The following is a 455,986-nucleotide window of genomic DNA, read 5'->3' as shown; positions in this document are numbered from 1 at the left end:
AAGCGGGCGCTCAAAGCTCGGAAATGGGGTATCGCCTGTCTGACACAGGTAAAGCGCGGGCCTTGGATGCCTTGTCGCAGTCAGAATACTTCGGCGCCATGCCCGTCCCGATGGAGATCTACGCCGAACAGGTAAAGCGGCAATCGATCCGAAATATCACAATGACGCGGCAGCAATTAACCGGCGCTATGGGCCACCTAATTCTGCCAAACGACCTCCTGGATCAGCTTGGGCCAGCCGTTGGCTCGGGTCGTTCGATCCTGATGTATGGCCCCCCGGGGAACGGTAAGTCTTCGATTTCGAACGGCATCCGGGATGCGCTTGGTGACAAAATCTATGTCCCCAAAGCGATCGAGTATTCGGGCCAGATCATCACAGTCTATGACCCGATTGTGCACTCTTCGGCGGAAGAGGAATATGACGACCCTGATTCATTGCGCCGTAAGGCCAAGAAGTATGATCGTCGTTATGTTCTGTGCGACCGCCCGACCGTGATCACTGGTGGTGAACTTACGCTGGATATGCTGGATCTGGTCTATAATCCCACGGCGCGCACCTATACGGCGTCATTGCAGTTGAAAGCCACCGGCGGCGTCTTCATCGTGGATGACCTTGGGCGTCAGGCCGAACCTCCGCAGGCGTTGATCAACCGTTGGATTGTGCCGCTGGAAGAAAACAAAGATATTCTGGCGCTGCAATCAGGTGAAAAGTTTGAGGTGCCTTTTGACACGCTGGTCATCTTCTCGACCAACTTCCACCCGAACAAGATCTTCGATAAGGCGGCCTTGCGCCGTATCTTCTACAAGATCAAAATTGATGGACCGGACCAGGAAGACTATCTGAAAATCTTTGCTATGGTCGCGAAGAAACGGAAAATGCCGTTGTCGCAAGATGCGTTGATCCACTTGCTGAAAAGCAAGTACCCGACAATCGACAATATCTATGCGAACTATCAGCCGATCTTCTTGATCGATCAGATGATCTCGATCTGCGAGTTTGAGGGCATTCCGTATCAAATGACGCCAGAACTGATCGACCGGGCATGGGAAAACATGTTCGTGAAAGAAGAAGATATCGTTCACTAAGCGAACGTCTTCAAACCGGGCGGGCTCGTTATGAGACCCGCCCGGTTTTTTCTTGCCGGTCAGGGACGTAACCGGCAAATCCAGGTATCAGTGATCAGTGGCATCGGATGCGAACAGCGCCGACATGGCTGCAGACTGAAGGCCGAAGTCACCGTCTGTTGCATCAGCCAAGCTTTGCCCCGGCTGCAGATCAACGCCGGCCGCAGACAGAAGCGTACGCCCTTCTTGCAGATTATGCCCAGACAGGGCCATCAACGTCGCCTCATCAGCCTGCGTCACGGCCATCACCATGCTGCGAACTGGCGGCTCACCTGCGCCTCCGATCGGAAGTATCGTGGCAAGGGTCAAAGCCGCGCCAACACCCATGATCCACTGCGCCATAGGGCGTTTGAAATAGGTGGTCAACGCCCGCCAGTTCAACACGACATGTGCACCAACCCCGACCAGCATCAACCATCCAGCCCATTCATGGATCACCTTCCCCAGCATGGTGTTCAGATGAAAAAACATCAGCGTGCCGGTCACGCCCATCACAAGAAATGATCCTACGGTGAGTGGCGTGGCCCATTTGCGCAGTGTCGACATTGTATTACTCCTTTGGTCGTCTTGAATGATACGAACGCCCAACGAAATTCCGTCGCACTGAAATGAGTAATTTCGCCCCGCCCCGGAATTTTCTATTCTCCTCTCATGACAACCCTTCCCGCTTTGTTCGAAAACTGGTTCTCCGCCCGCAATTGGGCACCTCATCCCCATCAGGTTGAGATGTTAGACCGATCGGCAAACCCCGCGCTTATGCTGATTGCGCCCACGGGAGGCGGGAAAACTTTGGCCGGGTTCCTGCCCAGTCTCGTCGAGCTGGGACCAAACCCAGACAGCGGCCTTCACACATTGTACATCTCGCCACTTAAGGCGCTAGCGGCTGATATGCGGCGCAATCTCATGTCTCCGATCAATGAGGTCGGGTTGAATATCCGGGTCGAAGATCGATCAGGCGACACGACACAGACGCGCAAAAAGGCCCAGCGCGCCGATCCCCCGCACATCCTACTGACCACGCCGGAAAGCCTTGCTCTTCTGCTAAGCTATGAAGACGCGCCACGGATGTTTTCGGGGTTGAAACGGGTTGTCGTCGACGAGCTACACGCGCTGGCAGAAAGCAAACGAGGCGATCAGCTGATGCTTTGCCTATCGCGACTTCAAGCCCTGTGCCCAGAGCTTCGTCGGGTCGGTTTGTCGGCAACCGTGGAAGACCCGCCTGCGCTGGCGGCTTTCGTCGCCCCGCACCCCACGCCCTGCCATATCATTCAGGCTGATCCCGGGCCAGATCCGGATATCGGAATGCTGACGACAGACACCCCGCCCCCATGGTCCGGCGGTGGGGGACGTTATGCCATTCCCGAAGTTTTGGAACAGGTGGCGAAGCACAAAACAACTCTGATCTTCCACAACACCCGCGCTCAGGCCGAGATCTTCTTTCACGAGCTTTGGCTGGCAAACGAGGATGGTTTGCCCATAGGCATCCATCATGGGTCCTTAGCACTTGAGCAGCGCAAGAAGGTCGAAGCTGCCATGGTTGCAGGGCAACTTCGTGCGGTGGTCTGCACGGGCAGCTTAGATCTGGGGCTAGATTGGGGCGACGTGGATCTTGTCATTCAAGTGGGGGCGCCGAAGAATGTGAAGCGCCTTGTGCAACGGATTGGTCGCGCCAATCACCGCTACAATGCCCCCTCAAAGGCCTTGATACTGCCCGCCAACAGGTGGGAGGTCATTGAATGCCACGCCGCGATTGAGGCCGTACTGGCCCATGATCTTGATGGCGACCCGCGTGGACCTGGACCCTTGGACGTCTTGTGTCAGCACATATTAATTACAGCATGCGCCGCTCCGTTTGATGAGAACGCGCTCTTCGATGAAGTAAGAAAAGCAGGGCCCTTCCACAGTTTGTCACGCGCAGCCTTTGACAACTGTTTGGATTTCGTCGCGACCGGGGGATATGCCCTGCAAGCCTATGACCGCTGGCAGCGACTGATGCAGCGCCCGGATGGGCTATGGCAGTTGCGCGATCCACGATTGGCCCAGCAGGTGCGCATGAATGTCGGCACCATTATTGACACGGACACTTTGAAAGTTCGGATGAAAGGTCGATCCGGAGCCTCTGCCGGGAAACCATTGGGCGAGGTCGAAGAAAGTTTTGCGGCGTCCCTTGTGCCCGGCGACACCTTCCTGATGGGCGGTAAAATCGTCCGCTTTGAAAGCCTGCGCGAGATGGAGGTGCAAGTCAGCCGTGATCGCGGGAGAAAGCCGAAACTGGCGGTCTTTTCGGGCACAAAATTTGCCACATCCACGCAGCTGTCCGTGCGCATATTAGAGCTTTTGCACCGCCCCACCCTGCCCGATCTTCCCGGTCACACGCAGGACTGGATCAATTTGCAGGCAGAGCTTAGCCAATTGCCCCGTCCCGGCCGTATCCTTGTCGAAAGCTTCCCACACGACGACCGCGCGCATAGCTGCATCTACGGCTTTGCTGGAAAGAATGCGCAGCAGACCTTGGGCTTGATGGTGACGCGCCAAATGGAGGAGCTGGGCCTTGGCCCGCTTGGTTTTGTTGCCACGGATTACGCCACGCTGATCTGGTCTATCGCACCAATCACCGATCCACCTCAGGTTCTGAACGCTGACCAGCTTCACGATGGGCTTGAGGGCTGGCTCGCCGAGAACGCGCTGATGAAAAGAAGCTTTAAAGGGGCTGCGACCATTGCCGGATTGATAACCCGCAACCTGCCCGGCAAACGCTCATCGGGCCGTCAGGCCACGTTTTCGTCTGACATCCTCTATGACACCCTTCGCAAATACGATCCCGATCATCTTTTGCTGCAAATTACCCGTACGGAAGCCATGCGCGGCCTGATCGGCTTTGCCCGCATTGACGAGATGATGGCACGCACCCAAGGCCTGATCGACCATGTTATCACCGATCAGGTCACGCCATTTTCTGCCCCACTTTTCCTCGAGGTCGGCAAAGTGCCCGTCGACGGTGCCGGGCGTGAAGCTCTGCTTCAGGCCGAAGCTGACCGATTGATGGAGCAATCTGGCCTTTCATCCCTTCTTCCCAAGTGACAGCGGCACATCTGCGTGCCAAACTCGCCTTTGGGAAGGGTGTATTTGATGCAGAATTTTCAGTTCGATTTCGCGGGCGCCAAGCTGTCCTTGCTTCCGTCAGGGGCGTTGTGGTGGCCCGATAAGACTTTGCTATGCGTCTCGGATCTTCATCTGGGAAAATCCGAACGGGCGGCGCGACGGTTGGGACGATTGCTGCCCCCCTACGAGACACGGGATACCCTTCAGCAGCTTGAAGAAGATCTGCGCCAGACCGGGGCTTCGATCGTTGTGTGTCTGGGCGACAGCTTTGATGATCTGGAATCTTCCTACAACTTGCCCGAGGCTGAAACGCTCTGGATCACGCGGCTGATGGCTGGGCGTCGATGGGTCTGGATCGAAGGAAACCATGATCCGGGTCCGGTTGAGTTTGGGGGAACCCATCTGGCTGAGCTGTTCGAACCCCCGCTCTATTTCCGGCATATCGCGCGGGATGGCGCCAGCGCCGAGGTCTCGGGGCATTATCACCCCAAAGCACGGATTCACTTGCCCACCGGGCCAGTCAGCCGCGCCTGCATGCTGTTCGACACTGACCGCATCATCCTGCCCGCTTACGGCACCTATACGGGCGGTCTTCGCTCTGACGATGCCGCGTTGTCCAACCTCATGCGCGAGGAGGCTATTGCCGTATTGACTGGAAGCCCTCCTCGCCCCATTCCGATGCCCAGATAGACACATGACGTGGCGTTTCAATTTCGCGTTTAACCCTTGGGGCTATGTTGATCGCGAAAGGAGCCACCATGACCGAATTGTCCACCGACACTGAAGCACGCTTGCGTGACAGCTTCGCTGCCCAATCCTTGATGACATTTGCGGGAGCAGAGGTGGAGCACTGTGCCCATGGTCTGTTTCGCATCGAAAGCCCCATACCGGATGACATGAAGCAGCAACACGATTTCGGCCACGCGGCCCTAACTTTTGCGTTGGGGGACACGGCCGCTGGCTATGCCGCGATGTCGGTCATGCGCCCGGATCAAGAGGTGCTGACCGCCGAGATGAAGATCCAGCTTCTCGCGCCTGCCAAGGGACAACGCCTGGTCGCCGAGGGCCGCATCATCAAAGCCGGACGTCGCCTGATCCCGGTCGAGGCCGACGTCTGGGCGGTGGACGGCGACAAGACCACCCACATAGCGCGGCTGATTGGCACCATGGTCCCCGTCGACATCCCGGTTGCCGCCACGTGACACTTGCCCCTCTCTGACCTGACAGCGCAGGTTTCGACCAACACAAAGGAATAAGACATGTCAGATCGCGTTCGCATTACCGAAGAAAACCAAGTCGCCACCGTCACGTTGACCCGCGCGGACAAACGCAACGCGCTGGATCTGGACATGATCCGAGCCATCGTGGACGCGGGTGAAACACTGGCCGCGCGCAAGGACATCCGCGCGGTGGTACTGACCGGTGACGGGCCCGCGTTCTCTGCCGGGCTGGACTTGAACGCCATGCCGCAGATCGCGCAGTTCGCGATGCAGGGCGGCGTGTTTCTGGAACGCACCCACAACAACTCGAACCTCTTCCAAGCCGCCAGCATGGTCTGGGCCGAAATGCCCCAACCGGTGATCGCCGCGGTGCATGGCTATGCCTTCGGCGGCGCGTTCCAGATCATGTTGGGCGCGGATATGCGCATCGCGGCCCCGGACACGCGGTTTTCGATCATGGAGGGACGCTGGGGCATCATCCCCGACATGGGCGGCATGGTCCTCATGCGCCGCTTGGCGCGGGGCGACGTGATCCGCAAGCTGACCTATTCCGCCGAGCAATTCGAAGCCCCCGCCGCGCTCGACTGGGGTTTTGTGACCGAAATCTCGGACACACCACTGGAGCGCGCCCACGCGATCGCCGCCGAGATTGCCTCAAAATCCCCCGACGCCATCCGCGCCGCCAAAGCCCTGATCCGCGACACCGAGTTGCTGGACACCCGCGAAACGCTGATTGCCGAAAGCAAAGCGCAAGAAAAGCTGATGGGCACGCCCAATCAGATGGAGGCCGTGATGGCCGGAATGCAGAAACGGAAAGCGGAGTTTAAGGATTGAGGGGTAAAATCAACTCGAGCATTAACGACGGGGGCAATAGCCTACTGTCTCATAACTGGCCATTTTCGCTTTCGTACAGTTAGCCAACTTTGAGAATAGTGAATGAGCGTTTGGCTGGAATTTGTCCAGAAGCCGTCGAACTCGTCCCATTCCGGGTGGCTCCAAAGTAAGAGACGCTCATTTCCATCCAAGGGTCCGGATTCCTCATCAAAATCCCAATCCTCCTCCTCCGAACACATTAGGCACAAGTTACCAAGAAGCACAAAAACCAATGCATCTTCCACAGTAGCGTCAAGCTGCCTCCACGACTCTCTGTCGATGTTACCGTCGTCGATGTTCCAATCACCTGAAACAAATAGCTTGTCGCCCTTCGAGGGGTTGAAACCAAACTGCCAAACTCCTTGGTTTTCCACAATGAAAGGAATAACACCCTCGGAGTTGGCACTGTATTTGTTTGGGCTAACGATAATATCTTGGAATTCAAACAAACTCAGAGGGCAGTCTGGATGGTTCAATACTGCTTTCACTGGGTGATTGTTATCTTGCCATAACTGCCCAAATCGATTTGCAAGATACTCAATGCTGGTCGGAAGTCCGAGCGTTGGTATCGAAGGTTTGGGGGGATAGCTTTGTTCCACCCCTAACCAATCACAGACAAAGTCGCAGGCTTCAGTCAGATTGTTAATAATCATTAATTGAACCAATCGATTGATATGTCAATTTGCAGGTAGCCATAGTCCAACACGTTCATCAATCAATAATTGGTTGAAAAGAAAATACGTTAGCACCACCTTCTCGTTATTCAAAAAAACGGCGCCAGGTTCCCCTGACGCCGTCTCAATTCTCTTAATCCCTCAGCTTACGCCGTCAGCCCGTCCGGCTCGGCCAGGCCGTTGGCGCGGCAGCAGGCGGTCAGGGTGTTGGCCAGAAGGCAGGCGATGGTCATCGGGCCGACGCCGCCGGGCACGGGGGTGATGGCCCCTGCCACTTTCGACGCACTTTCAAAATCCACGTCGCCGACCAGCTTGTTCTTGCCGTCACGCTCGATCCGGTTGATGCCCACGTCGATCACGGTGGCACCTTCGCGGATCCAGTCTCCGGGCACCATTTCCGGGCGGCCCACGGCGGCAACCACGATGTCCGCGCCGCGCACAACCTCGGGCAGGTCTTTGGTGCGGCTATGCGCGATGGTGACGGTGCAGCTGTCGCCCAGCAAGAGTTGTGCCATCGGCTTGCCCACGATGTTCGAGCGGCCGATCACGACGGCGTTCAGCCCCGACAGCGAGCCATGATGGTCGCGCAACATCATCAGGCAGCCCAGCGGGGTGCAGGGCACCATCGACTTCTGACCGGTGCCCAGAAGGCCCACATTCGAGATGTGGAAGCCGTCCACATCCTTGGCCGGGTCGATCGAATTGATCACAAGGTCTTCGTTCAGGTGACCGGGCAGCGGCAACTGGACCAGAATGCCATGCACGGCAGGGTCATTGTTCAGCTTGTCGATCAGCGCCAGCAGATCCTCTTCCGAGGTATCAGCCTCCAGCTTGTGCTCATAGCTGTTCATGCCCACTTCAACGGTCTGCTTGCCCTTCGAGCGGACATAGACCTGCGACGCGGGATCTTCGCCCACCAGCACCACAGCCAGACCCGGCGTGATGCCGCTTTCTTCTTTCACGCGGGCCACATGGGCGGCAACCTTCGCGCGTACATCCGCGGCAAACGCCTTGCCATCAATGATCTGAGCCGTCATCTTTTGTCTCCTTGCTTTCGATCGGCTTAAGAGTCGCCGTGTCGTATTTGTAGAATTTCAACGCCATCTTCCAGACTTTACCCGACAGGATCAGCCCGACTACGGGACCGAAGAGCAACAATTGTCCAGACTTCCCGCCACCCCCAGGCCATCCGAGGTTTTCCAGCAATCAAGCCGCCCCGACAAAACCCAAAAGTGCCAGAGCAACGCTCTGCCCGACAAGTCCAAGCAGAACGAGAAACTCCAGCCAACGGCCCCCCGGACGATTGTGATGGGTTGGGATCATTGAATTCCTTGTGTTCAGATTGCAGTCACAAAGCTCTCCCGATAGTGATTCATCTGCATTTCAGTTGCCAATACCGCGTTGGACATCAGGGTCGCAACCGTCACGGGGCCAACGCCGCCGGGAACGGGGGTGATCCAGCCTGCAACTTGGCTACAGCTTTCAAAATCCGCGTCGCCCACGGTCTTGCCGTCAACGCGGTTGATACCGATGTCGATCACCGCGCAACCGGGTTTCAGCATCTCGCCTGTCACCAGACCGGGCTTGCCCACGGCGACGAACACTGCATCCGCAGCGCGGCTGTGCATCGCAACCGAGCGGGTCATGTGGTGACACACAGTGACCGTCGCGCCCAGCCCCATCAGAAGGAAGGCGATGGGTTTGCCGACGATCTCGGAATGGCCGATCACGGTGACGTTCAGCCCTTCCATATCCAGCGGCAGCGTTTTCAGGATTTCCACCGCCGCCACGGCAGTACACGGCCCTAACGCCAGATCGTTGTAAACGATGTTCCCGATCGAGGCCGGGTGCATCCCTTCCACATCCTTCAGAGGATGCACGAGCTTTTGAAGTGTCTTAACCGGGATATGGTCTGGCAACGGGCGCTGGATGATAATGCCGTTCACGCGCGGATCGGCGTTCAGGCCTTGGATGATGCCCGTCAGCTGCTCAAGCGAGGTCTCAGCCGGATAATTGCGCGCCTCGAACTCGACCCCGGCGCTTTCGGCCGATTTCTGTTGGTTGCGCACGTAAAGCTCTGCCGCGGCGACATCGCCAACGGACAGAGACACCAGTTTCGGTGACCAACCTTTTTCGGTCAATTCGGCTGCACGTACAGCCACGTCTTTGCGCATGTCGGCGGCAATTGCCTTGCCGTCAATTAGGGTTGCGCTGGTGCCATTCATGGCCCCTCTCCTTCTTTGCGAGAATTTGGGTGAGGTTAGAAATGCGAAGGGCGGGTGAACCCCGCCCTTCTTTTCTGATTAGAACAGACCTTCGATCTCGCCTTCCGGGTTCAGACCGATGGACAGCGCCGCAGGTTTGCGCGGCAGGCCCGGCATGGTCATGATCGAGCCGCAGACCACAACGATGAAGCCAGCCCCTGCGGACAAGCGCACTTCGCGCACCGGAACCGAGTGGCCGGTGGGCGCACCGCGCAAGTTCGGGTCGGTCGAGAAGCTGTACTGCGTCTTCGCCATGCAGACCGGCAAGTTGCCGTATCCAGCGTCTTCCCAGTCTTTCAGCTGATTGCGGATCTTGGCATCGGCCAGAACCTCATCAGCACGGTAGATGCGCTTGGCGATGGTTTCGATCTTTTCAAACAGCGGCATGTCATCCGGGTAGATCGGAGCGAAAGCCGACACGTCCGCGTCTGCGATTTCCGCCACGCGTTTGGCCAGATCTTCCGATCCTTCCGAACCCAGTTCCCAGTGGCGCGACAGGATGGCTTCCGACCCGTGGCCTTCGACGTAGTCTTTAACCGCGTTCACCTCTGCATCGGTGTCGGTCACGAAGTGGTTGATCGCAACCACAACCGGCACACCGAAGCTTTTCAGGTTTTCGATATGGCGCCCAAGGTTGGCACAGCCGTTGTTCACGGCGTCCACGTTTTCGGCGCCAAGGTCGGCTTTCGCCACGCCGCCGTTCATCTTCATGGCGCGCACGGTGGCAACCAGCACCACAACAGACGGGGCAAGGCCCGCTTTGCGGCATTTGATGTTCATGAACTTCTCGGCACCAAGGTCAGCACCGAAGCCAGCTTCAGTCACGACATAGTCGGCCAGTTTCAGGGCGGTGGTGGTCGCGATGACCGAGTTACAGCCATGTGCGATGTTGGCAAATGGGCCGCCATGTACGAAGGCCGGGTTGTTTTCCAGCGTCTGCACCAGATTCGGCTGCATCGCGTCCTTCAGCAGAACGGTCATTGCGCCGTCGGCCCCGATGTCGCGGCAGTAGATCGCCTTACGCTCGCGTGTGTAGGCCACGATGATGTCGCCTAGACGCTTCTGCAGATCCTGCAGATCGTTGGCCAGACATAGGATCGCCATAACTTCGGACGCCACGGTGATGTCGTAACCAGTTTGACGCGGGAAGCCGTTGGCAACGCCGCCCAGCGAGCAGACGATGTCACGCAGAGCTCGGTCGTTCATGTCGACCACGCGGCGCCAGGCCACGCGACGCTCGTCAATCTCCAGCTCATTGCCCCAATAGATGTGGTTGTCGATCATCGCCGACAGCAGCGAATGCGCCGAGGTGATCGCGTGGAAGTCACCTGTGAAGTGGAGGTTCATTTCCTCCATCGGAACAACCTGAGCGTAACCACCGCCGGCTGCGCCACCCTTCATGCCGAAGTTCGGACCAAGCGATGCTTCGCGGATACAAACCATGGCCTTTTTGCCAATGCGGTTCAGACCATCACCGAGACCCACAGTGGTTGTGGTCTTGCCCTCGCCCGCAGGCGTCGGGTTGATCGCGGTCACAAGGATCAGCTTGCCGTCCTCTTTGGACTGGACCGAATTGATGAATTCCTGGCTTACCTTCGCCTTATCGTGGCCGTAGGGCAGCAGGTGATCGGTCGGAATGCCCAGTTTGTCGCCGATTTCTTGAATCGGGCGTTTCTTGGCTTCGCGGGCAATTTCGATGTCAGATTTATAGCTCATGGCAGATCCTTCAGAAACGAGAGCATGTTCAGTTCGGACGCGCCCCTGTTAGCGCTGCGACCGATTGTCCAGTTCTCAATAGCGGGTTGGAAACCGTCAGACAGGGTGAAATCCGACATGTTTGCCGCCGATTTCGTCGAATTGGGTTCCACAAGTTTCCCATAGGATAGGAACGGTGAGAAAAGACGCCGAAATTGCCTAGAGGCGCCGATCTAGCCCCGCGCAACACCCCAATCTGGCTGCGCCGGAACGAACAGACGCAACTGATCGCCAATTTCAAGGTGCCCGATGTGCTCGACCCACGCGGTCACACCGCGTTTGCCCTGTGCGGCTTGTTTGTAACGAATCCCGTGACCGGGTCGTGCGCGCTCAACCTCGCGCCCTGTTATGTTGCAGGGACGATTTTCCATATCAACAACCAGACAAGTGCCATTTTCTGCCAGCAATCGCGACGAGGGTGGAACATGTGTGAAATTGGGGATGCCTTCGACAATCATAGACGCGCCGAGCCATGCGGGATCAATCTGATCAAGCTCAAGCGCCTTGGCAACGTCGGCCAGTTCCTCGGCAGAAAGAACCGAAAGCTGTCGCACATTTCTGATTTCGGTGCCTTGCGGATATTGGTTCGAAACGCGCGGGCACGATAGACGTGTCAAACCTGAACGCGCCTCATCGCGGATACCTTCATAGGCCAGGTCCACCGCATCCCTGGCTTCACTGCACATTGTCTCACCCCGATCAGGGGTCACACCAAGCCACGTGATCGTTGCCGAGTACTCCGTTGGGATCAGTGCGGGCATGTTTCAATTCCTCCGGTCAAATCGGTGCAATCTAAAATCAGTACATGGACGGCCTAATTCAATGCATCCAACAAATCATGCAGCTTATGCAAATCTAACGGATCGTCCAGATTTTTGCGCGATGGGAAAACGAAATTCGCATAGCCCAGCTTAGAATTTCCCGTGTCCTGGCGGCTGACCAACACATATGGCCCGTTGCGGTCAATGAACATATATTGTCCGCCCCAGCCATCCGCCGCAATGATGTCACGTGCGCTGTTAAGCCACCATAGATAGCCATCATATGCAAGCGTGTCGCGATCCGAGACATGTTGCGTGCTGCGCTCGATCCAAGCTGCGCTGACCACTTGCTGCCCGCCCCACTGACCATGCGCCTGCACCATTGCGCCAATTCGGGCCAGATCACGCGCGCTCATATGAATGCGATAGGTGGCGTGCTGTGTTCCGGTTCCGTCCAGATCAAAGATGATATGATCCGGGTGGAAATCCTGCAAACCCAAGGGCATCCCAAGCCATTGATCCACGGCTTGCCCAATGGTTAGGTCGGTCTCTTGCTCGAAAATCGTGCCGAGAACGTTAAAATCCCAGTTGTTGTAGTAGTGATGTTCCCCGGGCAGAAAACTGCCGCGCGCAGGCCGCCCGTTTTTCATGTTTTCGGTTTCAGCGCCCGAAGGCAGATACACTCCAGACCGCGCTTGCAGAAGATGCGCAATCGTCGCGGTTTTCTCGGTTTCCGTTAGGGGTGTACGTGCCTCGTCAATTCCCAGCTCTTTCAATGTCGCCGAGACCTGCAAAAGCCCATTATCCTGCGCGATACCAAACAGCAGGCTAAGAATGCTTTTGCGCCCGGAATGCAGGTTGCTGGGAACATCTGTTGGACCAAATTCATAGGCCAATGTGCCGTCTTTAAACACAACCAAACTGTCCGAGCCAATCGCTTCTTGCGTGGCAATCTCTGTCAGACGGATTCGCGTGTCATCTGACAACGCAGGCGAAAGCACGGGCATCTCTGTGGCATGAGCTCCTTTCAGAGTTCGGTCAACAAAAGGACGAGACAGCCAAATACCGGCCCCCAGAATGCCAATGAAAATCAGGGCACCTATTGTTTTGACCCAAGCTCTTAGTCGTCTGGAAACAACCATAAGAAATCCATAATCTAAACATCGGAAAACAATTGAATGGGCTTATCATTCCCCAGCTTTTTTGATCAGTCCAATTCAACTTTAGAATGAACCATCGCACAAAAAAACGCCCCAACCGATGGTCGGGACGCTTGAAATTCTATCGCTTTGATCAGCTTGTGGGTTCCGGTTCCATTTCCCCACCATCATCCGATGGTTTTTTGCGGGGTTTGGTCTTGGGGATCGCGGCGACCGAGGGCGCATTGCCATCGTTTCCGTCATCCTCATCTTCCGGCGCATGGGGCGATTCACCCTTCATCACGCGCTCAAGCTCGGCCCCTGTCAGGGTTTCGTATTCCAACAGGCCTTGCGCGATGCGCTCGAACTCGTCCGCGTTTTCCTTGATGGTGTTGAAGGCAAGATCATAGCCCTCATCAAGAATGCGCTTCACTTCGCTTTCGATGATTTCCTTGGTCTTCGCCGAGACAGAGAACCCACCAGTGTTGCCACTGTAGCCTTGGGCGGCCTCGGAATAGTCGATGTTCCCGACTTTTTTCGACATGCCCCAGTTCATCACCATGGCACGGGCGATCTGGCTGACTTGCTGGATGTCGCTTTGCGCACCGCTGGACACGTTGTCCTCGCCCCACTTAAAGATCTCTGCGGCTTTACCGGCCAGACCCATGGCGATCTTCTGTTCCATCTCATCTTTGTGCCAGCTCAACTTGTCCATTTCGGGCAAGGGCTGAACCATACCAAGGGCTTGACCACGCGGGATGATCGTTGCCTTGTGGATCGGATCGTGTTTGGGCAGCAATATCCCAAGCAGAGCGTGGCCTGCCTCGTGATAAGCTGTCATTTCCTTTTCATTGTCCGACATGACCATCGAGCGTCGCTCTGGCCCCATCATGACCTTGTCGCGCGCGCTGTCGAAATCCTCAGCCGTTACAAAACGGCGGCCAACGCGTGCCGCCATCAGGGCAGCTTCGTTCACAAGGTTGGCCAGATCAGCACCTGAAAAGCCCGGCGTACCACGCGCAACGGTGCGCAGGTCAACATCAGGCCCCAAAGGCACTTTGCGAGCATGAACGCCCAGAATTTTTTCACGGCCTTTAATATCCGGGTTGGACACGGTGACCTGACGGTCAAAACGGCCCGGACGCAAAAGCGCAGGGTCCAGCACATCACGACGGTTGGTCGCAGCCAAAATGATCACGCCTTCGTTGGCTTCGAAGCCATCCATCTCGACCAGCAATTGGTTGAGGGTCTGTTCGCGTTCATCATTACCGCCGCCATACCCGGCACCACGATGGCGACCCACGGCGTCGATCTCATCGATGAAGACAATACAGGGTGCGTTTTTCTTGGCTTGCTCAAACATGTCGCGGACACGGCTTGCGCCGACGCCGACAAACATCTCGACAAAGTCGGAGCCCGAAATGGTGAAAAAGGGCACACCTGCTTCACCTGCAATCGCACGCGCCAGAAGCGTTTTACCTGTACCCGGAGGGCCAACAAGCAGCGCGCCTTTGGGAATTTGACCACCCAAACGGCTGAATTTCTGCGGATTGCGCAGGAATTCCACGATCTCTTCCAGCTCTTCCTTGGCCTCGTCAATGCCGGCCACATCGTCAAACGTCACACGGCCTTCGCGTTCGGTCAGCATCTTGGCTTTCGACTTACCAAAGCCCATAGCCCCGCCGCCCCCGCGACCTTGCATCCGGTTCATCATGAAGAACCAAAAGCCGATCAGCAGAGCAACCGGCAGAAGCAGAGTTACAATGCTCATGAGCCCGGATTGCTGTTGCGGTTCTGCGGTCACTGCGATCCCTTCAGCGACCAATCGATCCGTCACCTTCGCGTCACGTGGCACGACAGTCTGATAAATCTTGCCGTCGCCAGCTTGATAAATCAGCTTCTCACCATCAATGGTGACAGACTTCACGTTGTCACCTTCTACGGCGGCAATGAATTCTGAATAGGTTGCCTGAGACGATGCAAGCCCGGCCTGACCGTTCGAAAACAAGTTAAACAAGGCCAGAATTAGTACGAACAGTACAATCCAGAAGGCGAAATTTCTCGCGTTGCCCAAGGGGATCTCCTTTGAATGCCATGGCGACTGGGCGCCAAACATGGTGATTAACGCCGTTTCCTTAAAATAGGGATGATTGGCAAAGGTTCAATGCGATAAAATGGCTTTCAGGAAATCAGCCTTGTCCGGGCCAGATAATGTGGTGCCAGTGCGCACAAAACCCGCTATTGGTGCGGCCAATAGCGTTTCTTTGTCAAAAAGCGCAGGCGTGGTCATCAGGCGATCACGTGAATGGCCAGTTGCGCGCCAATCGTCGCAGTTTGAAATGGCCTCTCCCAACGCGCGAACCTGTGTTCCATCCGGGCCGGACAGCACCCAACGTCCGTCCCAAACCTCTCCGGGGAGCGCGCTTTTGGAACGCACCGCTTGAAACTCACGCCCCACCACAAGCTGACCAGCCTTTAGGGAAAGCACACACCCTGACAGAGTGCGCCGCTGTCTCGAAAGCGCTTGCTGTTCGACCTCTTTCAGCGCGTCATAGCGCGGCCTGTAAGTTGCACCCGATACGAACCCAATCGCGGCAGCCAGAAGCCGATGGCGGGTTTCGGTGGGCAACAGCGCGTAGGCCTCTACCGGGAACTCAACGTCGCCCAGCTGCACCTTTACCAACGCTTCCGCCGCTTGATGGGCAGAATAGGCCAACGCCTCGCGCGCGTCCGACATTCTTTGCGCCGTGCTTACCAACCTGTTTTGGTCCAACCCAAGCGTTGCAAGGTCATCCATGGCTTGGCGAACACGCACGCGATCAAAGCGCGTGTCGTCATTCGATGGATCGTCGACCCATGTCATGCCGCGGCTTGTTAACTCTGCACGCAGATCTTCACGTTTACAGCCCAGAACCGGTCGCAGCCAGCGGACACCTTGGGCGTGCCAATCGTAGCGCATGGCGGCCAACCCGTCCACACCAGACCCGCGCGCCAGTCGCATAATAAAGGTTTCAGCCTGATCATCGGTGGTATGCGCCAGCGCAACGGCATCAAGCGTGTTTCGCTGCGCCCATTCCGAAAGGAGCTCGTATCGCGCCGCCCGTGCCGCACCTTGCACATTTCCGCGAGGCGCATCCTCCCAGCGCAATGTCTCGTGCGGAAGGCCCAGTGCGTCGCACTGCGTCGCAACCCAATCAGCTTCTTGCCTGGCCTCTGCCCTAAGCCCATGATCCACAGTTGCAACCAGAAGATCGACAGAACGCGACTTCGCCCAGTCATGGGCAATACCAAGCATCGCTATGCTGTCACTGCCCCCAGACACGGCCAACCCAAGACGCGAAACGGGCCCGCGCTGGCGGGCCCGGTCAAGAGCATCAGTAAATGTCCGCTCGGGCGTCACGGACAGCCCAAAGCCTGGCGGGACGCTGTTGCATCCGCAACCGCCGGCGCACCGGGGAAGCGTTTGGCAACCTCAGCCAATGTGGCGCAAGCTTCAGACACCTGGCCAAGACCACCCAGCGAATGACCAAGACGATAAAGCGCATCTGGGGCACGATCCCCGTTTGGGGCGCCCGAGAACGCTTTAAGATAAGCGCGTGCGGCGTTCTTGATATCTCCGCTGCCCGTCAAAGCCTCGCCACGCTGGAAATGCGCTTCCGAGGTCAGTGGGCTTCCGGGATAGTTTTCAACAAACTGCGTATACAGGGTAGTGGCTTGTTCGAAATCGCCAGCCTCAAGCGCTGCGCCCGCGGCGTCATAATCCTGTTTTTCACCGACAGCCAGTTCCGTCGTTACCGGAGCTGTCGGTTCAGGAGCCGTTACAGGTCCTTCTGGAACCGCACCACCACCAAGTGTCGAGGTTTCACCCAGCTTCGAGATATCGCCGCCTTCCAGTTCAACCAGTCGGAACTCAAGATCGCCAATCCGGTTGGTCCCATCTTTGACGATCGAGTTGATCCGATGCTCCAACTGTTCGGTTTTCGAGGTCAGCCGCGACATCTCGCCTTCAATGGCAGACATGCGCTGCGACAGGCTTCCAACGCCCGAATTCACATTGGCATTGCCCGTAGTGGACAGCTCGGTCTTCAACTTCTGAATTTCGACATACAGAACGGTCAGCTCCTGCCGGATATCCGCCAGAGACTGCGCACGGTCTTGTGCCATCCCCAATACAGGGGCGCTGACCAGAACCACGCCAAGCAACAAGGCTTTCAAGGATTTTGCAACCATATCTCAGGCTCCTTCACTGCGCGCGGATCAGCTGGTGATCGCACCGGCTGCAAGTACGGTCACAGCACGGCGGTTTTTCGAATAGCACAGCTCGTCCGAGCAAATCTCAAGCGGGCGTTCCTTACCATAGCTGACCGTTTGCAAACGGTTCGGGGCAACACCGCGATCAATCAGGAAGTTCTGCACAGCAGAAGCACGGCGCGCACCCAGTGCAAGGTTGTATTCGCGTGTGCCTTGTTCATCCGCGTGGCCTTCGATCACAGCGGTGTAGCTGGTGTTTTCGATCAACCAGGTCGCCTGTTGGGTCAAAACCTGAACCGCGTCGGGGCTCAAGTTGGACTGATCCACGGCAAACAGGATACGATCACCAACGGTTTGGTTGAAATAAGCCGGCGAACGTGGGTCCGAGGCGCTTCCCGCCACATAGTCACCACCAGCGCCGCCAGCACCGTTTCCATATCCGTCACTGCCAAAGCGATCTTTCGAACAGGCTGACAGGGCCAATGCGCCCACGAACAGCGCAGTCATTGCAAAATGTTTCATGGTCTTTCCTGTATCTTTCTGCCCTTTTTGGGCGTGCTCTTTCATATTCTTGCCGGAAGATTAGCATTTCACCGGCCATTTGAAAACGGAGGGCTACCAGACCATGCGACAAAGCCGCTTCTGCTCAGGCCACCTCCTCCGCCTATCAGTTCAACAACGGCGACCAGGCGGGATCCGACGCCGCCCCTTCTGTCACCACACGACGTAAGTTGCGACCCGAGATATCCACCGAATACAGCGCGGCCTCACCCGAGGCACCTTGGCTTTCGCGCGTAAACATAATCACGCGTCCGTTGGGGGACCATGTCGGGCCTTCATCCAAGAAGGAAGCCGTCAACAAGCGTTCTTCCGACCCATCTGTGCGCATGACGCCAATGTGGAAACGGCCCGCGTTTTGTTTGGTAAAGGCAATCAGGTCACCACGGGGCGACCACACCGGGGTGCCGTAACGCCCCTGACCAAAGCTGATCCGGGTAGCTTCCCCACCGCTTGCGGGCATTACGTAAAGCTGCTGATTGCCCGATCGATCGCTTTCAAACACGATCTTTGACCCGTCCGGCGAAAAGCTCGGCGCGGTTTCGATTGATGGGGCTTGCGTCAAGCGGCGGGCTTGGCCGCTTGCGATGTCCATCGTGTAGAGATCAGTGTTGCCCCCAGCCGAGAGCGAATACACAACCGTGCGCCCATCAGGCGAAAAGCGCGGGGCGAAGGTCATCGTGCCCTCTTGGCTGGACAATACACGCCGTCCGACCGTGGCAACGTCCAAAACATAGACCTGAGGGAAGCCGGTCTCGTAGCTGGTGTAAAGCACGCGGTCCCCTTGCGGCGAGAAGCGTGGCGCCAGAACCAGCGCTGAACTGTCCGTTAGATACTGAACATTCGCGCCATCATAATCCATGATCGCCAAACGTTTGCGACGTGCGTTCTTGGGACCACTTTCCGACACGAACACAACGCGACTGTCGAAATATCCGCTTTCACCCGTGATCCGGCTGTAGACGATGTCGGCCACTTTATGAGCCATCCGGCGCCAACCTGCTGCCGACCCCGCAAACTGCAACCCTTCCCCTAAAGGCTGGCCCGAGAACACGTCAAACACACGGAACTTCACATTCACATTGCCACCCGCGCTAGACACCGCACCGGTGATCAAAGCCTGCGCATTGATGGCTTTCCAATCCGCATACGCCACGGGGTTCGCAAAGTTCGAGATACCTGAAATAAAGGCGTCCTGCGGGATTTCGCGAAACAGGCCGGTGCTGGCCAAATCAGCGGCAATCACCCGCGAGATCGAGCGCGCAATATCATTTGACCCGCCATCTTCAGCCACAAAATCCGGAATTGCAAAAGGCAAGGGCTCAATCACACCATCTGTGATTTCAATCCGTAATGGACCTTGCGATTGCGCGACTGCCGTGGACATCGCCCCCCCGGCAAACATTGCACATGCGGCGATCAGGCAAGAGATTTTTCTAAGCTTGAAACCCATCCGATTTGATGTCCTGTTCATTGGTCTTTTGCCCCTTTTGTCACTGGCACCATAGGCATAATTGGTGCGTCCCCGCCATCGACAGGGGAAAAATCTGCGAAAACTGGCCGATTTGGCTGCTGTTTCAGGTTGCGATCCCGGTTGAGGATGAGCTGCATCACTTGATCCTCATCTTTTCGGGATTGAAAGTCATTTCGATTTCGCGCCACTGACCATACTTGTCTGCGGGCAGATCAAAGCCTTTGGCCCCACAGCGGATGACCGCGCGCCGGGCTGCTTGGAACGCGGTGTCGGCTGCCGCTTTGCTTGGGCCGTCCCAACTGTCCAACTTGATGCCTTCGGGTTTGCCATCACGGCTCATGGTTACCAGTACGACAACCGTTGTCGACAACGCATCAGTCGACGAAGAACCAAGGTTCCAACACCGGCTGACAGCGACACGCAATCCATCTTTTTCACCTCGCGTCAGCGGCGGTCCGACGGGGATGTCTTGTGCAGGTGTATCCTGCGTTCCCCCCGCCACCTCGTTGGCAACAGCCGCAGCCACTGCATTTGCATCTGCTGGCTTAGGTGCTTCGGGTTCGGCGACTTGCGGTGTGGGACGTTCCGGGCGCGATTTCGGGCGTTGTGACGTCGCGGGGGCTGCCGAGGGCTGCTCAACCGGCTCTTCCGCTTCTGTCACGATTTCAGTGGTCGCCTCCGGAGGGGCCGCTGGTGCGACCTCTTCCGGTTCAGGCGCGGGTTCGGGCGACGGCTCGGGCGAGATAGCCTCCACCGGTTCGGGCGCATCTTCAACAGGCGTTTCGGGCTCTGGTGCTGCTTCCGGCGCAACGCGCGGCGCGGGCGCAGGCGGAGCGGTTTCGGGTTCAGGTACAGGTTCTGGGTCCGGAACGGGCTCGGGTTCCGGCTCTGGTTCTGGTTCGGGCGCAGGTTCGGGCTCTGGCTCCGGGGCCGGCGTTGGCTCGGGTTCAGGTTCAGGTTCAGGTTCTGGCTCAGGGGCTGGCGCCGGAGGGTTTTCAGGCGCATTCGCTTCACCCTGCGGCGCGCTCAGCGCTGCAAACTCATCTTCAGAAATGAACGATACATCAGACACGCTTACAAACTCTTCGTCGCGGTCCCATTTGAAGACCCCGCCGAAAAGCACCCACAGGATTAAAACCCCATGAGCGGCTGTCGAGATATACAGCCCCTTACGCATCCTGACCTCAGTTCCCCTGCCCGGTCAGCGTCGGTCCACCACCTTCAGTGACAAACCCGATTTTTGAGAAACCAGCCGCATTCAAAGCGCCCATGATCTGGGCCGTGGTGTTCCAAGCCACCTGCCCGTCGATACGCAGGAATATCTTGTCATCCGTACGTTCTGCCGCAATGGCGCGCAGTCGCGGGATCAGATCATCACGCGCGATTTCAGTGGTTTGCAGGAAGACGTTTCCATCTTCGGTGATGGTGATCGCAAGCGGTTCTTCTTCTGGCGCGTCAAGCGACTTGGCCGCAGTCTGCGACAGCTCGACAGGGACGCCCACTACCGACAAGGGCGCTGCCACCATGAAGATGATCAGAAGCACCAACATGACGTCCACAAAGGGCGTCACGTTGATCTCGGCCATCACGCGGCGATGCTTGCCACGACGGCGCCCACGACGGGCGCGCCGATCGGCACCCCCGCTGCTTTGCACATTCGCGCCCATATCAACTGTCCAACTGACGGCTAAGGATGGTGGCGAACTCGTCCGCGAAGGCCTCATAGCCTGCAAGGATGTTGTCGCTGTCCACGCTCAGCTTGTTGTAAAACACCGCCGCCGGGATCGCCGCCAGAAGGCCAAGACCGGTTGCCAGAAGGGCCTCGGCGATGCCGGGGGCCACAACGGCTAGGTTGGTATTTTGCTGCTGGGCGATTTCGATGAAGGCGTTCATGATGCCCCAGACGGTGCCGAACAAGCCAACGAAGGGGGCGGTCGACGCGACCGTGGCCAGAAAACTAAGCCCCTTGTTCAGGTCTTCACCTTCTTTCGCGATGGCAACATCCATCGACCGGTCGATGCGCGACTGCGCATTGGCGATCAGCCCGCCATCAGCCCGATGAGAGCGACGCCATTCCAGCATCCCTGCTGAAAATACCTTTTCAGCTGACCCCGTTGGGCTGGGTCCAATCTGATCGAACAATTCGTCCAAGGGGTCACCCGACCAGAACTTGCGGTCGAAATCCTCGGCATCAGCGCGGGTGCGCCGGAAAGCCATAAATTTTGTAATGATGATGGCCCATGACCAAATCGACGCAACGATCAGCAAAAGCATCACCAGCTTCACTGTAAAAGTCGCACGAAGAAATAGGGCTAAGAAGGAGAAATCAATCTCCGCCGCTGCCGAAAGCGCTTCCGTTTCCATGTCTCTGCCTCTGTACCGCCGCCTCTTTGGGCCGCTTTTCTGCACGAAGATTAGCTCATGCACAGGCAGATGGCTATCAAAACCGCGTCATCGGCAGCTTTCACCGTGTTTTCAATGAACCAACCGGCGAATATTTGCCGGAAGTCGCGCAGGTGCTCCGGTTTCTGAGACGCAAACGATGGTCACAACAGCTTGAAACAAAGGCTGTTGGCCACGCTTCACAACCTGTTCCATCACCAAACGCGCACCGCTGACCTGTTGAACAGATGTTTCAACCTGTAACTCATCGTCAAATTTGGCGGGGGTTAGATAATCCGCTTCGACCCGGCGTACAGCGAAGACCAGCCCCTCATCGCGCATGGCATTCTGATCAATCCCTATCTCGCGCACCCAATCCGATCGCGCCCGTTCGATATAGCGCAGATAATTGGCGTAATAGACGATCCCGGCCATGTCGGTGTCTTCATAGTAAACGCGGATGGGAAAGTGGTGCATTTTTTGCCTCGATCTCTGCTCAGCCTGACCCTAGCCGGACAGAGGATAATCTGCCAAGCGCTCATACCAAGCACCTTCCGGGCGCAGGTGAGACTGGTAGAGCGACATTTCGCGCAGATGCGCCTCTGGAAACTGCGCATTGCCGTGGGTTTCAAGCACATGACCTAGGGCTGCCATATCCTCGGCTCCGGGCTTACGGGGAAGTCGCGCCAGCGTGACATGCGCGCGAAACTTTCGATGTGGCAGCGTAATCCCAATCCCGCGCACAACCGAGGCCACCCGCGCCTGCAACGTATCAACCCCCGTGACGCGCAAAGCAAGGACGGATGGGATTTTACCCCCCAAAGGGTCAACCCCCGCGAACCCAACGGATACAGCGGGCAGCGCCGTGGCTTCGAGCGCCTCATGCAGATCTTCCAAAACCGACACCGGCTGCTCATCCAGAAACGCCAAAGTAATGTGCATGTTTTCAGGGGGCTGAGGCCGACCAAGCTTTAGTCGCTGAGCAAAGAAAGACAGCTCATCTGCCAGCAGGTCGGGCAAAGGGAGAGCAAGGAAACTTCGCATTTAGGCAGGAGCGTCGGCCTCGGGAGGCGCGACCTGCATCCGCGCATAAAGCCGCAATGCGTGCGAGGCATCATCGGCGGCAACGGGCAGCATTGGATCATAAGCGGCCTTAACCAAAGCCGCGATTTCTGGGCGCAGGATGGTTTGCCCATCTGGCAACAGCGCCAGCGGGCTTTTGGTGGCGAAAACCTCGTCGCTCCACAAAAGCATGGCCTGAACGGCTTGGGTCAGCGCAATGGCTTCGGCGGGTTGTGCGGCCATGGCGTCGGTCATACAGACAAAGGTAAAACAGGCCTGAATGGCGTTATGGTCGTCAAAGCGGAAGGCACGGTACTGGCTGGCCCCTGCCCCTTTAAGACGCGCGACCGTTGCGGCCAGATCCGGGATCAGCTCGTCCAGTTTTGGAACCTCTAGCAACTCCTCCCAATCGCGGAAAAAGAAAGCCATCAGGTTCGCGCCAAGTTCTGGATCGGTTTCAGCCATCTTGTGACCTGCCAAAACAACAACCGCCTCAACTGCACCTTTCACCACTTCCAGCGTCTGCTCTTCCACGCCAAAGACCACAGGCACGATGGGACGGCCCCAGCGAGCAAACGTGAAATTGCCATTCGAGCGGGTGAAATGTGCGGTCACATCAGCGGGGGTCATAAGCGGCGCGTCGGTCATCAGTCTCTCCTTGATCGCGCCGGGTGTCCCTTATACGGGCGCGCGTTTCAAGCACTATCCGTCAAAGAGCTGCCCCTGCCCCGGCTTTTCAGGCGTGGGCGCGGAAAGGCCAAGATGGCTCCATGCCCTTTGACCCAACATGCGCCCGCGTGGGGTACGTTGGATCAAACCTTGTTGTAGCAGATAGGGTTCAATCACCTCTTCCAGCGCATCACGGCTTTCTGAAAGCGCCGCCGAGAGCGTCTCGATTCCCACTGGGCCACCGCCGTAATGCTCGGCCATCAGGCCCATATAACGCCGGTCCGCGCCATCAAGACCAAGGTTGTCCACCCCAAGCCGTGTCAGCGCATTATCAGCGATCTCGCGACTGATGCGCCCGTCACCTTCGACCACCGCGAAATCCACCACACGGCGCAACAGACGGCCCGCGATACGCGGCGTACCACGAGCACGTTTGGCAATCTCGCGCGCGCCATCCGCATCGGCAGGCGCACCCAGTTTGCGGGCATTGCGCGAGACGATTTCGTGCAGCTCGTCGACCGTATAAAACTGAAGTCGGGTTGGGATGCCAAAACGGTCGCGCAGCGGCGTGGTCAGAAGGCCCAGACGTGTGGTCGCGCCCACCAGAGTAAACGGCTGAAGCTCGATCCGCACGGTTCGCGCTGCCGGACCTTCACCGATCACCAGATCCAGTTCGAAATCCTCCATCGCGGGATACAGCACTTCTTCCACGACCGGGTTCAAGCGGTGGATCTCGTCAATGAACAATACGTCATTGGCTTCCAAATTGGTCAGGATCGCCGCCAAATCCCCCGCCTTGGCCAATACAGGCCCCGAGGTCATGCGGAAATTCACCCCAAGCTCGCGCGCCATAATCTGCGCCAGCGTGGTTTTCCCCAAGCCGGGCGGGCCGTGGAACAACACGTGATCCATCGCCTCGTTACGTTTGCGGGCACTTTCGATAAAGACACGCAGGTTTGCTCGGGCCTCGGCCTGACCGATGAAATCGCCCAAGACCTGCGGACGCAGAGCGCGGTCGACCTCGACCCGTTCTTCCGGCGTTGGCGCGGGACGCAATGTGGGATCGGGCTGCGGATCAGAAATGGACATGGACTATACCTCGCCCCCTTAGCCCTTCGGCGCAAGCAGTTTCAGCGCGGCGCGGATCAGCGCGGCGGTATTCAAAGCAGGATCCTCCCCCATCGCCTGCGCAACGGCCGAGGCCGCTTCACCGGGGCCGTAGCCAAGATTGGTCAGGGCAGACAGGGCCTCGGCCTGCGCGGCGGGGTCAGCGCTTTGAGCGGATGGTGTAGTGGTTGCAGCAGGTGTCAAAGCAGTCGGCGCTTCAATCAATGGCTCATCAAGGTCAGGCGCAGGTGTTGATGCTCCCGCCCCAGACCCTGCCAGCGCCATGACGCTGGCTGCCTTGTCTTTCAGTTCATTCACCACGCGCTGTGCAGTTTTGGGACCAATTCCTTTAGCAGCTTTCACCGCGTTCCAGTCACCCAAGGCAATTGCGCGGCTGACGCCATCTGCTCCCAAAGTGCCCAGAATGGCCATCGATGCCTTCGCGCCCACACCCTGTACGCTCATAAGCAGGCGATGCCACTCTTTCTCAACCAACGAGGTAAATCCGAAAAGCTGCAGATTATCTTCTCGCACCAGAAGGTCGGTGTACAAAGCGACCGCCTCGCCGGTGGCGGGCAGCGCCGACATGGTTCGGTCCGAAACGTAGACCAAATAACCCACGCCTTTCACGTCAATCAGCACGTGATCATCGGCTCGATAGTCTATACGTCCTGCAATCCGTCCAATCATGCTGTCGCCTTTTTCACTGCGGCCTCTAAACGTCCTGCACTTTGTGCGTGGAAAGAATGGCAAATGGCAATTGCCAAGGCATCCGCTGCGTCGGGCCCTGTGATCTGAACCCCTGGCAGTTGCATACGCACCATATGGTCAACTTGCTGTTTGTCCGCGTGCCCAACGCCAACCACAGCTTTCTTAACTGCGTTGGGGGCATATTCACCGATGCTCAGCCCTGCCTGAGCAGGCACCAGAAGCGCGATCCCGCGCGCTTGACCCAGCTTCAGGGTACCCACCGCGTCTTTGTTCACAAATGTCTGCTCAACCGCTGCTGTATCCGGCTGAAAGTGCGCCAAAACTTCGGTGAGTTGTTCGTGCAAAGACAAAAGCCGCGACGCCAGATCACCGGTGCGGGACATACAAACGCCGTTGGCCACATGCGATAGCCGCGTGCCGGAGGTGTCAACAACCCCCCACCCCATGTTCCGAAGTCCCGGATCGATGCCAATGATGCGCATATCCTGCCCTGCTCTGGTGCAATACGGCTTTAGTTGCCTGTTTTACTTGCTGCGCCAGAATTAGCACGAAACGAGAACATTGACCAGCGCCATTTACATCAGCAAGCCGTCTTCGCCCCACTGCAATGCGAGTTGTCGGGAAAATTCCTGATGAACCAAATTAATTTGACGCCCATTGGGTAAGAAAATAGGGGAATTCAGGTCGTTTTCGACCCCAAAGGTGCTGAAAACGACCGGTTGCAAAAAACGCATAAGGGGCATGCAAAAACCATGCTTGTGGGACAGAGATTTCAAGCCTAGATGCCGCTTAGAGCAATTCAGCTCACCCAACCAACTTTTTTGTGAAGGACACGAAAATGGCTGCTTTCGATACAATGACAACCGCAACCGGCGGCGTCTTCGGGGGCCGTCTGTCCGACGCCATGCGCGGTATGTTTTCCGCTGTGGTCGCCTGGAATGACGCTCGCGAGACACGCAACGCACTGTTGAAACTGACGGATCGCGAGCTTGAAGATATCGGACTGTGTCGCGCCGATATCGTCAATCTCTAAGACCTCACCGCTCACGAAAAAACCCGCGCATTCAGCGCGGGTTTTTTATGCCCCGCCAGAACACATCTGGCGGGGTTTTTTCGTTCTGAGACTATTCGTCCAGTGACAAAGCTACAAAGCGCGGATTGCCGTCACGACGCACCAACAGAAGCACCGATTTGCGGCCCCCGTCACGGGCAACTTGCAAACTGGCTTCCAGATCCTCGATCGAGATGACCGGTTGCTGACCCGCTTCGGAAATCACATCCCCAGCACGTACACCTTTTTCAAAGGCCTCGCTGTCTTCGTCGATGTCCAGAACGGCCAGACCTTCATCACCTGGGTTCAAGCTCAAGGCCTCGCGCGCTGCGTCATCCAAAGGTGCGAGGGACATGCCAAGAAGCTTGCTGGGTTCAACAGGTTCGGACGGCGTGTCTTGGCTGTTGTTCGACGCGGCAACGGCATCTTCACGGCGACCTAGAGTAACCTTCAGCGTCTCGGTCTTGCCGTCGCGCAGAACCATCACGCGGACAGCTTTACCCACTGGCGCATTGCCAACGGTGCGCACCAGCTCGCCGGAATCCGTGACGTTCACACCGTCAAAGGACAAGATAACGTCGTTGACCTGAATGCCGGCCTCTTTGGCGGGACCGTCGGGCACATCCGTCACAAGCGCACCATCCGTGCTTTCCAGCCCAAGAGCTTCCGCGATGTCATCGGTGATGTTCTGAATGCGTACACCCAGCCAACCACGGCGGGTTTCGCCAAACTCTTTCAGTTGATCGATCACACGATTGACCACAGCCGAAGACATTGCAAAACCAATCCCGATCGATCCGCCATTCGGGCTTAGGATGGCTGTGTTTACGCCGATAACTTCGCCTTCCATGTTGAACAGAGGGCCACCAGAGTTGCCCCGGTTGATCGCGGCATCCGTCTGGATGTAGTCGTCATAATTGCCCGAAAGCTCACGGTTGCGTTGTGACACGATCCCTGCAGAGACCGAAAAGCCCTGCCCCAGCGGGTTACCGACGGCCATCACCCAATCACCAACACGCATGATGTCGCTGTCACCAAAGCTGACGTAATCCAAAGGCTCATCGCTTTCGACCTTCAAAAGCGCAATGTCCGTGTTTGGATCTGTGCCGATCACCTTGGCTTCCAACTGCTCATCGCGCGAGAAGAACTCGATCAAGATTTCGTCGGCGCCTTCAATGACGTGATTGTTTGTGACGATGAACCCATCCTCGGAAATCACGAAACCTGACCCAAGGGCCTGACTGCGACGCTGGCGTGGCTCAGATTGATTTCCGTTAGGTTCATTCTGGTTACGCTCAAGAAAATCACGGAAAAACTCTTCGAAGGGGCTGCCTTCCGGGATCATGGGCTGTGGGCCACCTTCGCGGCTTGCCACGATTGTTGAGGTTGTGATGTTCACAACAGCCGGGCTGACCTTTTCCGCAAGATCAGCAAAGCTGTCCGGTGCCCCGCGCGCATCTGCACGCACTGATGTCGCCACCAAAGTGACCACCGCCAGCAAAAGGGCCAAAAATCCTCGATAATAATCCGTCTGCACCTGCCTTAGGGCGTATGCCTGCGCTCTCACACTACTCTCCTTTTCGATACTTGCCGGATGATATGTCCGTTTGAATGATAGTCTCTAGATAGGCGCGCAAAAGCGCAACGCAAAGTTTGGAAGGCGACCTCACCGCTATGTGAAAACCTGTAAGAGCTTGTGAGCAGGCCGGTTAGGCCAGATAAACCGGTTAAACAGGCATCAATTTGTGGGCCAAAGTCGGCACCAATTCGCTAAAAACTGCGTTGCTAGAGCCGAACGCCCGAAACCCAAACGGCCAGAACGCCCAACGCCAAAGCGGCAATCCCGATCAAGCGGCGCTGATCGCGGCTCATCGCGGCCATCATGGCGACGAGATCATCCAAACGCGAAGGGGCCAGTGCGAACACCAGCCCCTCAATCACGAGCACAAGCCCGATGCCAAACAAGATTGTCGACATCACCGAACCGTATCCGATTTCAGATAGTCGAAGAACTCGCTGTCTGGTGTGATCACCAGCGAAGAGTTCCCACCGGTCAGCGATTTCTCATACGCTTCCAACGAACGCAGGAAGGCAAAGAACTCTGCATCACGGCCCAGCGCATCGGCCAAGATCGCGTTACGGCGGGCGTCGGCCTCACCACGAATGATCTGAGCTTCTTTGCGGGCTTCCGAAACGGTTTCGACCACAGTTCTGTCTGCCGTTGCGCGCAGACGCTGTGCCGCCTCGTTACCGCGGGCGATCTCGTCCGCAGCTAGACGCTGACGTTCCGCACGCATACGTTCAAACGTGGCTTCAAGGTTCTGCTGAGGCAGGTCGGCGCTTTTGATCCGCACGTCGACGATGTCAACACCAAGCGACAACGCTTGGCTGCGGGCCTGATCACGGATCTGGTTCATCAAAACAACACGATCCGCTGAAAGCACAACGCCCGAGTTCACTTTACCCAGCACCTCGCGCAGCTCTGCGTTCAGGATCCGCTCAAGACGCGGTGCAGCACCAGCGATCGAGCTTGCGCCCACCGCACGGCGGAACTGCTTGGCATCTGCAATCCGCCAACGGGCGAACGCATCCACTTCAAGACGGCGACCATCTGCCGGCGTAACCTCAAGTTTGCGTGTGTCCAACGGCAAGATCCGGTCATCATATTTGATGATCTCGTGCAGGAAGGGAATTTTGAAATAAAGCCCGGGATCCGAGATCTCGGCCTGCACCTCACCAAACCAAAGACGCAAGGCCTTTTGACGTTCGTCAACGATGTAAACAGCCTGCAACACACCAAGCACGACGGCGACCAGGACGAAAAGAAGAATCTGAGTACGTTTCATTACTTCGTCTCCTCGCTGCGTTTGTTCAACTCATTGAGCGGCAGATAGGGCACGACGCCGCCATCGCCACCAACGGTTTCATCCAGAATGATCTTGTCGACATTGGACAGAACCTTCTCGAGCGTTTCCAGATACAGACGCTTGCGGGTTACATCCTGCGCCTTGGCGTATTCCTCGTAGACCGAGATAAAGCGCGCGGCCTCACCTTCGGCGTTGTTTACGACTTGCGCACGATACCCTTCAGCTTGTTCAAGCTGCTGGGCTGCTTCACCACGCGCAGCTGCGACAACGCGGTTCGCATAGGCGTCCGCTTGTTTTTGCAACGTGTCGCGGGTCTGTTCAGCGGCCTGAACTTCGCGGAAGCTGTCGATCACTTCGGCTGGAGGGTCAGCACGGTCAAAGTTCACACGAACAATGTTCACACCAGATTCGTATCCGTCCAATGTCGATTGGATCAACTCTTCTAGATCCTGCGCAATCACACCACGATCCGACGTCAGGACAGGGGCCAAACGCGAACGGGCGATAATCTCACGCATCGCCGATTCAGACACCGCTTGGATGGTGTTTTCGGGCGCGGCAAGGTTGAAGACGAAAGCTTCGATGTCTGAGATGTTCCATACAACTTGAAAATCAATATCAACGATGTTCTCATCACCAGTCAGCATCAGCCCTTCAGACGTGCCATCGCCGATGTTGATCACGTTCTCACGTGTTACCGGATAGATCTCTTTGGTCACAACGGGCCACGGGGCGAAGTTCAGACCTTCTTGGCCGACGCCATAGCGCTCACCAAAAAGCAGTTCGACCGATTGTTCCGACGTGTCGACGCGGTAGAAACTGGCAAAAACCCAGACCGCCACAGCAACAAGCGCCACCAATAGGATCGATCCGCGCCCAATCCCAGGGCCGCCGGCGCCTTGGCCGCCTTGGCCACCACCTTTGCGGCTGTCGCCTCGGCCACCCATGAGCACACGCAGTTGCTCTTGGCCTTTCTTCACAAGCTCGTCAATTTCGGGCATCTGCGGCGGCTCGTTGCCGCCACGGTTACCACCACCATTCGAGGGGGGACGCCCGCCAGAGCCGCCACGGTTTCCACCGCCGCCCCAGGGACCGCCATTATCGCTGGCCATCTGGTCCAATTCCTTCCGTCTTAAAACAGGGTTTCGCGCTCATAACTGGCCCTTCGGGCAGCAAATTTCAAGGCAAAGGGGACGTAATGCGCCCCCTTTTCATATGTTTATCGTGATCTAGGGCCGCAATCAGTCGCTTCGGGTGGGCGACTTCATCAACACAATCTCTTCCGACATGGTCGGATGCACAGCCACAGTACGGTCGAAATCGGCTTTCGTTGCGCCCATTTTCACAGCCACGGCGGCCAGCTGGATCATCTCGCCTGCGCCATCACCGACGATGTGCACGCCCAGAACTTTTTGCGTGGACTGCGATACGATCAGTTTGAACAACACGCGTTCGTTCGATCCGATGAAGCTTTTCTGCATCGGCCGGAAGGCGGCGCAGTAAACGTCGATCTTCTCTTGCGCGCGCGCATCTTCTTCGGAAAGGCCAACCGTTCCATATTCCGGTTGCGTGAACACTGCCGATGCAACACTTTCGTGGTCAGGCTTGGTCGGGTTTCCGTTAAAGACGGTCTCCACAAAGGCCATGCCCTCGCGGATCGCGACAGGGGTCAGCGTGATACGATTGGTCACGTCACCCACGGCGTAGATCGATGGAACCGAGGTCTGGCTGTAATCATCCACGACCACCTCGCCACCGCGCCCAAGTTTCACACCAGTTTCTTCTAGCCCCAACCCATCGGTGTTGGGCACACGTCCTGTGGCAAAGAGCACCTGATCAAAGACCTCTTCACGCCCATCTGTGCCTTTTACCCAGATGGCACCGTCGCGACGCTCCATCCGCTCGACTTCAAGGCCAACATGCAGGTCGACACCGCGCTCACGAATATGCTCGGCAAGGAAACCGCGCACTTCGTCATCAAAGCCGCGCAGGATCTGGGCGCCGCGATACCATTGCGCAACGTGACTTCCCAGCCCATTGAAAATGCAGGCAAACTCGGTCGCGATATAGCCACCGCCAACAATCAAAATACGCTTGGGAAAGTCTTCAAGATTGAAAACCTCATTCGAGGTGATGCCCAGCTCCGCTGCACCCGGCGTGTCGGGGATAAAGGGGCGTCCGCCTGTGGCGACAAGGATGTGTTTGGCCGTGAACGTCTCGCCGGTAGAAAGCTCAACCGTGTGGGCGTCTTTCACCACGGCGCGGGCGCTGTAAATATCTGCGCCGGAATTGCCAAGGTTGCGCGTGTAGATCCCTTCAAGCCGCTCAAGCTCGGCATGCAGTGCGGGGCGGAAGGTACCCTTCCAGTCGAACTCACCACGCGCATTGCCTTTCCAGCCGTAAGCGGCAGCATCCGTCGCGGCCGGCCCGTGTTGCGAGGCAAAGACCATCAGCTTCTTAGGAACGCAGCCGCGAATGACGCAGGTGCCGCCCATGCGGAACTCCTCGGCCAGGGCCACCTTAGCCCCCCCTTCAGCGGCCACACGACCCGCGCGCACGCCGCCCGATCCACCACCAATTACGAAGAGATCATAGTCAAATCCGCTCATATCCATTTGCCTTTCAAGCCCCACCCGGTTGGGTGTGCATCACTACGAGTTTGCTTTGGCTGAAAGCTAGGCGTTTGGATCAGGGCTTTCCACCCCCTGCGGTGACACAATCATCACGTTTCCGCGCAGGGTCACGATCAGATGTCTGCAAAGATGTTCGTGTCCAGATCGGGTTCTACAAAAACCTGCTCGATGGACCCAGCGGTCAAATCCGTGACTTCGATACGGCCATCCCCTTGTCCGGCAATAACCATGTCGCAAATATCAATGAACAATCCATTCTCAACCACGCCGGGTATCTGGTTCAAGGCCAGCGACAGATGACGCGGATCGCCAATGCGTTTCAGATGCAAGTCAATGATGCGATTGCCTTCATCTGTAACGAAAGGTTCGTCATCCTGCATGCGAAGCGTGGCGTCCCATCCCAAAACATCCATTCCGTCCAAAACGGCCTCGACCGTGGCGCGGGTGGTCTGCAAACCGAAGGGTACAACTTCGATCGGCAATGGAAACGCACCAAGATGCGCCACAAGCTTGGAATCGTCTGCGATCACGATCATTCGATCCGAGGCCGACGCCACGATCTTTTCCTGCAACAGAGCCCCACCGCCGCCTTTTATCAAGGTCAGTTCAGCATCGTATTCGTCCGCGCCATCAATGGTCATGTCCAGCCATTTGGCTTCGTCCAAAGTGGTCAGGCGCAAACCAGCCTTTTGGGCCAATTCCGCCGTACGGGTGCTTGTCGGAACGCCAACGATGTTCAACCCGCCCTGCTTCACACGCTCGCCCAGATATTTCACCATCCAAGCAGCGGTCGAGCCAGAGCCCAGCCCAACGCGCATGCCATCTTCGACAAACTGAACGGCGTATTTGGCGGCATTACTTTTGGCCATATCAATCGGCGAAAGTTCTGCGGGCATGGCTTCGAATCCCTTTTTTTGGCAAAGCTACTGTGGCGCAATATATAATATGCGCACCCTTCATTGGCGAGAGCGCGCATCAACCCGTCGGTTTTTAATGGTTTTTCCGCCGATAGTCTGTTTGGCTAACCCAATGTTGAAGATTCATTATGCCCCAGACAATGCCTCCCTGATCATTCGCCTTGTCCTTGAGGAGTTGGGCGAGCCCTATGAAACCGTATTGGTAGACCGTGCCAGCAACGCCCAGCGCAGTGCTGCCTATTTGCAGGTCAATCCGATGGGGACCATTCCCGCGCTGGAGACAGCTGATGGCGTTATATTTGAAACCGCGGCGATCATTCTGTGGCTGACTGATCGGGCGGAAAGGCTTGCGCCAGCGAAAGACGGCCCTGAACGCGGCCTGTTTTTGTCTTGGTTGATGGTGGCGTCAAATGGCTTGCAGAACGATCTGCGGCAGCACTTTTATGCCGAACGATTTGCGGCCGGGCCCGCGAATGAGTTTCGAGCTTTGGTTTCAATGCGCCTGCGCGAACACCTTGATCGTTTTGAAGCATTGCTTGACCAAGGGCATAGCTGGTTCGGAGCGGATGAGCCAACCGCACTCGATTTCTATGTGACTGTGCCGTTGCGTTGGTTTGCGCTCTATCTCAAGGATGAAGACTGGTTTTCACTGACAGATTGGCCGCGCCTGCGTGACCTTGCCGAAAAGATCGAACAGCGCGCCTCGATGCAAGCGGCCATCCAAGCAGAGGGTTTGGGGGCGACGCCGCTTACGGTCCCCTCACCCGCGCAACCACCGGAAGGTGCGGCTTTGTAATCGCTATATGCTTCTGGACATTTCAGCGGCGACACCAGATGGTTGCCGCGAACACTGACACGCCGCGCGTGTTGTGATGGCACTGGGCGTAGGTCATGGGAAAGCTCTTCTATATACTTCTAGGCTGGAGCGCTGTGGCGTTGGGGCTGCTAGGTGTTATCCTGCCAGTGTTGCCCACAACTCCCTTCTTGCTTGTTGCAGCCTTTGCCTTTGGAAAAGGCAGCCCGCGCGCACGGGCCTGGTTGATCGAACATGCCCATTTCGGACCCGCCATTCAGGACTGGGAGGAACGCGGGGCGATCTCGCGTCGGGCCAAGACGCTTGCGGTCAGCATGATGACGCTTGTGTTTGTCGCCTCGTTGATCCTTGGCGCAACGTGGTGGGTGCTTCTGGCCCAGGCCACCTTGATGGGTGCGGGCGCGGTCTTCGTGCTGACCCGTCCCGACTGACGCCGAACGCGATTGGCGTAAAAAACGTCGCTTTTCCGCGCGCGCTCAGCCCGAAAAAACGCACAATGGTCTGACGGTATTCAAGTGAGGTCAAAATGTTCCTGTCCGTGTTCGACATGTTTAAAGTCGGGGTTGGCCCCAGCTCGTCCCACACGATGGGTCCAATGGTTGCTGGCGCACGTTTTCTGGACCTGCTGCGTGAACAGCCATTTGAGGTACATGGATTAAAAGCCTCACTTCACGGCTCGCTTGCCTTCACCGGGGTCGGGCACGCCACGGACCGCGCCACCGTTTTGGGGCTCGCAGGGTTCCTGCCTGACACCTATGAACACGCCAAAGCCGAAGACGTCCTTGCAGAGATTGAACTTACCGGAACGGTTGAACCAGAAGGACTTGGGACACTCAAGTTCGCCCCAAAGACGGATCTGGTATTCGATTATGAGCACCCCCTGCCCGGCCACGCCAATGGCATGCAGCTGATGGCAACGGATGCCCAAGGGGACATCGTTGTGCGCGAGACCTATTACTCCATCGGCGGCGGATTCGTTGTGACCGAAGCGGAGCAGGCGCAAGAAGCCGTCATGGATGCGCAGGACGCCAAAATCCACCCCTATCCGTTCGAAAACGCCGTTCAGATGCTTGAAATGGCGAAAGCATCTGGCAAAAGCATCGCGGATATGAAGCGGGCCAATGAGTTGGTTCATATGGGACCGGCAACGCTGGCCGAGAACCTAGATCGTATCTGGGAGGTTATGCAAAACTGCATTGAGCGCGGATTGAGCAACGAGGGTATTCTGCCCGGCGGCCTCTTGGTCAAACGTCGGGCCAAAGCGATCCACGAAAGCTTGATCGCAGAGCAAGGCCTGAACCTGACCGCGCCTCATACGATCAATGACTGGATGAGCGTTTACGCCATGGCGGTGAACGAAGAAAACGCTGCTGGGGGTCAAGTCGTCACCAGCCCAACCAATGGAGCGGCAGGTGTGTTGCCAGCCGTGGTCTTTTACTGGCTGAACCATGTTCCAGGGGCGGTCCCTTCGCGCATTCATGATTTCCTGCTCACCGCGTCGGCGATTGGTGCCATCGTGAAGCACAACGCGTCGATTTCTGGCGCAGAAGCTGGCTGTCAGGCCGAGGTTGGGTCTGCCAGCGCGATGGCGGCTGCTGGGCTCTGTGCCGTGATGGGCGGCACACCTGAGCAAATTGAAAACGCCGCGGAAATCGCACTTGAACACCATTTGGGCCTGACCTGCGACCCCGTCCGTGGACTGGTGCAGGTACCATGCATCGAAAGAAACGGGCTGGGCGCGATCAAGGCTGTATCAGCTGCCTCGCTTGCTCTGCGTGGTGATGGCACCCATTTGGTTCCGCTGGATGCCTGCATCAAAACCATGTTCGAAACCGGACAGGATATGATGGAGAAGTACAAGGAAACGTCACTTGGCGGCTTAGCCGTCAACGTTCCGAACTGCTGACGCCTAAGGGCAGTGCGCAGGGTCGCCCTGCCACAGCACACGTACGACATCATGCAAACAGTCTCGGGGCAGGATCACCAACAATCCGTCACTTTCAGCAGAGAGCCTGACAGGGCCGTTCGTTACTTCGTTTGAAGTGCCGATCTGCCCCCAAGGTGCAAACTCCAGCGCCTCGACCGGCCAACGCAATCCGGTCGCAGTCGCTACAACCTGTGCCATTGGGAAAAGCGACAATCGGGTGCCTTTAGCCAAATCCAGCGTGACGTCATGCGACAGGTGAAAACATATGTCTTCATCCCCGATTAGAATTGCGGGCCGTTTTGCTTGCCGTACCAAAACGGAATAGCACGCCAACTGATGATCCATGCGTTTGCCGGTAAACCCCACACACAAGATCACTGGGGCGTCCGCCAGATCGAGCGCTTTGTCGAAATCCGTGCGGTTCTGGTCAGGCGTCTCGATCATAATGTCGGGATCAAGTGCTGCGCGTGTTGCCTTGGATATGGAATCGAAATCACCAGACACCAGCTTCATGGACAGCCCCAACTCAAGTGCCCGGTCCGCCCCCCCGTCTACACCAATCAGATTCGGAGCCAGAGTTAGTGATTCTTCAATATCTTGTCCGCAAGACTTTCCACCGCCAAGCAACGTAACCCCTGCTGAAAAACGCGAATCTCGACCACTCATGGTAGATATTGACCTTATTCCATACTGCTGCCACATTTCAGCCGCAAAAATGTACCGCCCGCATCGCGGTTTTGCGCAATTTTAGTAGCATACTTATTGAAATGTTCCTTGTCGTCGTTCTGGTTCAGAAAGTGAGTTTTAAATGGTAAACAACAAGATCCTCACGGTCTCGTATGGCACTTTTTCCTGTACTCTGGAAGGGTTTGATGACCCGTTCGGTGCAATGAAATCTATTGCCGAATACTTCCGTGGTTTGGCCGAGTCGGACCGATCCTTCGGTGCTGAACCAGTGCAACCAGATGCCGCCGTTCTTCACAAGATCGCTGAACGTGAATCGCACAAACAGGTTGATGCGCAGATTGAGGATCAGAAGGTCATCCTGCGTCAGAGCAGCGAAGATCTGGAAAGCCAAGACAAGGTAGAGCAGCCCGAGATTGAAAAGCCCGTTCCTGCGGTTGAGGTTATGCACGAAGTTGCATTGTCCCCTGAACCGATGAACAAAGTGACTCAGCTTAAGACCAGAATTGACAAGGATGCTGCCGAAGACGACGCTTTGGCGAAACTCAGCCTGTTGCGTGCAGCTGCTGCTGAAACCTCCTCGTCTTCAGATGAGTTCTTGGAAGACGAGCACGCCGCCAACACAGAAGAACAGTTCCTGAATGATCAGGACGATCTGGACAGCTTTGATGACCTGATCAGCAACCACGGCCGCGAAACCTCGGCTGACCAGGACGAAGTGACAGAAGAACACATTGCACGTCAGGCCAAGCGCCAGCGCGTCAAAGATCAGCTTGTGCAAAATGATGTAGAGCCGGAGCAATCGGTCGAAGCAGACACTCCTACAGCAGAAGTTGCTCGGGAAGACGATGTTGCTGAAGCTGAACAATCGACTTCGGCAAGTGATGTCGCAAAATCGGTAGCCCCTGTCTTGGCTGCAACGATGAATGCCATTGCAGAGAACGACAATGTTGATGAAAGCGCTGAAGAAACAGCGCCGGTCACGCGTGTCCTGCGTGTAAGACGTCAGCGCCGCGAAGATGGACCGGATGCAGTTGTTATCGAGCAAACCCAAACGCCTGGTTCTGACCTTAGTGCTGATATTGCGGACAATATCGACGCAGCTGATACACAGGCTGAAGTCGCATCGCAAAACGCAGAATCCGGTTTGAGCGACGAAGAAGAAGCAGCATTGATCGCCGAACTGGCTCAGGTCGAGGCAGAAACCCGCGCGGAAATCGAAGAGCAAGTTGAGTTGTCGACTAACACGGCCCCGCTTCCTCCGCTTGCGCTGGATAATGCATTCCGCGTTGCTGATAAGATGCAAGATGAAGAGGTTTTTGAAGAAGAACCTGCTCAGGAAAATGAACTGCACGACGAAATCGAATCTCTGTTGTCGTCGATGGAGGCAGAAAGCCGGATGGACGCGCGCCGCGAACGTCGTGCTCAGGTATTTGATGAACAGGAAGCCGCTCAGGATGATACCGCGCTTGATCGTATTCTTGCTGAAACCAACACACATATGGACAGCCAGGAAGCATCGCGCCGCCGCAGCTCGATCGGACATTTGAAGGCTGCTGTACAGGCCACACGTGCTGACAAAACCGATGGTGATGAGCACGGTGAAAGCCCCGAAGAAGTTCAGGAAACGGCTTACCGTAGTGATCTTGCACAGGCGGTTAAAGCTCCTGACCCCGAGCCGGCACCCGAAGAGAAGCACGAAGCGCGTCGCGCCTCTCCTCTGGTATTGGTGTCTGAACAACGGGTTGCTGAAGCAGAAGTTCAGCCTGAACCAGCGTCTAAAGCCAAATCGTTGCGTGATCGTATCATTCGCCCTCGCCGGGTGAATACGGGTGCTGCACGCAAACGCACTGGTGCCACGGAAGCTGACCCCGATGTTGAGCCTGCAGCTGCGCAAAACCCAGAGCTGAGCGAGTATAAAGCTCTGGTTGCAGATATCGACCCAGCTGACACTGCGGGCCACATGCGCGCCGCTGCTAACTTCGTCACTGAAAAGTCAGGCTTGCCGCATTTCAACCGCCCGCAGGTGGTGAAACTGGTTACTCAGCTTGATGTGGATGGTGGCATTTCGCGCGAAGATGCTTTGCGTGCCTTTGGTCGCCTTCTACGCGACGGTGACATCGTGAAAGTCGCTCAAGGCTGCTATTCGCTGACAAGCATTGAACGCAACGATCTTCAAACTGCTTGAAGCAGCTGATGCGCTAAGAATAAGAAAGGCCCCGAATTTCGGGGCCTTCTTTTTTTATTCCTGATCTTTGCTTTTCAGGGCGTATTTCCCTGCAGGATCATGGGGATAGTTTGCTTCATCCTCATCCGGGTCAGCTTTGCCAACACCAAGGAACACTTTTTTCAGGGGCAGCATCCAAAGAAATCCCAGCACCGCATAAACAAGGAATTCGGCCCAGATCGGTGGGCGATTAAACAGGCTGACCACCCAAACTGCCGCAATGATGTAAAGCGGCAGCCCAACAACCAGCACCAGAATGGCCAGACGTTTGCGTGCTTTGTAACCCAACGCCATTTGATCAGTCCGCAAACGGGTCAGTCACCAAGATGGTGTCATCCCGCTCCGGGCTGGTGGACAGAAGTGCCACGGGGCAGTCGATCAGCTCTTCCACCCGCTTTACGTATTTGATCGCGTTTGCAGGCAAATCATTCCAGCTGCGCGCACCTTCGGTCGATTCCGACCAGCCGGGCATCTCTTCATAAATGGGCTTGCAGCGCGCCTGTTCGTCTGCAGCAATCGGCAAATAGTCCAGTCGCTTGCCATCCAGATCATAGCCAACACAGATTTTCAGGGTCTCAAACCCGTCCAGAACGTCCAGTTTGGTCAATGAAATGCCTGTAACACCCGAGGTCGCGCAAGTCTGGCGTACCAAAGCGGCATCAAACCAGCCACAACGACGTTGGCGACCCGTTGTGGTGCCAAATTCGTGCCCACGCGTGCCCAGTCGATCCCCGTCCACATCAGGCGTGCCGTCTGCGTTCAGAAGCTCGGTCGGGAACGGACCCTCGCCCACGCGAGTCGTATAGGCTTTCACAATGCCCAGAACATAATCGATCGAGCCCGGCCCGATCCCAACGCCCGTCGCGGCCTGACCGGCAATCACGTTTGACGATGTCACAAAGGGGTATGTGCCGAAATCGATATCCAAAAGCGCGCCCTGAGCACCTTCAAACAGGATACGTTTGCCCGCTTTGCGCTTTTCGTTCAGCACTTTCCAAACGGGGGCGGCGTATTTCAGGATGGACGGAGCAACCTCTTTCAGCTGCGCGATCAGCGCGTCGCGGTCAATGGGTTCAATTCCCAGACCTTTGCGCAGCGGGTCGTGGTGTTGCAGAGCGCGATCCACACGCGCCTCAAGCGTTGCATCATCTGCCAGATCTGCAACGCGGATGGCCCGGCGGCCAACCTTGTCTTCATAGCAAGGCCCGATGCCGCGACCGGTGGTTCCGATCTTGGTCCCCTTCGAGGCCGCTTCTTCCCGTGCGCGATCAAGTTCGCCATGGAACGGAAGGATCAGCGGAGTATTTTCTGCGATCATCAGCGTTTCTGGTGAAATATCAACACCCTGCTTCGAGATCGTCTCAATCTCTTTCAGCAGGTTCCACGGGTCCAGAACGACGCCGTTGCCGATCACCGACAGCTTGCCGCCACGCACAACACCCGAAGGCAGCGCATGCAGCTTATAAACCTCGCCGTCCACCACAAGAGTGTGGCCCGCATTGTGCCCCCCTTGGAAGCGCGCGATCACATCGGCACGTTCGCTGAGCCAGTCAACGATCTTGCCTTTTCCTTCATCGCCCCACTGGGCGCCTACAACGACGACATTTGCCATGGTCTTTTTCCTATCTCAAAGAAAACCCGGCCCGGTATAGCGGCACATCTTCCGCAGCGAAAGGTGAAATCGCTGCGAATGTAGAAAGGTCGCAATCAGGGTCCGCACGGCTTGCGCCTCGCGTTCTTTTCGCCTACATACCCCGGCAGATCGAACGAACCCAAATCACGGGAAACGCCCCATATGGAAAACGTCATCCTCGTCATTCACCTGATCCTTGCCCTTGGGCTGATCGGGATCGTGCTTTTGCAGCGCTCTGAGGGCGGTGGCCTTGGTATTGGTGGCGGCGGAGGCGGCGGTGTTATGTCGTCACGTGGTGCAGCCACGGCGTTGGGCAAACTGACCTGGGGTTTCGCGATTGCCTTTTTGGTAACCTCGATCACGCTTACGATCATTTCCGCCAAGAACTCGGCCGACAGCTCGGTCGTGGATGCGCTTGGGCTTGAAACCCCTGCTGCTGAGGGCGAGGCAACACCGGCCGTTCCGGATGTCAGCGACCTGCTGCCCCCCGTGAACACGGATGAAAGCCTGACACCGCCACGTGCGGATTGATCAATCGGGCAGGCCTGACTGCCCGCTTTACACTATCGAACCGGTTTTTTCCTTAAAAACCGGACGATAGAGAACCCACACAAGACTTAGATGCCGGGTGCAAAAGCACCCCATCATCTAGACGATCCGGTTGCGCGGGGGGCCGGAATCGATTATATCTTTAATCCCGTGGAGTATGGATTCGCAGTGGCAGATTCTGTCTTTAAACCTGCGCATCTTTTAACCAGATTTTTCGGCGCAACGACGCCTTATTCACGGGGGCAGCCAACCATATGGCACGTTACATCTTCATCACCGGCGGTGTTGTTTCTTCCTTAGGAAAAGGTCTGACCTCAGCGGCACTTGGTGCGCTTTTGCAAGCGCGAGGATATACAGTGCGCCTGCGCAAGTTGGATCCGTACCTGAACGTCGACCCCGGCACGATGAGCCCCTTTGAGCATGGCGAAGTGTTCGTTACCGACGATGGCGCGGAAACCGATCTGGATCTGGGCCACTATGAACGCTTCACCGGCGTGGCCGCCCGTAATACGGATTCGGTCAGCTCTGGTCGCATCTACACCACCGTTCTGGAAAAAGAGCGCCGTGGCGATTACCTGGGCAAAACGATCCAGGTGATCCCGCATGTGACCAACGAAATCAAAGACTTCATCGAAATTGGTGATGACGAGGTCGATTTCATGCTCTGTGAAATCGGCGGCACCGTAGGCGATATTGAAGCCTTGCCCTTCTTTGAAGCGATCCGTCAGTTTAGCCAAGAGCGCCCGCGCGGGCAGTGTATCTTTATGCACCTGACCCTGCTGCCCTATCTGGCAGCTTCAGGTGAGCTGAAAACAAAGCCCACACAGCACAGCGTGAAAGAACTCCGCTCGATCGGTATCGCACCGGACGTACTGGTCTGCCGCTCGGAACACCCGATCCCCGATAAGGAACGCGCCAAGATTGGCCTGTTCTGTAACGTGCGCCAGGAATCGGTCATCCCGGCCTATGACCTGAAGTCGATCTATGAGGCCCCGATGGCCTATCATAATGTGGGTCTCGATCAGGCCGTTCTGGACGCCTTCCAGATCGCCCCCGCGCCCAAACCCGACCTGAGCCGTTGGGAAGACGTAGAAGACCGCATTCACAACGCCGAAGGCGAGGTCCGCGTGGCCGTGGTGGGCAAATACACCCAGCTTGAGGATGCGTATAAGTCGATCAAAGAAGCGCTGACCCATGGCGGTATGGCCAACCGGACCCGCGTAAAGCTGGAATGGGTGGACGCAGAACCCTTCGACAAGGAAGACCCCGCACCTTATCTGGAAGGTTTCCACGCCATCCTCGTGCCTGGCGGTTTTGGCGAACGCGGCACTGAAGGCAAGATCAAGGCTGCCCAGTTCGCTCGCGAACGCAAGATCCCTTATCTGGGCATCTGTCTGGGCATGCAAATGGCGGTGGTCGAAGCTGCACGCAACGTAGCGGGCATTACCGACGCGGGATCGGAAGAGTTTGACCATGAAGCGGGCGAGACGCGTTTTACCCCTGTCGTTTATCACCTGAAGGAATGGGTGCAGGGCAACTACAAGGTTAAGCGCAAGGTCTCGGACGACAAGGGTGGCACGATGCGTTTGGGCGCTTATACCGCCGCGCTGACCGCGGGGTCGAAAGTGGCGGAAGTCTACGGGTCTGAAACCATCGAGGAGCGCCACCGTCACCGGTATGAGGTCGACACCAAGTATCGCGAACAGCTGGAGAAATGCGGGCTGATCTTCTCGGGCATGTCGCCCGATGGCCGCCTGCCTGAAATTGTCGAATGGAAAGATCACCCGTGGTTCATCGGCGTCCAGTTCCACCCGGAACTAAAGTCGAAACCCTTTGATCCGGCGCCTCTTTTCGCCGATTTCGTGCGTGCCGCGAAAGAGATCGAACGTCTGGTCTAACGCAGATCACAAATGGACAAACGGGCGGGGTTCTCCCCGCCCTTTTCTTTGCGGATGTGCTTCAATAGGGTCAGGATCAATAGGGAGAACCCGATGACTGAACCCAACTGGACCGAAGATGCACAGCGCACCATGGGTGTTCTACTCGTGCGGCTCGCGCGTGCGGATGCGGACTATGCGCTGGCCGAGATCGCCCGGATCGACCGTCTTTTCACCCGCCACTATGGTTTGAAGCCAATTGACGCGGCCAAACTGCGCGCGGAATGCGAACAGCATGAGATAGATGCAGGCTCAACCGAAGGACTGGCGAAATTGGTTCAAGGCACCATGCCGCTTGAGCAGCGCGTGAAGGTCATCACCGCCCTTTGGCAGGTGTCATTGGCTGATGGTGTATTGCGAGATGAAGAAGCGGATTTGGTGACACGTGTGGCAGATGCAACGGGTGTGCCACGCAGTGAAATCACGGTGAAATGAGGCTTGGGGCGCTCCTGACATTGTGCCTTTCCGCGAACATGGCCGTGGCGCAAACCGTGGTTTCAGCGCCTTATGATGTTGTCGCGGCACAAACCGCAGGCCTGTTGGATTTCGAAGCCTTCCCCACCATTCCTGAACCCGGCCAAGCCATCCACGGGCTGTTACATGCGCCCGGAATGACGCTTGGAGAAGGCCTTGCGGGGCAGGTGAACTACGGAAGGGATGGGTTTGATGTGCTCAGTGGCTCTCCAACAACTCCGATCTCCGTCTATGTGGGGGACGAAGCATCCTTGGCTGTGGCTTATCACGCCGGTTTTGGATCAAACGCCGCCTTTCCGTTGGGTCCTGACGGGTTCGCCAAACGCTCTGGCCGAGGCGAGGGTGCCTTGGCCTTCGATTTCGAATTGCCCGTTTCCGCCTTCGCACTGCGCCTTCATGCTGATTACAGCGACCCGTTGGGCAGCCGCCCTGCCCCCGGTCCCATCTGGCTGCACTTCTTCGATGCCAATGGCGAATTGATGCACGAAGAAGAAGTCTTCCCGGACACGGGCATTCAGAACTTTGGCTTCCTATCCTCACACCCAATCCACGCCATTACTCTGACCCATCGTGATCCGGGCGGAATTGCGATTGACGACATCCGCTATTCACTGGAAGCTCTGACAAACTGAAAAAGGTGGCAGAGATGGCTAAAGGATACTGGATCGGGCGCGTTGATGTACAAGACCTCGACCGATATATGGACTACGTGAAAGCCAACGCCGCCCCTTTCGCCGAATATGGCGCGCGCTTCATCGTACGCGGCGGGGATTTCGAAACGGTTGAAGGCACATCGCGTTCACGCAACGTTGTGATCGAGTTCCCAAGCTATCAAGCCGCCCGCGATTGCTATGGCAGCGACGGATATCAGGCCGCAAAGAAATTCCGTGATGATGTGGCGATCTGCGATCTGATCATCGTCGAAGGCTATGACGATTAAGTGAAGTGGGGTGGGCTTGGCATCTTGCGTGCCGCACCCAAGTAAGACGAATGCTCCGATCAATCCTTGAGAAACTGACCCAACCGATAGTCGAGCCGCTTCCAGACGGCGATGCGCGTCTTGCCGTGGCGGCCATACTTGTGCGCCTTGCGCGGGCAGATCACGACTATGATCCCTCAGAACAGCAAGCCATCGACCGCATCCTTGCGCAGCGGCACGGACTTTCAGGCGACGCGGCAATGGCTCTTCGCAAACAAGCAGAAGAGCTTGAGGCTGAAGCCCCTGACACGATCCGTTTCACCAACGCTGTGAAAGAGGCCGTTCCTCTGGAAGACCGCATCGCAATTCTTGAAGCCGCTTGGACCATCGTTTTGGCCGATGGCGAACGCGCATCCGAGGAAGATGCGTTGATGAGGATGATTCCCAAGTTCCTTGGAATTAGCGACATGCAAAGCAATCTGGCGCGACAGCGGGCCGCGAAATCCGCGTAGGGTACAATTCCAAATTTGGCTTGATTCCCTCTGCGGTCAAAGCAGAGCGTGATGATCCCGCGCATCTCAACCCCGTGTTGAGCACATCGGACTCAATCCGACATTCTGCTACTCAATCCGACATTCCACCCGTATTTACGCGACTTCCCCGTCATTTCGCCGTTGCAATCCAGAAGGATTTACTCCCTACTCGGTGCTCACAAAACCTGACTTATGCCGGAACCACTCGTGCCTCGCGACAATACTGACCAAGATACCGCCGACACTTCATACGTGATCGAAATCCGCGACCTGCATAAAAGCTATGGTTCGCTGGAAGTTTTGAAAGGCGTCGATTTGGTTGCGCCGCGGGGACATGTTGTGTCGCTGATCGGATCATCCGGATCCGGAAAATCCACTCTTTTGCGCTGTGCGAACCTGCTTGAGGAAAGCCAGCAAGGCGACATTCGTTTCGAAGGCGAACCGATCAAGTGGAAGGGCCATGGCCTGAACCGGCACCCGTCAGACCGCGCGCAGGTCACACGGATCCGCACAAACCTTTCCATGGTGTTCCAGCAGTTTAATCTGTGGTCGCACATGACCATTCTGCAAAACGTGATGGAAGCCCCGGTGACTGTCCTTGGCCGCGACAAGGCCGAGGTCGAGGTGAAAGCCCGCGAATATCTTGAAAAGGTCGGCATCGGGGACAAGTGCGATGTCTATCCGGCGCAACTGTCTGGCGGCCAACAACAACGCGCGGCGATTGCGCGTGGCCTGTGCATGGAACCCAAAGCGCTTCTGTTCGATGAACCGACGTCGGCGCTTGATCCGGAACTTGAACAGGAAGTGGTCAAGGTGATCAAGGATCTGGCCAGCGAAGGCCGGACAATGATCATCGTAACCCACGACATGCGCATGGCCCATGACGTGTCAGACCACGTGGTGTTTCTGCACCAGGGTCTGGTCGAAGAAGAAGGCGCCCCGGCAAAGCTGTTCACCAATCCGAAAAGCGAGCGCTTGAAGCAATTCCTGTCTCACTCGCAACCCGTTTGAGACAAGTTTAAACAACCAATGAAACCAGGGAGTAAATCATGAAAAAACTGATCGTCTCGACTGCGGCACTGGCCCTTACGGCTGGCTTCGCAATGGCTGACGGCCACGGCAAAACCGTGCGTCTTGGCACCGAGGGTGCATATGCACCATGGAACTTCGTAAACGATGCCGGCGAAATCGACGGCTTCGAGCGCGAATTGGGCGACGAGCTGTGCAAGCGCGCCGAGCTGAAATGCGAATGGGTTAAGAACGAATGGGACACCATCATTCCAAACCTCGTATCCGGCAACTACGACGCCATCATCGCGGGCATGTCGATCACAGACGAGCGTGACGAAGTCATCGACTTCACCCAAGCTTACACCCCGCCAGATCCCTCGGCCTACGCAGCTATGTCGGCTGACGTAGACCCGTCTTCAGCTGTTGTCGCGGCTCAGGCCACCACCATTCAGGCTGCTTTTGTGGCCGAGCAAGGCTGGACGCTGGTTGAATTCGCAACCCCGGAAGAAACCGTCGCAGCTGTGAAAAACGGCGAAGCTGATGCTGTTCTTGCGGACAAATCTTTCCTCGACACCATGGTTGGTGCTGATGGTCTGATGCTGCTTGAGCGTATGGAGCAAATCGGCGGTGGCGTCGGTATGGGCATCCGCGAAAGCGATGGCGAACTGCGCGCAATGTTCGACAAAGCCATTCAGTCGATGAAAGACGATGGCACGCTGAACACCATGATCGCCAAGTGGGAAGTTTCTTCTCAGTGGTAATGTAATTTCAGGGCCCGTGTGCAAACGCATGCGGGCCCTGTATATCTAGCGGACACTCTGCACGCGCGATGTTTTCCTACTGCACCGATCCTTCTACGCTTGAAGGCCTTCAATGGCTGAGCTGCTACCTGACCACAGGCAAGCACATGGCGTTCTATTCGTCCTTTGCGACAGTATTGGTGTTGTTGGCAATCACCGCGCCCGTGGCGCTTTTGTTTGGCTTTGCCGGGGCCACCGCTGCCCGGTCCCGCTTTCTACCCTTAAGCCTTCTTGGCAAGGGCTACACGGCCATTGTGCGCGGCGTCCCGGACATCGTCTTCTTCATGTTCTTCGTGATCGCTTTGGATCAGGCGTTTGAATATCTACGCCACAAGGCAAAATGCCCTGACTGGTCCGAGCCGATCCGACAAGGCAACGATTTCGTCGTCTGCGCTCAGGCCAAATTGCCGCTCTCGACCAGCCCCCAATGGGTGCACGAGACCTATGGCTTTTCCCTTGCCGTCCTGACATTTGCAATCGTGTTCGGAGCCTTTGCAGCCAACGTTCTGTTTGGCGCGATGAAAGCCGTTCCGCGTGCGCAGCTGGAAACGGCCGAAGCTTATGGCATGTCGCATCGCCAAACCTTCTGGCGCATTCTCGTTCCGCAAATGTGGGTTTACGCCCTGCCCGGCCTGTCAAACCTTTGGATGATCCTGATCAAGGCAACCCCACTTCTGTTCCTGCTTGGGGTCGAAGATATTGTCTATTGGGCACGGGAACTGGGTGCCACCAAAAGCCCTAAGTTCTCGGACTACCCACATGGCAATTGGCACGCCTACTATTTCTTCGGACTGCTGGTATTCTACTTGATGCTCACGTCAGTAAGCGAGCGTGTGTTCAAGCGTATCACGGTGCGGCTGTCCCATGGTCAGGCAACCGCTGCGGGTGAAGCCCAAAGGAAGGCTGCCCAATGAGCTGCGCACAAACCATCCAGGATTACGCATTACGCTCGATCGGCTATGGCGAACGCTTGCTGCCGCGCGAAGACTATACGCTGTGTGAACAATTCACGCTGATCGGATCAGGCATGATCTGGAACGTCTATTACGGGCTTGTCGCGCTGTTGTTTGGCTTCTTTGCCGCCACGGGACTGGCCATGGCGAAGAACAGCACCAACAGCTGGCTGCGCAAACCGGCAGAGTTTTTCATCTACGTGTTCCGTGGGTCGCCGCTGTTTATTCAGTTTTTCTTCGCTTACGCGGTGTTCCTCTCGCTCAAGCAAAGCTTCCCAATCCTCCAGCCGCTGACGTCAGCTTGGCTGGGCGCAACGTTGGTCTTGTTTTTCAACACGGCCGCCTATTCCGCCGAGATCTTCTATGGCGCACTCCGGTCCATCCCTAAGGGCGACTTGGAGGCTGCGGATGCCTATGGGATCACCGGTTGGAACCGCTTCAAACGCATCACGTGGCCCACGATGCTGCGTCTGGCATGGCCATCATACACGAACGAAGCGATCTTTCTGTTTCACGGAACCGCGCTTGTGAGCTTCTCAAGCTTCCCTGTGCGTGGTCAAAAGGGCGACGCGCTATATTACGCCAGCTACTTTGCGGATAAGACATTCAACCCGTTTATCCCCTACCCGATCTTGGCGTTTTACTTCATCCTGCTGACGCTGATGGTCATCACCGTGTATGGCATGATTGGGAAACGGCTGAATCGCCATCTTCCACAGGCCACCATCCGACGCCCAAGCTTCATGCGCACCTTATTCCGCTGATCTTTGCGAAAGATTGCACTTGCTCAAATTCCGAAGCTCGGATAGGTCAGAAAAGACTTTTCGGTAATTTGATCAAATCCGGTGCAATATGAAAATCGGCATTCTGCAAGCTGGCCATTCCCCTGACGAACTGCGCGACAGCGTTGGTGACTACGGCGAGATGTTTACCCGCCTGTTGGATGGGCACGGTTTTGAATTTCAGATCTTCTCGGTCGTGGATGGTGAATTCCCGTCCGGCACGGACGCCGCCGATGGTTGGCTAATCACCGGATCAAAACACGGTGCCTATGAGGATCATGACTGGATCCCCCCGCTAGAGGCCCTGATCCGCGATATTCGTGACGCAGGGCAACCCTTGGTCGGCGTATGCTTTGGGCATCAAATCATCGCGCAAGCTCTGGGTGGCAAGGTTGAGAAATTTGATGGCGGCTGGTCTGTGGGACGTACCGAGTATGACTTCGGTGACACGTCTCTGGCCTTGAACGCCTGGCATCAGGATCAGGTCGTTGAAACCCCTGCCGGGGCCGAGATCATCGCCTCAACCGATTTTTGCGAGAACGCAGCGATGATGATCGGCGACAAGATTTTGACCATTCAGCCTCACCCGGAATTCACAGCGCCACTTGTTGCCGGGCTGATCGAGCATCGTGGGCGCGGGAATGTGCCGGATGATCTGCTGGAAAAAGCCGTGGACGCGTTGGAAACAACGACGGACAACGCGCTTTTCGCCGAAAAGATGGCAGCCGTTCTGAAGTCCTGACCACCGTCCGACTGAGAAATCACCTAACTCCTTTGCAATAGTCGGTCTCACAAGCTTGCTGGTGTGAGGGTGTGTTTTCTATTCCCTCGCACGTTCAACGCGACACCCTGAATTTATGTGACAACAGCACAACAAAAACAGAGATTTCGCCCTCAAGAAGCTAACGAATTCTCTGGCCAGACTCACATGTCTCTTTTATGTTTTATGAAATTGCTTTTCGAAAAAGCCGAAAAGGCAGGCGTCGAAAGAGGAGACAGCATGACACTGGACCCGCACTCCGCGATGGACACACCACCGAACGTTCATGATGCGGAACCCATTCCAGAATCTGCCCGCGCTGAGATTGACCGGCTGCTGCAATCAGGTGATCTCTTCCGCTACACCGCCCCTGAAGATGCCCCCGTTGCCCTTCTTGAAACCGAGTTTGCCAAGATGATGGGTGCAAAATATGCGCTGGCTGTGGCCAGTTGCTCGGCTGCACTGTTTCTGTCCCTGAAGGCGCTCGACTTGCCACGCAATACCAAAGTGTTGATACCGGCCTTTACCTTTGCAGCGGTCCCCAGTTCCGTTGTACACGCGGATTGCACCCCGGTTCTGGTCGAAGTGCAGGACAATTATCGCATCGACATGACGGATTTTGAGGCCAAGCTGACGCCAGACGTCGGTGCCGTGATTATCAGCCACATGCGCGGTCATACCTCGGACATGGATGCGATTATGCGGCTGTGCGATGCGGCAGAAATACCCGTGATCGAAGACGCAGCCCATTCGCTGGGCACGCGCTGGCATGGGCGCAAGATCGGTACGATTGGTAAAATCGGCTGCTTTTCGTTCCAGTCCTATAAGATGCTGAACGCGGGCGAAGGTGGCATCCTGATCACCGATGACGCCGAGCTTGCCGCCCGCGCCGTGATCATGTCTGGCGCCTATGAACACAACTGGAAAAAGCACAAAACACCGCGTGGCGAGAACTCGACCGATCTGGAAGATGCCTTTGCGCGTTGGCAAAACAAACTGCCGCTTTACAACACGCGCCTGTCCAACCTCTCGGCCGCAGTTATTCGTCCGCAACTGGGTGAACTCGACCGCCGCGTCACCGACGGGCTGCGCAATCATGACTATGTGGCAGCCAAGCTTGAAAAATGCCCTTGGATTTCGGTCCCCGCGCCTTTGGTCCCGGAAACGCGTGCACCAGATTCCATCCAGTTTAACCTTATAGATGTGACGGATGATGAAACGCGCGCCTTTCAAGAGGCTGCGAAATCACGCGGTGTAAGCGTCCAGGTCTTTGGCATGAGCGAAGACAACGCCCGCGCCTTCTGGAACTGGCAGTTCATTGGAGATCAAGGTCCACTGCCAAAAACACGCGCGATGCTGTCGCGGGCTTGCGACACCCGATTACCTGTGCGTCTGAAGAAGCCTGAGCTCGATTTCATTGCCGACGCCATAACGGCAGCAATTGACGACGTGAAATCCCGAAAGAAATGTTCTGCGGCCTAAAGGGGTCACAGGACCCGCAAGTTTCCGTCCAGCCACGGATAGGCACCGACCACGGGATTGACGATAAGCTGGTCAAGAAGTGTCTTACACTTCGCTGCCAGATCACTGGGCAATTCCCCCAGAACATCCTTGCGCGCGACAAGGTTGATGCGCCTTGTAAGGGGCGCGAAGGGCAGTTCAATCAAATCCGCCGCGTCCCGAAAACGTTGTGCACGCAAGAACCCGAGGGGTGTGATGATTGTCCAGCCAGCGCCGCTTGCCACCATCGCCATGATGGCGTGATAGCTGTCCAGTTCAAAGCGGTTGTCCAGCCTCAGATTTTGACGCGCCAGATGGTTAGAAATGACCCGCCCCATATGGTGTCTTGCAGTGTACTGTACCAATGGCAGATCCTTTAACACGTCAGCCGGATTTCGCGTCCCGATCACGCCCTTTGGCACGGCGGCTATGAAGGGTTCTTCAAGCAGCGGGTGAACCTCCATCCATGGGGCAGAAACCCCGGTGTCGGCGGCAACAACCACATCCAAAGCGCGCGCATCCAACTGGTCATGCAGACGATGCGACGCCCCCGTTTCCAGCAAAAACCGCGTGGATTTCAGGTGGCCAGCTACCTCAGCCAACAGGCGTGGCGTCACGTCGGCATCGAAATCCTCGATCATTCCAAGTCGAAGGCGTGACAGTTGCGACATGGCGCCAAGGGTCAGTTCCGCTTTGGCCTGCTCTGCCTCGTTCAGGATGGTCTGCGCGCGTTTCAGAAACAGCGATCCCGCCACGGTCAACGTGATAGGACGGGCAGAGCGATCCAGCAGGCTGGTTCCCAGCGCGCCCTCAAGATTGGTCAGTTGCTGGCTGACCGAAGACGGGCTTACTCCCAATCGACGCGCCGCCACCGAGATCGATTGCTCATCAGCAATTGCGACAAACACTTCAACCCCCCAAAGTGTGATCCGCCCGGCGGTTTCGACCATGGAACTCTCCTTTCGCCGAAAGCTAGGGGTAAAGCTCCGACCGGGCAATATGCAATCAGCGTGCCCGCGTCCAAAGACGGGAAACGTCATCTGGGCGCGAGGGGATTACCCGCCATCCCTCAGATGTAGTCCTGATCGCAACCGCGCCGCTTTTGGCCAGAAACTCTCGGTCAAGCACATCGCAACCGTCTGGGATATCCCCTTTGCGCCATGCTGAAAGCACCACCAGATCACCGTTGGAGCACGCCTGGGTAAGTCGGGTTTCGGCACCACGTCCGGTGAGGTGGACCAATGAGAGCCAGGAAAGATCGATCTGCATCTTTCCTTTCTGGCCCAGAAAACCCGCTCGCTCAGCAGCGGCTTTTTGGGAAGCCGGGTCACCGTCATTTTCCAACCATGACCGCGCAGCAAATCCTTCGCCACGCGGTTTCGACAGGGTACGACCCTGATCCGTCAGAACGCCAACAAGCCCGCCGGTTTCACTGATCAGGATTTCCGGTCGATCAACCTTGGCCCAGCTGAAAGCCATGAACACGAACAGAAAAACGGTGACCCATTTCTCGCGCCCACGCAGTAAAATCAGCAAGATTCCAGACACTGCCAACAAAGGAAGCACCAAGGATGGAGGCGACGGCACCTTTCCAACTGCCCCATCCAGCGACGACACTGTTTCTGCAACCCACAGGATCCAGCGAATTGGATAGTCCATCAACCAAAGGGCCAGCGCCTCGAGCCGGAAGATCGAAAGCAGCGCTGCCAACACGGCCAAGGGCATAATCACAGCGCCCATAATCGGCACGCTCAACAAATTGGCGACCAGCCCGTAATGGCTGACTTGATTGAAGTGCGCCGCCCCAATCGGTGCGGTTGCAAGCCCCGCTACGGCAGAGGAAATCACAACAGCGGCAATCGGTCTTGCCCAACCGGGAAGCCTGCGCGCGGTTTCAGAGCGTGAGCGATCACGAAGCCATGCGAATACAGAAACTAGAGCGGCGGTCGCCGCGAAAGACATCTGAAAGCCCGGTTCGGTCAAAGCTTCTGGGGTCAAGACCAGAACGATCAATGCCGCCATCGCGACCGCTCGCAGCGTAAGCGCGTGCCGGTCAAACAGGATCGCGACGAACATGGTTGTGACCATGATGAAGGCCCGCATGGTCGCGACGCTTCCCCCGGATAACGCAAGATAGAACACACCTGCCCCAATGGCCGTCACGGCTGCCAGCTTCTTCACAGGGGCATTCAGTGCAAGTCGTGGCCAAAGCCCCATCAGAACGCGCATTGCCTGAAAGACAAACCCGGTCAGCAGGCCCATATGAAGGCCCGAAATGGCCAAGAGATGCGCAAGGTTTGAGCCCCGCAAGGCCTCGATCGTTGCGCGATCCATTGACGACCGATCGCCCGTTGTAATCGTCGCAGCAAAGCCTCCGCTTTCGCCCGGAAGCACAGCGCGCACACGGTTTGCAATCTTCTGTCGCAGTCGCGCGACGGCTAATGAAATCTCGCTTGTTGGTGGCAGTAGCAGCAGTGCTGGTGTCCGCGTATAGCCAACCGCGCCAATGCCGCGAAACCACGCCATGCGCTGAAAATCGAAGCCCCCCGGCTCTACCGGGCCGTTTGGTCCTGAAAGGTGCGCCGTCAGGGCAATACGCTGCCCGATCGCCGGGTCAAGATAGCCCTGATCCCCGTGCAATGAGACACGAACCCGATCCGGTACTTTCCAAGGGGCCACATCATTCAACCGCACCTGATCCATGGTCAGACGCACCGCATCCGACTGGGATCGATCCATTGCAACGATGCGCCCTTCAACCGGGCCATAATACCGAAAATCCAGCACCGGCCCGGCGACCCAATGGGCACGTGCACCTGCAACACAAAAGCCGAGAACCACGCAGATCAGAGCGCGCGCCAGTGGCCCGATTCCCCACGGCCAAAGCCATACGCCGACCAAGCCAGCAAGGCCAAGCAAAACCAATACGGTGTAGGTGATGATGTTGGGTTCTTGAGATTGTGCGAAGTAAAGGCCGATGCCCGCACCAAAAAACAACGGTGCCCAAATCAGGAACCGTCCACGTTCTTCCTCTATCCGGATTAGGAGTTTCACGGCCAGCACCCTTGTTCACGGCCTCCCTTTTGCTTAACACCTGCTTAACTCGCGCTTGGTTTCCAAAAGGTTAATGTCCGATGTCCCAGACACCTCAGATCGTCACCCGTTTCGCCCCGTCCCCCACGGGTTACCTGCATATTGGCGGCGCCCGCACGGCGCTGTTCAACTGGCTTTATGCCCGTGGCCGTGGCGGCAAGTTTCTTTTGCGGATCGAGGATACGGACCGCGCTCGTTCGACCCCGGAAGCCACCGAGGCGATCCTGAAAGGCATGGCATGGCTGGGGCTGGACCATGACGGAGAGGTTGTCAGCCAGTTTGACCGCGCCGACCGTCATGCTGAAGTGGCGCACGAGATGCTGGCCAATGGTCACGCCTATAAGTGTTTCGCTACGCAGGATGAAATTCAGGCTTTCCGCGATGAAGCGAGGGCCGAGGGCCGATCGACCCTGTATCAAAGTCCGTGGCGCGATGCCGATCCCGCTTCCTACCCGGACGCGCCCTACGTTATCCGCCTGAAAGCCCCGCGTGACGGCAAAACCGTCATCCAGGACGAGGTGCAGGGCGATGTCACGATCCGCAATGATCAGCTCGACGACATGATTTGTTTACGTTCTGATGGCACACCCACCTACATGCTGGCCGTTGTTGTCGATGACCACGATATGGGCGTGACCCATGTGATCCGGGGGGATGACCACCTGAACAATGCCGCACGCCAGATCATTGTCTATCAGGCGATGGGTTGGGACCTGCCCGTTTGGGCGCATATCCCGCTGATTCACGGCCCGGATGGCAAGAAACTGTCCAAACGCCACGGTGCGCTTGGCGTCGAAGAATACGAGGCGATGGGCTATCCCGCCGCCGCGATGCGCAACTATCTGGCCCGTCTGGGTTGGAGCCATGGAGATGACGAGTTCTTCTCGGACGCGCAGGCTCTGGAATGGTTTGATCTTGGCGGCATCGGCAAAAGCCCAGCCCGTTTCGATTTCAAAAAGCTCGACAACTTGTCGGGGCAGCATCTGGCTGCAATGGCGGATGGCGATGTGATGACCGCGCTAGAGGGCTATATCGCTGCAGCAGGTGAAAAACCTTTGCAGTCGCAGCAAAGTGAAATGATTGCAGCCGCAATGCCATTCCTGAAGACAAGCGCCAAGACCTTACCGCAACTCCTTGTAAAAGCAAGGTTTGTGACGGTTTCGCGCCCCCTTGATCGGGATGAAAAGGCAGAAAAAGCACTGGATGAAGTATCCCGTGGTATACTGAAAGAATTGACGCCGCAGCTGCAAAATGGTAGCTGGGATCGCAACACGCTTGAGGACATCCTCAATGGCCTTGCTGAGGCCCATGACCTCAAGTTCGGCAAACTCGCGGCGCCCCTACGGGCTGCCCTTGCCGGACGGGCCGTAACGCCCAGCGTATTTGATATGATGCTTGTGCTTGGGCGCGATGAAACCATCGCACGGCTTGAGGACGCAAGCGTGTAACGCAAGAGGCGCTCGCCCAACGGGGCGGGCTGCTGCCAACACGAACATGAAGGAATGATACATGGCTGACCCAACCGGAACCGCAAAGCTCACTTTTGGCGATAAGGAGCTGGAACTGCCCATGTATTCCCCCACAGCGGGGCCGGATGTAATCGACATCCGTAAACTGTACGCTCAGGGCGATGTGTTCACATATGATCCCGGCTTCACTTCGACAGCAAGCTGCGATTCGACCATTACCTTCATTGATGGCGACAAAGGCGAGCTTTTGTATCGTGGCTATCCAATCGACCAATTGGCCGAGAAATCGCATTATCTGGAAGTTTGCTACCTGCTTCTTTACGGTGAGCTGCCCAGCGCAACCGAAATGGAAGACTTCGAAAGCCGTGTAACCAACCACACCATGGTGCACGAGCAGATGATCAAGTTCTTCTCGGGCTTCCGTCGCGACGCGCACCCGATGGCGATCATCACCGGTGTTATGGGCGCTATGTCGGCATTCTATCATGACTCGACCGACGTGAATGACCCCTGGCAACGCGAAGTGGCTGCGATCCGTATGATTGCCAAGCTGCCGACGATTGCTGCGATGGCGTTCAAATATTCCGTCGGCCAGCCTTTCGTATACCCAAAGAATGATCTGGATTACGCATCGAACTTCCTGCGCATGTGTTTCGCCGTTCCGGCCGAAGAATATGAAGTGAACCCGATCCTGTCGAAAGCCATGGACCGTATCTTCACGCTGCATGCCGATCACGAACAGAACGCATCGACTTCGACCGTGCGTCTGGCAGGGTCGTCGGGTGCGAACCCGTTTGCCTGTATCGCTGCGGGCATCGCATGTCTGTGGGGTCCCGCACACGGTGGCGCCAACCAAGCTTGCCTTGAGATGCTGCGTGAAATCGGCTCCGTAGACCGCATTCCGGAGTTTGTGGCACGCGCCAAAGACAAGGAAGACCCCTTCCGCCTGATGGGCTTTGGTCACCGCGTTTACAAGAATTTCGACCCGCGTGCGAAGGTCATGAAGGAAAGCGCTGATGAGGTGCTTGAACTTCTGGGCATCGAAGACAATGAAACGCTGAAAGTCGCCAAGGAACTGGAGCGTATCGCGCTGGAAGATCCTTACTTCGTCGAGAAGAAGCTCTACCCGAATGTCGACTTCTATTCGGGCATCATTCTTGAGGCGATGGGCTTCCCGACCTCGATGTTCACTCCCATCTTCGCCTTGTCGCGCACCGTTGGCTGGATCTCGCAATGGAAAGAGATGTTGGGCGATCCGGGTCAGAAAATCGGCCGTCCGCGCCAGCTGTATCTGGGCGACACCGAACGCGACTATGTGGACGTCGCCAAACGCTAAGCCTTACAACTCGTCAAAAAGCCGCCGATTTCGGCGGCTTTTTTTGTTTTGATGGCATGTTTTCCCAAGCGAGATAGGCTTTCTGGTCAGGAGGTGCCTATGTCCCAATACTTGTCTGGAAGATGTCTGTGCGGAGCCTGCCAGTTCGACTATTCCGGCGAAATACGTTTTACCATCCAGTGTTACTGTCGTGATTGCCAACATGTCACCGGCGCAGGTCATGCCCCACAAATGATGGTGAACCGACATGCGCTGATGACCAAGGGGCCGACAAAAACCCATCGCCGGAAAGCCGATTCCGGTGCGATGCTAGAGTTCATCTTCTGCCGGGACTGCGGCTCACCGCTTTTGAAAGCCACGTCACGTATGCCGGATGCCATTGCGATATACGCAGGCGCATTGGACGATCCTACGCTGTTTGAGCGTGGGAAAGACGTTTATCTGGATCGCCGACAGGCTTGGGATCAAGGCTGAGGCTCAGCGCCCTTCATAGTTGGGGCTGCGCTTTTCAAGGAAGGCCAGAACGCCTTCTTTGAAATCACGTGACTTACCGCATTCACCTTGCAGACTGGCTTCAAGCGCAAGCTGTTCGTCCAGCGTGTTGTTCATCGAGGCGCGCAAGGCTTTCTTGATGTTGCGATAGGACAGGGTTGGTCCCTTTGCCAGCTGCTCGCCCCGTTTGCGCCACGTGGCCTCAAAGTCATCATCCGAAACGCATTCCCAGATCAGACCCAGATCCGCAGCTTCCTGCGCGGGCATCTTTTCGGCAAACAGCGCGGCACCCATCGCCTTGGCAAAGCCCATTTGGCGCGGCATCCAATAGGTGCCGCCGGCATCCGGGATCAGGCCAATGCGCGAGAATGCTTGCATGAAGAAGGCGCTTTCTGACGCGATCACCACATCAGCGGCCAGAGCAATGTTGGCCCCTGCGCCGGCTGCAGCGCCATTCACGGCTGAAATCGTCGGGATCGGGCTGTCATAGATGGCACGCAGCAGCGGTTCGTATTCGTCACGCAAGGTGCGTTCCAGATCAACCTCGGCAGCGTTCGCACGATCCCCCAGATCCTGACCTGAACAAAACGCACGTCCCGACCCGGTGATAACCAAGGCGCGGGCGTTCTTGCCTGCCTCTTGCACCGCATGAGCAATCTCGGCCCGCATTTGCGTGTTGAGAGCGTTCATCACATCTGCGCGGTCGAAGGTCAGGACGGCAAGGCCATCCGTGATGTCCAAAGTGATCGTTTCGTATTTCATGTCATCCTCCCGGGGGTTTCGCGTAGTTTAACCGACCACACGGTCAGGTAAAGATGAACGCACCGTCATTTCTTAGATTTCAGCTGCCTAAAGCTCGTCTTTCAAAAGCTCTTTCAAACGCGCTTCTTCATCCTGTGTCAATGAAGCAGAACCATCGCGCGACGCAGCACGGCGGCGCAGATACAGGCCACCAGATACAAGTGCGATGACAAAAAGCACTGGCCCGGCGGCCCACAAAATCAGATTTGCGCCTGAACGATTTGGCTTCATCAGAACATATTCGCCATACCGCTCAACGATGAAACCGATCACTTCCTCGTTGCTGTCACCTTCGGTCAGACGTTCGCGCACCAGAAGGCGCAAATCACGCGCGATCGCAGCGTTGCTTTCGTCGATATTCTCGCCCCGGCAAACCACACATTTCAATCCGGCCGAGATATCGCGAGCGCGTTCCTCTAACACCGGATCCGAAAGCACCTCGTCCGGGTTCACCGCATAGGATGGCAAGGCAAGGCAGCCCAAAATGACAAACGTCGCAATGAGGCGTTTCATTCTGCGGGCACTCCTTCCACGCGGGCCTTAGCCGCACCCGGGGCTACGCGGAAGCGACGGTCAAACAAGCTGAAGATACCCCCCAGCGCCATGATGATTGTCCCAGCCCAAATCCAGTTCGTAAAAGGTTTGATGAAAGTACGCACAGCCCAGCCGCCGCCTTCCTGAGGATCACCAATCACCAGATAGATATCGGTCCAGAACCCATTGGAAATGGCCGCTTCTGTCGTGGGCATCGCTTGAACCGGATAGACACGTTTTTCAGGGTAAAGCGTGGTCAGATGCGCCCCGTCCTGCGCAACCGAAATCTCAGCCATTGTTGAGATATAGTTCGGTCCATTTTCACGCCCAACATTTACAAGCGTGATGTCGTAATCCGCGACCTGAAATGTCTCTCCGATTTGGGCGACACGAATGTCTTCCACTTCCCAAGCCATCAGGCCCGAGATGCCCATCATGGTAATACCAAGTCCTGCATGAGCAGCGAACTTGCCCCAATCGGCCCCCGGAAGTCGTGTTAAACGTGACAAGCGGCCCGCAATTGCACCACGCCCGGTACGCCCAAATATGTCTGTCATTGATCCGGCAACCAGCCATGTCCCTAGGAACATGCCAATTGGCCCCAGAGCTGACTTGCCTGACTGCATTGACCAGACCAATGCCAAAATGGCGACAGCCAGCACAAACGCGGGCACAAGCTGTTTCACTGCACGACCAATACTAGCGCGTTTCCACGGCAGCATCGCCCCAATGGGCATCACAAGAGCCAAGACCACCATAAAGGGCGTGAATGCTGCTTCGAAGAATGGCGGCCCGACCGAGATTTTGCGATCAAACGCCTCGCCCACCAAAGGCCAAATCGTCCCGACAAACACAACAAAGGACGACACTGCCAACAGGATGTTGTTCACAACTAACGCACTTTCACGGCTGACGAAGCCAAAGACGCCTTTAGCCTCCATCGCGCCCGCACGGGCAGCGAACAAGGTCAGCGCGCCGCCGGTGAAGAACAGTAGGATAAACAGGATGAAGACTCCGCGTTCAGGGTCTGAGGCGAAAGCATGCACAGACGTGATAACGCCTGAGCGCACGATAAACGTCCCGATCAAAGAGAACCCAAAGGCAAGGATAGCCAGCAGAATGGTCCAGCTTTTCAAACTTTCGCGTTTTTCCACAACAATGGCAGAGTGCAATAGAGCAGCGGCGAACAGCCACGGCATGAACGAGGCGTTCTCAACCGGATCCCAGAACCAGAAACCGCCCCAGCCCAGCTCGTAATAAGCCCACCAGCTGCCCAGCGCGATGCCGATGGTCAGAAAGACCCAAGCCGCGAGCGTCCAAGGGCGCACCCAGCGGCCCCACGCAGCGTCAATTCGGCCTTCAATCAGCGCGGCGACAGCGAATGAAAACGCCATAGAAAGCCCCACATAGCCCAGATACAGAAACGGCGGGTGGAAAGCTAAGCCGGGGTCTTGCAAAAGCGGATTAAGGTCCTGCCCGTCAAAGGGCGGTTGCGCCAAACGAAGAAACGGGTTCGATGTGAAGATGATGAACGCTAGAAACGCAACCGCGATCGAGCTTTGAACCGCCAACACGCGCGCTTTCAGCGTTCTGGGCAGGTTCTGTCCAAACCACGCTGCGGTCGCCCCAAAGCCAGCAATAATCAGCACCCAAAGGAGCATTGACCCTTCATGGTTCCCCCACACACCGGAGATTTTGTAAAGCATCGGCTTCGCTGTGTGGGAGTTCAACGTCACCAGCCGGACCGAAAAATCCGACGTCACAAACGCATAGGTCAGCGCCAGAAATGAGGCCGCGATCAGCAGAAACTGAATGGTCGCCGCGGGAACGGCCATCTCCATCCAGCTGTTCCAGCGTTTATGTGCCCCGATCAGCGGCACGATGGTTTGCACCACGGCCACGCCCAGCGCCAAGATCAGCGCAAAATGTCCAAGCTCGATAATCATGGCGCGACCTTACAGAGAGTCGCGCGCAGTCACTAGCCCTTCCGGTGCCAGATGCGGCACCCGGTCACGGGGGTTTGATCTTAGATCAACAGATAAATCGCAGTCGAGCACATTACTGCGCCCAGAACCGGGGCTAGAAATGCGGCACCATGCCACCCGAAGGATCGGTGTATGACGCTGAAATGCAGGATTGCGCCGGACAGATACAAGGCCAGCGGTGCGAAATGCAGGGCGTTGGCCGCCATTGCCTCTGGCTCTCCCAACAGGGCGTAAAGCCACCACCACCCCAGAACCAAACTGGCCCCGCACCAGCTATAGGCCATGCCGAGCGCCAAGGGGGTGGCCCGTTGAATGTAGAGCCACAGGAAGGTGAGTGCGATCATCAGCCCCATCAGAGTAATGGCGCCAAATCCAATCTGGAAAACCGCGTCATATCCTACGCCCCAGTAGCCCAGTTGCAGCGCCAAAGCCAAGAACGCGACCAAAAGAGATGCTTGTTTCATTTTTGCAAGATACTCCTGACAACTACGTCCAACTCGGCTGCTGCGTGTTCGTTTCGTGTAAGGGCGTGCTGAAGTCGTCGCCCAAGAACCAAAGCCCGGAAGCGCTGTTTCAGCATCAAATACCAACGCCACATCATCGCCGTGCACCGGCAGCGGGAAGGCGTTCGCGTATAATCGTGGTGATCTCGATCAGGATAGACGAGTTTTTGTCCAGCACTGCACGCGTGGCCTGATCTTTCTGGAGGTCCCGATAAAGAAGGTAAAACACCAGCAAAACCCATGGCCCGTGATCGGACACCAGTTTTAGGATCAGGTCACTTCCCATTGCGGCGTTCCATCCAGTCTTTCAGCGCAGCATTGTCTGACACATCCACAGGTGCTGTATCGGCCTGTGGCACGTTAGGTTCGTCATCACGCACAGGCGCTTCGGGCTCTGGATCCGCCAAAAGTGGCGCAGGATCAGACTCTTGCCCCGTCGAAACGATCGGTGGAGTGGCGGTTGGTTTTGAAGGTGAAGGCACAAATCCATTGGCGCGCACCAGCACTTCGGCAATTGACCGTTGAAATTCCTGCCCTTTAACCTGTTGGCGGGCCCCAAAATAGAAACTGACAATGGCCCCCATCAGCCACCAAAGCGGCTCGGGCACCAAGGCCACACCTTGCATACGGTCAGCAAACCAAGCCGGGCTGATCATGGCAGCTGCAAACAGCCCCAATGTCGACAGCGCCAATGCGGGCCGGGGCACCCGGTTCAACCCGTCCATAAACCGGTCAAACCACCCCTTTCGCACATGGGCGAACTCAGCCGCAAAGGCTTCGATAGCCGCCATCTGCAATCCAGCATCACGGGCTGACGCTGCTTCTGCGTTCTCTCGAAACACTTCCGAGGTTTCGCGCACCACATTGCCACGCCCACCAAACAGCACATTGAATACACCGCCCATCAGCCCCATTTCTGCGTCCTCTTCCGGTGATCCGTGTTTGAAAAATGATAGTGGGCCGCGATGAACTCCTCGGCCCGATTGATCCAGCCGCCTTTGCCCCCATCCCGCCTGCGCGCGTATTTGCGCGAGGCTGGGCGACGATCGGCCAAACGGTAATAGTAATTGCGCCGTTCAATCCCATAGGCGTCAACCAGGTGATCCGGAGCCACCGCCAAGGCGGCACGCGCGATGCCCAAGGTCTGCGGCCCCAATGCGCCGTCCTTCGCAAGCTGGTAGCCCATCTTGGCAAACAGACCCTGCAAAATGCGCACCGCATTTCCGCCCGCATTCACATACATATCAAAGACCGAAGCCTGTAGCGGCTCTGGCAGCTCGCCAATCCGGGGCTTGTGATAGTAGTGCTTTAGAAAAATATCACGGGCTTGTGCGCGGGTCAGGCGCTTTACATCCGCAGGTGTCACCTTGCCATCGCCCGTCAGGTCCAGCCCCAAGCGGCGCATGGTGTGGATGGTCACACCAAAGTTGGTCGCCCCACCGGGATCATCGGGATCATTCACATAGCCGCCTTCACGGGCGACAATTTGGTCGGCAATTTCTGTGACAGTTTGCATCCGGGCCCTTCCCCGCGTTTAAAACACGGGGGTAAGGCTGGAGTGCTTGAGTTAACAATGTCGAAATCAGGAGCCCGGTTCGACGTAAACTCCGCTTTCTTTCAAAGAGTCCACGACCTCTTTCGGCATGTATTCTTCGTCGTGCTTGGCAAGGATTTCAGTGGCTTCAAAAGTGCCATCCACATAGGTGCCCGTACCGATCATGCCCTGATTTTCAGAAAACAAGTCAGGCAGCACACCTGTGTAGCGAACCGGCACCGTCTCCGCCCCATCAGTCACAGAGAAGCTCACAGTTTCGCCCTGCCCGCGCACGATAGAGCCTTCGGATACAAGCCCCCCCATGCGGAACACCTCGTCCTCGCGGGGTGGTTCCGCGATCACCTCGGTCGGCGATCGATAATAGTTGATCCCGTCTTTCAGCGCGTAGCCGATCAACCCTGTCGACAGCGCAAGCGCAACAAAGGCCAGCACGATGATCTGGATACGGCGGGTTTTCTTCAAGCTTTTCAGACCGGCCATTTCGGCATCCTTTTCAATCTCTTACGGAAACACAGGGGGCATCATCAGCCCCGTGGTCTCATCCTCGCCCAACATAAGGTTTGCGTTCTGCATCGCTTGACCGGACGACCCTTTACACAGGTTATCCAGCGCAGACACGACCAGCGCGCGGCCGGGGACACGGTCGCCCGACACGCCTAGATGGCATTGGTTTGACCCCGTCACCTGCCCCATACCGGGCAATTTGCCCTTGGGTAGCACCGTCACAAAGGGCTCGTCTTGATATTGCTCAACTAACGCGGCATGGATTGCATCGGCGTCGCCATCCACATAGCAATCGGCCAGAATGCCCCGGTTCACCGGCACAAGATGCGGCATAAACTGGATGCGTACGTCACGGCCAGCCAGCAGGGAAAACTCCTGATCAAACTCGCCCAGATGCCGGTGCGTCCCGCCCTGCGCATAGCCCAGCACATCCGTTGAGCGCTCGGCAAACAGCATGTTTTCTTTCAACGACCGCCCGGCACCGGATACGCCGTTCTTCAGATCGCAAATGATCCGATCCAGATCAATCAACCCGGCTGAGATCAGAGGACGCAGCGCATATTGCACCGTCGCAGCGTTACACCCCGTGCCCGCCACCAGACGCGCGCTTTTGATGTCATCGCGGTAAAACTCGGTCAGGCCATAGACAGCTGATTTCTGCAGCTCGGTCGCCACATGCGGCGCGCCGTACCATTTCTCGTATTCCGCCGGATCACGCAGACGGAAATCGGCACCAAGATCCACGACCTTCACGCTCTCAGGCAAATCGCGCACCAGAGCTTGGCTTAGTCCGTGCGGCAGCGCCGCGAAGGCCAAGTCCACGTTTGTAAAGTCGATCTGATCCATCTTCACCAGTTTCGGCAGATCAAGATGGCGCAGATGTGGATAGACATCTGCCATCTCTTGCCCAGCCTTACGGTCAGCGGACAAGGCAACGATCTCCATCGCCGGATGGGTGGCGATCAGCCGGACAAGCTCTGCACCCGTGTAACCGGACGCACCTAGAATGGCGATTTTGTGGGTCATCGTGACCTCCTGCAAATTCGTCGAAAACATGTAGTGGTTTTGTGCGCCCGCTGCAATCAGGCGGCTTCGAAAGCGATCTTTCGTCGCAGGAACTGTGTCGCGCGATTGGAAACCTGAGCCGGATCACCAGTGGTCAGGAACTTGCTTCCAGTCCCAGTGCCACGCATGTTCGGATGACGCTCCAGATAATCAGCAAGGCTTTCCGCCACCAAATTGGCCTGACTATAAACCTTTACATCCGCCCCCAGCGCGTCTTGGAATTCGGCTTCCATCAGCGGGTAATGGGTGCAGCCCAGAATAGCCGCCTCGGGCTTGGGCATCTTACGTTTCAACGCATCGACATGGCTGCGCACAAGCGCTTCGGCCAAGATCATATCGCCATCTTCGATCGCATCCACCACGCCGCCACAAGCTTGCGCCTCGACGTCCACGCCAATGGCGCGGAAAGCCAGTTCGCGCTGAAACGCGCGGCTCGATACGGTAGCCGGCGTGGCAAAAAGCGCGACATGCTTCACCGCAACCTCGCGCGGAGGCGTGTTGTCACCCCATCCACGTTCGGTCATCGCCTCGATCAACGGCACAAAAACACCCAGTACGCGCTTGTCCGCAGGAATCCAGCTTTCCTGCATCCGCCGCAGCGCCGCTGCCGAGGCCGTGTTGCAGGCAAGGATCACCAGATCACACCCCTGATCCCACAGGGCAGAAACTGCATTTTTGGTAAGCTCGTAGATGTCATCGGCATCGCGCACCCCGTAAGGTGCATGGGCGCTGTCGGCGTAATAGACGAAATCCACATCCGGCAGGCGCTTTGCGACCGCGTCCAGAACTGTCAACCCGCCCAGACCGCTATCAAATACGCCAACTGCCATTGTATTATGCCTTCTACTTGATCATCCCATGCCCCGCGCACGGCAGGGCATGGTCTAGGCATAGGTCTGTTTGCGACGGAAATCCATCGCCTATTTGTCGCGCATAGCTACTCGGCGGCTTGCACCACTGGGGCGGTTCCGTCGAACTGCGCCCAGAGGGCTGCGCGGCGGGTCGCGGCGGCATCAACGCTGGCCTCTTTCACCGGGCCGAAGCCACGGATCGACAGGGGCAGTTCCGCAATCTCAAGCGCCGCCGACAGGTTGGCTTCGGTTAGCCCAGCCAAAAGCCGCTCCAGATCCGCCTCGTATTCTGCAATCAGCGCGCGTTCAGTTACACGTTCTGCTGTGCGGCCAAACGGATCAAATGCGGTACCGCGAAGTCCCTTCATTCGGGCCAGCATTGGGGCGGCGCGTTCAAACCACGCACCAAAGCCACGTTTTTTCGGGCGGCCGTTGGGTTCCTCACCGCTCAGCACCGGAGGCGCTAGATGATAGGTCAGTTTCAGATCGCCATCAAACTCTGCTTCGGCCTTGGCACGGGTTTCGCACAGAAGGCGCGCAACCTCGTATTCATCCTTATAAGCCAAGAGCTTATGATAGCCCTTTGCAACGGCTTCCTGCAAAGATTCAGGCATCCGCGCCACCCGAGCACGATAGGTATCTGCCAGCGATTTCCCTTGGTATTTCACCAGGTGCTCCGCGCGGAAGTCCACAATCTCGGCCAGTGTTTTGGGAAGCTCAACCACGTCCGCCTCAAGGCATTTCGCAGCCTCAGCGGGGTGTTCAATCGCCCAGCGGCCCAGTTCAAACGCACGTTTATTGCGATCCACTGCCTGACCGTTCAGCTCGATCGCATACATCAGCGCTTCATAGCTCAGCGGCACATAGCCCGCCTGCCAGCTACCGCCCAAGATCATCATGTTCGAAAAGATGCTGTCGCCCATCAAAACCCGCGCCAATTCGGTCGCGTCAAACATCGCCAGACGATCTTGCAACCGCGCCTCAAGCGACAACTGCAACCTGTCGCCGGGAATGGTGAAATCCGTGTTCTGAGTGAATTCTCCAGTCACCGTTTCATGGTTATCTACGACAGCACCGGTGCGTCCGGTCTGCGTCAGGCCAAGCGTGTTAGACTGGGCCGAGACCACAAGTTCGCACCCGATAAGTGCGTCACATTCCCCGGTCGCCACGCGGATGGCCGAGATATCCTCGGGCTTTTCCGCAAGGCGCAAGTGAACCGTGACCGCGCCCCCTTTTTGGGCCAGCCCCGCCATTTCCATCATGCCTGCACCCTTGCCGTCGATATGCGCAGCCTGTGCCATGACGGCACCGATGGTCACAACGCCTGTGCCGCCAACCCCTGTGATCACCGTGTTGTAGGTGCCATTGATGGCGGGCAGCTTGGGCATGGGCAGGTCAGGCAGATCAACTTCAGCGGTGGCGGCTTTCTTCAGCTTGGCCCCTTCGACAGTGACAAAGCTGGGGCAGAAGCCGTTTACGCAACTGAAATCCTTGTTACAGCTGGATTGGTCAATCGCACGCTTACGCCCAAGTTCGGTTTCAACAGGGACAATCGAGACGCAGTTCGATTGCACTCCGCAATCACCGCAGCCTTCACAAATATCAGTATTGATGAAAACGCGCTTATCCGGGTCCGGGAACAGGCCCCGTTTGCGGCGACGACGCTTTTCAGCCGCACAAGTTTGGATATAGAGGATGACAGACACCCCCTTGATATCGCGGCATTTCTTCTCAATGGACAGAAGCGCATCGCGGGTGTGGAAACTCAGCCCCTTGGGGAACAACGCCGCGTCCACATCCTCTTTGTCATCATAGACAACAAAGATGTGTTTCACCCCCATCGCCTGTACTTCACGAGCAATGCGCGGAGCATCCAGATCGCCTTCGTTTTCCTGTCCGCCAGTCATCGCAACTGCGTCATTATAGAGGATTTTGTAGGTGATATTGGCTTCCGAAGCCAAAGCCGCGCGGATCGCCAGATTACCCGAGTGGTTATAGGTGCCGTCACCAAGGTTCTGGAAAACATGCTTGGTGCTGGAAAACGGTGCTTCACCGACCCAATTCACGCCCTCGCCGCCCATCTGAGTAAAGCCAACCGTGTCGCGGTCCATCCATTGCACCATGTAGTGACAGCCGATCCCAGCATAGGCGCGGCTGCCTTTGGGCAGCTTGGTCGAGGTGTTGTGCGGACAGCCTGAGCAGAAGAACGGCAAACGCGCCGCCAGATCAGGGGCGTTATCTGCGGCTCTTACCTCGTTCAGTTTGGCCAGACCGGCCTTCACAGCATCGGTGCCCCGACCCTCTTCAATCAGGATGCCACCCAGCTTCTCGGCAATCATGATCGGATCCAGCGCATAGCGCGTCGGGAACAGCTCGGTCCGGCGGCCGTTTTCCCACTGATCACCCTTGTGCCAGCCATAGACGCGACGGCCCCGGCGATCATCAAAGATGGCTTCCTTGATCTGCACTTCAATCAGTTTGCGCTTTTCTTCGACCACAACGATCAGGTCCAGCCCCTCGGCCCATTCATGGAACGAGGTCATATCCAAAGGGAAGGTCTGGCCGATTTTGTAGGTGGTGATACCAAGCCGTTCGGCTTCGGCCTCGTCGATGCCGAGAAGATTCAACGCATGCACAAGGTCCAACCAGTTCTTACCCGCAGCCACAAAGCCGATCTTGGCACCTGGCTTGCCCCACATGCGGTTGTCGATGCGGTTTGCACGAGCATAAGCCTCTGCTGCGAAACGTTTATAATCGATCATTCGCGCTTCTTGCGGGATGCGATCATCAATCAAGCGGATGTTCAGCCCGCCCTCGGGCATGTCGAAATCGGGCGTGACAAGCTGCATGCGATCCACGCGTCCGTCGATAACAGATGTCGCCTCGACCGTGTCTTTCATCACTTTCAGGCCTGCCCAGACACCCGAAAACCGGCTCAGCCCATAGCCATAGATGCCGTAGTCCAAGATTTCCTGCACGCCTGCCGGGCTCAGTACCGGAATATACGCATCCACCATGGCCCAGTCGGACTGGTGCAATACGGTCGAGCTTTCGCCAGTGTGGTCATCGCCCATCGCCATCAACACGCCGCCATGCGGGCTGCTGCCGGCCATGTTGGCGTGGCGCATGACGTCACCGGTGCGGTCCACGCCCGGCCCCTTGCCGTACCACAGACCAAAGACACCATCATGAGTGCCTTCGCCACGAAGCTCTGCCTGCTGACTGCCCCACAGCGCGGTGGCGGCGAGGTCTTCGTTCAGACCAGGGTGAAACTTAATATCATTGGGCTCCAGCACTTTCCGCGCGCGATCCATCCAAAGATCCACGCCACCCAATGGCGAACCACGGTAGCCAGTCACATAGCCAGCTGTATTCAACCCCGCCCGACGGTCACGTTCTTTCTGGGTCAGCATCAAGCGCACCAGCGCCTGCGTACCGTTTAACAAAACCTGTTCTTTCGACAGATCAAAGCGATCATTCAGAGTGATTTGCGGCTTGCCCATGACACACCTCCCTATACGTGACACATGCTTGCGTGATCTGCTTAGTTTAGGTCATAATTCCTGACCTTTCAATTCTTTTCACATCATAATCCGTGCTGGAATTGATCACGATTCTAATGGTAACACTGTGCAAGCTTTTCACGCGAACAGGGATCGGTTCTTTCTTCATGGATTGGGACAAGCTCAGAATATTTCACGCCGTGGCGGATGCGGGGTCACTGACCCATGCTGGTGATGCACTGCATTTGTCACAATCTGCCGTGTCCCGCCAAATTCGCGCGCTGGAAGACGGGCTGAATGCCACCTTGTTTCACCGCCACGCGCGCGGACTGATTCTTACCGAACAGGGCGAGCTGCTGTTTGACGCCACCAAGGCGATGAACCAACGGCTCGAGGCTGCGGTGGCGCGCATCCGTGACAGCAAAGAAGAAGTGTTCGGTGAACTGCGCGTCACGACAACCACGGCTTTCGGTTCCATGTGGTTGGCACCGCGCCTGCCTAAACTTTACGAAGCCTACCCTGATCTCAGAATTGATCTGATGTTGGAAGAACGCGTGCTGGATCTTCCGATGCGTGAAGCTGATGTCGCCATTCGCATGAAAGAACCGAGCCAAGCGGATCTGATCCGCAAGCGCCTGATGGATGTGCATATGCGGCTTTACGCGACGCCCAGCTATTTGGAAGCCAACGGCACGCCCGAAAAGCTTGAGGATCTCTCGAAGTTCCGGCTGATATGTCAAAATACATCGGCCGCCCAAGTCAGTGCTGGCGCTGCTTTGGTGCGCGAGCTGCTGACCTATGATGTTGGCTCACTTCTAACAGTGAACAACTATTTCGGAGTTCTGCAGTCCGTGCTGAATGATCTGGGAATTGGTGTACTTCCTGACTACATCACGCACGATTTCCCACAGTTGACCCGCGTTTTGCCCTCTGTGGAAAGCAAAGACATACCGGTCTACCTTGCCTATCCCGAGGAATTGCGCGCATCCAAACGGATCGAAGCATTCCGCGATTTTGTCACGTCCGAGCTGATTGCGCAGCGCCGCAGCACAGCAAGCTGAGATATACATTCAGAATTAGTGATGCGATTGCGCAACAGTGAATCAACTGGGTTTCGAGGCTGAAACCCCATCAATTTATGATACTTTAGGTGTTAAAGTTCTCAAATCATTAGACTATCCCAAGTAGAATACAATCCCGATTAGCCTCGAACAGCCTCGCGCGCCATGAGGCATGCGCAAAATGCATAGCCGCAATGCAGCATTTTCCCTTGAACCGAGTCGTTCTGGCACCTAATTCTTATCCAAAGCCGATGGTCGAGCTTCGCTCTAGTCGGTTTTTACCTCCCTGTTGGACTTGGCCGGGCTCTGCCCGGCCTTTTTTTTGCCTGATGCACAAAGATCGTGCAAAACAAGGCATCCTAGCCCTTCCCCAATGCCCGCCCATCGCCTACAAGGCGCAGCAACTGACATTGACGCTTATCGCGCGCGAGTCGATGTTGCTGCAACGCCGAAGGGGACCGAGCATGAGCGAGCCGAAAATCACCACTGACCTGATTGAAGCCCATGGACTGAAGCCCGACGAATACGACCTGATCCTCGAAATCATCGGACGCGAACCCAGCTTCACCGAACTTGGCATCTTCTCAGCCATGTGGAACGAGCACTGCTCTTACAAATCCTCAAAAAAATGGCTGCGCACTCTGCCGACCGAAGGCCCTCAGGTCATCTGCGGCCCCGGCGAAAACGCGGGCATCGTGGATATCGGCGATGGTCAGGCCGTGGTCTTCAAAATGGAAAGCCACAACCACCCCTCGTATATCGAGCCTTATCAGGGCGCGGCCACCGGCGTGGGGGGCATTTTGCGCGACGTGTTTACCATGGGCGCGCGCCCGATTGCCGCCATGAACGCGCTGAGCTTTGGCGAAGTTGATCACCCCAAGACCAAGCAACTCGTCAATGGCGTGGTCGAAGGCATCGGTGGGTACGGCAACTGCTTCGGTGTTCCCAACGTAGGCGGAGAGGTTCGCTTCCACCCTGCCTATAACGGCAACTGCCTTGTGAACGCCTTTGCCGCCGGTCTCGCGGATGCAGATAAGATCTTCTATTCGGCCGCATCGGGCATCGGCATGCCTGTTGTATATCTAGGCGCCAAGACAGGCCGCGACGGTGTCGGCGGGGCCACCATGGCGTCAGCCGAGTTTGACGACACGATCGAAGAGAAGCGTCCCACCGTTCAGGTTGGTGACCCCTTTACCGAAAAACGTCTGATGGAAGCCACGCTAGAGCTGATGCAAACCGGTGCTGTCATTTCGATCCAAGATATGGGTGCCGCTGGCCTGACCTGCTCGGCCGTTGAAATGGGCGACAAGGGTGGTCTGGGCGTCAAGCTGAACCTTGAAGACGTCCCCCAGCGCGAAGACAACATGACAGCTTATGAGATGATGCTGTCCGAAAGCCAGGAGCGGATGCTCATGGTGCTGAAGCCGGAAAAAGAAGCCGAGGCCCGTGCTGTCTTCGAAAAGTGGGACCTCGATTTCGCCATCGTCGGTGAAACGCTGGCCGAAGACCGCTTTTTGATCATGCACAACGGCGAAGTGAAAGCCGATCTACCGCTGTCGCCCTTGTCGGGCCGCGCCCCAGAATACGATCGCCCGTGGGTCGAAACCCCGGCAGCCGATGAACTGGCCGACGTGCCGGAAATCGACGCGATTGACGGGCTGAAGGCGCTGATCGGGTCTGCAAACCACGCTGCAAAACAGTGGGTTTACGAGCAATATGACCACATGGTTATGGCTGACACTGTTCGCGCCCCGGGTTTGGGTGCGGGCATTGTGCGCGTGCACGGCACCGACAAAGCCATCGCCTTCACCTCGGACGTGACGCCGCGCTATGTGAAAGCGAACCCACTGGAAGGTGGTCGTCAGGCCGTGGCAGAAGCCTATCGCAATCTGACCGCCGTTGGTGCCAAGCCGCTAGCCACCACTGACAACCTGAACTTCGGCAACCCCGAAAAGCCCGAGATCATGGGACAATTCGTCGGCGCCATCAAAGGCATCGGCGAGGCTGTGGCAGCGCTGGACGTGCCGATCGTTTCGGGCAACGTCTCGCTTTATAACGAAACCGATGGCCAAGCGATCCTGCCCACCCCGACCATTGGTGCCGTGGGCCTTTTGGATCGCCTTGATGATATGATCGGTGGCGTGGCCCGCGACGGTCACGTGGCAATGGTCGTCGGCGAAACCCAAGGGCACTTAGGTCAATCCGCCCTGCTGGCCGAAGTCTTCAACCGCGAAGATGGCGACGCGCCGCATGTGGATTTGGATGCCGAGAAGCGAAACGGTGACTTCATCCGCGCCAACCGCGAGCTGATCAAAGCTTGTTCGGACCTGTCGGATGGAGGTCTGGCCCTGGCTGCTTTTGAGATGGCCGAGGCCGGTGAAGTGGGCGTTCAGCTGGACGCTGGCGACACGCCAACGCTGTTCGGTGAAGATCAGGCGCGCTATCTGGTGGCCTGTAACTTCGATCAGGCCGAAGCCTTGATGATTGAAGCAGGCAAAGCGGGTGTAACTATTGAGACCGTTGGTCGCTTTACCGGAGACAGCGTGAAGATGGGCGGCTCGGAAGCCCCCTTGGCTGAGCTTGCTCAGATTTTCCGCACCGGCTTTGATCAGGCGCATTCGTAAATGACAGGCCCGGTGCCGCTGGCACAGGATCCCGCAACGCTGACCGCCGATTGCGCGGCGTGTACGGGGCTTTGCTGTGTGTCACCCGGCTTTGATGCAGGCGATGACTTTGCCTTTGACAAACGTGCGCTTGCGCCGTGTCGCCACCTTGGAACGGACAACCTGTGCCGCATCCACGAAACTCTGACAGATCAGGGTTTTCCTGGCTGTGCCAAGTTCGATTGCAAAGGTGCAGGGCAATATGTGACCCAGCAGATCTTCCCACGCAAACGCTGGCGCAAAGACCGTGAAACGCTGGAAGCCGTGTCCGAGGCTTATCGCCGGATGCGGGCCATCTGCGACATGGCAGAGCTCCTCCAGCTGGCTGCGCGCCTACCTCTGTCAGCTGCGCAAGAGGCTGCCCGCCAAGCCATGCTGGACCGCCTTTTACCCGAGCCCGCTTGGACAGAAAACACACTGGCCGAAGCCGAAGAGGCTGGCATCCTATCGGACGCCCGCGCTATCTTGACCAGTTTTCGTGATGCCGCAATGAACCGCTAGGCCTTGCGGCCCCCCTGCCCCACACATAAGTTAGATGAAACAAACACGAGGTTTCGCCAATGGCCATGGAAGCATCCGCAATCGAAGACCTGATCCGCGCAGGTTTTCCCGACGCTCAGATCACCATCACCGATCTGGCCGGTGACGGGAATCACTGGGCTGCCGAGGTCGTGGATGAAAGCTTCCGCGACATGAACCGCGTGCAACAACAGCGCGCGGTAAACGCCACTGTCCGCGCCCAGATCGACAGCGGAGAGCTCCACGCGCTGGCATTGACGACCAAGGTACCTGAGTGAAAGGCACGTTAGGAGCCTACGCCATTGTGGCAATTGGATTTCTGTTGTTGCTGGCTATCGGGCTGCCGGGATTGCTAATACATTACTTCAACAAAGCTCGCCTTGGGCGAGACGCCAAAACAAACGGAACACAAGATGACCGACGCTAAAACACGCATCGACGAAACCGTCAAAGCCAATGACGTTGTGCTTTACATGAAGGGCACGAAAGAAATGCCGCAATGCGGGTTTTCGTCCCGCGTGGCTGGCGTTCTGAACTACATGGGCGTGGACTACGCCGATGTGAACGTGCTGGCCGACGAGGAAATCCGTTCGGGCATCAAGGAATATTCCGACTGGCCGACCATCCCGCAGCTTTACGTCAAAGGCGAATTCGTGGGCGGTTGTGACATCATCACCGAGATGACCCTGTCGGGCGAGCTGGACACGTTGTTTGACGACAATGGTGTGGCGTTTGACAAAGAGGCTGCCGACAAGATCCGCGAAGCCAACGGCTGATTTTCAGATCACTTGAGATAGAAAACGCGCGCTGCACCCCAGCGCGCGTTTTTGTATATACTGATTTTGGAAGCCTTTAGTCCGCTTTCAACCGATCTTCGACGGATGCAGCCATAGATTCAGCCCGTGCCGCGATTTCGGCCAGCGTGTCCGTAACAGCGGCAGGGACCACAGGCACTTCCACTTTCTGCGGCTCTGCGTTTTTCAGTGCATCAAGCTCCCGTTCCAGTTCGGCCACGCGTTGCTCGGTCAGCTTCACTTTATCCTCCATGCCCGCGGTCTTGTCGGCCAGCATCAAGCCCGACATCAAAAGCATGCGGCTTTCGGTCAGGTTCGAGATTTGGCTGACCAGAACGGACGCTTCAGTGTCCAGCATGGCGGCAGCGGATTTCAGGAAATGTTCTTCGCCCTCTTGGCAGGCCACTTCAAAACTGCGGCCACCGATGGTGATCGTGACGTCAGGCATGTGTGTCCTCCTCAGCCTTGGGGGCGGCCATTGTGGAAAGCTCGGTCAGCACCGCGTCCAGTTCAGCACGGTCCGCTTGCTGCGTTGCCTTCAGCGCCGACAACTCAGCAGTCATGGCATTGTTGATCAGAGTTGCATCGACGACACCCGTTTTCGAGGCCTCGCGCAAGGCATCGTTGGTGTTGCGAAGCTCTTGATTGGCTTGCCGCAGGCTTTCGGCAGCGGCCTCGGCCTGAGCAAGCTGCGCTTTCAGCTGCTCGGTCTCACCGGCAGTATCATCGCTTTTGGATTTAAGGGCGCTTAGACGTTCGGTCAGCTGTGCATTAGCGGTGCGTTCATCCTCAAGCTGCGCTTTCAACTCGTCCTGCGCACCGGTGTCGACCGCAGGCTTCTCCGCCATTTGATCCAACCCGATATTGATCCGTTCCAATGCGGCGGTAATACGGGTTTCTAGTTCGGAAATGTCACTCATAATCTGCCCTGTATAGTCCTGTCCGTTCGATCTTGTCACAAGGCGGCGCAACACTCAACGCCCTGTGCGCTTTGACGGCTGGAAATGCGATTCGCCGCCCGGTTTGCTCTCACAAGCATTTTGCTCCCCCTAAACGCCGTGTGGCAGTGTTCGTTTACAACCACTTGGGGCACAATGACTTGCTTTGCTTGACCCAAGCCGCAGGGCTGCTATCAGAGGCCTGACTTTACTTAGCCAAAGGATCCGGACCTTGGATATTGCCGCTCTTGCCAAAGCCCACCCTGACCACTGGAAAAAAGCTGCTGCGATCCGCTCTTTGACGCTGGATGCTGTTGCTGCTGCAAACTCCGGTCACTCTGGCATGCCTATGGGCATGGCCGACGTTGCGACTGTTCTGTTTGAAAAGCACCTGAAATTTGATCCCTCTGCTCCGCGCTGGGAAGACCGCGACCGGTTCATCCTATCCGCAGGTCACGGATCTATGCTGATCTACTCGCTGCTCTATCTTACCGGTTACAAAGACGTAACGCTGGACCAGATCAAAAATTTCCGTCAGTGGGGTGCGATCACCGCCGGTCACCCCGAATACGGTCACGTCTCGGGCGTTGAGACCACAACCGGCCCACTGGGTCAGGGCATCGCCAACGCCGTTGGCTTTGCGATGGCTGAAGAAATACAGCGTGCCCGTTTCGGCAAGAAAATCGTAGATCACTACACCTATGTCATCGCCGGTGATGGCTGCCTGATGGAGGGCATCAGCCAAGAGGCAATTGGCCTTGCTGGACGTCACGAGCTGTCCAAGCTGATCGTTCTTTGGGACAACAACGACATCACCATCGACGGTAAGGTGTCGCTGTCGGACCGCACCGACCAGATCATGCGCTTCAAAGCGTCAGGCTGGCACGTGCAAGAAATTGACGGGCATGATCCGGAACAGATCGACGCCGCAATTGCAAAAGCAAAAAGCACTGGCAAGCCATCGATGATTGCCTGCAAAACCCACATCGCGTTGGGTCACGCGGCACAAGACACATCGAAAGGGCACGGCGCACTGACCGATGCGGACCAATTGGCTGCAGCCAAAAAGGTCTATGGCGCACCCCAAGGGGCGTTCGATGTCCCTGCCGATGTTAAGGCGCAGTGGGAAGCCATGGGCGCACGCGGTGCTGATGCACATGCTGAGTGGGAAACCCGGTTTACCTCGATCTCGGATCGCAAACAGGGCGAGTTCAAACGGGCTTATGAAATGGAAGCGCCGAAGAAACTGGCAGCGGTTATTCGCAAGCTCAAGAAAGAGGTTGCCGAAAGCAAGCCAGCAGTTGCAACACGCAAGTCTTCGGAAATGGCACTTGCCGTGATCAACCCGGTGCTGCCGGAAACTGTAGGCGGCTCGGCTGATCTGACCGGATCGAACAACACCAAGACCGGTGATTTGGGCGTCTTCGACACCGACAACCGCAGTGGTCGCTATATCTATTGGGGCATCCGCGAACACGGTATGGCTGCGGCCATGAACGGCATGACCCTGCATGGCGGCATGCGCCCCTATGGAGGCACGTTCTTCTGCTTCACCGATTACGCGCGGCCAGCAATGCGTCTGGCGTCGCTGATGCGCATCCCAACCGTGTTTGTGATGACCCACGATTCCATCGGTGTAGGCGAAGATGGCCCGACCCACCAGCCGGTTGAGCATCTGGCCATTTGCCGCGCGACCCCCAACAGCTACACGTTCCGCCCAGCGGACACTGTTGAAACGGCCGAAGCTTGGGAAATCGCTTTGACAACGAAGGACACACCTTCGACGCTGGTTCTGACCCGTCAAAACTTGCCGACCGTCCGCACCGACTACAAGCAGAAAAACCTTTCCGCTCAAGGCGGTTATGTGCTGGCTGAAGCTGAAGTTGGCAAACGTCAGGTGATCCTGATCGCAACTGGCTCGGAAGTGTCGCTGGCCATGGAAGCCCGCGCCAAACTGGAAGCAGACGGCATCGGCACCCGTGTTGTGTCCATGCCCTGCATGGAGCTGTTTGCAGAGCAGGAAGAATCCTATCGCCGCAAGGTTCTGCCCGCTGGCGCCGTGCGCGTTGGCATCGAAGCTGCCGTACGTGACGGCGGCTGGGACCGCGTGCTTCTGGGCGAACGTGGCCGTGAAGCCAAGCAAGCCTTTGTTGGCATGACTGGCTTTGGCGCATCTGCCCCTGCAGGTGTCTTGTTCGAGAAGTTCGGCATCACCACCGACAACGTCGTGGCAAAAGCAAAAGACCTTCTGGCTTAAGCCAGGAAGCCTCAAACACGACCCAAAGCCTCCGCAGGTTTCAGGTCCGGTTCTTCAAAACGCCCTGCCAATCGGTGGGGCGTTTTCTTTATGGCTTTTAAACCTGTCCCAGATCGGACAGTCTGCGCCTGTTTTGTCAAAGGATACCAACGTGCTGTCAGGCTTAGCTGAAAATCATCGAGGTGCGCTGTTCATGGTTTTCGCCATGGCTGCCTTCGCGCTTGAAGACATGGCATTGAAAGCTGCGGCACGTGATATTCCCATCGGACAGGCGGTTGCGCTGTTTGGATTGGGTGGATTGATAATCTTCGCCCTGATCGCGCGCGTTCAGGGCGCTCGGGTCTTCCACCCGGATCTACGCTCGCCCGTAATGATCTGGCGGTCCCTGTCCGAGATCACGGGACGCTTGTTTTATGCGTTGGCGATTGCACTGACGCCGCTGTCCAGCGCCTCGGCCATTTTACAGGCAACGCCACTGGTCGTCGCTTTGGGCGCGGTGATCTTGTTTAAGGAACGGGTCGGTCCGCGCCGTTGGCTGGCGATATTCGTGGGATTCATCGGCGTGATCATGATCCTGCGTCCGGGGCTTGACGCGTTCGACCCACTCTCGATCTTTGCAGTGCTTGGGATGCTGGGGTTCGCCGGGCGCGATTTGGCCACCCGCGCAAGCCCAGCGACCCTGTCGGGCGCACAACTCGGCGTGGCTGGGTTCGCGGTTCTGACTGTGTCTGGGCTGGTCTTGTTGGCTGTGTCTGGCGAGATAAGCCTGATGACAACGGCGGCCAGCGGATACATCATGCTGACCATTGTTTGCGGCGTTCTGGCCTATGGTGCACTGACGCTAGCGATGCGGACCGGAGAGGTCTCGGTCGTGACCCCCTTCCGATATTCGCGCCTGTTGTTCGCGCTCATTCTGGGCGTCGTGGTGTTCCACGAACGCCCAGACATGATGACACTGGCGGGAAGCGCGGTCATCGTGCTGAGTGGGCTGTTCCTGCTCAGCCGAGCAAAACAAAGGGCTTAGGCTTTACCTTTGAAAATCGATCCCCAGATCGGGCCGATGACCCATGTGGCCAAGGGAATGATCAGCACGCCCAGCACGAGACCCAGAACCCCGTCCAAAGCAGCTGTCACGACCCATTTCACGAAGCCTGCATAGTCCGGCACAGCGTAAGCCGCAGCTTCGGCCCAGTGTTTGATGGTCTCATAGGGCAGATGCCAACCTAGCTCGTGCAGCCCATGTACAATGATCGAGCCGCCAACCCAAATCATCGCGGCGGTGCCGATGATGGTCAAAAGCTTCATGACGTAAGGCATCGCCTTTACAATCCCGCGGCCCAACGCCTGTGTCACGCCCAACCGTGCATTGTTGGCGAGGTACAGGCCAAAATCATCCGCCTTAACGATCAATGCGACCGAGCCATAAACTGCGACGGTGATGCCCACAGCGGCAACCGCCAAAGTGGCGGCCTCCATCCAAAAATTGCTATTTGGAATGCCCGATAGGATGATCGTCATAATCTCGGCCGACAGGATGAAGTCGGTCTTGATCGCGCCTGCGACCTTGCTTTCTTCCAGATGCGCCGGGTCGCCTTCGACATGTTCTGCGTGGTCCCATGTATGATCATGCGGGAACAGCGTGTGCCAGACCTTCTCGGCCCCCTCAAAACACAGGTAAGCCCCACCCAGCATCAGAAGTGGCGCTATTGCCCATGAGGCAAAGGCTGACAGCAAAAGCGCGATAGGCAAAAGAATGAGGAGCTTGTTCTTGATCGACCCCCACGCGATGCGCCCGATAATCGGAAGCTCGCGCTTGGCTTCAAACCCCTGCACGTATTTCGGCGTCACAGCCGCATCATCGATCACGGCACCCGCTGCTTTCGCACTCGCTTTGGCCGCCTGCCCCGCCACATCATCAATCGAGGCCGCCGCGACCTTCGCAATCCCTGCCACGTCATCCAGCAGTGCAATCAAACCACTCATCTACTCGCCCCAATCAATCCTATGCGCGTTTGGGGACGAATCTAACGCACCCACCTCAAAGGGCAAGTCCAACACCTTCAATTCGCCTTGTTAAATTCACCCCCTTGAAGGTTTGCGCTAACGAGCAGCTTAACGCGATATGTTTTCGCTATCATGTTGGCAGGGAAGGTGTTTTCTGGGTTGGGTGCTCCAGTTGTGGACGGTATACCACGTGCAAATCTCAGATTATTTCTCGCGGTTTTCGACAGCCGCCACGTGAAAGAGGAACAACTCATGTCCGTCAAAGTCGGCATCAATGGATTTGGCCGCATCGGCCGCTGCACTCTGGCCCAAATCGCGGCCTCGGGTCGTGACGATATCCAGGTGGTAAAAGTGAATGCCACAGGCCCTCTCGAAACTGCAGCTCATTTGCTAAAATACGACAGCGTGCATGGCCGCTTCCCGAACGAAGTTGTTCTGGGTGATGGCACCATGGATGTGGGCCAAGGCCCCATGAAGATGATGTCGACCTATGACATGAACGAACTGGATTGGGACGGCTGCGACGTTGTTCTGGAATGCACCGGCAACTTCAACGACGGGATCAAAGCCAAGCCGCACCTAGAGCGTGGCGCGAAGAAGGTTCTATTGTCTGCCCCCGGCACCAATGTCGATAAGACCATCGTTTACGGCGTAAACGACGAAACGCTGGAGGCCGGCGACACCATGATCTCGAATGGGTCATGTACCACAAACTGTTTGGCTCCGATGGCTAAAGTTCTGCTGAACGCTTTCGGCATCGACAGCGGCATCATGACCACGATCCACGCCTATACCGGCGACCAGCCGACCCTCGACCGTCGCCATAAGGACTTGTACCGCGCCCGCGCCGCAGCGATGTCGATGATTCCAACCTCGACCGGTGCCGCAAAAGCCCTGGGCGAAGTTCTGCCTGCGCTCAAAGGCAAGCTGGACGGATCCGCCGTGCGCGTCCCGACTCCAAATGTCTCGGCCGTGGACCTGACTGTTGTGGTGGAAAAAGATGTGACCGTTGCCGACGTCAACGCCGTGATGAAAGAGCAAGCTGCAGGCGCCATGAAAGGCGTATTGGGATATAACGAAGAGCAATTGGTTTCGACCGACTTCAATCACACCGAAGAAAGCTCAATCTTTGCAGCGGATCAAACAAAAGTGCTCGGCGGACGTCTGGTCCGCGTGCTGGCTTGGTATGATAACGAATGGGGCTTCTCGACCCGCATGGGCGATGTGGCCGTGAAAATGGGCAGCATCTGATCCCACAACAACTTCGTAGATCTGAACCCTCGCAGCCCAGCTTGCGAGGGTTTTCTTTTGTCTTGCCCAAGGCAACAACAGTTGCAACATTACCCCAAACAGGCAAGGGCAGCCTCAGGAGCAATCGTCGTGACAAATCAACTTGCCATAGCGCTTGGCGCTGTGATCCTGATCCTTCTGGGATTGGATGTGTTCCTGTGGGACGGCACCAACATACTGTTCCTCTCGAAGAAGTTTTTAGAACTGACAGAATGGGCCGCGTTCTGGCGATAAGCTTGCGAACATGGGTTGCCCCTTGACCTTTTCGAAAATGTTGCGATGTTAGCGCTCACATTTCCACGTGTGCGTGAAGGAGACAATTATGACGATCAAAGTGGCAATCAACGGTTTTGGTCGCATCGGACGACTTGTCCTGCGCGCAATTCACGAAAGCGGTCGCAAAGACCTTGAGGTCATCGCCATCAACGACCTTGGTTCGGTGGAAATGAATGCGCATCTGCTGGAATTTGACAGTGTACATGGCCGCTTCCCAAACAAGGTGACCTATGGCGAGGATTGGATTGACGCTGGACGTGGCAAAATTGCCGTCACAGCCATTCGCAACCCTGATGACCTGCCTTGGGCCAATGTAGACATCGTGATGGAGTGCACGGGGATTTTCAAAGGCGACAAAGCCCTTGTTCATCTTGGAAATGGCTCCAGCCGCGTTCTAGTTTCTGCCCCGTCGTCTGGCGCAGATAACACGGTGGTATATGGCGTGAACCATGACAGCCTTAGCGCAGATCACGTTCATGTCTCGAACGCTTCATGCACAACAAACTGCTTGGCCCCGGTCGCCAAAGTGTTGCACGACACTGTGGGCATTACCAAAGGCTTCATGACCACAATCCATTCCTACACCGGCGATCAACCAACGTTGGACACGCTACACAGCGACCCATATCGCGCACGTGCCGCCGCGATGAGCATGATCCCCACCACCACAGGCGCCGCCCGCGCCGTCGGTCTGGTTTTGCCCGAGCTGAACGGAAAACTGGATGGCGTTGCAATCCGCGTGCCAACCCCGAATGTCTCCTGCGTAGACCTGACAATCGAAGCATCGCGAGACACATCCGTGGAAGAGATTAACGCCGCAATGATCGCGGCCTCAGAAGGACCCTTAAAAGGCGTTCTGGGGGTTACAGATCGTCCGCTGGTGTCCATTGATTTCAATCATGACCCGATGTCATCAACGCTGGCCTTGGATCAGACCAAAGTACTGGATGGCAACATGGTGCGCGTGCTCAGCTGGTATGACAATGAATGGGGCTTCTCGTGCCGCATGTTGGATACGGCGGTGGAAATGGGCAAGTACCTTTAAGGCCCGCCCGCGCCTACAAAACCTGAGACAAAAACTGACGCGTCCGCACTTCGCGAGGCGCGTCAAATATTTGATCCGGCGTGCCTTCTTCCAAGATGCGACCGCTTTCAAGAAAGCAAACCTTGTCCGCCAGTTCGCGCGCGAAGCCCATCTCGTGGGTGGCAAGGATCATGGTCATCCCCTCACCCCTTAGCTGTCGTAGTACATCCAGAACCTCGGCAACCAGTTCTGGGTCCAAGGCGGATGTGATTTCATCAAACAGCAAAATATCCGGCTGCATCGCAAGGGCACGGATGATCGCCACACGCTGCTGTTGTCCACCAGAAAGCTGATCAGGGTAATGATCTATGCGATGGCCCAACCCGAAGCGGTCAAAAAGCTCGGCCACGCGATCGCGCTGCGCGGCTTTGCTAAGCCCTTTCACCCGGCGCGGGGCCAACATCACATTGTCTGCCGCCGACATGTGCGGAAACAGATTGTAGGATTGGAAGACCAACCCGATCCGCTGTCGTATGGGCTGCGGATCAAGTCCCGGTTCGGCGATATCCACGCCATCAAACCAGATCTCACCATCATCAACAGGGTCCAGCAGATTAATCGCGCGCAGCAACGTTGATTTACCAGAACCGGACGCACCGATCAGGCACACCATTTCCCCGCGCGCGACCTCAAGATCGATCCCGCGCAAAACCTGATGATCCCCAAAGCTTTTTTGAATGTTCCGCAAAGACAGCATTGGCTATTGCTCCTGCTTGCGTCGTTTGTTCATCAGGTGATCGGCAAAGCGCGTCATCGGAATGGTGATCGCCAGAAAGATAACCGCTGCCCCCACATAGGGCGTGAAATTGGCGTAGAGCGACTTGTAAACACCCGCCTGCCGGAAGATCTCGACCGGGCCAACAAAGGACAAAAGCGCGACGTCTTTTTGCAAAGCGACAACAAGGTTCATGTTTGCAGGCAACACATTGCGTAACGCCTGAGGCAGGATCACGTAGCGCATCGTATCCGCGCCCGACAGGCCCAAAGAAAGCGCGGCAGAGCTTTGGCTTTTGTGGATCGACCCAATGCCGGACCGAATGACCTCGGCCACATAAGCCGCATAGACGAGGATCAGCGCAAGCGAGCCCCAGATATAGGGCGAATTCCACGGGCGCGGAAGCCCAAGGCCCGGAACTCCGAACCCCACAAGATAGATAACAAGAATGACGGGAAGCCCGCGAAACACATCCGTGTAAACCGTCGCGAAAAGTCGAAGCGGGTAAAGCGCAGGCCTTTGAATGTCACGACAGATCGCAACAAACAGCCCCAAAAGCGCAATCAGCGGGGCACACCACGCAAAGATCGCGATATCCAGCAAAAACGCGTTCAGCAGCCCTGGAAAGGTCTTCGTGAACACGCCGCCGTTGAAAAAGCTTTTCTTTACGGCTTCCCATCCAGGCGCAAGTGGCACCAGAACCAGAATTGCAACAAGTACCAGTGTCGTCGAGACACCCGCTACCCACATGGATCGGCGGCGCTGTGCAGCTTCAAACTGCGCGCGCCGCCCCGGCATCGCCGGTGGTTCACCAGACATCGTCATTCTGCGCGTTTTCCGCCTTATTCGATTACCGGAACACCTGTTGCTGCCTGAAGCCACTCGGCTTCAATCTCAGCCAGTTTTCCCGAATCCGTCAGCGCCTGAATGGCTTCATCAACACAAGGCTTCAAAGCGCTGCCATCCGCCATGAGAGCGCCAAACTGATCTGGATTGTCCGAACGCTCTGCCGGGAATTGGCCAAGCAGTGCTCCGTTCTCGACCACCACAGCCGACAGGTAAAGCGCGGTTGGCAGGTCAAACAGAGCCGCATCAATCTGATTGGCCTGAAGGGCCGCAGTCACATCCGTGTTGTCATTGTATAAAAGCACATCATTTTCAGGAGATATAACTTCACCCACCATAGACGCACCGGTGTGCGAAGCCCCTGCCCCCCACACAAGACCTTTCAGCGCATCCAATGTCGGCGCACCCACTTTATCGGCCACGGATTGGGTTGTAAGAACTGCCATCGCTGAGCTGTAGTAGGGCAGCGAGAAATCAACCATCTCTTCCCGCTCTGGCGTGATCGAGTATTGCTGCATGTTAAAGTCAAAGTTTTTTTCGCCGGGCTGAATGGCTTCGTCGAACGATGTACGCACCCAGGTTACCGCGTCATCCGCAAATCCCATTTCGTTCGCAATGGCATAGGCCACAGCGGCCTCAAACCCATTTTTGCTTTCTGGTGCATCATCCATAACCCAGGGGTAGTAAGCCGGATTGCCGGTCGCGATGGTCAGAACCCCTTCGTTCAAGGTTTTACCTGCTGCGCAATTGTCAGCCGCATAGGCCGCACTGCCCACAAGCGAAGCGCACATGATCGTCAGCACTTTTTTCATTTCGGTCATCTCCCCAGATTGGATGTTTTGCTTGAGCCTAGCGTGAACCACCTAACTGGGCGAGCGAAAAAGCACCTTTTGAAACAGGGCCATTGACCTTCCCCAATTTTTTGATCAAATATTTCACACCGTATTTATTTCAAACCAACGACGGCATGACACCGACGTTGTAGGAGGTTTTGATGTCACCAAAGCGCCCCTTGGATTGGGCCTCGAACTTGTCCGCTGATTTTGTCGCCTATGCAAATGGTCGTCGCATTGAAGAAGTGGAGTGCATCATCCCCGACATTGTCGGAACCTCGCGCGGGAAAGCGATGCCCGCCACGAAATTTGATCCTGAAGCCGAACTCGCCTTGCCCATATCTCTCTTCTACCAGACAATTTCTGGCGAATACGTGGATATGGAGATCGAGAACCAGTGGCTTGAACGTGATGTTGTGCTTCGCCCGGACATGAGCACCGCCTGTGCCGTGCCTTGGGCCGATGATGTTTCGGTACAGGTGATCTGCGATATGTTCAACCGCGACGGGTCGCCTCTGGCTGTATCCCCGCGCGCATTGTTGAAGCGTATCGTCGGTCTTTATGCAGACAAGGGCTGGAAGCCGATTATCGCGCCCGAGCTTGAGTTTTACCTCACCAAGCCCAACCACGATCCCAACGAACCGATTGAACCCCCGATTGGGCGAACCGGTCGAAAGGGTGCAAGCCGTCAAGTGTATTCGATGTCCGCCGTGGACGATCACGGACCGGTCATCGACACGATCTATGATTACGCTGAAGCGCAAGGGCTTGAGATCGACACCGTAATTCAAGAAGGTGGCGCCGGTCAGATCGAGATCAACCTGAACCACGGCGATCCTGTGAACCTTGCCGATCAAGTGTTCTATTTCAAGCGCACGATCCGCGAGGCCGCGCTAAAGAACGGCGTGTTTGCGACGTTCATGGCCAAACCCATTCGGGACGAGCCAGGCAGCGCGATGCATGTGCATCAAAGCATTGTGGATGCGAATACCGGCAAAAACATCTTCTCAAACGAAGATGGCAGCGCGTCTGATCTGTTCCGCTGGTTCATCGGCGGGTCTCAGAAATACACGATGGATATCGTACCGCTTCTGGCCCCTTACGTGAACTCGTTCCGTCGCATCACTGTGGAAGGTCAATCCGCCCCTGCCAACTTGGAATGGGCGTCGGACAATCGCACGACGGGCTTACGGGTACCACATTCCGGCCCGGCAGCACGGCGTCTGGAAAACCGCGTCATCGGCATGGATGCAAACCCATATATAGCCATCGCAGCCTCGCTGGCGTGCGGGTATCTTGGCATGATGAACAAGGTCGAGCCGCGCAAGGAAGCCACAAAAGAGGTTTGGGAAGTAGAGCAACCCCTGCCGGCCGCCCTGCGCGCCGCATTGGATTTGTTTGATGAGGCAAAAGAAATTCGCGCCGTTCTGGGCGAGGAATTCTGCAAGCTTTATTCCGATATCAAATGGGCTGAGAATGAAGAATACCAACGCGAAATCTCGCCTTGGGAACGGCAGCATTTGCTTTTGAACGTGTAAGGCACGCCGGACACTCCAAAACTTAGGCGCGGTCACTTAGTACGGTGGCCGCGTTTTTCTTTGCCCGACAAAACTAAGGGCGGGATAGTGATCCTATCCCGCCCTACGTAAAACTCTTGTCCGAAACCAGTTCTTAGAAATGCGCCGATTTCGTTGTCGACGGAACTGCCAGAGGTGGGGCGAATTTGGTCAGGTCGATGCCTTCAACAGCAGCCTTGTATTCCTCCATCGTGGGCGTGCGGCCAAGGATGGCCGCCAGAACCACAACAGGGGTCGAAGCAAGCAGGCTTTCACCTTTCTTGTCCGGCGCATCGCCTACAACGCGGCCTTGGAACAGGCGGGTCGAGGTTGCCAGAACCGTGTCACCCTTTGCGGCTTTCTCTTGGTTGCCCATGCAGAGGTTACAACCGGGACGTTCGAGATACATGATGTTCTCATACTCGGTCCGTGCCTCAGCTTTCGGGAACAGGTCGTCGAATTCGAAGCCCGAGTATTTCTCGAGGATTTCCCAGTCGCCCTCTTCCTTCAGTTCGTCGATAATGTTGTAGGTCGGAGCAGCCACCACCAGCGGCGCGTTGAACTCGACCTTGCCCATCGATTTCTCAAGGTTCTTCAACATCTGGGCCACAATCTTCATGTCGCCCTTATGCACCATGCACGAGCCGACAAACCCAAGGTCCACCTTCTTATCGCCGCCGTAATAAGACACAGGGCGGATGGTGTCGTGGGTATAGCGCTTGGACACGTCTTCGTTGTTCACGTCCGGGTCCGCGATCATAGGCTCATCGATCGCATCCAGATCCACGACCACTTCGGCGAAGTAGTTCGCGTTTTCGTCCGGGGTCAAGGCAGGGTTCGCACCCGACTTGATGTCCGCGATGCGCGCATCGGCTTTGTTGATCAGGCCTTGAAGCAGCTGGGCTTCATTGTCCATGCCCTTGTCGATCATGATCTGAATGCGCGATTTGGCCAGTTCCAGCGAGCCAATCAGCGTCTCGTCATTCGAGATACAGATTGAAGCTTTCGCCTTCATCTCAGCCGTCCAGTCGGTGAAGGTAAAGGCTTGGTCAGCCAGAAGCGTCCCAATATGCACTTCGATCACGCGGCCCTGGAAGACGTTGTCACCGTGCTGATCCAGCATTTGCGCTTGCGTGGCATGGACCACGTCACGGAAATCTAGGTGATCAGCCATCTTGCCTTTGAAGGTCACTTTGACCGATTCCGGGATCGGCATAGATGCCTCGCCAGTTGCCAGCGCCAGAGCCACGGTGCCCGAGTCTGCACCGAAGGCCACGCCTTTGGACATACGGGTGTGGCTGTCGCCGCCGATGATGACGTCCCAGTCATCCACCGTGATGTCATTCAACACTTTGTGGATCACGTCGGTCATGGCGTGATACTTCCCCTTCGGGTCACGCGCGGTGATCAGCCCGAAATCGTTCATGAATTGCATCAGTTTCGGGATGTTGGCCTGCGCCTTCTTGTCCCAAACAGATGCGGTGTGACAGCCCGACTGATAGCCCACGTCCACGGACGGCGAGATCACGGTGGCGGCCATCGCCTCCAGTTCCTGCGCGGTCATCGGACCGGTGGTGTCCTGCGAGCCCACCACGTTCACCTTCACACGCACGTCGGACCCGGCAAGCAGGGTCGCGCCCGGCGTGGTGCCCAATGCATTGCGGTTGAAGATTTTTTCAACGGCGGTCAGGCCCTGACCTTCTGCGGTGATCTCTTTCGACGGTGCATAAGCCGATTTCAGCTCTTGTCCCAGAGCTTCGGCAGCAAATGTCTGCAGCTTCTTGCCGAAGACCACGGCATAAGAACCGCCGGCCTTCATGAACTCCATCTTCTGCGGGGTGAAGGCGGCGGCAACGCTTTTCAGCTCTTTTCCGTCGGCATCATGCAGGGTTTTGGTCTTGGAGTTGATGGTCAAGACGGTGCCGGTGGCGACCGAATAGGCCTCTTCCAGCACGGCTTCGCCGTCTTCGTCTTCAATCACGTTGCCGTCTGCGTCCAGCTTCTTGACCCAGTTGTCCAGATCAATGCCGATGCCGCCGGTCACGCCCACGGTGGTCAGGAAGATCGGAGAGATGCCGTTGGTGCCGGCCACAACTGGGGCGATGTTGATGAAGGGCACATAGGGGCTGGCCTTCTTGCCAGTCCATAGCGCCACGTTGTTGACGCCCGACATACGCGACGACCCAACGCCCATGGTGCCTTTTTCCGCAATCAGCATCACGCGGGCATCGGGGTGTTGTTTTTGCAGCTCTTGGATTTCCACCTGCGCTTCGGGCGAGATCATGCATTTGCCGTGCAATTCGCGGTCAGCGCGCGAATGTGCTTCGGCACCCGGCGACAGTAGGTCGGTCGAAATATCACCAACACCGGCGATATAGGTAACGACTTTGATCTCTTCCTCGACGTCGGGCAGTTTGGTGAAAAACTCTGCCTTGGCATAGCTTTCCAGCAATTCTTTGGCGACGGCGTTGCCAGCTTTATAGGCTGCGTTCAGACGGTCCGTGTCAGCCTCGTACAGGAAGACCTGCGTTTTCAGAACGTCTGCAGCCTGCGCTGAAATCGCAGCGTCATCACCCAGCGCCAGATCCAACAGCACCTCAACCGAGGGACCACCTTTCATGTGCGCCAGCAGCTCAAAGGCAAACTCCGGGGTAATTTCGGCAACAGAAGCCTCACCCAGAATGATCTCCTTCAGGAACTTCGCCTTGACGCCAGCGGCACTCGTCGTGCCCGGAAGTGTGTTGTAAACAAAGAAATTCAGCGATGCTTCGCGTTTAGCATTCCCGGTATCTTTGATCTGCTCGATCAATTCCCCCACCAGCGCGCCATCGTCGATCGGCTTGGGGTGCAGCCCCTCGCCCTTACGCGTTTCAATCTCATTTAGGTAGTCGGTGTACAAGCTCATGACGTTCCCTACGAATTCGAGTTGGATGCAGCCCGTTTCCCAGCGCGGAAGAATCTCTTACACACTGGAAATGTCTGCTGTATGCCGCTGTATACCAAACACTTGCTGGCGGGGCAATATCTTCAAAGGCAGCACAATGCCCCTTTTTCGATCTCATAACCGCATTCACCCTGTGATCCAATCCCACTGCGTCACTGAGCCGCCCCCAGATGCTTAACAAATTCATAGACGTGAATATTTAACGGGCGTAGAGACACCCTTAGAATTCTTTATTGCCCGATTGGAGGGAGCTCATGACACATTCGTTCAATGCAACGCGCAGGGGATTTCTTAGCCTTGCTGCAGGTGCAGGCGCTCTGATGGCGACGGGGGCCAATGCCGCTGCCCTAAAAACCGTCGAAACCAAAGCAAAGATTGTCATTTTGGGTGCGGGTGCAGCAGGCACCGCATTGGCCAATCGCCTTGTCCGCCGTTTGAATGGGGCCGAGATCACAATAATCGATCCCCGTAAGGAACACTGGTACCAACCCGGTTTCTCGTTGATCGCGGCAGGCCTCAAGCCCTCAAAATACTCGGTTTCGCAAACTGGTGACTGGCTGCCCAAAGACATCAACTGGGTTGCAGAGCGCGCAGCGGAAATTGATCCCGACGCGCAAAAAGTAATGACCGAGAGCGGCAAGACCATCCCCTATGACTTCCTTATTCTGGCACCCGGCCTAGTGCTGAACTACGGTGCCATCGAAGGGTTCGAAATGGACATGATTGGCAAGGACGGCATTGGGTCGCTTTACGCCGGTCCTGATTATGCCGCCAAAACATGGGAAGCCGCTGGCCGCTACACCGAAGATGGCGGCGTTGGTATTTTCACCCGCCCCGCGACCGAGATGAAATGTGCTGGCGCACCGATCAAGCACACGTTCCTGATCGACGACATCGCGCGAAAAGCTGGCACAACGAATTTGGACATCAACTATATGGCCCACAATCAGGGCCTGTTTGGTGTGCCGATTATCTCGGAAAAACTGCGGATGTTGTTTGGTCAGCGCGAGATCACGCCGCATTACAGCCATGTGCTGAAAGCGGTGGATGCCGGAAAAAAGATCGCCACTTTTGAAACCGAGAACGGCGATGCGGAAATGCCATATGACTACCTGCATATCGTGCCGCCTCAACAGGCGCCGGATGTGGTGCGCAACTCGGCCCTGACCGATCCCGGCAGCTGGGATGGCCGTGGTTGGGCGACCGTCGACAAGCACACTCTGCGTCACAACTTCTTCGACAACGTCTTTGCTGTGGGCGACATCGCGGGCGTGCCCAAGGGCAAGACAGCGGCCAGCGCCAAATGGCAGGTGCCGGTGGTTGAAGAACACCTTGTCGCACAGATCGCAGGCACCAAAAGCGACGCGAGCTATAACGGCTATACGTCCTGCCCTCTGATCACCCGCGTGGGCCGTGCGATGCTGATCGAGTTCGACTACAACAACAACCTGACCCCCAGCTTCCCGGGCGTGATCGCGCCCTTGGAAGAGCTGTGGATCAGCTGGCTGATGAAAGAGGTTGCCCTGAAAGCGACCTACAATGCCATGATCCGTGGCGACGCATAAGGAGGATATGACCGATGAAAGAGCTTACCTTCGGAACGTTAATTGCCGTCTTTGAAGAGATCTTTGGCCCGACATTGTTCTGGGTGATGGTGGTGGCGGCCATCATAATCACACTGGCCTATCTCTATGTCCTGATCCGCGACCGGGCGGTCAGCTGGCACAAATTCCTGCGCGCGCAGCTGTCGATGCCAATTGGTGCAATCGTCGCGGTTCTGTTTGTGCAGAAGATGACCCACTCCAGCTTCTCTGACATAGGCGGTCCAATTGATGTGATCATCCTTTTGGGCATTGCTGCAATGGGCGCTGTGGGTGCTGCTATATTGGTCTACACGTTCGATGCGCTGCTTTTGCAGAGACCCAACAGACAGGAAGACTGACCGTCAGCGATAGAAACGAAAAAGGGCCGCGTTATGCGGCCCTTTGTGTTTTCTAGGAAATTGCGATCACACCGCAATGGCGGGCAGGTCTTGCTCCATCAACCAATCTGCCAGCACCCCGGCCTCTGGCGGTAGCTGGATTTCCATACCGCCCGCGAACTCTGCAAACGCATCCTGATTTAACTGGTTTAAGCCAACCAGCACAGGAATACCCATATCCAGCGCCTTTACGATCACATCGCGAAATCCGCGCCCTTCGGCCTCTTGTTTGCCGAACTTGTTGATGATCAGGCAATCGGCCCCGCAGTCCATTGCCCTGCTGACCAACATAACCGCACGTTCAAGCATATCTGCTTTTAACCGACATCCCCGCGCGCCCGGTCCCAGGTTTTGGGAAATGCGCAACAAAGGACCCTCGGGCAGAACCTGAATATCCATATCGCATGGGCCGTGGTTTACACGCCCAGTGTTGACCTGAGTTGTCCCAACCACACGAAGGCCTTTTTGTTGCAAGGCCGAAGCGACGGAAAACAAAAGCTCGTCCGTATCGCCACGCCCTGCTGCTTTTGTGCAGGCAATTCTCATCTCGGGGCTCCTATCCTAAAGCGATGCCTTCAGTCACTGCACCGGCTTCAAATCCGCGCCTTTGATCTCGGCTTTGGCGGCAAGCTCGGCCACGAAGGCACGTGCGCCCTTGGCCCAAGCGGCCTTTTCCATCGCCTCGGCAATACGGGGTTTGACGCTGTCATACGGCAGCTCTGCCCCATCTTCAGCGGCATCCATGCGGATGACATGCCAGCCATGGCGGGTCAGAACCGGAGCATCTGTGACCGCACCGCTCTTCAGCCCACGCAGAACTTTTTCAAACTCGGGAACGGTGTCGCCCGGTCCAAGCTGGCCCAGCGCCCCGCCAGACGACTTCGAGCCGCAATCGCTGTTCTCTTCTGCGATATGTGCAAACTTGCGTGGGTTTGAGGTGACTGCTGCCATTACCTGATCAGCACGGGCTTTGGCAGCTTCTGTTTCATCTTTGTCGCGCGGGTCGCAAGCGATCAGGATGTGCGAGACCTCCCACAACGGCGGCGCGCGGAAACGCGACGGGTCGCGGGACCATTCGGTGTGAACCGCGTCTTCGCTGGGCGTCGCGACTTCGACCTCAGTTTCGAGAAGGCCCCGGATCAGGGCCTCCTCGTCTGTTTCAAAGCGGCCTGGTGCAACCTCGGCCGGGTCGGCCGTGATCTGGCGCTTGCGGGCTTCTTGCAAAAGAAGGGTCCGCACCGCGACGGCATTGGCCGCCTTGCGCCAAGCAATGCCAGGCTTGCCGGTGGGGGCGTCATGGTTCTGTGCTTCAGCGGCAACCACCGCATGAGGCACAGTTTCACCATTGACGACGAGATCGGGGAATAGGGCCGCATTCATGGTCATTACTCCGCAGGGTTCACAGGTTTCTGACGACGCGAGCGCACAACCTGATAGCCGGGGCGCCACAGATAGCGCACGGGGGCCGACAACATGTGAACAAGGCGCGTGAACGGGAAGACAAGGATGATTGTCAGCCCAAGGAACAGGTGCAGCTTGAAGACCAAGGACACGTCAGCGATATAGCTGGCGGCAGCACCGTCAAAGGTAAAGATCCCTTGCGCCCATGACATGAACTTAACCATCTCATGTCCGTCCAAATGACCCAGCGACACGAAGATCGTGCCGAGACCCAGCACAAGCTGCGCCAAGAGCATACCCAGAATGGTTATATCCCAGAAGCTCGAGGTTTTGCGGATGCGCGGATCGGTCCAGCGGCGATGGAATAGCATGCCGCCACCCACCAGCGCCATGACGCCCGCGATGCCACCGGCCACAACGGCCAGAAGCTGTTTCGCACCGTGGCTGATGCCCATGGTGTCAAAGATCCAGATCGGGGTCAGAAGACCGATCAGGTGACCGAAGAAAATGATCAACACACCCACATGGAACAGGATGGACCCGATCATCAGTTGCTTGCGTCGCAGCATCTGGGAAGACGAGGTTTTCCAGGTGAAAGGATCGCGGTCATAGCGCGCGATGCTTCCCATGATCCCCACGCCCAAGGCGATATAGGGGAAAATTCCGAACAGAAAATTGTGCATTTCGTCCTCCATCATTCCGCAGCCACGCCGGGGGCGCGGGCTGCTGTGTCTGATTTGGGTTCATCCATGCGCGAAAGCATGTCGCGCACTTGTGGGCATCCGGCATTGGGATCGGGACCGAAGCGCACTTCGCTTTCCTCCCAGATCTCGTCCAGAGCCTCTAAGTCATTGGGATCGACCTCGGGCTGTTCCAGCAGCTCGGCCACTGCCTCTTTGTCGGCTTCTACACCAGACAGCTGTAGCAAAGAGGCGAACACGGCAGCATATGGGCTGTCACGTCGAACCAGTCGTTCGCTCAACGCTTCCATAATATGCGCCGCGTCCGCCAAGGTATCCTGTACCTCGGCATAGGGACGCGTGGACAGGAATTCCAAGAGAACAGGCAGGTGGTCGGGCAGCTCGCTTGATACCGGATCGAACCCGGCTTCGCGATACATCTCGACCAGCGAAACCATCGCCCCACCCCGGTCGCGACTTTCGCCGTGAACATGCTCAAACAGGTTCAGTGACAAAGTGCGCGATCGATCGAAGAGCAGCACATACTGCTCTTCCAGATCGTAGATGTCCTGCGATCCCAAGGCGTCGATCAAGGGGCGCAGATCACGACGGGCAGCAGCCGTAAGACGGCTGTCCGATGCCAGCACCGCGCCGATTTCCGGCATGGCCTGCTGCAGTTCGCGAGTGGGGTAGCTTAGAACCAGCGAGATAGCTTTTAGAGAACGGTCCATTACATCACCTCCGACGGCATTTTCAGGGCTTTCTTGGCACCGCCAAACAGCGATGCTTTCGACGTTCCACCGGAACAGCCATTGGTATCAGTGAAGCCACAGCCGCCGCGCAGATCGTAAGCGTCTTCAACTTGCTCGCGGTGCGTGGTCGGGATGACGAAACGGTCTTCGTAGTCGGCAAGGGCCATAATTTTATACATGTCCTCGATGGTACGACCGGTCAGACCGACACGTTCAGCCAGACCCTCGTCCGTTACGCCTTCGATGGTTTTCGAGCGCATATAAGCGCGCATACCAAGCATCCGTTCCAACGCGGTGACAACGGGGGCTTCATCCCCTGCGGTCAGCATGTTGGCCAGATATTTCACCGGGATACGCAGGTTCTTCACGTCGGGCATTGCGCCGTCGGTTCCGATTGCACCTGCTTCGGCGGCGTTCTGGATCGGGCTAAGCGGTGGGATGTACCAGACCATCGGAAGGGTGCGATACTCTGGGTGCAGCGGGAACGCTACTTTCCATTCCATCGCCATCTTCCAGATCGGGCTTTCCTTTGCGGCCTTGATCCAATCCTGCGGGACACCGTCACGCTCGGCAGCGGCGATCACCTCGGGATCGTTCGGATCAAGGAAGACACCCAGCTGCGCGTCGTAAAGATCGGTTGTGGCTTCCGCATTCGCGGCTTCCTCGATCTTGTCGGCATCGTAAAGCATCACACCCAGATAGCGGATCCGGCCCACACAGGTTTCCGAACAGACGGTCGGGTTGCCGCTTTCGATGCGCGGATAGCACAGGGTGCATTTCTCGGACTTACCGGTCGACCAGTTGTAGTAGACTTTTTTGTAAGGACAGCCCGAGACACACATCCGCCAACCGCGACACTTCTCTTGGTCGATCAGGACAATGCCGTCTTCTTCGCGCTTATAGATCGCACCCGACGGACACGAAGCCGCACAAGCCGGGTTCAGGCAGTGTTCGCACAGACGGGGGAGATACATCATGAAGGTGTTCTCGTATTCCCCGTAGATCTGCTTTTGCACACCTTCGAAGTTGTAGTCTTCACCACGTTTCGAGAATTCGCCACCCAGGATTTCTTCCCAGTTCGGCCCCTTCTCGATCTTCTCCATCCGTTCGCCAGTGATCTTGGAACGCGGGCGGGCGGTGGGGAAGGCCTCCATTTCAGGGGCTGACTTCAGGTGGTCATAGTCGAAATCGAACGGCTCATAGTAATCGTCGATCTCGGGCAGATCGGGGTTGGCGAAGATGTTCGCCAAAATCCGCCATTTCGACCCCTGTTTGGGCTGCAACTTGCCAGCTTTGGTGCGTTCCCAGCCACCGTTCCAACGCGCCTGGTTTTCCCAGTCGGTCGGATAGCCGGTGCCCGGTTTGCTTTCCACGTTGTTGAACCATGCGTATTCAACACCGTCTCGCGACGTCCAGACGTTCTTACACGTCACAGAGCAGGTGTGGCACCCGATACATTTATCAAGGTTCAACACCATGCCGATTTGAGCACGTACCTTCATTCTGCTGCCTCCTTATTCGGGGTCGCTTCACGGTCGAGCCAGTCAACCTTCTTCATCTTGCGCACCACGACGAATTCATCGCGGTTCGCACCAACGGTGCCGTAGTAGTTGAAACCGTAAGATTGCTGGGCATAGCCGCCGATCATGTGGGTGGGCTTCAGCGTCGCACGCGTGACCGAGTTGTGAATGCCGCCGCGTTTACCGGTCTTCTCGGACCCGGGCGTATTCACGATTTTCTCTTGCGCGTGGTACATGAAGGTCGTTCCGTCCTTCATCCGCTGACTTACAACCGCACGGGCCGTCAGGGCACCGTTCGAGTTGTAAAGCTCGACCCAATCGTTATCGACAATCCCTGCCGATTTCGCATCGTTTTCCGAGATCCAGATCACCGGGCCACCGCGATTCAGCGTCAGCATGTGAAGGTTATCGGAATAGGTCGAGTGGATGCCCCATTTCTGGTGCGGCGTGATGAAGTTCAACACCACATGCGGCCAGTCTTTCTCGCTATGCACCTCGTCGGTGATCGTTTTCAGATCGACCGGAGGACGGTAGGACAGGAAGCCCTCACCAAAGGCCAGCATCCACTGGTGATCCTGATAGGTCTGTTGACGACCTGTCAAGGTCCGCCACGGGATCAGCTCGTGCACGTTGGTGTAGCCCGCGTTATAGCAGACCTCTTCGCTTTCAATACCAGACCATGTCGGGGACGAGATGATCTTACGTGGCTGCGCGGCGATGTCGCGGAACCGGATCTTCTCATCCTCTTTAGGTTTGGCCAGATGGGTGTGATCACGGCCGGTCGCTTTGGACAAGCTGTCCCACGCCTTGACTGCAACTTCACCGTTGGTTTCCGGCGCTAGCATCAAGACGACCTCGGTCGCGTCGATGTCGGTCACGATCTTGGGCTGACCCTTGGCGGGCCCCTCCTCGTGCACACCGTTCAACTCACGCAGGTGCTGCACCTCGTGCTTGGCATCAACCATGATGCCTTTGCCGCCGTTGCCCAGCTTGTCCAGAAGCGGACCAAGAGCCACGAAGTGGTCATAGACCGCGGTATAGTCGCGTTCCACCGGCACATAGTTTGGCGCGGTCTTGCCCGGAATAAGGTCGCATTCGCCCTTCTTCCAGTCACGCACTTGATCCTGCGCCAGTTCACCCGGCGTATCATGCAGAAGCGGCACCTGAACGATGTCCGTTTCCTTGCCCAGAATTTCCGGGGCAACTTCCTGGAACTTGTGGGCAATGGCCTTGAAGATCTCCCAGTCCGACTTGCTTTCGTAAGCCGGGTCCACAGCCGCCTGAAGCGGGTGAATGAACGGGTGCATGTCCGAGGTGTTCAGGTCGTTCTTTTCGTACCAAGAAGCCGTGGGCAGAACGATGTCCGAATAGACACAAGTGGTCGACATGCGGAAGTCCAGCGTGACCAGCAGGTCCAGCTTGCCTTCCGGCGCATCCTCGTGCCACTTCGCTTCTTTCGGAAGCTGCGCACCTTCTTCCCCAAGATCCTTGCCCATGACCCCGTGATCGGTGCCAAGCAGGTGCTTCAGGAAATACTCGTGCCCCTTGCCCGACGACCCCAGCAGGTTCGAGCGCCAGACAAACAGGTTACGCGGCCAGTTTTCAGGTGCATCCGGGTCCTCACAGGACATTTCCAGATCGCCAGATTTCAGCTGCTGCGCCACATAGGCAGGGATTTCCATCCCAGCATCATTGGCCTGTTTGGCCACCTCAAGAGGGTTGGTTTTCAGCTGCGGCGCCGATGGCAACCAGCCCATCCGTTCAGCACGGATGTTGAAGTCAATCATCGACGCATCCCAGTCACCTTCCGGTGCGGTGGGCGACACGATCTCGCTTGCGGTCAGGGTCTCGTAGCGCCACTGATCCGAATGCGCATACCACATCGAGGTCGAGTTCATTTGACGTGGTGGCCGGTTCCAGTCGAGACCAAAGGCCAAAGGCAACCAACCAGTCTGCGGGCGCAGTTTTTCCTGGCCCACATAGTGAGCCCAACCACCGCCGGACTGACCTACACAACCGCACATGATCAGCATGTTGATCACGCCGCGATAGTTCATGTCCATGTGGTACCAGTGGTTCATTGCCGCGCCGATGATGATCATCGACTTGCCGTTGGTCTTCTCGGCATTTTGCGCGAACTCACGGGCAACGTGAACGATCTTATCAGCAGATACGCCGGTGATCTTCTCGGCCCACGCAGGGGTGCCCGGCACGTCTTCGTTATAGTCCTTGGCAACCCAGTCACCACCCAGACCACGATCAAGGCCATAGTTGGCACAGAACAGGTCAAATACAGTGGCCACACGAACCAGACCGTCTTTGGTCTGGATCTCGCGGATTGGGATGTTTCGGGTCAGAACGTCGGGGCGGTCATCGCCGGTCGAGAACTGTTCGGTCGCTTCGCCACCGAAATACGGGAAGTCCACACCAGCAACACGGTCATGGTCTCCATCACCAATCAGCGTCATTTTCAGATCGGTGTCGGCCTCTTGGGCGCGTTCTTCGAGGTTCCATTCCCCGTCTTCGCCCCAGCGATATCCGATCGAGCCATTAGGCGCGACCAGACCGCCGGATTTTTCATCCAGCCCAACGGTCTTCCATTCGGGGTTATTCTCTTCACCCAGCTTGCCGTCCAGATCATCGGCACGCAGGAAACGCCCGGGAACCAGTTTGCCGTTCTTGTCTTCCAGCTTCACCAGCATCGGGAAGTCAGAATACTTGCGGCAGTAATCCTCGAAATACTCGACTTGGTTGTCCAAGTGGAATTCACGCAGGATCACGTGGCCAAAGGCCATCGCCAATGCGGCGTCGGTACCCTGTTTGACGTTCAGCCAGACATCGCCAAATTTGGCGGCTTCCGAATAGTCGGGGCAGATGACTGCGGACTTGGTGCCGCGGTAACGTGCTTCGGTATAGAAGTGCGCGTCCGGTGTCCGTGTCTGCGGTACGTTCGAGCCCCAAAGCAGCAAGTAACCAGCGTTGTACCAGTCAGCGGATTCCGGCACGTCGGTCTGTTCGCCCCACGTCATGGGCGAGGCTGGCGGAAGGTCACAATACCAGTCATAGAAGGATCCGCAGACCCCGCCAATCAGGCTAAGGTAACGGGCGCCCGCTGCATAAGAAATCATCGACATCGCCGGGATGGGCGAGAAGCCGATCACCCGGTCGGGACCGTATTTCTTGGCGGTATAGGCGTTGGCGGCGGCCGTAATTTCGGTCGCTTCATCCCAGCTTGCGCGGACAAAGCCACCCTTACCTCGGGTCTTCACATATGAATCGCGCAGGATCGGGTCGCTCTGGATCGCGGTCCAAGCCTCGATCGGCGACATAGTCTGACGCATTTTGCGCCAAACTTTCATCAGACGGCCACGCACCAGCGGGTTTTTCACGCGGTTCGCGGAATAGAGATACCAGCTGTAAGACGCACCACGGGCACAGCCGCGCGGTTCGTGGTTGGGCAGATCAGGGCGTGTCCGCGGGTAATCGGTCTGTTGGGTTTCCCAAGTGACGATCCCCGATTTCACGTAGATTTTCCACGAACACGATCCGGTACAGTTCACACCATGGGTCGAGCGCACAATTTTGTCGTGGCGCCAGCGATTCCGATAGGTGTCCTCCCAGTCGCGGTTTTCATTGGTCACTTGACCGTGGCCATTCGAAAACTGTTCCAGTTCTTTGGACTGGAAGAAGTTCAGTCTGTCGAGCAGGTGGCTCATCTGATTTCTCCTAGGTTGGCTGGCCTACCCCGGCATCTGCCGGGATAGGCGGGCAGACGTATCAGGGGTTCTTCACGTAAGCGCCGGGGCGCAGATAGAACCACCAGTTGATGGCGATGCAGACCGCATAGAAGATCGCGAAGCCGTACAAGGCGTATTCAGGCGTTCCGGCTTTCAGCTGTTCGCCAAACACTTTGGGAATGATGAATGCGCCGTAAGCAGCAACCGCAGCGGTCCAACCCAAAGCAGGACCAGCCTGTTCTTTGTTGAACACCATCGCGATGGTGCGGAAGGTCGACCCGTTGCCGATACCAGTTGCGGCGAACAGGATCAGGAACAGACCCAGGAACGGATAGAAGTATTGTTCCGGGGTGGCCGACGAGTAAGCCTGCTGGATGAAGTATGCGACACCCAAGGCCGAGGCGACCATGACGACCGAGATGATCTGGGTCACCTTTGCGCCGCCGGCTTTGTCAGCCCACATACCGCCAATCGGACGGATCAACGCACCGATGAACGGTCCCATCCAGGCAAACATCAAGGCCGACGGGCCATTTGGGTTCACCATGTCGTGGGTCATCACACCGTCGACTTCAACGTGGCTAAAGCCGAACACAACCTTGATGGTCAGCGCCAGCGCGGCCGAGTAGCCGATGAACGAGCCAAAGGTCATGGTGTAGATCACGGTCATGGCCCAGGTGTGCTTGTTGCCGAAAATTTTGTACTGGCGGCTCAGGTTCTGTCCGACAGCACCCGGGATCATTCTCAGACCCAGAACGGTCAGTGCGATCACGATGGGCAGCACGATCCATTTGGACACGCCCAGACCCGAGGTTGGCAGACCGGCCTCAGTACCCGGAAGCAGCAGCCACAGGCCGAAAGCAGCGGTGATGAAACCGATCATCAGCATGCCCGAAATCGTGGCGAATGCGCCAAGCGGTCCAGGGATATTGGGCGAGACATGCTCGTCGCGGATGTTGTTCATCCCCATCCAGCCAATGATCGCCAGAGGGATCAGGAAGACCAGCCAGATCAGGCCAGCGTTTTGGATGTAAGTCTCGGTCCCGGCAGGGATTTTGCCGATCAGCGTGCCCGAGGTGTTGACCAAGGTGCGGCTTTCGCCACCGAAGATACCCATGGTCATGGCCAGTGGGATCAGGATCTGCATGGTGGTCACACCAAAGTTGCCCAGACCCGCATTCATACCCAGCGCATAACCTTGAATTTTCTTCGGGTAGAAGAAGCTGATGTTCGACATCGAGGACGAGAAGTTACCGCCGCCGATGCCCGACAGGAAGGCCAAAATCTGGAAGTACCACAACGGGGTATCCGGGTTTTGCAGCGCCAGACCGGCACCGATGGCCGGGATCATCAAAAGCGCGGTGGTGAACACAATGGTGTTTCGTCCCCCTGCGATACGAATGAAGAAGGTCGAGGGAATACGCAGGGTTGCACCGGTCAAGCCAGCGATTGCGCCCAGCGTAAACAGATCGGACTTTGCGAATTCGAAGCCCAGATTAAGCATCTGTACCGTGATGATGCCCCAGTAAAGCCAGACGGCGAAACCGCATAGCAGGCTGGGAATTGAAATCCATAGATTTCGGTTGGCAATGGACTTGCCGGTGGATGCCCAGAAGGCCTCGTCATCCGGTGTCCAGTTTCTTAGATCTTGTCCCACGATTATCCCTCCTCAGGAATTGGTTTGGCGGGCCACCGGGACAGGCGGGCCACCTTTTATGTCGTGCTTAGATTTTTTCAGCGTGTGTACGGTTGTACTCGTCCACAACTGCGCGCGAGTTGTTTACGGCATTCACAGCGCGGGCAGCTCGAAGCTCCAGCCCATCAAGCTGGGCCTTCTCGAACAATGCCTTCTCCTCGGCCTCTTTCTCGGGCGAGAAACGGACGAACAGCGCAAGGACCGAGGCACAGCAGACCATGATACCGATTACAAGGAATGCGTTGTTCCAAGGCATCTCGCCTTTGAACAAGAAGCCTGCGGCCACAGCACCGGCGTTACCACCTGCCCCAACAATACCTGCAACTGCTCCCAGCGCCTTTTTGTTGACGAAAGGAACCACCGAATAGGTCGCGCCTTCGGACATCTGCGTGAACAGCGAAAAGATGATCAGCATCGGGATTGCTAGGAACAGCACGTCCATGCGGCTGAACAGCATCAGCGCAAGACCTTCGCCCAAAAGCACAATGAACAGCCAGTACGACCGGCCACGCAGCCCCCAAAGCGATGCAAAGTTATCGCCGAAGATCCCACCCAAAGTACGGGCAAAGATATTCATCAGACCAAACGACGCTGCAATCAGACCAGCAGTTACAAGTGTGATGCCATCGAAATAGTCATAGAAGTACAAAGCTGCGACATTGTTGACCGTCAGTTCGATCCCGAAACAGGCTGCGTAAATGAAGAACAACACCCAGACGCGATAATCCACCATGGCTTTAAAGTACGTGCCAGTGACTTTCTCTTTCTTCTCAAGCAGTCCTTTTTGACGAAGCTCTTTGTAGTTTCCATCCGGCGCATCTTGCGTCAGGAAGAAATAGGCGATGCCGACCACGAAGATCACACACCCAACCACGACCATCGAGAACCGCCAGCTTGCGGCGTCCGTAAAGCCAAGGGTGATAAAGATTGAAAAGATCAGTGGCATTGCGAACTGCGTTACACCGCCGCCCAAATTACCCCAGCCAGCGCTGGTTGCGTTGGCGGTTCCCACCACGTTCGGCGCAAACATCACTGACGTATGGTATTGGGTGATAACGAACGAAGCCCCGATGAAACCAATCATCAACCGGAAGAACAGAAAGCTTTCAAAGCTGTCTGCCAGACCAATCCCGGCTACCGGGAAGGCACCAAGGATCAAAAGCCATGTATAGGCCAGCCTTGGACCGATCCGGTCACACAGCCACCCAATAAAGAAGCGCCCGACAATCGTCATTGCCACCGAAGCAATGATCGTCCAACCCACTTGCGATTTTGTAAAGCCAAGCTCTTCGCGCACAATGATCATCAAAGGCGCGATACCGAACCATGCAAAGAAGCAAGAGAAGAACGCAAACCACGTCATGTGGAAGGTTCTGATTTGCACCATTCGGACGTTGAAGAAGTTTCCCCAAAGGCTTGTCGCCTTGTTCTGAATTTCCATTTCTCATGTCCCCTATTCGACTTATTGCGGCTGCCTTTTCCAAAAGGTGACGCAGTCGGTTAACATGTGGACACGGTTGAGCGAGACAGGACGAAGTTGGATTGATTCAGGTCAATTCTCATAATTAACCCAGCTAAATAAATACGTTCATGAAGTATATCATGGCCCGTATCGCTGGTTCGCAAGCATCACCAGACGGCTCATCAAACTAAGGTTTGACATTAATCAATTGCAGAGGTTAAGAATTTTACACCTTAAGAAGTGCTGCTGTCATCATGCTCGAATCGCATCATCCGGATATTCGCAAGCTAGATTTGTTCTCGGAAATGGAAGAGGACAATTTCATTTCGCTAATGCACGCCTCTTATCTTCAGACTTTTCCGCCACAGATCGAACTGATACTCGAGGGCGAGCCGAGCGACTTCCTACATGTTGTGATTGACGGCTCTGTCGAACTTTTCGCCCGCTGGAATGGCCGTGAAACAAGCATCACGATCATACGGCCTATTTCGACCTTCATACTTGCGGCAACTCTTCGCAATGCTCCGAACCTGATGTCTGCCCGCACGCTTGAGAAAAGCCGCGTGGTTCTTATTCCCAGCGCAAACGTGCGCAGGGTATTTGATGCTGATAACAAATTTGCCCGCGCAATTGTCACTGAACTTGCAACTGGGTACCGCGCATCAATCAAAAAGACCAAGGACCTGAAACTGCGCACATCTCTTGAGCGGCTGGCCAATTATCTTCTACGCCAGCAGACGCGCGAAGGCGGCCACCCAGTATTCGAACTACAAACCGAGAAACGAAGGCTTGCCTCTTACCTAAGCATGACGCCGGAAAACCTCAGCAGAGCGTTCAAGGCATTGCAGCCTTATGGGGTGACGGTTGATGGATGTAGGATCACGATTTCAAACCAGTCCGACTTGGAGAAATTTGCGCGGCCAAGCCCGTTGATCGATGACAAGACAACTTGATCTCTGACACATCGGGTTGGATGACAGCGCGCTCATCTCCGCTTAAAAACCTGCTTAAACTACAATACGAAGCTCAGACATGGCACCAGCACACCGAGGAAGCGGGTGTAGCGTTTTTATGAGTGTGGAATTTGGCTGTGCAAGCAGTCCTGAGCTAACCAGTCTCAGCCAGTAATTCCCTGTTAACAGGGAAATTACAGGGAAAAACTGCCGATTTCGCTGATATTCGAGCCCATTGCCTTGATTGCCGCAAAGAAAACAGTGGCTTAGGCACGATTTCCCTAAGTTTGTTAACAGGGAATTTCAATTTGGTATCAGTGAATAAGTTGGAACGAACAGAGAAGCATTACCTTGCCTAATGTACGCGGTATGGTGGATGAGTTGCCCAAATTCCCAAAAGCCGACATTCGAGTAAGATGCAGCGAACATCTGGTTCGAGCCCACAGCGGAAGTTCAAGTGTATCTACACAAATGGCCGCTTAATACCGTGATGTTTCTTCGTTTACGCGCTTCACCGCATCAATAAATGCCAGCACTTCTTTGGCATTCCCCGCAGTTCGATAGGAAATATAGAGGTCTATTTCCTGAACGCTCTCACGATAGGGAACAAACTTCAAACCTTTGGGCGACAACGATTGTACCCAGGCAGGTATAAGGGCGATGCCAATTCCATGCGCAACCAGTTGAAGCATCGTTGATTTATCGATGACTTCGCAGACAACATTAGGCTGCCAACCGCGATGTCTAAAGCTACCCCACAACATCTCGTGAAGTATCGGTCTAGAACGCTTTGGAAATCCTATTACCGGAACATCTTTGATATCCTCGACGGAAATCTCTTTCCTCTCCGACAGTGGATTGTCATCTGCTACGACGACAACCGCAGCCTGGCTGTGCAAGAATTCGGATGACAGGAATTCATCATCAGGGGATTTGCGCACAAATGCGACATCGGTCCTATGATTGACCAGTTCCTGAGTGTGATAGTCCGACGAAGAGATCTCGTTCAATTCGATATGCACGTCCGGATGGAGCTTTCGAAACTCGATCAAAGCAGGTGGAAACAGCAACGATAGCGCCTCATCAACACCACTTATCCGCAATGATTTCAGACCGCTGTCTGCTACATGGCGCACATTTGAGACCGACTTTTCGATATCCGCGAGGATACGTTGCGCATCCTTGAGAAATTCTGAGCCAGCTTGTGTCAAACTCACTTGGCGGGTGGTTCGAAACAACAGGGGAAATCCAAGTTCATGTTCAAGTGAAGAAATTCTTTCGGAAAGCGCCGGTTGGCTCAGGCCAAGGCGCTCTCCGGCTTTTCGAAAGTGGAGTTCTTCGGCAACCGCCACAAAACACTGAAGTTGTCTTAGCTCCACTCTGGCTCCTATTGGATAACATTGACCCGCATTTTCTGTGTCAGGTTACTTTCATATGCGCGAATGGATTGCGCAAGCTTCAGGGTGTCCAACGTGTCATCCCGCCCTTCCAGCAAAGCGGCGCGGGTTGCCTCATCCATTTCAAACGGATGACGTTGTGACCCAACTGAGATCCGACGATTGGTGATGTCGATGATGCATTGCCCTGCATCTGGATCGCGCGCGACCTGCATGAGTTCATCCCGCACTTCCGGGCTTACAATAGGCAGCGCCAAACCGTTTTTGCGGGCGTTGTCATAGAAGATCCCCGCAAAACCCGATCCAATGACGCCTTTAATGCCGAGCTGCATTAGGCCCCAAACTGCATGCTCGCGGCTGGAGCCACATCCAAAGTTGTCACCAACAACCAAGATAGACGCTTCTGTCCAAGGCGATCTGTTCAGAACGAATTCTGGGCGTTTGTTGTTGTCTTCATCAAACCGCAAATCGGCCAAGGTCCCATCTGCCAATCCCTCGCGAGTGATGGTGATCAGGAACCGTTTTGGCATGATGACATCAGTATCGACGTTAGGCTGCGGGAATGCTGCCATCAATCCTGTGACTTGATCCGGCATTACTCGGCTCCTTCAAACTGAAATTCGCGAATATCGGCGAGATGGCCTTTTACCGCTGCTGCTGCCACCATAGCTGGGCTCATCAAATGGGTGCGCGCGCCCCGACCCTGACGACCTTCGAAATTGCGGTTGGTGGAAGATGCGATGCGTTCACCGTCCATTGCGATGTCGTCATTCATCGCAAGGCACATGGAGCATCCACTTTCCGGCCGCCAGTCAAAGCCAGCGTCGATGAAGATCTTGTCGATCCCTTCGTTTTCAGCCTGCAAGCGCGTGTAAGTTGAGCCTGGCACGACGATTGCAGTGACGCCTGACACCACTTTGTTGCCTTTCAAGACTGCTGCCGCAGCACGCAGATCCTCGATGCGGCTATTGGTACAGGACCCGATAAATGCGCTGTCGATGGCGATATCCTGAACCGATTGGCCTGCGGAGAGCCCCATGTATGCCAGTGCCCGCTCTAACGCGGCTTTGGCTTTCGGGGTCGCTGTGTCACCTGCCGTTGGAACACGCCCGTCAATCGGAACTGACTGATCTGGGCTGGTGCCCCAACTTACGAGAGGTGCGATATCTTCCGCCGCGATATCAAAGGTCTGATCATGTACCGCGCTTTCGTCAGACCGCCATTCGGTCCCTCCAAAGTCGAAGCTTTCGCTATGCGCTCGGCCTTTGATCGCTGCCAGTGTTTTCTCATCTGCGGCGATCAGAGCGGCACGCGCACCCAGCTCAACGGCCATGTTGCAGATGGTCATCCGGCCTGACATATCTTGATCGCGAATGGCTGAGCCGGCGAATTCTACGGCATAACCATTTGCGCCACCCGCCCCGATAACCTGCACCACTTTCATGATGATGTCTTTTGCCGTCACACCCGGTGCCAAAGCGCCTTCGACATTCACCAGCATTGTTTTCAAGCGTTTATAGCGCAGGGTCTGCGTTGCCAGCACATGTTCAACTTCAGATGTTCCGATGCCAAAACCAAGCGCCCCAAAGGCACCATATGTGGTCGTGTGGCTATCGCCGCATGCAATCAACATACCCGGAGCAACCAGCCCCTGTTCAGGAACAACAACATGTTCAATTCCTTGGCGGGGGTCGCCCAAACCGTAGAAAGCGATGTTGTGTTTTCTGCAATTGTTCTCGAGATTATCGATCAGAAGTTTCGAGGCATCATCATGCGGGTCACGCTGACGGGTAGCATTAACGTGATCCACAACGGACAGGTGGGCTTCTGGTCGCCAGACATCCAGCCCCTTCTGATCCAATCCGGAAAAAGCCTGCGGGCTCGTGTATTCATTCATGATGTGGAAATCGACATACACGAGCATATCACCGTCCGGCAGATCACATACCTTATGCGCGTCCACCAGCTTGTCGTAGAGGGTTTTTGTCATTCAGCTGCATCCTTGGATTTGATCTGGCTTAGGAAAAAGGCGCGCATGCGCTCCGCGATTACCTGCGGAATTTCCTCAGCCATGTAATGAGTGGCATCGACAGCTTCTCCGCGCACATCGGAGGCTCGGTTTTGCCAAAGAGATAGGGCGTCAAAACAGCTTTCAATCACGCCGTGCTTGGCCCAAAGAACCTGCAACGGCTGCTGCAATTTCAAGCCGTTATCTGCGTTGTCATGTTCGATGTCGATTGTCGCCGCAGCGCGGTAATCCTCGCATGAGGCATGGATCGCTTCAGAGGATTGAAAGCTTAGCAAGTATTCCTCTAACGCTTCATCCGTGAACGGGTTTTCGCCTTTGGCTTGGTTAAAGCATTTCAGCTTCCAGAAGCCCGAGGGATCATTGCCGATGATTTGCTCGGGCAAGGGTGACTTTTGGATCAGGAAATACCAATGCCAATAGGTGGTTGCGAATTTCGAACCGGCCTTTGCATACATTTCACGTGTGGGCGCAATATCAAGCAAAGTTAGCCCAAGCACACGATCAGGGTAATCCAAACCCATACGATGGGCCACGCGCGCACCACGGTCATGAGCGCCAACATAAAAGGATTTGTGACCAAGCTGCTCCATCACAGCAACCATGTCCTTGGCCATTTCACGCTTTGAATAGGTTAGGTGTTGTGGATCAGAGGCGGGTTTCGAGGACCGACCATAGCCGCGTAGATCCGGGCAAATGACATGAAACGTGTCTGTCAATTGCGGTGCCACCGCATGCCACATCGCCGATGTTTGAGGATAGCCATGCAGCAACAGAAGCGCAGGCTTAGATGCGCCGTCACGGCTGTGTCGTAGGAAAATTGATTGCGCGCCAAAGTCCAACTTCAATTGGTCAAAATTCTCAAACATGGTGCGCTATTCCCTACAAAGCGGAGTCTCTTCGATAACTCTATTGGAATTATTCTAGATCATTATTCGGAATTAGTAATCAATACTGCCGAACAGTGATCGCCCAATTCTTATGTATCGTTTCCGTTAAGGCCGAGCCTGACGAACTGAAATCGGCTGCGACCTAATGGGAGGAAACAAGAATGAAGTTCACGAAACTTACAGCTTTGACAGTGGCGATGTCCGTCGGTGCGAGCGCTGCATTTGCAGCCTGCGATGCCGGCGAAACTGTTATCAAGTTCAGCCACGTCACCAACACCGATAAACACCCCAAAGGCATTGCCGCATCTTTGCTGGAACAACGTGTCAACGACGAGATGAACGGCAAAGCCTGCATGGAGGTGTTCCCGAACTCGACCCTATATAATGATGACAAAGTTCTGGAAGCACTGCTGCAAGGTGACATTCACTTAGCCGCGCCATCCCTGTCCAAGTTCGAGAAATTCACCAAGAAATTCCGTATCTTCGATCTGCCGTTCCTGTTTAAGAACATCGACGCAGTTGACGCATTCCAGACGTCTGACGCAGGGCAAGAGTTACTAGATTCCATGCAACGCCGCGGCCTTCAGGGCCTGACCTTCTGGCACAACGGCATGAAACAAATGTCTGCTAACGTGCCACTGATCACCCCTGCGGATGCAGATGGCCTGAAATTTCGCGTGATGTCTTCTGACGTTCTAGTGGCTCAGATGGAAGCGATTGGCGGTAGTCCCCAAAAGATGGCCTTCTCAGAAGTCTACGGCGCGTTGCAGCAAGGTGTTGTGGATGGGCAGGAGAACGTTTGGTCCAACATCTACGGCAAGAAGTTCTTCGAGGTCCAGGATGGGATCACCGAAACCAACCACGGCATCATCGACTATCTGGTGGTCACGTCCATCGACTGGCTTGAAAGCCTGGACGCTGATGTTCGCGATCAATTCCTGACAATCCTGAATGAAGTGACAGAGACACGTAACTCGGAATCATTCGCGGTGAACCAGAAGAACCGTCAGGCGATCATCGATGCCGGTGGAGAGATCCGCACGTTGACGGACGAAGAGCGCCAATCCTGGGTCGTTGCGATGCAGCCCGTCTGGGAACAGTTCTCAGGCGACATCGGACAGGACGCGATCGAAGCAGCAGTCCAGATCAACGCTGGTTTCTAATCCAAACGCATGGTTGGGCATGACATGTGCCCAACCAACACATGGTCTCGTTCAAGGAGGATCGGATCAATGACAGAACACGTGTCCGTTGTGGACCAAATAGAAGAAAAGCTGATCGCAGTGATCCTCGGACTAATGACAGTCTTGACCTTCGCGAACGTCGTCGCCCGCTACGCCTTTGACTCGAACATCCTTTGGGCATTGGAAATGACGGTCTTCTTGTTCGCTTGGCTGGTGCTGCTTGGTGCTGCTTATGCGGTCAAAAAGGGCACCCATCTGGGTGTGGACCTCGTCGTAAACATGCTCGACCGGGGTGCGCGCAAAGTGATGGCGCTTGTTGCGGTTTCTGTTTGCCTCGCCTTTGCATTCCTGATGATGAAGGGGGCTTGGGACTACTGGGCAAACTTCGCAAACCTTCCGGCCACCGAGGGCCGCTGGTTCCCGCTTGGCTTTGAAGAAGACTACCGGGCCAAGGGTTGGTATGAAACCAATGACATCCCAATGCCTGGCATTCTTGCGTGGATGGAAGACGTATTTAACGAGGGTGAGGACTATGAAAAGATCCCTCGCTTTCTGCCCTATTTCGTTCTGCCGCTTTCTGGGGCGCTGATCCTTGTGCGCTTTGTTCAATCAACAATCGCCATTCTCAACGGCACGATGGATCGCCTTGTGGCCAGCCATGAAGTCGAAGACGAGCTCGCCGAGCTTGAAGCTCAGAATGCGGAGGCAAAATAATGGAAGTCGTCCTTCTCTTTGGAATGGTCATCGGTTTTCTGATGATCGGTGTTCCGATCGCCGTATCGCTCGGCATGTCGTCGGTCCTATTTCTTTTGTGGTTCTCTGACAGCTCCCTGGCTTCTGTTTCGCAAACGCTTTTTGCTGCCTTTGAGGGCCACTTTACCCTGCTCGCAATCCCCTTCTTCATTCTGGCGTCGTCCTTCATGACCACCGGCGGCGTGGCGCGGCGGATAATCCGGTTTTCGATTGCTTGTGTTGGCCACTTGCCCGGCGGTCTGGCGATTGCAGGCGTGTTTGCCTGTATGCTCTTTGCTGCGCTGTCAGGATCAAGCCCGGCGACCGTGGTTGCTATTGGTACCATTGTCATCGCGGGCATGCGTCAAGTTGGCTATTCGAAAGAGTTCGCTGCGGGCGTCATCTGTAACGCAGGCACCTTGGGTATTCTGATCCCGCCCTCAATCGTGATGGTTGTTTACGCGGCTTCAGTAGAAGTATCCGTTGGTCGGATGTTCCTTGCAGGCGTTATTCCGGGGCTGTTGGCTGGTGTGATGCTGATGGTGACGATCTATGTCATTGCCAAGGTAAAGAACCTGCCAAAAGGCGAATGGAAGGGCTGGGGTGAAGTGCTTGCAGCTGGCCGAGATGCTGGTTGGGGTCTGTTCCTGATCGTGATCATCTTGGGGGGCATCTACGGCGGTATCTTTACACCGACAGAAGCCGCCGCAGTGGCCGCAGTCTACGCCTTCTTCATTGCGACCTTCATTTACAAAGACATGGGCCCATTGGCTGCACCGCGCGCCAAAAGCCTGTCTTCTGCGGCTATGGTCGAAGATGCGCCACTTGGGGATCCTACACCATTGCGGCAAAAGCCCTGGGCTTTGCTCACAGCTATCATTCACCCCGACACGCAGAGAACGCTGTTTGATGCAGGCAAACTGACCGTGACACTGTTGTTCGTCATCGCCAACGCTTTGATCCTGAAACACGTGCTGACAGACGAGCAAATCCCGCAACATATCGCCAATGCAATGCTGTCTGCCGGGTTTGGCCCAGTGATGTTCCTGATCGTGGTCAACATCATCCTGCTGATCGGTGGTCAGTTCATGGAGCCATCAGGCTTGTTGGTCATCGTCGCTCCGCTGGTGTTCCCAATTGCCATCGAACTGGGCATTGACCCAATTCATCTGGGCATCATCATGGTGGTCAATATGGAGATCGGGATGATCACACCTCCGGTTGGTCTAAACCTTTTCGTGACCTCGGGTGTCGCTGGTATGCCGATGATGAGCGTCGTTCGTGCAGCCCTTCCCTTCCTCGCTGTATTGTTCGTGTTCCTGATTATCGTTACGTATGTTCCGTTCTTATCAACGTTCCTCCCGAACACGTTCATGGGCCCGGAGATTATTACCCAATAAAAACATGAAACGCCGCCGAATTGGGCGGCGTTTTTCAATGCCAAGTGGTCTAGAGTGCATTCAAAGAGAGCATCCGCACCGTCCGCAACGAAAGTCCGCTTCCCACCCTAGCTGCTTTCGAGAAGCGAGAAATGCGGCCGTTCGTACTGCGAGGATCAACGGCGGCTTTGTCCCGCTAAGCAGACACTGGGCAAGACGGTTGCAAATGGCGGCAACGCGGACGAAGCTGCCGTTCATCTATCGGATTTAACTTATGCAGCATCCTTGATGTTGCGGTGCGACGCAAGACGCCCATCCGGTCATTCGTGCGTGTCGATTTCGGCCGGACCGAGACCGCACTTTCGATGCAGAATGATCAGACAAACCAAACGCGGGACTTTCTCGCCTTTTGCTCCGGCGGTTGTTGCTGACACAGCATCGCTTCGCGGGCGCGGAACGTCCTTCTCACGTGAACGAGCAGCAGCTATCGGCATGTTGTTGTCCGTTGATTTGGAAGCAGACAGCACAATCTGACCCGGGCAAGTCTTTAGGAAGCTTGGCGCACCTTAAACGGACGTTTCTGCACGATGAGACCACTAGGATTACGCTAACGACAGATACGAACTCCCTTTCTTGGGCGAATGGCCGCTGTGGCAGGGGATCATTCAATCCATTACCGAATTACTTGAATTTTCGTGCTAAAATACACCTCTATACCAACCTCTTGCACGCATAGTTGGAGATTTTAGATTGATTGTAGGGCGCAACGCTGAGCTGGAGCTTCTAAACGGGCTTCTGTCATCCGTGCCCCGGACCGGGGGGCAGCTTGTTTTGGTTTGTGGTGAAGCAGGGATCGGCAAGTCTTTCTTTATCGAATGCTTTCTGCAGCAAACTGAGTTCCCCCACAGATCTGCGATTGCATGGTGTGACCCGCTCAACACACCAAGACCGCTTGGCCCGGTGCGGGATCTATCTGCCATCCTATTGGGAGATGATGTTAGAAGTGATGGGAGCATTGACTATTTCGAGAAACTTGTCAGCTTCACGCAGAAATCGGAACAGACACTGATCCTTGTCATTGAAGATTTGCACTGGGCAGATCAGAAATCGTTGGACTGGCTCGTTTTTTTCGGACGACGCTTGTCGCAACTGCCCGTACTGTTGATCTGCAGTTACCGCGACGACGAGATCGGGCCGTCTCATGAACTGCGCAAGGCGCTCTCGACGATCCCCGCAGCGCGCAAGACTTATGTCGAATTGCCCCCCCTTTCGGTGGATCATGTGCGCCAGATGGGATCGCATTGTCGTTACAGTGCCGCGATGCTTCATGAAATTACTGGCGGGCAACCGTATTTCGTTGCTGAATTGCTCAATTCAGACGCAGATTTAACGATGCTGCCGCAATCGATTTCTGACGTAATCAATGCGCGGCTTGCAGTGTTGTCGCCCCAATTGCAACGATTTCTCGAGACCATTGCATGCTCTCCCGGTGAGTTGCCCGATACGATTGTAAAACGCTTGCCCTTTGAAGATGTTACAACGCTTTGCGATAGGGCAATAGCGCAGCGGATACTGCTGGCAGTCGGGAAGGCCGTGAAGTTTCGACATGAAGTCGCCCGTCTTATCGTGGCAGCTCGTATGACCCCTGGCGAACTGCAGCAGGCGCATAAGATGTTTTTAACGGCCCATCTGGCGCAACCCGACGCCGTCCAGGAGTTGGATACAATCGTATTTCACGCGGAGGGGGCGCAGGACACCGACGTTCTACTGGAGTACGCGCAAAGAGCCGCGAGTAACGCCGCAACACTTGGCGCGCACCGTGAGGCCGCGTTGTTTCTGGGGACCGCACTAGAATATGTAGGCGATACCGATATTCAAACAGCCGCTGAGATGAATGAACGCTGGGCCTATGAAGCCGGTCTGTCGCTTAGGATTGACGATGACGTTATTGCGGCGCGAGAACGGGCCGTATCGCTTTGGACGCAAATTGGCCGATCTGATCGCGTTGGCGAGAATCTGCGATGGTTGTCACGACTTCACTGGTATCGAGGTGAGGCAAACAGAGCAGAACGCTATATTTTGCAAGCTATCAAAATCCTCGAAACGGATACGTTGTCATCTGAGACCGGCAAAGCCTATGCGTTAAGGGCGCAGTTCTTCATGTTGCAGGAAGAAATGGTGGAAGCTGTTAAGTGGGCCAAGCGCGCGCTGGAAGTGGCAGATATAACGAATGACTTCGAGACCCAAGCGCATGCCCTGAACACGATGGGTTCGGCGAAACTGTTTCGTGGCGACCTTGAGGGGGAGGTGGAATTACGACGCAGTTTAGAGGTTTCTCACCGCCATGCGCTCCATGAACAGGCAGCACGCGCTTACACAAATCTGTCTGAATGTTTGATCGAATTGCGTGTGTTCGACCGCGCCGAGACGCTTCTTGAGGAAGGGATTGCGTTTGATACCGCCAATGATCTGGACGCTTGGACCTTTTACCTGATCGGGCGCAAGGCACAGCTACGTTTTGAGCAGAACCGCTATGATGAAGCGATCGAGATAGCCCAAGGGGTGCTTACACAGCCAAACCAGACGGTGCTAATGCAAATGCCCGCAAGGATCATTCTGGCCCGTGGCGGCATCCGACGGGGTGATGAGGGCGCGGATGAAAGTTTGTTCGAAGCTTTAAGCCATGCCGACCAAATCGGCGAACCGCAGTATCAGCTGACAACTTTGATCGCACATGTTGAACTGGGTGTCCTTCAAGGTGACCCATGTATAGCCGCAGAGGCTCTCAATCGGCTCGCAGCGTTTGATGCGGCAGCGTTCAGTCCGGTCAAACGGGCCGAGTACTTGTTTTGGCGGCATTTAGCAGAAGCACCCATTGATACCACCGATACGCTTGAGCCCTACTGCCTCGTGCTGGCTGGTGCGTATCTGGAAGCCGCAGACGCGTTTGAAGCCAGAGGTGACAGCTATCTAGCTGGTTGGACATTGTCACAGCACGCTTCAGATGCCTCTCACGCAAGGGCCGATGCACTGTTTCAGTCTTGTGGTGCACTGGCTGCCCGCCGCGCCTTGCGTCAGCGCTCGAACCTTCCGTCCATCTCGAACAATCCACGCGGACCCTATCGTGCTGCTCGCGAACACCCCTATGACTTGACCGCAAAAGAGCAGACCGTGCTAGCGATGATGGCCGATGGAAAAAGCAACGCAATCATCGCGGATCAACTATCTCGGTCACGCCGTACCATCGAAAATCATGTCTCGTCGATCCTGTCAAAACTTAGCTGCAAGAACCGCTTAGAGGCCGCTTTGCGCGCGCAAAGCGAGCCTTGGATCTTGCCAAAACCAGCTTAACCAAGCGCACTTTCACCAAAAAGTAGGTATCCAGCCATCGAAAATTGAGTGCGTACACTCATGACGTGTATCCGTACGTGCACTATTTCTGGGCAAAGAAAAGCTTAGTCACCATTGTTAAACCCATTTTCAAGCGCGGGGGATTTTTTGATGTTGGGACCTGCATATTGCTTCACGGTGCTAGATAGAGCCATTGGCGAGCTGCATGATGGAGACGCTGCGGATCAGTCCAAGGCGAACATCTTGTTGGCCCACAAATCATTCGCCTATCTCGGTGCGCTCGGACCGCTTTTGCGGGAATACACGCCTCTCATTCCTGCCGAATTCAATTCATGGCGAGACACTCGGGAATTTCAGACCAAACTCGAAAACGAGGGTCTCGTGAGCCTATCGGAAGAAGAGCTGAACCAGCTCCTTCGGCTTCACCGTCGGGCCATGATGGTCGGGTATGGAGAGCTGTTCAAACAGGTTCGGACGCAATGGCCGTTGTTGCAGACTACATATGCGCTCTTGGATGATCTGGATGCGATCGCAGAAAACGAAGATCTGTCGGCGCTCAAGGCGCGGAAGGATGATATTGATGCGCTCGGCGAGGTCCTGAAGGGTGAAACCGGTGATGATGCGGAGGAAGAAGAAGACGGGGAGGGGGAAGAAGAAAAGGAACCGTTTGGCTTTGAGGAAGAACGGAAACTCATCGATGATTTGAATGGTTTGTTCCGTCCATTTTTGCAAACAGAACCCGCCAAAATCTCTGACGAGATTGATGATCCGGAAGAAATCGAGGCCGCAGAAAGTGCTGCAACAACATCAGCCTATTTCTCGACAAGCACAGCAACCTGGCGAGAGACGGAGTTGATGAGATGGCGCCGGACTGGAGACTTTGCACGCGGCCTTCTGGATGCAGCTGGCGACGACGACAGACTGAAAGCCTATGCTTACGGATATATGGCCCATGTGGCGGCGGCGGTCACTGGTCAACCCTTCATCAATTCAATCGTCGGGGGGCCATATCGTAGTCACTGGTGGCGACACAGGTTTGTAACAAACCACATCGACAGCTGGATTTACGGGTTCTACGGCGCATCCGCTGACATGATCGGCGACACGCCCGAACCCCCATATGAGGACTGGCCAGAGCTCTGCTCTGCGAAGCTTCATGAAAAAATCGACCTTGGTCTCGGATTGAATGGACTTGAGTATATCCACGCTGTGCTAGGTCAGAACGAAGCAGGAGAGAGTGTCGCAGAACCCAGTAGCGACGATCTGGATGTGCTTGCCGAGTTCCTGTCTTCAGTGACGACAGATGTTTACGCCGAGGATGGTGAGCTGCCACTTTCATCGCTGCAGATTGGGCAGGATTTTACGCCCGAGAGCTTCCGTTTAGCTTATCTCGGATTATCGTCTGTCCTCTGGCTTCAGACCAGTGGAGAGGGCCCGGTCTGCGCGCGCAAATTGAAGGCATCTCCACCCGACGAATGTTTTGAAAACCCACCTGACTGGGTCGACGAAGTAGGTTCACCTCCCAGCCCGAGCAAATACAAAGGGGCATTGGCGGGGTCAATCATCCTGGCGATACTCGCCTTGATTTCGCTACTAACGGGTGGTCTTGCCGCGGGTGTTGCCGCACTGGCCGGCGCTGCAGGCACCGCAGTAGTAACATCCAACGTCTTCTGGAAGGAACTGCGCTGCACGCTTTATTGGACACGATACATGGTGCGCGCGATTGAACTCAAAACCGCGGACTTTCTTGTTGATACAACATTGGCTTGTCCAAGCGCTGTTCTGCTTGGGGGCATAGGCGAACTTAGCGGAACCGTTGGACCGACGCTTGATGCCGAGGGCCGTCCACTAACTCGTACCAGCATTCCGGACCAACTATACCCCCGCCAAATGAATCGCGGGATCGACGAGGTTCCACATCCACCCGATATTGGATATTCTGGATACCCAATCGTCGCTGATGCCGAGACACCGGAAGTCGTGATCTGGCCCAGTCTAGGCGCTAACCGCTACGCGAATTTTGCGCTTGATGGCGACGGCGTATTTCCGATGCAAGGCACTGGCATCATGGAGCCAGTCACGTTTCCAACTTCAGCCGGCACAGCCGGGGGCACCCAGTTTTTTGGGAATTCGGTCGAAAACGCAATTCAGGTCATTCGCGACGACGCGGTGGGGCTTGAAAACTTTAATCTCGATGCAGACAGGGGATACGGCTGGCTTGCCTGGGCTACTAATCTTCCCGACCTGCCATCCGTTCCACCCTTTGAACCCGTTGATGCCAGCTGATTGGAGATTGCAATGAGCCATCGTTATGACAAGAAATCACCAAAGGGCTGTGACCCATATGACAAGCTGGACGAGCCTCGCCTGCCGTACAACCCATTCCCGTGGCCCAGAGTCGAAGATCTGCCCAGATTTCCCGAGCTCCCAATCAGCGTTTTTCTTGTGCTCAGGGGTACGATCCCGGATGACGGATCTCGTCCCATCGCAACTCTGGGTGGCGGCTCGCCTGACATACAGATCGATGGGCCGACAACGACGTTGTTCACGCTTACAAACATCGCCCATCTGGTGCCGGCACCCGGCAGCGAACAGAGAATTGCCGCTCGGGTCTGGAACTTTGGCGACAATACTGCGGTAGCTGCAAGGGTGCGATTCTGGGAAGTCCGCACTTTGCAAGGCTCAAGCCCAGAGCCCGAGCTGATTGGCGCAGCGTTTATCGACGTGCCTTACCGATCATCGATATCAGTACAATGTCCCGAAGTTTGGCGACCATCCAATGCCAGCCGCGTGAGCGTCATGGTCGATGTCAGCGACGCGGTCAATGACCCAGTTACGGCCCCATTCGACCCGTTTTCTGATCGTCACGTCGCCCAGAAGATTATCGTTTCTGCCTAATCTATCTGCGGCGCAGCTGGCAGACACCACGCACACACCACGCAGACAATAAGGTGACGGCTCGACCGACGCCAACAACCGAGAATTTGCCAAACGACCCTGTTGAGAAAACCAAACTCGTAATCAGTTTCACTTAAACTTTTTTAGTTCATCCTACAAACAAGGAGCATTCGTCATGACAGACACACTTTTTCCATCGCGCAGTTTAAGCAGCGGGCCCTCTCATTCTGAAGGGTGTGATACCCATCCCGAAAACCAGTCATGTGGTTGTGAACCAAGCAATGCGGGCGCAGATTGTCCTGATACCGCGTCGCACGAGCCGCCGCCTCGGGATTTTGTTGCCGAGAATTGCGGGCCGGATGGCCAGCCGCTCGACGATACTGCGAGTGCGCCCTATCCACTAGCGACTATCGCGCTGTCCAACGGCGCGAAGATCGAGTTTGAAGCCGTTGAAGAACAACGCGGACAATTTGGCGTGGCGATGCGTGAACTTGGACATACCGAGCGAATGATGCCGTCGGTCCTTGGAATGATGGCTCAGCGTAGTGCCCCCGATATCTATGCGGCCCTGTGTCCAGGAAAACCAGTACCCAAAGTCGTCGCCGCACTTAGCAAACAGGCTACAAAACAAGAACTGGTTGATGCAGTGCAGGAGCCTATCGAGGCGGATCTTGATGAACTTGGCATTCAACCGGATGTCGCTTTGGGATCGTCGAGTGGTGGCGGTTATGGCGGCCAGTTCTGTGTGTCCGGCGCAGGCTGGCATGCGTTTCGTAATTTCGCCTGCTTCGGCTCATATCCTTCCAACGCCTGGAGGTGGTGCGACCCAAGCGCTTCATACTACTGGCGCGATCGCTGGACCATAAACCACAAGCGTCGCAATTCCTTTGGCATTACGGCAACCTGTGGCGGCCCGGCTGAAACCCGGCATTACCGCCAGCGGCTCAACGGCAGTTGGAAAAGGATGAAGACGTGGTATTTGCCAACCAGCCATTGGCAATGGACGCGCTTTGAAGGTAATTTTAAGTATGATCGTTGGGTCGCCCACGTGTCGTCGACTCAAGGAGGTGCATCATTCGTGCGCAGCGCGACCGTAATCTATAACTGAAGCGCCTAGGTCAGTCCGTGCTTCTGACCAGCGGTCAGAACAGGCGAACGGACACGCCAGAAATCAGGTCCCAGCGCACTGTAAAAGGATGCACTGGGGCCGTTTGGCTCGATCAACCTCTTACGCTGTTAACCAGCCAATCAAGGCATGGAGTTGCAGCAGCTGCAACTGAATTTGATTTACGAAATGCTAGCCTGGCATGCATTGAATATTAGGGACCATAGCACTGACAGCGTTAACACGCCGCGTCTTGTTGTGTGCCCCATCGGGTGGTCCGGTTTGTTTGTTAGTGCATCGTGGGCCTCTGGTCCATCGGAACGATGCTTTCTGGTGCAGGCGGACGATAGCCCAAGGTCAACATCCAATTTACTGAAACTAGCAGCCAGCAACGCATCTCACCACAAGACGCTTCCTGCAAATGACCCCACTCATACGGACCAAACCCTTTGCACATTTCAAAAGGTAAATTACCTTGAAGAAATAGGCAAAACTGGCCAGACGCCGAAATTTCCAATCGTTAAAAATCAAAGACTTACAAAAGACCAAAAGGTAACTTTACCTGAAGCTCAACACCTGGTGTCGAACACCAACGTAAGTTGCCTTTTGGACCACTATTTTACCTTTTAATTGAGAAATTTCCGGTCGGACCGGGTTTTGAGAAGATCCCCTGCCCTACCTTCTCAAGTATCTTGCACAATCTAAGATCTCTGATCAGGATACGCTATCGCATTCTGAAGCAGTTCTGGCTGCTTCAGAACCTTCACCCTACTTGAAAACGCTGCGGCCGCAGCTCGCATAGCCGCCGTTCGTCGCGGCCGCAAACTCTGGGCTTGCTCGATTTCAAACTGTGCGGGACAAAGCCGACGGCGGCGAAGAAGATGGTGAGGTCTGCTTTTCCAGGTGACAGGGCAAATCCAGTTAGAAAATCACCGTGGAACATTCTCCGGTGTCAGCACCTGAACCGTCGAGATTGGCGCCTCAAATAGATCGTTAGACAGTCGATGGTAGGCCAAAAAGGCGTTGAAGGCGTTTCGTATGTCCAGTTGCAGATCGTGATGCAGGACGAAGTCCAAGCGCCTGTCCTGGATCAGCTCTCTGTTTTCCCTATCAAGGTCATGGGCCACGTACACCTTGGGGCGAAGACCATTGTCCTCCAGCGTGCGTAGGATCGATCGGTTGCCGCCCCCCATCGAATAGACCGCGAGTAGATCACGAATGTCGTTCATGGACTTCGTGAGGAGCTTCGATGTTTCAAAGTCCACTCCGCTGCCACCTTGGACAGCAAGGACCTGTAGACTCGAGCGCTCGCGTGCCAAGGCTTCGACAAACGCGAACTCTCGTTCCTCTTCGCCCAGAAAGCGTTCATGGCTGCGCGTAGCCAAGACCATTCCCGGCATATCTCCAAGCGTTCGGGAGATAAGATAAGCAGCTGTGCGTCCCGCACTAGCGTTGTCCAACCCGACATAGGCAAGACGATCAGCTCCTCCAATGTCGGTCACAAGCGTGACTACGGGGATCCTGGCGTTGGCCAGCATTCTGACGGCGTCTCTTATCTTTGCTGTGTCGCGGGCCTTGATGCAGACGCCCTGGCTGCCGCGTTTCATGATCCGCCCGAGCGCTGCAATGACCTCCTCTTCTTCCATGACGTCCTGCAGCAGAAATCGCGGGCGGCATACTGCAGTTCCTATCTGGGGAACTATGGCTTCGGCAGCCGCCTTCACCTCGCGGCTGAAGCGTGATGGCGCCTCCACAACGAAGTCGAAGAACAAACGTCTTCCACGGGCAGCAAGCTGGGCTTCCTGGGATTTCAACTCTTCCATTGCAGCCGTAACACGCAACTTTGTCTGCGGGCTCACATGGGCCCGGTCATTCAGAGCCCGATCGACAGTGGCGGTGCCAAGACCTGCCTGCCTTGCGATCTCTTTGATGGGAAAGCGGTGCGTCATTTGATGTGTTTTTGATGTGTTTTAGGACTCAATGCAATCCCCATTGCCCTATCCTTGTCGCGACAAGGGAGGAGCCGTCATGAAGGACACCATCGACAAAACCATCGCCTACTACGAGCCGGATACCTGTGATCTGGGCGAGTTCACAGCACTCATCGATCAGAAAACACGCCCTGAGCAGGTGCCGCATGCGGCTCTGATCGAAAAGAACATCCCCGTCTACGACATGGCGGACCTGCGTACCGCTCTCGAGGATGACCAGACGCGTCGCACGCTTATGTCGGAATGGGCGCAAGTCCTGCGCTCGGGTGCAGGGGTTGTGGCGCTGAAGGGGACCTATGCCGATACGGCGGTTCTGGATGAGGCAACCCGCATCTACGAAAGCATTATCGCAGAAGAGAAGCAGGGAACTGGGGGCGCCGGCGATCATTTCGCAGCGTCGGGAGCAAACGATCGAATCTGGAACGCGCTTCAAAAGCTCTGCGAAGCCTCGCCCGAGGCGTTTCTGAACTACTTCGCAAACACTTCTATCGCGGCAGTTTGCGAAGCTTGGTTGGGGCCGAATTATCAGATGACAGCGCAAGTAAACCTCGTTCACCCGGGCGGCGCAGCTCAGCAGGCTCATCGCGACTATCATCTGGGGTTTCAAACCGCCGACGTCAGCGCGTCTTATCCTGCGCACGTCCACGATGTCTCACCAATTCTGACGCTTCAGGGCGCTGTTGCACATTGCGACATGCCTTTGGAAAGCGGCCCGACCAAGCTGCTACCCTTCTCTCAAACATATCGTCCGGGGTATGCAGCGTGGCGCCGAGATGACTTTCGGGTGCTTTTCGAGGAGCGCCATGTGCAGTTGCCGTTGGCCAAAGGGGATGCAGTGTTCTTCTCCCCCGCTCTGTTTCACGCTGCCGGTGCCAATACGAGCCATGACATTCACCGCTTCGCCAACCTTTTGCAGGTGTCATCGGCCTTCGGTCGCGCTATGGAGACGGTCGATCGGGAGAGAATGTGCAAGCTGCTCTACCCGCATGCGCTTCGCGCCTGGCAGGAAAACAGGCTCAGCCCCGCCGAATTGTCCGCGGCAATCGCTGCGACCGCCGAGGGGTACTCGTTCCCGACAAACCTAGATCGCGATCCCCCGATAAACGGTCTTGCACCGGAAACCCAAGCCGCCTTCCTTCGGCGCGCGTTGGCTGAGGGTGTTGAAGAGCCTGACTTTGCCGATCGGCTGAATCAGATGAGTAAAGCACGCGGGGCTTAGACCCGGGCGGCCTTGGCAGTCGATCTCCAAAGCGGTCGCCGGTTGTTCATTTAACTTTCGCTCGCTTTGGGCTCTCTGCCGACCTTCTCCGCACGCGCACGTGAGCATGCTAAGCTGAATTGCCAACGTCTGGTTGGCGCTGTGGTGGATCGTGGCGGATGGGAGGAACCATTATGACCATTGCAAACTTACCTGCCATTCGCGCGTGTCGCCCAGCCTGGAACAAGGGCCGGGTTGTCGGACAGAAACGTCCGCTGATGTCAAAACACGTCTGGGCCATTGGGGTGCAGCATGAAATCGCCGAGAACCATCGCGATCTGGCGCTGTTCAACCTTGCCATCGATAGCAAGCTTCGCGGATGCGATTTGGTGAAGCTGAAGGTCGCGGACATCTATGCCTCGGGCCAGGTCAAGGAACGGGCTTCGATTATCCAAAGCAAAACCCAAAGACCGGTGCGCTTCGAGATCACCGAAGGCACGCGTAGATCGATCCTGCGATGGATGGAGGAGCCGCTGATGGTTGGCTCGGAATTCCTATGGCCGGGGCGTTTTCATGAACGGCTGCACATTTCGACCCGGCAATATGCACGGCTTGTGCTTGAATGGGTCAAGTCCATCGGGCTCGATCCAACATCATTCGGAACTCATTCTATGAGACGAACCAAGGTTGCGCACATCTATCGCAAGACCGGCAACCTGCGTGCGGTTCAACTGTTACTCGGTCACACAAAGATGGACAGCACCGTTCGATACCTTGGCGTCGAACTTGAAGACGCTCTGGCGATCTCCAAAGCTGTTGAAATCTAAAGACATGGGCCATTTTCACAGACGGCCCATTCCTGCCATTTGCCGACCGGTCGAGATGCTGCGGTTGCAGGTCGTATTCCGGACATTCGCTGCAAGCATGTACTCAGGGCTTCGTCGAACTCACACAGTGCGGACCGAGACGCCAATTGGCCAAGAAGTTGAAGATCAGATTTGTCCGGTCAGGTCGGCTTCTGCCCAGTTTGCAAAAGCAAACTCGGCGCGCGTGAGAAAAGGCGCGTTTTCTGAAAGTTTTCTCAATTCTTCAAGTGATGAATACAACGGCGTTGATGGATCAATTCTTGCTTGAGCACGGCTTCTGAAGAATTTCCCGTACTCTTCCACATACACACGGTCCTTTGGCGGCATGTCAGCGAGATGGTTGGTCAGGAAGTTGTCATAGTGGTGATCCGCTTCCGCAAACCTGTCCTGCCGATGCCGCGCCATTGCACGAAAAAGTTCCGCCTTGGCCAAGAAATATGGTTGCGCTTGGAACCCGTCCAGACGGTCAAGAACACCCTGGTAGTCGCCTGCTTGCATCGACTTCGCTGCCCTATGAAAAACACCGGCGGCCCTGATGTTGCGAATGAGCTTCATAGGTCCGCCCCACTAACTGCACCCATTGTCCTGCGAAATCGCATTATTCACCAAGATCCCTGATTTCCCGCTGGATCGACCATTCGATCAGTTCGGCCCAAAGCCTGTGTGCGAGGTCCGGATCCAGGCCCTGTTCAGAAGCGGTTGAGCCGACCTTGTCCAGCACCGCGGCCACCCGGTCCGTTGTGCGTGCAGGCAATCCTTCAATCTTCTTCAGGTCCACTGCCCGGTCGATATAGTGGCTCCGCTTGACCAGCAGGCCTATCAGGTCCGTATCGATCGCGTCGATTTGGGAGCGGAGATCGGCCATGGTCTGGCAGGCATTGGGTGCGAGGAGCGTCGTCATAATTCAAAATCCTTTGGACTTATTGCTTAGCCAAGAAGTTGGCGGAGGAGCCTTACCGCCCGCGCGGACCGCTCTTGGCAAAAGGTCTCCGATGGCTGAGGAAGGCGACCTATGACGCGCCTGATCTGCTGATCGCCAATCAGCAGGTCGAGATAGAGCGCCACAGCCTCCCCAGAATGTTCGAAGTTGAGCACGCCCTCGTCCTGGGCGCGCAGCAACACCCGTTCGAGCAGTGGGAACACTGCCTCTCGCCCCGCCTTTGAAAGCGTCGCGCCGAGTTCGCCACTGCTATCGGCCGCTGCGGCTCGATTGAGGGCGACAGCGCGATCACCGGTCAGCAAAAGCAGAAGCTTCGGGCCCAGCGTTCCCAGAATTGAAAGCGCGTCATGGTCGGTTTGCAGTTCGGATTCCAGATGCGCTTTAACTTCTTCAGCGTTCTTTGTGACAAGTGCACGGAACAACCCCTGTTTGTCCCCGTACCAGTTGTACAACGTCTCATTCGAGGCGCGCGCATGTTTGGCAATGCCCTGCATGGACGTGCCTCCGTACCCTTTGGCCTCCAACACTTCGTATGCAGCCGCCTCGATCTGTTGCTGACGCAGGGATCGTTTCTCTTCACGCAAAATCATTCTCCAGCCTGTTGACAGCAACCGTAACCCTAATTACGGATACACGCAACCGTAATCACAGTTACGCTTTGGAGAGGCAAATGAAACAATCTAATCGTCATGTCATCGCCGCTTTGGCGACACTCATCCTTCTGCAGGCAGTTATGCTGTCCGCCTTGTATGCCGGGATCAAGCCCCACCCGCCCATAGCCACGCCTTTGTTCGGCATTGCTCCGTTTCTTGGAGCCGCGATGTCTGTCGCTTTGGGGGCTATCATCGTACAGCCGCTGGAAAGTTGGGCAGGACGCATCATGAGCATTCTCGCCGCGCTCATGGCCCTGGTTTCCTTCGGGCCTCAAAAATACGTCGATGCTCAATTTGGCCTGATCTACCCAGCAGTACTGCTCGGCCAATTCGCTGCGCTGGTCATCTTTGCCTCGGTCGTGTCAGCGGCGCGCCAACACCGGGAACTTGGGGCGGAACGGGTCTGATGGCTCGGTTACTTTCGCCCATGTCGATGCTGTCACTCCTAAGCATCGGAGCCATTTTCGGGTTTTTCTACGCCTGGGTATGTTCGACGATGTGGGGCTTGGACGCGACGGACCCGCGAACAGCCATCGCCGCAATGCAAGCAATGAACGCCTCGGTCCGGAACGGAGTGTTCTTCCCCGCTTTCTTTTTGACCCCGATCATTCTGGGAGTAACGGCCTACATCGCCGCTTGGCAGCTCAGGAAGAGGTCAGCCAAGTTATTTGGTCTGGCCGCCCTTCTTTACATCGTCGGTGCCTTCCTCATCACAGCAACGGTGAATGTACCCATGAACGAAGCGCTGGCGGAGGTTGCCGTACCAATTGACATCGGATCAGCCCGTGAAATTTGGCAAGATTACTCAGCCTCCTGGCAGGTCTGGAACGTGCTTAGGACGATTGTGAGTGGTGTTTGCCTGATCCTGACCGGCCTTGCCATCAACTTTCTGAATTCGGAATCCGCATGATGGAAATTTCTCTTTTGACATTCGCCTTTCTGGCGCTGGTTGTTGTTTTGACGCCAGGCCCAACCGTTCTCCTCGCCCTGTCCAATGGATCACGGTTCGGCATCGCTACCGCAGGGTACGGCATCGCAGGAGCCGCAATCTCTGATGCGGTTCTGATCACAGCTGCCGGTCTGGGGCTCGGTGCACTTCTGGCCGCATCAGTTTTTTGGTTCAATGTCGTCAAATGGATCGGTGTCGGCTACCTCGTCTGGTTGGGCGTACAGATGATGCGATCTACGGGCCAGTTGCAACCGCTCGCGAACCCATCCGAAGACAACAGATCGGGAACGCTTCACAACAGAGTTGCAGTCTTTAGAAAGAGCTTTCTTGTCGCTGTCACAAACCCCAAAGGCTACCTGTTCTTCACAGCTTTCCTTCCGCAGTTCCTCACACCGAATGAGGCGATGTTTCAACAGTATGCAACACTGGCTGTTGTCTTTATCGCAGTCGATGTCGCGGTTATGGCCGCCTACGCAGGGTTGGGCGCAAAGGCAATGCACCTTCTAAGCGACCGAGGCGCACTCTGGATCGACCGGACATGTGGTGGATTGCTCATCGCGCTTGGCAGTGCCTTGGCAATTGTCCGACGCAGCGATGCGTAATTCAGCTTTCGTTCAACGCATTGCTGACATTCGGGCCAAGTGATGCATCCAGTTTCTTGGGCTCGTTGCTATAGTTAGATTGTTTGCAGCATGTTCGAGGAACAGAACGCTACCACTTGGCAGGGACGGCCCGGAGCGGACATTCGTGAATTTCGCGGCGAATGGCCGGAAAGAGCCCATTGCGGAAGTCTTCATTTCTCGCTGCGTGCGCTCGCAGCACGGAAATTGCGGCGACTGCTCCGATCTTGCCGCTGCACGGCGGCAAGAAAACCAGCCATTCGTTCACTTCGCAGCGAAGATCCGGGCGACAAGGATCAAGTCGCGGGACTCCGCTGCCGTTCGCGATGCCAATGTGATCGTCGGTTGATCACGCACGAGGACTATTGATCGCCCAATGTGACCCTTTCCACTAGCGCATCTCGGCGATAGCATCATACACATGAACAGATCTGTCGTACTTCGTGGCTATAAATTCAGTGTTTACAACCGCATCGCTCAGGTGTCGCTGCACGAGAAAGGGGTCGCATACGAAATTGAGGAAATCGACCCTTTTGCGGAGGTTGTTCCCGAGCGCTACAAGCAACGGCATCCATTTTGCCGCGTTCCGGTCCTGAGCCATGGCACGTTCGATGTGTACGAAACAGCGGCCATCTGTCGATACATTGACGCGGCATTTGACGGTCCTCGCCTCATTCCCCTGAACTTCGAAAGCCTGACGCGGTTGGCGCAAACCGTGTCTATCATCGACAGTTACGGCTACAGACCGATGGTTCGCCAAGTCTTCGCTCATCGCGTATTCAGACCTGCGGTCAGAGAAGGCAGCAGCGAAGACGAAGTCGAAAATGGTTTGGCAGCCTCGCGAACCGTTCTGCAGGCGCTAGAGACGCTGGCAGCAGAAGCGCATGTCCTTGACAGACAGACTTTCACACTCGCTGATTGCCACCTCGCCCCGATGATCGCGTATTTTGTTCAGGCCCCTGAGGGGAAAGCTGCTCTCAGCAACTATTCCGCCCTATCCGACTGGTGGGAGTGGGCCTCGCCGCGCGCAAGTGTCAGAGAGACTGATCCCGGCCTGCCGAAGAATCACAACGCCTAGATCGGTCATTCATGCAAACCGCAGCAACCGCCTCGGTGAACTCGTTCCAGATCTTCTACGCACCGCAGCATGTGCCAAAACACAACCGTTTCTATCACCGACGGAATTGACCGATATTGCTAACTTTCCCATGAAGTTAGCTTTGACCCACAGTAGGTTCCCATGCTCCATCCAAATGTGAGGCTTCGTGATCACCCGGCCAGGGCGGCATTGAGATACATATGAATTTCAAAGGTTCGGTTCCGACATTACGGTATTGAAATGCCGTGCCAACTGGAATGTCGATAGACACCCCTGGCACGAGGTTGGTGACCTTCTCTTCGGTATCATCACGCCGCCAGATTTCCCCATCGCCTTCCAATACAAACCAAAACTCGCTGACAGTTTCATGCACCGTGGCCCTGTTGATCTGGCCGGGCGAGACGGTGCTATGGATCATGTTTCCAGTCGTGCCGTCCATAATAAAGCGGATGTCCGCCCCAGCGGGGGATTTCGCGTCAGCCACGGGGGGTAAAATCGTTTCTTTCATATTCTGCTCTCCTCAAAGAAGCAGAGTTTTGTTCATGAGAACGTCACCTGTCAACGTAAACGGCACTCACAAGTTGAACGCCAGCTTCAGCCAGTCTCAAGACTTTAGCGTGCGGGTGGCGGCGCAACCGATTGCCATTATGAGCACCGCGCCAACTACGGTCCATACAACAGGCAGTGTTCCGAATACGACGAAGCTCAATGCGGTTGCTGATACAATTTCCAAGTAGTTCAGCGGCGCGAGCACAGACGCAGGTGCACGTGCAAAAGCAACGATGATCGCCATGTGCGCAATCGTTGAGATGATCCCAAGTGAAGCAATCGCAATCCAAACAGGGACACTCCTTGGCCAGACTATCTGCGCGCTGTCAGATACCGACATACTAGCATAGAGCCAGAGTGTAAGAATGGCAGCTCCAGAAGCAGACGCGATGACGTGCATGGAAAGAGGTGAACCTTCACCGGATGCCATTCGCGTAAGCAAAAAATAGACTGCAAACAGGAAAGCTGCTGCGAGCGGATAAAACGCGTCCCATCCAAGACCGTCGAAGCCAGGACGAACGATCAAAAGAACACATGGAAAACCGGCTACGCACAGCGCGACTCTGCGGAGAGTCAATTGTTCTTTCAGAATGACACCACCGAGCAACGTCAGGATTAGCGGAGCAAGAAATAGGATCGCCGCTGAGGCTGGCAGGGGGAGAGTTGTAAGACCGGTGAAAAAGCAAGCAGTCGCACCGGCTAATGCAACGCCTCGTGCAAGATTGGTCCAGGTCCACGCCGCGCGAAGGTCAGCCAAAGTCCGTCCGACTATCGATTTTTTCTTTGTGCAGGTCCCGTCTTGAAAAATCCTGGGGAGGAACAGGATAGATAAGGGCAGAAGTGCCAATGTAAACAATCCTTGCCCGACAAACCGAGCCAGCGCCACTTGCGTACCTGGCATCCCGTTCATGGCGAGCACCTTAGCAATCACATCCATAGCCGGGATCGTCAGCATCCCGAAAGCCATCAGGACGAAGGCGGAGCGGAATCTTACTGGTGCAAGGTTGATTTCGGTCCTAGGTTTTAAGGGGGTGCCATCAGTCATACCGATACATCTCACGCTTCGCCTGATCGGCAAAACGGGTTGTTTTGTTCAGACTGTTCGGCAATGCTAAACAGCATGAACGTTTCCAATTCCAAACATGAAACTGAAAAATCCAGCGTCAAAGCACTGGATTCAGACACTCTTCGCACATTCGTCGCAGTCTGTGAAACGGGGTCATTTCGATCTGCCCAAGCAATAGTGCATCGTTCTCCGGCGGCGATCAGCGGCAGGATCGCAAAGCTCGAAAGGCAGATCGGATGCCCACTATTCGACAGGCAAGGGCGTCGCGTACATCTCAACGGGGATGGCAAAGCGTTATTGAGCTATGCGCGTCGCTTGCTTTCTCTGAACGGCGAGATTGCAGCGCGGTTTGGAACCCGGCAGACGGCAGGCAGAGTGCGTTTTGGTGCGCCCGATGATTATGGGACTCGCTGGTTGCCTGCCATACTAAAGACTTTTGCTCGAACATATCCGGCAATCGAAGTCAGCGTTGTTCTGGGGCCGAGCAGCGAGATATTCACACAGATCGAAAGCGAGAAGCTGGATGTCGGACTGGTCACTTTTGCCGAAAATGACCCGCGCGCTATTGGGATTACAGTTCACAAGGAACGCCTTTTGTGGGTAGGCGCGTCATCCGGATCGGCCGTTTATCAAACCCCTGTTCCGCTCGCATTGTCAGATGAAACGTGCGCGTGGCGGCAAGCAGCTATTGAAGCATGCGCACGTGCGGAGCGCCCCTTTCGTGTTGCGCTTACAAGTGAACATTCTGCTGGTCAGGTCGCAGCAGTGACGGCGGATTTTGCCGTGGCACCATTGCCAGAAAGTATGTTGGGATCAGGTTTGGAAGAGATCAGCGCCGACATTCTTCCAACCTTGCCAGATTATACGGTTCGCCTTGTCGTCCGACCGAATGCCGAAGCCGCTGTTAATGCGCTGGCAGAAAGCGTGCATTTGGCGCTCTCGACCCGCGCCTAATTCAATCTTTTCAGAGCAGTCTATCTGTAAACCGGACCTTCAGGCATCCTGCAACATCGGTCAACTTGGGCTCAGAGCCGCCGAGTGCGCACGCAGCGCCGATGCAGTCGGTTGGCCACTGACAGCTGCCATTGCCATGGACGATACAATCTCATTGCCCGCATGGTGCTGGTGACTGGGTTTGGAGGGAGGATCGGAGGGCAAATCATGCCAAAGGTCCAACTTCCCGCAGTCACCCCAAAACGCAAGGCTTGGAACAAGGGGCGGATTATCGGGCAGAAACGTCCGTTGCTGCCAAAACAAGTGTGGGCGATCCGTGCACGGCTCGAACTTTCGGGCAGTTTGCGCGACCTGACTTTGTTCAACGTCGCCATCGACAGCAAACTTCGAGGCTGCGATCTGGTTAGGTTAACCGTGACTGATCTTGTCAAAGACGACCGCGTCCGGGAACGTGTTTCCGTGATCCAGAGCAAAACCAAACGGCCTGTTCAATTCGAACTGTTGGAAAACACCCGAGAAACCGTTCTGACCTGGGTCAGAAATCCGGAGATGCTTGCTTGCCGGTTCATGTTCCCAAGCCGGTTTCACGACCGACCACACATCTCAACGCGTCAGTACGGTCGACTTGTCCGCGACTGGGTGAAGGCGATTGGTTTGGAGCCGAGTGGATATGGTACACACTCGCTTCGCCGAACAAAGGCTGCCGAGATCTATCGCAAGACTGGCAACCTTCGCGCGGTGCAACTGCTCCTTGGTCACACCAAAGTTGACAGCACGGTGCGTTATCTTGGTGTCGAACTGGAAGATGCTCTGAGCATAGCCGAGCGCATCGATATCTAACGAACCCTGGCGAACGGTCCTGCCGTTCGCCATTTCGAAGCGGTTGTCCGTCCGTCATGCGGCGTTTGAGCATTCTGAGCCCATTCTACCGAGTTCTGCGATTTGTATGAATGTCCGGTTCGACGCGACCGGTGTCGGCGAAAGTGTTAGCCATGCGTAGCAAATGCGGTACTCTGACGTGAGCACAGTAGCTGCATTTGAAAAAAGGTCAATTTGGCGCCGGGGGTCCAATTAAACTCGGCCGCGAGAATGCCAGGGAGGGAAGCGTTAGTCGCGGCAAGAGGAGACGGCCATGAAAGAACGACTGGATCAAATTCTGGACACTGCGCTTAACGAAAGGCGTATCGTTGGCGCTGTATTGCTGGTCGAAGAGAGGGGCGCACCCGTCTATGGCCGTGCCATCGGTCTGTCCGACCGTGAAGCCGGGCGCGGGATGAAGTTGGATACGCGGTTTCGCCTTGCATCGGTGACGAAGCCGATTTTATCGACTCTGTTCATGACCCTGGCTGAAGACGGCGTTTTTTCCCTGTCCGACCCGGTAACGGACTACCTGCCGGAATTCCGCCCTGCGCTGCCCAATGGACATGTTCCCGAAATAACGTTGCACCATTTACTGACCCACAGTTCGGGGCTGGGATACCGGTTCCTTGAGAGCGAAACAGGCCCCTATGCCTGTTTCGGGGTGTCCGACGGACTGGATCAACCCGGCTTGGGAATGGCCGAAAACCTGCGCCGGATTTCACGTGCGCCCCTGTACTTTGAACCCGGAACGGGCTGGCGTTATTCGGTTGGAATGGATGTTTTAGGTGCTGTTGCAGAAGTCGCGACTGGCGAGCCGCTTCAGACGTTGCTTGATCGAAGGATTGCCGCTCCGCTCGGTTTGCAGAGCCTGCGCTTTCATGAGAAGCCGGCCGTCGATTTTGCGCAGCCGTACTTGGACGGACCTTCCGGGCCGGTGCGGATGGAAGAGGGCGTGCGCCATCCCCTTTGGGGAGAGGGCGGCGTGCGATTTGCCCCGTCGCGTGTACATGATCCCGCATCTTTCCCGTCTTCCGGGGCCGGGCTTGTAGGTACTGCGCCCGAGGTGATGACTGTTCTGCGGTGTCTGTTGACCGGGGGCGCCCCGGTTTTACGCCTCGAAACCGTAGCGCAGATGATGAAGCCGCAGTTGCCACAGGAACTCTGGACGATGCATGGGCCGGGATGGAGCTTTGGTTACGGTTGGGGGGTCCTTGCAGACCCAAAGGCCGCCGGTGTCGGGCTACCCAGCGGGACAATGAGATGGGGCGGGGTCTATGGCCATTCCTGGTTCATGGACCCGGTTTCGCAGCGCGTGTCGCTGTTGCTAACCAATACGGCCTATGAGGGAATGATCGGAAAGCTGGCGGCTGACATTCCGGGTGTGTTCTATTCCTAATCGGTCTCACGCATATTGTGCGTTCGGTCGCCACACCTCATTTCGCATGCTGCCAACGGCGGGAAAGGCGGGCAGCACAGCAGTATCGGACCTCTTGATCCCAATGACCAGTTCGAGCCCACAGCGAAAGTCTTCATTTTTGCTGCATGCGCTCGCAACGCGGAAATTTCTGCAAGTGCTCAATCTCGCGAGCTGCAGGGCGACTCCAAACTCGGTCATTTGAACATCGCGCAGCGAGGTTTGTCGGGGCAACTCACACATCGCGGACAATCCGAACTTGCACAACTACGCCGATTGCTGACGCAAAATATGTTTGTACTTGCGGCACATCTTTGGCTGAACCGCAGCCAATGCCACCGACAATAACGGGGCCAAATGACTCTGATGCTACCGCAAACGCCAAAGGAGCAATCAATTGAACAGCCTGACTTTTTCATCGAGTAACCCATGCAATTTTGCGATGCAGCAATTCGATCAGGTTGAGCGATATACTGGTTTCTCACATTGCAGAAGATAGTGACGAGCAATTGAGAGTGTCACCCATGGTCCAAATGTATGCAACAGATGCATGCTAGTAGGGTTATGCCAGTCATACTCGTCTTTTGAACATGACAAGTTGCTGACAACCCGGTTCAGCAAATTGAAGGCGCGAAGTTGCTAAAAAAGGTGAGAGGCGTGGAACCAATGCGCCAGAACCGAGAATGAAGGATAGTTCAAATGACCGAACAAAACGACAAAGTGCTTTCCCGCCGCAAAGCAATCACCGCAATCAGCGGTCTGGCAGTTGCAGCATATGTTGCACCCACATTGACCACGCTTTCCGCTGCACATGCCTCGAGCTCGGGTTCCAGCCCAGCTTCAAAATCCAGCCCTGCCTCGAAATCCAGCCCGGCTTCGCCCGCCAGCCCGGCATCGCCTGCCAGCCCAGCTTCGAGCCCCAGCGGTTCGTCGGGTTCGTCAAGCTCGTCTTCGCCAAGCTCAGCGTCGTCGCCGTCTTCGTCCAGCGGACCTAGCAGCCCCCGAAAGTCAATGACGTCAAAGGAATGCAGAGACTCCGGCGGCAGAGTTGTGAAACGCAGTGATGGTGTGTCGGTTTGTAGCAGAAGCTAAGCCGGAAATACCTCGTTCCAAATCATCGGTCTGCCTGCATCTGAATTGCTGGCAGGCCGGACTGTTTTCAGGCACGATGAAAACGAGGTAACATGAGCCGCACTCGCTCAGGATTAAAACGTGGCAAATACGCGATACTTGAAATTTGAAGGGTTGAATAAAACCGCCGCACTTGAAGACGCGGCGCCCTTGGAGTCGATGGTATCCGACGTTTTGTCCGCTTGGCCGCATCAAGTTTCCTCGACGCCACCCGATGATCCATCTTTTTTGACAATCCGCCAAGCCGAAGCTGGGCGCTGGTCCTTGGTGACCGAAGATGCGCCGGACGCCCCGCGGATTTGGGATTCGGTTAACACCGTCTGTGATCTGGTGGCGGAAATGGCTTGGGAGCGTTTGCGCTCGGACCCTGAATTGCTTTGCCTCCACGCGGCGGCGGTGAACTTTGACGGACGTCTGGTGGTCTTTCCAAATGCGCGGCGTGCGGGCAAAAGCACGCTTTCCATTGCTCTGGCGCGCCTGGGTCGACAACTTTACACGGACGACTTCCTGCCGGTCAGCATCGACGCGGTCAATCAGACCTCCCTTGGCATCGCAAATGGTGCCTCGCCGCGTATTCGTTTGCCTCTGCCGCAAGATTTCAGCGACGCTTTTCACACTTGGGCTGATCAGGACCGTGGCCCGTCAAACCGGCAGTACAAGTACCTACTGGACACTCCGATTGCGCCACACGGTGAAACGCTGCCGCTGGGCGCGATGGTGGTGCTTGATCGACAGGATGATCTGGTCGAACCGACACTCGCACCCATGGCGCGCGCGGATGCGTTGGAAAGTATCATCACGCAAAACTTTGCCCGCACCCGACATTCCGGTGCGATCCTAAAGTCGATCGACGTGATTACCCGACACCTTCCGATCTTCCGACTGACTTATCACAACGGAGAGGCCGCAGCGGAGTACCTGCTGACTCATCCCGACTTGAAAGCGCTTCCGGCGACCCGGCTTTCGGAGCTCGCGCAGGATGATCGCAAAGCGCCGTTGGAGTTGCTGGATCTATCTGCTCCTGAATTCGCATCGGCCCAGCAATATGTACAGGCGCAGGGTGTGACCGAGACGCAAGCAGGCGATGACAGTTTCCTGGCAGATGGCACGGGCATGGCCATCTTCCGGCTAAACCCCATATCCGCTGCGATATGGCGGCTGTTGGAAGAGCCCACCGATCTGAAAGAAGTTGTTTCCATACTGGCGTCAGCCTTTCCCGATGTGGGCCCTGACCAGATCGCCGGGGATTGCGAGCAACTGATGCGCGGTCTGGCCGAAGCGCGTCTGATCGTACCGTCGGCATTCAAGGTTGCCGCGCAATGACACGTAGCAAACGCATAACGCGCCGCGAGGCACTGACACGTTTGGGTCTAGGCGCCGCCGGGGTCTATATGGCCCCAAGTTTGACGGGACTGAGCATGGCCAGAGCCGCGTCGAGTTCCTCACCAGCGTCCCCGGCAAGCCGAGCAACACCCCCAAGCCCGGCATCACCGGCGTCCCGCCCGAGCCCCGCATCAGGCCCTAGCCCGGTCAGCAAGTCCAGCACCCCGTCTGCGCCAAGTGGGCCAACAAATCGCGGAGGATCGGAGCCAAGCGGTCCCAGCGGACCCGGAAAATGCAATCGCTCTGCGATTTCAGGAGATGCCCAGATATCACGGCGAGATTACAAGCGCGCGCAACGCGCAATCTCGCGTGGCGAAGCGCGTCCGTTGAACGAAGTTCTGAGCAACGTTCGCGCCAAACACCCTGGCAAACTTTTGCACGTCGGGTATTCAGAAGGCGGATCGGGCCCGTCCTTTGATGTCTTGATTGTTGGAGCGTCTGGGGCTGTGATTTCGGTTACCGTTGATGCCAAGTCTGGTCGGGTCACTAGCATGCGGAAGTGCTAAATGCGTATTCTGATCGTCGAAGATGAACAAAAGATCGCGGATTTGATCGCCGAAGTTTTGAAAGGCGAGGGCCTGGTACCTGAGATTGCCCGAGACGGTGAAGAAGGCTGGTTTCTTGGCAGCACCGAAAGCTATGCGGCGGCAATCCTTGATATCGGCCTGCCCAAAAGAGATGGACTTTCGGTTCTACGCGACTGGCGTGATGAAGGGCTGGATATACCCGTTATCCTGCTGACGGCACGGGCAAACTGGAACGAGCGGGTCGAGGGCATCGACGCAGGTGCAGACGACTATCTGGGCAAACCCTTCCAGATGGAAGAACTCGTCGCGCGGCTTCGCGCATTACTTAGGCGTTCAAGCGGTCAAAAATCGACGACCCTTGAAGCCGGACCACTACGCATTGATCTCAGGCAGATGCGCGTGTCTCTTGATGGGCGCCCGTTGAAGGTTACACCCTTGGAATATCGGCTTCTCAACTACCTAATGCACAATCGTGGTAAGGTGATTGCTCAAGAGGAGCTCGCCGAGAACATCTATTTTCGGGATCAAGAACCGGACAGCAATGCCGTCGAAGTTCTTGTGGGTCGTTTGCGCCGAAAAATCGGGGGGGATGTGATCGAAACACGACGCGGGTTTGGGTACTTGATTGCCGAAGAAACATCATGAGAATGTCTTTAAGCCTGCGCCTGTTACTGGCAGCCGCCATTACCACTACCCTAGCTCTGGTGGCTACAGTGATCGTATTCAACTTCTTGTTTCGTCTTTATTTTGAAGACCGAACGCGCAATGAATTAGAGACATACCTGTTGCTGCTGACCGGCAACATAGATGTGAGTGCAGTCGGAGAAGTTGAAGTCACCCCAATTTCTGACCCTCGGTTCAATCAGGCGTTGTCTGGCTACTATTGGCAAATTCAAGTCGATGACAAAGACCCTGTTCTGTCGCCCTCGTTCTGGGCAGCGCCTTTGGCATTAGAGCGCCCCCATATGGCGGGTGTGATTTCATTCGAAGACGTCATCACAGGGACTGGAGGCACGGTTGCGGTCGCGAGCTGGGTGATAACGATCGGAGAAGGAGACATGCAGCGCGAGATCTTTTTGGCGATTGCCATAGATCGCGAGGATCTGGATGTTTCTGTGTCCGGATTTTTAGCAAACTCTGTTATCTGGCTGGCCATATTGGGTTTGTTTCTGTTCGCCGCAAGTTGGATTCAAGTTAAGCTTGGACTGAACCCGCTGCAAAAAATCCGATCCGAAATTGGGCGTGTCAGCAAGTCGCCTAGAACGCGACTGTCGTCTAATTATCCGACTGAAGTGTTGCCGCTTGTAGAAGAGGTAAACCAGCTTCTGGATGCAAATGCCGATGCACTTGACCGCGCCCGCTCGCGTGCCGGAAATCTGGCACATGGTTTAAAAACACCACTGACAATTATGCTCGGAGTTGAGCGTAAAGTGCGACGAAGCGGAAACGACGCTCTTGCCGACGATTTGTTGGCGGAAATCACAAGCATTCAACACACCGTCGAGCGCGAACTTGCGTTGAGCCGTGATAGCCAACAAGTGCTGCGGCAGTGCTCTATCCACCCAATTGCCACCCGCCTGCATCGTGCGTTGAGCCGCCAGCCCGGGACCGAACACATTCGATGGGATGTCGATGTGCCTGAGGGCTTGTACATTCCGTTTGACGAGTTCGATTTGACCGAGCTTCTTGGTAACCTGCTTGACAATGCGATGAAGTGGTCAGAGAGCCACATATGGGTTCGTGCTGGTCAGGATGGCCCGCAGGCGTTTCTATCAGTGGATGACGACGGGCCCGGTATTCCAGACACCGCCATATCTGCAGCATTGGAGCGTGGCGGCAGATTAGATTCACAGCAACCGGGGTCAGGTTTAGGATTGACGATCGTTAACGACATGGCACTTGCCCACGGCTGTGTTTTGTCGCTCCAGCGTTCACCAATCGGAGGATTGAGCGCGCGCATAACGTGGTCGGCGAGCGACGCGTGAACAAAGGCTAACAGTTTCTATTCCGCACCAGGGCGAACTGCGGCTTAGTCCCGCGCCTCGATGGTCGATCCTGCTCGCGGCGAAATGGCGGTTTGGGTCTTGCTGATTTTTCCAGCGGTGAATGACCGGAAACGGGAAATTTTCTGCGACGCGACATATAGCGCGCCGCGCCCGCAAGGGGATTCTGCGCCAGCGAAAGCTGCGCGGGCATAAGTCCGGAGTGTCCGCGCCTTGCCTATCTAACCGGGCTGCGGCGAAAGTACGGTTTCGGTTTTCTTCAGATCGACGCCCGTGAATGACTGGATTGGTGACTTGCGCTGCATCGCAACAGAACTTGTGCCGCAACTGCGAACGGATGCTGCGTCAGCGAAGTCAGAAAATCGAAGGTCGGCATAGTCCCGCGTTGCCGCCATTTGAGATGCGCGCCGCGAAGGTCCGCATTGCGCGTTTGGTACTATGACACGCGTAAGCGCCATTATGTTAAGTTCGGTCCAAACAGGCGATCCGCAAGTTTTTCTAAGCTAGGGATATGTACAAATCTGCCCTTATTGATCACACGAATAGCCGCCCGCTGTGCTTTGTACCCGTGTTGATCGCCTTTCTCGTGTTTGCCGATCTTGTTTCCCAGATCCGGTAGCGGTTCACCGGGTGGTGCACCGAACCACAGGAATTCTGTCAGCTTCAGGGATCCCGGATCGAAGCGTACCCAGATCACGCAGCCTGATGGTTTGTCTGCCAGCCGGACGTTAATCTTCTGTCTTGCGGTTTTGGCACCGATAAAGCTGGATTTCATCTGAACATGTCGTTCGACGCCGTTTGCCTCGAGCAGGATGTCGTAGCCGCTGCGGTCGGTATGGCTGCGCAGGATGTCCATTTCGATCCCACGCATCCACATTTCCCGGCAGAGTTCACCGAGAAAGCCGTATTCAAGATATTGTTCCCGAAGGCTGGAAGCATCGTTGTGCATGGTGTCTTTCATGATTGCTCCGCATTGACTTGGGCATCAGTCACGCTTCCGGGGAGCAAACAGTCAAGCAAAAGAGACTTATAGTCTGTAGATTTAACGTCTGCATCCATGGCCCAAGATGGGGATGGATATTCGCAGGCTGGTCGGGCTGAATTGACAATCGAAGCTCCATTCCAGATGCGCCGGCGCGGTGTGGAACTGAAGCTGCATCTCGGAGAACCACCGGCAGAGATCGACAGAACGCTGGTGCAGAACATTATGAAGGGGCGTAGCTGGCTAGCAATGGTCATCGCGGGCAAAACCTTCTCCGAGATCGCCGATTCCGAAGGGGTGTCGAAGCGCCGTGTGCAGGATGTGACCAACCTAGCCCTTCTTGCCCCAGATGCTCTTGAGAGCATTGCTGTGGGTGAACAACCCGATGGCCTCACCACGGACTACCTGATCAAAACCCGCTTCTCTGCAGTCTGGTCAGAGCAGCACGCGCAGTTCGCATCGCTCTGAAACAAAACACCCTGAAATCTGCAAACTCGTACCGCCGGAATCGCAAACAGAGACTACGGCGTGAAATCGGCCCGGATCTTGCTCTGGATTGCGTCTCTGCCGAAACCCCAGTCTGCCAAGCACCCGAAAACACGCGACATTCGCGCGGTAAACTCTCAGCGTCTGAAAACAGGAAAGTGGTTGGCTGGGATGGTAGGATTCGAACCTACGGTACACTGTACCAAAAACAGTTGCCTTACCACTTGGCTACATCCCAACTGTGGACGTTTATCTAGTCAAAGGCCGAACTGGACGCAACCCCAAAATTATCGGATTTCATCGGAAAATCCACCCCCCAAATTGCGCGAAGCACGCAAGGCGTGTTCGATTCGCAGCCGCATCAACATACCCCAATAGGGCAGTTGAAAGCTCCTGTTTCCGTAGTACTTTCTTGAAAGGGCGAAACTTTGTTTTGTTGAAAGATTTAAACTCAGATGGGCAGAGTCACGACCTAGGTTCAGACATCGGTCTCGACTTAGCCAAGGCGTCAAATGCAGCGAGCTCATCCAACAGAGCGGGCATCTGATCAATGGGAATCATGTTTGGGCCGTCTGACGGAGCACTATCGGGATCTTGATGCGTTTCGATGAACACCCCCGCCACGCCAACTGCTACGGCCGCACGTGCAAGAACAGGCGCGAACTCACGCTGCCCTCCGGACGAAGCCCCCTGCCCCCCCGGCATCTGAACAGCATGAGTTGCATCCATGATCACCGGGAAATCCAAACCCGCCATTTGTAGCAGCCCGCGCATGTCGGTGACCAAACTGTTATAGCCAAAACTTGTTCCACGTTCCGTCAGCATGATTTGAGAGTTGCCTGCTTCGACCAGCTTCTCGGTGACATGCGCCATATCCCACGGCGCCATGAACTGTCCCTTTTTGACATTCACAGGCTTTCCGGTTCTTGCAGCCGCGATCAATAAATCAGTTTGCCGACACAGAAACGCCGGAATCTGAAGCACATCCGCAACTTCGGCCACGGTCCCACACTGATCTGGCAAGTGAACGTCAGTCAGAATGGGCACGCCGGTTTCGGCTTTGACAGCAGCAAGTATGTCCAGCCCGGCATCTATGCCCGGCCCACGCTGGCCGCGATGTGATGTGCGATTGGCTTTGTCAAACGATGCCTTGAACACCAAACCCAGCCCAGCCGCATCACAAGCCGCCTTCAGCTTTTCAGCCAGGAACAGCGCGTGATCGCGGGTCTCCAACTGGCACGGCCCGGAAATCACGGCCAATGGCAAATGGTTGCCAAACCGGACCTTCCCTATTGTGATCTCTCTCATATCAGGACGAGATTTGTTCGCGTAGGATCGATGCGGTCAACGATAGCATCAGGTAGATCCCCGAGAAAATCAGGAAAGCCAAGATCGTGTTTTCAAATGCCCGCGGATAGGTTGGTTGATCAGGGGCAACGGGGCTGACGTTTGTAGACAAATAGCGGGTTTGCTTGTTGGCTTCGATCCGGGCCACCTCAAGTTGCTGCAGGGCCTGCTGCATCAGCAACGTGCGGGTTTCCAAATTGGTCTGAGCAATCCGTAACTGCCCACTGATCGAGGCCAAAGATCCGTTTTCGCCGCCCGTATCCGTCAGCTTCCCACGCAACTCAGCAATCAACGTTTCCAATCGCGCAATATCGCCTTTCACCCCATCCACACGGGCTTTATTCGGGCTCGTATTGTCCAGCAGTTGTTCCAACCGCAAACGCTTGTCCTGCAATTGGAGCTCGTAGTTATTGATCTGCGACATGAGTGATGATGCATCTGAAGTCGCATCAAAAACCCCCATCGTTTCTTGCAATGCCAGCACCTGATCCTGCGCATCGAGCATTTCGCGTTCGGCTTTCTCATAGCTTTCCTGCGCGCCCTTCATCTGATCTTCGCGCTTACGCTGTGTCAGGTTGTCGACACGCTCCTCCGCGTAGGCAATCAGTGATTTTGAGTATTGCTCGCTCACTTCTGGTGTGGCCGCAATCACTTCCATCTTGATGATGCCTTCGGTCGGGTCAAAACCGATCTTAACCCGTTTTTTGTAGGTCTTATATGCGGTCTCGTTGCTGGCTTCAGAATCGAGCCGTTGCACAACATCGATATCTCCATCGCTGAAGTGAGCTTTGAACCCAACGTCGCGGTCGAGCCTTAGCATCGCTTCGCGTGAGGTCAGATAGCCCTGCACCCCGATACTGTCCTGACTTGAGGCAAGCCCGGTGCCTGCAAACAATCCCGCGGCCCCGCTGCTTCCATTTCCATCAGCTTGCTGGATCACAAACTCGGACTTCGTGGCGTACATTGGAGTCGCGATATTGTAGTAGTAGTATCCGGCCACAATTGATGGCAGCACCACAAAGAACAACAGGCGCAACACAAGCATACGCATGTTGCGACGGCGGCGGCGTGTGATATCGCGCTGGATATCCATGACCGAGCGAGCCCGCTCAGCCGCGTCAATCACACCCGGACCAGGTAGTCCTGGCTGCACTGCTGGTTGTGGAAGGTTAGGAGTTTTCCCATCCCCTTCGCCTTCAACCAGTTCCAGCATGTTGGCCCGTTTGAAAGGATCAATGCCAGCCAACCGAAGTCGATACACAGCCTCCTGATCGCTTTCGGCCTGAATGCCGTGTTTCTGCGCCACACGGCGTGCCATGCGAAGCTGTCTTCCTGTCAGCCCTTCTTTGTGGACCTTATCAATCTCGGAAGCCTCATCAGAACCTGCCGATGTATTGGGAGTTTTCTGCGATGACTTGTCAGCACCCAAATTCGGCAGGCCATCCTCTTGCGGGTGCTGCGACATCTCCTCTAACGGATTGAGCGCTTCCTTGGGCTGGTCTTCAGAGTTTTTTGCATTGTCCTGAGCCATTTGCGCCACCACGTCCTCGGATTGATCCACTTCGGCTTCGTCAGCATCCGTGTTCTCAGACGCTCTAGAAGCAACGCGCGCTTCATCACCCTCAGCCCCATCAGCTGCGGTCGATCCACGCCGGATGCGATAACGGTTAGCCTTGGGTCTGGTAATCATAGAGCTGTTTCGCTTCTTCTAAAGTATCAAACTGGTAGAACTGGCCGTTTGTTAGAACTGCAGCTGACGTGCAAAGCTTTTCCAGTGTTTGTGCCTGATGTGATACCACAACAACCGTGGCATCCTTCAAGCGATCTTGTAGAACCGTTCCCGCACGGCGGTTAAATTCTGCGTCAGTCGTTTGGGGCATACCTTCATCAATCAGATAGATATCAAAATCCATCGCCAACAGAAGCGAGAATGTAAACCGTGCCCGCATTCCGGCGCTGTAGGTTGCCATTGGGAAATCATAGTATTCTTCCAGATTGCACAGCCATCTGGTGAAGGCCTCGAGGTAATCCGGGTCAAGCCCGTACAATCGGGCAATGTGGCGGGCGTTTTCACGTGCTGAGAGTTTTCCAATCACCCCGCCCATAAAACCCAATGGGAAGGAAATTCGGCATCCGCGCACGATCTCGCCCTCATCCGGCTTTTCCAGCCCGGCCATCATGTTGATCAGCGTCGTCTTACCGGTGCCGTTTGGCGCCAGAATGCCAAGGGAATTGCCGAGCTCAACCCGAAAGGAGGCCTGGTCAAGAATGACCTTCCTCTGCTTTCCGGTCCAAAAGGACTTACTGACATTCCTGAACTCGAGCATTTTCGCCTTGATACCTAAACTTGCCTCAATCCCTCTTAGATGAATTATCTTAACTAAGAGCTATAGGTCGCCAATTCGGCTAAATTATGTCTGTTTCATCCTAGGATTTAGCGCAAATCTTGCTGAAAAAAAGGGGAAAGCGCCAGAATGACTGACGCTTTCCTTGATAGCCCGACGTAGGCGGCCCTTGGCCAGATCCCGTATCGGATCAGCCGTGCTGCTTTTCGACACGAAGGACCTTGCCTGCAATGAAGGACAAGAACACAGCGCCAAAGCTAAAGAGCGCGCCCATTTTCGCTGCATCCTGTACCGGGCCAGGATCAAAGGCGACAGCTGCCACAAACAGCGAAACGGTAAACCCGATCGCCGCCACAAATCCAATCACGATCAGGTCGACCAAACGCATTCCGGCCGGAAGTCCGAGTCGCATTGGCCCGACGGCAATCCATCCCATGATGAACACGCCAACGGGTTTGCCGATGATCAGACCGGCAAGCACCAGCCAAGTTGCTTCGCCAATGGCCCCAAATTCGACCCCGGCATTCAGAAGGCCGAAGAAGAACAGGACGATGTCGACCGGTATGGCCAGTGAGTGCTCCATCTGGTTCAAGGTATCAGTCAGATATTTCTCAGCCTCAGAGAAGAAGCCAAACGCGCGGTCGGCGTGTGGGATGGCCGGGATAACCGGAAGCAGACCCAGCGCCGGGTGAATGCCCGCCTGAGCGAAACCGTACCAGCTTAGGCAACCCGCGACGGCATAAGGGATCCACCCCAGTTTTTTGCGCACAAAGGTCGAATAGCGGCGCAGTTGGTCTCCGCGGTCTTTGCGACGCGGCAACCAATTGAACAGGACAAACACAAGAACGGATGCCGCGACAGACAGAAGCAACCATTCCGGGGCCAGCTCTCCTGACGGGTAGAAGATGGCCAAAATGATCAGGCCCGCTGCGTCATCTGCAATGGCAAGCAGAAGCAAGAACCGCACCGCTGGGTGCCCCGCGCCAAAGACCAGACGGCCAACCAGATAGCTGAAGGCAATATCCGTCGCAGTCGGAATGGCCCAGCCACGCGCAACCGCATCAAACGTGCTGGAGCCAAGGAAATAAGCGATGCCAAGATAAACTGCGATCGGACCCAGCATGCCGCCAGCGGTGGCGACCAGAGGTGTCGCCGCCTTTTTCCCGCGTAAGCTGCCGTTCTTCAAAATGACGGCTTCCCAGACCTCTTTCCCTGCGATTGCAAAGAACAATGCCATCAGCATGTCATTGATAAGATAGTGAAACGTCAGAACTTTCTCGACATCACCATATTCGAAATGATGCGAGGCTTCACCGTAAGCTTTTTCCCAATATCCGATGTCGATACCGATCCATCCATTGAACCATATCGGGTATTCCACAAAGTGATGGTAGGAATGGGGATCTATGTTTGCCCAAACAAGAGCAATCATAGCGCCGCTGATAAGAAGAATCGAATAGGTGGTGATGAAATTCCACACACGGTACATGGCAATCCCCGTCTTTACTGTTCTTGCAAACAGGCCGCACTCCGGCTGTGAAGCTGGAACGCGACCGTATGTTGTTACATTTGGAAATAATCTAATTGGCGTCAAACAACAATGGTAAGGCGGCAAAACTCTGCCACCTTATCCAGTTGTTCTACTGTATCTTACGCCAAGGCGCTCCAACCAAGGCCTGCAAGCACTGCTCCCACGACGGCGATCCCAAGATAAGCTGCAAAGACGCGCGGTTTCACCAAAGCCCAAACCGCAACGGCCGCCGGGATGCAGCTGACCCCGCCCGCGATCACAAAGGACATTGCCGCGCCGTTTGACATGCCTTGCTCAAGCAAAGCAGCCACCATGGGCACTGCGGCATAGCCGTTCAGATACGCCGGCGCGCCTACGATAGCCCCCAGCACAATGGGGCCGATCCCTGTACCGCCAAGAACCTGAGCCACAAGCTCGGCCGGGATGTAACGCAGCATCAGCGCTTCGATCATGTAGGCCAGAAGCAGCCATTTCCCAAGGAACAGCGCGTTTTCCAGTGCTGCCGACTTGAAGGTTTCGCGTCGATGGGCCTCGGTCCAGAACTTCCAGTTCACGTCACCTGAATACACATCTACACCGGAATCAGAGCCGCAAGATGAGCTGCAACAGGATTTGACAGGCGCGTTTTTCAATGGATCTGCAAACACGGCCGAGGTGGCGAATACTTTCACGACAAAGCCGCCCATCAATCCGATGGCAATAGCCGCTACCAATTTGGCCGTTGCAAAGCCCGTGCCGAGAGTGCCCGCGGTGATTGCGAACATGGCAGGGTCCATCAAAGGGGACGACAGCCAAAACGCCATAACCGCCGACAAAGGTGCCCCAACCGCCAATAGTGCGGCAATGAACGGAATGACCTCGCACGAACAGAACGGTGACAGCCCGCCAGCAAGGGCTGCGACCACGATCATGCGGGTCTCGCGCCCCTCAAAAGCGCGGGCCAAAAGATTCTCAGCCCCGGTAGCCTTAAGGAACGCAACGGCCAAGATCGCAAACAAGATAAACGGCGCCGTGTGGCCCAGCGCAGTCAGCGCAAACCGGATCATCGGCATCAGCTCTGCCGGGTCCAACACGGCGAGGATAACAGGCAGCAGCAAAACAAATACCCATGCCCAGTCGGGCTTGAACCGCCGCGGTGGCTGCGTTTGCGTTGTATCAGCCATGATCGTGGCCCTTTCCGTCTGCGCAATCCGCGCAACATTCGGACAGCAAATAGTCCGACAATGCGCGCATCACGTCATATTCAGCAGCCACGCAAATGATTGAGCGTCCCTGCTTTTTCTGCGTCACCAACCCGGCAGCCGACAGAATTTTCATGTGATGTGTCAGGGTCGATCCAGTGACCCCACACCGATCGCCCAGGGCTCCGATAGAAAGCCCATCAGGTCCAGCACGCACCAAGGTGCGCAGAACGCTCAGCCGATGTTCCGATCCAAGTGCCGCAAACTGTGACGCGGCAATATCAACATTTAGGGGTTCGAGAGATTCGTGTTTCATATTTCTAGAAATATCGAAATAAACTCCGTGCGCAAGTTTTATTTCGACAAAACTAGAAACATTGAAGTTAAGCCATCGGCCCCCTACCCTGCGCCTATGACCACACTTCATGACGCCATCAGCACCTGCACCCTATGCGCCTCTCGGTTCGAACAGACCGTAACCGCGCATAGCCCGCGCCCGGTGGTGTGGTTTCAGTCCAGAGCGCGGTTGCGTATCATTGGACAAGCGCCGGGCATGCGCGTTCATAAGTCCGGCATCCCGTTTGACGACCCATCCGGTGATCGTTTGCGTCAATGGATGGGCATTGATCACGACGTCTTCTACGACCGGACACGCATTGCAATCACACCGATGGCCTTTTGCTTTCCGGGCTACAACGCCAAAGGATCGGACTTGCCGCCTCCAAAGATCTGCTCAGATACATGGGCAGACAAGGTGGACCTGCAATTTCAGGATATTCCACTGACACTACTTGTCGGCGGCTATGCTCAAACCCGTCACCTTGGCCGGGGCACATCTGTCACCGACACTGTAAAGTCATGGCGCGATCATGCGCCGCGGGTCTTCCCCTTGCCACATCCGTCGTGGCGCAATACGGGATGGCTGAAGAAAAACCCGTGGTTCGAGGCAGAGCTTCTACCTGAACTGCAATTGCGCGTGTCCCGCGCGCTGGATGAATAACCGGAGAATGTCATGAGCGAGCAGACGCCCTTGGACAAAGCCCATGCCGCCATGCAGGCCGACCTGAACGACGATTCAGCCCGCCTTCGGTTTTACGAGCGTCTGTCAGATCGCGAGCTTTTCCTTCTCTTGGCAAAAGAGCCTCAAGGCGACGATATCGACCCAGAACTGTTCGAACTTGAGACCGAGAAATACGTATTGGTGTTTGATCGCGAAGACCGGTTGTCCGAGTTTGTTGGCAACCCTGCCCCCTATGCCGCCCTACCGGGCCGAGTTATTGCGGGGATGTTGTCGGGTCACGGAATTGGACTTGGCGTCAATCTCGGCGTGGCCCCGTCATCGATCCTGATCCCGGCCGAGGCGATGGACTGGCTTGCCCAAACGCTCAGCAGCGCTCCGGATGAAGTAGAAGCGCAAATCGCCGAGATCTTGCCCCCTTCAGCGCCGGACGTCCTGTTGACCGCACTTTCAGAAAAGCTTGGGTCAGCACTGGGTCTTGCCGAATGCGCGTGTCTGGCGGGTGTGCGGCATACGGACGGAAAGCGCGGGCATCTATTGGCCTTCATTAATCCCGCTGAAGGTGCCGAACGTGCTCTGGCGGGTGCCGCAAACGAAGCGCTGACCTTTTCGGGGCTGGATGCAGGAGAGCTTGATGTAGGTTTTTTTTCAGATTCGGAAGAGATTTCGCAAAAGATGCTATCGGTCGGGCTGCGCTTTGACCTGCCTGCGCCAGAGGCTCCTGCCCAATCATCGCCAACCATCCCCGGATCTGACCCAAACAGGCCCCCGATCCTGAAATAACAACCGCAGACCGCACAAAAATGGGGCGCCGTCACCTACGCCCCAGTCCATATTTAGATGCACCCCCGGCTTAGCCGCGCTTCCAAATCCACAGCGCGTTGTTTTCGTGCTTGCCGGTGTCTTCGCCAATCAAAACCGACCCATCGCGGCGAACCACCAAGTTGTCGGGGTTTGAAATGGAATCGACCGGGCAGGCATTCGGCGCATTGTCTTTGTTGTAGCCATGACCAGCCACAACCGGCACCATGGTCTTCACGTCGAAATCTGCTTCCAGCTTCATCTCGTAGACAACGCCGCATTTGTTGGCTTCCAGACGCACGTCGCCTTCACCATCTGCCATGCCTTTGCCGATCGACGACATGGCCATGTACATATACGGAACCGACCCGTCCTTGGCGCCTTCGTAGTTGATGTTAACGCCTTCCATCTTACGGAACTCGGCAGTGGCGCCTTTCGCAGCAGCTGCTTTACGACTTTCAAGGAAGGCCACGCGGTTGTCCGCAGCTTTGCCTTGTGCCCATATGGCGATGTCTCCTTCGGTCAAATAGCTGTTCTGGCCTTCCACGAAGTTCTCTGGCGTGATGCCGTCGTATTCGCGCACCCAAGCTGCAACCTCGGCGCTGGTGCCGTGTGCGAGCTTGATCCAGCTAACATCAAAACCGGTTTTGGACGCATCAGCCGCATTGCTTTCATCCTGCTGAACCATTTTGGCAGCATAGAGCGTGCCAGCCGACAGATCGTTTTCTTTGTCCGCGACAAACTTGAAGAACACAACATCTGTGCCGTCATCCGACAAGTAAACCGTCTTGTGATCGGGCATGACAACCGCATTTTCGTGGCTGAAACGCCCCATCGCGAAATGCTTAACCGGTGTCGCGGACGCAGCCGGGTCCGAGACCTCGACGATGTAGCCATAGTCGTACGGGTTCGGGAATTCTCCGCCCAGATACTTGGCCAGATTCAGTTGGTCTTCGTGATACTTGTAGCCCGGATTGTTCCAGTCAGCCGAGTTGTCAAAATACAGCTCCTCTGATGACAGCGGGGTCGCCCAAGGGGTCATCGTGCCAAAGCAGTTCACCCAAGTGCCACGCACGGATGAGAAGTCAAGCATCATGGTTTCCCCCACAGACCAAGTGCCATCTTCAGCACGGGTCAAAGCGGCGCGGCTCATCCCGCCGGGGCGGTTTTCCCAGTTGGTGAACAGAAAGCCAGTGTTGTCGCCAGTTTTGACATATCCGTTGAAATCCGGGTCGTTCGACGTCAGCAACTCATCGCCACCGATGGTCTTGATCACACCCATTACGCCGTTATCACCTTCCTGCATCAGGATTTGGTAGTCGCCCAGCGTAGACATAACGCGGGCTTTGTCGGCATCTGCTGTCGGCACGGCCAGCTCGCCCGCGTCCCAGTTGGCGTTTGAGATCACGCCGACGCTTGCCTTGGCAAATTGATTGCCCAGCTCTGTTTCCGGATGCTGTGTGTTGAAGAACAGGTCGTTGCCTTCTTCATAGATCCCGGTGATTTCGGCACCAAGCTGAACTGTGGCAACGCGTTTCAGAATGTGGCCGTCAGCAAATGCGACAACAGGGGTCACCGACGTGGCAGCCAACAGGCAAGCTAGCGTCTTTTTCATTGGAAGTGTCTCCTAGGTAAAAGCAGCACGCGCGTAATTGCACGCTTGCTGTTTTCCTAGGTGTCGAGTGTAACCCTTTGAATACACTCATGTAACAGTTCCAAGACGCCCTCAGACCTCCAAGGGTAATCGAGTTTAGATTACTTCTTGGCTTCCAACGCGTCGATGCGCGCTTTCAGGGCTTCGTTTTCTTCGCGGGCCTTCTGGGCCATCGCGCGTACAGCGTCGAATTCTTCGCGGGTGACAAAGTCACGATCCGCCAACCAGCGATCCATCCAGCTTTTCATCGCGGTCTCGGCTTCGTCCTTCGCGCCCTGCGCCACGCCCATGGCGTTGGTCATCAGTTGGGAAATGTCGTCAAAAACCTTGTTGCGCGTCTGCATGTGCTTCTCCTCGCTTGAACTGAGCCCTATATGGGGGCTTGAACGCGCAGAGACAAGGTTGACTTGCCCCGAAGAAGAGGTTCAACACAGCGATATGTTTATGGCCATCCCCTTCCCCGCCATCGCGCCCGAGATCTTTTCGATCGAGATTGGCAGCTTCACTTTTGCCCTGCGCTGGTATGCTTTGGGTTACCTTGTTGGCATTGCCATTGGATGGTGGGTGATGGCACGCGCCATCAGCCGGGTGTCGCTTTGGATTGGTGACCCCCCGATCACACGCGCGCAGCTTGAAGACTATGCAACATGGGCCATTGTGGGCATCATCATCGGGGGGCGCCTTGGCTATGTCATGTTCTACGAGCGTGCCTATTTCATGGCCAACCCCGGTGACATCCCAAAGATCTGGACCGGGGGCATGTCCTTTCACGGCGGCTTCGCCGGGGTCATTTTGGTAACGTGGCTTTATGCCATGCGTCACAAGGTCGAGCTGGCCAAGTTTGCCGATCTCGTCGCTATTGCCGCGCCAATTGGCATCGGCCTTGTCCGCCTCGCCAACTTCATCAATGCCGAGCTTTGGGGCAGACCAACCACTGTGCCTTGGGGCGTGATATTTCCCGGCGCGGCAGCTCAGGACTGTCCCGGTTGGGACGCAACCCTTGGAGCCTGCGCACGGCATCCAAGCCAGCTTTATGAAGCAGCGCTTGAGGGTTTCATCCTAGCGATCATCATGATCACATTGGCGTTCAAACGTGGCTGGCTAAAGCACCCCGGCAAACTGACAGGTTTGTTCTTTCTGGGATACGGCTTAGCCCGTTTCATGGTCGAGTTCTTCCGGCAGGCAGACGCCCAGTTCATCACGCCAGACAATCCTTGGGGCCATGTAATCCGGGTCGGCGACCTTGGCATCACCATGGGCCAAACCCTGACCTTGCCAATGATCGCCATCGGCATTGCTACACTGATCTGGGCCAACCGGCGCGCCGTTCATGACAACGCTTGAAGACATTCTGACGCGCCGTATCGCCAAGACCGGTCCGATCTCAATCGCGGAATATATGGCAGAGTGCCTTCTCCATCCGGAGCATGGATATTACGCCACAAAGGACCCGTTGGGCGCTGAGGGAGATTTCACCACCGCACCGGAAATCAGCCAAATGTTTGGTGAGATGATCGGGCTTGCCTTGGCACAAGCTTGGATGGATCAAGGATCGCCCTCCCCGTTCACACTGGCAGAGCTTGGGCCCGGTCGCGGGACGCTGATGGCCGACATATTGCGCGCCACGAAGGGCGTACCGGGATTTCACGCCGCCGCTCAGGTGCATCTGATCGAAGCCTCGCCCGTTTTGCGCGACCGACAGTCCAAACAGCTTGCAACCTATCACGTCACACATCACGACAGTGTTGGCACCCTTCCCGATGCCCCTCTTTTCCTTGTCGCAAATGAGTTCTTTGATGCGTTGCCAATTCGGCAATTCCAAAGGGATGGCGACGGCTGGCGCGAGCGTCAGATCGGGATTGAAGACGGAAAGCTGACAATGGGGCTGACCGCACAGATGCCCGTTGAGGATTTGGCGCACCGACTGTCTGACACCAAAGATGGGGATCTGGTCGAACATTGCTCTGCAGCAATGGGCATCACGAAAACGATAGCCCAGTGCATCGCGGCACATGGCGGGGCTGTGTTGATCATCGACTACGGTGATTGGGTATCAGTCGGGGATACATTGCAGGCCGTGAAGGATCACACCCCTGTTCCCCCGCTTTCAACGCCCGGAAACGCTGACCTGACGGCGCATGTCGACTTCGCGGCACTCACCAGCGCGGCCGATCAGCTCGACCCACATCTCTTGACCCCGCAAGGCGTGTTCTTGGAACGGCTTGGCATTATAGCGCGGGCACAAAACCTTGCAGGAAAGCTCAGCGGTGAGGCGCTGAACGCGCATATCGCTGCACACCGGCGCTTGACGCATCCCGATGAAATGGGGACGCTCTTCAAAGTACTGGGACTGACTCGCGCCGATGCGCCCGATCTACCCGGCCTTCAACGCAATAGGTCACAGGCGCATTCCGATGGCACTTGAGATTTTGACTTCTGACGCACTTGGTGCAACCCGGCACGGGTTCTTCACCCGAAAGGGGGGCGCGTCCTCGGGCGTGTATGCGGGATTAAACTGCGGCAGTGGCAGCAAAGATCAGGCCGAGCTGGTGCAGATCAACAAAGACCGCGTGGCGCAGGCGCTGGATGTGGCGCCCAGCCATCTGTGCGGCGTGTATCAAATCCACTCGCCAGACGTAGTCACAGCAGAAGGTCCCATCAATGGGGACAAGCCCAAGGCGGATGCTGTGGTCACCGCAACACCGGGGCTGGCGCTGTCGATACTGACGGCTGATTGCCAACCTGTTTTGTTTTCCGATCCCGACGCCAATGTTATCGGCGCGGCCCATGCCGGTTGGAAAGGCGCGATTGGTGGCGTATTGGAAGCCACGTTGGAGGCGATGGAAGCGCTTGGCGCGAAACGTGCAAGTATCACCGCTGTCATCGGCCCGACCATTAGCCCCAGTGCCTACGAAGTCGGCCCCGAGTTTCGCGAAGAGTTCACAGGCCATGACAAGAGCTATGACCGCTTCTTCACCGATGGCAACGGCGACCGCGCCATGTTTGACCTGCCCGCTTTTGGCCTGCATAGGCTTCTAGCCGCAGGTATCGGGCATGCTGAATGGACAGGCCACTGTACCTATTCCGATCCGGATCGTTTCTATTCCTATCGTCGCACCTGCCATAAGAACGAGCCGGATTACGGGCGATTGATCTCAGCCATCCGTCTTTAGGCCAAGCAAACAAAAATGCCGCCAACGATGTGGTCGGCATTCAGAGTGTCGATGGAACCGAACCCCTTATGGGGTGTCTTCCATCCGCGCTTCCAGCACGTCAAACGGCACGCCTGGTTCATCCTTTGCCCCGCGAATAACCAGCGAGGTTTTCACCGACGCCACATTCTCGGCCGCAGTCAATTCTTCCGTCAGGAAACTTTGGAAGGTCGACAGATCCGGCGCAACACATTTCAGAATGAAATCCACCTCGCCGTTCAGCATGTGGCATTCGCGAACCAGCGGCCAATCGCGGCACTGTGCCTCAAACGCAGACAGGTCAATCTCGGCCTGACTGACAAGACCCACCATCGCGAAAACTTGCACTTCAAAGCCCAGCGCGCGCGCGTCTACATCCGCGTGGTAACCCCGGATCAACCCATGCTCTTCCAGCGTGCGTACGCGACGCAGACAGGGCGGCGCGGATATCCCAACGCGTTTTGCGAGTTCCACGTTGGTCATACGACCGTCGGCCTGAAGTTCGGCCAGAATCATACGGTCGATTGGATCAAGTTTACTTGCGGACATTGAGCTGCCTTCTGATGAGTATCCGGTGGCGCGCCACATGGCGGCTTCCGATCGGAAATTGCGCAGAGATTACATCCACATGAAGGATTGCGCAACAATCTTTCACACTGGCGCAACATCATTTCTTGGAGGGTGCGGTCCGTGCGGTTGCAAGATTGGCTTGCATCCGACCCGCAATGGCCTTTCATTACAGGCTCGGCACGCTTATATGCGACACGAAACTAGAATGCTCAAGGAAAACTCCATGTCCGAGACTCGTCACACCAATGTCCTGATCATCGGCTCAGGCCCCGCCGGTTATACCGCTGGCGTCTACGCCGCGCGCGCCATGCTGGAACCGATCCTTGTGCAGGGGATGGAGCCTGGTGGACAACTGACCACCACGACCGAAGTTGAGAACTATCCTTCCTTCATCGACATCCAAGGCCCCGAGCTGATGATGAAGATGGAAGAGCACGCACGCGCGATGGGCACCGAGGTGATTGGCGACCTGATCGTGGATCTGGACATTTCGAAACGCCCCTTCACCGCCAAAGGTGACAGTGGCACGGTCTATACTGCCGATGCCGTTATTCTGGCCACCGGCGCACGTGCCAAGTGGCTGGGGCTGGAAAGCGAAGAGAAGTTCAAAGGTTTCGGCGTTTCCGCCTGCGCAACCTGTGACGGGTTCTTCTATCGTGGCGAGGAAATCGTTGTTGTCGGCGGCGGCAACACCGCTGTGGAAGAGGCACTGTTCCTGACCAAGTTCGCGTCGAAAGTGACCTTGATCCACCGCCGCGACACGCTGCGCGCCGAAAAGATCCTGATCGACCGCTTGATGAAGAACGAAAAGATCGTTCCCCTTTGGGATCACACGCTGGAAGAGGTCGTTGGCGACGAAAATCCGCTGGGCGTCACCGGCGTGCGTGCAAAACATGTTGAAACCGGCGAGATCACCGAGATCCCGGCCAAAGGTGTTTTCATCGCCATCGGCCACGCCCCAGCCAATGAGTTGGTGAAGGATACGCTGGAAACTCATATGGGCGGCTATGTTGTGACCAAACCGGACTCGACTGCCACCTCGGTCCCCGGCGTATTTGCCGCTGGTGACCTGACGGACCATAAATACCGCCAAGCCGTGACTTCAGCCGGGATGGGCTGCATGGCCGCACTGGAAGCCGAGCACTTCTTGTCGGAACAAGAATGATCTCTTTCACAGGCATTGCGCATCGTTTGGTCTTCACCGACCAGGATGCGCTTTTGCCTGTGCGATGGCCTGAAGGGCGGTTTCATCATTCAGGTCAATTTGCGATCTATACTTCGTTGACGCCGGAAGGCTGCGGCGTAGCGATCAAGCGGTATTTGGGGGATCGTGATGCCCCGCGCCATATCGTGCCGTTGACAGTGGCGCTAGAACGCGTGACCGATCTGCGTGGGCAAACCACGGCATCCGTTGTTTGGCAAGATGAACGGGCATGTGGGCAGATCCCGTCCACATGGGAGCTTTCAGATGCAGCGCGCACTTCAGGCGCGCAGGGGATGCTTTATTCCTCTCGCTCACGTCCAGATCTCACTCACCTTGTTGTTTTCACTGACACCTTGGCTACGCTGGAACAAGCAGGCACACCCCAGCCCTTTCCCGCACAAACACCCTAGTCTCCGGCGTTGCCAGCAGGCCACGTCCTAGATTTTCGCGTTTTCCCCGCAAAAAACACTTTGCGTGCGCAGAAAACCATGCAATGCGTTCACGCGTGAACACACATTGAGTCGCCAGTTATGTCGTCACCCGTGACAAAACCCAATCCGGACGAGGAAGATCAGCTCTTCCGTCTTCTGCGCCAGCTGGATACGGCGCCGGAAGCATCGCAACGCGCGATCGCCACGGCGATTGGAACGTCACTGGGTCGGCTAAATGCGCTTCTGCGTACCGCAGTCGATGCTGGGCTGATCACGATCAGCGAACGCAGCGGCCCGGACAAACGTCAGCGGTTTGCATATTCGCTGACCGCACGCGGTGCTTCGGAAAAGGTGCGGCTCACAGACATTTTTTTGAACCGCAAGCTTGCAGAATATGACGCATTGCACGCGGAACTAACCGGTACAACCAGCGGCCTGGTTCCGCTTAAACACAGGACCAATCTTATGGAAAACAATCTTGCTCCTATTCCCGAGCTTTATGTCAGCCACGAAAGCGCGCTGAAGCTGAAAGTCGAAGCGGCTGATCTGACCAGCCATGATCTGACCCCGCGCCAGATCTGCGACCTTGAGCTTCTGATGAATGGCGGCTTTAACCCGCTGAAAGGCTTCCTGAGCGAAGAAGACTACAACGGCGTCGTGGAAAACATGCGTTTGGCTGACGGCCAACTGTGGCCGATGCCGATCACGCTGGATGTGTCCGAAGACTTTGCCCAGTCGATCGAACTAGGACAGGACATTGCCCTGCGCGATCAGGAAGGTGTCATTCTGGCGACCATGACAGTCACCGACCGCTGGGAACCGAATAAGGCCCGCGAGGCCGAGAAGGTATTCGGTGCGGATGATGATGCGCACCCTGCTGTCAACTATCTGCACAACCAAGCCGGCAAGATCTATCTGGGTGGTCCGGTTGTCGGCATCCAGCAGCCTGTCCACTATGATTTCCGCGGTCGTCGCGACACCCCGAACGAGCTGCGCGCCTATTTCCGCAAGTTGGGCTGGCGCAAGATTGTGGCCTTCCAAACCCGCAACCCGCTGCACCGTGCGCACCAGGAACTGACCTTCCGCGCCGCGAAAGAAGCTCAGGCCAACCTGCTGATCCACCCGGTTGTCGGCATGACCAAGCCGGGCGATGTAGACCACTTCACCCGCGTGCGCTGCTACGAGGCCGTTCTGGACAAATACCCGGCATCGACCACCACCATGTCGCTATTGAACCTTGCCATGCGTATGGCTGGTCCGCGTGAAGCTGTGTGGCACGGCCTGATCCGCGCCAACCACGGCTGCACCCACTTCATCGTGGGCCGCGACCACGCAGGCCCCGGCAAGAACTCGGCTGGTGAAGATTTCTATGGCCCCTATGACGCGCAAGAACTGTACCGGGCGAACCAATCGGAAATCGGCTGTGAAATGGTCGACTTCAAGCACATGGTTTGGGTTCAGGAACGCGCTCAGTATGAGGCGATCGACGAAATTAAGGACAAAGATGACATCACCATACTGAACATTTCGGGCACCGAGCTGCGTCGTCGTCTGGCCGAGGGCCTTGAGATCCCCGAGTGGTTCTCGTTCCCCGAAGTGGTCAAGGAACTGCGCCGCACCAAACCGCCGCGCGCCAAGCAAGGCTTCACCGTGTTCTTCACCGGCTTCTCGGGTTCAGGCAAGTCGACCATCGCCAACGCGCTGATGGTGAAGCTGATGGAACAGGGCGGTCGCCCCGTGACGCTGTTGGATGGTGACATCGTACGTAAAAATCTGTCGAGCGAGCTTGGCTTCTCGAAAGAGCACCGCGACCTGAACATCCGTCGTATCGGCTATGTGGCCTCCGAGATCACCAAGAACGGTGGTATCGCGATCTGTGCTCCCATCGCGCCTTATGCAACCACGCGTCGTGCGGTGCGAGAAGACATCGAAGCCTTCGGTGCATTCGTTGAAGTCCACGTCGCCACCTCGATCGAGGAATGCGAACGCCGCGACCGCAAGGGCCTGTATAAACTGGCCCGCGAAGGCAAGATCAAAGAGTTCACCGGCATCTCGGACCCCTATGACGTCCCTGCGAACCCGGAACTGTCGGTCGAGACCGAGAACGTGGACGTCGACAACTGCGCCCACCAAGTTCTGCTGAAACTGGAAAGCATGGGTCTGGTAAAAGCCTGATCTGACCTGATCTAACGAAAAGCCCGGCCACTGCGCCGGGCTTTTTTGTTAGCCACGCGTCAGCTGCTTAGCCCATCCGGCATCGGGTTCCAGTCGAAATAGGCTTTGACGATCCCGTGGTCTGACGCACCCAGCTCCTCTTCGAAGCTTTCGCGGTTCAGGTGATCGTTGATCACTTCCATCTCGCGGAAGGACCACAGGCGTTTGCGGGAGTGGTCGTAAAACTCTTCACTGACCAGAATATGATCAAGGCTCTCGCGCTTATGCTTATAGACATGGGTGTAATAGACATGCCGCATGGATCGGTATTGTTGCAGGCGTTCCACCGAGTACAGCCCCTTGTCTGACGTCAGCCCCGCCCGGCTTTTCTGCACCACGCGATAGGTCGGCTGGTCGGAAATCAGCTCGTTTGTCACGGACATCGTGTCGTCGTTCAGATCGCCCATCACGATGGTCGGCGAAATGTCGTTTTCGTCCTCGGATTTCATCCAGCCGTCCAGAAGCACGCGAAGCGCGCCGGCCTCCATCACGCGGCGCATATGGGCCAACGTCGATTTCGCGTGTTTGGCGTGGTGTTGCAGAATGACCGGCTGCGGCTGAGCAAAGGACACGCGCGCCGGACCCTTTGATTTCAGGTGGGCCACAACGACGGTCACTTCTGGTGGCGTCGGACTGTCCCCTTCTGGCTGGATCTTGGCGATCAGCAAAGGCCGCGAGAATTTGTTGATGGTAATGGTGATCTCTTCCTCGGCGCCGGCAGTTTCGCGCACCTTGTCGAACCTGAACTGCGGAGGAAAGTCAGCATGCCAGCCACCTTGCGCTAGCTGAGAGCCCCCGTGTCGATCTTTACGCACCGCCAAAGCGACTTGAGGCCGCCCTCGGCCCGGCGCATCCCGCGCCACGAGATCATAGTCATTGGTTAATCCGGCCTCGGCAAAGCATTCGCGCAGGGCCAGAACGGACCAGAGCTCCTGAAAGGCGATGATTTCGGCATCGACCTCTTTCAGGCGCGCGGCAGTCCACTTGATTTTGCGCTGATAGTAAGCGCGGCCCTCGGCATCATCTTCGATATGCGGACGATTGGAATAGGTGATCCCACCGGGGACTTGCAGATTGAAAAGATTGATCGTCGCAAAACTCAGATCACGCATATTCGCACGGGCCATGACAAATTCCTCCTGAAAACAACTTCAGCAAGAATAGCACGATTCTTCCCAAATCCGGTGAAATCCCCGGAATGCCCTACGGGTGCGGGGATTATTGCTTGTTGATTGTGATGGTCTGAACCACCGTTTCAGGTTCCGCGCGTTCCAGGTCAATGTGCAAAAGACCGTTTTCGGTTTTCGCACCAGACACCTCAACCCCGTCGGCCAGCACAAAGCTTTTCATAAACTGACGCGCTGCGATGCCACGGTGAAGGAACACACGCCCTTCAGCATTGTCGTTCTGCGCGCCACGGATCACCAGTTTGGCGTTCTCTACCGTGATCGACAGGTCCTCATCCGCGAACCCGGCCACGGCCAATGTGATCCGATAGGCCCGGTCAGAGACCTGTTCGATATTAAAGGGAGGATAGCCATCTTTGCCAGATTTCGCGGCCTGTTCGACCATGCGTTCCAGCTGTTCAAACCCCAGCAAAAAGGGATGCGTTCCCAAGCTCATCTTTGTCATCGACACGTCCTTGAATAAGCGACACGTTTAATCGGCCCCTAAAAAGGCGACCTCCCCAAGAATATGGGAGCCGAACCAGTCAGTTGCAAGGCGGCTTTTGCTTGGCGATAATGACCGTCTGACGTTATGGTTGGGCAACCACTCAACGAGAACGACTCGAAAATGAGCAATGCCAAAGAAATGAAGACCGACGATGTGCTCCGTGTGGAGCTCGAGGTCTTCCGCGCCGAACATCGCGATCTGGACCAAGCTATTCACGCCCTTGAAGAAAGTGGCCGTGCGGATCAGTTGCGTCTGCGGCGACTGAAAAAGCAAAAACTTGCGCTCAAAGACAAGATTTCCCGGATCGAAGACCAATTAACCCCCGATATTATTGCCTGATTGCAGCGCAGCATTGCATCAGGGGGCGTATAGCCTGTATGGAAGCGCCAACTGACGCTAGGGATGCGAGGGACACATGACGGATGTGAAAGTCGGGATCATTATGGGCAGCCAATCGGATTGGCCCACGATGAAGGAAGCCGCCACCATTTTGGACGAATTGGGCATCGCCTATGAGACCAATATCGTATCCGCGCACCGCACCCCAGACCGTTTGTGGGAATACGGCAAGACCGCCGCTGATCGCGGATTACATGTGATTATCGCAGGCGCTGGCGGAGCGGCACACCTGCCCGGCATGATGGCGTCGAAAACCCGCATTCCCGTCGTTGGCGTTCCGGTACAGACACGTGCCCTGTCTGGTGTTGATAGCCTCTATTCCATTGTGCAGATGCCGAAAGGCTTTCCGGTTGCCACGATGGCGATTGGCGCAGCAGGTGCTGCCAATGCGGGCCTGATGGCCGCGGGCATACTGGCAGTGACGGATGCTGACCTTGCAACCCGTTTGGACGCGTGGCGCGACGCGCTGTCGGCCTCGATCCCGGATGAACCAAGCGATGACTGATATGCTGTCTACTGGCGCCACCATCGGTATTCTTGGCGGTGGCCAGCTGGGCCGCATGCTGTCGGTCGCAGCCTCCCGTCTGGGCTTTAAAACGCATATTTTTGAACCGGGCGCGAACCCTCCTGCCGGTCAGGTCGCAGATCGTGTGACCACGGCAGGCTATGATGACGTAGCTGCGCTCGAGGCATTCGCCGCTTCGGTCGACGTGATCACCTACGAATTTGAAAACATCCCAACCGAAGCGCTGGACGTTCTTGAAGCCCATAAGCCGATACGTCCGGGCCGCGAGGCATTGCGGGTTAGTCAGGATCGGTTGACGGAAAAGAACTTCCTATCGGGACTGGGCCTGAAGGTCGCCCCTTATGCGAATGTGGAAAACGCCGAGGATATGGCCGCTGCTGTTGCTGAAATCGGCACGCCTTCAATCCTGAAAACCCGCCGCTTTGGCTATGACGGTAAGGGCCAGGCGCGGCTGAAAACTGACGCAGATGCAGACGCGGCTTTTGTCGACATGCAAGGCGCGCCTTCCGTGCTGGAAGGGTTTGTGGACTTCTCTCATGAGGTCAGCGTGATTGCTGCGCGTGGTATTGGCGGCGATGTTGCCTGCTTTGATCCCGGCGAAAACGTCCACAAAGATGGCATTCTGGACACCACAAAAGTGCCAGCAAACCTGACAGCCTCGCAGCGCATGGATGCGGTGCTTCTGGCGGCCAACATCCTGAACGCGCTGGATTATGTCGGTGTCATGGGGGTCGAGCTTTTCGTCACGCCTCAGGGTCTGATCGTGAACGAGATTGCCCCGCGAGTGCACAATTCCGGCCACTGGACCCAACAAGGCTGTACCATTGATCAGTTTGAACAGCATATCCGCGCCGTGGCCGGATGGCCGCTTGGGGATGGATCGCGTTTTGCAGACGTGGTCATGGAAAACTTGATTGGCAACGATATGGATCGCGTGCCCGAGATCGCCCGCGAAGGCAATGCTTCGCTGCACCTATACGGAAAGGCCGAGGTGAAACCCGGTCGTAAGATGGGTCATGTGAACCGGATCACGCCTCGCCAATCCTGAAGAATTCGAACATCTTAACAGCACCGCCAGCATTAGTTTCGCGAGCGATTTCACAATTGCAATCCAATTGAATTTCACGCGGGGAACTGTCGTTTAGATATAAGGTCTGTAGCCTGGCCTTGCTCAGGGCCGGGCAGTTCTTCGGAACGGCCGCAGAAATGCACCGAGTAACAGTGATACAATCAACCACCCGCCAAGATAACCGATCCCGGCGCAAAGAAGCCCATCAGCCGTGACCGGCATCGCGGGGCGGTATTCGTCCCACGTGCGCTGGACCAAATCCGTGTCGCGGAAATGCCAGAGCTTTGTTAGACGCATCAACGGCTCAGTCCCTTTAAGAGCCACGTAGGACGCGTCCAGCCGGTCGTACCGGTCAAAACTGCCCTGCATTTGGTCACGCAGATCGTTTTGAAACTCCGACCCCCCCATTTTCGCCAAGGCTTCTTCACGTGTGAACCCGGCAGCCTTCGCTGTCAGATCAAAACCGGCCGTGACCACTTTGAGCTCGGTCCGTGCGCCAGACAGGCGCTGCATATATTGCTGGGAAAACTCAGGAAACTGGCTCAGCGCCACCGCGCCTGCAATCCCCCCAATCATTGCGAGTGTTTTGATCATCTGCCTCACCGCCTTTGAATTCTTTTGTCACAAGATTCCCAAAGCACCGAGCTTAGGTCAAGGGGAGCGGACAGATTGTGTCACCACAAATGATAAACGGCGCACATCAAAGTGCGCCGTTCTAACGAAACTAAAGTGGATTAAATTCCGCGAACGTGGTGCGGTTCGTAAATCTTGACGACTTTGGCGATTGCGGCCTCTGGCGACAGCTCTTCGCTTTCACCGGTGCGGCGGCAGGTCAGCTCAACCACTCCGTTTTTAAGACCGCGCGGGCCAACGGTGATCCGCCACGGCAGGCCGATCAGATCCATGGTGGCAAACTTCCCGCCGGCACGTTCTTTACGGTCATCATAAAGCGGCTCTAGCCCTGCTTTGGTCAGCTCTTTGTAAAGCGCGTCGCAGGCCGCGTCAGCCTCATCGTCACCCTGTTTCAGGTTCACGATACCCACATGGAACGGGGTCACGCCCTCGGGCCAGATGATGCCCTTATCGTCATGGCTGGCTTCGATGATTGCGCCCAGAAGGCGGCTTACGCCAATGCCGTGCGATCCCATATGTACTGGCACGTGGTTCTGATCCTTATCGACCACTTTCGCGCCCATGCTTTCGGAATACTTGGTACCAAAATAGAAGATCTGGCCAACCTCAATCCCGCGGGCGACGCGACGGCGTTCCTCGGGGATTTCGTTGAAGATTGCTTCGTCGTGGGTTTCGTCCGTACGCGCGTATTTCGAGGTGAACTCCTCCATCACGCCCTGACACTGCCCCACGTCATCATAGTCGATATCGCGGTCGCCAAAAGTCAGATCAGTGACGGCGCTGTCATAGAACACTTCGCTCTCGCCTGTTTCGGCCAGCACAAGGAACTCATGGGTGTCATCGCCACCAATCGGACCACTATCGGCTCGCATCGGGATCGCTTGCAGGCCCATACGCTCGTAAGTGCGTAGGTAGCTGACCAGATGGCGGTTATAGGCGTGCAGCGCGTCTTCTTTGGTCAGGTCGAAGTTGTAGCCATCCTTCATATAAAACTCACGGCCCCGCATCACACCAAAACGCGGGCGGATTTCGTCGCGGAATTTCCACTGGATTTGATACAGTGTCAGTGGCAAATCTTTGTAGCTGTTCACATGGGCCCGGAAGACGTCGGTGATGACTTCTTCGTTGGTGGGACCGTAGAGCATATCGCGCCCATGGCGGTCCTCAATGCGCAGCATTTCCTCGCCATAGTCGTCGTAGCGGCCGCTTTCACGCCACAGGTCCGCAGGCTGGATCGTCGCCATCTGCATGGGAACATGGCCTGCGCGAATTTGTTCTTCGTGAACGATGTTTTCGATCTTGCGCAGGACTTTGAAGCCCAGTGGCAACCAAGTATAAATCCCGGCAGCTTGCTGTTTGATCATGCCAGCGCGTAGCATGTAGCGATGGCTGACGATTTGGGCGTCAGCCGGGGTTTCTTTCAGCACGGGCAGGAAATAGCGGGACAGGCGCATATCGACCTCTGTTCATTCATTCATCTCAAGCGGTCTACGCCATCGTGCGGGCCGGGGCAATCGCCCAATGCCACATGTTCGAATACGACCGCACAAAGTCGCAAACTTGCTTGGCAATCCCTGCGACGCCCTGCACTCTTCGTCGTCAAAGGAGTGCCAAATGACCGACACCATAATGGAGCCCGCCCGTTTGACCCCCGTGATCCACCGCACCGATGTGCTGGTGGTCGGATCGGGGCCAGGTGGTTTGGCCGCCGCGCTTGCTGCCGCCCGCGCAGGCGTCGCGGTCACATTGCTGGATCGGTTCGGTTGTTTCGGCGGCAACATTACGACCGTTGGGGTCGAAGGTTTCGCATGGTATCGCCATGAAGACACCGTAGAGGCTGGCGGGATCGGGCGTGAGTTCGAAGACCGTGCCAAGGCAATGGGCGCAGCTGTCCCCGAAAGCCAATCATTGAGTTATGAGCTGGACAGCGAAGGATTCAAACTGGTCGCCGACCGGCTGGTGGAAGAGGCAGGCATTCACCCGATGCTTCACCGGACATTCGTGGCTCCAATCACCGAAGGAAACGCCATTACAGGCGTGATTGTCGAAAGCAAAGCAGGGCGCGAGGCGATCCTAGCCAAGCGCGTGATCGACGCGACTGGCGACGCTGATATCGCCCATATGATGGGCGCACCTTGTGTCAAAACCCCAGTGGAAGAGATGCAGGCGGCATCCGTTATGTTCCACATCGCGGGCGTGGACAAACAGCGCTTCATGGCGGGCGTGCGCGCGGATCCCCAGACCTATGCGGACTGGTCTTCTGGTGAATGGCAGGTGGAAACAGACGGCAAAGAAGACGCCATGTTCTCTCCTTTTCTTGGCAAACCATTCGAGGCCGCGATCCGTGACGGGCTGATCCCTCCGCACCTGAACACCATCGGCGGCACATGGGGCGCTGTGCATGACAGCGGCGAGATGACCTATATGAACCTTGTCCACTTGGCCGGAATCGACGGGACTGACCCTGACAGCATGACGAAAGGCGAGATTGAGGGGCGCAAGCAAGCCATGCTCGCTATTGATGCTCTGCGGGCCTATACGCCGGGCTGCGAAGGGGCGCGGCTTCGTAATTTCGGCATGACCATCGGCATTCGTGACACGCGCAAGATTGATGCCCTATACAACATGACAGAAGCCGATGTACGTGCGCAGGGACGGTTCGAGGACACAATCGGCATTTATCCAGAATTCATCGATGGCTATGGCGTTCTGATCCTGCCTACGACAGGTCGTTACATGCAGGTGCCTTATCGCGCAATGTTGCCAAAAGGGGTCGAAGGACTGTTGGTCACTGGCCGCGCAATTGGCGGAGATAAGATTGCTCACGCCGCCACACGCAACATGGCGTGCTGCGCTGTCGCCGGACAAGGCGCGGGCATCGCCGCTGCGTTGTCAGTCAAACAAGGTGTGGTACTGAAAAATGTCAGCTTGGTTGCCGTTCAGACGGAGCTAAAACGACAAGGTGTTCGCATTGACTAGGCCCAAACACCTAGATCGAACCACCTAAACTGACCGTCACTTTGGTTTCAGTATGCGGTGCAATGGTGCCATCTTCGTATCTCACCCCGAACCCAGATTCGCCCGACACACTTACACCAGACTTTCTCGGTTCGTATTGATGCCCTTCACAGGCAGAAAGAACCAGCGACATCGCAATTGCGGCAAAAGCAGTCTTTTTCATCAGTCGTCCTTTCAGGAACATCAACCTAGGTTGACCGCAATTTGGGGCATAAGTGCAAGCAAGAAAACGAAGTTAGAGCAACAACCTGCCGAAGGTCGTTCACACCAGCAATCGCCCCGCCCTTGAAATACACTTTAGCTTAGGCGACATAGAAGTAAGTTCATTTTTCGGAGCCACCATGCCGCTTCCCGTTCAGACGCAGGCCAAGTATTGGTCGATAGTCATTGCCATTCTGGCTCTTGCCCTTTGGTTTTTGGGTGATGTGATCATGCCCTTCATTTTGGGCGGCGCCATTGCCTATTTCCTTGACCCTGTCGCCGACCGGCTTGAAAAGGCAGGGTTTTCACGGGTAGCGGCCACGGTTGTCATCTCGTTGCTGGCTGTTCTTGTGGTGATCTTGGGCTTCCTTTTGGTTGTTCCAACCTTGGTGTCCCAAGCCATTGCATTGGCAAATGCGGCACCGGATTTGCTGCGCGAATTGCAGATGTTCCTGACGGAACGGTTTCCGTCGCTGATGGACGAAAGCTCCACCCTTCGGCAGTCTTTGGAAAGCCTTGGACAAAAAATCCAAGAGCGTGGCGGCGAGCTGGTCGGCACGCTTCTAAGTTCAGCCATGAGTGTCATCAACATGGTCATCCTTCTGGTGGTCACGCCGGTTGTGGCCTTCTATATGCTTTTGGATTGGGACCGCATGGTTGAGAAGGTCGACGGCTTATTGCCCTTGGATCATCGCCCCGCCATCCGGCATATCGCCAGCGATATCGATCGTACATTGGCCAGTTTCATTCGCGGACAGGGATCTGTTTGCATCGTTTTGGGAACCTACTACGCCGTTGCCTTGATGCTGGTCGGTTTGCAGTTCGGCCTGGTCGTTGGGTTCATTGCAGGGCTGATCACCTTCATCCCATATGTCGGAGCCCTTGTAGGGGGTGCACTTGCCATCGGACTGGGACTGTTTCAGTTCTGGGGCGAATGGTGGAGCCTTGGCGCAGTGGCCGCAATTTTCATGCTGGGGCAGTTCCTTGAAGGCAACATCCTTACCCCGAAACTGGTGGGAAGTTCGGTCGGCCTACACCCTGTCTGGTTAATGTTTGCATTGTCCGTCTTCGGGTCTTTGTTCGGCTTTGTGGGGATGCTTGTTGCCGTTCCGGTTGCCGCCGCCATCGGTGTGGTCACGCGCTTCTTTATCACTCGATACCAAGCAGGTCGCCTGTACCAAGGGATAACAGGTCAGCAAGCCGTGTTGGACGAGGACATCGCGGACTAATGGCCCAACAACTGACCTTTGACTTGCCCGCGCACCCCGCGCAGGGGCTGGACGACTTTCTGGTGACCTCTTCAAATGCCAATGCCATGGCCACGATTGAAGGCTGGGAAGACTGGCCCAATCGCAAGCTGGTTTTGGCCGGAGACACAGGCACCGGAAAAACCCATCTAGCCCATGTCTGGGCGGGCATGTCCGGCGCACGGATTCTTCCTGCAAGCGCCCTGCCCCAAACCAAGATCGAGGATCTCGCGGGTCGGTCCGTTGCCGTGGAAGATGCCGATCAGATTGCAGGCAGTGCCGAGGCAGAGAGTGCTTTGTTTCATCTGCACAATCTGGTTCTTGCTGAAGGGGGATCGCTGCTGATCACCGCCGGCTCAGCGCCGTCGCGTTGGGGGTTGTCCCTACCGGATTTGAAAAGCCGCATGGAAGGCACAACGCTTGTAAAGCTTGACCCACCCGACGACATGCTGTTGTCAGCGGTTTTGGTGAAGTTGTTTCACGACCGTCAGATGACCGTTCCCGCCAACCTGATCGACTATCTTCTACCCCGAATGGAGCGTTCTTTGGCGGAAGCTGCGCAACTGGTTTCAGTCCTTGATCAAGCTGCCCTGTCCGAAGGCCGCGCATTGACCCGCACGTTGGCTGCGCGTGTTCTGGACAAACCCCCTGAAAACGGGGCATAACGTCACCTTCCCGTCACACTTTCCGACGATAGAGTGCCGTCATGAATACGTCCAATACACCAGAAATACCTCTTGTTGATTTCCTCAGTGCTGATTTCCCGGCCGCGACAACGCTGCCCGAGGAAGACTACGCAGGTTCAAAGCGCTTCTTTAACAGGGAACTCAGCTGGCTGGGGTTCAACTGGCGGGTGCTGGAAGAAGCTGAAAACAAACGTGTGCCACTGCTGGAGCGTCTGCGTTTTCTGTCAATTTCAGCCACCAATCTGGACGAATTCTATACCGTGCGTGTCGCGGGCCTGCGCGAGCTTGTGCGCGAAGGTGTGTCCACCCCTGCAGCAGATGGCCTTAGCCCAACTGCACAGTTAAAGCTGATTGACGCGGACGCCCGCGCGCTGATGGCGCGCCAACAAACCGTGTTTGATACCTTGTCGCGCGAAATGCGCGAGACCGGGATTATCATTGCCCGCCGTGAAGACCTGAACGATGCGGACCGCGCCCATCTGGATCAGGTATTTCTGTCGCAGGTGTTCCCGGTCCTGTCCCCGCTTGCCATCGACCCTGCCCACCCCTTCCCGTTCATTCCAAACACAGGCTTTTCGCTGGCGCTTCAGTTGGAACGCGCGAAAGATAAGCAAAAGCTGAAAGCTTTGCTGCCGATCCCGCAACAGATTGACCGCTTTGTTGTCTTGCCCGCCGAAGATGGGCAGGTCCGGTTCTTGCCACTGGAAGACTTGCTGTTGGAGCATCTTGGCTCGCTCTTCCCCGGCTACGTGGAAAAAGGGCATTGTGCTTTCCGTATTCTGCGTGACAGCGATCTTGAAGTTGAAGATGAAGCCGAAGATCTGGTGCGCGAGTTTGAAACCGCGCTGAAACGCCGCCGCCGCGGTGAAGTTGTACGCCTTAAAATCACATCGGACGCGCCATCGATATTGTTATCAATGATCAAGCGCGAGCTGCGCATCTCGGACCACGAGATCGTTGAGGTGGATGGCATGATCGGCATGGCGGATTTGGGCGAAATGGTGCTGAAAGACCGTCCTGATCTTCTTTGGCCCAGCTTCACCCCACGCGTACCGGAACGTGTGCAAGACCATGAAGGCGACATGTTTGCGGCGATCCGTCAAAAGGACATGTTGCTGCATCACCCGTACGAAACCTTCGACATGGTGGTGCGTTTCCTGCATCAGGCTGCCCGAGATCCAAATGTAGTGGCGATCAAGCAAACACTTTATCGCACCTCACATGACAGCCCAATCGTGAAGGCCCTGTGTGAAGCCGCTGAAGACGGCAAATCCGTCACGGCTCTGGTTGAACTGAAAGCCCGCTTTGATGAGGCCGCGAACATTCGCCAATCCCGTCGGTTGGAACGCGCGGGCGCACATGTCACCTATGGTTTCATCAACTACAAAACACACGCTAAGATATCGACCGTCGTGCGCCGCGAAGGGGACGAGCTGGTCACCTATACGCATTATGGCACCGGCAACTATCACCCGATTACCGCGAGGATCTATACGGACCTCAGCCTGTTCACCTGCGATACCGCACTTGGGCGTGATGCCACGCGGGTTTTCAACTACCTGTCGGGCTATGCGGAGCCGCAAAGCCTTGAAAATCTTGCGATCTCTCCGCTGGACCTGAAGTCGACCCTGATCAAACGCATCAAAGCTGAAGCTGACCATGCAAAGGCCGGAAAGCCTGCACAGATCTGGGCTAAAATGAACTCGCTGGTCGAACCTGACGTCATAGACGCGCTTTACGAAGCCTCGCAGGCAGGCGTGAAGATCAGCCTTGTGGTGCGGGGCATTTGCGGCCTGCGCCCCGGCATCAAGGGCCTGTCCGAGAACATCCGCGTGAAATCCATCGTGGGTCGGTTCCTTGAACACTCGCGCATCGTTTGTTTTGGAAATGGGCATGGCCTTCCGTCGAAAAAAGCGCGGGTCTACATATCGTCTGCGGACTGGATGGGGCGCAACTTGAACCGCCGTGTTGAAACGCTTGTGGAAATCAAGAATGCCACGGTGAAAGCACAGATCGTCAGTCAGATCATGGCCGCCAATCTTGCCGATGTTGCCCAAAGCTGGGTGATGGGCGCGGATGGCAAGTTTGCCCGCGCAGACCTTGATCGCATTGAACGCCCGTTCAACTGCCACAGGTTTTTCATGGAAAACCCGTCTCTGTCTGGACGTGGCTCTGCCGGGGCATCTGACGTACCTGAACTAACACATTCACAAGATTGAGTAATGTCTGACGCGCCGCTAAACTGATTTTAGTGATTCAGGGGGATTCTATGGACGGACGTGGTGACACCGGGGACGACTGGGGCCCGTTTGGCCGACCGCTCTTTGATGATCCTTCCGCACGTGCTTTAAGCCGCGTTGGCGTTGTCGATGTCGGCTCGAACTCTGTCAGGCTTGTGGTGTTTGATGGTGCTGCGCGCTCACCCGCATATTTCTTCAACGAAAAAATCCTGTGTGGCTTGGGACGTGGCCTGTCCGAGACCGGTCGACTTCATCCAGAAGGACGCGCACGCGCCCTTTCCGCCATCAAACGCTTCCAACGACTTGCCGAAGGAATGGACCTTGCCCCCCTCTCAGCCGTAGCAACTGCTGCCGTACGCGACGCGGATGATGGTCCAGAGTTTCGACAAGAAGTCCTGAAAGAAACCGGGCTAGAGCTTTACGTCATTGATGGCGAAGAGGAAGCCCGCCTGTCAGCGCAAGGTGTGCTGCTTGGCTGGCCCGAGGCCCAAGGACTGATGTGTGACATTGGCGGGTCATCCCTTGAGCTTGCCCACATCAGCGATGGCGAGGTTGGCAAGCGCGTTACCTCGACGCTGGGCCCGTTGAAACTGGCCGCTGTTCCCGGCGGCAAAAAAGAGCTGAAAGCCGAGATTGCCCGCGTCGTTGACCAGCTAGCGGACCAGATGGGGACGGATCACAAACGCCTGTTCCTTGTGGGCGGATCTTGGCGTGCCATCGCACGGCTTGATATGGAGCGACGCGGCTATCCTCTGACCGTTCTTCATGAATACCGCATGTCCCCGAAATCGCTTTCCAAAACTCTGAAATGGATTGAAGAGGTTGATTTGGATGACATTCGCCAGCGCACAGGCACCTCTGCCGCGCGTATGGCGCTGGTGCCAATTGCCGCGCAGGTTCTGAAACGCCTGATGCGCGTCTTCCGCCCGAAGGAGATCGCCGTAAGTTCCTACGGTATCCGCGAGGGGCTGTTGTATGAACAAATGCCGGACAGGTTACGCAAACGCGATCCATTGATCGAAGCCTGCTATCACGCGGAAAAGAAGGACGCGCGCAATCCCGGCTTTGGCAAGGCGCTGTTTCGCTTTCTGACACCGCTTTACAAGTCCATGAAGCACGAGGATCAGCGCATCATCCGTGCCGCCTGCCTGCTGCATGACGTCAGCTGGCGCGCGCACCCGGACTACCGTCACGAAGTCTGCTTTGACAACGCCACCCGTGCCAATCTGGGCGGGCTGACCCATGAGCAACGTGTGTTCCTTGGGCTGGCCCTGCTGCACCGGTACAAAAACAGCCGCGATGGATCGCGGTTCGAGCCACTTTTCGACATCGTACCGGACAAAATGCAAGCTCGTGCCGAGGTTTTGGGCAAGGCTATGCGGTTCGGGGCCATGTTCTCGGTCGTGGATCCGACCAAGATGGGAGAACTGCGCTGGTTTCCGAAGAAACGTGAACTGGTTCTCGTCCTTAAGAAAGAAGCTGAAGGGCTATTCGGAGAGGTCGCCGAAGCCCGGTTCCAGACATTGGCCGAGGCACTTGACGCCACACCGATTGTGAAGAAGACGCGCAAAGCCAGCTAAGCTTTGTACGAAGCCAAGACGCATTCACAAACACAAAGCGCGGTGTTCAGATATCCGTTTCACCCGGTTCAGGCGGATCAAGCGGCTCGCGGCGGCGAATAATGATATCCCCGTTGGGCAGGACTTCAGGTGGATGATAAACCTGCATGTCGCCAAATTTCTCGACCAGTTTGGCCCATCCTTCGGACCATTCGTCCGCCATTGGTTCAATCTCGTTCGCCAAGCCTTCGAGCAAAAGCTGGAACCCGCGGTTCAACAGCTCGGCCCCTTCAGTCAGCTCGGGGTTTTCCGGCGGCGTCGCGTCTTGCGCTGCAACGCCATGTGTCATGCCGACAGCAACTAGCGCTGCCAAAACGGATGTTTTTGCAATCTGTTTCATACCCTAAATGTAGGTGGTCTTGACCAAATGTGAAGGTCAGATTTTCAGGTCAATTGAAACCGGGAAGTGGTCAGACGCGGTTAATAGCGCCTCACGCATTGGAACATCCTGATAGCATTCCGGGTCGTCAAATGGGTGCCAGATGCGCCATGTCGGCTTGGCCTCTAAAAGGTCAGGCGACACCATGACATAGTCCAGAAGCGCTTGCAGATATCGCCTTTCCTTGGCGATATAGAACCTCGAAGTTGTAGGGCGGGCGCTGGTGCGATGCGTCAAAGCCATCCGCGCATGTGGGTCGTACATGCAGGGGACATCCCCTTCGCCCATCACAATCTCGACGCCAGAACGGCCAAACAGCTTTTCGTACTCATCCAATCCTGGACCATCGTTGAAATCACCCAAAACGATCAGCGGATCACCGACGCTCAGATGTTCATCCACGCGACGACGAAGCCAGATACACTGCGCCATCTGCTTGCGCCGGTTTTCGATGGCCACACGCATCACCTCGGCCGCGCCGCGTGCACCATGCGGCGCTTTTGATTTCGCGTGTACGCCGATCAAACGCAGATACTTGCCACTTTGGCGGTGGGTCATTTCGATTTCTAACGGAGGTTTTGAAAACACAACCGCTTCAGGTGTCGCATCCGTATCCAGATCAAGCTGGAAACTCGTATCGAAACGCGGCGCTGCAAGAGCGTCTTCCACCCCTTCTGCCCCCAAAGGATCATGCCGCGCACTTACGATATCGGGATCATACAACAGCGCGATTTCCTGTTGAGTGTCATTGGCGAAACCAATCATGGCTTTGCGCGCACGCAACCTGAAATAGTCGGCGAAACGCTCCAAGGCCGGAACAGTCGAGCGCCTGCGGTTCTCATCCGGAGCTTCAATGATCATCACCACATCCGCATCGAGTTCCGTGAAAACCTTACCCACCGCTTTGAACTGGGCAGCCCGTGTCACGTCCTGACGCCCAGACCAACCGTTATCGATAATGGGGTCGCCAGCATCGTCAAAAAGGTTATTGAACCATTCGACGTTATAGGTCGCAATACGCATCAACTGTGACCTTCGCTGATCTCTTCCCAAGCGCGATTGACGGCAATCAGGCGCTTTTCGGCCAGTTTCAGTGCCTCTTCAGGCACACCGCGCGCGATCATACGGTCCGGGTGGCTTTCGCGCACCTCGCGACGCCAAACTTTGCGGATATCCTCAAGCGATGTATCTCGCGAAACGCCCAACACCTGATAGGGGTCGGGATGGTCATCCGGGACCATACGCGAACGCAGCGCAGAAAAGCGTATGGCGTCCATGCCGAATATGCGCGACACCTCTTCCAGGTATGCGTTTTCGGCCGGGTGGAACGTTCCATCTGCAAGCGCAATGTGGAAGAGCCCCTCCATCAGGTCGCACAGCGCCGGGTCATCTGGACCAAACATTGCCGCAACCCGTTGGGCATAAAGCTCAAATCCAGCCACATCGGTGCGGGCCAGATTAAACAGACGTGCTGCGTTCTTTTCCTCGGACTTCGGAATGGTGAAGACCTCGCGAAAAGCAGACACCTCGTCCCGAGTAACAAGCCCGTCCGCCTTCGCCATTTTCGCGCCCAGCGCAATCACAGCAATTGCGAAACCAGCCGAACGTTCAGGCGGCGTGCGAAGATGCGAAAACACATCTGAAAGGGTTTCACCTTTGGCAAGCGCAGATAGCGCATCTGAGATACGGGACCAGATCGACATAGGTGCAGTGTTAGCGGCTTTCGCCAGCGGGTCACAGGGTTTTCTGCATCAGGATAAGGTCATGCCATTGGTCAAACTTTCGACCAGCTTCAGGGATCACGCCGACAGTTTTGAATCCAACGGCTTTGTGAAACGGCTCCCCCATTGGGTTCGAGGCCGAAACCCCTGCAATCATTGAATGAAACTCCAACACGCGCGCCTCGGTTTCCAGCGCCTGCATTAAGGCACGTCCGAAACCTTTCCCGCGTGCTTTGGGGGCCAACATGATCGCGTGCTCAGCGGTATGGGTATAGCCAGCGCCGGTGCGAAACTGATCAAGGCTGGCATAACCCAGGACATCTCCATTTTCCTCGGCAACAAGCACGGCTTTTACCGTGGCGATCATTTGGGTGACATCTTCAAGAGTTTTTGCGACCGAATTAAAAGTGATCAGCGTTTCAAGGATGGCAAGGTTCCAAAGCTCCAAAATTGCTGCTGCATCTGCAACAGTTGCCGCGCGAATTCTCACAACTTCACCAATCCGCCTGGTGTGTCGATCCATGCGGATAAGCCAGCAGTTCCAGAGTGAAGTGAGATGCGTTTGTCTTCGACCAGCGGATGCAATGCGACCGCAAGCGCCTCGGCCTCGGGATGGGTGATCTCAAGCGCGGCCAGTCGCAGTCCGTGATCGGGCAAACGCGGCGCGGGCATGTCACCATACCAACTAAGCAGCCCAGGTGCACAGCCTGAAAACGGCAACCGCCCGTCTGTGGGCACGGCCATGTCCCAACGTAAATCCCCGCGCGACAAGTGCAATTCATCCCCAGACCCGTCGGGCGATCGTTGCAGCGCTTGATGCAGATCTGGCACCCGTAGCGCCCAGTTGGTCAGCCGTGCGGGACCGGTGAAGTAGTCCAGATCGAACCACCGCGCATGATCGGGCGCATCAGCGTCGGGATTGACCGCAATCACTTCAAGATAGGTGGCTGGTCCAAGGGACAGAAGGGCATTGTGGGTGCCCATGAGCGGATGGTCTCCTCCCACCGACATGGACACCCCAAGCAGGTCCTCGATGTACGCGACACCTTCTGAAAGGGTCGCGGAGGACACCACAAGATGATCGATCTCTCCCAAGGCCATTTCATTCCCCCAATGGTCTGAGAGAAAGCTGGCGGGAAACGCCGCCAGCCGCAAGTGTTTTTGGTACTACCCGCGGGCTTCGCGTACCAGTTTCAGGATATCCTGTGCTGCCTCGGGGATGTTTGTGCCCGGACCAAAGATGGCTTTCACGCCATTTTCATACAGGAAGTCATAGTCCTGCTGCGGGATTACGCCGCCACAGATCACGATGATATCCTCGGCGCCCTGCTCTTTCAAAGCCTGCACCAGTTGCGGGGCCAGCGTCTTGTGACCAGCAGCCTGCGAGGAGATGCCCACGATATGCACGTCATTGTCGATGGCGTCCTGAGCGGCTTCATCCGGGGTCTGGAACAGCGGGCCTACGTCCACGTCAAAACCGATGTCGGCAAAGGCAGTCGCGATGACCTTGGCACCACGGTCGTGACCGTCCTGCCCCATCTTTACCACGAGCATACGCGGACGGCGGCCTTCGGCGTCTGCGAAGTCTTCGACGGATTTCTGAATGGCGGCAAAACCTTCGTCGCCTTCATAGGCCGCGCCATAGACACCAGCCAGCGTCTTAACTTCGGCACGGTGGCGGCCGAACTCATCTTCCATAGCCATTGAAATCTCTCCTACGGATGCGCGGGCGCGGGCAGCTTCGACAGCGGCTTCCAGAAGGTTGCCACCTTCCTTGGCGCGGCGCGTCAGTTCAGCCAAGGCGGCTTCACAAGCGGCTGCATCGCGGGTTGCGCGGATGTTTTCAAGGCGGGCAATCTGGCTGTCGCGCACGGCCATGTTGTCCACGTCAAGAATGTCGATTTGGTCTTCTTCGGCCAGCTTATACTTGTTCACGCCAACGATGACCTCGTCACCTTTGTCGATCATAGCTTGACGCTTGGCGGCGGATTCCTCGATCCGCAGCTTGGGCATACCTGAGGCCACAGCCTTGGTCATCCCGCCCATGCTTTCGACCTCTTCCATCAACTCCCAAGCTTTGTTGATCAGCTCGTCAGTCAAGCTTTCCACATAGTAAGAACCCGCCAGCGGATCGACCACGTTAGTCACGCCGGTTTCTTCCTGCAAGATGATCTGGGTGTTGCGCGCGATACGGGCCGAGAAATCGGTAGGCAGCGCAATCGCTTCGTCAAGCGCGTTGGTGTGCAGCGACTGCGTCCCGCCCAGCGCCGCAGACATGGCTTCATAAGCCGTGCGGATCACGTTGTTATAAGGGTCTTGTTCCTGCAGCGACACGCCCGAGGTCTGGCAGTGAGTGCGCAGCATTTTTGAACGCTCAGACTTCGCGCCAAAATCCGTCATCACGCGGTGCCACAGAGTACGGGCAGCGCGCAGTTTCGCCGCCTCCATGAAGAAGTTCATGCCGATGGCGAAGAAGAAGCTCAGGCGGCCTGCGAATTTGTCCACATCCATGCCCGCCTCGATCGCCGCGCGTACATATTCACGACCATCCGCCAGCGTATAGGCAAGCTCTTGCACCAGGTTCGCGCCCGCTTCCTGCATGTGATAACCGGAAATCGAGATCGAGTTAAACTTCGGCATCTCGTTCGATGTGTACTCGATGATGTCCGAGATGATCTTCATCGACGGTTCGGGCGGATAGATATAGGTGTTGCGCACCATGAACTCTTTCAGAATGTCGTTCTGAATCGTGCCTGCCAGCAGCGATTTATCGTGGCCCTGCTCTTCGCCTGCCACGATGAAGTTGGCGAGGATCGGAATAACCGCGCCGTTCATGGTCATCGAGACCGAAACCTTGTCCAGCGGAATGCCGTCGAACAGGATCTTCATGTCCTCGACGCTGTCGATGGCCACACCTGCCTTACCAACGTCGCCGACAACGCGAGGGTGATCCGAGTCATACCCACGGTGCGTAGCCAAATCGAACGCAACCGACACACCCTGCTGACCGGCGGCCAGATTGCGGCGATAGAATGCGTTCGATTCTTCCGCGGTCGAGAAGCCAGCATATTGACGAATGGTCCACGGGCGGCCCGCATACATGGTCGCCTTCACGCCACGGGTGAAGGGGCCAAAGCCGGGCAACGTGCCCATATGGTCCAAGTCCGCCGTGTCGTCAGCCGTGTAAAGCGGTTTCACGTCAATGCCTTCCAGCGTGTTCCACGTCAGATCATCCAAGGCACGGCCACGAAGTTCCTTCTCGGCCAGTTCCTTCCAGTTCTTTGTGTCGCTCATCTTGTCGTCCTTTTCGTCTTGGCGCGCCCATGGGCGCTGGCTGGTTCCGGACCGCGGGTCACAGAGGATCTCCGGCGGCAAAAAAGAGTTTTCGTTCAACGGGATCGAGGATCATAACCCCCCCGACATCCATGTCATATGCCAACACCGCCCCGGGGCGGGTGAGGGCACGATGAAAGTCCTGACTGTCTGTTTCCGACAGGCATTTCCCGACCAGTGCAGCGGCGGCCAATGCCTGACGGCCAAAGGCGCCATCCTCGGTCGTCAGCATCTCGTCGGTCAGCTCATGCGGCGTCTTATCGGCCGCGCGAACGGCAGCTTTGCCCGCGTCGCGAAACAGATTCTGTGCCTGTACACTGCTTCCGGCCAACGGCATATCGCCCATCACATCATTCTGGGCCGCACGAAACACCGCGGCGGTACATGTCAGCCGGCTTTGAAAGGACAAAGTGTCGCCTAGCGTAAAGTATTGCTCAAGCGCCGCACGAAGGGCGGTTTCCCTATGCAGATTGCATCCCGACAGGAGCGACACGCTGGTCGCTGCGATGAGGGGAATGCGGCGCACAAAGCTCATCCTTCACCCTCATCTATAACGGTGAGAACGGCTTTACCCTGCACGTCTGGAATAAAGCTGGTAAGCTGGCGGCGAAGGTCGGCTGCCGCTTCTGGTTTGGTAGCGTAGAAGCTCACGTCATATCCACCTAGGAAAGCGCGACCTCCTGTAAAGGTCAGCGTGCCCACCTTTACCCAAGCGTCGCCGATCCCTTCGTCGATCCAGCGATCATATACGATAGCAAGCTCAACACCGGCTTCGCCCACAAGGTCGGCGGCCCAACCTGGATAGGGATCATCCAATCGGATTCTAAGCGCGTCGTAAGAGGCCAAGCCCCACAGATCGAGCACTTGATTGGGGTTTGCCCAAGCCACAAAGCCCAAATCGTTCACGGCGACCGGCTTTTGGTACACCTCTTTCACAAAGCGCCCCATGTTGCCGTGTTGCGAGTGGATCGCGTTTGGACCGTTTGTTCCGAAAATTAGCAAGCTTTGCCCGTAGCTAGCCCCCAAAAACCCGAAGCCCGCCAACAATAGAAGGCGCAGCGTGAACAGGGTTTCATCTTTCAAAACGACCAACATTATTGAGCCTAGAACAAATGTCATCGCATAGAGTTCGTAGCGCTCAAGCCACCCGAATTGTCCCAATAGAAGGTGGCCGAAGCCGGTAAAAAGCGCGCTTGTAAGAAGCGCTTTGCGCCAGGGTCCATCTGTACTGGGCCGCACCAACAACACGAGCGCGCAGAGCAAGGCAATCAACAACACGACTGCTTTGTGTGAGAAAAGTTGGACCAAAACCTTGATTGGCAAATCAACGAGTGAAAAGCGTTCACTTCCACTGCCAGACAGTTTCGCCATGACCGAGTTTGGTAACGGTTCAAGCCCAAGCGATGTTAGGAACCACATGAAGCCTGCCACCAGAACGGTTGCCGCTGCAAAAAGCCCGGTTCCGATTGCCCAGCGCCCCATCATCAACAGCGCTAGCGCTCCCCCCCCGGTGACCGCGAGCCCTTCAAACCGAACCACCGGTCCCAGCACCATCCCAGCGATCAAAAGCCAACTGATACGGCTTTCATCCATTTGAATTTGTAACCCGCGCAAAACGGCAAGGCTGGCCAAAATATGCAGCCCGTGCTCCATCCCCACCATCGCAGCACCGGCGAAATTAAACGCGAGTGGACCAAGAGCAGCAAAAGTCAGCATCCAGGCGCGTGACGCACCAGTTTGCACCACGATACGCGCCCAAAGCACACATGCCAGCACCAGTGCCAAACTGTTCCAGAAAAGCGGCAACCAGGCTTGTGCAGCCGTCCCAGCAAAGGGGGTCAGTAACAGGGGATAGATGGGCGATGACGCGGCCGAGGTGTATTCACCTGGATTCACCCCGTATCCACCTGCAGCAATTTGTTCTGCCACGGCAAGGTGAATGTAAACATCATCGAGCGGGTATTCGAAAACACCCGCTCGGATCAGGGACACGCCTTGATAAAGTACGAAAGCCACCACGCCAACAATCACCGAAACAAGTGTCAGCTGCCCAGAATTCCGGGGCAAAGTGGTGGCATCAGTCATTTTATTCGAACTCCATAATCACTTCATCAACGGCAAGGCTATCGCCTGCACCTGCATTGATTTTGGAGACAACACCCTTTTTCTCGGCGCGCAAGATGTTTTCCATCTTCATCGCCTCGATGGTGCAAAGTGCTTGGCCTTCTTGTACTTCCTGACCGACGTCAACATCGACTTTCACCACAAGACCCGGCATCGGGCACAGCAGCATTTTCGAGGTGTCCGGTGGTAGTTTTTCCGGCATCAGTCGGGCAAGCTCGGCCTGACGCGGCGTGCGCACATGCACCTTCAGATCCGCACCGCGCGAACGCATGCGGAAGCCCGAGGTGATCTTTTCAACCTTCAGAACCAAGGGCTCACCATCCAGCTTCAGCGTGGCAAGGCTGTCACCCGGTGTCCAGTCGGAGGTCACACGCATTTTCGACCCATCTTCGAACTTTATAGTCGAGCCTTTCTTGTCGGCCTTGATCTTCACAGCAAACTCTTCGCCCTGAAGTGCAACACTCCAATGTTTGCCGACTTTGCGTTCGTGGTTGTCCATGCGGCCCGAGATGCGCGTGCGACGAATTTCGGCCACGCGGTACATGGCAGCCGCCGCGGCAGCGATGCGTTTCAGCGCGTCTTTGCCCAGCTCAACCCCTTCAAACCCTTCGGGATATTGTTCTTCAATGAAGGCGGTTGTCATCTCGCCTTTCATGAAGACCGGGTGATCCATGACGGCGCTGACGAAAGGCAGGTTGTGACCGATGCCTTCCAGCTCGAACCCGTCCAGCGCGTTGCGCATGGCTTCGACTGCGTCGTCACGGGTCGGTGCCCATGTGCAGAGCTTGGCAATCATCGGGTCGTAATACATCGAGATTTCGCCGCCCTCGAAAACGCCAGTGTCGTTGCGTACAGCTGTGCCGCCTTTCGATGCTTTGTCCGCCCATTTCCCATTCTCCAACATCGGACCAGCGGCCACTTCTGCAGGGGGACGATAGCGGGTCAAACGGCCAATCGAAGGCAGGAAGTTGCGATAGGGATCTTCCGCATAAACACGGTTCTCAATCGCCCAGCCGGTCAGCTTCACGTCGTCTTGCGACATTTCAAGCTTTTCACCAGCTGCCACACGGATCATCTGTTCAACAAGGTCAACGCCGGTGATCAGCTCGGTCACAGGGTGTTCCACTTGCAAACGGGTGTTCATTTCGAGGAAATAGAAGTTGCGATCGCCGTCGACAATGAATTCCACAGTACCAGCCGAAGCGTAGTCCACAGCTTGTGCCAAAGCGACGGATTGTTCACCCATAGCTTTGCGGGTGGCTTCGTCAAGGAAGGGCGATGGGGCTTCTTCCACAACTTTCTGGTTCCGCCGCTGGATCGAGCACTCGCGTTCACCCAGGTAAATGCCGTTGCCATGGCTGTCACACAGAACTTGAATTTCGATGTGACGAGGTTGGGTCACGAACTTCTCGATGAAGATACGGTCGTCCCCAAAGCTGTTTGCCGCTTCGTTCTTGGAAGACTGGAAACCTTCACGGGCTTCTTCGTCATTCCACGCGATCCGCATGCCTTTACCGCCACCACCTGCCGACGCTTTAATCATGACCGGGTAGCCGATCTCGTTCGAGATTTTTACGGCCTCATCCGCATCCTCGATCAGGCCCATATAGCCCGGCACGGTCGACACGTTGGCGTCCTGTGCAATCTTTTTCGAGGTGATCTTGTCCCCCATCGCTTCAATCGCGCCTTTGGGCGGTCCAATGAAGGCAACGCCGGCAGCTTCAAGTGCCTCAGCAAATTTCGAGTTTTCCGACAGGAAGCCATAACCGGGGTGAACGGCTTCGGCGCCCGTTTCCTTGATCGCCTTCATCACGTTTTCGATGACGATGTAAGATTGGTTCGCAGGGGGCGGCCCAATATGCACAGCTTCGTCCGCCATTTTCACATGAAGCGCGTTGCGGTCAGCATCCGAATAGATGGCAACCGTTTTGATGCCCATTTTACGAGCGGTCTTGATCACGCGGCAGGCGATCTCGCCTCGGTTTGCAATCAGGATCTTTTTGAACATGTCCTGTCCTTTCGGTTCATGTGAGGGCGCGGTAGGCAGAACCACCACGCGCATTGGCATAGAAAAGCCCGCCGGACACAAAGGTCACGGCAGGCCGATTGTGTTCAGTGGCTTCGTCTGAGACGAAACCGGATGTTTTCAAATCAGTTGCAGATGCCGACACCGACGTCATCGCAAAGCGCACCCGCGCCTGCGCCGATGACCGCCCCGGCAAGAAGGTTGCCGCTTGCCGCTTTTGCGACGACAGCACCCGTGGCTGCGCCGACCCCAGCGCGCTGAAGGTCGTTCCACTGGCACCCGGCCAGCAAAATAAGGGCGACGGACCCTGCAAGAATTCTTGTGAACTGCATTTTTGACTGCCTCTTTCAGAGTTTATTCTTGCAGTCATTGTGCCCTGATAACGGGAAACCCCAAAGATTTTTTTTCGCGATCCGCGGCTTGGCGCGCGGCTCAAGCACCTACTTATGCGCGAAAAAAGGCCCGGTTCAGACGCTAAAGCACTGAACCGGGTAGAAGAAGGGGAAGGGTAATGGTTTCGACAAACCATTGCAGAGAACGGGGATGTGTTCCCTGCATGATTGGCATGTTGACACGAAACAACGCGTTCGCAAGCCCCGGTCGGGCGTGCGATGCGTCGTTGGGCTGTTTTTTGCCAGTTCGTGTCCAATGCGGGCGAAATCATGCCTATTGTTCCTCAAATGCATCCGGGAACGCAGCACGCGCACGCGCTTCGTCAATCACCAACAAAGCTTCATAGTCTTCGGCGTCGAAGGGATCCTGTGCAGCAATAACCTCGCGTTCGAACAGCCATGACAGGCGACCGGCATCCAGATTGCCGCGTTCGAAAGGTTGATCGCCGAAATACTCCCACAATGCTCTCATAAAGCCCGTATCCGCGCGCCGATCAGCCGGCTTGCGATCCGCATAGCGTTCACGAGCACTAAGCTTGGTCGCGCCGGTCTTGCTGGGACGGCGGATTGTGAATTGGTAATCCGTGCCCGGAAGGCGTCCCGGAAAACCTTTGTGTTTCAACATATATGGCAGTGCCATTAGAAACCCTCCCAAACGCACTCACCGTCAACAGGACGATAGGCTTCGAAAAACTGCGTGGCCTCTGGGGCCATGACACCGTGCTCCACGGGTCGGTCCGACAGAACAACGATTATCTGGTCCGGCAGCTCATCAGAAACCTCGTCAATCCGCGGCAATATGTAGTCTTGGCAAATCACCGACATGTCCTCTTCGGCTTGAGAAAACTCGACCATCTGATGTGGCCGACCAATGGCTGGCGCCAGAAAGCGATAGCGGATCGCTGTTCCGACCGCGCTGTCCTCGCCCCGGATAATCTCAAGGAACGTGATCTCCTGACCAGACGGAACCTCGATTTCATACTCAGGATCCCAGCCCACATCCTTTGAAATGCCGGAACTTGGAACTATGGGGATCAGGATGGCAGCGCAAACCGCCACCCCAATCAGGCCATGAAGGCCCTGATATCCCACCGTGCGACCCATTATCACAGCGGAATATTATCGTGCTTTTTCCATGGGTTCTGGATCTTCTTGCCGCGCAGCGAAGCAAAGGCACGGCTGATGCGAAGACGCGATGAACGCGGCTGGATGACTTCGTCAATGAAGCCCCGTTCTGCCGCCACAAACGGGTTGGCAAAGCGGTCTTCATAATCCTGCGTGCGCTGTGCGATTTTTTCGGGATCGTCCAACTCAGAGCGGTACAGAATCTCGGTTGCACCCTTGGCGCCCATCACAGCGATTTCCGCAGTCGGCCAAGCATAGTTGAAGTCACCGCGCAGGTGCTTGGACGCCATAACGTCATAGGCACCGCCATAGGCTTTACGCGTGATCAGCGTCACCTTCGGCACAGTGGCTTCACCATACGCAAACAGCAGTTTCGCGCCGTGCTTGATGACACCGCCATATTCTTGGCTGGTGCCCGGCAAGAAGCCCGGCACGTCAACCAGCGTCAGGATCGGAATTTCAAACGCATCGCAGAAGCGAACAAAGCGGGCTGCCTTGCGCGAACTGTCGATGTCCAAGCACCCTGCCAGCACCATCGGCTGGTTCGCAACAACACCCACGGTCTGCCCTTCGAGGCGGATGTAACCGGTGATGATGTTCTTGGCGTAGTCTTCCTGAATCTCGAAAAAGTCACCTTCGTCGCCGAGCTTGGTGATCAGCTCTTTCATGTCATAGGGCGAGTTTGGGTTGTCCGGGATCAGCGTGTCCAGGCTGTCATCCACACGCGCCGGATCGTCGAAGAACGGTCGCACCGGAGCTTTGTCGCGGTTGTTGAGCGGCAGGAAGTCGACCAGACGGCGCACTTCCGACAAGGCTTCCACGTCGTTTTCGAAGGCACCATCAGCGACCGAAGACTTCTTGGTGTGAGTCGAGGCGCCGCCAAGCTCCTCGGCAGTGACCACTTCGTTGGTCACGGTTTTCACAACGTCGGGACCGGTGACGAACATGTACGAGCTGTCTTTCACCATGAAGATGAAGTCGGTCATGGCAGGCGAATACACTGCACCACCAGCACACGGGCCCATGATCACCGAGATCTGCGGCACCACGCCCGAGGCCATGATGTTGCGCTGGAACACTTCGGCGTAACCAGCAAGCGAGGCAACACCTTCCTGAATACGCGCACCACCCGAATCGTTGATGCCGATCACGGGCGCGCCGTTCTGCATCGCCATATCCATGATCTTGCAGATCTTTTCAGCGTGGGTTTCCGACAGCGAGCCACCGAAGACGGTAAAGTCCTGCGAGAACACATAGACCATACGGCCGTTGATCGTCCCCCAACCAGTGATGACACCGTCACCTGCGGGCTTGTCGGCTTCCATGCCGAACTCGGTGCAGCGGTGAGTTTTGAACATGTCGAACTCTTCAAACGAGTCCTCGTCAAGCAGAAGCTCAACGCGTTCGCGGGCCGTTAGTTTGCCCTTCTTATGCTGACTGTCGATCCGACGCTGACCGCCCCCAAAGCGGGCTTTCTCGCGGCGGCTTTCAAGTTCTTGGAGAATATCTTTCATTTGGCGGCACTCCTTGATTTCGCAGCAAACTAACCGGACTGAAGGACGGCGGGAAGCAAAAAGGGGCGAATTTGCAAATTAAATGCAAGTATGCTAATGCAAATTGCAAATATGCGAACTCAGGAAACTGCTATGGCCACCCAGAAACTCTATGCGGGTGTGAAACTTCGGGAAATCCGCACACGCCTAAATCTGACCCAGAAAGCCTTTGCCGAAAAACTGGGCGTCAGTCTTCCCTACCTCAACCAAATGGAAAACAACAACCGACCGGTTTCAACTGGTGTGGTGTTGGCACTGGCCCAGGAGTTTGGCTTTGACGTGGCTGAATTGTCTACGGGTGACGCTGAACGGTTGGTGACTGACATGCGTGAAGCATTTGCAGACCCAGTGTTTTCCGACGTTCCACCTTTGGCGGATCTGCGGCTTGCGGCATCTAACGCACCCGCACTGGCCCACGCATTGCTAGAACTGCATCGCGCATACAGGCTTGGACATGAACGACTTGCCTCGATGGACCAAAACATCGGCAATGATGAAAACCCAAGCCAAGCCAGCCCTTGGGAAGAGGTTCGCGACTTCTTTCACTATTGCGACAACTACATCGATGCCGTGGATCGCGCGGCAGAACATTTTGCACAAACCGGGAAGTCGCGTGGTTTAGGTCAGGCGGCGATGGCTGAGGCCGTGCTGAATGAACGAGGCATCACCCTTAAACGCGCCGATGCCGAGAAAGTTCGGAGCTACGATGTTGATAGTCGCGTTCTGACTCTCTCGACCCGCCCACCTCGTGCAACGCAAGAGTTTCAACTTCTCATGCAGGTCGCATTGCTGACGCAGGACGCTCTGCTAGAAGCGACATTGGATTTTGCAAGGTTTCAAACCGACGAGGCCAGAGCGATCGCAAAACTGGGACTTGCAAACTATTTCGCGGGCGCTGCCATCTTGCCCTATGAGCAGTTTCTTGCCGCCGCGCATGAGACCCGTCATGACCTAGAACGATTGGCTGATCGCTTCGGTGCATCGATCGAACAAATCGCCCACAGGCTGTCCACTCTTCAACGTCCCGGTGCAAAAGGCATCCCGTTCTTTTTTGTCCGCGTGGATCAGGCAGGAACTATCACCAAACGACACTCCGCAACACGTCTTCAGTTTGCCAGATTTGGCGGCGCTTGCCCCTTGTGGAATGTTCACCAAGCCTTTGAAACTCCTGGACGTTTCTTGCGTCAGTTGGCGCAGACGCCCGACGGGGTGCGGTACTTCTGTTTGGCGCGAAATGTAACCAAGTCAGGGGGCAGTTTTGATGCTCCGGTTCGCCGCTATGCGATCGGGCTGGGCTGCGAAGTTAAACATGCTGGAGAGCTGGTATACGCAGACGATTTTGATGTGTCGAATGATGCAGCCTTTGAACCCATCGGGATCTCGTGCAGAATCTGTGAACGCCAGTTATGCCATCAACGGTCGGTTCCCCCCCTTGAACGTAAGCTGCAAGTGGACCCATATTCGCGCGGAACACTTCCTTACGAGATCTCAAGATGAACAAGTTTTTCCTACCCATCCTGCTTGCATTGGCTTTCGTAACAGCATCGGGGCCCACCCCCGTACGTGCCGAGAGCTTTGCAACTCAGATGGAGCGACGCACTTTTTACCAATTCAGCGAGAAGCGTCGTAATCCCCATAAGTCAGATGAACGCCTGCAAGAGGTTATTTACAAGGGCCTCGTCCTTTGGGTTGGTAAGCCAAAGAAAGGCAAACCAACCGTTATGTATTTGCCAGGCTCAGGTGGTAATCTTTACACGCGCGGACACAAGTTCCGCTGGTTCCTCAACCGTGGCTATGGCGTGGTAGCGATGGCTTACCCCGGCATGGCAGGCAGCAAAGGCCAGCCCAGTCGCAATTCAATCCAAGGGTTGGCAAACCAGCTTTACACAGACATTCCGAAGATGACTGGCAGCAAGCAGATTATTCTGATGGGGGAGAGCCTTGGAACCGGGGTGGCGCTTGCAATTGCTGCAGGCAAGCCAGGACGCGCACGCCCACCATCTGCAATCATTCTTCAAGCGCCCTATACATCTCTGGTCGATCTGACCGCTGCAAAGAACCCTCTCCTGCTACCGATGTTTGCAAGCCGGACAGATCTGTGGCCATCAAAACGAGCGATCCAAAGCGTGAAAGCGCCGACCTTTATCATGCATGGAGAGAAAGACAGCACGGTTCCGTTTCGAATGGGCCAAAAGCTGTATGAGATGTCGCCAGCCAAGAACAAGATTCTAGCGGCGCGTAAACATGCTGGTCACACATCGATTTGGCAGCAAAATGTACTCACTCCTCTTCGAGAATGGCTTCAAGCCATTCATGGTAAGTAAAATGAAAGGCCGGGCAATGCCCGGCCTTTTAGTTTTCAGCTTGTCAGCACTCAGGATGCTGACAACATCTGATAAATCTCATCCTTCAAGGCCGCGCGTTTCTTGCGCATATCTTCCTCGTTGAACTGATCTGTTGGCTCCAGATTAGTCTCAGCCCGGTGAATCGCACGATTCACTTCGTGGTATTCGTCCGCCAGCTTCGAGAAATGTGCGTCAGATTGCTTCAGATCGCTCATTTTCTCAGCGAACTCGGGGAATTCTTCGTGCAGCTCATGTGGGGTATGTGACATTCGCGTGTTCTCCTTTTCTTAACAGTTGTTGGGAGTTTGCGCGTCGTGCTGCCTTCCCGCTTTGACAGGGATCAATAAACACCCATTAGCGTTGCGAATTCTGCCAATCCGGATGTATCCAGGGTGCGTCGTTTGCTGCGGGCAAGCGACGTCCCAGAATATGATCCGAGGCTTTCTCGCCCACCATGATAGACGGACCATTGAGATTGCCGTTGGTGATGCGCGGAAACACAGAACTGTCCGCCAATCGCAGCCCATCCACGCCAATCACGCGAAGATCAGGATCAACCACCGCCATCGGATCATCAGCGCGCCCCATCCGGCATGTGCCACACGGGTGATAGGCGCTTTCAGCGTGTTCACGGATGAAGCTGTCGATCTCGTCATCCGTTTGTAGCGCGTTGCCCGGTTGGATCTCGAACTTCACGAAAGGCTCGAACGCGGGCTGCGAGAAGATCTCGCGCGTCAGGCGGATACAGGTACGGAAGTCTTCCCAATCCTGCTCGGTCGACATGTAGTTGAAGAAGATGCGCGGTGCCACTTTAGGGTCCGCCGATTTCAGCGTGATTTCCCCGCGCGACGGCGACCGCATCGGCCCGGTATGGGCCTGAAAACCGTGACCTTCTGCCGCTGCTTGCCCGTCATAACGCACGGCAATCGGCAGGAAGTGATACTGGATGTCCGGGTATTCGACGCCCGTTTTCGAGCGGATGAAGGCTGCACTTTCAAACTGGTTCGACGCGCCAAGACCTGTTTTGGTGAATAGCCACTGCGCACCCAAAATGCCCTTCCAGATTAGGTTCCAGTACCTATAGAGCGTGATCGGCTGTTTCGAGGCGTATTGCATATAAACCTCAAGGTGGTCCTGCAGGTTCTGCCCGACGCCAGGGCGGTCGGCGACGACCTCGATCCCGTGTTCGTTCAGGTGCGCCGCTGGACCGATCCCCGACAGCATCAGAAGCTTCGGCGAGTTGATCGAGCTAGCCGCGATGATCACCTCGGCCTCGGCGCGGATCACTTCGATCTTGCCGCCGCGTTCCACTTCGACGCCCACGGCACGACCGTCTTCGATGACGATTTTGCGGGCGAAGGCGCGGATGAGTTCGCAATTCTCACGTTCCAGTGCAGGACGAATATAGGCGTTGGCCGCTGACCAGCGCCGCCCTTTCCAGACCGTCTGTTCCATCGGGCCGAAGCCTTCTTGCTTCTGACCGTTATAGTCGTCCGTCACCTCATATCCGGCCTGCTTCCCGGCCTCGACAAAGGCGTGGAACAAAGGGTTCTTACGCGGACCACGGGTTACGTGCAGCGGGCCGTCCTTGCCCCGCCAATCCGCATCTCCACCATGCCCGCTGTCGTGCCAGCTTTCCTGTCGTTTGAAATACGGCAGCACATCCGCATAAGACCAGCCATCGGCACCTTGTTCTGCCCAGTGATCAAAGTCCTTGGCATGCCCACGCACATAGACCATCCCGTTGATCGAACTGGAGCCACCAACCACCTTGCCGCGCGGCGTAACCAGCGTGCGGTTGTCCAGATGCGGCTCGGGCTCGGTCTGGAAGCCCCAGTCATACATCCCCATATTCATAGGGTAGCTCAGAGCCGCGGGCATCTGGATAAATGGGCCGGCATCGGTGCCGCCATGTTCGATCACCAGAACCCGTTTGCCCGCTTCAGCCAGCCGATAGGCCATCGCACAACCCGCGCTGCCTGCCCCAATAATTACGTATTCCGCTTGCATTTTACCGTCCGCGAGAGCGCTTATTCCCCACGTGGGAAACGCTGCCCTTCTTCAAGATTGTCGAGGTTCATGTGATTGCGCATGTAGCGCTCGGACGCCTTCTGCAAAGGCTGATAGTCCCATGGGAAGTAGGCACCATTTCGAAGCGCCTCGTATACCACCCAGCGACGCGCCTGACTTTCGCGCACCTCTGCATCGTAGGCGTCCAGATCCCAACGGGCTTCCGACTTCGCGCGCAGCGAATTCAGCGTGCCTTCATGGGCTGGATCAGTGGCAAGGTTCACCAACTCATGCGGGTCAGCCTGCAAATCAAACAGCTGATCTGGATCCAACGCACATCGATTGTATTTCCACTTACCATAGCGCAGCGACACCAGCGGCGCGTAAGACGCCTCGGCAGCATATTCAATCGCCACAGGGTTGGTGCGTTCTTCACCTATCGCCAACCCAACAAGGCTTTCACCGTCCACCCACGGCTTCACTTCGTCCAACGAAATACCCGCCAAATCGGCCAGAGTCGGTGTCACGTCGAGCGTCGAGACTGGCGCCTCAACTAAGCCAGGCTCGAGCCCCGGTGCGGACACCATCAAGGGCACCCGCGCAGAGCCTTCATAGAAGTTCATTTTGAACCACAACCCGCGCTCGCCCAGCATGTCGCCATGGTCTGAAACAAAGAAGATTATGGCCTCCTGCCGCGTGCGTTCCATGACGTCCAGCAACTCGCCCACCTTATCGTCGAGGTAGGAGATATTGGCAAAATAGGCGCGGCGTGATTTGCGGATGTCTTCTTCTGTAATGTCGAAATTGCGCCAGTCATTTGCGTCAAAAATCCGCTGTGCGTGCGGGTCGTGGTCGTCATAGTCCATCGCGGGCACGTCCGGCAGAAGATGCTCGCAGTCCTCGTAAAGGTCCCAGTACTTGCGACGCGCCACGTAAGGATCATGCGGGTGGGTGAAGCTGACCGTTAGACACCAAGGGCGATCGTCATGGCCACGGGCGAGGTCATAAAGCTTGGCACAGGCGTTATATGCAACCTCGTCATCATACTCCATCTGGTTCGAGATCTCGGCGACCCCTGCCCCGGTCACGGACCCCATATTGTGATACCACCAGTCGATCCGCTCGCCGGGCTTGCGGTAGTCTGGCGTCCAGCCGAAATCGGCGGGATAGATGTCGGTGGTCAGGCGTTCCTCGAACCCGTGCATTTGGTCGGGACCAACGAAATGCATCTTACCTGACAATGCCGTTTGGTAGCCTGCGCGGCGCAAGTGATGGGCATAAGTTGGAATGTCCGAGGCGAATTCAGCCGCGTTGTCATAAACCTTGGTGCGGCGCGGCAACAGACCCGACATAAAGCTTGCCCGCCCCGGCGCGCAAAGCGGGCTGGCGGTATAGGCGTTTTGGAACCGGACCGAACGTTCGGCCAGTTTCTTCAAATTCGGCGCGTGCAGCCAATCCGCGGGACCATCCGGAAAAAGCGTACCATTCAGCTGATCCACCATGATGATCAGGATATTTGGGGAGTTCATGCGTAGGTCTCCAAAATGATATCAAGACAGCTCAGCACACGCTCACACGCGCGGGTGCCGCTGGGAGTTTCTTCGCGGAGCGCATGCCGGATATAGAGACCGTCGATCATGGACGCGATCGTATCCGCTACGTCATGCGCGGCCTCTCCGACAAGTGGGCGCAACCCGTATACAAGGTTGGAATGCAGCCGGTGCTGATACACGCGCAGAAGGCGACGCGCGCCGTCATTGCTTTGAGATAGAACATAAAAATTCAGCCAGGCGCTGATGACTTCCGGGCGAAAGTTACCGGCTTCGAAATTGGCGCGAATGATCGCCTCGACTCGATCCCGAGGGTCTTTTGCCCCCATGACAGCAGCGCGTACCTGCGCACCGTAGACCGAAAGGATGTGGCGCATGGCCGCCAGAAAAATCTGATCTTTGCCGCCGAAGTAGTGATGTGCCAAGGCGCTGGAAACCCCTGCCCGCTTGGCGATTTGGGTGACCGTCACATCCAAACTGCCCGCACGCCCAATCTCGTGGATCGTGGCTTCTACAAGCGCACCCTTACGGATGGGTTCCATTCCAAGTTTGGGCATTTCATCCCCTCTTCATCACATGATTTGCACAGCGTTGCGTTTTTTTAATTGACTCGTCAATCAATAAAAAGCACCGTCCGTTCCCAATGAATGCCGGTTCCCCCTTCTCTCAGGCTGGGTTAGGGTTGAACAGATTGGTCCGTTTGTCGCGGATCACCAGATTTTGGAACCGCACCAAATAACAGGGAGCTACGATATGAACCTCAAAACCACTTTGTCTGCACTGGCCCTTTCGGCCGCTGCTTCGACTGCTTTCGCTGATGGTCACTGCCACAAAGTCACATTCTCGGATGTTGGCTGGACCGACATCACCGCGACCACCGCTGCCACAACCGTTGTCCTTGAGGCCCTTGGCTATGAGACCGACATTAAGGTGCTCTCGGTGCCCGTAACCTACACTTCGCTGGCCGAAGGTGACGTGGACGTATTCCTTGGAAACTGGATGCCCACGATGGAGGCCGACATTGCCCCCTACCGCGAAGCTGGCACCGTTGACACCGTGCGCACCAACCTTGAAGGCGCTAAGTACACGCTGGCCGTGAACAAAGCTGCAAGCGATCTGGGCATCAAAGACTTCGCCGACATTGCAGCCCACGCGGATGCGCTGGAAGGCAAAATCTACGGCATCGAACCGGGCAATGACGGCAACCGTCTGATCCAGTCGATGATCGATGGCAACTCGTTTGGCCTTGAAGGCTTCGAAGTGGCCGAAAGCTCGGAGCAAGGCATGCTGGCCCAAGTCGCCCGTGCAGACAAAAAAGACGAGCCGATTGTTTTCCTTGGCTGGGAACCTCACCCGATGAACGCCAATTTCGAGATGTCCTACCTGACCGGTGGCGACGATTTCTTCGGTCCAAATCTGGGCGGTGCCGTGGTCGATACCAACACCCGCGCGGGCTATGTCGCTGACTGCGCCAACACTGGTAAACTGCTGCAAAACCTGACCTTCTCGCTTGCTATGGAAAACGAGATCATGGGCGCAATCTTGAACGATGGCGAAGACCCCGAGGATGCAGCAAAGGCGTGGCTGAAAGCCAACCCGGATGCATTCATGGCTTGGCTTGATGGCGTAACCACCATGGATGGTGGCGACGCAGTGGCCGCCGTGAAAGGTGCGCTGGGTCTCTGATCCCACACGCAAAACGAACGCGTCGGGCCCACCCCGGCGCGTTTTTTCTTGATCCCCCTCCAAGCGGAAAGGGCGCAGCATGGAATGGCTGACAGAAACGAAAATCCCGGTCGGCAAGACGGCGAAGAAGCTGTTCGACTGGCTTCAGGAAACCGGCGAGCCGTTCTTTGATTGGCTTGCTTGGCTGATGGAGGGGTTGATTGACGCGATCCTGTGGGTTTTGCAGACGCCTCACCCACTGTTCACCACCGCTGTTTTCGTTGGCATCACATGGCTTTTGCAGCGCAATTGGAAAACCTGTCTGCTTGTGGCATTGGGATTTCTATTCATTCTGAACCAAGACTACTGGGAAGAAACCACTGAAAGCCTGACACTTGTCCTGTCAGCCTGTGTGGTGTGTATGCTTGTGGGCACGCCCATTGGCATCGCGGCAGCCCACCGGCCACGCTTGTTTAAGGCCATGCGTCCGATCCTTGACCTGATGCAAACGCTTCCCACGTTCGTCTACCTGATCCCGGCCATCGTCTTCTTTGGCATCGGCATGGTGCCCGGTCTCATCGCGACTGTGATCTTCGTTCTGCCCGCACCAATTCGCCTGACCCATCTGGGTGTCAGTTCGACCCCGCCCGCCCTTTTAGAGGCGGCCCAAGCTTTCGGTGCCACGCCACGCCAGATCCTGTGGAAAGTCGAGCTTCCCTATGCCCTACCCCAGATCATGGCAGGCCTGAACCAAACGATTATGTTGTCGCTGTCGATGGTGGTCATCGCCGCTCTGGTCGGGGCTGATGGTCTGGGCGTACCTGTTGTGCGCGCCCTGAACCAAGTGAACACTGCGCTTGGCTTTGAAAGCGGATTTATCATCGTGGTCGTTGCCATCATGCTTGACCGCATTCTTCGCGTGGAGCGCTGATATGACCATCACAACCAATCCCGCCGAAACCGCAGGCGTCGCAGTCAAATTCGACAACGTGTCCATCGTATTCGGAGAGCACCCTCAGAAAGCGCTACCCTTGATGGACGAAGGCAAGTCCCGATCTGAGGTGCAGGAAGCCACGGGTCAGGTGCTGGGCGTTCACGACTGCTCTCTGACCGTGCAAGAGGGTGAGATTCTTGTCCTTATGGGGCTGTCGGGTTCCGGCAAATCCACGCTTCTGCGAGCCGTAAATGGGCTGAACCCTGTTGTCCGTGGTGCTGCGCATGTCTGCGATGGGAATGTCCTTGTCGATGTCACCAATGCCGACAAAGCTACCCTTCGCCGCATTCGCGCCCGCCGTGTGGCCATGGTATTTCAGCAATTTGGCCTGCTGCCTTGGCGCACTGTCAGTCAGAATGTCGGGTTGGGGCTGGAGCTGGACGGCATCTCAACCGCTGACAGAAAGTCGCGCGTTGATGCGCAGCTTGAGCTTGTTGGTTTGGCGGACTGGGCCGACCGTAAAGTGGGGGAGCTATCTGGTGGCATGCAGCAACGCGTGGGCCTTGCCCGTGCCTTCGTGACCGAAGCCCCGATCCTTTTGATGGACGAGCCCTTTTCGGCCCTCGACCCGCTTATTCGCGCCCGCCTTCAGGATGAATTGCTTGAGCTACAGACCGCGCTGAAACGCACCATCATCTTCGTGAGCCACGATTTGGACGAGGCGTTCAAACTGGGCGACCGCATCGCGATTATGGAGGGCGGGCGCATCGTGCAATGCGGCACCCCGCGCGACATCTTCACCAATCCGGTGAACGACTACGTTGCAGACTTCGTGGCCCATATGAACCCACTGGGTGTTCTGACCGCGCGCGATGTCATGACGACTGGAAGCTCTGCCTCGACAACAACTGTCGACGTCACAGACCGAGTGGATGTGGTGATGAAAGCGTTGGCTGGTCAGGACGAAATCAACGTCATAGAGGCCGGGCAGTCGGTTGGTCGCATCACGGCTGATGATGTTATGTCTCGATTGCTGGATCCGCGCAGCGGGAATTAATTCGTTCAGGGACGCATAGATTAATTGGCCAGACAGTAGCGTTTTCCGCCTTTAACACCTTCAATCCCAACGGCCTTGCGCGGGCAATCCGCGCGGGCCAGGGCTGGTTTCAAACGCGCATCTTCGTTTCGGACAATGAAGAATTCATGCGCGTAACTGAAAGGACGCACCTGCAAGTCCCATCCGCTAAGCGCCCCATTCTGCAAATGCGGATCGTTGGGCGGAACAAGCAACCAGTACTCACGGCTACGCAAGTTGGAATGGACCTGCTTGGATTTGAACCAAATGGCGGCTGAATTGCTGAGCGAGCACATCTCGGGCCGGGTGACCGCGCGTTTTGTATCCTCGTCCCCTTCGATCGCTTGCCAGCCGATCAGATGATCACAGAAACTGGCCCCGCCACCTGCGCTGGCTTTGCCCTGACTGGATTGGCACGCCGTTAGGGCAACGACCGCAAGGCAGGCAGAAAGGGCAGAAAACAAACGCATGGAAAACCTCTTCAAAATCACTTGAAGCCTACAGGACCTTCGCCTAGCGTCAAGCGCCGCCACCGCCGCACTATGTGATGCAGGCCCGCAAGGAACCGAAAGCGATCTCATGCCCAGATTTGCCGCCAACTTAACTCTTCTCTTTACGGAGCTGCCCTTTCTGGACCGTTTCGAGGCTGCCTCTGAGGCTGGATTTTCTGCAGTCGAGGTTCTCTTTCCTTACGACGATGCAGCGCGCGAAGTTCAGCGGCGGCTTACCGCTTATGGGTTGGAAATGGTGCTGATCAACTGCCCGCCCCCCAATTGGGCGGGTGGGGATCGCGGGTTCTCGGCCATTCCCGGCGGGCAATCACGATTTCAGCACGATTTCAAGCGCACTCTGCGGTTCGCTCAAGCTTTCCGCGCTACCCACATCCACATCATGGCAGGTGTTGCCCAAGGCGCAGATGCCCTTGCAACCTTTGTCGAAAACCTGAAATGGGCCGCGGCCCATGCCCCGTCGCAAAGCCTGACGATCGAACCGATCAACCGCGGTGACATGCCGGGCTATTTCCTGTCCGACTATGATCTTGCGTTGGATATCATCGCCCAGGTGGATGCCCCGAATGTGGGACTGCAATTCGACGCCTATCATGCCCACAAGATCACCGGGGACATGCCGGGCACTTGGGAGCAGGTCAAACACGTAGTGCGTCACATTCAGGTGGGGGGCCTGCCCGACCGGCACGAACCAATCGCGGGCGTCTTTGACTACCCCACCTGGTTTAAACAGCTGGATCAAGACGGATATGAGGGCTGGGTAAGTGGCGAATATCATCCCGCCGGGCGAACCGAAGACGGTCTGGATTGGATAAGGGGGTTCGACTGACAGTCTCCTGACACTATGCTGTCAGGAGGGGTATGTCAGTAAAGGGTCATCAACATTGATAAAGGAGTTCAAAATGACGACCCAACCCAAAGTTTGCTGGACTGAAATTGCCGTAAAAGACATGGATAAAGCCATCGCATTTTACAATGAAGTGTTCCAATGGGACATGAAGATCGACAACACTGGCCCCAATCCAATAGCATGGCTCGGGGGTGATATGGATACGGCTGGCGGCCACATCTATCCCGGCACGCCGGGTGCAAATGGAGGCGGATCGACCGTTCACATCATCGTGCCCGACAAGCTGGAAAATGCGGTGGAGCGCTGCAAATCCGCCGGGGGCACAATTTTGGGGGATCCGATTGAAATCCCGCCGGGCCGTTTTTCCTATGCGATTGACCCAGACGGGAATTCGCTGGGCCTGTTTGAGCCGAAAGTCTGATCCATGCGCCGTGCCGACCGCCTGTTCCAGATCGTGCAACACCTTCGGGGTGGGCGGTTGGTTACGGCGCGCAATCTTGCCGAAACACTCGAGGTCAGCGAACGCACCATCTATCGCGATGTCGCTGACCTGATCGGATCGGGCGTGCCAATCGAAGGCGAGGCTGGCGTGGGCTATGTCATGCGCGCGGGATACGATATGCCACCCCTGATGTTCACCCGAGAAGAGGTTATGGCGGTGATCGCAGGCACGCATCTTTTGGAGCGCATGGGCGGCGCGGCCATGGCGGCCTCGGCCCGCGAAGCGTTGGTGAAGATCCGCGCGGTCTTGCCAGAGGCCCTACAAGCGCAGGCCGAACGGGTCGAAATCCACGCAGGCCCCAGCCTGATGCCGTCAGAACGAGATCGTCATTTCATTGATCAGATCGAAGAAGCAATAGATGCCCGTGTTCGACTGGCCCTGACTTATGCCGATGAGCACGCCGCGAAATCTACACGCACCATTCGCCCCTTAGCGCTTTGGCTGTGGCGTAACGGCTGGTGCGTGGTCAGTTGGTGCGAACTGCGCGAAGATTTTCGCATGTTCCGTGTTGACCGGATCGAAGGCTTTACCACTGGGGATAGGTTTCGCGAAGAACGCGACAAATCCCTTCCTGCGCTTTACGCCCAGATGGCTGAATGCGGGATTGACCCGAAGAGCTGAGGGGCGCTGCTGCTCGCCCGTTTCGGGCTCACCCCGTGATACTAAAGACAAGAAAAAGGGTTAGTGCGCCTCGGCCCAATTCATGCCGACGCCCGCATCAACCACAAGCGGCACGTCGAGTTTGATCGCGGGTTCGGCTGCGCCTTCCATCACCCTGCGCACAACTTCGATCACCTCGTCAATGGCACCATCTTCCACCTCGAAGATCAATTCGTCATGTACCTGCAACAGCATCTTCGCGGGCAGTTTGGCAATGGCGTCCGGCATACGGATCATGGCGCGGCGAATGATGTCGGCGGCAGTGCCCTGAATGGGTGCGTTGATGGCGGCGCGTTTGGCAAAGCCTGCTTGCGGTCCTTTCGCGCCGATCTCAGGCGTGTGGATGCGGCGGCCAAACAGGGTCTCAACCCGTTTGTGTTCTTTGGCAAATTCGATCGTGTCATCCATGTATTTCCGGATGCCGGGGAAGCGTTCGAAGTATCGGTCGATAAAGCCTTGCGCCTCGGATCGTGGAATGCGCAAGTTGCGGGCGAGGCCAAAGCCCGAGATGCCATAGATCACGCCGAAATTGATCGCCTTTGCCTGTCGGCGAATGTCGGGTGTCATGTCTTCCATGGGCACGTCGAACATTTCAGACGCGGTCATGGCGTGGATGTCTTGGCCGTCCCGGAATGCCTGTTTCAGCGCGTCGATCCCCGCCACATGGGCCAGAATGCGCAGCTCGATCTGACTGTAGTCGAGGCTGATGAGCTTTGTGCCTTCAGGGGCGACAAATGCCTCGCGGATGCGGCGGCCTTCTTCGGACCTAACCGGGATGTTTTGCAGATTGGGGTCTTTTGACGCCATCCGGCCCGTGTTGGCGCCGGATTGCAGGTAAGACGTATGTACGCGCCCGGTTTCCGGATGAATGTGATCTTGCAACGCGTCCGTGTAAGTCGATTTCAGCTTTTGCAGCTGACGATAGTCCAGCACCCGCGCGGCAAAATCATGCTCCGCGGCGAGGTCTTCAAGAACGTCGGCGGGTGTGGACCATTGACCGGTTTTGGTTTTCTTGCCGCCGGGCAGCTCCATTTCACCAAAGAGGATTTCGCCCACCTGCGCGGGGGATTGTACGTTGAAATCGCGGCCTGCGATCTCGTGCAGCTCGGCTTCATATCCTGCCATTTTCTGCGCGAAGGCATTGGACATGCGCGACAGCACTTCGCGATCGACCTTGATGCCCGTCATCTCCATCTGTGCCAAAACTGGCACGAGCGGTCGCTCCAACCGCTCATAGACGCGGGTTACTTGTTCGCTGTGCAGGCGCGGTTTAAGGATTTGCCACAATCGAAGAGTGATATCCGCATCTTCGGCCGCATATTTCACAGCTTCCTCAAGCGGAACCCGGTCAAAAGTGATCGCGGATTTACCGGTACCCAACAGCGATTTAATCGATATTGGTGTGTGCGACAGGTATATTTCCGACAGTTTGTCCATGCCGTGATTATGCAGGCCTGCATTCTGCGCATAGGACATCAGCATCGTGTCATCAATCGGCGCAACATCAACCCCGTAGCGCGCCAAAATCTTGGCGTCGTATTTCATGTTCTGACCGATTTTCAGGATCGCAGGGTCCTCGAGCATCGGCTTCAGCGCAGCAATCACCTGATCCAGCGGCAATTGACCTTCGGCCAAATCTGACCCGCCAAAGAGGTCATCGGCCTGACTGGTCTTGTGGGTCAGTGGGATATAGCAGGCTTCTCCGGCATCGACAGCCAGCGAGATCCCGACCAAATCGACCAGCATTTCGTTGAGCCCGGTGGTTTCAGTATCGAAGGCCACATAACCGCGGGCATAGGCCCGGTCGATCCATGTGCCCAGCGCGTCCGTGTCTTTGACCCACTCGTAATTCTCTGGGTCGATGGCAGGCATCTCGGCGGTCGCGGGCTTGTCTGCGCCTTCCGGCTGTGCGATCTCGGGCGCTTCCATACCCAACTTTCCTGCCACGCGGTTGGTGAGCGTACGGAACTCCATTTCGGCAAGGAATTTCAACAAGGTATCAGGCTCGGGATCCTTCAACTCAAGATCCTCGAACACAACGTCCAAATCCATCTGGTCGTCCAGTTTCACCAACTCGCGGCTAATGCGGATCAGGTCGGCTTGTTCGATCAGAGTCTGACGGCGCTTGGGCTGTTTGATTTCCTCGGCGCGTTCCAAAAGCGTGTCGAGATCACCGAATTCGTTTATCAAAAGCGCAGCGGTCTTGATCCCAATGCCGGGCGCGCCGGGGACGTTGTCGACGCTGTCACCCGCCAGCGCCTGCACATCGACCACGCGGTTGGGGCCAACGCCGAATTTTTCTTCCACCCCCTCGACCCCAATGCGTTTGTTCTTCATCGGATCGAGCATCTCGACGCCGCCGCCAACAAGTTGCATCAGGTCTTTGTCTGACGACAGGATGGTGACACGCCCGCCCGCCTCGTTCGCCTGTCGCGCGAGGGTGGCAATGATGTCGTCGGCCTCGAACCCTTCGACTTCGATACAGGCGATGTTGAAGGCGCGTGTGGCGTCTCGCGTTAGCGGGAATTGCGGGCGCAGGTCTTCGGGCGCAGGCGGGCGGTTGGCTTTATATTCAGGGTAGATGTCACTGCGGAAGGTCTTGCCGGAATGGTCAAATATCACGGCCACGTGGGTGGGGGCATCGGCGCCTGCGTTGTCTTCGATGAATTTGAACAGCATGTTGCAAAACCCTGCCACGGCCCCGATGGGTAACCCGTCGGATTTGCGCGTCAACGGCGGCAGCGCATGATAGGCACGAAAGATGAAAGCCGACCCGTCGACCAGATGCAGATGACAACCTTTACCAAAGCTCATTGGAACTCTCCCTGACGCGCCTGAAACCAGTTAAGACTCAAAAGGCCGCGAGGCACCAGCCCGCGGCCTGAATTTGGTGAAGTTCAAACAGCCGTTAGGCTGCTTTATCCTCATCCACATGATCCTTGTGAACAAACTTGCAGTCACAATAGGGGCATTCCACCCAACCATGTTCGTTTGGGATCTGAAGGTAGACACGTGGATGACCAAGTGCGCCTTCACCGCCGTCACAGGCGACCTTGTAGGTATCAACAATCTTGGTTTCAGGCGGGGTCTGGGTCATTGGGGACACCTCTGTCTAATTTGTCACTTCATTTTACGTCTCGCAGGGCTTCCCCTGCAAGAGCGAAACATCATGCTTCGCGGGCAATCATGCGCCCGATGGGACGGCCCGCCAGAATATGAACGTGTAGATGGGGCACCTCTTGCACGCCGTGCTCTCCTGCGTTCGAGATCATGCGATACCCTGCCCCGTCACTGCCGGGATCTACACCCAGCATGTCACAGACTTTCCCAATAGCGCGCGTAAACCCAACGATTTCATCGTCCGAGCCTTCGGTCGCCAAATGATCAAAGGTCACGTAAGGCCCTTTGGGGATGACAAGCACATGATCAGGTGTCTGGGGTTGAATGTCACGAAACGCCAAGGCGTGGTCATCTTCGTAAACCGTGTCATTCGGAATCTCACCACGCAGGATTTTGGCAAAGATATTCTGGTCGTCGTAACTGTAGGGCATGGTGTCCTCCGTTCGGCTTCAATCTTCAAACAGGTGATCTGTCTCGGCGATCTCTTGGGCTTGTTCATGCGAGATAGACAAGAACTGCGAAAGCGCACTGGCGTTTTCCTGCGGCTCGCGCCCTTCGCTGATGCGATAGTAGTGGTCAAACCCGGCATCTCGGATCTGGTCGCTTTCATGCGCAACATCCGCGCGGATGGTGGGCAGAAGGCGCTCCATCGACTGCTCAGGTGTGTTTTCACCCGCAAGGCCAACCCGAATGGCATGCCCAGCAAGGTATTCATCCGTGAAGATGCTTTCGATCTCAAGCAACCGTGTGGTTGCCCGGTCTGCAAAAAAATCCTGAAACATCTCCATATTCTTCGGATCCATGCAGATCACCAATCGATCTGTCTCGTAATACTCGAAAAGCATGCGCATAAGCGCACGTCGATGCCGGGCGCGTTTGCCCATTTGGGTCTGAATACCGCCCAAATCGGGCATGGGACAGCTGTCTTCGTCAAACAGGTATTCGATGGTCTCGATCCCTGTGACCTCTTTGATTTTGCGAATCAACCGTTTCGCGACGTGCCACTTTTTGGCCACGACGATCAACAATTCCCGTTCGCGTCCAAGACTTGATTCTGCCTCCCAGAAGCGTGGAGCAAACCGCAAGCCGTTGCGCCCCCGACTGGTTAGAAAGCGAAACAGGCTGCGACCCTCATCCGAGATCTGAAAATCGATCCCTTCGGCCGCGTAAAGATCACCCAAACGGCGTTTCAGTTCGGTCGCTTCGGGGCTGATTTTTCGGGCAAACAGGAAATCCTGACTTAACAAAAGATCGTAGTGATCATTGTAGAATGTCACCGGCATTCCGTAATCTGTGAACATCAAAAACGTCAGCGTACTGGTTCTGATTTCATTGTCCGGCACCAGATGGCGCACAATGGTCTGGAAGAAGGTCTCGTCAGGAATCCACGTGGTGCGAAAGAACCGCATGACGTCTTTGCGTTTGCGGCAGAATCTCATAACCGATTCTACAGTTCGACGACGCAAGCACCACCATTGGCTGCCAATCATGACTTGTATGTCGCTTGGCACTTCGCGGGTGATCCCGAATTTTTTTTGCAGCTTAATCAATGCGTAAAACAGCTTTTTGTGTTTCCGCTCGTTTACGAAGTAGCGATAAATCAGGCGCTCTTCTTTAAACCCTGTTTTAATCCAATCACTTTCGAAGAAATCAAAGCTTTCGATATAGTCCACGTCTTCGCGATCCAGCAAGTCGTGGGCGTATTCAGCCGATTTGATCGCCATGCAATCGCCAGACAGCATGTAGAAATGCGTGGCGCGTGGGAATGCCTCAAGCGCGGCTTCAACGGCATTCAACGAAGCCTGAACAAGTGACCATTCCCCCCACCCGCACTTGATGCGACGCTTTGCAAAGGTCACATTCGGATTGTCTTTCAGGGCATCTTGAATGCGCTGGAAATCTGCTGGCTTGGCTCGGGCGTCAAAGTGAATCGACATGTAATCGCCCGCAGCCGTAAGCTGCTTTGCCTGCGAGATAATCGCCTCGGGGTCTTTGTGGCATAACAGGATGAAGGCGATTTTTGCCATGTAACGATCTGAGACCTTTAGAGCTGTCGAATTCCTGTCATAAATAGCTTGAACTTATGTTCAATAAACAGAGATTCTTTACTTTTTTCATCAATCTGTACACAAACGGGGCCTAATGCCCTGACGTAATGATTAGAAGACGAGGTATATTATGGGGTTTCCTGGCACCTGGATGACCGAAAGCGAAAGCGTAGTGTATCGCGTCGTTCCGAAATGCGCGTGTTCGACCATCGGTCAGATCATGTTCTATTCGGATCATGGTGAGTTCTTTGATGGTGATATTCACGACAGCAAAGACCGTATGCACAAATGGTCTCAGGACCAATCGCAGCCAAAAATCGAAGAGAATGTGCGCAATCACAAAAGCTATGCCTTTACCTGCGTGCGCAACCCCTACACCCGTATCCTATCCAGCTTCTTTGATAAAATCTGCGGCATCCAACGCAACGGCCGGCGCTATCGCGGCAACTTGGTGCCGCTGCTCATACAGAAATACGGGATTGAGGTTGGCGACCCTGAAACGGGATTCGAGTTTGATCAGGTCGAAAGTTTCCGCCGCTTTCTTCTGTTTGCTCGCGATACCATCCGCTGGCGCAAACCGATGGATCCGGACATTCACTGGTCGGCCATGTCTGGTCACGTTTCGACCTTCATCGTGAATGGCGGTCGTTATGACAACATCTTCTGGACCGAAAAATTTAACGATGGAATGCAGTCAGTGCTCGACGCGATTGAAACACCGCATTCAGTAGATCTGGCCGAAATCCCGCGCTTTAACGAAAGCGAAGGTCACGGCCCGAAACGTGCGCACCCGGTCGAGGACTATTTCGACGATCTTTCGATGCATCTTGTTTATGAGATCTTCAAGAAGGACTTCGAGCTGTTTAAATACGACTTCGAGAATCCTGGAAACAAGATGCCCATCGGCGAGATCGATCTGGACGAGATCCACGCCAAGCTGGGTGACTGATCCCTTAAGACTGCGAAGGACACCACATGAAAGCGCGCGTAAAATGGGCGGAAGCCCGTACTTTTGTCGGCACCTCGGGAACCGGGCACAGCATTGTTCTGGGCACTGGCCATGACGGCGCGGGCACTCCCGGCCCCAGCCCCATGGAGCTTTTGCTGATTGGAACGGCGGGCTGTTCGGCCTATGACGTTGTGTCGATCCTTGAGAAAGGGCGCCAACGGATTGAGGATGTCGAGGTCGAAGTGGACGCAGAGCGCGCAGAAACAGACCCAAAAGTGTTCACCAAAATCCACCTGCACTTCATTGTGAAAGGACGCGGTATCAGCGACGCCAAGGTCGAACGCGCGATTTCACTGTCGGTGGACAAATACTGCTCCGCCTCAGCGATGATGGCGGCGTCCGCCACTGTTACGCATGATTTTAAGGTTGTCGATACTGAGTAAGTAGAAAGCCCGGTGCGTTGCGCCGGGCTTTCTTAGTACTGAACGGTAAATTCTTTTTAGATCAAACCCTTCTCACGAAACAGCGCAGGTAGATTGCGATCCGCCCGCGGCCCCATGTGGCGGATGACTTCTCCGGCCACGGTGCAGCCCATTTCGCCGCACAGCCTCAGATCGGCCCCGGTGGCCAACCCGTAAAGGAAGCCGGCGGCAAAACCGTCGCCTGCCCCTGTCGCGTCGACAGGCGTGATCCGTTCCACGGGCACGTCGATGCGTTCCCCACCTGATAAAATCGAAACGCCATCGCCCGAGCGGGTGCAGGCAACCAGCGGGCAGATTGCTGCGGTTTTCGTCATGGCCTCGTCCAGATCGTCTGTTCGGAACAGGGCTTTCAGCTCTTCTTCATTGCCGATCACATAGTCCAGCTCGTGCTCGATCAACATCAGGAAATCGGTGCGGTGACGTTCCACGCAGAACGGGTCGGAAATAGCGATTCCTGCCTTACCGCCAGCCGCGCGACAAGCGCGGGCCATGGCGATGAACGCCTCTTTGCCTTTGTCCTTGTCGAACAGATAGCCTTCAAGGAACACAATCTCGGCGTCGGCAGCGACATCCCTGTCAACATCTTCTGGGCCCAGCTCAGCTGAGATACCCAAATACGTGTTCATCGACCGCTCACCATCAGGAGATACAAAAATCATCGAGCGCGAGGTTGGCAGCTCCCCCCCTGGCACCGGCGGGTTCACGAAACGGGTGCCGTCCATTTCCATCGCATCTGCATAGAAATGCCCCAACGCATCATCATGCACACGACCGACAAACCCTGTGGTCAGGCCCAGATTGCCGATCCCTGCCAGCGTATTGGCGACAGAGCCACCTGCAGCTTGTTTGCGATCATGCATCGCGGCGTAAAGCACCTCGGCCCGGTCCCGTTCGACCAGTTGCATGATGCCTTTTTCGATGCCCATCAGCTCTAGAAAGCTATCATCCGCCGTGGTGATGACATCCACAACGGCGTTGCCGATCCCGACAACTTTGTACTTTTTCGTCATAAGTTCTTTTCCTCATAGGGACACAGGTCCCGAATGATGCAGTTTCCGCACATTGGTTTGCGCGCTTTGCAAGTGTAACGCCCGTGCAGGATCAGCCAGTGGTGGGCATGTTGTTGAAAGTCTGCGGGAATGTTGTCTTCAATCGCACGTTCGACTGCATCAACGTTTTTGCCAACTGCGATACCCGTTCGGTTTCCGACGCGATAGATGTGGGTATCAACCGCCTGTGCGGGAACGCCCCACCACATGTTCAGAACCACGTTTGCCGTTTTGCGCCCGACACCCGGTAGCGATTGAAGCGCCGCGCGGGAATTTGGGACCTCGCCACCATATTCATCCACCAGGATCTGACTCAGCTTCATCACGTTTTTCGCCTTCTGACGAAAGAGCCCAATGGTTTTGATGTGCTCGGTTAAACCCTCAAGCCCCAGATCCAGCATCTTCTGCGGTGTGTCCACCACCTGGAACAACGCCCGTGTCGCCTTGTTCACGCCGACATCTGTTGCCTGCGCGGACAGCGCCACGGCGACCACCAGCGTGTATACATTCACATGTTCCAGCTCGCCTTTGGGTTCTGCTTCTTGTTCCTTGAAGCGCTCAAAGATCTCGCGGATTTGGTGATATCCGAGTTGTTTTGCCATCGCATCCATCCGTTTCCGCAGATCGTCATACGCGAGCCGCGTGCAATGCGCAATTTCCGGGTCGCATAGATTGGAAAATCGCGGCACTCTGATCACGCAACACACGAGGCCAACATGACCCGCTCTGAAGACAGCTACCATTACAACGTAATCCGCCGTGCGATTGATGAGATTGATGCAAGTGGAGGCGAGCCCTTGGCGCTCGACGCATTGGCCGCAAAAATGGATATGTCGCCTGCGCATTTTCAGCGGGTGTTCTCGCGCTGGGTGGGGGTTTCTCCGAAACGTTATCAACAGTTTCTGACGTTGGGTCACGCGAAGATACTGCTGGCCGAGCGATTTTCCACATTGGAGACAGCGCAATCGGTGGGCCTGTCAGGGCAGGGCCGTCTGCATGATTTATTCCTACGTTGGGAAGCGATGAGCCCCGGTGAATACGCCAAGAAAGGCGAAGGTCTGATAATCTATTGGGGCTGGTTTGACAGCCCGTTTGGCAAATCGCTGGTCATGGGTACAGACCGGGGCATCTGCGGCATTGGGTTTGCTGAAGAAACCGGACCAGATGTTGCATTCCAGGACCTGATTTCGCGCTGGCCCAATGCCACCTATGTCGAAAGCCTAGACAGGCTTCGCGACTGGGTTCTTGCGGCCTATGATCCGAAGTCGACGCAGGCTGATAAAACGCCTCTCCACCTGATTGGGTCGCCATTACAGATCAAGGTGTGGGAAGCGCTGCTGTCCATCCCCTCGGGGCACGTCACCACCTATGGGCAGATTGCCGAGAAGATCGGACAGCCGCGTGCAGTACGCGCCGTGGGGACCGCGGTCGGACGCAATCCGATCAGCTGGCTAATCCCGTGCCATCGCGCCCTTCGGAAGTCCGGCGCACTTGGTGGATACCACTGGGGCTTGCCGGTGAAACGCGCCTTACTGGCATGGGAAAGCGCGGAGCTGGAACAGGCGGAGATCAGCTAAGCGTCAGTTTTCGCGCATGTTTCCCCATAGCAGGGCCTTGTTATTCGATAACAGGGCCCTTTTCTGTATGGAAAGCAAGAAACCAAATTGAGGACAGCAAAATGCACCCAAGACATGTGATTCTCTCATTCGGCCTGATTGCCGGACTGGCCACCAGTGCCTGCACATCGCCAACGCAAGCGAACATGGGACCGCGCACGCAAAACGGCGCTGCGATCGGCGCGATTGCCGGTGGCCTTTTAGGCGCGACGCGTAAGGGCGACGGCAAGCTTGGAAAGGCAGCAGTCGGCGCTGTAATTGGCGGAGTTCTGGGCGGCGCCATCGGACAGCAGTTGGACAAGCAGGCAGGCGACCTTCGCCAAGCGATCGACAATGACGACGTGAAGATCGTGAACACGGGCAGCGAGCTGATTGTCACGATGCCACAAGACATTCTGTTTGCGACTGACAGCAGCCAGATCAGTCCGGCCTTGCGCGGCGACCTTGCCGCGCTTGCACGTAATTTGATGCAATATCCGAACTCGGTCGTGGAGGTTCAGGGGCACACAGACAATACTGGCAGTGCGGATTACAACCTGTCTTTGTCGCGCAACCGCGCGGCCTCGGTCGCGTCTGTTCTGTTCGCCAACGGCGTTTCAAGCTCTCGCGTTGTAACCGTTGGGCACGGGGAACACCGCCCTGTCGCATCGAACTTGAACGCCGCAGGGCGTCAACAAAACCGCAGGGTCGAAATTGTTATCCGACCGACAACCGCATAATCCCATTTGGGAAGGCAAATATGGACTACGCCAGAGGCTGGGCAGATTGCCCGGCCTCTTTTTTGTTTGAGGGTCACGCTCGGATGTGGTCATGTAATCTGACCAATTCAAAGAGTCTTTCATGCCCTTCCAAAAAATCACCGCAAACAAGCTTTCAAATTCAGTGGTCGAACAAATTGAGCTTTTGATCCTGCGAGGCATTCTGCGCCCCGGAGAGCGCTTGCCTGCAGAACGTGATCTTGCAGATCGCCTGGGCGTATCACGCCCCTCTTTGCGCGACGCATTGGCTGAGCTGGAAGAGGCTAAGCTTTTGTCGCGCCGTGCGGGTGCTGGTATTTTCATTTCGGAAGATCTGGACAGCTCATTTTCACCTGCTCTTGTCAAACTCATCGGCCGCCATGACGAAGCAGTCTATGACTACATCACCTTCAGACGTGACATGGAGGGGCTGGCCGCCGAACGGGCCGCACAATTCGGGTCAGACACGGATCTTGAAGTGATCAACGAGATCTTTTTGAAGATGGAACAAGCCCCGGAGGGTCACGGCGCAGATCTCGACAGCGATTTCCACATGGCGATCATCGAAGCCAGCCATAATGTGCTGATGGTTCATATGATGCGCGCCATGTACGACCTCCTAAAGCAAGGGGTGCTCTACAGTCGCAAGGTGGTCATTCAGATCACCAACACCCGTATGGACCTGTTAGAACAGCACCGGGCCATCAACGACGCCTTGCAGGCCCGCGATCCCAAGGCTGCCCGCGCCGCCATCGAAGCGCACATGGACTATGTGGTGCAGGCTTACGCTGATTTGCGTCGAACAGAGCGGAACGAGGAAGTCGCGCGCCAAAGGCTGGATTACGAGAAACGCCGGTAGTTCGGCTTTAGTTCAAGCCTGCCCATTTCTCAAAAACAAAAAACCCGGCCAATGAGCCGGGTTTCTTAATTTCTTCTGAGGAAGGCCAGCTTAGTGCAGCTTGGCTTCCACGTCCTTGATGGCTTCCTCGATCAGCTTGTTGCCGTCGGTTGCGGTCATCTGTTTGGCGATCATATCGCGGGCAGCGCCCACTGCGACTTGAACTGCGCTGTCGCGAACCTCCTTCACAGCGGCAGCTTCTGCCGATGCGATTTGGTCTTCGGCAGCAGCCAGACGGCGTGCAATCGAAGCTTTCAGATCTTCTTTTGCCTGAGCAGCAGCGTTGGCGGCTTCTTCTTTGGCATGCGCAACGATGCGCTCTGCCTGATCAGCCACTTCTTTCTGCTTACGCTCATAGGACGCCAGAATGGTCTGGGCCTCTTCACGCAGGGCACGGGCTTCGTCGAGTTCCGACTTGATGCCCTCGGCCCGTTTGTCGAGCTGACCGCCCAACATTTTGTGCACGCCCATGTACCCCAAGAAGGTCACGAACAGAAGGAATGCCAGCGTAACGACCATGTTGGTGTTCGCCAGATCAGTCCAACCCGCATCACCAGCAGCAAATGCTGGTGTGGCAGCCAGAACTACGGGGAGAAGTGCAATTTTCTTCATTGTCTTCACCCTTTCATCCGCGAGGTTACCGCCGCTGTCACCGATTTGGCGTCAGCTTTGTAGCCCATTGAGCCGAGGATCTCTTTCGCGACATCCTTGGACACTGCCTTAACACTGTCTACAGCGCCGGCGCGGATCTCAGAGATCGCGGCTTCGCTTTCGGCAGCCTTTGCGGCAATCTCGGCATCTGCTTTAGCAGCAGCTGCATCAAGATCGGCCTGAATGTCCGCACGTGCTTCAGCGACAATTTTGTTCGCTTCAACTCGGGCGTCCGCCAGGGCCTTATTATAAGCCTCTTCAGCCTCGACGGCCTTCTGCTTCAGCTCTTCGGCAGCAGCCAGATCGTTTGTGATCGTGCCCTGACGTTCGGACAGCACAGCCTCAATACGGGGCAGTGCGATCTTGGTCAGGACAAAGTAGATCACGACCAGCGTCACCACGAGCCAGAAGATCTGGTTCCCGAAGGTCGAGAAATCCAGTTGCGGCATGCCAGCGGCTTCTGCGCCACCGTGTGCTGCTTCTGTGCTATGTGTGTTACTTGCCATGTCTTAAGTCCTCTGGAACCGGATTAGATAGGGCGGATCACGGGTGATCCACCCCGTCGTAAGGATGGTTCAGGTCTTAGACAGCAAACATCAGCAGCAGAGCGACCAGGAACGAGAAGATGCCCAGGGCTTCTGCAAATGCGATACCGATGAACAGGGTCGCGGTCTGAGCGGCAGCTGCCGACGGGTTGCGCAGAGCACCGGCCAGGAAGTTACCAGCAACGTGGCCCACACCGATAGCGGCGGCACCCGAACCGATAGCTGCCAGACCTGCACCGATGAATTGACCCATTTGAGCGATATTGCCTTCCATTGTGATTTCTCCTTACGTTGGAATGCTTGAATTAGGATTGGTTAGCGGGCTGCAACCGTCTTAGTGCGACGGATGCAGAGCGTCTTTCAGATATACGCAGGTCAGGATGGTGAACACGTAAGCCTGAATGAAGGCTACGAGCACTTCCAGTGCGTAGACGGCCGAGATGGCCAGGATTGGCAGGAAGCTGAACACGCCCAGGGCGGCAGCAAAGCCAGCGAATACTTTGATCACCGCGTGTCCAGCCATCACGTTACCGGCCAAACGAATGGAGTGGCTAACCGGGCGCACGAAGTACGAGATCAGTTCGATTACAGCAAGGATCGGACGCAGCGCGAGCGGTGCGGACGAAACCCAGAAAAGGCCCAAGAAACCCACGCCGTTCTTCACAAAACCCAGCACAGTGACAAAGACGAACACGATCATCGCCAACACGGCAGTCACAGCGATGTGGCTGGTGGCGGTGAAGGATGTCGGGATCAGGCCCAAGAAGTTGGCGAACAGGATGAACATGAACAGGGTCATGATGCCGGGGAAGTATTTCACGGCGTCTTTGCCAGCAACATCTTCAACCATCTTGTAGACAAAGCCGTAAGCCATTTCGGCAACCGACTGCCCGCGTGTCGGCACGATTGCACGGCCGCGCGAGCCAACAACCAGCATCAGGACGATGCCTACAATCGCCAGAACCATCCAAAGTGTTTGGTTGGTCGGAGTGAAGGTGCCCAAGTGATCCGCGCCGAAAAGCGGCTTGATCTCGAACTGGTCCATCGGGTGGATGGCCAGACCTGGATGCGCGGGGGCAAACAAGACGCCCGACAGCAGAACCAGTGCCAACACGGCGAAGAATGCAATTTTGATGATCGGACCAGCGCCCTGCTTTGCGTTCTGTTCAGCCACGTGTCTCTTCCTCTTCTTGCGCGACGGACTGCGCGTCTTGCGCTTCTGTCGCTCTCTTCTGCATCTGAGCCGCGGTTCCAAGCATGACTTTCATACCGGCCGCGAAACCCAACAATATAAACAGCACCATAAAGATCGGCTTGGTCCCAAAAAGACTGTCCAGCCCGTATCCGATGCCGAAGCCGATGATTAAACCGACTGTAAGCTCTATGACCATCTGCCAAGCAAAGGATGCCTGGTTGTAGGCCTCATCTCCGGTCTTCTGCTCGTCCTCTTCCCCCTTCGCCGCTTTGATGCGGCTATCGAGCTCTTTTAAGCGCTCGGGATCGGGAGTGTTGGACACGCAAAATCCTCCGGTGACGGTTATCGCAGTTGCTAAGGGGTGACGGGCTGTGAGTCAACGCAGTTTAGCGCCAACAGTGCGAGGTGTAACTCATTGTTATTTAATTATTTTTAAGAGAGCGGGAATTCCGCCACTACCAACAAGTGCCGCCTAGCGGTGGATTCCACAGGTTTTGCGTTATTCAACCGATTGGTTGACGATTGGCGCGTGCCCGCCTAGGCCCTTGAACATGGAAAACCGTCTTGATCTTGTTTTTGCTGCACTGTCCGACCCCACACGGCGCGCTATTCTGACCATGCTTTTGGAAGATGACATGGCGGTCACCGATGTGGCTGAACCGTTCGAGATGTCGTTGGCCGCGATCTCCAAACACCTGACGATCCTGACCCGCGCCGGGTTGATCACGCAGGAAAAGCGTGGGCGGGTGAAGTGGTGCAAACTTGACCCAAGCGCTTTGCGTGAAGCCTCGGTCTGGATGCAGGGTTTTGGGCAGTTCGAGCCCGTCAATCTGGACGCGTTCGAGCGATTTCTGGAAGAAGAGCTGCGCGAAGACCCCAATTAATCCGGCAATGAAATCGCGGGATCCGAAGCCGCCCAGACTTTAGCCGCATCTTTCAGACAACGCAGCACCGCCTGAACCTTGGCTGATCTGTGAAGATCAACATGGGTGACCAACCAGAACTCTGATCGCCATTCTGGCAATGGCGGCATGACTTCCAACATTTCTGGATGCTGACCACGCACAGCAAACCCGACACCCGCACCTGCCAGCAATGCTTGCTGTAACGAAACATCATCCGTCACACGGAATGTGATGTTTTCTTCATCCACATTGTCATTCATCCAACGAATGAAAGGTGCGCGCGACGTCGCATCGTCGCCGCCGATAAAGTGATGTTGATCCAGGGTTTGCTCGCTCGGCATCCCGTATCTCTCTACATAAAGCGGCGACACGTATAGCCCAAGCTCCATGTTCAAGAACCGCTGCGCGACATTATCGGGTTCTTGCGGCGCGCTGCCTGCACGTACCGCGACATGCGCCTCGCCATACTCAAGGCGCAGAAGGCGCAATCCTGTGCGCAACCGGATCACCGTGTTGGGATTTGCATGCTGGAACGCGGCCAATACCGGCGTCAACCGCGGCGAAAACGAAGCAAGTGCAGTGACAACCACTTCGCCCGAGACATCTTCCCCCTGCCCCTTCAAACGCGTACCCAGCTGGATGAATTGCTCTTCCGTCGTTGCCGCAATCCGGGCCAGATCCGTCCCTGCTTCGGTTGGGGTATACCCGCGGGCATGGCGTTGAAACAGTTTCACCCCCATCCGCGCCTCCAATGTATCTATGTGCCGGATCACGGTTGCATGGTGGATGCCCAAACTGTCGGCAGCACCGCTTACAGTGCCAGCGCGCGCAACATGGAATGCCGTCCGAATCTCATCCCAATGATCCAATTGAGTCCCTCATCCACTATCTGTGCATATTTCAACACTATCTGTTGATTAACCCAGATTGCGTTTAAAAATGCAAGGTATCACATTCCCCTCAACATCAAACGATCCGAAAACAGGAGATCACATCATGCATATCCTTCGCGTTGACAGCTCAACCCGCTCTGAAGATTCGATTTCGCGTAAACTGGCAGACGATGTTGTGGCCCAGCACGTTGGTGCCACCATCACCACGCGCGACCTTAGCAACGGCATTCCGCACATTGACGCGGGCTTCAGCCGCGCAACCTTCACCCCACCAGAAGCCCGCAGCGACGCCGACAAAGCAGCGCTTGCCGTGTCGGACGACATTGTGGCCGAGGTTCAGGCCGCGGACCTGGTCGTCATCTCAATGCCCGTCTACAACTTCTCGATCCCTTCCACGCTGAAAGCATGGATCGATCAGCTTGCACGGGTGGGTGTGACGTTCCACTACACTGAAAACGGACCGGTTGGGCTGTTGGAAGGCAAGCGCGTGATTGTGGTCAGCGCATCCGGCGGAACACCTGTTGGTGCAGATTACGAGTTCGCATCCCCCTATCTGACACATGTCCTTGGCTTCATGGGCCTTACAGACGTGTCCTTCATCGGGGCCGCGGGTGAAGAAGGATTGGTCGAAGCCGAACGCTCGATCCAGGCATTGGCTGCGTAAATAGCAGGTCGGGGGCGCAACCCGCCCCCGGCACCACACCATCGCTCCGGCATGGACAGCCTTAAGGATTGAAGGCAATGTTGCCCTATGTGTGGACGATTGATCGCAGGCGACATGACGCAAGCCCAAATGGCGGCCATTATCGAAGGGTTTGTCTATCCATCCCGCTCTGTCGTGATTGCAAGTGACGCCCCACCGGCAGCAACGGGTTATAATGTCAAACCAACGCAACAGGTGAACATCCTATTTCCGCAGGGTGAGAACCTTGTGGCGTCAACTGCGCGCTGGTGGCTTGTGCCCCATTGGTTCAAGGGGCCTGCAGAGGATTGGAAAGCCACCACGTTCAACGCCAAGATTGAAACAGCGCATGAAAAACCCACCTTCCGCGAGGCCTGGCGCAATTCCCGCTGTCTGGTCCCGGCAATTGGGTATTATGAATGGAGCGGCCCGAAATCAGATCGGCAACCGAATTTCATTCATGTGAAACAGAACCATCCGCTGATGTTATTTGCGGGGCTTAGAACTGAGCTTTCCGATGGGCGACAGACCTGCACCATCCTAACCCGCCCAGCCCTGCCCGAGATCCACGATCTTCATCTGCGCATGCCGGTTCTTCTGTCAGCAGAAGAAGCCACCCACTGGCTTGATCACAGCGCGCCAGACGACGAAGTTCGTGCACAGTTTGGCACACACTGGACTGGGCGTTTCCAAGTCGATCGGGTTGCAAAATTTGGGATGAAAGATGATGGGCCCGAGTTGATTGAACCAATCGGCACTGGCAGTTTCGACTTTGGGGATTGAACCAGTCCCCCAAAAAAACGCCGCGCAGATCTCTCTGCGCGGCGCATTCATACTGGTTTGATCGTAAGATCACATGCCCAAAGCACCTTTGATCTGATCAAGCGCAGCCTGAAGGATCGCCGGATTGTTGGCGGCTGCATCTGCAGCGGTCTTCAGAGCCATTTTGGTTGCGTCATCCAGGTTTGAACCGTCGATCAATTCGCCAACTTTCGCAGCATCGAACCCTTCCGGGGTCAGCAGGTCTTTGGCCATGTCCATTGCGCCTGCTTCTTCAGTCGCAGCGGCTTCGGCAGCTTCTTCAGTTGCAGCAGCAGTCTCGGCAGCTTCGCCGGTCACAGCTTCTGTGGCCGAGGCAGCAGCGTCTTCAACAGCGCCAGTTACGGCCTCGGTCGCAGCTTCTGTGGCCGCACCCAATGCTTCGGTGACAGCTTCACTTTCACCAACAACACCGGTCACGGCGTCACCTACAGCTTCCATCGCGCCTTCTACGGCAGAGCTGGCGGCTTCTGTTGCGGCCGCAGCAGCTGCTTCAGCAGCGGCGGCGGCTTCGGCAGCGGCGGTTTCAGCGGCAGCAACCGCCGCTTCTTCGGCAGCAGCAGCTTCAGCGGCAGCGGCTTCTTCTGCGGCTTTCGCTTCAGCTTCGGCATTTGCAGCAGCTTCAGCGGCGGCTTCTTCAGCAGCTTTCACTTCAGCAGCAGCCGTAGCAGCAGCTTCTTCAGCCGCCATCTTGGCTTGATTGCCTTCATACCACTTGTACCCGCCGAAAGCAGCTGCAGCTACAACCAGAAGCGCGATAATGGATTTGTTCATGTCGACATCCTTAACTTGTCATTTGCGCAAGATCACTGAATCGATCTTGCGATATATCCGGGATGTGCGGTCTCAGCCGGTGAGGTGCAAGGGGAGTTTAGGGGGTTCGGCATCAAAACGCTTAGAAAACCCAAACTATCGGGTTGAAACGGGGGCAGCGCACCTTTACGTTTCGCCTCCATAGTTTAGCGAAACCACAGAAGGAATGGCACCATAGCCCGCAGACCTCATAACGCGCCCCCGACGCGCGACACCGGCCCACGCATCAATGATCGCATCCGGAGCCCGGAAATCCGCCTGATTGGCGCCGACGGCGAAAACGTTGGGGTCGTAACCCCTGCGCGCGCGCTTGTAATGGCACAAGATGCAGGTCTGGATCTGGTCGAGATCTCGCCCAATGCTAATCCGCCTGTCTGTAAGATCATGGATTTCGGCAAGTTCAAATACGAACAGCAAAAGCGCGAATCTGAGGCCCGTAAGAAGCAAAAGACGATTGAGGTCAAAGAGGTCAAGTTCCGTCCGAACACCGATACCCATGACTACAATGTCAAAATGCGCAACGTGTTCAAGTTTCTTGAAAACGGCGACAAGGTGAAAGTGACCCTGCGTTTCCGTGGCCGTGAAATGGCACACCAAAACCTAGGACGCGAGCTGTTGCACCGTGTAGCCGACGACATCAAAGATCTGGGCAAAGTGGAAAACATGCCCAAGATGGAAGGCCGTCAGATGGTTATGATGATTGGGCCACTGCCCAAGTAACCATGTCTTGGATTAAGAATTTGAAACGCCCTGCACCTGCGGGGCGTTTTTCGTTTGGCAAGGCGGCCCCATCGAAGCGACAGGGCCGTTTGCTGCTTACTTCTGGATGCTCTCCAAGTAGTAGACAAGCGACAAGATGCGACCGCGCACCTCGTAAACGGAGCTTAAGTCGCCGAGCATTCCGTCGCCCGCAACTGCCTTTGCAGTAAACTGATCCCCCCAAACCGGCATGTCAGAGCCATGAGCAATAACACCCGATCGACCGTCGACCATGTGCACAACTTTCAGAAACGGGAAATTTCCGTCATTCCGCTGCGCAATCGTAGTGAGATCAGGAACAGACATACTCAGAACGTCACCTAGGGGACCGTTACCATCAGCTGCGATCCCGTGACATGATGCACAGTAACTCAGATACTGATCCTCTCCCGGCATATCGGCCAAAACAGTCTGAGCCATCAATCCGCTTGCGAAAGCGATCGTTGCGGAGATTTTTGACAAGTACTTCAACATGATCCGTCCTCCTCATCGTTCGCGCGACGCTGGATTCAGCGGTTCATGGGCTTTGTTGCCCACCTACACTTTAGCACTATTGAATATGTTCTCTTTGATTCAGAGCAATTTGGTCCATAACCGCTTTTTCGACACTTGAGGTAAAACCGCGCCTTCATGGTGAAATTGTTTAGCCGGTCGTTGAGTTCAGCTTTCCCCCATGTGCCGCCACCGCTACGTTAGTGGTATGGAAGATCTTTCATTCATCATCTTGCCGCTCACTTTGCTTGCGACTGCTGTCATGGCGGCGTCCGCCTCGATCCAGGCGCATCGCGCTGAGATGGATGCCTTTGGCGCGACGGTTTTGGCGATTGCGACCGGGATGGGCGGTGGCACGCTGCGCGATCTGTTCCTTGGGAACACACCCGTCTTCTGGATCAACGACCTACGCTATATGTCCGTCGCAATCCCCGTCGCGCTTTTGGGGTTCCTATTGGCCAGCCGAATGCCGTCGGGCAATGGTCAACGACTGAATGTCCTCTTACATCTCGATGCAATCGGGTTGGCGCTGTTTACTTTGACTGGCATACAGGTCGCTCTCAGTGCAGGTGTGCACCCGATGATGGCGATCGTTTTGGGCTGCATCACCGGGACGGCAGGCGGAATGATCCGAGATCTGCTGTGCAACATGACACCCAGCTTGTTGAAAGAGGATCTCTATGCCACGATCTCGCTGATCGGTGGCGGGCTCTTCGTCGCGCTGTCCCCTCTAATGGCCGAGACACCGGCCCTTGCGATCAGCTTTACCTCGATGCTTTTGGCGCGGATTGTCGTGCTTGCCCGTGCGCGTATAGCCGACGCGACTTAACACGGACCTCAATGTCGCGAACAAAACCTTCGGAATCTAATTCAGAATCTCAAACCCGTAGTGCGGGTTTGCTGCGCCAGATGTGGGTGCGTTTTCAATCACAGCCAAGGAAAGGGCCACAATGGGCGGCCCTTTCCTTGGACTATCTTAGATGACAGCTTACTCGGCAGGGGTTGGGACCGCATCTCCGCGCGGCGCATCCGGCACTGCAAATGCTACGGCGACAAAAATCACACCCAGAACGATACCCAGAACGTCGCCGGGTAGAGCCATCAAGCCGTCATATTTCGCACCCGGAACCGTACCCAACGTCACTTTGCCGCCAGCAATTGCGTCAAGCATGCCAGTGGCTTTCACCGATGGATAGGTGATCATATAAGCCGCGGCCCCCAGCAGACCTCCCAGAATGAAAAACAGTGCATCTTTACGACCAGTTGCGGCGGCAGCGACGCCGGTGCCAGGGCAGAAACCCGACAGCGCCCAGCCAGCACCCAACAAAAGACCACCGACAAAAACGCCGACATAGGCAGTTTTCACCGACATGTGCCCCACGTCGACCAGACCTGCTATCTGCCCAACAAACATCAGGATTGAACCGACGCCTATCGCCAGCAGAATGGCTTTCATCAAACCAAGAGAGCGCAGGCTCAGCATCCGGATTAGAACGGTAGGGTTGGTGGCGCCAATGCGATCAAGGACAAACCCAAATGCCGCACCAATTATAAGAGCAAGTACAATTTGCATGGTTTATCCTTTCTTGTAGATCATCATGGCGACAGGCACCGCCGCAGCAAATGCGCCAGCTGCGAAGATGTAGCCCGACAATGACGTCTGCATCATGCCCGACATCATGTGGCCTGAGGTGCAGCCGCCGGCCAATCGTGCGCCGTAAAGCACAATGAACCCACCGATGAAGGCAATTGCGTAACGCTTCAGCGGGGTGTCCCCAAAGTTGTCATAGTGAATTGCGGGCAGTTTGTTCTCATCCGCACCATTCCCGCCGCGCAACATGGCAGACAGGAACGCGCCCGCCATCATCGCAAGGACGAAAACAAAGCTGTAATTCAGAGGGTTCATGACGGATTTCGCGTATTTGCCATTCGACTTGTCGAGATAGGCATTGGTCGAGCTGTAGCCCTCTTCGGTTTTGGACACCAGGTCAGGGTTCAAAACATCTGCAATGATCCCATCAAGGATCACGAACTGCGTGGACACTCCGATTGGTTTGACCAGAAGGACAGCAAGAAAGAACACCAAGCCCAGCGCCACCCCTCCTAATTTCCAGTTAACTGTCATGGGTCGCTCCCCTTTACATTCGTATTTGCGAATATGTTTTCGTTGCAAATGGGACGAAAGTCAAGGCCGAGAGAACTTGCTTTGATTAAACCCGCTTTAACCAAGGTGCCCGCAAGCTGATGTCATGAAACAGATTCGCACCCCCCTCACCGGCACCCCCCTTGTCCTTCCACAAGCCTCACATCCCTGTGGTGAAGCGCAGGACACACCCCTTCACCCCGCAGACGAACTGGCCCAGATCCGGGCGGAGCTTTCACGCCTGCATCAACGCGAAGACGAGCTGCGCCGCTTCTTTCGTGAAGAGGCATTGGAAAAGGATCTTGCTGGCACGACACACACAGTTTCAGTTCTTCAGCACAAGAAGCGTTCAGTTGACGTTTCAAAACTGCCTCAGGCTGTTCTGGCCAACCCCAGATTTTATCGTGATGAACGCCGAACACTGGTTTCAACATCCTCAAATGCAGAAACGATGCCTGAACGGTCCACACATGAGCATTCTGAAACAGCTCAATTCACGAAGGCCCAGGCAGCTGATACCCGCCTGAACTGAGAATATGACCCCTACCGCGCTCATGTGGCACGGTTTCCACTGGATCGCCGCGCGGGGCTGCGCTATGCCCTGTGCCGATGACCCAGACACTTACGATCCGCCGCCCCGACGACTGGCACCTGCATCTGCGCGATGGCGAGATGCTAAAAACCGTCTTGCCCGAAACCGCACGTCATTTTGCCCGTGCCATTGTTATGCCGAACCTCGTGCCGCCTGTGGTGACCGGCGCCGATGCCGCCGCCTATCGCGATCGCATCATGGCTGCCTTGCCCCAAAGCATGTTGTTCGAGCCTTTGATGACGCTCTACCTGACCGAGGATACGGACCCGGAAGATCTGGCCGCAGCCCATGCCTCGGGTCTGATCACATCGGTGAAGCTCTATCCAGCCGGGGCAACGACGAACTCGTCCAGCGGCGTGCAGAACTTCGACAAAGTCCGTCCCGTGCTGGAAAAAATGGCCGAGATCGGCTGTCCGCTTTGTGTGCATGGCGAAGTCACAGACAAAGACATCGACATCTTTGACCGCGAAGCCGTGTTCATCGACCGCGTGCTTGACCCTATTCGCCGCGCCACGCCCGAGTTGCGCGTGGTGATGGAGCATATCACCACCAAAGACGGCGCAGACTACGTCAAAGCGAACGACACCAAATTGGGCGCTACCATCACGGTGCAGCACCTGATCCTCGACCGCAACGATATGCTGGTCGGTGGAATGCGCCCGCATTATTATTGTCTTCCAATCCTGAAACGCAGCGAACACCGTGAGGCGTTGATGGCTGCCGCCACATCTGGCGACCCGCGTTACTTCCTTGGCACTGACAGCGCCCCGCACCCGACACATTCGAAAGAAAGCGAATGCTGCTCCGCGGGCTGCTTCACAGCGCCGAATGCACTGTCGATCCTAGCTGAGGCATTCGAGGCCGAGGGCGCTTTGGACAAACTTGAGGGCTTCACTTCACTGCACGGTCCTGCGTTCTATGGACTACCGGTGAACGAAGATACGATCACCCTGACCAAAGGTGATCCGGTCACCTATCCCGCGACACTGAAGGCCGGCGATCATACCGTCACCACTTTCGACCCCGGCTTCCCACTTCACTGGCGCGTCGACGCCTAATCCTGCCGCTTGATCACACTTAACGAGGACCGCTGCCCATGATCCCCTCCACTTTCCCTGCGAAAGAAGAAATCGCCCGCCTGACCGCCAGGATGCTCTTGGAAATCGGAGCCGTAAACTTCAACACGGACGAGCCGTTCACGCTGGCCTCAGGCCTGCCCAGCCCGTCCTATATCGACTGCCGCAAACTGATCAGCTTCCCACGCATCCGCTCGACGCTTATGGATTTCATGGCCGTGACGATCATGCGCGAAGCAGGCTTCGAAGCCTTCGACAACATCGCTGGTGGCGAAACCGCAGGCATCCCCTTTAGCGCATGGGTGGCGGAACGTCTGGCCCTGCCGATGACCTACGTGCGCAAAAAGCCCAAAGGCTATGGTAAGAACGCTAGGATCGAAGGTTCGATGAGCGAAGGACAGCGCGTGCTTCTGGTCGAGGATCTGACCACCGATGGCGGATCAAAGCTGTCTTTCGTGGACGCGATTCGCGACACGGGCGCAACCTGTGGCGCGACGGCCGTGATCTTCTACTATGACATTTTCCCCGAGACGGAAAAAACACTGTCTGAACATGGTGTTCAGCTAATCCACCTTTGCACATGGTGGGATGTTCTGGCTGAAGCGAAGGCCCAAGGCGCGTTTTCCACTGAAACTCTCGACGAGGTTGAACGCTTCTTAAACGACCCGCGCGGCTGGCAAGCTGAACGGATGAAATCCTAGCTCGCATACCGTATTTAGGCCAAACCTCGCGCGATCCCACGATATATGGTAGGATCACGTGAGTTTCCTGAGCATCTGTGTTATCCACAGGTTTCCCACAGGAACATACATTTTGCGTTAACGATTGCCCCGCCTTAAAACAGGGGCCTAGGGGAAATTGCAGGCAGCAGGCATGAACGAAATCAGCACAATTCCGCAAGGCAGTCAGCCCGACGCAACAGCAGATGTGCAGGATGCCCTGCCCCATCACATCGAAGCCGAACAGCAGCTTTTGGGTGCAATTCTGACCAACAATGATGTGTTTGACCGGGTCGCCGCGATCATCAATGCCGGCCATTTCTACGAGCCCGTACATGCGCGCATCTGGGAAATTGCCTCCAGCCGCATTTCCAAAAACGCGCTGGCCAGCCCGGTCACCTTGAAGGCGTTCATGGAGGATGACGAGGGTCTGAAAGAACTTGGCGGCCCCGCTTATCTGGCCCGTCTTGCTGGCGCTGCAATTTCCAGCTTCGCGGCGCGTGACTATGCCCAGATGATTTATGATCTCGCGATCCGGCGCGAGTTGATCCAGCTGGGTCAAGACATCGCGGCCAAGGCGCAGAAAGTCGACATCTCATCCGAGCCGAAAGAGCAGATCGTCGAAGCCGAACAAGCGCTTTATAAACTGGGCGAAGCAGGACAGACCGAAAGCGGCTTCCAAAGCTTCCTGAAAGCCGTGACCGAGGCCGTGCAGGTCGCCAACGCTGCCTATCAGCGCGAAGGCGGAATGGCCGGGATCTCGACGGGTCTTATGGATATGGACGGCAAACTGGGTGGCCTTCACCCGTCGGACCTTCTGATCCTTGCGGGTCGTCCCTCGATGGGGAAAACCTCGCTTGCGACAAACATCGCCTTCAACGTAGCGAAAGCTTATAAAAAAGGCACTAAGCCTGACGGAACCGAGGGCGCGATTTCAGGCGGTGTGGTTGGCTTCTTCTCGCTCGAGATGTCGGCTGAACAGCTGGCTGGCCGTATTCTGGCAGAAGCGTCCGAGATTTCGTCCCACAAAATCCGTCAAGGTGACATGGACGAAAACGAATTCCGACGCTTCGTCCAAGCCGCCAAGGATTTGGAAAGCTGCCCGCTGTTCATTGACGACACCCCTGCCCTGCCGATCAGCCAGTTGGCCGCCCGCGCCCGCCGTTTGAAACGGACCCACGGGCTGGACCTGTTGATCATCGACTATTTGCAGCTTTGCCGCGGCATGTCAGACAACCGTGTGAATGAGATCGCCGAGATTTCGATGGGTATGAAAGCCATCGCGAAAGAGCTGAACATCCCGGTGATCGCGCTGTCCCAGCTATCACGTCAGGTCGAAAGCCGAGACGACAAACGCCCGCAACTGTCTGATCTGCGTGAATCGGGCTCGATCGAGCAGGACGCCGACGTCGTCATGTTCGTGTTCCGCGAGGAATACTATAAAGAACGCGAAAAACCCGGCGATCACGAGCTGGATCGCATGGCTGCGTGGCAGGAAGAAATGTCCAGCTTGCACGGCAAAGCCGAAGTCATCATCGGCAAACAGCGTCACGGCCCCATTGGCACGGTTGAGTTGTCTTTCGAAGCACAGTTCACTCGCTTTGGAAACCTTGTCAAAGCTTGGCAGCAAGGCCAAAGCGACGAGTTTTAACCGTGATCACAGGGGTGAACCATATCACCCTTGCGGTGAATGACCTTGAGCGATCTATTTGGTTTTACACAGAAGTTCTGGGTGCGAAACTGCGCGCAGACTGGCCGCGCGGGGCTTACTTGGAGCTGGGAGAGCTGTGGCTTTGCTTCACTCAGGCAGACACCCCTATCCAGCCTCGATCCGACTACACCCACATCGCTTTTTCCTGCAAAGACGCCGACTTCCCAGCGTTTAGCAACCGGATCAAGGATCACGCTGAGCTTTGGCAGGACAACAGCTCTGAGGGGGCGTCGCTCTATTTTCTCGACCCTGATAGGCACAAGCTAGAACTTCACCAGGGTGATCTTGCCTCGCGCCTTACGTACTACCGCGCGCAATCGGATCGTAAGGTGAACGTTTACGATTAGGCTGGCGCGTGTAGCGCGTGACCATCCGATAACCCTTCCGCGGCCCCAATACTGTCCATGTCGAAGACCACATCGGCCATTCTGCTAGATTGTAGGAAACGTGATAGGTATCCGGGTCACACCAGTGCACATCCTCTGTTTTCGCGCCTGTTAGATCGAAATTGTGAAAATCTCGCCCGTCTTCAAACAACACCTGCACGCGGCCCTTCCCAGCGTCCCGCCAATGGTACACTCGGCTGGCCGCGAATTGTGCACCTGTGGCAGTCACAAGCTGACCTTGTTCACGGTATTTCAAACCATCTGCCACCTGCGAGAACTCCGCGACGCCCGTAAGGCGGTGTGTCTCGCCAGCTTGCTCGACAATCTCGCGCGCAACCTGCCAGTTTCCTAGAAAATCGGTGAATTCCAACTCAAACACCTCATTATCGTCGCAAACATGGGTGCCACTTGCCCATTCCCTGCACGCGTCCCTTGTTCGCTGCATCGCGGCAGTTTATGAGAAGCGCGACTGCCAACCAACCGAAAAAGGCTTCGCCGATGATCCCTCGTTATGCCCGCCCCGATATGGTCGCCATCTGGTCGCCCGAAACCAAGTTCAAAATCTGGTACGAGATCGAGGCGCATGCCTGCGACGCCATGGCCGATCTGGGCGTGATCCCGCGCGAAAACGCGGATGCCGTTTGGAAAGCCAAGGACGTCGAGTTTGACGTGGCCCGCATTGATGAAATCGAAGCCGTTACCAAGCATGACGTCATCGCCTTCCTGACCCATTTGGCCGAACATGTGGGCAGCGAAGAGGCCCGTTTCGTACACCAAGGCATGACCTCGTCGGACGTGTTGGACACCTGCCTGAACGTGCAATTGGTGCGCGCCGCCGACCTTCTTCTGGTTGGCATGGACAAGGTTCTAGCCGCGCTAAAGAAACGCGCGATGGAGCATAAAGACACAGTACGCGTCGGCCGCAGCCACGGTATCCACGCTGAACCGACCACCATGGGCCTGACCTTCGCGCGTTTCTACGCCGAGATGGACCGCAACAAGAACCGTCTTGAAAAAGCGCGCTGGGAAGTGGCCACAGGCGCGATCTCGGGCGCGGTCGGCACGTTTGCCAACATCGACCCTGCTGTTGAAGAACATGTTTGCGAAAAGCTGGGCCTACGCCCTGAGCCGATCTCGACCCAAGTCATCCCGCGCGACCGTCACGCCATGTTCTTTGCCACACTGGGTGTGATCGCCTCGTCGATTGAAAACATCGCCGTTGAAATTCGCCACATGCAGCGGACCGAAGTTCTGGAAGGCGCCGAGTTCTTCTCGATGGGTCAGAAGGGCTCGTCGGCGATGCCGCACAAAAAGAATCCGGTTCTGACCGAAAACCTGACCGGTCTGGCCCGTCTGGTACGCATGACCGTGATCCCCGCAATGGAGAACGTGGCACTTTGGCATGAACGCGACATCTCGCACTCGTCGGTCGAGCGCGGCATTGGCCCGGACGCGACAGTCACGCTGGACTTCGCCCTGCACCGCTTGGCCGGCGTCATCGACAAGATGCTGATCTTCCCCGACAACATGCTGGACAACATGAATAAATTCCCAGGCCTGGTCATGTCACAGCGTGTTCTGCTGGCCCTGACGCAGGCTGGTGTGTCGCGTGAAGACGCTTATTCGATGGTGCAACGCAACGCGCTGAAAGTTTGGGAAGAGCGTCTTGATTTCCGCGAGTTGCTTCTGGCAGACGAGGCCGTGGTCGAAGCTCTTGGCGTCGACGCGATCAACGAGAAATTCGACATGGGCTATCACACCAAACATGTCGACACGATCTTCAAACGAGTCTTCGGCGAAAGCTGATCCAGCGCAAAGCGAAGGGCCTCTTTCTAGCTTACCTTGCTGATGGGTAAAGAAGGAGGCTCTTATGTTTTCGGCTGCAATGTCCCGCGCATCTGCTGTTTTTGGCGTAGGGTTTTCGTTTGTTATCATGACGATCAGCGGCCTGTTGCTGATCATCGCACCGCGTGGCTCAACAGCCAATCGACTAGACTGGCACATGCTTGGTCTAACACGTTCAGGGTGGGAAGCGGTTCATCTTGCGACATCAAGCGCGTTCATATTGTTTGGGGTTTGGCACACCGTTTTACACTGGAAGATCATCAAAGGCTTCGCGCTGGGAACTCCGATGCATCCAAGCGGCCACCGCCGTGAAGGTTACGCAGTATTTGTGATTGTTCTCGTGCTGCTGCTCAGCGCCATTTTGAACTTCCCTCCAGCCAGCTGGCTTGTGGAAATCAACGAGTATTTCAAGAAAGAATACTGGCTGCTCGCAGGCTAGTTTGGGTGTTTTCAAAGAATATGCTATGCTTAGGGCCTTCTGAAAGGGAGGCCCTTATGCAATTCAGAACACTAATCTGCACTACGATATTGGCACTTATCCCAACGCTTTCGGTTGCTGGCCAATGCAATCGCGATACTCACGAAGCTTCTACCTGCGCCGCCGGGCAAGTTTGGAACGAAAAACTTCAGGCCTGTACTGACGAAAAATCGGTTTAACCTTTCCTATGTAAAGGTGGCTTTAACCCGCACCTGCCAAACTGCCTAAAACCAAGGTGGAGGCAAACGGTGCCAAATGACATGACGATGGATACTGACCTGATCCTAGGTGAAGGTCCGGGTCAGATTGTGTCTGACCCTGCATCAAGTCCACGTATGGATCTGACTCCTCCATTGCGTCAACTTCCGCGCCACCTGTCGAAGCGCCAAAAGGCGGCCATCATCGTGCGCCTGTTGCTTGCTGAAGGGGCCGAGGTTGCCTTGCAAGACCTTCCGGTCAGCTTGCAAGGCGAACTTGTGCATCAGATGTCCACCATGCGCTATATCGATCGTGCCACTCTGAAATCCGTCATCGACGAATTCGTGTTCGAGATTGAGGAAATTGGATTATCATTCCCCGGAGGTCTTGAGGATGCGTTGTCGGTTCTTGATGGAACAATCAGCCCCGCCACCGCCGCACGGGTTCGGAAGATGTCCGGCGTTCAAATCGCCCATGATCCATGGACTAGTGTCTCAAACACTCCAGTCGATCAATTGCTTCCCCTGTTGGAGCATGAAAGCGCAGAAGTGTCGGCGGTTCTGCTGTCAAAGTTGAAAACCTCTCTGGCGGCGGAACTGTTGGGAAAAATGCCGGGACAGCGCGCCCGAAAGATTGCATATGCCGTATCCATGACCAGCACAATTTCCCCAGATGTGGTTGAGCGGATTGGCCGGTCATTGGCCGAACAGCTTGGGGCGCAGCCGCCGAAAGCCTTTGAAGATGATCCCAGCGAACGGGTGGGGTCCATCCTGAACGTCTCGCCCGCCACCACGCGGGATGAAGTATTGGAAGGGCTGGATCAGGAAGACAATGAATTTGCCAGCGCCGTGCGTAAATCGATCTTCACCTTCGCCAATGTTCCAGACCGGGTTCACCCCGGCGACGTTCCGAAAATCACAAAAGATATTGATCAATCGGTTCTTGTTACAGCTCTTGCCGCCGCCACGGACGAACTTGAAATCGCCGCCAGGTTCATATTGGACGCGATGTCGAAACGGCTTGCAGAACAAATCCGCGAGGAGATGGCCGAGCTTGGCATTGTCAAACCTGCCGAAGGTGACGCCGCCATGAACCAAATCATCGCCCAGATTCGCGCGCTGGAAACCGAGGGCGAAATCACGCTGATTTTGCCGGACGAAGACAGCTAGCCTGACTCTTGCAGGCCTTGGCCACGCCCGTTATGTGTGTCCGACCAGCCCTATCCTTGGGCGACGGACGGAGAGCATCCAAATGGTGCAAGAAAAACGCGGGCTTGTCCCCTATCTGACGCATCTGGCGCTGGCGGGTGTGCTGAACCTTCCCCGGGTATTGCCGTACAGACTCCGCCTGCCTGTGGTTGGTTGGTTCGCAGCCAAGGTTATTGGTCCTATCGCTGGCTACAACAAGCGCATCCGCCGCAACCTCGCCCTCACATGCCCAGACATGTCCAAGGCCGAAGTGAAGCGGATGGAGAATGCGGTTCTGTCTAATGCGGGACGTTTCCTGGCCGAGATGTGGTCAGGTGAGGCCTTCTTCAACCGAATGAAAAACACCCAATTGACGGGGCCTGGAGTCGCAGCGTTAGAAAAGGCAAAGGCAGACGGGACGCCAATCATTGCCACATCCGGTCATTTCGGAAACTACGACGCCGCGCGCGCGGTACTGATTCAGTCTGGCTTCAACACCGGGGCGCTTTACCGCCCGATGTCCAACGCGTATTTCAACGAAAGCTACAAAAAGCGAATGGAGGGGTTTGAAGGGAAAGCCTTTGAACAGTCTCGGCGCGGCATGGGCGGAATGGTGAAGCATCTTCGCCAAGGCGGTCTGCTGGCGATCCTTCTGGACCAACGTGAAGATCAGGGCGCCAAGCTTAGCTTTTTCGGCCAACCAGCCATGACAACACTCGCCATCGCTGAAATGGCCCTTAAATACGACACGCTTTTCATACCCATCTTTGCTATCCGCAAAGAAAACGGTGTGGATTTTGACGTGTTGGTTGAAGAGCCCATCGCGCTTTCCGATCCTGAAACCATGATGCAGGAATTCAACGATCGGTTCGAGGCGCGGGTGCGCGCGAACATGGATCAGTTCCTTTGGATTCACAATCGGTGGCAGATGCCGGAAGGCGCGCAAGCTTAATCTAACGCGATTGCAGCCACGATTTCGCCCGGATAGTCACCCATGCGGGTCGCCTGAAGGATTATTGCTGCCTTCTGGCCCTCGGGTGCCAAAGGTTTTTGCAGCAAGAACTCGATTTCGCCCTTACCGTCCCATTTCCCAAAGGCCTGAACGTCGGTCACGATATTGGTCGATGTGATCGAACGGCCTGCGTTTTCTCCACGCTTAACGGACACAGTGGCCTTCGGTGCGAAATGTACGATCTGCGCCACCACAGGCGCGGGCAAAGGCCGGTTGGCAATGTTGGCCACGCGCACGACCCGTCCATTTTCACTGTCTTGTGTCGACAAGCTGACCTGCGCGACGGCCATCTGATGCCTATGAAGGATCTCCATCACTTTCATGACGTGGCTCCCTACCGCCTGATCGGTTCCTCCGATCACCATCTGCGGCGTATAGATGGATTTGGTTCCAAACCCATATGCATAGGCTTTTTGACGCTTTGTATGTTCAGGACGAGCAAAGGTATCTTTCCAGCCAATGTAGTCCCAGTAATCCACATGCATGGCCAAGGGCAGAATATCATCATGGCGCGCAAGCTCACCCAAGAACTTGTCTGCAGGCGGGCATGATGAACAGCCCTGCGACGTGAACAGCTCGACCACCACAACCGATCGGTCGCCCGCCATCGCAACGCCAGAGGCTGCACTCATGAAAATACTGATCAAACTCGCCAGAATTGCCCGCATCGATGTCTCTTTCAGTGTTGCTCTGTTCTTTAAATAGCGATCCAGCGCCTGACCTTCCAATCAAGGATTTGCGAGCGAATTGTTACAGTTTCCTGATTTGATTGATTTTCCACCAATCTGCACCCTATCGGGACAGAGAAATCGTGAAGACAAACGCCTTGCATAACCGCCACTTCTCGCGGTTCACTAAGGTTAGCCAATCCCTATTAGTGATTTGAAGGATGCCATCCAATGCCCATTTCCGTAGGTTCTGACACCGCCAAGACCCGCCGCAGCCTTTCAGCAGGCGGACAAACTGTGTCCTATTATTCCATTCCGGCAGCCGAATCCGCGGGGTTGGGGTCATTCGAACGCCTGCCTGCGGCCTTGAAGGTCGTCTTGGAAAACATGCTCCGCTTTGAGGATGGTGGGCGCACCATCAGCGTCGATGATATCAAAGCGTTCTCAGAATGGGGTGCAAATGGTGGTCAGAACCCACGCGAGATTGCCTATCGCCCTACCCGCGTGTTGATGCAGGATTTCACCGGCGTGCCCGCCGTGGTGGACTTGGCCGCGATGCGTGATGGGATCAAAGCACTTGGAGGGGACGCTCAGATGATCAATCCGTTAACTCCGGTAGATCTTGTAATCGACCACTCCGTCATGATCGACGAGTTCGGAAACCCGCGTGCATTCCAGATGAATGTCGACCGCGAATACGAACGAAATCTGGAACGCTACACCTTCTTGAAATGGGGGCAGTCGGCCTTCAACAACTTCCGCGTGGTGCCCCCGGGAACGGGCATCTGCCATCAGGTAAATTTGGAATATCTGGCGCAGGCTGTTTGGACCGATACCGACCAATACGGAGAGGACGTCGCCTATCCAGACACGCTGGTGGGCACAGATAGCCATACCACGATGGTAAACGGGCTTGCGGTACTTGGTTGGGGCGTTGGTGGGATCGAGGCCGAAGCCGCCATGCTGGGGCAACCGATTTCCATGCTGATCCCAGAAGTGGTTGGGTTCGAACTGACAGGGGACCTGCGCGAAGGCACCACCGGCACGGACCTTGTGTTGAAAGTGGTCGAGATGTTGCGCGAAAAAGGCGTGGTGGGCAAATTTGTCGAATTCTTTGGAGAAGGGCTGGATCGGTTGCCTTTGGCCGACCGCGCCACCATCGCCAACATGGCCCCCGAATACGGTGCCACCTGCGGGTTCTTCCCAATTGATGGCGAGACATTGCGCTACATGCGCACCACGGGCCGGGATGAGGCGCGCATTGCTCTGGTCGAAGCCTACGCCAAAGAGAACGGGCTGTGGCGAGACGCGGACTATGCGCCGATCTATACGGATACGCTGTCCTTGGACATGGGCACCATCGTACCTGCAATCTCTGGCCCCAAACGTCCGCAAGATTTCGTCGCCCTGACCGAATCCCGCGCGGCGTTTCGTCAGGAAATGGCAGAAACCTTCAAACGCCCGATGGACAAAGAGGTTGCTGTTTCAGGTGAAGACTACACCCTTTCTTCTGGTGATGTGGTGATCGCCTCGATCACCTCCTGCACCAACACCTCGAACCCATACGTGATGATCGGCGCGGGTTTGGTGGCCCGCAAGGCCGCCGCCTTGGGACTGGATCGCAAACCGTGGGTTAAAACCTCGCTCGCGCCGGGATCGCAGGTCGTATCCGCCTATCTTGAGGCTGCCGGCTTGCAAGAGGATCTGGACAAGATTGGCTTCAATCTTGTGGGCTACGGCTGCACCACCTGCATCGGCAATTCCGGCCCCATCCAGAAAGAGCTTTCAGACGCCATCGCAGAAGGTGATTTGGTTGCTACCTCTGTCCTGTCCGGCAACCGGAATTTCGAAGGTCGGATCAGCCCCGATGTGCGCGCCAACTATCTGGCCTCGCCCCCCTTGGTCGTGGCCTATGCCTTGGCCGGAACAATGGATATCGATCTGACCAGTGATCCGATTGGGCAGGATCGCGACGGCAGGGATGTCTATCTGGCGGATATCTGGCCCTCGACCCAAGAAATCGCAGAGCTGGTCGAACAGACCGTCACACGCGAAGCCTTTCAGTCGAAATATGCTGACGTTTTCAAAGGCGACGAAAAATGGCGTTCGGTTCAAACCACGGATGCCGAGACATATGACTGGCCGGCAGCCTCGACATATATCCAGAATCCACCGTATTTTCAGGGGATGTCGAGAGAACCGGGCGTGATCTCGGATATCACTGGGGCGAAGGTACTTGCGGTTCTGGGAGACATGATCACGACGGACCATATCTCGCCCGCCGGGTCGTTCCCGACCACCTCGCCAGCTGGACAGTATCTGATCGAACGTCAAGTCCAACCGCGCGAGTTCAATTCCTACGGCTCGCGACGCGGTAATCACGAAGTCATGATGCGCGGCACGTTTGCCAATATCCGCATCAAGAACGAAATGCTGCCTGGCGTTGAAGGGGGTTTCACGAAAGGCCCAGATGGTAAGCAGGTCTCGATCTACGAGGCCGCCATGGCGCATCAGGCCAACGGCACCCCTCTGGTCGTTTTCGGGGGCGCACAATATGGCGCAGGGTCGTCGCGTGACTGGGCTGCGAAGGGCACCAACCTTTTGGGGGTGAAGGCCGTGATTGCAGAAAGCTTCGAACGAATCCACCGCTCAAACCTTGTGGGCATGGGCGTGATCCCGTTTGAATTCACGGGTGGCGACACGCGCAAAACGCTGGGCCTGACCGGGGATGAAACCGTGACGATCACCGGTTTAGAAGGCGATCTGAGGCCACTGTCCGACGTGCCGTGCACAATCACCTTTGCTGATGGGTCGGTAAATGAGATTACCCTGAAGTGCCGCATCGATACCGAGGTCGAGGTCGAATACGTCGAAAATGGCGGTGTCCTGCACTATGTCCTGCGCGATCTTGCGAAACAATAATACATTCTGAGATTAGGGGTTGGTGGATCTATCACTACCAATCCCATTTTGACATCCAAACGATTTTCATCTTGGTAAAAAACAGAATTTGGTTATTCAATGCGCTTACTCACTTTGACACTAGCATTCTTGCTCATCCCCTTTGCTTTGATGGCCTCTGATCAGATGGAATGCCTGACCACCAATCCAAATTCAGAGCCGAAAAACGCAATCCAAGCCTGTGATCAGTATCTGTCACATTCTTCGCTTTCCCCCTTGGAACGCTCCGACGCTCTTCACACCCGTGGAGTCGCACATAGAGAATTAGGCCAGTTTGAAGAGAGTCTATCCGACTTGAAGGGCGCGCTTGAGATCTATCCAGATGACACTTCGACAATGCGTATGCTTGCATGGACGTTTCGCGAAATGGGTCGGTCAGATAAGGCTGAGGAAATCTACACTCAAGTTCTGAAAATCGACTCGCACTGGCAGGGTTGGCTTTCACGATGCGCTGTTAGATATGACCTCGCCAAATATAATGCAGCAATCGAAGACTGCGTAAAAGCAGGCAAACAAGAATACAATCTCGACGTCATGTATTTTAAGGCCGCGGCAGAGATACAACTCGATCGACCTGCGCAAGCACTGGAAACCGTGACCCCGGGACTCAGCCAAGATGATTTCAGTGGCCGGTTGTATTTCCTTGCAGCAATAGCCCTGTGGAATATGGGATTGCAGAGCGATGCAACGGCCAAGGCCGAAGAAGGTTTGAAGAAGTATCCAGGCGATCTCGATTTGAAGCGCTTCCTGTCTCCCTGAGACGCTTCTTTGATTCGCCTGTTTCGCGCAACAATTGCGCGAGACCCCGGACATTGCTTGGAAGTCCTGAAAAACAAATGAGGATGCGCGACAACCTGTGATGCGCGTCACTGAGCCACCTGGCAATCTGCGATAAATCAATAGCCATAATATCGAAGATTTCAGCCTTCGGTTCTGGATCGATTTGAATCCGCATATTACCATAGGCCAACAGATTGAACTGCGGCGCGCACGCCAGAGCGGCGCATCGAAGATGAGGGCAGAATTCAGGTGGGTAAGTTTATCAAAAACATCCCGGGACCAGTTCTGGAGTTCGCCGCTTTTGCGGCTTTCATCGCAATCCTGAACACGACGGGTTAACGTGCGTCAGCCTCGGCTATGGCTGGGCGGATGATGCTTTCCAAAATGCCTTCGGTGATTGGACCTGCGAAGCGCTTTACAACCGTGCCGTCCCCAGCAATCACAAAAGTTTCTGGCACGCCGTAAAGACCCCATTCCAGCCCCGTGCGGCCTTCACCATCGGTCATCATAGCGGCATATGGATTGCCCAATTGCGTCAGAAAACGCTTGGCGTTGGCGGGATCATCTTTGTAGTTGATCCCGTTGATTTGAACGCCTTCCTCGGCCAATTTCTCCAATAGCGGATGCTCGGCGCGGCAGGGCGCGCACCAGCTGGCCCAGAAATTCACCAGTTTTACACCGCCGGATTTAAGGTCGTCTTGTGTGAATTGCGGTTCCCCTTCGAAAGCAGTGACCTGCAGGGTAGGAACGATCCCGCCTTCACGTGTCGATGGAAGCGCACCACGATCCTCTTGATTCATGCCCCACAGGAACATCGCGGCCAGCCCCAGAAACAAAACCGGCGGCAGGATCATCAGCCACGAGATACCTTTCTTCTTCTCAGTCATTCCGCTTTGCCCTTTCCTCAGCCGCATCCAGCTGTTGTTTCACTTGGACCGAACGGCGCCAAGTGACAAGGATCAGCGCGATCAAAAGTCCGAGAGTGATCGCCCAAGACGACAAGATAGCATCGGCATATTTTCCCAGCTCAAGCATCTTTCATCCTTTCACGAACATCCAAACGGTGCAGGCGAACCAGGCGCAGCTCGGTCCGAGTGCGGATCAGGACAAGGGCCAAAAACAGCAGGATGAACCCTGCGATACACAGCAGCAATGGTTGAAAGTAGACGTTCGACACGTGCTCTTCCTTATCCAAGGACAGAGAAGCGCCCTGGTGCAGACCTTGGTTCCAGAAGTTTACAGCGTAGCGGCTGAGCACAGCAAAGACCGATCCGACAATGCACAGAACAGAAGTCAGATCAGCCGCGGTGTCCGGATTATCGATGGCCGCCCAAAGCGCCATGTAACCCAAATAAAACAAAAACAGGATCAGGAAGCTAGTAAGACGTGGGTCCCACGCCCAATAGGTGCCCCACATGGGTTGGCCCCAGATCGCGCCCGTGATCAATGCGATCACCGTCATGGTGACGCCGATCAGCGCAGCGGCCTTGGCGGCGCGGACGGAAACATGGTGACGGCGTACAATCCAGATCAGCGAGGTGACCAGCATCATCACCCAGATGTTGATCGCCATCATCGCGCTTGGCACGTGGATATAGATGATCTTGACCGAGTTGCCGAAATTGGTGGCCTCGGGCGTGAAGAAGAAGCCCCAGATCATTCCCGGGATCAGGGTTATGGCGCACAGCCCAATCACCCAAGGCAGAACCTTGCCGCTGAGGGCCATGAACTTGACCGGGTTTGCAAATTCCCAAAGTGACATGTGTTTCCTCTTTGGCTTCTTTCATTCGATGGCGCGGGCAGCATAGTGCACACGCCCCGGAATGGTTTGACTTATCTCAGGTTCACACGCAAGGCGGCTGCGGCGGCAAATGGTAGCAGGGCAATGGATCCGGCGGTTATCCCGGCCATCATAAGAAGCGGTGTCGAGGCAGACAGGCCTGCGGTGCCTCGGGTTGCGGCCTCGGCCCCAAAGATCAGTGTTGGAATGTAGAGCGGCAGAACGAGCAGTGACAAAAGAAGCCCGCCGCGTTTTAGGCCAACCGTCAAAGCAGCCCCAAAGGCGCCAATCATCGACAGGGCCGGCGTTCCGATCAAAAGCGTGATGAAGATCCAGAAGTGGCCAGGGCTTTCAAGGTTCATCAGCGTTCCAAGCACAGGAGCAGCCAAGGTCAGCGGCAGACCGGTAACCAGCCAATGGGCAAGCGCCTTCACTCCAACGATGCCCTCCATCGGGATCGGGGCTGTGGCCAGCAGATCCAGCGACCCGTCTTCGAAATCCAGTTGGAAAATACGATCCAGCGACAGCAGGCAGGCAAGAAGAGCACCCACCCAAAGGATGCCAGGCGCAATACGCGACAGGATTGCGGCCTCGGGACCAACGCCGAAGGGCACCAAAGTCGAGACGATCAGGAAGAATGCAAGCCCCAACCCAAAGCCGCCCCCTGCGCGCATGGCCAACCTGAGATCCCGGACGAGAAGTGCGATCATTGGAAAGCCTCGTCAAAACCTGAGTATGAATCGCGGGAACCGTCATCGCGTGGTCGGTGCGCATCTGCCTTATAGGGGCCGACATCAAAGGTGTCTGCCTTCAAACCCAGATCGATATGCGTGGCGATCAAGGCCGAGCCTCCGGCTGCCACATGTCTCTGAACAGCATCGGCAAATAGCTTCACAGATGCCACGTCCAGCGAGACGGTGGGTTCATCCAGCAACCAAATGGGTCGGCCCGTCACCAATAAGCGTGCCAATCCCAGCCGTCTTTTTTGCCCGGCAGACAGATTCGCCGAGGGACGCTCCAGCAGCCCGCGCAAATTGAACCCGTCCACCGCAGGCGCAATGTCCGCAACGCCGTGGACAGACGCCCAGAAGTGCAGGTTCTCTTCCACGCTGAGCGTGGCCTTCAATCCATCCGCATGTGCGCCATAGGTGATCTGTTCGGGATCAGTCGACACGCTGCCCACCAAGGGCGGCTGCAACCCTGCAAGTGTCCGCAGAAGCGTGGTTTTGCCTGATCCATTGGGTCCGCGAAGGATCAGCACCTGACCAGGGGACAGGGTGAAATCCAATCCCTCCAGCACCGGCACGCCACCGCGCGCTACGGTCAGATTTTCGACCCGAAGTTCCATGGGTAAAGCCTTAGACCGGAAGGGCGGCCAGCGCAATGCGGCGGCCTTCGGCGATCAACACGTTATAGGTGCGGCAGGCCGCCGCAGAGCTCATAAGCTCGATCCCGATCCCGGCTTCTTCCAGCGCGTCACGCAGGGGCGCGGGTGGGTGCGCGATCTCGGCCCCCATGCCCAAAAACAGCACGTCGATCTGGTCTTTCAAGGCGGTCAGGGGGGTGATGTCCTCTAGCCCTCCCCATCCGGATGCGGCCTCGGCCGTGACAAGCACAGGCCCGTGAATCACTTCACCCGCGACACGAAAGAACCCCGGTCCATAGCTGTCGACCGGCTGCGCGCCTTCATATCGGACTTCGTGAAACTGCATCGTGCTCTCCTTAACCTAGGACTGCATATAGCCCCGACAGGGCTGATCCAGCAATGATTGCATAGGCAACACGGCGATAAAGGCGCTCGTATTCTGGGTTAAAGATCAAACCACCGATCCAGTTCCCCAAGATGCTTGGCACCATCGTTAATAGGCCAAGCACCAGCGGAAGTCCCAAAAGCTGGCCTGTGATTAGGAATGCCGCCAACATGATCAGATCAAAGAAGAACAAAAAGGCCGTCGTATTGGCGCGGATCACGCGTGGTCCATGGGGCGACGCCATGTATAGCAAAATGACCGGAGGACCCGGGATGCCCGCGGACCCGCCCAAAAGGCCGGCCACGGCACCCGTTGCCCATACCGTTTTAGGCGTCACTGCACCATGATACCGCCAGCCGCTCATTAGAGCTACCAACATGGCTAGACTTACAAGTGACACGACAAGTTTGAACACTGTGGGGTCGACCACAAAAAGCGCGGCCAGCCCAATCGGCAACGCAAGCGCCATGCCAATCACAAGCCGCATCAAATCTTTTGGATGCCCATCTTTCAGAGCACGTGGAATGGCCGGTGCGGGACCTGCCAAATCCATGACAATTAGAATTGCGATGGCCAAAACCGGATCAACAACTTGCGAGGTGATCGGCAGGAAAATCATTGCCGTGCCAAAACCAGCAAATCCGCGCACCAATCCTGCCGTGAATGCGGCTGCCAGAATCCATCCAAGCCCCGGCAGAGCCAGAGCTTGGAGGAGTAAATCAGGCATCCACGTCGGCAAACTGGTTGCCAGCATTTGCGTCAGGCTTAGACCAGTCGCGTTTCACGCCAAGACGCAGCAGGATCGCCGAGGCCACGAAGATCGACGAGTAAGTGCCGACAATCACGCCCCAGATCATTGCGAAGACGAAGCCGCGGATGACATCGCCACCCAACACGTACAGCGCAATCAGCGCCAAAAGCGTGGTGACAGAGGTCATCATGGTCCGGGCCAGTGTTTCGTTGATCGACAGGTTCAGAACCTCTTTCAGGTCCATCTTCTTGTAGCGGCGCAAGTTCTCGCGCACGCGGTCGAAAACAACAACTGTATCGTTCAACGAATAACCCACGATGGTCAGAAGGGCCGCAATGATGGCGAGGTCGAACTTGATGCCCAGCAGGCTGAAAATCCCGATGGTCAGCACAACGTCATGCACCAGTGCCGCAACAGCACCGAGCGAGAACTGCCATTCAAACCGCAGCCAGATATAGACCAGCACTGCAGCAATCGCTGCCACAACGGCCAACACCGCCGCTGTAATCAGCTCGCCCGAGACTTTCGGCCCCACGCTTTCCACGCTTGGGAAGGTGATGGCCGGATCAACGGAGGCCAAGGCCTGTTCGATCACCGTCATGGTTTCAGGGGTGATGGCCTCTTGACCTTCTTGCGCTTCAATGCGGATCTGGCTGACATGCTGATCGGCACGGAAGTTTACGTCATTGACCTCGACAATCGAAATATCGCCCAGCGCAAGCGGCGTCAGAGCATCACGATACGCCCCTACATCCACGGCTTGCGTGCTTTCGGTACGGATTGTCGTGCCGCCTCGGAAGTCGATGCCAAAGTTCAGCCCTATCACAAGGAACAAGATCACCGATGCGACCATGGCCAGTCCGGACGCCCCCAGCGTTGCGATCGACCGTTTGAAGAAGTCAAACACGCGGCCTTGTGGGGCCAGACGGATGCCTTTGATTTCAAGGTTGCGCGGACGTTTGCGTTCAAACCACATCACAATCATCAAGCGCGTCAGGAAAATCGCAGTGAAGACCGAGGTCAGAATACCCAGTCCCAACGTGACCGAGAACCCGCGTACCGGACCGGATCCCATGATGAACAGGATCACGGCGGTGATGAAGGTGGTGATGTTCGCGTCCAGAATGGCCGACAGCGCTTTTTCATAGCCAAGCTCGATGGCGCGCGCCGGCCCCCTGCCCGCCTTCAGCTCTTCGCGGATCCGTTCGAAGACCAGCACGTTTGCGTCCACCGCCATACCGATGGTCAGCACGATACCCGCGATACCCGGCAAGGTCAGTGTCGCCCCGATCATCGACAGAAGGCCAAAGATCATGCCCACGTTCAGGATCAACGCGATATTGGCGATCACGCCGAACCAGCCGTAAGAGGCAACCATGAAGACCAGCACTGCAATAAAGGCCATGATGGACGCGATTTTACCTGCATCAATGCTGTCCTGACCCAGTTCTGGACCGATGGTGCGTTCTTCGACGTAAGTCAGCTCGGCAGGCAAAGCACCTGCGCGCAGAAGCACGGCCAGATTGGTCGATTCCTCGATCGAGAAATTGCCGGTGATGATGCCCGAGCCGCCACAGATCTGTTCATTGATCCGCGGGGCCGAGATGACCTCTTCATCCAACACAATTGCAAACGGCGCACCAACATTGGCGCCGGTATAGTCGCAGAACAGGCGCGCGCCCGAGACATTGAAGCGGAAGTTCACAGCAGGCTGACCGTTCTGGTCAAACGCAGGCTGGGCGTCGTTCAACTGTTCGCCAGTAACGACGGGCGTTTGTTCGAGCACATAGAACACGCCTTCTTCATCCAGCGACGGATACAGAACATTGCGTGGACCCGGCGTCGAAGCCGCATCCGTGGTGCGGCTGACAACGGGATGGAACGTCAGTTTGGCGGTCTTGCCGATGATCTCTTTCAGCTCAGATGCCGACCCGATCCCCGGCACCTGAATCAGAATTCGTTTGTCGCCCTGACGCTGAATTGTGGGTTCGCGGGTGCCAACCTCGTCCACACGACGGCGAATGATTTCAAGCGATTGTTGAATGGTGCGATCGTCAGTGGCGACGCGCTCGGCTTCAGAAAGGGTAACAACGAACTCGCCCTCACGACCGGGGTTCACCTCGATATCGGTCGAGCCAACGCCGGACAGGCTGACAACAGGTTGTGCCAGAGCGCGGACAGCCTCGATCGCTTGGGGCAAAGCCTCGGGTTTCGAGATTTTCACGCGAAGCTCGTCTACCGGAGCCGTCAAGTCGCGGCGGATCGTACCGATTGTCGCACGTTCTTCTTTCAGAGCTTCCCGAACTTCCGGCCAATAGCCGTGCATCCGCGCTTCATACACATCTTCAACTTGAACCTCGGCCAGCAGGTGCGCACCGCCACGCAGGTCCAATCCCAAATTGACCAGAGAGCTCGGCGCCCAATCGGGCCACGCGGAACGATCCGCTTCCAGCTCCGGCGTTGTGCCTGTGGTTTCGATTGTGGCGACCGCGTCATTGTGGGTCTCGACCCGGTCGTAGAACCCGTTCGGAGACGCAAAATACAGGCCAAGGAGCACCAGCCCCCAGATCACAAGACGTTTCCAAGTTGCGATTTGAAGCATGTGCCCCTGCCCTATAAATTCTTACTATTCAGTTGTTTGGGTCAGAAAACCCGTGAGGGTCAGCCTTCGACTGGCTCGGTCTTACCCATGACGTTCACGATGGTCGAACGCACAACGCGGACTTTCACGCCCGATGCGATTTCAACTTCAACCTCGGTGTCATCTTTCACCTTGGTGATCTTTCCAATCACGCCGCCCTGCGTGACGACCTGATCGCCTTTGCGCAGCGCACCCAGCATGGCTTGATGCTCTTTCATTTTCTTTTGCTGTGGGCGGATCATGAAGAAATACATGATGCCGAAAACCAGCAGCATGGGGATCAGCATCCCGTTCAGAATTCCGCCTGCTGGCGCGCCCGCGGCTTGTGCAAATGCAGGAGTTGCAAACATCGTTTTGTCCCTTTCTTCACGGGCTGGCCCTGTCGCCCTGCCCAAATGTCCGGCGCACCCTATATGGGGGTCTGTGGGTTGTCCAGCAAGCATGGGGCGAGGTTTTCTCTTCCCCCTCGCGCGCCCATCTGGCATATGCGCCCTACGTTTAACCAAAGGACAGATCCATGCATGATATCCGCCTGATCCGTGACAACCCGCAAGCATTCGACAAGGCAATGGCCCGTCGGGGCCTTTCGGACCTGTCAGGCAAGGTGCTGTCACTTGATGAAAGCCGCCGGGCCGCCATTCTTGCAGCTGAGACCGCACAGGCCGACGCCAATAAGGCAGCCAAGTCTGTTGGGGCTGCGAAAGCGTCCGGGGATGAGGCTAAGTTTGAGCGCCTGCGTGCACTGGTCGGCGAAAAGAAGGCCGAGATTGCCGAGCTGAACGAGCAAGCAAAAGAGCTGGACGGAAAGCTGACCGATCTGTTGATGGGTCTGCCAAACATCATCGCGGATGATGTGCCTGATGGCGAGGACGAAGACGACAATGTCGAGATCAATCGCTGGGGCACCCCGCGTGAATTCGCCTTTAAACCGATCGAGCACTACGAGTTGCCCGCCGTACAGGACGGTCTGGATTTCGAGACTGCCGCGAAGCTTTCCGGCTCGCGCTTCATGCTGTTGTCGGGTGCTGTCGCCCGTCTACACCGCGCGCTGGCTCAGTTCATGCTCGATGTTCATGTGAATGAAAATGAGCTGACCGAGACCTGGACCCCTGTCTTGGTCAAGGAAGACATGATGCTGGGCACGGGCCAATTACCGAAGTTTGGCGAGGATAGCTATCAGACAACCAATGGCTGGTGGTTGGTGCCGACGGCTGAAGTTCCGCTGACCAATATCGTCAATGGCGCCACGGTCGAAGAAAGCTATCTGCCGCGCCGCTATGTGGCCCACACGCAGTGTTTCCGGTCCGAAGCCGGATCCGCAGGGCGGGACACCGCCGGCATGCTGCGCCAGCACCAGTTCGAGAAGGTCGAGATGGTGTCGATCACCAAGCCAGACGAATCTGAGGCCGAGCACAAGCGTATGACCCGGCTTGCTGAGGATATTCTGGAACGTCTCGGCCTGCCCTACCGCACCGTGGTGCTGTGTACTGGGGACATCGGCTTTGGCGCGATCCGCACGCATGACATTGAGGTCTGGTTGCCCGGTCAGAACACGTATCGCGAAATCAGCTCGATCTCGACCTGTGGAGACTTCCAAGCACGTCGCATGAACGCCCGTATGAAACCCGCCGAGGGTGGCAAGCCGGTGTTCCTGCACACGCTGAACGGTTCGGGCCTCGCGGTAGGCCGTACGCTGATTGCAGTCCTTGAAAATGGTCAGGAAGAGGACGGATCGGTCACCCTGCCAGAGGTTCTGTATCCCTATCTGGGCGGCAAATCCCGCATCACAGCCGATGGCAAGCTGGCTTAACTGTAGCTAGACCAAAAAATTACAAGGGCGTGGACGATCAATCATCTGCGCCCTTATTCATTTAGTCGAGCTTCACACCTTTGCGCCCTGCCAGATCGGTGAAGTATTGCCACGCGACGCGGCCTGACCGCGCACCACGCGTTGCTTGCCATTCGATGGCCTCGGCCCACAGCGTTTCTTCATCAATTTCAACCCCATGTGCATCGCAGTAGCCACGGATCATCGACAGGTATTCATCCTGATCGCAGGGGTGAAAACCAAGCCACAGACCAAATCGATCGGACAACGAGACTTTCTCTTCCACCGCCTCGGACGGGTTTATGGCGGAGGAGCGTTCGTTCTCGATCATGTCGCGGGGCATCAGGTGGCGACGGTTGGATGTGGCGTAGAAAACCACGTTGTCCGGGCGGCCTTCGATGCCTCCGTCCAGTACGGCTTTCAGCGACTTATAATGTTGATCGTCATGACTAAACGAAAGGTCATCACAGAACAGCAAGAAGCGATGGTTCGAACCACGCAGAAGGTTCAGAAGGCGGCTGACCGAGGGCAGATCTTCGCGTTGCAATTCGACGATTTTCAACGCCTGCCTCTGCGCCAGAACCTCTGCATGGACTGCCTTGACCAATGACGATTTACCCATGCCACGTGCGCCCCACAAAAGCGCGTTGTTGGCGGGCAGCCCACGGGCAAACTGGAGCGTGTTTTCCAAAAGCGTATCGCGTGAACGATTGACGCCTACAAGAAGATCGATCGAGACGCGGTTTACGCGGATCACAGGTTCCAACCGATCCGGGGAGACATGCCAGACAAAGGCATCTGCCTGATCAAAATCGGGCGCGGACAAAGGGGCCGGAGACATGCGTTCCAAAGCTTCAGCAATACGTTTCATCATGTCCTGATCCGCCATATTCGATGGTCCTTCTCGCCCGCAGATAAGCTTGCAACCTTTAAAGCGCGGTTGGGCGGGGTTTTAAAGGGTTTAACGTGCGCACGGGCCGAATTTGAAAAAGTTTAAATTACCTCGGCACAACAAAAAACGCGCCCAAATGGGGCGCGTTTTCATTTTCTAAAGGATGGGGGTCAGCGGCCAGTTTCGACCATGCCCGGATCATCTTCCGGATCGTCGTCGGGATCATTGTCCCCGTCGTCTTCATCCTCGTCCTCGTCGAACTCGGCCATCAGTTCGTCTTCAGCTTCTTCGTCGTCATCGTCGAACCACAAGCCTTGCGCACGCAATTCTGCCTCGCGCTTGTTTTCGACACGCTTCACCAGCTGGATCGAGATTTCATACAGGCCATAAACCACAACGAATAGGATCACCTGCGTGATGACATCGGGCGGCGTAACCAATGCAGCCAGCACCAGAATGCCAACCACCGCATACTTGCGGACATCCGCCAAACCTTGCGAGGACACCAGACCAGCTTTCCCCATCAAGGTCAGAAGCACCGGAAGCTGGAAGCAAAGACCAAACGCCACGATAAATTTGATCGACAAGCGCAGGTATTCCTGCACGGAACCTTGGAAATCAATCGATGCTTCAACCCCAGTTTCACCCACATTGCCCGATTGCTGGAAGCCGAGGAAGAAGTCAAAGGCCAGCGGCATTACCACGTAAAAAGCAAAGCTGGCACCAATCAGGAACATGATGGGTGAGGCCAACATGAAGGGCAGGAAGGCGTTCTTTTCGGATTTGTAGAGGCCCGGCGCAACAAACCGCCAAAGCTGGTAGCTGATATAGGGGAAGGATAGAACCAATCCCCCGAAAAGCGAGATCGAGATCGCGACGAAGAAGCCTTCTTGCAGCTTGATCAGGATCAGTCCGCAATCGGTTTGTCCACGCTCGGCCATCGTCGAGCAGAGCGGCTCTGTCAGGAAGTTGAAGATCGGATTCCAGACGGTGAAACAGATCACCATGCCGATGATGAAGGCGATGGCGGAATGGATCAGCCGCGTGCGCAGCTCGGCCAGATGCTCGATCAACGGGGCCGAGCTGTCTTCGATCTCGTCAGTGTCGCTCATGCGTCAGATGTATCCGTAGATTTGGGCTTGGCCTTGGTGGCCGGTTTCTTCACAGCGGGCTTCTTGGCAGCAGGTTTCTTTGCTGTGGGCTTCTTAGCCGCCGGTTTTTTCGCTGCGGGCTTCTTCGCCTTCGCGGCTGGCTTTGCGTCCTTAGCTTTGGCAGCAGGTGCTTTCGACGCGACTTTAGGCTTGGCGCTTGCAGCACTGATTTTCTCGGCGGCCTTGGCTGTGTCTTCTGCAAGCTTGGCGCGCTCTTCAGCCTCTTTGGCTTTCAGGGCAGCGTCGGTTTCTTTCTGGTCGCGGCGGGCCTTGGCGGGGTCCCATTTCTCAAACCCGTCTGCAGCCTTATTCAGCGCATCCAACCCCATCGACTTGGGCGATGTGGCCGATTTCAGCGTGCTGGCAATATCTTTTGCACCGCTTTCGTCCGCAGCGTCGTTCATGGCTTGCGTGAATTCGCGCCCCATCTGGCGCGCACGGGCGGTGAACCGACCCAGCGTACGGAACATGCCGGGCAGGTCCTTTGGACCCACCACGATCAGGGCTACAACCCCGATAAGCAGAAGCTCGGTAAACCCGATGTCGAACATAGGCTGCGCCTTTCCCTGGGCGGCTTACGCCTTGTCGTTCTCGGTTTCAGGAGTCACGTCTTTGGCGACTTCGGCAGCTTCGTCTTCGATTTCCTTCTTGCCGTCATCCACGCCTTTCTTGAAAGCGGTGATGCCTTTCCCGACTTCCCCCATCAGGGACGAGATTTTGCCGCGGCCGAACAGAACCAGCACCACGACGGCAATCAGCAGAAGGCCCGGAAGGCCGATATTGTTGAGCATGTTTTTCTCCCTAGTCCGAAAGCCTTTGGGGGCTTTCGTAGATATATCGCCAGAAACATTTATTGCCTTGAGCGGGAAGTTCAAAGCCCCAAAGGGAAAAAACTACCTGAACAGCGGTTATTTCAGCGAATTGAGGCGGCTTGTCGCAGGGCGGCGCGGGGTTTCGCAAGGGTACAGCCATGATTGGCCGATGCACACAGCCAACCGATTCTAGGTTCTAGCCCGTCATTTGCGCGGGAAAACGAAGCAACGGTCACGACGAATGGCGATCCAAAGCGCCGTTTCCGGCTTAGGAAGGAAAACTGACGGAACGGATGCGGTCAGGGTGGTCCCGTCCCGCTCCATCTGGAACTCGACAAGACTTTCTTTGCCGATAAAACGCGCGCGTTTTACCAAGCCACGTGCCCAGACGCCGTGGTCCGGCGTGGGGCTCGGGCCAACGCCACCTCGATCAAAGTCAATTTTCAGATGCTGGGGGCGGATCACGATGTCAACTTGCGACCCATCCGGCACACCGGGCGCAAGGAACTGACCAAAGGCCGTTTGCGTCAGCGCGCCTTCGACCTTGCCCGAGATGACATTTACATCCGAAAAGAACGCCGCCGCCTGCAGATCCACGGGCGTGTTGTAAACGTTATAGGGCGCGCCGCGCTGCACGATCTGACCCGCGCGCATCAGGGCGATTTCGTCTGCCATGCGCATCGCTTCTTCCGGTTCGTGGGTGACCAGAAGCACGGCGGCGCCTTCCTCTTTCAGGATGCTCAACGCTTCGTCCCGGATGCCGTCGCGCAGACGGTTGTCCAACCCGGAAAATGGTTCATCCATCAGCATGATTGACGGCCGGGGTGCGAGTGCCCGAGCAAGCGCCACGCGCTGTTGTTCGCCGCCCGACAATTCATGCGGGAACTTGTCGATAAAGGTGCCAAGGCCAACCTTATCCAGCAATTCATGTACGCGTTGGCGCTTTTCCGTTCGCGTGCCCGTCAGGCCAAAGGCGACATTGTCCCCAACTGACAGGTGTGGAAACAGCGCAAAATCCTGGAACATCAATCCGATGTGGCGCTTTTCAGGCGGAACGAATACGCCCGGACCCGCCACCATCTGACCATCAATCCAGACCTCGCCTTCGGTCTGGCTGTCGACGCCCGCGATGATCCGAAGCGTGGTGGATTTCCCGCAACCAGATGGCCCCAGAAGCCCGGTCACCTGCCCGGCTTGAAGGGACAAGGACACATCGCGCACCACATCCAGCCCGCCAAAACTGCGTTTTAGACCGCGCACCTCAAGCCGTGCTGTGGTCTGGCCTGTTCCGTCCATTCGCGTTGCCTTCCTTTTGCCCGATGCAATTCCTATCGTTTCCATCAGGTTTCCTTCGCTTACCAGCCCCCCCAGCGCCCCGCAAGCGAAACAGCGAAAAACGACAGCCAATGAAGCCAGAGGTCGCAGACGAGACGGATCACTGTGCCTCAGCTGCCAAGTTTGTGATAATTGAGGTGCCTGATGCGATTGTTTCTAAGCTTTACTCCCTTGCTGCTGTCCGTTGTGCTTGTGCAGCTGAGTTCCGGCGGCGCGGCCCCGCTTGACGCGGTTTCGGGCCTGACGCTTGGATTTACTCGGGCCGAGGTCGGTTTACTGGGGTCCGCGCATTTCGTGGGCTTCTTCGTTGGCTGCTGGTGGGCGCCGCGCCTGATGGGAACCGTCGGTCACGCCCGCGCCTATGCCGGATTTGCTGCTCTTGGTGCCATAGGCCTGCTGGCACACATGATGTGGGTCGACGCTTATGCATGGGCAGTGATGCGGATGGCAACGGGGCTGTGTGTTGCAGGCAGTTACACGGTTTTAGAAAGCTGGATCAACGCGCGGGTCACCAACGACACAAGGGGCCGCGTGATGGGCGGTTATCGTATCATCGAGCTTGGGGGATCGTTAGGTGCTCAGTTGATGATCGCAGTGTTGGAGCCCGCGCATTACGTCAGCTACAACATATTGGCGATGATCTGCTGTGCCGCCATCCTGCCCTTGGCTCTTACACGCGCTCGCCAACCGCAAATCCCCGATGCGCCGCGCTTGCGACCCGCGTTGGCATGGACTCGGTCTCCTTTGGCCGTTGCAGCGGTAATCACATCCGGCATCACCACATCCGCTTTTCGCATGGTCGGCCCGATTTACGGCAACGAGGTGGGGTTAGAGACCAGTCAGCTGGCGTGGTTTCTAGCTGCCTTCGTCTTGGGTGGCGCACTTGCGCAGCTTCCGGCGGGCTGGCTGGCGGACCGATATGATCGGCGCTGGGTGCTGATTTGGTTGTCAATCTCGGCAATCTTTAGCTGCATGGTCACGGTGCTGGCGGCAGGATCCGGTATCACCGGCATATTCCTGACCGCCGGGTTCTTTGGCTTCACGACTTTCCCCATCTTTTCGGTCGCGGCAGCCCACGCAAATGACTTTGCCAGCAGCGAAGAACGGGTCGAGCTGTCGGCGGCCTTGATGTTTTACTACGCGGTGGGAGCGATTGCGTCACCGCTGTTGGCCTCGAACCTCATCGAAAGCTTTGGCCCGACTGCCCTGTTTGCGATGATCGCAGTGGGCCATGCGGTGCTAATCGGCTTCGGCCTGACGCGGATGCGTCACCGCCCGACTTTGGACGAACGTACTCCCTATACCTATACCCCGCGCACCACGTTCTCGATGGGGCGGCTGTTTGGCAAGCTTCGGGATCGAGGCTAAGGACTTTGACCCTCTGGTCACGACGCAGGGCATGTCGTATACGGCGACAAACACGTTACGGGAGCTCACATGAACCGCGTCCTCATCACTTCTGCGATCCCCTACATCAACGGGATCAAGCACCTTGGCAATCTGGTTGGCTCGCAGCTGCCTGCGGACCTTTATGCCCGCTATAACCGCTGCCGGGGCCGCGAGGTCATGTTCATCTGCGCCACTGACGAACATGGCACACCCGCTGAACTGGCCGCGGCAAAAGCAGGTAAGCCAGTCGCCGAGTTCTGTGCCGAAATGCATGCAGTTCAAGCCGAAATCGCTGAGGGCTTTCGTCTGTCCTTCGACAATTTCGGCCGCTCGTCCAGCGACCGCAACCACAAGCTGACCCAGCATTTTGCGGGCAAGCTAGCAGACAATGGGCTGATCGAAGAAGTGTCGGAAAAGCAAGTCTATTCCAACGCCGATGGCCGCTTCCTGCCGGATCGTTATATCGAGGGCGAATGCCCCAACTGTGGCTATGACGGCGCGCGTGGTGACCAGTGTGAAAACTGCACCAAGCAGCTGGACCCCACCGACCTGATCAACCCGCGCTCGGCCATTTCCGGATCAACCGATCTGGAAGTGCGCGAGACCAAGCATCTGTATCTGCGCCAATCCAAGCTGAAGGACAAGCTGGATGCGTGGATCGATGCCAAGACCGACTGGCCGGTGCTGACCACATCCATTGCCAAGAAGTGGCTGCACGATGGTGACGGGTTGCAAGACCGCGGCATCACGCGCGATCTGGACTGGGGCGTGCCGGTGAAAAAGGGGGGCGAGGATTGGCCAGGTATGGAAGGCAAGGTCTTCTATGTCTGGTTCGATGCGCCGATCGAATATATCGCGGCGACCGCCGAACTGGCCGATGACCTGGGCGAAGGCGACGACTTCTGGCAGCGCTGGTGGCGTACCGACAAGGGTGCCGATGACGTGCGTTACGTGCAGTTCATGGGCAAAGACAACGTCCCTTTCCACACGCTGTCCTTCCCGGCGACGATCATGGGGTCGGAAGAACCGTGGAAGCTGGTCGACTACATCAAATCGTTCAACTACTTGAACTACGATGGCGGTCAGTTCTCGACATCGAAAGGCCGTGGCGTCTTTATGGATCAGGCCCTTTCGATCTTGCCTGCGGATTACTGGCGCTGGTGGCTCCTGAGCCATGCGCCCGAGAACTCAGATAGTGAATTCACTTGGGAGAACTTCCAGACTTCGGTGAACAAAGACCTCGCTGACGTGCTGGGCAACTTTGTGAGCCGCGTCACCAAGTTCTGCCGTTCAAAATTCTCGGAAGCAGTGCCGGAAGGCGGCGAATACGGCGAGGCTGAAGCTGCCCTGATTTCCGATCTGAACGCTAAGGTTCGCACCTATGAGGCTCACATGGAAGCCATGGATGTGCGTAAAGCCGCACAGGAACTGCGTGGCATCTGGGTCGCTGGCAACGAATACCTGCAAGCGGCCGCGCCTTGGGCAACCTTCAAGACCGACCCCGATCAAGCCGCAGCCCAGATCCGCCTGGCGCTGAACCTGATCCGTCTTTACGCCGTTTTGTCGGCCCCGTTCATCCCCGATGCGTCAGAAACGCTGCGAGACGCCATGAACACCGACATGGAGTGGCCCGGCGACGTGGGCGAAGCCCTTGCGACGCTGAAAGAGGGGCATGCCTTTACGGTGCCGGAAAACCTTTTCGCCAAGATCGCCGACGAACAGCGTGAGGAATGGCAAGAGAAGTTCGCAGGCACGCGGGACTAAGCCCCACAAACGATCCACATCGCATTTAAAACGCCCCACCAATCGGTCGGGGCGTTTTTTTCGGCCGTTCTTAACACGGCACCTGATCTGGGGCCGCACGCGCCCTTTCCCACCATATCTGCTGTTTTTTCCTTTATTTCGCCTTGAAACAGGCTATCTTTGAGGAAGAATAACAATAACCGGATAAGCTGACCGGAAAGATGGGTAGCAAGAGCGGTAAGAAATTGACGATTGCTAAAGGTAGACAAAAGCCAATTCGGCTTTCACTGAGCGACAAGCGATCCGTGCGCACGCAGTTTGGCGCGCTGCCTTTCCGTATACATGATGGCAAGGTCGAGTTTCTTCTGATCACATCACGCGGAACCGGACGTTGGATCATTCCCAAAGGATGGCCGATGGACGGGGAAACCCCCGCCGGTGCAGCCGCAACCGAAGCCTATGAAGAGGCTGGAGTTGAAGGAAAGCTCTATCATCAAGTGCTGGGGTTTTACGCCTATGACAAAGGGTTTGCGGGCGAAAAGCTTCCTTGCGTCGTTGCTGTGTTTCCGTTGAAGGTCAAACGGCAGCTGAAGTCTTATCCGGAAAAGGGTGAGCGCCGTCGCAAGTGGGTGAGCCGCAAGAAAGCAGCGCAAATGGTATCTGAGCCCGAACTGAGCCAGATCATCAAGGATTTCACGCCTAAGGCCCTTCGAAAGGCCTGATTTACCAGAAAGACCGGGGGATGGGTCTTGCGAAACTGGGTTGCGAGTTTCATATATCCTTCGCAGTAAGTGACTTCACTTGAACAATCGAACCCTATGATCCGCTACGCCTTGAAATGTGACCAGAACCACAGCTTTGAAAGCTGGTTCCAGAACGCCGACGCCTTTGATGGATTGCGCGCGGCGGGTCATGTTGCGTGCCCGGATTGTGGCTCTTCAAATGTCGAGAAATCACTGATGGCGCCAAAGGTGCGCCCGGCCCGAAATGCGGCCCAAAAACCAGCCGTGCCGCAAACCAAACCTGCGCCGCCCGCTGCCGCGGCCCAAGCCCCAACGCCCCATGTCGCCCCACCCCCTGAGGTGCAGGCCGAGATTGAGGCAGAGATCTCGAAGCTGCGCGCCAAGGTCGAGGCTGAAAGCGATTACGTGGGCGAGGATTTCGCCAAAGAAGCCCGCGCCATGCATCTGGGCCAAGCGCCAGAGCGTGCGATCTATGGCGAGACCAAGCTAGAAGACGCTAAGAAATTGATAGAGGATGGGGTGCCCGTCTTACCCCTGCCTTTCACGCCGACCCGGAAGGTGAACTGAGGGGTGGCAGGTGGTAAATGCAGAGTTAGCTAAGCTCTAGAAAAGGAAGTCGTCGGCATCCAAGTGCTTCATCTTCGTGTCCTCGATGATGATCTTGTTTTTCCCGTATTCAATCACAACGTCCCCGTTCTGCGTCGACATGTGATTGTTCTTCAGGTCTTTCCAGTTCTTAATCGCCGAGACATTTGACAGGTCGATGTCTTCAGAGTCACTTTTCGCATTGAAGTCCCTGATCCTGTCGATACCTGAGTTATCGAAAAAAACGAAAACGTCCCCATCCTTTCCTCCGATGAGCACGTCCTTACCAAAACCGCCATTCAAGGTGTCACGACCAGACTGACCAATCAATGTGTCGCGCCCAGCACCACCTCGTAAAATATCGTTTCCAGATCCGCCATTGGCGCGATCATTCCCCGATCCAGCGTTCACCACATCGGATCCCCCATAGGACTTTAGAACATCGTTGCCGCTGCTGCCCTGGAAGACGTCAGCTTTGCGAAAGAGGTACGTCAAGGCGCGGTCATCAACCCCCAACTCAAACCCCGTTATATAATTAAAGAAGCGATCAACCTCAGCATCCATATCGGTGATGGTATACTGGGCTGTACCCTTTACACTGTGTGTCATGGTCTTGAGGCGGCCATCGACGTCACCCCGTAAGTCATAGTCAAAAGTGCCCGTATAAACCAGTTTTTGACCGCCCTGCTTCGTCACGATTTTCGAACTGGTGCTTTGAAGAGTGTTTCCTTCAAAGAGTTGGAAATCGTTCATGTTGATCGGTTTTTTTGCAGTAAACTTGGCCATGGTAATACTCTTGATCCGCGAAGATAGGTTCGCCCATAAATTGTTTAAGCCGCAAGATAGCTCATTCGGTTTTGATCTGCCAGCTTCCTGTCGACGAAATTACAGCCGCTGGCGTCTTGCCCCTTCCGCCCTTGCCCTTTCGCCCCCTCCTGCGTAAGAGAAGCCGGACGTAAAGGAAGGGATGGGGCAGCATGCCTATTCTGGTGATGAAATTCGGCGGCACATCGGTCGCCAATCTGGATCGGATCCACCGCGCCTCGAAGCGCGTCGCGCGTGAGGTGGCCAATGGCTATGACGTGATCGTCATTGTTTCGGCCATGTCGGGTCGCACCAACGAACTGGTGGGTTGGGTGAACGAGACTTCGCATCTCTATGACGCACGCGAATATGACGCTGTTGTCAGCTCGGGCGAGAACGTAACCGCTGGACTTATGTCGTTGCGCCTTCAAGAGATGGATATTCCCGCGCGCAGCTGGCAAGGCTGGCAAGTGCCGGTGAAGACAACCGGCGTGCACTCGGCCGCGCGGATTGAAGAGATCCCCAACGACAACATCATGGCCAAGTTTGGTGAAGGCATGCGCGTTGCCGTTGTCGCGGGTTTCCAAGGCATCGCGGATGATGGCCGGATCACCACGCTGGGGCGTGGAGGATCGGACACCACTGCTGTGGCCTTCGCGGCTGCCTTTGGGGCAGAGCGTTGCGACATTTATACGGATGTGGACGGGGTCTATACGACCGACCCCCGCATTTCGGACAAGGCGCGCAAGCTGGACAAGATCGCGTTCGAGGAAATGCTGGAACTGGCTTCGCTGGGTGCGAAGGTTCTGCAGACCCGCTCCGTCGAGCTGGCAATGCGTTATAAGGTGAAACTGCGGGTTCTGAGCAGTTTCGAAGAATATGACCCGGAAGCAGGCACATTGGTCTGCGACGAGGAGGATATCGTGGAAAGCAATGTAGTTTCTGGCGTCGCATACAGCCGCGACGAAGCGAAAATGACCCTGATCTCGGTGGCGGACCGCCCCGGCATCGCATCTGCCATCTTCAGCCCGTTGGCCGAAGCCGGCGTGAACGTCGATATGATCGTGCAGAACATCTCGGAAGAGGGCCGCACCGACATGACCTTCTCGTGCCCTGTGGATCAGGTTGCACGCGCTGAAAAAGCCATGTCGGATGCCAAAGCGGCTGGCGACATCAACTTCCACGACATCGTGGCAGATCAGGACGTGGCCAAGGTGTCGATCGTCGGCATCGGCATGCGCTCGCAGGCTGGTATCGCGGCAAAAATGTTCGACGTGCTGTCCAACGAGGGCATCAACATCAAGGTTATCACCACCTCCGAGATCAAGATCTCGGTCCTGATCGACCGCAAATACATGGAGCTGGCCGTGCAGGCGCTGCATGACGCGTTCGAGCTGGAAAAAGCGTAATAGATACGGCCCTTAGGGCTGGAACTGAGAACGGCCTCGCAGGGATGCGGGGCCGTTTTTGTTTCAGGAGCGGCCAGCTGGATCAAGAACTGGTCCGTTTTTGTGCCCCAGTATGCCTAATCTGACAAACACAGCTTGTTCCCATCCAAGTCCCGCACATAGGCCGAGAACCGTGGCCCACGTTGCCCCGGCTTACCCTCGCAGGTGCCCCCAAGATCGATCGCCAAGGCGTGCATTCGGGTGACCTCTTCAGCTCCACCAACGCTAAACCCCACCATCATGCCGTTTCCGACGGTGGCCGGGTTTTCATCAAAAGGCTTTGCGGCCGCGAAGGCAAAATCCTCGCCGACCCAATAGGTCATACGATCAGACGGGGACAGGCATTGAAGCCCGGATTGGTCAAATAGTGCGCTGTAGAAGGTTTTGGCCGCTTCCATATCGTTGGTTCCGACGACGAAGTAGTTCATTTTCATTGGGTGATCTCCATATTCTGATCTCGTGCTTTGGTTCACCACCCTCATATTGATAAATACGTCATTTTATGTCCTATTTGTTTCATGGCACGCGCAAACGCACAAGACAGACTGAAGCGGATCGAGCTTTTGGCGGCTCGACTGAAGCAGGATACGCTTTGTACTGTGGCTGATCTGGCAGGGCAGCATGGGGTCAGCGCGCGGACGATCACGCGGGATCTGGCGCTGATGCGCGAGCAAGGCATGCAAATTGATGCCGATCGCGGGCGTGGAGGTGGCGTGCGACTTGATCAACGCTGGGGCGTTGGACGACTGAACCTATCCTATGCTGAAGCCGTTGATTTGCTGATCAGCATTGCGGTGGCCGAGAAGATGGAGTCGCCTCTGTTCTTGGCCAGCCTTGGAGCAGTTCGACGGCAGTTGGAGGCGTCGTTTTCACCAGATAAGCGCGCCAAGGTGGACCGGCTTAAATCCCGCATTCTGATTGGGATCACGGCATCAACCTATGTGCAGGCGGGTGCACATGCGCCTGCGAAGCGGGTCGTACAGGCTTTGCACCAAGCCTTCGTCGATCAAGAGATACTTGAGGTGAAGTACCAACGCGAAGATGGAACGCAATCCCAGCGGCAGATCGAGCCGCACTATCTTCTTCTGAAATACCCGATCTGGTACGTTGTGGCCCATGACCACCTTCGGGAAGGTCCGCGGGTTTTCCGCTGTGACAGATTGCTTTCGGCGACAAGAACTGGGAGTGCTTTCAAGCTTATGCCGAAAAGCGCATTCGAGCCTTCTTTGGAAGGTAACGATCTTTCTGTTTGAAGGGCGGTCTCGAAGAGATGCGGGGCCGTTATTGTGTCTGCGGAGCGAACAAGCAGATGCACTGGCGTCTATCGCTTGCGGCTTTGACACCACGCAAAGCAAGCGAATTGCCCTTGTTGTACATTTTTGTGAGGTGGCTTGTGGTGTCAAAGGAGCCAAAGCTCACCTGTTGGAAGGAAACGTCAATGAATGAGCGCACTATTCTGGCAATTGTGACCCTCGTGGCCTGTCTGAATCTCAGCGCTGCCTATGCGCAGATGAATGTTGACGAGCGTTTTGCCCGTAGCCAGCCAGATGTCGTGATGGCGCATCGAAGTGCGGTGATTGGCGAAGCGCCTGAAAACTCACTGGCTTGGCTACAAGGTGCGATTGATCGGGGTATCGACATGGTGCACATCAATCCACAGCTTACCGCTGACGATAGTTATATCCTGATGCATGACCTCACCTTGAATCGGATGACCGACGTGGAACGAGTATTTCCCGACGGCCCGCCGAATGGCCCCTCGCGGGAGCAGCGCGGCGGCAAGGACTTTGTGCGCGACTACACAATTGATCAGGTAAAGCAGCTTCGGCTTGTGACTAGCGAGGATTCCGCGCCGCACCGCATCCCCACGTTGCAAGAGGCGCTCGACCTTGTCGATGGGCAGGTTATCGTTGTTCTCGGGTTGAAAAACTATGAGATCGACAGCCTTACGCAAGCTTTAGCGGGGCGTCAGACCCGGAACGTATTGCTGTGGGGTCTGTATTTTTCGGGCACCGACCAAAGCAAACTCCGCGGCATCGCGGCAGCGACAGGCATTGATGTGGCAATCGTCCTATTCCGTTCCCGGAACTACTTGGCTGATCTTGAAAAGATCTATTTGCAGATCGGGGAACGCATCAGGATGGTAAGCGTCGGTAGCGCAGGGCTTACGCCTGAATTTCTGGCCCGAATGGAAGAATTAGATATACGGCTTATGATTTCAGGATTTGCCGGACCAGAAGACAACGCGTTGGTGAACCGAAATGATCCGGCGAAATGGAATGCGGCGCTAGAGCTCGGCTTTGCCGCCTCGACGGATCGACCTGATTTGCTTCTTGAGGCTTTAGGCCGATAGCCCCTTCTCCTCCCTCTCCAACCCCGCGATAATCAACTCCACCCCCTGCGCGAAATTGTGGAGCCCGTCATATTCGCGGCCGGCGACCTTCTCGGCCATGGCGCGCAGGTTGGGATAGGTGTCGGCGGGGATCAGGTGGAGGTGGGCTTTGGTCACCTCGGCATAGTCTTCGGGTGCGAAGGGGAAGTTCAGTTCTTGCAGGGTGAAGCCATAGATGTGGCTGTCCATAAGGTTCCAGGTGTGATCGGCGTCGATTAGGGCGAAACCGGCATTGGTCATCACAGCCAGCGTTGCCTCGACATAAGCCAGCACGTTGGGGCCGGTGTTGGGCAGCGACACCATTAACTGAATGGTCCACGGGTGGCGTTTAAACACGGCGCGGGCGTTATGGGCGCGGACACGGAGTTCTTCCTGCCATGGACCGTCCGGATCGGGCAGCGGGATTTGCCCAACGGCCCAGTCGGCCATGCCCATCAGCAACTCATCTTTGTTGGCGAAATGGTTGTAAAGCGACATCGCCTCGACCCCCAGCGCGGCCGCGAGTTTACGCATGGAAAGCGAATCGGATCCGGCCTCGTCGGCCAATTTCACGGCTGCAGCGAGGATCGCCTCGCGCGTCAGCTTTGATGTTTTTCCTGACTTTTTAGCCACTTGCGCCCCTTTCGGTTCCCTCCCTTGATTTACTTACGGTGTAAGTTTATATCAAGTGCAAATTTAACTTACAGTGTAAGTGAAGGATTGGAAAATGAAACGCATCTGTATCGTCGGGATCTCGGGCAAACTGGGACAATATATGCTGAAACATGCGCTTGAGCGCGGCTATCACGTGAATGGCGTGTGCCGGGAAAAAAGCGTCGGCAAGCTTGACGCCATCATGGCTGAACATGGGGATCGCATCACGCTTTACCCCGGCAAGACCAATGATCGCGAGGTGATCCGGCGGGCAGTGGCGGGCTGCGAAGGCGTGTTGACCGTGCTGGCGCCATGGGGCGTGCAACAATACTCGTCCGGCACCGCGAAGGCAGTGATGGATTTTGCCGAGCCGGGCGCGCGGCTGATCTATTCCTGCGGCTGGCACATAACGTTGGACGGGAAGGATCGCTTTTCATGGAAGATCAACGCCATCATCAAGTTCTTAAGCCCGCTTTTGCGCTGGCTGCGTCTGGTCGAGATCGACGACCAGTACCTTGCGTGCGATCTGATCTTCAAATCTGACACCAAGTGGACCGTGGTGCGCGGATCGGACCTTGAGGAAGGCGAAAGCCAGGGGCTGCCCGTCTGGTCGGAACATGTGCAGGATCCGATCCTGGCCTCAAACCTGACCCGCCGGATCGACTTTGCACTGTTCATGGTCGAGGCTCTGCGGAACGACGCAATGATCGGCAAGGCACCTGCGATTTGTGGGGCGGGGACTGAGAGTGCACGGGCGGTTGGTACTGCAGTCAGGGTCTAGACTAAACGGATACCAACCCTAAAAAACCAAGGCAGGGCTCGGCGCATAAAAGGCAAACTCCTGAAAGCGCCGCCTTGCCTGGCGCTCCAGCCTGAGCTACCCCGAACACATGAAAATCTACCTACTTGCTTTCGCATCTATTGTGACGAGCCTTGCGATACTCGCCTCGACGCGCGGCAATCTGTTTGACGACCAAGCATCGCGAGATCGTGACATAGCGTTTCTTGTCGACATCCATTTGGGCCATGGAGAATTCGCAGACAAGAGCACCACTTTTGTATCCCAAATCGCCGATAAAATAGGGAGTGATCTGGAGATGGTCGGCGCACGCGTCATCGATCAAGAGCTGTTTCAAACCATATTGCTTGGCGATCTAACCGAACGCTACGAAACAAAAACGCGCAAATGGATTAAGGGACTGTATCTAATGCACCTCAACTCGCGTGAGATCCAATCACTAGCAGAGTATGCAAGAAGTGATGAGGGGCGCGACCTGCTTAACATGACACACCCGTTGGATCAGAAGCCATCAAAGCGCGTTGCCGCGTTTTTTGACGGCCCCGGTCGACCTATTGCCGAAAGGATGCCTGCGCTAAAAACTGACGTAGAGCTATTCTTTCATGAACAAAGCATTTTGGTGAGCGAACATATCTCAATGGCAAGAGTAGCGGATATCGCCGAAAGGCCTGACGTAGTGGCATTTGACGATGAAAGCAAACGAGCCGAAGCCGTTGCCATCATGCGCACCTTGCACAATGAGATCGACTACGGCGCATCCCTGATCCCGAACTAACGCTTTCCTCCGAACACCCGTCCGTCGTTTACCGCGAACCCTATGGCGATGATGCCAAAGCCAACCCACGCCTCTGGGCCGATGCGCTCGCCCAGAAACAGCGCGCCGAGGCCGATGGCGAAGGGTGGGATCAAAAGGGTCACAAGCATCAGGTTCGCGGCCCCTGCCCGCACAAGAATCGCGAAATATAGCACATAGGCCAGCGCAGTTGAGAGAACAGCCAAACCCATGAGAGATCCCCATGTGACGGCCGTCAGGCTTAGCGTAGGCGGACCGTCCACCATCCAAACGATAGGCGCCGTGATCAGGGCACTGGCCGTCACCATACCCAGCGCGTTCATCAATGGTGGCTTGCCGGCCAGCATGACCCGGCCCCAAACGCTGGCGAAGGCATAGGACAGTGCAGCGCCCATGATAGCCAGTTGCGCTAGGTTGGCGGGGTTGAAGCCTGACACGGCCTCGGGACCCATGATGACGCCGACGCCGATCAGGCCCAGAACGGCACCTCCGATCTTGCGACCGGTCAGAGGTTCGTCGGCCAGAAGCACGCCCGCAACGACCGCGCCGAACATGGCCGTGGTACCGTTCAGGATCGAGGCGAGACCACTTTCAATTTGCGTTTGCCCCCAGAAAATCAGCGAAAACGGGATCGCGTTGTTCAGCGCGCCCATGCCCAGATAGCCCAGCCAGACGCGCGGATTGCGCGGCACGGGGATGCGCTTCATCACGACGATCACCGCCAGAATTGGAATAGTCCAGACCACCCGATGCAGCGTGATGGTCAGAGGCGGCAACTCGTCCAACGCAACCTCAGCAAAGAAAAACGATCCGCCCCAGACGGCAGCCAGAGCGATCAGCATGATCCATGCGGTGCGATCCATTTGGAGGGAGGGTTTGGGCATTGGGCAGGGTCCTGTGGTGTTGTTCCACAGGGATGGCGGAAATTGCCGCGAAGGCCAATCCGTTTCTTGTGGTTTCTTGAAGTGAGAAACGGCGCTACAAAGGGCGCACGTTTGACGAGATTTTATGGATTCATAGATGAACCTAAAATTGCTGGCCGGATTTCTGCTTTGTGGTGCACTCACGGCATGTTCGCAGACAATCACTACCTCTGCTGTAGTGATTGATGAGGCGTTTTTGACACAGAATTTCAAAGACTGGATACACTCAAAAGCTCTGGTCAAAGTGGCGCAGCTTGGCGGTAGCTGCAAGATTCTGAACCGTGAGAGGGAATACTACTCCTGTTCGGTATCCGCTGATGATGAAGTGATCGACTTAGGATTCGGCTACAGGGCGAAGGGTGACTACGCCATCATGCTCAGCTCCACTGTGGCGCATCTCTGGCCACCAAGTGATGAGTCAGTGGCCGCTGGCAAGCATGTCCCAAGTTTACAAATGGAACTTGAAGAGTGGGTCGTCGAAACCATACCCAATGAGGCAGTCGTCAGGCGCACACGTTCAATAGTGGATTACGACTATGAGAAGAGCTTCTGATCCTATTCGAGCTGCGTCACTTGGAATATTGATACGTTCTGCGCTGGCCGAACCGGTCAGACTACCAAAAGGAAATCAATGATGTATGCGATTGGCCATATCCAAGATGCCGTGATGGCGGCTCTATCGACCGCTCTTTCTGACGCTAGATTCTCGCACCTAGAAATCGTAGCACTCGCCCGACACACATCTGAAACAGCGATCAAGAATGCCGAACAATCTGAGTGTACGGTGGATGAGTTGGCGATTTCCAGTCTAGTTCAGCGCATTGGTATTCGGGGGCCGAACTGTGACCCAGTTCTATTGAGACTACTGGAAATGGAACGCCGATCAGCAGTTTCAGCCCTCCATGAAAAACTAGTTCCGGCGAAAAGTGGGGACTTTAAGGCCTTTGACTTAGATGAAGCGAACCGCGTGCTTAGCGATATCTTTGCGGCGAGATCGCTTCCAAAGCCTCTGGGAGTTCAATCGGCAGCTAAAGATGAGTTTGTATTCACGGTGGAAGTCACTTTGGAAAACGGCTTTGATTTGATGTTAACGCTGAGTGGTAGGATGGGTGCCGCGACCAAAATCACCGACGAAATCTGTGTCACGAAAGACAATGAGGAGGTTGCGGTGTTATCATTCGCCAAGTTGTTTGGGCTGGGGTTTTGGAGATTCTGCCCAAAGAACACGATAGCGACGGATGCGGATCTTAAAGCGGGTTTCGACGAACCGATTGTTCTTTTCCAATTGCTGATAAGAAAGATTGAAGAGCTTTAGGAACGCCCTCGGCCCGACCGATTATTTGAGATCCCAAAACAAAAACAGCCCACCACTCCGGCGCGCTGTTCTTCGTTTTTCGCATCGCGCTTACATCTGCCCGTAAGGCGTTGAGCGTGAGATTTCCAACTCCTCGTCGCTCATCACATCTTCGACGCCTTCGAATAGCGGTGTGGAGAGGTAGCGTTCGCCGGTGTCGGGCAGCATGACGAGGATGTTCGCGCCTTCGGGAGCGGATTTGGCGGTCTCGATCGCGGTGGCGAAGGTCGCGCCGGCTGAGATGCCGACAAAAATGCCTTCCTCGGCGGCCAGACGTTGCGACCACTTGATACCGTCTGGTCCGGGGACCGCAGTCAGCTCGTCAACATAGCCATTGTCCAGCGCTTCCTGCATCACATAGGGGATGAAATCTGGGGTCCAGCCTTGGATGGGGTGCGGGTTGAAGTCCGGGTGGCCCTCGGTGGGCTGTTTCGCCTCATTGCGGGTGTTCACATAGCCGGAGGCAACCAGCGCCGCATTGGCAGGCTCGGTTAGGATGATCTTGGTGTCCGGGCGTTCTTTCTTCAGCACACGCCCGATGCCCGTCACGGTGCCGCCGGTACCATAGCCGGTGACCAAATAGTCCAGCCGCTCGCCGTCGAAATCGGCAAGGATCTCGCGCGCTGTGGTGTTTTCGTGGATGTCGGCGTTGGCGTCGGTTTCAAATTGGCTGGCAAGGAACCAGCCATTGGCCTCGGCCAGCTCTTTGGCTTTGGAATACATGCCAAAGCCCTTCAGCTCTTTCGGGGTCAAAACCACCTTCGCGCCAAGGAAACGCATCAGCTTGCGGCGCTCGACCGAGAAGCTTTCAGCCATCGTCACAACCAGCGGATAGCCCTTGGCCGCGCAGACCATGGCAAGGCCGATGCCCGTGTTGCCGGATGTGGCTTCGACCACCGTCTGGCCGGGCTTCAACGCTCCCGAGGCTTCGGCGGCTTCGATGATGTTCAGCGCAAGACGATCCTTGACGGATCCGGCCGGGTTAAAAGCCTCCATCTTCACGAACATGTTCACGCCTTCGGGCGCGATGCGGTTGATGCGGACGACGGGCGTGTCGCCCACAGTGTCCAGAATGCTGTCATAACGCGTGCCGCGCCCGTTTGTTTGTCGGATTGCCATGGGACTGTCCTTAATCTGTGGTCTGGCCCTTGCCAGTTTCATCCTATTTAGGCGCAGGGTTCCCCGTTCGGAAAGCAAATGCTGCGAAAAAGACGGAATTTCACGCATTCCAATAGGTCGATATGACATCGTCCCGCCTTCGCCCATTTGTCAGGATCGCTGTTCTTGACGCATAGCATCAGATTTCAGCAAATCCGCCAAAACATGCGGCAATTGGGGCATGCGGCACCAACGCGCAGGAAATCGCTGAAATTCACGCTACGTGTTTCTGGCATAGGTGGCATACAGAGGGTACGGTAGGGCTTGAGCAAACGGTTCACCTGTCCTGATGGACAGTATAGAAACTGTGGCAAACAGGGAACGGTGAGAATGGCAGAAAGCCAACAAAGCGACAGTCGCAAGCTCTTGGTCAGCCTGCGCGAGACCCTTGCGGCAGCGTCCGAGGGGCAAGAGCGGCTTGATCGCATCACATCACTGATTGCCGAAAGCCTTGGGGTCGAGGTGTGCTCGATCTATCTTTTCCGGGACAGCGAAACGTTGGAGCTTTGCGCGACCGAGGGGTTGAACCGTGAAGCGGTCCACCAAACGCGCCTTCGGGTCGGAGAAGGGCTTGTAGGACGCGTGGCGCGTCGGGGTCGGGTGATCAATACAGAAGACGCTCCGTCGGAACGCGGGTTCCGGTACATGCCCGAGACAGGGGAAGAGATTTACTCCAGCTTCCTGGGCGTGCCGATCCAACGTCTGGGCGAGAAGTTGGGCGTGCTGGTCATTCAGTCGAAAGACGCGCGCGTGTTCTCGGCAGATGAGCTATATGGTGTCGAGGTTGTCGCCATGGTTCTGGCCGAAATGACTGAGCTGGGTGCCTTTGTTGGTGAAGGCGAGGCGATGGGTGCGCTGCACCAGCGCCCTGCCAACTTCAAAGGTGGAATCGGGCAGGAAGGCGCTGCTGAAGGACATGTTTGGCTGCATGAACCGCGTGTGGTTGTCACCAATCCAATTGCTGATGATCCCGACATAGAACTGACCCGATTGAATGACGCGGTTGATACACTGCGCGTGTCGGTAGACGAGATGCTAGCTAATTCGCAAACCACTGACAAAGAGCAGATGCAGGTTCTGGAAGCCTATCGGATGTTTGCCAATTCCAAGGGTTGGATGCGGCGGATGACCGAGGATATCGCGCGTGGTCTATCGGCTGAAGCCGCCGTGGAGAAAGAACAATCCGCAGCACGGGCCCGGATGAGCCAAGTGCCCGACGCTTATCTGCGCGAGCGGTTGCACGACCTTGATGATCTTTCCAATCGCCTGCTGCGCATTCTAACCGGACAAGGCAAGGATACCGGGGCAGAAATGCCCGAAAACCCTATTCTGATCGCAACGAACATCGGGCCGGGAGAGCTTCTGGAATACGGCCGTGGGCTTCGCGGGATCGTGCTTGAAGAGGGCTCGGTCGCCAGTCATGCGGCCATTGTCGCGCGTGCCTTTGCCATTCCGCTCATTGTTCAGGCGGGTCACATTTCGACCGAAGCGTTGAACGGGGACCACATCTTGGTGGATGGCGAAGCGGGCGTCGTGCATTTGCGCCCGGAAGACACGATTGTTACCGCTTTCCGTGACAAGATGGCGATGGAGGCCAAACAGCAGGAACGCTATCGCAGCCTACGCGACAAGCCCGCAATGGGCCTGTGTGGGACCGAGGTGAAACTGCATATGAACGCCGGTCTGATGGCGGATTTGCCATCACTGGAAAGCTCCGGAGCACATGGGGTTGGCCTGTTCCGGACCGAGCTTCAGTTCTTGACCGTGGACAGGATCCCGCGCCGCGGTGATCTGGCCGCCACCTATGCCCGCGTAATGGACGCAGCACAGGGAAAACGTGTGACCTTCCGCACGCTCGATATCGGGTCAGACAAGGTGCTGCCCTATATGAACCCGCTGGATGAACCTAACCCGGCCTTAGGTTGGCGAGCCATTCGGGTTGGGCTGGACAAGCCCGGTGTGATGCGCATGCAGTTGCAGGCGCTCATTCGCGCCGCTGCCGGACGCCGCTTGACCGTGATGTTTCCCTTCATCGCGCAGTTGGACGAGTTCCGTGACGCGCGCGAGATGCTTCTGGCTGAGATCGAGCGCGAACGCGCGCTGGGTCATATCTTGCCTGAAAAGGTGGAGATCGGCGCGATGCTTGAAACACCGTCGATGGTCTTCGCCCCGCAGCAGTTTTTCGAGATGGCAGATTTCATCTCGATCGGCGGCAATGATTTGAAGCAGTTTTTCTATGCTGCCGATCGCGAGAATGAACGAGTTCGACGGCGCTATGACACGTTGAATGTATCCTTCCTGAACCTGGTTGAAGAGATTGTAACCCGTTGCGATGCGGCCCGCACGCCGGTCAGCTTTTGTGGAGAAGACGCCGGCAGATCTATTGAAGCAGTGTGCTTCGCAGCACTTGGCATGCGGCATCTGTCAATGCGACCGGCCTCAATCGGTCCAGTTAAGCATCTGATAAGGCGTACAAATCTGGAAGACCTAAAACAGATTATCGATGAAGCTCGGCTATCAGGCGAACAATCAGTGCGATCGGCTGTGAAAACGTGGCTGGCTGAAAACGCGGTGTAAAACGCGAATTTTTTCGCGTGCGTTCGCTTTGTTAGGCGAATCTTCAGACAATTGGAACAATAAGAGAACAGCAAAGAGGAGAAGCCCATGCTGTTTCGTGTTCTAGTCACCGGTGTGTTCACCGGCACCATCGCTGCCATCGCGGCCTTTTCACAAGGATATGGTATGATTCCGTCATTATTCGCCTACGCTCTATTCGGCGCCTTTGCAGTTGTCGGCATGGGTATCCTGACCGCCGCTGCACCAAAGCGACCCATTCCATCAAATCAATGGAAACTTGAACAATCGCGCAATCAGCGGGCTCAGCGGATCTGGCATCCCCTTTCACAAAGCCGTCGCGCGCCCTATTGGCAAGAACGGCTGGAGCGTATGGCGCGTCAAACCATTGGAGAACAGGCCAAGCCTGCCGCGATCGGTGTGTTTTCATCCGTTCGACACAATCAACCAACTTATCGGTAAGGTCCCTACCCCTTGGGTGTGATGACCCTCTGGCCCGCGCTCTCAAAACGGCGAACAGATCCGGCAACCCCTGACCAAGCGCCGCTTTCCTGATCAAAAGCCAGAACACGTTCCGGATTGGTTGGTGGCGGCATCGTCACCCCCTCCAGTTTGGAAAATCCAAAGCGTTTGTAATAGGGCGCATCCCCGACCAACATCACACGATCCCATCCAAGGCCTGCGGCTCTGTCTATGCTGTTGTGGATCAGCAATCCTCCAAGACCCTCACCCTGCCGGGTTGGGTGGACCGCGACCGGACCTAGAAGAAGCGCCGGATATTCATCTTGACCGACGATGATGACCGGCCAATAGCGAATAGCCCCGGCCAACACACCTTCTGCATCCCTGGCGACCAAAGACAGCTCAGGGATGGGCGGAACATCATCACGCAGGCGATAAGACGAAAGCGCCTCCCGCCCCGGGGCAAAGCACAGATCGTATAGGGCTTCGACCTCCCACCAGTCTGCCTGAGTTTCCTGTGCCAGAGTATACAGCTGTCAGCCCCTTCGACCTTCTTCGCCTCAATTCAAGTGCTTCACCGCACAACCAAAACGAAAAAGGCGCCGCGCTGAATAACCGTAAGGCCTTGTCGCAGACCCCTTCTATCGGCATGTATCACGCGACATGCGCCAAAAGGAAGAGGATGCAAATGTTCTATCGACCAGAAAATGGGCATGGGTTGCCACATAACCCGTTCAATGCATTGATTGTTCCACGCCCAATTGCTTGGATCTCCACGCGCGACACCGACGGACGAGAGAACCTTGCTCCCTATTCCTTCTTCAACGGCATAGCCTATGATCCCCCACAAGTGATGTTTGCCACGACCTCGGGCAAAGCAGACCGGGAAATGGGAAAGGACACTTTGGATAACATCCGCCAAACTGGCGTATTCTGCGTTCACATGGTGTCCGAAGATCTGACCGACGCGATGAACATAAGCGCCGCTGGCTTCAACAAGGATGTCGACGAAATTGAACAGGCAGGGCTGGAGCGCGTGGAGTGCGAAACCATCGCTGCCTCGCGCCTGTCCGCAGCACCCGCTGCCCTGGAATGCAAACTGACGCAAATCATCCAACTTGCTGGCGACGCAAATCACGTCTGCTTTGGACAAGTGACCGGGATCCATTTGGCTGATGACTGTATTGTCGATGGCCTGTTCGACATCACGCGTGCTCGCCCGCTCGCCCGGTTGGGATATCGCGACTATACGGTTGTGCGCGATCGCTTTGAGTTAAAACGTCCCGAAGAGTAGACGCAAGGGCACCTGCCCGCTAAGCTAGAAACTCAGCCATGGAGGGTGACATGAACAATACGGCCTGATGATCCCAACTTCGATTCAAGGAGCATACATGCCGTTTGTTTTACCCGACGCCAAGCGCGTCCACCCCGTGACCTTGCCCGATGGATTAGTCCACGACGGCACGGTTTTCCTCACCACCGTCATCGATCAGCCGAATATCGAGGTGGGCAAATTCACCTATGCCTCGGATTTCGATCCGCCGCCAGCTGATGGATGGGCCGCTCGACTTGCGCCGTATCATTTCCCAACTTCGGAAGGACGGCTGATCATCGGAAAGTTTTGCCAGATTGCCCATGGTGTGCGGTTCATTACCGCCGCTGCCAACCACGCCTATGCCGGGCTAACCAGTTTCCCATTTGGCATTTTCACATTGGATCAAGAGCCGTTCACGCAACCTGATAGCCGCGACACCCGGATTGGGCATGATGTTTGGTTGGGCTATGGCGCGATCATTTGCCCTGGCGTAAGCATCGGAAATGGCGTCATCATCGGCGCAGGTTCGGTTGTGCGATCGGATATCCCAGACTACGCAATTGTTGCCGGAAACCCGGCACAAGTTGTCAAGATGCGCTTGTCATCCGCGGATATCGACAGGATGAACAGACTGGCGTGGTGGAGCTGGCCACCTAATCAGATCGCCCGCGCGCGCGATGCGCTGGAAGCGGGCGATCTGCAAGGTTTAGAGGTGCTTGCGCCGTAAGGTCAGTGCCCGCCCAGAATTCCGGTTTTGACCGAGTAATCCACGGCGACCTCGTAGTCGGGGTCGTCGTCACTGTCGACAACCAGGTGGCCTGCTTTGGTCAGCAGGTCATGGCAGTCACGGCTGAGGTGGCGCAGCTGTGCTTTCTTGCCGAGCGCTTCGTATTTCAGCGCGACTGCTTCAATCGCTTGAAGGGCAGACTGGTCCACAACACGCGAACGCGCGAATTCGATCACGACCAGATCAGGGTCATTTTTGACATCAAACAGTTCGATGAACCCTTCAGCCGATCCAAAGAACAGCGGGCCTTCGACGTCATAGACCTTGGCCCCGTCTTCTTCGCGCGTGACGGCGTGGATGCGTGCTGCCGCGTTCCATGCATAGGCCAGCGCAGATACGATCACACCAACGACAACCGCGACCGCGAGGTCTTCATAGACTGTCACGGCGGTTACCAGCAGGATGACGAATGCGTCGGTGCGTGGAACACGGCGCAGGATTTTCAACGAGTTCCACGCGAAAGTCCCGATCACCACCATAAACATTACGCCGACCAGAGCGGCCAACGGGATCATCTCGATCCAGCTGGAGGCGACTACGATGAAGAGGAGCAGGAAAACCGCGGCGGCAATCCCAGCAATCCGGGTCCGACCACCAGAACGAACATTGATCATCGACTGACCGATCATGGCACAACCGCCCATGCCACCGAAGAAACCGGTGATCACGTTCGATGTACCTTGCGCAATGCATTCTTGCGAGGCACCGCCACGTTGGCCAGTCATCTCGCCCACAAGGTTCAAGGTCAGCAGGCTCTCGATTAGGCCGATGGCGGCCAAGATCACGGCGTAAGGCAGAATGATCCAGAAAGTCTCTAACGTGAAGGGGGCCAGTGCTGTGCCGTACAAACCCTCACCCGTGCCAAACGGGTTGTGGAAGCTGGGTAGGCCACCCTTGATGGACGCCATGTCGCCCACAGTCGGCACGTCGATGCCAAAGGCAATCACAAGCCCGGCCACAATCCCGATGCCAGCCAGTGGCGCGGGGATGATCGAAGTCAGCTTCGGCAGACCCCAGATGATCAACATGGTCAGGCCCACAAGGCCCAGCATCATGTAAAGCGGCATGCCCGTAAGCCATTCGCCCCCAGCAGCGCCATGCCCTGCGGCCTCGACCGTTCCTGGGACCTTGAATTGGGTCATCTGAGCCAGGAAAATAACGATCGCCAGACCGTTCACAAAGCCCAGCATCACCGGGTGTGGCACAAGCCTGATGAACTTACCCCAATGCATGACACCCGCAAAGACCTGCAATAGCCCCATTAAAACGACGGTTGCGAACAGGTATTCAACACCGTGTTCCGCCACCAGCGCGACCATCACAACGGCCAGCGCACCGGTTGCTCCCGAGATCATGCCGGGGCGTCCACCGATCACGGCAGTGATCAGCCCAACCATGAAGGCCGCATACAGGCCCACCAGCGGATGAACCCCTGCGACGAAGGCAAAGGCCACAGCTTCGGGCACCAGGGCCAAAGCCACGGTCAGACCCGACAGCAGCTCGGTCTTGATGCGCGCGGGCGTCAGCTCGTCATTCGGGGACAAGCGCAGATCAGGGCGTTCGATACGATTGGCAAAGCTTGCCAGCAGGGCTCGGGCCACGGGGTCACCTCATATGGGGAATTGTTCGCGATGGCGCTGTCTAACGGCTTCATGGGCTTGGGGCAATGCCTCAGATGCGAAGCCGGTTTGCAAATGCCACATGGCAACAAGCGGATCTGCGCGCTAGGGTGCGGACAACGGCATTCAGGAGGCAAACATGGACACGCATATCGGCATTATCGGTGGCTCTGGCATTTACGAAATGGAAGGGCTAGAGGATGCGGCTTGGGTGGATGTGGACAGCCCTTGGGGTGCGCCCTCTGACCAGATCCTGACAGGCCAGCTTGAAGGCGTCAACATGTCGTTCCTTCCCCGTCATGGACGCGGTCATGTGCACAGCCCGTCGGATATCCCCTATCGCGCCAATATCGACGCATTAAAACGCTTGGGGGTCACGGATGTGATTAGCGTGTCTGCTTGCGGTTCCTTCCGCGAAGAAATGGAGCCGGGCGATTTTGTTATTGTGGATCAATTCATTGACCGGACCTTTGCTCGTCCGAAAAGTTTCTTTGGATCGGGGTGCGTGGCCCATGTGGGCTTTGCCCAACCCACCTGCCCGCGCCTGTCCGACGCTTGCGTAGAAGCGGCGCGGGCTGCTGGTGTCACCGTGCATGAAGGCGGGACCTATTTGGCGATGGAAGGCCCGCAGTTTTCAACGCTGGCCGAAAGCCGGATGTATCGCGATCAGTGGGGCGCGCATGTAATCGGTATGACCAACATGCCCGAAGCAAAGCTCGCCCGGGAAGCCGAGCTTTGTTACGCCTCAGTCGCGATGGTGACGGACTACGATTGCTGGCATCCGGATCACGATGAGGTCGATGTGGCGCAAGTGATCGCGACCTTGACTGGAAACGGAGACAAGGCCAAGCGCATGGTGGCCGGTCTGCCTATGCAACTGGGCACCAACCGGGCGCCTTGCCCGCATGGGTGTGACCGCGCGTTGGGAATGGCGATCATGACGGCGCCAGACAAACGCGACCCGGACCTTCTGGCCAAATTGGATGCCATTGCGGGACGCGTGCTTTGAAACGACTGCATGGGATAGATATCGCGCGCTATTTCGCCTTCGTTGGCATGGTGTTGGTCAACTTCCGCATCGTGGCCGAGGTCGGGGCGGACGGATCTCTCCCGTCATTGATCACCAATAATCTGGAAGGACGCGCGGCTGCTCTTTTTGTTGTGCTGGCCGGCGTCGGTGCAAGCCTTGGGCGCGCGGCGTGGCATGTGACCTTGCGCCGGGCCATATTCTTGTTCGCCATCGGCATGCTGAACATGTTGGTGTTCGAAGCTGACATTCTGCATTTCTATGCGCTCTATTTCATCGTTGCGATTGGCTTCATGGCACGCCCAAACCGTTGGTTGCTCTTCGGGATTGCCGGTTTCATCCTGATCGCGACCGCCGCTCAGCTCTTCTTGGATTTCGACCGGGGCTGGAGCTGGGACACGCTGACCTATTCCGGTTTCTGGACTGTCGAAGGCTTTCTAAGACACTCCTTCTACAATGGCTGGCATCCTGTCTTCCCATGGGCTGCGTTCTTGTTGTGGGGCATGTGGCTGGGGCGGCTTTCACTGGGGCGATCGCGTGTTCAGGTCGGGCTAATTCTGGGCGGGGCTTTGGTCGCTGTAGCCGCACACATGGCCAGCGCGGTCCTGATCCATGACCCGGAAATTGGCGCGCTGATGACCACCGAACCGGTCCCCGCCGGGCCGCTTTACATGCTGGCAGGTGGGGCAACGGCAACCGCGGTTCTGGGTGCCGTCTTGATGCTGACGCCTGTCTTGCTGGCACTGCCCATTGTCCGGCGATTGTGCGATGCCATGATCGTCGCGGGCCGCCAAACTCTGACCCATTATGTGGCGCATATCCTGATTGGCATGGGCACGCTCGAGGCTATGGGGCTGCTTAGGGGCACCCTTCAGCCCGCGCAAGTTTTCTGGATATCGATCGCATATTGTGCAATTGCCGCGTTGTTCAGTTGGCTGTGGTCGCATAAGTTCAAACGCGGGCCGCTTGAGGCCACAATGCGTCTGATCACCGAGGGGAAAACATGAAATCCGTGAAAGACTATATCCGCACCATCGTGGACTTCCCGCATGAGGGCATCCTGTTTCGCGATGTGACCACTCTGTTTGCCGACCCGCGCGGGTTTCGCATGGCGGTGGACCAGATGCTGCACCCCTATGCGGGTGAGCAGATCGACAAGGTGGTCGGGCTTGAGGCACGTGGATTCATTCTGGGCGGTGCTATTGCGCACCAGCTGACTTTGGGCTTCGTGCCGATCCGCAAGAAAGGCAAACTGCCGGGTGCGACCCTGTCCGAAGCCTATACGCTGGAATATGGTGAGGCCGTGATGGAGGTGCATGACGATGCGATCCAACCCGGCGAGAAAGTATTGCTTGTCGACGACCTTCTGGCCACTGGCGGGACGGCCGAGGCCGGGATCAAGCTGATCGAACGTATGGGTGGCGAGATTATAGGCTGTTCGTTTATCGTCGACCTGCCGGAACTGGGCGGACGCAAAAAGCTGGAAGAACTTGGCATGGACGTGAATGTTTTGTGCGAATTTGAGGGTCTGTGAACCTTCACTTAACCCTCTTCTTCTATGACGGTCCTGCCTGGTTGGAGTCCAGGCGCTGCTTGTACACACGTAATCAACGTGCAACGCCCCGCTATCACCCCAGCGGGGCGTTTTTCTTTTGATCAGTCCGTGTTTGGAAAGATCACACCGGGGTTCATAATCCCCTTCGGGTCCAGCGCATGTTTGACGGCACGCATCGCGGTCAGACGGGCCGGGTCGCCGTATCGTTCCAATTCTGTGGTCTTCAAGCGGCCAACTCCATGTTCGGCGCTGAATGACCCGCCGAGTTGATGGACCAGATCGTAGACGACCTGACGAACATCGTCTTTCGCAGCCTGATGGTCTTGTTTGTTTTGCCCCTTGGGCGGGAAGACATTGTAGTGCAAATTGCCATCCCCAAGATGACCAAAGGCATTCACGCGGAACGGCCCAAGCTGGGCCAGCTCATGGTCCGCCTTGTTCAAAAACTCCGGGACCACGGACAGTGGCAAAGATATATCATGCGAGCTGATAGCCCCGACCGCCTTGTTGGCTAGAGGAATTTCCTCACGCAACTTCCATAGCGCCGCCCGTTGGGTTTCAGATTGTGCGATGACGCCATCCGCTACTAACCCTGCTTCCTGAGCCGCTTCAAAGAGCGAGAGCAATGCCTCTTCTGGATCATCCGACGGACCAAGCCCCAAATCAATCAACACCGACCAATCCGGACGGGATTGGAAGGGCTGTGGGCCACCCAACCCAGCCTCGGACAGGAACTCAAGCCCGGTGCCTTTGATCAGTTCAAACGCGCTGATCCCCTGCCCCATATGCGCCTGCGCCATGGCCAGAAGATCGAGCGCCGCCAACGGATCACGCACAATTAACAACGCGGTTCCAGTCCGCGCAGGCCGTGGGAAGAGGCGCAGGCTGGCCGCTGTAATCACGCCCAACGTGCCCTCGGCCCCGCACAGCAAACTGCGCAGATCATATCCCGTGTTGTCCTTGCGAAGCCGCTTCAGGCCGTGGTGCACGGTTCCGTCCGGCAAAACAGCTTCGATCCCCAAACACAGATCGCGCGCCGAGCCATAGCGCAACACGTTCACGCCGCCCGCATTGGTCGACAGACAGCCACCAATCCGGCACGACCCCTCGGATGCAAGCGAGAGTGGGAACAGACGGTCAGTCCCTTCCGCCGCGGATTGAATGTCGGCCAGAATAGCTCCGGCCTCGGCCACCAGCACATTTTCAGTCGCATGAATATCGCGAATGCGGATCATCCGCTCCAAGCTGAGGATCACAGGCGTTGCGTCCGGCATAACCTGTCCGCCAACCAGCCCGGTGCCGCCCCCATAGGGGACCACCGGGACACTGGCGTCAGAACACATGCGCAGGATCAGTGCGACCTCATCGGTTGATCCTGGGGTCAGCAGAAGCCCGCCAGCGCCATGAAACAGGCCGCGCGGCTCTTCCAGATAGGCTGGGCTAAGCGATCGAAATGCAGCGTCGGGTAGAAGCCCGCGCAATGTCGCCTCGAATGTCGCATCTGCCTTGTTCACGTGCGTCCTCATTGAAACACATAGCGTGCGTACGGCGCAGAAAGGTTACCCAGCTTGCGTACGGCCACGTCTGTCGGAACGCAGGTTGGCATAGAGAACATGATTGCGCCAGCGTCCGTTAATCTGAAGGTAACTTTGCGCCACGCCTTCGTACTTGTAGCCGACCTTTTCCAGCACCCCGCGTGAGGCCGCGTTTTCAGGCAGGCATCCGGCCTCGAGCCGTGACAGATCGAGCTCGCTAAAGGCGTAGTGAACCAGCGCCTCTAGCCCTTCGCGCATGTATCCCTGACGGGCAAAGCGTTCGCCCACCCAATATCCGGTCGTGCCTGCCTGTGACGGGCCACGGCGGATATTGTCGAGCGTAACCGCCCCCAACAGGACGTTGTCCTGCCTGCGAAACATGAATAGTGGAAGCGCGGTGCCGCCTGCGACCGAACGATTGGCCCAATACACGCGATTTGTGAAACTCTTGCGCGTCAGGTGATCCGGCGCCCATGTGGGTTCCCAAGGGGATAGGAAATCTCGGCTGGCGGCCCGAAGTGCAGCCCAAGCGCGATAGTCGCCATGCATTGGCGGACGAAGCGTCATACGCTCGGTTTCGATCCGAACCTTCTTGGGTCGTGAGAACATCAAGCTGCGCGCCTTTCCTGAAGCGCCTCCAGGCTTTCGGCTTTCGCAGCGGGGCCATAGACAGCCATCGCCATGGCACCCTGCGACAGCGAGGCGCCGAAGTCGCGCAGGTCTTGCAGAGTGACGGCTTCGATTTTCTCGACTGTTTCGGCCAGCGTCGGGACATGGCCCCAAATGCCAACCAAACGCGCCATACGTTCGGCGCGCGCTGACGGGCTTTCCAGCCCCATCAAAAGACCCGCTTTCATCTGCGTGCGGGCGCGTTCTAGTTCCCGATCGCTCATATCTGTTGTGGCGCGCTTCATCTCATCAATGCAGAGGCCCGACAGGGCGGCAATATCGTCGCCCGATGTGCCCGCATAAACAGTCATCATGCCGGTGTCGTCATATGATCCGACTTGCGAGAAAATCGAGTAGCACAGCCCACGCTTTTCACGCACTTCCTGGAAGAGTCGCGAGGACATTCCCCCACCCAGCGCCGAGCTGTAGAGCTGCGCCGCGTAGAAGCCTTCATCACGATAGGACGGAGCTTCGAACCCCAGCGTGAAATGCACCTGCTCCAGCGCGTCGTTAATTTCGACATGCGCACCTGATGTCCAGCGCGCCGGATCGGGAAGAAGCACAGGGCGTGGTGCCAATCCACCAAAAGCTGCCTCGGCCAAACGCAGGATTTCATCGTGGTTTACAGCCCCGGCCGCAGACAAGATCAGCTGATCCGGCCCATAGTGCTGACCAACGAAACCCGACAAATCATCGCGTCCAAAGGACTTCACCCGCTCGGACGGACCAAGGATGGTGCGGCCGATGGGCTGATCTGGGAAGGCGGCTTCTTGCAGCCAGTCGAACACCACATCGTCCGGGGTATCCAGAGCCTGACCAATCTCTTGCAGGATCACGCCGCGTTCAATCTCGATCTCACCCGTGTCAAAGACCGGGTTCAGAACGATGTCGGAAATCACGTCGAGCCCAAGTGCCACATCGTCCTTCAGGACACGCACGTAATAGGCCGTAACCTCGCGCGAGGTATAAGCGTTGATGTACCCGCCAACGTCTTCGATCGCTTCGGCAATCTCAAGCGCTGAACGCTTCTTGGTGCCTTTGAAGGCCATGTGTTCAAGAAAATGCGCGATCCCGTTTTGGGCCTTCGTTTCGTGACGGCCACCCGCCATCACCCAAACCCCCAAAGAGGCACTTTCCAGCCCGGGCATGTGTTCTGTGACGACGCGCACGCCGTTGGAAAGACGGTCCAGACGCACGGTCATGCAGATACGGCCTTTCCGGTGCGTTCGAGGATCAGGGTTTTCAACGCGCCCAAATCGTTGGCCACACGAGTCACACGCTCGTCTCGGTCAAAGAGATCCGCCATGCGCGGCGGCAAAGGCGCGTCTTGGCCACAGGCATCTTTCACGGCAGCGGGGAACTTTGCGGGATGTGCGGTGGCAAGCGTGATCATCGGGCTGTCGCCCAAGTGTTCGTTTGCCACTTTCACACCGACAGCCGAATGCGGGCAGAGAACCTCGCCCGTCGTGGCAAAGCTGGTTTTAATCTGCGCCATCGTTTCGTCTTCCGACGCACGACCCGAGGTGAATTGTTCTTTCAGATACTCCATCGCGCCTTGGCTGATGCTGAAGCCCCCATCGTTCAGATCAGACATCTGATCTGCGACCGCTTTGCCATCGCGCCCATAGGCGTCAAACAGCGCTCGTTCAAAGTTCGAGGACACTTGAATGTCCATCGACGGGCTGATCGAGGGCGTGACGCCCGCCTTGGTGTAAGCACCCGTTTCCATCGTGCGATGTAGGATGTCGTTTTGGTTCGTTGCGATCACCAGCTGATCAATCGGCAGACCCATCTTCTTGGCAATATAGCCCGCGAAGATGTCGCCAAAGTTGCCCGTAGGCACAGTGAAGCTGATTTCGCGATCCGGGGCACCCAGCGATACAGCGGACGAGAAGTAGTACACCACCTGCGCCAGAACACGCGCCCAGTTGATCGAATTTACACCCGCCAGCTTCACACCGTCGCGGAACTCAAAATCATTGAACATGTCTTTCAAACGCGCCTGGCAGTCGTCGAAGTCTCCATCCATGGCCAGCGCATGCACGTTGCTTTCCGGCGGCGTGGTCATCTGACGGCGCTGAACCTCAGACACGCGGCCATGCGGGAACAGGATGAACACGTCGACCGCGTCCAGACCTTTGAACGCTTCGATGGCGGCGGACCCGGTGTCTCCGGAAGTTGCACCAACGATGGTCACCTTTTCGCCGCGACGGCTGAGGGCCACTTGAAAAAGTTGACCAATCAGTTGCATTGCGAAATCTTTGAACGCCAGCGTCGGGCCGTGGAAAAGCTCCAACAGGAAATGGTTCGGACCCAGCTGCACCAGCGGCGCACGCGCGTCATGGCCGAATCCGGCATAGGCCTTGGCGATGATCTGACGGAACTCATCGTCAGTGAAGCTTTCGCCCACGAAAGGCTGCATCACGCGAAAGGCGATTTCCTCGTAGGACAGGCCAGCAAGTGCTGCGATCTCATCATTCGACATGGTCGGGATGGTTTCCGGCACATACAAGCCACCATCGCGCGCAAGGCCGGTCAGCATAGCCTCTTCAAAGCTAAGTACAGGGGCATCACCACGGGTCGAGATATAGCGCATCGAATTTGAGTCCTTCAGGGGTTTCGGCGCTTCTTACGCCAAAGCAAGGTGAGTGTCATCACCGACCATGTGAGCGCCAGCAAAAACCATGTCCCTGCGTATTCAAGGTGACGGTTGGGCACGCCTTCCGAAGTGACGGGCAGGGGCAGCACATTCGGCTCAGCCGGGGTCATTTCGCGTGTGATGACAAGGATGGGCTTCGTGCTCAGCGTGTCGGCCATCTGATCCAAATCGCGGGCAAACCACGTGTTGCCCACCACGTCGTTGTCGGGGGTCGAGCTGCGCCGGTCATCAGGCCAATGTAGATTGCCTTCGATGGTGACAGGACCGGCGGGCACTGGCGGCATCTCGTCGGCCACACGGATAAACCCACGGTCGATCAGAATCGGGCCCTGATCGGTCTGCAAAGGAGAGATAAGCCGAAACCCCGCCCCCGCTGCTTTGGTGGAAACAAGGACGCGCAAGGTCGCATCGTCCATCTGACCCGAGACCGTCACGGGCAGGTAGGTGTCGCGTGCCTTGTCGGGAACCACTGGCAAGGACACCGGATCGGCGGCGATGCGCGCGTCGATCTCAGCCAGCACGCCCTCTTTCCACTTCAGGCGCTGCACCTGCCATGTACCAAGCCCGATGAACAGGGCCAGCACGGCAAGGCTGAGAATGATGGCAATGGCTTGTCGCATGAGGGAAACCCGAAATGAGAAAGGCGCGAGAGGTTGCCCCCTCGCGCCCCTTGCTTAGGACTATTTGCAGGTCAGGTTCAACCGCCCCAGATGTAAACAGCCGCGAACAGGAACAGCCAAACAACGTCAACGAAGTGCCAGTACCAAGCGGCGGCTTCAAAGCCGACGTGGCTTTCGGGGGTGAAGTGACCCTTCATCGCGCGCAGCAGGCAGACGAACAGGAAGATGGTGCCGACGATCACGTGGAAGCCGTGGAAGCCAGTCGCCATGAAGAAGTTCACGCCATAGATGTTGCCTGAGAATTCAAAGGCCGCGTGGCTGTATTCGTACGCCTGGAAGATGGTGAAGATCACACCCAGGATTACGGCCAGCGTCAGACCCCAAACAAGGTCTTTGCGGTTGTTTTCATGCGCAATGGCGTGGTGCGCCCAAGTCACGGCGCAACCCGACAGCAACAGGATCAGCGTGTTGATCAGCGGCAGGTGCCACGGATCGAAGGTTTCGATCCCAGCGGGCGGCCAAACACCATCGATGGCGGGCGAGCCTTCTGTCATGGGGTACATGGCGTGTTTGAAGAAGCTCCAGAACCACGCCACGAAGAACATAACCTCGGACATGATGAACAGGATCACGCCGTAACGCAGGCCGATTTTCACAACCGAGGTGTGGTCACCGGTTTCGCCTTCGTGCACGATATCCGACCACCAGGCGAACATGACGTAGAGAACACCAGCCAACCCGATGAAGAACAACCAAGGCATGCCATTGGCCATCCACTGAACGGCGCCGAAAAGCATAACGAAGCCCGCAAGAGCGCCCAGGAATGGGTTCACCGAAGGTGGTAGAATGTGATAATCGTGGTTCTTTGCATGTGCCATAAGCGTATAGTCCCTGTTCTTCTGGCGTCAGTTTTGCACAACCGTCTGAGGCGGATCAAGCGATGCGACCTCTTCTGGCAATTCGGTTTCGTGGAACGTGTAAGACAATGTGATTGCATTCACATATTTTGCCTCACGATCCTCGATGATTTCGGGGTCCACGTAGAAGGTGACCGGCATGGTCACGCGTTCTCCGGGTTGCAGCACCTGCTCTTCAAAGCAGAAGCAATCGATCTTGGTGAAAAAGCCACCCGCCGAGAAGGGGGCCACGTTGTAGCTAGCGGTGCCGGCCACCGGGCGGTCGGTCGGGTTATAGGCCTCGTAGAACGCCAAACCGGTTTCGCCCAGACGGATCTCCATCTCATGCTGGACGGGTTTGAACTCCCACGGCATGCCGCGTTCTTTGGAAGCGTCGAAACGCACCAGCACTGTTCGGTCCAGCACCACGTCGGATGCGCCTTCAGCGGTCGCGGTTTCACCGCCAAAGCCGGTGACACGACAGAACCAGTCATAAAACGGCACCGACGCCCAGCTGAGCGATCCCATCAGGATCACCACACCAACGGCTTTTGCCGCAGTTTTCTGAGGTTGCGTCAGGCTCATTTAGTCGCCTCGGTGGTTGCTTCGGGTTGATAGATCTCACCCACTTTGGCCACGGTCAGGCCGTAGACAAGGGCAACAAAGCCAACCAGCACCAAGCCCAGCCCGACATTGCGGGAAAAGCGGCGCTTGTGCAGTTCGTGTTCAGCTTTGATCGCCATTAGCCCCAGCCTCCCAGACCGAAAGGTTTCAGCGATGCTTCAATCAGCAGTGCACCATAATGCAGGAATAGATAAGCCAGCGACAGTTTGAACAAGCCACGTTCGGCTTTGTGTGTGTCTGCTTCGCTGTCTTCATCCGTGCGACGGAAGACGTCCCATGCACCTTTGATGAACATGGCGTTCAGTACCAGCGCAATCACCATATAGGTGGGTCCGCCGACCGAGGTCAGGCCCAGCGCAATCGCAACAGCGGCCAATGCGAAAGTGTAGCCAAGGATATGGGCGCGGGTTGTTTTGCGTCCGTGGGTCACGGTCAGCATCGGCACGCCCGCATTGGCGTAGTCGCCCTTGGTGAACAGTGCCAGCGCCCAGAAATGGGGCGGCGTCCACGCGAAAGTAAGGGCAAACATCAGAACGCTTTCGATCGAGATCCCACCAGTGGCCACAGCCCAGCCGATCATCGGAGGGAACGCACCCGCCGCGCCACCGATCACGATGTTCTGCGGGGTCCAGCGTTTCAGCCACATCGTGTAGATCACGACGTAAAAGAAGATGGTGAAGGCCAGCAGTGCTGCGGCCATGAAGTTAGAGGCCAGCCCCAGCATAACCACGGCCATGACAGAGAGGGCGATACCGATGGCAAACGCTTCGCCTTCTTCAACCTTGCCTGAAGGGATCGGCCGCGACTGCGTGCGCTTCATCTTGCGGTCGATATCCGCATCCCACCACATGTTCAGAGCGCCCGAGGCACCTCCGCCCACAGCAATGAACAGAATCGAAGCCAAACCTACAATGGGGTTCACACTAACAGGTGCGACCAACAGCCCGACAAGGGCCGTAAAGACAACCAAAGACATCACGCGCGGCTTCAGAAGCGCGAAATAATCCCCAAAACCGGCTTCGCCGGTCTCGGTCTTGGAGGTTTGAATACTGGCGTCGCTCATGTTGATTTGGCGCTTTGGCTAGGGTCTTTTGCACAAACCGCCCCAGTGGGGCGGCAGGGTTGGAAGGGGTAACCCCCTTCCCGATGATCAGTTGGCCGATGCGACCTGAATGGCAGCAGGCGCGGCAGTCGCATTGTCTGCATATTCTTCGATCGCGCCTTTCAGCCAGGCTTCATACTCGGCCTCGGTCACGGCTTTCACAGTAATCGGCATATAGGCGTGGTCCTTGCCGCAAAGCTCGGAACACTGACCGAAATAAATGCCTTCTTTACCGGGCTCAACTTCAAACCAAAGCTCGGCCAGACGACCGGGAACGGCGTCTTGCTTTACACCGAAAGCAGGGATGGTCCACGAGTGGATCACGTCGGCCGCAGTCACTTGCATCACGACTTTCTTGCCGGTTGGCACAACAACGGCGGTGTCGGTCGCCAGCAGATAATCGCTTTGCTCATAACCGTGCTCTTCCAGTGCCGACTTATCCAAAAGGAAGCTGTCGAAGCCGAATTCATGCTCGGGATATTCATAACCCCAGTACCACTGGTATCCGGTGACTTTGATCACAACGTCACCTTTGGGGATCACCTGCTGCTGGAACAGAACCGGCAGCGAGAAAGCACCGATAAAGACCAGAATCACAACGGGGATCAGGGTCCATGCGATTTCAATGGGCGTATGGTGCGAGAAGGTTGCGGGCTCGGGATTGGCGCGGCGGTTGTGGCGTACAATTACCCACAGAAGCAGAGCAGTAACGAAAATCGTAATCCCGAAAATGATCACGTTGATCAGTCCGTCCAGTCCCTGCGCGGCTTCGGCAATATTTGTTGCGGCTGGCTGAAAACCCATACCGCCGTCAACCGGTTTACCGATCACCTCGAGGTTTTCTTGCGCGGTGGCGACACCCGCTGTCATCATTGCTGTTGCAGTGGCGAAAAGGCTGCTGAAACGCATCATGTTCGTCTTTCTCTTCCCTGTGCGGCCCAGCCCGATACCGGTGATTTCCGGTTCAAGCTGATGCGCACTCTTGCCTCTCCCGCACATAGGCGCGGGAATCCCTTGTTTCTCATTGGTGTGAAACCATATTAGAAAGCTGGGAACAAGGAAAAACCTTCGCAAGTTAATGAACAACACCGCGTTTAGCGCAAACTCGAGGCCCCCCATGACCGAGACCACCCCCTTTCGCCCTTTTGAGCATCTGATCAGCCAAGATCGGGCTCAAAAGATTCTGGCTGAAACCACCCACGGTGCGGATGACGGAGAGCTGTTCTTCGAACGCATGAGGTCCGAAGCCTTGGTATTTGATGACGGGCGGCTGCGTAATGCCAGCTACGACGCCTCGGAAGGATTTGGGTTGCGGGCCGTGAAAGGGGAAACCACGGGCTATGCCCATTCGACCGAAATCAGCGAATCCGCCTTAAAACGTGCGGCTTCGACAGCTCGGCTTGCTGTTGGAGATGGCGGTGGTACATGGGCTGATGCGCCTGTACGCACCAATCGCAAGCTCTATTCCGACAACGACCCGATGGCAGATGCCGGATTTGGCCTGAAGGTCGAAACCCTGCGTGAGATTGACGCCTTCACCCGTGACCTTGATCCGCGCGTGGTTCAGGTCTCGGCGACCATCGCGGCCTCTTTGCAAGAGGTGCATATCCTGCGCCCGGATGGCGCGCTGGTGTCTGACACCCGACCCATGACGCGACTAAATGTCTCGGTCATCGTCGAGAATGACGGGCGGCGTGAAAGCGGGTCGTCCGGCGGTGGTGGTCGCGCTGGTCTGACCGGGTTGATGGACGCGCGACACTGGCAAAGCACCGCGCGCGAGGCGCTTCGCATTGCGCTGGTGAACCTTGACGCGGTACCAGCGCCTGCGGGTGTGATGGACGTGGTGCTGGGCAATGGTTGGCCGGGCATCCTGTTGCACGAAGCCGTTGGCCACGGGCTGGAGGGGGACTTCAACCGCAAGGGCACCTCTGCCTTCTCAGGACTCGTCGGTCAGCAAGTCGCATCCAAGGGCGTGACCGTCGTGGATGATGGCACCCTGCCTGACCGCCGTGGATCAATCACCGTGGATGACGAAGGCACGCCTTCGGGTCGCGCGGTACTGATCGAGGACGGCGTGCTGGTCGGCTACATGCAGGATCGCCAGAATGCGCGTCTGATGGGGGTCGCCCCCACTGGCAACGGACGCCGCCAAAGCTATGCCCACGCGCCAATGCCGCGCATGACCAACACGATCATGGAAGGTGGCAACGCCACGCCGGAAGAGGTGCTGGGCGAGCTGAAAGACGGCATCTATGCCGTCGGCTTCGGCGGTGGTCAGGTGGACATCACCAACGGCAAGTTTGTGTTTTCCTGCACCGAGGCCTACCGCGTCGAAGGCGGCAAGGTCGGCGCACCGGTGAAAGGTGCAACCCTGATCGGCGACGGCCCGCAAGCGATGAAACAAATCCGCGCTATCGGAAACGATATGGCATTGGATCCGGGCGTTGGCACTTGCGGCAAGGCGGGGCAGTCGGTGCCGGTGGGTGTCGGGCAGCCGTCGCTGCTGATTGGCGGGTTGACCGTAGGTGGGTCGGCGGCGTGACCATTGTTGAAGGCATCACCAACCGCGTGCTTTCGATTGTCGGCAGCGCGTTAATCCTGATGTTCTTCTCCGAGTTCTTCTTCATGAACGAAGGCCCGGTGGATACGGTAATGTCGCTTCGGACCACCCCGGGCACAGCAATCATCGGGCTGGTAGAAACAACGGCCTACTACGCCTTAGCAGCCTGGGCGTTTCTTCTTTTACTTCCCTCTGCGCAACAACGGGGCATGGCGGGTGTGTTTCTGGTGGCGTGTTTATATGGCTGGATCACCGAAGGCGCGATCGTCCCTGTGGTTCACGAGGCCCCCCCCATTTCATGGATTTGGACATCGGTCAGTTGGCACGCTCCGATTGACGTGTTCTTGGGGCTCTATTTATTACGTCAGGTCTTGTGTGCACCGACACCGTGGGCTTCGGTCGCCTTGCATGCAGCCACGGGCATCGCTTGGGGTCTTTGGAGCACATGGACCTGGTCCGAACCTAAAAGCCAGCATCTATCCGGGTCAGATTTCTTGTTCTTTACCGTGGTGACCTCGGGGATTTGGGCACTGGGTTTGGTCTTGTTGTCCCGAGCACGGGTTTGGCACTCCGTCGCGCCGGAACGATGGAGCATTTTCCTGATTGTCTGGGCGTTGGGACTTCTGTGGGCCGCTGCTGCATTACCGTTATCAATCGGGCCATTGGCCTTAAGCGCACTGGCACTGTGGATGATCTTACGTCCTGGGGAAACGGACCGACAAAGTGCCGACCTGCCCGCGGGTGCCTTCCCGGCAAACCGCCTGTGGCATGTAGTTTTAGCCGCCATCACTGCAACGGGCACCGTCTGGTTGTGTGATGGCATGGGCTGGATGATCCCGACCGAGGAGATCACGGCTGCATTTTTCATGGCAGGTAGCGCAGCGCTCATTTGGGCATATTGGCAGGCCTTCACCCTCCGTTAACCATTTCCCAGGCATGGTTAATCCGCAAAAGACGGAATCAACCATGCCAACGGATTTACTCCCTTCCCTTCACCCCACCTGCTCACCCCAGTCAGCGGAAGATGAGCTGGATTGGATCCGTCTTTTGCGGTCGCGCCGCGTGGGTGTCGCGACATTCTTTCGGCTGCTGAACGAACACGGCACAGCACGCGCAGCACTTGAGGCTCTGCCAGAAGTCGCGCGCGCAGCTGGCGTAAAAGACTACGCGCCCTGCCCGATCGAGGTTGCCCAAGACGAACATCAGCGCGCGAAGTTTGCCGGTGCACGCATGATTGCGTGGGGTACACCCGACTATCCCGAACTGTTGTCCGAGATCTCGGACCCGCCACCGTTTTTCTGGGCAATGGGCGATCACACGCTTTTGCAAAGCCCAATGGTGGCCTTGATCGGCGCACGGAACGCCTCGTCCATCGGTACGCGCATGGCACGCAAGCTGGCAGGCGAGCTGTCTGAGGCAGGCTTTACTGTGGTCTCCGGGTTGGCGCGCGGGATTGATACAGTTGCCCATACCGAAGCGCTTGCCAAAGGAAAAACCGTCGCCGTGCAAGCGGGCGGCGTCGATGTGATCTATCCAAAAGAAAACACCGTTCTGGCCGAAGACATCGCGCGCGATGGGCTGCGGATTTCCGAAATGCCGCCGGGCATGACACCGCAAGCCCGCCACTTCCCGCGTCGCAATCGCCTGATCTCGGGCCTCGCGCGCGCTGTTGTGGTTGTCGAGGCCGCAGCGAAATCCGGCTCGCTTCTGACAGCCCGCAACGCCTTGGATCAGGGGCGCGATGTTCTGGCCGTTCCGGGCCACCCGTTCGACGCACGCGCCTATGGGTGCAACATGCTGATCCGCGACGGAGCGGTGCTGGTCCGCAACGCAGTCGATGTGGTTGAGGCCATTGGACCCGCCGCTCAAGCTCCGTCTACTGACGCGAATGTACAAACAAATGACGCTTCCGCCACTACAGAATCTGTTGGAACACGAGACAAAAGGACATTGGCAGAAACGGCCGAGCTGCACGGACAAATCCTGTCTCGGCTCGGGTCGTGTCCGCTGGCAGAGGATCAGTTGATCCGCGACATCGGCCAATCACATGGTCTGGGATCACAACAGATTCTACCGGAATTGGTGAACCTGGAACTGGACGGGCGCATCATGCGCCAACCCGGGGGGCTTTTATCAAAGCTCTCTTAACTGCGTTTCCCAATTGGTAACTTAACTTTACCAATTTAGCGCTAAACCTTTCACAAATCCTTCAAAAACTATTGCGCTGCAGCGCGGCAAGCCCTACGAATCCGGCAATTCCAAAACCGGAACCTAGGGGAAACTTGATGCGCGACTTCCAGAAAATCCTGATTGCCAACCGGGGCGAGATTGCCATCCGCGTCATGCGGGCAGCAAACGAGATGGGCAAAAAGACCGTTGCGGTCTATGCCGAAGAAGACAAGCTGGGCCTGCACAGATTTAAAGCCGACGAAGCGTATCGCATCGGCGAAGGCATGGGCCCGGTTGCGGCTTACCTGTCGATCGATGAGATCATCCGCGTCGCCAAGGAATGTGGCGCAGACGCGATCCATCCCGGCTATGGCCTTCTGTCTGAAAACCCGGATTTCGTGGACGCCTGTGCTGCGAACGGCATCACCTTCATCGGCCCCAAGGCGGAAACCATGCGTGCGCTTGGCGACAAGGCCTCGGCCCGTAAGGTTGCGATTGCCGCCGGCGTGCCTGTCATTCCAGCGACCGAGGTTCTGGGCGACGACATGGTCGCCATCAAGAAAGAAGCCGCGGAAATCGGTTACCCCTTGATGTTGAAAGCAAGCTGGGGCGGCGGCGGTCGCGGCATGCGCCCGATCCATTCAGAAAACGAGGTCGAGGAAAAGGTACTGGAAGGCCGCCGCGAAGCCGAAGCCGCCTTTGGCAATGGCGAAGGTTATCTGGAGAAGATGATCACCCGCGCCCGCCACGTCGAGGTACAGATCCTTGGCGACTGCCATGGCAACATTTATCACCTTTATGAACGCGACTGTTCAGTTCAGCGTCGCAACCAAAAAGTGGTTGAACGCGCGCCCGCGCCCTACTTGTCCGAAGCTCAACGCGAAGAGCTGTGCGAGCTTGGCCGCAAGATCTGTAACCACGTGAACTATGAGTGCGCGGGCACAGTTGAATTCCTGATGGATATGGAAAGCGGCAAGTTTTACTTCATCGAAGTGAACCCCCGCGTGCAGGTCGAACACACCGTGACGGAAGAAGTCACCGGCATCGACATCGTGCAGGCGCAAATCCTGATCGCCGAGGGCAAGTCGCTGGCCGAAGCCACCGGCAAAGCCAGTCAATATGACATCCGCCTGAACGGCCACGCGCTGCAAACCCGCGTGACAACGGAAGACCCGCAAAACAATTTCATCCCGGACTACGGCCGCATCACGGCCTATCGCTCAGCCACTGGCATGGGCATCCGGTTGGACGGCGGCACGGCCTATGCGGGCGGCGTCATCACGCGCTATTACGACAGCCTGCTGACCAAGGTTACAGCCTGGGCGCAGACACCAGAGAAGGCGATCGCACGCATGGACCGCGCGCTGCGCGAATTCCGTGTGCGTGGGGTGTCGACCAACATTGCGTTTGTCGAAAACCTGCTGAAGCACCCTGTGTTTCTGAACAATCAATACACCACGACGTTCATCGACGAGACGCCAGAGCTGTTCAAGTTCTCGAAACGTCGCGACCGGGGCACGAAAGTGTTGACCTATATCGCGGATATCACCGTGAACGGGCACCCTGAGACCACAGATCGTCCGGCCCCGCCCGCTGATCTAAAAGAACCCAAACCACCTGCGCTGCGCGCGGAACCGGCAGCTGGATCGCGCACCTTGCTTGAAGCAGAGGGCCCGCAGGCCGTTGCCGATTGGATGAAAGCGCAAAAGCAGCTTCTGATCACCGACACGACAATGCGCGACGGGCACCAGTCGCTTCTGGCGACGCGCATGCGCTCGATCGACATGATCAAGGCGGCACCGGCTTATGCCGCCAACGTGCCCGAGCTGTTTAGTGTCGAATGCTGGGGTGGCGCGACATTCGATGTGGCTTACCGTTTCTTGCAAGAATGTCCGTGGCAACGCCTGCGCGACTTGCGCGAGGCGATGCCAAACGTGATGACGCAAATGCTGCTGCGTGCGTCAAACGGCGTAGGGTATACCAACTACCCGGATAACGTGGTGCAGGCGTTTGTGGGTCAGGCCGCAAAGTCAGGCGTTGATGTGTTCCGCGTGTTTGATTCACTCAACTGGGTTGTAAACATGCGCGTGGCGATGGATGCCGTGGTTGAAGCAAACAAAGTTTGTGAAGGCACAGTTTGCTACACCGGTGATATCCTGAACCCGGATCGTTCGAAATACGACCTGAAATACTATGTCGGCATGGCCAAGGAACTCGAGGCTGCAGGCGCACATGTGCTGGGTTTGAAAGACATGGCTGGCCTTTTGAAACCCGCCGCCGCGCGCGTTTTGATCAAGGCGCTAAAGGAAGAGGTCGGGTTGCCAATTCACTTCCACACCCATGACACGTCAGGCATCGCAGGTGCAACCATCCTGGCCGCAGCTGATGCGGGAGTAGACGCAGTGGACGCGGCGATGGACGCGTTCTCGGGCGGCACGTCGCAAGCCTGTCTTGGCTCGGTCGTTGAAGCATTACGCAACACCGACCGCGACACCGGGCTGGACATAGGTGCGATCCGCGAGATTTCCAATTACTGGGAAGGCGTGCGCCAACAGTATGCAGCCTTCGAAAGCGGGCTGGAGGCACCGGCTTCAGAGGTTTACCTGCACGAAATGCCGGGCGGTCAGTTCACCAACCTGAAAGCACAGGCGCGCTCATTGGGGCTGGAAGAGAAATGGCCGGACGTGGCGCAAAGCTATGCGGATGTGAACCAGATGTTTGGCGATATCGTAAAGGTCACGCCATCTTCGAAAGTGGTCGGAGACATGGCGCTGATGATGGTAAGCCAAGGCCTGACACGCGACGAGGTAGAGGACCCCAAAACCGACGTGGCCTTCCCTGATTCAGTAGTCGACATGATGCGTGGCAATCTGGGCCAACCTCCCGGAGGCTTCCCAAAATCCATCATCAAGAAGGTGCTGAAGGACGAGAAACCCAATGTGGAACGTCCGGGCAAGCATCTGGAACCCGTTGATCTTGAAGCCGCCCGTGCTGAGCTGTCCAAAGAGCTTCAAGGCTTCAAAGTGGATGATGAGGATCTGAACGGATATCTGATGTATCCCAAGGTCTTTCTGGACTACATGGGTCGTCACCGCCAATACGGCCCGGTACGCACACTGCCCACCAAAACCTTCTTCTATGGCATGGAGCCAGGGGAAGAGATCTCGGCCGAGATTGATCCAGGTAAGACGCTGGAGATCCGGCTACAGGCCCTTGGTGAGACCGATGAAAACGGCGAAGTGAAAGTTTTCTTTGAATTGAACGGTCAACCGCGCACGATCCGCGTTCCAAACCGCCTGGTCAAATCTTCGACCCAAGCGCGCCCCAAAGCCGAAGATGGCAATGCAAACCATGTTGGTGCCCCTATGCCGGGTGTGGTGGCTTCTGTCGCAGTGACAGTTGGTCAGCAAGTGAAAGAAGGGGACCTTCTGTTGACCATCGAAGCGATGAAGATGGAAACCGGTATCCATGCAGAACGCGATGCGGTGGTCACCGGATTGCATGTGCAGGCCGGAGGGCAAATTGATGCTAAAGACCTGCTGATCGAACTGGAGTAGATCACAGCACCAGATGACGAAAACGGCCGCCCCAAAAGGCGGCCGTTTTTCTTTTTTACACAAGATCTTTGGTCGAGTTTTCAGCCAAATGGGCAATCGCGACTTTGACGTGCTTTAACCTGACAGTTGTTGTGCTGATTGTGTGCATCGCGGTGGTATTCCTCGTGACATGTTGGGCAGAGGGCCACAGGCGTTAGAACACGCCCGGCCCCACCCAAAGAAGCCATAAATTCTTCACCACAGACCTCAAGGCTTTCGCCCTGCGCCTGAAGTTCCGAAGCCGTCACACCACAAACGACACATTGGCCAAGCGCGAGTGCTGAGACACGCTCACGCTCGGAAACTACCCTCTGGTAGTTGCAAGCAGTTAACTCCAAACTCACCCTCCCCCGGATGATTCTGATACTCGTTGACGTAAGTGGAACCAGATTACATCAAATTCTGGCTTAAATATGATCACATCTCTGTGCACTTAGCCCAGCCCCCATCATTCCAGGGCCTGTCAGCAAAAAAAAGAAGGGGAATCGCGCTTTTCCTCTTGCAGCCCGCGCATGTATTTCCTATTTCACGCCTCACCGAAGGAAGCGGGCGTAGCTCAGGGGTAGAGCATAACCTTGCCAAGGTTAGGGTCGGGCGTTCGAATCGCCTCGCCCGCTCCAATCGGTTACCCGGTCTGGTCACCCGCCAGACAAAGCCATAGGAAGCGGGCGTAGCTCAGGGGTAGAGCATAACCTTGCCAAGGTTAGGGTCGGGCGTTCGAATCGCCTCGCCCGCTCCAAATGGAACAAAGTTCCCAGATTTGATGAATTTGTGCTGTGCAACCTCAACGCGATGCGTTGGACCAGCGTGGCATGTTCAATGCGGCACGTACAAAAAAACGAAGGGGACGCGCATAGCGCATCCCCTTACCCCAATTCATCCTTCCCCTCAGAGGATGTTCGGGTTCAGGCGCTCAGAGACTGGCGCCCGGCAAGTTCATGGATCATGGACTGGATCTGAGCCCGGATCTTGTCATCCGAGATCGACGAAAGCGCTTGTGCAGCCTTGGCTGTACGCTCGTCCAATGCTTCGCGTTCAGGCATGCCAGCTCGCGGCAGCCCTTCGAAAAAGTAAGCAGGTTCGACATCAAGCAGTTGTGCGATTTCGAACATTTTGCTGGCTGAAACGCGGTTGTACCCGGTTTCGTATTTTTGAAGTTGCTGGAACGACAGTCCCAGTTTCTCGGCGACGTTTACCTGTGTCATGCCGCGCAACAGACGCACTTCGCGAATTTTCTTTCCGACATGAATGTCTACCGGATGTACCATTTTTTCACCACATAATTGTTTCCCGCTAAGGGAGAATGGCATCAAACGATATGAAACCCAATTGGTGAGTAATGAACATCTATGTAACATTTTTGATTGCATGATGGATGATTTATGTTACCAACTCTGTATAACGCCTTTTTTACAAGGCTTTGGTGATCGTCCCACCGGCAAGCTGGGTGACGCGTTTCACCCCCGTGAACAATGCGTTTACAGTTAAGGGAACATAAATGACCCATCGTGATGCACCTGCACTGCTGTATGAGATGCTCAGGTCATTCGCCTCATTGGCGCAAACGCTGAACCTTTCAAGGACCGTCAAAGACCTTGGAAGCACGCGTCAAACCGTCCGCAGACACATCGCCCAACTTGAAGAATATATGGGAAACCCGCTCTTCTCGTTTGACAACCGTCAGTACAAACTGACTGAGACCGGTGAGAACGCCCTAAAAGAAGCCGAAGAACTTCTGGCGCGCGGCGAAGCTTGGTTGAACAGTGAAAGCCGACATGTCTTTGGTCTGCACTACCTCGCATTGCAGGATGGGAAGATCCCGTACTTCCTGCAACAACACCCGCTGACCGCTCTTTGGGACAACTCATCCGAGCTTTTGAAGTTCGGGTTTCACTGCTGGGCGCAATCCGAAGGAGAGCTTGAAAGCCCAAGTTTTGCCAAGTTGCGACCTTATTTGATGGTCTTCCGGTACAACCAGTTAAACGGGGATTGGATATGTACTGAAGTGGGCGAAAAATCATCCTTCGCAACCTGGTTTGGGTGGGAGAAATATCGATCTGCCGTTGGACGAAGCGCCGTTAATTTGCCCACCGACAAAGGTTACAGTTATCTGCTGACCCAATCTTTTCACGATGTGGCCAGCACCCGAAGCATTCGACTTGATCACATTCATACCCATATGCCGTACGGTCCTGAGGCCACGCCGACGCCGATTTCGTACCACCGTTTGGTGATGGCATGTCGGTACGCAGATGGTGATCTGGCTCTGGCGACGCTGATTGATCGCACAATGAATGTTCAGATTTTGGAATTGCCGAATGAGATGCGTCTTGCGATGCCGCCAGAACTGGCGATGGACATCAAACCACCTTTCTGACATGTTCCACCCGGCGCCTGTGTCCAGTTCGCGCCACATTCTTACCAAAATTCAACCATAGGCACGTTCGTTCGACAAATCGCAACGTCTGCGCGAAACTTGGTCACGACCACTAACCACGAGGTTCCGATGACCATTCACGACACATTCACCGGCGCGCAGTACATTACACGCATGCTGGACATCATTAACGACAAAGGGGTGATGATCGAAATCGGATCAGATTTTGATCTCTATGCTCGTTATATTGCCGAACACCGAACCAAGCTGCCGCTGGGACTGGCATTTGATCCTGAAAATCAGAAACTGACCGAAGATAACGGGTTCTGGATCGTAGGCTGGGACCGTGAAGGCAAGATGATGCATTCACAGGCAATGCGCATGATTGATATGTCCGACACCTACCTATCAGACTATCTTAGCGAGAATTTTCAAGGGTTTGCACCACCTGGGTGCACTTTGGATATGAACAGAAGTATGTATCGTGCGGGGCCTGGTGCGAAGCGGATCACTGGTAAAATCTGCTACCACGGCGACCTATGGGTTGAGAGCAGCGAACGATATCGCGGTACGGGCCTTCCTGGGATTCTGGCCCGATTTGCATTGGCGACAAGCCTGCTGCGCTGGTCCCCCGATCATGTGTTTGGTTTTATGGCGCAACATCATGCATTCCGTGGGCTTGCCGAACGCGAAGGTTACATGCATTGCGAACCCGGTGCTTTGGAACTGCACGCGCGAGAGCTGAACACGGTGATTCGCGGTTTTTTGACTTATATGTCCCGTGAAGACCTGAGTTTTCTGATGGAGATCTGCCCGCAGGAGTATGTTCAATCGCAAGCTGCATAGATCTTCACATACAGTGGCAGGCTGGTTTTTATCACGTTCAACCCCTCAAAGCGGGATAGCCACACATTGCTTACTCAGTTTCAAAGCTGCCTTTTCGCCACTGCGTTCCCCCCCTATAAGGAGCGCAGTTAGAAGAAGGATGACCTGATGCGGCGTGCCTCGATTACACGTAAAACCGCGGAAACCGCGATCTCGGTCGAGCTGAACCTCGACGGGACCGGAAAATATGACAACCAGACTGGCGTGGGGTTCTTTGATCACATGTTGGATCAGTTGTCGCGCCACTCGCTGATCGACATGACGATCCGCGCCGAAGGGGATTTGCACATCGACGATCACCACACGGTCGAAGACACCGGTATTGCCATCGGGCAAGCGCTGGTCGAGGCACTTGGCGACAAGAAAGGCATCCGTCGTTATGGCGAATGCCACTTGCCAATGGATGACGCGCAAGTGCGCGCGGCGCTGGATCTGTCGGCCCGCCCGTTCCTGATCTGGAATGTCGAATTCGCCGCCCCCAAAATCGGCACGTTCGACACGGAACTGGTACGCGAGTTCTTCCAAGCGCTGGCGACCCATGGCGGCATCACGTTGCATATCGACCAAATTCACGGCTTCAACGCCCACCACGTGGCCGAGGCCGCGTTTAAAGCTGTGGCGCGCGCCTTGCGTGTGGCTGTTGAAACCGATCCGCGCAAAGCGGACGCCATTCCATCGACCAAGGGTGCTCTGTAAAGCACGCCCGACCCGGAGACCAACATGCTGACCGTGATCATCGACTATGACAGCGGCAACCTGCACTCGGCCGAAAAAGCGTTTCAACGCATGGCAGCCGAGACGAATGCAGGCGACGTGATCGTGTCCCCCAAGCCCGAAGACGTGACCCGCGCCGACCGCATCGTTCTGCCCGGCGACGGGGCCTTCCCCGCCTGCCGTCAGCAGCTGTCCGACCATCGCGGCATCTATGAAGCGCTGGAAGAGGCGGTGATCCGTCAGGGCCGCCCTTTCATGGGCATCTGCGTGGGCATGCAAATGCTCGCCACCGTAAGCCACGAATATCAGGACACGGACGGGTTTGACTGGATCAAGGGGCATGTGCGCAAGATCACACCCGCTGACCCGGCACTGAAGGTCCCGCATATGGGCTGGAACGATCTGGTGATCGACAGCACCCACCCTGTGCTTGATGGCGTGACAACGGGCGACCACGCCTATTTCGTGCACTCCTACCACTTTGTCGTGGACCACCCTGCCGACCGTTTGGCCCATTGCGACTACGCGGGCGACATCACCGCCATTGTGGGCCGTGACAACATGATCGGCATGCAGTTCCACCCAGAAAAAAGCCAGGCGGCGGGGTTAAGGATGATCGCGAACTTCCTGAGCTGGACACCATAAAAAAAGGGCGCCTCGATGGGCGCCCTTTTCGCTTATGGAGCACTGGTTACTTCACGCGTGACCATGTTTGTTTCTTACAGATCGGGCCAACACAGCCTGCAACCTTCAGGGTCGATCCGCTCAGAGTCATCTTGGATTTGTAAACCTTGCCGGTCGAGGGCTGCCAAATCTTGCCACCCGAGTATTTGCCACCGCCATTTGGGTTCATGTCCCAAACCAGTTGCTTGCCAATATTCGGGGTGCTGATTTCTCCGCTAGAATCAAACGCTTTGGAAATCACGCCACACAGCGCAGCGCCACATTGTGAAAATGTTACGTGGGCATAGGCACCGTCATCGACTTGAGTTTTCCACACGCCCAGTACCGGATCGGCCATCGCAGGCCCGGCCAAACCAACTGCCAGCGCTGCCGCTGCAATTACTCGTTTCATAGTATCCTCCCTGATTTGCCGATTATCCTGCCGCCCTCGCCCACCCTGTGGCAAGTGTGACGTCACGGGAGGTCTTGCTTGGCTTTCCCCCTTGTCCATGTAAAAAGCAGCGCAATCGACAGCTTAACGGAGCACCTGCCATGATCCTCTATCCTGCCATCGACCTGAAAGACGGCCAATGCGTGCGCCTTTTGCGCGGCGAGATGGAAGAAGCGACCGTGTTCAACGACGATCCGGCAGCGCAAGCACGTGCGTTTCAGGATGCAGGCTGCGAATGGATCCACCTTGTCGATCTGAACGGAGCCTTCGCGGGTGAACCTGTAAACGGTGCTGCGGTTGAAGCCATCCTTGGCGCGATTGATGTCCCTGCCCAGCTGGGTGGCGGCATCCGCGACATGGCTACGATTGAAGGCTGGATCGAAAAGGGCCTGTCCCGTGTGATCCTTGGCACCGTGGCCGTGGAAAACCCCGATCTGGTCCGCGAAGCCGCCCGCGCGTTTCCCGGCAAAGTCGCCGTGGGCATCGACGCGCGCGACGGGCGTGTTGCGACCAAAGGCTGGGCCGAGGAAACCGACGTCATGGTCACCGACCTTGCCAAGTCCTTTGAGGACGCAGGCGTCTGCGCCATCATCTACACCGACATCAACCGAGACGGCGCGATGCAAGGTCCGAATGTCGAAGCAACCGCCGATCTGGCCCGTGCGGTCTCGATCCCCGTGATTGCGTCGGGCGGCGTCAGCTCGCTCGACGATCTGCGCGCGTTGAAATCCTGTGGTGCACCGTTGGATGGCGCCATCTCGGGCCGTGCACTGTATGATGGCGCGATTGATTTGAAAGAAGCCCTCGGGGTTCTGAAAAGCGCATAGATGGCCCAAATCCGCACGACACCCCTGCCCCAGTCTTCAAAGTTGTGGGAGCGATTCACCAAAGGTGACTTTATCGACGGGTATGCGGTCACCAGCCCCCTTTCAGCACAAGAAGCGTTGCAAATTGGGCTGGCACTACCGTCTTGGGCCATGACGCTTTTGAAAATTCGCAATCGCATTCTGTCGCCTTTCGGGTTCAAAACACGGATCGACAAAGGGTATGTGGACAGCATCTTCCCGCTCGAATTTGAAGATGAGAACGAGGTCATCGTCGGCACCGATGACTGGCATCAGGATTTCCGCATTTCGGTCTACAAATCCCAAGGCTCGATCCATATGTCGACATGGGTGCACCGCCACAATCTGGCGGGATATATCTATCTTGCCGTGGTCATGCCGTTTCACATCCTAATCGTACGCGACGCCATGCGGCGCATTGCCCGCACGACAATTGCACCAGCGACGCAAGCGCAGTAGACACGACCCGTAAACCAATCGAGGGCCCCATGCTCAAGACCCGCATCATCCCCTGTCTCGACGTGGCTGAAGGCCGCACGGTGAAAGGCGTCAACTTCGTCGATCTGATCGACGCAGGCGACCCGGTGGAACAGGCGCGCGCCTATGACGCCGCCGGCGCTGATGAGCTCTGCTTCCTCGATATCAAAGCCACTCATGAAAACCGTGGCACGATGTATGATCTGGCCACCCGCACGGCGGAACAATGCTTCATGCCGCTGACCATCGGCGGAGGTGTACGCAGCCCAGAAGACGTGCGCGACCTGCTACTGGCGGGCGCGGATAAGGTCAGCTTCAACTCTGCCGCCGTGGCGGACCCGGACGTGATTGCACGCTCTGCTGATCGCTTTGGCAGCCAGTGCATCGTCGTTGCCATCGACGCCAAGACCATCGGCCATGACGCGGATGGCAATCCCAACAAATGGGGCATCTTCACCCATGGTGGGCGCAAACCAGCGCTGGACGCAGACGGCAATCCCATTGATGCAGTCGAATTCGCCAAGCTGATGGAACAGAAGGGCGCGGGTGAGATCCTGTTGACCTCGATGGACCGTGACGGAACCCGCGCAGGCTTCAACCTGCCGCTGACCCGCGCGATCTCAGACGCCGTGCATGTGCCGGTGATCGCCTCGGGGGGCGTCGGCAATCTGGACCACCTTGTGGAAGGCGTGACCGAAGGTGGGGCAAGCGCCGTGCTGGCCGCATCGATCTTCCACTTTGGCGACTACACCATCCGCGAGGCCAAAGAACACATGGCCGCCGCAGGCATCCCGATGAGGCTTACATGAGCATTCTAGAGCAACTCGCAGCGACAATCGAAGCACGCAAAACTGCAGATCCCGACAGCAGCTGGACCGCCAAACTGCTGGCCAAGGGCCCGGAAAGATGCGCCGAGAAGTTCGGGGAAGAAGCAGTCGAGGCCATCATTGCAGCGGTGAAAAACGACCGCGAGAACCTAACCGCCGAGGCCGCAGACGTGCTCTATCACCTTCTGGTCATGCTGGCCGCGCGCGACGTGACGTTGGACGATGTTCTGTCAGAACTCGAACGCCGTGAGGGCACATCAGGCATCGCTGAAAAAGCTGCCCGACAGCCCTAAGCTTCTCATTTTCTTGTCATAAATATCTTGGGGGAATGCGCGCAGCGCAGGGGGCAAAGCCCCTAGGCTGGCATGGCGAGCAGCCGAAAACCTAACCGACAAGAACTCCATCGCCAATCAGGCGCGGGTATTCGATGGCGGGGCAGCGATCCTCGACCACTTCGATCCCGCGGGCCTCGGCCTTCGTGCGCGCGGCTGCATTGAAGATTTCCAATTGCATCCAAACCGTACGCAGATTTGGCAGCGCCTCAAGCGCTTCATCTACAATCGGCTCGATGGTCTCGGCACGGCGGAAAAGGTCGATCATGTCCGTCTCGGCGGGCAGATCCGAAACTTTTGCCACAACCGTTTCGCCAAACATCTCTTGCCCGGCTAGCCCCGGGTTCACACCAATCACGCGATACCCTTTGCGGGTCAGAAAACCCGCCACACGATGGCTCGCCCGTTCAGGCTTGTGGGACAACCCGACAAGACCAATCACACGGGTCGTCGTCAGGATCTGTTTCAGGCGGGAGTCGATATCTGTTTGGGTCATATGCAGCACTTAAGCCCCTAAGGTTTCATTTCCAAGCCCGCATAAGAAAAAGCGCCCAGAGATGAAATCTCTGGGCGCAGTTGGTGGAACGAGGGACAGTGAATAGAGGTTTCAGACGTTCCACAGTCTGGCCTCTGTCAAACAAGTATGTCCTTTGGTTGGGATTTGAAGATCTGGTAAAACACTTGTGATCCTCCCGTGACGCCCTAAGCCTCAAGAATACCCGGCCAGTTGGCATTCCCTTTCGCGATATTCCCCGGCACATCCTGCAACCAAAGCTCGCGCGCGCGCAGGCTGAAATTCAGGTAGAGCTTGTCTTCAAAGATCGTCCAAGCCTCGGGCACCGTTGGGGCGATGTAGCCCTTGCTGGCTGCATAGGCGCAATATCCACCAAACTGCGGGGCGTATTTCGCAGGATCTGCTGCGAACATGTCGCGGGTTTCTGCGCTTGAGAACAAGACTTTCGCACCTTCGTGCTCGAGCGAGAAATCGGAGGCTCCGGGCGTCGGTGCACCATTGGTGAAATAGGCCACTGGGTCATGTCCATCCCACGCAATGCCATCTTCCGAATAGACTGGCGGGCTGGCAGCAAATGCAGGGCGGGTCAAAAGCGTAGCGCCCAAAGGCAGGGCAGCCAATCCAGTCAACAAGTGGCGGCGGGTTAAGTGCGTCATTGAGATCTCCTTTCGGTTTCTCTCAATCTGCCCCCTGCGCCGCGAATTTACAGCCCCTCGCACGCGGAGTTGATCACCGCGTGAGGCGCGTTGCGTAAAGTGCCACCGCTGCCGCGTTGGACACGTTCAACGATCCAAAGTCACGCGCGAATGGGATCTTCACCAAGGCATCACACGTCGCTTTGGTCTTTTCGCGCAGACCCGGCCCCTCTGCCCCCATGACCAATGCCACGGGCGCATCAGGTCGCGATGACAGTGCCTGCTCGATGGTCTCGTCCGCCTCGCCATCCATGCCAAGCAGAACGAACCCCATATCGCGCAGTTCGTTCATCGTGTCGGCAAGGTTGCGTACACGAAGGTAGGGTTGACGCTCCAATGCGCCGGACGCTGTTTTGGCCAAAGCACCGGTTTCAGGTGCTGACCCGTGTTTCGTGCCGATCACCGCACTTGCACCGAACACCTCGGAAGAACGCAGGATTGCTCCGACATTGTGTGGATCGGTTACCCGATCCAGAAGCACCACGACTGGCATTTTCCCTTCGCCACCCAATACGCGCGTGGCAAAGTCACCCCAGTTCAATGGCTTCACCTCAAGGGCTGCGCCCTGGTGTACCGAATTGGGATCTAGGGGGGCTGGAAACTTGCGCGGATCGGCCATTTCGGGGGCCATGCCCGAAGCCTCAATCGCGTCTGCAAGTTTGTCAGCTGCATTTTTCGTAACAATCAGCTTAAGCTTTTCACGCTCTGGATTCACCAGCGCATCACGCACCGCATGAAGCCCGAAAAGCCACACAGTCTCGGACGCTTCTTTGCGCTTTGCCTGCTCTTTTTGAACCACCCATTTTGGCTTTTTCATTGCGCGTTCCGCCTGTCCAGTCAGCTGTCTTTTCACAAGGCCCGGACAATGCGTCATGCGACCGGCCGAGACAAGTGCATTTGGGTGATTTTTCATATTGACGCGCCCCGCCCGGCGCGATACCTAGCCCCACGTTCGGCGCAGATAGCGCAGGAAAAAGTGGGCGACAGGCCGCAAGGTGTGGCAGGGGACTGTAACTCCCTCGAGGCGACTCACGCTTGGTTCGATTCCAAGGTCGCCCACCATTTTCCAAACGACACAACTTATCCTTATAGTTCGGAAATCTGGGTACAGGTCTATTGATCCCGCCTTAGAACTTCCTGTCCAATTGGCTGGCAAATTTGGCTTTCCACATCGCCTCTTCATATTCCGAGGCAGCAGTGCTGTCATAGACCAGCCCCCCGCCCACGTTCAGGGTGGCGTCATCGCCGTCCAACAGCAGCGTGCGAATGGCGACGTTGAACTCGGACCGACCGTCAGGGGCCATCCAACCAATCGAGCCGCAATAGATGTCGCGGGGGTTGGGCTCTAATTTGGCGATGATTTCCATCGCGCGCAGCTTTGGCGCCCCTGTGATAGAGCCACACGGAAAAAGCGCGCGCAGGATGTCGGAAAGCCGGGTTCCACCCTGCATTTGACCCCGGATCAGAGACACCATCTGGTGCACGGTCTCATAGCTTTCCACGGTGAACAGTTCCGGCACATGGACGCTGCCCACTTCGCAGATGCGAGAGATGTCGTTTCGTAGAAGGTCCACAATCATCAGGTTCTCGGCCTGATTTTTCTCGTCCGATTTCAAAAAAACCGCGCGGGCGGCGTCTTCGACGGGGTCGGAACTGCGCGGTTGGGTGCCTTTCATCGGGCGGGTCTCGATCATGCCGTCGGCATCCGTGCGAAAGAACAGCTCGGGCGAGCGGGACAGGATGGCGGGCAACCCGTCAGCCTGCACCAGCGCGCCATATTGCACCGGCTGCAACCGCGTGAGCGCACGATAGAGTGCTTGCACGTCGCCTTGCGCCCTGCCCCGGATCGGAAAGGTCAGGTTCACCTGATAGGTGTCACCCGCGCAGATATAGTCATGCACCGCCTGAAACCCACGCGCATAGGTGTCAGCATCCCAATCGGGCGTCAAATCGGACAGCGCGGCGGCGCCGGACTGCAGAGCAGGCGCGGGACCGGGACGATCATAGAGGCCAAACATCAAAAGTGGCAGGCGGCGGTTCGGTTTCAACAAGGGCTTAAGACGCGGCTCCAGCGCATAGCCAAGCTCGTAGCTTGCAAAACCTGCCAGCCATGCCCCGCTTTTCTGCGCTTGATCCAAACGGTCCAGCGCGTCAGGCACATCGTCAAGTGACCAAGCCACAATCTGATCCTGCGGGTCTGAAAACAGCTCAGCCGCACCATCGGGTCCGTGATCGAATCTAATGTCCACCTGCAAAGCCTCCGCTGCGGATCACAGATACAGTGTTGAGGAATTCACCTGCGGATTAAAGGCGGCGTTTGCAAGCCCGAATACGCCAGGTCATTCAGCCTGCGTCACACGCTTTACAGTTTCGCGGTTTGCAATTTTTCCAGCAGATCCAGCAAACGCTCTGCTTCTTCCTGCCCCATATGGGCTTCGATCCGGGCCGCGATTTCATTAGCCAGATGCAGGTTGTCGCGCACGATGCTGCGGCCTTTGTCAGTGATCTGAACAAGCGTGCGACGCTTGTCTGTCGCATCCGATTGGCGCGAGATCAGCCCATCTGCTTCCATGCCCCTTAAGATGCGGGTCAAGCTTGGCAAAAGCAGGCACGCTTCTTTTGCGATGGTGCTTTGCTCGACCTCTCCCAGCTCGTCCAACGTGCGCAGAATACGCCATTTCTGTTCGGTCAGGCCAAGTTCACCCAGCATGTCACGAATGGGCTGCATGACGACTTCACGCGCCCGCAATAGCGAGATCGGAAGAGAACGGGATGTACTTGGAATGGCCGGCTTGGCAGGAAAATCACTATTCATGCTTGTCTTATAGCAAGCCTGCAGAACTGAACAAAGCAGCTATTCTTGACAGGTCCAGACATATTATTTAACATCGCAATTAATAAATCAGACATATGAGGGCCAAATGTCGAATCTGGACAGCAATATCGAGAAGCTTTCGGGCTATCTGGCGCGTTTTCGCGATACCGGCATCCAAAATCGGATTGCTGGTGAGGACCGCGCTGGGTCTGCTGGGATTTTCCAATCGACATCGCCCGTCGATAAATCTGTGATCTGTGACGTCGCGCGCGGCGATGAGACGGATATCGATAGCGCCGCGAAGGCTGCCGCCGAGGCATTCCCCGCATGGCGTGACATGTCCGCAACTGAACGTCGCCGCATCTTGCTGAACGTTGCAGACGCGATCGAAGCGCGTGCCGAGGAAATCGCGCTGTGTGAATGCTGGGACACGGGCCAGACCATCCGTTTCATGTCGAAAGCCGCGTTGCGTGGGGCCGAGAACTTCCGCTACTTCGCGGATCAGGTGGTACAGGCTCGTGATGGCCAGCACCTGAAGTCTCCCACTCTGATGAACGTAACAAGTCGCGTGCCCATCGGCCCTGTTGGCGTCATCACCCCATGGAACACGCCTTTCATGCTGTCTACATGGAAGATTGCGCCTGCGCTGGCGGCGGGTTGTACGGTGGTGCACAAACCGGCCGAAGACAGTCCCCTGACCGCGCGTCTTCTGGTGGAGATCGCCGAAGAAGCAGGCCTGCCGCCCGGCGTTTTGAACACCGTGAATGGATATGGCCATGACGCGGGCAAAGCGCTGTGCGAGCACAAGCTGATCCGCGCCATCGCCTTTGTCGGTGAAAGCCGCACGGGCAGCCTGATCGTGAAGCAAGGTGCAGACACCCACAAGCGTAACCACTTGGAATTGGGCGGCAAAAACCCTGTCATCGTGTTTGACGACGCGGATCTGGACCGCGCTCTGGATGCGGTGATCTTTATGATCTACTCGATCAACGGCGAACGCTGCACGTCGTCCTCGCGCCTGTTGGTGCAGGACACCATCAAGGAAGAATTCGAAGCCAAGCTGGTCGAGCGTGTGAACAACATCAAGGTCGGCCACCCGCTGGACCCCGCGACCGAGATCGGTCCGCTGGTGACCGAGACGCACTATAACAAAGTGACCTCGTATTTCGACATCGCCAAGGAAGATGGCGCGACTGTTGCCGCTGGTGGCGTGAAGGTCGGTGACGAGGGATACTTCGTGCGCCCGACGCTCTTCACCAACGCCACCAACGACATGCGCATCGCGCGCGAGGAAATCTTCGGCCCAGTCCTGACCTCGATCCCGTTCTCGACCGAGGACGAAGCGCTGTCGATTGCCAATGACACCGAATACGGCCTGACAGGATACGTCTGGACCAACGACCTGACCCGCGCGCTGCGCTTCACAGACAAGCTGGAAGCGGGCATGATCTGGGTGAACTCTGAAAACGTGCGCCACCTGCCAACCCCGTTTGGCGGCGTAAAGGCTTCGGGGATTGGACGAGACGGCGGAGACTGGTCGTTTGATTTCTACATGGAGCAAAAACACGTAGGCTTCGCGACCGGCCAACACAAAATCATGCGGCTGGGTGCCTAAGCACCCTCCCCGTGCTAAAACGAAAAAGCGCGATACCCAAAGCGGAGGAAACCCGATGGGACAGATTGTTCAAGCTGCGAAAATCACCCATGTGCCAAGCATCTGGATGTCGCACACGATGGAGCAATATAAAGGCATCCGTCAGCCTGCCATCGACGGCTATGCAAAGCTCCGCCAGGACGCGATTGATCGCGAGGTCGAGACCTTCATCATTTTCGACACCCATTGGATCACCAATCAGGGCTTTCACCTGAACGCCAAGCCCCATCACAAGGGCCGGTTCATCAGCCACGAGCTGCCGCATATGCTGGCAGATATGGAGTTTGACTACCGTGGCGACAGCAAATTGGCGCAATGCATCTTGGATGCGCTCGAGGACCGCGGTGAACGCGCCATGGGCCATGCGCAGCCCGATCTGGGCATGGAATATGGCACGCTTCTGCCCATGCATTTCATCAATGACGGCGTGAACGCGCGCGTGCTGCCCGTGGCGGTGAACCAGTTTTCCTCCATCGAGGAAAACCGCCGCTGGGGCGCGGCCATTGCCGAGGGGATCAAGCGGTCAAACCGCAAGGTTTCGGTACTGGCCTCCGGCTCGATGAGCCATGATTTCACCCCCAATGAACGCTCGGTCGACGGGTTGAACTCAGTGAATGGAGAGTTCAACCGCCAGATGGATCTGCGCGTTCTTGAGCTGTGGAAACAGGGCAAATGGGCCGAGTTCCTTGACCTCTTGCCCGACTACGCCGTCAAATGCACCGGCGAATGTGCGATGAATGACACGGCGCTTCTGTTCGGCGCGTTGGGGTGGAAAGACTACGACGGCTCCATTGACATCTACACCCCTTACTTTGGCAGCTCGGGCACCGGGCAGGCCAATATCAGTTTCTCGGTCTAAGGAAATCTCATGCGCTTTGCCACTTTCTTCGCTGCAGGCGAGACCTTCTTTGGTGCGATCACCGATGATGGTGCCATCGCCCTGAACGGTGATTTCCCTGACCATTCAAGCCTTTATAAGGTCATCGCCGCAGGGGCGTTTGACCAGCTTGCCCAAGCCGCCCAAGGCAAATCCGTCACCCACACCGAGTTTACCTACGATATGGTCCTGCCGGATGCGCGCCGGATCCTCTGCGTCGGCGTGAACTTTCCTGACCGAAATGCCGAATATAAAGACGGCAGTGCGCAGCCCAGATACATGTCGCTTTTCCCGCGCTTTGCCAGCGGGTTTACCGGCCACGGCCAGCCGCTGATCCGCCCGCCGGAAAACCATACGCTGGACTATGAGGGCGAGGTGGCGATTGTCATCGGCAAACCCGGCCGTCGCATCAAAGCAGCGGACGCCTATGACCACATCGCGGCCCTGACGCTCTGCAACGAAGGCACGATCCGCGATTGGGTGCGGCATGCGAAGTTCAACGTCACACAGGGCAAGAACTGGGACCGCTCGGGCGCAATCGGTCCGTGGCTGGTGCCCTTCACAAACGCCGCACAGCTGGACGACGCGCGCATTCAAACCCATGTGAACGGAGAACTGCGCCAGAACGACACGCTGGACCGCATGATGTTCCCGATCCGCGAGGAGATTGCCTATATCTCGACCTTCATGACGCTTCAGCCCGGCGATGTGATCGTGACCGGCACCCCCACCGGCGCAGGCGCGCGGTTTGACCCGCCCCGCTATCTGGTGCCGGGTGACGTGGTCGAGGTCTCGGTCGAGGGCATTGGCACACTGACAAACACGGTCGAGGACGAGGGCGTATGACCCCCGAAGATCACGCCAAAGCCGCCGCCGATCTGCTTGAGGCCGAGAAAACGGGCACCCAGATCGGCCTTCTGTCAGGCCGCCACCCGGATATGGGCATGGATGACGCCTATCAGGTGCAAAACGCAGTCTATCGCGCGAAGCTGGCGGAGGGTCGCAAGGTCATCGGTTGGAAGATCGGTCTGACCTCGAAAGCGATGCAATATGCATTGAACATCGACATTCCCGACAGCGGTATCCTGTTTGACGACATGCTGTTTGAGAACGGTGCGACGGTGCCAGCAGGCCGCTTCATTCAACCACGGATCGAGGCCGAAATTGCGTTTGTGATAAAAGCGCCATTGGGCGGGATAGATGTGACACGCGATGATGTAATTGCGGCCACGGACTTTGTTGCCCCGTCGATTGAAATTCTGGACACGCGCATCACTCGCACGGACCTAGAGACCGGCAAAACGCGTACCGTCTATGACACGATTTCTGACAACGCAGCCAATGCAGGGATCGTTCTGGGCAAGGAACGCCACGCCATCGATACACATGATCTGCGCTGGGTTGGCGCCTTGACCTTCCGAAATGGAGAGATCGAGGAAACCGGGCTGGGTGCGGGCGTTTTGAACGACCCGGTGGAAGGCGTTGTCTGGCTCGCACGACGCATGGCGCAATATGGACAGCAGATCGAAGCCGGACAGGTGATCTTGTCCGGCAGTTTCATCCGGCCTGTGGAATGCCCCTCAGGCACCGAAATACACGCAGATTTCGGGCCGTTCGGGTCGGTTGATATCAATTTCGCCTAGCACACAGATCGGGCGATATGTCGCCCGCGGTGCAAAACCCCTTGCTGCCGGGCCGCGCATCCCGTTATCTCGACCCGAGATGTTTCTAAGCACCCGTCGATACACACTTCGTGCCCTGTTCACCGCCCTCTTTCTGAGCGCGTCAAGCCTGCCTTCCTTTGCCGATCGGATCACGGTCTTCGCCGCTGCCAGTTTGGGTGGCGCACTGGATGATGTTGCGGCAGCATTCACAAAAGAAACCGGGCATGAAACTGTGTTGTCATATGCAGGATCTTCGGTGCTTGCACGGCAGATCACCTTGGGCGCCCCGGCCGACGTATTCCTGTCCGCCAGCACTGATTGGATGGATGTGGTCGAGGATGCGGGTCTTTTGCCCAAAGACTCACGGCGCGACTTTGCCGGAAACAGAATAGTCTTGGTTGCTCCGGCTAGCACCTCGTCTCCGGCCGAAATACCTGCCAGCGCGGAAGCTTTCCAATCGGCCCTAGAAGGCGGGAAACTTGCCATGGCCTTGGTTGATTCCATTCCTGCCGGACAATACGGCAAGGCCGCGCTTGTGGCGTTGGGCCTGTGGAAGGGCGTTGAACCGCATCTGGTTCAGACCGACAACGTCCGGGCAGCACTGGCTTTGGTCGCATTAGGAGAAGCTCGTCTGGGGATCGTCTATGCGACGGATGCACTGGCCGAGCCGAAGGTTCGCAAGGTTGCAACATTGCCAAGCTCCACCCATGCCCCAATCACCTATCCCGGTGCGGTGATGGTCAATGGCGACGTAAAAACGGCCACTACTTTTCTTGAATTCCTCTTGGCGCCAACCGCGCAGGACATCCTGACCGATCACGGCTTTCTTCCCGCCGCAAAGGTGGTGCGATGAGCTGGCTTGGCCCCGAAGAATGGCAAGCCGTTGCTTTGTCTTTGAAGGTTGCCAGCTGGGCAACGCTTCTGTCCCTACCCTTCGCCATCTGGGTGGCGCACCTTCTGGCGCGGCGGGACTTTCCCGGCAAGCAGGTGGTGAACGGCCTCGTCCATCTGCCCCTGATCCTTCCGCCCGTTGTCACGGGCTATCTGCTGCTTTTGACATTTGGCGGCACCGCACATCTCGGTGCGCTGCTTACCAATCTCGGGCTACCGCTTGCTTTCCGTTGGACCGGGGCCGCATTGGCCGCCGCGATCATGGGCTTTCCCCTGATGGTCCGCGCGATCCGCCTGTCGATCGAAGCTGTGGACACCCACCTTGAAGCCGCCGCCGCAACGCTTGGTGCCTCGCGGTTGCAAGTGTTTGCGACAGTCACCTTACCGCTGGCTTTGCCCGGCATCATCGCAGGGGCAATCCTTGGCTTTGCTAAAGCGATGGGAGAGTTCGGCGCAACCATCACCTTCGTCGCCAACATCCCCGGTGAAACCCGCACGCTGCCATCAGCCATCTACAGCTTCCTTCAAGTGCCCGGTGGGGAAACCGCGGCTGTGCGGCTGGTGGTCATCTCGATCATCATTGCAATGGGGGCGCTGATTGCATCCGAGCTTCTTGCCCGCCGGGTTTCCAAACGGATGGAGGGCGCATGACACAGCCTGCCCTTTCCGTTCAGCTTACTGGCCAGCGCAATGGGTTCTTGCTGGATGTCAGATTTGATGCCCCTCCGGGCTTAACTGTGCTCTTCGGGGCTTCCGGTTCGGGCAAGACAAGTGTGGTCAATGCGGTGGCCGGGCTTGATCAACACGCAACAGGGCGCATCGCACTAGGCGGCCATGTTCTGATGGACAGCGCGACCAATCTGCACCTGCCCACGCAGGATCGCCGCATCGGCTATATCTTTCAGGACGCAAGGCTGTTTCCGCATATGAATGTGCGCCGCAACCTTGACTACGCGCGCCGCATTGCGCGCGCGCCGCTGGACACCACCGAATGGAACCGCGTGATCGATATGTTGGGCATTGGCCACCTGCTGGACCGCCGCACTGCTAACCTGTCAGGCGGAGAGAAGCAGCGCGTTGCGATTGGCCGGGCCCTGCTTGCGAAGCCTAGACTTATTCTCGCCGATGAACCACTCGCCGCGCTGGATGAGGCACGAAAGCAAGAAATTCTTCCCTACTTCGAGCGATTGCGTGACGAAGGCGACATTCCCGTGCTCTACGTCACCCACGCAGCAAGCGAAGTGGCCCGACTGGCCACAACAGTCGTCGCCTTAGATCAGGGCGGCGTGGTCAAGCAAGGCACGGCGGCAGATGTGCTAAGCGATCCTTCATTCATTCCCGGTGATGTTCGGTCGGTTGGCGCCGTGATCGAGGCCTATGTGGTCACCCATCACGAAGATGGCCTGACCGAGCTTGAGGCGGGAGGTATCCCCCTTCATCTGCCCCGCATCGCCCGCGATCCGGGTACGCGGCTTCGTGTCCGCATCGCGGCCCAAGACGTGATCCTGTCACGCGACAAGCCGAAAGGTCTGTCCGCGCTTAACTGTCTGCCGGGCAAGGTGGATCAGGTACATTTGGGTGACGGACCAGGCGCGGTTTTGTCTATTAAAACCCCTGCGGGCCGAATCTTGGCGCGGGTAACGAAACGATCAGTCAAGGCAATGAGCTTGACCGAAGGCGTACAGCTTCATGCGATCATCAAAACGGTTGCTGTCGCGCCGGGGGATGTAGGCGGTCCGAAAGACTGACCCGACTTACAGCTTATCGCGCGTGCTGAACCACAACATCGCCACCACCAAAAGCGGCCAACGCAAAGCGACACCGCCCGGGAAACGGGGCGTTGGAACCTGCGCCATCAAATCAAACCGTTCCGCCTGACCTGAAATCGCTTCGGCAACCATCTTGCCACCTAGCGCCGCCATCGCGACCCCATGGCCGGAATATCCCGATGCCGACAGTACATTGCCCTGGAGGCGCGCGAAATGCGGCATGCGGTTCATGGTGATGCCCAGCGTACCGCCCCATGCGTAGTCGATTCGCGTGTCTTTCAGTTGCGGATAAATCTCAAGCATCGGTTTGGATACCAGCTTCACGATGTCTTTTGGGAACTTGTAGCCGTAGCTTTCAGCCCCGCCAAAAAGCATGCGGTTGTCATCCGACAGTCGGAAGTAATTGACCACAAATTTGCTGTCGGCCACAGCGTGTCCATCGCGGATCAAAGACTTGGCAAAGTCCTCGTCCAGCCGCTCGGTCGCCAGAATATAATTGTTGATCGGCATGACACGCGCAGCGACGTGTTTTTGCGTGTTGCCCAGATACCCATTGCAGCCCCAGACCAGATGAGACGCGCGGACGCGTGCCGCTCCGGTGCGTACTGTGACCGTTGATCCTTCGCTGACATCCGTTACGCGGCTCGTTTCAAAAATGCGCGCGCCAGCAGCAACCGCAGCCTTTGCCATCCCGAAGGCCAGACGAAGCGGATGGGTATGCCCTGCCCCCATGTCCAAAGACCCGCCGTGATAGGCCGGAGACCCGCAAAGTTCGCGCATTTCTTCGCGATCGACCGTGCGGATCAAGTCATAGCCGTATTCTTCGTTCAACTTGCGGACGTAGTCGTGATCTTCAGGCACATACCGCGCGCGATGCATTGCGTGGATGATACCGTCGGTGAACCCCGCATCCGGCACGTGTTTGGCAACGATGTCGCGCACGAGCTGAACACTTTCGCGGGCCATGTTCCACAGTTTGCGGGCATCATCTTTGCCCACCATTTTTTCCAGCTCGTCTTGATCAAGGCGTTGGCCCATGCCCACTTGTCCACCGTTCCGCCCCGAGGCTCCGAACCCAACGCGCTGTGCCTCAAGCAGAACAACGTCATAGCCTCGTTCGGCCAGGTGGAGCGCTGCGGACAAACCCGTAAAGCCACCTCCAACGATGCACACGTCACAAGCAATGTCGCCCTGAGCCGTAGGATACGGCCCCGGTGCATCGGCGGTCGCGGCATACCAAGATTGCGGATATTCTCCGTGCTGGTCATTGGCGGTTAGCAGATCCATGTACCCTCCGAACAAAAACGGGGTCAGACCATCAGCCCGACCCCATTTCCTAGTCTAGCCAGCGACCATCAGGCCCTTTTCTTTGACGACTTCATAAGCTTCGTCCAAGGACTTACGGGCGCGTTCGATCAGAATGTCGATCTCGTCCGTCGTGATGACCAAAGGCGGAGAAATAATCATCCGGTCGCCTACATGGCGCATGATCAGGTTGTTGGCAAAACAACGCTCGCGGGTCAAGAAGCCCACGGTGCCCGGATCGGACGCAAAGGGTGCGCGTTTGGATTTATCTGGTGTCAGGGCGAGCGAGGCCATCATACCGACAATCTTCGTTTCGCCCACGAATGGGTGGTCGGCCAGCGAATGCCATTTCTCGGCCAGATAAGGGGCCGCTACGTCGCGCACATGCTCGACAACGCCTTCCTCTTCCATGATGCGCAGGTTTTCCAGCGCAACCGCACAGGCCACAGGGTGGCCCGAATAGGTGTAACCGTGATTGAACTCGGTCCCAGCCAGAACGCTTGCCACCTTGTCGGACACGATCGAGGCACCGATGGGCGCATAGCCCGAGCTAAGACCTTTGGCGACCGTCATGATGTCGGGCGTCAGATCCAAGGTTTGGCTGCCGAACCAGTTTCCGGTGCGGCCAAATCCAGTAATCACTTCGTCAACGATCAGAAGGATATCGTACTTCTTACAAATCCGTTGAATCTCGGCCCAATAACCGTCAGGCGCTACAATCACGCCCCCCGCACCTTGCACTGGTTCGCCGATGAAGGCCGCGACTTTCTCGGGGCCAACTTCCTTGATCTTGGCTTCCAATTGCTGAGCACGTTCCATGCCGAATTCTTCGGGCGATGTGTCGCCACCTTCCGCATACCAATGGGGTTGGTCGATGAACTCAATGCCCGGAATGGGCAAGCTGCCCTGACCATGCATGCCCTTCATACCGCCCAAGCTTGTGCCGCCAATGGTCGACCCGTGATAGGCATTCCAACGCGAGATAATCACGTCGCGCTCTGGCTGACCTTTTTCAGCCCAGTAGGTACGGACCATGCGGATGTTGGTGTCATTCGCGTCCGATCCGCCATTAGCATAGAACACATGGTTCAAATCGCCCGGTGCCAGCTGCGCCAATTTCTGGGCGAGTGCGATCGCAGGCACATGGGTCGTTTGGAAGAAGGTGTTGTAATACGGCAGCTCGCGCATCTGGCGGGCCGCCACTTCGGCGATGCTTTCATTGCCATAGCCAATGTTCACACACCACAGACCGGCCATTGCGTCGAGAACTTCTTCCCCTTCGCTGTCCTTCAGCCAAATCCCTTTGGCCGACGTAATAATCCGTGCGCCTGTTTGTGCCAGTTCACCGTCATTTGTGAACGGATGCATATGGTGCGCTGCATCAATTGCTTGCAGCTCGGCGGTTGGAAGATGATTGGTGATCTTGTTCATCGCGGATCTCCTCGAATTCTTGGGTCGGACAGAACCACACAGCACGAGAATCACCCGCTTGACGTGGTTCGTCAAAAGCTGGCTTCACAATATGATCAAAAAATAGACTGTCAACGCATGACCTGCGATCTGATCAAATTCAGGCCGCCAGTAAGGTCTCACGGACTTGGGCGATTCCCTGTTCGATATCCTCGCGAATTGCATCGGCGACAGCATCACCGTCACCTGCCCGCATCGCGGCCATGGCTTCGGCATGTTTGTCGGGCAGATTGGCCGTGCCATACCGACCCAAAACCACGCGCAGCGACGGGCCTGCCCGCAGCCACAACATGTTTGCAATCGACGACAGAACCTCGGACCCGGCCAGATCATAGAGATAGGCATGGAACCGATAGTTGTGCTCAAGATACCCGCGCACATCGCCTTGATCGATGGCTGCGTTGAGCTGGTCGTCATAGGAAACAAGCCGCTCAAGCTCGTCTGCACCTATGTTTTCTGTAGCTTTTCGCGCAAGCTCTGGCTCGACCGATAGGCGCGTAAAGGCGATGTCATTCCACTGTGCCAAATCGGGCTGAGGTACAGACACGCGACGATTTCCCTTGAACTCTAACGCCCCTTCCGATGTTAAACGCCTGATGGCTTCCCGCACAGGCGTCATACCCACATCCAATGTGGCGACAAGTCCCTGAATGGTAACGGGTTGCCCTGGGGCCAATTCCCCAAATAGAATCATTTCGCGCAGCTGGCGGTAAACCCGCTGGTGATCTGGCAGTTTCGCTTGGCGATCAGACAAGTTTCCCCCCATCCTTACAAATGCTTTGCCAATTCCGGCCCCAAAGATAATCTTTGAAAGCAACCTACTATGACTTCCGTAATTTTACCATATTGCGTGAATCGCATTTTTTTGATCAAATGTCGCAAACGGGCGTCACGCCCAAAACAGGGAGATAATGCGAATGAAGAAGACTTGGCTCTTGATGAGTGCCGCTTTGGCTATGGGTGTCACCACCGCCCAAGCCGAAGAAGTGCGTGTATATAACTGGTCGGATTATATCGACGAGGAATTGCTGACGAAGTTCGAGGAAGAAACCGGGATCGACCTGATCTATGACGTTTTCGATTCAAACGAAGTACTGGAAACCAAAATGCTGGCCGGCGGGTCAGGTTATGATGTCGTGGTCCCATCCGGAACCTTCTTGCAGCGGCAGATCACCGCTGGCGCTTTCCAGCCGCTCGACATTGCGAAACTGTCCAACCACGGCAACATGTGGGACGTGATTGCCAGCCGGACAGCTAAATATGATCCTGAGAACGCTTATTCGATCAACTACATGTGGGGCACCACTGGGATCGGTGTGAACATGGGCAAAGTGACAGAAGCTCTTGGCGAAGACGCGCCGATCGACAGCCTTGCTCTGATTTTTGATCCAGCCAACATGGAAAAACTGGCTTCGTGCGGTGTCCACATATTGGATGCCCCGGCTGAAATCATTCCCGCTGCGCTGGCTTATCTGGGTGAAGACCCTGACAGCCACGACCCCGACGTGATTGCGAAAGCTGAACCGATCCTGACGGCAATTGCACCATATGTGCAAAAGTTCCACAGCTCGGAATACATCAATGCGCTGGCAAATGGCGACATCTGTGTTGCTGTTGGCTGGTCGGGCGATGTTCTCCAGGCCCGTGACCGTGCTGTCGAAGCCGATAACGGTGTTGAGATCGCTTACAACGCAGCCAAAGAAGGTTCGTTGATGTGGTTTGACCAAATGGCCATACCTGCGGATGCTCCGAACCCGGATGCTGCGCATAAGTTCCTGAACTTCATCATGGACGAGCACAACATGGCGGCGGCGTCGAACTATGTTTACTACGCCAACGGCAACAAAGCCTCGCAAGCGCATCTGGAAGAGGATGTGATCGGCGATCCGGCGATCTATCCGACCGAAGAAGCCCTTGGCACGCTTTACACCACCACGCCTTATCCGGCGAAAGTTCAGCGCGTCGTCACGCGTCTGTGGACCAAAGTAAAGTCGGGCACCTAAGCCCGATCTCCCACTCCCTCCGCGCGTTTTGCGCGGGGGGAGACCTTCTTTTTCCCCGAGGTTATCATGTCTGACGCCGCCACCGTTTCGGCTCCTGCCGAGTTTGAACCCTGGAAAGATCCTCAAGCGAAACCGCTGATCCGCTTTCAGAACGTCACGAAACGCTTTGGCGATTTCACTGCCATCGACGATCTAACAATCGATATCTTCGAAAAAGAATTCTTTGCCCTTCTTGGCCCGTCTGGCTGTGGCAAGACCACGATGATGCGTATGTTAGGCGGTTTTGAGACCCAAACAGAAGGGCAAATCCTAATAGACGGACAGGACGTGGCCCCGATCCCACCGAACAAGCGTGCTGTGAACATGATGTTCCAAAGCTATGCGTTGTTCCCGCACTTGTCAGTTGCTGAAAACATCGCCTTTGGCCTAAAGCGCGACAAGTTGCCGAAGGATCAGATCGCGGCCCGCGTCGAAGAAATGCTCAGCTTGGTTCAGCTGAACAAATTTGCGAACCGCAAACCGCACCAGATTTCCGGTGGGCAGAGACAACGTGTGGCGCTTGCGCGCTCGCTTGCGAAAGCGCCGAAGCTTTTGTTGTTGGACGAACCGCTGGGTGCGCTGGACAAGAAACTGCGTCAAGACACTCAGTTTGAACTGATGGATATTCAGGAACAAACCGGCACCACCTTCGTGATCGTGACCCACGATCAGGAAGAGGCGATGACCGTCGCCAGCCGTATCGCCGTGATGGATCACGGCAAGATCATTCAGGTCGACACGCCAGCGAAAATTTACGAAGAGCCCGGTTCGATCTACGTGGCCGACTTCATTGGTGACGTGAACCTGATTGAAGGCAATGTAACCAATTCAGGCGATGATCACGCAACCATCAGCTGGGCCGAAGGTCAGCAAGATCTGATCGGCATTGCGCATGACGAAATACCGGCAGGCACGAGTGCCACGCTGGCCATCCGACCTGAGAAGGTGAACATCTCAACCGAGAAACCCGCCGACATGACCAACATCGTACACGGCAAGGTGCTGGACATCGCCTATCTGGGCAACATGTCGACCTATGTGATCGAGACGCCAACGGGCCAGCACATCAAAGCGCAAGCCGCCAACACCCGCCGCATTCGGCGCCGGGCAATCACTTGGGAACAAGAGGTCTGGCTAAGCTTCACCGATACCGCTGGCGTGGTGCTGACATCATGAAACGCTTTGGCCTGATATCAGTCCCATACTTTTGGCTTCTGGCCCTGTTCCTTGTGCCGTTCCTGATCGTTCTGAAGATCAGCCTATCGGATACAGCTTTGGCCATCCCGCCCTACACACCGACGCTGGACCTGTCCCAAGGCTGGGCCGGGTTTACGGAATGGTGGTCCGGGCTGGACATGGAAAATTTCACCTGGCTCACGCAGGATGACCTTTACTGGAAGGCTTATCTGTCCAGTCTGAAGATCGCGACAATATCGACGATCCTGGCGCTGTTGGTCGGCTTTCCGATCGCCTACGGGATGAGCCGCGCGCCGGATGATTGGCGCCCGACGCTGATGATGCTGATCATCCTGCCCTTCTGGACGTCATTCCTGATCAGGGTCTATGCATGGAAAGCTATTCTCAGCCAAGAAGGCCTGCTTAATCAGTTTCTTATGAACATCGGATTGATCGGCGAGCCGCTAACCATTCTGAACACCAACACCGCCGTTTATATCGGCATCGTCTACACGTATCTGCCCTTCATGGTGCTGCCGATCTATTCAGCGCTGGAACGTCTGGATGAAAGCCTCTTGGAAGCGGCCGAGGACCTTGGCTGCTCGCGCATGACCGCGTTCTGGCTGGTCACCTTGCCGCTGGCGAAACAGGGCATCATCGCGGGCAGTTTCCTTGTCTTCATCCCGGCCATGGGCGAGTTCGTGATCCCGTCACTTCTGGGCGGATCGAAGACACTGATGATCGGTAAAGTTCTGTGGGAGGAGTTCTTCTCGAACCGTGACTGGCCGGTCGCATCGGCTGTGGCTGTGATTTTGCTTCTGATCCTGATCATTCCCATCGTGCTGTTTCAACGCAATGAGGAAAAACAAAGGGAGGCAGGCAAATGAGACGTTTGAGCTGGTTCAACACCGTATCGCTGACCCTTGGGTTTGCCTTCCTTTACATCCCGATGCTGATCCTGATCGTGTACTCGTTCAACGGCGGCAAGCTTGTCACCGTGTGGTCGGGTTTCTCAACCAAATGGTATGGCGAGCTATTCCGCAACGAGGCTTTCCTTGACGCCGCATGGGTCACACTGAAAGTGGCTGTGATGTCTTCGACCATTGCAACCGTGTTGGGCACGATGGCCGCTTACGTGATGGTCCGCGCAGGTCGCTTCCACGGGCGCACCCTGTTTTCCGGCATGATCTATGCGCCGCTTGTGATGCCCGAAGTGATCACCGGCCTGTCCCTGTTGCTTCTCTTCATCGCAATCGGGCTGGACCGAGGAGTGCTGACCATCGTCTTGGCGCATACGACGTTTTCGATGTGCTATGTGTCCGTCGTAGTGTCCTCGCGCCTTGTGACCTTTGATCAGTCACTGGAGGAGGCCGCCCTTGATCTGGGCTGCACCGGATTTGAAGCCTTCCGCCTTGTCACCCTGCCAATCATCGCGCCTGCCGTGATCTCGGGCTGGCTGCTGGCCTTCACATTGTCTCTTGATGATCTGGTTATCGCCAGCTTCACGTCTGGTCCAAGCTCGACCACGCTGCCGATCAAAATCTTCTCGGCGGTCCGTCTGGGCGTCAGCCCTGAGATCAACGCCCTATCCACGATCATGATTGGCCTTGTAGCCATCGGCGTGATTGGGGCATCTCTAACCTCAAAACGGGCCATCGCGAAACGCGCGAAGGACGAACAGGAGGCTATCCAGTGAGCGACTTTCTGGAAGAATACGCAACCTATTGCAAAACCCATGGGCGCCCAGATCGGGTCGAGCTGATGCTGTGCGACATGAACGCGGTTTTGCGCGGGAAATGGTTGCCGGGGGATGACGAGAAGAAACTGACTGAAGGTGCTGTGCGTCTGCCGATCTCGACCTATGCGCCCAACATCATGGGCGAAGAGGTCGAGGCGACAGGTCTGGGCATCATCGTTGGTGATCCGGATGGACGCATCGTGCCAGTGGCTGGGTCATTGAAACCCGTACCGTGGACTAAAGGCAACGTGGCGCAAGTGCAGGTCGAGATGATCGACCCGGATACAGGCGAGATTTCGGACCTTTCCTCGCGCCAGCAACTGGCGCGCATGGTCGACAAGCTGCACGCGGCAGGACTGCATCCAGTGCTCGCTACCGAACTGGAGTTTTACCTTTTCAAGCCGCGCACAGAACAAGACACCGCGCCGACACCTCCTGATCGCAGCCCGGATGCGCAGAACTATGATCTCGAGGTGCTGGAGCGCACACAGGACATTCTGGACGACATCCTGAACGCCTCCGAGCTGCAGGGTCTCGCGACGGACACGTTGATCGCCGAATACGGGCCCGGTCAGTTCGAGATCAACTTCCACCACACCGACGACGTGATGTGGGCGGCTGACACAGCGCTTTTGTTCAAACGTCTTGTGCGTGGCGTCGCCCGGTCGCACGGGATGGAAGCCACCTTCATGGCCAAACCCTATGCCGAATATCCCGGCAATGGGATGCACGTGCATGCCTCGGTCGTGGATCGCGACGGCAAGAACGTCTTTGACGATGGCACCGATGGCCCCTCTGACGCGCTAAAACACGCGGTTGGCGGCACGCTCGACACGATGCGCGATCTACAGGCGATCTTTGCGCCGCATATGAATTCTTACCGTCGCTTCAAACCGATGAGCTTTGCGCCCTCGGCCCCGGACTGGGGGTTCGACAACCGCGCGGCGGGCGTACGTCTGCCCGAGACCAAAGGACCCGGCGCACGGTTGGAACACCGCATTGCTGGCGCAGACGTGAACCCTTACCTTGCGATCACAGCAATCCTTGGCGGTATGCTGCACGGGTTGGAAACCAAACCTACCCTACCCCTGCCACTTGACGATGCGGAGGCAGAGCCCGCGAAAACCTTGTCAGCTGATTGGCTTCAAACGGTCGAGCGGTTCGCCGCCTCTGACGCAGCGGTTGAAATCTTCGGTCAACGTTATGTGGATGTCTATTCCGCTGTGCGCCGCGATGAAATTGCGCAGCTCACCCATGAAATCACCCATGTGGAGTACCGCACCTATCTCGGCCGACTGTGATGCCGACGCCACGACGCATCTACGAGGACTACGCCTATTCAAACACCGCGCGCGCTGAGTGCATCTGGCCGCGTCCCAAAGGGGATTGGCGCGCGATCGAGGGGGATAATGACTGCGAAGTTGCTGTCATCGGCGGTGGCTTTACAGGTCTATCCGCCGCCATGCATCTGGCTGAAGCCGGGGCAGCTGTAACTCTGCTTGAGGCTGAGCATATCGGCTGGGGTGCATCGGGTCGAAACGGCGGGTTCTGCACGATCGGCGGCGACAAGCTGGGGCTGGGGGCAATCCGCAAGCGCTTCGGTGACGACGCCACCCGCGCCTATTTTACAGCCCAGCGTGGCGCTGTTGAGTTGGTGGCGGAACTACTGGAGCGTTACAAAATCGACGCCGAAACCCATTCGGACGGGGAACTTCTGCTTGCTCATACACCCAGCGCCATGAAGGGTCTGCGTTCCGAGCAAGCGGATTGGGCAGCGCTGGGGCATCCAGCAGAATTGATCCCAGCAAGCGACCTGAAAGCGCGCGGCATGAATGGCGCGTTTCATGGCGGTCTGATCCTGCCCTTGGGGTTTGCCCTTAATCCGGGACGCTATGTTAGCGGGTTGGCGCGGGCAGCGTCTGAAGCGGGTGTAAGACTGTCACCGCACAGCCCAGTTTCGCAGATTGATGAGATTGAAGGGCGTCACGTCCTGACCACTCCAACCGCCCGGATCACGGCGAAACAGCTGATCATCGCCACCAATGGCTATTCCTCGGATGGGCTGCCGAACTGGCTGAGCGGACGTTACCTACCTGTGCAGTCCAACATTCTTGTCACGCGCCAACTGACCGAGGATGAGATCGTCGCACAAGGCTGGTCCACCGATCTGATGGCCTATGACAGCCGAAGCCTTCTGCATTATTTCCGCCTACTACCAGATGGGCGCTTTCTGTTCGGAGCACGCGGCAACATTGGTGCCAGCGTCGAAGGTCAAGCTGCCATGCGCGCGCGACTTAAGCAGCACCTTTCAGCCATGTTCCCAGCGTGGCGAGATGTCGAAACGCCGCATTTCTGGTCTGGCCTAATCAGCCTGTCGCGGGACTTGCTTCCTTATGCGGGACCAATTGGAAACAGCAACACCGCATGGGCTGGGCTGAACTATCACGGGAATGGCGTGGCTATGGGCACATGGACCGGCGCGCGATTGGCCGATATGGCTTTGGGGCGCATCACCTCCCTACCCGTCCACACACGTAAGCTGCCGCGTTTCCCGTTCCCGGCACTCCGGCGAAACTACCTCTACCCCGCATTCGCCGGGTATCGCCTGAAAGACGGCCCGCCGCCAAAGTAAGGCGCAAGGCTTAGCCTGCAAGAACCGCCGAATAGGTTTCACGCATCACGTTTTTCTGCACCTTGCCCATAGTGTTGCGCGGCAACTCGCCCACGATGATCACGCGCTTGGGCTGCTTAAATTTGGCGAGACTGTCAGCCACGCCTGCCTTCACTGATGCCTCATTCAAAGCGGCACCGTCTTGGCCTACAACCACAGCGACAACACCTTCCCCGAAATCTTCGTGCGGGACGCCGATGACGGCGCTTTCCAAAACGCCGGGCAGTTCGTCAATCACGCCCTCGACTTCTTTTGGGTAAACGTTGAAGCCACCTGTGATGATCAAGTCTTTGCCGCGTCCAACGATGGTCACATAGCCATCCGGGTCGATCATCGCGAGGTCGCCGGTGATGAACCAGCCATCCTCGCGCAGCTCTTCGGCGGTTTTCTCAGGCATCTGCCAATAGCCTGCGAAGACGTTATCGCCACGCACTTCAAGGACGCCAATTTCTCCGTCGGGCAGCATCTCACCCGAGGTCGGATCACACACTTTCACTTCAACACCCGGCAGCGGGAAACCCACCGTGCCCGCGCGACGCTCGCCGTCATAGGGGTTCGAGGTGTTCATGTTGGTTTCAGTCATGCCGTAGCGTTCAAGGATCGCGTGGCCTGTGACTTCGCGCCAGCGGTCATGGGTCTCGGCCAGCAACGGGGCCGAGCCGGAAACGAAAAGACGCATGTTCTTGGACGCCTTGGCCAATCGGTCATCTTTCAGCAGCCGTGTATAGAAGGTCGGAACGCCCATCATTGCGGTGGCATTTGGCATGGCGTCTATGATGGCTTCAGCATCAAATCCCGGCAAGAAGACCGCAGCCCCGCCCGCCATCAAGGTGACGTTGGTTGCCACGAACAGCCCATGTGTGTGGAAGATCGGAAGCGCGTGGATCAGTACATCCTTGTCTGTGAAACGCCAGTAATCCCGAAGAGTTTCGCTGTTCGACGCCAGCGCCCGGTGAGTCAGCATCGCGCCCTTCGACCGCCCCGTGGTGCCCGAAGTATAAAGGATTGCGGCAAGGTCCAGCGCCTCGCGCGCCACGGCTTCGAAGCCAGGTTCCTTAGCGTCACGGGCGGGAACCAGCGTTCCAGACTCACCAGGTCCGAGCGTTAGCACGTGCGCCACCCGCGCATCGTTGGCGACCGGGGTCAGGGCCTCGAGCTTGTCAGGCTCACACACGAATACACGCGGGGCGGCATCGCTCAGGAAGTACGCGACCTCGTCCGGCGTATAGGCCGTGTTCAACGGCAGGAACACACCACCAGCCAGCAATGTGCCCACGTAGAGCTCCAACATCGCAGGCTCTTTCGGGGCCTGCACGGCCACGCGGTCCCCCGGCGCGACGCCCAGCGCGACTAAGGCCGCTGCCATGCGTTCAGCATTTGCCCAGAAGTCCCCATAAGTTGTCACTTTGCCCGTGCGCCCATCTGTCAGGAAAATCGCCTCGTGACGCCCATCTGAGGCGCAAGAAATAGCATGGGCAAGGTGGTTCTGGTCGTACATGTCGGCTCTCCTGAAATCGGGTTTGGCTTAGCTTTTGCCAACCACAGGGTCAATCGGACCAAGTGGCCCACCCATCACCATTTCCACCGCACGCGCGGCGGCCAGAAGCTTCGCCTCACCACGCGGTGGGCCGATCAGTTGCAGCCCAACCGGCAGGCCTTTGTCGGACAGGTCAACTGGTACCGAAATCGCAGGCAGCCCGGCAACCGTTGGAAGGAATGCAAAGCGCAGCCAATCCATGTAGCCGGTCAGGGACTGTCCACCCACTTCGCGCACCCATTCCTCGGATTGCAGGTGGGGCATATTGCCAACCACCGGGCAGGCCAGCACGTCGAAGCGCTCTAAGAAAATGCGCATGTTGTCGTAGATCAGCGAGCGTGAGAGCTGCGCTTTGGCGATATCCTCAGCACTCAAGGACAAACCGAAGGCGAGGTTTTCAGCCAATGTCGGTTTGAAGTGCTGTGTCAGGCTTTTCGGTGCTTTAATGAAATTCGCCGCCCACATGCCACCACGGATCACGTGATAGGTACGTTCAAGGTCGGGCAGATCCGGACACGCTTCCTCAACCGTCGCCCCTGCGCCCACCATCGCCGCCATTGCCTTTGCAAGATAACGCGCCATGTCTGCATCCACTGGCGCAAAGCCACCCAGATCGGGGGCAAATGCAATGCGCAGTTTGGGATCAGCGCGCTGCACGGCGTCTTGAAAGGGAGTGTCGGGCGCAGGAAATGACAGCGGCGCACGTGGTTCAAACCCTGACATGGCATCCAGAAACAACGCGCAATCGGTGACCGAGCGCGCCATGGGACCCTGCACGCCTTCGCCAATGAACCCAACCACCGAACCGGATGCACAGCGTCCCGGGCTGGGGCGAAGTCCAACGATCCCACAATAGGCGGCAGGCGTGCGTAAACTGCCGCCATGGTCAGACCCGTGGCTAAGCCAGAGGGAACCCGTCGCCAAAGACACAGCCGCCCCGCCCGATGACCCGCCTGCATTCAATCGAGTGTCCCAAGGGTTAAACGTCGCGCCGTGAACCTCGTTGAACGTGTTGCCGCCTGCGCCGTATTCGGGCGTGTTGGTTTTGCCCATGATCAGGCCACCACGTGTTTCCAAACGGGTTACAATCGGATCACTGACTTTGGGAACAAACTCTGCCAGAGACTTTGTTCCATTCGTGGATCGCACCCCTTCAACAGCCGTCAAATCCTTGATCCCAATGGGCAATCCCGCCAACCAGCCAGGATGATCCGTATCGCCCGACAATGCTGACGCCGCCGCCCGTGCACGATCCGCGCAGATCACTGGAACCGCATTCACGTCCGGCTCGATCTGCGCCAATCGCGCCTCGGATGCGTCAATCAGATCCGCAGGCGACAGCTCGCCCTTACGCAACAGCGCCACAACCCCGTGCGCTTCCATTTTGCAAATGTCGGGTCCGGTGAATGTGGTCATGTGATGCTCCTCCGCCAATTCAGATGACCACAGACAACCCCCTGTGAAAAGATATGATTTCACTTGGAGCTGCCGCCGATTCCTCGCAAACTGGCGGCATGAAAACACTCAGCATTTGCATCCCCTATTTTTCCGGTTTCGGACATACCAAACGCATCGCAGAAACCATCGCTAAGGCCATCGGTAACGAAGCGCGATTATTGAATGTGGAAACTCTGACTGATGCGGATTGGCGTGCACTGGATCAGGCCGACGCGATCATCTTCGGCGCACCGACCTATATGGGCTCCGCGGCCTCGCGGTTTAGTCTGTTTTTAGAGGAGGTCGATACCCGCTGGGAGTACGGGTCGTGGAAAGACAAGTTCGCGGCAGGGTTCACCACAGCCATTCACCCGTCAGGAGACAAGCTGGCTGCACTACAACGCCTATCGATCTTTGCCGCCCAGATGGGCATGATCTGGGTCGGACCCACAGATATCGGCGCGCCGGTGAAACCTGACCGCCTCGGCCTGAACCGCGACGGCAGCTGGCTGGGTCTGATGGTGACAGAACAGCTGGGCGCGGACGACGATTTGCTGCCCGAAGATCTCGAGACCGCGCGCCGCTTTGGCCTGCGCGTTTTACATGCTACACAACGCTGGAACGGTCAGTAGCGGCCTTTGCGCGCAAGCTCGATCTGCGCATCCATCATCGACATTTCCTTCATGATGTCCGTGCGCCGCGTGCGGTCCCCCGTTTCGGCCAGTTCTTCGCGCAGACGTTTCAATTCTCGCGACAGACGCACAAATTCAGGGACTGCGCCGCTTTCTTGGACAAGACGGTTAAAAACCGCATTCTCTGGGTCATCCACCTTCGGCAGCGGCTTCCCTGCACCTTCGAGGTTATCGAAATCGCCAGCCTCTTCCGCTTCGCGGATTTTCTGTTCGATGAGGGTGCTTAACGGGTGATCCATGAGGCGATCTTACCCCAAGCATTAGACATGAAAAAGCCCCCGGCGCAAACGCGTCGGGGGCCTCTGGCAAGTCAGGGCTTGCTTATTTTTGGGTAATACGACCGTCCAGCATTGGTTTCACCGGACCCATCTTGGCCATGTATTCAGCGGTCACATCCGCCAGGTCCGGACCGAAGTCATAGGCATTCTGCGCGTCGCGAAACATTTTGTAGCCGTCACCACCGTTGCGCACATAGTTGTTGGACACAACGCCATAGACCTTTGCGGGGTCAATCGGCGAACCACCAACCATCACGTCAGAGATCCGGCTTCCCGGCTCTTTCGAGACGTCAAAGGCATAAGTCATACCGGCAACCTGCGGGAAGCGGCCTGCGCCTTCTTCATGCTGGCTGACGCCATTCTCAAGCGCCGCAATGATTGTCTCGCCGGTCACTTCGAAGGTCGACAGCGTGTTTTGGAACGGAAGCACGGTCAGCACTTCGCCCATGGTCACGTCGCCCGCATCAATTGAGGCACGGATGCCGCCACCATTTTGAATGGCGATCTCGACACCTTGATCCTTCACGCGGTCCAGCATTGCGTCTGCGATGATGTTGCCCATCGCGCATTCTACGGCGCGGCAGGACCCACGCTCGCCATCAATCGCTTCGGCAGTGTTTGCGACAACGCGGTTGCGGATTTCTTCTAGCGGGGCGGCTGCTTCGGCAATGCGGGCCTTGGTGGCTTCATGCTCATGTACACCGCCATCCATGATCAGCGGCTCGCCCTTGGCCTCAGTGATGTTGCCTTCATCGTCAAAGGTCACATTAAGCTCGCCCAGAAACTTGCCATAGGCATAGGCCGAGACAATCGCAGTTGAGCCGACCATGGTCGGGTAAGGGCCTTCCGCACGTTCGTTGGTGTTTGACAGAAGCGTGTTAGTGTGACCGCCCACGATCACGTCAACGCCGGTGGTTTCTGCGGCAACTTTCTGGTCGACACCATAACCCGAGTGGCTAAGCACGATGATTTTGTTCACTCCCATTTCGGTCAGTTTGTCTACTTCACCCTGTACGGCCTCGACCGGGTCGGTGAAGATAACATTCGGCCCCGGAGACGCGAGTTCATCGGTGTCTTGCGGCGTTAGACCGATCAGGCCAAGCTTTTCACCACCACGTTCGATCACAGTGGATTTCGCCAACTTTTCATGTAGCAGCGGCTCGCCCGAGACATCAGCATTGGACATCAGCACGGGGAAGTTCACCGCGTCCATGAAGCCACGCAAAACTTCTGGGCCATCGTCAAACTCGTGGTTGCCCACAGTCATCGCGTCGTAGCCCATTTGGTTCATCATCTCGGCAGCTAGCTTACCCTTATAGTAGGTATAGAAAAGCGTGCCTTGGAACTGATCGCCGCCATCAACAAGAATATAGTTATTTGTGCGCGACCGGGCTTCGTCGACCGCTGTTTGCAGACGAGCTGAACCACCAAAACACTTTCCTTCGGCGTTGTCTTCGGCCGAGCAGCCACTGTCATACTTACTGATCGGCTCGAAGCGCGCGTGGAAGTCATTGGTGTGAAGAACTGTCAGCGTGTAGTCCGCCGTCGCAGCCCCCGTTGTCACAGCCAACGCTGCGGCTGAAGTCAAAAGACGTTTAATCATGGGATCCCCCTGTCGGTTATACAATTTGAAGACGAGCGTGGCGTGAGTCGGCCTGTCTTGTCAAAACCCACGTGAACTGGTGGCGGATTAACGTAACGCGAAGATGACCGAAAATCCGTCGCAAAAGCCTACATTTGGCATCATCGCTTGACGCATGCAAAGCAACGCGGCACATGAGGGCCATGCAAATATACAAGATCCTTCGGGCTGCTGAATGGCAAGCCTTTAAGATGGCCGGAAAGACCACTGGTGCTCCTATCGATGTTCAAGACGGGTTCATCCATTTCTCGACCGCTGAACAGGTGCGCGAAACGGCCGCCAAACATTTCGCCAAGGAAGACGGGCTGGTCCTTGTCGCATTCGAAGCGGACGCCATGGGTGGGTTGCTGGAATGGGAGCCATCGCGTGGCGGCGCCCTATTCCCCCATCTTTACCGCGAATTGCTGTTGTCCGAGGTCTTGTGGGATCGCCCCCTGCCCTTCGAAGATCATGGCCATGTTTTCCCGGAGGATTTGGCATGAACCTAATTGAAAAAATTGCCCTAAAAGCCCTGCATCAGGTGGATCCTGAACGCTCGCATCACCTCGCGCTAATGGCGATGAAGGCGGGTGTGGTGCCAATGCCGGGGATCGTAACCTCGGACCGCCTAAAGACCACGTTTTGCGGGATGGAGATGACCAACCCCGTGGGTCTTGCCGCTGGGTATGATAAAAACGCCACCGTTGTGGATGCACTGACCCAAGCCGGGTTTGGCTTTGTCGAGGTTGGCGCCGTCACCCCGCGCCCGCAACCCGGCAATCCAAAACCGCGCCTGTTTCGCCTGACCGAAGATCAGGCGGTCATCAACCGGTTTGGCTTTAACAACGAAGGGATGGAGGCAGCTGCCGCCCGCCTGACCCGCCGCTCTCGCCAGCGTCCAGTGCCCGTTGGGCTGAACCTTGGCGCCAATAAAGACAGCGACGATCGCGCGGCGGACTACGTGAAGGTCTTCAATTGCTGCGGCCCGTTTGTGGATTTTGTGACGGTGAATGTCAGCTCGCCCAACACCGAAAAACTGCGTGACCTACAGGGTGCGGATGCGTTGCGCGGATTGCTTCAAGGCGTGCTGGATGCGCGCGGCGAACATGACAAATACACGCCGATCTTCCTGAAAATCGCCCCGGATCTAACAAATGACGAATTGGCAGAGGTCGCGGGCGTCGCGCAAGAGGTCAATGTGGACGCGGTGATTGCCACGAACACCACCTTGTCGCGCGAAGGTTTGAAAAGTGTACACAAAAACGAAGCTGGTGGCCTTTCTGGTCCGCCTTTGTATGAAAAGTCCACGCGCGTGCTGGCACGCCTGTCCGAACTGACCGATGGGAAAATGCCTTTGGTTGGTGTCGGCGGGATCGCCTCGGCTGAAGATGCCTATCAGAAGATCCGTGCCGGGGCCTCGGTCGTGCAGCTTTACTCTTCGCTCGCGTATCACGGGCTAAGCTTGGTTGAAGACATCGCACTTGGCATTGACGCACGGCTGGAACGTGATGGGTTCGCCAGCGTGGCGGATGCTGTCGGTACTGGACGAGGAGACTGGCTATGACCGAGATCTGGCATAATCCGCGCTGTTCAAAGTCGCGTCAGACACTGGCGCTTTTGGAAGAACGTGGCGAGGCGCTAACCGTGCGCCGCTATCTGGAAGACGCCCCGACCGAGGCCGAAATCCGCGCGGCCCTAGCGGCATTGGGCGTGACCCCGATTGCTATTACGCGCAAGGGCGAGAAGATCTTTAAAGAATTGGGACTGTCAGCGGATACACCCGATGACGATCTGATCGCGGCAATGGTCGCCCATCCGATTCTTGTGGAACGGCCCATTGTTCTGAAAGACGGTAAAGCCGCCATGGGCCGGCCACCGGAAAGCGTGTTGGATATCCTTTAAGAGAGATTAGGACGCCGCACGCTCCAGTGCCGGGTAACGCCAGCCAAGCGTCGCCCCGCGCGCGATGAACGATACCAGAAGGGCCACCCAAAGCCCGTGATTTCCAAGGCTCGGCATCAGTGCATAGACTGCTGCAAAGTAAATCACCGCAGAGATCACCATCATGTTGCGCATGTCGCCCGTGCGCGTGGCCCCGATGAAAATGCCGTCGAGCATCCAAGCGGGCCAACCCAAAAGTGGGGCCAGCACCATATAGGGCAGGAAAATGCGGGCGACTTGGCGCACTTCTTCTGCCGTTGTCATAACGTTGATGGCCCAACTTCCCAAAACCACGAAGCCCAGCGCCAATGCGCAGGAAATCCCCGCACCCCAGAAGCTCGACATCACCGATGCCCGCCTGAGTGCCACCCGGTTCTTGGCCCCAAGTGCTTGCCCGACAAAGGTTTCGGCTCCAAAGGCGAACCCATCCATTGCATATGCCGTGACATGCAAGAACTGCATCAACACCTGATTGGCCGCAAGCTCGGCATCCGACAGACCTGCGCCGTAGAACATGAAGCTGGTGAACACCGCCATCAGCAGAAGCGAGCGGATCAAGATGTCCGTATTCACCACCGCCATGTTTTTCAAGGTCGGCCCGTCCAACACACGCACCCAGTCGCGCCAAGCTGGGGACCCAAACATGTCACGGCAGAGCCAAAGCCCCAGCGCGCCGCCCGTGAACTCGGCGATCAGAGTGGCGATGGCCACGCCTTCGACGCCCCAGCCCAGTCCCAAGACGAACCACAGGTCTAACGCGATGTTTACGCCGTTCATGGCCACCTGAAGCACCAGCACGGCGCGTGCGCGTTCTAGCGCGATCAGCCAGCCGGTGAACGCATAGACCGAGATCGCAAAGGGGGCCCCCCAGATACGGATGGACATGTAGTCGCGCGCCATAGCCTCGACCTCGGGTGAGGCTGGGGCGAGTTGGAACGCCGCCCAGAAAAGCGGCAGTTGCAGAAGGATCAGTCCTAGCCCGCCGATGGCTGCGATCATCAGCGCGCGCGTCAGCATCGCGGCGACTTCGCCAGTCCGTCCGGCCCCATGGGCCTGCGCGGTCAATCCGGTTGTCCCCATGCGCAAGAAGCCGAACACCCAATAGAGGCTCGACAGGATCACCGCGCCAATGCCGACTGCCCCAATCGGAGCCGCCGTCCCCATTTGTCCAATCACGCCCGTGTCGACCAGCCCCAGAATGGGCACGGTCACATTGGACAGAACAATAGGGCCCGCGACCGCCAGAATGCGGCGATGGGTGAGAGAATTTGTCACGAGTTTGGCATCAGGAAATGCCCAGTGGCCTGCGCATAAAGTTTACCGCGTTGGTCCTGCCAGGCTTCCACATGAACGGACGCATAGCGCCGCCCCTGCCGTACTACGCGTGCACGCGCATAGGCGTCACGTGGCAAGCCCGAGCGCAGATAGTCGATGGAAAAATCAATCGTCTTTGGCAGGTAAGGCATGTTTTCCGGGCCAAGCGTTGTTGGGTCCAACACGCCGCTTTCCATATCTTCCCACAGTGTCGCCCAGCTAAGCTGGATAACCGCGGCCGTTTCCAAAAACGCCGCAGTCACACCGCCATGAATTGCGGGCAGAAGTGGATTGCCGATCAGTTTTTCGTCAAAGGGCAAGACAGCGGTCAGCTCGTCGCCATGTCGTTCGATCTTGATGCCAAGGAACTGCACATACGGAATGCCGTCGACCAGCCCTGCAAGGGCGACGTCGCGGCGTTGTTTCACCACTTCGACGGGCTCGGGACGTTTGCGTGATTGGCTCATGTGCTCGCCTCGCCTGTAATCTCGCTAGAGATTTCCGTCGAACGGCGCTTGGGGTCGCCATCTGCTGTGAACGCGCCAGTGGCGGTTGCCACGGGCCGACCCTCGTCTTCGTCCAACGCCACCGCACGCACAAACGCGACCGAGCGCGTGACATGATAGCACGTTGCCTTTGCGGTTATCTTTTGGCCGGGCGTTGCAGGACGCATGTAATCGATGCGCAGATCAATCGTGGCCGTAATTGCAGGCGCATTTGGATGGCTCATCACGGCAGACCCACAGCACGTATCCAGCAATGCCGACACAGCGCCGCCATGGATCACGCCTGTACGTGGGTCACCAATAAGCTTCTCGTCATACGGCAAGGACATCACGGCCTCGCCATCGCCCAAATCATCAAGCGTCATACCAAGCGCGCCGCAATGAGGGATCGCCTCGGTAAACTTCCGGGCAATCTCGGCTTTTTTCTCGGGGGTTAGTCCCTTGATCATGGGTGCGCCTCTTGCTTGTTGCTTGGCATATTTATTGGCGCTTGCAATCCCTGCGTCCAGACCCTACTTTCGCAATTAAGAATTATTCGCAATAAAAGTGACAAGATGAGCGACACAGCCTCCCTTACCGCCCCGATGGGCGTAATGCGCCCCAAACGCCTGATGGTTTTGGCGGCTTTCGTAGTTCTTGCTCTGGCTCCCGGCCATTTAGGAGAGCTGACACGCGAATTGATGACCGACGCCTATGTGCAGGTGTCTGTGTTCGTCGCCGCGACGCTGCTTTTGTTTTACGGGGCCGAACGGCTTTTCAACTTCGACATTGGCGAAGTTCTATCGAACGCAAAGCGCGCGCAAGTCCCGCTGGCCGCGCTGCTGGGCACCACACCGGGATGTGGCGGAGCCGTTGTTGTCGTTGCTGCTTATAGCTCAGGTCATGTTGGATTTGGCGCTGTGGTCGCGACACTGACTGCGACCATGGGTGACGCTGCATTCTTGTTGATCGCCACGCGCCCGGATGCCGCAATAGTGGTCCTTCCCTTGTCTTTGGCTGTTGGCATCTTGTCGGGTTGGCTGGTGGACTATTTCCACACAGTGGAATACCGCGCCTCGACCTTGGCAAGCTGCGAGTTGGCCCCATTAATTGGGAAAACCCGCCCACAAGACATCGCATATCTGTTGCTGGCAATCCCCGGCTTCTATGTCGGCGCCATGCAACTTGGCCAGATCGATGTCAGCCACATGTTTGGCCTTCCAATCATGTATCTGGCACTTATTGGCACTTTCCTTGGGTTGACCATGTGGGCGACCTCTAAAGTCTCGGCCATGACAAACGCCAAAGACAGCCCCGTCACGCGTATGGCTGAAGAGACCAGCTTTATCTCGGTCTGGGTGATCGGTGCCTATCTGGCCTATGACTATGTGGCCGAGTTTGGCGGGCTCGACCTTGAACTTCTGTTCCAATCCGTCGCTCCGCTTTTGCCGCTGATGGGCGTTCTGATCGGGCTGGTCCCCGGATGCGGACCGCAGGTACTGGTCACCACGCTTTACCTGAATGGCGTCATCCCCTTCGCGGCACTGATGGGGAACGCCGTGTCAAACGACGGGGATGCACTTTTCCCCGCCATTGCGCTGAACCCGAAAGCTGCGATCTATGCGACGCTCTATTCCACCATCCCGGCGATGATCCTGGCCTATGCGTTCTATTTCTTGGCTCCAGGCTTCATGAACTAACATCCGAGCGAATTGGGTGGTTCTACTGAATTGCACCGACGCGCGCGCTCCTTTACGGTTGGGTGAAGACCAACCAAGGGGGGCGCGATGTCCGAGGACCGGCTGACATTCAAAGAAATGTGCGCAAAGTTCGACGTAACCCCGCGTACGCTTAGATATTATGAGTATATCGAGCTTCTGAATCCCGAGAAGGAAGGTCGCTCTCGGTTCTACACCCCGCGCGAAGTTGCCCGCATGACGCTGATTCTGCGAGGGCGGCGTTTTGGCTTTTCATTGGAAGAGCTGCGCCAGTGGCTTTTGATCTATGATGAAAAAGGTACGGACGCCCAAAACCGCGCATGGGTCGATTTGGCGGACCGCCAGCTCAAGGCGCTTCGCGAACAGCAAGAAGAGCTGGTGGAAAGTATTACCGATCTTCAAAAACTGCGCGATGACGTGGCTTCAGGTCTAAGCTGAAGCAGGCAATACAACTGCGATTCGAGGTAGATCTGCCGTAAAGGCAGCCGCACTGGTGAATTTCATGAATTCACCGGCAAATCTTTGCTTCCCCTAGGTCAGCCGATTTTCGTTTGAAAATCAAATCGTTGCCGTTCCCCTTTCAAAACAGGCTTTACGCCACGACAAGAAAGGACGCGACGTCACGTTACATTTACGTAAACGTCAACCTATATAGTACACAGACCTGGTCAGATGTTCGGCCAGTGTCGGAATGTATGGAGTATCGAATGACCGACGACCTTATGACCATTCGTCAAATGTGCGATGCGTTCGACGTGACCGCGCGCACGCTTCGCTTTTATGAAGCAAAAGAGCTGCTTTCCCCTATCCGGGAAGGCCAGAAGCGACTGTTCACCAAACGCGATCGCGCGCGCCTGAAGCTGATTCTGCGCGGCAAACGTTTTGGTTTTGCACTGGAAGAAATCCGCCAGCTCTTGGACCTCTACGATATGGGGGACCAACAACAGACCCAGCTTATGCGCACCGTCGAGGTCGCACGCGGGCATCTGGAAGGCCTGAAGCGCCAACGAGAAGAGCTGACGGATGCAATCGCCGATCTGACAGAGCAACTGGAATGGGCGGATAAGAAAATCGCCTCATTCGACGAATAATGTGAACACCAGAAAGGACGCTTGAACATGCCCAGCTATACCGCGCCCACCAAAGACATGGCTTTCCTGTTGCACGATGTGCTTAAGGCCGATCAATCGGATATCCCCGGTTACGCCGATCTTGAACCCGACTTTACCAGCGCTGTGCTGGAAGAAGCCGGCAAGGTGGCAAGCGAGGTTCTGACCCCGCTGAATGTTGTGGGTGATCAGGAAGGCTGTCGGCTGGAAAACGGTGTGGTTTACACGCCCACGGGTTTCAAGGACGCTTTCGAGCAAATGAAAGAAGGCGGCTGGACCGGTCTGGACATGCCAGAAGAATTCGGCGGCCAGAACATGCCAGTTCTGCTCGGAACCGCGGTGGGCGAGATGTTTTCCGCCGCGAACCAGGCTTTCACAATGTATCAGGGCCTGACCCACGGAGCGGCGTCGGCCATTCTGGCGCATGGCACGGACGAGCAAAAAGCAACCTATCTGCCCAAGATGGTCAGCTGTGAATGGACCGGCACCATGAACCTGACGGAACCGCATTGCGGCACCGATCTGGGCCTGATGCGCACCAAAGCGGAACCGCAGGACGATGGGTCTTTCAAAATCTCGGGCCAGAAGATCTTTATCTCTGCCGGTGACCACGACATGTCGGACAACGTCATTCACCTTGTACTGGCAAAGATTCCCGGCGGTCCGGAAGGAATCAAAGGTGTGTCGCTGTTCATCGTACCGAAGTTCAACGTGAACGATGATGGCTCGGTTGGTGCGCGTAACGGTGTCTCGGTTGGCAATATTGAACACAAGATGGGCATCCACGGAAACTCGACCTGCGTCATGAACTATGACGAAGCGACGGGTTATCTGCTGGGCACGGAACACAAAGGCATGCGTGCCATGTTCACCATGATGAACGAAGCACGTCTGGGCGTGGCCATGCAGGGTCTGGCACAGGCAGAGGCTGCGTATCAAAACGCGGTGATCTACGCCAAAGACCGCCTGCAAGGACGTGATGTGACCGGCGTGAAGAACCCCGATGGCCCGGCCGATCCGCTGATCGTACACCCGGACATCCGCCGTTCACTAATGGATCAGAAAAGCTTCTGTGAAGGCGCGCGTGCGTTCCTTCTGTGGGGGGCGCAGCTGATCGACCAAGCGCATCGCTCGGAAGACAAAGACGCAGATGGGCTGATCAGCTTGATGACCCCGGTTCTGAAAGGCTTCCTAACCGATCAGGGCTACGACATGACCGTGCTGGCACAGCAGGTCTATGGCGGCCACGGCTATATCGAAGAACATGGCATGAGCCAGTTCACCCGCGATGCCCGCATTACACAGATCTATGAAGGTGCAAACGGCGTTCAGGCGCTGGACCTTGTGGGCCGCAAGCTGGCTGCCGATGGTGGCAAGCCGATCATGGCGTTCTTCGAGATGGTGAAATCCTATTGCAAAGAGCAGGATAGCGACGAGATGAAAGACTTCATCGAACCGCTGAAAACGGCGTCGAAGCACCTGCAAGCCTCGGCCATGTATTTCATGCAATCTGCTGCGAAGAACCCTAACAATGCACTGGCTGGGTCCTATGACTTCATGCACCTCTTTGGTCATGTCTGCCTTGGCTACATGTGGGCGCGTCAGGCACGTGCAGCACTGGACGCTTTGGCAACTGGCGAAGGCGACGTAGCGTTTTACGAGACCAAGCTGACCACAGCGCGCTACTATATGGCACGCCGCCTGCCCGCCACGTCCATGCATCTGTCACGGATCGAAAGCGGTGCGGACACTGTCATGGCCTTGGACGCAGACGCGTTCTGATCCGGGTGAACATGTAAGGAGAGATCATGCCGAAACGTTTCAAGCTGACCCGCCGCTTCCCCTGCGCAATGACAGAGGAGGGCTATCGCCGGCTGAAACGTTTCGCGCAGAGTGCAGGGCTTGATGAAAATGAAGCTCTGTCATTTCTCTTCGAACACTTTGACAGCGTGACAAACCAAGAAAATCTGGATGCGCGCCTGTGCCTGTTCACCGCCGAACTCGACGCACGCAAACGCTGAAACAACATCTCTGGGAGGGGACGCCATGACGATCAAACTCTACTGCTTCGGCGAAAGTGGAAATGCCTATAAGGCCGCACTTGCGCTTGAACTGTCCGGCCTTGAATGGGAGCCGGTCTTCGTTGATTTCTTTGGTGGCGAAACGCGCACTCCTGAGTTTCGCGAACTAAACCCAATGGGCGAAGTGCCCGTTTTGATCGACGGGGACGTGACGCTGACCCAATCCGGCGTGATGCAGGATTATGTCGCTTCGAAATCTGGAAAGTTGGGCGGACGCAGCGCGGCTGAGCGGCGCGAAATTTTGCGCTGGCAGTTTTGGGACAATCATAAAATGTCCTCGACCGCTGGGCTGACCCGGTTCCTGATGAACTTCCTGCCCGAAGACAAACGCCCACAAGAGGTGATCGCCTTCAATCAGGCGCGCCTCAAATCCGCATACCAAGTACTGGAAAACGAGCTTTCTGACCGTGATTGGCTGGTTGGTGACCAACTGACCATCGCTGACATCTCGTGCTGCGGATACCTGTATTATCCCGAACCCTTCGGCTTTGACCGCGCCGAATGGCCCACAATTGACGCCTGGCTGACCCGGATCTCGGAAACGCCCGGCTGGAAACACCCCTATGACCTGATGCCCGGTTCCCCTGCGGACCGCGCGTGATTTCGAAAGGATCAATGATGACCGACGCCTATATCTATGACGCCGTGCGCACCCCGCGTGGCAAAGGCAAAAAAGACGGCACTTTGCACGAAGTGACAGCCGTTCGCCTGTCTTCCATTGCGCTGAACGCGCTGAAAGAGCGTAACAACCTTGAAGGCCACGCCGTTGAGGATGTGATCTGGGGCAACGTGACCCAAGTGGGTGAACAAGGTGCCTGTCTGGCCCGTTCATCGGTGCTGTATTCCGATCTGGACGAGCGTATTCCTGGCGTGTCGATCAACCGCTTCTGCGCCTCGGGTTTGGAAGCTGTAAACATGGCGGCCAACCAAGTTCGTGGTGGGGCGGGTGACGCCTACATCGCTGGTGGCGTGGAAAGCATGAGCCGCGTGCCAATGGGCATGGATGGTGGCGCGATCGCTGCTGATCCGCATCTGGCGATGAAGGCTTACTTCGTGCCCCAGGGCATCTCGGCTGACATCATTGCGACCGAATACGGGTTCTCGCGCGACGACTGTGACGCCTATGCTGTGGAAAGCCAAAAACGCGCAGCAGCTGCCCGTGCGGGTGGCCGGTTCAAGTCGATCGTCCCCGTCACTGATCAGAACGGCCTGACCGTGATGGAACAGGACGAGATGATCCGCGAAACCACGATGCAAACGCTGGGCGGATTGAACCCATCGTTCCAGATGATGGGCGAACAGATGCCCGGCTTTGATGCCGTGGCTCTGCTGAAATACCCGCATCTGGAAAAGATCAACCACGTGCACCACGCCGGTAACTCGTCGGGTATTGCCGATGGGTCTGCTGCGATCCTGATCGGCAACAAGGAGTTCGGCGAGCGTCACGGCCTGAAACCACGCGCGCGCGTTAAGGCGACGTCTAAAGTCGGCACCGATCCAACGATCATGCTAACCGGCCCGGTCCCCGCGACCGAGCGTGTGTTGCAAGCAGCTGGCATGAAATTCGGCGACATCGACCTGTTTGAAGTGAACGAAGCCTTCGCATCCGTCGTGCTGCGCTTCATTCAAGCCTTCGACGCGGACACCAACAAGGTGAACGTGAACGGCGGCGCGATTGCCATGGGCCACCCGCTGGGAGGCACTGGCGCCATGATCCTCAGCGCGCTTCTGGACGAGATGGAGCGTACCGACAAGGAAACCGGTCTGGCCACGCTTTGCATCGGCTCGGGCATGGGTGCCGCAACCATCATCGAACGCGTGTAAGGAGACGTAACAATGGCTGATTTTCACTATTCCGTGGACGCCGACGGCGTCGCCACCATCGCTTGGGATGTTCCTGGCAAAAGCATGAACGTGCTGTCCTATGCTGCGCTTGAAGAACTGAACGGGCATGTCGACACTGTGCTGTCCGACGACAACGTGAAGGGCGCAATCATCACTTCGGCAAAGAAAGACTTTGCTGGCGGGATGGACCTGAACGTGATCGCTCAGATGAAAAGCGACGCGGGCGACAACCCTGCCAAGGGCCTGTTTGACGGCATCATGTCGATGCACGGCGCGCTGCGCAAGATTGAGCGCGCGGGTATGGACCCCAAGACCAACAAAGGCGGCAAGCCGATTGTCGCCGCCCTTCCCGGCATCGCGCTTGGCATCGGTCTGGAGATCCCGCTGGCCTGTCACCGCATCATTGCGGCGGACAACCCGAAGGCCAAGATCGGCCTGCCTGAGATCATGGTCGGCATCTTCCCGGGCGCAGGCGGCACCACGCGCCTTGTGCGCAAGATGGGTGCAATGGCAGCGGCCCCCTTCCTGCTGGAAGGCAAGACCGTATCACCCGACAAAGCCAAATCCGCTGGCCTAATTGATGAAGTTGTTCCGGCTGACGAGTTGCAAGCCCGCGCGAAAGAGTGGGTTTTGAACGCAACCGACACGGACATCGTGAAACCGTGGGACGCCAAGGGCTATAAGATGCCCGGCGGCGCACCCTATCACCCCGCAGGGTTCCAGACCTTCGTTGGTGCAGCCGCGATGATCCACGGAAAGACCAATGGCGTCTATCCGGCGGCAAAGGCCCTGCTGGCGGCGGTCTATGAAGGTGCGATGGTACCCTTTGACGACGCGCTGCGCGTGGAATGTCGCTGGTTCGTGAACGTGCTGATGAATCCTTCCTCGTCTGCCATGATCCGCTCGCTGTTCATCAACAAGCAGGCTCTGGAAAAAGGCGCTGTGCGTCCGAAAGATGTCGACGACCAATCGGTCAAGAAAGTCGGCGTTCTGGGCGCAGGCATGATGGGGGCCGGCATCGCGCTGGTATCCGCCATGGCTGGAATGGAAGTCGTCCTGATCGACCAAACGCAGGAAGCCGCAGATCGCGGCAAAGCGTATTCCGAAGGCTATTTGGACAAGGGCATCGCTCGCAAGAAAGCCACCCCCGAGAAGAAAGAGGCCGTGCTGTCGGCAATCACCGCGACCACCGATCTGGAGGCGCTGAAGGGTGCCGACCTGATCATCGAAGCGGTCTTTGAAGACGTGGGCGTGAAAGCCGAGATGACCAAGAAGGTTGAGGCCGTGGTTGGCCCCGATTGCATCTATGCCACCAACACCTCGACCCTGCCGATCACCGAGCTGGCCAAGGCGTCTGAACGTCCCGACCAGTTCATCGGCATCCACTTCTTCTCGCCGGTTGAACGCATGATGCTGGTCGAGATCATCAAGGGCAAAGAGACTGGTGGTCGTGCGGTCGCCAAAGCGCTCGACTATGTGCGCCAGATCCGCAAAACGCCAATTGTCGTGAACGACGCGCGCTTCTTCTACTGCAACCGCTGCATCATTCCGTACATCAACGAAGGCATGCGCATGGTTGGTGAAGGCGTCTCGCCTGCACTGGTCGAAGGCGCTGCGAAACTGCTGGGCTTCCCGGTTGGGCCGCTGCAACTGGTCGACGAAACTTCGATCGATTTGGGCGTGAAAATCGCTAAGGCGACGAAAGCCGCCATGGGCGACGCGTACCCCGACGCAGCAGTCGACGATATCATCTTCTGGATGGCTGACGAAGGTCGCTTGGGCCGCAAGTCAAACGCTGGTTTCTATAACTACGATGAAAAGGGCAAGCGCACCGGTCTGTGGGAAGGACTTGGCGACAAGTTCCCGCTGGCAGACGATCAGCCCGACCTGACCGAGGTGAAGCATCGCCTGATGATGAGCCAGGTTCTGGAAGCCGTCCGCGCGCTGGAAGAAGGCGTGCTGGAAGACATCCGCGAAGGCGACGTGGGCGCGATCCTGGCGTGGGGCTTTGCCCCTTGGTCGGGTGGTCCGTTTAGCTGGCTGGATATGATCGGCGCAGGCAAAGCGGTCGAGATCTGCGACGGCCTGACCGACGCTAACGGCGCGCGATTCACAACACCTTCGCTTCTGCGTGATCTGGCCGAAAAAGGTGACACCTTCTATGGCCGTTTTGACAGCGCGTCTGAAGCTGCCTGATAAAAAGACAAAGAACGGCCCGGTGAACTCCGGGCCGTTTTCTTTTGCCCGTCTGTTTTCTTAACCCTGTCGTGAGCGTATCGAAATCACGACACCTGACACGACGATCAAAGCCATCCCTATGATGGCGTTGAACCGGATCGGCTCTCCATACAGCAGCAAGCTCCAAACAGCAGCGAAGGGAAGCATCGAGTACTCGTAGACGGATACCTGTGCCGCATCCGCCAGTTGATAGGCACGAAACAGCAGTCCAACTGCCAAAAGCGATCCAAAGGCCTGCGCGGCAATCAACAGCCAAGACCATGCTGTTGGCCAGACAAAGCCTCGCAAAAGATAGCCGGGATCGGTTCCATCTTCTGCCGAAACGGCCAAATTTAGGATCAGCGAGCCGATCAAGCCAAATAGGCCCAGCCAAAGGAAAAAGAAAAACAACATGGCCGCGGCACTTTCACCTTCACACCACTGGCGCGTTGCGATCGAACCGATCGCATAGATCACTCCGGCGGCGATCGGGACCAATGCGATCAGGCTCAGACCATCTTCAAACGGGTTGAGCACGATCAGAACGCCTGCAAAGCCAATCAACGCCGCCGCCATTCGCGTCATACCAATGGGCTTCCCCAGGAATATGGCTGAGATCAGCATGACCCAGATCGGGGCCGTGAACAGCCCTGCCGCGACTTGCCCCACAGGCAAAAAGCCAAGACATCCAAAATAGATGAGTATCGCAAATGCCGCCAATCCTCCCCGCAGCATAACAGCCCATTTGCGGATTGCCCGCATATTGACCCAACCCATTGCAGAGATCCCGACAAGAAACGGCAGCGCGATGAGTGAGCGAAACAGATGAAATTGCCACAATCCAACATCTGGTGCGATCTGGCGGACCAAATTGTCAAAGAAGCCCAGCAAGAACATCGTTGCGATGATCAAACCGGCCGCGACCATAGGCTTATCCGCCGTCATGTCGTTTTCCTTCCTTAAAAAAGCGCACCACGCCATTGACCACAGTGGGTATCGTAAGGTCCACTCGGAAAACGACACACAACGGAAATTCGCACTGGGAGGATGCAAATGGGTTGGATGCAGGATGAACGCGGGCTGGACAAATGTGCAGCAAACTTTGTGCCCTTAACGCCTCTGTCGCATTTGAAACGCGCAGCCCTTGTTTTTCCAAACCGCGAAGCCGTTATCGATGGGGATCGGCGGCTTACTTATGCCGACTATCATACGCGCGTAACCCGTCTTGCCTCGGCCCTTGCAGCACGTGGCATTCAGCCCGGCGATGTTGTGGGCACGCTTTTGCACAACACTTTGGCACATGTCGAAGCAAGCTTCGGCATTCCCGCATGCGGGGCGGTTCTAAACACCATCAACACCCGGCTGGATGTGGACACAGTCGCCTATATCTTTGATCACGGGGCGGCCAAGGCCGTTCTGGTCGACACCGAATTGCTTCCTCTGGCCGAGGCCGCCCTTGCCCAAATGGAAAAGGATGGCGCGAAGCAAATGCCCGAGATCATCGAGGTTGCCGCGCCAGAGGCAGGTTTTCCTGCCACGGGCCGCTACCCAGAATACGAGGAGTTGCTTTCAGGCGGGGATCCCGATTTCGACTGGATCATGCCTCAGGACGAATGGGAAAGCCTTGCGCTGAACTATACATCTGGCACAACAGGACGCCCCAAGGGCGTGGTCTATCACCACCGCGGTGCTTATCTGATGACTTTGGGCACCCCGATCAGTTGGAATATGCAGCTGTATCCGCGCTATCTGACCATCGTACCGCTGTTTCACTGTAACAACTGGAACCACACATGGATGATGCCGGTTCTTGGGGGCACGATTGTTTGCTGCCGCACCATCACTGCCAAAGCCATCTATGACGCCATCGCGGACGAAGGGGTCACCCATTTCGGCGGCGCACCAATTGTGCTGAATTTGATCGTAAACGCACCCGAAGCGGACCGTCGCCCCTTTGATCATGTGGTCGAGGCCTTCACTGCAGGTGCTCCTCCCGCCGCGGCGATCCTTGCGGCAATTGAACCTTTGGGCTTCAACGTCACACAGGTTTACGGGCTGACCGAAACCTACGGCCATGTCACGGAGTGCCTGTGGAACGGGCCTGAATGGGATGACCTGCCACAAGAGGATCGCGCGACAATCAAAGCCCGCACCGGCGTTGCCTTCCCGCAAATGGAAGACATCACCGTTTTGGATGAAGGCATGTCGCAGGTTCCGATGGATGGCGAAACCACAGGCGAGATCATGATCCGTGGAAACTCGGTCATGAAAGGGTATTTGAAGAACCCAGACGCCACGGCCGAGGCCTTTCAGGGTGGTTATTTCCACTCGGGCGACGTGGCCTATCAAACCCCGGATGGCTACATCAAGATCACCGACCGATCCAAAGACATCATCATCTCGGGTGGCGAAAACGTCAGCTCGGTCGAGGTAGAGGGTGTGTTGATGCACCATCCCGCCGTCAGCCTTTGTGCCGTAGTCGCTAAGCCGGATGACAAATGGGGCGAGATCCCCTGCGCCTATGTCGAGTTGAAAGATGGATGCGATGTCAGCGAGGAAGAGCTGATCGCCTTCGCACGCGAACGATTGGCCGGGTTTAAAACTCCGAAACAGATCGAGTTTTGCGAGCTGCCAAAGACATCGACCGGCAAGATCCAAAAATTTCAGCTTCGGGATTGGGCAAGATCACAAGACTGATCGGTTCCAATTGCCGGGCGGATCGGTTGTCGCTATTCTAAGCGCAATTAACAACGAGCAGAAGGCCGCGTCCAAACATGACGGCCCTTACTAAATATGATCGGCTTGAGGCCACAGCACTCTGGCGCCCTGAAGAAGGCGCGCAGAGGATGGATGTTCTGTTGTCATTGGGCGACGCCACGCTGACGATCTCGGACATGCGAGAGAACGTGTTGAACCATTGGTCACTGCCTGCGATTCAACGGGTAAATCCCGGCGAACGCCCTGCGATTTTCATACCGGGCGAGGATGCCACCGAAGAGCTGGAAACAGACGACGAAGACATGATCCGCGCGCTGGAAAAAGTGCGCAAACTGATCGAGCGTCGCCGCCCTCATCCCGGTCGGTTGCGTCATTGGGTGACAGCGGGTGCGCTTCTGTCCTTGCTGCTTCTGACCGTTTTCTGGCTGCCCGGCGCACTTCGTAGTTACACGGTGTCCGTTGTTCCCGAAGCCACGCGGGCGGCGCTGGGACAACGGATCATGGCACGGATTGGACGGATCACCGGGCAAGAATGCCGAGGGCGGGATGGGCGCGTTGTGTTAAGCCGATTGGCCAGAAACGTGACCGGAAACTCAGCACTTCATGTCGTGGTTCTGTCAAGTGGGGTGCAAACCAGCAAGCACCTTCCGGGCAATATCACCCTTGTGAACCGCGCGTTGATTGAAGATTTCGAACATCCGGACGTGATTGCCGGTTTCCTGCTGGCAGAAGAGCTGCGCCGGGAAACAACAGACCCACTTTTGCCCCTTTTGGATCACGTAGAGCTTCGCGGTACGGTGCGTCTTTTGACAACCGGCGACCTGCCAGATGCGTCTATTGATCAATACGCCGAGGATATCTTGATCGCCCCGCAATCAGATCTGCCGACAACAGCCCTGTTGAACCGCTTTGGGGGCCAAGGCGTCCCGTCCACCCCCTATGCCTATGCGCTCGATCTGACGGGTGAAACAACTTTGGATCTGATTGAAGCGGATCCAACACCCATCACCAGCGCACGTGATCTTCTGACGGACGATGACTGGATCAGGCTGCAAGGCATCTGCGGCGAGTAGCTGTACGCAGCCACCCACCGCAACAACCGCTTCGGTTACTTCGTCCCGAACATACGGTCGCCCGCATCCCCAAGACCCGGCACGATATAGCCCTTTTCGTTCAGCTTTTCGTCCAGCGACGCTGTGATGATCGGCACATCGGGATGCGCTTCTTTCATGCGTGCAATACCTTCCGGCGCAGCCAACAAGCACATGAACAAAATATCCTTTGCACCCGCTTTCTTCAGCATATCAATCGCCGCGACCGAGCTGTTGCCCGTGGCCAACATGGGGTCCACCGCAATCACCAAGCGCTGATCGATTGCTTCTGGAACCTTGAAGTAATACTCGACCGGCTCCAGCGTTTCTTCATCACGATAAAGACCCACAAAACCAACGCGGGCCGATGGGATCAGCTCCAATACGCCATCCAAAAGCCCGTTACCGGCACGCAAGATCGACACGAGCGCCAACTTGCGACCTGCCAAAACGGGCGCATCCATTTCCTGCATCGGCGTCTTGATGCGTTTGGTAGTCATGGGAAGCTCGCGCGTTACCTCATATGCCAAAAGTTGGCTTATCTCGCGCAACAACTGACGAAACAGGCTGGTCGGCGTGGCCTCGTCGCGCATCAGGGTCAGTTTGTGCTGGATCAGGGGGTGATCGACGACGGTCAGATGATCATACATCTTGCTTCTCCAATTGCTTGCGGATGCGGTTTCGCGTGGCGTCGTCACAGAAAGCTGCGTCGACGGCGACCAAATTCAGGTCATGAAAATCCTTGGATGTCCAGCCAAACTGGCGCGCGAGGTCCTCGTATTCTTTGTTCATATCCGTGCGGAAAAACGGCGGATCATCGGTTGAAACCGTGACCTTCACGCCGCGCTCACGCAACTTGGCAATCGGGTGGGACGCCAGATCGGGGTAAACGCCAAGGAACACGTTTGAGCCCGGACATACCTCAAGCGTGATCCCGTCTTCCGCCAAGCGATCCACCAGCGCCAAATCCTCGATCGCGCGCACACCGTGGCCGATCCGTTCGACCTTCAGGTCGTCAAGGGCTGCGCGCACTTCTTCGGGTCCATTCCATTCGCCCGCGTGTGTGGTCAGTTGTAACCCGGCTTCGCGTGCCATGTCGAAGGCGTAGGAAAAGTCACCTTGGCTTCCGGATTTCTCATCCCCGCCCATTCCAAACCCTGTGATAAAGCCGCCGGCTGTTTCCTGCGCGCAGATCGCGGTTTCGCGTGCCAGTTCGGGACCAAAATGGCGGATGCAGGTCACAATGCCCCGCAATGTGATCCCGGCATCTCTTTCAGCGTCTGCTGCAGCTTCCTGAATGGCCGCCAGATAGTCCTTCCAAGCCGCCACATCACGCCCGCCACAAAAATCCGGCGACAGGAATGTTTCAGCGTAGATGATCCCTTGCTCCGCGCAGGTTTCCAACACAGCCTTGGTCAGACGCCCAAACTCTTCTGGCCCTGTTAGGACCGAAGTCGCCGCTTCATAGACTTCAAGGAAGTGCCAGAAATCACGATAGGCATAGCCACCGTCTTCGGTGAAAATACCGGACAGATCGACCGATTTCTCCTTAGCTAAGGATCGAATAAACTCAGGCGGCGCAGCACCTTCAATGTGCAAGTGCAGCTCGGCTTTTTGCAACTGCGCAAAACTCATAGGAATGACCTTCCCGCTCCGCGCACGTCTAGCCCAAGATGAGCGGCAACCGATGCACCTATATCTGAAAATCCAACATGGCCCACTTCTTTAAGGCCAAGGCCGGCCGCAACAACCGGAACCCGTTCACGTGTGTGATCTGTGCCAACCCAGCTGGGGTCGTTACCGTGGTCTGCGGTGAACAGCACCAAGTCACCTTCCCGCATTTGCTCTAAGATGCGCGGTACCTGACTGTCAAACCACTCCAACGCGCGCGCATAGCCCGCGACGTCCCGACGGTGGCCATATTTGGTGTCAAACTCAACGAAGTTGGCGAAGACCAGATCACCATCTTCTGCGGTCTCGAAAGACTCTACCAGATGCTCCATCAAATCCGCATCCGCCCCTTTTTTCACGGACGAGATGCCACGATGCGCAAAGATGTCGCCTATTTTTCCGATAGCGTGTGTTTGTCCACCCGCAGAAACCACCCAATCACACAAGGTGGGGTCAGGTGGGGTCATGGCAAAGTCTCTACGGTTCGTTGTTCGGGTAAACCCTTCCGCCTCGGACCCCAAGAAGGGGCGTGCGATCACACGACCGACCCGCATCTCGTGCACCATTGGGGCAATCGCCTCGCACAACGCATAAAGACGTTCCAATCCAAACACCTCTTCATGGGCGGCGATCTGGATCACGCTGTCGACCGAGGTATATACGATCGGATGGCCGGTGCGCAGATGCTCTCCGCCCAACTCGTCCAGAATTACAGTGCCCGAAGCGTGCTTGTCGCCCAATATCGCATCAACCCCGGCAGCTTTGCAGATCGCGTCGGTCAGATCCTTGGGAAATGCCGGAACGGTATCGGGGAAATATCCCCAATCCCAAGGCAAGGGCACACCCGCAATTTCCCAATGCCCGGTTGGCGTATCCTTACCGGGCGAGACCTCTTCAGCTGCCCCCCACAACCCGGTTGGTGTCGCGTCCAGGCCCGGCGTTACATCGCCGGATGCTAAGCGGATTGAAGCACCCAAACCAAGGGCATCAAGGTTGGGCACTAACAAAGGGCCAGATCGTCCGTCCTCGGCCCGGCCTTCTGCGCAGGCCTGAGCGATGTGACCCAACGTGTTTGAGCCGGTGTCTGGAACCGTCTTGTCATTAAAGAACTTGTCAGCGTCAGGCGCGCCACCACATCCGGCGCTGTCCAGTACAATTAGAAACGCGCGGGTCATGTATTCTCCATATGCTCAGCGCCGAACGCGCCGGGTAGAAGTTCAGCCATCGACATGGTCAGGCTTTCACCCCCCATCGTCATCATGGTGATTTTCACGTCTGGACCAGAGAACTCGGCTAGTTTCTGGCGGCAACCACCGCAAGGCGTGACCGGCAACGGAGCGTCTGCGATTACCAGAGCTTCTGCAATCTCGCGCTCGCCTGCCGCACACATGGCCGCGATGGCCCCCGCCTCGGCGCATGTGCCTTCGGGATAGGCGATGTTTTCCACGTTGCACCCTACATGAACGACGCCGGCGCTTGTGCGCAGCGCCGCGCCAACTTTGAAGTTCGAATATGGGGCATGTGCGTTTTCACGCACGGCTTTGGCAGCATCCAACAGCGACATGATCCGCTCCTGTAAAATATCTATCCAGCAACCCTGAACCTCTGCTTCACCGGATGCAAGTGCAAACCAGATGACAAGGGCTGGTCGCAGGGGAATGCCGTGCTAAGGTGAAGATAGCAGACTTGATTGCCCTTAGGTCATTGGTGTATCGCAGTGCCGAGGGAAGGTAGTTTAAAGTTAAACTATCCAGCATTCGCCTTGGGAGGCCCTGATGTCCGAAGACCGTTATCTGCGCAAACGCGCGCTGGATTACCACGAATTTCCGCAGCCAGGTAAGCTTGAGATACGCGCGACCAAGCCAATGGCAAACGGTCGCGACCTGAGCCTTGCCTATTCACCTGGCGTTGCTGAGGCCTGCACGGAAATCTCGAAAGATCCTTCTGTCGCAAGCCGTTACACGGCACGCGGCAATTTGGTAGCGGTCGTGACCAATGGCTCGGCCGTGCTGGGTTTGGGCAATATCGGCGCGCTGGCCTCGAAGCCGGTAATGGAAGGCAAAGCCGTCCTTTTCAAGAAATTCGCCAATATCGATTGTTTCGATATCGAGCTGAACGAATCCAATCCCGAGAAGTTGGCAGAAATTGTCTGTGCAATGGAGCCGAGCTTCGGTGCGATCAACTTGGAAGACATCAAAGCCCCCGATTGTTTCATCGTTGAACAAATCTGTCGCGAACGTATGAACATCCCGGTTTTCCATGATGATCAACACGGCACGGCAATTGTTGTTGGCGCTGCGGCGACAAACGCACTTCAAGTTACGGGTAAGGATTTCAGCAAGATCAAAGTAGTCTCGACCGGCGGTGGGGCTGCGGGCATCGCTTGCCTTAACATGCTTTTGAAACTTGGCGTGAAGCGCGAGAACGTCTGGCTCTGCGACATTGAAGGGCTGGTCTATGAAGGCCGCGAGAAAGATATGACGCCTCAGAAAGCGGCATATGCACAAGGTCAAAGCGCCGCGACGTTGGACGATGTGATCGAAGGTGCCGATCTGTTTCTTGGACTGTCTGGTCCGGGCGTGTTGAAGCCGGAAATGGTCAAGAAGATGGCCAAGCGACCGATTGTCTTTGCCCTTGCCAACCCAACGCCCGAAATCATGCCCGATGAAGTACGCAAGATTGCACCCGACGCGATCATTGCCACCGGCCGTTCGGATTTTCCAAATCAGGTCAACAACGTCCTTTGCTTCCCCTTCATCTTCCGTGGCGCACTGGACGTGGGCGCGACCGAGATCAACGACGCAATGCAACTAGGCTGCATCGAAGGCATCGCGGCCCTTGCGCGAGCAACAACCTCGGCCGAAGCGGCTGCCGCCTATAAGGGTGAGCAGCTGACCTTCGGCGAAGACTACCTGATTCCCAAACCCTTCGACCCCCGCCTGATGGGCGTCGTTGCCAGCGCGGTTGCGAAAGCTGCCATGGAAAGCGGCGTGGCCACACGCCCTGTCCCGGATCTCGACGCCTATAAGGAACGTTTGGACGGATCTGTTTTCAAGTCCGCCCTTATCATGCGTCCAGTATTCGAGGCCGCAGCAACCGCCCAGCGCCGCATCGTCTTTGCCGAAGGCGAAGACGAGCGTGTGTTGCGCGCCGCCAATGCAATGCTGGAAGAAACAACAGATGCGCCGATCCTTATTGGGCGCCCCGATGTGATCGAACGCCGCTGTGAACGTGCCGGTCTATCGATGGTTCCCGGCAGGGATTGCGAGATCGTGAACCCGGAGCGCGATGATCGGTATCGGGACTACTGGGGTGCCTACCATGAACTTATGGAGCGTAAAGGTGTTACGCCAGATTTGGCAAAGGCAATCCTACGCACCAACACTACAGCCATCGGAAGCATCATGGTGCATCTTGGCCAAGCGGACAGCCTGATCGCAGGCACATTTGGCCAATACCTGTGGCACCTGAATTATATTCAGCAAATCCTTGGATACGAAGCGCTGCATCCGGTCGGCGCACTGAGCTTGATGATCTTGCAAGACGGGCCCCTGTTCATTGCGGACACGCATGTTCACAACACACCGAACGCCGAGCAAATCGCAGAAACCGTCTGCGCCGCCGCACGCCATGTGCGCCGCTTTGGGGTCGACCCAAAGATCGCAGTGTGTTCCTACTCGCAGTTTGGCAACCACGGCGGGGACAGTGGCGAACGTGCCCGCGGAGCACTTGAGCTGCTGGACGCCGCCCCTCGCGACTTTGCTTATGAAGGTGAGATGCACGTCGACGCCGCCCTGGATCCTGAAGTACGGCAACGCCTATTCCCGTCTGCGCGCTTTGAAGGTCCCGCCAACGTCCTTGTCTTTGCCAATACAGATGCGGCAAGTGCTGTGCGTAACACGTTGAAGGTCAAAGGCGGCGGGCTTGAGGTTGGGCCGATCCTGATGGGTATGGGCAACCGCGCACATATCGTTACGCCCTCGATAACGGCACGAGGTCTTTTGAATATGTCGGCAATCGCCGGCACGCCTGTCGCGCATTACGGCTAACGATTCCTCACAAAACTTTGCAAGGCGAGGTTTGCAATTTTGCAAATCTCGCCTTTTTCAAACTCCAACCCCTAAATTCATAGGGGTTTGCAAAAATTTGCAGGCAATATTCCTCCAGCCTGCAAATTTTCCGCGATAATATGACGCTACGTCGAATGCGGTTCTTGCCCGAACTGGCCTTCGGGGCGTAACACTGGTTTCGAGGGAAATTGGAGGATGTGCACCATGGCATACAAAGACGTTTACGCCGCTTGGCAAGCGAACCCTGAAAAATTCTGGATGGACGCGGCCGAAGCAATCAGCTGGGATAAGACCCCAACCAAAGCGCTCTTTGACGACAACGCACCGTTATACGAGTGGTTCTCGGACGGTATGGTGAACACCTGCTACAACGCGGTTGATCGGCACGTCGAAAACGGGCGCGCTGATCAGGTCGCCATTATCTATGACAGCCCGATCACGGGACGTCAGTCGAAAACCACCTATGCCGAACTGAAGGACCGTGTGTCCAAGGTTGCAGGCGCGCTGAAAGAAAAAGGCGTCACCAAAGGCGATCGCGTCATCATCTATATGCCGATGGTGACTGAGGCCCTGGTCGCCATGCTGGCCGTCACGCGTATCGGCGCTGTGCACTCGGTCGTGTTTGGCGGTTTTGCCTCGAACGAACTGGCCGTGCGCATCGACGACGCCAAGCCCAAAGCCATCATCGCGGCGTCCTGCGGGTTGGAGCCGGGCCGCGTGGTGGCCTATAAGCCGCTTCTGGATGGAGCGATTGATCTAAGCACGCACAAACCGGACTTCACCCTGATCCTACAACGCGAAGAGCACCCCGCCGAGCTGATCCCCGGCCGCGACTTCGACTGGGCCGAAATGGAAGCCACCGCCACCCCCGCAGATTGCGTCCCGGTCGAGGGTAACCACCCGGCTTATATCCTCTATACCTCGGGCACCACAGGTCAGCCCAAGGGCGTCATCCGCCACACCGGCGGTCATCTGGTTGCTCTGAACTGGACTATGAAGAACCTTTATAACGTCGATCCGGGCGATGTGTTCTGGGCGGCCTCGGATGTGGGTTGGGTCGTGGGGCACTCCTACATCACCTATGGTCCACTGGTGCATGGCAACACGACCATCGTGTTTGAAGGCAAACCCGTCGGCACGCCCGACGCAGGCACCTTCTGGCGCGTGATCAGCGAGCATAACGTGAAGTCTTTCTTCACCGCCCCCACCGCCTTCCGCGCGGTGAAGCGCGAGGACCCGAAGGGCGAGTTCGTCAAGAAATACGACCTGAGCTGCCTGAAGCAGGTTTATCTGGCTGGTGAACGTGCTGATCCCGACACCATCGTCTGGGCGCAGGAACAGCTGAATGTGCCAGTTGTGGACCACTGGTGGCAGACCGAAACCGGCTTTGCCATCGCGGCCAACCCGATTGGTATCGAAGAGCTGCCGATCAAACTGGGCTCGCCCTCGGTTCCGATGCCGGGATTTGATGTGCAGATATTGGACGAAGGCGGTCACCCAATGCCCGCAGGCGAACTGGGTGCAATTGCCATCAAGCTGCCCCTGCCCCCCGGAACGTTGCCGACACTGTGGAACGCGGAAGAGCGCTACAAGTCGAGCTACCTGAACACCTTCCCCGGCTACTATGAAACCGGCGATGCGGGCTACATCGACGAAGACGGCTATGTCTACATCATGGCGCGCACCGATGACGTGATCAACGTGGCAGGCCACCGCCTGTCGACCGGCGGCATGGAAGAGGTTTTGGCCTCGCACCCCGACGTGGCAGAATGTGCCGTGATCGGCGTGACCGACCAGCTGAAGGGCCAATTGCCGCTTGGCATGGTCTGCTTGAACGCTGGCACAGATCGTCCGGATGAAGAAATCACCGCCGAATGCGTCAAACTGGTGCGCGAGAAGATTGGCCCCGTTGCCGCCTTCAAGCTCTGCGTGGTTGTGGATCGTCTGCCCAAGACCCGCTCGGGAAAGATCCTGCGGGCTACCATGGTGTCGATCGCAGACGGTAAGGACTACAAGATGCCCGCAACCATCGACGACCCGGCCATTCTGGACGAGATCAAGGATGCGCTGGCGTCTCTGGGCTACTAAGTCTAACCCAATAAACAGAAACGCCCCCGGTTTCGGGGGCGTTTTTTGTTAGACGAACTGCTCGCGTATCAACCGCTCTTCCAGCCCATGTCCTGGGTCGAAGAGGATGCGGTGCTCGATGTCGCCACAAGATTTGATTTCGACAGACACCACATTCGGGACGGACCTGCTATCCGCATCCGCCATCACCGGGCGCTTGTCGGATTGCAACACATCGAACCGGACAACAGCATTTTTCGGAAGAAGAGCACCGCGCCAACGACGCGGACGGAAAGCGGCCATAGCTGTAAGAGCCAGCACATCCGACCCAATCGGCAAAATCGGTCCGTGGGCCGAGTAGTTATAGGCGGTCGATCCAGCGGGGGTACACAACAGCGCACCGTCGCAGACAAGCTCGTTCAAGCGAACACGGCCATCAACGCTGATCTGAAGTTTTGCCGCCTGCGGACCCGCGCGCAGCAAGCTGACTTCGTTGATCGCCAGCGCCTCGTGCACTTTGCCATCCGCGCCTTCCGCGCGCATCGAAAGCGGATTGATCACCTCTTCCTCAGCGACGATCAAACGGTCGACCAAGCCGTCAGGCGCGTATTCGTTCATCAAGAAACCGACCGTTCCGCAATTCATCCCGTAAACCGGAGCCGGAAGATGCTGAGTGCCGTGCAAGGTTTGCAGCATGAACCCGTCCCCGCCCAAAGCAACAATGATGTCGGATTGGTCCGCCGCTACGTTTCCATAACGCGCCACCAATTCCTCAAGCGCGGCCTGTGCGATGGTCGTATCACTGGCTACGAACGCGATTCTCTGACTCATGACAAATGTCCCGATTGGCGGCCTTCGTTTCCGAAACAAGCACATGTTTCCACAAATCACCAGATAATGCCGCGTCTTTCCGTCGCCGCGTCGCTTTCTAGTCTTTGCGACATGGCATGTTTCCGATAGGAAATCTGAAAATCGTAGCCTAATCGAAGGAAAACGCGCATGTCTGCCACCCGTGACCCAGGTTTCTTTACCGAATCCCTCGCGACCCGCGACCCCGAGCTTTACAAATCGATCACTGATGAGCTTGGCCGTCAGCGCGACGAGATTGAGCTGATCGCATCTGAGAACATTGTTTCAGCGGCTGTGATGGAGGCACAGGGCTCGGTTCTGACCAACAAATACGCCGAAGGCTATCCCGGTCGTCGTTATTATGGCGGCTGTCAGTATGTAGATGTGGCCGAAAATCTGGCGATTGATCGTGCGAAAGAGCTTTTTGGCTGTGACTTTGCCAATGTGCAGCCAAACTCTGGCAGCCAAGCCAACCAAGGTGTGTTCCAAGCGCTAATCAAGCCCGGCGACACCATTCTGGGTATGGACCTGTCTGCAGGTGGTCACCTGACACATGGCGCCAAACCAAACCAGTCGGGCAAGTGGTTCAATGCCATTCACTATGGTGTTCGCAAAGATGACAACCTGATCGACTATGATCAGATCCAAGAGCTGGCCACCGAACACAAGCCTGCCTTGATTATTGCAGGTGGTTCCGCCATTCCGCGCGTCATCGATTTCGCCAAGTTCCGCGAGATTGCAGATTCGGTTGGCGCTTACTTGATGGTCGACATGGCACATATCGCAGGCTTGATCGCGGCGGGCGAGCATCCTTCGCCTTTCCCGCACGCCCACGTAGCCACCACCACCACCCACAAAACCCTACGTGGTCCGCGCGGTGGTATGATCGTTACCAACGATGCGGAGATCGCGAAGAAAGTGAACTCGGCCATCTTCCCGGGCATTCAAGGCGGACCTTTGATGCATGTGATCGCTGGTAAGGCTGCTGCCTTCGGCGAAGCCCTGCGTCCCGAGTTCAAATCGTATCAAAAGCAGGTGCGCGCAAACGCCGTAGCCTTGGCTGATCAACTGATCAAGGGAGGTCTGGACATCGTGACCGGCGGCACAGACACGCATGTGATGCTGGTTGATCTGCGTCCCAAAGGTGTGACCGGCAACATCGTCGACAAGGCCTTGGGCCGCGCGCACATCACCTGCAACAAAAACGGCATCCCATTTGACCCTGAAAAGCCGATGGTCACCTCGGGCATCCGTTTGGGCACCCCGGCAGGCACCACCCGTGGTTTCGGCGAGGACGAGTTCCGCCTGATCGCCGACCTGATCGTGGAAGTGGTCGACGGGCTGGCTGCCAATGGTGAAGAAGGCAATGGCGCCGTGGAAGAGGCTGTAAAAGCCAAGGTTGCAGATCTCTGCGCCAAGTTCCCGATGTACCCGAACCTCTGATCCAGAGATCACGAAAGTTGACTTGGAAACGCCCCCAGCTTTGGGGGCGTTTTGCATTTTAGGGTTCTAAAGAAACCCGCGCCAAAGCAACACGGCCACCACCACAACCGCCACTATCAGAAGGTTGAACACCAACCCCGCGCTAACATTCACCGCAATGCCCCTGCGGCGATCCCACGGGTCAATGTTCAGCAAGTAGTTTTCCAGATCGGTCGCGGCCAAATCCAGCGCCGCTTCGTCCAGTTGCCGCAAAAGCCGCGGGTGGTTCGCGCGGGCGCTTGCATCCGCCAGCAGCCTTCCTTTCATGCGAAGATGTTTGGGAAGAAGCCGCCCTGCCCGTCGCAGCTTCGCATCGAAACCCTTGCCACGAACATCCAGTCGATCTTCCAGAAGCTGTGCAAGGCGTTCGGTACGCGCTGTAATGTCCAACTCAATCTCCGATGAAAAACGACGGCCAGTGCGACAACCATAACTTCAAAGAAAACAAATTCGAAGACCAATCCAGCCGATATTTCCGGGTTCAAAGCCCAAGGAAGTCAGGGTATCAGACTGTATGCTTACGATGCAGACATTCGGAACTGACACCGCCCGCCCCCCTGTCCTTATTGTGCATGGGCTTTTCGGCTCTGGCCGCAACTGGAATGTGATTTCCAAACGCCTGTCTGATGAACGGCAAGTGGTGTCAGTGGATATGCGTAACCACGGCGAAAGCCCACGGTTTGACACGCAGAGCTATCACGACATGGCCGGGGACTTGGCAGAGGTGATCGATCATTTGGGGGGGCAGGCGGATGTTATCGGCCACTCCATGGGTGGGAAAGCCGCGATGATTCTTGCGCTTGAAGACAATACCTTGGTGAACAGGCTTGTGGTCGCGGACATCGCTCCGGTGGCTTACGGACACAGTCAGCAATCCATGATCGAAGCGATGCGCGCGATTGACCTAAACCAAGTAAACACGCGCGGGGATGCGGATCGTCAGTTGGCTGAGATGCTCGGGGATGCATCCGTCCGAGCATTTTTGCTTCAATCCCTGAATGTGAAAGAGCGTCAGTGGCGACTTAACTTGGATACACTCGAGACTGAGATGGTCAAGATCGTCGGTTTTCCCGAAATCTCAGCGACCTTCGACGGTCCGACTTTGTTTTTGGCAGGTGCTGATTCCGACTATGTCCTGCCAGAATATCGGGCACGGATCAAAGCGCTGTTTCCAGCGGCCAAGCAAGCCAAGATTCCAGGCGTTGGGCACTGGTTGCATGCGGAAAAGCCGCGTGAGTTCGAAGCAGCGGCTCGCAGCTTCTTGAATTTCTAAGTATCTGAAAATGCAAAACCCCGCATGAAAGCGGGGTTTTCGTTGGCCTGATCAGCGCTTCAGTGCGTCCAGGGACCACGTCGGTTGGTGGCAAAGTTTTCGCCATATCCGCCTGCCCGTATGTTCGGCTTGCGCTTGTGCGGCTCCGTAATCGTCGCATCGATGCCGTGTTCCTTGGCGTAGTCCAAGGCGGCTTCCTTGCTTTGGAATTTCAAACGTACCTGACTTTGCGTGTCCGAAGACCCCGTCCATCCCATCAGCGGATCAATATCTCGGGCTTCGTCAGCGGCATATTCCAGAATCCAAACTTTGGTCTTCCCCATCCCCGACGACATCGCATTGCGAGCGGGTTGATAGATACGAGCACGCATCTGGCATCTCCTTCCAAAACTGGGTTGGTTATCCGTCATGCGACGCAGCAATTCAAGGCGGAATTGGAATTGTGACGGGGCCAACTAACACAAGTGCGAGCATTTCTGCCCAGTAGGTTCCGTGAGTGCGGTTTTAGGGAGAATGCAGAGTGACTGCCGGTAAACGACGAGGGAGCGAGGGGTGGGGTGGGTGTATCGTCGCCACCGGCAGTCCGTTCTGCTGCTTGCCCGATAACGCTATCGCAATGCCCAGACCTCGGCAAGCACTAAATACACCTCTAATTGCATTTTTTTGGAAACACTTTCCCTGTTTTATTATTATTGTACAGGGACTTACGAGATTTTGAATCCAGTTTACATGTGCAAAAACCAGCACAGTAAATCGCTCACTGATTGCTGGGTTTTTATATGGTTTTTGCACCATGTCTGGTATGTTTATGAAGTTGCGATAAATTACTTAACTCCTCAACTCGCCAATTATGGGGAGATTCTGATTAATCCGTGGTTAAGCGCCCTTGAAGAAGAACAAAAAGTGACCATTCTTGGGGGTGGAGAGATTCGCATGACACATGACCCGACCCCACATAGCCCGCTTACCAATCCCACGATGGCCCCTGTAGCCCGTCCGAAACTTGAAGGCGGTAAACGGTTTGTCATGCATACGCCGTTTCAGCCCGCCGGCGACCAGCCGACAGCGATTGCAGAACTTGTGGGCGGCATCGAAGGGGGCGAGCGCGACCAGGTACTTCTGGGCGCAACCGGCACCGGCAAGACCTTCACCATGGCCAAGATCATCGAGGAAACCCAACGCCCCGCGATCATCTTGGCCCCGAACAAAACGCTCGCCGCCCAGCTTTATGGTGAGATGAAGGGGTTCTTTCCGGACAACGCGGTCGAGTACTTTGTAAGTTATTACGACTACTACCAGCCCGAAGCCTATGTCGCGCGGTCCGACACCTTCATCGAGAAGGAAAGCCAGATCAACGAACAGATCGACCGGATGCGCCACTCGGCTACGCGGGCGCTTTTGGAGCGTGACGATGTGATCATCGTGGCATCCGTGTCGTGCATTTACGGTATCGGCTCGCCCGAAACCTACACCGCGATGACGCAAGACATCACGGTGGGCGAGGAATATGACCAGCGTGCTATGATGCGTGACCTCGTGGCTCAGCAATACAAACGCAATGACAATGCGTTCCAGCGCGGCAGCTTCCGAGTACGTGGCGACAGCCTTGAGGTTTGGCCAAGCCACCTTGAAGACCGCGGCTGGCGGTTTTCCTTCTTCGGGGAAGAACTGGAAAGCATCACTGAATTTGACACGCTGACCGGTGCCAAGACCGACACGCTTGAAAAGGTGCGCATCTATGCGAACTCACACTATGTGACGCCGACGCCCACGCTGAAGCAGGCCATTCAAAGCATCAAGGAAGAGCTGGCCGTCCGCCTGAAACAGTTCGAGGACGAGGGCAAATTGCTTGAAGCCCAGCGCCTTGAACAACGCACCAAGTTTGATCTGGAAATGCTGGAAGCGGCCGGGTTCTGCAACGGGATCGAGAACTACTCGCGCTATTTGACGGGCCGCGCTCCGGGCGAACCGCCCCCCACGCTGTTCGAATACATCCCCGACAACGCGATTGTATTTGCGGACGAAAGCCACGTGTCGGTGCCGCAAATCGGCGGAATGTACCGGGGCGACTACCGGCGCAAATTCACACTGGCTGAACATGGGTTCCGCCTGCCCTCGTGTATGGACAACCGCCCCCTGAAGTTCGAGGAATGGGACGCCATGCGCCCACAATCGGTTTTCGTCTCCGCCACGCCCTCGAATTGGGAGCTGGAACAGACCGGCGGTGTCTTCGCTGAACAGGTCATTCGTCCCACGGGGCTGCTTGATCCCGAGGTCGAAATCCGCCCGGTCGAGATGCAAGTGGACGACCTACTGGACGAGGTGCGCAAAGTCGCCGCCAACGGCATGCGAACCTTGGTCACCACGCTGACCAAACGCATGGCCGAGGATCTGACCGAATACCTGCACGAACAGGGCATCCGCGTGCGCTATATGCACTCGGATATCGACACGATCGAACGCATCGAGATCCTGCGCGACCTGCGTCTGGGGGCCTTCGACGTGCTGGTGGGCATCAACCTACTGCGCGAAGGCTTGGACATCCCCGAATGCGGACTGGTCGCCATTCTGGACGCGGATAAAGAGGGCTTTTTGCGCTCTGAGACCTCGCTGGTGCAAACCATCGGTCGTGCCGCGCGAAACGCCGACGGACGCGTCATCATGTATGCCGACCGCATCACCGGCTCGATGGAGCGCGCGCTGAAGGAAACCGAGCGCCGGCGCGAAAAACAGCACGCCTATAACGTCGAACATGGCATCACGCCCGAAACGGTGAAAAAGAATGTCGAGGACGTGCTGGCTGGGCTTTACGACGGCGACACCGACATGTCCCGCGTCACCGCGACCATCGACAAACCCATGGTCGGCGACAACCTTCTGGCCCATCTGGAGGGCCTGAAAGCCCAGATGCGCAAAGCGGCAGAGAACCTCGAGTTCGAAGAAGCCGCCCGCCTGCGCGACGAGGTGCATCGGTTGGAGGCCGTAGAGCTGGCCGTGGCCGACGACCCGCTGGCGCGTCAATCCGCGATTGAAGCGGCTGGTGAGGCCGCGCAGAAGGCGAAGGGGCGGTCAACGGCTGGAAAGCCGGGGCAGCGGGCTGGGCGTGGGAAGCAGAGGTGATTGGCAGATGATTCAACGTTCGAAAGCAATAGTTGCTGGAATGTGGGGTATCTTGGCATTCACACTTGGCAGCCCACTGTTTGTGGTCTTGGCGTGGCAATTGAAATGGTGTGGCGGAACCTGGTTGCCAGAGCGAACTCTGTGTAGTGGTTTTCCTGCCAACTACCTTGGAAGTGTTGAGGGCTACTTTAGTGCACTGTTCTATCTCGGTGCAGGCATTCCCTATCTACTCGTAGTTGCCATTATTTGGATTTTGTTTGTTATCTCTGTCTTGAAACTGTTCACCACCAAGTAAAGTCCCGGGCCGCCTAAAGGTGTAGGAACGCGTCGAAATCAGTGTGGATTGTCCTTAACTCTCCGAACACAGGTGTGAATGACACCTGTCACACCAACGAGACTCACAACAAATAGAAGAAATGCGCCAACAGCAGAACTTGCATTGTGGAACCCAATGTCAGCTATACGCACGACAAAAGCCGAGAGTAGAAACATAGGAATATGCAATATCAGATGGAACCTGAGTTGTATTCTATCCTTGCGGGGAGTTGACGGGAACATTGTCGATCTAGCTAGCGAGGAGGCATACTCTATGCGCTCTCGATTATCGCAAAGCCAGATTGAGTATCGAATATTAAGTAGTATCGCATAGCCCGCAATAAGCGCAGAGATCAGTAATGGCACTTTGGCGATCAGTGACGCAAAGAAGATCGTCCACGTCAGAAATAGTGCCGCGTCCCACTTCCAAACGTAACGGTCTTTCCAAGCATAAAAGAGCATAATCGCGCCAACCCAACAACTTTTACGTGTGGTTGCGTTTTAGCCTGTTGATAGAAAAGTGAAAAGGCCGGTTGCTCGGCCTTTCCATTCACACAAACCCAAACCTCTCGCCAAACGGCATCTCTGTCGGCCTTTCCCCCGTCGCCCGGAAAATCGCCTCAGCCAGAGCAGGTGCTGCGGGCGGCACGGGGGGTTCGCCCACACCAGTCACGTAATCCCGATTCTCCATCCCGCGCACGAAAATCTCGGGCGCTTGGTTGTTGCGCAGACCTTCGAAGTCAAAGAAGTTCTCTTGCTCGGCCATGCCATCGGCATAGGTAATCTGGCTGTTGATCGCGTGGCCAAGGCCCCAGATCACGCCGCCTGCGACGAGGTTTTCGAAGTTGATTGGATCGACGACTTTGCCCACTTCGGCAGCGACCCAAACCTTATCCAGCGTGATGCCCTCCTCGCCATTGGTGATCTCGATCACCTGCGCGCAAGGGGTGCCGAAGGACAGGCAGAAGGCCACGCCGCGGGCTTTGTTCGCAGCCAGTTCGCCGCCCCAGCCTGACATTTCGGCCACGGCTTCCAACGTCTTGCGCGACGGGTTGTCCGTCATCAAGCGCAAGCGTTCCTCGACCGGGTCGGCCCCGGCTTCATGAATTAGCGCGTTCAGGAAATTCTCATGGAAGAACCCGTTTTGCGACGCCCCGACCGAGCGCCATGAACTGACCGGCCCCAACTTCGGTGCACGATAGCCGATCACGCGGTAGTTCGGGATCGCATAGGGCTGATCCCACAGGCCTTGCGTGATCGTGGTGTCTGGACCCGGAACCGGGAAGCCCTGACGTTCAACCATCTGGCTGTCCATGATCGAGGGCGAGGCGACCTTGATCTCCATCGCGGTCACTTTGCCATCGGCCACAGCTCCACGCCCGCGCATCATCGCGATGGGGCGGGTGAAGTCCTGAAGCGTGTCTTCCTCGCGCTTATAGGTCAGTTTGACCGGCGTGCCCTTCATGGCCATCGCCAGTTCGGTCGCGCGTTTCACCACCTCGTCTTCCAGACGGTGCCCGAAACTGCCGCCCATCATCAGGATGTGCACATGCACGTCATCGGCGTCCATGCCGGTCATCTTGGCGACGCTGGCCTGCGTCATGCGCGGGATTTGGTTACCGGTCCAGACATCGACGCGGTCATCCGTGACCAGCACCGTGGCATTCATCGGTTCAAGCGGCGCGTGGGCCAGATAGGGCGCGCGGTATTCGGCCTCGACCGTGGTCCCTGCCCTGTCAACGTCTCCGTCATCACGAGGCGTTGCGTCCACATCGCCGGCATCAATCGTGTCGGCGAGCGCCTGCCAATGTTCGGATTGCTCAGCGGGATAGGGCGCCGTACCCCATTCGACCTCGATCGCATCGACAGCCTGAAACGCGCGCCATGTGTTGTCGGCAATCACGCCCACGCCGCCGGTGACCGGGATCACCTTTTGAACGCCGCGCATCCCTTCCGCTTGGGTCGCGTCGAATGAGATCACCTCGCCGCCTTTGCGGGGGTTCACACGCACGGCAGCATGCACCATGCCTTCCATCCGCATGTCGATCCCATAGCTTTGCGTACCCGTGGATTTCGCCACCATATCAACGCGCTGCATGGGTTTTCCCACCAACTTCCACTGGGTCGAGGGGCGCAGGGCCACATCCGTCACCGGCTCAATCTCGGCAGCTTTGGCAGCCAGCGCCTCGTACGGAATGCGCTTGCCATCGGGCAGCACAACCGCACCACGTTCGGTTTTCAGCTGCGTGACCGCAAGGCCAGACATCTCCGCCGCAGCCGCTTTCAGCGTCTCACGCGCCACAGCCCCGGCAACCCGTAGCTTTTCAAACCCGTCCGGCACGGTGGTCGAGCCGCCGGTGATCTGCATGCCCATCAGCTTGATCACAGCGCCCATGAAGCCACGCATGGTTTCGGCTGCGAACCCTCGGTCGGTCGAGGGGAAGGGCACACCTTCGGCCGCAATCGCGGTGTTCCAATAAGCAGCCGAAGGCGGGCCGGGATCGACATTGATCTGATCCAAATCCACGTCCAGCTCTTCGGCGATCAATGCCGCCTGAACCGAATACGCCCCCTGCCCTTTATCCGCACGCGGGGTGATCAGCGTCACCCCATCTGCGTTGATCAGGACATATGGCGTCAGGGCGGCAGTGCCATCTGCCAGATCATCGTCCAGCGGATTGTCCTCGGGCTGTTTGTACTTGTAATAGCCAAAGGCAACCCCGCCCAGAAGTGCTGCGGATCCGACAAGGAATGTACGACGCGCAATGGTTCCGATACGTCCCATGATCAGCCCTCCTGCAATGATTTGGCGGCGGTTTTCACCGCAGCGCGGATACGCGGATAGGTGCCGCAGCGGCACAGGTTGCCAGACATGGCATCATCAATATCTTCGTCCGTCGGCGCAGAGTTGTTGGCCAGCAACTCCGCAGCCTGCATCATCTGCCCACCCTGACAATACCCACATTGCGCAACCTGATGGGTCAGCCAAGCGGCCTGTACCGCGTGCATTTCGTCGGGATTACCCAGCCCTTCCATTGTCGTCACCGGACCATCCACATCGCCTAAAAATGTCTGGCACGATCGTACGGCGACGCCATCCACATGCACCGTGCACGCCCCACAAGCCGCAACCCCACAGCCGTACTTTGGCCCGTCGATTTTCAGCTCATCCCTCAAAACCCACAAAAGCGGCATGTCTTCTTCGACATCCACATCATGAGCAACACCATTCACGGTAAGCTTCATCGCAATCGTCCCTTCATTGGCTGCGGTTCGAGCAGTTTGTCACCAGATATTACGCTAATGACCACCGGTCATTAATGCAAGCCACAGATATTGAAACCCTGCAAGCCTAATCTTGCTTGCGAAACGCCAGCCGCATCTAAATGCACCAACCCAAGTATCTCGGAATGCACATTCATACTCACGTCAAAAGACGGAACGAAAATGGTAGGTGACGGTGATGAAAAACGAACTCGAATTCATCTCAAACAACCAGGACGGCCCACCCTACTTAACACAGGCGTCGCACCAGTCGGCTCAAGTCTGATCACGGAGAAACTTGAAACTGGGGCGGCTGATTTTGTGATGTTGGTGGCTGAATTGGTTGAATAGAGCTGCGCGGATTGAGGTTTTTTACTTTAGACTTCGCAATGATCGGAAGCGGCACATCGGCCGCTCTCATCACTAAAATCGCTTACTTATGGCACTAGTTTAAAGGATCAGAGCAGATCTTTAAACTTCTCTGACGGGGCCGGTCTACTGCCTACCGACCACTGAAAATATCGTCCCGACGGACCAAAGGCCGATCATGCACTTACAGTAAAATCGAGCCAATCAAATAGAGTCATTCGGTCGCGTCTTGTCTCCTTTCCAACCCGGACGGGCAGCTGCTGTATTTGGTTAACTAATCACAAGAACTGAACATGGTGCGCGTCTTGTCAGTCGCGGCGCGGTTGAGCCAAGCGCATAGCCCTCGCTTCCGGGGCGGCTTGCGCCTGTAATGATCAGCTCCGCGCCGATCTCGTCGGTATAGCTCGCGATCACCCAATGAAAGGCTGGGGCGCGTGGCCCCGGCTGTCGGTTTTAGGTTGCGACGTGAGACATGTGCTTGTCCGGCGAATAGATATCAAGGATATTCCAATGCCCCGTTGTGGGCGTCGGGTTGTTGATCACAGGAACGTCAAAAACCGTGGGCTTGCCGCTGACAATCGCGGCCTTAAGCGCGGGAAGCAGCTCTTCCGCGGACGAATTCCGCACGCCCTCTGCACCATAAGCCTATGCAATCTCGGCATAGCCCGGCCCGTTGTTGGGCGTGGCCGCGGTGCCCGGGAAGGTCGTGCCATAAATCAGCCCATAATGGACCTTTTGCTGGCCCGCGATTGTTGGAAGATCACATTCGCAACGGCGTAACGCACACATTCGAAGCAATGTGACAGGCTTGGGAAGCGTTAGAAAATCTGAAGCTATGGTCTGAAGCGGTGCTGTTGGACCAGTTCGAAACAATCACTTTATGCCACCGATATCCAAAAAAGGCGAAGCCTGAAAGCTTCGCCTTTTTTCGTTGCTTTGTGTCAAGCGTAGGGGCCAACAGCCCCTACACGGTACCGCCGAGGCTCCCTTCTAGGGCAACAAGTTCCTGACCGCCGGCCATCAGATCCTGCAGCTCTTCAGGCGTAATCTGTCCACGTTGGGCCGTTCCCAAAGTCTGGCCACGGTTGAGCACGGTGAACCGGTCCCCGACCGCCAGCGCGTGGCGCACGTTGTGGGTGATGAAAACCACCGCGATTCCTTGTTTGCGGACCTTGTCGATCGTGGCCAGCACATTTGCTGTCTGACGGACACCCAAGGCCGAGGTTGGCTCGTCCAGGATCAGCACCTTGGCACCGAAATGCACAGCGCGCGCAATCGCGACCGTCTGACGTTCGCCCCCCGACAAGGTGCCCACGGCCTGATCAGGACCACGCAGATTGATGCCCATCTTGCGCATCTCATCCATGGTGGCCTGATTAGCATAGTCATGATCGAAGAAGTTGAGCGGCCCGACCTTCTTCACCGGCTCGTTGCCCATGAAGAAGTTGCGGCTGACCGACATCAACGGGATCATCGCGAGGTGCTGGTGCACCGTCGCAATCCCTGCTGAAATCGCATCACGCGGGTCACCAAAACTCATCGGCTTGCCCTCGAAGAAGATCTCACCGTGAGTCGGCTGATGCACGCCGGACATGGTTTTGATGAAGGTCGATTTACCGGCACCATTGTCGCCAAGAAGGCAGTGGCATTCCCCGGGAAAAACCTCGAGCGAGACTCCTGCCAGCGCGATAACGCTACCGAAATGCTTCTCGATGTTCTTCATTTGGATGATTGGAGCTTTTTCCGGATTCATATCAACGCTCCCCTGTAATGATGCGACGGATATAGGTGTTCAGGATCACGGCGCCCAACAGGATCAACCCAAGGAACACGCGGAACAAACTGCTTTCGACACCCGCAAAGAACAAACCCTGCTGGACGACGCCGAAAATCAGCGCACCGAGGGCAGCACCAAGGACGGATCCATAGCCTCCTGTCAGCAAAGCACCACCGATGACCACAGCGATGATCGCCTCAAATTCTTTGAGAAGCCCGCGATCAGCACCGGCCGATCCGAACTCCATCACCTGACAGACGGCGAAGACGGTTGCGCAGAATGCGGTGAACATGAACATAAGAACCTTGACCTTGTTGACCGGCACACCCGAGTTGCGGGCGGCTTCGGCGTCGCCGCCTGCGGCAAAGATCCAGTTGCCGAATTTAGTCTTGGTCAGCAGGACGTGACCAAAGATGACCAGAATGATGGCCCAAATGATCAGCATGGGAATGCCGTCAACAACAGGTTGGCCTTTACGGCTGCCGCGTTCGAACACAGCGATGATGCCTGCGTCACCCATCCACTGGAACAGACCTGTCAGAATCTTTCCACCAAAGATCGGCGCAAGCCAGTCACCTTCAGCAACATCCTTGATCCCACCAATGATGGTTTTGCGCTCGATCACCTGAGGAAGGAAGATAGCAAAACCACGCAGGATGAAGAGGAAAGCCAATGTAACAATGAAGCTTGGCAGGCCTGTACGGATCACGATGTATCCGTTCAGTGCCCCGATCGCGATACACATTGCGAAAGTTAATAGGATCGCCATCCAGACCGGCCAGCCGAGTGTCACACTGAAAATGGCGATTAACATGCCCGCAAACCCGATCATCGAGCCAACCGAGAGGTCAAATTCGCCTGCAATCATCAGAAGACAGGCGCCAACGGCGATGATCATAAACTGAGCTGAAACAGTGGACCAGTTCATGATCCCTTGGCTGTTGAACATGCCACTATCGAAGGCAAACAGCAGGAAGAAGGTAAAGACGGCTACGGTGCCGACAATCCCGCCCAGTTCTGGGCGGATCATCGCTTCGCGGAAGCGGGATCGTGATTTGATCCTTTCGTCAACCGCGGATTTGGTGGGTGCATTGGACATGGTGTGCCTCTGTGTCCTTAGTCAGGATGGAATAAGGGCGGCCAAATTACTCCGGCCGCCCTTTGGGAGAATATCAGCGGTATTCGCCTGCGAACATCTCAACTTTTTCCAGACCGTCCGCTGTCACGAAGCCGGGGCCTGAGTTGATGTTGTTGCCCGGCAATACGCCGTAACGGTGGAAGTTGGTCAGAACCACAACCGGCAGGTAGGCCTGCAAGAAAGGTTGCTGGTCAATGCCCCAATTGATCACACCGGATTTGATACCTTTGACGATTTCTTCGCCGAGGTCGAAGGTGCCGAAGTAGATGTCACCGGCCATACCATTCTCTTCCAGCGCCAACAGCGTTGGATCCGCACTAGTCGGTCCAAGGGTCAGAACAGCATTCGTGTCCGGATTGGCCGACAGATAGGCCAGCACGCGGTTCTTGATCTCTGACGGGTCTTGGCCGGAGTCGATCATCTGATTGCCCAGTTCGATGCCCAGACCGTCTGCGAAGCCCTGGCAGCGCTCGGTCGAAGAAGGAGAAGAGATATAGTGGTTCACACACAGGAACGAACCGACCCCGTCACCCTTGGCGCGCAGACCGGCGGCATAACCTGCATCATATTCCGGCTGGCCGACATACATCAGAGCACCAACTTCACGTGCCTGATCTGGTGTACCCGAGTTCATAATGATTACGTCAACACCACTATCAACAGCAGCCTTGATGGGACCGGACAGAACATCATAGTCAGACAGTGTCGTGATGATGCCGTTCGGGCCAGAAGCTGCAGCCTGTTCGATGATGCGAGCCATATCAGCCAAGTCACCAGTCGGCGGGTTACGGTATTCAACCTCGACACCCATCTGGTCGCCAGCAAGCGCAATGCCGTTCTTGATGGTGTTCCACCAGCTGTCGCTGTCAGGTGCGTGGCTGACAAGAATGTATTTCTCGCCCTCAGCCGAGGCAGTGGTCGCCGCCATCAGCGGCGCTGCAACCACGGCGGCCGCAAGCGCGAGTTTCTTCGTAAGTGAAGTCATGATTTCCTCCCAAAATTCACCTTTTTCACGGTGCGAGAGCGGTCTTCTCCGCCTCTCCGACTCAAAGTAAAACACATCCAGCTTCATTTTGCAACCGGTTGCAAAATGGTGAAGTGTATTTCCTACTGCAGAGACTACCGAAACCCGCTAAAAGGATCGCAGAGGCAAGTTAAGAAGGCAAACAAAGTATGGCCGTTACGTTGAAAGAGGTTGCAGAACGCGCAGGAGTGTCCCGCTCTGCCGTATCGCGCACTTTTACTGATGGCGCCTCGGTATCCGACAAAATGCGGCGCAAGGTCGAGAAGGCCGCGCGTGAACTTGGGTACAGCCCTAATGCTCTCGCCTCTTCTCTGACCACGGGACGCACCAAGCTTATTGGTCTTGTCTCGAACAACTTCCACAACCCCATCTTCCTTGAAGTGTTCGACCTGTTCACACGCGGGCTTCAGGATCGGGGCTTGCGCCCCCTTCTGGTCAACCTGTCCGACGAAACGGATCCCGAAACCTCGGTACAGATGATGCGCCAGTATTCTGTTGATGGCGTTGTTGTCGCTTCTTCCACATTGCCACCCGGATTTGCCAAAGCCTTCCGCGATGCCGGCGTTCCAGTTGTACACAGCTTTGGCCGTTCCTCGTCTGCACCACAGGTCCATGTGGTCGGCATCGATAACGTGGAATGTGGACGCATGGCCGCGCAGGCTTTGACCGCACGTGGATATACTCATGTGGGATTTATGGGTGGTCCTGAAGATGCGACATCGACACAGGACCGATTTGCCGGATTCAAGTCAGAAATGACCAGGCATCCGGACATTCAGGCCACCCATTCTTTCGCAGAAGCGTACTCGTTCGAAGCGGGACGGAAAGAGATGCTGAGGTTGATAGAATCCAATCCCGCTCAAGCCTATTTCTGTGGCGATGACGTTTTGTCGATCGGCGCCCTGTCCGCCATCGAAGACAGCGATCTACGCGTCCCCGAGGACATTGGCATTATCGGCCTGAACGATATGGAAATGGCGCGATGGGAAAACATCGACCTGACCACAATCCACCAGCCCATTCGGCAGATCGTGACCTCGTCTATCGAGCTGATGGTTGCGATGCTGGATGAACCGGACCGCTATCCCGAAGCCCGGATCTTCCCCTGCTCGGTGGTCGAGCGGGGCACATTGCGCCCCGCGCCGTAGACTTATCGGAATATCGGCGGACGGGCATCCATCCAGGCACCACCATCCTTGGCCGACGCCACAGCCGTGTGGACGGCGGCCATAGACCGAACACCATCAGCCGCATTGGGCAACCCGTCGCGATCTGCGCCGGAAATGGCATCGGCCAGATCGCAATAGATGTTGGCGACAGCCAGCGGGAAGCCCTCGGGATGGGCAATGGCGACCCTGCTTAGGCGCTGCGCGTCCTCATGCAGACCGCTTTCGCCCTTCTCGATGATCTGGGTGCGGCCACCAATCGGGGTATAGACCAGCTGGTTGGGTTGCTCGGACGCCCAGCGCAGACCGCCCGTCTCGCCAAACACCTGAATGTCAAACCCGTGCTGTCGGCCAATGGCCACCGACGACGTCCAGAGCCGCCCAACGGTGCCGCCTTCCATGCGGAAATTGACCATAGCGTCATCTTCCAGAACCCGTGACGGGATTGTCGAAGCAAAGTCGGCCGAGAGGCGCTGAACCTCGTCATCACAAATGAAGCTCGCCATATGCAGTGCATGAATGCCGCAATCGGCAAATTGCCCAGAAACCCCAGCCATTTCAGGCTCATAGCGCCAACGGACACGCGGGTTGTCCGCGTCCGTTGCATCGCCGTGATGCCCATGGCTGAAGCTGGTGACGACCAGACGGATCTTGCCGACCTCACCAGCGCGTACCATTGCACGCGCCTGCCGCACCATCGGGTAGGCTGAATAGCAATAGTTTACGGCACAGATCTTCCCAGAATTCGCGGCCACTTTGACGATCTCCTCACCTTCTTCGACCGTCATAGTCATCGGTTTTTCACACAGCACGTTAAAGCCAGCTTCCAGAAAGCTCTTAGTGATCTCGAAATGCGTCGCGTTCGGCGTGGCAACAGTGACCAGATCGATCCGATCATCGCGATCTTTTTCGCCTGCCAGCATCTCTTCCCAATTGCCATAGGCACGGTCCGCTGCAACGCCCAAACGCTGCGCATATTCGCGGCCTACATCCGGGCGGTGATCCAAAGCGCCTGCGGTGAATTCAAAACGGCCATCCGCGAGGGCGCCAAGGCGATGCGCCGGGCCAATCTGGCTGCCTTCGCCGCCACCGATCATGCCCCATTTCAATTTCGTCATGATGGTACCTCCTTACTTGAAGCCGATGGATTCCAGATATTCGCGGTTCTTGCGGGCATCGCCCACCGGATCCGGATCAAGCGTCGGATCGCAGTCTTGTTCGACAGTGCACCAGCCCTCAAACCCTGCATCCAATAGCACTTGGCGAACAGCCGGGAAGTCGACATCGCCCTCGCCCAGATTGCAGAAGATCCCCTGCCCGCAGGCGTCATAGAACCCGGTGCGGTTTTCGATCACGTCGGCTTTCACCTTCGGATCGATATCCTTGAAATGCATATAGGAAATCCGTCCGACATGGCGCTTCATAAACGCCACGGGATCAAACCCGGCATAGGAGTGGTGACCCGTGTCAAAACAGATTTTCAGAAGGCTTTCGTCCACCTCGTTGAGCAACCGTTCAAGCTCTGGCTCAAAGTCCATAAAACCCGCCGCGTGGGCATGGATGCCAACGGTCAGGCCATATTCTTCAGTGCCAATACGGGCGCTTTCGGCGATCCGGTCGCGATAGGCCACCCACTCGGCCTTGTCCATTTGTTCGGCTTCGCCAGCCCGGCCAGCGGTCGGCGCGCGACGGGGCGAGATCGAATCGATAAGCACAAGATGCTGCGCGCCATGTGCCTTCAATGCACGCGCTGTGCGGTGCGTGGCGTCCAGAACATCGTCCCACGCCGAGGGGTCGTGATAGGCGCGAAACACAACGCCGCCGATCAGTTCCAGATCGTGTTCGGCCAAAGCCTCACCCAGCTCGGCGGGGTCTTCTGGCATAAACCCAACAGGACCCAATTCGATACCCTTATAGCCTGCCTCGGCGCAGTCTTTCAGGACGGATCGCCATGTCGGGTTGCGCGGATCATCCGCAAATTCAACACCCCAGGAACAGGGTGCGTTGCCAATTCTGATGCTCATCTTTTAGTGTCTCCGATGCTCAGAAGTCGTTGATATCTTTCCAGGTTTGATCGTCAGACGAGGCTAGCCCCGCCGCAATCACCCGGTTCACTTCATGCCCGTCGCGGAATGTGGGCCACACATCCGCACCGGTTTCGATGGCACACAGAAAGTCGCGTGCCTCGATAATGATCTGGTCCTGATACCCGGTGCCATGCCCCGGTCCCTGGCAGAAAGGCGCATAGTCGGGATGGGCTGGACCAGTCAGGATCTTGCGGAAGCCACGCTCGGGTTCGGGATCGTCCATCCGATACAGCCATAGTGCGTTCTGATCTTCCTGATCAAAGCGGATCGCGCCCTTAGTGCCGGAGATTTCGTAGGCATAGCCCATCTTGCGCCCGGTCGCTATGCGGCTGAAATACATCTGACCCATCGCACCATTTTCAAAGCGGCACATCATCTGCGCGTGGTCGTCATTGGTGACGCGTCCACCCGGTCTGTCGATGTGAACGGTTTCGACTTCGGCCATGACCTTGGAAATCGGACCAAGCAGAGCAAGCGCCGCATTCACCATATGTGGCGCAAGGTCGCCCATTGTCCCGTTGGCCATACCACTGGTACGCCAACTTGCTGGAGCCTGTGGATCAGCATAGAAATCTTCGGTGTGTTCACCTCGAAACCAAGTGATATCTCCGATTTCACCCGCTTCGATCAAGGCTCGTGCGTATTGGCTGGCAGGGGTTCGAATGTAGTTGAAACCAACCATATTCGTGACGCCCGAGCTTTCAGCCGCAGCCACCATGGCTGCACTATCACCCAGCGACGCCCCCAAGGGCTTTTCACAGAAGACGGGCTTCCCTAAGGCAAAGGCGGCCTCGGCGATCTGCCGATGGGTTTCTTGCGGTGTCGCAATGACTATCGCTTCAACCGCGTCATCTTCTACCAACGCGCTCCAATCGTCGGTTGCTCGGGCAAAACCATAGGCTTGTCGATAGCGCTCGGCGCTTTCAGGGGATGAAGCACAGACCATCTCAAGTCGCGGTCGCAACGTGGTCCCAAACACCGCTCCGACGGCAGCCATGGCCACTGAATGCGCCTTACCCATGTAGCCGCCACCAAGAATGCCAATGCCGATCTGAGTCACGTGGATGCCCCTTTCGTTTGAAAACAATTTGCAACCGGTTGCAAAAACTGTATCCTGAGAATCGAAACCCCGCAAGCCGCATTCGGCACCGCACTGATTTTTCCCGTGGGAGACACGCTGACATGTCTGCGCAAGACGACACCATCCGCCTGACAACCGCTCAGGCGATCATTCGCTGGCTTTCCAACCAGTTCATTGAAATCAACGGAGAAGAAATGCGCCTGTGTGGCGGCGGCTTTGGCATCTTCGGACATGGCAATGTGACCTGTCTGGGCGAGGCCTTGAACACTGTGCGTGATGAACTGCCACTGTATCGCGGACAGAACGAACAAAGCATGGGATTCGCGGCTGCAGGCTATGCCAAGACATGGCTGCGCCAGCGTTTCATGTTCTGCACGGCAAGCGCTGGTCCGGGCACCGCGAACCTTCTGACGGCCGCCGGATTGGCCCACGCCAACCGCCTGCCCATGCTGCTCCTTTGCGGGGACACGTTCCTGACCCGCCTGCCCGACCCTGTGCTGCAGCAGATGGAGAACTTCTACGATCCGACTTTTGGCGTGAATGACGCGTTCAAGCCCGTCAGCCGCTATTGGGATCGTATCAGTCACCCGGCCCAAGTGATCCAGTCGCTGCCGGCCGCAATCGCCACCTTGCTGGATTCTGCCGATTGCGGCCCGGCCTTCCTTGGCCTTCCGCAGGATGTGCAGGGCTGGACCTTTGACTATCCGGTCAAATTCTTTGACAAGAAAGTGCATCGTATTCGGCGACAATCCCCAGATGAGGCCGAGATCGCAGACGCGGTATCTGCCCTTGCTGACGCCAAACGTCCCATGATCATCGCAGGTGGCGGCGTGCAGTATTCGCGCGCTGTCGACGAACTGACCACCTTTGCCGAAACCCACAACATCCCCGTGGTCGAGACCATCGCCGGACGCGCCAACATGCTGGCCAACCATCCGCTGAACATCGGGCCCATCGGCGTCACCGGATCGGACAGTGCCAACGCGATTGCCGAGAAAGCAGACGTGATCGTCGCCGTCGGCACCCGCCTGCAGGACTTCACCACCGGATCGTGGACGGCATTTGACAAGGATGCACAGTTCATCTCGATCAACGCAGCGCGGCATGACGCAGGCAAGCATATGTCTCTGCCTGTCGTTGGTGACGCGAAACTCAGCCTTGCAGCACTAGGTGCTGCAAGCGGTTACAAAGCCCCTGCAGACTGGGTGGCATTTGCACAGGCCGAGCGGAAAAGCTGGGACGACTACGTTACCAAGAACGTTTCCTACGGCAATCGACCGAATTCCTATGCGCAGGCCATTGGCGTTGTGAACGCTCTGTGTGACAAGCGCGACCGCGTGGTTGCAGCGGCTGGCGGACTGCCCGCCGAGGTGACCGCCAACTGGCGCACGCTCGACATTGGAACCGTCGATGTCGAGTTCGGCTTTTCCTGCATGGGGTACGAGATTGCGGGCGCTTGGGGCGCACGCATCGCCCAAGCCCAGATGGAGCCCGATCAAGACGTAATCACCTTCTGCGGCGATGGCTCGTATATGATGCTCAACTCGGACATCTATTCCAGCGTCCTGTCGGACAAGAAGATGATCGTCATGGTTCTGGACAATGGTGGCTTCGCGGTCATCAACAAGCTTCAGAACAATACCGGCAACGAAAGCTTCAATAATCTGCTGGAAGACTGCCCGACGATCCCGCAACCCTTCGGCGTCGACTTCGTGGCGCATGCCTCGTCGATGGGGGCAACAGCCGAGAAGGTCTCGAACCCTGCCGAACTCAGCGAGGCGTTCAAACGCGCCAAGGCCTCGGAAAAGACCTATGTGATCGTGATGGATGTGGACCCCTACGAGGGCTGGACCACCGAAGGTCACGCCTGGTGGGAAGTCGGCACACCACACATCACCGACGATGAAAACGTACGCACTGCCCATGTCGATTGGGAAGCCTCGCGCAGCAAACAACGAAAGGGTGTGTGATGAAACGCTTTACCGCCGAGACGGCCAATCCCAACGACATCATCGACGAGCTTCTGCACGGCGGAGGGGCCGTCGGCATCTCCGGCTTGTTCACTCCTGAAGAAATCGCCAATGCACGCGCAATCGTGATGGCGCATTCCGAGGAAACCGCCGAAAAAGTCACACATTTTCAGGGTGCCGCGGAAGAAGAGGGTAAGCTGAACCTACAACGCCGCGTCTGGAACCTTCTGGCAAAAGGCGAGGTTTTTTCGCGTATGGCCGCACACCCCAAGCTACTGGAAATTCTGCGCGCGTTTCTGGGTACAGAGTTCATCATGGGATCGATTGCAGCCAACCGCATCTTGCCGGGTGGACCGGGTCAGGAGCCCCATGTGGATTACCCTTACTGGGACTTTCACAAACCTGAAACACACCCGGTTGGCTTCAACGGCTCGTTCCCGATGAATGCGCAGGTATCGGTCCTGCTGGATCCGTTTACCAAAGAAAGCGGTGCGACCGGCTATGTGCCTGGATCGCAGAAAGAGCTCCGCTATCCCGTTGCCGAAGACAAGTTCTTTGAGCGCTGCGAACAGATGACAGGAGAGCCCGGCGAAGTCGCGCTGTTCTACGGCGTGACGTGGCACTGCGCGATGCCGAACAATGCCGATCACGATCGCAGCGCGATCTTGATCCAATATTTGCCCAAATGGGTCAAACCCATGGAAGATATGCCGGCAGCCCTTCCCAAAGAGTTCCTGGATCAAGCCAGCCCGGATATGCGCCAACTTCTGGGCCTGAATTATCCCTATCCCGAGGTGTTGGATGCAGCGCGGGCAGGTAACACAGAGGGTCGCAAGTGACACTGATTGACGGCATCAAAGGCAATCGTTTTGCAGTTTTCGGACGCGCGGGCATGGACATGTTCGCCGATCCAATTGGCACTAAAAGTGAAGATGCCACGACATTTCGCGCCGATCTGGGCGGGTCTTCGGCCAACATCTGCGCGGGGCTTGTGAAGCTTGGTGGGGAGGCTGCGCTGATCACCTCCGTCTCCGATGATGCGGTGGGCCGGTTTTGCCGCAACCGCCTGCGCGACTATGGCGTGGACACGACCTATGTCCGAGCTGTAGGCGGAGAAGCCCGCACGTCTCTGGCGGTGTATGAAAGCTGTATCGAAGATTTCCAGAACGTCATTTATCGCAACGGGGCAGCCGATTTTCAGGTGACCGCGGCGGATATGGATGCGGTCAACTACAACGCCTTCTCGGCCCTGATCACCGCCGGCACCGTCTTTGCCGCTGAACCTTCGCGCAGCGCAACGTTTCACGCCTTCGATAAGGCGCGAGATGCAGTGTTGCCGATCATCTTCGACATCGATTACCGCCCCTATTCCTGGCCCTCACCCGAAGTGGCCGCCGAGGTTTTGACCCGCGCCGGAGAGGCAAGCGACCTAATCGTCGGAAACGATGAAGAGTTCGGTTTCATGGCCGGAGGCATCGAAAAGGGCTTGGACAAAGCACGTGCACTGGCCGCCGAAGGGCGCATGGTGATCTACAAGATGGGGCACGAAGGCGCCATTACACTTGCAGGTGGCGAAGAAATTCGCACCGGCATTTTCCCAGTCACCGCCGTGAAACCGAACGGCGCGGGCGACAGTTTCATGGCTGGACTGCTTGCCTCGATCGCAGCAGGTCACAGCTTGCGTGATGCAGTTCTGCGCGGGTCGGCCTGCGCCTCGATCGTCGTTTCAAATCCCGGCTGTGCCAATGCCATGCCCACAACCGCCGAGCTTGAGGCCTTTCTGGCCTCGCATCCCGGCCCCACGAAATGAAAGGAGAGCCCAATGCATATTGCGCCTCATGACAACCAGAACAAACCCATCGTGGATGCGGACAATGCGCTGGTCCCACTGAACTATTTCAACATCGTGAAACTGAAGAAGGGTGAGGTTTTCGAATACGCCGTACCCGGCTATGAGACCTGCATTGTGCCCGCCACAGGCACGGTCGATGTTGACATTGAAGGTGCCGCCTATCCGGATCTCGGCAACCGTAGCGAAGACGTCTGGGATGGCGAACCAGAGGGCGTGTATGTGCCAGTCGGTGCCAAGGTTCGTATCACCTGCAAGACCGACGCGACCGAGACCTTCATCGCCGGTGCTAAATACGACAAAGTGCTAGAGCCGTTCGACGTGCGCGAGGCCGACCTGGACGTCGTGCAGTATGGATCGGATGACACCAAGACCCACCGCAAGATCAAACACATCCTTGGCGCAAACCACCATGACCGCGTAGGACGCCTTTTGGTCAGCGAGCTTTACACTGTCGGAGAAGGCGGTTGGTCTGGCTTTCCCTCGCACAAGCACGACACCGACCGCCCGCACCCGCAGGGCGGCATGATCGAGACCCGTCATGACGAGACCTACAACTTCCGCTTTAAGCCGAACTACGGCTCGGGCGTGCAGATGTTGCAGCGCGAAGACAACAAGCCCGGCGACGCCTATCACATCATGGATGGGTCCACGATCATGTTGGACAAGGGGTATCACCCCTGCGCGGTTCTGCCCGGGTACCAGATGTACTACTTCACTATTCTGGGTGGGCTCAGCCAGCGGTCGCTGAAGCAGTATTTCCAGCCAACGCATGAAGCACAGCTTCAAACCATTCCTGGCATCATGGATATGGTGGCCAAGTTCAAATGACCCTTGTGACGTTGAAAGATGTCCTTCAGCCCGCGCTGAAGGAAGGCTACGCCGTTGCCGGTCTGGTCACGCTGGGCTGGGAAGAGATGCGCGCCTATGTGGCAGCAGCCGAGGCCGAGGGTGTCTCGGTCATCTTGCAGGCGGGCCCGTCCTGCCGCGAACACACGCCCCTACCCGTACTGGGCAAGATGTTCCGCCACCTGGCCGAAGGGTCGACTGTCCCTGTCGTAGCACATCTTGACCATGGCTACACGTTTGACGAATGCCGCGAAGCGATAGACAGCGGATTCACTTCGGTGATGTTTGACGGGTCGCGCAAACCGCTTCAGCAAAACATCGACGAGACCGCCGCGATTGCTGAAATGGCGCATGCAGCAGGTGTTTCCTGTGAAGGCGAGATCGGCTTTGTCGGCTATTCCGGTGGCGAAGGGTCTGCAGGAACGGACCCCGAGGAAGCCGCAGCCTTTGCCCGCGACAGCGGCGTGGATGCGATGGCGATCTCGGTCGGGAACGTACATTTGCAGCAGGACAAGGAAGGCGGACTGGACATTGACCGCATCCGCGCGATTGAGGCGCTGACCGACGTGCCACTGGTAATCCATGGCGGATCCGGCGTGCCGGTCGCGCAGCGCACCGCCCTCGCCCGCGGGTCGAAAATCTGCAAGTTTAACATCGGCACCGAGCTGCGCATGGCCTTCGGAAATGCATTGCGCGAAGCGGTCAACGCTGACCCAGCGCGGTTCGATCGCGTACAAATTCTGAAAGAAACACACGACCCGGTGATGGCTGCGACCCGCCAGGTCCTACAAGCGTTCAAAGGAGCCTAAGATGACACGGATCGGACTTCTGGGCTGCGGCCGGATTGGTCAAGTACATGCCCGCTCGATCAGCCAGATCGAGGATGCCACTGTAACCGCAGTTGCGGATGCATTCGCTGAACCGGCCCAGGCCTTGGCGGACCGCACGGGGGCCAAGGTGCTGGATTCATTAGCCCTGATCGAAAGCTCAGACGTGGACGCGGTGGTCATCGGCACCCCGACTGACACGCATTACGACCTGATCCATGCGGCAGCCCGGTCAGGCAAGGCCATTTTCTGTGAAAAACCAGTAGACCTGTCGGCAGATCGCATCCGCGATTGCATGAAAGTTGTAGAAGACGCTGGCGTGCCGTTCCTGACGGCCTTCAATCGGCGCTTTGATCCAAACTTTGCCGACCTGCAATCCCGCCTGCGGCAAGGACAGATCGGAGATGTTGAGATTGTGACGATCCAGTCGCGCGACCCCTCTCCGCCCCCAGTCAGCTATATCAAAAGCTCGGGCGGACTGTTTCGGGATATGATGATCCACGATCTGGACATGGCGCGGTTCCTGCTGGGCGAAGAACTGATCCGCGTCTATGCCGTCGGTTCATCGCTTGTGGATCCCGAGATTGGCAAGGCCGGAGACGTGGACACAGCTGCCGTCACACTGACGACCGCCAGCGGTAAGATCTGCCAGATCACCAACTCGCGTCGCGCCAGTTACGGTTACGATCAACGGATCGAAGTGCATGGGTCCGGTGGAATGCTTCGTGCGGAAAACGTGCATGAAACCACGGTGGAAATGGCAACAGCATCCGGCTTCACAAGGCCCCCAGCACAGCATTTCTTCCTGGAACGCTATGAAGCAGCTTATCAGGCTGAAATGCGCCATTTCATTGACGCGATCACGACGGGAAATGTTCCGTCTCCGAACTTGTTCGATGGATTGCAAGCACAACTTTTGGCTGATGCAGCTGCAGGGTCCCTCGCCCAAGGAGGACCAGTTGATCTGATCTAATTGGTACTATCAATCGCTGCAGATCGCGTCGGTCCCTTAACGGCCCTACCTGAGTGGACCTGTAAAATAGGGTCGCTCAAAACTAGATCACTGAACTCGTCTAGAAAGTGACAACTCCTTCGTGACAGACCGGAATGAGCCGCACGATAAAACGATTTTTAGTATGGTTGATACTCTTCTGCTGGCCCAAAGCTGTCGTTGACCCGTCCTAGTAGTCGCTGCGAATACTCACGCAAAGCAGAAATTCAAGTGTATTGATCCAGATATGCAATCACTCGTCGAGCCAAATCATCGTGAATTTCGCCCCGACTACGACCACCTGCGTCCTTGCACAGTGGATCTGGCTCGCCTTCTTTCCTGAGGATCTCGGGGCCGCGTTTTTTGCACTCTGCAAGGAAACTGAAATGCGTGGCGTCTGGTACGAACAAGTGCTTCGCATTGGGAATTCGCTCGGACGCCTCCAAAGCATGAACGCCGGATGGGACACTCTCGTCGGTCCCGAGGTTGACAACAAAGAGCGGGATGTTGATGTCCGCAAGGCTTTCCTCTGTAATGGTGCCAATGATCCCAGGATCAACGATGACGCCACTCTTCACACGCTCGTCACGCAAATCTTGCGCCGCCGGAGACAGGTCCATCTGGTGCAGATCGACCCCGAAATGCTTTAGAAATGAGCAGTCCGACATGCCATGATCGCTCTCGTCGCAAAACCTCTGCAGCCGATCCGGGTCAACGCGTGCGCCTGAGACGGCCAAGGCCGTGTAGCCGCCTGCAGAGAATCCGAGAACAGCGGTTCTGTTAAAGTCCACATACGCAAATTCAACTTGGCGGCTTGTCATGTGATCAAGCACCGCTGTCACGTCCTGTGGTCGCTCCCAGACCCGCACGGCGGCCTCGGCAGAGGCATTGCCGCTGGTCGTGCCCGGGTGGTTGGGTAAGACGACAACATAGCCGTTATCCGCTAATTCCGACGCGATCCAGCCGAACTGGCCAGCGTTTCCACCTGCCCCATGTGAAATGATCACCAAGGGAAACTTGCCGTCCCGCAGCGGTGCAAAGCGCCCTGCTTCTGTGCCGAAGAACACGCCGTTTCCACCGACGGTCACTGCCTTACCGCCAGGCTGGGCTGGATACCAAATATCGAAGGCAATATGCGTGTCACGAACCCGGGCATAGGCCTTGCCTTTCGTGATGCCGACGGCTCCGTCATAGGCAGGACGAAAAATCTCGTACCCGCCCCAAGTGATTGCGACTACGGCACCAACAACCGAAGACAATCTTGCAAGCTTTTTGAATGTGGACATGGTTGTTCCTTTCACTTGATGGGCCAGAAACTCCAGCTGATCACGCGATGACCTGTTCAAGGTGCCAGACTTTCGAAACGATCTTCCAACCCTTGCTCCCCTTCACGAAGGCGAGGTGATCGACGAACACGTTCTGATGCGCTCGGATGCGGATTTTCACGGTCGCGCTAAGGGAAGACAGAAAGTCGATCATCAAGATCTCGGCCTCCAACTGCTGGCCAACACTTTGTGGCGAAGTCCGACCGGCTACATCGTTACGGAAACTCTCAATGGATTCGACGAAAATCTCGCCATTATCCGCATCAAAGAGGCTCGATTGGGAATGAAAGACCTTATCCAGCTTCTCTACATCACATTCGTGGATGGCTTCGAAATAGGTTTGGATTGCGGAGCGCAGGTCATCTGCTTGCATCGTGTCTTGTCCTTTCGCTGTTGAGCGTTCGCTTGTGCGGTACAGGACAGAAGTTAGGCGGCAAGCTCATTCCTTGAAATCCCCTCAATTGAGGGGGCTGGGAGATGAGGGATCAGAATAAAGCGCGGAGGAACCGGTCGCTCTTTATATCAGTCCAATCGAGGAGGCTTTGGAGACGGCTTGGGCCAGCGTGACACAATCCAACTTCGTACGCGCATCTTTCAAATAGCCCCTCACCGTATGCTCCGACAGGCTGAGGATGATTGCGATTTCGGTATGGGCCTTGCCCTCAGCCGTCCATTTCAGGCATTCGATCTCACGCGGGGACAGTTGTGGAAACACCTCGCCGTCCACGTAAATCTCAGCCAACGCCTTGTGATGGACCTTACGCGCCAAATGGATCAGCCCTTCGCGCATCTCATCCAGATAGGGGTCCCAGCAATCGCCGCCTTTTGCGTCATGTGCATTGAACGACAGCACACTCCGACGGCCAATGGCATCGACGTGACGTACGCTGAACCCTGACCGGCCCAGACCATGTTTGACTGCTTGTTCCATCATGTCCACTTGTTCACCTTTTGGAGTGATGGAGGACCAGCAGAAGGGTCCGGCGATCCGCTCCGCCATCTGCAAGACAGGATCGATGCGCACATAGTCGTTCAGCAAATAGTGGCTGACCCAAGCGTCTGGGTAGTTCGTGCGAACATAAGGTTTGTTTTGGGCATCCTCGCCTGAACGGAAGAGATGAAGTGTCACATAATCAACGTGATAGGCATCGGCTATCCGCCGAGCCGCTTCTTGCACACTGCAAGATTCCAGATCGATTTCCTTAATTTCCATCGGGAATCCTTTCTAACTTCGAAGGCCTAAATTCCACAGAAATGTTGGTTTGGAATGATGCTCGGAACAAACTTCAACAACAAGGTGGTTTCTGGATCAAACGCCCGGTGCCGCAAAGGTCATGGAGCCGTAGATTCAAAATCAGTCTCATGCAGGCCTTCTTGGGCGTTAAAGTGCTTTAGTGTTTCTTACGCATGCAGATCTTCTATCTCGTCCAAGTTCAGACGCTAGTGCAGTAAGGAAACTCGAGTTCCAAATGCTCTGAAGTAGACTTGAACAACAATTGAATCATTAAGCTAAACTCGCCATGCTCCTGCGGCTACCCTTATGGGATAGCAACATCACGTTGAAACAGTGCATTTTGGTCTTAGTAGCTGATCTCTGACATTTCGACTGATCGCTTTTCTTGTATGGACTTCTGGGCGGCAATCCCCATCAGAACGGCCATCTTACCGTCGGTCAGGCTGACCTCAGGTGCTGAACGTTCGCCGCGCACCAGTTCCAGAAAGTACTTATGCTGAAAAAAGGTCGAGCCATTGTGGTCGCCTGCATCTAGGATGTCGGGATCCACGGGGATGTCCTGTTCAACTGGGCCCTTTGGATCGCGGGGGGACAGGATCAGTTTGGGTGTCGGGGCCGCGCCCAGATGTTCAGGCCAGAATCGACCCGGTCCGGGTACCAGCGCTTCGATTTTACCACTTGGACCAACCGCCGCGATCTCTTCCTGGTATTCGGCCCCTTCCGCAAACATGCACAGTTCCAACATCGCGCGCGCGCCGTTGGCAAAATCAACGATCACATACCCGTTGTCCAGAATGTCTGGCACTTGCCCGTCATAGCTCTCGTCAAGATGGTTTGCATCTTGCCCACCCGACGCCATCACGCGCACGGGTTCCGACCCAAGCGACAGGCGCATCAGGTCAAAGAAGTGGCAGCATTTCTCAACAAATGTACCGCCCGATTTAGCGTTGAAGCGATTCCAGTCGTCGACCTTTTCCAAGAAGGGAAAACGATGTTCGCGGATGGTCAGCATCTTGATCCCGCCGGTCGCCTCCACTGCGTTCTCAAGAAACGCGGCAACAGGGGGCATATAGCGGTATTCCATCGCAACCCAAACCGGTGCGGTATAAGTGGCGCCGAAATCGTTAATGCGTGCCAGATCCTGCGGGTCGGTATAAAGCGGCTTTTCCACAAGGATCGGAAGCGGGCGGATCCGGGCGATCTTTTCCAACTGGTCCACGTGGCAGAAATTCGGGCTGGCGATCAGTATGCAATCCAACGCCTCGATCGCTAGAATATCCTCCAGACTATCAACGAACTGCGCATCCGGCGCAAAGCGGGCACTTTCCGCGCGCATCTGAGCATTAGGTTCGAAGATCGCGCCGACTTGTGTGTCTGGTAGAAGCGCGATGTTGCGCAGATGCTCTTGACCCATCATGCCGCAGCCGATGATCCCGTAGGTGGTGGGTTTGGTCATAGTGTCTCCTAGGTGAGGCGTTGGATATAGATGGATTGATCAGGGTCGAACCACGTTCGCGAGAATTCGACAGGTGCGCGGTCCTGTGACCAACTGAGTCGCTCGATGTAGCCGACGGTCGCGCCAGCGGGTTTGCCGAACAACTCCGGCGCCCAATCGGGAACCACGCCAATCGAGACGCGGTCTTCGGCGCGCCGGATCCAGAAGCCAAGTTGCTTCTGATAGTAGTGGTAAAGCGATTCAGACAGCTTCGAGCGGTCTACCCGGCCCGCATCGTGATCCAGCCAGATTTCTTCCACGGCAATCACGACTTCGTCCAGATAGCGCATCCTGCGAATCCGTGTGCCGCGATTCGAGGTTCCAAACACGGGCAAGTCGGAGGGCTTTTCCATGTCATGCACCGAAAGGATGTCCGCTGTTGGCAGCCCGCCACCTTCAGGAAGTTCGAGCCGAAACATGGAATAGACGCTGCGCCCCATCTGGGTAGCACGCACATAGTTCCCCGACCCCTGAACACGTTCCAGCATGCCTTGGTTTTCAAGCTCGGATAGTGATTTGCGCAATGTGCGCACGGTGGTTCCGTATTGCTTGGCCAGCTCGCGTTCGGGCGGCAGGCGTTCCCCATCCACCAGACGACCGGCTGCAATTTCGCGGATCAGGGTTTCGCTGATCTGCAGATACAGAGGCAAGGCCGAGCTTGTGAGGTCTGGGTTTGACATGGATCACATTTCGAAATTGATACACCATTGATCTACATCAATTCTCAGTTTATTCAAGTGTTAAGGAAACCGAGATTTTGGGAGGAATCGATGACCGTCGTACCGGTGACATCTGCCGATCTGGATGCTGTTGAAGTCTCGTGGTTTGCCGCACTTTGTTCGGATGACTATCAGTTTCTGGGTGTGCCAGACGGGGATTTGCGGTCGTCTTGGGCGCATTGCTCGAACATCGTGAAAGAAGCCGAGGCGCAAGGGTTTCGCAACATCCTGTGCCCTTCTTCCTATCAGGTCGGACAGGACACGCTCAGCTTCGTGGCGGGATGTGCGCCGATCACCAATAAGATCAACATGCTGGCCGCCGTGCGCTGTGGTGAAATGCAGCCCATCATGCTGGCGCGCACCATCGCGACGCTGGATCACATGTTGGAAGGCCGGCTAACGGTAAACATCATCTCGTCCGATTTTCCGGGCGAAAAAGACGAAAGCAGCTATCGCTATCAACGCTCGCGCGAGGTGGTCGAGATCCTGAAACAGGCTTGGACCCAAGGCGAGATCATTCACAAAGGCGAGGTCTACAATTTCGAAGGGCTGACCACCGATCCAGTGATCCCCTATCAGACCGGTGGGCCGCTTTTGTATTTCGGTGGCTATTCTCCGGATGCGCTGGAACTGTGCGGGCAGCATTGCGACGTCTATTTGATGTGGCCCGAGAAGATGGAAGAATTGGAAGGCCGGATGAAAGCCGTGAACGCGGTGGCTGAACGCTATGGCCGCACGCTGGATTACGGGTTGCGCGTTCATGTGATCGTTCGCGACACCGAGGCCGAGGCCCGCGAATACGCGGACTATATCGTGTCCAAATTGGACGACGAACAGGGCCGTGCGATCCGCGAACGGGCGCTGGACGCGAAGTCTCTGGGCGTGTCGCATCAATCCAAGAACCGTGACGTCGCCGATGATGACGGCTTTATCGAGCCGCATCTGTGGACCGGCGTAGGCCGTGCACGATCGGGCTGTGGCGCGGCCTTGGTCGGGTCAACCGATCAAGTTCTGTCTAAGCTGGAAACCTATCAAAAAATGGGAATGCGCGCGTTTATTCTGTCGGGCTATCCCCATATTGACGAAGCCAAGCATTTTGGCGCCCGCGTCATGCCACATCTGAATACTTGCTCGTTGCCGCACGCCTATGGGCGCGTGCCGGCTTCCACCCCTCAAACCCCTCTTGGTATCGGAGAACGCCGCTGATGAACCGTGTCGAGATTACAACCGGGCTGAGCTTCAGCCGTCTTGTTTATGGCATGTGGCGTGTGGCTGACGACGCAGACACCTCGCCCGCATATGTCGAGGCCAAGATCCAAGCCTGTCTGGATCAGGGGATCACCACCATTGATCAGGCCGACATCTATGGCGACTACGGTGCCGAGGCCGTGTTGGGTGGGGCGCTGAAAGCCAATCCAGCGTTGCGCAACCAGATCGAGATTGTGACGAAATGCGATATCGTTGCGCCCATCGGGGTCTATTCCGACAAGCCGGTTAAATACTACGACACCTCGCGTGCGCATATCGAGGCTTCGGTGGATCGGTCTTTGACCGAGATGGGCATTGATCACATGGATCTTCTGTTGATTCACCGTCCGGACCCCCTGATGGATCACAACGAAACCGGAGCGGCACTGGATGATTTGGTCGCCTCGGGCAAGGTGCGGGCCGTAGGCGTATCGAACTTCCGCCCGTGGGATTGGCAGCTGCTGCAATCTGCCATGAAGACGTCACTGGCCACCAATCAGATCGAGATCTCGTTGGCTGAGATTGCGCCGTTCACCAATGGGGATCTGGCGTTTCATCAACAACATGATCATCCGGTTATGGCATGGTCTCCGCTTGGCGGCGGCAGCCTGATGACCGGTACAGGCCAACTGGCCGAGCGTCTGGACCGGATCGCCGCCGACCAAGGTGTCGACCGCGCTGCAGTAGCGATCGCCTTCCTGCTGCACCATCCCGCCCGTATCCTGCCGGTACTTGGCACCAACAATCTGGACCGTATCAAGTCGATCTCGGACGCCGAGAACGTTAGCCTTGATCGCGAAGCCTGGTTCACCCTTTACGAAGCCGCCCTCGGCAAGGAGGTCCCATGATGTCAGCACACTCGGTCGGGGGGAAGCTCAGCTTTGTGCCCGATCCCAACAACACCCGCCTGCTGCGCGACGCCTTTGGGCGTTTTGCCACCGGCGTGACCATCGTCACCGCCGCCTCGGAAAACGGACCGGTGGCCATCACGGCGAACAGTTTTACGTCCGTGTCGCTGACCCCGCCTTTGGTGTTGTGGTCGCCCGACAAAAACTCGCGCCGGTTTCCGCATTTCGAACGCGCAGATCATTATGCGATCCACATCCTCTCGGCCGAACAGGACGACCTGTGCTGGGCGGTTGCCAAGGATGCATTCGGATTGGCAGGGATCGATCATCAGGTGAACGACTGGGGCGTGCCCATTCTGGACAATTGCCTTGCGCGGTTCGAATGCACTCGGTCCGCCATTTACGAAGGGGGCGATCACGCGATCGTTCTGGGACATGTTGACCGCGCCACCATGCGCGAAGATGGAGACGCCCTGACATTCTATAAAGGCCAGATGGGCCAGATCGCCGTCGCTAAACAATAAAGGCACGGCACGCATCCCAAAGGAGGTTGGGGTGCACAATGGGAGGAGAGAAGCGCGATGAAGGCAGTCTTTGCTGTCTTGGATGTATTGCGTCCGCTGAACACCGGGCTTCTTGCGGTCGGGCGTTGGGTGGGCGTGTTCGCCATTGCGGTAATGGTAATCGCGATCCTTATTCAGGTGTTCTTTCGTTATGTTTTGGGCAACGCCCTGCCGTGGCCGGACGAGGCCGCGCGCTTTTTCATGCTGTGGATGACGGGACTGATGGCTCCAACTGCCTTCCGGAACGGAGGGTTTGTGGCAATCGACTTTATCGACGCAGTGATCAAGGGCAAAGCCATGCATATCTTGCAGTTTGTGCTGCTGCTGATCTGTTTGGTGGTCCTGATCGTCGGCGTTCAGATCGGATATAAAGAGGTCACCGGACTTGGTGGACGCTTCGCAACCGCGTCGCTTTACCTTCCCACCTCGCTCAGCTTTGATGAATGGTATCGCATTCCGCGCAGCTGGATGATGCTGTCGATTTTCATCGGAATCGTGCTGCTGATCCTTGTGAATATCGAACTCCTGTTGGAACGTTTCGTTCGTTTTCTTGGGCAGGGTGAAAAGCTGCCAGAGCGACCCGGCCTTGAAACGGGAGGGGCCGAGTAATGTTGATCTGGTTCCTTCCCCTTTTCCTTTTCCTTCTTCTGGTCGGCCTGCCGGTCTTCTTCTGCCTTCTGGCCGCTCCGGGCGCTTTGCTCTGGCTGAACGGGCAAGAACGCGACATCACGCTTCTGTATCGCAACCTTTATAACGGGATGGACAGTTTCCCGCTGATGGCGATCCCCTTCTTCATGCTGGCGGGCGAGCTGATGAACCGGGGTGGGATCACCGTGCGACTGGTCGAGTTCTCGCAAGCTTTGATGGGGCATCTGCGCGGAGGTCTGGCGCAGGTGAACATTCTGTCCTCGATCCTGTTTGCCGGGCTGTCTGGGTCTGCCGTCGCTGACACTTCGGCGCTTGGGTCCATGCTGATTCCCGCGATGGAGCGCGAAGGCTATTCCCGCCGTTTCGCCGCAGCCGTCACCGCGGCAAGTTCGGTCATTGGGCCGATCATCCCGCCCTCGGGCATCATGATTATCTATGCCTATGTAATGGGCGAAAGCGTGGCGGCTTTATTTTTAGCAGGCATCGTGCCCGGCGTGTTGGTCGGCGTGGGCCTGATGATTATGGTCCGCGTCATGGCTGACAAGTACGACTTGCCGGCCGCGCGCCGCGTGACCTTTGAACACGTGGAAATCAGCGGGTTGGAAAGCTGGTTTTCCTTCGTGCTGGTGCGCTTGAACCTTGGGCTTCTGTTGGCGCAGTTCGTGCCCTCTCAGGACAGCGCGCAATCGAAATGGTTGGTCTTCTTGGGCGCAGTTCTGCTGGCCCACGGTCTGATGCTGGGTTTGCGCCGCATGGTCAGCCCCGAATTCCGCGTGGTCTGCAAGCGCGCGGTGGTGCCGCTGCAAACGCCAATCCTGATCCTTGGCGGTATCCTTGCCGGTGTCTTCACCCCGACCGAGGCTGCCGCCGTCGCTGTCGCCTATGCGATGCTTGTCGGCTTCATGGTCCTACGCACGATGAAGCTGAAAGACCTGCCCGAGGTCTTCACCCGTGCAGGAATCACCTCGGCCGTGGTGCTGCTGCTGGTTGGTGCGGCCATGTCATTCAAAACCGTGGTCAGCCTGTCCCACGCGCCCGAGATCTTGGCCCAGTTCATCCTGACCCTGTCCGAGAACCCGCTGATCTTATTGTTTTTGATCAACCTTTTGCTGTTCGTCGTCGGGATGTTTCTGGATGCAGGCCCCGCGATCATCATCCTTGGCCCTATTCTTGGCCCTGTCTTTGCGGGCCTCGGGGTCGAGCCCGTCCACTTTGCAATCATCATGTGTGTTAACCTGACTGTGGGGCTTGCCACGCCACCCATGGGGCTGGTCCTGTTCGTCGCGGCATCCGTGTCACACGAAAGGGTGACGACAATTGCAAAAGCCATTCTGCCATTTCTGGCGGTCGAAGTTGCAGTGATCTTCCTGATCACCTTCGTGCCGGAAATCTCGCTGACCATTCCCCGGATTACCGGGTTCTTGAACTGAAAATAAAAAACTACGTGCAACAGGAGGAAACACGCATGATTTTGAAACTGGCAAAGACGGTGGCGCTGTCGGCCTTGGTGGCCGGCTCGGCGCTGACGGCTGTTGCAGCGGACTATACGATCCGCGCGACTGCTAACTCGAACGAAAACGACGAAGACTATGACGGTCTAGTCGTCTTTAAAAACTATGTCGAAGCCGCATCAAACGGCGCGATCGAGGTCGAGCTGTTTATCGGCACGCAGCTGTGTTCGAACGGTGCGGAATGCCTTCAGGGGGTGGCTGATGGCTCCATCGACATCTATATCTCGACCTCGGGCGGGGCGTCGGGTCTTTTCCCATATGTGCAAGTTCTGGACCTGCCCTACCTGATGGCAGATGACCGGATTGCCGAGCATGTTCTATCGGGCGATTTTACCCGTCAGATGCGCGCCATGGCACTTGAGGATTCCGGCGACACGATCCGCCTAATGACCATTGGCAACACTGGCGGTTGGCGCAACTTTGCCAACACGCAACGTCGCGTGGCGGCCCCGGCTGACATGGCTGGCTTGAAGATCCGTACCGTTGTGGCTGACCTTCCGCAGGAACTGGTTAAAGCCCTTGGTGCGTCGCCCACTCCGATCCCATGGCCCGAGTTGTTCACCAGTTTCCAGACTGGTGTCGTTGAAGGATCTAAAAACGGCATCACCGATATCATGGGCATGAAGTTCCCCGATGCGGGCCTGCAATATGTGACGCTGGACGGCCACGCCTACATGGGTGCTTTGTGGTGGATGTCGAACCAGAAGTTCATGGACATGCCGGAAGACATGCGCCGTGTCGTAGTGGACGGGTTCTATGCTCTACAGCAGGCCACTTTCGCCTCGCCCAAGCGCAAGTCGATCCAAGCCTATGAAGATTTCGTTGCAGGTGGCGGAGACCTTTATGTTCCGACTCCGGCCGAAAAAGACGCGTTCAAGCAAGCTGCTTCGCCGGTCTATGATTGGTTCAAGTCGAACGTGACCCGTGGGGATCAAATCTTCACCGCGCTGACCGATGCCGTTGCCGCAGCCGAGGCAGACGTGAACGGTGCACGTGACGCTGACCTGAACTAAGTATCAACGGCGCGGGGATGATCCTCGCGCCGTTTTTCCGTCCGGGTTTACCGGAACGGGTACATCCAGACGCGGTAATCCTCGACCAGAATATGCGCTTTTTCGATCTCATCTTTGGTCATTTTCTTTACGACCTCTTCAAGGCTGATTGCCGCGTCGGGATCGCCGCCAATGGCCGACAACGTGTACCACATGTAAGCGCGGACCAGATCCGGGGCGGGCATGCCACGTCCGATCTCGTAATACCAACCAATCCCGGACTGCGCACCGGGATGACCTTTCATGGCGCTGCGCAGATACCATTCAAACGCGCGTTGGTCGTCGCGTTCGACACCCAGCCCCATGGCATACATTACCCCGATCAACTCCTCCGCGTCGGCATTGCCCGACCGGGCAGCGGTCCAAAGTGCGTCGCGGGCGGCTTCAAATTCCCCAGCCTCCATCAGATCGCGCGCGGCTTCGATTTCCGCGTGGGCGGGATGAAATGCAAGCAGCGCAAGCACCGCCGCAATCAGCACGGATTTCGAGGTCTGTCGCATCTTGCGTCCTTCCTGTGTCTAACCATGCCAGCGCTTGCCGACGTGCCCGCTTTGCCCAAGCCACTGACGATGGACGACTTCATGGTCGTCGACGCCCAAAAGGCCGAGCTTGGTCGCCTGCTATTTTACGACAAGATATTGTCTGGGAACAGAAATATTAGCTGTGGAACCTGCCATCATCCCGCATTTGGAACTTCGGACGGGTTGTCCTTGGGGCTGGGCGAAGGCGGGCTGGGGCTTGGTCCGGAACGCGTATCAGGTAGCGGGGCGGACAAGATCGTCAAACGCGTGCCTCGCAATGCACCCGCGCTGTGGAACCTTGGCGCGAAATCCATCAGCGTGTTGATGCATGACGGTCGGATCAGCGCGAATCCGATCTATGGCAACGGCTTCAACACCCCCGCCGAAGAATGGCTGCCCGATGGGCTGGAGACCGTGCTGGCGGCACAGGCTTTGTTTCCGATGACATCGAGCATCGAAATGGCTGGTAATGTCGGTGAGAACGAGGTGATCGGTGCAACCCGCGACCGCATCGATGCAGCGTGGCCGATTATTGCTAAACGGGTGCGCACAATCCCGGCCTATGGCGATGGGTTTGTCGCGGCGTTTTCCGAGATCGAGAAGGCGGAAGACGTCTCGATCACCCAGATTGCCGATGCCTTGGCGCATTTTATGGTCCAGGATTTCACTTCGTTAGACAGCCCGTTTGATGCATTTCTACGCGGCGATGAAGCGGCCTTGACGCCACAACAGATGAACGGCATGGAGCTTTTCTTTGGCGACGCTGGGTGCAGTGGTTGCCACGCGGGGCCGCTGTTAACAGACCAGCAGTTTCACGCGTTGGGCCTACCTGCTTTTGGCCCCGGACGGACGCGGAAGTTCGACCCTTATGCGCGCGATGTAGGCCGGATGGGCGAGACCGATGATCTGAACGATGCCTATCGGTTCCGCACTCCTATGCTACGCAACGTGGCTCTGACCGGGCCGTATGGGCATAACGGGGCCTATCCGACGCTGGAACGGATGATACGACACCACATGGCCCCAGAAGCCGCGCGTCATGCATGGGCACCAGATGATCTGACGCTACCCAATGTGTCATGGCTGAGCGACATTGATTTTGTCATCCAGCAAGACCAGATCGAGATGTCGCGGCAAGCTCGTGCTCTTGATATCAAAATTGCGTTGCGAAGTGATAGTGACATCGCAGCCCTTGTGGCCTTCTTAGAAAGCCTGACGGGAGCCGCTGCAAACGCTGAAAACAGCCGAATTCCAGAACAGGTTCCCAGCGGATTGAAGGTTGACCGGTAAAAACTTCAGAGCGTTGACAAATGCATCTCGGACCGCTCGCCTGATTTTGGCAGCATCTTCGAAGTGTTCCTACCAATTTAGAGCGTACCAAGCAAATTCGCACGTTCTGTTGAGATGGTCAGCAATCATCTGAAGGATGCAATGCAGCAGGAATTCAGGCAAATTGGTGACAAAGTATGCGATTGGTAAACGAGTGCCGCTTAACCACTTCAAACCATTATCAAAATTGGGAAAGAGATTTGGTGGAACCTAACAGGGTCGAACCGCTGCCCTTCCGCATGCCATAGGCGAGATGAGTTTGTCCGGCCAGTTGATTTAATTGCATTAAGGTTGACGGAAATGAACTAAATGATGGGTTGGTGAAATGCATGGTGAACGGTGCAATATATTCAGTTTTACTGCATTTTGTCGAAATTCGTATTGCTCTGTGTTGGTGGCCGAGGAAATACACAAAGCGGATTTTACCCGTTGCGTGAAGCCCGCTTCGGGCCCATTTCGGACATTCGAGGTTGTTGCCGCGAAGGACAGCTCTGAGCCCAATTCCGACAGATGCTGCGGTATGGTCGAGTTGGCGAAAAGCAACGCGCGCCATGGAGAAGGCAGCCAATCCGCTTTTTAGCGTTCAATCGCCGAAGTTCAGATAGCGCATTTCTATTGTGCGCGCATTGTTTCAAATGGAATGATACAGTATTGGCCAAGGTCGGGCGACACCTGTTCCGCTAGCTATTCCGGTGCAACCGATAGTTAATAGTCCCGTCGCCTCGTAGCGCCCTGATACAAAATCTCAGCCCAAACTTCATTGACCCATTCTTTTGCTGCCAGGTCTTCCGGGTGCATGTCCGTTTTAGGGCGCGACAGAGGTTTGAAGTTTCCCTCGGTGTCAGTGCCGCGCACCAATTGGGCGCCGGTTTCCATTACGGTTTGGCGCACATGTGGTGGTATGTAGGACTGAATGACGAAACCGATACGGCGGTCATTGCTGCGGTTGGGCTGCGAGCTGTGGATCACTTGCGCGCTGTGGATTGACATCTGACCCGGGCGCAAAGGTGTCGAGACGGCTTTGCTTTCGTCGACATCGGGAACCTCCTGCCCGCGGGTGAGGATGTTCTGCTCGCCATAAGTGTCATTGTGATCTCTGATCTCATGTTGGCTGCCCGGAATCATCTGCATACAGCCGCTTTCATCATCGGCGGTTGAGAGCGCCACCCATGCTGTCACTCCGACATGCGGTTCAAGCCCCATATAGCGCGCATCCTGATGCCAGCTGACAAAGCCCGGATCCTTGGGTTCTTTGATGAAGATGACTGTGCCGTAATTCAGAATGTTCGGCCCGATCAGGTCTTCAATTGCGTCAACGAGGTTCGAGTTGTGGGCAATTTCATCCAGACAGGTGATGTTCAGGTGAGCATTGTTACGCGCCGCACCCTGAAAGGCCTCAGGCCATTTCCGTTCTGCGGATTCCAGCGCGTTGCGCAGTCGAAGCGCCTCTTCTTCGCTAAAGACATCGATTGGGGATACAAATCCGTCACGGTGAAATGCTTCGATTTGCGCGTCAGTCAGTTTCTTTCCCATGCTCTTTGCCCTTTCCCTTATTTGCCGTGAGATTACGCCAAGAAGGGCTTTAGGCTCAGCTGGGCGGGGATTGCCCTGCCTTCCACCATGACCGAATACTCACCGCTTAGCAGCGACGCTCTGCCTTCGGATGTCGAGACAAAGCACAACCCGACAGAGGTATCTTGTGCGTAGGCAAATGCCCCACTTGTGACAAAGCCAACGACGTTTCCGTCGCGCAGGACCGGCTCGTTGTGGTGCAGCAGCGGCTCGGTTTCGGTGAGCTTGATGTGGCAAAGGAACGGGCCTTTACCCTCGGCCTTGCGGCTGAGATACGCGTCACGCCCAATGAAAGGGATCGCCTTGTTTGGTTTGCAGGTGAACCCAAGGCCGACCTGGTGCGGCGCTTCGGTGTAGGACATGTCGTGCCCCCAGTGTAGAAACCCTTTTTCGATGCGCAACGCGTTAAGCGCCTCGCCACCAACGAGCCTTAGGCCAAGAGGTTCACCTGCCTCCATGAGCACTTCAAACACATGCTCTGCGAAGTCTGGGGTGATGAAAATCTCCCAGCCGTGTTCGCCGGTGTAGGACAGCTGCTGCGCAAAGATCGGTGCGTGACCGATGTGGAAATACTGGAAGCTGTTGAACGGGAAGGCCGCGTCCGACAGATCGATATCCGTCACCGCAGACAGAAGATCACGCGCTTTTGGCCCTGCAATAGAAAGCACGCCGTAAGAGGACGTCGCATCGCGCAGGCGGACATCCTCATTGGGCTGGATGTGGCGCGTCAGGTGGTCCCGATCACGGCGGGTGTGAGAGATAGAACTCATCACCATAAAGCTGTCTTCGCTGTGACGCGCCACCGTTACATCGCTTTCAATACCACCACGTTCATTGAGCATCAGTGAATAGGCCACGCGTCCGACGGGCATGGCCATGTCGTTGGCACATACCCGTTGCAGAAAGGTTTCGGCGTCTCGACCTTCGACCATCAGCTTTCCAAGCATCGAATAGTCGATCATCGCTACGCCTTCGCGTGCAGCTATCTGCTCTGCTTGCGCGTGTTCGAACCAGCTGGGGCGGTGGAAGGAATAGTCGTACTTCGGCTCAACGCCATCTGGGGCAAACCAGCCGGGGCGCTCCCAGCCCTGCGCCTCGGCATAGACAGCACCGCGTGCTTTCATCGGGTGATAAAACGGTGTGCGGCGCAGGTTACGCGCGGCCTCGCGTTGACGACCGGGCCAATGCATCGCGTAAGTCAGCACCAGCGTTTCAGGGCAGCGTTTTTGCAGGTAGGGATCGCGCGCCTGCCAGTCCTCGATGCGGGCGGGGTCCATCTCGGCAAGGTCCATCGGTGGGTGGCCCGCCATGATCCAATCGGCAAGCGCCTTGCCCGCGCCGGGACCAGATTGAATACCGGTCGAATTGACTCCGGCGAGCACGTAATAGCCCTTGAGGTCCGGCGCTTCGCCAAGCGTAAAGCGACCGTCGTGCGAATAGCTTTCTGGCCCGTTAAAGAATGTGCGGATGCCGGTTTCTTGCAGGATTGGCACCCGATTCATGCTAAGTTCCAATACTTCCATCACATCGTCTTCGACGAACGGTAGGCTGTCGAACTCAAAGCTGTCGGGAATGCCATCCTTTGCCCAAGCCTTGGCGTGAAAATGTGCGAAACCAAACAGCAGTTTGCCGGCGTCTTCCTTCCAATAGGTGCCATCGCAATAGGACCGCAGCACCGGTAGGTCAGACGGCAGGTCCGGAATGGGTTCGGTCACGAGGTAATAGTGCTCGCAGGCATGGAGCGGTACGCCCACACCGTTCTGGCGGCCCAGTTCACGCGCCCACATACCACCGCAATTGACCACAACATCGGCAGTGATCGTGCCCTGATCGGTGCGGACCCCGGTGACTTTGCCACCTGCCGTCAAAACTTCTTCAACCTTGATGTTTTCGCGAATACTGGCGCCGTGCATACGGGCACCCTTGGCCAGCGCTTGAGTTAAGTCGATTGGATTGGCCGAACCGTCCGACGGCATATGGATGCCACCCAAGACCCCTTCGGCGTTCATCAGGGGCCAACGCTCGGCGATTTCAGCCGTTTCCATATAATGCGCTTCGACACCAAACAGCGATGCGAAATCCGCTTTGCGTTTCAACTCGGCCAGTCGTTCTTCGTTAACCGCGATTGAAATAGACCCGGATTGGCGGAAGCCCGGGTTCTGACCGGTCTCGGCCTCGATTTCCTGCAAAAGCTCGACGCCATAACTGGCGAAGGCGGTTGTCGAATGGCTGCCCTGCAACTGTCCAACCAACCCCGCCGCGTGCCAAGTTGTTCCGCTGGTCAGCGTTTTCCGCTCAAGTAGGACCACGTCTTTCCAACCTGCCTTTGCAAGGTGGTACGCCACGGAACAGCCGTGAATGCCGCCACCGATGATCACGACCTGCGCGTGGGAGGGAAGAGTATTGGCCATGAATTGGTCCTGTTCTATGAAATGTTGGTGCTGAAAAGGTGCCCAGCGTTTGAGGGAATGTCAGACACTCCGGCGCGCCGCATCATGTGCCATGCAAGGGCTTGATTAGAGGAGATAACGGGCTTGCCGAGCAAGTCTTCTGCCTTGGCGATCACTTGCAGGGCGCGAAGACTGGTGCACGAGACGAACACGCCATCGATATCATCGCGCGCGCCAATACGCAGAACAGCATTCAGAATGCTGTCAGAGGTGATCCGCGCCACCGTGAAATCGTCGGATTGATTGAACGAGGCCACCGCGTTGGTCTGAAATCCGGCGCGCCGCAGGTTGTCCTGCATTTCCAAAGTAACATCGACTGGATAGGGTGTGACCAGCGCGATGCGCTCTAGCCCCAGTGTCCCAAGAGCGGTTTTTACCGCGGTGATTGGGTTGGTTGTTTTGGCCTCCGGGTGTATCTCGCGAATAAGGGCGTCCACCTGATCTTCGCCGATCATCGTTGCTCCTGACGTACAGGCATAGCCGATCACGTCGAAATCAAAACTTGGTGGTAGCAACGCTGCAGTGCGAGGCAAGTCCAGCGCCATTTGGCGCAGCGTGGCGGGCGAGACATCCATTGCATTGGGAATGCGCGCTTTGTAAAGCGCCACGTCGCTGACTTGTTCGAAAACGGTGGAGAACTCATGCTCGATGGTCTGGTCGGTTTGCAACACGATCAGTCCAAGGCACGCACGTGCGCCAAGCCCGTCATCGGTCTTGAACTCTAGCGTTTCGATGTGATCGTCTGTGCTCATGGCTTGGGTTCCATCGGACAGGGCCTCAGCCCATGTCTGCCCCTTCTTGTTGCGCAAAGAAGGATGTCGCCTTGGGAACGGCGGGCAGCTCCATTTCGTATGGAGTGCAGCGCACGCGCCCGCTGGCTTCGCCGCGCACCAGTTCATGGGTCAAAGTGCTGGGCAGGTGGTTTGGGCTGAGCTCAATCGCATCTTCCGCGTAGTAAGTGGTGATGTACAGCGTACGCGATTGATCCGACAGGTTGGGGGCCGAACCATGCAGCAGATTGGCATGCATCAGGCAGACGGATCCAGCCTTGCCCGTGCACTTCACGATTTTGTCGTGTTGCGCTTCTATGATCGCGTCGTCAACGGCACCAGTAAATACACCGTCATGCCAGTGCGAATGGATCGGACCCTTGTGGGTTCCGGGAAGCACTTCAAGCGGACCGTTTTCGAGTGTTACGTCGTCGATGAACAACAAGGCCGTAATCATGTCATCGTTTGTCATAGGTTCAAACGGGAAATCCTGATGCCACTTCACTTGCGTCGCGGTGCCGGGCAGTTTGGAGTTTACCTTACCGTGGTGAAAGCGGATGCCGGGGCCAATAAGCTCGGCGCAGAAATCGACGGTATTGGCCGTGCGCATGGTTTTGGCAAATACCTCGGAGACTTCTTCCGGGGATTGCACGCGACGCAGGCCCGGAGTCTCGGCGCTGTGGCCCGGCTGTAGGTCAAACCGCGGACGGCCATCCAGCGTTTCGCCATAATCTCCATCATGGGCGCGGCTTTCTTCTACCCAGCTGGAAAACTCTGTTCTCAGCGCCATCAGCTCGTCTACAGTAACCGCATTTTCAACAACCAGCACGCCGTCACGCCAAAACGTGTCTTTTTGTTCTTGTGTTAACAAGCCCATTTCGAATCCCTCCTGATACTGGTATATACCAGATGAACGGTATCAGTTAACGAGACCGGATCGCTGCGTGTCAACAAAAAGAAATACCTTGATTGGTTTGGTATATACCAAATACGCTGCCAAACACGGCATGATTCGAGGATGCAGATTTTGCTAGATAGGCGAAGCAAACAGGACGGTAAGGTAGGGTCTTCAGTCGGTCCGCGTTTTCTTCAGATTGCCAACGAAATTCGCGACCAGATCCATCGGGGTGATCTGACCGTGCATGACATTCTGCCCTCGGAACGCAGCCTTTCAGAGCAATATGGGGTCAGTCGTATGACTGGCCGACGCGCCCTTGAAGCGTTGGAAACCGAAGGGCTTGTCTATAACGCTGACAGGCGTGGTCGCTTTGTGTCGCCCAAACGGCTTAATTACAACGTCAGCAATATGGTCAGCTTTGTAACAACCGCCCAAGCGAGCGAAGTTGATCTGGAGATTGAAGTCGTCGAAACAGCCGAGAGTTTTGCCGATACACGTCTTGCTTCACTACTTGAGCAGCCCGAAGGGTGCGGCGTGTTCGAATACACTCGGCTTTTTCATTCTGGAAAACATCCGATTTTCATCGAAACCGAGTATCTGATCGCCGAACGCTTCCCAGGATTTCTGAACCGTAATTTACGGCAATCTACGACGCAGATCCTTGAGAAGAGTTATAATACGTTGGCAAACACTGGCGATATCGTGATCCGAATGCGTGGCGTGCAGGCATTCGAGGCACAGCTACTGAACATCGCTTCCAGCCACACAGTGATCGAGCTGGAACAGGTTATCCGCGATGACAAGGGAACTCCGTTTTGTTTCGGACGTCAGGTCTGGCGCGGTGAAATGGCCGAGTTTTCAGCGCATGCGATTGTGTCCCGGCAAGATCAAGGCAAGGCTTGAGAGGCGGAACTGGCATGAAGGATTTCAACACAGCTCCAGAGCGCGGTTTTGCGGATGATGAGTTTCGTCGACGCACCGCCAAGGCGCAGGCGCAAATGGCCGAAACGGGCCTCGCTGGCCTGTTGCTGATGAGCGAACAAGAGGTGCGGTATTTCACCGGGTTTCACACGCTCTTTTGGCAAAGCCCGACGCGGCCATGGTTTGTGTTTGTACCGGCAAGAGGCAAGCCGGTCGCTGTGATCCCCGAGATCGGCGCCGAACTGATGCGCCGTAGCTGGCTTGACGATATCCGGACATGGAGCGCGCCGACGCCGGAAGACGACGGGATCAGCCTTTTAACTGAGCTGTTGGCGCCACTTTCTGAAACCGGTGAGAAGATCGGAGTGATGAAGGGCCACGAGACACTGCTCAGGATGCCCTTGGGCGATTGGGAGCGGTTGATGGCGGCGCTGCCGGGTCTACATGTGGGCGATGCAACGGGCCTTGTGCAGAGTCTGCGCATGGTCAAATCCGACGCCGAGATCGAAAAGCTTGGCTATATTTGCGGGATAGGTTCGACCGCATTTGGCAAAGTGCCCGAGCTGATCTATGAAGGTCTGCCACTGGAAGAGGTTTTCCGTCGGTTCCGTCTTGCCGCGATTGGCTTGGGGGCGGATGATGCGCCCTATGTGGTCGGCGCGGCAGATCAAGGTGGATATGCCGATGTGATTTCGCCCCCGTCGCAGCGTCCTCTGCACGGCGGTGATGTGCTTATGCTGGATACGGGTTGCACATGGGATGGCTATTTCTGCGACTTTGATCGAAACTGGGCCATCGGCCATGCCAGCGATGATGCGAAACGTGCTTATGACGTTTTATGGCGGGCAACGCAGGCCGGAATAGAGGCCGCGAAGCCCGGCAATACATGTCGCGATCTGTTCATGGCGATGTCGGCGGTCATTTCCGAAATAGACAGCTCTGGCGGCGATATCGGGCGGCTTGGCCATGGGCTGGGAATGCAGCTGACCGAGCAACCTTCGCACGCTGCGTTTGACGAAACAGTCCTTGTTGAAAACATGGTGCTGACGATCGAGCCATCACTGTCATACGGAAATGGACACATGATGGTACACGAAGAAAACATCGTCGTCGGCGCGCAAGGATCAACCTTGCTAACGGAACGGGCAGCACGCGAGCTGCCAGTCATTCTTTGAGTTGTGAACCAGAGATATCAGGAGGAAGAATATAATACGGGCGATGAATTCACATATCGTGATTTCAATTTTTTTGAAGCTAGATGCAGTTAATTCTAATTGCTGTGAAGCAGGTAGGTGTCTAGCTTTGTAACGCGTCAATGCGCCAAGCAACCCGCAAAATCAGGGAAAAAGGCGTGAAAAGACCACCAACGGGAGAAAAATATGATTAAGTTTCTGAAAAATGTGAAAGGCATGGCGGCAGTTGCCGTAATGTCAACTGGCTCGGCAGCCTATGCTGATTGCGGTGAAGTATCGATCACCGAGATGAACTGGCCTTCATCCCAGATCATTACACACGTGTCCAAGTTCCTGATGGAGCAAGGCTATGGGTGCACAGTTGAATTGGTTCCATCTGCAACCGTGACCGCCGTTGCATCTCTGTCAGAGAACCAAGAGCCTGACATCGTGACCGAGCTTTGGCTAAACTCGACCGGCGAAGCCTATGCGAAGCTGAAGGAAGAAGGCAAAGTCAAAGAGCTAACCCCCGTGTTCGATCCCGGTGGCGTAGAAGGTTGGTGGATCCCATCATACTTGGCTGAAGCACATCCTGAGCTAAAGACTGTTCAAGACATCATGGCAAATCCTGATCTTGTGGGCGGTCGTTTCAACAACTGTCCGGTCGGCTGGGGCTGCCGGATCGTGAACGACAACATCATTACCGCTTTGGGCATGCGTGATAAGATGGAAATCTTTGACCACGGATCGGGTGAGACACTGGCGACCTCGATTGCCGCCGCTTATGACGATAAGCAGCCTTGGTTTGGATACTACTGGGCGCCGACTGCTGTGCTTGGCAAATACCCAATGACCAAAATCGAAATTGGTCCGATTGACGAAGCCGTCCACAAAGCGAACGCTCAAGCGGACAATGACGCTCCTGGCGTATCCGATTTCCCACCTGCACCTGTGTTGACTGTTGCGACCTCGGCATTGGCTGAACGCGAGCCCGAAATCGACGCGCTGATGTCGAATGTCAGCTTCAACATTGACGTGCTGAATAGCGTTCTTGCTTGGGCCGACGAAAATGGAGCTTCGACCGAAGAGGCAGCTGTTTACTTCATCACCAACAACTCGGACATCTGGTCGGGTTGGGTCAACGACAGCGCACGCGAGAAGCTTGCCGCGTTGATCAAGTAACACTGCAATCACATGGTGTCGCCGGGCCGCATCGTTGGTCTGGCGACATCTAAAGGTGATTTTTCAATTTACATGAGACGAGTCTGGCTCGTGTCATACACGGCGGAAGGGGCAGTGTATCATGGCGACTTACGACTTCCTGTTTGACGGGCTTGGCCTGCGCGAATGGTGCGATAGCAGCGGGGCTTCGGATGCTCCGCTCTCGATGGCGGAACTGCTGGCACAAGCGGGGGCCAAAGAAGAAACTTCGATGCTGGATGTTCCATTCCCATCGCTTGACGAGCTTAACGCGGCATGCGGATCATTCGCTCAGTCTCGGGATGTGACCAAGGGCGTTGAGAATGCATTTTTGTCTGCCAAGGACGCATTGCGTTTTATCTTGGACCCGGTCACTCAACCGCTAAGCTGGATGTTGGATTTCGCGCTCGCGACTTTCGAAGCCACACCATGGTGGATCATGATCCCAATCCTTGGGCTAGTCGTATACTACGCCTCCAAGTCCATTAAGCTGGTCGGTTTTGTTGTGGCCTGCCTGATGTTTCTTGCCTTCGTCGATCACTATGACCACGCGATGCAAACGCTCGCGATCATCTTCGTCTGTGCGTTCCTTTGCGTTTTAATAGGGGTGCCCATAGGCATTGCCATGTCACGAAATGACCGGCTTCAAAGAATGACAATCCCGGTGTTAGATATGCTCCAGACGCTTCCGTCTTTCGTCTATCTAATTCCGCTGATCTTCTTGTTCTCTGTTACGGAACCAAAGCTCTATGGCATCGCCATTATTCTCTACGCCATCGTGCCGGTCATCCGCCTGACCGATCTGGGTATCCGTCTGGTGGACAAAGAAGTGATCGAGGCCGCGGACAGCTTCGGAATGACGGACAGGCAAAAGCTATTTAACGTGCAAATCCCGCTTGCCCTTCCCAACATTATGGCCGGTGTGAACCAGACTATCATGATGAGCCTTGCGATGGTTGTAATTGCATCTCTGGTCTCGGCGCCGGGGCTTGGTGTGCTTGTGCTTCGCGGCATTCGCAACCTTGAACTGGGTGTGGGGCTTGTGTCCGGTCTTGGGATTGTCCTTTTGGCGATCATCCTTGACCGCGTGACCAAAGCTGCACTTGACCGTGTCAACGCTTCGCAGAAACACTGATCGGGAACGAACAAATGACCAATAAAATCAAAGTCTCGATCCGTAACCTGTACAAGATCTTCGGTGCCGACCCAGAAAGCGCACTGAAACACGTTTATGACGGAACCTCTAAGGCTGATCTTCTGAAAGAACACGGCCATGTTCTGGGCCTGAAAGACATCAATGTCGATATGCAGGAAGGCGAGATCACCGTGATAATGGGGCTGTCGGGGTCCGGTAAGTCGACCCTGATCCGTCACCTGAACCGCCTGATCGAACCCACTGCCGGGCAGGTCGAAGTCGATGGCGAAGATGTCCTTTCCTACGACGAAGAACAGCTGCGCAAAATGCGGCGCGAAACCATGTCGATGGTGTTCCAGAAGTTTGCCCTACTGCCCCACCGGACCGTGGCTGAGAACGCAGGAACCACGTTAGCGGTGCGCGGGGTGCCTAAAAGCGAGTACTTGCCAGAAGCCGACAAATGGCTCGATCGGGTGGGGCTGCACGGATATGGCGGGCACTATCCGCACCAGCTTTCCGGTGGCATGCAGCAACGTGTGGGCATTGCCCGGGCGCTGACCTCGAACTCGCCAATCATGCTGATGGATGAAGCGTTCTCGGCGCTTGACCCGTTGATCCGCACCGACATGCAGGACCTGTTGCTGGAGCTTCAGAAAGAGCTGCACAAGACGATCATCTTCATTACCCACGATCTTGATGAGGCGCTTAAACTGGCCGATCACTTGGTCATCCTGAAGGACGGCTATGTCGTGCAACAAGGCGAGCCGCAGCACATCCTACTGAACCCGAACGATCCATACATCGAAGACTTTGTCAGCGACATCAATCGCGCACGGGTTTTGCGTGTTAGGTCGATCATGACACCTTTGGAAGGCGACGTGGTGCCGCCAGACGCCCATGGCGAAGTTGACTATGATGATACGCTGGAAAGCATGATCGCGCAGTCAGGTGGAGATACCTCGCACGCTTACGTCGTCACCCGCGATGGCAAGCCCGTCGGGACGCTGGAAATGACCAGCCTTGTCCGGGCCTTGGTGCCCCGTGTCGCGTCAGAAGCGGGCGCACGACAATACTAAAATGCACTGGAGGGGCTTTTGGCCCCTCCAGTGGCATTCAGACCTAGACGACGAAGACGATCTAGTTTTGCAGACGGCGGACCACATGCGAGACTGTAGTTGTCGGTCTATATAAAAGACCTCTAGTCGCAGTTATCATCTTTCGTTCAGCACATCCGCCAGCACGCTTACTGCAAGGCGGCGCGCGTCCCGAACGGATGGGATCAGCCCAATTGGACCTTTTATCTGTTCCAGATCAGCCTGCGATACGCCGAGCGCTTCCAACTCAAGCTTGCGCATCTCGGCCGCGCGTTTGCTGCCTTGTGCCCCGATGAAGAACGCCTCTGATTGAATGGATTGGCGTAGAATGGGGGGCTCCCATTCGTGATCGTGAAAGAAAAGCAGGATGGCAGAATGGGCATCGGGGTGCAGGTCATCTGGGAAGTGGGCCGAGATCAGATGGCGCGTTTCGCAACCCGCTTGCGTTGCAATGGTCAATGTCTCGGCATCAGGGGACAGCAGCAAGTTTGGGTAGCCTGCGGATTGGACAAGTCCTGCAAACGTGGTGGCTTCGGGTCCTTTGCCGAACACATAGAAGAACAGCTCAGGTTCGATGCAGATATTGAACCTATCCGCGTCGCGCCCGGTCGCGACGCCTTCGGTGATCAATATCGCGCCCGTTCCAAGATCTACCGAAAGCGTCGTTGTTTGTCTGTTGGAATGGCGATCGCAGATTGTATCAAGCACAGCCTTATCAGGTCGTGGGATCAATGTGATCTCTAGCCCGCCACCACAAGGAAGCTGGATGTCTTTGTAAGGCGAGCCAAGACCGTAGAGAACGGTTCTTTGTTGACCCGTCGTCAACGCGTCCATGGCGTGCAAAGCGATGTCCTCTTCGACGCATCCAGAAGAAAGTGTTCCCACCCGTGTCTTATCGCCAAACACTGCCATCATCGCACCCAGCGGCCGATAGGATGGGCCTTCGATGTTGGTGATAATCGCCAATACACCCGGCTGATCGGACGCAGCCAATTGTCGGATCGGTTCAATCACCGAGCTTGCATCAAGGGTAGGAACAGCCATGGGACCTCATCTTATTCAGCAACTTGCGAGCATAAGGCACAGCGGACACACCGCAAGCGTTTCCCGCGTGACAGGCATGTGCACCAGTGCTTAAATGAGGCGAATTCTCTTGAAGAGGTGGTGACATGGTTGGCATTCCAGCGAGCATTGATGACACACTCGCAGGCTTGTCTGACGAAGGCTATGTCTGCGGGCGCGATCTGGGGACGGTGGTTTATCTGTCACTGAAACTGGGCAAGCCACTGTTTTTAGAAGGTGAGGCTGGCGTCGGCAAAACCGAAATTGCCAAAGCGCTTGCTGCGATGCTTGGTCGGCAGCTTATCCGTCTGCAATGCTACGAAGGGCTCGACGCAGCTTCGGCGATTTATGAATGGAACTTCGCAGCCCAGATGATCGCCATTCGCACGGCCGAGGCATCAGGTGGGGCCAGTCGGGAAGAATTGCAGACCGAACTTTTTTCGCAAGACTATATGATCAAGCGTCCGCTTTTGCAGGCAATGGAGCCGCATGCCGAGGGTCCCCCGATCTTATTGATAGATGAGGTGGACCGGACGGATGAGCCGTTTGAGGCGTTCCTTTTGGAAGCGTTGTCCGACTTTCAGGTGACCATCCCAGAGGTTGGGACAGTTAAGGCCGAAGAACCGCCTGTCGTCATCCTAACCTCGAACAGAACCCGCGAAGTGCATGATGCACTCAAACGACGCTGCCTGTATCACTGGGTCGACTACCCCGCGTTTGAACGTGAACTGGCCATCCTTCATGCGCGCGTACCCGATTGTGCAGCGACCTTGTCGAAAGAGATCGTCACCTTTGTTCAGGCGCTGCGCGGCGAAGATCTGTTCAAGAACCCCGGCGTGGCTGAGACCATCGACTGGGCACGTTGTCTGATCGCGCTGGACGCCGTCGCCCTATCGCCGGAAGTGGTGTCCGAGACTTTGGGTGCGCTGTTGAAGTACCAAGATGATATCGCCAAGATCGCCGGTTCCGAGGCGACGCGTATCTTAAACGAAGCACGTCAACAGCTGGCGCAGGCGTCGTAATCAATGCAGGCTTTGCACGAAACGGAAGGTCGGCTTGTTGAGAACATCGTCCATTTCGTGCGTGCGTTGCGAAAGGCTGGCCTGAAGGTCGGCACCTCTCAGGTGAAAAGCGCGATATCGGCGGTCGCCGCTGCCGGGTTTACACAGCGAGAAGACTACTACTACGCGTTGCGCGCGACACTGGTGTCACGCCCAGAGCACTTGGAAGTCTTTCACCAGGTGTTTCAGATGTTCTGGCGTGACCCGGAGTTTCTGGAACGCATGGTGCGCTCGATGCTACCCTTGATGCAGGTAATGGCGCAGGAAGAGAATTCACCTAAGGCCGCCCAGAAACGCGCAGCAGAGGCGCTGTGGGATGGAGCGTCCGAACCTCAGGACCAGCCTGAGCGCGAAGAGATCGAGGTAGATGCACAACTGAGCTGGTCGCAAAACGAGGTTCTTCGAAACCAAGATTTTGAACAGATGAGCGTCGACGAACAGGCCGAGGCGGCCAAACTGATCCGCACTCTTTCGTTGCCTGTTTCACCGTTGATGACCCGGCGATTTAAACCGTCAAAAATCGGTAGACGCCCAGACACCCGCGCCGTTTTGCGTCGCTCACTGCGCAAAGGCGGCGAGATTGATCAGCTGTCGCTGAAGGTTCCAAAACACCGACCACCCAATCTTGTTGCGATCTGCGATATCTCGGGTTCGATGTCGTCTTATTCTCGCATGATGATGCATTTTCTTCACGCTTTGAAATGGTCGCCCACGTCGGATTGGGGACAAGTGCACGGTTTCACATTTGGCACGCGGCTTACCAATGTAAGCCGGGCTTTGGCACATAGGGATGTCGACCAAGCGCTTGAAGCATTGGGACGCCATGCGCCGGATTGGCAAGGCGGCACCCGGATTGGTGAAGCGCTTTTTCGGTTCAATCGCGACTGGTCGCGGCGCGTGCTTGGGCAAGGCGCTGTCGTGCTTTTGATCACTGATGGGTTGGAACGAGGCGAAACTGATTTGCTGAGAGCCGAGGCCACGCGCTTGGCGCGATCTTGCCATCGGCTGGTCTGGCTTAACCCGCTTTTGCGGTATGATGAATTCTCTCCAAAGGCTGCTGGCATTCGTACGTTGCTGCCGATCGTGGACAGCTTTCATGGGTGCCACTCTCTGAACAGCCTTGCTGATCTGGGCGAGGCTTTTGCGACAAGTGGCGACAAGAAACGCTACCAAGATTTGCTGCAAGTGCATTGATCGGAAACTAAAATTTCTTGCTAAGAATCGTTCGGTATCTATTATCGGTTGTCATGCACATTTCTAAATTCCGCCACCCGTCATGGAGATGACTGGCAGCTATCGCATCGGGGCACCTCGAGAAGCCGTTTGGGCGGCTTTGAACGATGTCGATGTGCTTAAGCTTTGCATTCCCGGCTGCGAAGAGATCGAACAGACCTCGCCCAACACGATGACTGCGAAGGTCGTGCAAAAAATCGGACCGGTGAAGGCCAAGTTCGATGGCGCGATTGAACTTCTGAATATCGAAGCACCCGCCAGTTATACCATCCAAGGCGAGGGACAGGGCGGTGTCGCGGGTTTCGCCAAAGGCGCAGCAGACGTCGTTCTGACCGAGGATGGCGACGAAACCGTGCTGGAGTTTATGGCCAAGGCTCAGGTCGGCGGCAAACTCGCCCGCCTTGGCAGTCGTTTGATTGATGCGACGGCAAAAAAGCTCGCCACCAAGTTTTTCGATAATTTTCACAATCATCTAACTGGAACAGATCCGCCGGGAGATTGATCCCGACGGTCATTGAATACACGGGCATCAAGACCCGTCCTTATAGGGAGGATCACATGACCAACATCAACATGACAGTGAACGGCAAAGCCGTCAGCGGGGACGTCCCGGACGAAACGCTTTTGTCGGAATTCCTGCGTGAAAACCTGCGCCTGACCGGCACCCATGTCGGGTGTGACACAAGTCAGTGTGGTGCCTGTGTGGTTCATGTGGACGGAAAGGCGATCAAGTCTTGCTCGACCCTTGCCGTCGCGCTGGAAGGTGCGGATGTCACAACCATCGAAGGCCTAGCCAATGGGGGTGATCTGCATCCGATGCAGCAGGCCTTCAATGACAATCACGGCCTGCAGTGCGGCTTTTGCACCCCCGGCATGATCATGACCAGCGTCGACATGGTGAACCGTTACAAGGCCGAGGGTAAGGAGCTGACCTCGGACGCAATCCGTGACGAGCTGGAGGGCAATATCTGCCGCTGCACAGGATACCATAACATCGTGAAGTCGGTCGAAGACGCCGCCTCGAAAATGTGAATGAACCGGAGGACAAGAACATGAAAGATGGAATTGGAGCCCCGGTCAAACGCAAGGAAGACAAGCGTTTCACAACCGGAAAAGGCAAATACACAGACGATATTCGCAACGACAATCAGGCCTATGCCGCCTTCGTGCGCAGCCCCTATGCACATGCGAAGGTGAAGGGGATTGATACCTCTGCAGCTATGGCCATGGACGGTGTGATTGATGTGTTGAACGGTCAGCAACTAACGGGTGACGGCATCGGAAACATCATCTGCGGTTGGGCGATTACATCGAAAGATGGCAGCCCGATGAACATGGGCGCATGGTCTGCCTTGGCAACCGAAAAGGTGCGCTATGTTGGGGACGCGGTGGCGGTCGTGATTGCTGAAACCCAGGCGCTCGCCCGGATCGCTGCCGAAGCGGTCGAAGTCGACTACGAGGAACTACCGGTCGCAGCCCATATTGAAGCCGCGATGGCAGATGGCGCGCCGCAAATTCACGATAACGCTCCAGGCAACCAGATCTATGATTGGGAGCTTGGGGATGAGGCAGCGACAGATGCCGGGTTGGCAAATGCCGCCCACGTCACAACGCTGAACATCACCAACAATCGCCTGTCGCCGAACCCCATGGAGCCGCGTAGTGCGATTGCGACCTATGACGACGCAGAAGAGCACTATACGCTCTACACCACCAGCCAAAACCCGCATGTGGCCCGGCTTGTCTTGTCGGCTTTCTACAACGTCGCCCCAGAACACAAGCTGCGGGTGATCGCACCTGATGTGGGCGGTGGCTTTGGGGCGAAGATCTACATCTACCCCGAAGAAATCACCTGCCTGTGGGCATCGATGAAGACCAACCGGTCGATCAAGTGGACCTCAGACCGGTCCGAGGCCTTCCTGACCGATGCGCATGGCCGTGACCACGTGACGACCGCACATATGGGATTTGACGCGGACGGTAAAATAACCGGGTTTAAGATCGACACGCTTGCCAATATCGGCGCGTATATGTCGCTCTTCTCAAGCTCTGTGCCGACGTATTTGTATGCCCCGCTGATGTCAGGCCAGTACAACATCCAGAACATCCACTGCAACGTGCGCACCTATTACACCAACACAGTTCCTGTTGATGCGTATCGTGGGGCTGGACGGCCCGAAGCGACCTATCTGGTCGAACGGATGATGGAAACCGCAGCGCGCGAAATGGGCATGGACCCGGCAGAGCTTCGGCGACGCAACTTTGTGCAGGAGTTCCCGCACCAGACACCGGTGCTAATGCAGTATGATGCAGGCGACTTTCCGAAGATCCTGCAAATGGCGCAGGACTCGGCGGATGTGTCCGGGTTTGCGGCGCGTAAGGCAGAAGCTGCGAAACGCGGAAAGCTGCGTGGGCTCGGATACTCAACCTTTATCGAGGCCTGCGGCCTTGCTCCCTCCAAAGCGGCAGGTTCACTGGGCGCGGGCGTGGGTCTTTGGGAAAGTGCCGAGGTACGGGTGAACCCCGTAGGCTCGATTGAGATCCTGACCGGAAGCCATAGCCACGGACAGGGGCATGAAACGACCTTCGCCCAGATTGTTGCTGACCGTTTTGACCTGCCTGTCGAAAACGTCTCGATCGTGCATGGCGACACCGACAAAGTGCAGTTTGGGATGGGGACCTATGGCTCCCGCTCCGGCCCGGTTGGGATGTCCGCCGTCGTCAAGGCAATGGATAAGGTCGAAGCCAAGGTGAAGAAGATCGCAGCGCATACGCTGGAAGCTTCGGAAGACGATATCGTCATCGAAGGCGGCGAAGTGAAAGTGGCCGGGACCGACAAATCCATGGCATGGCACGAGGTCGGATTGGCGGCCTATGTTGCTCACAACCTTCCTGACGACATGGAGCCGGGCTTGAAAGAAACCGCATTCTTTGATCCCGTGAACTTCTCCTTCCCGTCGGGCGCATTCATCTGCGAGGTCGAAGTGGACCCCGAAACGGGTGAAACTGAAATCGTCAACTTCACCTCAGCCGATGACTTCGGAACCATCATCAACCCGATGATTGTCGAAGGTCAGGTGCATGGCGGTGTCACACAGGGCATCGGTCAGGCAATGCTGGAGCAAGTCGTTTACGATGATGATGGCCAGCTACTGAACGGGTCTTACATGGATTACGCAATGCCGCGTGCCGCTGATGTGCCATCCTATTCGATCAGCCATCACGAGGATTCACCAAGCCCGAACAACCCGTTAGGGGTTAAAGGCTGTGGCGAGGCGGGGGCAATCGGCGCCCCTCCGGCAGTTATCAATGCCATCACCGATGCCATCGGCACTAACGATCTGGCGATGCCAGCAACCCCGCAGGCGGTCTGGAACGCCATCCAGGCAGCGAAATAAGGGAGGATTAAGCTATGTATCCGACAAAATATACCAAAGCCGCGAGCATCGATGACGTTTTAGCAGCCCTTGCGGCTGGTGAGGATGCCAAACTTCTGGCCGGTGGGCAGACACTTCTCGCCACGATGAAACAGCACTTGGCCGCACCCAGCGATCTGATTGATGTGCGCGCGATTGACGGCATGTCAGGCGTAACGACGGACGGTGATACGCTTGTGATCGGCGCAGCGACCACCCATGCGGATGTCGCAGGAAATGCAGATGTGCAACGTCTGTGCCCTGCATTGGCGTCGCTCGCGGGTGGGATCGGGGATCCGGCTGTACGTTACGCAGGTACTATCGGTGGTTCTATCGCAAATAACGACCCTGCCGCGGATTACCCTGCTGGGTTATTGGCGCTGGGCGCGACCATCGTGACCAACACACGAGAGATCGCTGCCGATGACTTCTTCGAAGGTTTGTTCACCACAGCGCTTGATGAAGGCGAAATCATCACCGCAGTGCGCGTCACAGCCCCAGCCAAAGCGGCCTATATGAAATTCCGCCAGCCAGCCTCTCTCTTTGCGCTGGTCGGAGTTTGTGTTGCCGACGGTGCGGGCGGAACACGTGTCGCGGTAACTGGCGCGGGCGAAGATGGCGTTTTTCGCCATGAGGGGCTTGAGGCCGCACTCTCGGGCAACTGGGCAGCTGCTGCGACGGAGGGTGTAAGCGTTGATAGCGACGGGTTGATGTCCGACATGCATGGCAGTGCTGACTACCGAGCAAATTTGATCAAGGTTCTTGCCAAGCGTGCTGTTGACGCCAGTTGATCGACAATACCTCCTCCATCGCAACCTGCGTTAGTGGTTCGGTGGAGGGGCTTTCCCTATGAGGGTTCAAACGAAATAGCTTTGCTCTTCCATTGATTCCGCCTGAACCGCAATTGAGTTTAGCTGCGCGCTTCGGTGTATTTGCCCGAAAGGTTTTTGACTTGGGGTTTGCCATCATTTGACATCTGCGCGGAATGGCACTCGGTCCCTCATTGCGGTCACCGGTTCGAATTGTGGCGAAGGTCCGCCTTCCTAACCAAACTAACTAATCTCAAGATAAGTCGAACAATGAACTCGAAAACTCGATTAATAGTTGAAACTCAACTTAGCGTAAGACGTCGCAACCAATAGCATCCAGTTGGGCGGGTAAATCCCATGCCAAAAAGACAAATGTAATGTTTTCGGGGTTTGTGGCGGAGACGAAGGGATTCGAACCCTCGAGACGGTTTCCCGCCTACTCCCTTAGCAGGGGAGCGCCTTCGACCACTCGGCCACGTCTCCGTCGACCCGTATATGTTTGCAAAACCTGAGAAACAAGACCAAAAAAAGCTTACTTTAAAAAAAGTCTCGGCTTTAAGTGGCTTGTGGAATTCGGCACAAATCGGAACTGAAACGCACCAGTGTTTGGCAAGAATTTGGCAATTTCTTCAGCTTCCAGTCTGAGTGCAGTTTTCCGCGATACCTAATACTGGCCGCTGTCATGCTGCGTGTATTTCCCAGTTTCAGCCGAGCAAACCAGCACAACCGACACTGTAGAAACACTCAGGCAAAGCCTAACTTCCCTACCCAAGACGAAAGAGCGCGCAACAAATAGAGTTTGCACTCTCTATTGAAGGAAGGTGGTGGACCGGGGAGGATCATCTTCCATTCCCTGCCCTTTCGAAGCGGACGTCTACTCACTCTTCGCTGCTGCTCGTTCTCGATAGAAGTCCTTCTGGCTCGAGCCATCCAGCGAATAGTGTTTCGAGTTTTTGGGCCGGAACGTTTCGCGCCACTGATGCAGACGTGCCTCATTTCCACCGCACACACGATTGGGAAAACTCACCTGAAAAAACTGCATCACAATCGGTAAAACCTGCATCCAGAGCTGCAAAAATTGCATCTGGGGCTGTGAAAACTGCATTTCGACCTGCAAAAACTGCATCACGTGCCCTGTAAGCCTTTGCTAAGGCGGAGAAAATCGGAGCTCCGAAAGTAAAGGAAAGAATAGAAAAACATGGAAAGGCCGAAAGAGCGGCCCGAGGACAGGGATTTTGATCAAGATTTGGAAGGAATTTGAGAGTGGCTAGCGCTGTCCATTCCATAGCAAAATTGAAGTTTTATCTTGGATTGTCCTTGCAGCCAGTGAGTTCCGGAAACCCCGTTTTGATATTCTGAAAACGAACCGATATTACGCCTCGCGAAGAGAGGGGCGATGAGCACTCCAAAACCTCTCAAACTTCTTTGAGATATCTCGGTTGAACCCACCTCCCTGACAGAAACACAGGGAGCCTTTCATGTCACAAGAACAACCAGAACAGACCACCGATTTGTTAATCAGCACAAAGGAGCTCCGTGAGTTTCTTGACTGCGGCGACACTCTTGCAAGAACGCTCATGCAAAGGCTGGATATTCCCAAACGTGGGTCTGGTTATCCACGGGTGCGCTTGTTGTCTGCTCTTGGGTTTCCAGCGCCTCTCCCAACAAACACGCCAGAAATCTGGCGAACTCTGCTGGATGTTCCGGCTACTGCGTTGAAGACTGGGGAAGCGCAAAAGACAATTGGGCGAATGTTTTCAGGCGAGCATCGTGACCAATCCTTCACGAATTACATGCACGTCGGCGATCGAAAAAGACTGATCTTCCCGTTCGAAGTTGAGGCGTGGCTGACAGGCGAATTGCCGAAGTTCAACCGACAAATCGAATTGATGCACCCAAGTCTTCGCGCGACACATAACCTGCCCAAAACCAGCACCCGCCGAAAGGCACACACTCTGCGAAAGTCTGAAACGACAGTTTCTGCCGCCATGTTCATGCCTCCCAAAAAGGTGGAATAAACCTTTGGGGAAATATTTCTGCGTTCCGTCATTTGGACCCATCTCCATCCTGTCGCAGGAGAAAGATTTTGCGACGCGATGCGCCATTCAACTGAACAACATCCGTTCACAAAAATGACAATCCGGCGCGGAATTGGGTCCCTAACGGTCAATGACACCGATAGCGGACAAAATGACAAACACCCCCGGATTTTCGGCTCGGGAAAATCCACGGGCTTTTGTCATTTTCCACTTTGGTTTCGACGATAGTGGCCAATTTGTCATTTAGCGGACAAACAAAGAGGCCCAAATGAGCTTTCACAAACCTATCACCGCAATGACACTGCAAGACGTCCAATCATGGGCGCGAAACGCAGACAATACAGACTACGCCAATGCTGTTGGACGCTATCCCAGCCTGACAGACAATCTTGATCTCAGCCAAATCCCCGCCGATCTGGTCGTGATCAAACAGCGACTTCCCATAGATGGTTTCAACCCATCACTCTGCAAGTCCGAAGGGGCCTACAAGGCGACCCGAAGAAAGATCATCGCTGCTGTCAAAGGGGCAAACGGTGACATGAGGGCCGCAAAGGAACGCCGCGCACGCGTCGACGAGTGGACTGACCTACTGAGTGCTTTAGAACCTCATGCGGTCACCTCTTGCAAAAAGAAGACCGCTGCCAAGCAAATTCTCGTCCCAATCAAGAAACTCGCAGATATCGCGCGGATGAGTGAGGTGAAACCCCGCGAGATCAGCCAAGACTGGCTCGACAGTATTTCTACGCAGTTAGACACCAATGAATGGAAAACGCTCCAACGCGCACTGAAAACGTTGAACCGACTGCGTCGTGATAAAACCGTGTTGGGATTTCTCCCTGCTGAGCCATTTCCCGCCCCAAAGCCACGACGGAAGGAAAACTTGCACATCATTCCGCCCCACATCGCCAGCGAGATCAATGAATGGGTCCATAACGCCACGCTGACTGAGTTCGACCCAGTCGAGCAGGAATATGTAAATGCGGTTTCGAAATCAAATGTGGATTTCAAACTTGCGGCAATGCGTAAATTCATCAGCACATTGATCAGAAGCGGTGAGCTGAGCCCAAACACCAACAAAGGTTTACGAGACTTGATGACACCCGAGCAGGCGACGGTCGCTGTCCGTTATTGGTCGAGGCATGAAGGGCAGAAAAGCCACATCACGGCGCGGACGGCCTACGACTATCTCAAGTCGAATTATGTGGTTATGGCGCGCAATGGCGTCGATCCAATCCCTATGAAAAACCACCTCCAGGCAAACAGATTCCTGAAAAGGGGAAAGATGGACGGCAGCGACATGTCGCCAAAAAATCGAAAGTTCTGCGAACAACTGCTAGCGTCACCTCAGCAAACAATGAAGTTCCTGTCGATGCATGTTCAATTGCGCAATCAGGCAAAGGAGTTGCTCGACGAGATCTCCAAAGATGGCAGGAAACCCTCTGACAACGAAGTCGCACAAGTCCGGCAGATCGGAACTGTCGCTGCGATCTGCGCACTCGAAACACGAGGGGCGCCAATCCGGATCGAAAGCGCTCTTGAGCTAGTGCTCCGTGGCCCTGGAAAAACATTCCACCTGCCGGTTGGCAAAACCAAACACGCAACCATCGATCTGGGGATTGAGCACACCAAAAACGACGTGGAAATCTGGGCTCCGATCAATCCCGGCAACCTGAATGGGCTCGAAGTTATTCTCTGGTATCTTGAGAAGATCAGGCCGCTCTACCCTAACTACGAAGCAAGCGTTCACTTGTTTCCCGGCTTTAAGAACGGTAAGGCGCTGGAATACAGAACCTTTCTGAGCTGGTTCAAACGCCATACCCGTGCGGTCGGTCTTCCCATGACGCCCCACCAGTTTCGCCATGGATTGGCCTCGCTACTTCTTCAACACAATCCTGGGCGTTGGGATCTTCTCGAACGGCTGCTCGATGACACCCCGGCCACGGTGCGACGAAATTACGCTTGGGTGAACGAGCGCGCCAAACGCACTGAAGTGCAGGAATACATTCTCGACCTGTCGGGGGTGGGTCGATGAAGACGCCTGACTACCGCACCAAGAAAAACATTCTTCAACATCAGCGTTGGGACCCCCTTATCGGGGATCCCAATCTAACAAATGCATCCGTGTATGAGCTTCGGGTCCTGGATGACTTCCTGGCATTTCTCGAAACCCGCAAAATGACTTCACTCGCAGATCTGACTGTTCAGGAGTTTGTTCGCTTCAATGGACATAGAAAAACAGAGGCCGTGCTTCGTAAACTCAGATATGCGATGGAGGCTGTTTTTCCAGGCCATCCATCCGTTCTGGTGCTGGAAGAAGCCATTCGGTCACTTGGTAAGAAGCCTACCCGGAAAAGCAATAGCGGGAAACGCCGCCTCTCAAAGTCGGTGCACTTCGAGGATCTCCCCTCTGCTTGGCGCGAAGCATTTGGCGACATGGACGCGGGTATTGATCGAAATGGACAGTTGCCTCCAGCAACGGGCATGATGGACACGCACAAGATGAAACTGCGCCAGCTTCTCTGCTCGGCGCGGGCTGCCGGCTTACCTGACGAATTGTCGGTGGACACGGTGCGGGCCTACGCCCGCGATCTTCGGTCCCGCGAGCTGGCGCCGGCCACGCTTAGGTCTTCTTTCGCTGCTGTGCAGAAGTTCGCTCGCTACACCGCCGCTGATGATGAAACACTCGAACTATTGGCCGATCTCACCCGCGTCTACGAGACCAAAGCGCATAAAGCCAAAAGCAAGAAGTTCGAGCATCTGCAGAATACTGGTTACTCGCCTGTGGAATTGGTGAACCAAGCCCATGAGATCCTCAGCGGTGTGGCCATGATTCATAGTTCACGCAGCAAGCAGGAACGGCGCAATCGTGCGGCAGCCCTGGCGCTGTTCTCAGTCATGCCCGTTCGTCTCGCCGATACACGCTTCGTCTTTGGTGAAACTCTGTTCTGGACCGGCGAGCGTTACACCATCGAAACTGTTCTATCGAAGAGTGGATACCCCTGGGCCGCAGATATCGACCCAAGGCTCAATGTGTTCATTGATACACTCATCTTACGCGGGTGCGACCCAGCTTGGCTCGACCAGTTGCGAGAAGAATGCTTGGCGAACAAACGTGCCCTGTTCATCACCAACATCGGCGAACCGGTGGCCTACGGCTATGTATCTGACAGGTGGCGTGCCGCGGTCGGAACCGGTGAGCACATTGCACGAACTATTCTGCACACCTTCCTTGGAATTGAACTGGGGCAAGAAGGAACTGACATGGCGATGGCTGCAAACGGCCAGCGGCACCACGGGACCGCGAAAGCCTATCAAGACGATGCTCTGGCGATGGCTCAGCGCATGAAAGGGCAAACTGAACTGATGAATGTCGCACAACAAAGCGACCTTAAGATGTTTGAATTCAGGTAGGAGAGAGCCTCGGCTGGATGCTGCTTTCTGCGCGATCCCTTGGGTGAGACCGCGCAGAAAACAATCCCAGCCGGGTTCAAGATAAGCCCCGAGAGGCCACGGCCTCCAACACAGAAAATCGGCGCCAGCAGAAAGGCAAACAGTCGCTCTTGAAGCCATGGCACAACGCCGCGGCGCTAAAGAGGAGAACATCATGTTCGACTTCACGAAAGACCCGCTTAAAGATTTGCGGGCATTTGCATTGGCTCATTCAGAGGCGCTGCAAAACGCATCGTTGTTGCTTGGCGGGCAACCCGCATTGCGACGCACGCAAGGGCTGCTGGATGACATCACCTCAGTTCATGAGCTAACACGCCGGGTTGCGCGGGAGTTGGATGCCCTGCACCAGCTGCTCTCGTTGCATAACGTGCATGATCCAGACCGGATCGAAGCCGGGTGCTTTGCCGACATCGATCCAGCGTCACCCATCGTCGCAGATCTGTGTCTATTGAGTGAAGCACTGAGCGATCAGCTGCTTTGTCTGCGCAACGACACCTCCATCCAGGACTTCAAACTTCTCCAAGCCGCTTGATTTTGCGGCCGCGCTGAGCCGGAGCTGGCTTGGCGTCTTGAGAGCCCGCATTCCGCTGGCTCACCTACCAGGAGATCCTGATGCATATCGAAATCGAACGTGAAATTCACAACCTCACCTTAGAGGCCATCATCCATGGCCGCCGTCTGGCCGAGGAATGGCTGAAGGTCGGTTGCGTTCCGAAGGGCACGACAAAACATCTCATCCGCGAAACGCTGGAGCAGCTTCGTGAACGGCAGGGCTTTAACGGCGTCAATGATGACTTCATCGAGATGATGGGCAATGAAATCCGCCGTGCTCTGAATGAATACCGCGACGGCATTGGTGATCGGGCGATCTCAGGAGACGTCGACACGGTTTGGGAGCAAAACAACGATGTCATCAAGCTCGTAAACCTCGCATGGCGCTGGAAAGAGTTTCGCGCAGCCAAACGAGCCGTAGACGACAAGCTGGCGGCCGTTCGGCAAACGGATCTGATGTTCGCAAGCGTGACCTAACTGTGCGCAATCGCCAAATAAATCGGGGCGATACCACGGGATTCAAACCCGAATCCAAACAAGTTTTTTTCTTTTCGGAACCGAACCCAAATTACGGCTGTGACGGCATGAGGCCGAGCATTTGCAACCGCATTACGAGAGGTGAGGGAAATATGGAAACGGCGTCAAATTGGAACGTCCAGCCCCTAAATCAGGCCGAAGCGGCTGAGGTTATAGGTGTTAGTTATCGCCATTTCCTCGACATCCTCAAGCTCCTCGAAGCCCGCGGCATCGAGACCCACGAACCACGTGGCGCGCGACGCAAATTCTACCCAGAAAACATCAAAAACATTAGAGAGGCATTGAAATGTCCGAACCTTGGCACCCAAAGTGGAACAAAGAAGCGGAGCGCTGGACGGTCAGCTTCACGATCGGCAATCAACGACTTAGACGCCGCCTTCGCGTTCGTGGAAAAAGCAGCCTGAACCTGGCAAAGAAGGAAGCGGAGGCGCTCTACCGGTCTCTTTGGGAAGAAGAACTCAAACAAAAGGATGCGAAAAAAGAAGAGCCCTTTTTCGTGGTGGCCGCCGCAAACTATCTGGACGATAATGGAGAGGCCCGTTTTCTCAAGCGCATCGTCGCTGCACTGAAGAAAAACAAGAGCATTCCTGATGACATTAGGATTGATGCAATTGACGACGCTGTCATCGAGTTGTTGAAAAAGGATCTTTACCCCAAAGTCAAACAGGACACAGTGCACAGGCAACTCGTTGTGCCGGTGCGTGCTGTGATCAACCATGCACGACGTGAATGGACCGCTGTTAAACGCGAAAAAAGCAGCCGCGTCCGTTGGCTCACCCCGGAGGAAGCAGAGTGCCTTTTGAAAGCAGCTAATGACGACAATGTTGTTGGAGGCTTTGATCCAAAGCGGCGCACATTGCAGAAGATCGCTTTCATGATCGGAAGTGGCGCTGGTCCCGGCGAAATGTTCGAAGTGGATGCCTCTGACCTCAACCCCGGCTCTGATGAAGTATGGATTTCAAAGGCCAAGACTGAAGCTCGACCGCGCTGGGCCTATGTAGCGCCTCGGTCTTGGGACCTCATGCGAGAATTGCCAACCAACGGACCTGCGTTCTTGGCTCCTAATGGAAAACCATACGTAATCCGAAACAATGGGGGAGGCCAGATGAAAGCTGCTTTCGACACCGTGAGGAAAGCCGCAGGCCTTGGAGATGAGGTGACACCATATGTATTGCGACACACCTGGGCCACTTGGTTCGCATCACAGAATAGTTTTGACCTACTCATGAAACGTGGCGGCTGGGCAAAAGCGGAAACGGCCAATAAGTATGTGAAACTCTACCCTAGCGACCTCAAGGATCGCCTTTTAGCGCATGGCTGGGACTTTCAAGGCCGAGCTGGGAGAAACTACAAATTTGGAGAAAAGGTCGCTGTTTAAGGCTAGGTGGGATCCCTCGCAATCAAATTGCCTGGGGTGGTGCGCGACATGGCGCGGCAGGTGACTAGCTGTCATTGTCTGCACATTTCGTCAAAGGCAGATTTGTGATCGGTGCACATTAAGGAAATGGAACCAAGGGCGGAGAGCGGCCATTCGCTGCGGATTGCTCCAACGGCTCCTGTGCGGGACATTTCTGTCGTTCGTTCTCGGCAGTCCAATGTCCGCATTGACGGTTTTAGTGTTCACGGTCGCACAGGTTGTGGTCGGCCAACGATGCCAGCACATAGCAGTCTTCCGAAACGCCCTCGCCGTCGCATCCTTTCGATATCCGGCTGAGTTCCTTTTCGAGCGTTTTGAGGCGTTTGATCTTCGCGCGGACATCGTCAAGCTGAGACATGGCGATGTCCGTCGCAGTTTCGCAGGACCGATCCGGATGCTCCTGCAGTTCGATCAACGACGAGATCGCTTCAATCGAGAACCCCAGATCGCGCGCATGCCGTATAAAGCTGAGCCGTTCCAATCCAGCCTTGTCATATCGTCGTTGATTACCCGATGTGCGCTCCGCCTCAGGCAATAGCCCCATATCTTCATAATACCGGATGGTCGGAACCTTGACCTTTGTGCGTTTTGAAAGCTCACCGATGGAAAACATAAAAACCTCTTGAACCTCTAGTTACTAGAGACCCTATATGAGTTAGGACGAAAGAAGAAGAGTTCAAAATGTCCCACGATTATCTATCTCAAACGCCGTTCCTCGACTATGGATCCAAACCGATACAAGCACTCATCGCGCAACGAGGATGGGCAGAGCTGGATGAAGGCGAGCGCATCGGCGCAGCCTATGACTATGTCCGCAACGAAGTCTTGTTCGGCTACAATTCTGACGATGCCTTGCCCGCCTCACAGGTGCTGGAGGATGGCTACGGCCAGTGCAATACCAAGGGCACGCTGCTCATGGCATTGCTGCGCGCCTTAAGCATCCCTTGCCGATTTCGCGGCTTTACCATCAACAAAGCGTTGCAACGAGGCGTGGTGCCAGAGCTGGTCTATCCGCTTGCCCCACGCAACATCATCCATTCGTGGGTCGAGGTCCAGTATCGCGGAGAATGGTTAGAGCTGGAGGGCTTCATTCTGGATCAAGGCGTTTTGTCTGCGCTTCAAGCCGCGTTTCCCGAGCGCTCTTCGCTTTGCGCATACGGAGCTGGAACCGATTGCCTGCAAGCGCCGAACGTCGCTTGGGCTGGTCAAAGCACCTACATCCAAAAGACAGGGATCAATCGGGATTTCGGAGTCTTTGATAGCCCAGATGCCTTCTATGCAAACCATCGGCAACTTACCGGGTTTCGCGGGTTGGTCCATCGACTGTTTATTCGACATTGGATGAACAGACGGGTTGCGCAGATCCGTTCGGGACGTGTCCCGAAGATACCTGGTGGGGATACCAATCTTCTGCCTGCCAAGACCATTGCGATGGAAAAGGAGGCGGTGTGATGGCTGGTTGCTGCGGACATGACGCCAAGTTTGACGGCGTTTCAGATGACTACAAAAGACGGTTGTGGATCGTCATCGCTCTCAACGCGACGATGTTCTTTGTCGAGATGACAGCAGGCCATCTGGCCAAGTCTCAGGCGTTGCAAGCTGACGCCCTCGACTTTGCGGGCGACGCGCTGACCTATGGGATTTCACTTGCGGTCATCGGGGCCTCGCTTCGCGCTCGGACGAACGCGGCACTGTTCAAAGGCATCAGTCTTCTTTTGATGGGCTTTTGGGTGTTTGGATCGACCGTCTATCGCGTGTTCTATGTCGGAGTCCCCACCGCCGAGATCATGGGTATTGTCGGCCTTCTTGCATTGCTAACCAATCTGGCAAGCGTGCTACTGTTGGTCCGCTACAAGGACGGCGACGCCAATGTTCGGTCGGTGTGGTTGTGCTCACGCAATGACGCCATTGGGAACGTGGCAGTGATGTTTGCGGCGCTTGGTGTGTGGGGCACGGCAACCGGTTGGCCTGACCTCATCGTGGCAACGATCATGGCCGGATTGTTCCTGTCATCGGCCTTCCAGATCGTCCGCCAAGCCTTGGCAGAACGGCGGGAAATAACCGAGCATGAGCATGAGGCCGCATGATGCAGGCGATATTAGCCCTCATCGGCGTTGTGATCGCAGCAGGCACGTTTGCTGCCATGCTGTGGTCCATCGCATATCCTGAGCGCCGCATTTGGCCACCAAATCGCTACACCACAGTGACACCTATTTTGGTCTGGGTTCCAACATTCACCCTCTTTGGTGTCCTGATCGTCCTTGGTTTCATGGAATGGGGAAGTTTGCCAGTCCCGACATGGCTGCGGTTCGGCGTTGGCATCCCCCTCATCCTTGCTGGCAACATCATCGTGTGGTCAGAGGTCGCACAGTTCGGAATAGCGCAGACCGGAGGCGCAAAAGGACTGCTCCGAACAAGCGGCATGTATCGCTATTCTCGCAATCCACAGTATGTGGCGGACATTGCCATGATTGTAGGTTGGATCGTGCTTTGCGCTTCAGTTGGGGTCGCAATCGTTGGTCTCGCCGGAACCGCAGTTCTGGTCGCCGCGCCCTTCGCCGAGGAACCATGGCTCAAGGAGCAATACGGGTCAGCGTTTGAGGAATACAAAGGGAGGGTCAGACGGTTCTTGTAGACAGGTAGGAAAATTGCAAAGCAGGCCTTCGCTATGGCGCAGAAACTCGGAGCTTTGGGCTCAAACCTGACTTTCGCCGCGATAGGTGTGAATGGCGGCTAAGGGCCGTGAGTGTTCTTCAGCCCCTTGCCGTGTTCGCAACTGCTGCTAGGGTCTGCATTGAGCCTAAAGTGGCTGAAGATGCGCGACGCACTGACGACCAATACGTGCGATAAGCAGACCTTCTCTGTGAGTTATCTGAATGGCCGAAATGCGGTTAAAATAGTGTTTTTTCTACCAATACCGCACACCCATTACTCACCATTTCGTGAAGATAATACCTGTTGACCTTCCCATTGGGGAACCCATCAACACACCAACCAGCCCACCATTCATGGACGGGCAGAGGATCGAAGCAGATTGGAAGATTAGAAATGAGCAGCGATACGTCCAGAAGACGGTTCATAGCAGGAGTGGCGGCTGGATGCGTGCTTCCAGCTCCGATGGCTTTTGCACAAGCAGACGCGGTCGAAAGTGAGGTTCAGAGAAATATTTCATCATTCCGAACCCATCGTTGGCAGGATCATTTCGAGACACTTGAGAACGGGGTTATCCTGTCAGATACATCATCAAGGATGCTGCAATATTGGTCCGAGGATGGTCGAGTATCGAAAATCTATCCCACTAGCGTGCCACTGACAGAGGACCTTACCCGGTTGGGATACACCCGTGTCGTTCGGAAGGTAAATGGGCCGTCTTGGCGACCAACGCCGTCCATGAAAGAGCGCAACCCGGAGTGGCCGGACTACGTTGGCCCAGGACCACAGAATCCATTGGGCACGCACGCGCTCTATCTCAGCTGGCAGTATTATCGGGTCCATGGAACCAATGATACGCGCAAAATCGGGCGTCGGTCGTCAAACGGATGCATTGGACTCTACAACGAACAGATACAGGAGTTATTCGCCCTCGCTAAGATTGGCACACAGGTAAAACTGATTTGATTGATGTCCGAGCAAGGGAAAGAACGAAAAATGGCGCAAAAAAGATTGATCACATACGCAGCCGTCACAGCGGTGGTGATTGCGGGAGTCTGGTTTTTACAGCTCCCTACCGGGGAGAAACCCAGCGAGGTTGCCGCTCAACCCAAACCAGGCGCAGCAATGGTGGATGTCCGTTTGCCAGCTGTGTTGAGCGGACAATCCGTCATGGGCAAGCGAGCCTTTGATGCGGTTTGCGCCAGTTGCCACGGTGAGAATGCAGCCGGGCAACAGGGGACTGCGCCCCCATTGGTCCACAAGATCTATGAGCCCAGCCATCATGCTGATATGGCATTTGTTCTTGCAGCGCAGCGCGGGGTCAAGGCGCACCACTGGCCTTTTGGCGACATGCCGCCAGTCGAAGGCTTGACCAACGCTGATATTGCAACCATCGTTTCCTATGTGAGAGAATTACAGCGTGAAAATGGGATAAACTGAACGTTGAGTATCTTCTTTGGCAACAAATTTGGGCAATCGCTCATTTTGATCGGCGTGTTTTTTGTCGGCCTTTTTGCGTTGGGTGAACCTGCTTTGGCGCATGGAAAGCATGTTCAGGTCGTGGAAGCCGCTGTTATTGCTGTTGAGACCCAACACATCGCGAATGATCACGAAGGACATTGTCACGGTGGCGCGTTCTGTTCTGGTCCAGCAATCGTTTCCTCATCTCCGACAGCGCCACAGTTCGATGATCGATCGGCGCGACACGGCCTTCCCGAGGCAACTGAGGCCTCCCCGGTGCCATCTTCTTTCGATCCGCCACCGCCCCGAATCCTGATCTGAACAACACGAACCTGCGCGGATTCTCCGCGCGTCGATGTTTTCGGACAGGAGATAAACTATGAAGATCGAGAAACTGACGATTGGCGCTGTTACGGCGTCTGTAATTGCTATGGCAGCACTGGCTCATGGTGGCGCGACCGGAATCGTGAAAGAGCGCATGGATGGCATGGGTGTGATGAAAGAGGCCGTCAAGGTGCTGACGCCCATGATGCAAGGACAGACAGCGTATGACGCTGATGTCATTCGCAGCGAAGCGGCAAAAATTGGAGACCATGCCGGCGAGGCAATGACCCGCCTGTTCCCAGAAGGAAGTGGCGGCGCACCTTCTGAAACCAAGGATGTGGTTTGGGAAGACTGGCAAGAATTCGCGGCATTGGCAGAGCAACTACGCGTCGTGGCGGACGGCCTCGAATTGGCAGCCGAAAATGGACTTATGATGGCCGGAACCTCTGGTCAGAGGGCAAACATGATGGGCGGCTCCACCATGATGAATGGTTCCACTATGATGGGTGGCGGTTTCATGATGGGTGGCAGCTCAAACATGATGGATTTCGCAGATATGCCAGCCGATGGCGTTTTTACTATGCTGGGTCAGGTCTGTTCAGCATGTCATACCCGGTTCCGAGCTGAGAAGTAGGGCAAAGCAATGCGTAAGCTTTTTCGCATTGGCCTGGCAGGCACCGTGCTGGCATCCGCTGGGCTTGCGGCAGTCATCGCTTGGCCGATTGGTCCATCCATTGAGTCCATTTCCCTCGTTGGAAATGTGGATCAGGGGGCCTACTTGGCACGGGCGTCTGGGTGCATTGCCTGCCACACCAATTTTGCCGAGGGCGGTTTGCCTCTTGCTGGTGGCGTCGCGTTGGAAACCCCATTCGGGACGTTGTTTTCTCCCAACCTAACCACAGATCCGGATCACGGGATTGGCCGGTGGAGTATGGCCCAATTCGCCCGCGCAGTGCGTCAAGGTGTGTCCCCGATGGGAGAGCCATACTATCCGGCCTTCACCTATCCGTTCTATGCGAATTTCTCGGATCAGGACATCGCTGACCTTTGGGCAGCGTTCCAGACTGTGCCGCCGGTGGAGACATCGTCAATTGATCATGAGATGGCATTCCCCTTTGATCAGCGCTGGGGGCTGAAACTCTGGCGAGCCGCGTTTTTGGAGCCTCCCCGCACTAATCCCATTCAGGGCAAAGGGGACGTTTGGAACCGGGGACGTGAGTTGGTCGAGGGTGCCACGCATTGCGCTGCGTGTCACACCGGTCGCAACTTTGCGGGCGCGCGAAACTCAGACACCGAACACTTCATGGGTAGTGATGCCTTGCCCGGCGGTGACAAGGCGCCCGCGATCGATGTTCAGACGCTACAGGCGCGAGGATGGGATGCAGCCAGCCTCGCCTATGCGTTGCGCACGGGGCTTACTCCAGATGGTGATGCCTTTGGTGGGGCAATGGGCGAAGTAGTTCTGTATGGCACAAGCTTCCTCAGTGAAGCAGACAGACAAGCGATTGCGACCTACCTGATGGACAATCATGCAGGGGGATAGTGCAGTGACGAAGTTTAACGAAAGGAAACACGAGACGTGAAGAGTAACGTCAACAGGCGGCAGTTTTTGGCCGGGGCAACGGCCCTGTCTACCCTGCCATATACAGCAACGGCGACACCCGCCACGCCGGATCTGACAGCGCGACTTGGTAAGGTTCAGTTGGCACCTGTCGAATATCCCGAGACCGAAATCTGGGGGTATGACGGTGGAGTGCCTGGTCCGGAAATCCGACTTCGCCAAGGCGAGTCACTAACACGACGTTTGGTAAATGAACTTCCTCAACCTACGTCGATCCATTGGCACGGGTTGCGCATTCCAAACGCCATGGACGGTGTCCCGGGTATGACGCAGGATGCCGTCGCTCCAGGTGAGAATTATACTTATGAATTTTCCCCGCCGGACGCGGGCACCTATTGGTATCATTCGCACAATCAGTCCACCGAGCAGGTTGCACGAGGTCTGTATGGTCTCCTGATTGTAGATGAGGTCGACCCGCCAGATGTGGATCACGACATATCCGTCGTTATCGACGATTGGCGGCTAACGGAGCACGCCGCAATTAGTGACGATTTCGGTGCCATGCATGATTGGACCCACGCGGGGCGGATGGGGAATTTTGTTCACTCGCATTTGACGCCGTCACTCAACCAGGTCAAACGCAATGACCGCTTGCGGGTTCGATTGGTCAACGTGTCGACCGACCGGGTGATGATGATTGGCTTGCATGGGATGGTTGGGGCAATCGTCGCATTAGATGGCATGCCTTTGCTTGCGCCAAAGGCCGCCGATCACGCTATACTGGGACCAGCTCAGCGGGCGGATTTCATACTCGATGTCACCGCTGACCTCGGCGATCAGGCACTCATCGCCATTCATGAAGGCGATGAGGCTTTCATCCTTTCCGATTTCAGCGTTGTTGGCACCAACGCGCGTGTTGCCCGCGGCGCAATCAGCGCTTTGCCACCCAACCCCCTGACGCCGATGGCCAAGGTCGTAGATGCGCGCGAAGTAAAACTTCACATGGAGGGTGGCGCAATGGGCGGACTTCGCCAAGGCATCTGGAAGGGTGAAGAAATGTCTGTCCAAGAGTTGGTGAACAACGGCCAGATTTGGACTTTCAACGGCGTAGCCGGCTTGCCCGAAACGCCGCTGATCGAGCTTTCTCAGGGCGAAATTCTGAGAATTCCCATGCGAAACGACACAGCTTTTCCCCACGCGATGCACCTGCATGGGCATCATTTCCAGGAAGAAATGGCTGATGGCAGTTTAGGTCCGCTACGCGACACGATCATGATGGATCGAGGGCAAGAACAAACCATTGTTTTCCGGGCTGAAAACCCGGGCGACTGGCTTTTGCACTGCCACATGCTGTCCCATCAGGCAGCTGGCATGAAAACTTGGTTGAGGGTCACAGCATGATGAACACCAAACAGATACTTCTCTTAGCAGGAGGCGCTTTTTTTCTTGCTACTGCGGTCGCCCAGGCGTCCCCACCAATGCAACCGGCAGACTCTGATCCGACGGTCGGGGCGGTTCTCTATCAAGAGAATTGCGCATCTTGCCACGGGGCTAAACTGGAAGGACAGCCAGATTGGAGGAGTCCGAACGACGACGGCACTTTGCCTGCCCCACCGCACGACGAATTTGGTCACACCTGGCATCATGGTGATGGGCTGTTATTCGATTACACCAAAATGGGAGGCCAGATGGCTCTGGAACAGCGCGGGGTCACTGGCTTTGTAAGCGGTATGCCTGGATTTGGAGAGACACTGAGCGATGAGCAGATCTGGGACATTTTGGCCTTTATCAAATCCACTTGGTCCTCGCGGGTTCAGCAAATGCAGGCGACGCGCACCGAAGGCGAACAACTAAAGGGAAACTGAGATGCGACACATTTTGAAGTTAGGTCTAACTGCGTTCCTCCTGAGCGGCACGGCACTGACCGCCCAGGAGATGACTGCGGAAGAGGTCAAACGCCTGGCGCTAGAAGCAATTCTGGAAAACCCACAAGTGATCATGGAGGCCGTTGCGATCTTGCAGGAGCGCGATGAACAAGCCGCATCTCAGGACGCAGCTCGAGTCTTGTCAGAACAACGAGTGATGTTGGAGCAAGACCCGAATGCTCCGGTGCTTGGAAACCCGGAAGGGGACGTAACGGTCGTCGAGTTCTTCGATTACAACTGCCCATACTGCAAGCAGGTCTCGCCCGAAGTTGAAGCGCTGATTGCTGCCGACAGCGACGTTCGTGTGGTCTTTCGCGAATGGCCAATCCTGAGTGATGGATCAGTTTTCGCCGCGCGCGCGGCTTTGGCATCGCGGGAGCAGGACTTGTATCCAGAGTTTCACCTGGAAATGATGCGCATGCGTGGGCGTGCGGAGGAGGTGAGCGTTATGGCTGCGGCAGAAAAGATCGGCCTGGATCTGGAACAACTGCGTGCCGACATGGAGGCCCCCGAGGTTACCGATCATATCGAAATCTCAATGAATCTGGCGCGCCTGCTGGGATTCAATGGAACGCCCTCGTTCGTCATAGGAGACTCTATGGTGCCAGGAATGGTTCCTTTGGAAGAGCTTCAGCGCCTGGTGGCTGAAGCACGCGGCGGTCAGTGAATCTCAGCACGGTTTCAGTCGGTATTTTCCACGGGCGGGATGTTCAATCCGCCCGTCACGGGTCAGGTCGGCCAGTGCCCGGTAAACGCTTTCGTGCGTTAGGCCGAGTTCTGCGGCAAAATCAAGCACAGTGCCGGTCAACCGCCCGTCGGCCAACCCGGCCAGAACCCTGTCCTTTGCAGACCGGATCGCGAGCAGTTCCAATTGGCGACGATAGGTTTGAACCTGACCAGCTAACCGCTTCACAAATGCCGCCGCAAATTCGCTGTCCGTGGTCATTGCCGCCAGCACGCTCTGCCTGTCGAATGACAAGACGATGCTGGGCTGCTCTGAAATCGCATCACAATGGTAGTGGTCTGAGAACACCGACGGCTCGGCAATCGTGTCACCGGAAGTGGCGCGGAACATCGTCACCTTCTGACCAGCTTCGGTATGCCGGATCAGATTGATCGCCCCACTTCGAAGAAAGAACATCGCCCTGCTCGCGTCATCCTGCCGAAACAGGGCATCGCCCACGCGTAGTTCCCGCAGCGATACCCCGTGTCTGGGCAGGGATCCGAAAGGGGGCGGGATATCTGTGATTTGCTTCATTATGATCGAAATCATAAAGCCCTTTTTGAGTTTTTGCCAGTTTGTGAAAGTAGCGAACAGAAAGGTCATTCATGCTTAGACACGTCCTCAACTCCCTTCTCGCGATGGGCGTCTTCGTCGCGCCCGCAGATGCGCAAACCTCACATGATCACGGAAAAATGGCGCTTGTGTCAGCAGTTCCGACCGAACCCGGTCAGGGTGCTTTTGCTGCAATCTCAGAAATCGTGGCGATGCTGATGGCTGATCCGAAAACGGATTGGTCGCGGGTCGATATCAGCACCCTGCGCGACCATCTGGTTGATATGGACCTGCTGGTCACTCATGCAAATGTCAGCGTGGAACACGTTTCTGGCGGCTCTGTATTTCAGATTGCGACGACTGGGTCAGGTGGAGGGGCCGCCAGTCGCATGGTTCCCGCCCATGCCCCTTTTCTGACAGCCGAAACTGGTTGGTCCAGCGAAGTCGCCCTCAATGGTGATCAACTTATCTGGACGGTAACATCGGACACCGATGAGCAGGCCATTCGCGTCTTAGGGTTCTTTGGCCTGATGGCCGTCGGCGCTCACCATCAGGAGCATCACATGGGTATGGCAACCGGGAAAATGGTCCACTGAATCACGCGACGCGCGAGCTGGGATAGCCTTCGTCTTCCAAGATTTTTGCGAGGGCTTCTTCTTGGAGTTGGCTGGTCACATTCACAGTGCGCGCTTCCAGATCGAAACTCAGAACCGCGCCCGCATCGGCGGTTTTTACAGCCTTTTCGATGGCGCCGGTGCAATGGCCGCAGCTCATGTCGGGAACATTGAAAGTGGTCATGAGGGGCTCTCCTTTCTTGGGGTGTTTTCGGACGTAGAGGTTCCCACAGGGTAAGGTCAATACTCAAGTAATTGTGATTAAACGCCCTTGACCTTACCCTCACTGGAACCCCGCATGTTTGTGTCAAAGACGTGAGTCGTGGAGCATGGCATGTCACTACCGAAAACCATCAAAATGTCCGTTGAAGGGATGACCTGTGCGTCCTGTGTTGGTCGCGTTGAAAAGGCGCTGACCGCTGTGCCCGGCGTTTCTGACGCCGCTGTAAACCTGGCAAGCGAGACCGCGCAGATGCAATTTCAGGCACCCGCGGATCTGGTAAGCATAACCGCAGCCCTTGACGCGGCCGGGTATCCGGCAGTGACCTCTGAGGTTATCCTGAACGTCGAGAGCATGACCTGTGCATCCTGTGTCGGTCGGGTTGAACGGACGTTGCAAGCAGCCCCCGGTGTTCTGGAGGCAAAGGTCAATCTGGCCACAGAAGCTGCAACGGTTCGCTATATCGAGGGCGCGGTTTTGCCCGCAGATCTGGCTCGCGTAGCAACCGATCTTGGTTACCCTGCAAAAGTAAAAACGGTTGAGGATGTCGGCAAGGCGGATCGCAAAGCCGCTGAGATCACCCAATTGGGCTGGCTGACCCTGATTGCTGCGCTTTTGGCGCTGCCGGTTTTTGTGGTCGAAATGGGCAGCCACGTCGTTCCCGGAATGCACGCGCTGATTGATCGCACAATTGGGATGCAAAACAGTCGTTTGGTTCAATTTGTCCTGACCACAGCGGTTTTGCTTGGACCCGGCCTTCGCTTCTACACCAAGGGATTTCCGCTGCTGTTCAAGGGCGCACCGGACATGAATTCGCTGGTCGCTCTGGGCACCTCTGCCGCCTACGGGTTTTCACTCGTGTCTACCTTTGCGCCCGGTCTGCTGCCCGCAGGCACGGCAAATGTGTATTACGAAGCCGCTGCCGTGATCGTTGTGCTGATCCTTTTGGGCCGGTTTCTGGAAGCCCGTGCGAAGGGTCGCACTGGCGAAGCGATCCGCAAGCTGGTCGGACTTCAGCCCAAGGTTGCCCGTGTTGAGCGGGGAAGCGACATCATCGAGGTGCCGATAGAAGACATTGTGTTGGGTGATGTGATCCACGTGCGACCCGGGGAGAAGATTGCCGTCGATGGCGAAGTCATGACTGGGGCGTCGTATGTTGACGAAAGCATGATCACCGGCGAACCCATTCCGGTAGAAAAGACTGAAGGGACTGCAGTCGTAGGCGCCACCGTGAATGGCACCGGAGCGCTGACATTTCGCGCGACGGCCGTGGGTGCAGATACGATGCTGGCACAGATCATCCAGATGGTTGAACAGGCACAGGGCGCGAAGCTTCCAATCCAAGGTGCTGTGGATAAAATTACGGCGTGGTTTGTGCCCGCTGTCATTGCAGCTGCTGCCGTAACGGTCTTGGCGTGGTTCCTGTTCGGTCCTGAACCTGCGCTCAGCTACGCTTTGGTGGCCGGGGTTGCTGTGCTGATCATCGCCTGCCCCTGCGCAATGGGTCTGGCGACGCCGACCTCGATCATGGTCGGCACGGGGCGAGCCGCCGAAATGGGGGTGTTGTTCCGCAAAGGTGACGCATTGCAGATGCTGCAGGAGGCCCGCTTGGTGGCGGTCGATAAAACCGGAACGCTGACCGCCGGGCGACCGGAACTGACTGATCTTGTGGTGTCTGAAGGCTTCGAAGAGGCGGAGGTGTTGCGCCTTGTAGCCGCTGTCGAAGCCCGGTCTGAACACCCGATTGCCGAAGCCATCCTGCGTGCTGCCAAGGCGCAAAATGTCGGGATCGCGGACATCACCGATTTCCAGTCAATCACCGGGTATGGCGTGCAGGCGATGGTCGACGGGCGCAAGGTGTTGGTTGGGGCGGATCGCTTGATGCTCCGCGAAGGCCTGTCGCTGGAAGCCTTAGGCGACAACGGAGACGCCTTGGGTCGCAAAGGCCGCACCCCGCTTTATGCCGCAATCGATGGGCGGGTGGCCGCGGTGATTGGCGTGGCCGACCCGATCAAACCGACCACTCCGGCGGCGATTTCCGCGCTACATGGCTTGGGCCTGAAGGTTGCCATGATCACCGGCGACAATCAGGGCACAGCCGATGCCATCGCTGCCGATCTGGGCATCGATGTCGTTATTGCCGAAGTGTTACCGGAGGGGAAAGTTGCCAGCCTTGAACGGCTACGCGAGGGTGGCAAACTGGCCTTCGTCGGTGACGGGATCAACGACGCTCCAGCACTTGCCGCCGCCGATGTCGGTGTTGCCATCGGGACGGGCACTGACGTCGCAATCGAATCCGCCGATGTGGTGTTGATGTCAGGGGATCTGACAGGAGTGGTCAACGCGTTCGACATTTCTGGCCGCACGATGCGCAACATTCGCCAGAACCTGTTCTGGGCATTTGGCTACAACACGCTGCTCATTCCGGTGGCTGCAGGCGTTCTATTTCCCGCATTTGGCGTGCTCTTGTCACCCGTTCTGGCTGCCGGGGCGATGGCAATGTCGTCAGTCTTTGTGTTGACCAACGCCTTGCGCCTTCGTTGGGTGACGCCAGCCCTGAGCGATACAAAATCGACAAACGAAGCCCCCGCCGCAACCCTAAGCCCGGCGCTGGCCGAGTGAATAGGAGGACGACATGAATATTGGAGACGTGGCCAAGAGGACCAATTTGCGCGCCAAGACGATCCGGTATTACGAAGATATCGGACTGGTGAAGCCTTTGCGGGATACCAATGATTATCGGGTGTTTCGTGAAAGTGATTTGCACAAGCTGACCTTTCTGGCCCGTGCCCGCGCTCTTGGGTTTACGATTGATGATTGTCGAGCGCTTCTGACCCTTTATGAGGATGAAACCCGAGCCAGCTCTGATGTCAAAGAGATCACGAACAAACACCTCGAAGAGATCGAGGCAAAGATCGTCGACCTTCAAGCGATGCATGCCACGCTCACCCATCTCGCAAAGGAATGCGCCGGAGACCACCGTCCAAATTGCCCGATTCTTGAGGGGTTGAGCGGAGAAGAAGGTAATTCGTCAAACGCGCCCGACACAAAGTAAGGAATGCCCACAATGATTTCACGACGGAATGTCATTTCTGGCTTGGGTGCGGGTCTTGTCTCGACGGTCCTACCAAGCGTTTCCATGTCGAAAACACAGACCAAGGTTTTGGCAATGCCACCTTTGCTGGACGCAACGAATAACGGAAAGTTTGCGTTGAATGCACAGGCCGGACAGATGAAATTCCTTGGGCAATCTGCAAGCGAGACCTGGGGGTTCAACCAGTCCTTCCTTGGGCCAACTGTCCGGGTTTCAAATTCAGCAGAGGTAAGGGCCGACATCACCAACAGTTTGGATGAACACATTTCGGTTCATTGGCACGGGTTGGTTATCCCTGGCGATGTAGACGGAGGTCCGCATCAAACCATAGCGCCTGGCAAGACATGGTCGCCGGATCTGCCAATTGACCAGCCTGCGGCGACCGTCTGGTATCACACCCACACCCATGGAGAGACCGCACGCCAGGTCCACAAAGGATTGGCCGGCGTCTTACAGCTGAGTGATGGGCTGGATGATGACCGGGGATTGCCAGCGACCTATGGCGTAGACGATCTGACGCTTGTGCTTCAGGACCGGCGCTTTGATCGGCGTGGGCGGATGGATTACAACTTGTCCATGCCAGACCGCATGATGGGGTTTCTGGGCGATACAATGTTGGTCAACGGACAAATAGGCACTACGGCCGTGGTGCCCAAAGGCATCGTTCGCCTTCGGCTTCTGAACGGTTCGAACGCTCGGATTTACACGCTGATGATGTCGGACGATCGCCCTCTGCACTTGGTTGGCACGGATACGGGATTGCTTGACCACCCGATCACTTTGCAGGACCTGACCCTCGCCCCCGGCGAACGCTACGAGCTGCTGGTGGATTTTGAGGATGGGGGCAACGCGTCCCTTCTGAGTGGACAGAACACCAACATGGGCATGATGGGTGGTGGTATGATGGGCGGACGCCAATCATCCGGGCCGCCCTTCGAAGTATTGCCATTCGTGGTGGATCCCTCTTTGGTCGCAAGGATTACAGCGCTGCCGGGTGACCTCGGTGGCTCCAGGCCTGACATGGAACCCGCCGGAGCTAAAAGGCGGAACGTGACCCTGGACATGGCCATGGGGCCTGGAATGATGATGCGTAGCAATGGCAACCGGTTCTCGATCAACGGTCAGTCTTTCGACATGAGCCGTATCGACATGAGCGTGCAGCGCGGTGAGATGGAACGCTGGTCAGTCACAGCTGACATGATGATGCATCCCTTCCATGTGCATGGCGTCGCGTTCCAGGTGCTCAGCGAGAATGGGCGCCCACCCAAGGCTCAGAATACCGGTTGGAAAGACACGATCCTGATAGACGGTCAGGCCGATATCCTGATGAAATTTGATCGACCAGCCAGCGAAAGCCTGCCTTACATGTTCCACTGTCACATACTGGAACATGAAGACGGTGGTATGATGGGGCAGTTCGCTGTGGTGTAGGTTGTCGGAACATTTGTTGCCGTTCCCTACAGCTTGAGCAAGGGTCTGAATTGGATCGGGAACTCTAGTTGGGTTGAATTTAGTTTTGCAGTTTTCACGGGTTGCAATGAGCTGTCACGGCTTCGCAGTTCATTCAGCGCTTCATGGTTTCACTTTCCGCAGCTGACCCCACTCAAATATTGGTTCGGTTCAATTCTGGGGCTGTTGCACGAAAACACTCCGCATTAGACGACAGTTGAGATTTAGCAGAGGTCAAGAATATGGCAACTCTTGAAAAAAATCAGTATTTATCAATGAATTCAAGGGCTTTTCCTTCCCTTAGCAGGGGAGCGCCTTCGACCACTCGGCCACGTCTCCGTCGACCCGTTTAGCCATCTCGTGAAAGAGGGGCAAGGGTCAAAAGTGAAAATTGCTGCGGTTTTCGGTTCGATGCCACATCAACATCAGAACGACGTGCTCTTGACCCGCCCCGCAGACAAGGCTTTGCTGAAACGGCCGGTCTGACGCGAACAGGGGTGGCATGATTTTTACAGATACAAGGGGCCCGCCACATGACCGCTGAATTCATGCTCATTACGTTCACTCTCTTCCTTGCAGGCGTGATCGCGGTTCCGATCGCCTCGCGGTTCGGGCTCGGTTCGGTCCTTGGTTACCTCGTCGCGGGCATAGCGATCAGTCCGATCTTGCACTGGGCAGGGGCGGATGTGATTGCGCTTCAGCATTTTGCCGAGTTCGGCGTTGTGATGATGCTGTTCATTGTCGGGCTTGAGATGAACCCGAAATCCTTGTGGGAGATGCGTAGCCGTATCTTTGTGCTGGGCGGATTACAGATCGGGATCACGACAGGTGCGGTGCTGGCCATTTCGCTGGCCTTCGGGCTTCCTATGACGGTTGGGCTTGCGATCGGACTGGTGTTGGCCTTGTCTTCGACCGCGATCGTCAACCAAACTCTGCGTGAAAAGGGACTTCTGCGCTCGGACGGAGGGCAGGCCAGCTTCTCGGTCCTTTTGATGCAAGACATCGCGGTCATTCCTATGCTGGCGCTGATCCCGTTGCTGGCTATGCCTGAACTGTCTGATGCACTTGCGCATGGAGCAGGACATGGCGATGGGCACGATGATGGGCATGGCGGTGGCCTGAACCTTAGCCTCGTCGACGGGTTGAACGGCTGGCAGACAGCATTAGTCACTTTGGCCGCCATTGCTGGCGTGATCTTCATCGGCACTTATCTGACCACCCCCATCTTCCGTTTCGTCGCCAAAGCAAGGCTGCGCGAGTTGTTTGTCACCACGGCGCTTATGATGGTTCTAGGCATCGCGCTGCTGATGACCATGGTTGGGCTCTCGCCCGCTCTGGGCACCTTCCTTGCAGGCGTCGTCATGGCCAGCAGCGAATACAGGCATGAGCTGGAAAGCGATATCGATCCGTTCAAGGGCATCTTCCTTGGCGTGTTTTTCATCACCGTGGGGGCCGGTATCAATTTCGGACTACTGGGCAGCAATTTCGCGTTGATCATTGGGCTAACCCTTGGCCTGATTGCACTGAAAGCCGGCGTGTTGATGGTGCTTGGGCGGGCATTCAAATTGCAAGGGGGCGATAAGTGGCTGTTTGCCCTTGGACTGGCGCAGGCAGGTGAATTTGGCTTCGTGCTTCTGTCCTTCACCGTGGCAAACGCCGTTATTCCTCAGGACATTGCAGACCTTCTGCTTCTGGTCGTCGCGCTATCGATGCTGCTGACCCCTGCCCTGTTCATCCTCTATGATCGCGTGATTGCCCCAAGATACAGCAATCAAGACGAACGCGAAGCTGACGAGATCGAAGGCGAGGCGCCCATCATCATCGCGGGCCACGGCCGCTTTGGCGGGATTGTGAACCGCACGCTGCGCGGTGCAGGGTATGACACCACGGTGCTGGATTACTCGTCTGAGCAACTCGAGATGCTGCGCCGTTTTCATATCAGCGTGCATTTCGGGGATGCCACACGTCCGGATCTGTTGCATGCGGCGGGCATTGATGAGGCAAAAGTCCTGGTCATTGCCATTGATGACAAAGAAGCCATCACGGAATTGGTCCGGTACATGGTGGAACATCACCCCAACGTGCATCTGGTTGCGCGCGCTATTGACCGCAATCACGTCTATGATCTGTGGTCCGTTGGATGTCGCGACATCATTCGCGAGACCTATGACAGCTCGATCAGGGCCAGCCGTTCGGTCTTTGAAGCGTTGGGCCATACGCGCCCGCAGGCGGAAATGCTGTTGGCAGAGTTTGAAGCCGCAGACCGCGAGTCGATGCTGGATTTGGCTGAGCTATACGACATCAACATCCCGCCGTTGGAAAACGAGCCCTACATGGCGCGTGTCGACGAGATGATGGAGGAATGGCAGGAACAACTGCGCGGACGGATGCAGGACGTGAAAGCAGAAAAGCCCGCAGAATAAACTACGAGCATCGTCATTCGGTTTAAATTTGGGGATGGTGCGGTCGGCGGGACTCGAACCCGCACGAGTGTTACCTCACAGCGACCTCAACGCTGCGCGTCTACCAATTCCGCCACGACCGCATGTCAGGCTAGGTGAGGCGCTACATAGCGAAGGGGTCGTGTGATGTGAAGTGCAAAATTCGACACACAAAAAGAATTTCCCCGTGCGTTTTGACATGCGCCCCGTCAGGTGCCAAATGACTGGTATGAACAACGCTTTGGATATGCCCCCAGTCACATGGGAAGTCGCCCGCGATTTGGTGGATTACGAGACCGCGGTCGCGAGGATGGAGGCGCATGCCAATGCGATGGCGCGCGGTGAAGCTGGTGAACTGATCTGGTTGTTGGAACACCCGCCACTTTATACGGCGGGAACTTCGGCCAATCCACGTGATCTGGTCGCGCCGGATCGGTTCCCCGTCTTTGAAAGCAAACGTGGCGGGCAGTACACCTATCACGGTCCCGGCCAGCGGGTGGCTTATGTCATGCTGGATGTAGGCAAACGTGGGCGCGATGTGCGGGCCTTCGTCGCTGCACTGGAAGAATGGGTCATCAAAACCCTTGCCGAGTTTAATGTCACGGGTGAACGGCGCGACGGCCGTGTTGGAGTTTGGGTCGTGCGCGACGACAAACCATTGACCGCATTGGGACAACCGCCTGAAGACAAGATCGCTGCCATCGGCGTGCGCCTACGCAAGTGGATCAGCTTTCACGGGATTTCGATCAACGTGGAACCGGACCTTGAACATTTCTCGGGCATTGTCCCCTGTGGGATCTCCGAACACGGCGTGACCAGCTTGGTGGATTTGGGCCTTCCGGTCACGATGGAAGATCTGGACGTGGCCCTTCGCCGTGTGTTTGACGAAGTGTTCGGCCCTGATCAGCGCTAAATTGCAGCTTTTCGCACCTGCGACATAGGTACACCTTCCAATTAAAGTGAATTTAGCGCAGGTTCCCCCGGAATTCGCGCCATCTGGCGCATGTGATCAAGCAAGAGGACTACCATGAAAACGATTCTCTCATCCGCAGCCATGATCATCGCACTGTCCGGCACCGCGTTTGCCGAAGGCGATGCTGCGAAAGGCGAAAAAGACTTCAAAAAATGTAAATCCTGCCACGCGATTGCCAGCCCGGAAGGCGAAGTGATCTTCAAAGGCGGCAAAACCGGCCCGAACTTGTACGGCATCGTTGGCCGCGCAGCAGGCAGCGTTGAAGGCTTCAAATACGGCAAATCGATCGTCGACGCCGGCACAGCCGGTCTGGTCTGGGATGCTGACAACCTTGCCGCCTACATCAAAGATCCCAAAGGCTTCCTGAAAGAAGCCACGGGCGACAGCAAAGCTAAATCGAAAATGACCTTCAAATGGGGCAAGCCTGAAAACATCATCGCTTTCCTCGCGACATTCTCGGCCGAAATGCCTGCTGAGGAAGCTGCCGAAGGTGAAGCGGCAGAGACCGAATCGACCACAACCAACTAAGTGACACCCGACCAAACGGTCGAGTTTCAGCGCTAACGTTGCGCCCTGCCCGGGAAATCCCTGTGCAGGGCGCAATTTTTTTGGCAAATGCGACGATTGCGACGTTGCCCCTGACCCGCCAGGCATATTAAACACGTTAAAAAGCCGGGCAGGGATTTTCCCAGCCCTGTCCTCGTTTAACCCCAAAGGGAGGGATACATGGCGGACGCAGCCATCCACGACCACGACCACCACGACGATCGTGGTTTCTTTACCCGGTGGTTCATGTCGACCAACCACAAGGACATCGGTATCCTGTACCTGTTCCTTGCCGGTCTGACGGGTTTCATCTCGGTCGCATTCACCGTTTTCATGCGCATGGAGCTTATGGAACCTGGTGTTCAATATATGTGCCTTGAGGGCGCTCGTTTCATCGCAGATGCAACTGCCGAATGTACACCAAACGGCCACCTGTGGAACGTGATGATCACGTATCACGGCGTCCTGATGATGTTCTTCGTCGTCATTCCAGCGCTGTTCGGCGGGTTCGGCAACTACTTCATGCCGCTGCACATTGGTGCCCCCGACATGGCCTTCCCACGCATGAACAACCTGTCTTTCTGGCTCTATGCCACAGGTGTTGCACTGGGCGTTGCCTCGCTGCTGGCTCCGGGCGGTAATGACCAGCTTGGGTCTGGTGTGGGTTGGGTTCTATACCCGCCTCTATCCACGACCGAGGGCGGATATTCGATGGATCTGGCGATCTTCGCGGTCCACGTATCGGGTGCCTCATCGATCCTGGGTGCGATCAACATCATCACCACTTTCCTTAACATGCGTGCCCCGGGCATGACCCTGTTCAAGGTGCCGCTGTTTGCTTGGTCGATCTTTGTGACCGCATGGCTGATCCTTCTGTCGCTGCCGGTTCTGGCAGGCGCTATCACCATGCTGCTGATTGATCGTAACTTCGGCGGGACATTCTTTGATCCTGCTGGCGGTGGTGACCCGGTTCTGTATCAGCACATCCTGTGGTTCTTCGGACACCCGGAAGTGTACATCGTGATCCTGCCAGGCTTCGGTCTGATCAGCCACGTTATTGGCACCTTCGCACGCAAACCGATCTTCGGCTACCTGCCGATGGTTTGGGCGATCATCGCCATCGGCGCGATCGGCTTTGTTGTGTGGGCTCACCACATGTACACCGTTGGTATGTCGCTGCAGCAGCAAAGCTACTTCATGCTGGCCACGATGGTTATCGCGGTGCCGACAGGCGTTAAAATCTTCTCGTGGATTGCAACGCTTTGGGGTGGATCGATCGAGTTCAAGACACCGATGCTGTTCGCGTTCGGCTTCCTGTTCCTGTTCACCATCGGCGGCGTAACCGGCGTGGTTCTGTCTCAGGCTGGCGTCGATCGTCTGTATCACGACACCTACTATGTGGTTGCTCACTTCCACTACGTTATGTCGATTGGTGCGGTGATGTGTATCTTTGCAGGTATCTACTACTGGATTGGCAAGATGTCCGGTCGCCAGTACCCTGAATGGGCTGGTAAGATCCACTTCTGGACCTTCTTCATCGGCGTAAACCTGACCTTCTTCCCGCAGCACTTCCTGGGCCGCCAAGGCATGCCCCGTCGTTACATCGACTACCCGGAAGCCTTCGCTTACTGGAACAAGATCAGCTCGTATGGCGCGTTCATCTCGTTCGCTTCGTTCGTGTTCTTCATCGGCATCGTGTTCTACACGCTGACACGCGGCAAACGCGTGACCGAGAACAACTACTGGAACGAATACGCGGATACGCTGGAGTGGACACTGCCCACCCCGCCGCCAGAGCACACCTTTGAAATCCTGCCCAAGCAGGAAGAGTGGGATAAAGGCCACTCGCACTAAGGTAAGATCAAACTAGAAAAGGCCCGGAAGTATCCGGGCCTTTTTCTTTGGCTGTAATGCTTCAGGGCAGATCGAGCCTGAAACGATCATCAGACCAGTCATCCACACTTGTTCGCGCGCGGATCCAAACTGTCACAGTGCCCTCTGGTACGGCCACACCTGACAAGCTTCTGGTGAAAGGTTGCTCATTAGCATGCGGGTGCGCCAACACGCGGGTGCCCAGCACCTCACCTGCCTCTGTTTCTACACGCCAGCCATCGGCGTAATCGTCCCAGCCGATCTCTGGATGGCTTAGGGTCACACTAAAGGACCAACCCGATCCGCTGGCCCGTGCCACCGCGCCTTCGATCACGGCGTCATGTGCCAAGGCGGGTCCAGCCATTAGTAAGCTGCTTAGTAAGAACAAACGCATCGTGACCTCCTGCTTTTCAAAGCAGAGTGCGATCCGTCGCCCTGAATTGCCAATCACATCCCAGAGAGCGGCGAAACCCAGCCACCTGAACTTGCCAAGTCCCCCCATCATTTGCGATGTGTTGTCCGGTTCAAAACACGAGGACACCCCAATGCCCTACGAGTGGGTTCAGGCCGACAAATCAGATGCCCAGCGCAACCGACCCAAGGCAGAGCTGCACCTTTGGCCCTACCGTTCCCTCCCGCGCCGTGGGTTCGTTTGGATCATGGGAATGGGCTTTGGCATGATGGCGCTTCCCCTCTTGGCGTTTCTTGGCACCGTTGCGCTTTGGGGGCTGCTGCCGTTCGGGCTCGCCGCCCTTGGCGCTTTGTGGTTCTTTATCGAGAAAAGCTACAAAGACGGCGAAATTCTTGAAGAGCTACGCATCTGGTCAGATCACATGACCCTTACCCGGCACGGCCCGCGCGGGGAGGTTCAGAAATGGGAAGGCAACCCGTATTGGGTGACAGTTCAACTTCACAAATCGGGCGGTCCTGTGCCTGACTATGTCACGCTCAAGGGCAGCGGACGTGAAGTTGAATTGGGCGCGTTCCTGTCAGAAGACGAACGACCCGCCCTGCATGCAGAGCTGTCGGAACGGCTTATGCAGATTAAGTCTCACCAATAAAAAATGCGAGGCCGCTGCCTCGCATTCTTGCATCTTCATCTCAGATGGATCACCCAAGTTTGGCCTTCACCAATGGACCAACTTTTCCGAAATCCATCTGGCCTGTGAATTTGGCTTTCAAAGCGCCCATCACCTTGCCCATGTCGCGGATGCTGTCTGCGCCAACTTCCGCAATTGCAGACACCACCGCCGCTTCGGTTTCTTCATCAGAAAGCTGGCGTGGCAGGAAGTCTTCGATCACTTTAATCTCGGACAGTTCTTTCTCGGCAAGCTCAAGACGTCCGCCTTCTTCATAGGCGCGCGCACTTTCCTGGCGCTGTTTGACCATCTTTCCAAGAATGGCCAACACATCAGAATCCGAGATCTGAGTGTCCTCACCTTTGCCTCGCAGGGCAATGTCCTGATCTTTGATCGCGGCATTGATCAACCGCAGCGTGGTCAAACGCTCGGCATCTTTGTTTTTCATCGCCGTTTTCAGGGCATCATTCACGCGGCTGCGCATATCCATGGATCCATCCATCTGCTGTGACGTTCACAAAGACGGCTATTTATCGAAAAGCGTCCCGGCAATCAACACAACTGTCTTGCGCTAACATGTCAAAATGAACTTTCCGTGCTTTTTGTGCATGAAGCGCCTCTTGACCCCACCGAACCTCGCAACTAGGTTCGCGCCAATTTGTCGATCGGGAGTCGTTCAATGTCCGCTGCCACCGCCCCTTCTCAGGAAACTGCCAAACCCACTGCCTGTCTTGTTCTTGCTGACGGCACGATCTTTTACGGTCACGGGTTCGGAGCCACCGGTATCACCACCGCCGAGCTGTGCTTTAACACAGCAATGACTGGCTATCAGGAGATCATGACAGATCCCTCGTATGCCGGGCAGGTTGTGACTTTCACCTTCCCCCATGTGGGCAATGTGGGTGTGAACCCTGAAGATGATGAAACGGCTGATCCTGTTGCCGCCGGTATGGTTGTTAAGTGGGACCCGACCGAACCATCGAACTGGCGTTCGACTGAACGTTTGGTGGATTGGTTGGCCAAAACCGGACGCATCGGCATTGGTGGCGTCGACACACGCCGCCTGACCCGCGCAATTCGCCAGCAGGGCGCACCGCATGTGGCGATCGCTCATGATCCAGACGGAAACTTCGATATTGAAACGCTGATCGCCGAAGCGCGTGGTTTCTCGGGTCTTGAGGGACTGGATCTGGCGAAAGAGGTCACCTGTGCGCAAAGCTACAAATGGGATGAAATGCGCTGGGCCTGGCCTGATGGCTATCCCAAGCAGGAAAACCCCCGTCACAAGGTTGTGGCATTGGATTTTGGGGCCAAACGCAACATCCTGCGCTGCCTTGCCTCGGCGGGCTGTGACGTAACGGTTCTGCCTGCAACGGCCACTGCGGAAGAGGTTCTGGCCCACAATCCCGACGGCGTGTTCCTGTCGAACGGCCCCGGCGACCCTGCGGCCACCGGTGAGTATGCTGTGCCAATGATCAAAACGATCCTCGACAGCACGGACCTTCCTGTCTTTGGCATTTGCCTTGGGCACCAGATGCTGGCGCTGGCACTTGGCGCACGCACGATTAAGATGAACCACGGCCACCACGGTGCTAACCACCCGGTCAAGGACAATGACACTGGCAAGGTCGAAATCACCTCGATGAACCACGGGTTCGCAGTTGATACCGCCAGCCTGCCCGAGGGCGTGATTGAAACCCATGTATCGCTGTTTGACGGCTCAAACTGCGGGATCCGTATGGAAACGCGCCCGGTCTTCTCGGTCCAGTACCACCCCGAGGCCAGCCCGGGCCCGATGGACAGCTACTATCTGTTCGAGCGCTTCTCGGAGGCGATGGATGCGCGCGGCTGATACCAGTATCTGCCGCTAACCCTGTGGCGGAATTGCACTTTTCAGACACGATGGCGGGTTGGTTAACCCGCCATTAACCATTTAACCATCATGCTCGTCTGGTCTGACAGTCCAACGAGCATAAAATGCCATCCCCAGATCTTCGTATCGTCCAACCCAATGATGCGCTTTCGGTTCAGGCAGGAACCAACAAAGCCATCGCCTTCGGAACCACCGCCGTCCGCGCGGCGTCCCGCAGCTTTGACCGCCCCAATGCCAACACCCGAAAGCCTTTGGGGCAGGTGTTGGTGGAAATGGGTGCGCTGTCGCCCGAGCATTTGGCCATGGCCGTCGCCCTAATGGCGCGCGAAGATGCGCGGTTCGGGGATATTCTGCTGGCCAATGGCTGGGTGCGCAAAGCCGATCTATATGCTGGGCTGGCGCACCAATATGGATGTGACATTGCTGACCTTACGTCGCAAAGGCCCGATGTGCGCCTAATTGATCAGATCGGGGCAGAGTTCTGCATCCGCAATGGCATCGTTCCATGGAAACGGGCGGGTGCGGCGACAATTGTGATCTGTTCGCGCCCTGACCAGTTCACGGAGCTTTCCAAACATTTCCCCGCAACTTGGGGGAAGTGTTACCTGGCCATCGCTCCGGAAGAAGACATCCAAAAAACGCTTGTAGATCTGCGCCACCGCAGCCTTGCGCAACGCGCCGAAAGTCGGGTCGCAGCCTCTGAAAGCTGCCGAACGTGGAGCCAAACTGCGGTGATGCGGTTCAGCTTGGCTTTGGTTCTGTTAATCAGTGCGGTTTTCGTCGTCTCAAGCTATGCAGGCTTTGCCGTTCTTGTTGGTTGGGCCGTTGTGACACTGATTCTGAATTCATCCCTAAAAGCCATCGCGGCTTGGCAATTCTTCCGCGGCCGCCAAAGAGAACAAACCGAATTCGTATCTGCTCGATCCCCACAAGGGTTCCTGAAGCTTCCAACCGTCTCGATCCTTGTACCCCTTTACAAAGAACGCGAGATCGCTGGCCGCTTGGTCAAACGGCTGGAACGCCTCTCCTATCCGCGCGAGCTTTTGGATATCTGCCTTGTGGTTGAAGAAGATGACAGCTTAACCCAACACACTTTAGCACAGTCCGACCTTCCACGCTGGATGCGGCAAATAGTTGTTCCGCGCGGAGTGGTAAAAACCAAGCCACGCGCCATGAACTTCGCGCTGGATTTCTGCAAAGGGTCGATCATTGGCGTTTATGATGCCGAAGACGCCCCCGACCCAGATCAGATCCACAAGATTGTGCGGCGCTTTTCAGAACGCGGCCCGGATGTCGCGTGTTTGCAAGGAAAGCTGGATTTCTACAACGCCCGCACCAACTGGCTAAGTCGCTGCTTCACTGTCGAATACGCAACGTGGTGGGGATCGATCCTTCCCGGGGTCGAACGCATGGGGTTTGCCATCCCCCTAGGGGGCACAACGTTGTTCTTCCGCCGTGCAGCGCTTGAGGAACTGGGCGGCTGGGACGCCCATAACGTGACCGAAGATGCGGATCTGGGCATTCGGCTGGCACGCCGGGGATACAGAACCGAATTGATCGACACCGTGACCGAGGAAGAAGCAAACTGCCGCGTCTGGCCATGGATCAAACAGCGGTCGCGCTGGATCAAGGGCTACGCCATGACCTATGGCGTGCATATGCGAAACCCGCGACAGCTTCGTAAAGAATTGGGCTGGTGGAAATTTGCGGGGTTTCAGATTTTATTCTTGGGCGCGTTGTCGCAATTCCTGCTTGCACCGATCCTTTGGACGTTCTGGGCATTCCCGCTGGGACTGCCTCATCCCTTACGTGGGGTAGCCCCGAATAACCTTCTGTTGGTCCTTGGCACGGTCTTCATGGCGGCTGAGCTTTTGACCATCACTGTCGGGGTGCAAGCGGTCAGCACTCCCAAACACCGCTGGTTGCGCTTTTGGGTTCCCACGCTGCATTTCTACTATCCACTGGCATCTCTGGCGGCGATGAAAGGGTTTCTGGAAATCATGACGAAACCGTTTTACTGGGATAAGACCCAGCACGGTAAATTCGATCACGATCCTGCGGCACAACCTGCCACGTCGGACATCAATCCGTTAGAGCCGAATCCAGTTTGATACGTGTTTCAAACGCCAACGAGATATGGCTTCGCAAGGCATTGCGCGCAGCGTCCTGATCCCGCGCCTCAATTGCTGTGACGATGGCGTCATGTTCGGCAATCGCATCTTCACTACGCCCTTCGGCAGCCAATGAGGTCGTCGCCAACAGCGCCATGGAGCGATGCACAAGATCCAATTGTTGCACCAGATAGCGATTGTGCGAGGCCAGATGCAGCTGCTTGTGAAACCGACGATTTGCACGTGCCAAGGCGGACGGATTGTCCAGTAGCTGCCGGTCTTCTTCCACCATTTCGCGCAGTACCCGGATTTCCTCCGGCGCGGCATGCTGGGCCGCCAGAGATGCAGCCAGACCTTCCAATTCAGAGCGGACAACGTAAAGCTCGGCCAATTGATTGTGATCCAGCGAGGCGACGATCAGGCTGCGCCCATCCCGCGTCAGAAGGGATTGGGTTTCCAGCCGTTGAAGCGCTTCACGGATCGGGGTGCGCGAAACTCCAAAACGCTCGGCCAATTCGTTTTCGACCAAACGATCGCCGGGTTTGTAGGTCCCTGTGTCAATTGCCTCAAGGATCATTTCATACGCGTCGCGCTGTCCTTGTTTTCCTTCAGCCACCATTCTGTCCTTCCCGGCCCATGTCGATCCGCACAGATAAGCACGACACCAAGAGCATGGCAAACACCAACCGCGTGTCGCGTCGTCGCAGTGCCTGATTTTCGCATTTCAGACCTTTCGCCCGCTGGCCCGTCAGGTTAGCGTCCGAACATGGTTGCAGATCTGTTTTCACATGTCAGTCACTGGGTTTTTGACCTGGACAACACGCTCTATCCGCCTCGGGTTCGGCTGTTTGACCAGATTGAGGTACGCATGACGAATTGGGTTATGCAGGAGCTTGGTGTGGACCGGGACGAGGCGGATCGGTTGCGTAATGAATACTGGCGTGATCATGGCACGACGCTTGCTGGCCTTATGCGCTTACATGACGTGGACCCTGCCCCGTATCTTCACGACGTTCATGACATTTCGTTTGATGCGCTTGAACCAGATCCTGCGCTGGCAAGCCAGATCTCAAACTTGCCGGGGCGCAAGATTGTGTACACCAATGGCACCGCGCCATATGCAGAGCAGGTATTGTCCGCACGTGGCCTGTCTGGTCTGTTTGACGCGGTCTATGGGGTCGAGCACGCCGAGTTTCACCCCAAGCCCGACCGCGCCGCATTCGAGGCCGTTTTTGCCCGCGATGGAGTGAAAACCGAAGCCGCGGCAATGTTCGAAGACGACCCGCGCAATCTGGCCGTCCCGCATGCGCTTGGTATGAAAACCGTGCATGTCGCGCCAGAGCCTGAACCTGCAGAACACATCCATCATCACACAGACGACCTGACCGCGTTTCTGAACCGTCTGGGTACGTCTGAAAACCCGGACCAGCTAAGCTGATCCCAAGGGGGAAACATGACTGAACATCGCGCTGACATCTTTATCTCGGGTGGTGGGATTGCGGGTCAGGTTACGGCCGCAGCCTTTGCCGCCGCTGGGTTCAGCGTCGTCATGGCCGATCCATTTGTCCCCGTCACCACAGCGGATGACGAGAAATCAGATCTAAGATCTACAGCGTTTCTGCTGCCTGCCCGCCAATTGTTTGATCGCATTGGCCTTTGGCCCCATTTGAAATCTCATGCCAAACCGCTAGACCAACTTGAAGTCATCGACACCACCGGTTGGCCCCCTGAAATCCGCGACCGGAGGATTTTCCGCTCGGATGATATGGGCGACGAGCCCTTTGGCTGGAACCTGATGAATTGGGTCGTTCGGCGCGAGATTTGGACCTACCTTCAAGAGCAGCCCTTGATCACGCCCCTTTACGGGACCGGCTTTCGATCCATTGTGCAGCGCACCGATGAAATCATCGTGACACTCACCAACGGCGACCGTGTACGTGCTCGCATGGGGATTGCGGCGGATGGCAAATTCTCGCCCCTTCGTGAAGCGGCTGAAATTACTGTTTCGACGACGCGATACGGTCAAAAATCGCTGGCATTCACCGTCACGCATGAGCTTCCGCACGACAACATCTCGACCGAGATCTACAATCAGGGCGGCCCCTTCACTATTGTACCTCTGCCCGACATGGACGGAAAACCTGCCTCGGCCATCGTCTGGATGAACAAAGGCCCGCGCGCGGTTGAGCTGATGGAGATGGACGTTGACGCATTTGAAGATGTGATGTTCCAACGCTCAACCGGTTTGCTGGGCCGAATGCAGCTGCAAGGCAACCGATCCATTTGGCCGATTATCACGCAGACAGCGGATCAACTGGTATCCGGCCGCGTCGCTGTCGTCGCCGAAGCCGCCCATGCCCTGCCGCCGATTGGCGCACAAGGATTAAACACGTCGCTGAATGACGTCATCGCCCTTCTGGAACTGGCAGAGGCCAATCCGGACAGCTTGGGCGATCCCAGCATGATGAAAGCCTACGATAGCGCACGGGCAACCGATATCGCACGACGCGCACGCGCGATTGATTTGTTTAATCGGGTCACACGCTCGGGCGACGGCGTGATGCAAACGGTGCGACTGTTGGGGTTGAAAGCCGTGCATGACGTGGCCCCAATGCGCAAACGTGTGATGCGCGCAGGTCTTGGCCCAAACTGACCCCCTGCGGCACGCCGCCACATGACAGATTTGTCGCATTCAGTTCTTTGAACACATGAAGGATACGCATCCTGCAACGTGAACAGGAGAAATGACATGGCGACGGAACTGAGCCCCGAACAGAAAGCAAAAGACGCGCGAGCGGAAAAAATTGCCTTTGCAATCATGGGTGCGATCGTGGCGGCCCTTGTTGCGGGCTTCCTTATCAAAGGCGTTGCCGGAATTGGACTTGTCGCCCTGTCGACCGTTCCGGTGATCTATCTGCTGCTGATCACCATGGCAGGCGGTAAAGGCTAGATCACTTTAGCTGGATGCGCGGGGCCATCCCCCGCGCAATCAGTCCTACAGCACTTTGGACAGTACAGCTTCCAACCGTGCGACGCTGGCGTCAACATCGTAAAGCTTGTCGAGCCCAAACAGCCCAAGGCGGAAGGATGAATAGTCCTCGCCCTCGTCGCACATAAGCGGCACACCAGCAGCAATCTGCACCCCTTCGGCAGCGAAAGCCTTGCCGGCCTTAATGTCGGGATCTGCGGTATAGGATACGACCACGCCGGGCGCTTCAAACCCCTCGGCAGCAACGGACTTGATGCCGTTTTGCGCCAATAGGGCGCGCACGCGCCGGCCCTGCTCCCATTGCGCATCACGCAGTTTCTCAAACCCGTAATCTTTGGTTTCCAGCGTTGCATCGCGGAAGGCCCGCAAAGCATCCGTGGGCATCGTCGCGTGATACGCATGCCCACCGCCCTCATAGGCCTCCATGATCGACAGCCACTTGCCCAGATCCACCGCGAACGAGGTCGAGGTCGCGGCCTTCGCCATGTCCCGCGCATTGTCGTTCATCATGACCAGACCAGCAGAGGGCTGCGCCGACCATCCCTTTTGAGGGGCCGAGATCAACACGTCCACGCCGGTTGCTTTCATGTCGACCCACGCACAGCCCGATGCAATGCAGTCCAGAACGAAGATCCCGCCCACACCGTGCACGGCCGCGGCCACGGCTGTGATGTAATCATCGGGCAATATCATGCCCGAGGCGGTTTCGACATGCGGGGCAAACACAACGTCCGGCTTCTCTTCCCGGATTTTCGCAACGACCTCGTCGATCGGCGCTGGAGCGAACGGCGCATCCGGTGCGTTGCCCACGCGGCGCGCTTTCATCACGGTTTCAGCGGATGGGATCGACCCCACCTCAAATATCTGGCTCCAACGGAAGGAGAAGAACCCGTTGCGAATGACCATGACCCGTTTGCCAGTGGCAAATTGGCGGGCCACTGCCTCCATCGCATAGGTACCTCCGCCTGGAACAAGGGCCACAGCGTCCGCGTTATAAACATCTTTCAACGTTGCTGAGATATCGTTCATCACCTTCTGAAAGGTGGTGGACATATGGTTCAGGGACCGGTCTGTGAATACGACCGAGAATTCAAGCATCCCATCTGGGTCGATATCGGGCAGAAGTGCGGACATTATTGGTCTCCCTCGTTGTGCCGAAATAACGTGGCCCAAATTCCCTGCGTAGGGAAGAGGTCAAATTGGCCCGGGGCGGCGTTCTTCGGACAAAAGCACGTTGGCTTCAACATCTCCAACGCCGGGCATGGTCATGATCCGACGGCGCAACACGCGTTCGAAATCCGCGATGTCGCGGGCCACAACACGCAGGCGATAGTCGTACAACCCCAGCACGTGTTCGACTGTTTGCACTTCGGGGATCGCCGACACAGCGCGTTCGAAATCATCCAGACTGACCCGCCCTTTGGTGGCAAGTTTCACGCCCAGAAATACCGTCACGCCGAAGCCCAATGCCTCGCGATCCAAATCAAGTCGGCGCCCCACGATCACGCCTTGATCAGTCAGGCGTTTGATACGGCGCCACGTGGCGGGTTGGCTCAGCCCAACTTCACGCCCCAACGCGCCAGCGGACCACGTTGCATCTTCGGATAGCAATCGCAGCAAGGCGAAATCGGTGTCGTCCAGATCGATCATAGCGGCAGGCTTTCATCAGATTTGATCCGCGCCACGTGCATCAAGGCTTCAATGTCTGCGATATGCGGCAGAGATAGGATTTGATCGCGATAGATCGCCTGATAATGGGCCATGTCGCGCGCAATGACCGAAAGACGCACGTCAACACGTCCGACAAAGGTTTGGATTTCGATCACCTCAGGAATGGCGCGAGCTGCTTCGATAAAGTCGTCAAAGGCACGGGGTTGGGTTTTATCAAGCGTCACCCGCAAGCTCACCTCAACCTCATATCCCATAGCACGCCAATTGATCACCGTGCGGGGTCCGCGCAGAATATCTTGATCACGCAGCCGATCAACGCGCCGCGTCAGGCGGGCAACGGACAACCCCACACGATCCGCCAAATCCGCACCCGCCATTGTAGGATCGGCCTGCATCTGTCTGAGTATGCGTCTATCAAGATCATCAAGCATGAATTTGTCACTATCACGACTTCTGGAGAATAAAAACCTTCATCTTAGCGCGGGTTTTCATTCATTTCCCACTCGAAAGCACACACCGGCTGCCTATGATGCGTGTTGAAAGAACAACCCATCCAACGGAGCACCCGATATGCGCGTTTACTACGATCGCGATTGCGACATTAACCTGATCAAAGACAAAAAAGTTGCCATCTTGGGCTACGGCTCGCAAGGCCACGCGCATGCGCTGAACCTGCGCGACTCGGGCGCTAAGAACCTTGTTGTTGCCCTGCGCGAAGGTTCGGCATCGGCCAAGAAAGCACAGGCTGAAGGTCTGGAAGTTATGGGCATCGCCGAAGCCGCAGCTTGGTGTGACGTCATCATGTTCACCATGCCCGACGAACTGCAGGCTGAAACCTATAAGAAATACGTACACGACAACATCAAGCCGGGCGCAGCCATCGCATTCGCTCACGGCCTGAACGTTCACTTCGGCCTGATCGAGCCAAAAGAAGGCGTTGACGTGATCATGATGGCCCCGAAAGGCCCCGGTCACACCGTACGCGGCGAATACGTCAAAGGCGGCGGCGTTCCCTGCCTTGTCGCTGTAAACACCGACGCAACCGGCAAAGCTCTGGAAATCGGCCTGTCCTATTGTTCAGCCATCGGTGGCGGCCGCTCGGGCATCATCGAGACCAACTTCCGTGAAGAATGCGAAACCGACCTGTTCGGTGAACAAGCTGTTCTGTGCGGCGGTATCGTTGAACTGATCCGTTGCGGTTTCGAGACCCTGGTTGAAGCCGGCTATGCACCGGAAATGGCTTACTTCGAGTGTCTGCACGAAACCAAGCTGATCGTTGACCTGATCTATGAAGGCGGCATCGCGAACATGGATTACTCGATCTCGAACACTGCAGAGTACGGCCAGTACGTCACTGGCCCGCGCATCCTGCCCTATGAAGCCACCAAGAAAGCCATGAAAGAATCGCTGGAAGACATCCAGACCGGTAAATTCGTGCGTGACTTCATGCTGGAGAACGCTGTTGGTCAACCGACCATCAAAGCAGCCCGCCGCCACAACGACGAGCACCAGATCGAAGTTGTGGGTAAGAAACTGCGCGACATGATGCCGTGGATTTCCGCTGGCAAACTGGTTGATCAGGAAAAGAACTAAGACCCGAAACGCGGCGGGTTGATTTCCACCGCGCAGACAGGTCAAGTGGGGCGTCCGATTGCGGGCGCCCCTTTTCGTTGAGAGCACCAATGACAGACAACCCCACATCCCGCGACTGGGCGGGCGTCGTGACACTTGGCCTGATTTGGGGCGGCACTTTCATGGTCGTCGCCATCGCTCTTGAGGGCTATGGCCCCGTCACCGTTGCCACCGCCCGCACCACGCTGGGCGCATTGGCGCTTTGGGTGCTGATGTGCGCGACGGGAAAAAAGATGCCGGGATTCAGTGCGGCCCTTTGGTGGTCGATCGCGATCATCGGGATACTCTCGACTGCCTTGCCGTTCTTGTTATTAAGCTGGGGGCAGCAATACGTGCCATCGGCCTTTGCCGGCCTAACGATGGCGGCCATCCCTTTGATGGTGTTGCCTCTGGCCCATTTCTTCTCGGACGAGCCGCTAAACGCGCGTAAATTCATCGGGGTGACACTTGGATTTAGCGGCGCTTTGGTTTTGATCGGGCCGGGCCTTGCACAATTGGGGCAAGGCGCTGAACCATTGGCTCAGTTGGCCTGCATTGGCGCGGCGTTCTGCTATTCTGTCGCGTCGATCCTGACCCGACGTTGCCCGCCCATCGATCCGGTTGTCTTGGCCACACTGACGCTTGTGGTTGGGTCCGCCATCCTGCTGCCAATCATGATTGCCACCGAAGGCTGGCCCGCTTGGGAAGGCACCAGATCCGGCTTGGCCATCGTCGCATTGGGGCTGCTCCCCACAGCGTTGGCCACTCTGCTGCGGGTGGCGATCATCCGCAGCGCCGGTTCGGTCTTCATGACGCTGGTGAATTACCAAGTGCCCGCATGGTCGATGGTGTTCGGCGCGTGGATCTTGTCCGAGACACTGCCGCTGCGGTTCTTCGCAGCGCTTGCGCTGATCATGACCGGATTGGCCATCAGCCAATGGTTCAGTTTGCGCAAGATGCTGATCGGTCGTTAAGCTGTCGCGGCTTCAACCTCGGCAACAATTCCATCCACGACATTTGTAAGCAGCGCGTCATCTTCGCATTCCGCCATCACCCGGATTAGGGGTTCGGTGCCGGATTTGCGGATCAACAAACGACCTTTGCCATTCAGCTTGACTTCGGCATCCGCGATCACAGCCTTAACACGGTCTGTTTCCAGCGGCGTTTGCCCCAGCGTATACCGCACGTTTTTGAGGAGTTGCGGCACGGTTTCAAAGACTTGGCACAGCTCTGACGCGGGTTTTCCTGTTTCCACCATGCAGGCCAAAAACTGAAGCCCCGCAAGTAGGCCATCACCCGTGGTGGCGTAGTCGCTCATCACAATGTGGCCGGACTGCTCGCCGCCCAGATTATATCCGCCAGCGCGCATTGCCTCGACAACGTGACGATCGCCAACCTTGGTGCGCAGAAGCTCCAGCCCCTGCCCGGCCATGTGACGCTCTAGTCCCAAGTTCGACATCACGGTAGCGACCAATTTGCCGCCCTTCAGACGATCTTCTGACGCCCAGTGCGAGGCAAACAGCGCCATGATTTGGTCGCCATCAGCCACCTGCCCTTTTTCATCGATGATCATGATGCGATCAGCGTCACCATCCAGGCAGATGCCAAGATCGGCCCCGGTCTCAACCACGGTGCGCGCGGCTAGAGCCGTGTCGGTCGACCCACAGCCCTTGTTAATGTTCGTCCCATCCGGTGAAACACCCACCGGAATGATGTCAGCACCGAGTTCCCACAAGGCGTCAGGCGCTGCGCGATAGGCTGCGCCATTGGCACAGTCGATCACAACCTTGATCCCGCTCAGGCGCTTGTTCTTCGGGAAGGTGGTCTTCAGGTATTCTGTGTACCGCTGCCTGGCCTCTTCAATCCGTTTGGCGCGACCAATATTCTGAGGCTGCACCGGATCGACGCCTTCATGCACCATGCGCTCAATCTCGGCCTCGTCCTCATCTGACAGCTTGAAACCATCCGGGCCAAAAAACTTGATGCCATTGTCATGGAACGGATTGTGCGAAGCCGAAATCATGATCCCCAGATCAGCCCGCATAGAAAGCGTCATCCGACCAACCGCAGGGGTTGGCACCGGCCCCAAAAGCAATACGTTCATACCGGTTGAAGTCAGGCCAGCCGTCAGCGCATTTTCCAGCATGTAACCGGACAAACGCGTGTCTTTCCCAATCACCACACGGTGTCCGTTCGAATGATCACGGCGGAAGTGACGACCTGCGGCAGCACCCAGCTTCAAAGCCATCTCGGCGGTCATGGGCCACGAATTTGCCAGCCCGCGAACCCCATCGGTTCCGAATAATTTCTCGACCATGCTGCCTACCTCTTACTTTTCTTATTTCTTCTCGGTCATGGCCGCGTGAAGGCGCAATGCCTGCCGAGTTTCAAATGTATCATGGACCCGCAAAATCTGCATGCCCTGTGCAATTCCGTGCATCGCGACGGCGACTGACCCGGCCACCCGATCGCGGGCCACATCAGCCTGTCCGATCGTTCCAATGAACCGCTTTCGCGACACACCAAGCAATACCGGCAGCCCAAGATCATGTAGCAGCGCAAGGTTACGCAGCAAAGTCACATTGTGTTCCAAAGTCTTACCAAACCCGATGCCGGGGTCGGTTATGATCCGCTCGCGCCGAATGCCTTTTGCTTCTGCAAAGCTGATACGTTCTTCCAAATAATCCATGACATCAAACAGAACGTCGTCATAACGGGGATCGTCCTGCATCGTTTCCGGTCTACCTTTCGAATGCATCAAGCAAACAGGCACGTCGCGCTCAGCCACTAGGTCAGCGAGCTCAGGATCGAAGGAAAACGCGGATACATCGTTCACGATATCCGCACCCGCATCCAATGCTGCCTCAGCAACACGAGCCTTTCGGGTGTCGATTGAGATTGGTGTGGTTATGCCAGCAGCCCGGATTGCCTCGATCACCGGGGCCGTTCGGCGGATTTCTTCTTCTATATCCACTTCGTCTGCGCCTGGGCGGGTGCTTTCCCCACCGACATCCAAGATGTCCGTGTCGCCAGCCATTTCACGAGCTCGCGTAACGGCCGCTTCAAGCGTATCCAGCTCTCCTCCGTCCGAGAAGCTGTCAGGGGTGACGTTCAAAATGCCCATCAAACGGGGCTGGTTCAATGTCATCCCGCAAAGCGTGGGGCGCAGATCTCTTAAGCGGCTAACTGTCTCCTGATCAACATCAGACAGCGGAACAGCACGTGTTTCACCCCCGCGTTGGCGCTCCAAAACCTGATCGAACCACAGGCTGTCGCTGCCACATAGGGCAAGGCCAGAAAAAGGACGCCCCGTCCGGGCAATAGGCTGAGTGCGATACGTCATGCCAATTCCTCAAGCTTAACGGTGGCCGAATTGATATCGATGGCATCTGGCACGTCACAGCCCACCCAAAGGATCTGGCTGGCTTGAACCTCTTTCGCGAACCACAAAGCCAAATCGATTGGATCAGTTGTCTTCGGTGCGTCGGTTGCATCCAAAACCATCTTGGATGGGGCCCAAACGCTCAACTGTCCGTTCTTCAAACCCCAATCCAGTTCCGTTCGCGTACCAACCGGCACGGCACGTTCATGTGCCTGTGCAAGCCGCCAAGCAGCCTGATCTGCTTCCAGAAGGGCAATATTGCGCGCTGCCCAGCCTGTATCTGACGATTTTGCACCAGCATCAACGCACAGAATAGTTGGAATTCCGTCATGTTCCAAACTGTCAAGAAATGCGCCGGCTTCAGGGGCATTCACAGCCGATAATGAAAGAAAAACAACAGTCGGCGAAGGGGCTTGCGCAGCAGCAACATCTGAAACGGCGCTGGAACGGTCGCGAACAATTTCGACCCCCAACTTGCCCGGCCCACGATCCAGCTTTTCAATGCGTACGAACACGCGCTGAGGCTGTGGGGCTTGCAGCAGTCGGTGCGCAATCCGCTCGGCCAGGGTTTCCAAAAGGTTCAGGCGCTCGGCCTCCAGCTCGGCCATGATCGCTTCGGTGATTGTGTCATAGGATAGAATGTCATCTACGTCGTCGGTCGCGGCCCCACCATGGTCTGCAACTTCGACCACGACACTGAAGCTAAGCCGTTGTGTGACGCCACGTTCGGCCTGAAACGCACCGATTTCGACATCCACCACATGGTCGCGCACCGAGATGCGATCCGCTGGTTCGCCTGTCGCCATTGCGTTGGCGCGATCTTCAAGCTTCGAAAATGCCAAGCTGGCCTCGCTCATCACATGTCCCTTTCAAACTTGGCAGGACCATGCCCCGAACCCATCCCTGAACGCCAGCCCAAAGCGACGCGCGAGCGTGTTCCTGCGTCGTTAACCGGGCATCCGATAGAAGCGATGCACCCCGATTGACGCGGTTTTTTGAAACCGACTGGCCCAACGGGGTGAAACAGCTGTGGTGTGGTAATGCGTTGCCCCGTGGGTCAAATCACGAGGAGCGCCATCAATCATCGCACGGGCGATACGTCCCAACCGATTGTGGATGGCGGCTTCGTTGATAACTTCTTCGCGTCCATCACAGGTGTAGGTGAATTGACAAGCGTATTTCTTGCCGGTTCCCTGATTGATCACACCACAGATCGAGTTCGGGAATCGGGAATGGTCAACACGATTCAGGATTACTTCTGCGACTGCAAATTGTCCCTGCACGGTTTCGCCCCGGGCTTCGAAATAGAGCGCTTCGGTCAGACAGTTCCATTCAGCATCTTGCTTGGGGACTGGTTGCGCAGTAAGCCACGCGATTGTTCTGTCGAATTCTTTTGGTGCAGTTTCAGAGGCTTCAGATGCTTTTGGCAGGACGGATATAGCTGTAAGCTTCTCGCCACCCATTGCGCCAAGTCCGTTGTGTTCTTGTAAAAGTGCGGCGCCGAATGGGTTAACTGAAGCGTCCGTTTCAGACGCCAAAGAAGGTGAGGCCACCCCCGTAACAGCGACGAAAACGGCGAAAAACTGAGATTTCCACTTGATACGCATCGAACAAACTTCCCTAGAACTGCGCGGGAGTCCTATGCGATTGCGCGTGCTGCGTCTAGTCCTACGCCCTTACACGTTGTCCGCGCGCGGAGATGTAATGGCCAAATGCGCCGCCGCCAGACGCGCGACTGGCACCCGAAACGGCGAACAAGAAACATAGTCAAACCCGGCATCACGGCAGAAACGGATGCTTTCAGGATTGCCGCCATGCTCACCACAAATCGACAGAGTTAGGTCTGCATTTTCACCACGCCCTCGGTCCGCGCCGATCTGCAGAAGCTCGCCCACACCATCGGCGTCCAGCATGTGGAACGGGTCTTCTTCATAGACGCCCTGTGCGACGTATTCCCCCATGAAGCGTCCGGCATCGTCTCGTGACAGGCCGTATGTCATCTGAGTCAAGTCATTGGTGCCGAAGGACATAAAGGACGCGTGTTGGGCGATTTCACCAGCACGCAATGCGGCCCGGGGCGTTTCAACCATCACCCCCAAACGATAATCAAATTCGGCACTGCGTTCTATGCGAACCGCGGCGGCCACGGCATCAATCCGGGCTTTGACAATCTCAACTTCTCGCTTGGCCGACACCAATGGGATCATAATCTCGGGGACAATTGGCGCGCCCGAGTTGGATGCATCAATAGTCGCCTCGAAAATGGCACGCGCTTGCATGTCATAGATCTCGGGCACGGTGACCCCCAGCCGAACACCACGCATCCCCAGCATCGGGTTAAATTCTCGCAGCCCAGCCACGCGGCGCTCTACGTCGCGCAGGGGTAGGTCCAAGGCCTCGGCCAATTCACGAAGACCTTCGCGCCCATGCGGCAAGAACTCGTGCAAAGGTGGATCGAACAGACGAATGCAAACGGGTTGCCCTTGCATGATCTCGAACAGCTCTGTGAAGTCCGCCCGCTGCATTGGCAACAGTCGATCCAATGCTGCGCGGCGATCTTCTGCGTGATCCGCAAAGATCATCTCGCGCATGGCCAGCAGACGGTCATCATCGATGAACATGTGTTCAGTCCGGCAAAGCCCGATCCCTTCGGCCGCAAACATTCGGGCGTTGCGTGCGTCAGGGGGAGTGTCCGCATTGGCGCGCACGCCGATGTCACGAAACGAATCCGCCCAGGTCATAAGTGTTTGAAAACTATCTCCAAGTTCGGGTGGAAGCATATCGACTGCACCTGCCAAGGCTTCACCAACCGATCCGTCGATCGAGATCACGTCGCCCTCGCCGAACTCGCGGCCATCAGCAGCCTTGAGCTTGCCTTTCTTTTTGTCGAGCACAAGATCCCCGGCCCCGACAACACAAGGCAGACCAAGGCCGCGCGCGATCACGGCAGCGTGGCTCGTGATCCCGCCACGGATGGTCAAAATGCCTTTGGCGGCGTGCATGCCGCGAATATCTTCGGGCGAGGTCTCGCGCCGTACAAGGATACAATCTTCCCCCTGCGCGGCCATCGCCTGTGCAGCGCGTGCATTGAACACAATCTTTCCGGTCGCGGCCCCTGGACTTGCTGCAATCCCGTGCGAAAATGCATCCCGCGTCCCCTCAGGATCAATTTGACTGTGCAGCAATTCCGTCAATGCGCGCGGTGGAATGCGCAAAACGGCTTCTTCGCGCGATATGACTTTGTCCTTGGCAAGGCTCACAGCGATGCGCACATTGGCACGTTCAGCCCGCGCAACACGCACGGCATCCAGTATAAACAGCTCATCATTCTCGATCGTAAATTCGATCTCCATCTCTTCGCGCAATCGTGTCCGGCACAGATCCCCATAGCGCAGAAGGTCCGCAAAGTTTTCAGGCAACACTTCTTCGATCGAGCGACCGCGCGGATCTCTGGTCAAATACATGACGTCCCGATCTTCGGCCTCAGTCAGCGCGTCACGTCCCTGACTTTTGCACAAATAACGGCCACGAATCTCGCGATGCCCGGTCACGCCGTTGACGAATTGAATCACGCCGGACCCACAAATCCCTTGACCAACCCCAAGCACCATCTTCTGCACTACCAAGCCCAGTCCCGCATCCGCTGGCGCTCCCTTGGCTTGCCGCAGCAACCGTGCCGTTGTGCCCTCCCAAGCCCGCGCCATGGAGCGCAAAATCTCGGCCAGTTGTTCTTTTGGGTCCTGCGGGAAGTATTCGTCTGTTTCTTCTTCGTACAACTCCAGCGCCGCGCGCAGTGCATCTGCGGTCGGGGACGAGAAGATCTCGAACTCATCAGGGTCAAGGCGGCCAACATGGACCGCGTAGGATTGAATGAATCGCAGATAAAGGGCGTTTGCAGCGGTTTCTCCATGCGTTTTACACAGCTTGGCGTGCACCGCATCATTCATGCCGATATTCAGGATCGCGCCGGGCCCACCCCAATCTGGATCCTCGGATGAAGGACGCACGGAGACCAGCGGCTCGGCCCCGAAAAGGGTCAACATCTGGTCAAGGTCTGGCATGTCGCCTGCGGAAACACCGTGTACAGCACCGAAATCCAGCGCAATCGTCCGCGGCACCGGCATATCCAGCCGGATCAGGCGTTGAAGGCACTTGGCCCGCCCGCCATGACGTTTGGCATCGATCTCTGCCGTGGGCGTGATCTCGACAAAGCCAGAGGAAACTTCTTTCTGCACCGCAGCACCGCCTTTCGACCATCACAATAGCGCGCAAAGCGCGCTACACAAGGTCTAGCTTGGTCAGGTCAGCAGAAGCTTTGATTAGCCTTCGATCTTGGACAGATCAGCCACGCCAGCGCATGTCACACGAATACGCGACAGAAGGTTCAGGCGGTTGCGGCGCAGGATCTGATTGTCCGTATTGATCTGAACGGCCTCAAAGAAAGCATCAATCGGCGCGCGCAAGGCGGCCATTGCCGACATCGCAGCGGCAAAATCCTCGGCTTCCATTGCAGGTGAAATCGCTGCTTCCGCTGCATCAAGTGCTGCAAACAGTGCTTTTTCACTGTCGTCTTCCGCAAATTTCACATCCGCACCATAGGAGTATTCAACCCCATCCTTTTCCTCGGCCTGGGCGAGGATATTGGTGGCACGTTTCACACCTTGGATCAGGTTCTCACCGTCTTCGGTCGTTAAGAACGTGGCCAGTGCTTCGGCCCGTTTTACCAAAAGCGTCAGGTCGTCATTGCCTGGCATGGCAAGACAAGCATCAATCACATCGTGACGAATGCCTTTGTCGCGGAGGTAAACCTTCAAGCGGTCATGAAAGAAGCCCAGTAGATCGCTTGACGTATCCGGCAAGCTGGCCTTCACCCCTTCAAGATGCTTAGAAAGATCCCCATCAAAGTGATCCAGCACCGTGCGAATGGCCGCACCGAACACGCCGTGATCCGCAATCTCATTGTCCAGATCATGCAACAGCGCCGCACGAACGTCGCCGTTTTCGTTCAACTCAATCTCGTGACGCAAAAGCTGGGCATCGAAAAGCTGATCCAGCCCAACGCGCAAATCATTTTCCAGAACCAACCGGATCACGCCTAGCGCAGCACGGCGCAATGCAAACGGGTCTTTTGATCCAGTGGGCTTTTCATCAATCGCCCAGAACCCAGTCAGGGTATCAAGCTTATCTGCCATGGCGACGGCAACGGACACTGGCGCAGAAGGCACGTCATCAGACGGCCCCAGCGGCGAATAATGCTCCAGCGCTGCATCGGCCACTTCTGTGGGGTAACCAGCAGGTGCGGCATAGTATTTGCCCATAAGACCCTGCAATTCCGGGAACTCATACACCATTTCCGAGCTTAGGTCGGCCTTGGCCCAACGTGCAGCCTGTTCAGCCAGATCCGCATTCGCACCAATCGCAGGCGCAATCGCTCGGGTCATCGACGCAATGCGGTCGATACGATCTGCTTGAGTGCCAAGCTTGTTGTGGAAGGTCACATTTCCAAGGCTGTCAAGCCATGGTTTCCCGCCGGCTTCAGCAACGCGAATGTCGTTTTCCCAGAAGAACTTAGCATCGGCCAAACGTGCGAAAAGAACCTTCTGATTCCCGGCAAGAATGGTGGCCCCGTGATCTGCTGTTTCGCGGTTGGCGACGGTGATGAACTTCTCGATCCGGTCCGTTTTGGGGTTCTTTACGGAAAAGAACTTCTGATGCTCACGCATCGAGCTTTGCAGCACTTCCGGCGGCAGGTGGATAAAGTCCTCGGCTATGTCGCCCATCAGCACGACGGGCCATTCAACCAAGCCAGCAACCTCGGCCAACAGGCCTTTGTCTTCGACGATCTCAAGCCCTTGGGCAAAGGCTGCATTCTGCGCTTCGGCCCAGATGTGATCGGCGCGTTCAGCGGGCGACAAGATCACTTTGGCGGCTTTCAGCTTGGCTTCATAATCGGCAAAGCCAGTCACGACAAAGCGGCCCGGCGCCATAAAACGGTGACCCTCGGTGGTGTCGCCTGATGTGATGCCATCAATATCAAGCGGGACCACATTGGTTCCGGCTTCGTCCGTCAAAATGCACAGAATCGAATGCAGCGGACGTACCCAGCGCAAGCTGCCCGACCCCCAGCGCATCGATTTGGGCCACGGGAAGTTACGGATGGCGTGTTCCAGAACCTCGGCGATGATATCCGCCGCCGGTCGGCCCTGTTTTTCGATCGTGGCGAAGTAGACCGCACCCTTGGGAGTGTCGCGCTCTTCCAACTGATCGCGGGTTACGCCTGCACCACGCAAGAAGCCCTCAATGGCTTTGTCCGGCGCGCCCACTTTCGGGCCCTTGCGTTCTTCGCGCGTGTCAGGGGACTGAGCCAGCAAACCTTCGACGGCCAGCGTCAGGCGGCGCGGCGTCGACAGGGCGGTGGCACCTGCATAGGTCAAACCAGCCTCGACCAAACCATCGGTTACCAGCTTTTTCAGATCCTCAGCGGCACGCGTTTGCATACGGGCTGGGATTTCTTCGGAAAAGAGTTCAATCAGCAGGTCAGGCATATCGCTTACTCGCTATATTTTTCGTTCAACTGATGCCAGACGAAGCCCCGGCCATCAGGGAAGATGGCGACAACGCGGTCGACCCCATCTTTGATATCGCGTTCACCAAGGAAGGCCAAAGCTTCGCCGTTTTCGATGGCGGCACCAATGGCAACGGCATCAAAGCAGTCAAACCAACCGGGTGCAGTCAAAGGGGTGGCTTCTTCGTAGGGTTCAAACGTCTCGGTCAGCATAGCAAGGCTCATCGTGGTGGTGAAACACCCGCGATAGCGCAAGGGCGAGCTGTCGGCGTCAATCCCTTTGAAACTGTCATAGAGCACGATTTCAGGCTGGCCGGTGACCAGATTGGTCATACGGACACCATCTTCGGCCGAAACCTCGTCGTAAAAGGCGTAAAGTTGCAACCAATAGATCGCTGCGCCTGCAATAAGGGCAAGTCCCACGATAAAACTCCCTACCAGACGGCCGCTCACGCCGCGTCCCCATCAGAGGCCCAGCCACCGGCGGTGGTTTGGATAAACGCATCTGCGCATTGTTTGGCAAGCGCCCGCACGCGCCCAATATAGGCCTGACGTTCGGTAACCGAGATCACCCCACGCGCGTCCAGAAGGTTGAACAGATGCGATGCCTTGATGCACTGGTCATAAGCGGGGTGCGCCATGACGATACGCTTGCCGGTTTTGGGGTCCACATGTTCTTGGTCCAAAATCGCGCGGCATTCGGCCTCGGCCTCTTCGAAGTGACGCAACAGAACTTCGGTGTTGGCAACATCAAAGTTCCAGCGGGCGTATTCTTCCTCGGTCTGTTTGAACACGTCACCATAAGTCAGAGGGATCAAGGCATCCGGCGCGTTGAAAGGCATATCCATGACGTGATCGACGCCCAGAATGTACATCGCCAAACGCTCTAGCCCGTAAGTCAGCTCGCCTGAAACAGGCTTGCAGTCATGACCGCCAACTTGTTGGAAATAGGTAAACTGGCTGACTTCCATGCCGTCGCACCAGACTTCCCAGCCCAGTCCCCAAGCACCAAGCGTGGGGCTTTCCCAGTCATCCTCAACAAAGCGGATGTCATGCATGTCCATGTCGATGCCGATGGCTTCAAGCGACCCCAGGTACAGCTCCTGCAAATCGGGCGGGCTTGGTTTGATCAGCACCTGATACTGATAGTAGTGCTGCAGACGGTTTGGGTTCTCACCATAGCGCCCGTCCGTGGGGCGGCGCGAAGGCTGCACATAGGCCGCAGCCCACGGCTTAGATCCCAGCGACCGCAATGTGGTGGCCGGGTGGAAGGTGCCTGCGCCGACCTCAAGGTCATAGGGCTGCATCACCGCACAGCCCTTTTCAGCCCAGTAATTCTGAAGCCGCAGGATGATTTCCTGAAAGCACTGAGGTTTGGTCTTGGTCGTGGCCATAGCGCTGCCCTGAACTGGTTTATGCAAAACTTGCCACTCAATAGGCGCTGGCCCGGACAGGGTCAACGCGGGAAACGGGTACAAGGGTTGGGAAAACCCGCCATTTTGCCGTAGAAATTTCCGAAAGGCGTCAAGCTGATATTGACCTTATCGGGGGCCGGTGTGTTACTTGCGCGAAATTCAGCCCAATTCGCCTATTGGCTAAGAGGATCTATGACCAAACAATTTGCCCTTGCATTGGCCACTGGCCTTCTTCCCTGTATGTCCACGATTGCTGCAACCAGTGCGGTCGCCATTGTGGCTGCCCAGCCTGCTGTCGCACAACAATCTACCAATTCTCAGTCAGTGCGTTGGATTCAGGTCGAAGCCCAACCCTCGCTGCGTGAGGCCGAGGCCAGTGCCCGCCGTTACGCCGCGCGTCTTGAAGGCGTGAATGGGTTCCGAATTGGTGGAAACTGGTACGCCATTGTCCTTGGGCCCTACACACCTCAGGCCGCCGACGTGCAGTTGCGCAATCTCAAGAATGCGGGCCTTATTCCCCAAGACAGCTTCATCGCGTTCTCAAGGCAGCTTCGCCAGCAGTATTGGCCTATTGGGGAAAGTACACTGACAGCGGCCCCGATCGAGACGCCTGAAGCACCAGCGCCACAACCCGAGGTTCAAACTGAAACGGCAGCGCCTGCCCCGACCCAAACAACAGAACCCACCGTCGAATTGATTCAAGAGGAAACCAAGCGCGAAGCACTGGCCAGCGAACGCCAGCTGGACCGTGACGCCCGCAAGGCGCTTCAAGTCGCGTTGAAGTGGGAAGGCTACTACACCTCGTCGATTGATGGCGCGTTTGGGGCCGGCACCCGGCGCTCTATGGCCGCTTGGCAAGGGGATTACGGATATGAACCAACCGGTGTTCTGACCACCCGCCAGCGCACTGCCCTATTGGACAATTACCAATCCGTTTTGGACGCAGTGGGCATGGCCGCATACGAGGATCTGGGCGCGGGCCTTGCAATGGCCATCCCGGCTGCAATGGTGGAATTTGATCGCTACGAAGCCCCGTTTGTCCACTTCAAAACAAAAGGCGACAGCGGTGTTAAGCTTGTGATGATCAGCCAAACGGGTGATCAAAACACGCTCTACGGCCTTTATGACATTCTGCAAACGCTTGAGATTGTCCCGACCGAGGGTCCACGTGAACGTGGAAAGAACGGATTCACAATCGAAGGCGAGGATGACAAGATCACATCCTTCACTCAGGTCAAACTGGTGGATGGCACTGTTAAGGGCTTCACTCTTGTTTGGCCCAAGGGCGACGAAAAGCGGCGCAACCTAGCGCTTGGTGACATGAAAGCCAGCTTCGCTTCGTTGGGGCCGCAAGCCCTGGCCGATGATGCAGGTCTTGATGCAGCCACGCAAAGTCTGGACCTTCTGTCCGGCTTGGAAATCCGCACCCCTGACCTGTCCCGTTCTGGGTTCTATGTTGATGGCTCTGGACGCATCCTGACGACTTCTGAAGCTGTCCAGTCTTGCGCTCGCATTTCCATCAACGATGAGTTTGAGGCTAATGTTGTGGCCGTTGAGGAAGACCTTGGCCTTGCTCTGCTCGAGCCCGCTACGGCCCAAGCGCCCATTTCGTTTGCATCCTTCCTGACGTCAGAGCCGCGCCTGAAATCAGATGTGGCGGTTGCCGGATTTTCCTACGAAGGGCGCCTAAGCGCACCCAGCCTGACCTTTGGCACGTTGTCGGAACTAACGGGCCTGAATGGCGAGGCCGATCTGTCGCGCTTGACCCTGGCCGCCCTACCCGGCGATGCGGGTGGACCGGTGCTGGATGCAGGCGGGTCTGTGATGGGGATGCTGTTGCCGGCCGGAGGCACCAACGGACGCTCGCTTCCGACCGATACCAGCTTCGCCATGGATGCGGCCAAAGTGTCCGAATTCCTTGGTGACAACGGCGTGACAGCCAGCACAACAGACAGCGTCACATCGATTGACCCGGTCGAGCTGAACACCAAGGCTGCGGATATGACAGTTTTGGTCAGTTGCTGGAAGTAACAACCTAATCAGTTGCGTGAACACATTGAGGCTCGGACCCAAGCGGTCCGGGCTTTTTCTATCTGGGACGTTTATCCGCGCCAGAAGGTCACTGTGAACAGAACGAACACGGCTAAAAGCTCCAACCGCCCAATAAGCATTGCGACAATCAAGATCCATTTGGCCGTATCGCTGAGGCCTGCAAAGTTGCCAGACGGCCCAATCAGATCCCCCAAGCCGGGACCAATGTTTGCAAGGGCCGCAGCCGCGCCAGACAGGGACGTGGTGAAGTCCAACCCGGTCAGCCCCAACAACACAGCCGTCGCACCCAGCGTCACCACAAAGAACACGAAAAAACCCATGACCGAGGATAAAACGTCGTCATCCACACGACGCCCGCCATAGCGCGGCGTGAAAATCCCGTGGGGCGAGTGAATCGACTGAATCTGCGCTTTGATCGAAGACAGCAGCAGCTGATAGCGGAATACCTTGATCGAACAGGCAGTTGAGCCCGCGCAGCCCCCAATCAAGCCGACAAAGAAAAACATCACCACAGGGAACCCACCCCATGTCATGTAGTCCTGTGACGCATAGCCTGTACCCGTGAGGATCGAGGTTAGGTTGAACAATGTCTTGCGCAGGGCCTCTTCGCTGAACTGCCCAGCAGCCAGCCAACGCCACAGGGTCATGATCAGAACAATCACCACCAGCGTCATGAAAAATGCGCGCACTTGTGGGTCATGCAACAACGGACGTGCCGTGCCCTGAAGGATTTGCACGTAGCGCACAAAGGGCAACGCAGCCAGCAACATAAAGACCACTGCGGCATATTCAGGCCCCGGCCCAAACGCTCCAAAGGATGCATCGTAGTTGGCATAGCCCCCCGTAGCGATTGTGGTCATCGCGTGAGTGACAGCATCGAAAAAGCTCATCCCCAGCGAAAAATAGGCCAAGGCGCAAAGCGCGGTCAGCGTGAAATAGATCACCGAAATTCGGGATGAGATTTCGGTCGCGCGGGGTAGAATTTTTCCAAATGTATCAAAGCCTTCAGACCGGAAAATTTGCATACCACCAACACGGAGTTCCGGCAGAAAAACCATGGCCACAACAATGATCCCGATGCCTCCAAACCACTGCAAAAGTCCACGCCAGAACAACAACCCCTTGGGCATTTCATCCAGCCCAGACAGGACAGTTGACCCCGTGGTGGTCAGGCCCGACATGGCTTCGAAAAACGCGTCTACGGGGCGGGCGTCAATCTCGGCCAGCAGAAATGGGATGGCTCCGAAAATGGGCAGCGCCACCCACACACCAGTGGTCAAAAGGAAAGTTTGCTGAATTGTCAGCCCTTTGCCGACACCGTTTGCTGTGGCCAAGGCCATGGACCCGCCGATTAGGATGGTCACGATTGCACTCTGTAGGAACACCTTCCAATCGGCATTGTTGTCGATCAGATCAACCACGACCGGAATCAGCATTGTGACGCCCAAAACGGCGACAAGAAGCCCGATAACATAGATGACTGGTCGCAGGTCCAACATGGGCGCAGGGTTGGCTTTACGCGTGCAGAGTGTCAAGCATCAGAGTGCTTTGCCTGCGCGCAGTGTCACCCATTAGCCCACATGAAACAGGGTCGAAAAGAGCTTGGGATCAAGGCTTTCCGCCTCGAACGTGTCGCCTTCGATCAGGATCGACACGGCGTCATGGCTGTGCAGACTCTCTTGATGGCTGGCAACAATTCGGAAATCTCCAATCCGGTCATCCTGTTGCAATTGCTCGCAGAACAAACGCGCAGCGTCCTCGACAAAGATCGGGTTGGCGGCGTTCAGTTCGGCAAAGGCCTGTTCGTCTTCACGCTTCACCATCACCTGCGTTTCGGTTGGCACTGCGACACGGCACAGATCAATCAGATCTTCAAACCAAAGCGTGCCCGTTGGCTGATGTATTTTCTCAACCGAAATCCGTGCGACCGAGCGCTGCGAGTGCGGAGTGGCCAGCTGTCCCCGCATCTGGCGGGCATGTTCCGACAGTTCAAGCGAACACGGGCAGGTCGAGCTGTAGACATAGTCCAAGTGCATAAACTTGCGCCGTTTGCCGCGATGCTCGACAAGTTCAAGCGCAATGTCGTAATACTGATAGCCTGACAGGCCTGACCGCAGGCTTTCCACCCGCGCAGGGTAGGAAAAACGCATTTCAATACGGGCGTCCAAGCTTTCCAGATCAGTCTTGTAGTCGTCCAGAGCCGCTTCGATCACGTCGAAACTGAAGGTCTTTTCGGCATGGGCGTAAAAGCTGCGCATGATGCGCGACATGTTGATGCCCTTTTTGCCCGCCTCAAGGCTCACTGTTCCGGTGACCGAGGTTTCAAGCGTCACGTCCGATCCATCACGAGTATGATAGCGAAGAGGCAGGCGGAAGTTCGAAATCCCCACATGCTGGATGTGTCGCTTTGCGCCTTGAATCAGGCTGGCCGGACCGTTTTGCAGATCCGGCATGGATGCCTTGTAGTCCGCATCCGGCGCAAAATCATCGGGATAGTGCCGGCTAAGCTCAGGATAGTTGGGCAGATCGGCAAACGGCAAAAGGCGCGCAATCGCCGGGTCGAGTGCTGCAACCTCGACCGGGTCCGCGCTTGACGCCCAGTTGCGCAGGGTTTCAAGGGCATCCTTCGCTTCGGACTTGCCCACTGCATCCCCACTCTTGCGCTTCATCTGGTTCATGGCGAACCCTCCGATCCTGCTGTCGCATGCCTATAGCATATTCATTTGGCATATAAACGCCAAACGCGAAGGGCAAAATGCGACAGATCAGACCGCGTCCAAGCCGTTCATAAGGTCCGTGATCAGGTCTTCCACGTCCTCCAGCCCGATCGACAAACGCACCAACCCGTCCGAAATTCCCAATATGTCTTTCTGCTCTTGCGGCAGGCGTTGGTGGGTGGTTGTTGCGGGATGCGTAGCGATGGATTTCGCATCGGCAAAGTTGTTTGAGATGATGAATATCTCAAGCGCATTGAGGAAGCGGAAACATGCCTCTTTCCCACCTTTCACCTCGACTGCAAGCACGGTACCGCCAGATGGGGATTGCTGCATCGAGATCGCGTGCTGCGGATGCGATGGGTGCTGCGGGTAGCTCATACGCGACAGTTTTGGGTGATCTGCCAAAGCTTCCGCAACTTTCATCGCGGCGTCAGCTTGGGCCCGCACGCGCAGATCAAGCGTTTCCAACGCCTTCAGGTGCGTCCATGCTGCAAACGGATTGATCGCCCCGCCGGTGTGCTTCACGTAAGTCTCAATCGGGCCACGGATCAGATCACGCGAGCCGCAGATTGCACCACCCAACATGCGCCCCTGCCCGTCGACATGTTTGGTGGTCGAATAGACCACAAGATCGGCCCCCAGCTTCGTGGCATAGGAGAACACAGGTGTCGGCATGGCGTTGTCCACCACAACCAGCGCCCCATTGGCATGTGCCAGTTTCACGACGTGATCCAGATCGATCACCTCTAGCGTAGGATTCGAAATCGCCTCAAGGAACACCAATTTTGTGTCCGGGCGAATCGCGTCATTCCACTCGGCATTGTCGGTGCCATCGACCAGCGTGATTTCGACGCCAAATCGGCCCAGAATATCTTCGAGCAAATACAGGCACGATCCAAACAATGCCCGCGACGACACCACGTGATCACCCGCCTGCGTCAGCGCCATCAAGGCACCGTTCACAGCAGCCATTCCTGAAGCGCAGGCAAACGCGTCTTCGGTACCTTCCAGGGCCGCGATCCGGTCTTCGAACATGCGATTGGTTGGGTTGCCGTAGCGGGCATAGATGAACTCATCATGTCCACTTTCGATAAAGCGAGCTTCTGCAGCTTCGGCACTGTCATAGGAAAAAGCCTGTGTCATGAACATGGCTTCGGACAGCTCTCCGAATTGGCTGCGCCGCACTCCGCTGTGCACGGCTTCGGTCCGTTTTCCCCATTTCGTCATCGCGCGTTCCTTTCGCACAAAAAAAACCCCCACCGCATCAAGAGCGTCGGGGGTATGTGTGGCGGATATGCTCCGTCCGATCCCTGACCTCTTTAGCGGCTTGTTTAACGAGGCCCGCAATCCGGTGAACAAATCTCCTCGGACACAGCCCTAGCGCCTGCAAACTAAGGCGTCAAGAGCCGCTAAAGAACGGCTCGCCATATCGTGAAAACTGCATACTTGCCATTTCGCATTAGCCTGCCATCCTCTGGGCACGCGAAAGGAAACATGATGACCAAACCCATTGAGCTTTACTATTGGCCGACGCCTAACGGCTGGAAAATCTCGATCGCATTAGAAGAGATGAACCTGCCCTATGAGGTGAAGCTGATCAACATTGGCGCGGGCGATCAATTCGAACCTGACTTCCTGAAAATCGCTCCAAACAATCGGATGCCTGCCATCATTGACCCTGATGGACCGGATGGCGACCCGATTTCGATCTTTGAGAGCGGGGCGATACTTCAATACCTCGCGCGCAAAACCGGACAGTTTTATGGCGAAACTGAACGCGATCGGGTGGCCGTGGATCAATGGTTGATGTGGCAAATGGGCGGGCTTGGACCAATGGCGGGTCAAGCGCATCATTTCTTGAAATACGCCCCTGCAATGGATCCTCCGCATGATCTTCCATATGCCAAGGATCGTTATCGCACCGAAGTTGCACGGCTTTATGGCGTCATGGATCACCGCTTGGCTGAAACGCGCTATCTGGCAGGTGATTTCTATTCGATTGCGGACATGGCTTGCTGGGGCTGGGCGTCACTTTGGGAGGGGCAACAGCAGACGATTGAAGATAAGCCGCATTTTGCGCGTTGGTTGGATGAAGTCGGCGCGCGGCCTGCGGTTCAGCGCGGTCGCGCCGTTGCAGAAACCCAACGTAGCAATTTGCAGACGGATAAAAAGGCGCAGAGTTTGCTTTTCAAACGTTAAGTTTGAAGACGCGGCCTATCCTTGATCTGCCGCGTCTTCTTCGGTTCCATATTTCTTGAATATCCCCGCTTGCGACATGAAGAACGCAATCGTTCCAAGTGGCAGGCCGAAGGTTTTGAAGTTCACCCAGGCATCGGTGGACATCATGCGCCAGATCACCTCGTTCGCGCACGCAAGCGCCAGGAAGAAGAACGCGAGCCGTTTGGTTAGGATCATCCAGCCTTCGCGCTCCAGCGGAAGCGCCTTGTCCATCACGGCCTCAAGATAACTTTCACCGCGCATCAGGCCAAAGCCAAGAAGACCCGCAAACAACAGGTAAATCATGGTCGGTTTCATCTTGAAGAAGCGTTCGTCGTTGAACCAGATCGACAGGCCGCCAAAGCCGACAACCAGCACAAGCGTGACGATCTGCATCTTCGACAGATGGCCCGTCAGCCTCCACATGGCAAGTGTGGACAAAACCAGAAGCGGGATGAACATCGCAGTGACAGCGACAAAGCCCGAATACTCGGTCCCTGCAACCGTAAAGGTCTGGTCTTTCAAGAAGGTATAGGCCGCAAAGAACAGGATGATTGGTCCGTATTCCAATGCGCCGCGCAGGGCGGGATTTACCTGTTTCTCGGTCATAGGATCTCCTTCATCCGCCCAGTTCCACTATCACGGCCCCTGCCGCGATCAAAGCCATCATTGTCAGGCGACGCGGACCAACCTTTTCACCCAGCACGATCCAGCCAATCAGGGCTGCAAACACGGTCGAGGTCTCGCGCAGCACGGCCGCCTCGCCCACGCTGTCCAGCCTTGTGGCCAACATGATGGAGCCAAAGCTGAAATAGGCAACAAACGCGCCGATCAAACCACGCCCCATAAGGGGGCCAAGCGCCGGGCGTTCTGCCATATTCCACCAACGGACCCCTGCAATAACGGGCATGAAGAAACCGTCGATAAAAAAGAACCATGCCAGAAAGGTAAAAGGGTCCGCCGTCGCGCGAATGCCATAGGCGTCGTAGGTGGTGTAGGCAGCGACGAACCCGCCGGTCAGCACTGCCATTGCAAGGGCCGGTTTCAGCTTGTCTCGGCCAAGGGGCCAGTGACGCAGGTTGTAAGCCGCCAGCGCGAAAATCCCCGCGACCAGAGTGAGCACGCCAATCCATTGAATAACCGTGAAAGTCTCGCCAAACAGATAACCAGCACCAATCACCGCGAACAACGGCCCAGTTCCGCGCACAACGGGATAGACCACGGTGTAGGAACCCAGAACATAGGTATAGCTCTGCGCGAGCTTGTAGCCCACGTGGATCACGAACACGACGCCGAAGATTGGCCACATATGCGGTTCGGGCCAAGGAACCACGAACAATGCAAACGGGGCTGCGATCACGCCATAGCTCAGATCGATTGCACCACGCGACAACCACGGATCGTGCCGTCCCTTTTGCAGCGCACCAAAAAGCGCATGCAAGAAAGCTGCAAACAGCGCAAGCGCAAGCGCCAGATCATGCCCGGCCGAGGTGCCCTCGAGTGAGGTGAGCCAAGCGCTCATCGCGGATCAATCCGAGATGCCGATCAGGGCGCGCGCGAATTCTTCCGGGTCAAACGGGGCAAGGTCGTCAATCTGCTCGCCCACACCAATGGCATGGATCGGCAGTGCGAACTTATCCGCCAACGCCACCAGAACACCGCCCTTCGCGGTCCCGTCCAGTTTCGTCATCACAAGGCCAGACACATCCGCCAGCTCTTGGAATGTGCCCACTTGTGACAGAGCATTCTGTCCCGTCGTCGCATCGAGAACCAACAGCGTGTTATGCGGCGCGGTTTCGTCCTTCTTCTTGATAACGCGGACAATCTTAGCCAGCTCTTCCATCAGATCGGCGCGGTTTTGCAAACGCCCAGCCGTGTCGATCATCAGAAGGTCAGCCCCGTCAGCCTCAGCCTGTGTCATCGCATCAAACGCAAGCGACGCTGGGTCTGACCCTTCCGGCGCAGTCAGAACCGGCACGCCAGCGCGATCGCCCCAGACTTGCAGTTGTTCTACAGCCGCCGCACGGAATGTATCACCAGCCGCAATCACGACCTTCTTACCAGCTGCTGTGAACTGGCTGGCGAGCTTGCCAATGGTTGTGGTTTTGCCTGCGCCATTCACACCGACGATCAAAACGACCTGCGGGCGTTTGGCGTAAAGCGGCATAGGCACGGCGACCGGCTCCATGATCCGCGTGACCTCGCCAGCCAACACGGCTTTGATCTCATCCACGGACAGCTTCTTGCCGAAATGGCTTTCTGAAATGTTGGCGGTCACGCGCATCGCGGTGTCCACGCCCATGTCCGATGTGATCATCAGATCCTCGAGGCTTTCCAACATGTCGTCATCGACCGTGCGGCGGACGACCTTTTTGGCTTCACGGCGACCAAACATACGGCCCAACAAGCCGGTTTTAGCGGCTGGTTCAGGCGCGGCTTCGACCAGAGGATCAACGCGCGCAGGTTCCAGTTCCGGTTCCGGTTCCGGTTCCGCTGAAATCTCGACTGACTCTTCAACAATAGCAACAGGCTCAGGCTCAGGCTCAGGCTCAGGCTCAGGCTCAGGCTCAGGCTCAGGCTCAGGCTCAGGCTCAGGCTCAGGCTCAGGCTCAGGCTCAGGC

General features: G+C 56.4%; 454 protein-coding genes, 7 tRNA genes and 1 riboswitch (1 of these 462 cut by a window edge). Of the genes, 231 read left to right on the top strand and 230 right to left on the bottom strand.

The features are described 5' to 3' along the window. Positions 1–1,085, top strand: the 3' portion of a protein-coding gene (locus MWU55_RS08010) for an ATPase (RefSeq protein ID WP_246935524.1). The gene continues 229 nt to the left of window position 1, outside the view; only the last 1,085 of its 1,314 coding nucleotides appear in the window; the start codon falls outside the window, past its left edge; the stop codon is at positions 1,083–1,085. 87 nt (positions 1,086–1,172) lie between these two features. Here MWU55_RS08010 and MWU55_RS08005 read toward each other — a convergent pair whose 3' ends face one another. Further along, positions 1,173–1,670, bottom strand: a complete 498-nt coding sequence (locus MWU55_RS08005; RefSeq protein ID WP_246935523.1) for a DUF4405 domain-containing protein — start codon at positions 1,668–1,670, stop codon at positions 1,173–1,175. Positions 1,671–1,775: 105 nt separating this feature from the next. Here MWU55_RS08005 and MWU55_RS08000 point away from each other — a divergent pair, with 105 nt between their 5' ends. The 4 genes from MWU55_RS08000 to MWU55_RS07985 all read left to right on the top strand — a co-directional run bounded on the left by MWU55_RS08000 (position 1,776) and on the right by MWU55_RS07985 (position 6,280). Beyond that, entirely contained in the window at positions 1,776–4,205 is a 2,430-nt protein-coding gene (locus MWU55_RS08000; protein ID WP_246935522.1) for a ligase-associated DNA damage response DEXH box helicase, read from the top strand. Positions 4,206–4,253: 48 nt separating this feature from the next. Next, positions 4,254–4,916, top strand: coding sequence for a ligase-associated DNA damage response endonuclease PdeM (gene pdeM, locus MWU55_RS07995; RefSeq protein ID WP_246935521.1), 663 nt, complete (start codon positions 4,254–4,256; stop codon positions 4,914–4,916). Between the two features lie 68 nt (positions 4,917–4,984). Beyond that, entirely contained in the window at positions 4,985–5,428 is a 444-nt protein-coding gene (locus MWU55_RS07990) for a PaaI family thioesterase (protein ID WP_246935520.1), read from the top strand. Between the two features lie 57 nt (positions 5,429–5,485). Then, a complete protein-coding gene (locus MWU55_RS07985; protein WP_246935519.1) occupies positions 5,486–6,280 on the top strand; it encodes a crotonase/enoyl-CoA hydratase family protein in 795 nt (264 codons plus the stop codon). 41 nt (positions 6,281–6,321) lie between these two features. Here MWU55_RS07985 and MWU55_RS07980 read toward each other — a convergent pair whose 3' ends face one another. The 20 genes from MWU55_RS07980 to ruvC all read right to left on the bottom strand — a co-directional run bounded on the left by MWU55_RS07980 (position 6,322) and on the right by ruvC (position 25,608). Beyond that, a complete protein-coding gene (locus MWU55_RS07980) occupies positions 6,322–6,972 on the bottom strand; it encodes a hypothetical protein (RefSeq protein WP_246935518.1) in 651 nt (216 codons plus the stop codon). Positions 6,973–7,139: 167 nt separating this feature from the next. Beyond that, entirely contained in the window at positions 7,140–8,030 is an 891-nt protein-coding gene (gene folD, locus MWU55_RS07975) for a bifunctional methylenetetrahydrofolate dehydrogenase/methenyltetrahydrofolate cyclohydrolase FolD (RefSeq protein ID WP_246935517.1), read from the bottom strand. Between the two features lie 300 nt (positions 8,031–8,330). Beyond that, positions 8,331–9,218 (bottom strand): bifunctional 5,10-methylenetetrahydrofolate dehydrogenase/5,10-methenyltetrahydrofolate cyclohydrolase, encoded by an 888-nt coding sequence (locus MWU55_RS07970; RefSeq protein ID WP_281501823.1) that lies wholly within the window; start codon positions 9,216–9,218, stop codon positions 8,331–8,333. A gap of 78 nt (positions 9,219–9,296) precedes the next feature. Next, on the bottom strand, positions 9,297–10,973 hold the full coding sequence (locus MWU55_RS07965; RefSeq protein ID WP_246935516.1) for a formate--tetrahydrofolate ligase: 1,677 nt from the start codon (positions 10,971–10,973) through the stop codon (positions 9,297–9,299). 212 nt (positions 10,974–11,185) lie between these two features. Then, positions 11,186–11,773 carry a sulfurase gene (locus MWU55_RS07960; protein WP_246935515.1) on the bottom strand — a complete coding sequence of 196 codons (588 nt, stop codon included), beginning with the start codon at positions 11,771–11,773 and terminating at the stop codon, positions 11,186–11,188. 53 nt (positions 11,774–11,826) lie between these two features. Then, positions 11,827–12,780, bottom strand: a complete 954-nt coding sequence (locus tag MWU55_RS07955; RefSeq protein ID WP_246935514.1) for a serine hydrolase — start codon at positions 12,778–12,780, stop codon at positions 11,827–11,829. A gap of 286 nt (positions 12,781–13,066) precedes the next feature. After that, positions 13,067–14,986 (bottom strand): ATP-dependent zinc metalloprotease FtsH, encoded by a 1,920-nt coding sequence (gene ftsH, locus MWU55_RS07950; RefSeq protein WP_246935513.1) that lies wholly within the window; start codon positions 14,984–14,986, stop codon positions 13,067–13,069. A gap of 87 nt (positions 14,987–15,073) precedes the next feature. After that, the gene (tilS, locus tag MWU55_RS07945; protein WP_246935512.1) at positions 15,074–16,234 is read right to left on the bottom strand and encodes a tRNA lysidine(34) synthetase TilS; all 1,161 of its coding nucleotides are present in this window, start codon (positions 16,232–16,234) and stop codon (positions 15,074–15,076) included. 74 nt (positions 16,235–16,308) lie between these two features. Then, the gene (gene ybgF, locus MWU55_RS07940; protein WP_246935511.1) at positions 16,309–17,142 is read right to left on the bottom strand and encodes a tol-pal system protein YbgF; all 834 of its coding nucleotides are present in this window, start codon (positions 17,140–17,142) and stop codon (positions 16,309–16,311) included. Between the two features lie 27 nt (positions 17,143–17,169). Continuing rightward, entirely contained in the window at positions 17,170–17,685 is a 516-nt protein-coding gene (pal, locus tag MWU55_RS07935; protein ID WP_246935510.1) for a peptidoglycan-associated lipoprotein Pal, read from the bottom strand. Positions 17,686–17,830: 145 nt separating this feature from the next. Continuing rightward, positions 17,831–19,174: a Tol-Pal system beta propeller repeat protein TolB gene (gene tolB, locus MWU55_RS07930; RefSeq protein ID WP_246935708.1), complete on the bottom strand. Its 1,344-nt coding sequence runs from the start codon at positions 19,172–19,174 to the stop codon at positions 17,831–17,833. A gap of 157 nt (positions 19,175–19,331) precedes the next feature. After that, a complete protein-coding gene (locus tag MWU55_RS07925) occupies positions 19,332–20,372 on the bottom strand; it encodes a hypothetical protein (protein ID WP_246935509.1) in 1,041 nt (346 codons plus the stop codon). Between the two features lie 7 nt (positions 20,373–20,379). Beyond that, the gene (locus MWU55_RS07920) at positions 20,380–20,862 is read right to left on the bottom strand and encodes an ExbD/TolR family protein (protein ID WP_246935508.1); all 483 of its coding nucleotides are present in this window, start codon (positions 20,860–20,862) and stop codon (positions 20,380–20,382) included. 1 nt (position 20,863) lies between these two features. After that, on the bottom strand, positions 20,864–21,559 hold the full coding sequence (gene tolQ / locus MWU55_RS07915) for a protein TolQ (protein WP_246935507.1): 696 nt from the start codon (positions 21,557–21,559) through the stop codon (positions 20,864–20,866). 111 nt (positions 21,560–21,670) lie between these two features. Next, positions 21,671–22,054 (bottom strand): tol-pal system-associated acyl-CoA thioesterase, encoded by a 384-nt coding sequence (gene ybgC / locus MWU55_RS07910; protein WP_246935496.1) that lies wholly within the window; start codon positions 22,052–22,054, stop codon positions 21,671–21,673. Between the two features lie 30 nt (positions 22,055–22,084). Continuing rightward, positions 22,085–22,621, bottom strand: coding sequence for an RNA 2',3'-cyclic phosphodiesterase (gene thpR, locus MWU55_RS07905; RefSeq protein ID WP_246935494.1), 537 nt, complete (start codon positions 22,619–22,621; stop codon positions 22,085–22,087). Next, a complete protein-coding gene (locus tag MWU55_RS07900) occupies positions 22,622–23,287 on the bottom strand; it encodes a hypothetical protein (protein ID WP_246935492.1) in 666 nt (221 codons plus the stop codon). 54 nt (positions 23,288–23,341) lie between these two features. Then, positions 23,342–24,397, bottom strand: coding sequence for a Holliday junction branch migration DNA helicase RuvB (gene ruvB / locus MWU55_RS07895; protein ID WP_246935490.1), 1,056 nt, complete (start codon positions 24,395–24,397; stop codon positions 23,342–23,344). An 18-nt stretch (positions 24,398–24,415) separates the two neighbouring features. Beyond that, a complete protein-coding gene (gene ruvA, locus MWU55_RS07890; RefSeq protein ID WP_246935488.1) occupies positions 24,416–25,105 on the bottom strand; it encodes a Holliday junction branch migration protein RuvA in 690 nt (229 codons plus the stop codon). Then, the gene (gene ruvC / locus MWU55_RS07885; protein ID WP_246935486.1) at positions 25,102–25,608 is read right to left on the bottom strand and encodes a crossover junction endodeoxyribonuclease RuvC; all 507 of its coding nucleotides are present in this window, start codon (positions 25,606–25,608) and stop codon (positions 25,102–25,104) included. The genes ruvA and ruvC overlap by 4 nt, the downstream gene beginning before the upstream one ends. Before the next feature lie 356 nt (positions 25,609–25,964). Here ruvC and MWU55_RS07880 point away from each other — a divergent pair, with 356 nt between their 5' ends. Continuing rightward, positions 25,965–26,159, top strand: coding sequence for a DUF1127 domain-containing protein (locus tag MWU55_RS07880; RefSeq protein WP_246935484.1), 195 nt, complete (start codon positions 25,965–25,967; stop codon positions 26,157–26,159). A gap of 91 nt (positions 26,160–26,250) precedes the next feature. Here MWU55_RS07880 and MWU55_RS07875 read toward each other — a convergent pair whose 3' ends face one another. From MWU55_RS07875 to rpiA, 6 genes are all read right to left on the bottom strand, one after another. After that, positions 26,251–27,714 carry a Do family serine endopeptidase gene (locus MWU55_RS07875; protein WP_246935707.1) on the bottom strand — a complete coding sequence of 488 codons (1,464 nt, stop codon included), beginning with the start codon at positions 27,712–27,714 and terminating at the stop codon, positions 26,251–26,253. Between the two features lie 248 nt (positions 27,715–27,962). Next, the gene (locus tag MWU55_RS07870; RefSeq protein WP_246935482.1) at positions 27,963–28,154 is read right to left on the bottom strand and encodes a DUF2065 domain-containing protein; all 192 of its coding nucleotides are present in this window, start codon (positions 28,152–28,154) and stop codon (positions 27,963–27,965) included. Next, positions 28,154–29,023: a protease modulator HflC gene (locus MWU55_RS07865; RefSeq protein WP_246935481.1), complete on the bottom strand. Its 870-nt coding sequence runs from the start codon at positions 29,021–29,023 to the stop codon at positions 28,154–28,156. Before MWU55_RS07865 ends, MWU55_RS07870 begins: the two co-directional genes overlap by 1 nt. Then, on the bottom strand, positions 29,023–30,156 hold the full coding sequence (gene hflK / locus MWU55_RS07860; RefSeq protein ID WP_246935480.1) for an FtsH protease activity modulator HflK: 1,134 nt from the start codon (positions 30,154–30,156) through the stop codon (positions 29,023–29,025). Before hflK ends, MWU55_RS07865 begins: the two co-directional genes overlap by 1 nt. A 129-nt stretch (positions 30,157–30,285) precedes the next feature. Beyond that, positions 30,286–31,653, bottom strand: coding sequence for a glutathione-disulfide reductase (gor, locus tag MWU55_RS07855; RefSeq protein ID WP_246935474.1), 1,368 nt, complete (start codon positions 31,651–31,653; stop codon positions 30,286–30,288). A gap of 137 nt (positions 31,654–31,790) precedes the next feature. After that, positions 31,791–32,573: a ribose-5-phosphate isomerase RpiA gene (gene rpiA / locus MWU55_RS07850; RefSeq protein WP_246935472.1), complete on the bottom strand. Its 783-nt coding sequence runs from the start codon at positions 32,571–32,573 to the stop codon at positions 31,791–31,793. A 133-nt stretch (positions 32,574–32,706) separates the two neighbouring features. Here rpiA and MWU55_RS07845 point away from each other — a divergent pair, with 133 nt between their 5' ends. The 3 genes from MWU55_RS07845 (at position 32,707) to MWU55_RS07835 (ending at position 35,314) form a co-directional block, all read left to right on the top strand. Beyond that, positions 32,707–33,390: a glutathione S-transferase family protein gene (locus MWU55_RS07845; protein WP_246935471.1), complete on the top strand. Its 684-nt coding sequence runs from the start codon at positions 32,707–32,709 to the stop codon at positions 33,388–33,390. A 95-nt stretch (positions 33,391–33,485) separates the two neighbouring features. Further along, entirely contained in the window at positions 33,486–33,839 is a 354-nt protein-coding gene (locus MWU55_RS07840) for a YbaN family protein (RefSeq protein WP_246935469.1), read from the top strand. A 95-nt stretch (positions 33,840–33,934) separates the two neighbouring features. Next, on the top strand, positions 33,935–35,314 hold the full coding sequence (locus tag MWU55_RS07835) for an L-serine ammonia-lyase (protein ID WP_246935467.1): 1,380 nt from the start codon (positions 33,935–33,937) through the stop codon (positions 35,312–35,314). Positions 35,315–35,317: 3 nt separating this feature from the next. On the opposite strand, the gene MWU55_RS07830 is transcribed toward MWU55_RS07835, so the two are convergent. Next, positions 35,318–36,001, bottom strand: a complete 684-nt coding sequence (locus tag MWU55_RS07830; RefSeq protein WP_246935458.1) for a thiamine diphosphokinase — start codon at positions 35,999–36,001, stop codon at positions 35,318–35,320. Positions 36,002–36,143: 142 nt separating this feature from the next. Here MWU55_RS07830 and MWU55_RS07825 point away from each other — a divergent pair, with 142 nt between their 5' ends. Continuing rightward, entirely contained in the window at positions 36,144–38,207 is a 2,064-nt protein-coding gene (locus tag MWU55_RS07825) for a hypothetical protein (protein ID WP_246935456.1), read from the top strand. A 54-nt stretch (positions 38,208–38,261) separates the two neighbouring features. Here MWU55_RS07825 and MWU55_RS07820 read toward each other — a convergent pair whose 3' ends face one another. Continuing rightward, the gene (locus MWU55_RS07820) at positions 38,262–38,540 is read right to left on the bottom strand and encodes a DUF2842 domain-containing protein (protein WP_246935454.1); all 279 of its coding nucleotides are present in this window, start codon (positions 38,538–38,540) and stop codon (positions 38,262–38,264) included. A gap of 4 nt (positions 38,541–38,544) precedes the next feature. After that, complete coding sequence (locus tag MWU55_RS07815; protein WP_246935452.1) at positions 38,545–39,858, bottom strand: adenylosuccinate synthase; 1,314 nt, start codon at positions 39,856–39,858, stop codon at positions 38,545–38,547. A gap of 183 nt (positions 39,859–40,041) precedes the next feature. Between MWU55_RS07815 and secG the strand changes: the two genes are divergently transcribed. The 12 genes from secG (at position 40,042) to MWU55_RS07755 (ending at position 50,079) form a co-directional block, all read left to right on the top strand. Further along, on the top strand, positions 40,042–40,410 hold the full coding sequence (gene secG, locus MWU55_RS07810) for a preprotein translocase subunit SecG (RefSeq protein ID WP_246935451.1): 369 nt from the start codon (positions 40,042–40,044) through the stop codon (positions 40,408–40,410). A 272-nt stretch (positions 40,411–40,682) separates the two neighbouring features. Further along, complete coding sequence (locus MWU55_RS07805) at positions 40,683–42,326, top strand: CTP synthase (protein WP_246935448.1); 1,644 nt, start codon at positions 40,683–40,685, stop codon at positions 42,324–42,326. A gap of 93 nt (positions 42,327–42,419) precedes the next feature. Continuing rightward, positions 42,420–42,800 (top strand): TerB family tellurite resistance protein, encoded by a 381-nt coding sequence (locus tag MWU55_RS07800; RefSeq protein WP_246935445.1) that lies wholly within the window; start codon positions 42,420–42,422, stop codon positions 42,798–42,800. Between the two features lie 38 nt (positions 42,801–42,838). Next, on the top strand, positions 42,839–43,471 hold the full coding sequence (locus tag MWU55_RS07795) for a hypothetical protein (protein WP_246935443.1): 633 nt from the start codon (positions 42,839–42,841) through the stop codon (positions 43,469–43,471). Between the two features lie 14 nt (positions 43,472–43,485). Then, positions 43,486–43,779 carry a DUF1330 domain-containing protein gene (locus MWU55_RS07790; RefSeq protein WP_246935442.1) on the top strand — a complete coding sequence of 98 codons (294 nt, stop codon included), beginning with the start codon at positions 43,486–43,488 and terminating at the stop codon, positions 43,777–43,779. A 50-nt stretch (positions 43,780–43,829) separates the two neighbouring features. Further along, positions 43,830–44,270 (top strand): TerB family tellurite resistance protein, encoded by a 441-nt coding sequence (locus MWU55_RS07785; RefSeq protein WP_246935440.1) that lies wholly within the window; start codon positions 43,830–43,832, stop codon positions 44,268–44,270. 213 nt (positions 44,271–44,483) lie between these two features. Beyond that, positions 44,484–45,302: an amino acid ABC transporter ATP-binding protein gene (locus MWU55_RS07780; RefSeq protein ID WP_246935438.1), complete on the top strand. Its 819-nt coding sequence runs from the start codon at positions 44,484–44,486 to the stop codon at positions 45,300–45,302. A gap of 38 nt (positions 45,303–45,340) precedes the next feature. Further along, positions 45,341–46,063, top strand: a complete 723-nt coding sequence (locus MWU55_RS07775; protein ID WP_246935437.1) for a transporter substrate-binding domain-containing protein — start codon at positions 45,341–45,343, stop codon at positions 46,061–46,063. Positions 46,064–46,131: 68 nt separating this feature from the next. Continuing rightward, complete coding sequence (locus MWU55_RS07770; protein WP_246935435.1) at positions 46,132–47,016, top strand: ABC transporter permease subunit; 885 nt, start codon at positions 46,132–46,134, stop codon at positions 47,014–47,016. Then, the gene (locus MWU55_RS07765) at positions 47,013–47,819 is read left to right on the top strand and encodes an ABC transporter permease subunit (RefSeq protein ID WP_246935433.1); all 807 of its coding nucleotides are present in this window, start codon (positions 47,013–47,015) and stop codon (positions 47,817–47,819) included. The genes MWU55_RS07770 and MWU55_RS07765 overlap by 4 nt, the downstream gene beginning before the upstream one ends. Positions 47,820–47,907: 88 nt before the next feature. Continuing rightward, positions 47,908–48,579, top strand: a complete 672-nt coding sequence (locus tag MWU55_RS07760; protein ID WP_246935431.1) for a type 1 glutamine amidotransferase — start codon at positions 47,908–47,910, stop codon at positions 48,577–48,579. A 282-nt stretch (positions 48,580–48,861) separates the two neighbouring features. Beyond that, positions 48,862–50,079, top strand: a complete 1,218-nt coding sequence (locus tag MWU55_RS07755) for an aminotransferase class I/II-fold pyridoxal phosphate-dependent enzyme (protein ID WP_246935706.1) — start codon at positions 48,862–48,864, stop codon at positions 50,077–50,079. Between the two features lie 5 nt (positions 50,080–50,084). Here the strand turns inward: MWU55_RS07755 and MWU55_RS07750 are convergent, their stop codons facing one another. After that, entirely contained in the window at positions 50,085–51,047 is a 963-nt protein-coding gene (locus MWU55_RS07750) for a LysR family transcriptional regulator (RefSeq protein ID WP_246935430.1), read from the bottom strand. A 55-nt stretch (positions 51,048–51,102) separates the two neighbouring features. After that, the gene (locus MWU55_RS07745; protein WP_246935423.1) at positions 51,103–53,151 is read right to left on the bottom strand and encodes a ComEC/Rec2 family competence protein; all 2,049 of its coding nucleotides are present in this window, start codon (positions 53,149–53,151) and stop codon (positions 51,103–51,105) included. Between the two features lie 80 nt (positions 53,152–53,231). Between MWU55_RS07745 and gltX the strand changes: the two genes are divergently transcribed. From gltX to MWU55_RS07730, 3 genes are all read left to right on the top strand, one after another. Next, a complete protein-coding gene (gene gltX, locus MWU55_RS07740) occupies positions 53,232–54,638 on the top strand; it encodes a glutamate--tRNA ligase (RefSeq protein WP_246935421.1) in 1,407 nt (468 codons plus the stop codon). A 61-nt stretch (positions 54,639–54,699) separates the two neighbouring features. Continuing rightward, a complete protein-coding gene (gltA, locus tag MWU55_RS07735; RefSeq protein WP_246935419.1) occupies positions 54,700–55,995 on the top strand; it encodes a citrate synthase in 1,296 nt (431 codons plus the stop codon). A 99-nt stretch (positions 55,996–56,094) separates the two neighbouring features. Then, positions 56,095–56,469 (top strand): GFA family protein, encoded by a 375-nt coding sequence (locus tag MWU55_RS07730; protein ID WP_246935417.1) that lies wholly within the window; start codon positions 56,095–56,097, stop codon positions 56,467–56,469. Positions 56,470–56,472: 3 nt separating this feature from the next. Here the strand turns inward: MWU55_RS07730 and MWU55_RS07725 are convergent, their stop codons facing one another. The 11 genes from MWU55_RS07725 to MWU55_RS07675 form a co-directional block, all read right to left on the bottom strand. Further along, positions 56,473–57,249 (bottom strand): enoyl-CoA hydratase-related protein, encoded by a 777-nt coding sequence (locus MWU55_RS07725; RefSeq protein ID WP_246935415.1) that lies wholly within the window; start codon positions 57,247–57,249, stop codon positions 56,473–56,475. An 87-nt stretch (positions 57,250–57,336) separates the two neighbouring features. Then, positions 57,337–57,801: a cytochrome c-type biogenesis protein gene (locus MWU55_RS07720; RefSeq protein WP_246935413.1), complete on the bottom strand. Its 465-nt coding sequence runs from the start codon at positions 57,799–57,801 to the stop codon at positions 57,337–57,339. Next, positions 57,798–59,768, bottom strand: a complete 1,971-nt coding sequence (locus MWU55_RS07715) for a heme lyase CcmF/NrfE family subunit (protein ID WP_246935412.1) — start codon at positions 59,766–59,768, stop codon at positions 57,798–57,800. The genes MWU55_RS07720 and MWU55_RS07715 overlap by 4 nt, the downstream gene beginning before the upstream one ends. Before the next feature lie 80 nt (positions 59,769–59,848). After that, the gene (locus MWU55_RS07710) at positions 59,849–60,271 is read right to left on the bottom strand and encodes a hypothetical protein (RefSeq protein WP_246935411.1); all 423 of its coding nucleotides are present in this window, start codon (positions 60,269–60,271) and stop codon (positions 59,849–59,851) included. 133 nt (positions 60,272–60,404) lie between these two features. Beyond that, positions 60,405–60,596 carry a hypothetical protein gene (locus tag MWU55_RS07705; protein WP_246935409.1) on the bottom strand — a complete coding sequence of 64 codons (192 nt, stop codon included), beginning with the start codon at positions 60,594–60,596 and terminating at the stop codon, positions 60,405–60,407. After that, a complete protein-coding gene (locus MWU55_RS07700) occupies positions 60,586–61,224 on the bottom strand; it encodes a holin family protein (protein WP_246935401.1) in 639 nt (212 codons plus the stop codon). The genes MWU55_RS07705 and MWU55_RS07700 overlap by 11 nt, the downstream gene beginning before the upstream one ends. Beyond that, a complete protein-coding gene (locus tag MWU55_RS07695; protein ID WP_246935399.1) occupies positions 61,215–61,826 on the bottom strand; it encodes a holin-associated N-acetylmuramidase in 612 nt (203 codons plus the stop codon). The genes MWU55_RS07700 and MWU55_RS07695 overlap by 10 nt, the downstream gene beginning before the upstream one ends. Positions 61,827–61,892: 66 nt before the next feature. Further along, positions 61,893–62,336 carry a cytochrome c maturation protein CcmE gene (gene ccmE, locus MWU55_RS07690; protein WP_246935705.1) on the bottom strand — a complete coding sequence of 148 codons (444 nt, stop codon included), beginning with the start codon at positions 62,334–62,336 and terminating at the stop codon, positions 61,893–61,895. A gap of 30 nt (positions 62,337–62,366) precedes the next feature. Then, the gene (gene argC / locus MWU55_RS07685) at positions 62,367–63,395 is read right to left on the bottom strand and encodes an N-acetyl-gamma-glutamyl-phosphate reductase (RefSeq protein ID WP_246935398.1); all 1,029 of its coding nucleotides are present in this window, start codon (positions 63,393–63,395) and stop codon (positions 62,367–62,369) included. A 56-nt stretch (positions 63,396–63,451) separates the two neighbouring features. After that, entirely contained in the window at positions 63,452–64,264 is an 813-nt protein-coding gene (murI, locus tag MWU55_RS07680; RefSeq protein WP_246935396.1) for a glutamate racemase, read from the bottom strand. Positions 64,265–64,371: 107 nt separating this feature from the next. Beyond that, positions 64,372–67,788: an indolepyruvate ferredoxin oxidoreductase family protein gene (locus MWU55_RS07675; protein WP_246935394.1), complete on the bottom strand. Its 3,417-nt coding sequence runs from the start codon at positions 67,786–67,788 to the stop codon at positions 64,372–64,374. A gap of 167 nt (positions 67,789–67,955) precedes the next feature. Between MWU55_RS07675 and MWU55_RS07670 the strand changes: the two genes are divergently transcribed. The 5 genes from MWU55_RS07670 to grxD all read left to right on the top strand — a co-directional run bounded on the left by MWU55_RS07670 (position 67,956) and on the right by grxD (position 72,807). Next, on the top strand, positions 67,956–68,849 hold the full coding sequence (locus tag MWU55_RS07670) for a LysR family transcriptional regulator (protein WP_246935704.1): 894 nt from the start codon (positions 67,956–67,958) through the stop codon (positions 68,847–68,849). Positions 68,850–69,313: 464 nt separating this feature from the next. Continuing rightward, a complete protein-coding gene (gene purL, locus MWU55_RS07665) occupies positions 69,314–71,473 on the top strand; it encodes a phosphoribosylformylglycinamidine synthase subunit PurL (RefSeq protein WP_246935393.1) in 2,160 nt (719 codons plus the stop codon). Further along, entirely contained in the window at positions 71,474–72,013 is a 540-nt protein-coding gene (locus MWU55_RS07660) for a hypothetical protein (protein WP_246935391.1), read from the top strand. A 59-nt stretch (positions 72,014–72,072) separates the two neighbouring features. Further along, on the top strand, positions 72,073–72,309 hold the full coding sequence (locus MWU55_RS07655) for a BolA/IbaG family iron-sulfur metabolism protein (RefSeq protein WP_246935389.1): 237 nt from the start codon (positions 72,073–72,075) through the stop codon (positions 72,307–72,309). Positions 72,310–72,444: 135 nt separating this feature from the next. Then, positions 72,445–72,807 carry a Grx4 family monothiol glutaredoxin gene (gene grxD, locus MWU55_RS07650; protein WP_246935387.1) on the top strand — a complete coding sequence of 121 codons (363 nt, stop codon included), beginning with the start codon at positions 72,445–72,447 and terminating at the stop codon, positions 72,805–72,807. 76 nt (positions 72,808–72,883) lie between these two features. On the opposite strand, the gene MWU55_RS07645 is transcribed toward grxD, so the two are convergent. Continuing rightward, positions 72,884–73,273, bottom strand: coding sequence for a cell division protein ZapA (locus tag MWU55_RS07645; RefSeq protein ID WP_246935386.1), 390 nt, complete (start codon positions 73,271–73,273; stop codon positions 72,884–72,886). Beyond that, entirely contained in the window at positions 73,266–73,745 is a 480-nt protein-coding gene (locus MWU55_RS07640) for a hypothetical protein (RefSeq protein WP_246935383.1), read from the bottom strand. Before MWU55_RS07640 ends, MWU55_RS07645 begins: the two co-directional genes overlap by 8 nt. Before the next feature lie 250 nt (positions 73,746–73,995). Between MWU55_RS07640 and tkt the strand changes: the two genes are divergently transcribed. Together tkt and MWU55_RS07630 are read left to right on the top strand one after the other, a co-directional pair. Beyond that, positions 73,996–76,020, top strand: coding sequence for a transketolase (gene tkt, locus MWU55_RS07635; protein WP_246935381.1), 2,025 nt, complete (start codon positions 73,996–73,998; stop codon positions 76,018–76,020). Between the two features lie 151 nt (positions 76,021–76,171). Next, positions 76,172–77,044: a DMT family transporter gene (locus MWU55_RS07630; RefSeq protein ID WP_348646221.1), complete on the top strand. Its 873-nt coding sequence runs from the start codon at positions 76,172–76,174 to the stop codon at positions 77,042–77,044. On the opposite strand, the gene MWU55_RS07625 is transcribed toward MWU55_RS07630, so the two are convergent. Continuing rightward, complete coding sequence (locus MWU55_RS07625) at positions 77,041–78,003, bottom strand: DUF808 domain-containing protein (protein WP_246935380.1); 963 nt, start codon at positions 78,001–78,003, stop codon at positions 77,041–77,043. The genes MWU55_RS07630 and MWU55_RS07625 overlap by 4 nt on opposite strands. 273 nt (positions 78,004–78,276) lie before the next feature. Between MWU55_RS07625 and gap (MWU55_RS07620) the strand changes: the two genes are divergently transcribed. The 3 genes from gap (MWU55_RS07620) (at position 78,277) to gap (MWU55_RS07610) (ending at position 80,635) form a co-directional block, all read left to right on the top strand. Next, on the top strand, positions 78,277–79,275 hold the full coding sequence (gene gap / locus MWU55_RS07620; RefSeq protein ID WP_246935378.1) for a type I glyceraldehyde-3-phosphate dehydrogenase: 999 nt from the start codon (positions 78,277–78,279) through the stop codon (positions 79,273–79,275). 129 nt (positions 79,276–79,404) lie between these two features. Next, on the top strand, positions 79,405–79,548 hold the full coding sequence (locus tag MWU55_RS07615; RefSeq protein WP_246935376.1) for a hypothetical protein: 144 nt from the start codon (positions 79,405–79,407) through the stop codon (positions 79,546–79,548). An 88-nt stretch (positions 79,549–79,636) separates the two neighbouring features. After that, the gene (gene gap / locus MWU55_RS07610; RefSeq protein ID WP_246935373.1) at positions 79,637–80,635 is read left to right on the top strand and encodes a type I glyceraldehyde-3-phosphate dehydrogenase; all 999 of its coding nucleotides are present in this window, start codon (positions 79,637–79,639) and stop codon (positions 80,633–80,635) included. Positions 80,636–80,648: 13 nt separating this feature from the next. Here the strand turns inward: gap (MWU55_RS07610) and MWU55_RS07605 are convergent, their stop codons facing one another. The 3 genes from MWU55_RS07605 to MWU55_RS07595 are packed head-to-tail and all read right to left on the bottom strand — an operon-like array spanning position 80,649 to position 83,047. Next, positions 80,649–81,371, bottom strand: a complete 723-nt coding sequence (locus MWU55_RS07605; protein WP_246935372.1) for an amino acid ABC transporter ATP-binding protein — start codon at positions 81,369–81,371, stop codon at positions 80,649–80,651. A gap of 3 nt (positions 81,372–81,374) precedes the next feature. Beyond that, on the bottom strand, positions 81,375–82,208 hold the full coding sequence (locus MWU55_RS07600; RefSeq protein WP_246935702.1) for an amino acid ABC transporter permease: 834 nt from the start codon (positions 82,206–82,208) through the stop codon (positions 81,375–81,377). A 23-nt stretch (positions 82,209–82,231) separates the two neighbouring features. Beyond that, entirely contained in the window at positions 82,232–83,047 is an 816-nt protein-coding gene (locus MWU55_RS07595) for an ABC transporter substrate-binding protein (RefSeq protein ID WP_246935701.1), read from the bottom strand. A 182-nt stretch (positions 83,048–83,229) separates the two neighbouring features. Here MWU55_RS07595 and MWU55_RS07590 point away from each other — a divergent pair, with 182 nt between their 5' ends. After that, the gene (locus MWU55_RS07590) at positions 83,230–84,606 is read left to right on the top strand and encodes a glutamine synthetase family protein (protein WP_246935369.1); all 1,377 of its coding nucleotides are present in this window, start codon (positions 83,230–83,232) and stop codon (positions 84,604–84,606) included. 133 nt (positions 84,607–84,739) lie between these two features. Here the strand turns inward: MWU55_RS07590 and MWU55_RS07585 are convergent, their stop codons facing one another. Further along, on the bottom strand, positions 84,740–87,529 hold the full coding sequence (locus tag MWU55_RS07585; RefSeq protein WP_246935367.1) for a bifunctional aconitate hydratase 2/2-methylisocitrate dehydratase: 2,790 nt from the start codon (positions 87,527–87,529) through the stop codon (positions 84,740–84,742). Positions 87,530–87,822: 293 nt separating this feature from the next. Between MWU55_RS07585 and MWU55_RS07580 the strand changes: the two genes are divergently transcribed. Together MWU55_RS07580 and MWU55_RS07575 are read left to right on the top strand one after the other, a co-directional pair. Beyond that, complete coding sequence (locus tag MWU55_RS07580; RefSeq protein ID WP_246935365.1) at positions 87,823–89,133, top strand: FAD/NAD(P)-binding oxidoreductase; 1,311 nt, start codon at positions 87,823–87,825, stop codon at positions 89,131–89,133. A gap of 14 nt (positions 89,134–89,147) precedes the next feature. Next, entirely contained in the window at positions 89,148–89,510 is a 363-nt protein-coding gene (locus tag MWU55_RS07575; protein ID WP_246935364.1) for a DUF5368 domain-containing protein, read from the top strand. Positions 89,511–89,576: 66 nt separating this feature from the next. Here the strand turns inward: MWU55_RS07575 and MWU55_RS07570 are convergent, their stop codons facing one another. From MWU55_RS07570 to MWU55_RS07535, 8 genes are all read right to left on the bottom strand, one after another. Further along, positions 89,577–90,095 carry a DUF2478 domain-containing protein gene (locus MWU55_RS07570; RefSeq protein WP_246935362.1) on the bottom strand — a complete coding sequence of 173 codons (519 nt, stop codon included), beginning with the start codon at positions 90,093–90,095 and terminating at the stop codon, positions 89,577–89,579. Between the two features lie 33 nt (positions 90,096–90,128). Next, a complete protein-coding gene (locus tag MWU55_RS07565) occupies positions 90,129–90,929 on the bottom strand; it encodes a peptidylprolyl isomerase (protein ID WP_246935358.1) in 801 nt (266 codons plus the stop codon). A 5-nt stretch (positions 90,930–90,934) separates the two neighbouring features. Then, positions 90,935–91,633 carry a respiratory nitrate reductase subunit gamma gene (gene narI / locus MWU55_RS07560; protein WP_246935357.1) on the bottom strand — a complete coding sequence of 233 codons (699 nt, stop codon included), beginning with the start codon at positions 91,631–91,633 and terminating at the stop codon, positions 90,935–90,937. Positions 91,634–91,644: 11 nt separating this feature from the next. Then, positions 91,645–92,361: a nitrate reductase molybdenum cofactor assembly chaperone gene (gene narJ, locus MWU55_RS07555; protein ID WP_246935355.1), complete on the bottom strand. Its 717-nt coding sequence runs from the start codon at positions 92,359–92,361 to the stop codon at positions 91,645–91,647. After that, positions 92,361–93,884 (bottom strand): nitrate reductase subunit beta, encoded by a 1,524-nt coding sequence (gene narH, locus MWU55_RS07550; protein ID WP_246935353.1) that lies wholly within the window; start codon positions 93,882–93,884, stop codon positions 92,361–92,363. The genes narJ and narH overlap by 1 nt, the downstream gene beginning before the upstream one ends. Further along, positions 93,881–97,618, bottom strand: coding sequence for a nitrate reductase subunit alpha (locus MWU55_RS07545; protein ID WP_246935352.1), 3,738 nt, complete (start codon positions 97,616–97,618; stop codon positions 93,881–93,883). Before MWU55_RS07545 ends, narH begins: the two co-directional genes overlap by 4 nt. 61 nt (positions 97,619–97,679) lie before the next feature. Then, positions 97,680–99,296 carry an antiporter gene (locus tag MWU55_RS07540; protein ID WP_246935350.1) on the bottom strand — a complete coding sequence of 539 codons (1,617 nt, stop codon included), beginning with the start codon at positions 99,294–99,296 and terminating at the stop codon, positions 97,680–97,682. Between the two features lie 67 nt (positions 99,297–99,363). Continuing rightward, positions 99,364–100,776 carry an MFS transporter gene (locus MWU55_RS07535; protein ID WP_246935349.1) on the bottom strand — a complete coding sequence of 471 codons (1,413 nt, stop codon included), beginning with the start codon at positions 100,774–100,776 and terminating at the stop codon, positions 99,364–99,366. 275 nt (positions 100,777–101,051) lie between these two features. Here MWU55_RS07535 and MWU55_RS07530 point away from each other — a divergent pair, with 275 nt between their 5' ends. Next, the gene (locus MWU55_RS07530; RefSeq protein WP_246935347.1) at positions 101,052–101,750 is read left to right on the top strand and encodes a helix-turn-helix domain-containing protein; all 699 of its coding nucleotides are present in this window, start codon (positions 101,052–101,054) and stop codon (positions 101,748–101,750) included. Positions 101,751–102,229: 479 nt separating this feature from the next. On the opposite strand, the gene MWU55_RS07525 is transcribed toward MWU55_RS07530, so the two are convergent. Genes MWU55_RS07525 through MWU55_RS07510 form a run of 4 tightly spaced genes read right to left on the bottom strand, consistent with a single transcriptional unit; the run spans position 102,230 to position 106,042 of the window. Then, on the bottom strand, positions 102,230–103,129 hold the full coding sequence (locus tag MWU55_RS07525) for a LysR substrate-binding domain-containing protein (protein ID WP_246935345.1): 900 nt from the start codon (positions 103,127–103,129) through the stop codon (positions 102,230–102,232). Positions 103,130–103,137: 8 nt separating this feature from the next. Continuing rightward, a complete protein-coding gene (leuD, locus tag MWU55_RS07520; RefSeq protein WP_246935344.1) occupies positions 103,138–103,743 on the bottom strand; it encodes a 3-isopropylmalate dehydratase small subunit in 606 nt (201 codons plus the stop codon). Continuing rightward, entirely contained in the window at positions 103,743–105,137 is a 1,395-nt protein-coding gene (leuC, locus tag MWU55_RS07515) for a 3-isopropylmalate dehydratase large subunit (RefSeq protein ID WP_246935342.1), read from the bottom strand. Before leuC ends, leuD begins: the two co-directional genes overlap by 1 nt. Further along, on the bottom strand, positions 105,134–106,042 hold the full coding sequence (locus MWU55_RS07510; RefSeq protein WP_246935340.1) for an alpha/beta hydrolase: 909 nt from the start codon (positions 106,040–106,042) through the stop codon (positions 105,134–105,136). Before MWU55_RS07510 ends, leuC begins: the two co-directional genes overlap by 4 nt. Positions 106,043–106,224: 182 nt before the next feature. Between MWU55_RS07510 and MWU55_RS07505 the strand changes: the two genes are divergently transcribed. From MWU55_RS07505 to MWU55_RS07475, 7 genes are all read left to right on the top strand, one after another. Next, positions 106,225–107,226: a DctP family TRAP transporter solute-binding subunit gene (locus tag MWU55_RS07505; RefSeq protein WP_246935338.1), complete on the top strand. Its 1,002-nt coding sequence runs from the start codon at positions 106,225–106,227 to the stop codon at positions 107,224–107,226. 69 nt (positions 107,227–107,295) lie between these two features. Further along, on the top strand, positions 107,296–107,961 hold the full coding sequence (locus tag MWU55_RS07500) for a TRAP transporter small permease (protein WP_246935337.1): 666 nt from the start codon (positions 107,296–107,298) through the stop codon (positions 107,959–107,961). Beyond that, positions 107,961–109,379: a TRAP transporter large permease gene (locus MWU55_RS07495; protein WP_246935335.1), complete on the top strand. Its 1,419-nt coding sequence runs from the start codon at positions 107,961–107,963 to the stop codon at positions 109,377–109,379. Before MWU55_RS07500 ends, MWU55_RS07495 begins: the two co-directional genes overlap by 1 nt. A gap of 729 nt (positions 109,380–110,108) precedes the next feature. Then, positions 110,109–112,709 carry an AAA family ATPase gene (locus tag MWU55_RS07490; RefSeq protein WP_246935334.1) on the top strand — a complete coding sequence of 867 codons (2,601 nt, stop codon included), beginning with the start codon at positions 110,109–110,111 and terminating at the stop codon, positions 112,707–112,709. 150 nt (positions 112,710–112,859) lie between these two features. Further along, a complete protein-coding gene (locus MWU55_RS07485) occupies positions 112,860–114,995 on the top strand; it encodes a hypothetical protein (protein WP_246935329.1) in 2,136 nt (711 codons plus the stop codon). 12 nt (positions 114,996–115,007) lie between these two features. Further along, a complete protein-coding gene (locus tag MWU55_RS07480; RefSeq protein ID WP_246935328.1) occupies positions 115,008–115,607 on the top strand; it encodes a hypothetical protein in 600 nt (199 codons plus the stop codon). A gap of 175 nt (positions 115,608–115,782) precedes the next feature. Next, on the top strand, positions 115,783–116,715 hold the full coding sequence (locus tag MWU55_RS07475) for a hypothetical protein (RefSeq protein WP_246935327.1): 933 nt from the start codon (positions 115,783–115,785) through the stop codon (positions 116,713–116,715). Between the two features lie 926 nt (positions 116,716–117,641). Here the strand turns inward: MWU55_RS07475 and MWU55_RS07470 are convergent. Beyond that, positions 117,642–118,661 (bottom strand): LacI family DNA-binding transcriptional regulator, encoded by a 1,020-nt coding sequence (locus MWU55_RS07470; protein WP_246935326.1) that lies wholly within the window; start codon positions 118,659–118,661, stop codon positions 117,642–117,644. 79 nt (positions 118,662–118,740) lie between these two features. Here MWU55_RS07470 and MWU55_RS07465 point away from each other — a divergent pair, with 79 nt between their 5' ends. Beyond that, complete coding sequence (locus MWU55_RS07465) at positions 118,741–119,922, top strand: phytanoyl-CoA dioxygenase family protein (protein WP_246935325.1); 1,182 nt, start codon at positions 118,741–118,743, stop codon at positions 119,920–119,922. Positions 119,923–120,095: 173 nt separating this feature from the next. Continuing rightward, complete coding sequence (locus MWU55_RS07460; protein ID WP_246935324.1) at positions 120,096–120,728, top strand: tyrosine-type recombinase/integrase; 633 nt, start codon at positions 120,096–120,098, stop codon at positions 120,726–120,728. Between the two features lie 165 nt (positions 120,729–120,893). Here the strand turns inward: MWU55_RS07460 and MWU55_RS07455 are convergent, their stop codons facing one another. Genes MWU55_RS07455 through MWU55_RS07445 form a run of 3 tightly spaced genes read right to left on the bottom strand, consistent with a single transcriptional unit; the run spans position 120,894 to position 122,297 of the window. Beyond that, positions 120,894–121,322: a hypothetical protein gene (locus MWU55_RS07455; protein ID WP_246935323.1), complete on the bottom strand. Its 429-nt coding sequence runs from the start codon at positions 121,320–121,322 to the stop codon at positions 120,894–120,896. Positions 121,323–121,365: 43 nt separating this feature from the next. Further along, positions 121,366–121,668, bottom strand: a complete 303-nt coding sequence (locus MWU55_RS07450; RefSeq protein ID WP_246935322.1) for a chorismate mutase — start codon at positions 121,666–121,668, stop codon at positions 121,366–121,368. Positions 121,669–121,694: 26 nt separating this feature from the next. After that, positions 121,695–122,297 (bottom strand): TetR/AcrR family transcriptional regulator, encoded by a 603-nt coding sequence (locus tag MWU55_RS07445; RefSeq protein WP_246935321.1) that lies wholly within the window; start codon positions 122,295–122,297, stop codon positions 121,695–121,697. An 80-nt stretch (positions 122,298–122,377) separates the two neighbouring features. On the opposite strand from MWU55_RS07445, the gene MWU55_RS07440 reads away from it, so the two are divergent. From MWU55_RS07440 to MWU55_RS07425, 4 genes are all read left to right on the top strand, one after another. Then, a complete protein-coding gene (locus MWU55_RS07440) occupies positions 122,378–122,767 on the top strand; it encodes a hypothetical protein (RefSeq protein WP_246935320.1) in 390 nt (129 codons plus the stop codon). Continuing rightward, entirely contained in the window at positions 122,767–123,270 is a 504-nt protein-coding gene (locus MWU55_RS07435; protein WP_246935319.1) for an anthrone oxygenase family protein, read from the top strand. The genes MWU55_RS07440 and MWU55_RS07435 overlap by 1 nt, the downstream gene beginning before the upstream one ends. Next, positions 123,267–123,911 (top strand): LysE family translocator, encoded by a 645-nt coding sequence (locus MWU55_RS07430; RefSeq protein WP_246935318.1) that lies wholly within the window; start codon positions 123,267–123,269, stop codon positions 123,909–123,911. The genes MWU55_RS07435 and MWU55_RS07430 overlap by 4 nt, the downstream gene beginning before the upstream one ends. A 439-nt stretch (positions 123,912–124,350) precedes the next feature. Further along, positions 124,351–125,007: a glutathione S-transferase family protein gene (locus MWU55_RS07425; protein WP_246935317.1), complete on the top strand. Its 657-nt coding sequence runs from the start codon at positions 124,351–124,353 to the stop codon at positions 125,005–125,007. A 136-nt stretch (positions 125,008–125,143) separates the two neighbouring features. On the opposite strand, the gene MWU55_RS07420 is transcribed toward MWU55_RS07425, so the two are convergent. Together MWU55_RS07420 and MWU55_RS07415 are read right to left on the bottom strand one after the other, a co-directional pair. Further along, the gene (locus MWU55_RS07420; protein ID WP_246935316.1) at positions 125,144–125,536 is read right to left on the bottom strand and encodes a cupin domain-containing protein; all 393 of its coding nucleotides are present in this window, start codon (positions 125,534–125,536) and stop codon (positions 125,144–125,146) included. 96 nt (positions 125,537–125,632) lie between these two features. Next, positions 125,633–126,622 (bottom strand): DMT family transporter, encoded by a 990-nt coding sequence (locus MWU55_RS07415; RefSeq protein WP_246935315.1) that lies wholly within the window; start codon positions 126,620–126,622, stop codon positions 125,633–125,635. 63 nt (positions 126,623–126,685) lie between these two features. Here MWU55_RS07415 and MWU55_RS16530 point away from each other — a divergent pair, with 63 nt between their 5' ends. The 5 genes from MWU55_RS16530 (at position 126,686) to MWU55_RS16595 (ending at position 132,326) form a co-directional block, all read left to right on the top strand. Beyond that, on the top strand, positions 126,686–127,597 hold the full coding sequence (locus tag MWU55_RS16530; RefSeq protein WP_348646220.1) for a LysR family transcriptional regulator: 912 nt from the start codon (positions 126,686–126,688) through the stop codon (positions 127,595–127,597). A gap of 207 nt (positions 127,598–127,804) precedes the next feature. Further along, on the top strand, positions 127,805–128,437 hold the full coding sequence (locus tag MWU55_RS07405) for a tyrosine-type recombinase/integrase (protein WP_246935313.1): 633 nt from the start codon (positions 127,805–127,807) through the stop codon (positions 128,435–128,437). Positions 128,438–128,729: 292 nt separating this feature from the next. After that, positions 128,730–129,854, top strand: a complete 1,125-nt coding sequence (locus tag MWU55_RS07400; RefSeq protein WP_246935312.1) for a serine hydrolase domain-containing protein — start codon at positions 128,730–128,732, stop codon at positions 129,852–129,854. Between the two features lie 701 nt (positions 129,855–130,555). Beyond that, positions 130,556–130,867, top strand: coding sequence for a hypothetical protein (locus tag MWU55_RS07395; protein ID WP_246935311.1), 312 nt, complete (start codon positions 130,556–130,558; stop codon positions 130,865–130,867). 217 nt (positions 130,868–131,084) lie between these two features. Then, positions 131,085–132,326: a PqqD family protein gene (locus MWU55_RS16595; RefSeq protein WP_246935310.1), complete on the top strand. Its 1,242-nt coding sequence runs from the start codon at positions 131,085–131,087 to the stop codon at positions 132,324–132,326. Between the two features lie 64 nt (positions 132,327–132,390). Here the strand turns inward: MWU55_RS16595 and MWU55_RS07385 are convergent, their stop codons facing one another. Then, the gene (locus MWU55_RS07385; RefSeq protein ID WP_246935309.1) at positions 132,391–132,624 is read right to left on the bottom strand and encodes a hypothetical protein; all 234 of its coding nucleotides are present in this window, start codon (positions 132,622–132,624) and stop codon (positions 132,391–132,393) included. 268 nt (positions 132,625–132,892) lie between these two features. Here MWU55_RS07385 and MWU55_RS07380 point away from each other — a divergent pair, with 268 nt between their 5' ends. Both MWU55_RS07380 and MWU55_RS07375 read left to right on the top strand, forming a co-directional pair. Beyond that, positions 132,893–133,558, top strand: a complete 666-nt coding sequence (locus tag MWU55_RS07380) for a response regulator transcription factor (RefSeq protein ID WP_246935308.1) — start codon at positions 132,893–132,895, stop codon at positions 133,556–133,558. A gap of 2 nt (positions 133,559–133,560) precedes the next feature. Then, positions 133,561–134,898 (top strand): HAMP domain-containing sensor histidine kinase, encoded by a 1,338-nt coding sequence (locus MWU55_RS07375; RefSeq protein ID WP_246935307.1) that lies wholly within the window; start codon positions 133,561–133,563, stop codon positions 134,896–134,898. A gap of 239 nt (positions 134,899–135,137) precedes the next feature. Here MWU55_RS07375 and MWU55_RS07370 read toward each other — a convergent pair whose 3' ends face one another. After that, positions 135,138–135,311, bottom strand: a complete 174-nt coding sequence (locus tag MWU55_RS07370; protein WP_246935306.1) for a hypothetical protein — start codon at positions 135,309–135,311, stop codon at positions 135,138–135,140. A gap of 62 nt (positions 135,312–135,373) precedes the next feature. Further along, positions 135,374–135,877, bottom strand: a complete 504-nt coding sequence (locus tag MWU55_RS07365; RefSeq protein WP_246935305.1) for a hypothetical protein — start codon at positions 135,875–135,877, stop codon at positions 135,374–135,376. A gap of 96 nt (positions 135,878–135,973) precedes the next feature. Here MWU55_RS07365 and MWU55_RS07360 point away from each other — a divergent pair, with 96 nt between their 5' ends. Further along, entirely contained in the window at positions 135,974–136,366 is a 393-nt protein-coding gene (locus MWU55_RS07360) for a hypothetical protein (protein ID WP_246935304.1), read from the top strand. 181 nt (positions 136,367–136,547) lie between these two features. On the opposite strand, the gene MWU55_RS07355 is transcribed toward MWU55_RS07360, so the two are convergent. The 7 genes from MWU55_RS07355 to MWU55_RS07325 form a co-directional block, all read right to left on the bottom strand. Beyond that, a tRNA-Gln gene (locus MWU55_RS07355) sits at positions 136,548–136,622 on the bottom strand. A gap of 227 nt (positions 136,623–136,849) precedes the next feature. Then, positions 136,850–137,692 (bottom strand): 3-deoxy-8-phosphooctulonate synthase, encoded by an 843-nt coding sequence (gene kdsA, locus MWU55_RS07350; RefSeq protein WP_246935303.1) that lies wholly within the window; start codon positions 137,690–137,692, stop codon positions 136,850–136,852. 1 nt (position 137,693) lies between these two features. Then, the gene (locus MWU55_RS07345; protein ID WP_246935302.1) at positions 137,694–139,421 is read right to left on the bottom strand and encodes a capsule biosynthesis protein; all 1,728 of its coding nucleotides are present in this window, start codon (positions 139,419–139,421) and stop codon (positions 137,694–137,696) included. Next, a complete protein-coding gene (locus MWU55_RS07340) occupies positions 139,399–140,058 on the bottom strand; it encodes an ATP-binding cassette domain-containing protein (RefSeq protein ID WP_246935301.1) in 660 nt (219 codons plus the stop codon). The genes MWU55_RS07345 and MWU55_RS07340 overlap by 23 nt, the downstream gene beginning before the upstream one ends. 208 nt (positions 140,059–140,266) lie before the next feature. Further along, a complete protein-coding gene (locus MWU55_RS07335; RefSeq protein WP_246935300.1) occupies positions 140,267–141,565 on the bottom strand; it encodes a Na+/H+ antiporter NhaA in 1,299 nt (432 codons plus the stop codon). A 161-nt stretch (positions 141,566–141,726) separates the two neighbouring features. Beyond that, the gene (locus tag MWU55_RS07330; RefSeq protein WP_246935299.1) at positions 141,727–142,770 is read right to left on the bottom strand and encodes a permease; all 1,044 of its coding nucleotides are present in this window, start codon (positions 142,768–142,770) and stop codon (positions 141,727–141,729) included. Then, positions 142,763–143,104 carry a metalloregulator ArsR/SmtB family transcription factor gene (locus MWU55_RS07325; protein ID WP_246935298.1) on the bottom strand — a complete coding sequence of 114 codons (342 nt, stop codon included), beginning with the start codon at positions 143,102–143,104 and terminating at the stop codon, positions 142,763–142,765. The genes MWU55_RS07330 and MWU55_RS07325 overlap by 8 nt, the downstream gene beginning before the upstream one ends. 96 nt (positions 143,105–143,200) lie before the next feature. Between MWU55_RS07325 and MWU55_RS07320 the strand changes: the two genes are divergently transcribed. Both MWU55_RS07320 and MWU55_RS07315 read left to right on the top strand, forming a co-directional pair. After that, entirely contained in the window at positions 143,201–143,788 is a 588-nt protein-coding gene (locus tag MWU55_RS07320; RefSeq protein ID WP_246935297.1) for a uracil-DNA glycosylase family protein, read from the top strand. Positions 143,789–143,800: 12 nt separating this feature from the next. Beyond that, positions 143,801–144,589 (top strand): SseB family protein, encoded by a 789-nt coding sequence (locus MWU55_RS07315; protein WP_246935296.1) that lies wholly within the window; start codon positions 143,801–143,803, stop codon positions 144,587–144,589. Between the two features lie 70 nt (positions 144,590–144,659). On the opposite strand, the gene MWU55_RS07310 is transcribed toward MWU55_RS07315, so the two are convergent. Together MWU55_RS07310 and MWU55_RS07305 are read right to left on the bottom strand one after the other, a co-directional pair. Beyond that, positions 144,660–146,222: an alkaline phosphatase PhoX gene (locus MWU55_RS07310; RefSeq protein ID WP_246935295.1), complete on the bottom strand. Its 1,563-nt coding sequence runs from the start codon at positions 146,220–146,222 to the stop codon at positions 144,660–144,662. 140 nt (positions 146,223–146,362) lie between these two features. Continuing rightward, positions 146,363–146,605, bottom strand: a complete 243-nt coding sequence (locus MWU55_RS07305) for an accessory factor UbiK family protein (RefSeq protein WP_246935294.1) — start codon at positions 146,603–146,605, stop codon at positions 146,363–146,365. 94 nt (positions 146,606–146,699) lie between these two features. Here MWU55_RS07305 and lgt point away from each other — a divergent pair, with 94 nt between their 5' ends. The 3 genes from lgt to pgeF are packed head-to-tail and all read left to right on the top strand — an operon-like array spanning position 146,700 to position 149,434. After that, positions 146,700–147,605, top strand: a complete 906-nt coding sequence (lgt, locus tag MWU55_RS07300; RefSeq protein WP_246935293.1) for a prolipoprotein diacylglyceryl transferase — start codon at positions 146,700–146,702, stop codon at positions 147,603–147,605. Then, a complete protein-coding gene (locus tag MWU55_RS07295; protein WP_246935292.1) occupies positions 147,592–148,686 on the top strand; it encodes an SAM-dependent methyltransferase in 1,095 nt (364 codons plus the stop codon). The genes lgt and MWU55_RS07295 overlap by 14 nt, the downstream gene beginning before the upstream one ends. Then, positions 148,676–149,434: a peptidoglycan editing factor PgeF gene (gene pgeF / locus MWU55_RS07290; RefSeq protein ID WP_246935291.1), complete on the top strand. Its 759-nt coding sequence runs from the start codon at positions 148,676–148,678 to the stop codon at positions 149,432–149,434. The genes MWU55_RS07295 and pgeF overlap by 11 nt, the downstream gene beginning before the upstream one ends. Before the next feature lie 66 nt (positions 149,435–149,500). Here pgeF and MWU55_RS07285 read toward each other — a convergent pair whose 3' ends face one another. Next, a complete protein-coding gene (locus MWU55_RS07285) occupies positions 149,501–150,001 on the bottom strand; it encodes an Lrp/AsnC family transcriptional regulator (protein ID WP_246935290.1) in 501 nt (166 codons plus the stop codon). Positions 150,002–150,245: 244 nt separating this feature from the next. Between MWU55_RS07285 and trxB the strand changes: the two genes are divergently transcribed. The 3 genes from trxB to MWU55_RS07270 all read left to right on the top strand — a co-directional run bounded on the left by trxB (position 150,246) and on the right by MWU55_RS07270 (position 153,832). Then, a complete protein-coding gene (gene trxB, locus MWU55_RS07280; RefSeq protein ID WP_246935289.1) occupies positions 150,246–151,187 on the top strand; it encodes a thioredoxin-disulfide reductase in 942 nt (313 codons plus the stop codon). Further along, positions 151,184–151,636 carry an RES family NAD+ phosphorylase gene (locus tag MWU55_RS07275; RefSeq protein WP_246935288.1) on the top strand — a complete coding sequence of 151 codons (453 nt, stop codon included), beginning with the start codon at positions 151,184–151,186 and terminating at the stop codon, positions 151,634–151,636. The genes trxB and MWU55_RS07275 overlap by 4 nt, the downstream gene beginning before the upstream one ends. Before the next feature lie 120 nt (positions 151,637–151,756). Continuing rightward, entirely contained in the window at positions 151,757–153,832 is a 2,076-nt protein-coding gene (locus tag MWU55_RS07270; RefSeq protein WP_246935287.1) for a bifunctional sulfate adenylyltransferase/adenylylsulfate kinase, read from the top strand. 59 nt (positions 153,833–153,891) lie between these two features. On the opposite strand, the gene MWU55_RS07265 is transcribed toward MWU55_RS07270, so the two are convergent. Continuing rightward, entirely contained in the window at positions 153,892–154,998 is a 1,107-nt protein-coding gene (locus tag MWU55_RS07265) for a hypothetical protein (protein WP_246935286.1), read from the bottom strand. 91 nt (positions 154,999–155,089) lie between these two features. Continuing rightward, positions 155,090–155,503, bottom strand: a complete 414-nt coding sequence (locus MWU55_RS07260) for an Hsp20 family protein (protein WP_246935285.1) — start codon at positions 155,501–155,503, stop codon at positions 155,090–155,092. 162 nt (positions 155,504–155,665) lie between these two features. Here MWU55_RS07260 and MWU55_RS07255 point away from each other — a divergent pair, with 162 nt between their 5' ends. The 3 genes from MWU55_RS07255 (at position 155,666) to MWU55_RS07245 (ending at position 157,518) form a co-directional block, all read left to right on the top strand. Beyond that, entirely contained in the window at positions 155,666–155,884 is a 219-nt protein-coding gene (locus MWU55_RS07255) for a DUF465 domain-containing protein (protein WP_246935284.1), read from the top strand. 76 nt (positions 155,885–155,960) lie between these two features. Next, complete coding sequence (gene purE / locus MWU55_RS07250; protein WP_246935283.1) at positions 155,961–156,449, top strand: 5-(carboxyamino)imidazole ribonucleotide mutase; 489 nt, start codon at positions 155,961–155,963, stop codon at positions 156,447–156,449. After that, positions 156,442–157,518 (top strand): 5-(carboxyamino)imidazole ribonucleotide synthase, encoded by a 1,077-nt coding sequence (locus tag MWU55_RS07245; protein WP_246935282.1) that lies wholly within the window; start codon positions 156,442–156,444, stop codon positions 157,516–157,518. The genes purE and MWU55_RS07245 overlap by 8 nt, the downstream gene beginning before the upstream one ends. Positions 157,519–157,641: 123 nt before the next feature. Here the strand turns inward: MWU55_RS07245 and MWU55_RS07240 are convergent, their stop codons facing one another. After that, positions 157,642–158,133, bottom strand: coding sequence for a DUF2937 family protein (locus MWU55_RS07240; protein ID WP_246935281.1), 492 nt, complete (start codon positions 158,131–158,133; stop codon positions 157,642–157,644). Positions 158,134–158,273: 140 nt separating this feature from the next. Continuing rightward, the gene (proS, locus tag MWU55_RS07235) at positions 158,274–159,626 is read right to left on the bottom strand and encodes a proline--tRNA ligase (protein WP_246935280.1); all 1,353 of its coding nucleotides are present in this window, start codon (positions 159,624–159,626) and stop codon (positions 158,274–158,276) included. Between the two features lie 160 nt (positions 159,627–159,786). On the opposite strand from proS, the gene MWU55_RS07230 reads away from it, so the two are divergent. Beyond that, the gene (locus MWU55_RS07230; RefSeq protein WP_246935279.1) at positions 159,787–161,151 is read left to right on the top strand and encodes an FAD-dependent oxidoreductase; all 1,365 of its coding nucleotides are present in this window, start codon (positions 159,787–159,789) and stop codon (positions 161,149–161,151) included. Between the two features lie 10 nt (positions 161,152–161,161). Here the strand turns inward: MWU55_RS07230 and MWU55_RS07225 are convergent, their stop codons facing one another. Next, the gene (locus tag MWU55_RS07225) at positions 161,162–161,353 is read right to left on the bottom strand and encodes a hypothetical protein (RefSeq protein ID WP_246935278.1); all 192 of its coding nucleotides are present in this window, start codon (positions 161,351–161,353) and stop codon (positions 161,162–161,164) included. 178 nt (positions 161,354–161,531) lie between these two features. Between MWU55_RS07225 and MWU55_RS07220 the strand changes: the two genes are divergently transcribed. The 4 genes from MWU55_RS07220 to MWU55_RS07205 are packed head-to-tail and all read left to right on the top strand — an operon-like array spanning position 161,532 to position 167,144. Further along, complete coding sequence (locus MWU55_RS07220) at positions 161,532–162,620, top strand: AI-2E family transporter (RefSeq protein ID WP_246935277.1); 1,089 nt, start codon at positions 161,532–161,534, stop codon at positions 162,618–162,620. Beyond that, complete coding sequence (locus tag MWU55_RS07215) at positions 162,620–163,303, top strand: DnaA/Hda family protein (protein WP_246935276.1); 684 nt, start codon at positions 162,620–162,622, stop codon at positions 163,301–163,303. The genes MWU55_RS07220 and MWU55_RS07215 overlap by 1 nt, the downstream gene beginning before the upstream one ends. 41 nt (positions 163,304–163,344) lie before the next feature. Then, positions 163,345–165,543 (top strand): RNA degradosome polyphosphate kinase, encoded by a 2,199-nt coding sequence (locus tag MWU55_RS07210; protein ID WP_246935275.1) that lies wholly within the window; start codon positions 163,345–163,347, stop codon positions 165,541–165,543. A 50-nt stretch (positions 165,544–165,593) separates the two neighbouring features. After that, positions 165,594–167,144 carry a Ppx/GppA family phosphatase gene (locus MWU55_RS07205; protein ID WP_246935274.1) on the top strand — a complete coding sequence of 517 codons (1,551 nt, stop codon included), beginning with the start codon at positions 165,594–165,596 and terminating at the stop codon, positions 167,142–167,144. A gap of 46 nt (positions 167,145–167,190) precedes the next feature. Here the strand turns inward: MWU55_RS07205 and MWU55_RS07200 are convergent, their stop codons facing one another. The 14 genes from MWU55_RS07200 to MWU55_RS07140 all read right to left on the bottom strand — a co-directional run bounded on the left by MWU55_RS07200 (position 167,191) and on the right by MWU55_RS07140 (position 179,797). Continuing rightward, positions 167,191–167,523: a hypothetical protein gene (locus MWU55_RS07200; protein WP_246935273.1), complete on the bottom strand. Its 333-nt coding sequence runs from the start codon at positions 167,521–167,523 to the stop codon at positions 167,191–167,193. A gap of 36 nt (positions 167,524–167,559) precedes the next feature. Beyond that, positions 167,560–168,585: an endonuclease/exonuclease/phosphatase family protein gene (locus tag MWU55_RS07195; RefSeq protein WP_246935272.1), complete on the bottom strand. Its 1,026-nt coding sequence runs from the start codon at positions 168,583–168,585 to the stop codon at positions 167,560–167,562. After that, positions 168,585–169,265: a molecular chaperone DjiA gene (locus tag MWU55_RS07190; RefSeq protein WP_246935271.1), complete on the bottom strand. Its 681-nt coding sequence runs from the start codon at positions 169,263–169,265 to the stop codon at positions 168,585–168,587. The genes MWU55_RS07195 and MWU55_RS07190 overlap by 1 nt, the downstream gene beginning before the upstream one ends. 31 nt (positions 169,266–169,296) lie before the next feature. Further along, entirely contained in the window at positions 169,297–169,806 is a 510-nt protein-coding gene (locus MWU55_RS07185) for a GNAT family N-acetyltransferase (protein WP_246935270.1), read from the bottom strand. Next, positions 169,770–170,384 carry a VOC family protein gene (locus MWU55_RS07180; protein WP_246935269.1) on the bottom strand — a complete coding sequence of 205 codons (615 nt, stop codon included), beginning with the start codon at positions 170,382–170,384 and terminating at the stop codon, positions 169,770–169,772. The genes MWU55_RS07185 and MWU55_RS07180 overlap by 37 nt, the downstream gene beginning before the upstream one ends. Before the next feature lie 66 nt (positions 170,385–170,450). Continuing rightward, a complete protein-coding gene (gene scpA, locus MWU55_RS07175; RefSeq protein WP_246935268.1) occupies positions 170,451–172,577 on the bottom strand; it encodes a methylmalonyl-CoA mutase in 2,127 nt (708 codons plus the stop codon). A gap of 58 nt (positions 172,578–172,635) precedes the next feature. Then, positions 172,636–173,151: a hypothetical protein gene (locus MWU55_RS07170; RefSeq protein WP_246935267.1), complete on the bottom strand. Its 516-nt coding sequence runs from the start codon at positions 173,149–173,151 to the stop codon at positions 172,636–172,638. Further along, positions 173,148–174,701 carry a hypothetical protein gene (locus tag MWU55_RS07165; RefSeq protein WP_246935266.1) on the bottom strand — a complete coding sequence of 518 codons (1,554 nt, stop codon included), beginning with the start codon at positions 174,699–174,701 and terminating at the stop codon, positions 173,148–173,150. The genes MWU55_RS07170 and MWU55_RS07165 overlap by 4 nt, the downstream gene beginning before the upstream one ends. Before the next feature lies 1 nt (position 174,702). Continuing rightward, positions 174,703–176,748: an acetyl/propionyl/methylcrotonyl-CoA carboxylase subunit alpha gene (locus tag MWU55_RS07160; RefSeq protein ID WP_246935265.1), complete on the bottom strand. Its 2,046-nt coding sequence runs from the start codon at positions 176,746–176,748 to the stop codon at positions 174,703–174,705. 16 nt (positions 176,749–176,764) lie between these two features. Further along, positions 176,765–176,890 carry a hypothetical protein gene (locus MWU55_RS16520; RefSeq protein ID WP_281501821.1) on the bottom strand — a complete coding sequence of 42 codons (126 nt, stop codon included), beginning with the start codon at positions 176,888–176,890 and terminating at the stop codon, positions 176,765–176,767. A 1-nt stretch (position 176,891) separates the two neighbouring features. Beyond that, positions 176,892–177,098 carry a hypothetical protein gene (locus MWU55_RS07155; protein WP_246935264.1) on the bottom strand — a complete coding sequence of 69 codons (207 nt, stop codon included), beginning with the start codon at positions 177,096–177,098 and terminating at the stop codon, positions 176,892–176,894. Between the two features lie 334 nt (positions 177,099–177,432). Continuing rightward, positions 177,433–177,783 carry a hypothetical protein gene (locus tag MWU55_RS07150; RefSeq protein WP_246935700.1) on the bottom strand — a complete coding sequence of 117 codons (351 nt, stop codon included), beginning with the start codon at positions 177,781–177,783 and terminating at the stop codon, positions 177,433–177,435. A 14-nt stretch (positions 177,784–177,797) separates the two neighbouring features. Beyond that, positions 177,798–178,262, bottom strand: a complete 465-nt coding sequence (locus tag MWU55_RS07145) for a DUF6497 family protein (RefSeq protein WP_246935263.1) — start codon at positions 178,260–178,262, stop codon at positions 177,798–177,800. 2 nt (positions 178,263–178,264) lie between these two features. Then, entirely contained in the window at positions 178,265–179,797 is a 1,533-nt protein-coding gene (locus tag MWU55_RS07140; protein WP_246935258.1) for an acyl-CoA carboxylase subunit beta, read from the bottom strand. Positions 179,798–179,929: 132 nt separating this feature from the next. Between MWU55_RS07140 and MWU55_RS07135 the strand changes: the two genes are divergently transcribed. Then, positions 179,930–181,333 carry a helix-turn-helix transcriptional regulator gene (locus MWU55_RS07135; RefSeq protein WP_246935256.1) on the top strand — a complete coding sequence of 468 codons (1,404 nt, stop codon included), beginning with the start codon at positions 179,930–179,932 and terminating at the stop codon, positions 181,331–181,333. After that, positions 181,330–182,160, top strand: a complete 831-nt coding sequence (locus MWU55_RS07130) for an alpha/beta fold hydrolase (protein ID WP_246935255.1) — start codon at positions 181,330–181,332, stop codon at positions 182,158–182,160. Before MWU55_RS07135 ends, MWU55_RS07130 begins: the two co-directional genes overlap by 4 nt. A gap of 50 nt (positions 182,161–182,210) precedes the next feature. Here MWU55_RS07130 and MWU55_RS07125 read toward each other — a convergent pair whose 3' ends face one another. The 4 genes from MWU55_RS07125 to betI all read right to left on the bottom strand — a co-directional run bounded on the left by MWU55_RS07125 (position 182,211) and on the right by betI (position 186,298). Then, positions 182,211–182,450: a YdcH family protein gene (locus MWU55_RS07125; protein ID WP_246935253.1), complete on the bottom strand. Its 240-nt coding sequence runs from the start codon at positions 182,448–182,450 to the stop codon at positions 182,211–182,213. 85 nt (positions 182,451–182,535) lie between these two features. Next, a complete protein-coding gene (gene betA, locus MWU55_RS07120; protein WP_246935249.1) occupies positions 182,536–184,191 on the bottom strand; it encodes a choline dehydrogenase in 1,656 nt (551 codons plus the stop codon). 20 nt (positions 184,192–184,211) lie between these two features. Next, complete coding sequence (gene betC, locus MWU55_RS07115) at positions 184,212–185,720, bottom strand: choline-sulfatase (RefSeq protein ID WP_246935247.1); 1,509 nt, start codon at positions 185,718–185,720, stop codon at positions 184,212–184,214. Then, positions 185,717–186,298: a transcriptional regulator BetI gene (betI, locus tag MWU55_RS07110; RefSeq protein WP_246935246.1), complete on the bottom strand. Its 582-nt coding sequence runs from the start codon at positions 186,296–186,298 to the stop codon at positions 185,717–185,719. The genes betC and betI overlap by 4 nt, the downstream gene beginning before the upstream one ends. A gap of 196 nt (positions 186,299–186,494) precedes the next feature. On the opposite strand from betI, the gene MWU55_RS07105 reads away from it, so the two are divergent. The 3 genes from MWU55_RS07105 to choV all read left to right on the top strand — a co-directional run bounded on the left by MWU55_RS07105 (position 186,495) and on the right by choV (position 189,397). Then, on the top strand, positions 186,495–187,427 hold the full coding sequence (locus MWU55_RS07105) for a choline ABC transporter substrate-binding protein (RefSeq protein ID WP_246935245.1): 933 nt from the start codon (positions 186,495–186,497) through the stop codon (positions 187,425–187,427). Between the two features lie 79 nt (positions 187,428–187,506). Next, positions 187,507–188,337: a choline ABC transporter permease subunit gene (gene choW / locus MWU55_RS07100; protein ID WP_246935244.1), complete on the top strand. Its 831-nt coding sequence runs from the start codon at positions 187,507–187,509 to the stop codon at positions 188,335–188,337. A 1-nt stretch (position 188,338) separates the two neighbouring features. Further along, a complete protein-coding gene (choV, locus tag MWU55_RS07095) occupies positions 188,339–189,397 on the top strand; it encodes a choline ABC transporter ATP-binding protein (protein ID WP_246935243.1) in 1,059 nt (352 codons plus the stop codon). Between the two features lie 20 nt (positions 189,398–189,417). Here choV and MWU55_RS07090 read toward each other — a convergent pair whose 3' ends face one another. Beyond that, positions 189,418–189,885 carry a hypothetical protein gene (locus MWU55_RS07090; RefSeq protein ID WP_246935242.1) on the bottom strand — a complete coding sequence of 156 codons (468 nt, stop codon included), beginning with the start codon at positions 189,883–189,885 and terminating at the stop codon, positions 189,418–189,420. 109 nt (positions 189,886–189,994) lie between these two features. On the opposite strand from MWU55_RS07090, the gene MWU55_RS07085 reads away from it, so the two are divergent. The 3 genes from MWU55_RS07085 to MWU55_RS07075 all read left to right on the top strand — a co-directional run bounded on the left by MWU55_RS07085 (position 189,995) and on the right by MWU55_RS07075 (position 191,897). Next, positions 189,995–190,753 carry a TIM barrel protein gene (locus tag MWU55_RS07085; RefSeq protein WP_246935241.1) on the top strand — a complete coding sequence of 253 codons (759 nt, stop codon included), beginning with the start codon at positions 189,995–189,997 and terminating at the stop codon, positions 190,751–190,753. 73 nt (positions 190,754–190,826) lie between these two features. After that, the gene (locus tag MWU55_RS07080) at positions 190,827–191,195 is read left to right on the top strand and encodes a VOC family protein (protein WP_246935240.1); all 369 of its coding nucleotides are present in this window, start codon (positions 190,827–190,829) and stop codon (positions 191,193–191,195) included. A gap of 3 nt (positions 191,196–191,198) precedes the next feature. Continuing rightward, on the top strand, positions 191,199–191,897 hold the full coding sequence (locus tag MWU55_RS07075; protein WP_246935239.1) for a YafY family protein: 699 nt from the start codon (positions 191,199–191,201) through the stop codon (positions 191,895–191,897). Positions 191,898–191,957: 60 nt separating this feature from the next. Here the strand turns inward: MWU55_RS07075 and polA are convergent, their stop codons facing one another. From polA to MWU55_RS07055, 4 genes are all read right to left on the bottom strand, one after another. Then, positions 191,958–194,750 carry a DNA polymerase I gene (gene polA, locus MWU55_RS07070; protein ID WP_246935238.1) on the bottom strand — a complete coding sequence of 931 codons (2,793 nt, stop codon included), beginning with the start codon at positions 194,748–194,750 and terminating at the stop codon, positions 191,958–191,960. A 94-nt stretch (positions 194,751–194,844) separates the two neighbouring features. Next, entirely contained in the window at positions 194,845–195,033 is a 189-nt protein-coding gene (locus tag MWU55_RS07065) for a zinc-finger domain-containing protein (RefSeq protein ID WP_246935237.1), read from the bottom strand. Between the two features lie 70 nt (positions 195,034–195,103). Next, a complete protein-coding gene (locus tag MWU55_RS07060) occupies positions 195,104–195,487 on the bottom strand; it encodes a histidine triad nucleotide-binding protein (protein ID WP_246935236.1) in 384 nt (127 codons plus the stop codon). A gap of 18 nt (positions 195,488–195,505) precedes the next feature. Beyond that, positions 195,506–197,083, bottom strand: coding sequence for a DUF5928 domain-containing protein (locus MWU55_RS07055; protein WP_246935235.1), 1,578 nt, complete (start codon positions 197,081–197,083; stop codon positions 195,506–195,508). A 151-nt stretch (positions 197,084–197,234) separates the two neighbouring features. Here MWU55_RS07055 and MWU55_RS07050 point away from each other — a divergent pair, with 151 nt between their 5' ends. Together MWU55_RS07050 and MWU55_RS07045 are read left to right on the top strand one after the other, a co-directional pair. After that, complete coding sequence (locus tag MWU55_RS07050; RefSeq protein WP_246935234.1) at positions 197,235–198,053, top strand: sulfotransferase family protein; 819 nt, start codon at positions 197,235–197,237, stop codon at positions 198,051–198,053. Positions 198,054–198,079: 26 nt separating this feature from the next. After that, the gene (locus tag MWU55_RS07045; protein ID WP_246935233.1) at positions 198,080–198,496 is read left to right on the top strand and encodes an OsmC family protein; all 417 of its coding nucleotides are present in this window, start codon (positions 198,080–198,082) and stop codon (positions 198,494–198,496) included. A gap of 56 nt (positions 198,497–198,552) precedes the next feature. Here MWU55_RS07045 and MWU55_RS07040 read toward each other — a convergent pair whose 3' ends face one another. Continuing rightward, a complete protein-coding gene (locus tag MWU55_RS07040) occupies positions 198,553–199,545 on the bottom strand; it encodes an adenosine kinase (RefSeq protein WP_246935232.1) in 993 nt (330 codons plus the stop codon). Then, the gene (gene nth / locus MWU55_RS07035) at positions 199,542–200,186 is read right to left on the bottom strand and encodes an endonuclease III (RefSeq protein WP_246935231.1); all 645 of its coding nucleotides are present in this window, start codon (positions 200,184–200,186) and stop codon (positions 199,542–199,544) included. Before nth ends, MWU55_RS07040 begins: the two co-directional genes overlap by 4 nt. 114 nt (positions 200,187–200,300) lie before the next feature. On the opposite strand from nth, the gene MWU55_RS07030 reads away from it, so the two are divergent. The 3 genes from MWU55_RS07030 (at position 200,301) to MWU55_RS07020 (ending at position 202,796) form a co-directional block, all read left to right on the top strand. Continuing rightward, positions 200,301–201,161, top strand: a complete 861-nt coding sequence (locus tag MWU55_RS07030; RefSeq protein WP_246935230.1) for a bifunctional helix-turn-helix domain-containing protein/methylated-DNA--[protein]-cysteine S-methyltransferase — start codon at positions 200,301–200,303, stop codon at positions 201,159–201,161. Positions 201,162–201,262: 101 nt separating this feature from the next. Further along, positions 201,263–201,919, top strand: coding sequence for an OmpA family protein (locus MWU55_RS07025; RefSeq protein WP_246935229.1), 657 nt, complete (start codon positions 201,263–201,265; stop codon positions 201,917–201,919). Between the two features lie 121 nt (positions 201,920–202,040). Continuing rightward, positions 202,041–202,796, top strand: a complete 756-nt coding sequence (locus tag MWU55_RS07020; protein WP_246935228.1) for an FCD domain-containing protein — start codon at positions 202,041–202,043, stop codon at positions 202,794–202,796. A 90-nt stretch (positions 202,797–202,886) separates the two neighbouring features. Here the strand turns inward: MWU55_RS07020 and MWU55_RS07015 are convergent, their stop codons facing one another. From MWU55_RS07015 to MWU55_RS06995, 5 genes are all read right to left on the bottom strand, one after another. After that, a complete protein-coding gene (locus MWU55_RS07015) occupies positions 202,887–203,447 on the bottom strand; it encodes a F0F1 ATP synthase subunit B (protein WP_246935227.1) in 561 nt (186 codons plus the stop codon). Positions 203,448–203,452: 5 nt separating this feature from the next. Beyond that, a complete protein-coding gene (locus MWU55_RS07010; RefSeq protein WP_246935226.1) occupies positions 203,453–203,992 on the bottom strand; it encodes a F0F1 ATP synthase subunit B' in 540 nt (179 codons plus the stop codon). 76 nt (positions 203,993–204,068) lie between these two features. Next, positions 204,069–204,305 (bottom strand): F0F1 ATP synthase subunit C, encoded by a 237-nt coding sequence (locus MWU55_RS07005; RefSeq protein WP_055188564.1) that lies wholly within the window; start codon positions 204,303–204,305, stop codon positions 204,069–204,071. Between the two features lie 60 nt (positions 204,306–204,365). Further along, positions 204,366–205,169: a F0F1 ATP synthase subunit A gene (locus MWU55_RS07000; RefSeq protein WP_246935699.1), complete on the bottom strand. Its 804-nt coding sequence runs from the start codon at positions 205,167–205,169 to the stop codon at positions 204,366–204,368. 28 nt (positions 205,170–205,197) lie between these two features. Next, the gene (locus tag MWU55_RS06995; protein ID WP_246935225.1) at positions 205,198–205,548 is read right to left on the bottom strand and encodes an AtpZ/AtpI family protein; all 351 of its coding nucleotides are present in this window, start codon (positions 205,546–205,548) and stop codon (positions 205,198–205,200) included. A 229-nt stretch (positions 205,549–205,777) separates the two neighbouring features. Here MWU55_RS06995 and MWU55_RS06990 point away from each other — a divergent pair, with 229 nt between their 5' ends. Beyond that, positions 205,778–206,110, top strand: a complete 333-nt coding sequence (locus tag MWU55_RS06990) for a metalloregulator ArsR/SmtB family transcription factor (RefSeq protein ID WP_246935224.1) — start codon at positions 205,778–205,780, stop codon at positions 206,108–206,110. Here MWU55_RS06990 and MWU55_RS06985 read toward each other — a convergent pair. Next, positions 206,107–207,000 (bottom strand): LysR family transcriptional regulator, encoded by an 894-nt coding sequence (locus MWU55_RS06985; RefSeq protein ID WP_246935223.1) that lies wholly within the window; start codon positions 206,998–207,000, stop codon positions 206,107–206,109. The two genes, MWU55_RS06990 and MWU55_RS06985, sit on opposite strands and share 4 nt — an antisense overlap. Before the next feature lie 127 nt (positions 207,001–207,127). Between MWU55_RS06985 and MWU55_RS06980 the strand changes: the two genes are divergently transcribed. Beyond that, positions 207,128–207,688: an NAD(P)H-dependent oxidoreductase gene (locus MWU55_RS06980; protein ID WP_246935222.1), complete on the top strand. Its 561-nt coding sequence runs from the start codon at positions 207,128–207,130 to the stop codon at positions 207,686–207,688. An 87-nt stretch (positions 207,689–207,775) separates the two neighbouring features. After that, a complete protein-coding gene (locus MWU55_RS06975) occupies positions 207,776–208,489 on the top strand; it encodes an SOS response-associated peptidase (protein ID WP_281501820.1) in 714 nt (237 codons plus the stop codon). A gap of 69 nt (positions 208,490–208,558) precedes the next feature. Here MWU55_RS06975 and MWU55_RS06970 read toward each other — a convergent pair whose 3' ends face one another. Beyond that, complete coding sequence (locus MWU55_RS06970; RefSeq protein ID WP_246935220.1) at positions 208,559–209,299, bottom strand: hypothetical protein; 741 nt, start codon at positions 209,297–209,299, stop codon at positions 208,559–208,561. A 213-nt stretch (positions 209,300–209,512) separates the two neighbouring features. Between MWU55_RS06970 and infC the strand changes: the two genes are divergently transcribed. Further along, positions 209,513–210,058 (top strand): translation initiation factor IF-3, encoded by a 546-nt coding sequence (infC, locus tag MWU55_RS06965; RefSeq protein WP_348646226.1) that lies wholly within the window; start codon positions 209,513–209,515, stop codon positions 210,056–210,058. Between the two features lie 96 nt (positions 210,059–210,154). Here infC and MWU55_RS06960 read toward each other — a convergent pair whose 3' ends face one another. Then, complete coding sequence (locus tag MWU55_RS06960) at positions 210,155–210,571, bottom strand: c-type cytochrome (protein ID WP_246935219.1); 417 nt, start codon at positions 210,569–210,571, stop codon at positions 210,155–210,157. 226 nt (positions 210,572–210,797) lie between these two features. Between MWU55_RS06960 and MWU55_RS06955 the strand changes: the two genes are divergently transcribed. Beyond that, positions 210,798–211,418: a trimeric intracellular cation channel family protein gene (locus tag MWU55_RS06955; protein ID WP_246935218.1), complete on the top strand. Its 621-nt coding sequence runs from the start codon at positions 210,798–210,800 to the stop codon at positions 211,416–211,418. Between the two features lie 159 nt (positions 211,419–211,577). Here MWU55_RS06955 and MWU55_RS06950 read toward each other — a convergent pair whose 3' ends face one another. Further along, positions 211,578–212,162 carry a DUF6691 family protein gene (locus MWU55_RS06950; protein ID WP_246935217.1) on the bottom strand — a complete coding sequence of 195 codons (585 nt, stop codon included), beginning with the start codon at positions 212,160–212,162 and terminating at the stop codon, positions 211,578–211,580. Between the two features lie 3 nt (positions 212,163–212,165). Continuing rightward, positions 212,166–212,714, bottom strand: a complete 549-nt coding sequence (locus tag MWU55_RS06945; protein WP_246935216.1) for a YeeE/YedE thiosulfate transporter family protein — start codon at positions 212,712–212,714, stop codon at positions 212,166–212,168. 124 nt (positions 212,715–212,838) lie between these two features. Here MWU55_RS06945 and MWU55_RS06940 point away from each other — a divergent pair, with 124 nt between their 5' ends. From MWU55_RS06940 to MWU55_RS06920, 5 genes are all read left to right on the top strand, one after another. Then, positions 212,839–213,264, top strand: coding sequence for a hypothetical protein (locus tag MWU55_RS06940; RefSeq protein WP_246935215.1), 426 nt, complete (start codon positions 212,839–212,841; stop codon positions 213,262–213,264). 77 nt (positions 213,265–213,341) lie between these two features. Next, the gene (gene pyrC / locus MWU55_RS06935) at positions 213,342–214,382 is read left to right on the top strand and encodes a dihydroorotase (RefSeq protein ID WP_246935214.1); all 1,041 of its coding nucleotides are present in this window, start codon (positions 213,342–213,344) and stop codon (positions 214,380–214,382) included. A gap of 38 nt (positions 214,383–214,420) precedes the next feature. Then, positions 214,421–215,101 carry an orotate phosphoribosyltransferase gene (locus MWU55_RS06930; RefSeq protein ID WP_246935213.1) on the top strand — a complete coding sequence of 227 codons (681 nt, stop codon included), beginning with the start codon at positions 214,421–214,423 and terminating at the stop codon, positions 215,099–215,101. A gap of 172 nt (positions 215,102–215,273) precedes the next feature. Beyond that, positions 215,274–216,770 carry a replicative DNA helicase gene (locus MWU55_RS06925; protein ID WP_246935212.1) on the top strand — a complete coding sequence of 499 codons (1,497 nt, stop codon included), beginning with the start codon at positions 215,274–215,276 and terminating at the stop codon, positions 216,768–216,770. Positions 216,771–216,772: 2 nt separating this feature from the next. After that, positions 216,773–217,177, top strand: coding sequence for a VOC family protein (locus MWU55_RS06920; RefSeq protein ID WP_246935211.1), 405 nt, complete (start codon positions 216,773–216,775; stop codon positions 217,175–217,177). Here the strand turns inward: MWU55_RS06920 and MWU55_RS06915 are convergent. Continuing rightward, on the bottom strand, positions 217,128–217,586 hold the full coding sequence (locus tag MWU55_RS06915) for a DUF6314 family protein (RefSeq protein WP_246935210.1): 459 nt from the start codon (positions 217,584–217,586) through the stop codon (positions 217,128–217,130). The genes MWU55_RS06920 and MWU55_RS06915 overlap by 50 nt on opposite strands. A gap of 128 nt (positions 217,587–217,714) precedes the next feature. Between MWU55_RS06915 and purB the strand changes: the two genes are divergently transcribed. The 4 genes from purB to MWU55_RS06895 all read left to right on the top strand — a co-directional run bounded on the left by purB (position 217,715) and on the right by MWU55_RS06895 (position 221,876). Further along, positions 217,715–219,022: an adenylosuccinate lyase gene (gene purB, locus MWU55_RS06910; protein ID WP_246935209.1), complete on the top strand. Its 1,308-nt coding sequence runs from the start codon at positions 217,715–217,717 to the stop codon at positions 219,020–219,022. 64 nt (positions 219,023–219,086) lie between these two features. Next, a complete protein-coding gene (locus MWU55_RS06905) occupies positions 219,087–219,500 on the top strand; it encodes a DUF4405 domain-containing protein (RefSeq protein WP_246935208.1) in 414 nt (137 codons plus the stop codon). A 299-nt stretch (positions 219,501–219,799) separates the two neighbouring features. Further along, the gene (locus MWU55_RS06900; RefSeq protein WP_246935207.1) at positions 219,800–220,906 is read left to right on the top strand and encodes a FliG C-terminal domain-containing protein; all 1,107 of its coding nucleotides are present in this window, start codon (positions 219,800–219,802) and stop codon (positions 220,904–220,906) included. 82 nt (positions 220,907–220,988) lie between these two features. Further along, on the top strand, positions 220,989–221,876 hold the full coding sequence (locus MWU55_RS06895) for a lysophospholipid acyltransferase family protein (RefSeq protein ID WP_246935206.1): 888 nt from the start codon (positions 220,989–220,991) through the stop codon (positions 221,874–221,876). On the opposite strand, the gene MWU55_RS06890 is transcribed toward MWU55_RS06895, so the two are convergent. Continuing rightward, complete coding sequence (locus MWU55_RS06890) at positions 221,873–222,568, bottom strand: DUF1223 domain-containing protein (RefSeq protein ID WP_246935205.1); 696 nt, start codon at positions 222,566–222,568, stop codon at positions 221,873–221,875. The two genes, MWU55_RS06895 and MWU55_RS06890, sit on opposite strands and share 4 nt — an antisense overlap. 267 nt (positions 222,569–222,835) lie before the next feature. Between MWU55_RS06890 and acnA the strand changes: the two genes are divergently transcribed. Further along, positions 222,836–225,526: an aconitate hydratase AcnA gene (gene acnA / locus MWU55_RS06885; RefSeq protein WP_246935204.1), complete on the top strand. Its 2,691-nt coding sequence runs from the start codon at positions 222,836–222,838 to the stop codon at positions 225,524–225,526. Positions 225,527–225,676: 150 nt separating this feature from the next. After that, complete coding sequence (locus MWU55_RS06880) at positions 225,677–226,324, top strand: tetratricopeptide repeat protein (protein ID WP_246935203.1); 648 nt, start codon at positions 225,677–225,679, stop codon at positions 226,322–226,324. 356 nt (positions 226,325–226,680) lie between these two features. Here MWU55_RS06880 and MWU55_RS06875 read toward each other — a convergent pair whose 3' ends face one another. From MWU55_RS06875 to yajC, 9 genes are all read right to left on the bottom strand, one after another. After that, the gene (locus MWU55_RS06875) at positions 226,681–227,232 is read right to left on the bottom strand and encodes a DsbE family thiol:disulfide interchange protein (protein ID WP_246935202.1); all 552 of its coding nucleotides are present in this window, start codon (positions 227,230–227,232) and stop codon (positions 226,681–226,683) included. Beyond that, the gene (locus MWU55_RS06870; protein WP_246935201.1) at positions 227,225–227,380 is read right to left on the bottom strand and encodes a heme exporter protein CcmD; all 156 of its coding nucleotides are present in this window, start codon (positions 227,378–227,380) and stop codon (positions 227,225–227,227) included. Before MWU55_RS06870 ends, MWU55_RS06875 begins: the two co-directional genes overlap by 8 nt. Further along, positions 227,373–228,107 (bottom strand): heme ABC transporter permease, encoded by a 735-nt coding sequence (locus MWU55_RS06865; RefSeq protein ID WP_246935200.1) that lies wholly within the window; start codon positions 228,105–228,107, stop codon positions 227,373–227,375. The genes MWU55_RS06870 and MWU55_RS06865 overlap by 8 nt, the downstream gene beginning before the upstream one ends. A 71-nt stretch (positions 228,108–228,178) precedes the next feature. Next, entirely contained in the window at positions 228,179–228,835 is a 657-nt protein-coding gene (gene ccmB / locus MWU55_RS06860) for a heme exporter protein CcmB (protein ID WP_246935199.1), read from the bottom strand. Continuing rightward, the gene (gene ccmA / locus MWU55_RS06855; protein WP_246935198.1) at positions 228,832–229,473 is read right to left on the bottom strand and encodes a heme ABC exporter ATP-binding protein CcmA; all 642 of its coding nucleotides are present in this window, start codon (positions 229,471–229,473) and stop codon (positions 228,832–228,834) included. Before ccmA ends, ccmB begins: the two co-directional genes overlap by 4 nt. A 10-nt stretch (positions 229,474–229,483) precedes the next feature. Further along, positions 229,484–229,837, bottom strand: a complete 354-nt coding sequence (locus MWU55_RS06850; RefSeq protein WP_246935197.1) for an Mth938-like domain-containing protein — start codon at positions 229,835–229,837, stop codon at positions 229,484–229,486. A gap of 10 nt (positions 229,838–229,847) precedes the next feature. Continuing rightward, positions 229,848–230,603 carry a sulfite exporter TauE/SafE family protein gene (locus MWU55_RS06845; RefSeq protein WP_246935196.1) on the bottom strand — a complete coding sequence of 252 codons (756 nt, stop codon included), beginning with the start codon at positions 230,601–230,603 and terminating at the stop codon, positions 229,848–229,850. Next, entirely contained in the window at positions 230,596–233,229 is a 2,634-nt protein-coding gene (gene secD / locus MWU55_RS06840) for a protein translocase subunit SecD (RefSeq protein ID WP_246935195.1), read from the bottom strand. The genes MWU55_RS06845 and secD overlap by 8 nt, the downstream gene beginning before the upstream one ends. Before the next feature lie 59 nt (positions 233,230–233,288). Beyond that, positions 233,289–233,618 (bottom strand): preprotein translocase subunit YajC, encoded by a 330-nt coding sequence (gene yajC / locus MWU55_RS06835; protein ID WP_246935194.1) that lies wholly within the window; start codon positions 233,616–233,618, stop codon positions 233,289–233,291. A gap of 167 nt (positions 233,619–233,785) precedes the next feature. On the opposite strand from yajC, the gene serS reads away from it, so the two are divergent. Next, positions 233,786–235,078, top strand: coding sequence for a serine--tRNA ligase (serS, locus tag MWU55_RS06830; RefSeq protein WP_246935193.1), 1,293 nt, complete (start codon positions 233,786–233,788; stop codon positions 235,076–235,078). Between the two features lie 61 nt (positions 235,079–235,139). Here serS and MWU55_RS06825 read toward each other — a convergent pair whose 3' ends face one another. From MWU55_RS06825 to MWU55_RS06805, 5 genes are all read right to left on the bottom strand, one after another. Next, the gene (locus MWU55_RS06825) at positions 235,140–235,985 is read right to left on the bottom strand and encodes an ATP-binding protein (RefSeq protein ID WP_246935192.1); all 846 of its coding nucleotides are present in this window, start codon (positions 235,983–235,985) and stop codon (positions 235,140–235,142) included. Positions 235,986–236,158: 173 nt separating this feature from the next. After that, positions 236,159–237,100, bottom strand: coding sequence for a twin-arginine translocase subunit TatC (gene tatC / locus MWU55_RS06820; RefSeq protein ID WP_246935191.1), 942 nt, complete (start codon positions 237,098–237,100; stop codon positions 236,159–236,161). Beyond that, positions 237,097–237,690, bottom strand: coding sequence for a Sec-independent protein translocase protein TatB (gene tatB / locus MWU55_RS06815; protein WP_246935190.1), 594 nt, complete (start codon positions 237,688–237,690; stop codon positions 237,097–237,099). The genes tatC and tatB overlap by 4 nt, the downstream gene beginning before the upstream one ends. A gap of 24 nt (positions 237,691–237,714) precedes the next feature. Further along, a complete protein-coding gene (locus MWU55_RS06810; RefSeq protein WP_246935189.1) occupies positions 237,715–237,930 on the bottom strand; it encodes a twin-arginine translocase TatA/TatE family subunit in 216 nt (71 codons plus the stop codon). Between the two features lie 225 nt (positions 237,931–238,155). Beyond that, positions 238,156–239,247: an ABC transporter ATP-binding protein gene (locus MWU55_RS06805; RefSeq protein WP_246935697.1), complete on the bottom strand. Its 1,092-nt coding sequence runs from the start codon at positions 239,245–239,247 to the stop codon at positions 238,156–238,158. A 183-nt stretch (positions 239,248–239,430) separates the two neighbouring features. Between MWU55_RS06805 and MWU55_RS06800 the strand changes: the two genes are divergently transcribed. From MWU55_RS06800 to MWU55_RS06785, 4 genes are all read left to right on the top strand, one after another. Then, entirely contained in the window at positions 239,431–240,654 is a 1,224-nt protein-coding gene (locus tag MWU55_RS06800) for an MFS transporter (RefSeq protein ID WP_246935188.1), read from the top strand. Positions 240,655–240,723: 69 nt separating this feature from the next. Then, on the top strand, positions 240,724–242,439 hold the full coding sequence (gene metG, locus MWU55_RS06795) for a methionine--tRNA ligase (RefSeq protein WP_246935187.1): 1,716 nt from the start codon (positions 240,724–240,726) through the stop codon (positions 242,437–242,439). A gap of 200 nt (positions 242,440–242,639) precedes the next feature. Continuing rightward, entirely contained in the window at positions 242,640–243,140 is a 501-nt protein-coding gene (locus MWU55_RS06790; RefSeq protein WP_246935186.1) for an NUDIX hydrolase, read from the top strand. A 96-nt stretch (positions 243,141–243,236) separates the two neighbouring features. Next, positions 243,237–243,728 carry a DUF1178 family protein gene (locus MWU55_RS06785; RefSeq protein ID WP_246935185.1) on the top strand — a complete coding sequence of 164 codons (492 nt, stop codon included), beginning with the start codon at positions 243,237–243,239 and terminating at the stop codon, positions 243,726–243,728. A 36-nt stretch (positions 243,729–243,764) separates the two neighbouring features. Here MWU55_RS06785 and MWU55_RS06780 read toward each other — a convergent pair whose 3' ends face one another. Next, on the bottom strand, positions 243,765–244,499 hold the full coding sequence (locus MWU55_RS06780) for a calcium-binding protein (protein ID WP_246935184.1): 735 nt from the start codon (positions 244,497–244,499) through the stop codon (positions 243,765–243,767). 224 nt (positions 244,500–244,723) lie between these two features. On the opposite strand from MWU55_RS06780, the gene MWU55_RS06775 reads away from it, so the two are divergent. Next, complete coding sequence (locus tag MWU55_RS06775; protein ID WP_246935183.1) at positions 244,724–245,959, top strand: aspartate kinase; 1,236 nt, start codon at positions 244,724–244,726, stop codon at positions 245,957–245,959. 116 nt (positions 245,960–246,075) lie between these two features. On the opposite strand, the gene MWU55_RS06770 is transcribed toward MWU55_RS06775, so the two are convergent. Further along, a complete protein-coding gene (locus MWU55_RS06770; RefSeq protein WP_246935182.1) occupies positions 246,076–246,432 on the bottom strand; it encodes a VOC family protein in 357 nt (118 codons plus the stop codon). 84 nt (positions 246,433–246,516) lie between these two features. Between MWU55_RS06770 and MWU55_RS06765 the strand changes: the two genes are divergently transcribed. Next, positions 246,517–247,251, top strand: coding sequence for a WYL domain-containing protein (locus MWU55_RS06765; protein ID WP_246935175.1), 735 nt, complete (start codon positions 246,517–246,519; stop codon positions 247,249–247,251). A 185-nt stretch (positions 247,252–247,436) separates the two neighbouring features. Further along, positions 247,437–248,351, top strand: a complete 915-nt coding sequence (locus tag MWU55_RS06760; RefSeq protein WP_246935164.1) for a glycerophosphodiester phosphodiesterase family protein — start codon at positions 247,437–247,439, stop codon at positions 248,349–248,351. Here the strand turns inward: MWU55_RS06760 and MWU55_RS06755 are convergent. Next, positions 248,340–249,002, bottom strand: a complete 663-nt coding sequence (locus tag MWU55_RS06755; RefSeq protein ID WP_246935163.1) for a TetR/AcrR family transcriptional regulator — start codon at positions 249,000–249,002, stop codon at positions 248,340–248,342. The genes MWU55_RS06760 and MWU55_RS06755 overlap by 12 nt on opposite strands. A gap of 94 nt (positions 249,003–249,096) precedes the next feature. Between MWU55_RS06755 and MWU55_RS06750 the strand changes: the two genes are divergently transcribed. Together MWU55_RS06750 and MWU55_RS06745 are read left to right on the top strand one after the other, a co-directional pair. Beyond that, positions 249,097–249,804, top strand: a complete 708-nt coding sequence (locus tag MWU55_RS06750) for an NAD(P)H-binding protein (RefSeq protein WP_246935162.1) — start codon at positions 249,097–249,099, stop codon at positions 249,802–249,804. A 109-nt stretch (positions 249,805–249,913) separates the two neighbouring features. Then, entirely contained in the window at positions 249,914–250,597 is a 684-nt protein-coding gene (locus tag MWU55_RS06745) for a hypothetical protein (RefSeq protein ID WP_246935160.1), read from the top strand. Here the strand turns inward: MWU55_RS06745 and MWU55_RS06740 are convergent. Further along, positions 250,594–251,499, bottom strand: coding sequence for a DMT family transporter (locus MWU55_RS06740; protein WP_246935159.1), 906 nt, complete (start codon positions 251,497–251,499; stop codon positions 250,594–250,596). The two genes, MWU55_RS06745 and MWU55_RS06740, sit on opposite strands and share 4 nt — an antisense overlap. A gap of 136 nt (positions 251,500–251,635) precedes the next feature. Between MWU55_RS06740 and MWU55_RS06735 the strand changes: the two genes are divergently transcribed. After that, a complete protein-coding gene (locus MWU55_RS06735) occupies positions 251,636–252,091 on the top strand; it encodes a hypothetical protein (RefSeq protein WP_246935158.1) in 456 nt (151 codons plus the stop codon). Positions 252,092–252,172: 81 nt separating this feature from the next. Then, on the top strand, positions 252,173–252,853 hold the full coding sequence (locus MWU55_RS06730) for a hypothetical protein (RefSeq protein ID WP_246935154.1): 681 nt from the start codon (positions 252,173–252,175) through the stop codon (positions 252,851–252,853). Between the two features lie 90 nt (positions 252,854–252,943). Here MWU55_RS06730 and cysK read toward each other — a convergent pair whose 3' ends face one another. Next, entirely contained in the window at positions 252,944–254,011 is a 1,068-nt protein-coding gene (gene cysK / locus MWU55_RS06725; protein ID WP_246935152.1) for a cysteine synthase A, read from the bottom strand. A gap of 369 nt (positions 254,012–254,380) precedes the next feature. Between cysK and ptsP the strand changes: the two genes are divergently transcribed. Both ptsP and MWU55_RS06715 read left to right on the top strand, forming a co-directional pair. Beyond that, on the top strand, positions 254,381–256,627 hold the full coding sequence (gene ptsP, locus MWU55_RS06720; RefSeq protein ID WP_246935150.1) for a phosphoenolpyruvate--protein phosphotransferase: 2,247 nt from the start codon (positions 254,381–254,383) through the stop codon (positions 256,625–256,627). Positions 256,628–256,714: 87 nt separating this feature from the next. After that, positions 256,715–257,086: a hypothetical protein gene (locus tag MWU55_RS06715; protein ID WP_246935142.1), complete on the top strand. Its 372-nt coding sequence runs from the start codon at positions 256,715–256,717 to the stop codon at positions 257,084–257,086. A 5-nt stretch (positions 257,087–257,091) separates the two neighbouring features. Here the strand turns inward: MWU55_RS06715 and MWU55_RS06710 are convergent, their stop codons facing one another. Then, positions 257,092–257,619 carry an N-acetyltransferase gene (locus tag MWU55_RS06710; protein WP_246935696.1) on the bottom strand — a complete coding sequence of 176 codons (528 nt, stop codon included), beginning with the start codon at positions 257,617–257,619 and terminating at the stop codon, positions 257,092–257,094. A 155-nt stretch (positions 257,620–257,774) separates the two neighbouring features. Here MWU55_RS06710 and MWU55_RS06705 point away from each other — a divergent pair, with 155 nt between their 5' ends. Together MWU55_RS06705 and MWU55_RS06700 are read left to right on the top strand one after the other, a co-directional pair. Continuing rightward, positions 257,775–258,380 (top strand): flavin reductase family protein, encoded by a 606-nt coding sequence (locus tag MWU55_RS06705; protein ID WP_246935140.1) that lies wholly within the window; start codon positions 257,775–257,777, stop codon positions 258,378–258,380. A gap of 97 nt (positions 258,381–258,477) precedes the next feature. After that, positions 258,478–259,128, top strand: a complete 651-nt coding sequence (locus MWU55_RS06700; protein WP_246935138.1) for a CatB-related O-acetyltransferase — start codon at positions 258,478–258,480, stop codon at positions 259,126–259,128. 2 nt (positions 259,129–259,130) lie between these two features. On the opposite strand, the gene MWU55_RS06695 is transcribed toward MWU55_RS06700, so the two are convergent. Further along, positions 259,131–260,789, bottom strand: a complete 1,659-nt coding sequence (locus MWU55_RS06695; RefSeq protein WP_246935137.1) for a SulP family inorganic anion transporter — start codon at positions 260,787–260,789, stop codon at positions 259,131–259,133. Between the two features lie 157 nt (positions 260,790–260,946). Here MWU55_RS06695 and MWU55_RS06690 point away from each other — a divergent pair, with 157 nt between their 5' ends. The 3 genes from MWU55_RS06690 to MWU55_RS06680 are packed head-to-tail and all read left to right on the top strand — an operon-like array spanning position 260,947 to position 263,368. Further along, positions 260,947–261,816, top strand: a complete 870-nt coding sequence (locus MWU55_RS06690) for an S-methyl-5'-thioadenosine phosphorylase (protein WP_246935135.1) — start codon at positions 260,947–260,949, stop codon at positions 261,814–261,816. After that, complete coding sequence (locus tag MWU55_RS06685; RefSeq protein WP_246935134.1) at positions 261,813–262,841, top strand: heparan-alpha-glucosaminide N-acetyltransferase domain-containing protein; 1,029 nt, start codon at positions 261,813–261,815, stop codon at positions 262,839–262,841. Before MWU55_RS06690 ends, MWU55_RS06685 begins: the two co-directional genes overlap by 4 nt. Next, positions 262,838–263,368, top strand: coding sequence for an adenine phosphoribosyltransferase (locus MWU55_RS06680; protein WP_246935133.1), 531 nt, complete (start codon positions 262,838–262,840; stop codon positions 263,366–263,368). The genes MWU55_RS06685 and MWU55_RS06680 overlap by 4 nt, the downstream gene beginning before the upstream one ends. Before the next feature lie 122 nt (positions 263,369–263,490). Here the strand turns inward: MWU55_RS06680 and MWU55_RS06675 are convergent, their stop codons facing one another. From MWU55_RS06675 to coxB, 10 genes are all read right to left on the bottom strand, one after another. Then, positions 263,491–264,903, bottom strand: a complete 1,413-nt coding sequence (locus MWU55_RS06675; protein WP_246935132.1) for an FAD-binding oxidoreductase — start codon at positions 264,901–264,903, stop codon at positions 263,491–263,493. 45 nt (positions 264,904–264,948) lie between these two features. Next, positions 264,949–265,533: a GNAT family protein gene (locus tag MWU55_RS06670; RefSeq protein ID WP_246935130.1), complete on the bottom strand. Its 585-nt coding sequence runs from the start codon at positions 265,531–265,533 to the stop codon at positions 264,949–264,951. After that, positions 265,533–266,795 (bottom strand): pitrilysin family protein, encoded by a 1,263-nt coding sequence (locus MWU55_RS06665; RefSeq protein ID WP_246935128.1) that lies wholly within the window; start codon positions 266,793–266,795, stop codon positions 265,533–265,535. The genes MWU55_RS06670 and MWU55_RS06665 overlap by 1 nt, the downstream gene beginning before the upstream one ends. Then, positions 266,792–268,189, bottom strand: a complete 1,398-nt coding sequence (gene thrC, locus MWU55_RS06660) for a threonine synthase (RefSeq protein WP_246935127.1) — start codon at positions 268,187–268,189, stop codon at positions 266,792–266,794. Before thrC ends, MWU55_RS06665 begins: the two co-directional genes overlap by 4 nt. Positions 268,190–268,203: 14 nt before the next feature. Next, positions 268,204–268,872, bottom strand: a complete 669-nt coding sequence (locus MWU55_RS06655; RefSeq protein ID WP_246935126.1) for an SURF1 family protein — start codon at positions 268,870–268,872, stop codon at positions 268,204–268,206. A 77-nt stretch (positions 268,873–268,949) separates the two neighbouring features. Further along, positions 268,950–269,750: a cytochrome c oxidase subunit 3 gene (locus MWU55_RS06650; protein WP_246935125.1), complete on the bottom strand. Its 801-nt coding sequence runs from the start codon at positions 269,748–269,750 to the stop codon at positions 268,950–268,952. A gap of 27 nt (positions 269,751–269,777) precedes the next feature. Next, positions 269,778–270,353 (bottom strand): cytochrome c oxidase assembly protein, encoded by a 576-nt coding sequence (locus MWU55_RS06645; RefSeq protein ID WP_246935123.1) that lies wholly within the window; start codon positions 270,351–270,353, stop codon positions 269,778–269,780. After that, positions 270,350–270,511, bottom strand: coding sequence for a hypothetical protein (locus tag MWU55_RS06640; RefSeq protein WP_246935122.1), 162 nt, complete (start codon positions 270,509–270,511; stop codon positions 270,350–270,352). The genes MWU55_RS06645 and MWU55_RS06640 overlap by 4 nt, the downstream gene beginning before the upstream one ends. Beyond that, positions 270,511–271,455, bottom strand: a complete 945-nt coding sequence (gene cyoE, locus MWU55_RS06635; protein WP_246935121.1) for a heme o synthase — start codon at positions 271,453–271,455, stop codon at positions 270,511–270,513. The genes MWU55_RS06640 and cyoE overlap by 1 nt, the downstream gene beginning before the upstream one ends. An 87-nt stretch (positions 271,456–271,542) precedes the next feature. Beyond that, complete coding sequence (coxB, locus tag MWU55_RS06630) at positions 271,543–272,403, bottom strand: cytochrome c oxidase subunit II (RefSeq protein WP_246935695.1); 861 nt, start codon at positions 272,401–272,403, stop codon at positions 271,543–271,545. 208 nt (positions 272,404–272,611) lie between these two features. Between coxB and tldD the strand changes: the two genes are divergently transcribed. The 4 genes from tldD to MWU55_RS06610 all read left to right on the top strand — a co-directional run bounded on the left by tldD (position 272,612) and on the right by MWU55_RS06610 (position 279,780). Beyond that, positions 272,612–274,036: a metalloprotease TldD gene (gene tldD / locus MWU55_RS06625; protein WP_246935120.1), complete on the top strand. Its 1,425-nt coding sequence runs from the start codon at positions 272,612–272,614 to the stop codon at positions 274,034–274,036. Then, positions 274,033–274,977 carry a hypothetical protein gene (locus MWU55_RS06620; RefSeq protein WP_246935119.1) on the top strand — a complete coding sequence of 315 codons (945 nt, stop codon included), beginning with the start codon at positions 274,033–274,035 and terminating at the stop codon, positions 274,975–274,977. Before tldD ends, MWU55_RS06620 begins: the two co-directional genes overlap by 4 nt. Positions 274,978–275,020: 43 nt before the next feature. Continuing rightward, positions 275,021–276,202, top strand: coding sequence for a DNA-processing protein DprA (gene dprA / locus MWU55_RS06615; protein WP_246935117.1), 1,182 nt, complete (start codon positions 275,021–275,023; stop codon positions 276,200–276,202). A gap of 137 nt (positions 276,203–276,339) precedes the next feature. After that, the gene (locus tag MWU55_RS06610) at positions 276,340–279,780 is read left to right on the top strand and encodes a pyruvate carboxylase (RefSeq protein WP_246935116.1); all 3,441 of its coding nucleotides are present in this window, start codon (positions 276,340–276,342) and stop codon (positions 279,778–279,780) included. A gap of 80 nt (positions 279,781–279,860) precedes the next feature. On the opposite strand, the gene MWU55_RS06605 is transcribed toward MWU55_RS06610, so the two are convergent. After that, positions 279,861–280,157: a hypothetical protein gene (locus MWU55_RS06605; RefSeq protein WP_246935112.1), complete on the bottom strand. Its 297-nt coding sequence runs from the start codon at positions 280,155–280,157 to the stop codon at positions 279,861–279,863. A gap of 207 nt (positions 280,158–280,364) precedes the next feature. On the opposite strand from MWU55_RS06605, the gene MWU55_RS06600 reads away from it, so the two are divergent. Both MWU55_RS06600 and MWU55_RS06595 read left to right on the top strand, forming a co-directional pair. Further along, positions 280,365–280,439: transfer RNA gene (locus MWU55_RS06600), tRNA-Gly, on the top strand. A gap of 44 nt (positions 280,440–280,483) precedes the next feature. Beyond that, positions 280,484–280,558 (top strand) — tRNA-Gly (locus MWU55_RS06595). A 166-nt stretch (positions 280,559–280,724) separates the two neighbouring features. Here MWU55_RS06595 and MWU55_RS06590 read toward each other — a convergent pair. Further along, positions 280,725–281,087, bottom strand: a complete 363-nt coding sequence (locus tag MWU55_RS06590) for a helix-turn-helix transcriptional regulator (RefSeq protein WP_246935111.1) — start codon at positions 281,085–281,087, stop codon at positions 280,725–280,727. A gap of 230 nt (positions 281,088–281,317) precedes the next feature. Here MWU55_RS06590 and MWU55_RS06585 point away from each other — a divergent pair, with 230 nt between their 5' ends. The 4 genes from MWU55_RS06585 to hisH all read left to right on the top strand — a co-directional run bounded on the left by MWU55_RS06585 (position 281,318) and on the right by hisH (position 284,440). Then, entirely contained in the window at positions 281,318–282,196 is an 879-nt protein-coding gene (locus tag MWU55_RS06585; protein ID WP_246935110.1) for a LysR family transcriptional regulator, read from the top strand. A 129-nt stretch (positions 282,197–282,325) separates the two neighbouring features. After that, a complete protein-coding gene (locus MWU55_RS06580) occupies positions 282,326–283,042 on the top strand; it encodes a hypothetical protein (protein ID WP_246935109.1) in 717 nt (238 codons plus the stop codon). A 147-nt stretch (positions 283,043–283,189) separates the two neighbouring features. Beyond that, positions 283,190–283,777 carry an imidazoleglycerol-phosphate dehydratase HisB gene (gene hisB, locus MWU55_RS06575; protein ID WP_246935108.1) on the top strand — a complete coding sequence of 196 codons (588 nt, stop codon included), beginning with the start codon at positions 283,190–283,192 and terminating at the stop codon, positions 283,775–283,777. A 24-nt stretch (positions 283,778–283,801) separates the two neighbouring features. Continuing rightward, complete coding sequence (hisH, locus tag MWU55_RS06570; protein ID WP_246935106.1) at positions 283,802–284,440, top strand: imidazole glycerol phosphate synthase subunit HisH; 639 nt, start codon at positions 283,802–283,804, stop codon at positions 284,438–284,440. A gap of 46 nt (positions 284,441–284,486) precedes the next feature. On the opposite strand, the gene MWU55_RS06565 is transcribed toward hisH, so the two are convergent. Beyond that, positions 284,487–284,870, bottom strand: coding sequence for a DUF2147 domain-containing protein (locus MWU55_RS06565; RefSeq protein WP_246935103.1), 384 nt, complete (start codon positions 284,868–284,870; stop codon positions 284,487–284,489). A 140-nt stretch (positions 284,871–285,010) separates the two neighbouring features. Between MWU55_RS06565 and hisA the strand changes: the two genes are divergently transcribed. From hisA to MWU55_RS06545, 4 genes are read left to right on the top strand one after another with little or no spacing between them, the layout of a single operon-like run. Beyond that, on the top strand, positions 285,011–285,736 hold the full coding sequence (hisA, locus tag MWU55_RS06560) for a 1-(5-phosphoribosyl)-5-[(5-phosphoribosylamino)methylideneamino]imidazole-4-carboxamide isomerase (RefSeq protein ID WP_246935101.1): 726 nt from the start codon (positions 285,011–285,013) through the stop codon (positions 285,734–285,736). Next, positions 285,737–286,213, top strand: coding sequence for a DUF2867 domain-containing protein (locus MWU55_RS06555; RefSeq protein WP_246935099.1), 477 nt, complete (start codon positions 285,737–285,739; stop codon positions 286,211–286,213). Between the two features lie 29 nt (positions 286,214–286,242). Further along, a complete protein-coding gene (hisF, locus tag MWU55_RS06550; protein WP_163037281.1) occupies positions 286,243–287,040 on the top strand; it encodes an imidazole glycerol phosphate synthase subunit HisF in 798 nt (265 codons plus the stop codon). Next, entirely contained in the window at positions 287,037–287,351 is a 315-nt protein-coding gene (locus MWU55_RS06545) for a phosphoribosyl-ATP diphosphatase (RefSeq protein WP_246935097.1), read from the top strand. The genes hisF and MWU55_RS06545 overlap by 4 nt, the downstream gene beginning before the upstream one ends. Before the next feature lie 91 nt (positions 287,352–287,442). Here the strand turns inward: MWU55_RS06545 and MWU55_RS06540 are convergent, their stop codons facing one another. From MWU55_RS06540 to rlmB, 3 genes are all read right to left on the bottom strand, one after another. Beyond that, positions 287,443–287,886 carry a CoA-binding protein gene (locus MWU55_RS06540; protein WP_246935096.1) on the bottom strand — a complete coding sequence of 148 codons (444 nt, stop codon included), beginning with the start codon at positions 287,884–287,886 and terminating at the stop codon, positions 287,443–287,445. 206 nt (positions 287,887–288,092) lie between these two features. Next, positions 288,093–288,560 carry a YHS domain-containing (seleno)protein gene (locus tag MWU55_RS06535; protein ID WP_246935094.1) on the bottom strand — a complete coding sequence of 156 codons (468 nt, stop codon included), beginning with the start codon at positions 288,558–288,560 and terminating at the stop codon, positions 288,093–288,095. Between the two features lie 73 nt (positions 288,561–288,633). After that, positions 288,634–289,416: a 23S rRNA (guanosine(2251)-2'-O)-methyltransferase RlmB gene (gene rlmB / locus MWU55_RS06530; RefSeq protein WP_246935694.1), complete on the bottom strand. Its 783-nt coding sequence runs from the start codon at positions 289,414–289,416 to the stop codon at positions 288,634–288,636. A 161-nt stretch (positions 289,417–289,577) separates the two neighbouring features. Here rlmB and MWU55_RS06525 point away from each other — a divergent pair. Further along, a tRNA-Tyr gene (locus tag MWU55_RS06525) sits at positions 289,578–289,661 on the top strand. 65 nt (positions 289,662–289,726) lie between these two features. Here the strand turns inward: MWU55_RS06525 and MWU55_RS06520 are convergent. Then, positions 289,727–290,848: an aminodeoxychorismate synthase component I gene (locus MWU55_RS06520; protein WP_246935093.1), complete on the bottom strand. Its 1,122-nt coding sequence runs from the start codon at positions 290,846–290,848 to the stop codon at positions 289,727–289,729. Between the two features lie 113 nt (positions 290,849–290,961). Beyond that, entirely contained in the window at positions 290,962–291,414 is a 453-nt protein-coding gene (hpaR, locus tag MWU55_RS06515) for a homoprotocatechuate degradation operon regulator HpaR (protein WP_246935091.1), read from the bottom strand. Positions 291,415–291,520: 106 nt separating this feature from the next. On the opposite strand from hpaR, the gene hpaE reads away from it, so the two are divergent. The 7 genes from hpaE to modC all read left to right on the top strand — a co-directional run bounded on the left by hpaE (position 291,521) and on the right by modC (position 298,248). Then, the gene (hpaE, locus tag MWU55_RS06510; protein ID WP_246935090.1) at positions 291,521–293,029 is read left to right on the top strand and encodes a 5-carboxymethyl-2-hydroxymuconate semialdehyde dehydrogenase; all 1,509 of its coding nucleotides are present in this window, start codon (positions 291,521–291,523) and stop codon (positions 293,027–293,029) included. 55 nt (positions 293,030–293,084) lie between these two features. Then, complete coding sequence (gene hpaD / locus MWU55_RS06505) at positions 293,085–293,927, top strand: 3,4-dihydroxyphenylacetate 2,3-dioxygenase (protein WP_246935088.1); 843 nt, start codon at positions 293,085–293,087, stop codon at positions 293,925–293,927. Between the two features lie 9 nt (positions 293,928–293,936). After that, the gene (locus tag MWU55_RS06500; protein ID WP_246935087.1) at positions 293,937–294,791 is read left to right on the top strand and encodes a fumarylacetoacetate hydrolase family protein; all 855 of its coding nucleotides are present in this window, start codon (positions 293,937–293,939) and stop codon (positions 294,789–294,791) included. Next, on the top strand, positions 294,788–295,588 hold the full coding sequence (gene hpaH / locus MWU55_RS06495) for a 2-oxo-hept-4-ene-1,7-dioate hydratase (RefSeq protein ID WP_246935085.1): 801 nt from the start codon (positions 294,788–294,790) through the stop codon (positions 295,586–295,588). Before MWU55_RS06500 ends, hpaH begins: the two co-directional genes overlap by 4 nt. Positions 295,589–295,667: 79 nt before the next feature. After that, complete coding sequence (gene modA, locus MWU55_RS06490; RefSeq protein WP_246935083.1) at positions 295,668–296,462, top strand: molybdate ABC transporter substrate-binding protein; 795 nt, start codon at positions 295,668–295,670, stop codon at positions 296,460–296,462. Continuing rightward, positions 296,459–297,151, top strand: a complete 693-nt coding sequence (gene modB / locus MWU55_RS06485) for a molybdate ABC transporter permease subunit (RefSeq protein WP_246935082.1) — start codon at positions 296,459–296,461, stop codon at positions 297,149–297,151. The genes modA and modB overlap by 4 nt, the downstream gene beginning before the upstream one ends. Continuing rightward, a complete protein-coding gene (gene modC / locus MWU55_RS06480) occupies positions 297,148–298,248 on the top strand; it encodes a molybdenum ABC transporter ATP-binding protein (RefSeq protein ID WP_246935079.1) in 1,101 nt (366 codons plus the stop codon). The genes modB and modC overlap by 4 nt, the downstream gene beginning before the upstream one ends. A gap of 6 nt (positions 298,249–298,254) precedes the next feature. Here the strand turns inward: modC and MWU55_RS06475 are convergent, their stop codons facing one another. The 3 genes from MWU55_RS06475 to MWU55_RS06465 form a co-directional block, all read right to left on the bottom strand. Continuing rightward, on the bottom strand, positions 298,255–299,556 hold the full coding sequence (locus tag MWU55_RS06475) for an FAD-binding oxidoreductase (RefSeq protein ID WP_246935078.1): 1,302 nt from the start codon (positions 299,554–299,556) through the stop codon (positions 298,255–298,257). A 54-nt stretch (positions 299,557–299,610) separates the two neighbouring features. Beyond that, complete coding sequence (locus tag MWU55_RS06470) at positions 299,611–301,005, bottom strand: aspartate aminotransferase family protein (protein ID WP_246935077.1); 1,395 nt, start codon at positions 301,003–301,005, stop codon at positions 299,611–299,613. 139 nt (positions 301,006–301,144) lie between these two features. Further along, positions 301,145–301,798 (bottom strand): GntR family transcriptional regulator, encoded by a 654-nt coding sequence (locus MWU55_RS06465; RefSeq protein WP_348646218.1) that lies wholly within the window; start codon positions 301,796–301,798, stop codon positions 301,145–301,147. A gap of 163 nt (positions 301,799–301,961) precedes the next feature. Between MWU55_RS06465 and MWU55_RS06460 the strand changes: the two genes are divergently transcribed. The 6 genes from MWU55_RS06460 (at position 301,962) to MWU55_RS06435 (ending at position 308,632) form a co-directional block, all read left to right on the top strand. Then, a complete protein-coding gene (locus tag MWU55_RS06460; RefSeq protein WP_246935073.1) occupies positions 301,962–303,047 on the top strand; it encodes a polyamine ABC transporter substrate-binding protein in 1,086 nt (361 codons plus the stop codon). Positions 303,048–303,113: 66 nt separating this feature from the next. After that, the gene (locus tag MWU55_RS06455) at positions 303,114–304,262 is read left to right on the top strand and encodes an ABC transporter ATP-binding protein (protein ID WP_246935072.1); all 1,149 of its coding nucleotides are present in this window, start codon (positions 303,114–303,116) and stop codon (positions 304,260–304,262) included. Beyond that, the gene (locus MWU55_RS06450; RefSeq protein WP_246935071.1) at positions 304,259–305,149 is read left to right on the top strand and encodes an ABC transporter permease subunit; all 891 of its coding nucleotides are present in this window, start codon (positions 304,259–304,261) and stop codon (positions 305,147–305,149) included. Before MWU55_RS06455 ends, MWU55_RS06450 begins: the two co-directional genes overlap by 4 nt. After that, the gene (locus MWU55_RS06445; protein WP_246935068.1) at positions 305,146–305,958 is read left to right on the top strand and encodes an ABC transporter permease subunit; all 813 of its coding nucleotides are present in this window, start codon (positions 305,146–305,148) and stop codon (positions 305,956–305,958) included. The genes MWU55_RS06450 and MWU55_RS06445 overlap by 4 nt, the downstream gene beginning before the upstream one ends. After that, the gene (locus MWU55_RS06440; protein ID WP_246935067.1) at positions 305,955–307,301 is read left to right on the top strand and encodes a glutamine synthetase family protein; all 1,347 of its coding nucleotides are present in this window, start codon (positions 305,955–305,957) and stop codon (positions 307,299–307,301) included. Before MWU55_RS06445 ends, MWU55_RS06440 begins: the two co-directional genes overlap by 4 nt. Continuing rightward, on the top strand, positions 307,301–308,632 hold the full coding sequence (locus MWU55_RS06435) for an FAD-dependent oxidoreductase (RefSeq protein WP_246935066.1): 1,332 nt from the start codon (positions 307,301–307,303) through the stop codon (positions 308,630–308,632). The genes MWU55_RS06440 and MWU55_RS06435 overlap by 1 nt, the downstream gene beginning before the upstream one ends. Before the next feature lie 10 nt (positions 308,633–308,642). On the opposite strand, the gene MWU55_RS06430 is transcribed toward MWU55_RS06435, so the two are convergent. Together MWU55_RS06430 and MWU55_RS06425 are read right to left on the bottom strand one after the other, a co-directional pair. Then, positions 308,643–310,169, bottom strand: a complete 1,527-nt coding sequence (locus MWU55_RS06430; protein ID WP_246935065.1) for a malonyl-CoA synthase — start codon at positions 310,167–310,169, stop codon at positions 308,643–308,645. Between the two features lie 27 nt (positions 310,170–310,196). Further along, positions 310,197–311,624, bottom strand: a complete 1,428-nt coding sequence (locus MWU55_RS06425) for an amidase family protein (RefSeq protein WP_246935063.1) — start codon at positions 311,622–311,624, stop codon at positions 310,197–310,199. A 53-nt stretch (positions 311,625–311,677) separates the two neighbouring features. Between MWU55_RS06425 and MWU55_RS06420 the strand changes: the two genes are divergently transcribed. Continuing rightward, positions 311,678–312,277 (top strand): flavodoxin family protein, encoded by a 600-nt coding sequence (locus MWU55_RS06420; protein ID WP_246935062.1) that lies wholly within the window; start codon positions 311,678–311,680, stop codon positions 312,275–312,277. On the opposite strand, the gene MWU55_RS06415 is transcribed toward MWU55_RS06420, so the two are convergent. After that, the gene (locus MWU55_RS06415) at positions 312,271–312,576 is read right to left on the bottom strand and encodes a DUF1992 domain-containing protein (RefSeq protein WP_246935061.1); all 306 of its coding nucleotides are present in this window, start codon (positions 312,574–312,576) and stop codon (positions 312,271–312,273) included. The genes MWU55_RS06420 and MWU55_RS06415 overlap by 7 nt on opposite strands. Before the next feature lie 82 nt (positions 312,577–312,658). Then, entirely contained in the window at positions 312,659–314,218 is a 1,560-nt protein-coding gene (locus MWU55_RS06410; RefSeq protein WP_246935060.1) for a bifunctional metallophosphatase/5'-nucleotidase, read from the bottom strand. Positions 314,219–314,400: 182 nt separating this feature from the next. Here MWU55_RS06410 and MWU55_RS06405 point away from each other — a divergent pair, with 182 nt between their 5' ends. The 3 genes from MWU55_RS06405 to arsC are packed head-to-tail and all read left to right on the top strand — an operon-like array spanning position 314,401 to position 316,138. Continuing rightward, positions 314,401–314,739 carry a DUF952 domain-containing protein gene (locus tag MWU55_RS06405; RefSeq protein ID WP_246935057.1) on the top strand — a complete coding sequence of 113 codons (339 nt, stop codon included), beginning with the start codon at positions 314,401–314,403 and terminating at the stop codon, positions 314,737–314,739. Next, on the top strand, positions 314,736–315,800 hold the full coding sequence (locus tag MWU55_RS06400; RefSeq protein ID WP_246935054.1) for a quinone-dependent dihydroorotate dehydrogenase: 1,065 nt from the start codon (positions 314,736–314,738) through the stop codon (positions 315,798–315,800). The genes MWU55_RS06405 and MWU55_RS06400 overlap by 4 nt, the downstream gene beginning before the upstream one ends. After that, positions 315,797–316,138 (top strand): arsenate reductase (glutaredoxin), encoded by a 342-nt coding sequence (gene arsC / locus MWU55_RS06395; protein WP_246935052.1) that lies wholly within the window; start codon positions 315,797–315,799, stop codon positions 316,136–316,138. The genes MWU55_RS06400 and arsC overlap by 4 nt, the downstream gene beginning before the upstream one ends. A gap of 6 nt (positions 316,139–316,144) precedes the next feature. Here arsC and MWU55_RS06390 read toward each other — a convergent pair whose 3' ends face one another. From MWU55_RS06390 to MWU55_RS06380, 3 genes are read right to left on the bottom strand one after another with little or no spacing between them, the layout of a single operon-like run. Beyond that, a complete protein-coding gene (locus MWU55_RS06390) occupies positions 316,145–317,452 on the bottom strand; it encodes an MATE family efflux transporter (protein WP_246935050.1) in 1,308 nt (435 codons plus the stop codon). After that, positions 317,449–317,958, bottom strand: coding sequence for a PaaI family thioesterase (locus MWU55_RS06385; protein ID WP_246935049.1), 510 nt, complete (start codon positions 317,956–317,958; stop codon positions 317,449–317,451). The genes MWU55_RS06390 and MWU55_RS06385 overlap by 4 nt, the downstream gene beginning before the upstream one ends. Continuing rightward, complete coding sequence (locus MWU55_RS06380; protein ID WP_246935047.1) at positions 317,955–318,446, bottom strand: PaaI family thioesterase; 492 nt, start codon at positions 318,444–318,446, stop codon at positions 317,955–317,957. The genes MWU55_RS06385 and MWU55_RS06380 overlap by 4 nt, the downstream gene beginning before the upstream one ends. Positions 318,447–318,551: 105 nt before the next feature. Here MWU55_RS06380 and MWU55_RS06375 point away from each other — a divergent pair, with 105 nt between their 5' ends. The 8 genes from MWU55_RS06375 (at position 318,552) to MWU55_RS06340 (ending at position 326,925) form a co-directional block, all read left to right on the top strand. Further along, positions 318,552–319,676 carry a putative manganese transporter gene (locus tag MWU55_RS06375; protein WP_246935045.1) on the top strand — a complete coding sequence of 375 codons (1,125 nt, stop codon included), beginning with the start codon at positions 318,552–318,554 and terminating at the stop codon, positions 319,674–319,676. 87 nt (positions 319,677–319,763) lie between these two features. Then, positions 319,764–320,132: a MerR family DNA-binding transcriptional regulator gene (locus MWU55_RS06370; RefSeq protein WP_246935043.1), complete on the top strand. Its 369-nt coding sequence runs from the start codon at positions 319,764–319,766 to the stop codon at positions 320,130–320,132. A 269-nt stretch (positions 320,133–320,401) separates the two neighbouring features. After that, entirely contained in the window at positions 320,402–320,785 is a 384-nt protein-coding gene (locus MWU55_RS06365) for a MerR family DNA-binding transcriptional regulator (protein WP_246935042.1), read from the top strand. Positions 320,786–320,812: 27 nt separating this feature from the next. Then, positions 320,813–322,585: an acyl-CoA dehydrogenase C-terminal domain-containing protein gene (locus tag MWU55_RS06360; RefSeq protein ID WP_246935040.1), complete on the top strand. Its 1,773-nt coding sequence runs from the start codon at positions 320,813–320,815 to the stop codon at positions 322,583–322,585. A gap of 26 nt (positions 322,586–322,611) precedes the next feature. Next, positions 322,612–322,824, top strand: a complete 213-nt coding sequence (locus tag MWU55_RS06355; RefSeq protein ID WP_246935037.1) for a hypothetical protein — start codon at positions 322,612–322,614, stop codon at positions 322,822–322,824. A 25-nt stretch (positions 322,825–322,849) separates the two neighbouring features. Further along, complete coding sequence (locus tag MWU55_RS06350) at positions 322,850–323,485, top strand: glutathione S-transferase family protein (RefSeq protein WP_246935035.1); 636 nt, start codon at positions 322,850–322,852, stop codon at positions 323,483–323,485. A 17-nt stretch (positions 323,486–323,502) separates the two neighbouring features. After that, entirely contained in the window at positions 323,503–324,708 is a 1,206-nt protein-coding gene (locus MWU55_RS06345) for an acetyl-CoA C-acetyltransferase (protein WP_246935033.1), read from the top strand. A gap of 12 nt (positions 324,709–324,720) precedes the next feature. Further along, on the top strand, positions 324,721–326,925 hold the full coding sequence (locus MWU55_RS06340; protein WP_246935031.1) for a 3-hydroxyacyl-CoA dehydrogenase NAD-binding domain-containing protein: 2,205 nt from the start codon (positions 324,721–324,723) through the stop codon (positions 326,923–326,925). Between the two features lie 60 nt (positions 326,926–326,985). Here MWU55_RS06340 and MWU55_RS06335 read toward each other — a convergent pair whose 3' ends face one another. Next, positions 326,986–327,891 carry a DMT family transporter gene (locus MWU55_RS06335; protein WP_246935030.1) on the bottom strand — a complete coding sequence of 302 codons (906 nt, stop codon included), beginning with the start codon at positions 327,889–327,891 and terminating at the stop codon, positions 326,986–326,988. Positions 327,892–327,999: 108 nt separating this feature from the next. Here MWU55_RS06335 and MWU55_RS06330 point away from each other — a divergent pair, with 108 nt between their 5' ends. Both MWU55_RS06330 and MWU55_RS06325 read left to right on the top strand, forming a co-directional pair. Continuing rightward, positions 328,000–329,643 carry an AMP-binding protein gene (locus MWU55_RS06330; RefSeq protein ID WP_246935028.1) on the top strand — a complete coding sequence of 548 codons (1,644 nt, stop codon included), beginning with the start codon at positions 328,000–328,002 and terminating at the stop codon, positions 329,641–329,643. A 77-nt stretch (positions 329,644–329,720) separates the two neighbouring features. Then, positions 329,721–330,737: a hypothetical protein gene (locus MWU55_RS06325; RefSeq protein WP_246935021.1), complete on the top strand. Its 1,017-nt coding sequence runs from the start codon at positions 329,721–329,723 to the stop codon at positions 330,735–330,737. Positions 330,738–330,772: 35 nt separating this feature from the next. Here the strand turns inward: MWU55_RS06325 and upp are convergent, their stop codons facing one another. The 4 genes from upp to MWU55_RS06305 are packed head-to-tail and all read right to left on the bottom strand — an operon-like array spanning position 330,773 to position 333,990. After that, entirely contained in the window at positions 330,773–331,405 is a 633-nt protein-coding gene (gene upp, locus MWU55_RS06320; protein WP_246935019.1) for a uracil phosphoribosyltransferase, read from the bottom strand. After that, positions 331,398–332,390, bottom strand: a complete 993-nt coding sequence (locus tag MWU55_RS06315; protein WP_246935018.1) for an adenosine deaminase — start codon at positions 332,388–332,390, stop codon at positions 331,398–331,400. The genes upp and MWU55_RS06315 overlap by 8 nt, the downstream gene beginning before the upstream one ends. After that, positions 332,387–333,601, bottom strand: coding sequence for a phosphopentomutase (locus MWU55_RS06310; protein ID WP_246935015.1), 1,215 nt, complete (start codon positions 333,599–333,601; stop codon positions 332,387–332,389). The genes MWU55_RS06315 and MWU55_RS06310 overlap by 4 nt, the downstream gene beginning before the upstream one ends. Then, on the bottom strand, positions 333,598–333,990 hold the full coding sequence (locus MWU55_RS06305) for a cytidine deaminase (RefSeq protein ID WP_246935014.1): 393 nt from the start codon (positions 333,988–333,990) through the stop codon (positions 333,598–333,600). Before MWU55_RS06305 ends, MWU55_RS06310 begins: the two co-directional genes overlap by 4 nt. Before the next feature lie 211 nt (positions 333,991–334,201). Here MWU55_RS06305 and MWU55_RS06300 point away from each other — a divergent pair, with 211 nt between their 5' ends. Further along, positions 334,202–336,475, top strand: coding sequence for an NADP-dependent malic enzyme (locus tag MWU55_RS06300; protein ID WP_246935012.1), 2,274 nt, complete (start codon positions 334,202–334,204; stop codon positions 336,473–336,475). A gap of 225 nt (positions 336,476–336,700) precedes the next feature. Then, a complete protein-coding gene (locus tag MWU55_RS06295; RefSeq protein ID WP_246935010.1) occupies positions 336,701–338,584 on the top strand; it encodes a propionyl-CoA synthetase in 1,884 nt (627 codons plus the stop codon). A 48-nt stretch (positions 338,585–338,632) separates the two neighbouring features. Here MWU55_RS06295 and MWU55_RS06290 read toward each other — a convergent pair whose 3' ends face one another. Continuing rightward, the gene (locus MWU55_RS06290) at positions 338,633–339,394 is read right to left on the bottom strand and encodes an NAD kinase (protein WP_246935008.1); all 762 of its coding nucleotides are present in this window, start codon (positions 339,392–339,394) and stop codon (positions 338,633–338,635) included. A 168-nt stretch (positions 339,395–339,562) separates the two neighbouring features. Here MWU55_RS06290 and glyA point away from each other — a divergent pair, with 168 nt between their 5' ends. Then, complete coding sequence (glyA, locus tag MWU55_RS06285) at positions 339,563–340,855, top strand: serine hydroxymethyltransferase (RefSeq protein WP_246935006.1); 1,293 nt, start codon at positions 339,563–339,565, stop codon at positions 340,853–340,855. A gap of 66 nt (positions 340,856–340,921) precedes the next feature. On the opposite strand, the gene MWU55_RS06280 is transcribed toward glyA, so the two are convergent. Continuing rightward, entirely contained in the window at positions 340,922–341,284 is a 363-nt protein-coding gene (locus tag MWU55_RS06280) for a hypothetical protein (RefSeq protein ID WP_246935004.1), read from the bottom strand. Positions 341,285–341,408: 124 nt separating this feature from the next. Between MWU55_RS06280 and MWU55_RS06275 the strand changes: the two genes are divergently transcribed. Continuing rightward, positions 341,409–342,167 (top strand): alpha/beta fold hydrolase, encoded by a 759-nt coding sequence (locus MWU55_RS06275; protein WP_246935002.1) that lies wholly within the window; start codon positions 341,409–341,411, stop codon positions 342,165–342,167. A 59-nt stretch (positions 342,168–342,226) separates the two neighbouring features. Here the strand turns inward: MWU55_RS06275 and MWU55_RS06270 are convergent, their stop codons facing one another. Continuing rightward, positions 342,227–342,538, bottom strand: coding sequence for an ETC complex I subunit (locus MWU55_RS06270; protein WP_246935000.1), 312 nt, complete (start codon positions 342,536–342,538; stop codon positions 342,227–342,229). A gap of 562 nt (positions 342,539–343,100) precedes the next feature. Here MWU55_RS06270 and uvrB point away from each other — a divergent pair. Beyond that, positions 343,101–345,287 (top strand): excinuclease ABC subunit UvrB, encoded by a 2,187-nt coding sequence (uvrB, locus tag MWU55_RS06265; protein ID WP_281501816.1) that lies wholly within the window; start codon positions 343,101–343,103, stop codon positions 345,285–345,287. Between the two features lie 7 nt (positions 345,288–345,294). Next, positions 345,295–345,582 (top strand): hypothetical protein, encoded by a 288-nt coding sequence (locus tag MWU55_RS06260; protein WP_246934997.1) that lies wholly within the window; start codon positions 345,295–345,297, stop codon positions 345,580–345,582. 570 nt (positions 345,583–346,152) lie between these two features. Here MWU55_RS06260 and MWU55_RS06255 read toward each other — a convergent pair. The 7 genes from MWU55_RS06255 to MWU55_RS06225 form a co-directional block, all read right to left on the bottom strand. Further along, positions 346,153–348,387 (bottom strand): molybdopterin cofactor-binding domain-containing protein, encoded by a 2,235-nt coding sequence (locus MWU55_RS06255; protein ID WP_246934996.1) that lies wholly within the window; start codon positions 348,385–348,387, stop codon positions 346,153–346,155. Between the two features lie 2 nt (positions 348,388–348,389). Then, positions 348,390–348,848, bottom strand: coding sequence for a (2Fe-2S)-binding protein (locus MWU55_RS06250; protein WP_246934994.1), 459 nt, complete (start codon positions 348,846–348,848; stop codon positions 348,390–348,392). Positions 348,849–349,688: 840 nt separating this feature from the next. Next, positions 349,689–349,862, bottom strand: a complete 174-nt coding sequence (locus MWU55_RS06245; protein ID WP_246934992.1) for a hypothetical protein — start codon at positions 349,860–349,862, stop codon at positions 349,689–349,691. Positions 349,863–349,880: 18 nt separating this feature from the next. After that, on the bottom strand, positions 349,881–350,024 hold the full coding sequence (locus tag MWU55_RS06240) for a hypothetical protein (RefSeq protein ID WP_246934990.1): 144 nt from the start codon (positions 350,022–350,024) through the stop codon (positions 349,881–349,883). Between the two features lie 175 nt (positions 350,025–350,199). After that, positions 350,200–350,988 carry an ATP-binding cassette domain-containing protein gene (locus tag MWU55_RS06235; protein WP_246934988.1) on the bottom strand — a complete coding sequence of 263 codons (789 nt, stop codon included), beginning with the start codon at positions 350,986–350,988 and terminating at the stop codon, positions 350,200–350,202. Between the two features lies 1 nt (position 350,989). Then, positions 350,990–352,111 carry an ABC transporter permease gene (locus tag MWU55_RS06230; protein ID WP_246934986.1) on the bottom strand — a complete coding sequence of 374 codons (1,122 nt, stop codon included), beginning with the start codon at positions 352,109–352,111 and terminating at the stop codon, positions 350,990–350,992. Positions 352,112–352,184: 73 nt separating this feature from the next. After that, a complete protein-coding gene (locus MWU55_RS06225; RefSeq protein WP_246934985.1) occupies positions 352,185–353,135 on the bottom strand; it encodes a sugar ABC transporter substrate-binding protein in 951 nt (316 codons plus the stop codon). A 188-nt stretch (positions 353,136–353,323) separates the two neighbouring features. Between MWU55_RS06225 and MWU55_RS06220 the strand changes: the two genes are divergently transcribed. Next, positions 353,324–354,322: a LacI family DNA-binding transcriptional regulator gene (locus MWU55_RS06220; RefSeq protein ID WP_246934983.1), complete on the top strand. Its 999-nt coding sequence runs from the start codon at positions 353,324–353,326 to the stop codon at positions 354,320–354,322. 2 nt (positions 354,323–354,324) lie between these two features. Here MWU55_RS06220 and MWU55_RS06215 read toward each other — a convergent pair whose 3' ends face one another. Genes MWU55_RS06215 through MWU55_RS06205 form a run of 3 tightly spaced genes read right to left on the bottom strand, consistent with a single transcriptional unit; the run spans position 354,325 to position 357,487 of the window. Beyond that, positions 354,325–355,458, bottom strand: a complete 1,134-nt coding sequence (locus tag MWU55_RS06215; protein WP_246934981.1) for a Gfo/Idh/MocA family oxidoreductase — start codon at positions 355,456–355,458, stop codon at positions 354,325–354,327. Between the two features lie 12 nt (positions 355,459–355,470). Then, complete coding sequence (locus tag MWU55_RS06210) at positions 355,471–356,364, bottom strand: TIM barrel protein (RefSeq protein WP_246934979.1); 894 nt, start codon at positions 356,362–356,364, stop codon at positions 355,471–355,473. A 19-nt stretch (positions 356,365–356,383) separates the two neighbouring features. Next, a complete protein-coding gene (locus MWU55_RS06205) occupies positions 356,384–357,487 on the bottom strand; it encodes a Gfo/Idh/MocA family oxidoreductase (protein WP_246934978.1) in 1,104 nt (367 codons plus the stop codon). Between the two features lie 122 nt (positions 357,488–357,609). Between MWU55_RS06205 and iolD the strand changes: the two genes are divergently transcribed. Genes iolD through iolG form a run of 6 tightly spaced genes read left to right on the top strand, consistent with a single transcriptional unit; the run spans position 357,610 to position 363,976 of the window. Then, positions 357,610–359,478, top strand: a complete 1,869-nt coding sequence (gene iolD / locus MWU55_RS06200; protein ID WP_246934973.1) for a 3D-(3,5/4)-trihydroxycyclohexane-1,2-dione acylhydrolase (decyclizing) — start codon at positions 357,610–357,612, stop codon at positions 359,476–359,478. Next, positions 359,478–360,317: a phytanoyl-CoA dioxygenase family protein gene (locus MWU55_RS06195; protein ID WP_246934971.1), complete on the top strand. Its 840-nt coding sequence runs from the start codon at positions 359,478–359,480 to the stop codon at positions 360,315–360,317. Before iolD ends, MWU55_RS06195 begins: the two co-directional genes overlap by 1 nt. Then, positions 360,314–361,288 (top strand): 5-dehydro-2-deoxygluconokinase, encoded by a 975-nt coding sequence (gene iolC, locus MWU55_RS06190; protein WP_246934970.1) that lies wholly within the window; start codon positions 360,314–360,316, stop codon positions 361,286–361,288. Before MWU55_RS06195 ends, iolC begins: the two co-directional genes overlap by 4 nt. Positions 361,289–361,300: 12 nt before the next feature. Then, positions 361,301–362,158: a 5-deoxy-glucuronate isomerase gene (locus MWU55_RS06185; RefSeq protein ID WP_246934968.1), complete on the top strand. Its 858-nt coding sequence runs from the start codon at positions 361,301–361,303 to the stop codon at positions 362,156–362,158. Next, the gene (locus MWU55_RS06180; RefSeq protein WP_246934966.1) at positions 362,155–362,985 is read left to right on the top strand and encodes a class II fructose-bisphosphate aldolase; all 831 of its coding nucleotides are present in this window, start codon (positions 362,155–362,157) and stop codon (positions 362,983–362,985) included. The genes MWU55_RS06185 and MWU55_RS06180 overlap by 4 nt, the downstream gene beginning before the upstream one ends. A gap of 1 nt (position 362,986) precedes the next feature. Continuing rightward, on the top strand, positions 362,987–363,976 hold the full coding sequence (iolG, locus tag MWU55_RS06175; protein WP_246934964.1) for an inositol 2-dehydrogenase: 990 nt from the start codon (positions 362,987–362,989) through the stop codon (positions 363,974–363,976). Positions 363,977–364,221: 245 nt separating this feature from the next. Here iolG and MWU55_RS06170 read toward each other — a convergent pair whose 3' ends face one another. The 5 genes from MWU55_RS06170 to MWU55_RS06145 all read right to left on the bottom strand — a co-directional run bounded on the left by MWU55_RS06170 (position 364,222) and on the right by MWU55_RS06145 (position 368,728). After that, entirely contained in the window at positions 364,222–365,280 is a 1,059-nt protein-coding gene (locus MWU55_RS06170) for an alpha/beta fold hydrolase (protein WP_246934962.1), read from the bottom strand. 40 nt (positions 365,281–365,320) lie between these two features. Beyond that, positions 365,321–365,692: a nuclear transport factor 2 family protein gene (locus tag MWU55_RS06165; RefSeq protein WP_246934960.1), complete on the bottom strand. Its 372-nt coding sequence runs from the start codon at positions 365,690–365,692 to the stop codon at positions 365,321–365,323. Between the two features lie 144 nt (positions 365,693–365,836). Further along, complete coding sequence (locus tag MWU55_RS16515; RefSeq protein WP_281501815.1) at positions 365,837–366,532, bottom strand: autoinducer binding domain-containing protein; 696 nt, start codon at positions 366,530–366,532, stop codon at positions 365,837–365,839. A 367-nt stretch (positions 366,533–366,899) separates the two neighbouring features. After that, a complete protein-coding gene (locus tag MWU55_RS06150) occupies positions 366,900–368,009 on the bottom strand; it encodes a Gfo/Idh/MocA family oxidoreductase (RefSeq protein WP_246934958.1) in 1,110 nt (369 codons plus the stop codon). Between the two features lie 8 nt (positions 368,010–368,017). Beyond that, positions 368,018–368,728, bottom strand: coding sequence for a GntR family transcriptional regulator (locus MWU55_RS06145; RefSeq protein WP_246934956.1), 711 nt, complete (start codon positions 368,726–368,728; stop codon positions 368,018–368,020). A gap of 90 nt (positions 368,729–368,818) precedes the next feature. Here MWU55_RS06145 and MWU55_RS06140 point away from each other — a divergent pair, with 90 nt between their 5' ends. The 6 genes from MWU55_RS06140 to dctP are packed head-to-tail and all read left to right on the top strand — an operon-like array spanning position 368,819 to position 374,598. Then, positions 368,819–369,973 carry an LLM class flavin-dependent oxidoreductase gene (locus MWU55_RS06140; RefSeq protein WP_246934955.1) on the top strand — a complete coding sequence of 385 codons (1,155 nt, stop codon included), beginning with the start codon at positions 368,819–368,821 and terminating at the stop codon, positions 369,971–369,973. Beyond that, positions 369,973–370,863 carry an aldo/keto reductase gene (locus MWU55_RS06135; protein WP_246934953.1) on the top strand — a complete coding sequence of 297 codons (891 nt, stop codon included), beginning with the start codon at positions 369,973–369,975 and terminating at the stop codon, positions 370,861–370,863. Before MWU55_RS06140 ends, MWU55_RS06135 begins: the two co-directional genes overlap by 1 nt. Beyond that, the gene (locus tag MWU55_RS06130; protein ID WP_246935692.1) at positions 370,863–371,387 is read left to right on the top strand and encodes a flavin reductase family protein; all 525 of its coding nucleotides are present in this window, start codon (positions 370,863–370,865) and stop codon (positions 371,385–371,387) included. The genes MWU55_RS06135 and MWU55_RS06130 overlap by 1 nt, the downstream gene beginning before the upstream one ends. Before the next feature lie 57 nt (positions 371,388–371,444). Next, positions 371,445–372,035, top strand: a complete 591-nt coding sequence (locus tag MWU55_RS06125) for a TRAP transporter small permease subunit (protein ID WP_246934951.1) — start codon at positions 371,445–371,447, stop codon at positions 372,033–372,035. After that, positions 372,035–373,504 (top strand): TRAP transporter large permease, encoded by a 1,470-nt coding sequence (locus tag MWU55_RS06120; protein WP_246934949.1) that lies wholly within the window; start codon positions 372,035–372,037, stop codon positions 373,502–373,504. Before MWU55_RS06125 ends, MWU55_RS06120 begins: the two co-directional genes overlap by 1 nt. 35 nt (positions 373,505–373,539) lie before the next feature. Continuing rightward, the gene (gene dctP, locus MWU55_RS06115; RefSeq protein WP_246934943.1) at positions 373,540–374,598 is read left to right on the top strand and encodes a TRAP transporter substrate-binding protein DctP; all 1,059 of its coding nucleotides are present in this window, start codon (positions 373,540–373,542) and stop codon (positions 374,596–374,598) included. Between the two features lie 47 nt (positions 374,599–374,645). On the opposite strand, the gene MWU55_RS06110 is transcribed toward dctP, so the two are convergent. Continuing rightward, entirely contained in the window at positions 374,646–375,137 is a 492-nt protein-coding gene (locus MWU55_RS06110) for a tetratricopeptide repeat protein (RefSeq protein WP_246934941.1), read from the bottom strand. Between the two features lie 24 nt (positions 375,138–375,161). On the opposite strand from MWU55_RS06110, the gene MWU55_RS06105 reads away from it, so the two are divergent. Beyond that, positions 375,162–376,448, top strand: a complete 1,287-nt coding sequence (locus MWU55_RS06105) for a cytochrome c peroxidase (RefSeq protein WP_246934939.1) — start codon at positions 375,162–375,164, stop codon at positions 376,446–376,448. A 220-nt stretch (positions 376,449–376,668) separates the two neighbouring features. On the opposite strand, the gene MWU55_RS06100 is transcribed toward MWU55_RS06105, so the two are convergent. From MWU55_RS06100 to MWU55_RS06080, 5 genes are all read right to left on the bottom strand, one after another. Further along, entirely contained in the window at positions 376,669–377,040 is a 372-nt protein-coding gene (locus MWU55_RS06100; RefSeq protein WP_246934937.1) for a hypothetical protein, read from the bottom strand. 152 nt (positions 377,041–377,192) lie between these two features. Next, a complete protein-coding gene (locus MWU55_RS06095) occupies positions 377,193–378,020 on the bottom strand; it encodes a phytanoyl-CoA dioxygenase family protein (protein WP_246934935.1) in 828 nt (275 codons plus the stop codon). 32 nt (positions 378,021–378,052) lie between these two features. Then, on the bottom strand, positions 378,053–380,470 hold the full coding sequence (locus tag MWU55_RS06090) for an FAD-dependent oxidoreductase (RefSeq protein ID WP_246934932.1): 2,418 nt from the start codon (positions 380,468–380,470) through the stop codon (positions 378,053–378,055). A gap of 14 nt (positions 380,471–380,484) precedes the next feature. Next, on the bottom strand, positions 380,485–381,261 hold the full coding sequence (locus MWU55_RS06085) for an Asp/Glu racemase (RefSeq protein WP_246934930.1): 777 nt from the start codon (positions 381,259–381,261) through the stop codon (positions 380,485–380,487). 25 nt (positions 381,262–381,286) lie between these two features. Then, positions 381,287–382,156: a phytanoyl-CoA dioxygenase family protein gene (locus tag MWU55_RS06080; protein ID WP_246934928.1), complete on the bottom strand. Its 870-nt coding sequence runs from the start codon at positions 382,154–382,156 to the stop codon at positions 381,287–381,289. Between the two features lie 141 nt (positions 382,157–382,297). Here MWU55_RS06080 and MWU55_RS06075 point away from each other — a divergent pair, with 141 nt between their 5' ends. From MWU55_RS06075 to MWU55_RS06055, 5 genes are all read left to right on the top strand, one after another. Then, a complete protein-coding gene (locus tag MWU55_RS06075; RefSeq protein WP_246934926.1) occupies positions 382,298–383,080 on the top strand; it encodes a GntR family transcriptional regulator in 783 nt (260 codons plus the stop codon). Between the two features lie 14 nt (positions 383,081–383,094). After that, positions 383,095–384,273 carry a Xaa-Pro peptidase family protein gene (locus tag MWU55_RS06070; protein ID WP_246934924.1) on the top strand — a complete coding sequence of 393 codons (1,179 nt, stop codon included), beginning with the start codon at positions 383,095–383,097 and terminating at the stop codon, positions 384,271–384,273. A gap of 204 nt (positions 384,274–384,477) precedes the next feature. Then, complete coding sequence (locus MWU55_RS06065; protein ID WP_246934922.1) at positions 384,478–385,452, top strand: ABC transporter substrate-binding protein; 975 nt, start codon at positions 384,478–384,480, stop codon at positions 385,450–385,452. 121 nt (positions 385,453–385,573) lie between these two features. Next, a complete protein-coding gene (locus tag MWU55_RS06060) occupies positions 385,574–386,605 on the top strand; it encodes an ABC transporter permease subunit (protein WP_246934920.1) in 1,032 nt (343 codons plus the stop codon). 14 nt (positions 386,606–386,619) lie between these two features. Next, a complete protein-coding gene (locus tag MWU55_RS06055) occupies positions 386,620–387,681 on the top strand; it encodes a glycine betaine/L-proline ABC transporter ATP-binding protein (RefSeq protein WP_246934918.1) in 1,062 nt (353 codons plus the stop codon). Positions 387,682–387,816: 135 nt separating this feature from the next. On the opposite strand, the gene MWU55_RS06050 is transcribed toward MWU55_RS06055, so the two are convergent. Then, entirely contained in the window at positions 387,817–388,743 is a 927-nt protein-coding gene (locus tag MWU55_RS06050; protein WP_246934916.1) for an XdhC family protein, read from the bottom strand. Positions 388,744–388,868: 125 nt separating this feature from the next. On the opposite strand from MWU55_RS06050, the gene MWU55_RS06045 reads away from it, so the two are divergent. The 6 genes from MWU55_RS06045 to MWU55_RS06020 all read left to right on the top strand — a co-directional run bounded on the left by MWU55_RS06045 (position 388,869) and on the right by MWU55_RS06020 (position 395,262). Next, positions 388,869–389,783, top strand: a complete 915-nt coding sequence (locus MWU55_RS06045; protein ID WP_246934914.1) for a MoxR family ATPase — start codon at positions 388,869–388,871, stop codon at positions 389,781–389,783. A 3-nt stretch (positions 389,784–389,786) separates the two neighbouring features. Then, the gene (locus MWU55_RS06040) at positions 389,787–391,016 is read left to right on the top strand and encodes a VWA domain-containing protein (protein WP_246934912.1); all 1,230 of its coding nucleotides are present in this window, start codon (positions 389,787–389,789) and stop codon (positions 391,014–391,016) included. 88 nt (positions 391,017–391,104) lie between these two features. Further along, the gene (locus MWU55_RS06035) at positions 391,105–391,557 is read left to right on the top strand and encodes a carbon monoxide dehydrogenase subunit G (RefSeq protein WP_348646217.1); all 453 of its coding nucleotides are present in this window, start codon (positions 391,105–391,107) and stop codon (positions 391,555–391,557) included. A gap of 56 nt (positions 391,558–391,613) precedes the next feature. Further along, positions 391,614–392,087 (top strand): (2Fe-2S)-binding protein, encoded by a 474-nt coding sequence (locus MWU55_RS06030; RefSeq protein ID WP_246934909.1) that lies wholly within the window; start codon positions 391,614–391,616, stop codon positions 392,085–392,087. Positions 392,088–392,107: 20 nt separating this feature from the next. Next, positions 392,108–394,453 carry a xanthine dehydrogenase family protein molybdopterin-binding subunit gene (locus tag MWU55_RS06025; protein WP_246934907.1) on the top strand — a complete coding sequence of 782 codons (2,346 nt, stop codon included), beginning with the start codon at positions 392,108–392,110 and terminating at the stop codon, positions 394,451–394,453. A 14-nt stretch (positions 394,454–394,467) separates the two neighbouring features. Further along, positions 394,468–395,262 (top strand): xanthine dehydrogenase family protein subunit M, encoded by a 795-nt coding sequence (locus tag MWU55_RS06020; RefSeq protein WP_246934906.1) that lies wholly within the window; start codon positions 394,468–394,470, stop codon positions 395,260–395,262. A gap of 411 nt (positions 395,263–395,673) precedes the next feature. On the opposite strand, the gene MWU55_RS06015 is transcribed toward MWU55_RS06020, so the two are convergent. Further along, positions 395,674–395,763: transfer RNA gene (locus tag MWU55_RS06015), tRNA-Ser, on the bottom strand. 391 nt (positions 395,764–396,154) lie between these two features. After that, positions 396,155–396,406 (bottom strand): hypothetical protein, encoded by a 252-nt coding sequence (locus MWU55_RS06010; protein ID WP_246934904.1) that lies wholly within the window; start codon positions 396,404–396,406, stop codon positions 396,155–396,157. A 451-nt stretch (positions 396,407–396,857) separates the two neighbouring features. Here MWU55_RS06010 and MWU55_RS06005 point away from each other — a divergent pair, with 451 nt between their 5' ends. The 6 genes from MWU55_RS06005 to MWU55_RS05980 all read left to right on the top strand — a co-directional run bounded on the left by MWU55_RS06005 (position 396,858) and on the right by MWU55_RS05980 (position 403,236). Further along, the gene (locus MWU55_RS06005; RefSeq protein ID WP_246934902.1) at positions 396,858–397,298 is read left to right on the top strand and encodes a hypothetical protein; all 441 of its coding nucleotides are present in this window, start codon (positions 396,858–396,860) and stop codon (positions 397,296–397,298) included. Between the two features lie 289 nt (positions 397,299–397,587). Continuing rightward, positions 397,588–399,351: a hypothetical protein gene (locus MWU55_RS06000; RefSeq protein WP_246934899.1), complete on the top strand. Its 1,764-nt coding sequence runs from the start codon at positions 397,588–397,590 to the stop codon at positions 399,349–399,351. Beyond that, the gene (locus MWU55_RS05995; protein ID WP_246934898.1) at positions 399,348–400,730 is read left to right on the top strand and encodes a hypothetical protein; all 1,383 of its coding nucleotides are present in this window, start codon (positions 399,348–399,350) and stop codon (positions 400,728–400,730) included. The genes MWU55_RS06000 and MWU55_RS05995 overlap by 4 nt, the downstream gene beginning before the upstream one ends. Before the next feature lie 157 nt (positions 400,731–400,887). Then, positions 400,888–401,301: a hypothetical protein gene (locus MWU55_RS05990; protein ID WP_246934895.1), complete on the top strand. Its 414-nt coding sequence runs from the start codon at positions 400,888–400,890 to the stop codon at positions 401,299–401,301. A gap of 80 nt (positions 401,302–401,381) precedes the next feature. Then, positions 401,382–401,798, top strand: a complete 417-nt coding sequence (locus MWU55_RS05985; RefSeq protein ID WP_246934893.1) for a hypothetical protein — start codon at positions 401,382–401,384, stop codon at positions 401,796–401,798. A 346-nt stretch (positions 401,799–402,144) separates the two neighbouring features. Next, complete coding sequence (locus MWU55_RS05980; protein ID WP_246934891.1) at positions 402,145–403,236, top strand: tyrosine-type recombinase/integrase; 1,092 nt, start codon at positions 402,145–402,147, stop codon at positions 403,234–403,236. A 235-nt stretch (positions 403,237–403,471) separates the two neighbouring features. Here the strand turns inward: MWU55_RS05980 and MWU55_RS05975 are convergent, their stop codons facing one another. Next, the gene (locus tag MWU55_RS05975; RefSeq protein ID WP_246934889.1) at positions 403,472–403,888 is read right to left on the bottom strand and encodes a helix-turn-helix domain-containing protein; all 417 of its coding nucleotides are present in this window, start codon (positions 403,886–403,888) and stop codon (positions 403,472–403,474) included. Positions 403,889–403,956: 68 nt separating this feature from the next. Here MWU55_RS05975 and MWU55_RS05970 point away from each other — a divergent pair, with 68 nt between their 5' ends. The 5 genes from MWU55_RS05970 to MWU55_RS05950 all read left to right on the top strand — a co-directional run bounded on the left by MWU55_RS05970 (position 403,957) and on the right by MWU55_RS05950 (position 407,367). Next, a complete protein-coding gene (locus MWU55_RS05970) occupies positions 403,957–404,727 on the top strand; it encodes a transglutaminase family protein (RefSeq protein WP_246934887.1) in 771 nt (256 codons plus the stop codon). Beyond that, a complete protein-coding gene (locus tag MWU55_RS05965) occupies positions 404,727–405,362 on the top strand; it encodes a cation diffusion facilitator family transporter (RefSeq protein WP_246934885.1) in 636 nt (211 codons plus the stop codon). Before MWU55_RS05970 ends, MWU55_RS05965 begins: the two co-directional genes overlap by 1 nt. Continuing rightward, positions 405,362–405,910: a PEMT/PEM2 methyltransferase family protein gene (locus MWU55_RS05960; protein WP_246934883.1), complete on the top strand. Its 549-nt coding sequence runs from the start codon at positions 405,362–405,364 to the stop codon at positions 405,908–405,910. Before MWU55_RS05965 ends, MWU55_RS05960 begins: the two co-directional genes overlap by 1 nt. A 482-nt stretch (positions 405,911–406,392) precedes the next feature. Then, positions 406,393–406,893, top strand: a complete 501-nt coding sequence (locus MWU55_RS05955) for a L,D-transpeptidase (RefSeq protein ID WP_246935691.1) — start codon at positions 406,393–406,395, stop codon at positions 406,891–406,893. Positions 406,894–406,923: 30 nt separating this feature from the next. Continuing rightward, entirely contained in the window at positions 406,924–407,367 is a 444-nt protein-coding gene (locus tag MWU55_RS05950) for a cytochrome c (protein ID WP_246934880.1), read from the top strand. Here MWU55_RS05950 and MWU55_RS05945 read toward each other — a convergent pair. Continuing rightward, positions 407,341–407,538 carry a hypothetical protein gene (locus MWU55_RS05945; protein WP_246934878.1) on the bottom strand — a complete coding sequence of 66 codons (198 nt, stop codon included), beginning with the start codon at positions 407,536–407,538 and terminating at the stop codon, positions 407,341–407,343. The genes MWU55_RS05950 and MWU55_RS05945 overlap by 27 nt on opposite strands. A 229-nt stretch (positions 407,539–407,767) precedes the next feature. Here MWU55_RS05945 and MWU55_RS05940 point away from each other — a divergent pair, with 229 nt between their 5' ends. The 5 genes from MWU55_RS05940 to MWU55_RS05920 all read left to right on the top strand — a co-directional run bounded on the left by MWU55_RS05940 (position 407,768) and on the right by MWU55_RS05920 (position 411,865). Further along, positions 407,768–408,346, top strand: coding sequence for a cytochrome c (locus MWU55_RS05940; protein ID WP_246934876.1), 579 nt, complete (start codon positions 407,768–407,770; stop codon positions 408,344–408,346). A 9-nt stretch (positions 408,347–408,355) separates the two neighbouring features. After that, complete coding sequence (locus MWU55_RS05935; RefSeq protein ID WP_246934874.1) at positions 408,356–409,255, top strand: cytochrome c; 900 nt, start codon at positions 408,356–408,358, stop codon at positions 409,253–409,255. 36 nt (positions 409,256–409,291) lie between these two features. Continuing rightward, a complete protein-coding gene (locus MWU55_RS05930; protein ID WP_246934872.1) occupies positions 409,292–410,674 on the top strand; it encodes a multicopper oxidase family protein in 1,383 nt (460 codons plus the stop codon). A gap of 77 nt (positions 410,675–410,751) precedes the next feature. Further along, positions 410,752–411,138 (top strand): cytochrome c, encoded by a 387-nt coding sequence (locus tag MWU55_RS05925; RefSeq protein WP_246934870.1) that lies wholly within the window; start codon positions 410,752–410,754, stop codon positions 411,136–411,138. Between the two features lies 1 nt (position 411,139). After that, the gene (locus tag MWU55_RS05920; RefSeq protein WP_246934868.1) at positions 411,140–411,865 is read left to right on the top strand and encodes a DsbA family protein; all 726 of its coding nucleotides are present in this window, start codon (positions 411,140–411,142) and stop codon (positions 411,863–411,865) included. 3 nt (positions 411,866–411,868) lie between these two features. Here MWU55_RS05920 and MWU55_RS05915 read toward each other — a convergent pair whose 3' ends face one another. Then, the gene (locus MWU55_RS05915) at positions 411,869–412,471 is read right to left on the bottom strand and encodes a Crp/Fnr family transcriptional regulator (RefSeq protein ID WP_246934866.1); all 603 of its coding nucleotides are present in this window, start codon (positions 412,469–412,471) and stop codon (positions 411,869–411,871) included. A gap of 56 nt (positions 412,472–412,527) precedes the next feature. Between MWU55_RS05915 and MWU55_RS05910 the strand changes: the two genes are divergently transcribed. Beyond that, entirely contained in the window at positions 412,528–413,070 is a 543-nt protein-coding gene (locus MWU55_RS05910) for a hypothetical protein (RefSeq protein ID WP_246934863.1), read from the top strand. Position 413,071: 1 nt separating this feature from the next. Here MWU55_RS05910 and MWU55_RS05905 read toward each other — a convergent pair whose 3' ends face one another. Then, the gene (locus MWU55_RS05905; protein ID WP_246934861.1) at positions 413,072–413,272 is read right to left on the bottom strand and encodes a heavy-metal-associated domain-containing protein; all 201 of its coding nucleotides are present in this window, start codon (positions 413,270–413,272) and stop codon (positions 413,072–413,074) included. A 150-nt stretch (positions 413,273–413,422) separates the two neighbouring features. On the opposite strand from MWU55_RS05905, the gene MWU55_RS05900 reads away from it, so the two are divergent. Genes MWU55_RS05900 through MWU55_RS05890 form a run of 3 tightly spaced genes read left to right on the top strand, consistent with a single transcriptional unit; the run spans position 413,423 to position 417,833 of the window. Next, positions 413,423–415,930 (top strand): heavy metal translocating P-type ATPase, encoded by a 2,508-nt coding sequence (locus MWU55_RS05900; protein ID WP_246934858.1) that lies wholly within the window; start codon positions 413,423–413,425, stop codon positions 415,928–415,930. 13 nt (positions 415,931–415,943) lie between these two features. After that, on the top strand, positions 415,944–416,363 hold the full coding sequence (gene cueR / locus MWU55_RS05895) for a Cu(I)-responsive transcriptional regulator (protein WP_246934857.1): 420 nt from the start codon (positions 415,944–415,946) through the stop codon (positions 416,361–416,363). 12 nt (positions 416,364–416,375) lie between these two features. Further along, the gene (locus tag MWU55_RS05890) at positions 416,376–417,833 is read left to right on the top strand and encodes a multicopper oxidase domain-containing protein (RefSeq protein WP_246934855.1); all 1,458 of its coding nucleotides are present in this window, start codon (positions 416,376–416,378) and stop codon (positions 417,831–417,833) included. 261 nt (positions 417,834–418,094) lie between these two features. Here MWU55_RS05890 and MWU55_RS05885 read toward each other — a convergent pair. Continuing rightward, positions 418,095–418,190: transfer RNA gene (locus MWU55_RS05885), tRNA-Ser, on the bottom strand. A gap of 194 nt (positions 418,191–418,384) precedes the next feature. On the opposite strand from MWU55_RS05885, the gene MWU55_RS05880 reads away from it, so the two are divergent. After that, the gene (locus MWU55_RS05880) at positions 418,385–420,274 is read left to right on the top strand and encodes a cation:proton antiporter (protein WP_246934853.1); all 1,890 of its coding nucleotides are present in this window, start codon (positions 418,385–418,387) and stop codon (positions 420,272–420,274) included. Between the two features lie 35 nt (positions 420,275–420,309). Here the strand turns inward: MWU55_RS05880 and MWU55_RS05875 are convergent. Beyond that, positions 420,310–420,396, bottom strand: a tRNA-Leu gene (locus MWU55_RS05875). A gap of 125 nt (positions 420,397–420,521) precedes the next feature. Here MWU55_RS05875 and lipB point away from each other — a divergent pair. The 3 genes from lipB (at position 420,522) to MWU55_RS05860 (ending at position 423,665) form a co-directional block, all read left to right on the top strand. Then, on the top strand, positions 420,522–421,205 hold the full coding sequence (gene lipB / locus MWU55_RS05870; protein WP_246935690.1) for a lipoyl(octanoyl) transferase LipB: 684 nt from the start codon (positions 420,522–420,524) through the stop codon (positions 421,203–421,205). A gap of 114 nt (positions 421,206–421,319) precedes the next feature. Continuing rightward, positions 421,320–421,793: a cytochrome C gene (locus MWU55_RS05865; protein ID WP_246934851.1), complete on the top strand. Its 474-nt coding sequence runs from the start codon at positions 421,320–421,322 to the stop codon at positions 421,791–421,793. A 198-nt stretch (positions 421,794–421,991) separates the two neighbouring features. After that, the gene (locus tag MWU55_RS05860) at positions 421,992–423,665 is read left to right on the top strand and encodes a cytochrome c oxidase subunit 1 (RefSeq protein WP_246934849.1); all 1,674 of its coding nucleotides are present in this window, start codon (positions 421,992–421,994) and stop codon (positions 423,663–423,665) included. Between the two features lie 61 nt (positions 423,666–423,726). On the opposite strand, the gene MWU55_RS05855 is transcribed toward MWU55_RS05860, so the two are convergent. Continuing rightward, the gene (locus MWU55_RS05855; RefSeq protein ID WP_246934847.1) at positions 423,727–424,077 is read right to left on the bottom strand and encodes a hypothetical protein; all 351 of its coding nucleotides are present in this window, start codon (positions 424,075–424,077) and stop codon (positions 423,727–423,729) included. A 151-nt stretch (positions 424,078–424,228) separates the two neighbouring features. On the opposite strand from MWU55_RS05855, the gene MWU55_RS05850 reads away from it, so the two are divergent. Further along, positions 424,229–424,744: a DUF2244 domain-containing protein gene (locus MWU55_RS05850; RefSeq protein WP_246934846.1), complete on the top strand. Its 516-nt coding sequence runs from the start codon at positions 424,229–424,231 to the stop codon at positions 424,742–424,744. A gap of 49 nt (positions 424,745–424,793) precedes the next feature. On the opposite strand, the gene MWU55_RS05845 is transcribed toward MWU55_RS05850, so the two are convergent. After that, a complete protein-coding gene (locus MWU55_RS05845; RefSeq protein ID WP_246935689.1) occupies positions 424,794–425,252 on the bottom strand; it encodes a GatB/YqeY domain-containing protein in 459 nt (152 codons plus the stop codon). A gap of 189 nt (positions 425,253–425,441) precedes the next feature. On the opposite strand from MWU55_RS05845, the gene carA reads away from it, so the two are divergent. Together carA and MWU55_RS05835 are read left to right on the top strand one after the other, a co-directional pair. Beyond that, a complete protein-coding gene (gene carA, locus MWU55_RS05840; RefSeq protein WP_246934844.1) occupies positions 425,442–426,614 on the top strand; it encodes a glutamine-hydrolyzing carbamoyl-phosphate synthase small subunit in 1,173 nt (390 codons plus the stop codon). Positions 426,615–426,739: 125 nt separating this feature from the next. After that, positions 426,740–428,746, top strand: coding sequence for a glycosyltransferase family 2 protein (locus tag MWU55_RS05835; protein ID WP_246934841.1), 2,007 nt, complete (start codon positions 426,740–426,742; stop codon positions 428,744–428,746). Here MWU55_RS05835 and MWU55_RS05830 read toward each other — a convergent pair. Then, positions 428,718–429,362: a GntR family transcriptional regulator gene (locus MWU55_RS05830; RefSeq protein WP_246934839.1), complete on the bottom strand. Its 645-nt coding sequence runs from the start codon at positions 429,360–429,362 to the stop codon at positions 428,718–428,720. The two genes, MWU55_RS05835 and MWU55_RS05830, sit on opposite strands and share 29 nt — an antisense overlap. A 150-nt stretch (positions 429,363–429,512) precedes the next feature. Between MWU55_RS05830 and MWU55_RS05825 the strand changes: the two genes are divergently transcribed. The 3 genes from MWU55_RS05825 to MWU55_RS05815 all read left to right on the top strand — a co-directional run bounded on the left by MWU55_RS05825 (position 429,513) and on the right by MWU55_RS05815 (position 431,696). After that, a complete protein-coding gene (locus tag MWU55_RS05825; protein ID WP_246934838.1) occupies positions 429,513–430,184 on the top strand; it encodes a pyrimidine 5'-nucleotidase in 672 nt (223 codons plus the stop codon). A 15-nt stretch (positions 430,185–430,199) separates the two neighbouring features. Next, positions 430,200–431,399: an FAD-dependent monooxygenase gene (locus MWU55_RS05820; protein WP_246934831.1), complete on the top strand. Its 1,200-nt coding sequence runs from the start codon at positions 430,200–430,202 to the stop codon at positions 431,397–431,399. 96 nt (positions 431,400–431,495) lie between these two features. Beyond that, positions 431,496–431,696 (top strand): hypothetical protein, encoded by a 201-nt coding sequence (locus tag MWU55_RS05815; protein ID WP_246934829.1) that lies wholly within the window; start codon positions 431,496–431,498, stop codon positions 431,694–431,696. Between the two features lie 45 nt (positions 431,697–431,741). Here the strand turns inward: MWU55_RS05815 and MWU55_RS05810 are convergent, their stop codons facing one another. From MWU55_RS05810 to MWU55_RS05800, 3 genes are read right to left on the bottom strand one after another with little or no spacing between them, the layout of a single operon-like run. After that, positions 431,742–432,869, bottom strand: a complete 1,128-nt coding sequence (locus MWU55_RS05810; protein ID WP_246934828.1) for an aminotransferase class V-fold PLP-dependent enzyme — start codon at positions 432,867–432,869, stop codon at positions 431,742–431,744. Positions 432,870–432,929: 60 nt separating this feature from the next. Next, on the bottom strand, positions 432,930–433,385 hold the full coding sequence (locus MWU55_RS05805; RefSeq protein WP_246934826.1) for an Lrp/AsnC family transcriptional regulator: 456 nt from the start codon (positions 433,383–433,385) through the stop codon (positions 432,930–432,932). Beyond that, positions 433,382–433,837, bottom strand: a complete 456-nt coding sequence (locus MWU55_RS05800) for an Lrp/AsnC family transcriptional regulator (RefSeq protein WP_246934824.1) — start codon at positions 433,835–433,837, stop codon at positions 433,382–433,384. The genes MWU55_RS05805 and MWU55_RS05800 overlap by 4 nt, the downstream gene beginning before the upstream one ends. 139 nt (positions 433,838–433,976) lie before the next feature. Between MWU55_RS05800 and ilvC the strand changes: the two genes are divergently transcribed. Together ilvC and MWU55_RS05790 are read left to right on the top strand one after the other, a co-directional pair. Next, positions 433,977–434,999, top strand: a complete 1,023-nt coding sequence (gene ilvC / locus MWU55_RS05795) for a ketol-acid reductoisomerase (protein WP_246934822.1) — start codon at positions 433,977–433,979, stop codon at positions 434,997–434,999. 89 nt (positions 435,000–435,088) lie between these two features. Further along, positions 435,089–435,991, top strand: a complete 903-nt coding sequence (locus MWU55_RS05790) for a DMT family transporter (protein ID WP_246934820.1) — start codon at positions 435,089–435,091, stop codon at positions 435,989–435,991. Here MWU55_RS05790 and glmM read toward each other — a convergent pair. The 8 genes from glmM to MWU55_RS05750 all read right to left on the bottom strand — a co-directional run bounded on the left by glmM (position 435,988) and on the right by MWU55_RS05750 (position 446,358). Next, entirely contained in the window at positions 435,988–437,334 is a 1,347-nt protein-coding gene (glmM, locus tag MWU55_RS05785) for a phosphoglucosamine mutase (RefSeq protein WP_246934818.1), read from the bottom strand. The two genes, MWU55_RS05790 and glmM, sit on opposite strands and share 4 nt — an antisense overlap. A gap of 21 nt (positions 437,335–437,355) precedes the next feature. Beyond that, positions 437,356–438,360: a dihydropteroate synthase gene (folP, locus tag MWU55_RS05780; RefSeq protein ID WP_246934816.1), complete on the bottom strand. Its 1,005-nt coding sequence runs from the start codon at positions 438,358–438,360 to the stop codon at positions 437,356–437,358. After that, positions 438,357–439,256, bottom strand: a complete 900-nt coding sequence (locus MWU55_RS05775) for a dihydroneopterin aldolase (protein ID WP_281501814.1) — start codon at positions 439,254–439,256, stop codon at positions 438,357–438,359. The genes folP and MWU55_RS05775 overlap by 4 nt, the downstream gene beginning before the upstream one ends. 90 nt (positions 439,257–439,346) lie before the next feature. Next, on the bottom strand, positions 439,347–440,006 hold the full coding sequence (locus MWU55_RS05770) for a cell wall hydrolase (RefSeq protein ID WP_246934813.1): 660 nt from the start codon (positions 440,004–440,006) through the stop codon (positions 439,347–439,349). 69 nt (positions 440,007–440,075) lie between these two features. Beyond that, complete coding sequence (locus MWU55_RS05765) at positions 440,076–442,634, bottom strand: putative PEP-binding protein (RefSeq protein WP_246934812.1); 2,559 nt, start codon at positions 442,632–442,634, stop codon at positions 440,076–440,078. An 84-nt stretch (positions 442,635–442,718) separates the two neighbouring features. Next, positions 442,719–444,944, bottom strand: a complete 2,226-nt coding sequence (gene glyS, locus MWU55_RS05760) for a glycine--tRNA ligase subunit beta (protein ID WP_246934811.1) — start codon at positions 444,942–444,944, stop codon at positions 442,719–442,721. A 5-nt stretch (positions 444,945–444,949) separates the two neighbouring features. Continuing rightward, positions 444,950–445,387, bottom strand: coding sequence for a DUF6446 family protein (locus tag MWU55_RS05755; protein WP_246934810.1), 438 nt, complete (start codon positions 445,385–445,387; stop codon positions 444,950–444,952). 26 nt (positions 445,388–445,413) lie between these two features. After that, positions 445,414–446,358, bottom strand: coding sequence for a glycine--tRNA ligase subunit alpha (locus tag MWU55_RS05750; RefSeq protein WP_246934809.1), 945 nt, complete (start codon positions 446,356–446,358; stop codon positions 445,414–445,416). A gap of 213 nt (positions 446,359–446,571) precedes the next feature. On the opposite strand from MWU55_RS05750, the gene MWU55_RS05745 reads away from it, so the two are divergent. Next, entirely contained in the window at positions 446,572–448,410 is a 1,839-nt protein-coding gene (locus MWU55_RS05745; protein ID WP_246934808.1) for a trypsin-like peptidase domain-containing protein, read from the top strand. Between the two features lie 71 nt (positions 448,411–448,481). On the opposite strand, the gene MWU55_RS05740 is transcribed toward MWU55_RS05745, so the two are convergent. The 3 genes from MWU55_RS05740 to MWU55_RS05730 all read right to left on the bottom strand — a co-directional run bounded on the left by MWU55_RS05740 (position 448,482) and on the right by MWU55_RS05730 (position 452,375). After that, positions 448,482–449,930, bottom strand: a complete 1,449-nt coding sequence (locus MWU55_RS05740) for a TrkH family potassium uptake protein (protein WP_246934807.1) — start codon at positions 449,928–449,930, stop codon at positions 448,482–448,484. Between the two features lie 72 nt (positions 449,931–450,002). Then, positions 450,003–451,109 (bottom strand): GTP cyclohydrolase FolE2, encoded by a 1,107-nt coding sequence (gene folE2 / locus MWU55_RS05735; protein WP_246934806.1) that lies wholly within the window; start codon positions 451,107–451,109, stop codon positions 450,003–450,005. Positions 451,110–451,196: 87 nt separating this feature from the next. Then, complete coding sequence (locus MWU55_RS05730; protein ID WP_246934805.1) at positions 451,197–452,375, bottom strand: aminotransferase class V-fold PLP-dependent enzyme; 1,179 nt, start codon at positions 452,373–452,375, stop codon at positions 451,197–451,199. A gap of 71 nt (positions 452,376–452,446) precedes the next feature. After that, a riboswitch (SAM riboswitch) is annotated at positions 452,447–452,525 on the bottom strand. 120 nt (positions 452,526–452,645) lie between these two features. Between MWU55_RS05730 and MWU55_RS05725 the strand changes: the two genes are divergently transcribed. After that, a complete protein-coding gene (locus MWU55_RS05725) occupies positions 452,646–453,347 on the top strand; it encodes a glutathione S-transferase N-terminal domain-containing protein (protein ID WP_246934804.1) in 702 nt (233 codons plus the stop codon). A gap of 15 nt (positions 453,348–453,362) precedes the next feature. On the opposite strand, the gene MWU55_RS05720 is transcribed toward MWU55_RS05725, so the two are convergent. From MWU55_RS05720 to ftsY, 3 genes are all read right to left on the bottom strand, one after another. Further along, complete coding sequence (locus MWU55_RS05720; protein ID WP_246934803.1) at positions 453,363–453,974, bottom strand: inner membrane-spanning protein YciB; 612 nt, start codon at positions 453,972–453,974, stop codon at positions 453,363–453,365. 10 nt (positions 453,975–453,984) lie between these two features. Further along, a complete protein-coding gene (locus MWU55_RS05715) occupies positions 453,985–454,887 on the bottom strand; it encodes an EamA family transporter (RefSeq protein ID WP_246934802.1) in 903 nt (300 codons plus the stop codon). A gap of 6 nt (positions 454,888–454,893) precedes the next feature. Continuing rightward, positions 454,894–455,986: signal recognition particle-docking protein FtsY (ftsY, locus tag MWU55_RS05710; protein WP_246934801.1), on the bottom strand; the 1,093-nt coding region annotated here is incomplete at its 5' end.

This window comes from Aliiroseovarius sp. F20344 (assembly GCF_023016155.1).
In the GTDB taxonomy this organism is placed as follows: domain Bacteria; phylum Pseudomonadota; class Alphaproteobacteria; order Rhodobacterales; family Rhodobacteraceae; genus Aliiroseovarius.
The sequence above is the reverse complement of the archived record's forward strand: the minus strand, read 5'-3'. Positions and strand labels throughout refer to the sequence as shown.

Bases quoted from the DNA above. Each gene is read 5' to 3' on its own strand.
- MWU55_RS08005 (WP_246935523.1), bottom strand. From the start codon at position 1,670: ATGTCGACACTGCGCAAATGGGCCACGCCACTCACCGTAGGATCATTT.
- MWU55_RS08000 (WP_246935522.1), top strand. From the start codon at position 1,776: ATGACAACCCTTCCCGCTTTGTTCGAAAACTGGTTCTCCGCCCGCAAT.
- pdeM (WP_246935521.1), top strand. From the start codon at position 4,254: ATGCAGAATTTTCAGTTCGATTTCGCGGGCGCCAAGCTGTCCTTGCTT.
- MWU55_RS07990 (WP_246935520.1), top strand. From the start codon at position 4,985: ATGACCGAATTGTCCACCGACACTGAAGCACGCTTGCGTGACAGCTTC.
- MWU55_RS07985 (WP_246935519.1), top strand. From the start codon at position 5,486: ATGTCAGATCGCGTTCGCATTACCGAAGAAAACCAAGTCGCCACCGTC.
- MWU55_RS07980 (WP_246935518.1), bottom strand. From the start codon at position 6,972: ATGATTATTAACAATCTGACTGAAGCCTGCGACTTTGTCTGTGATTGG.
- folD (WP_246935517.1), bottom strand. From the start codon at position 8,030: ATGACGGCTCAGATCATTGATGGCAAGGCGTTTGCCGCGGATGTACGC.
- MWU55_RS07970 (WP_281501823.1), bottom strand. From the start codon at position 9,218: ATGAATGGCACCAGCGCAACCCTAATTGACGGCAAGGCAATTGCCGCC.
- MWU55_RS07965 (WP_246935516.1), bottom strand. From the start codon at position 10,973: ATGAGCTATAAATCTGACATCGAAATTGCCCGCGAAGCCAAGAAACGC.
- MWU55_RS07960 (WP_246935515.1), bottom strand. From the start codon at position 11,773: ATGCCCGCACTGATCCCAACGGAGTACTCGGCAACGATCACGTGGCTT.
- MWU55_RS07955 (WP_246935514.1), bottom strand. From the start codon at position 12,780: ATGCCCGTGCTTTCGCCTGCGTTGTCAGATGACACGCGAATCCGTCTG.
- ybgF (WP_246935511.1), bottom strand. From the start codon at position 17,142: ATGGTTGCAAAATCCTTGAAAGCCTTGTTGCTTGGCGTGGTTCTGGTC.
- pal (WP_246935510.1), bottom strand. From the start codon at position 17,685: ATGAAACATTTTGCAATGACTGCGCTGTTCGTGGGCGCATTGGCCCTG.
- tolB (WP_246935708.1), bottom strand. From the start codon at position 19,174: ATGGGTTTCAAGCTTAGAAAAATCTCTTGCCTGATCGCCGCATGTGCA.
- MWU55_RS07925 (WP_246935509.1), bottom strand. From the start codon at position 20,372: ATGCGTAAGGGGCTGTATATCTCGACAGCCGCTCATGGGGTTTTAATC.
- MWU55_RS07920 (WP_246935508.1), bottom strand. From the start codon at position 20,862: ATGGGCGCGAATGTGCAAAGCAGCGGGGGTGCCGATCGGCGCGCCCGT.
- tolQ (WP_246935507.1), bottom strand. From the start codon at position 21,559: ATGGAAACGGAAGCGCTTTCGGCAGCGGCGGAGATTGATTTCTCCTTC.
- ybgC (WP_246935496.1), bottom strand. From the start codon at position 22,054: ATGCACCACTTTCCCATCCGCGTTTACTATGAAGACACCGACATGGCC.
- thpR (WP_246935494.1), bottom strand. From the start codon at position 22,621: ATGCGAAGTTTCCTTGCTCTCCCTTTGCCCGACCTGCTGGCAGATGAG.
- MWU55_RS07900 (WP_246935492.1), bottom strand. From the start codon at position 23,287: ATGACCGACGCGCCGCTTATGACCCCCGCTGATGTGACCGCACATTTC.
- ruvB (WP_246935490.1), bottom strand. From the start codon at position 24,397: ATGTCCATTTCTGATCCGCAGCCCGATCCCACATTGCGTCCCGCGCCA.
- ruvA (WP_246935488.1), bottom strand. From the start codon at position 25,105: ATGATTGGACGGATTGCAGGACGTATAGACTATCGAGCCGATGATCAC.
- ruvC (WP_246935486.1), bottom strand. From the start codon at position 25,608: ATGCGCATCATTGGCATCGATCCGGGACTTCGGAACATGGGGTGGGGG.
- MWU55_RS07880 (WP_246935484.1), top strand. From the start codon at position 25,965: ATGGCTGCTTTCGATACAATGACAACCGCAACCGGCGGCGTCTTCGGG.
- MWU55_RS07870 (WP_246935482.1), bottom strand. From the start codon at position 28,154: ATGTCGACAATCTTGTTTGGCATCGGGCTTGTGCTCGTGATTGAGGGG.
- MWU55_RS07865 (WP_246935481.1), bottom strand. From the start codon at position 29,023: ATGAAACGTACTCAGATTCTTCTTTTCGTCCTGGTCGCCGTCGTGCTT.
- hflK (WP_246935480.1), bottom strand. From the start codon at position 30,156: ATGGCCAGCGATAATGGCGGTCCCTGGGGCGGCGGTGGAAACCGTGGC.
- gor (WP_246935474.1), bottom strand. From the start codon at position 31,653: ATGAGCGGATTTGACTATGATCTCTTCGTAATTGGTGGTGGATCGGGC.
- rpiA (WP_246935472.1), bottom strand. From the start codon at position 32,573: ATGCCCGCAGAACTTTCGCCGATTGATATGGCCAAAAGTAATGCCGCC.
- MWU55_RS07845 (WP_246935471.1), top strand. From the start codon at position 32,707: ATGTTGAAGATTCATTATGCCCCAGACAATGCCTCCCTGATCATTCGC.
- MWU55_RS07840 (WP_246935469.1), top strand. From the start codon at position 33,486: ATGGGAAAGCTCTTCTATATACTTCTAGGCTGGAGCGCTGTGGCGTTG.
- MWU55_RS07835 (WP_246935467.1), top strand. From the start codon at position 33,935: ATGTTCCTGTCCGTGTTCGACATGTTTAAAGTCGGGGTTGGCCCCAGC.
- MWU55_RS07830 (WP_246935458.1), bottom strand. From the start codon at position 36,001: ATGAGTGGTCGAGATTCGCGTTTTTCAGCAGGGGTTACGTTGCTTGGC.
- MWU55_RS07825 (WP_246935456.1), top strand. From the start codon at position 36,144: ATGGTAAACAACAAGATCCTCACGGTCTCGTATGGCACTTTTTCCTGT.
- MWU55_RS07820 (WP_246935454.1), bottom strand. From the start codon at position 38,540: ATGGCGTTGGGTTACAAAGCACGCAAACGTCTGGCCATTCTGGTGCTG.
- MWU55_RS07815 (WP_246935452.1), bottom strand. From the start codon at position 39,858: ATGGCAAATGTCGTCGTTGTAGGCGCCCAGTGGGGCGATGAAGGAAAA.
- secG (WP_246935451.1), top strand. From the start codon at position 40,042: ATGGAAAACGTCATCCTCGTCATTCACCTGATCCTTGCCCTTGGGCTG.
- MWU55_RS07805 (WP_246935448.1), top strand. From the start codon at position 40,683: ATGGCACGTTACATCTTCATCACCGGCGGTGTTGTTTCTTCCTTAGGA.
- MWU55_RS07800 (WP_246935445.1), top strand. From the start codon at position 42,420: ATGACTGAACCCAACTGGACCGAAGATGCACAGCGCACCATGGGTGTT.
- MWU55_RS07795 (WP_246935443.1), top strand. From the start codon at position 42,839: ATGGCCGTGGCGCAAACCGTGGTTTCAGCGCCTTATGATGTTGTCGCG.
- MWU55_RS07790 (WP_246935442.1), top strand. From the start codon at position 43,486: ATGGCTAAAGGATACTGGATCGGGCGCGTTGATGTACAAGACCTCGAC.
- MWU55_RS07785 (WP_246935440.1), top strand. From the start codon at position 43,830: ATGCTCCGATCAATCCTTGAGAAACTGACCCAACCGATAGTCGAGCCG.
- MWU55_RS07780 (WP_246935438.1), top strand. From the start codon at position 44,484: ATGCCGGAACCACTCGTGCCTCGCGACAATACTGACCAAGATACCGCC.
- MWU55_RS07775 (WP_246935437.1), top strand. From the start codon at position 45,341: ATGAAAAAACTGATCGTCTCGACTGCGGCACTGGCCCTTACGGCTGGC.
- MWU55_RS07770 (WP_246935435.1), top strand. From the start codon at position 46,132: ATGTTTTCCTACTGCACCGATCCTTCTACGCTTGAAGGCCTTCAATGG.
- MWU55_RS07765 (WP_246935433.1), top strand. From the start codon at position 47,013: ATGAGCTGCGCACAAACCATCCAGGATTACGCATTACGCTCGATCGGC.
- MWU55_RS07760 (WP_246935431.1), top strand. From the start codon at position 47,908: ATGAAAATCGGCATTCTGCAAGCTGGCCATTCCCCTGACGAACTGCGC.
- MWU55_RS07755 (WP_246935706.1), top strand. From the start codon at position 48,862: ATGGACACACCACCGAACGTTCATGATGCGGAACCCATTCCAGAATCT.
- MWU55_RS07750 (WP_246935430.1), bottom strand. From the start codon at position 51,047: ATGGTCGAAACCGCCGGGCGGATCACACTTTGGGGGGTTGAAGTGTTT.
- gltX (WP_246935421.1), top strand. From the start codon at position 53,232: ATGTCCCAGACACCTCAGATCGTCACCCGTTTCGCCCCGTCCCCCACG.
- gltA (WP_246935419.1), top strand. From the start codon at position 54,700: ATGGCTGACCCAACCGGAACCGCAAAGCTCACTTTTGGCGATAAGGAG.
- MWU55_RS07730 (WP_246935417.1), top strand. From the start codon at position 56,095: ATGTCCCAATACTTGTCTGGAAGATGTCTGTGCGGAGCCTGCCAGTTC.
- MWU55_RS07725 (WP_246935415.1), bottom strand. From the start codon at position 57,249: ATGAAATACGAAACGATCACTTTGGACATCACGGATGGCCTTGCCGTC.
- MWU55_RS07720 (WP_246935413.1), bottom strand. From the start codon at position 57,801: ATGAAACGCCTCATTGCGACGTTTGTCATTTTGGGCTGCCTTGCCTTG.
- MWU55_RS07715 (WP_246935412.1), bottom strand. From the start codon at position 59,768: ATGATTATCGAGCTTGGACATTTTGCGCTGATCTTGGCGCTGGGCGTG.
- MWU55_RS07710 (WP_246935411.1), bottom strand. From the start codon at position 60,271: ATGAAACAAGCATCTCTTTTGGTCGCGTTCTTGGCTTTGGCGCTGCAA.
- MWU55_RS07705 (WP_246935409.1), bottom strand. From the start codon at position 60,596: ATGGGAAGTGACCTGATCCTAAAACTGGTGTCCGATCACGGGCCATGG.
- MWU55_RS07700 (WP_246935401.1), bottom strand. From the start codon at position 61,224: ATGGGGCTGATGGGCGGTGTATTCAATGTGCTGTTTGGTGGGCGTGGC.
- MWU55_RS07695 (WP_246935399.1), bottom strand. From the start codon at position 61,826: ATGCAAACTGTCACAGAAATTGCCGACCAAATTGTCGCCCGTGAAGGC.
- argC (WP_246935398.1), bottom strand. From the start codon at position 63,395: ATGACCCACAAAATCGCCATTCTAGGTGCGTCCGGTTACACGGGTGCA.
- murI (WP_246935396.1), bottom strand. From the start codon at position 64,264: ATGGCAGTTGGCGTATTTGATAGCGGTCTGGGCGGGTTGACAGTTCTG.
- MWU55_RS07675 (WP_246935394.1), bottom strand. From the start codon at position 67,788: ATGGGCAAGCCGCAAATCACTCTGAATGATCGCTTTGATCTGTCGAAA.
- MWU55_RS07670 (WP_246935704.1), top strand. From the start codon at position 67,956: ATGGATTGGGACAAGCTCAGAATATTTCACGCCGTGGCGGATGCGGGG.
- purL (WP_246935393.1), top strand. From the start codon at position 69,314: ATGAGCGAGCCGAAAATCACCACTGACCTGATTGAAGCCCATGGACTG.
- MWU55_RS07660 (WP_246935391.1), top strand. From the start codon at position 71,474: ATGACAGGCCCGGTGCCGCTGGCACAGGATCCCGCAACGCTGACCGCC.
- MWU55_RS07655 (WP_246935389.1), top strand. From the start codon at position 72,073: ATGGCCATGGAAGCATCCGCAATCGAAGACCTGATCCGCGCAGGTTTT.
- grxD (WP_246935387.1), top strand. From the start codon at position 72,445: ATGACCGACGCTAAAACACGCATCGACGAAACCGTCAAAGCCAATGAC.
- MWU55_RS07645 (WP_246935386.1), bottom strand. From the start codon at position 73,273: ATGCCTGACGTCACGATCACCATCGGTGGCCGCAGTTTTGAAGTGGCC.
- MWU55_RS07640 (WP_246935383.1), bottom strand. From the start codon at position 73,745: ATGAGTGACATTTCCGAACTAGAAACCCGTATTACCGCCGCATTGGAA.
- MWU55_RS07625 (WP_246935380.1), bottom strand. From the start codon at position 78,003: ATGAGTGGTTTGATTGCACTGCTGGATGACGTGGCAGGGATTGCGAAG.
- gap (WP_246935378.1), top strand. From the start codon at position 78,277: ATGTCCGTCAAAGTCGGCATCAATGGATTTGGCCGCATCGGCCGCTGC.
- gap (WP_246935373.1), top strand. From the start codon at position 79,637: ATGACGATCAAAGTGGCAATCAACGGTTTTGGTCGCATCGGACGACTT.
- MWU55_RS07605 (WP_246935372.1), bottom strand. From the start codon at position 81,371: ATGCTGTCTTTGCGGAACATTCAAAAAAGCTTTGGGGATCATCAGGTT.
- MWU55_RS07600 (WP_246935702.1), bottom strand. From the start codon at position 82,208: ATGTCTGGTGAACCACCGGCGATGCCGGGGCGGCGCGCGCAGTTTGAA.
- MWU55_RS07595 (WP_246935701.1), bottom strand. From the start codon at position 83,047: ATGAAAAAAGTGCTGACGATCATGTGCGCTTCGCTTGTGGGCAGTGCG.
- MWU55_RS07590 (WP_246935369.1), top strand. From the start codon at position 83,230: ATGTCACCAAAGCGCCCCTTGGATTGGGCCTCGAACTTGTCCGCTGAT.
- MWU55_RS07585 (WP_246935367.1), bottom strand. From the start codon at position 87,529: ATGAGCTTGTACACCGACTACCTAAATGAGATTGAAACGCGTAAGGGC.
- MWU55_RS07580 (WP_246935365.1), top strand. From the start codon at position 87,823: ATGACACATTCGTTCAATGCAACGCGCAGGGGATTTCTTAGCCTTGCT.
- MWU55_RS07575 (WP_246935364.1), top strand. From the start codon at position 89,148: ATGAAAGAGCTTACCTTCGGAACGTTAATTGCCGTCTTTGAAGAGATC.
- MWU55_RS07570 (WP_246935362.1), bottom strand. From the start codon at position 90,095: ATGAGAATTGCCTGCACAAAAGCAGCAGGGCGTGGCGATACGGACGAG.
- MWU55_RS07565 (WP_246935358.1), bottom strand. From the start codon at position 90,929: ATGAATGCGGCCCTATTCCCCGATCTCGTCGTCAATGGTGAAACTGTG.
- narI (WP_246935357.1), bottom strand. From the start codon at position 91,633: ATGCACAATTTTCTGTTCGGAATTTTCCCCTATATCGCCTTGGGCGTG.
- narJ (WP_246935355.1), bottom strand. From the start codon at position 92,361: ATGGACCGTTCTCTAAAAGCTATCTCGCTGGTTCTAAGCTACCCCACT.
- narH (WP_246935353.1), bottom strand. From the start codon at position 93,884: ATGAAGGTACGTGCTCAAATCGGCATGGTGTTGAACCTTGATAAATGT.
- MWU55_RS07545 (WP_246935352.1), bottom strand. From the start codon at position 97,618: ATGAGCCACCTGCTCGACAGACTGAACTTCTTCCAGTCCAAAGAACTG.
- MWU55_RS07535 (WP_246935349.1), bottom strand. From the start codon at position 100,776: ATGGAAATTCAGAACAAGGCGACAAGCCTTTGGGGAAACTTCTTCAAC.
- MWU55_RS07530 (WP_246935347.1), top strand. From the start codon at position 101,052: ATGCTCGAATCGCATCATCCGGATATTCGCAAGCTAGATTTGTTCTCG.
- leuD (WP_246935344.1), bottom strand. From the start codon at position 103,743: ATGCCGGATCAAGTCACAGGATTGATGGCAGCATTCCCGCAGCCTAAC.
- leuC (WP_246935342.1), bottom strand. From the start codon at position 105,137: ATGACAAAAACCCTCTACGACAAGCTGGTGGACGCGCATAAGGTATGT.
- MWU55_RS07510 (WP_246935340.1), bottom strand. From the start codon at position 106,042: ATGTTTGAGAATTTTGACCAATTGAAGTTGGACTTTGGCGCGCAATCA.
- MWU55_RS07505 (WP_246935338.1), top strand. From the start codon at position 106,225: ATGAAGTTCACGAAACTTACAGCTTTGACAGTGGCGATGTCCGTCGGT.
- MWU55_RS07500 (WP_246935337.1), top strand. From the start codon at position 107,296: ATGACAGAACACGTGTCCGTTGTGGACCAAATAGAAGAAAAGCTGATC.
- MWU55_RS07495 (WP_246935335.1), top strand. From the start codon at position 107,961: ATGGAAGTCGTCCTTCTCTTTGGAATGGTCATCGGTTTTCTGATGATC.
- MWU55_RS07485 (WP_246935329.1), top strand. From the start codon at position 112,860: ATGTTGGGACCTGCATATTGCTTCACGGTGCTAGATAGAGCCATTGGC.
- MWU55_RS07480 (WP_246935328.1), top strand. From the start codon at position 115,008: ATGAGCCATCGTTATGACAAGAAATCACCAAAGGGCTGTGACCCATAT.
- MWU55_RS07475 (WP_246935327.1), top strand. From the start codon at position 115,783: ATGACAGACACACTTTTTCCATCGCGCAGTTTAAGCAGCGGGCCCTCT.
- MWU55_RS07470 (WP_246935326.1), bottom strand. From the start codon at position 118,661: ATGACGCACCGCTTTCCCATCAAAGAGATCGCAAGGCAGGCAGGTCTT.
- MWU55_RS07465 (WP_246935325.1), top strand. From the start codon at position 118,741: ATGAAGGACACCATCGACAAAACCATCGCCTACTACGAGCCGGATACC.
- MWU55_RS07460 (WP_246935324.1), top strand. From the start codon at position 120,096: ATGACCATTGCAAACTTACCTGCCATTCGCGCGTGTCGCCCAGCCTGG.
- MWU55_RS07455 (WP_246935323.1), bottom strand. From the start codon at position 121,322: ATGAAGCTCATTCGCAACATCAGGGCCGCCGGTGTTTTTCATAGGGCA.
- MWU55_RS07450 (WP_246935322.1), bottom strand. From the start codon at position 121,668: ATGACGACGCTCCTCGCACCCAATGCCTGCCAGACCATGGCCGATCTC.
- MWU55_RS07445 (WP_246935321.1), bottom strand. From the start codon at position 122,297: ATGATTTTGCGTGAAGAGAAACGATCCCTGCGTCAGCAACAGATCGAG.
- MWU55_RS07440 (WP_246935320.1), top strand. From the start codon at position 122,378: ATGAAACAATCTAATCGTCATGTCATCGCCGCTTTGGCGACACTCATC.
- MWU55_RS07435 (WP_246935319.1), top strand. From the start codon at position 122,767: ATGGCTCGGTTACTTTCGCCCATGTCGATGCTGTCACTCCTAAGCATC.
- MWU55_RS07430 (WP_246935318.1), top strand. From the start codon at position 123,267: ATGATGGAAATTTCTCTTTTGACATTCGCCTTTCTGGCGCTGGTTGTT.
- MWU55_RS07425 (WP_246935317.1), top strand. From the start codon at position 124,351: ATGAACAGATCTGTCGTACTTCGTGGCTATAAATTCAGTGTTTACAAC.
- MWU55_RS07420 (WP_246935316.1), bottom strand. From the start codon at position 125,536: ATGAAAGAAACGATTTTACCCCCCGTGGCTGACGCGAAATCCCCCGCT.
- MWU55_RS07415 (WP_246935315.1), bottom strand. From the start codon at position 126,622: ATGACTGATGGCACCCCCTTAAAACCTAGGACCGAAATCAACCTTGCA.
- MWU55_RS16530 (WP_348646220.1), top strand. From the start codon at position 126,686: ATGCTAAACAGCATGAACGTTTCCAATTCCAAACATGAAACTGAAAAA.
- MWU55_RS07405 (WP_246935313.1), top strand. From the start codon at position 127,805: ATGCCAAAGGTCCAACTTCCCGCAGTCACCCCAAAACGCAAGGCTTGG.
- MWU55_RS07400 (WP_246935312.1), top strand. From the start codon at position 128,730: ATGAAAGAACGACTGGATCAAATTCTGGACACTGCGCTTAACGAAAGG.
- MWU55_RS07395 (WP_246935311.1), top strand. From the start codon at position 130,556: ATGAAGGATAGTTCAAATGACCGAACAAAACGACAAAGTGCTTTCCCG.
- MWU55_RS07380 (WP_246935308.1), top strand. From the start codon at position 132,893: ATGCGTATTCTGATCGTCGAAGATGAACAAAAGATCGCGGATTTGATC.
- MWU55_RS07375 (WP_246935307.1), top strand. From the start codon at position 133,561: ATGTCTTTAAGCCTGCGCCTGTTACTGGCAGCCGCCATTACCACTACC.
- MWU55_RS07370 (WP_246935306.1), bottom strand. From the start codon at position 135,311: ATGGCGGCAACGCGGGACTATGCCGACCTTCGATTTTCTGACTTCGCT.
- MWU55_RS07365 (WP_246935305.1), bottom strand. From the start codon at position 135,877: ATGAAAGACACCATGCACAACGATGCTTCCAGCCTTCGGGAACAATAT.
- MWU55_RS07360 (WP_246935304.1), top strand. From the start codon at position 135,974: ATGGCCCAAGATGGGGATGGATATTCGCAGGCTGGTCGGGCTGAATTG.
- kdsA (WP_246935303.1), bottom strand. From the start codon at position 137,692: ATGAGAGAGATCACAATAGGGAAGGTCCGGTTTGGCAACCATTTGCCA.
- MWU55_RS07345 (WP_246935302.1), bottom strand. From the start codon at position 139,421: ATGATTACCAGACCCAAGGCTAACCGTTATCGCATCCGGCGTGGATCG.
- MWU55_RS07340 (WP_246935301.1), bottom strand. From the start codon at position 140,058: ATGCTCGAGTTCAGGAATGTCAGTAAGTCCTTTTGGACCGGAAAGCAG.
- MWU55_RS07335 (WP_246935300.1), bottom strand. From the start codon at position 141,565: ATGTACCGTGTGTGGAATTTCATCACCACCTATTCGATTCTTCTTATC.
- MWU55_RS07330 (WP_246935299.1), bottom strand. From the start codon at position 142,770: ATGGCTGATACAACGCAAACGCAGCCACCGCGGCGGTTCAAGCCCGAC.
- MWU55_RS07325 (WP_246935298.1), bottom strand. From the start codon at position 143,104: ATGAAACACGAATCTCTCGAACCCCTAAATGTTGATATTGCCGCGTCA.
- MWU55_RS07320 (WP_246935297.1), top strand. From the start codon at position 143,201: ATGACCACACTTCATGACGCCATCAGCACCTGCACCCTATGCGCCTCT.
- MWU55_RS07315 (WP_246935296.1), top strand. From the start codon at position 143,801: ATGAGCGAGCAGACGCCCTTGGACAAAGCCCATGCCGCCATGCAGGCC.
- MWU55_RS07310 (WP_246935295.1), bottom strand. From the start codon at position 146,222: ATGAAAAAGACGCTAGCTTGCCTGTTGGCTGCCACGTCGGTGACCCCT.
- MWU55_RS07305 (WP_246935294.1), bottom strand. From the start codon at position 146,605: ATGCAGACGCGCAACAAGGTTTTTGACGACATTTCCCAACTGATGACC.
- lgt (WP_246935293.1), top strand. From the start codon at position 146,700: ATGTTTATGGCCATCCCCTTCCCCGCCATCGCGCCCGAGATCTTTTCG.
- MWU55_RS07295 (WP_246935292.1), top strand. From the start codon at position 147,592: ATGACAACGCTTGAAGACATTCTGACGCGCCGTATCGCCAAGACCGGT.
- pgeF (WP_246935291.1), top strand. From the start codon at position 148,676: ATGGCACTTGAGATTTTGACTTCTGACGCACTTGGTGCAACCCGGCAC.
- MWU55_RS07285 (WP_246935290.1), bottom strand. From the start codon at position 150,001: ATGTCCGCAAGTAAACTTGATCCAATCGACCGTATGATTCTGGCCGAA.
- trxB (WP_246935289.1), top strand. From the start codon at position 150,246: ATGTCCGAGACTCGTCACACCAATGTCCTGATCATCGGCTCAGGCCCC.
- MWU55_RS07275 (WP_246935288.1), top strand. From the start codon at position 151,184: ATGATCTCTTTCACAGGCATTGCGCATCGTTTGGTCTTCACCGACCAG.
- MWU55_RS07270 (WP_246935287.1), top strand. From the start codon at position 151,757: ATGTCGTCACCCGTGACAAAACCCAATCCGGACGAGGAAGATCAGCTC.
- MWU55_RS07265 (WP_246935286.1), bottom strand. From the start codon at position 154,998: ATGGCCCGTGCGAATATGCGTGATCTGAGTTTTGCGACGATCAATCTT.
- MWU55_RS07260 (WP_246935285.1), bottom strand. From the start codon at position 155,503: ATGACAAAGATGAGCTTGGGAACGCATCCCTTTTTGCTGGGGTTTGAA.
- MWU55_RS07255 (WP_246935284.1), top strand. From the start codon at position 155,666: ATGAGCAATGCCAAAGAAATGAAGACCGACGATGTGCTCCGTGTGGAG.
- purE (WP_246935283.1), top strand. From the start codon at position 155,961: ATGACGGATGTGAAAGTCGGGATCATTATGGGCAGCCAATCGGATTGG.
- MWU55_RS07245 (WP_246935282.1), top strand. From the start codon at position 156,442: ATGACTGATATGCTGTCTACTGGCGCCACCATCGGTATTCTTGGCGGT.
- MWU55_RS07240 (WP_246935281.1), bottom strand. From the start codon at position 158,133: ATGATCAAAACACTCGCAATGATTGGGGGGATTGCAGGCGCGGTGGCG.
- proS (WP_246935280.1), bottom strand. From the start codon at position 159,626: ATGCGCCTGTCCCGCTATTTCCTGCCCGTGCTGAAAGAAACCCCGGCT.
- MWU55_RS07230 (WP_246935279.1), top strand. From the start codon at position 159,787: ATGACCGACACCATAATGGAGCCCGCCCGTTTGACCCCCGTGATCCAC.
- MWU55_RS07225 (WP_246935278.1), bottom strand. From the start codon at position 161,353: ATGAAAAAGACTGCTTTTGCCGCAATTGCGATGTCGCTGGTTCTTTCT.
- MWU55_RS07220 (WP_246935277.1), top strand. From the start codon at position 161,532: ATGCCGCTTCCCGTTCAGACGCAGGCCAAGTATTGGTCGATAGTCATT.
- MWU55_RS07215 (WP_246935276.1), top strand. From the start codon at position 162,620: ATGGCCCAACAACTGACCTTTGACTTGCCCGCGCACCCCGCGCAGGGG.
- MWU55_RS07210 (WP_246935275.1), top strand. From the start codon at position 163,345: ATGAATACGTCCAATACACCAGAAATACCTCTTGTTGATTTCCTCAGT.
- MWU55_RS07205 (WP_246935274.1), top strand. From the start codon at position 165,594: ATGGACGGACGTGGTGACACCGGGGACGACTGGGGCCCGTTTGGCCGA.
- MWU55_RS07200 (WP_246935273.1), bottom strand. From the start codon at position 167,523: ATGAAACAGATTGCAAAAACATCCGTTTTGGCAGCGCTAGTTGCTGTC.
- MWU55_RS07195 (WP_246935272.1), bottom strand. From the start codon at position 168,585: ATGCGTATTGCGACCTATAACGTCGAATGGTTCAATAACCTTTTTGAC.
- MWU55_RS07190 (WP_246935271.1), bottom strand. From the start codon at position 169,265: ATGTCGATCTGGTCCCGTATCTCAGATGCGCTATCTGCGCTTGCCAAA.
- MWU55_RS07185 (WP_246935270.1), bottom strand. From the start codon at position 169,806: ATGGATCGACACACCAGGCGGATTGGTGAAGTTGTGAGAATTCGCGCG.
- MWU55_RS07180 (WP_246935269.1), bottom strand. From the start codon at position 170,384: ATGGCCTTGGGAGAGATCGATCATCTTGTGGTGTCCTCCGCGACCCTT.
- scpA (WP_246935268.1), bottom strand. From the start codon at position 172,577: ATGAGCGACACAAAGAACTGGAAGGAACTGGCCGAGAAGGAACTTCGT.
- MWU55_RS07170 (WP_246935267.1), bottom strand. From the start codon at position 173,151: ATGAGCTTTGTGCGCCGCATTCCCCTCATCGCAGCGACCAGCGTGTCG.
- MWU55_RS07165 (WP_246935266.1), bottom strand. From the start codon at position 174,701: ATGACTGATGCCACCACTTTGCCCCGGAATTCTGGGCAGCTGACACTT.
- MWU55_RS07160 (WP_246935265.1), bottom strand. From the start codon at position 176,748: ATGTTCAAAAAGATCCTGATTGCAAACCGAGGCGAGATCGCCTGCCGC.
- MWU55_RS07155 (WP_246935264.1), bottom strand. From the start codon at position 177,098: ATGCAGTTCACAAGAATTCTTGCAGGGTCCGTCGCCCTTATTTTGCTG.
- MWU55_RS07150 (WP_246935700.1), bottom strand. From the start codon at position 177,783: ATGTTGAAACACAAAGGTTTTCCGGGACGCCTTCCGGGCACGGATTAC.
- MWU55_RS07145 (WP_246935263.1), bottom strand. From the start codon at position 178,262: ATGGGTCGCACGGTGGGATATCAGGGCCTTCATGGCCTGATTGGGGTG.
- MWU55_RS07140 (WP_246935258.1), bottom strand. From the start codon at position 179,797: ATGAAAGATATTCTCCAAGAACTTGAAAGCCGCCGCGAGAAAGCCCGC.
- MWU55_RS07135 (WP_246935256.1), top strand. From the start codon at position 179,930: ATGGCCACCCAGAAACTCTATGCGGGTGTGAAACTTCGGGAAATCCGC.
- MWU55_RS07130 (WP_246935255.1), top strand. From the start codon at position 181,330: ATGAACAAGTTTTTCCTACCCATCCTGCTTGCATTGGCTTTCGTAACA.
- MWU55_RS07125 (WP_246935253.1), bottom strand. From the start codon at position 182,450: ATGTCACATACCCCACATGAGCTGCACGAAGAATTCCCCGAGTTCGCT.
- betA (WP_246935249.1), bottom strand. From the start codon at position 184,191: ATGCAAGCGGAATACGTAATTATTGGGGCAGGCAGCGCGGGTTGTGCG.
- betC (WP_246935247.1), bottom strand. From the start codon at position 185,720: ATGAACTCCCCAAATATCCTGATCATCATGGTGGATCAGCTGAATGGT.
- betI (WP_246935246.1), bottom strand. From the start codon at position 186,298: ATGCCCAAACTTGGAATGGAACCCATCCGTAAGGGTGCGCTTGTAGAA.
- MWU55_RS07105 (WP_246935245.1), top strand. From the start codon at position 186,495: ATGAACCTCAAAACCACTTTGTCTGCACTGGCCCTTTCGGCCGCTGCT.
- choW (WP_246935244.1), top strand. From the start codon at position 187,507: ATGGAATGGCTGACAGAAACGAAAATCCCGGTCGGCAAGACGGCGAAG.
- choV (WP_246935243.1), top strand. From the start codon at position 188,339: ATGACCATCACAACCAATCCCGCCGAAACCGCAGGCGTCGCAGTCAAA.
- MWU55_RS07090 (WP_246935242.1), bottom strand. From the start codon at position 189,885: ATGCGTTTGTTTTCTGCCCTTTCTGCCTGCCTTGCGGTCGTTGCCCTA.
- MWU55_RS07085 (WP_246935241.1), top strand. From the start codon at position 189,995: ATGCCCAGATTTGCCGCCAACTTAACTCTTCTCTTTACGGAGCTGCCC.
- MWU55_RS07080 (WP_246935240.1), top strand. From the start codon at position 190,827: ATGACGACCCAACCCAAAGTTTGCTGGACTGAAATTGCCGTAAAAGAC.
- MWU55_RS07075 (WP_246935239.1), top strand. From the start codon at position 191,199: ATGCGCCGTGCCGACCGCCTGTTCCAGATCGTGCAACACCTTCGGGGT.
- polA (WP_246935238.1), bottom strand. From the start codon at position 194,750: ATGAGCTTTGGTAAAGGTTGTCATCTGCATCTGGTCGACGGGTCGGCT.
- MWU55_RS07065 (WP_246935237.1), bottom strand. From the start codon at position 195,033: ATGACCCAGACCCCGCCTGAAACCAAGATTGTTGATACCTACAAGGTC.
- MWU55_RS07060 (WP_246935236.1), bottom strand. From the start codon at position 195,487: ATGCCCTACAGTTACGACGACCAGAATATCTTTGCCAAAATCCTGCGT.
- MWU55_RS07055 (WP_246935235.1), bottom strand. From the start codon at position 197,083: ATGGCAAAAATCGCCTTCATCCTGTTATGCCACAAAGACCCCGAGGCG.
- MWU55_RS07050 (WP_246935234.1), top strand. From the start codon at position 197,235: ATGGGGTTTCCTGGCACCTGGATGACCGAAAGCGAAAGCGTAGTGTAT.
- MWU55_RS07045 (WP_246935233.1), top strand. From the start codon at position 198,080: ATGAAAGCGCGCGTAAAATGGGCGGAAGCCCGTACTTTTGTCGGCACC.
- MWU55_RS07040 (WP_246935232.1), bottom strand. From the start codon at position 199,545: ATGACGAAAAAGTACAAAGTTGTCGGGATCGGCAACGCCGTTGTGGAT.
- nth (WP_246935231.1), bottom strand. From the start codon at position 200,186: ATGGCAAAACAACTCGGATATCACCAAATCCGCGAGATCTTTGAGCGC.
- MWU55_RS07030 (WP_246935230.1), top strand. From the start codon at position 200,301: ATGACCCGCTCTGAAGACAGCTACCATTACAACGTAATCCGCCGTGCG.
- MWU55_RS07025 (WP_246935229.1), top strand. From the start codon at position 201,263: ATGCACCCAAGACATGTGATTCTCTCATTCGGCCTGATTGCCGGACTG.
- MWU55_RS07020 (WP_246935228.1), top strand. From the start codon at position 202,041: ATGCCCTTCCAAAAAATCACCGCAAACAAGCTTTCAAATTCAGTGGTC.
- MWU55_RS07015 (WP_246935227.1), bottom strand. From the start codon at position 203,447: ATGAAGAAAATTGCACTTCTCCCCGTAGTTCTGGCTGCCACACCAGCA.
- MWU55_RS07010 (WP_246935226.1), bottom strand. From the start codon at position 203,992: ATGGCAAGTAACACACATAGCACAGAAGCAGCACACGGTGGCGCAGAA.
- MWU55_RS07005 (WP_055188564.1), bottom strand. From the start codon at position 204,305: ATGGAAGGCAATATCGCTCAAATGGGTCAATTCATCGGTGCAGGTCTG.
- MWU55_RS06990 (WP_246935224.1), top strand. From the start codon at position 205,778: ATGGAAAACCGTCTTGATCTTGTTTTTGCTGCACTGTCCGACCCCACA.
- MWU55_RS06980 (WP_246935222.1), top strand. From the start codon at position 207,128: ATGCATATCCTTCGCGTTGACAGCTCAACCCGCTCTGAAGATTCGATT.
- MWU55_RS06975 (WP_281501820.1), top strand. From the start codon at position 207,776: ATGTGTGGACGATTGATCGCAGGCGACATGACGCAAGCCCAAATGGCG.
- MWU55_RS06970 (WP_246935220.1), bottom strand. From the start codon at position 209,299: ATGAACAAATCCATTATCGCGCTTCTGGTTGTAGCTGCAGCTGCTTTC.
- MWU55_RS06960 (WP_246935219.1), bottom strand. From the start codon at position 210,571: ATGTTGAAGTACTTGTCAAAAATCTCCGCAACGATCGCTTTCGCAAGC.
- MWU55_RS06955 (WP_246935218.1), top strand. From the start codon at position 210,798: ATGGAAGATCTTTCATTCATCATCTTGCCGCTCACTTTGCTTGCGACT.
- MWU55_RS06950 (WP_246935217.1), bottom strand. From the start codon at position 212,162: ATGCAAATTGTACTTGCTCTTATAATTGGTGCGGCATTTGGGTTTGTC.
- MWU55_RS06945 (WP_246935216.1), bottom strand. From the start codon at position 212,714: ATGACAGTTAACTGGAAATTAGGAGGGGTGGCGCTGGGCTTGGTGTTC.
- MWU55_RS06940 (WP_246935215.1), top strand. From the start codon at position 212,839: ATGAAACAGATTCGCACCCCCCTCACCGGCACCCCCCTTGTCCTTCCA.
- pyrC (WP_246935214.1), top strand. From the start codon at position 213,342: ATGACCCAGACACTTACGATCCGCCGCCCCGACGACTGGCACCTGCAT.
- MWU55_RS06930 (WP_246935213.1), top strand. From the start codon at position 214,421: ATGATCCCCTCCACTTTCCCTGCGAAAGAAGAAATCGCCCGCCTGACC.
- MWU55_RS06925 (WP_246935212.1), top strand. From the start codon at position 215,274: ATGAACGAAATCAGCACAATTCCGCAAGGCAGTCAGCCCGACGCAACA.
- purB (WP_246935209.1), top strand. From the start codon at position 217,715: ATGATCCCTCGTTATGCCCGCCCCGATATGGTCGCCATCTGGTCGCCC.
- MWU55_RS06905 (WP_246935208.1), top strand. From the start codon at position 219,087: ATGTTTTCGGCTGCAATGTCCCGCGCATCTGCTGTTTTTGGCGTAGGG.
- MWU55_RS06900 (WP_246935207.1), top strand. From the start codon at position 219,800: ATGACGATGGATACTGACCTGATCCTAGGTGAAGGTCCGGGTCAGATT.
- MWU55_RS06895 (WP_246935206.1), top strand. From the start codon at position 220,989: ATGGTGCAAGAAAAACGCGGGCTTGTCCCCTATCTGACGCATCTGGCG.
- MWU55_RS06890 (WP_246935205.1), bottom strand. From the start codon at position 222,568: ATGAGTGCAGCCTCTGGCGTTGCGATGGCGGGCGACCGATCGGTTGTG.
- acnA (WP_246935204.1), top strand. From the start codon at position 222,836: ATGCCCATTTCCGTAGGTTCTGACACCGCCAAGACCCGCCGCAGCCTT.
- MWU55_RS06880 (WP_246935203.1), top strand. From the start codon at position 225,677: ATGGCCTCTGATCAGATGGAATGCCTGACCACCAATCCAAATTCAGAG.
- MWU55_RS06875 (WP_246935202.1), bottom strand. From the start codon at position 227,232: ATGACTGAGAAGAAGAAAGGTATCTCGTGGCTGATGATCCTGCCGCCG.
- MWU55_RS06870 (WP_246935201.1), bottom strand. From the start codon at position 227,380: ATGCTTGAGCTGGGAAAATATGCCGATGCTATCTTGTCGTCTTGGGCG.
- MWU55_RS06865 (WP_246935200.1), bottom strand. From the start codon at position 228,107: ATGTCACTTTGGGAATTTGCAAACCCGGTCAAGTTCATGGCCCTCAGC.
- ccmB (WP_246935199.1), bottom strand. From the start codon at position 228,835: ATGATCGCACTTCTCGTCCGGGATCTCAGGTTGGCCATGCGCGCAGGG.
- ccmA (WP_246935198.1), bottom strand. From the start codon at position 229,473: ATGGAACTTCGGGTCGAAAATCTGACCGTAGCGCGCGGTGGCGTGCCG.
- MWU55_RS06850 (WP_246935197.1), bottom strand. From the start codon at position 229,837: ATGCAGTTTCACGAAGTCCGATATGAAGGCGCGCAGCCGGTCGACAGC.
- MWU55_RS06845 (WP_246935196.1), bottom strand. From the start codon at position 230,603: ATGCCTGATTTACTCCTCCAAGCTCTGGCTCTGCCGGGGCTTGGATGG.
- secD (WP_246935195.1), bottom strand. From the start codon at position 233,229: ATGCTTCAAATCGCAACTTGGAAACGTCTTGTGATCTGGGGGCTGGTG.
- yajC (WP_246935194.1), bottom strand. From the start codon at position 233,618: ATGTTTGCAACTCCTGCATTTGCACAAGCCGCGGGCGCGCCAGCAGGC.
- serS (WP_246935193.1), top strand. From the start codon at position 233,786: ATGCATGATATCCGCCTGATCCGTGACAACCCGCAAGCATTCGACAAG.
- MWU55_RS06825 (WP_246935192.1), bottom strand. From the start codon at position 235,985: ATGGCGGATCAGGACATGATGAAACGTATTGCTGAAGCTTTGGAACGC.
- tatC (WP_246935191.1), bottom strand. From the start codon at position 237,100: ATGAGCGACACTGACGAGATCGAAGACAGCTCGGCCCCGTTGATCGAG.
- tatB (WP_246935190.1), bottom strand. From the start codon at position 237,690: ATGTTCGACATCGGGTTTACCGAGCTTCTGCTTATCGGGGTTGTAGCC.
- MWU55_RS06810 (WP_246935189.1), bottom strand. From the start codon at position 237,930: ATGCTCAACAATATCGGCCTTCCGGGCCTTCTGCTGATTGCCGTCGTG.
- MWU55_RS06805 (WP_246935697.1), bottom strand. From the start codon at position 239,247: ATGGACGGAACAGGCCAGACCACAGCACGGCTTGAGGTGCGCGGTCTA.
- MWU55_RS06800 (WP_246935188.1), top strand. From the start codon at position 239,431: ATGCGATTGTTTCTAAGCTTTACTCCCTTGCTGCTGTCCGTTGTGCTT.
- metG (WP_246935187.1), top strand. From the start codon at position 240,724: ATGAACCGCGTCCTCATCACTTCTGCGATCCCCTACATCAACGGGATC.
- MWU55_RS06790 (WP_246935186.1), top strand. From the start codon at position 242,640: ATGGGTAGCAAGAGCGGTAAGAAATTGACGATTGCTAAAGGTAGACAA.
- MWU55_RS06785 (WP_246935185.1), top strand. From the start codon at position 243,237: ATGATCCGCTACGCCTTGAAATGTGACCAGAACCACAGCTTTGAAAGC.
- MWU55_RS06780 (WP_246935184.1), bottom strand. From the start codon at position 244,499: ATGAACGATTTCCAACTCTTTGAAGGAAACACTCTTCAAAGCACCAGT.
- MWU55_RS06775 (WP_246935183.1), top strand. From the start codon at position 244,724: ATGCCTATTCTGGTGATGAAATTCGGCGGCACATCGGTCGCCAATCTG.
- MWU55_RS06770 (WP_246935182.1), bottom strand. From the start codon at position 246,432: ATGAAAATGAACTACTTCGTCGTCGGAACCAACGATATGGAAGCGGCC.
- MWU55_RS06765 (WP_246935175.1), top strand. From the start codon at position 246,517: ATGGCACGCGCAAACGCACAAGACAGACTGAAGCGGATCGAGCTTTTG.
- MWU55_RS06760 (WP_246935164.1), top strand. From the start codon at position 247,437: ATGAATGAGCGCACTATTCTGGCAATTGTGACCCTCGTGGCCTGTCTG.
- MWU55_RS06750 (WP_246935162.1), top strand. From the start codon at position 249,097: ATGAAACGCATCTGTATCGTCGGGATCTCGGGCAAACTGGGACAATAT.
- MWU55_RS06745 (WP_246935160.1), top strand. From the start codon at position 249,914: ATGAAAATCTACCTACTTGCTTTCGCATCTATTGTGACGAGCCTTGCG.
- MWU55_RS06740 (WP_246935159.1), bottom strand. From the start codon at position 251,499: ATGCCCAAACCCTCCCTCCAAATGGATCGCACCGCATGGATCATGCTG.
- MWU55_RS06735 (WP_246935158.1), top strand. From the start codon at position 251,636: ATGAACCTAAAATTGCTGGCCGGATTTCTGCTTTGTGGTGCACTCACG.
- MWU55_RS06730 (WP_246935154.1), top strand. From the start codon at position 252,173: ATGTATGCGATTGGCCATATCCAAGATGCCGTGATGGCGGCTCTATCG.
- cysK (WP_246935152.1), bottom strand. From the start codon at position 254,011: ATGGCAATCCGACAAACAAACGGGCGCGGCACGCGTTATGACAGCATT.
- ptsP (WP_246935150.1), top strand. From the start codon at position 254,381: ATGGCAGAAAGCCAACAAAGCGACAGTCGCAAGCTCTTGGTCAGCCTG.
- MWU55_RS06715 (WP_246935142.1), top strand. From the start codon at position 256,715: ATGCTGTTTCGTGTTCTAGTCACCGGTGTGTTCACCGGCACCATCGCT.
- MWU55_RS06705 (WP_246935140.1), top strand. From the start codon at position 257,775: ATGTTCTATCGACCAGAAAATGGGCATGGGTTGCCACATAACCCGTTC.
- MWU55_RS06700 (WP_246935138.1), top strand. From the start codon at position 258,478: ATGCCGTTTGTTTTACCCGACGCCAAGCGCGTCCACCCCGTGACCTTG.
- MWU55_RS06690 (WP_246935135.1), top strand. From the start codon at position 260,947: ATGGACACGCATATCGGCATTATCGGTGGCTCTGGCATTTACGAAATG.
- MWU55_RS06680 (WP_246935133.1), top strand. From the start codon at position 262,838: ATGAAATCCGTGAAAGACTATATCCGCACCATCGTGGACTTCCCGCAT.
- MWU55_RS06670 (WP_246935130.1), bottom strand. From the start codon at position 265,533: ATGTTCTCACGACCCAAGAAGGTTCGGATCGAAACCGAGCGTATGACG.
- MWU55_RS06665 (WP_246935128.1), bottom strand. From the start codon at position 266,795: ATGACCGTGCGTCTGGACCGTCTTTCCAACGGCGTGCGCGTCGTCACA.
- thrC (WP_246935127.1), bottom strand. From the start codon at position 268,189: ATGCGCTATATCTCGACCCGTGGTGATGCCCCTGTACTTAGCTTTGAA.
- MWU55_RS06655 (WP_246935126.1), bottom strand. From the start codon at position 268,872: ATGCGACAAGCCATTGCCATCATTCTCAGCCTTGCCGTGCTGGCCCTG.
- MWU55_RS06650 (WP_246935125.1), bottom strand. From the start codon at position 269,750: ATGGCACATGCAAAGAACCACGATTATCACATTCTACCACCTTCGGTG.
- MWU55_RS06645 (WP_246935123.1), bottom strand. From the start codon at position 270,353: ATGAGCCTGACGCAACCTCAGAAAACTGCGGCAAAAGCCGTTGGTGTG.
- MWU55_RS06640 (WP_246935122.1), bottom strand. From the start codon at position 270,511: ATGGCGATCAAAGCTGAACACGAACTGCACAAGCGCCGCTTTTCCCGC.
- cyoE (WP_246935121.1), bottom strand. From the start codon at position 271,455: ATGAGCGACGCCAGTATTCAAACCTCCAAGACCGAGACCGGCGAAGCC.
- coxB (WP_246935695.1), bottom strand. From the start codon at position 272,403: ATGCGTTTCAGCAGCCTTTTCGCCACTGCAACAGCAATGATGACAGCG.
- tldD (WP_246935120.1), top strand. From the start codon at position 272,612: ATGACCGAGACCACCCCCTTTCGCCCTTTTGAGCATCTGATCAGCCAA.
- dprA (WP_246935117.1), top strand. From the start codon at position 275,021: ATGCCAACGGATTTACTCCCTTCCCTTCACCCCACCTGCTCACCCCAG.
- MWU55_RS06610 (WP_246935116.1), top strand. From the start codon at position 276,340: ATGCGCGACTTCCAGAAAATCCTGATTGCCAACCGGGGCGAGATTGCC.
- MWU55_RS06590 (WP_246935111.1), bottom strand. From the start codon at position 281,087: ATGGTACATCCGGTAGACATTCATGTCGGAAAGAAAATTCGCGAAGTG.
- MWU55_RS06585 (WP_246935110.1), top strand. From the start codon at position 281,318: ATGACCCATCGTGATGCACCTGCACTGCTGTATGAGATGCTCAGGTCA.
- MWU55_RS06580 (WP_246935109.1), top strand. From the start codon at position 282,326: ATGACCATTCACGACACATTCACCGGCGCGCAGTACATTACACGCATG.
- hisB (WP_246935108.1), top strand. From the start codon at position 283,190: ATGCGGCGTGCCTCGATTACACGTAAAACCGCGGAAACCGCGATCTCG.
- hisH (WP_246935106.1), top strand. From the start codon at position 283,802: ATGCTGACCGTGATCATCGACTATGACAGCGGCAACCTGCACTCGGCC.
- MWU55_RS06565 (WP_246935103.1), bottom strand. From the start codon at position 284,870: ATGAAACGAGTAATTGCAGCGGCAGCGCTGGCAGTTGGTTTGGCCGGG.
- hisA (WP_246935101.1), top strand. From the start codon at position 285,011: ATGATCCTCTATCCTGCCATCGACCTGAAAGACGGCCAATGCGTGCGC.
- MWU55_RS06555 (WP_246935099.1), top strand. From the start codon at position 285,737: ATGGCCCAAATCCGCACGACACCCCTGCCCCAGTCTTCAAAGTTGTGG.
- hisF (WP_163037281.1), top strand. From the start codon at position 286,243: ATGCTCAAGACCCGCATCATCCCCTGTCTCGACGTGGCTGAAGGCCGC.
- MWU55_RS06545 (WP_246935097.1), top strand. From the start codon at position 287,037: ATGAGCATTCTAGAGCAACTCGCAGCGACAATCGAAGCACGCAAAACT.
- MWU55_RS06540 (WP_246935096.1), bottom strand. From the start codon at position 287,886: ATGACCCAAACAGATATCGACTCCCGCCTGAAACAGATCCTGACGACG.
- MWU55_RS06535 (WP_246935094.1), bottom strand. From the start codon at position 288,560: ATGACGCACTTAACCCGCCGCCACTTGTTGACTGGATTGGCTGCCCTG.
- rlmB (WP_246935694.1), bottom strand. From the start codon at position 289,416: ATGAAAAAGCCAAAATGGGTGGTTCAAAAAGAGCAGGCAAAGCGCAAA.
- hpaR (WP_246935091.1), bottom strand. From the start codon at position 291,414: ATGAATAGTGATTTTCCTGCCAAGCCGGCCATTCCAAGTACATCCCGT.
- hpaE (WP_246935090.1), top strand. From the start codon at position 291,521: ATGTCGAATCTGGACAGCAATATCGAGAAGCTTTCGGGCTATCTGGCG.
- hpaD (WP_246935088.1), top strand. From the start codon at position 293,085: ATGGGACAGATTGTTCAAGCTGCGAAAATCACCCATGTGCCAAGCATC.
- MWU55_RS06500 (WP_246935087.1), top strand. From the start codon at position 293,937: ATGCGCTTTGCCACTTTCTTCGCTGCAGGCGAGACCTTCTTTGGTGCG.
- hpaH (WP_246935085.1), top strand. From the start codon at position 294,788: ATGACCCCCGAAGATCACGCCAAAGCCGCCGCCGATCTGCTTGAGGCC.
- modA (WP_246935083.1), top strand. From the start codon at position 295,668: ATGTTTCTAAGCACCCGTCGATACACACTTCGTGCCCTGTTCACCGCC.
- modB (WP_246935082.1), top strand. From the start codon at position 296,459: ATGAGCTGGCTTGGCCCCGAAGAATGGCAAGCCGTTGCTTTGTCTTTG.
- modC (WP_246935079.1), top strand. From the start codon at position 297,148: ATGACACAGCCTGCCCTTTCCGTTCAGCTTACTGGCCAGCGCAATGGG.
- MWU55_RS06475 (WP_246935078.1), bottom strand. From the start codon at position 299,556: ATGGATCTGCTAACCGCCAATGACCAGCACGGAGAATATCCGCAATCT.
- MWU55_RS06470 (WP_246935077.1), bottom strand. From the start codon at position 301,005: ATGAACAAGATCACCAATCATCTTCCAACCGCCGAGCTGCAAGCAATT.
- MWU55_RS06460 (WP_246935073.1), top strand. From the start codon at position 301,962: ATGAAGAAGACTTGGCTCTTGATGAGTGCCGCTTTGGCTATGGGTGTC.
- MWU55_RS06455 (WP_246935072.1), top strand. From the start codon at position 303,114: ATGTCTGACGCCGCCACCGTTTCGGCTCCTGCCGAGTTTGAACCCTGG.
- MWU55_RS06450 (WP_246935071.1), top strand. From the start codon at position 304,259: ATGAAACGCTTTGGCCTGATATCAGTCCCATACTTTTGGCTTCTGGCC.
- MWU55_RS06445 (WP_246935068.1), top strand. From the start codon at position 305,146: ATGAGACGTTTGAGCTGGTTCAACACCGTATCGCTGACCCTTGGGTTT.
- MWU55_RS06435 (WP_246935066.1), top strand. From the start codon at position 307,301: ATGCCGACGCCACGACGCATCTACGAGGACTACGCCTATTCAAACACC.
- MWU55_RS06430 (WP_246935065.1), bottom strand. From the start codon at position 310,169: ATGTACGACCAGAACCACCTTGCCCATGCTATTTCTTGCGCCTCAGAT.
- MWU55_RS06425 (WP_246935063.1), bottom strand. From the start codon at position 311,624: ATGACCACATTCACCGGACCCGACATTTGCAAAATGGAAGCGCACGGG.
- MWU55_RS06420 (WP_246935062.1), top strand. From the start codon at position 311,678: ATGATTTCACTTGGAGCTGCCGCCGATTCCTCGCAAACTGGCGGCATG.
- MWU55_RS06415 (WP_246935061.1), bottom strand. From the start codon at position 312,576: ATGGATCACCCGTTAAGCACCCTCATCGAACAGAAAATCCGCGAAGCG.
- MWU55_RS06410 (WP_246935060.1), bottom strand. From the start codon at position 314,218: ATGATTAAACGTCTTTTGACTTCAGCCGCAGCGTTGGCTGTGACAACG.
- MWU55_RS06405 (WP_246935057.1), top strand. From the start codon at position 314,401: ATGCAAATATACAAGATCCTTCGGGCTGCTGAATGGCAAGCCTTTAAG.
- MWU55_RS06400 (WP_246935054.1), top strand. From the start codon at position 314,736: ATGAACCTAATTGAAAAAATTGCCCTAAAAGCCCTGCATCAGGTGGAT.
- arsC (WP_246935052.1), top strand. From the start codon at position 315,797: ATGACCGAGATCTGGCATAATCCGCGCTGTTCAAAGTCGCGTCAGACA.
- MWU55_RS06385 (WP_246935049.1), bottom strand. From the start codon at position 317,958: ATGAGCCAATCACGCAAACGTCCCGAGCCCGTCGAAGTGGTGAAACAA.
- MWU55_RS06380 (WP_246935047.1), bottom strand. From the start codon at position 318,446: ATGATCAAGGGACTAACCCCCGAGAAAAAAGCCGAGATTGCCCGGAAG.
- MWU55_RS06375 (WP_246935045.1), top strand. From the start codon at position 318,552: ATGAGCGACACAGCCTCCCTTACCGCCCCGATGGGCGTAATGCGCCCC.
- MWU55_RS06370 (WP_246935043.1), top strand. From the start codon at position 319,764: ATGTCCGAGGACCGGCTGACATTCAAAGAAATGTGCGCAAAGTTCGAC.
- MWU55_RS06365 (WP_246935042.1), top strand. From the start codon at position 320,402: ATGACCGACGACCTTATGACCATTCGTCAAATGTGCGATGCGTTCGAC.
- MWU55_RS06360 (WP_246935040.1), top strand. From the start codon at position 320,813: ATGCCCAGCTATACCGCGCCCACCAAAGACATGGCTTTCCTGTTGCAC.
- MWU55_RS06355 (WP_246935037.1), top strand. From the start codon at position 322,612: ATGCCGAAACGTTTCAAGCTGACCCGCCGCTTCCCCTGCGCAATGACA.
- MWU55_RS06350 (WP_246935035.1), top strand. From the start codon at position 322,850: ATGACGATCAAACTCTACTGCTTCGGCGAAAGTGGAAATGCCTATAAG.
- MWU55_RS06345 (WP_246935033.1), top strand. From the start codon at position 323,503: ATGACCGACGCCTATATCTATGACGCCGTGCGCACCCCGCGTGGCAAA.
- MWU55_RS06340 (WP_246935031.1), top strand. From the start codon at position 324,721: ATGGCTGATTTTCACTATTCCGTGGACGCCGACGGCGTCGCCACCATC.
- MWU55_RS06335 (WP_246935030.1), bottom strand. From the start codon at position 327,891: ATGACGGCGGATAAGCCTATGGTCGCGGCCGGTTTGATCATCGCAACG.
- MWU55_RS06330 (WP_246935028.1), top strand. From the start codon at position 328,000: ATGGGTTGGATGCAGGATGAACGCGGGCTGGACAAATGTGCAGCAAAC.
- MWU55_RS06325 (WP_246935021.1), top strand. From the start codon at position 329,721: ATGACGGCCCTTACTAAATATGATCGGCTTGAGGCCACAGCACTCTGG.
- upp (WP_246935019.1), bottom strand. From the start codon at position 331,405: ATGTATGATCATCTGACCGTCGTCGATCACCCCCTGATCCAGCACAAA.
- MWU55_RS06315 (WP_246935018.1), bottom strand. From the start codon at position 332,390: ATGAGTTTTGCGCAGTTGCAAAAAGCCGAGCTGCACTTGCACATTGAA.
- MWU55_RS06310 (WP_246935015.1), bottom strand. From the start codon at position 333,601: ATGACCCGCGCGTTTCTAATTGTACTGGACAGCGCCGGATGTGGTGGC.
- MWU55_RS06305 (WP_246935014.1), bottom strand. From the start codon at position 333,990: ATGTCGCTGTTGGATGCTGCCAAAGCCGTGCGTGAAAACGCACATGCC.
- MWU55_RS06300 (WP_246935012.1), top strand. From the start codon at position 334,202: ATGTCCGAAGACCGTTATCTGCGCAAACGCGCGCTGGATTACCACGAA.
- MWU55_RS06295 (WP_246935010.1), top strand. From the start codon at position 336,701: ATGGCATACAAAGACGTTTACGCCGCTTGGCAAGCGAACCCTGAAAAA.
- MWU55_RS06290 (WP_246935008.1), bottom strand. From the start codon at position 339,394: ATGAGTCAGAGAATCGCGTTCGTAGCCAGTGATACGACCATCGCACAG.
- glyA (WP_246935006.1), top strand. From the start codon at position 339,563: ATGTCTGCCACCCGTGACCCAGGTTTCTTTACCGAATCCCTCGCGACC.
- MWU55_RS06275 (WP_246935002.1), top strand. From the start codon at position 341,409: ATGCTTACGATGCAGACATTCGGAACTGACACCGCCCGCCCCCCTGTC.
- MWU55_RS06270 (WP_246935000.1), bottom strand. From the start codon at position 342,538: ATGCGTGCTCGTATCTATCAACCCGCTCGCAATGCGATGTCGTCGGGG.
- uvrB (WP_281501816.1), top strand. From the start codon at position 343,101: ATGACACATGACCCGACCCCACATAGCCCGCTTACCAATCCCACGATG.
- MWU55_RS06260 (WP_246934997.1), top strand. From the start codon at position 345,295: ATGATTCAACGTTCGAAAGCAATAGTTGCTGGAATGTGGGGTATCTTG.
- MWU55_RS06255 (WP_246934996.1), bottom strand. From the start codon at position 348,387: ATGGGACGTATCGGAACCATTGCGCGTCGTACATTCCTTGTCGGATCC.
- MWU55_RS06250 (WP_246934994.1), bottom strand. From the start codon at position 348,848: ATGAAGCTTACCGTGAATGGTGTTGCTCATGATGTGGATGTCGAAGAA.
- MWU55_RS06240 (WP_246934990.1), bottom strand. From the start codon at position 350,024: ATGTGTGCGTTACGCCGTTGCGAATGTGATCTTCCAACAATCGCGGGC.
- MWU55_RS06235 (WP_246934988.1), bottom strand. From the start codon at position 350,988: ATGAATCCGGAAAAAGCTCCAATCATCCAAATGAAGAACATCGAGAAG.
- MWU55_RS06230 (WP_246934986.1), bottom strand. From the start codon at position 352,111: ATGTCCAATGCACCCACCAAATCCGCGGTTGACGAAAGGATCAAATCA.
- MWU55_RS06225 (WP_246934985.1), bottom strand. From the start codon at position 353,135: ATGACTTCACTTACGAAGAAACTCGCGCTTGCGGCCGCCGTGGTTGCA.
- MWU55_RS06220 (WP_246934983.1), top strand. From the start codon at position 353,324: ATGGCCGTTACGTTGAAAGAGGTTGCAGAACGCGCAGGAGTGTCCCGC.
- MWU55_RS06215 (WP_246934981.1), bottom strand. From the start codon at position 355,458: ATGACGAAATTGAAATGGGGCATGATCGGTGGCGGCGAAGGCAGCCAG.
- MWU55_RS06210 (WP_246934979.1), bottom strand. From the start codon at position 356,364: ATGAGCATCAGAATTGGCAACGCACCCTGTTCCTGGGGTGTTGAATTT.
- iolD (WP_246934973.1), top strand. From the start codon at position 357,610: ATGTCTGCGCAAGACGACACCATCCGCCTGACAACCGCTCAGGCGATC.
- MWU55_RS06195 (WP_246934971.1), top strand. From the start codon at position 359,478: ATGAAACGCTTTACCGCCGAGACGGCCAATCCCAACGACATCATCGAC.
- MWU55_RS06185 (WP_246934968.1), top strand. From the start codon at position 361,301: ATGCATATTGCGCCTCATGACAACCAGAACAAACCCATCGTGGATGCG.
- MWU55_RS06180 (WP_246934966.1), top strand. From the start codon at position 362,155: ATGACCCTTGTGACGTTGAAAGATGTCCTTCAGCCCGCGCTGAAGGAA.
- iolG (WP_246934964.1), top strand. From the start codon at position 362,987: ATGACACGGATCGGACTTCTGGGCTGCGGCCGGATTGGTCAAGTACAT.
- MWU55_RS06170 (WP_246934962.1), bottom strand. From the start codon at position 365,280: ATGTCCACATTCAAAAAGCTTGCAAGATTGTCTTCGGTTGTTGGTGCC.
- MWU55_RS06165 (WP_246934960.1), bottom strand. From the start codon at position 365,692: ATGCAAGCAGATGACCTGCGCTCCGCAATCCAAACCTATTTCGAAGCC.
- MWU55_RS16515 (WP_281501815.1), bottom strand. From the start codon at position 366,532: ATGGAAATTAAGGAAATCGATCTGGAATCTTGCAGTGTGCAAGAAGCG.
- MWU55_RS06150 (WP_246934958.1), bottom strand. From the start codon at position 368,009: ATGACCAAACCCACCACCTACGGGATCATCGGCTGCGGCATGATGGGT.
- MWU55_RS06145 (WP_246934956.1), bottom strand. From the start codon at position 368,728: ATGTCAAACCCAGACCTCACAAGCTCGGCCTTGCCTCTGTATCTGCAG.
- MWU55_RS06140 (WP_246934955.1), top strand. From the start codon at position 368,819: ATGACCGTCGTACCGGTGACATCTGCCGATCTGGATGCTGTTGAAGTC.
- MWU55_RS06135 (WP_246934953.1), top strand. From the start codon at position 369,973: ATGAACCGTGTCGAGATTACAACCGGGCTGAGCTTCAGCCGTCTTGTT.
- MWU55_RS06130 (WP_246935692.1), top strand. From the start codon at position 370,863: ATGTCAGCACACTCGGTCGGGGGGAAGCTCAGCTTTGTGCCCGATCCC.
- MWU55_RS06125 (WP_246934951.1), top strand. From the start codon at position 371,445: ATGAAGGCAGTCTTTGCTGTCTTGGATGTATTGCGTCCGCTGAACACC.
- MWU55_RS06120 (WP_246934949.1), top strand. From the start codon at position 372,035: ATGTTGATCTGGTTCCTTCCCCTTTTCCTTTTCCTTCTTCTGGTCGGC.
- dctP (WP_246934943.1), top strand. From the start codon at position 373,540: ATGATTTTGAAACTGGCAAAGACGGTGGCGCTGTCGGCCTTGGTGGCC.
- MWU55_RS06110 (WP_246934941.1), bottom strand. From the start codon at position 375,137: ATGCGACAGACCTCGAAATCCGTGCTGATTGCGGCGGTGCTTGCGCTG.
- MWU55_RS06105 (WP_246934939.1), top strand. From the start codon at position 375,162: ATGCCAGCGCTTGCCGACGTGCCCGCTTTGCCCAAGCCACTGACGATG.
- MWU55_RS06100 (WP_246934937.1), bottom strand. From the start codon at position 377,040: ATGGCGCGCGTTGCTTTTCGCCAACTCGACCATACCGCAGCATCTGTC.
- MWU55_RS06095 (WP_246934935.1), bottom strand. From the start codon at position 378,020: ATGGGAAAGAAACTGACTGACGCGCAAATCGAAGCATTTCACCGTGAC.
- MWU55_RS06090 (WP_246934932.1), bottom strand. From the start codon at position 380,470: ATGGCCAATACTCTTCCCTCCCACGCGCAGGTCGTGATCATCGGTGGC.
- MWU55_RS06085 (WP_246934930.1), bottom strand. From the start codon at position 381,261: ATGAGCACAGACGATCACATCGAAACGCTAGAGTTCAAGACCGATGAC.
- MWU55_RS06080 (WP_246934928.1), bottom strand. From the start codon at position 382,156: ATGGGCTTGTTAACACAAGAACAAAAAGACACGTTTTGGCGTGACGGC.
- MWU55_RS06075 (WP_246934926.1), top strand. From the start codon at position 382,298: ATGCAGATTTTGCTAGATAGGCGAAGCAAACAGGACGGTAAGGTAGGG.
- MWU55_RS06070 (WP_246934924.1), top strand. From the start codon at position 383,095: ATGAAGGATTTCAACACAGCTCCAGAGCGCGGTTTTGCGGATGATGAG.
- MWU55_RS06065 (WP_246934922.1), top strand. From the start codon at position 384,478: ATGATTAAGTTTCTGAAAAATGTGAAAGGCATGGCGGCAGTTGCCGTA.
- MWU55_RS06060 (WP_246934920.1), top strand. From the start codon at position 385,574: ATGGCGACTTACGACTTCCTGTTTGACGGGCTTGGCCTGCGCGAATGG.
- MWU55_RS06055 (WP_246934918.1), top strand. From the start codon at position 386,620: ATGACCAATAAAATCAAAGTCTCGATCCGTAACCTGTACAAGATCTTC.
- MWU55_RS06050 (WP_246934916.1), bottom strand. From the start codon at position 388,743: ATGGCTGTTCCTACCCTTGATGCAAGCTCGGTGATTGAACCGATCCGA.
- MWU55_RS06045 (WP_246934914.1), top strand. From the start codon at position 388,869: ATGGTTGGCATTCCAGCGAGCATTGATGACACACTCGCAGGCTTGTCT.
- MWU55_RS06040 (WP_246934912.1), top strand. From the start codon at position 389,787: ATGCAGGCTTTGCACGAAACGGAAGGTCGGCTTGTTGAGAACATCGTC.
- MWU55_RS06035 (WP_348646217.1), top strand. From the start codon at position 391,105: ATGACTGGCAGCTATCGCATCGGGGCACCTCGAGAAGCCGTTTGGGCG.
- MWU55_RS06030 (WP_246934909.1), top strand. From the start codon at position 391,614: ATGACCAACATCAACATGACAGTGAACGGCAAAGCCGTCAGCGGGGAC.
- MWU55_RS06025 (WP_246934907.1), top strand. From the start codon at position 392,108: ATGAAAGATGGAATTGGAGCCCCGGTCAAACGCAAGGAAGACAAGCGT.
- MWU55_RS06020 (WP_246934906.1), top strand. From the start codon at position 394,468: ATGTATCCGACAAAATATACCAAAGCCGCGAGCATCGATGACGTTTTA.
- MWU55_RS06010 (WP_246934904.1), bottom strand. From the start codon at position 396,406: ATGCAGTTTTTGCAGGTCGAAATGCAGTTTTCACAGCCCCAGATGCAA.
- MWU55_RS06005 (WP_246934902.1), top strand. From the start codon at position 396,858: ATGCAAAGGCTGGATATTCCCAAACGTGGGTCTGGTTATCCACGGGTG.
- MWU55_RS06000 (WP_246934899.1), top strand. From the start codon at position 397,588: ATGAGCTTTCACAAACCTATCACCGCAATGACACTGCAAGACGTCCAA.
- MWU55_RS05995 (WP_246934898.1), top strand. From the start codon at position 399,348: ATGAAGACGCCTGACTACCGCACCAAGAAAAACATTCTTCAACATCAG.
- MWU55_RS05990 (WP_246934895.1), top strand. From the start codon at position 400,888: ATGGCACAACGCCGCGGCGCTAAAGAGGAGAACATCATGTTCGACTTC.
- MWU55_RS05985 (WP_246934893.1), top strand. From the start codon at position 401,382: ATGCATATCGAAATCGAACGTGAAATTCACAACCTCACCTTAGAGGCC.
- MWU55_RS05980 (WP_246934891.1), top strand. From the start codon at position 402,145: ATGTCCGAACCTTGGCACCCAAAGTGGAACAAAGAAGCGGAGCGCTGG.
- MWU55_RS05975 (WP_246934889.1), bottom strand. From the start codon at position 403,888: ATGTTTTCCATCGGTGAGCTTTCAAAACGCACAAAGGTCAAGGTTCCG.
- MWU55_RS05970 (WP_246934887.1), top strand. From the start codon at position 403,957: ATGTCCCACGATTATCTATCTCAAACGCCGTTCCTCGACTATGGATCC.
- MWU55_RS05965 (WP_246934885.1), top strand. From the start codon at position 404,727: ATGGCTGGTTGCTGCGGACATGACGCCAAGTTTGACGGCGTTTCAGAT.
- MWU55_RS05960 (WP_246934883.1), top strand. From the start codon at position 405,362: ATGCAGGCGATATTAGCCCTCATCGGCGTTGTGATCGCAGCAGGCACG.
- MWU55_RS05955 (WP_246935691.1), top strand. From the start codon at position 406,393: ATGGCTTTTGCACAAGCAGACGCGGTCGAAAGTGAGGTTCAGAGAAAT.
- MWU55_RS05950 (WP_246934880.1), top strand. From the start codon at position 406,924: ATGGCGCAAAAAAGATTGATCACATACGCAGCCGTCACAGCGGTGGTG.
- MWU55_RS05940 (WP_246934876.1), top strand. From the start codon at position 407,768: ATGAAGATCGAGAAACTGACGATTGGCGCTGTTACGGCGTCTGTAATT.
- MWU55_RS05935 (WP_246934874.1), top strand. From the start codon at position 408,356: ATGCGTAAGCTTTTTCGCATTGGCCTGGCAGGCACCGTGCTGGCATCC.
- MWU55_RS05925 (WP_246934870.1), top strand. From the start codon at position 410,752: ATGCAACCGGCAGACTCTGATCCGACGGTCGGGGCGGTTCTCTATCAA.
- MWU55_RS05920 (WP_246934868.1), top strand. From the start codon at position 411,140: ATGCGACACATTTTGAAGTTAGGTCTAACTGCGTTCCTCCTGAGCGGC.
- MWU55_RS05915 (WP_246934866.1), bottom strand. From the start codon at position 412,471: ATGATTTCGATCATAATGAAGCAAATCACAGATATCCCGCCCCCTTTC.
- MWU55_RS05910 (WP_246934863.1), top strand. From the start codon at position 412,528: ATGCTTAGACACGTCCTCAACTCCCTTCTCGCGATGGGCGTCTTCGTC.
- MWU55_RS05905 (WP_246934861.1), bottom strand. From the start codon at position 413,272: ATGACCACTTTCAATGTTCCCGACATGAGCTGCGGCCATTGCACCGGC.
- MWU55_RS05900 (WP_246934858.1), top strand. From the start codon at position 413,423: ATGTCACTACCGAAAACCATCAAAATGTCCGTTGAAGGGATGACCTGT.
- cueR (WP_246934857.1), top strand. From the start codon at position 415,944: ATGAATATTGGAGACGTGGCCAAGAGGACCAATTTGCGCGCCAAGACG.
- MWU55_RS05890 (WP_246934855.1), top strand. From the start codon at position 416,376: ATGATTTCACGACGGAATGTCATTTCTGGCTTGGGTGCGGGTCTTGTC.
- MWU55_RS05880 (WP_246934853.1), top strand. From the start codon at position 418,385: ATGACCGCTGAATTCATGCTCATTACGTTCACTCTCTTCCTTGCAGGC.
- lipB (WP_246935690.1), top strand. From the start codon at position 420,522: ATGAACAACGCTTTGGATATGCCCCCAGTCACATGGGAAGTCGCCCGC.
- MWU55_RS05865 (WP_246934851.1), top strand. From the start codon at position 421,320: ATGAAAACGATTCTCTCATCCGCAGCCATGATCATCGCACTGTCCGGC.
- MWU55_RS05860 (WP_246934849.1), top strand. From the start codon at position 421,992: ATGGCGGACGCAGCCATCCACGACCACGACCACCACGACGATCGTGGT.
- MWU55_RS05855 (WP_246934847.1), bottom strand. From the start codon at position 424,077: ATGCGTTTGTTCTTACTAAGCAGCTTACTAATGGCTGGACCCGCCTTG.
- MWU55_RS05850 (WP_246934846.1), top strand. From the start codon at position 424,229: ATGCCCTACGAGTGGGTTCAGGCCGACAAATCAGATGCCCAGCGCAAC.
- MWU55_RS05845 (WP_246935689.1), bottom strand. From the start codon at position 425,252: ATGGATATGCGCAGCCGCGTGAATGATGCCCTGAAAACGGCGATGAAA.
- carA (WP_246934844.1), top strand. From the start codon at position 425,442: ATGTCCGCTGCCACCGCCCCTTCTCAGGAAACTGCCAAACCCACTGCC.
- MWU55_RS05835 (WP_246934841.1), top strand. From the start codon at position 426,740: ATGCCATCCCCAGATCTTCGTATCGTCCAACCCAATGATGCGCTTTCG.
- MWU55_RS05825 (WP_246934838.1), top strand. From the start codon at position 429,513: ATGGTTGCAGATCTGTTTTCACATGTCAGTCACTGGGTTTTTGACCTG.
- MWU55_RS05820 (WP_246934831.1), top strand. From the start codon at position 430,200: ATGACTGAACATCGCGCTGACATCTTTATCTCGGGTGGTGGGATTGCG.
- MWU55_RS05815 (WP_246934829.1), top strand. From the start codon at position 431,496: ATGGCGACGGAACTGAGCCCCGAACAGAAAGCAAAAGACGCGCGAGCG.
- MWU55_RS05810 (WP_246934828.1), bottom strand. From the start codon at position 432,869: ATGTCCGCACTTCTGCCCGATATCGACCCAGATGGGATGCTTGAATTC.
- MWU55_RS05805 (WP_246934826.1), bottom strand. From the start codon at position 433,385: ATGATCGATCTGGACGACACCGATTTCGCCTTGCTGCGATTGCTATCC.
- MWU55_RS05800 (WP_246934824.1), bottom strand. From the start codon at position 433,837: ATGCTTGATGATCTTGATAGACGCATACTCAGACAGATGCAGGCCGAT.
- ilvC (WP_246934822.1), top strand. From the start codon at position 433,977: ATGCGCGTTTACTACGATCGCGATTGCGACATTAACCTGATCAAAGAC.
- MWU55_RS05790 (WP_246934820.1), top strand. From the start codon at position 435,089: ATGACAGACAACCCCACATCCCGCGACTGGGCGGGCGTCGTGACACTT.
- glmM (WP_246934818.1), bottom strand. From the start codon at position 437,334: ATGGTCGAGAAATTATTCGGAACCGATGGGGTTCGCGGGCTGGCAAAT.
- folP (WP_246934816.1), bottom strand. From the start codon at position 438,360: ATGACGTATCGCACTCAGCCTATTGCCCGGACGGGGCGTCCTTTTTCT.
- MWU55_RS05775 (WP_281501814.1), bottom strand. From the start codon at position 439,256: ATGAGCGAGGCCAGCTTGGCATTTTCGAAGCTTGAAGATCGCGCCAAC.
- MWU55_RS05770 (WP_246934813.1), bottom strand. From the start codon at position 440,006: ATGCGTATCAAGTGGAAATCTCAGTTTTTCGCCGTTTTCGTCGCTGTT.
- glyS (WP_246934811.1), bottom strand. From the start codon at position 444,944: ATGCCTGACCTGCTGATTGAACTCTTTTCCGAAGAAATCCCAGCCCGT.
- MWU55_RS05750 (WP_246934809.1), bottom strand. From the start codon at position 446,358: ATGGCCACGACCAAGACCAAACCTCAGTGCTTTCAGGAAATCATCCTG.
- MWU55_RS05745 (WP_246934808.1), top strand. From the start codon at position 446,572: ATGACCAAACAATTTGCCCTTGCATTGGCCACTGGCCTTCTTCCCTGT.
- MWU55_RS05740 (WP_246934807.1), bottom strand. From the start codon at position 449,930: ATGTTGGACCTGCGACCAGTCATCTATGTTATCGGGCTTCTTGTCGCC.
- folE2 (WP_246934806.1), bottom strand. From the start codon at position 451,109: ATGAACCAGATGAAGCGCAAGAGTGGGGATGCAGTGGGCAAGTCCGAA.
- MWU55_RS05730 (WP_246934805.1), bottom strand. From the start codon at position 452,375: ATGACGAAATGGGGAAAACGGACCGAAGCCGTGCACAGCGGAGTGCGG.
- MWU55_RS05725 (WP_246934804.1), top strand. From the start codon at position 452,646: ATGACCAAACCCATTGAGCTTTACTATTGGCCGACGCCTAACGGCTGG.
- MWU55_RS05720 (WP_246934803.1), bottom strand. From the start codon at position 453,974: ATGACCGAGAAACAGGTAAATCCCGCCCTGCGCGGCGCATTGGAATAC.
- MWU55_RS05715 (WP_246934802.1), bottom strand. From the start codon at position 454,887: ATGAGCGCTTGGCTCACCTCACTCGAGGGCACCTCGGCCGGGCATGAT.